General features: G+C 71.1%; 484 protein-coding genes, 3 tRNA genes, 5 pseudogenes and 1 riboswitch (1 of these 493 cut by a window edge). Of the genes and pseudogenes, 251 read left to right on the top strand and 241 right to left on the bottom strand.

The genetic code is table 11. From position 1 onward, the window contains the following. The 6 genes from ACGFIW_RS03580 to ACGFIW_RS03555 form a co-directional block, all read right to left on the bottom strand. Positions 1-520, bottom strand: the 5' portion of a protein-coding gene (locus ACGFIW_RS03580; RefSeq protein WP_393310740.1) for an NADP-dependent oxidoreductase. The gene continues 437 nt to the left of window position 1, outside the view; the window shows 520 of its 957 coding nt (coding positions 1-520); its start codon is at positions 518-520; the stop codon falls past the left edge of the window. 14 nt (positions 521-534) lie between these two features. Beyond that, positions 535-1,644, bottom strand: a complete 1,110-nt coding sequence (locus tag ACGFIW_RS03575) for a Gfo/Idh/MocA family oxidoreductase (protein ID WP_393310739.1) — start codon at positions 1,642-1,644, stop codon at positions 535-537. A 78-nt stretch (positions 1,645-1,722) separates the two neighbouring features. Then, positions 1,723-2,304 carry a TetR/AcrR family transcriptional regulator gene (locus ACGFIW_RS03570; protein WP_393310738.1) on the bottom strand — a complete coding sequence of 194 codons (582 nt, stop codon included), beginning with the start codon at positions 2,302-2,304 and terminating at the stop codon, positions 1,723-1,725. Positions 2,305-2,504: 200 nt separating this feature from the next. Continuing rightward, positions 2,505-2,576: transfer RNA gene (locus ACGFIW_RS03565), tRNA-Val, on the bottom strand. Between the two features lie 13 nt (positions 2,577-2,589). Beyond that, positions 2,590-2,660 (bottom strand) — tRNA-Cys (locus ACGFIW_RS03560). Positions 2,661-2,694: 34 nt separating this feature from the next. Beyond that, positions 2,695-2,767, bottom strand: a tRNA-Gly gene (locus ACGFIW_RS03555). Positions 2,768-3,166: 399 nt separating this feature from the next. On the opposite strand from ACGFIW_RS03555, the gene ACGFIW_RS03550 reads away from it, so the two are divergent. The 3 genes from ACGFIW_RS03550 (at position 3,167) to ACGFIW_RS03540 (ending at position 7,624) form a co-directional block, all read left to right on the top strand. Beyond that, positions 3,167-3,769 (top strand): TetR/AcrR family transcriptional regulator, encoded by a 603-nt coding sequence (locus tag ACGFIW_RS03550; protein WP_393310737.1) that lies wholly within the window; start codon positions 3,167-3,169, stop codon positions 3,767-3,769. Positions 3,770-3,848: 79 nt separating this feature from the next. After that, a complete protein-coding gene (locus ACGFIW_RS03545; protein WP_393310736.1) occupies positions 3,849-4,430 on the top strand; it encodes a TIGR03086 family metal-binding protein in 582 nt (193 codons plus the stop codon). Positions 4,431-4,693: 263 nt separating this feature from the next. Continuing rightward, complete coding sequence (locus tag ACGFIW_RS03540) at positions 4,694-7,624, top strand: M36 family metallopeptidase (RefSeq protein ID WP_393310735.1); 2,931 nt, start codon at positions 4,694-4,696, stop codon at positions 7,622-7,624. A gap of 46 nt (positions 7,625-7,670) precedes the next feature. On the opposite strand, the gene ACGFIW_RS03535 is transcribed toward ACGFIW_RS03540, so the two are convergent. After that, positions 7,671-8,534: a hypothetical protein gene (locus ACGFIW_RS03535; RefSeq protein WP_393311231.1), complete on the bottom strand. Its 864-nt coding sequence runs from the start codon at positions 8,532-8,534 to the stop codon at positions 7,671-7,673. 183 nt (positions 8,535-8,717) lie between these two features. Here ACGFIW_RS03535 and ACGFIW_RS03530 point away from each other — a divergent pair, with 183 nt between their 5' ends. From ACGFIW_RS03530 to ACGFIW_RS03510, 5 genes are all read left to right on the top strand, one after another. Continuing rightward, a complete protein-coding gene (locus ACGFIW_RS03530) occupies positions 8,718-9,386 on the top strand; it encodes a class I SAM-dependent methyltransferase (RefSeq protein ID WP_393310734.1) in 669 nt (222 codons plus the stop codon). A gap of 9 nt (positions 9,387-9,395) precedes the next feature. After that, the gene (locus ACGFIW_RS03525) at positions 9,396-10,577 is read left to right on the top strand and encodes a cytochrome P450 (RefSeq protein ID WP_393310733.1); all 1,182 of its coding nucleotides are present in this window, start codon (positions 9,396-9,398) and stop codon (positions 10,575-10,577) included. A gap of 74 nt (positions 10,578-10,651) precedes the next feature. Further along, positions 10,652-11,482 carry a polysaccharide deacetylase family protein gene (locus tag ACGFIW_RS03520; protein WP_393310732.1) on the top strand — a complete coding sequence of 277 codons (831 nt, stop codon included), beginning with the start codon at positions 10,652-10,654 and terminating at the stop codon, positions 11,480-11,482. Between the two features lie 88 nt (positions 11,483-11,570). After that, the gene (locus ACGFIW_RS03515) at positions 11,571-12,503 is read left to right on the top strand and encodes an ATP-binding cassette domain-containing protein (protein ID WP_393310731.1); all 933 of its coding nucleotides are present in this window, start codon (positions 11,571-11,573) and stop codon (positions 12,501-12,503) included. Beyond that, positions 12,500-13,321 carry an ABC transporter permease subunit gene (locus ACGFIW_RS03510; protein ID WP_393310730.1) on the top strand — a complete coding sequence of 274 codons (822 nt, stop codon included), beginning with the start codon at positions 12,500-12,502 and terminating at the stop codon, positions 13,319-13,321. Before ACGFIW_RS03515 ends, ACGFIW_RS03510 begins: the two co-directional genes overlap by 4 nt. Before the next feature lie 30 nt (positions 13,322-13,351). On the opposite strand, the gene ACGFIW_RS03505 is transcribed toward ACGFIW_RS03510, so the two are convergent. From ACGFIW_RS03505 to ACGFIW_RS03490, 4 genes are read right to left on the bottom strand one after another with little or no spacing between them, the layout of a single operon-like run. Then, entirely contained in the window at positions 13,352-14,029 is a 678-nt protein-coding gene (locus ACGFIW_RS03505; protein WP_393310729.1) for a response regulator, read from the bottom strand. Continuing rightward, positions 14,029-15,588 carry a sensor histidine kinase gene (locus ACGFIW_RS03500; protein WP_393310728.1) on the bottom strand — a complete coding sequence of 520 codons (1,560 nt, stop codon included), beginning with the start codon at positions 15,586-15,588 and terminating at the stop codon, positions 14,029-14,031. The genes ACGFIW_RS03505 and ACGFIW_RS03500 overlap by 1 nt, the downstream gene beginning before the upstream one ends. Before the next feature lie 54 nt (positions 15,589-15,642). Then, positions 15,643-16,368, bottom strand: a complete 726-nt coding sequence (bioD, locus tag ACGFIW_RS03495; protein ID WP_393310727.1) for a dethiobiotin synthase — start codon at positions 16,366-16,368, stop codon at positions 15,643-15,645. Beyond that, on the bottom strand, positions 16,365-17,525 hold the full coding sequence (locus tag ACGFIW_RS03490; RefSeq protein ID WP_393310726.1) for an 8-amino-7-oxononanoate synthase: 1,161 nt from the start codon (positions 17,523-17,525) through the stop codon (positions 16,365-16,367). The genes bioD and ACGFIW_RS03490 overlap by 4 nt, the downstream gene beginning before the upstream one ends. Positions 17,526-17,693: 168 nt before the next feature. On the opposite strand from ACGFIW_RS03490, the gene bioB reads away from it, so the two are divergent. The 4 genes from bioB (at position 17,694) to ACGFIW_RS03470 (ending at position 19,624) form a co-directional block, all read left to right on the top strand. Then, positions 17,694-18,689, top strand: a complete 996-nt coding sequence (bioB, locus tag ACGFIW_RS03485; protein ID WP_393310725.1) for a biotin synthase BioB — start codon at positions 17,694-17,696, stop codon at positions 18,687-18,689. A gap of 5 nt (positions 18,690-18,694) precedes the next feature. Next, positions 18,695-18,883, top strand: a complete 189-nt coding sequence (locus ACGFIW_RS03480) for a hypothetical protein (RefSeq protein WP_393310724.1) — start codon at positions 18,695-18,697, stop codon at positions 18,881-18,883. Between the two features lie 73 nt (positions 18,884-18,956). Then, on the top strand, positions 18,957-19,115 hold the full coding sequence (locus ACGFIW_RS03475; protein ID WP_393310723.1) for a hypothetical protein: 159 nt from the start codon (positions 18,957-18,959) through the stop codon (positions 19,113-19,115). Further along, positions 19,112-19,624, top strand: coding sequence for a GNAT family N-acetyltransferase (locus tag ACGFIW_RS03470; protein ID WP_393310722.1), 513 nt, complete (start codon positions 19,112-19,114; stop codon positions 19,622-19,624). The genes ACGFIW_RS03475 and ACGFIW_RS03470 overlap by 4 nt, the downstream gene beginning before the upstream one ends. 97 nt (positions 19,625-19,721) lie before the next feature. On the opposite strand, the gene ACGFIW_RS03465 is transcribed toward ACGFIW_RS03470, so the two are convergent. Continuing rightward, positions 19,722-22,625: a glycoside hydrolase family 9 protein gene (locus tag ACGFIW_RS03465; RefSeq protein ID WP_393310721.1), complete on the bottom strand. Its 2,904-nt coding sequence runs from the start codon at positions 22,623-22,625 to the stop codon at positions 19,722-19,724. A gap of 355 nt (positions 22,626-22,980) precedes the next feature. Here ACGFIW_RS03465 and ACGFIW_RS03460 point away from each other — a divergent pair, with 355 nt between their 5' ends. After that, positions 22,981-23,787, top strand: coding sequence for an LPXTG cell wall anchor domain-containing protein (locus ACGFIW_RS03460; protein ID WP_393310720.1), 807 nt, complete (start codon positions 22,981-22,983; stop codon positions 23,785-23,787). A gap of 71 nt (positions 23,788-23,858) precedes the next feature. Here the strand turns inward: ACGFIW_RS03460 and ACGFIW_RS03455 are convergent, their stop codons facing one another. From ACGFIW_RS03455 to ACGFIW_RS03445, 3 genes are all read right to left on the bottom strand, one after another. Beyond that, positions 23,859-24,923, bottom strand: a complete 1,065-nt coding sequence (locus ACGFIW_RS03455) for a GNAT family N-acetyltransferase (protein ID WP_393310719.1) — start codon at positions 24,921-24,923, stop codon at positions 23,859-23,861. 89 nt (positions 24,924-25,012) lie between these two features. Continuing rightward, on the bottom strand, positions 25,013-25,714 hold the full coding sequence (locus ACGFIW_RS03450; RefSeq protein ID WP_393310718.1) for an amino acid-binding protein: 702 nt from the start codon (positions 25,712-25,714) through the stop codon (positions 25,013-25,015). A 160-nt stretch (positions 25,715-25,874) separates the two neighbouring features. Beyond that, positions 25,875-27,599, bottom strand: coding sequence for an alpha-keto acid decarboxylase family protein (locus ACGFIW_RS03445; RefSeq protein ID WP_393310717.1), 1,725 nt, complete (start codon positions 27,597-27,599; stop codon positions 25,875-25,877). A 199-nt stretch (positions 27,600-27,798) separates the two neighbouring features. Here ACGFIW_RS03445 and ACGFIW_RS03440 point away from each other — a divergent pair, with 199 nt between their 5' ends. Beyond that, the gene (locus ACGFIW_RS03440; RefSeq protein ID WP_393310716.1) at positions 27,799-28,878 is read left to right on the top strand and encodes a phosphotransferase family protein; all 1,080 of its coding nucleotides are present in this window, start codon (positions 27,799-27,801) and stop codon (positions 28,876-28,878) included. After that, entirely contained in the window at positions 28,878-30,098 is a 1,221-nt protein-coding gene (locus ACGFIW_RS03435) for an acyl-CoA dehydrogenase family protein (protein WP_393310715.1), read from the top strand. The genes ACGFIW_RS03440 and ACGFIW_RS03435 overlap by 1 nt, the downstream gene beginning before the upstream one ends. Before the next feature lie 18 nt (positions 30,099-30,116). Here the strand turns inward: ACGFIW_RS03435 and ACGFIW_RS03430 are convergent, their stop codons facing one another. From ACGFIW_RS03430 to ACGFIW_RS03405, 6 genes are all read right to left on the bottom strand, one after another. After that, positions 30,117-31,163, bottom strand: a complete 1,047-nt coding sequence (locus ACGFIW_RS03430) for a LacI family DNA-binding transcriptional regulator (RefSeq protein WP_357070177.1) — start codon at positions 31,161-31,163, stop codon at positions 30,117-30,119. An 82-nt stretch (positions 31,164-31,245) separates the two neighbouring features. Next, positions 31,246-32,667: a GH1 family beta-glucosidase gene (locus tag ACGFIW_RS03425; RefSeq protein WP_393310714.1), complete on the bottom strand. Its 1,422-nt coding sequence runs from the start codon at positions 32,665-32,667 to the stop codon at positions 31,246-31,248. After that, entirely contained in the window at positions 32,664-33,506 is an 843-nt protein-coding gene (locus ACGFIW_RS03420; protein WP_393310713.1) for a carbohydrate ABC transporter permease, read from the bottom strand. Before ACGFIW_RS03420 ends, ACGFIW_RS03425 begins: the two co-directional genes overlap by 4 nt. Before the next feature lie 10 nt (positions 33,507-33,516). Continuing rightward, positions 33,517-34,488: a carbohydrate ABC transporter permease gene (locus ACGFIW_RS03415; protein ID WP_393310712.1), complete on the bottom strand. Its 972-nt coding sequence runs from the start codon at positions 34,486-34,488 to the stop codon at positions 33,517-33,519. A 110-nt stretch (positions 34,489-34,598) separates the two neighbouring features. Then, a complete protein-coding gene (locus ACGFIW_RS03410) occupies positions 34,599-35,888 on the bottom strand; it encodes an ABC transporter substrate-binding protein (protein WP_393310711.1) in 1,290 nt (429 codons plus the stop codon). Positions 35,889-36,119: 231 nt separating this feature from the next. Beyond that, positions 36,120-36,674 carry a plasmid pRiA4b ORF-3 family protein gene (locus ACGFIW_RS03405; protein ID WP_393310710.1) on the bottom strand — a complete coding sequence of 185 codons (555 nt, stop codon included), beginning with the start codon at positions 36,672-36,674 and terminating at the stop codon, positions 36,120-36,122. Positions 36,675-36,824: 150 nt separating this feature from the next. On the opposite strand from ACGFIW_RS03405, the gene ACGFIW_RS03400 reads away from it, so the two are divergent. The 10 genes from ACGFIW_RS03400 (at position 36,825) to ACGFIW_RS03355 (ending at position 48,437) form a co-directional block, all read left to right on the top strand. Continuing rightward, entirely contained in the window at positions 36,825-37,574 is a 750-nt protein-coding gene (locus ACGFIW_RS03400) for a pyrimidine reductase family protein (protein WP_393310709.1), read from the top strand. Between the two features lie 148 nt (positions 37,575-37,722). Beyond that, positions 37,723-39,477, top strand: coding sequence for an ATP-binding protein (locus ACGFIW_RS03395; RefSeq protein WP_393310708.1), 1,755 nt, complete (start codon positions 37,723-37,725; stop codon positions 39,475-39,477). 18 nt (positions 39,478-39,495) lie between these two features. After that, positions 39,496-40,644, top strand: a complete 1,149-nt coding sequence (locus ACGFIW_RS03390) for an exonuclease SbcCD subunit D (protein ID WP_393310707.1) — start codon at positions 39,496-39,498, stop codon at positions 40,642-40,644. Continuing rightward, the gene (locus ACGFIW_RS03385) at positions 40,644-43,118 is read left to right on the top strand and encodes an AAA family ATPase (RefSeq protein ID WP_393310706.1); all 2,475 of its coding nucleotides are present in this window, start codon (positions 40,644-40,646) and stop codon (positions 43,116-43,118) included. The genes ACGFIW_RS03390 and ACGFIW_RS03385 overlap by 1 nt, the downstream gene beginning before the upstream one ends. Next, complete coding sequence (locus ACGFIW_RS03380) at positions 43,115-44,074, top strand: hypothetical protein (RefSeq protein WP_393310705.1); 960 nt, start codon at positions 43,115-43,117, stop codon at positions 44,072-44,074. The genes ACGFIW_RS03385 and ACGFIW_RS03380 overlap by 4 nt, the downstream gene beginning before the upstream one ends. A gap of 18 nt (positions 44,075-44,092) precedes the next feature. Continuing rightward, positions 44,093-44,950, top strand: coding sequence for a spermidine synthase (locus ACGFIW_RS03375; protein ID WP_393310704.1), 858 nt, complete (start codon positions 44,093-44,095; stop codon positions 44,948-44,950). A 123-nt stretch (positions 44,951-45,073) separates the two neighbouring features. Continuing rightward, positions 45,074-45,766: a sigma-70 family RNA polymerase sigma factor gene (locus ACGFIW_RS03370; RefSeq protein WP_393310703.1), complete on the top strand. Its 693-nt coding sequence runs from the start codon at positions 45,074-45,076 to the stop codon at positions 45,764-45,766. Beyond that, on the top strand, positions 45,763-46,539 hold the full coding sequence (locus ACGFIW_RS03365) for an anti-sigma factor family protein (RefSeq protein WP_393310702.1): 777 nt from the start codon (positions 45,763-45,765) through the stop codon (positions 46,537-46,539). Before ACGFIW_RS03370 ends, ACGFIW_RS03365 begins: the two co-directional genes overlap by 4 nt. 202 nt (positions 46,540-46,741) lie before the next feature. Further along, positions 46,742-47,392: a hypothetical protein gene (locus ACGFIW_RS03360; RefSeq protein ID WP_393310701.1), complete on the top strand. Its 651-nt coding sequence runs from the start codon at positions 46,742-46,744 to the stop codon at positions 47,390-47,392. Positions 47,393-47,516: 124 nt separating this feature from the next. Further along, on the top strand, positions 47,517-48,437 hold the full coding sequence (locus ACGFIW_RS03355; RefSeq protein WP_393310700.1) for a DNA-3-methyladenine glycosylase family protein: 921 nt from the start codon (positions 47,517-47,519) through the stop codon (positions 48,435-48,437). Positions 48,438-48,486: 49 nt separating this feature from the next. On the opposite strand, the gene ACGFIW_RS03350 is transcribed toward ACGFIW_RS03355, so the two are convergent. Further along, the gene (locus tag ACGFIW_RS03350) at positions 48,487-48,909 is read right to left on the bottom strand and encodes an SRPBCC family protein (RefSeq protein ID WP_393311229.1); all 423 of its coding nucleotides are present in this window, start codon (positions 48,907-48,909) and stop codon (positions 48,487-48,489) included. A 95-nt stretch (positions 48,910-49,004) separates the two neighbouring features. Beyond that, a complete protein-coding gene (locus ACGFIW_RS03345; protein ID WP_110563419.1) occupies positions 49,005-49,217 on the bottom strand; it encodes a hypothetical protein in 213 nt (70 codons plus the stop codon). A gap of 134 nt (positions 49,218-49,351) precedes the next feature. Between ACGFIW_RS03345 and ACGFIW_RS03340 the strand changes: the two genes are divergently transcribed. Together ACGFIW_RS03340 and ACGFIW_RS03335 are read left to right on the top strand one after the other, a co-directional pair. Further along, positions 49,352-50,467, top strand: a complete 1,116-nt coding sequence (locus ACGFIW_RS03340; RefSeq protein WP_393310699.1) for an ATP-dependent DNA ligase — start codon at positions 49,352-49,354, stop codon at positions 50,465-50,467. A gap of 58 nt (positions 50,468-50,525) precedes the next feature. Then, positions 50,526-52,103, top strand: coding sequence for an alpha/beta hydrolase (locus ACGFIW_RS03335; protein WP_393311226.1), 1,578 nt, complete (start codon positions 50,526-50,528; stop codon positions 52,101-52,103). On the opposite strand, the gene ACGFIW_RS03330 is transcribed toward ACGFIW_RS03335, so the two are convergent. Then, positions 52,030-52,542 carry a potassium channel family protein gene (locus ACGFIW_RS03330; protein WP_393310698.1) on the bottom strand — a complete coding sequence of 171 codons (513 nt, stop codon included), beginning with the start codon at positions 52,540-52,542 and terminating at the stop codon, positions 52,030-52,032. The genes ACGFIW_RS03335 and ACGFIW_RS03330 overlap by 74 nt on opposite strands. A gap of 181 nt (positions 52,543-52,723) precedes the next feature. Here ACGFIW_RS03330 and ACGFIW_RS03325 point away from each other — a divergent pair, with 181 nt between their 5' ends. Both ACGFIW_RS03325 and ACGFIW_RS03320 read left to right on the top strand, forming a co-directional pair. Continuing rightward, positions 52,724-53,176 carry a GNAT family N-acetyltransferase gene (locus ACGFIW_RS03325; RefSeq protein ID WP_393310697.1) on the top strand — a complete coding sequence of 151 codons (453 nt, stop codon included), beginning with the start codon at positions 52,724-52,726 and terminating at the stop codon, positions 53,174-53,176. A gap of 63 nt (positions 53,177-53,239) precedes the next feature. Continuing rightward, positions 53,240-53,698, top strand: coding sequence for a hypothetical protein (locus ACGFIW_RS03320; RefSeq protein WP_393310696.1), 459 nt, complete (start codon positions 53,240-53,242; stop codon positions 53,696-53,698). Positions 53,699-53,842: 144 nt separating this feature from the next. Here ACGFIW_RS03320 and ACGFIW_RS03315 read toward each other — a convergent pair whose 3' ends face one another. The 8 genes from ACGFIW_RS03315 to ACGFIW_RS03280 form a co-directional block, all read right to left on the bottom strand. Then, positions 53,843-54,583, bottom strand: a complete 741-nt coding sequence (locus ACGFIW_RS03315) for an ABC transporter ATP-binding protein (RefSeq protein ID WP_393310695.1) — start codon at positions 54,581-54,583, stop codon at positions 53,843-53,845. Further along, positions 54,580-55,575, bottom strand: coding sequence for an ABC transporter ATP-binding protein (locus ACGFIW_RS03310; protein WP_393310694.1), 996 nt, complete (start codon positions 55,573-55,575; stop codon positions 54,580-54,582). The genes ACGFIW_RS03315 and ACGFIW_RS03310 overlap by 4 nt, the downstream gene beginning before the upstream one ends. Before the next feature lies 1 nt (position 55,576). After that, complete coding sequence (locus tag ACGFIW_RS03305) at positions 55,577-58,285, bottom strand: FtsX-like permease family protein (protein WP_393310693.1); 2,709 nt, start codon at positions 58,283-58,285, stop codon at positions 55,577-55,579. After that, complete coding sequence (locus tag ACGFIW_RS03300) at positions 58,282-61,476, bottom strand: FtsX-like permease family protein (protein ID WP_393310692.1); 3,195 nt, start codon at positions 61,474-61,476, stop codon at positions 58,282-58,284. The genes ACGFIW_RS03305 and ACGFIW_RS03300 overlap by 4 nt, the downstream gene beginning before the upstream one ends. Positions 61,477-61,602: 126 nt before the next feature. Further along, complete coding sequence (locus tag ACGFIW_RS03295) at positions 61,603-61,767, bottom strand: hypothetical protein (RefSeq protein WP_357556068.1); 165 nt, start codon at positions 61,765-61,767, stop codon at positions 61,603-61,605. Continuing rightward, on the bottom strand, positions 61,764-61,979 hold the full coding sequence (locus ACGFIW_RS03290; protein ID WP_278138146.1) for a helix-turn-helix transcriptional regulator: 216 nt from the start codon (positions 61,977-61,979) through the stop codon (positions 61,764-61,766). Before ACGFIW_RS03290 ends, ACGFIW_RS03295 begins: the two co-directional genes overlap by 4 nt. Continuing rightward, on the bottom strand, positions 61,979-62,458 hold the full coding sequence (locus ACGFIW_RS03285) for a DUF2975 domain-containing protein (protein ID WP_393310691.1): 480 nt from the start codon (positions 62,456-62,458) through the stop codon (positions 61,979-61,981). Before ACGFIW_RS03285 ends, ACGFIW_RS03290 begins: the two co-directional genes overlap by 1 nt. A 31-nt stretch (positions 62,459-62,489) precedes the next feature. Further along, positions 62,490-63,134, bottom strand: coding sequence for a YdeI family protein (locus ACGFIW_RS03280; protein ID WP_393310690.1), 645 nt, complete (start codon positions 63,132-63,134; stop codon positions 62,490-62,492). 135 nt (positions 63,135-63,269) lie between these two features. On the opposite strand from ACGFIW_RS03280, the gene ACGFIW_RS03275 reads away from it, so the two are divergent. Next, complete coding sequence (locus ACGFIW_RS03275; RefSeq protein ID WP_393310689.1) at positions 63,270-64,007, top strand: VOC family protein; 738 nt, start codon at positions 63,270-63,272, stop codon at positions 64,005-64,007. A 150-nt stretch (positions 64,008-64,157) separates the two neighbouring features. Here the strand turns inward: ACGFIW_RS03275 and ACGFIW_RS03270 are convergent, their stop codons facing one another. Further along, the gene (locus tag ACGFIW_RS03270) at positions 64,158-65,408 is read right to left on the bottom strand and encodes a DUF222 domain-containing protein (protein WP_393310688.1); all 1,251 of its coding nucleotides are present in this window, start codon (positions 65,406-65,408) and stop codon (positions 64,158-64,160) included. An 18-nt stretch (positions 65,409-65,426) separates the two neighbouring features. Between ACGFIW_RS03270 and ACGFIW_RS03265 the strand changes: the two genes are divergently transcribed. Together ACGFIW_RS03265 and ACGFIW_RS03260 are read left to right on the top strand one after the other, a co-directional pair. Then, complete coding sequence (locus ACGFIW_RS03265; protein WP_393310687.1) at positions 65,427-66,344, top strand: MBL fold metallo-hydrolase; 918 nt, start codon at positions 65,427-65,429, stop codon at positions 66,342-66,344. Next, positions 66,341-66,796 carry a MarR family winged helix-turn-helix transcriptional regulator gene (locus ACGFIW_RS03260; RefSeq protein ID WP_393310686.1) on the top strand — a complete coding sequence of 152 codons (456 nt, stop codon included), beginning with the start codon at positions 66,341-66,343 and terminating at the stop codon, positions 66,794-66,796. Before ACGFIW_RS03265 ends, ACGFIW_RS03260 begins: the two co-directional genes overlap by 4 nt. A gap of 40 nt (positions 66,797-66,836) precedes the next feature. Here the strand turns inward: ACGFIW_RS03260 and cutA are convergent, their stop codons facing one another. The 4 genes and pseudogenes from cutA to ligD form a co-directional block, all read right to left on the bottom strand. Beyond that, complete coding sequence (gene cutA / locus ACGFIW_RS03255) at positions 66,837-67,160, bottom strand: divalent-cation tolerance protein CutA (RefSeq protein ID WP_393310685.1); 324 nt, start codon at positions 67,158-67,160, stop codon at positions 66,837-66,839. A gap of 120 nt (positions 67,161-67,280) precedes the next feature. Continuing rightward, entirely contained in the window at positions 67,281-67,472 is a 192-nt protein-coding gene (locus ACGFIW_RS03250; RefSeq protein ID WP_393310684.1) for a DUF397 domain-containing protein, read from the bottom strand. Further along, positions 67,465-67,854 (bottom strand): annotated as a pseudogene (locus ACGFIW_RS03245) (Scr1 family TA system antitoxin-like transcriptional regulator); the annotation flags it as partial. The pseudogene ACGFIW_RS03245 and the gene ACGFIW_RS03250, both read right to left, overlap by 8 nt. A gap of 466 nt (positions 67,855-68,320) precedes the next feature. Next, the gene (gene ligD / locus ACGFIW_RS03240; protein WP_393310683.1) at positions 68,321-69,358 is read right to left on the bottom strand and encodes a non-homologous end-joining DNA ligase; all 1,038 of its coding nucleotides are present in this window, start codon (positions 69,356-69,358) and stop codon (positions 68,321-68,323) included. A gap of 47 nt (positions 69,359-69,405) precedes the next feature. Here ligD and msrB point away from each other — a divergent pair, with 47 nt between their 5' ends. Next, positions 69,406-69,810, top strand: coding sequence for a peptide-methionine (R)-S-oxide reductase MsrB (gene msrB, locus ACGFIW_RS03235; protein ID WP_357408085.1), 405 nt, complete (start codon positions 69,406-69,408; stop codon positions 69,808-69,810). Positions 69,811-69,890: 80 nt separating this feature from the next. Here the strand turns inward: msrB and ACGFIW_RS03230 are convergent. The 3 genes and pseudogenes from ACGFIW_RS03230 to ACGFIW_RS03220 all read right to left on the bottom strand — a co-directional run. Beyond that, positions 69,891-70,217 (bottom strand): annotated as a pseudogene (locus tag ACGFIW_RS03230) (DUF305 domain-containing protein); the annotation flags it as partial. 263 nt (positions 70,218-70,480) lie between these two features. Beyond that, complete coding sequence (locus ACGFIW_RS03225; protein ID WP_393310682.1) at positions 70,481-71,230, bottom strand: lytic polysaccharide monooxygenase; 750 nt, start codon at positions 71,228-71,230, stop codon at positions 70,481-70,483. A 111-nt stretch (positions 71,231-71,341) separates the two neighbouring features. Further along, entirely contained in the window at positions 71,342-71,617 is a 276-nt protein-coding gene (locus tag ACGFIW_RS03220; protein ID WP_393310681.1) for an isoamylase early set domain-containing protein, read from the bottom strand. A 156-nt stretch (positions 71,618-71,773) separates the two neighbouring features. Between ACGFIW_RS03220 and ACGFIW_RS03215 the strand changes: the two genes are divergently transcribed. From ACGFIW_RS03215 to ACGFIW_RS03200, 4 genes are all read left to right on the top strand, one after another. Then, positions 71,774-72,034, top strand: coding sequence for a Prokaryotic metallothionein (locus ACGFIW_RS03215; protein WP_393310680.1), 261 nt, complete (start codon positions 71,774-71,776; stop codon positions 72,032-72,034). 210 nt (positions 72,035-72,244) lie between these two features. Next, positions 72,245-73,189 carry a DMT family transporter gene (locus tag ACGFIW_RS03210; RefSeq protein WP_393310679.1) on the top strand — a complete coding sequence of 315 codons (945 nt, stop codon included), beginning with the start codon at positions 72,245-72,247 and terminating at the stop codon, positions 73,187-73,189. Between the two features lie 24 nt (positions 73,190-73,213). Further along, positions 73,214-73,669, top strand: coding sequence for a GNAT family N-acetyltransferase (locus tag ACGFIW_RS03205; RefSeq protein ID WP_393310678.1), 456 nt, complete (start codon positions 73,214-73,216; stop codon positions 73,667-73,669). Between the two features lie 109 nt (positions 73,670-73,778). Further along, positions 73,779-74,885, top strand: a complete 1,107-nt coding sequence (locus ACGFIW_RS03200; protein ID WP_393310677.1) for a lytic polysaccharide monooxygenase — start codon at positions 73,779-73,781, stop codon at positions 74,883-74,885. A 58-nt stretch (positions 74,886-74,943) separates the two neighbouring features. On the opposite strand, the gene hemQ is transcribed toward ACGFIW_RS03200, so the two are convergent. The 3 genes from hemQ to hemE are packed head-to-tail and all read right to left on the bottom strand — an operon-like array spanning position 74,944 to position 78,156. After that, a complete protein-coding gene (gene hemQ, locus ACGFIW_RS03195; protein ID WP_393310676.1) occupies positions 74,944-75,645 on the bottom strand; it encodes a hydrogen peroxide-dependent heme synthase in 702 nt (233 codons plus the stop codon). Continuing rightward, positions 75,642-77,051: a protoporphyrinogen oxidase gene (hemG, locus tag ACGFIW_RS03190; RefSeq protein ID WP_393310675.1), complete on the bottom strand. Its 1,410-nt coding sequence runs from the start codon at positions 77,049-77,051 to the stop codon at positions 75,642-75,644. Before hemG ends, hemQ begins: the two co-directional genes overlap by 4 nt. A gap of 7 nt (positions 77,052-77,058) precedes the next feature. Continuing rightward, a complete protein-coding gene (gene hemE, locus ACGFIW_RS03185) occupies positions 77,059-78,156 on the bottom strand; it encodes a uroporphyrinogen decarboxylase (RefSeq protein WP_393310674.1) in 1,098 nt (365 codons plus the stop codon). 137 nt (positions 78,157-78,293) lie between these two features. On the opposite strand from hemE, the gene ACGFIW_RS03180 reads away from it, so the two are divergent. The 5 genes from ACGFIW_RS03180 (at position 78,294) to ACGFIW_RS03160 (ending at position 84,711) form a co-directional block, all read left to right on the top strand. Next, positions 78,294-78,866, top strand: a complete 573-nt coding sequence (locus ACGFIW_RS03180) for a DUF3000 domain-containing protein (RefSeq protein WP_393310673.1) — start codon at positions 78,294-78,296, stop codon at positions 78,864-78,866. Between the two features lie 95 nt (positions 78,867-78,961). Beyond that, positions 78,962-80,281 (top strand): ribonuclease D, encoded by a 1,320-nt coding sequence (locus ACGFIW_RS03175; protein WP_393310672.1) that lies wholly within the window; start codon positions 78,962-78,964, stop codon positions 80,279-80,281. A gap of 235 nt (positions 80,282-80,516) precedes the next feature. Continuing rightward, positions 80,517-81,713, top strand: a complete 1,197-nt coding sequence (locus tag ACGFIW_RS03170; RefSeq protein WP_393310671.1) for a thiolase family protein — start codon at positions 80,517-80,519, stop codon at positions 81,711-81,713. Next, a complete protein-coding gene (locus ACGFIW_RS03165) occupies positions 81,710-83,770 on the top strand; it encodes a 3-hydroxyacyl-CoA dehydrogenase NAD-binding domain-containing protein (protein WP_393310670.1) in 2,061 nt (686 codons plus the stop codon). The genes ACGFIW_RS03170 and ACGFIW_RS03165 overlap by 4 nt, the downstream gene beginning before the upstream one ends. A 161-nt stretch (positions 83,771-83,931) precedes the next feature. Further along, positions 83,932-84,711, top strand: a complete 780-nt coding sequence (locus tag ACGFIW_RS03160; protein ID WP_393310669.1) for a hypothetical protein — start codon at positions 83,932-83,934, stop codon at positions 84,709-84,711. Between the two features lie 64 nt (positions 84,712-84,775). Here ACGFIW_RS03160 and ACGFIW_RS03155 read toward each other — a convergent pair whose 3' ends face one another. The 7 genes from ACGFIW_RS03155 to ACGFIW_RS03125 form a co-directional block, all read right to left on the bottom strand. After that, positions 84,776-85,186: a VOC family protein gene (locus ACGFIW_RS03155; protein ID WP_393310668.1), complete on the bottom strand. Its 411-nt coding sequence runs from the start codon at positions 85,184-85,186 to the stop codon at positions 84,776-84,778. Between the two features lie 159 nt (positions 85,187-85,345). After that, positions 85,346-86,521 (bottom strand): sensor histidine kinase, encoded by a 1,176-nt coding sequence (locus tag ACGFIW_RS03150; protein ID WP_393310667.1) that lies wholly within the window; start codon positions 86,519-86,521, stop codon positions 85,346-85,348. Then, positions 86,518-87,186 (bottom strand): response regulator transcription factor, encoded by a 669-nt coding sequence (locus ACGFIW_RS03145; protein ID WP_393310666.1) that lies wholly within the window; start codon positions 87,184-87,186, stop codon positions 86,518-86,520. Before ACGFIW_RS03145 ends, ACGFIW_RS03150 begins: the two co-directional genes overlap by 4 nt. Positions 87,187-87,271: 85 nt before the next feature. Beyond that, positions 87,272-88,561 carry a PQQ-binding-like beta-propeller repeat protein gene (locus ACGFIW_RS03140; RefSeq protein ID WP_393310665.1) on the bottom strand — a complete coding sequence of 430 codons (1,290 nt, stop codon included), beginning with the start codon at positions 88,559-88,561 and terminating at the stop codon, positions 87,272-87,274. Next, entirely contained in the window at positions 88,558-89,862 is a 1,305-nt protein-coding gene (locus ACGFIW_RS03135) for a PQQ-binding-like beta-propeller repeat protein (RefSeq protein ID WP_393310664.1), read from the bottom strand. Before ACGFIW_RS03135 ends, ACGFIW_RS03140 begins: the two co-directional genes overlap by 4 nt. Further along, positions 89,859-90,677, bottom strand: coding sequence for a PQQ-binding-like beta-propeller repeat protein (locus ACGFIW_RS03130; RefSeq protein WP_393310663.1), 819 nt, complete (start codon positions 90,675-90,677; stop codon positions 89,859-89,861). The genes ACGFIW_RS03135 and ACGFIW_RS03130 overlap by 4 nt, the downstream gene beginning before the upstream one ends. Before the next feature lie 24 nt (positions 90,678-90,701). Beyond that, a complete protein-coding gene (locus tag ACGFIW_RS03125) occupies positions 90,702-90,947 on the bottom strand; it encodes a hypothetical protein (RefSeq protein ID WP_393310662.1) in 246 nt (81 codons plus the stop codon). A 133-nt stretch (positions 90,948-91,080) separates the two neighbouring features. On the opposite strand from ACGFIW_RS03125, the gene ACGFIW_RS03120 reads away from it, so the two are divergent. Continuing rightward, the gene (locus tag ACGFIW_RS03120; RefSeq protein WP_393310661.1) at positions 91,081-92,982 is read left to right on the top strand and encodes a hypothetical protein; all 1,902 of its coding nucleotides are present in this window, start codon (positions 91,081-91,083) and stop codon (positions 92,980-92,982) included. Here the strand turns inward: ACGFIW_RS03120 and ACGFIW_RS03115 are convergent, their stop codons facing one another. Beyond that, positions 92,983-94,776: a hypothetical protein gene (locus ACGFIW_RS03115; RefSeq protein WP_393310660.1), complete on the bottom strand. Its 1,794-nt coding sequence runs from the start codon at positions 94,774-94,776 to the stop codon at positions 92,983-92,985. It abuts the gene before it with no gap. Continuing rightward, complete coding sequence (locus ACGFIW_RS03110; RefSeq protein WP_393310659.1) at positions 94,776-96,878, bottom strand: hypothetical protein; 2,103 nt, start codon at positions 96,876-96,878, stop codon at positions 94,776-94,778. The genes ACGFIW_RS03115 and ACGFIW_RS03110 overlap by 1 nt, the downstream gene beginning before the upstream one ends. Positions 96,879-97,033: 155 nt before the next feature. On the opposite strand from ACGFIW_RS03110, the gene ACGFIW_RS03105 reads away from it, so the two are divergent. Then, the gene (locus ACGFIW_RS03105) at positions 97,034-98,227 is read left to right on the top strand and encodes a hypothetical protein (RefSeq protein ID WP_393310658.1); all 1,194 of its coding nucleotides are present in this window, start codon (positions 97,034-97,036) and stop codon (positions 98,225-98,227) included. A 233-nt stretch (positions 98,228-98,460) separates the two neighbouring features. Here the strand turns inward: ACGFIW_RS03105 and dxs are convergent, their stop codons facing one another. The 3 genes from dxs to ACGFIW_RS03090 all read right to left on the bottom strand — a co-directional run bounded on the left by dxs (position 98,461) and on the right by ACGFIW_RS03090 (position 103,925). Then, positions 98,461-100,407 carry a 1-deoxy-D-xylulose-5-phosphate synthase gene (dxs, locus tag ACGFIW_RS03100; RefSeq protein WP_393310657.1) on the bottom strand — a complete coding sequence of 649 codons (1,947 nt, stop codon included), beginning with the start codon at positions 100,405-100,407 and terminating at the stop codon, positions 98,461-98,463. A 136-nt stretch (positions 100,408-100,543) separates the two neighbouring features. Beyond that, positions 100,544-101,767, bottom strand: coding sequence for a class I SAM-dependent RNA methyltransferase (locus tag ACGFIW_RS03095; RefSeq protein ID WP_393310656.1), 1,224 nt, complete (start codon positions 101,765-101,767; stop codon positions 100,544-100,546). Positions 101,768-101,858: 91 nt separating this feature from the next. Then, positions 101,859-103,925: an APC family permease gene (locus ACGFIW_RS03090; protein WP_393310655.1), complete on the bottom strand. Its 2,067-nt coding sequence runs from the start codon at positions 103,923-103,925 to the stop codon at positions 101,859-101,861. A gap of 163 nt (positions 103,926-104,088) precedes the next feature. Between ACGFIW_RS03090 and ACGFIW_RS03085 the strand changes: the two genes are divergently transcribed. Then, complete coding sequence (locus tag ACGFIW_RS03085) at positions 104,089-104,754, top strand: potassium channel family protein (RefSeq protein ID WP_393310654.1); 666 nt, start codon at positions 104,089-104,091, stop codon at positions 104,752-104,754. A 3-nt stretch (positions 104,755-104,757) separates the two neighbouring features. After that, positions 104,758-105,447: a TrkA family potassium uptake protein gene (locus ACGFIW_RS03080; protein WP_357558898.1), complete on the top strand. Its 690-nt coding sequence runs from the start codon at positions 104,758-104,760 to the stop codon at positions 105,445-105,447. 45 nt (positions 105,448-105,492) lie between these two features. Here the strand turns inward: ACGFIW_RS03080 and ACGFIW_RS03075 are convergent, their stop codons facing one another. The 4 genes from ACGFIW_RS03075 to dut form a co-directional block, all read right to left on the bottom strand. Next, complete coding sequence (locus tag ACGFIW_RS03075) at positions 105,493-106,176, bottom strand: DUF3159 domain-containing protein (RefSeq protein WP_393310653.1); 684 nt, start codon at positions 106,174-106,176, stop codon at positions 105,493-105,495. A 25-nt stretch (positions 106,177-106,201) separates the two neighbouring features. Beyond that, positions 106,202-106,582, bottom strand: a complete 381-nt coding sequence (locus ACGFIW_RS03070; RefSeq protein WP_357070298.1) for an OB-fold nucleic acid binding domain-containing protein — start codon at positions 106,580-106,582, stop codon at positions 106,202-106,204. A 114-nt stretch (positions 106,583-106,696) separates the two neighbouring features. After that, positions 106,697-107,359, bottom strand: a complete 663-nt coding sequence (locus ACGFIW_RS03065) for a DUF3710 domain-containing protein (RefSeq protein ID WP_393310652.1) — start codon at positions 107,357-107,359, stop codon at positions 106,697-106,699. Positions 107,360-107,384: 25 nt separating this feature from the next. Further along, positions 107,385-107,921: a dUTP diphosphatase gene (gene dut / locus ACGFIW_RS03060; protein ID WP_393310651.1), complete on the bottom strand. Its 537-nt coding sequence runs from the start codon at positions 107,919-107,921 to the stop codon at positions 107,385-107,387. Positions 107,922-108,005: 84 nt separating this feature from the next. Between dut and ACGFIW_RS03055 the strand changes: the two genes are divergently transcribed. Beyond that, positions 108,006-108,539 carry a DUF3093 domain-containing protein gene (locus ACGFIW_RS03055; protein ID WP_393310650.1) on the top strand — a complete coding sequence of 178 codons (534 nt, stop codon included), beginning with the start codon at positions 108,006-108,008 and terminating at the stop codon, positions 108,537-108,539. Between the two features lie 19 nt (positions 108,540-108,558). Here ACGFIW_RS03055 and ACGFIW_RS03050 read toward each other — a convergent pair whose 3' ends face one another. Then, positions 108,559-109,416, bottom strand: coding sequence for a hypothetical protein (locus tag ACGFIW_RS03050; RefSeq protein ID WP_393310649.1), 858 nt, complete (start codon positions 109,414-109,416; stop codon positions 108,559-108,561). A gap of 116 nt (positions 109,417-109,532) precedes the next feature. Continuing rightward, entirely contained in the window at positions 109,533-109,829 is a 297-nt protein-coding gene (locus tag ACGFIW_RS03045) for a DUF4193 domain-containing protein (RefSeq protein ID WP_007075406.1), read from the bottom strand. A gap of 433 nt (positions 109,830-110,262) precedes the next feature. On the opposite strand from ACGFIW_RS03045, the gene ACGFIW_RS03040 reads away from it, so the two are divergent. Continuing rightward, positions 110,263-110,778, top strand: a complete 516-nt coding sequence (locus ACGFIW_RS03040; RefSeq protein WP_393311224.1) for a LytR C-terminal domain-containing protein — start codon at positions 110,263-110,265, stop codon at positions 110,776-110,778. A gap of 24 nt (positions 110,779-110,802) precedes the next feature. Here ACGFIW_RS03040 and ACGFIW_RS03035 read toward each other — a convergent pair whose 3' ends face one another. Then, entirely contained in the window at positions 110,803-111,624 is an 822-nt protein-coding gene (locus ACGFIW_RS03035; RefSeq protein WP_393310648.1) for an inositol monophosphatase family protein, read from the bottom strand. A 288-nt stretch (positions 111,625-111,912) separates the two neighbouring features. Between ACGFIW_RS03035 and ACGFIW_RS03030 the strand changes: the two genes are divergently transcribed. Together ACGFIW_RS03030 and ACGFIW_RS03025 are read left to right on the top strand one after the other, a co-directional pair. After that, the gene (locus tag ACGFIW_RS03030; protein WP_393310647.1) at positions 111,913-113,523 is read left to right on the top strand and encodes an RNA polymerase sigma factor; all 1,611 of its coding nucleotides are present in this window, start codon (positions 111,913-111,915) and stop codon (positions 113,521-113,523) included. Between the two features lie 245 nt (positions 113,524-113,768). Then, positions 113,769-114,002: a hypothetical protein gene (locus tag ACGFIW_RS03025; RefSeq protein ID WP_030337431.1), complete on the top strand. Its 234-nt coding sequence runs from the start codon at positions 113,769-113,771 to the stop codon at positions 114,000-114,002. Positions 114,003-114,708: 706 nt separating this feature from the next. Here ACGFIW_RS03025 and ACGFIW_RS03020 read toward each other — a convergent pair. From ACGFIW_RS03020 to ACGFIW_RS03010, 3 genes are all read right to left on the bottom strand, one after another. Beyond that, positions 114,709-116,442 (bottom strand): DEAD/DEAH box helicase, encoded by a 1,734-nt coding sequence (locus tag ACGFIW_RS03020; protein WP_393310646.1) that lies wholly within the window; start codon positions 116,440-116,442, stop codon positions 114,709-114,711. 176 nt (positions 116,443-116,618) lie between these two features. Continuing rightward, positions 116,619-117,281, bottom strand: a complete 663-nt coding sequence (locus ACGFIW_RS03015; RefSeq protein WP_393310645.1) for a trimeric intracellular cation channel family protein — start codon at positions 117,279-117,281, stop codon at positions 116,619-116,621. A gap of 40 nt (positions 117,282-117,321) precedes the next feature. Then, positions 117,322-117,540, bottom strand: coding sequence for a DUF3039 domain-containing protein (locus tag ACGFIW_RS03010; RefSeq protein ID WP_007456912.1), 219 nt, complete (start codon positions 117,538-117,540; stop codon positions 117,322-117,324). An 88-nt stretch (positions 117,541-117,628) separates the two neighbouring features. Here ACGFIW_RS03010 and ACGFIW_RS03005 point away from each other — a divergent pair, with 88 nt between their 5' ends. Further along, on the top strand, positions 117,629-118,564 hold the full coding sequence (locus ACGFIW_RS03005) for a pseudouridine-5'-phosphate glycosidase (RefSeq protein WP_393310644.1): 936 nt from the start codon (positions 117,629-117,631) through the stop codon (positions 118,562-118,564). Continuing rightward, positions 118,561-119,460, top strand: a complete 900-nt coding sequence (locus ACGFIW_RS03000; RefSeq protein WP_393310643.1) for a carbohydrate kinase family protein — start codon at positions 118,561-118,563, stop codon at positions 119,458-119,460. The genes ACGFIW_RS03005 and ACGFIW_RS03000 overlap by 4 nt, the downstream gene beginning before the upstream one ends. Positions 119,461-119,514: 54 nt before the next feature. Here the strand turns inward: ACGFIW_RS03000 and ACGFIW_RS02995 are convergent, their stop codons facing one another. Then, positions 119,515-119,874 carry a DUF3099 domain-containing protein gene (locus ACGFIW_RS02995; protein ID WP_357070318.1) on the bottom strand — a complete coding sequence of 120 codons (360 nt, stop codon included), beginning with the start codon at positions 119,872-119,874 and terminating at the stop codon, positions 119,515-119,517. A gap of 103 nt (positions 119,875-119,977) precedes the next feature. Between ACGFIW_RS02995 and ACGFIW_RS02990 the strand changes: the two genes are divergently transcribed. Together ACGFIW_RS02990 and ACGFIW_RS02985 are read left to right on the top strand one after the other, a co-directional pair. Next, positions 119,978-120,265, top strand: a complete 288-nt coding sequence (locus tag ACGFIW_RS02990) for a hypothetical protein (protein WP_124771959.1) — start codon at positions 119,978-119,980, stop codon at positions 120,263-120,265. A gap of 13 nt (positions 120,266-120,278) precedes the next feature. Continuing rightward, positions 120,279-120,590 (top strand): hypothetical protein, encoded by a 312-nt coding sequence (locus tag ACGFIW_RS02985; RefSeq protein ID WP_363726101.1) that lies wholly within the window; start codon positions 120,279-120,281, stop codon positions 120,588-120,590. 3 nt (positions 120,591-120,593) lie between these two features. Here ACGFIW_RS02985 and ACGFIW_RS02980 read toward each other — a convergent pair whose 3' ends face one another. After that, entirely contained in the window at positions 120,594-121,169 is a 576-nt protein-coding gene (locus ACGFIW_RS02980; protein WP_393310642.1) for an HhH-GPD-type base excision DNA repair protein, read from the bottom strand. A gap of 90 nt (positions 121,170-121,259) precedes the next feature. On the opposite strand from ACGFIW_RS02980, the gene ACGFIW_RS02975 reads away from it, so the two are divergent. The 3 genes from ACGFIW_RS02975 to dtd all read left to right on the top strand — a co-directional run bounded on the left by ACGFIW_RS02975 (position 121,260) and on the right by dtd (position 124,369). Next, positions 121,260-122,345 (top strand): CPBP family intramembrane glutamic endopeptidase, encoded by a 1,086-nt coding sequence (locus tag ACGFIW_RS02975; protein ID WP_393310641.1) that lies wholly within the window; start codon positions 121,260-121,262, stop codon positions 122,343-122,345. Positions 122,346-122,379: 34 nt separating this feature from the next. Continuing rightward, positions 122,380-123,864 (top strand): methyltransferase, encoded by a 1,485-nt coding sequence (locus tag ACGFIW_RS02970; RefSeq protein WP_393310640.1) that lies wholly within the window; start codon positions 122,380-122,382, stop codon positions 123,862-123,864. Between the two features lie 82 nt (positions 123,865-123,946). Then, positions 123,947-124,369 carry a D-aminoacyl-tRNA deacylase gene (gene dtd / locus ACGFIW_RS02965; RefSeq protein ID WP_393310639.1) on the top strand — a complete coding sequence of 141 codons (423 nt, stop codon included), beginning with the start codon at positions 123,947-123,949 and terminating at the stop codon, positions 124,367-124,369. A 161-nt stretch (positions 124,370-124,530) separates the two neighbouring features. On the opposite strand, the gene ACGFIW_RS02960 is transcribed toward dtd, so the two are convergent. Then, positions 124,531-125,319 (bottom strand): sporulation protein, encoded by a 789-nt coding sequence (locus ACGFIW_RS02960; protein WP_393311223.1) that lies wholly within the window; start codon positions 125,317-125,319, stop codon positions 124,531-124,533. Positions 125,320-125,548: 229 nt separating this feature from the next. On the opposite strand from ACGFIW_RS02960, the gene sigB reads away from it, so the two are divergent. Both sigB and ACGFIW_RS02950 read left to right on the top strand, forming a co-directional pair. Further along, positions 125,549-126,565, top strand: a complete 1,017-nt coding sequence (sigB, locus tag ACGFIW_RS02955) for an RNA polymerase sigma factor SigB (protein WP_357558883.1) — start codon at positions 125,549-125,551, stop codon at positions 126,563-126,565. A gap of 92 nt (positions 126,566-126,657) precedes the next feature. Beyond that, the gene (locus tag ACGFIW_RS02950) at positions 126,658-127,065 is read left to right on the top strand and encodes a VOC family protein (protein ID WP_393310638.1); all 408 of its coding nucleotides are present in this window, start codon (positions 126,658-126,660) and stop codon (positions 127,063-127,065) included. A 10-nt stretch (positions 127,066-127,075) separates the two neighbouring features. Here ACGFIW_RS02950 and ACGFIW_RS02945 read toward each other — a convergent pair whose 3' ends face one another. Genes ACGFIW_RS02945 through ACGFIW_RS02935 form a run of 3 tightly spaced genes read right to left on the bottom strand, consistent with a single transcriptional unit; the run spans position 127,076 to position 131,746 of the window. Further along, positions 127,076-129,631 carry a GNAT family N-acetyltransferase gene (locus tag ACGFIW_RS02945; protein WP_393310637.1) on the bottom strand — a complete coding sequence of 852 codons (2,556 nt, stop codon included), beginning with the start codon at positions 129,629-129,631 and terminating at the stop codon, positions 127,076-127,078. Positions 129,632-129,655: 24 nt separating this feature from the next. Then, positions 129,656-130,837, bottom strand: coding sequence for an acetoin utilization protein AcuC (locus tag ACGFIW_RS02940; RefSeq protein ID WP_393310636.1), 1,182 nt, complete (start codon positions 130,835-130,837; stop codon positions 129,656-129,658). Positions 130,838-130,885: 48 nt separating this feature from the next. Beyond that, positions 130,886-131,746 (bottom strand): sulfurtransferase, encoded by an 861-nt coding sequence (locus ACGFIW_RS02935; protein WP_393310635.1) that lies wholly within the window; start codon positions 131,744-131,746, stop codon positions 130,886-130,888. Positions 131,747-131,846: 100 nt separating this feature from the next. Between ACGFIW_RS02935 and ACGFIW_RS02930 the strand changes: the two genes are divergently transcribed. Beyond that, a complete protein-coding gene (locus ACGFIW_RS02930) occupies positions 131,847-132,536 on the top strand; it encodes a metal-dependent transcriptional regulator (RefSeq protein ID WP_393310634.1) in 690 nt (229 codons plus the stop codon). A 21-nt stretch (positions 132,537-132,557) separates the two neighbouring features. On the opposite strand, the gene ACGFIW_RS02925 is transcribed toward ACGFIW_RS02930, so the two are convergent. Together ACGFIW_RS02925 and ACGFIW_RS02920 are read right to left on the bottom strand one after the other, a co-directional pair. Next, positions 132,558-133,106: a hypothetical protein gene (locus ACGFIW_RS02925; RefSeq protein ID WP_393310633.1), complete on the bottom strand. Its 549-nt coding sequence runs from the start codon at positions 133,104-133,106 to the stop codon at positions 132,558-132,560. 99 nt (positions 133,107-133,205) lie between these two features. After that, a complete protein-coding gene (locus ACGFIW_RS02920; RefSeq protein ID WP_393310632.1) occupies positions 133,206-133,460 on the bottom strand; it encodes a DUF5522 domain-containing protein in 255 nt (84 codons plus the stop codon). A 195-nt stretch (positions 133,461-133,655) separates the two neighbouring features. On the opposite strand from ACGFIW_RS02920, the gene ACGFIW_RS02915 reads away from it, so the two are divergent. Next, positions 133,656-134,219, top strand: a complete 564-nt coding sequence (locus ACGFIW_RS02915) for a dihydrofolate reductase family protein (protein WP_393310631.1) — start codon at positions 133,656-133,658, stop codon at positions 134,217-134,219. Positions 134,220-134,266: 47 nt separating this feature from the next. Then, positions 134,267-135,208: a MerR family transcriptional regulator gene (locus ACGFIW_RS02910; RefSeq protein WP_393310630.1), complete on the top strand. Its 942-nt coding sequence runs from the start codon at positions 134,267-134,269 to the stop codon at positions 135,206-135,208. Between the two features lie 24 nt (positions 135,209-135,232). Here the strand turns inward: ACGFIW_RS02910 and ACGFIW_RS02905 are convergent, their stop codons facing one another. Continuing rightward, positions 135,233-136,168 carry a DUF2332 family protein gene (locus ACGFIW_RS02905; RefSeq protein WP_393310629.1) on the bottom strand — a complete coding sequence of 312 codons (936 nt, stop codon included), beginning with the start codon at positions 136,166-136,168 and terminating at the stop codon, positions 135,233-135,235. Positions 136,169-136,312: 144 nt separating this feature from the next. On the opposite strand from ACGFIW_RS02905, the gene ACGFIW_RS02900 reads away from it, so the two are divergent. Both ACGFIW_RS02900 and ACGFIW_RS02895 read left to right on the top strand, forming a co-directional pair. Next, positions 136,313-137,425, top strand: a complete 1,113-nt coding sequence (locus ACGFIW_RS02900; RefSeq protein ID WP_393310628.1) for an FAD-dependent monooxygenase — start codon at positions 136,313-136,315, stop codon at positions 137,423-137,425. Positions 137,426-137,707: 282 nt separating this feature from the next. Next, entirely contained in the window at positions 137,708-138,607 is a 900-nt protein-coding gene (locus ACGFIW_RS02895; protein ID WP_393310627.1) for a bifunctional 5,10-methylenetetrahydrofolate dehydrogenase/5,10-methenyltetrahydrofolate cyclohydrolase, read from the top strand. Positions 138,608-138,699: 92 nt separating this feature from the next. Here the strand turns inward: ACGFIW_RS02895 and ACGFIW_RS02890 are convergent, their stop codons facing one another. After that, positions 138,700-141,603, bottom strand: coding sequence for a vitamin B12-dependent ribonucleotide reductase (locus ACGFIW_RS02890; RefSeq protein ID WP_393310626.1), 2,904 nt, complete (start codon positions 141,601-141,603; stop codon positions 138,700-138,702). A gap of 34 nt (positions 141,604-141,637) precedes the next feature. Continuing rightward, positions 141,638-142,138 (bottom strand): transcriptional regulator NrdR, encoded by a 501-nt coding sequence (gene nrdR / locus ACGFIW_RS02885; RefSeq protein ID WP_357070368.1) that lies wholly within the window; start codon positions 142,136-142,138, stop codon positions 141,638-141,640. 539 nt (positions 142,139-142,677) lie between these two features. Here nrdR and lexA point away from each other — a divergent pair. Beyond that, positions 142,678-143,463: a transcriptional repressor LexA gene (gene lexA / locus ACGFIW_RS02880; protein ID WP_355064023.1), complete on the top strand. Its 786-nt coding sequence runs from the start codon at positions 142,678-142,680 to the stop codon at positions 143,461-143,463. A 66-nt stretch (positions 143,464-143,529) separates the two neighbouring features. Here lexA and ACGFIW_RS02875 read toward each other — a convergent pair whose 3' ends face one another. Both ACGFIW_RS02875 and hflX read right to left on the bottom strand, forming a co-directional pair. After that, positions 143,530-145,251, bottom strand: coding sequence for a hypothetical protein (locus tag ACGFIW_RS02875; protein ID WP_393310625.1), 1,722 nt, complete (start codon positions 145,249-145,251; stop codon positions 143,530-143,532). A gap of 50 nt (positions 145,252-145,301) precedes the next feature. Continuing rightward, positions 145,302-146,756, bottom strand: coding sequence for a GTPase HflX (gene hflX, locus ACGFIW_RS02870; protein ID WP_393310624.1), 1,455 nt, complete (start codon positions 146,754-146,756; stop codon positions 145,302-145,304). 183 nt (positions 146,757-146,939) lie between these two features. Between hflX and ACGFIW_RS02865 the strand changes: the two genes are divergently transcribed. Further along, complete coding sequence (locus tag ACGFIW_RS02865) at positions 146,940-148,406, top strand: NAD-dependent malic enzyme (RefSeq protein WP_393310623.1); 1,467 nt, start codon at positions 146,940-146,942, stop codon at positions 148,404-148,406. Positions 148,407-148,509: 103 nt separating this feature from the next. On the opposite strand, the gene dapF is transcribed toward ACGFIW_RS02865, so the two are convergent. Genes dapF through ACGFIW_RS02850 form a run of 3 tightly spaced genes read right to left on the bottom strand, consistent with a single transcriptional unit; the run spans position 148,510 to position 151,074 of the window. Continuing rightward, on the bottom strand, positions 148,510-149,355 hold the full coding sequence (dapF, locus tag ACGFIW_RS02860) for a diaminopimelate epimerase (RefSeq protein ID WP_393310622.1): 846 nt from the start codon (positions 149,353-149,355) through the stop codon (positions 148,510-148,512). Positions 149,356-149,362: 7 nt separating this feature from the next. Continuing rightward, the gene (miaA, locus tag ACGFIW_RS02855; RefSeq protein ID WP_393311222.1) at positions 149,363-150,307 is read right to left on the bottom strand and encodes a tRNA (adenosine(37)-N6)-dimethylallyltransferase MiaA; all 945 of its coding nucleotides are present in this window, start codon (positions 150,305-150,307) and stop codon (positions 149,363-149,365) included. After that, positions 150,292-151,074: a hypothetical protein gene (locus tag ACGFIW_RS02850; RefSeq protein ID WP_393310621.1), complete on the bottom strand. Its 783-nt coding sequence runs from the start codon at positions 151,072-151,074 to the stop codon at positions 150,292-150,294. The genes miaA and ACGFIW_RS02850 overlap by 16 nt, the downstream gene beginning before the upstream one ends. A 150-nt stretch (positions 151,075-151,224) precedes the next feature. Here ACGFIW_RS02850 and ACGFIW_RS02845 point away from each other — a divergent pair, with 150 nt between their 5' ends. The 3 genes from ACGFIW_RS02845 (at position 151,225) to ACGFIW_RS02835 (ending at position 156,417) form a co-directional block, all read left to right on the top strand. Then, a complete protein-coding gene (locus ACGFIW_RS02845; protein ID WP_393310620.1) occupies positions 151,225-152,433 on the top strand; it encodes a DUF349 domain-containing protein in 1,209 nt (402 codons plus the stop codon). A gap of 732 nt (positions 152,434-153,165) precedes the next feature. Further along, the gene (locus ACGFIW_RS02840; RefSeq protein WP_393310619.1) at positions 153,166-154,773 is read left to right on the top strand and encodes a cellulase family glycosylhydrolase; all 1,608 of its coding nucleotides are present in this window, start codon (positions 153,166-153,168) and stop codon (positions 154,771-154,773) included. Positions 154,774-155,049: 276 nt separating this feature from the next. Continuing rightward, on the top strand, positions 155,050-156,417 hold the full coding sequence (locus ACGFIW_RS02835; RefSeq protein ID WP_393310618.1) for a cellulose binding domain-containing protein: 1,368 nt from the start codon (positions 155,050-155,052) through the stop codon (positions 156,415-156,417). 39 nt (positions 156,418-156,456) lie between these two features. On the opposite strand, the gene miaB is transcribed toward ACGFIW_RS02835, so the two are convergent. Then, on the bottom strand, positions 156,457-158,019 hold the full coding sequence (miaB, locus tag ACGFIW_RS02830; RefSeq protein WP_393310617.1) for a tRNA (N6-isopentenyl adenosine(37)-C2)-methylthiotransferase MiaB: 1,563 nt from the start codon (positions 158,017-158,019) through the stop codon (positions 156,457-156,459). 149 nt (positions 158,020-158,168) lie between these two features. Here miaB and ACGFIW_RS02825 point away from each other — a divergent pair, with 149 nt between their 5' ends. Further along, the gene (locus ACGFIW_RS02825; protein WP_393310616.1) at positions 158,169-159,077 is read left to right on the top strand and encodes an alpha/beta fold hydrolase; all 909 of its coding nucleotides are present in this window, start codon (positions 158,169-158,171) and stop codon (positions 159,075-159,077) included. A 42-nt stretch (positions 159,078-159,119) separates the two neighbouring features. Here ACGFIW_RS02825 and fxsT read toward each other — a convergent pair whose 3' ends face one another. The 6 genes from fxsT to fxsA form a co-directional block, all read right to left on the bottom strand. Then, on the bottom strand, positions 159,120-162,989 hold the full coding sequence (gene fxsT / locus ACGFIW_RS02820) for an FxSxx-COOH system tetratricopeptide repeat protein (protein WP_393310615.1): 3,870 nt from the start codon (positions 162,987-162,989) through the stop codon (positions 159,120-159,122). Further along, the gene (locus ACGFIW_RS02815; protein WP_393310614.1) at positions 162,986-164,257 is read right to left on the bottom strand and encodes a TIR-like protein FxsC; all 1,272 of its coding nucleotides are present in this window, start codon (positions 164,255-164,257) and stop codon (positions 162,986-162,988) included. Before ACGFIW_RS02815 ends, fxsT begins: the two co-directional genes overlap by 4 nt. Beyond that, complete coding sequence (locus tag ACGFIW_RS02810) at positions 164,254-164,913, bottom strand: TIR-like protein FxsC (RefSeq protein ID WP_393237639.1); 660 nt, start codon at positions 164,911-164,913, stop codon at positions 164,254-164,256. Before ACGFIW_RS02810 ends, ACGFIW_RS02815 begins: the two co-directional genes overlap by 4 nt. A gap of 52 nt (positions 164,914-164,965) precedes the next feature. Further along, positions 164,966-165,790, bottom strand: a complete 825-nt coding sequence (locus tag ACGFIW_RS02805; protein ID WP_393310613.1) for an aminoglycoside N(3)-acetyltransferase — start codon at positions 165,788-165,790, stop codon at positions 164,966-164,968. Then, positions 165,774-168,023, bottom strand: a complete 2,250-nt coding sequence (locus ACGFIW_RS02800; protein WP_393310612.1) for an FxsB family cyclophane-forming radical SAM/SPASM peptide maturase — start codon at positions 168,021-168,023, stop codon at positions 165,774-165,776. Before ACGFIW_RS02800 ends, ACGFIW_RS02805 begins: the two co-directional genes overlap by 17 nt. A gap of 63 nt (positions 168,024-168,086) precedes the next feature. Beyond that, complete coding sequence (fxsA, locus tag ACGFIW_RS02795) at positions 168,087-168,275, bottom strand: FxSxx-COOH cyclophane-containing RiPP peptide (RefSeq protein WP_393310611.1); 189 nt, start codon at positions 168,273-168,275, stop codon at positions 168,087-168,089. A 163-nt stretch (positions 168,276-168,438) separates the two neighbouring features. On the opposite strand from fxsA, the gene ACGFIW_RS02790 reads away from it, so the two are divergent. Then, positions 168,439-168,687 (top strand): DUF2277 family protein, encoded by a 249-nt coding sequence (locus tag ACGFIW_RS02790; protein WP_393310610.1) that lies wholly within the window; start codon positions 168,439-168,441, stop codon positions 168,685-168,687. A 104-nt stretch (positions 168,688-168,791) separates the two neighbouring features. Here ACGFIW_RS02790 and ACGFIW_RS02785 read toward each other — a convergent pair whose 3' ends face one another. Both ACGFIW_RS02785 and selD read right to left on the bottom strand, forming a co-directional pair. After that, on the bottom strand, positions 168,792-169,271 hold the full coding sequence (locus tag ACGFIW_RS02785; RefSeq protein ID WP_393310609.1) for a hypothetical protein: 480 nt from the start codon (positions 169,269-169,271) through the stop codon (positions 168,792-168,794). 272 nt (positions 169,272-169,543) lie between these two features. Beyond that, positions 169,544-170,533: a selenide, water dikinase SelD gene (selD, locus tag ACGFIW_RS02780; protein ID WP_393310608.1), complete on the bottom strand. Its 990-nt coding sequence runs from the start codon at positions 170,531-170,533 to the stop codon at positions 169,544-169,546. 195 nt (positions 170,534-170,728) lie between these two features. On the opposite strand from selD, the gene ACGFIW_RS02775 reads away from it, so the two are divergent. From ACGFIW_RS02775 to ACGFIW_RS02760, 4 genes are all read left to right on the top strand, one after another. Further along, entirely contained in the window at positions 170,729-171,484 is a 756-nt protein-coding gene (locus tag ACGFIW_RS02775) for an amino acid ABC transporter ATP-binding protein (protein ID WP_357526236.1), read from the top strand. Positions 171,485-171,541: 57 nt separating this feature from the next. Then, the gene (locus ACGFIW_RS02770) at positions 171,542-172,408 is read left to right on the top strand and encodes a glutamate ABC transporter substrate-binding protein (protein ID WP_393310607.1); all 867 of its coding nucleotides are present in this window, start codon (positions 171,542-171,544) and stop codon (positions 172,406-172,408) included. Between the two features lie 84 nt (positions 172,409-172,492). Further along, complete coding sequence (locus ACGFIW_RS02765; protein ID WP_393310606.1) at positions 172,493-173,167, top strand: amino acid ABC transporter permease; 675 nt, start codon at positions 172,493-172,495, stop codon at positions 173,165-173,167. Further along, positions 173,167-174,051 carry an amino acid ABC transporter permease gene (locus ACGFIW_RS02760; RefSeq protein ID WP_393310605.1) on the top strand — a complete coding sequence of 295 codons (885 nt, stop codon included), beginning with the start codon at positions 173,167-173,169 and terminating at the stop codon, positions 174,049-174,051. Before ACGFIW_RS02765 ends, ACGFIW_RS02760 begins: the two co-directional genes overlap by 1 nt. 105 nt (positions 174,052-174,156) lie before the next feature. Here ACGFIW_RS02760 and rny read toward each other — a convergent pair whose 3' ends face one another. The 10 genes from rny to ACGFIW_RS02710 all read right to left on the bottom strand — a co-directional run bounded on the left by rny (position 174,157) and on the right by ACGFIW_RS02710 (position 186,445). Next, a complete protein-coding gene (rny, locus tag ACGFIW_RS02755) occupies positions 174,157-175,923 on the bottom strand; it encodes a ribonuclease Y (RefSeq protein ID WP_393310604.1) in 1,767 nt (588 codons plus the stop codon). A gap of 1,172 nt (positions 175,924-177,095) precedes the next feature. Continuing rightward, positions 177,096-177,803 (bottom strand): 3-keto-5-aminohexanoate cleavage protein, encoded by a 708-nt coding sequence (locus tag ACGFIW_RS02750; RefSeq protein WP_393310603.1) that lies wholly within the window; start codon positions 177,801-177,803, stop codon positions 177,096-177,098. A gap of 30 nt (positions 177,804-177,833) precedes the next feature. Beyond that, on the bottom strand, positions 177,834-178,526 hold the full coding sequence (locus ACGFIW_RS02745; protein ID WP_393310602.1) for a regulatory protein RecX: 693 nt from the start codon (positions 178,524-178,526) through the stop codon (positions 177,834-177,836). Between the two features lie 14 nt (positions 178,527-178,540). Next, positions 178,541-179,587 carry a recombinase RecA gene (gene recA / locus ACGFIW_RS02740; RefSeq protein WP_124778261.1) on the bottom strand — a complete coding sequence of 349 codons (1,047 nt, stop codon included), beginning with the start codon at positions 179,585-179,587 and terminating at the stop codon, positions 178,541-178,543. A 184-nt stretch (positions 179,588-179,771) separates the two neighbouring features. Beyond that, a complete protein-coding gene (locus ACGFIW_RS02735) occupies positions 179,772-179,972 on the bottom strand; it encodes a DUF3046 domain-containing protein (RefSeq protein ID WP_030489422.1) in 201 nt (66 codons plus the stop codon). Between the two features lie 5 nt (positions 179,973-179,977). After that, positions 179,978-181,303 carry an MFS transporter gene (locus tag ACGFIW_RS02730; RefSeq protein ID WP_393310601.1) on the bottom strand — a complete coding sequence of 442 codons (1,326 nt, stop codon included), beginning with the start codon at positions 181,301-181,303 and terminating at the stop codon, positions 179,978-179,980. A 287-nt stretch (positions 181,304-181,590) separates the two neighbouring features. Further along, positions 181,591-182,163, bottom strand: coding sequence for a hypothetical protein (locus tag ACGFIW_RS02725; protein ID WP_393310600.1), 573 nt, complete (start codon positions 182,161-182,163; stop codon positions 181,591-181,593). Positions 182,164-182,233: 70 nt separating this feature from the next. Beyond that, a complete protein-coding gene (locus ACGFIW_RS02720) occupies positions 182,234-183,838 on the bottom strand; it encodes a flavin monoamine oxidase family protein (RefSeq protein ID WP_393310599.1) in 1,605 nt (534 codons plus the stop codon). Between the two features lie 213 nt (positions 183,839-184,051). Further along, complete coding sequence (locus ACGFIW_RS02715; protein ID WP_393310598.1) at positions 184,052-184,756, bottom strand: UdgX family uracil-DNA binding protein; 705 nt, start codon at positions 184,754-184,756, stop codon at positions 184,052-184,054. Between the two features lie 348 nt (positions 184,757-185,104). Next, entirely contained in the window at positions 185,105-186,445 is a 1,341-nt protein-coding gene (locus tag ACGFIW_RS02710) for an aminotransferase class I/II-fold pyridoxal phosphate-dependent enzyme (RefSeq protein ID WP_393310597.1), read from the bottom strand. A gap of 36 nt (positions 186,446-186,481) precedes the next feature. Here ACGFIW_RS02710 and ACGFIW_RS02705 point away from each other — a divergent pair, with 36 nt between their 5' ends. After that, positions 186,482-187,723, top strand: a complete 1,242-nt coding sequence (locus ACGFIW_RS02705) for a bifunctional pyridoxamine 5'-phosphate oxidase family protein/GNAT family N-acetyltransferase (RefSeq protein ID WP_393310596.1) — start codon at positions 186,482-186,484, stop codon at positions 187,721-187,723. Next, positions 187,723-188,394 (top strand): leucine efflux protein LeuE, encoded by a 672-nt coding sequence (gene leuE / locus ACGFIW_RS02700; protein WP_393311221.1) that lies wholly within the window; start codon positions 187,723-187,725, stop codon positions 188,392-188,394. The genes ACGFIW_RS02705 and leuE overlap by 1 nt, the downstream gene beginning before the upstream one ends. 182 nt (positions 188,395-188,576) lie before the next feature. On the opposite strand, the gene ACGFIW_RS02695 is transcribed toward leuE, so the two are convergent. The 10 genes from ACGFIW_RS02695 to ACGFIW_RS02650 all read right to left on the bottom strand — a co-directional run bounded on the left by ACGFIW_RS02695 (position 188,577) and on the right by ACGFIW_RS02650 (position 199,124). Then, positions 188,577-189,506: a sporulation protein gene (locus ACGFIW_RS02695; protein WP_393310595.1), complete on the bottom strand. Its 930-nt coding sequence runs from the start codon at positions 189,504-189,506 to the stop codon at positions 188,577-188,579. 204 nt (positions 189,507-189,710) lie between these two features. Next, positions 189,711-190,775: a hemolysin family protein gene (locus ACGFIW_RS02690; RefSeq protein ID WP_393310594.1), complete on the bottom strand. Its 1,065-nt coding sequence runs from the start codon at positions 190,773-190,775 to the stop codon at positions 189,711-189,713. Then, complete coding sequence (locus ACGFIW_RS02685) at positions 190,772-192,127, bottom strand: hemolysin family protein (RefSeq protein WP_393310593.1); 1,356 nt, start codon at positions 192,125-192,127, stop codon at positions 190,772-190,774. The genes ACGFIW_RS02690 and ACGFIW_RS02685 overlap by 4 nt, the downstream gene beginning before the upstream one ends. 188 nt (positions 192,128-192,315) lie before the next feature. Further along, positions 192,316-192,645 carry a monovalent cation/H(+) antiporter subunit G gene (gene mnhG, locus ACGFIW_RS02680; protein ID WP_393311220.1) on the bottom strand — a complete coding sequence of 110 codons (330 nt, stop codon included), beginning with the start codon at positions 192,643-192,645 and terminating at the stop codon, positions 192,316-192,318. Further along, positions 192,645-192,908: a monovalent cation/H+ antiporter complex subunit F gene (locus ACGFIW_RS02675; RefSeq protein WP_393310592.1), complete on the bottom strand. Its 264-nt coding sequence runs from the start codon at positions 192,906-192,908 to the stop codon at positions 192,645-192,647. The genes mnhG and ACGFIW_RS02675 overlap by 1 nt, the downstream gene beginning before the upstream one ends. Then, positions 192,905-193,516 carry a Na+/H+ antiporter subunit E gene (locus tag ACGFIW_RS02670; RefSeq protein WP_393310591.1) on the bottom strand — a complete coding sequence of 204 codons (612 nt, stop codon included), beginning with the start codon at positions 193,514-193,516 and terminating at the stop codon, positions 192,905-192,907. Before ACGFIW_RS02670 ends, ACGFIW_RS02675 begins: the two co-directional genes overlap by 4 nt. Further along, positions 193,513-195,018, bottom strand: coding sequence for a Na+/H+ antiporter subunit D (locus ACGFIW_RS02665; protein WP_393310590.1), 1,506 nt, complete (start codon positions 195,016-195,018; stop codon positions 193,513-193,515). The genes ACGFIW_RS02670 and ACGFIW_RS02665 overlap by 4 nt, the downstream gene beginning before the upstream one ends. Continuing rightward, positions 195,018-195,497, bottom strand: a complete 480-nt coding sequence (locus ACGFIW_RS02660) for a Na(+)/H(+) antiporter subunit C (protein WP_393311218.1) — start codon at positions 195,495-195,497, stop codon at positions 195,018-195,020. The genes ACGFIW_RS02665 and ACGFIW_RS02660 overlap by 1 nt, the downstream gene beginning before the upstream one ends. 115 nt (positions 195,498-195,612) lie before the next feature. Next, positions 195,613-198,447, bottom strand: coding sequence for a Na+/H+ antiporter subunit A (locus ACGFIW_RS02655; protein WP_393310589.1), 2,835 nt, complete (start codon positions 198,445-198,447; stop codon positions 195,613-195,615). 290 nt (positions 198,448-198,737) lie between these two features. Continuing rightward, complete coding sequence (locus ACGFIW_RS02650; RefSeq protein WP_393310588.1) at positions 198,738-199,124, bottom strand: hypothetical protein; 387 nt, start codon at positions 199,122-199,124, stop codon at positions 198,738-198,740. A gap of 177 nt (positions 199,125-199,301) precedes the next feature. On the opposite strand from ACGFIW_RS02650, the gene ACGFIW_RS02645 reads away from it, so the two are divergent. Further along, positions 199,302-204,014, top strand: a complete 4,713-nt coding sequence (locus tag ACGFIW_RS02645) for a DEAD/DEAH box helicase (RefSeq protein ID WP_393310587.1) — start codon at positions 199,302-199,304, stop codon at positions 204,012-204,014. Positions 204,015-204,118: 104 nt separating this feature from the next. On the opposite strand, the gene ACGFIW_RS02640 is transcribed toward ACGFIW_RS02645, so the two are convergent. Beyond that, entirely contained in the window at positions 204,119-204,715 is a 597-nt protein-coding gene (locus tag ACGFIW_RS02640) for a hypothetical protein (protein WP_393310586.1), read from the bottom strand. A gap of 154 nt (positions 204,716-204,869) precedes the next feature. On the opposite strand from ACGFIW_RS02640, the gene ACGFIW_RS02635 reads away from it, so the two are divergent. Both ACGFIW_RS02635 and ACGFIW_RS02630 read left to right on the top strand, forming a co-directional pair. Next, positions 204,870-205,670: an S-adenosyl-l-methionine hydroxide adenosyltransferase family protein gene (locus ACGFIW_RS02635; protein WP_393310585.1), complete on the top strand. Its 801-nt coding sequence runs from the start codon at positions 204,870-204,872 to the stop codon at positions 205,668-205,670. 25 nt (positions 205,671-205,695) lie between these two features. Further along, positions 205,696-205,938, top strand: coding sequence for a CPCC family cysteine-rich protein (locus ACGFIW_RS02630; RefSeq protein ID WP_357073052.1), 243 nt, complete (start codon positions 205,696-205,698; stop codon positions 205,936-205,938). Between the two features lie 28 nt (positions 205,939-205,966). Here ACGFIW_RS02630 and ACGFIW_RS02625 read toward each other — a convergent pair whose 3' ends face one another. Continuing rightward, complete coding sequence (locus ACGFIW_RS02625; protein ID WP_393310584.1) at positions 205,967-207,226, bottom strand: hypothetical protein; 1,260 nt, start codon at positions 207,224-207,226, stop codon at positions 205,967-205,969. Positions 207,227-207,335: 109 nt separating this feature from the next. Between ACGFIW_RS02625 and ACGFIW_RS02620 the strand changes: the two genes are divergently transcribed. Beyond that, positions 207,336-208,145: a DNA-formamidopyrimidine glycosylase family protein gene (locus ACGFIW_RS02620; protein WP_393311216.1), complete on the top strand. Its 810-nt coding sequence runs from the start codon at positions 207,336-207,338 to the stop codon at positions 208,143-208,145. Positions 208,146-208,309: 164 nt separating this feature from the next. Next, a complete protein-coding gene (locus ACGFIW_RS02615) occupies positions 208,310-211,927 on the top strand; it encodes a hypothetical protein (protein ID WP_393310583.1) in 3,618 nt (1,205 codons plus the stop codon). A 14-nt stretch (positions 211,928-211,941) separates the two neighbouring features. Here ACGFIW_RS02615 and ACGFIW_RS02610 read toward each other — a convergent pair whose 3' ends face one another. From ACGFIW_RS02610 to ACGFIW_RS02580, 7 genes are all read right to left on the bottom strand, one after another. Then, complete coding sequence (locus ACGFIW_RS02610) at positions 211,942-212,727, bottom strand: hypothetical protein (protein ID WP_357073060.1); 786 nt, start codon at positions 212,725-212,727, stop codon at positions 211,942-211,944. 23 nt (positions 212,728-212,750) lie between these two features. Next, complete coding sequence (locus ACGFIW_RS02605; protein ID WP_357073063.1) at positions 212,751-213,623, bottom strand: PspA/IM30 family protein; 873 nt, start codon at positions 213,621-213,623, stop codon at positions 212,751-212,753. A 201-nt stretch (positions 213,624-213,824) separates the two neighbouring features. Continuing rightward, a complete protein-coding gene (locus ACGFIW_RS02600) occupies positions 213,825-214,265 on the bottom strand; it encodes a helix-turn-helix domain-containing protein (RefSeq protein WP_393310582.1) in 441 nt (146 codons plus the stop codon). A 153-nt stretch (positions 214,266-214,418) separates the two neighbouring features. Then, the gene (locus tag ACGFIW_RS02595) at positions 214,419-215,036 is read right to left on the bottom strand and encodes a CinA family protein (protein WP_393311215.1); all 618 of its coding nucleotides are present in this window, start codon (positions 215,034-215,036) and stop codon (positions 214,419-214,421) included. Between the two features lie 127 nt (positions 215,037-215,163). Continuing rightward, on the bottom strand, positions 215,164-215,754 hold the full coding sequence (gene pgsA / locus ACGFIW_RS02590) for a CDP-diacylglycerol--glycerol-3-phosphate 3-phosphatidyltransferase (RefSeq protein ID WP_393310581.1): 591 nt from the start codon (positions 215,752-215,754) through the stop codon (positions 215,164-215,166). A 77-nt stretch (positions 215,755-215,831) separates the two neighbouring features. Next, positions 215,832-217,340, bottom strand: coding sequence for a 30S ribosomal protein S12 methylthiotransferase RimO (gene rimO / locus ACGFIW_RS02585; protein WP_393310580.1), 1,509 nt, complete (start codon positions 217,338-217,340; stop codon positions 215,832-215,834). Between the two features lie 104 nt (positions 217,341-217,444). Continuing rightward, complete coding sequence (locus tag ACGFIW_RS02580) at positions 217,445-218,368, bottom strand: ornithine cyclodeaminase family protein (RefSeq protein WP_393310579.1); 924 nt, start codon at positions 218,366-218,368, stop codon at positions 217,445-217,447. A gap of 113 nt (positions 218,369-218,481) precedes the next feature. Next, positions 218,482-218,546: riboswitch (guanidine-III (ykkC-III) riboswitch) on the top strand. A 61-nt stretch (positions 218,547-218,607) separates the two neighbouring features. Between ACGFIW_RS02580 and ACGFIW_RS02575 the strand changes: the two genes are divergently transcribed. Next, on the top strand, positions 218,608-218,922 hold the full coding sequence (locus tag ACGFIW_RS02575; protein ID WP_393310578.1) for a DMT family transporter: 315 nt from the start codon (positions 218,608-218,610) through the stop codon (positions 218,920-218,922). An 82-nt stretch (positions 218,923-219,004) separates the two neighbouring features. Then, positions 219,005-219,247: a hypothetical protein gene (locus ACGFIW_RS02570; RefSeq protein WP_357073084.1), complete on the top strand. Its 243-nt coding sequence runs from the start codon at positions 219,005-219,007 to the stop codon at positions 219,245-219,247. A gap of 60 nt (positions 219,248-219,307) precedes the next feature. On the opposite strand, the gene ACGFIW_RS02565 is transcribed toward ACGFIW_RS02570, so the two are convergent. Further along, the gene (locus ACGFIW_RS02565; protein WP_393310577.1) at positions 219,308-221,764 is read right to left on the bottom strand and encodes a DNA translocase FtsK; all 2,457 of its coding nucleotides are present in this window, start codon (positions 221,762-221,764) and stop codon (positions 219,308-219,310) included. 113 nt (positions 221,765-221,877) lie between these two features. Between ACGFIW_RS02565 and ACGFIW_RS02560 the strand changes: the two genes are divergently transcribed. Both ACGFIW_RS02560 and ACGFIW_RS02555 read left to right on the top strand, forming a co-directional pair. Then, the gene (locus ACGFIW_RS02560) at positions 221,878-222,357 is read left to right on the top strand and encodes a YbjN domain-containing protein (protein ID WP_393310576.1); all 480 of its coding nucleotides are present in this window, start codon (positions 221,878-221,880) and stop codon (positions 222,355-222,357) included. Then, positions 222,354-224,084, top strand: a complete 1,731-nt coding sequence (locus ACGFIW_RS02555) for a YbjN domain-containing protein (protein ID WP_393310575.1) — start codon at positions 222,354-222,356, stop codon at positions 224,082-224,084. The genes ACGFIW_RS02560 and ACGFIW_RS02555 overlap by 4 nt, the downstream gene beginning before the upstream one ends. A gap of 63 nt (positions 224,085-224,147) precedes the next feature. Here ACGFIW_RS02555 and ACGFIW_RS02550 read toward each other — a convergent pair whose 3' ends face one another. The 5 genes from ACGFIW_RS02550 to ACGFIW_RS02530 form a co-directional block, all read right to left on the bottom strand. After that, a complete protein-coding gene (locus tag ACGFIW_RS02550) occupies positions 224,148-225,836 on the bottom strand; it encodes a ribonuclease J (protein WP_393310574.1) in 1,689 nt (562 codons plus the stop codon). A gap of 52 nt (positions 225,837-225,888) precedes the next feature. Next, positions 225,889-226,815 (bottom strand): 4-hydroxy-tetrahydrodipicolinate synthase, encoded by a 927-nt coding sequence (gene dapA, locus ACGFIW_RS02545; protein WP_393310573.1) that lies wholly within the window; start codon positions 226,813-226,815, stop codon positions 225,889-225,891. 47 nt (positions 226,816-226,862) lie between these two features. Beyond that, positions 226,863-227,603 carry an FAD-dependent thymidylate synthase gene (gene thyX, locus ACGFIW_RS02540; RefSeq protein ID WP_393311214.1) on the bottom strand — a complete coding sequence of 247 codons (741 nt, stop codon included), beginning with the start codon at positions 227,601-227,603 and terminating at the stop codon, positions 226,863-226,865. 213 nt (positions 227,604-227,816) lie between these two features. Next, positions 227,817-228,392, bottom strand: a complete 576-nt coding sequence (locus tag ACGFIW_RS02535) for a DUF2752 domain-containing protein (RefSeq protein WP_393311213.1) — start codon at positions 228,390-228,392, stop codon at positions 227,817-227,819. A 175-nt stretch (positions 228,393-228,567) separates the two neighbouring features. Further along, positions 228,568-229,797 (bottom strand): winged helix-turn-helix domain-containing protein, encoded by a 1,230-nt coding sequence (locus ACGFIW_RS02530; protein WP_393311212.1) that lies wholly within the window; start codon positions 229,795-229,797, stop codon positions 228,568-228,570. 79 nt (positions 229,798-229,876) lie between these two features. Here ACGFIW_RS02530 and ACGFIW_RS02525 point away from each other — a divergent pair, with 79 nt between their 5' ends. Next, the gene (locus tag ACGFIW_RS02525) at positions 229,877-230,428 is read left to right on the top strand and encodes a GNAT family N-acetyltransferase (RefSeq protein WP_393310572.1); all 552 of its coding nucleotides are present in this window, start codon (positions 229,877-229,879) and stop codon (positions 230,426-230,428) included. Here the strand turns inward: ACGFIW_RS02525 and ACGFIW_RS02520 are convergent. Continuing rightward, positions 230,327-231,601: a glycosyltransferase family 87 protein gene (locus ACGFIW_RS02520; RefSeq protein WP_393310571.1), complete on the bottom strand. Its 1,275-nt coding sequence runs from the start codon at positions 231,599-231,601 to the stop codon at positions 230,327-230,329. The genes ACGFIW_RS02525 and ACGFIW_RS02520 overlap by 102 nt on opposite strands. A gap of 35 nt (positions 231,602-231,636) precedes the next feature. Here ACGFIW_RS02520 and ACGFIW_RS02515 point away from each other — a divergent pair, with 35 nt between their 5' ends. Next, a complete protein-coding gene (locus tag ACGFIW_RS02515) occupies positions 231,637-232,221 on the top strand; it encodes a GNAT family N-acetyltransferase (protein ID WP_393310570.1) in 585 nt (194 codons plus the stop codon). 122 nt (positions 232,222-232,343) lie between these two features. On the opposite strand, the gene ACGFIW_RS02510 is transcribed toward ACGFIW_RS02515, so the two are convergent. The 7 genes from ACGFIW_RS02510 to truB form a co-directional block, all read right to left on the bottom strand. After that, positions 232,344-232,814, bottom strand: a complete 471-nt coding sequence (locus tag ACGFIW_RS02510) for a GNAT family N-acetyltransferase (protein WP_393310569.1) — start codon at positions 232,812-232,814, stop codon at positions 232,344-232,346. A 76-nt stretch (positions 232,815-232,890) separates the two neighbouring features. Further along, a complete protein-coding gene (gene dapB / locus ACGFIW_RS02505) occupies positions 232,891-233,643 on the bottom strand; it encodes a 4-hydroxy-tetrahydrodipicolinate reductase (RefSeq protein WP_393310568.1) in 753 nt (250 codons plus the stop codon). Positions 233,644-233,737: 94 nt separating this feature from the next. Next, positions 233,738-235,135 (bottom strand): M16 family metallopeptidase, encoded by a 1,398-nt coding sequence (locus ACGFIW_RS02500; RefSeq protein WP_393310567.1) that lies wholly within the window; start codon positions 235,133-235,135, stop codon positions 233,738-233,740. 47 nt (positions 235,136-235,182) lie between these two features. Further along, the gene (locus ACGFIW_RS02495) at positions 235,183-237,585 is read right to left on the bottom strand and encodes a polyribonucleotide nucleotidyltransferase (RefSeq protein WP_393310566.1); all 2,403 of its coding nucleotides are present in this window, start codon (positions 237,583-237,585) and stop codon (positions 235,183-235,185) included. A 227-nt stretch (positions 237,586-237,812) separates the two neighbouring features. After that, a complete protein-coding gene (rpsO, locus tag ACGFIW_RS02490; RefSeq protein WP_030337594.1) occupies positions 237,813-238,082 on the bottom strand; it encodes a 30S ribosomal protein S15 in 270 nt (89 codons plus the stop codon). A gap of 200 nt (positions 238,083-238,282) precedes the next feature. Further along, on the bottom strand, positions 238,283-239,212 hold the full coding sequence (locus tag ACGFIW_RS02485; RefSeq protein ID WP_393310565.1) for a bifunctional riboflavin kinase/FAD synthetase: 930 nt from the start codon (positions 239,210-239,212) through the stop codon (positions 238,283-238,285). A 62-nt stretch (positions 239,213-239,274) separates the two neighbouring features. Then, positions 239,275-240,117, bottom strand: a complete 843-nt coding sequence (gene truB / locus ACGFIW_RS02480) for a tRNA pseudouridine(55) synthase TruB (RefSeq protein WP_393311211.1) — start codon at positions 240,115-240,117, stop codon at positions 239,275-239,277. A gap of 199 nt (positions 240,118-240,316) precedes the next feature. On the opposite strand from truB, the gene ACGFIW_RS02475 reads away from it, so the two are divergent. Then, positions 240,317-241,285, top strand: coding sequence for a hypothetical protein (locus tag ACGFIW_RS02475; RefSeq protein ID WP_393310564.1), 969 nt, complete (start codon positions 240,317-240,319; stop codon positions 241,283-241,285). Positions 241,286-241,395: 110 nt separating this feature from the next. On the opposite strand, the gene ACGFIW_RS02470 is transcribed toward ACGFIW_RS02475, so the two are convergent. Next, on the bottom strand, positions 241,396-242,718 hold the full coding sequence (locus tag ACGFIW_RS02470; protein WP_393310563.1) for an MATE family efflux transporter: 1,323 nt from the start codon (positions 242,716-242,718) through the stop codon (positions 241,396-241,398). A 204-nt stretch (positions 242,719-242,922) separates the two neighbouring features. Between ACGFIW_RS02470 and ACGFIW_RS02465 the strand changes: the two genes are divergently transcribed. After that, entirely contained in the window at positions 242,923-243,768 is an 846-nt protein-coding gene (locus tag ACGFIW_RS02465; protein WP_393310562.1) for a hypothetical protein, read from the top strand. A 435-nt stretch (positions 243,769-244,203) separates the two neighbouring features. On the opposite strand, the gene ACGFIW_RS02460 is transcribed toward ACGFIW_RS02465, so the two are convergent. The 9 genes from ACGFIW_RS02460 to rimP form a co-directional block, all read right to left on the bottom strand. Then, positions 244,204-244,413 carry a DUF6186 family protein gene (locus tag ACGFIW_RS02460; RefSeq protein WP_357073285.1) on the bottom strand — a complete coding sequence of 70 codons (210 nt, stop codon included), beginning with the start codon at positions 244,411-244,413 and terminating at the stop codon, positions 244,204-244,206. Further along, positions 244,413-244,820 (bottom strand): hypothetical protein, encoded by a 408-nt coding sequence (locus tag ACGFIW_RS02455; protein ID WP_393310561.1) that lies wholly within the window; start codon positions 244,818-244,820, stop codon positions 244,413-244,415. The genes ACGFIW_RS02460 and ACGFIW_RS02455 overlap by 1 nt, the downstream gene beginning before the upstream one ends. A gap of 103 nt (positions 244,821-244,923) precedes the next feature. After that, positions 244,924-245,973, bottom strand: coding sequence for a bifunctional oligoribonuclease/PAP phosphatase NrnA (locus ACGFIW_RS02450; RefSeq protein ID WP_393310560.1), 1,050 nt, complete (start codon positions 245,971-245,973; stop codon positions 244,924-244,926). Then, the gene (rbfA, locus tag ACGFIW_RS02445; RefSeq protein WP_393310559.1) at positions 245,970-246,470 is read right to left on the bottom strand and encodes a 30S ribosome-binding factor RbfA; all 501 of its coding nucleotides are present in this window, start codon (positions 246,468-246,470) and stop codon (positions 245,970-245,972) included. The genes ACGFIW_RS02450 and rbfA overlap by 4 nt, the downstream gene beginning before the upstream one ends. 124 nt (positions 246,471-246,594) lie before the next feature. Further along, positions 246,595-246,891: a DUF503 domain-containing protein gene (locus ACGFIW_RS02440; RefSeq protein ID WP_030489481.1), complete on the bottom strand. Its 297-nt coding sequence runs from the start codon at positions 246,889-246,891 to the stop codon at positions 246,595-246,597. Positions 246,892-246,981: 90 nt separating this feature from the next. Next, positions 246,982-250,002 (bottom strand): translation initiation factor IF-2, encoded by a 3,021-nt coding sequence (infB, locus tag ACGFIW_RS02435; protein WP_357553740.1) that lies wholly within the window; start codon positions 250,000-250,002, stop codon positions 246,982-246,984. Positions 250,003-250,095: 93 nt separating this feature from the next. Continuing rightward, on the bottom strand, positions 250,096-250,428 hold the full coding sequence (locus ACGFIW_RS02430) for a YlxR family protein (RefSeq protein WP_393310558.1): 333 nt from the start codon (positions 250,426-250,428) through the stop codon (positions 250,096-250,098). Between the two features lie 16 nt (positions 250,429-250,444). After that, positions 250,445-251,488 (bottom strand): transcription termination factor NusA, encoded by a 1,044-nt coding sequence (gene nusA / locus ACGFIW_RS02425; RefSeq protein ID WP_393310557.1) that lies wholly within the window; start codon positions 251,486-251,488, stop codon positions 250,445-250,447. Further along, positions 251,485-252,174: a ribosome maturation factor RimP gene (rimP, locus tag ACGFIW_RS02420; protein WP_393310556.1), complete on the bottom strand. Its 690-nt coding sequence runs from the start codon at positions 252,172-252,174 to the stop codon at positions 251,485-251,487. The genes nusA and rimP overlap by 4 nt, the downstream gene beginning before the upstream one ends. Before the next feature lie 154 nt (positions 252,175-252,328). Between rimP and ACGFIW_RS02415 the strand changes: the two genes are divergently transcribed. The 6 genes from ACGFIW_RS02415 to ACGFIW_RS02390 all read left to right on the top strand — a co-directional run bounded on the left by ACGFIW_RS02415 (position 252,329) and on the right by ACGFIW_RS02390 (position 258,029). Continuing rightward, positions 252,329-252,853, top strand: a complete 525-nt coding sequence (locus ACGFIW_RS02415) for a hypothetical protein (RefSeq protein WP_393310555.1) — start codon at positions 252,329-252,331, stop codon at positions 252,851-252,853. After that, positions 252,850-253,287 (top strand): ferritin-like domain-containing protein, encoded by a 438-nt coding sequence (locus ACGFIW_RS02410; RefSeq protein WP_393310554.1) that lies wholly within the window; start codon positions 252,850-252,852, stop codon positions 253,285-253,287. The genes ACGFIW_RS02415 and ACGFIW_RS02410 overlap by 4 nt, the downstream gene beginning before the upstream one ends. A 52-nt stretch (positions 253,288-253,339) precedes the next feature. Then, positions 253,340-253,942: a PadR family transcriptional regulator gene (locus ACGFIW_RS02405; protein WP_393310553.1), complete on the top strand. Its 603-nt coding sequence runs from the start codon at positions 253,340-253,342 to the stop codon at positions 253,940-253,942. Beyond that, entirely contained in the window at positions 253,939-254,673 is a 735-nt protein-coding gene (locus ACGFIW_RS02400) for an ABC transporter ATP-binding protein (RefSeq protein WP_393310552.1), read from the top strand. The genes ACGFIW_RS02405 and ACGFIW_RS02400 overlap by 4 nt, the downstream gene beginning before the upstream one ends. A gap of 41 nt (positions 254,674-254,714) precedes the next feature. Continuing rightward, positions 254,715-257,447 carry an FtsX-like permease family protein gene (locus ACGFIW_RS02395; RefSeq protein ID WP_393310551.1) on the top strand — a complete coding sequence of 911 codons (2,733 nt, stop codon included), beginning with the start codon at positions 254,715-254,717 and terminating at the stop codon, positions 257,445-257,447. Positions 257,448-257,531: 84 nt separating this feature from the next. Beyond that, complete coding sequence (locus tag ACGFIW_RS02390; protein WP_393310550.1) at positions 257,532-258,029, top strand: nitroreductase family deazaflavin-dependent oxidoreductase; 498 nt, start codon at positions 257,532-257,534, stop codon at positions 258,027-258,029. A 42-nt stretch (positions 258,030-258,071) separates the two neighbouring features. Here the strand turns inward: ACGFIW_RS02390 and ACGFIW_RS02385 are convergent, their stop codons facing one another. Together ACGFIW_RS02385 and map are read right to left on the bottom strand one after the other, a co-directional pair. Then, the gene (locus tag ACGFIW_RS02385; RefSeq protein ID WP_393310549.1) at positions 258,072-258,785 is read right to left on the bottom strand and encodes a VIT1/CCC1 transporter family protein; all 714 of its coding nucleotides are present in this window, start codon (positions 258,783-258,785) and stop codon (positions 258,072-258,074) included. Then, positions 258,782-259,639 (bottom strand): type I methionyl aminopeptidase, encoded by an 858-nt coding sequence (map, locus tag ACGFIW_RS02380; RefSeq protein ID WP_393310548.1) that lies wholly within the window; start codon positions 259,637-259,639, stop codon positions 258,782-258,784. Before map ends, ACGFIW_RS02385 begins: the two co-directional genes overlap by 4 nt. A 94-nt stretch (positions 259,640-259,733) precedes the next feature. On the opposite strand from map, the gene ACGFIW_RS02375 reads away from it, so the two are divergent. Further along, entirely contained in the window at positions 259,734-260,048 is a 315-nt protein-coding gene (locus ACGFIW_RS02375) for an STAS domain-containing protein (protein ID WP_393310547.1), read from the top strand. A 27-nt stretch (positions 260,049-260,075) separates the two neighbouring features. Here ACGFIW_RS02375 and ACGFIW_RS02370 read toward each other — a convergent pair whose 3' ends face one another. The 6 genes from ACGFIW_RS02370 to ACGFIW_RS02345 all read right to left on the bottom strand — a co-directional run bounded on the left by ACGFIW_RS02370 (position 260,076) and on the right by ACGFIW_RS02345 (position 268,822). Further along, positions 260,076-263,735, bottom strand: coding sequence for a SpoIIE family protein phosphatase (locus ACGFIW_RS02370; RefSeq protein ID WP_393310546.1), 3,660 nt, complete (start codon positions 263,733-263,735; stop codon positions 260,076-260,078). Positions 263,736-263,927: 192 nt separating this feature from the next. Beyond that, a complete protein-coding gene (locus tag ACGFIW_RS02365; RefSeq protein WP_393310545.1) occupies positions 263,928-264,479 on the bottom strand; it encodes a pyridoxamine 5'-phosphate oxidase family protein in 552 nt (183 codons plus the stop codon). 42 nt (positions 264,480-264,521) lie between these two features. Further along, positions 264,522-265,214 carry a gamma-glutamyl-gamma-aminobutyrate hydrolase family protein gene (locus tag ACGFIW_RS02360; RefSeq protein ID WP_393310544.1) on the bottom strand — a complete coding sequence of 231 codons (693 nt, stop codon included), beginning with the start codon at positions 265,212-265,214 and terminating at the stop codon, positions 264,522-264,524. Next, positions 265,211-265,978 carry a 3-oxoacyl-ACP reductase gene (locus ACGFIW_RS02355; protein ID WP_393310543.1) on the bottom strand — a complete coding sequence of 256 codons (768 nt, stop codon included), beginning with the start codon at positions 265,976-265,978 and terminating at the stop codon, positions 265,211-265,213. The genes ACGFIW_RS02360 and ACGFIW_RS02355 overlap by 4 nt, the downstream gene beginning before the upstream one ends. A 5-nt stretch (positions 265,979-265,983) precedes the next feature. Beyond that, positions 265,984-267,339, bottom strand: coding sequence for an aldehyde dehydrogenase family protein (locus ACGFIW_RS02350; RefSeq protein WP_393310542.1), 1,356 nt, complete (start codon positions 267,337-267,339; stop codon positions 265,984-265,986). A gap of 118 nt (positions 267,340-267,457) precedes the next feature. After that, a complete protein-coding gene (locus ACGFIW_RS02345) occupies positions 267,458-268,822 on the bottom strand; it encodes a glutamine synthetase family protein (protein ID WP_393310541.1) in 1,365 nt (454 codons plus the stop codon). Positions 268,823-269,000: 178 nt separating this feature from the next. Between ACGFIW_RS02345 and ACGFIW_RS02340 the strand changes: the two genes are divergently transcribed. Beyond that, positions 269,001-269,612: a hypothetical protein gene (locus ACGFIW_RS02340; protein ID WP_393310540.1), complete on the top strand. Its 612-nt coding sequence runs from the start codon at positions 269,001-269,003 to the stop codon at positions 269,610-269,612. Positions 269,613-269,719: 107 nt separating this feature from the next. On the opposite strand, the gene ACGFIW_RS02335 is transcribed toward ACGFIW_RS02340, so the two are convergent. From ACGFIW_RS02335 to pcaF, 5 genes are all read right to left on the bottom strand, one after another. Then, positions 269,720-271,273 carry an amino acid permease gene (locus ACGFIW_RS02335; protein ID WP_393310539.1) on the bottom strand — a complete coding sequence of 518 codons (1,554 nt, stop codon included), beginning with the start codon at positions 271,271-271,273 and terminating at the stop codon, positions 269,720-269,722. A 405-nt stretch (positions 271,274-271,678) separates the two neighbouring features. Next, on the bottom strand, positions 271,679-272,179 hold the full coding sequence (locus ACGFIW_RS02330; RefSeq protein ID WP_393310538.1) for a DUF456 domain-containing protein: 501 nt from the start codon (positions 272,177-272,179) through the stop codon (positions 271,679-271,681). Between the two features lie 130 nt (positions 272,180-272,309). Then, positions 272,310-274,472 carry a putative bifunctional diguanylate cyclase/phosphodiesterase gene (locus tag ACGFIW_RS02325; protein ID WP_393310537.1) on the bottom strand — a complete coding sequence of 721 codons (2,163 nt, stop codon included), beginning with the start codon at positions 274,470-274,472 and terminating at the stop codon, positions 272,310-272,312. A gap of 5 nt (positions 274,473-274,477) precedes the next feature. Beyond that, on the bottom strand, positions 274,478-275,290 hold the full coding sequence (locus tag ACGFIW_RS02320) for an SAM-dependent methyltransferase (protein WP_393310536.1): 813 nt from the start codon (positions 275,288-275,290) through the stop codon (positions 274,478-274,480). A 101-nt stretch (positions 275,291-275,391) separates the two neighbouring features. Beyond that, on the bottom strand, positions 275,392-276,597 hold the full coding sequence (gene pcaF / locus ACGFIW_RS02315; RefSeq protein WP_393310535.1) for a 3-oxoadipyl-CoA thiolase: 1,206 nt from the start codon (positions 276,595-276,597) through the stop codon (positions 275,392-275,394). A 106-nt stretch (positions 276,598-276,703) separates the two neighbouring features. On the opposite strand from pcaF, the gene ACGFIW_RS02310 reads away from it, so the two are divergent. The 4 genes from ACGFIW_RS02310 (at position 276,704) to ACGFIW_RS02295 (ending at position 280,962) form a co-directional block, all read left to right on the top strand. Further along, on the top strand, positions 276,704-277,669 hold the full coding sequence (locus ACGFIW_RS02310; protein WP_393310534.1) for a glutathione S-transferase family protein: 966 nt from the start codon (positions 276,704-276,706) through the stop codon (positions 277,667-277,669). After that, positions 277,662-278,336 carry a DUF998 domain-containing protein gene (locus ACGFIW_RS02305; protein ID WP_393310533.1) on the top strand — a complete coding sequence of 225 codons (675 nt, stop codon included), beginning with the start codon at positions 277,662-277,664 and terminating at the stop codon, positions 278,334-278,336. Before ACGFIW_RS02310 ends, ACGFIW_RS02305 begins: the two co-directional genes overlap by 8 nt. 200 nt (positions 278,337-278,536) lie before the next feature. Further along, positions 278,537-279,829 (top strand): dicarboxylate/amino acid:cation symporter, encoded by a 1,293-nt coding sequence (locus ACGFIW_RS02300; RefSeq protein WP_393311210.1) that lies wholly within the window; start codon positions 278,537-278,539, stop codon positions 279,827-279,829. 68 nt (positions 279,830-279,897) lie between these two features. Then, entirely contained in the window at positions 279,898-280,962 is a 1,065-nt protein-coding gene (locus tag ACGFIW_RS02295; protein WP_393310532.1) for an NADH:flavin oxidoreductase/NADH oxidase, read from the top strand. Positions 280,963-281,125: 163 nt separating this feature from the next. On the opposite strand, the gene ACGFIW_RS02290 is transcribed toward ACGFIW_RS02295, so the two are convergent. Next, a complete protein-coding gene (locus tag ACGFIW_RS02290) occupies positions 281,126-284,722 on the bottom strand; it encodes an ATP-binding cassette domain-containing protein (RefSeq protein ID WP_393310531.1) in 3,597 nt (1,198 codons plus the stop codon). 272 nt (positions 284,723-284,994) lie between these two features. Next, on the bottom strand, positions 284,995-285,834 hold the full coding sequence (locus ACGFIW_RS02285) for a GNAT family N-acetyltransferase (RefSeq protein ID WP_393310530.1): 840 nt from the start codon (positions 285,832-285,834) through the stop codon (positions 284,995-284,997). A gap of 157 nt (positions 285,835-285,991) precedes the next feature. Here ACGFIW_RS02285 and ACGFIW_RS02280 point away from each other — a divergent pair, with 157 nt between their 5' ends. Continuing rightward, a complete protein-coding gene (locus ACGFIW_RS02280; protein ID WP_357073232.1) occupies positions 285,992-286,573 on the top strand; it encodes a PadR family transcriptional regulator in 582 nt (193 codons plus the stop codon). Positions 286,574-286,668: 95 nt separating this feature from the next. On the opposite strand, the gene ispG is transcribed toward ACGFIW_RS02280, so the two are convergent. From ispG to ACGFIW_RS02250, 6 genes are all read right to left on the bottom strand, one after another. Continuing rightward, positions 286,669-287,841 (bottom strand): flavodoxin-dependent (E)-4-hydroxy-3-methylbut-2-enyl-diphosphate synthase, encoded by a 1,173-nt coding sequence (gene ispG / locus ACGFIW_RS02275; RefSeq protein ID WP_393310529.1) that lies wholly within the window; start codon positions 287,839-287,841, stop codon positions 286,669-286,671. Between the two features lie 9 nt (positions 287,842-287,850). Further along, complete coding sequence (locus ACGFIW_RS02270) at positions 287,851-289,101, bottom strand: M50 family metallopeptidase (protein WP_393310528.1); 1,251 nt, start codon at positions 289,099-289,101, stop codon at positions 287,851-287,853. After that, positions 289,101-290,312, bottom strand: a complete 1,212-nt coding sequence (gene dxr, locus ACGFIW_RS02265; protein WP_393310527.1) for a 1-deoxy-D-xylulose-5-phosphate reductoisomerase — start codon at positions 290,310-290,312, stop codon at positions 289,101-289,103. Before dxr ends, ACGFIW_RS02270 begins: the two co-directional genes overlap by 1 nt. Before the next feature lie 205 nt (positions 290,313-290,517). Then, complete coding sequence (locus ACGFIW_RS02260; protein ID WP_393310526.1) at positions 290,518-291,066, bottom strand: Uma2 family endonuclease; 549 nt, start codon at positions 291,064-291,066, stop codon at positions 290,518-290,520. Between the two features lie 625 nt (positions 291,067-291,691). Then, positions 291,692-292,381 (bottom strand): hypothetical protein, encoded by a 690-nt coding sequence (locus ACGFIW_RS02255; RefSeq protein WP_393310525.1) that lies wholly within the window; start codon positions 292,379-292,381, stop codon positions 291,692-291,694. A 40-nt stretch (positions 292,382-292,421) separates the two neighbouring features. Then, on the bottom strand, positions 292,422-299,732 hold the full coding sequence (locus tag ACGFIW_RS02250; RefSeq protein ID WP_393310524.1) for a ricin-type beta-trefoil lectin domain protein: 7,311 nt from the start codon (positions 299,730-299,732) through the stop codon (positions 292,422-292,424). 442 nt (positions 299,733-300,174) lie between these two features. Here ACGFIW_RS02250 and ACGFIW_RS02245 point away from each other — a divergent pair, with 442 nt between their 5' ends. Then, positions 300,175-303,252, top strand: coding sequence for a DNRLRE domain-containing protein (locus ACGFIW_RS02245; protein WP_393310523.1), 3,078 nt, complete (start codon positions 300,175-300,177; stop codon positions 303,250-303,252). A 90-nt stretch (positions 303,253-303,342) separates the two neighbouring features. On the opposite strand, the gene ACGFIW_RS02240 is transcribed toward ACGFIW_RS02245, so the two are convergent. Both ACGFIW_RS02240 and ACGFIW_RS02235 read right to left on the bottom strand, forming a co-directional pair. Next, positions 303,343-303,534 (bottom strand): DUF397 domain-containing protein, encoded by a 192-nt coding sequence (locus ACGFIW_RS02240; RefSeq protein ID WP_393310522.1) that lies wholly within the window; start codon positions 303,532-303,534, stop codon positions 303,343-303,345. Continuing rightward, positions 303,524-304,405, bottom strand: a complete 882-nt coding sequence (locus ACGFIW_RS02235; protein ID WP_393310521.1) for a helix-turn-helix domain-containing protein — start codon at positions 304,403-304,405, stop codon at positions 303,524-303,526. The genes ACGFIW_RS02240 and ACGFIW_RS02235 overlap by 11 nt, the downstream gene beginning before the upstream one ends. Before the next feature lie 136 nt (positions 304,406-304,541). Between ACGFIW_RS02235 and ACGFIW_RS02230 the strand changes: the two genes are divergently transcribed. Both ACGFIW_RS02230 and ACGFIW_RS02225 read left to right on the top strand, forming a co-directional pair. Further along, positions 304,542-304,796 carry a hypothetical protein gene (locus ACGFIW_RS02230; protein ID WP_393310520.1) on the top strand — a complete coding sequence of 85 codons (255 nt, stop codon included), beginning with the start codon at positions 304,542-304,544 and terminating at the stop codon, positions 304,794-304,796. Between the two features lie 40 nt (positions 304,797-304,836). Further along, positions 304,837-305,157 (top strand): hypothetical protein, encoded by a 321-nt coding sequence (locus ACGFIW_RS02225; RefSeq protein WP_393310519.1) that lies wholly within the window; start codon positions 304,837-304,839, stop codon positions 305,155-305,157. Here the strand turns inward: ACGFIW_RS02225 and ACGFIW_RS02220 are convergent. Together ACGFIW_RS02220 and ACGFIW_RS02215 are read right to left on the bottom strand one after the other, a co-directional pair. Beyond that, positions 305,144-308,947, bottom strand: coding sequence for a CARDB domain-containing protein (locus tag ACGFIW_RS02220; RefSeq protein ID WP_393310518.1), 3,804 nt, complete (start codon positions 308,945-308,947; stop codon positions 305,144-305,146). The genes ACGFIW_RS02225 and ACGFIW_RS02220 overlap by 14 nt on opposite strands. A 423-nt stretch (positions 308,948-309,370) precedes the next feature. Beyond that, the gene (locus tag ACGFIW_RS02215; protein WP_393310517.1) at positions 309,371-309,922 is read right to left on the bottom strand and encodes a GNAT family N-acetyltransferase; all 552 of its coding nucleotides are present in this window, start codon (positions 309,920-309,922) and stop codon (positions 309,371-309,373) included. Positions 309,923-309,973: 51 nt separating this feature from the next. Here ACGFIW_RS02215 and ACGFIW_RS02210 point away from each other — a divergent pair, with 51 nt between their 5' ends. Next, positions 309,974-310,822, top strand: a complete 849-nt coding sequence (locus ACGFIW_RS02210; protein ID WP_393310516.1) for a YhjD/YihY/BrkB family envelope integrity protein — start codon at positions 309,974-309,976, stop codon at positions 310,820-310,822. A 126-nt stretch (positions 310,823-310,948) separates the two neighbouring features. On the opposite strand, the gene ACGFIW_RS02205 is transcribed toward ACGFIW_RS02210, so the two are convergent. The 4 genes from ACGFIW_RS02205 to ACGFIW_RS02190 form a co-directional block, all read right to left on the bottom strand. Continuing rightward, positions 310,949-312,070: an ABC transporter permease gene (locus tag ACGFIW_RS02205; protein ID WP_393311209.1), complete on the bottom strand. Its 1,122-nt coding sequence runs from the start codon at positions 312,068-312,070 to the stop codon at positions 310,949-310,951. Between the two features lie 65 nt (positions 312,071-312,135). Next, positions 312,136-312,828 (bottom strand): ABC transporter ATP-binding protein, encoded by a 693-nt coding sequence (locus ACGFIW_RS02200; RefSeq protein ID WP_393310515.1) that lies wholly within the window; start codon positions 312,826-312,828, stop codon positions 312,136-312,138. After that, positions 312,825-313,958: an efflux RND transporter periplasmic adaptor subunit gene (locus ACGFIW_RS02195; protein WP_393310514.1), complete on the bottom strand. Its 1,134-nt coding sequence runs from the start codon at positions 313,956-313,958 to the stop codon at positions 312,825-312,827. The genes ACGFIW_RS02200 and ACGFIW_RS02195 overlap by 4 nt, the downstream gene beginning before the upstream one ends. After that, complete coding sequence (locus ACGFIW_RS02190) at positions 313,945-314,559, bottom strand: hypothetical protein (RefSeq protein ID WP_393310513.1); 615 nt, start codon at positions 314,557-314,559, stop codon at positions 313,945-313,947. The genes ACGFIW_RS02195 and ACGFIW_RS02190 overlap by 14 nt, the downstream gene beginning before the upstream one ends. Before the next feature lie 113 nt (positions 314,560-314,672). Here ACGFIW_RS02190 and ACGFIW_RS02185 point away from each other — a divergent pair, with 113 nt between their 5' ends. The 3 genes from ACGFIW_RS02185 (at position 314,673) to ACGFIW_RS02175 (ending at position 318,973) form a co-directional block, all read left to right on the top strand. After that, positions 314,673-315,374 (top strand): response regulator transcription factor, encoded by a 702-nt coding sequence (locus tag ACGFIW_RS02185; protein ID WP_393310512.1) that lies wholly within the window; start codon positions 314,673-314,675, stop codon positions 315,372-315,374. Further along, entirely contained in the window at positions 315,364-317,256 is a 1,893-nt protein-coding gene (locus tag ACGFIW_RS02180; RefSeq protein WP_393310511.1) for an ATP-binding protein, read from the top strand. Before ACGFIW_RS02185 ends, ACGFIW_RS02180 begins: the two co-directional genes overlap by 11 nt. 121 nt (positions 317,257-317,377) lie before the next feature. After that, positions 317,378-318,973, top strand: a complete 1,596-nt coding sequence (locus tag ACGFIW_RS02175) for a phytoene desaturase family protein (protein WP_393310510.1) — start codon at positions 317,378-317,380, stop codon at positions 318,971-318,973. 111 nt (positions 318,974-319,084) lie between these two features. Here ACGFIW_RS02175 and ACGFIW_RS02170 read toward each other — a convergent pair whose 3' ends face one another. Then, on the bottom strand, positions 319,085-320,665 hold the full coding sequence (locus ACGFIW_RS02170) for a Rieske 2Fe-2S domain-containing protein (protein ID WP_393310509.1): 1,581 nt from the start codon (positions 320,663-320,665) through the stop codon (positions 319,085-319,087). 327 nt (positions 320,666-320,992) lie between these two features. Between ACGFIW_RS02170 and ACGFIW_RS02165 the strand changes: the two genes are divergently transcribed. Beyond that, on the top strand, positions 320,993-321,214 hold the full coding sequence (locus ACGFIW_RS02165; RefSeq protein WP_357077904.1) for a DUF2631 domain-containing protein: 222 nt from the start codon (positions 320,993-320,995) through the stop codon (positions 321,212-321,214). Between the two features lie 86 nt (positions 321,215-321,300). Here ACGFIW_RS02165 and ACGFIW_RS02160 read toward each other — a convergent pair whose 3' ends face one another. From ACGFIW_RS02160 to ACGFIW_RS02150, 3 genes are all read right to left on the bottom strand, one after another. Next, complete coding sequence (locus ACGFIW_RS02160; RefSeq protein WP_393310508.1) at positions 321,301-322,551, bottom strand: DivIVA domain-containing protein; 1,251 nt, start codon at positions 322,549-322,551, stop codon at positions 321,301-321,303. Between the two features lie 31 nt (positions 322,552-322,582). Then, positions 322,583-323,740: a 23S rRNA (adenine(2503)-C(2))-methyltransferase RlmN gene (rlmN, locus tag ACGFIW_RS02155; RefSeq protein WP_393310507.1), complete on the bottom strand. Its 1,158-nt coding sequence runs from the start codon at positions 323,738-323,740 to the stop codon at positions 322,583-322,585. Between the two features lie 104 nt (positions 323,741-323,844). Continuing rightward, positions 323,845-325,509, bottom strand: coding sequence for a phosphatidate cytidylyltransferase (locus tag ACGFIW_RS02150; RefSeq protein WP_393310506.1), 1,665 nt, complete (start codon positions 325,507-325,509; stop codon positions 323,845-323,847). Positions 325,510-325,881: 372 nt separating this feature from the next. Between ACGFIW_RS02150 and ACGFIW_RS02145 the strand changes: the two genes are divergently transcribed. After that, on the top strand, positions 325,882-326,325 hold the full coding sequence (locus tag ACGFIW_RS02145) for a hypothetical protein (protein WP_393310505.1): 444 nt from the start codon (positions 325,882-325,884) through the stop codon (positions 326,323-326,325). Between the two features lie 51 nt (positions 326,326-326,376). Here the strand turns inward: ACGFIW_RS02145 and frr are convergent, their stop codons facing one another. From frr to ACGFIW_RS02120, 5 genes and pseudogenes are all read right to left on the bottom strand, one after another. Next, positions 326,377-326,934 carry a ribosome recycling factor gene (gene frr, locus ACGFIW_RS02140; protein ID WP_204943784.1) on the bottom strand — a complete coding sequence of 186 codons (558 nt, stop codon included), beginning with the start codon at positions 326,932-326,934 and terminating at the stop codon, positions 326,377-326,379. 83 nt (positions 326,935-327,017) lie between these two features. Further along, on the bottom strand, positions 327,018-327,785 hold the full coding sequence (gene pyrH, locus ACGFIW_RS02135) for a UMP kinase (RefSeq protein WP_393310504.1): 768 nt from the start codon (positions 327,783-327,785) through the stop codon (positions 327,018-327,020). 161 nt (positions 327,786-327,946) lie between these two features. Then, positions 327,947-328,774, bottom strand: coding sequence for a translation elongation factor Ts (gene tsf, locus ACGFIW_RS02130; RefSeq protein WP_357553790.1), 828 nt, complete (start codon positions 328,772-328,774; stop codon positions 327,947-327,949). Positions 328,775-328,908: 134 nt separating this feature from the next. Continuing rightward, positions 328,909-329,808 (bottom strand): 30S ribosomal protein S2, encoded by a 900-nt coding sequence (gene rpsB, locus ACGFIW_RS02125; protein WP_393310503.1) that lies wholly within the window; start codon positions 329,806-329,808, stop codon positions 328,909-328,911. A gap of 802 nt (positions 329,809-330,610) precedes the next feature. Further along, a pseudogene (locus ACGFIW_RS02120) lies at positions 330,611-331,745 on the bottom strand (hypothetical protein). Between the two features lie 153 nt (positions 331,746-331,898). On the opposite strand from ACGFIW_RS02120, the gene ACGFIW_RS02115 reads away from it, so the two are divergent. The 3 genes and pseudogenes from ACGFIW_RS02115 (at position 331,899) to ACGFIW_RS02105 (ending at position 334,899) form a co-directional block, all read left to right on the top strand. Further along, positions 331,899-332,258, top strand: coding sequence for a YraN family protein (locus ACGFIW_RS02115; protein ID WP_393310502.1), 360 nt, complete (start codon positions 331,899-331,901; stop codon positions 332,256-332,258). Between the two features lie 30 nt (positions 332,259-332,288). Next, positions 332,289-333,365: pseudogene (locus ACGFIW_RS02110) on the top strand (YifB family Mg chelatase-like AAA ATPase); the annotation flags it as partial. Between the two features lie 28 nt (positions 333,366-333,393). Beyond that, entirely contained in the window at positions 333,394-334,899 is a 1,506-nt protein-coding gene (locus ACGFIW_RS02105) for a recombinase family protein (protein ID WP_393310501.1), read from the top strand. On the opposite strand, the gene ACGFIW_RS02100 is transcribed toward ACGFIW_RS02105, so the two are convergent. Continuing rightward, positions 334,896-335,336, bottom strand: coding sequence for a helix-turn-helix domain-containing protein (locus tag ACGFIW_RS02100; RefSeq protein WP_393310500.1), 441 nt, complete (start codon positions 335,334-335,336; stop codon positions 334,896-334,898). The two genes, ACGFIW_RS02105 and ACGFIW_RS02100, sit on opposite strands and share 4 nt — an antisense overlap. Positions 335,337-335,541: 205 nt before the next feature. Between ACGFIW_RS02100 and ACGFIW_RS02095 the strand changes: the two genes are divergently transcribed. The 18 genes from ACGFIW_RS02095 (at position 335,542) to ACGFIW_RS02010 (ending at position 343,901) form a co-directional block, all read left to right on the top strand. Beyond that, positions 335,542-335,811, top strand: a complete 270-nt coding sequence (locus ACGFIW_RS02095; protein WP_393310499.1) for a hypothetical protein — start codon at positions 335,542-335,544, stop codon at positions 335,809-335,811. Continuing rightward, a complete protein-coding gene (locus tag ACGFIW_RS02090; RefSeq protein ID WP_393310498.1) occupies positions 335,804-335,980 on the top strand; it encodes a hypothetical protein in 177 nt (58 codons plus the stop codon). The genes ACGFIW_RS02095 and ACGFIW_RS02090 overlap by 8 nt, the downstream gene beginning before the upstream one ends. Continuing rightward, on the top strand, positions 335,977-336,156 hold the full coding sequence (locus ACGFIW_RS02085) for a hypothetical protein (protein WP_393310497.1): 180 nt from the start codon (positions 335,977-335,979) through the stop codon (positions 336,154-336,156). Before ACGFIW_RS02090 ends, ACGFIW_RS02085 begins: the two co-directional genes overlap by 4 nt. Then, on the top strand, positions 336,153-336,977 hold the full coding sequence (locus ACGFIW_RS02080) for a phage antirepressor KilAC domain-containing protein (RefSeq protein ID WP_393310496.1): 825 nt from the start codon (positions 336,153-336,155) through the stop codon (positions 336,975-336,977). Before ACGFIW_RS02085 ends, ACGFIW_RS02080 begins: the two co-directional genes overlap by 4 nt. Before the next feature lie 203 nt (positions 336,978-337,180). Further along, positions 337,181-337,348, top strand: a complete 168-nt coding sequence (locus tag ACGFIW_RS02075) for a hypothetical protein (protein WP_393310495.1) — start codon at positions 337,181-337,183, stop codon at positions 337,346-337,348. Further along, positions 337,345-339,195 carry a DNA cytosine methyltransferase gene (locus ACGFIW_RS02070; RefSeq protein WP_393310494.1) on the top strand — a complete coding sequence of 617 codons (1,851 nt, stop codon included), beginning with the start codon at positions 337,345-337,347 and terminating at the stop codon, positions 339,193-339,195. Before ACGFIW_RS02075 ends, ACGFIW_RS02070 begins: the two co-directional genes overlap by 4 nt. Then, positions 339,192-339,380 (top strand): hypothetical protein, encoded by a 189-nt coding sequence (locus ACGFIW_RS02065; protein WP_393310493.1) that lies wholly within the window; start codon positions 339,192-339,194, stop codon positions 339,378-339,380. Before ACGFIW_RS02070 ends, ACGFIW_RS02065 begins: the two co-directional genes overlap by 4 nt. Then, positions 339,377-340,273 carry a hypothetical protein gene (locus tag ACGFIW_RS02060; RefSeq protein WP_393310492.1) on the top strand — a complete coding sequence of 299 codons (897 nt, stop codon included), beginning with the start codon at positions 339,377-339,379 and terminating at the stop codon, positions 340,271-340,273. The genes ACGFIW_RS02065 and ACGFIW_RS02060 overlap by 4 nt, the downstream gene beginning before the upstream one ends. After that, positions 340,270-340,446, top strand: a complete 177-nt coding sequence (locus ACGFIW_RS02055) for a hypothetical protein (RefSeq protein ID WP_393310491.1) — start codon at positions 340,270-340,272, stop codon at positions 340,444-340,446. Before ACGFIW_RS02060 ends, ACGFIW_RS02055 begins: the two co-directional genes overlap by 4 nt. Before the next feature lie 238 nt (positions 340,447-340,684). After that, positions 340,685-341,059: a hypothetical protein gene (locus ACGFIW_RS02050; protein WP_393310490.1), complete on the top strand. Its 375-nt coding sequence runs from the start codon at positions 340,685-340,687 to the stop codon at positions 341,057-341,059. Positions 341,060-341,085: 26 nt separating this feature from the next. Further along, entirely contained in the window at positions 341,086-341,421 is a 336-nt protein-coding gene (locus ACGFIW_RS02045; RefSeq protein ID WP_393310489.1) for a hypothetical protein, read from the top strand. Next, positions 341,421-341,705, top strand: coding sequence for a hypothetical protein (locus ACGFIW_RS02040; RefSeq protein ID WP_393310488.1), 285 nt, complete (start codon positions 341,421-341,423; stop codon positions 341,703-341,705). The genes ACGFIW_RS02045 and ACGFIW_RS02040 overlap by 1 nt, the downstream gene beginning before the upstream one ends. Further along, positions 341,702-342,349, top strand: coding sequence for a hypothetical protein (locus ACGFIW_RS02035; protein ID WP_393310487.1), 648 nt, complete (start codon positions 341,702-341,704; stop codon positions 342,347-342,349). The genes ACGFIW_RS02040 and ACGFIW_RS02035 overlap by 4 nt, the downstream gene beginning before the upstream one ends. Before the next feature lie 14 nt (positions 342,350-342,363). Then, positions 342,364-342,723, top strand: a complete 360-nt coding sequence (locus ACGFIW_RS02030; RefSeq protein WP_393310486.1) for a hypothetical protein — start codon at positions 342,364-342,366, stop codon at positions 342,721-342,723. Further along, positions 342,713-342,991 (top strand): hypothetical protein, encoded by a 279-nt coding sequence (locus tag ACGFIW_RS02025; protein ID WP_393310485.1) that lies wholly within the window; start codon positions 342,713-342,715, stop codon positions 342,989-342,991. Before ACGFIW_RS02030 ends, ACGFIW_RS02025 begins: the two co-directional genes overlap by 11 nt. Then, the gene (locus ACGFIW_RS02020) at positions 342,991-343,269 is read left to right on the top strand and encodes a hypothetical protein (RefSeq protein ID WP_393310484.1); all 279 of its coding nucleotides are present in this window, start codon (positions 342,991-342,993) and stop codon (positions 343,267-343,269) included. Before ACGFIW_RS02025 ends, ACGFIW_RS02020 begins: the two co-directional genes overlap by 1 nt. Then, positions 343,262-343,660 carry a hypothetical protein gene (locus tag ACGFIW_RS02015; protein WP_393310483.1) on the top strand — a complete coding sequence of 133 codons (399 nt, stop codon included), beginning with the start codon at positions 343,262-343,264 and terminating at the stop codon, positions 343,658-343,660. Before ACGFIW_RS02020 ends, ACGFIW_RS02015 begins: the two co-directional genes overlap by 8 nt. After that, positions 343,653-343,901 carry a hypothetical protein gene (locus ACGFIW_RS02010; protein WP_393310482.1) on the top strand — a complete coding sequence of 83 codons (249 nt, stop codon included), beginning with the start codon at positions 343,653-343,655 and terminating at the stop codon, positions 343,899-343,901. Before ACGFIW_RS02015 ends, ACGFIW_RS02010 begins: the two co-directional genes overlap by 8 nt. Before the next feature lie 265 nt (positions 343,902-344,166). On the opposite strand, the gene ACGFIW_RS02005 is transcribed toward ACGFIW_RS02010, so the two are convergent. Next, positions 344,167-344,400 carry a hypothetical protein gene (locus tag ACGFIW_RS02005; RefSeq protein WP_393310481.1) on the bottom strand — a complete coding sequence of 78 codons (234 nt, stop codon included), beginning with the start codon at positions 344,398-344,400 and terminating at the stop codon, positions 344,167-344,169. A gap of 399 nt (positions 344,401-344,799) precedes the next feature. Between ACGFIW_RS02005 and ACGFIW_RS02000 the strand changes: the two genes are divergently transcribed. The 22 genes from ACGFIW_RS02000 to ACGFIW_RS01895 all read left to right on the top strand — a co-directional run bounded on the left by ACGFIW_RS02000 (position 344,800) and on the right by ACGFIW_RS01895 (position 356,610). Continuing rightward, positions 344,800-345,534, top strand: coding sequence for a hypothetical protein (locus ACGFIW_RS02000; protein ID WP_393310480.1), 735 nt, complete (start codon positions 344,800-344,802; stop codon positions 345,532-345,534). A gap of 208 nt (positions 345,535-345,742) precedes the next feature. Then, positions 345,743-345,979, top strand: a complete 237-nt coding sequence (locus tag ACGFIW_RS01995; protein WP_393310479.1) for a hypothetical protein — start codon at positions 345,743-345,745, stop codon at positions 345,977-345,979. Continuing rightward, complete coding sequence (locus ACGFIW_RS01990; protein ID WP_393310478.1) at positions 345,979-346,128, top strand: hypothetical protein; 150 nt, start codon at positions 345,979-345,981, stop codon at positions 346,126-346,128. Before ACGFIW_RS01995 ends, ACGFIW_RS01990 begins: the two co-directional genes overlap by 1 nt. Next, on the top strand, positions 346,125-346,343 hold the full coding sequence (locus ACGFIW_RS01985; RefSeq protein WP_393310477.1) for a hypothetical protein: 219 nt from the start codon (positions 346,125-346,127) through the stop codon (positions 346,341-346,343). Before ACGFIW_RS01990 ends, ACGFIW_RS01985 begins: the two co-directional genes overlap by 4 nt. Beyond that, positions 346,340-347,218, top strand: a complete 879-nt coding sequence (locus tag ACGFIW_RS01980; protein WP_393310476.1) for a hypothetical protein — start codon at positions 346,340-346,342, stop codon at positions 347,216-347,218. Before ACGFIW_RS01985 ends, ACGFIW_RS01980 begins: the two co-directional genes overlap by 4 nt. 4 nt (positions 347,219-347,222) lie before the next feature. Continuing rightward, a complete protein-coding gene (locus ACGFIW_RS01975) occupies positions 347,223-348,311 on the top strand; it encodes a hypothetical protein (protein ID WP_393310475.1) in 1,089 nt (362 codons plus the stop codon). Then, positions 348,311-348,844 (top strand): HNH endonuclease, encoded by a 534-nt coding sequence (locus ACGFIW_RS01970; protein WP_393310474.1) that lies wholly within the window; start codon positions 348,311-348,313, stop codon positions 348,842-348,844. The genes ACGFIW_RS01975 and ACGFIW_RS01970 overlap by 1 nt, the downstream gene beginning before the upstream one ends. Positions 348,845-348,854: 10 nt before the next feature. Then, a complete protein-coding gene (locus ACGFIW_RS01965) occupies positions 348,855-349,226 on the top strand; it encodes a hypothetical protein (protein ID WP_393310473.1) in 372 nt (123 codons plus the stop codon). Next, positions 349,223-349,660 (top strand): hypothetical protein, encoded by a 438-nt coding sequence (locus tag ACGFIW_RS01960; protein ID WP_393310472.1) that lies wholly within the window; start codon positions 349,223-349,225, stop codon positions 349,658-349,660. The genes ACGFIW_RS01965 and ACGFIW_RS01960 overlap by 4 nt, the downstream gene beginning before the upstream one ends. Further along, positions 349,636-350,553, top strand: a complete 918-nt coding sequence (locus ACGFIW_RS01955) for a hypothetical protein (protein ID WP_393310471.1) — start codon at positions 349,636-349,638, stop codon at positions 350,551-350,553. Before ACGFIW_RS01960 ends, ACGFIW_RS01955 begins: the two co-directional genes overlap by 25 nt. Continuing rightward, a complete protein-coding gene (locus ACGFIW_RS01950; RefSeq protein ID WP_393310470.1) occupies positions 350,553-350,783 on the top strand; it encodes a hypothetical protein in 231 nt (76 codons plus the stop codon). The genes ACGFIW_RS01955 and ACGFIW_RS01950 overlap by 1 nt, the downstream gene beginning before the upstream one ends. Then, positions 350,780-351,253: a hypothetical protein gene (locus ACGFIW_RS01945; RefSeq protein ID WP_393310469.1), complete on the top strand. Its 474-nt coding sequence runs from the start codon at positions 350,780-350,782 to the stop codon at positions 351,251-351,253. The genes ACGFIW_RS01950 and ACGFIW_RS01945 overlap by 4 nt, the downstream gene beginning before the upstream one ends. Continuing rightward, positions 351,250-351,564, top strand: a complete 315-nt coding sequence (locus tag ACGFIW_RS01940; RefSeq protein ID WP_393310468.1) for a DUF4031 domain-containing protein — start codon at positions 351,250-351,252, stop codon at positions 351,562-351,564. Before ACGFIW_RS01945 ends, ACGFIW_RS01940 begins: the two co-directional genes overlap by 4 nt. Beyond that, positions 351,561-352,007, top strand: a complete 447-nt coding sequence (locus ACGFIW_RS01935; RefSeq protein WP_393310467.1) for a RusA family crossover junction endodeoxyribonuclease — start codon at positions 351,561-351,563, stop codon at positions 352,005-352,007. Before ACGFIW_RS01940 ends, ACGFIW_RS01935 begins: the two co-directional genes overlap by 4 nt. Continuing rightward, a complete protein-coding gene (locus tag ACGFIW_RS01930; protein WP_393310466.1) occupies positions 352,000-352,137 on the top strand; it encodes a hypothetical protein in 138 nt (45 codons plus the stop codon). Before ACGFIW_RS01935 ends, ACGFIW_RS01930 begins: the two co-directional genes overlap by 8 nt. Next, a complete protein-coding gene (locus ACGFIW_RS01925) occupies positions 352,130-353,146 on the top strand; it encodes a DUF5131 family protein (protein WP_393310465.1) in 1,017 nt (338 codons plus the stop codon). The genes ACGFIW_RS01930 and ACGFIW_RS01925 overlap by 8 nt, the downstream gene beginning before the upstream one ends. Continuing rightward, on the top strand, positions 353,139-353,615 hold the full coding sequence (locus tag ACGFIW_RS01920; RefSeq protein WP_393310464.1) for a hypothetical protein: 477 nt from the start codon (positions 353,139-353,141) through the stop codon (positions 353,613-353,615). The genes ACGFIW_RS01925 and ACGFIW_RS01920 overlap by 8 nt, the downstream gene beginning before the upstream one ends. Beyond that, the gene (locus tag ACGFIW_RS01915; RefSeq protein ID WP_393310463.1) at positions 353,612-354,103 is read left to right on the top strand and encodes a DUF4326 domain-containing protein; all 492 of its coding nucleotides are present in this window, start codon (positions 353,612-353,614) and stop codon (positions 354,101-354,103) included. The genes ACGFIW_RS01920 and ACGFIW_RS01915 overlap by 4 nt, the downstream gene beginning before the upstream one ends. Further along, entirely contained in the window at positions 354,100-354,405 is a 306-nt protein-coding gene (locus ACGFIW_RS01910) for a WhiB family transcriptional regulator (RefSeq protein WP_393310462.1), read from the top strand. The genes ACGFIW_RS01915 and ACGFIW_RS01910 overlap by 4 nt, the downstream gene beginning before the upstream one ends. Next, a complete protein-coding gene (locus ACGFIW_RS01905) occupies positions 354,402-354,743 on the top strand; it encodes a hypothetical protein (RefSeq protein WP_393310461.1) in 342 nt (113 codons plus the stop codon). The genes ACGFIW_RS01910 and ACGFIW_RS01905 overlap by 4 nt, the downstream gene beginning before the upstream one ends. Before the next feature lie 68 nt (positions 354,744-354,811). Continuing rightward, positions 354,812-355,945 (top strand): DNA polymerase III subunit beta, encoded by a 1,134-nt coding sequence (gene dnaN, locus ACGFIW_RS01900; protein ID WP_393310460.1) that lies wholly within the window; start codon positions 354,812-354,814, stop codon positions 355,943-355,945. Continuing rightward, positions 355,942-356,610 carry a WhiB family transcriptional regulator gene (locus ACGFIW_RS01895; protein ID WP_393310459.1) on the top strand — a complete coding sequence of 223 codons (669 nt, stop codon included), beginning with the start codon at positions 355,942-355,944 and terminating at the stop codon, positions 356,608-356,610. The genes dnaN and ACGFIW_RS01895 overlap by 4 nt, the downstream gene beginning before the upstream one ends. A 231-nt stretch (positions 356,611-356,841) precedes the next feature. On the opposite strand, the gene ACGFIW_RS01890 is transcribed toward ACGFIW_RS01895, so the two are convergent. Beyond that, positions 356,842-357,051 (bottom strand): type II toxin-antitoxin system Phd/YefM family antitoxin, encoded by a 210-nt coding sequence (locus ACGFIW_RS01890; protein ID WP_393310458.1) that lies wholly within the window; start codon positions 357,049-357,051, stop codon positions 356,842-356,844. A 116-nt stretch (positions 357,052-357,167) separates the two neighbouring features. Between ACGFIW_RS01890 and ACGFIW_RS01885 the strand changes: the two genes are divergently transcribed. The 42 genes from ACGFIW_RS01885 to ACGFIW_RS01680 all read left to right on the top strand — a co-directional run bounded on the left by ACGFIW_RS01885 (position 357,168) and on the right by ACGFIW_RS01680 (position 388,870). Further along, positions 357,168-358,232 carry an HNH endonuclease gene (locus ACGFIW_RS01885; RefSeq protein ID WP_393310457.1) on the top strand — a complete coding sequence of 355 codons (1,065 nt, stop codon included), beginning with the start codon at positions 357,168-357,170 and terminating at the stop codon, positions 358,230-358,232. Continuing rightward, positions 358,229-359,212, top strand: coding sequence for a hypothetical protein (locus tag ACGFIW_RS01880; protein WP_393310456.1), 984 nt, complete (start codon positions 358,229-358,231; stop codon positions 359,210-359,212). Before ACGFIW_RS01885 ends, ACGFIW_RS01880 begins: the two co-directional genes overlap by 4 nt. A 14-nt stretch (positions 359,213-359,226) precedes the next feature. Further along, positions 359,227-359,898 (top strand): ATP-binding protein, encoded by a 672-nt coding sequence (locus tag ACGFIW_RS01875; RefSeq protein WP_393310455.1) that lies wholly within the window; start codon positions 359,227-359,229, stop codon positions 359,896-359,898. Continuing rightward, positions 359,895-361,250 carry a replicative DNA helicase gene (locus ACGFIW_RS01870; protein WP_393310454.1) on the top strand — a complete coding sequence of 452 codons (1,356 nt, stop codon included), beginning with the start codon at positions 359,895-359,897 and terminating at the stop codon, positions 361,248-361,250. Before ACGFIW_RS01875 ends, ACGFIW_RS01870 begins: the two co-directional genes overlap by 4 nt. A 218-nt stretch (positions 361,251-361,468) precedes the next feature. Next, positions 361,469-362,083, top strand: coding sequence for a hypothetical protein (locus ACGFIW_RS01865; RefSeq protein ID WP_393310453.1), 615 nt, complete (start codon positions 361,469-361,471; stop codon positions 362,081-362,083). Between the two features lie 209 nt (positions 362,084-362,292). After that, complete coding sequence (locus tag ACGFIW_RS01860) at positions 362,293-362,715, top strand: hypothetical protein (protein WP_393310452.1); 423 nt, start codon at positions 362,293-362,295, stop codon at positions 362,713-362,715. Next, positions 362,712-363,158: a hypothetical protein gene (locus ACGFIW_RS01855; protein ID WP_393310451.1), complete on the top strand. Its 447-nt coding sequence runs from the start codon at positions 362,712-362,714 to the stop codon at positions 363,156-363,158. The genes ACGFIW_RS01860 and ACGFIW_RS01855 overlap by 4 nt, the downstream gene beginning before the upstream one ends. After that, positions 363,155-363,775 carry a hypothetical protein gene (locus tag ACGFIW_RS01850; RefSeq protein ID WP_393310450.1) on the top strand — a complete coding sequence of 207 codons (621 nt, stop codon included), beginning with the start codon at positions 363,155-363,157 and terminating at the stop codon, positions 363,773-363,775. Before ACGFIW_RS01855 ends, ACGFIW_RS01850 begins: the two co-directional genes overlap by 4 nt. Continuing rightward, positions 363,772-364,023 (top strand): hypothetical protein, encoded by a 252-nt coding sequence (locus ACGFIW_RS01845; RefSeq protein ID WP_393310449.1) that lies wholly within the window; start codon positions 363,772-363,774, stop codon positions 364,021-364,023. The genes ACGFIW_RS01850 and ACGFIW_RS01845 overlap by 4 nt, the downstream gene beginning before the upstream one ends. Before the next feature lie 142 nt (positions 364,024-364,165). Further along, complete coding sequence (locus ACGFIW_RS01840) at positions 364,166-364,516, top strand: hypothetical protein (RefSeq protein WP_393310448.1); 351 nt, start codon at positions 364,166-364,168, stop codon at positions 364,514-364,516. Then, positions 364,513-364,773 (top strand): hypothetical protein, encoded by a 261-nt coding sequence (locus ACGFIW_RS01835; protein ID WP_393310447.1) that lies wholly within the window; start codon positions 364,513-364,515, stop codon positions 364,771-364,773. Before ACGFIW_RS01840 ends, ACGFIW_RS01835 begins: the two co-directional genes overlap by 4 nt. A 614-nt stretch (positions 364,774-365,387) precedes the next feature. Then, positions 365,388-365,726, top strand: a complete 339-nt coding sequence (locus tag ACGFIW_RS01830) for a DUF6221 family protein (protein WP_393310446.1) — start codon at positions 365,388-365,390, stop codon at positions 365,724-365,726. Next, positions 365,723-366,043, top strand: a complete 321-nt coding sequence (locus ACGFIW_RS01825) for a DUF6221 family protein (protein ID WP_393310445.1) — start codon at positions 365,723-365,725, stop codon at positions 366,041-366,043. Before ACGFIW_RS01830 ends, ACGFIW_RS01825 begins: the two co-directional genes overlap by 4 nt. After that, positions 366,040-366,285, top strand: a complete 246-nt coding sequence (locus tag ACGFIW_RS01820) for a hypothetical protein (RefSeq protein ID WP_393310444.1) — start codon at positions 366,040-366,042, stop codon at positions 366,283-366,285. Before ACGFIW_RS01825 ends, ACGFIW_RS01820 begins: the two co-directional genes overlap by 4 nt. 105 nt (positions 366,286-366,390) lie before the next feature. Next, entirely contained in the window at positions 366,391-367,137 is a 747-nt protein-coding gene (locus ACGFIW_RS01815; RefSeq protein WP_393310443.1) for a hypothetical protein, read from the top strand. Next, positions 367,134-367,565, top strand: coding sequence for a hypothetical protein (locus ACGFIW_RS01810; RefSeq protein ID WP_393310442.1), 432 nt, complete (start codon positions 367,134-367,136; stop codon positions 367,563-367,565). Before ACGFIW_RS01815 ends, ACGFIW_RS01810 begins: the two co-directional genes overlap by 4 nt. Before the next feature lie 274 nt (positions 367,566-367,839). Further along, the gene (locus ACGFIW_RS01805) at positions 367,840-368,382 is read left to right on the top strand and encodes a hypothetical protein (RefSeq protein WP_393310441.1); all 543 of its coding nucleotides are present in this window, start codon (positions 367,840-367,842) and stop codon (positions 368,380-368,382) included. A 9-nt stretch (positions 368,383-368,391) separates the two neighbouring features. Continuing rightward, a complete protein-coding gene (locus tag ACGFIW_RS01800) occupies positions 368,392-369,918 on the top strand; it encodes a hypothetical protein (RefSeq protein WP_393310440.1) in 1,527 nt (508 codons plus the stop codon). A 21-nt stretch (positions 369,919-369,939) separates the two neighbouring features. Then, a complete protein-coding gene (locus ACGFIW_RS01795; protein WP_393310439.1) occupies positions 369,940-371,664 on the top strand; it encodes a hypothetical protein in 1,725 nt (574 codons plus the stop codon). 77 nt (positions 371,665-371,741) lie between these two features. Then, positions 371,742-372,065 (top strand): hypothetical protein, encoded by a 324-nt coding sequence (locus ACGFIW_RS01790; RefSeq protein WP_393310438.1) that lies wholly within the window; start codon positions 371,742-371,744, stop codon positions 372,063-372,065. Between the two features lie 94 nt (positions 372,066-372,159). Then, positions 372,160-372,399 (top strand): hypothetical protein, encoded by a 240-nt coding sequence (locus ACGFIW_RS01785; protein ID WP_393310437.1) that lies wholly within the window; start codon positions 372,160-372,162, stop codon positions 372,397-372,399. Positions 372,400-372,486: 87 nt separating this feature from the next. Further along, a complete protein-coding gene (locus ACGFIW_RS01780; RefSeq protein ID WP_393310436.1) occupies positions 372,487-373,533 on the top strand; it encodes a phage minor head protein in 1,047 nt (348 codons plus the stop codon). Between the two features lie 21 nt (positions 373,534-373,554). After that, positions 373,555-375,174 (top strand): hypothetical protein, encoded by a 1,620-nt coding sequence (locus ACGFIW_RS01775; RefSeq protein ID WP_393310435.1) that lies wholly within the window; start codon positions 373,555-373,557, stop codon positions 375,172-375,174. 2 nt (positions 375,175-375,176) lie between these two features. Beyond that, positions 375,177-375,533 carry a capsid cement protein gene (locus ACGFIW_RS01770; protein WP_393310434.1) on the top strand — a complete coding sequence of 119 codons (357 nt, stop codon included), beginning with the start codon at positions 375,177-375,179 and terminating at the stop codon, positions 375,531-375,533. 14 nt (positions 375,534-375,547) lie between these two features. After that, positions 375,548-376,786: a Mu-like prophage major head subunit gpT family protein gene (locus ACGFIW_RS01765; RefSeq protein ID WP_393310433.1), complete on the top strand. Its 1,239-nt coding sequence runs from the start codon at positions 375,548-375,550 to the stop codon at positions 376,784-376,786. Between the two features lie 56 nt (positions 376,787-376,842). Then, positions 376,843-377,259 (top strand): hypothetical protein, encoded by a 417-nt coding sequence (locus ACGFIW_RS01760; protein WP_393310432.1) that lies wholly within the window; start codon positions 376,843-376,845, stop codon positions 377,257-377,259. A 24-nt stretch (positions 377,260-377,283) separates the two neighbouring features. Next, complete coding sequence (locus tag ACGFIW_RS01755) at positions 377,284-377,652, top strand: hypothetical protein (protein WP_393310431.1); 369 nt, start codon at positions 377,284-377,286, stop codon at positions 377,650-377,652. 4 nt (positions 377,653-377,656) lie between these two features. Further along, complete coding sequence (locus tag ACGFIW_RS01750) at positions 377,657-378,091, top strand: DUF6093 family protein (RefSeq protein WP_393310430.1); 435 nt, start codon at positions 377,657-377,659, stop codon at positions 378,089-378,091. Between the two features lie 13 nt (positions 378,092-378,104). Continuing rightward, positions 378,105-378,458: a hypothetical protein gene (locus ACGFIW_RS01745; RefSeq protein ID WP_393310429.1), complete on the top strand. Its 354-nt coding sequence runs from the start codon at positions 378,105-378,107 to the stop codon at positions 378,456-378,458. Further along, complete coding sequence (locus ACGFIW_RS01740; RefSeq protein WP_393310428.1) at positions 378,451-378,897, top strand: hypothetical protein; 447 nt, start codon at positions 378,451-378,453, stop codon at positions 378,895-378,897. The genes ACGFIW_RS01745 and ACGFIW_RS01740 overlap by 8 nt, the downstream gene beginning before the upstream one ends. Then, entirely contained in the window at positions 378,890-379,210 is a 321-nt protein-coding gene (locus tag ACGFIW_RS01735) for a hypothetical protein (protein ID WP_393310427.1), read from the top strand. The genes ACGFIW_RS01740 and ACGFIW_RS01735 overlap by 8 nt, the downstream gene beginning before the upstream one ends. A gap of 27 nt (positions 379,211-379,237) precedes the next feature. Further along, the gene (locus tag ACGFIW_RS01730) at positions 379,238-379,603 is read left to right on the top strand and encodes a hypothetical protein (protein WP_393310426.1); all 366 of its coding nucleotides are present in this window, start codon (positions 379,238-379,240) and stop codon (positions 379,601-379,603) included. A 6-nt stretch (positions 379,604-379,609) separates the two neighbouring features. Continuing rightward, entirely contained in the window at positions 379,610-380,110 is a 501-nt protein-coding gene (locus ACGFIW_RS01725) for a hypothetical protein (RefSeq protein WP_393310425.1), read from the top strand. A 96-nt stretch (positions 380,111-380,206) separates the two neighbouring features. Continuing rightward, entirely contained in the window at positions 380,207-380,416 is a 210-nt protein-coding gene (locus ACGFIW_RS01720; RefSeq protein WP_393310424.1) for a hypothetical protein, read from the top strand. Next, positions 380,413-381,027, top strand: a complete 615-nt coding sequence (locus ACGFIW_RS01715; protein ID WP_393310423.1) for a hypothetical protein — start codon at positions 380,413-380,415, stop codon at positions 381,025-381,027. The genes ACGFIW_RS01720 and ACGFIW_RS01715 overlap by 4 nt, the downstream gene beginning before the upstream one ends. A 101-nt stretch (positions 381,028-381,128) precedes the next feature. Beyond that, positions 381,129-381,437, top strand: a complete 309-nt coding sequence (locus ACGFIW_RS01710; protein WP_393310422.1) for a hypothetical protein — start codon at positions 381,129-381,131, stop codon at positions 381,435-381,437. Positions 381,438-381,455: 18 nt separating this feature from the next. Next, on the top strand, positions 381,456-384,521 hold the full coding sequence (locus ACGFIW_RS01705) for a hypothetical protein (protein WP_393310421.1): 3,066 nt from the start codon (positions 381,456-381,458) through the stop codon (positions 384,519-384,521). Next, positions 384,521-385,369, top strand: coding sequence for a hypothetical protein (locus ACGFIW_RS01700; protein ID WP_393310420.1), 849 nt, complete (start codon positions 384,521-384,523; stop codon positions 385,367-385,369). The genes ACGFIW_RS01705 and ACGFIW_RS01700 overlap by 1 nt, the downstream gene beginning before the upstream one ends. A gap of 9 nt (positions 385,370-385,378) precedes the next feature. Then, positions 385,379-386,458 carry a hypothetical protein gene (locus tag ACGFIW_RS01695; RefSeq protein ID WP_393310419.1) on the top strand — a complete coding sequence of 360 codons (1,080 nt, stop codon included), beginning with the start codon at positions 385,379-385,381 and terminating at the stop codon, positions 386,456-386,458. Then, positions 386,455-387,561 carry a hypothetical protein gene (locus ACGFIW_RS01690; RefSeq protein ID WP_393310418.1) on the top strand — a complete coding sequence of 369 codons (1,107 nt, stop codon included), beginning with the start codon at positions 386,455-386,457 and terminating at the stop codon, positions 387,559-387,561. The genes ACGFIW_RS01695 and ACGFIW_RS01690 overlap by 4 nt, the downstream gene beginning before the upstream one ends. Continuing rightward, the gene (locus ACGFIW_RS01685) at positions 387,558-388,028 is read left to right on the top strand and encodes a hypothetical protein (protein ID WP_393310417.1); all 471 of its coding nucleotides are present in this window, start codon (positions 387,558-387,560) and stop codon (positions 388,026-388,028) included. Before ACGFIW_RS01690 ends, ACGFIW_RS01685 begins: the two co-directional genes overlap by 4 nt. Next, positions 388,013-388,870, top strand: a complete 858-nt coding sequence (locus ACGFIW_RS01680) for an SGNH/GDSL hydrolase family protein (protein ID WP_393310416.1) — start codon at positions 388,013-388,015, stop codon at positions 388,868-388,870. The genes ACGFIW_RS01685 and ACGFIW_RS01680 overlap by 16 nt, the downstream gene beginning before the upstream one ends. A gap of 120 nt (positions 388,871-388,990) precedes the next feature. Here the strand turns inward: ACGFIW_RS01680 and ACGFIW_RS01675 are convergent, their stop codons facing one another. Then, a complete protein-coding gene (locus ACGFIW_RS01675) occupies positions 388,991-389,176 on the bottom strand; it encodes a hypothetical protein (protein ID WP_393310415.1) in 186 nt (61 codons plus the stop codon). A gap of 430 nt (positions 389,177-389,606) precedes the next feature. Between ACGFIW_RS01675 and ACGFIW_RS01670 the strand changes: the two genes are divergently transcribed. The 4 genes from ACGFIW_RS01670 (at position 389,607) to ACGFIW_RS01655 (ending at position 391,718) form a co-directional block, all read left to right on the top strand. Continuing rightward, entirely contained in the window at positions 389,607-390,218 is a 612-nt protein-coding gene (locus tag ACGFIW_RS01670; RefSeq protein WP_393310414.1) for an HNH endonuclease signature motif containing protein, read from the top strand. After that, the gene (locus ACGFIW_RS01665) at positions 390,169-391,041 is read left to right on the top strand and encodes a hypothetical protein (RefSeq protein WP_393310413.1); all 873 of its coding nucleotides are present in this window, start codon (positions 390,169-390,171) and stop codon (positions 391,039-391,041) included. The genes ACGFIW_RS01670 and ACGFIW_RS01665 overlap by 50 nt, the downstream gene beginning before the upstream one ends. 28 nt (positions 391,042-391,069) lie before the next feature. Beyond that, the gene (locus ACGFIW_RS01660) at positions 391,070-391,282 is read left to right on the top strand and encodes a hypothetical protein (RefSeq protein WP_393310412.1); all 213 of its coding nucleotides are present in this window, start codon (positions 391,070-391,072) and stop codon (positions 391,280-391,282) included. A gap of 94 nt (positions 391,283-391,376) precedes the next feature. Next, a complete protein-coding gene (locus ACGFIW_RS01655; protein WP_393310411.1) occupies positions 391,377-391,718 on the top strand; it encodes a hypothetical protein in 342 nt (113 codons plus the stop codon). Position 391,719: 1 nt separating this feature from the next. On the opposite strand, the gene ACGFIW_RS01650 is transcribed toward ACGFIW_RS01655, so the two are convergent. Then, positions 391,720-391,926: a hypothetical protein gene (locus ACGFIW_RS01650; protein WP_393310410.1), complete on the bottom strand. Its 207-nt coding sequence runs from the start codon at positions 391,924-391,926 to the stop codon at positions 391,720-391,722. Positions 391,927-391,947: 21 nt separating this feature from the next. On the opposite strand from ACGFIW_RS01650, the gene ACGFIW_RS01645 reads away from it, so the two are divergent. Then, positions 391,948-392,310, top strand: a complete 363-nt coding sequence (locus tag ACGFIW_RS01645) for a hypothetical protein (RefSeq protein ID WP_393310409.1) — start codon at positions 391,948-391,950, stop codon at positions 392,308-392,310. A 68-nt stretch (positions 392,311-392,378) separates the two neighbouring features. Here ACGFIW_RS01645 and ACGFIW_RS01640 read toward each other — a convergent pair whose 3' ends face one another. Then, positions 392,379-392,522, bottom strand: a complete 144-nt coding sequence (locus ACGFIW_RS01640; protein ID WP_393310408.1) for a hypothetical protein — start codon at positions 392,520-392,522, stop codon at positions 392,379-392,381. A 107-nt stretch (positions 392,523-392,629) separates the two neighbouring features. On the opposite strand from ACGFIW_RS01640, the gene ACGFIW_RS01635 reads away from it, so the two are divergent. After that, entirely contained in the window at positions 392,630-392,902 is a 273-nt protein-coding gene (locus ACGFIW_RS01635) for a hypothetical protein (protein ID WP_393310407.1), read from the top strand. Positions 392,903-392,989: 87 nt separating this feature from the next. On the opposite strand, the gene ACGFIW_RS01630 is transcribed toward ACGFIW_RS01635, so the two are convergent. The 17 genes from ACGFIW_RS01630 to ACGFIW_RS01550 form a co-directional block, all read right to left on the bottom strand. Beyond that, entirely contained in the window at positions 392,990-393,196 is a 207-nt protein-coding gene (locus tag ACGFIW_RS01630) for a hypothetical protein (protein ID WP_393310406.1), read from the bottom strand. Next, the gene (locus ACGFIW_RS01625; RefSeq protein WP_393310405.1) at positions 393,193-393,453 is read right to left on the bottom strand and encodes a hypothetical protein; all 261 of its coding nucleotides are present in this window, start codon (positions 393,451-393,453) and stop codon (positions 393,193-393,195) included. The genes ACGFIW_RS01630 and ACGFIW_RS01625 overlap by 4 nt, the downstream gene beginning before the upstream one ends. A gap of 312 nt (positions 393,454-393,765) precedes the next feature. Further along, positions 393,766-395,019, bottom strand: a complete 1,254-nt coding sequence (locus tag ACGFIW_RS01620) for a helix-turn-helix domain-containing protein (protein WP_393310404.1) — start codon at positions 395,017-395,019, stop codon at positions 393,766-393,768. Positions 395,020-395,137: 118 nt separating this feature from the next. Continuing rightward, a complete protein-coding gene (locus tag ACGFIW_RS01615) occupies positions 395,138-395,509 on the bottom strand; it encodes a hypothetical protein (protein WP_393310403.1) in 372 nt (123 codons plus the stop codon). A 6-nt stretch (positions 395,510-395,515) separates the two neighbouring features. Next, entirely contained in the window at positions 395,516-395,944 is a 429-nt protein-coding gene (locus ACGFIW_RS01610) for a hypothetical protein (protein ID WP_393310402.1), read from the bottom strand. 219 nt (positions 395,945-396,163) lie between these two features. After that, positions 396,164-396,421, bottom strand: a complete 258-nt coding sequence (locus ACGFIW_RS01605; RefSeq protein WP_393310401.1) for a hypothetical protein — start codon at positions 396,419-396,421, stop codon at positions 396,164-396,166. A 244-nt stretch (positions 396,422-396,665) separates the two neighbouring features. After that, positions 396,666-396,914, bottom strand: coding sequence for a hypothetical protein (locus ACGFIW_RS01600; RefSeq protein WP_393310400.1), 249 nt, complete (start codon positions 396,912-396,914; stop codon positions 396,666-396,668). Continuing rightward, the gene (locus tag ACGFIW_RS01595; RefSeq protein WP_393310399.1) at positions 396,911-397,648 is read right to left on the bottom strand and encodes a hypothetical protein; all 738 of its coding nucleotides are present in this window, start codon (positions 397,646-397,648) and stop codon (positions 396,911-396,913) included. Before ACGFIW_RS01595 ends, ACGFIW_RS01600 begins: the two co-directional genes overlap by 4 nt. After that, positions 397,648-400,101: a hypothetical protein gene (locus ACGFIW_RS01590; protein ID WP_393310398.1), complete on the bottom strand. Its 2,454-nt coding sequence runs from the start codon at positions 400,099-400,101 to the stop codon at positions 397,648-397,650. The genes ACGFIW_RS01595 and ACGFIW_RS01590 overlap by 1 nt, the downstream gene beginning before the upstream one ends. 25 nt (positions 400,102-400,126) lie before the next feature. Continuing rightward, on the bottom strand, positions 400,127-401,218 hold the full coding sequence (locus tag ACGFIW_RS01585) for a hypothetical protein (RefSeq protein WP_393310397.1): 1,092 nt from the start codon (positions 401,216-401,218) through the stop codon (positions 400,127-400,129). Positions 401,219-401,467: 249 nt separating this feature from the next. After that, the gene (locus ACGFIW_RS01580; protein WP_393310396.1) at positions 401,468-401,860 is read right to left on the bottom strand and encodes a hypothetical protein; all 393 of its coding nucleotides are present in this window, start codon (positions 401,858-401,860) and stop codon (positions 401,468-401,470) included. Between the two features lie 6 nt (positions 401,861-401,866). Next, positions 401,867-402,190, bottom strand: coding sequence for a hypothetical protein (locus ACGFIW_RS01575; RefSeq protein WP_393310395.1), 324 nt, complete (start codon positions 402,188-402,190; stop codon positions 401,867-401,869). A 107-nt stretch (positions 402,191-402,297) separates the two neighbouring features. Continuing rightward, positions 402,298-402,516: a hypothetical protein gene (locus ACGFIW_RS01570; RefSeq protein ID WP_393310394.1), complete on the bottom strand. Its 219-nt coding sequence runs from the start codon at positions 402,514-402,516 to the stop codon at positions 402,298-402,300. Beyond that, entirely contained in the window at positions 402,516-402,785 is a 270-nt protein-coding gene (locus ACGFIW_RS01565; RefSeq protein WP_393310393.1) for a hypothetical protein, read from the bottom strand. The genes ACGFIW_RS01570 and ACGFIW_RS01565 overlap by 1 nt, the downstream gene beginning before the upstream one ends. Before the next feature lie 30 nt (positions 402,786-402,815). After that, positions 402,816-403,190: a hypothetical protein gene (locus ACGFIW_RS01560; protein ID WP_393310392.1), complete on the bottom strand. Its 375-nt coding sequence runs from the start codon at positions 403,188-403,190 to the stop codon at positions 402,816-402,818. Continuing rightward, a complete protein-coding gene (locus ACGFIW_RS01555) occupies positions 403,180-403,461 on the bottom strand; it encodes a hypothetical protein (protein WP_393310391.1) in 282 nt (93 codons plus the stop codon). Before ACGFIW_RS01555 ends, ACGFIW_RS01560 begins: the two co-directional genes overlap by 11 nt. Then, positions 403,454-405,007: a hypothetical protein gene (locus ACGFIW_RS01550; RefSeq protein ID WP_393310390.1), complete on the bottom strand. Its 1,554-nt coding sequence runs from the start codon at positions 405,005-405,007 to the stop codon at positions 403,454-403,456. The genes ACGFIW_RS01555 and ACGFIW_RS01550 overlap by 8 nt, the downstream gene beginning before the upstream one ends. Before the next feature lie 126 nt (positions 405,008-405,133). Between ACGFIW_RS01550 and ACGFIW_RS01545 the strand changes: the two genes are divergently transcribed. From ACGFIW_RS01545 to ACGFIW_RS01530, 4 genes are all read left to right on the top strand, one after another. Then, on the top strand, positions 405,134-405,490 hold the full coding sequence (locus ACGFIW_RS01545; RefSeq protein ID WP_393310389.1) for a hypothetical protein: 357 nt from the start codon (positions 405,134-405,136) through the stop codon (positions 405,488-405,490). 177 nt (positions 405,491-405,667) lie between these two features. Continuing rightward, positions 405,668-407,071, top strand: a complete 1,404-nt coding sequence (locus tag ACGFIW_RS01540) for a helix-turn-helix transcriptional regulator (protein WP_393310388.1) — start codon at positions 405,668-405,670, stop codon at positions 407,069-407,071. Between the two features lie 103 nt (positions 407,072-407,174). After that, a complete protein-coding gene (locus tag ACGFIW_RS01535) occupies positions 407,175-407,366 on the top strand; it encodes a hypothetical protein (protein WP_393310387.1) in 192 nt (63 codons plus the stop codon). A 487-nt stretch (positions 407,367-407,853) separates the two neighbouring features. After that, entirely contained in the window at positions 407,854-408,675 is an 822-nt protein-coding gene (locus ACGFIW_RS01530) for a hypothetical protein (protein WP_393310386.1), read from the top strand. Positions 408,676-408,735: 60 nt separating this feature from the next. Here the strand turns inward: ACGFIW_RS01530 and ACGFIW_RS01525 are convergent, their stop codons facing one another. The 17 genes from ACGFIW_RS01525 to ACGFIW_RS01445 all read right to left on the bottom strand — a co-directional run bounded on the left by ACGFIW_RS01525 (position 408,736) and on the right by ACGFIW_RS01445 (position 414,221). Continuing rightward, entirely contained in the window at positions 408,736-408,879 is a 144-nt protein-coding gene (locus ACGFIW_RS01525) for a hypothetical protein (protein WP_393310385.1), read from the bottom strand. 526 nt (positions 408,880-409,405) lie between these two features. Next, entirely contained in the window at positions 409,406-409,678 is a 273-nt protein-coding gene (locus tag ACGFIW_RS01520) for a hypothetical protein (protein ID WP_393310384.1), read from the bottom strand. Beyond that, positions 409,675-410,037, bottom strand: coding sequence for a hypothetical protein (locus ACGFIW_RS01515; protein WP_393310383.1), 363 nt, complete (start codon positions 410,035-410,037; stop codon positions 409,675-409,677). The genes ACGFIW_RS01520 and ACGFIW_RS01515 overlap by 4 nt, the downstream gene beginning before the upstream one ends. Then, entirely contained in the window at positions 410,030-410,230 is a 201-nt protein-coding gene (locus tag ACGFIW_RS01510; RefSeq protein ID WP_393310382.1) for a hypothetical protein, read from the bottom strand. The genes ACGFIW_RS01515 and ACGFIW_RS01510 overlap by 8 nt, the downstream gene beginning before the upstream one ends. Next, positions 410,223-410,522 carry a hypothetical protein gene (locus tag ACGFIW_RS01505; RefSeq protein ID WP_393310381.1) on the bottom strand — a complete coding sequence of 100 codons (300 nt, stop codon included), beginning with the start codon at positions 410,520-410,522 and terminating at the stop codon, positions 410,223-410,225. The genes ACGFIW_RS01510 and ACGFIW_RS01505 overlap by 8 nt, the downstream gene beginning before the upstream one ends. Beyond that, the gene (locus ACGFIW_RS01500) at positions 410,515-410,712 is read right to left on the bottom strand and encodes a hypothetical protein (protein ID WP_393310380.1); all 198 of its coding nucleotides are present in this window, start codon (positions 410,710-410,712) and stop codon (positions 410,515-410,517) included. The genes ACGFIW_RS01505 and ACGFIW_RS01500 overlap by 8 nt, the downstream gene beginning before the upstream one ends. A gap of 1 nt (position 410,713) precedes the next feature. After that, complete coding sequence (locus ACGFIW_RS01495) at positions 410,714-411,154, bottom strand: hypothetical protein (protein ID WP_393310379.1); 441 nt, start codon at positions 411,152-411,154, stop codon at positions 410,714-410,716. Next, entirely contained in the window at positions 411,151-411,375 is a 225-nt protein-coding gene (locus ACGFIW_RS01490) for a hypothetical protein (RefSeq protein WP_393310378.1), read from the bottom strand. The genes ACGFIW_RS01495 and ACGFIW_RS01490 overlap by 4 nt, the downstream gene beginning before the upstream one ends. Beyond that, entirely contained in the window at positions 411,372-411,566 is a 195-nt protein-coding gene (locus ACGFIW_RS01485) for a hypothetical protein (protein WP_393310377.1), read from the bottom strand. Before ACGFIW_RS01485 ends, ACGFIW_RS01490 begins: the two co-directional genes overlap by 4 nt. A 2-nt stretch (positions 411,567-411,568) precedes the next feature. Next, the gene (locus tag ACGFIW_RS01480) at positions 411,569-411,859 is read right to left on the bottom strand and encodes a hypothetical protein (protein ID WP_393310376.1); all 291 of its coding nucleotides are present in this window, start codon (positions 411,857-411,859) and stop codon (positions 411,569-411,571) included. Between the two features lie 11 nt (positions 411,860-411,870). Continuing rightward, entirely contained in the window at positions 411,871-412,083 is a 213-nt protein-coding gene (locus ACGFIW_RS01475) for a hypothetical protein (protein ID WP_393310375.1), read from the bottom strand. 5 nt (positions 412,084-412,088) lie between these two features. Beyond that, the gene (locus ACGFIW_RS01470; protein WP_393310374.1) at positions 412,089-412,535 is read right to left on the bottom strand and encodes a hypothetical protein; all 447 of its coding nucleotides are present in this window, start codon (positions 412,533-412,535) and stop codon (positions 412,089-412,091) included. A 20-nt stretch (positions 412,536-412,555) separates the two neighbouring features. Continuing rightward, positions 412,556-412,732, bottom strand: coding sequence for a hypothetical protein (locus ACGFIW_RS01465; protein WP_393310373.1), 177 nt, complete (start codon positions 412,730-412,732; stop codon positions 412,556-412,558). Positions 412,733-412,777: 45 nt separating this feature from the next. Then, positions 412,778-412,969 (bottom strand): hypothetical protein, encoded by a 192-nt coding sequence (locus ACGFIW_RS01460; protein WP_393310372.1) that lies wholly within the window; start codon positions 412,967-412,969, stop codon positions 412,778-412,780. 41 nt (positions 412,970-413,010) lie between these two features. Next, entirely contained in the window at positions 413,011-413,217 is a 207-nt protein-coding gene (locus ACGFIW_RS01455; protein WP_393310371.1) for a hypothetical protein, read from the bottom strand. 113 nt (positions 413,218-413,330) lie between these two features. After that, complete coding sequence (locus ACGFIW_RS01450) at positions 413,331-413,621, bottom strand: hypothetical protein (RefSeq protein ID WP_393310370.1); 291 nt, start codon at positions 413,619-413,621, stop codon at positions 413,331-413,333. Positions 413,622-413,765: 144 nt separating this feature from the next. After that, positions 413,766-414,221, bottom strand: a complete 456-nt coding sequence (locus tag ACGFIW_RS01445) for a hypothetical protein (RefSeq protein ID WP_393310369.1) — start codon at positions 414,219-414,221, stop codon at positions 413,766-413,768. 79 nt (positions 414,222-414,300) lie between these two features. Here ACGFIW_RS01445 and ACGFIW_RS01440 point away from each other — a divergent pair, with 79 nt between their 5' ends. After that, on the top strand, positions 414,301-414,537 hold the full coding sequence (locus tag ACGFIW_RS01440) for a hypothetical protein (RefSeq protein WP_393310368.1): 237 nt from the start codon (positions 414,301-414,303) through the stop codon (positions 414,535-414,537). Here ACGFIW_RS01440 and ACGFIW_RS01435 read toward each other — a convergent pair. From ACGFIW_RS01435 to ACGFIW_RS01365, 15 genes are all read right to left on the bottom strand, one after another. Then, the gene (locus tag ACGFIW_RS01435) at positions 414,534-414,875 is read right to left on the bottom strand and encodes a hypothetical protein (RefSeq protein ID WP_393310367.1); all 342 of its coding nucleotides are present in this window, start codon (positions 414,873-414,875) and stop codon (positions 414,534-414,536) included. The two genes, ACGFIW_RS01440 and ACGFIW_RS01435, sit on opposite strands and share 4 nt — an antisense overlap. 11 nt (positions 414,876-414,886) lie before the next feature. Further along, on the bottom strand, positions 414,887-415,144 hold the full coding sequence (locus tag ACGFIW_RS01430; protein ID WP_393310366.1) for a hypothetical protein: 258 nt from the start codon (positions 415,142-415,144) through the stop codon (positions 414,887-414,889). Next, positions 415,141-415,284, bottom strand: coding sequence for a hypothetical protein (locus tag ACGFIW_RS01425; RefSeq protein WP_393310365.1), 144 nt, complete (start codon positions 415,282-415,284; stop codon positions 415,141-415,143). The genes ACGFIW_RS01430 and ACGFIW_RS01425 overlap by 4 nt, the downstream gene beginning before the upstream one ends. Before the next feature lie 23 nt (positions 415,285-415,307). Continuing rightward, complete coding sequence (locus tag ACGFIW_RS01420) at positions 415,308-415,463, bottom strand: hypothetical protein (protein ID WP_393310364.1); 156 nt, start codon at positions 415,461-415,463, stop codon at positions 415,308-415,310. After that, on the bottom strand, positions 415,460-415,639 hold the full coding sequence (locus ACGFIW_RS01415) for a hypothetical protein (protein ID WP_393310363.1): 180 nt from the start codon (positions 415,637-415,639) through the stop codon (positions 415,460-415,462). The genes ACGFIW_RS01420 and ACGFIW_RS01415 overlap by 4 nt, the downstream gene beginning before the upstream one ends. Next, positions 415,636-415,815 carry a hypothetical protein gene (locus tag ACGFIW_RS01410; protein WP_393310362.1) on the bottom strand — a complete coding sequence of 60 codons (180 nt, stop codon included), beginning with the start codon at positions 415,813-415,815 and terminating at the stop codon, positions 415,636-415,638. The genes ACGFIW_RS01415 and ACGFIW_RS01410 overlap by 4 nt, the downstream gene beginning before the upstream one ends. 124 nt (positions 415,816-415,939) lie before the next feature. Continuing rightward, the gene (locus tag ACGFIW_RS01405; protein WP_393310361.1) at positions 415,940-416,110 is read right to left on the bottom strand and encodes a hypothetical protein; all 171 of its coding nucleotides are present in this window, start codon (positions 416,108-416,110) and stop codon (positions 415,940-415,942) included. 79 nt (positions 416,111-416,189) lie between these two features. Then, positions 416,190-416,663: a Pycsar system effector family protein gene (locus tag ACGFIW_RS01400; protein WP_393310360.1), complete on the bottom strand. Its 474-nt coding sequence runs from the start codon at positions 416,661-416,663 to the stop codon at positions 416,190-416,192. Between the two features lie 88 nt (positions 416,664-416,751). Then, a complete protein-coding gene (locus ACGFIW_RS01395; protein WP_393310359.1) occupies positions 416,752-416,952 on the bottom strand; it encodes a hypothetical protein in 201 nt (66 codons plus the stop codon). A 99-nt stretch (positions 416,953-417,051) separates the two neighbouring features. Continuing rightward, on the bottom strand, positions 417,052-417,309 hold the full coding sequence (locus tag ACGFIW_RS01390) for a hypothetical protein (RefSeq protein ID WP_393310358.1): 258 nt from the start codon (positions 417,307-417,309) through the stop codon (positions 417,052-417,054). After that, a complete protein-coding gene (locus ACGFIW_RS01385) occupies positions 417,309-417,482 on the bottom strand; it encodes a hypothetical protein (protein ID WP_393310357.1) in 174 nt (57 codons plus the stop codon). The genes ACGFIW_RS01390 and ACGFIW_RS01385 overlap by 1 nt, the downstream gene beginning before the upstream one ends. A 340-nt stretch (positions 417,483-417,822) precedes the next feature. Beyond that, entirely contained in the window at positions 417,823-418,140 is a 318-nt protein-coding gene (locus ACGFIW_RS01380) for a hypothetical protein (RefSeq protein ID WP_393310356.1), read from the bottom strand. Position 418,141: 1 nt separating this feature from the next. After that, entirely contained in the window at positions 418,142-418,456 is a 315-nt protein-coding gene (locus ACGFIW_RS01375; RefSeq protein WP_393310355.1) for a hypothetical protein, read from the bottom strand. Then, positions 418,453-418,794, bottom strand: coding sequence for a hypothetical protein (locus tag ACGFIW_RS01370; protein WP_393310354.1), 342 nt, complete (start codon positions 418,792-418,794; stop codon positions 418,453-418,455). Before ACGFIW_RS01370 ends, ACGFIW_RS01375 begins: the two co-directional genes overlap by 4 nt. Beyond that, positions 418,791-419,282 (bottom strand): hypothetical protein, encoded by a 492-nt coding sequence (locus tag ACGFIW_RS01365; RefSeq protein WP_393310353.1) that lies wholly within the window; start codon positions 419,280-419,282, stop codon positions 418,791-418,793. Before ACGFIW_RS01365 ends, ACGFIW_RS01370 begins: the two co-directional genes overlap by 4 nt. Positions 419,283-419,482: 200 nt before the next feature. Between ACGFIW_RS01365 and ACGFIW_RS01360 the strand changes: the two genes are divergently transcribed. Next, positions 419,483-420,355: a sigma-70 family RNA polymerase sigma factor gene (locus ACGFIW_RS01360; RefSeq protein WP_393310352.1), complete on the top strand. Its 873-nt coding sequence runs from the start codon at positions 419,483-419,485 to the stop codon at positions 420,353-420,355. Beyond that, positions 420,355-421,161 (top strand): protein phosphatase 2C domain-containing protein, encoded by an 807-nt coding sequence (locus tag ACGFIW_RS01355; protein ID WP_393310351.1) that lies wholly within the window; start codon positions 420,355-420,357, stop codon positions 421,159-421,161. The genes ACGFIW_RS01360 and ACGFIW_RS01355 overlap by 1 nt, the downstream gene beginning before the upstream one ends. 10 nt (positions 421,162-421,171) lie before the next feature. On the opposite strand, the gene ACGFIW_RS01350 is transcribed toward ACGFIW_RS01355, so the two are convergent. From ACGFIW_RS01350 to ACGFIW_RS01340, 3 genes are all read right to left on the bottom strand, one after another. Next, the gene (locus ACGFIW_RS01350) at positions 421,172-421,444 is read right to left on the bottom strand and encodes a hypothetical protein (protein ID WP_393310350.1); all 273 of its coding nucleotides are present in this window, start codon (positions 421,442-421,444) and stop codon (positions 421,172-421,174) included. A 13-nt stretch (positions 421,445-421,457) separates the two neighbouring features. Then, positions 421,458-421,961, bottom strand: a complete 504-nt coding sequence (locus ACGFIW_RS01345) for a Panacea domain-containing protein (protein ID WP_393310349.1) — start codon at positions 421,959-421,961, stop codon at positions 421,458-421,460. A 148-nt stretch (positions 421,962-422,109) separates the two neighbouring features. Continuing rightward, complete coding sequence (locus tag ACGFIW_RS01340) at positions 422,110-422,547, bottom strand: hypothetical protein (RefSeq protein WP_393310348.1); 438 nt, start codon at positions 422,545-422,547, stop codon at positions 422,110-422,112. 131 nt (positions 422,548-422,678) lie between these two features. On the opposite strand from ACGFIW_RS01340, the gene ACGFIW_RS01335 reads away from it, so the two are divergent. The 25 genes from ACGFIW_RS01335 to ACGFIW_RS01215 all read left to right on the top strand — a co-directional run bounded on the left by ACGFIW_RS01335 (position 422,679) and on the right by ACGFIW_RS01215 (position 433,007). Further along, positions 422,679-422,927 carry a helix-turn-helix domain-containing protein gene (locus ACGFIW_RS01335; protein ID WP_393310347.1) on the top strand — a complete coding sequence of 83 codons (249 nt, stop codon included), beginning with the start codon at positions 422,679-422,681 and terminating at the stop codon, positions 422,925-422,927. Between the two features lie 586 nt (positions 422,928-423,513). Further along, a complete protein-coding gene (locus ACGFIW_RS01330; protein ID WP_393310346.1) occupies positions 423,514-424,062 on the top strand; it encodes a hypothetical protein in 549 nt (182 codons plus the stop codon). Continuing rightward, a complete protein-coding gene (locus ACGFIW_RS01325) occupies positions 424,059-424,661 on the top strand; it encodes a hypothetical protein (RefSeq protein WP_393310345.1) in 603 nt (200 codons plus the stop codon). Before ACGFIW_RS01330 ends, ACGFIW_RS01325 begins: the two co-directional genes overlap by 4 nt. Before the next feature lie 52 nt (positions 424,662-424,713). Further along, positions 424,714-425,355, top strand: coding sequence for a hypothetical protein (locus ACGFIW_RS01320; RefSeq protein WP_393310344.1), 642 nt, complete (start codon positions 424,714-424,716; stop codon positions 425,353-425,355). Next, positions 425,352-425,615, top strand: coding sequence for a hypothetical protein (locus ACGFIW_RS01315; protein ID WP_393310343.1), 264 nt, complete (start codon positions 425,352-425,354; stop codon positions 425,613-425,615). Before ACGFIW_RS01320 ends, ACGFIW_RS01315 begins: the two co-directional genes overlap by 4 nt. Before the next feature lie 16 nt (positions 425,616-425,631). Then, the gene (locus tag ACGFIW_RS01310; protein ID WP_393310342.1) at positions 425,632-425,943 is read left to right on the top strand and encodes a hypothetical protein; all 312 of its coding nucleotides are present in this window, start codon (positions 425,632-425,634) and stop codon (positions 425,941-425,943) included. Positions 425,944-425,965: 22 nt separating this feature from the next. Beyond that, positions 425,966-426,271, top strand: a complete 306-nt coding sequence (locus ACGFIW_RS01305) for a hypothetical protein (RefSeq protein WP_393310341.1) — start codon at positions 425,966-425,968, stop codon at positions 426,269-426,271. A 13-nt stretch (positions 426,272-426,284) separates the two neighbouring features. Then, a complete protein-coding gene (locus ACGFIW_RS01300) occupies positions 426,285-426,470 on the top strand; it encodes a hypothetical protein (protein WP_393310340.1) in 186 nt (61 codons plus the stop codon). Next, the gene (locus ACGFIW_RS01295) at positions 426,470-426,751 is read left to right on the top strand and encodes a hypothetical protein (RefSeq protein WP_393310339.1); all 282 of its coding nucleotides are present in this window, start codon (positions 426,470-426,472) and stop codon (positions 426,749-426,751) included. The genes ACGFIW_RS01300 and ACGFIW_RS01295 overlap by 1 nt, the downstream gene beginning before the upstream one ends. A 2-nt stretch (positions 426,752-426,753) precedes the next feature. Next, positions 426,754-426,987, top strand: a complete 234-nt coding sequence (locus ACGFIW_RS01290) for a hypothetical protein (protein WP_393310338.1) — start codon at positions 426,754-426,756, stop codon at positions 426,985-426,987. A gap of 276 nt (positions 426,988-427,263) precedes the next feature. Beyond that, complete coding sequence (locus tag ACGFIW_RS01285) at positions 427,264-427,452, top strand: hypothetical protein (protein ID WP_393310337.1); 189 nt, start codon at positions 427,264-427,266, stop codon at positions 427,450-427,452. A gap of 15 nt (positions 427,453-427,467) precedes the next feature. Next, positions 427,468-427,701 (top strand): hypothetical protein, encoded by a 234-nt coding sequence (locus ACGFIW_RS01280; protein WP_393310336.1) that lies wholly within the window; start codon positions 427,468-427,470, stop codon positions 427,699-427,701. Next, complete coding sequence (locus tag ACGFIW_RS01275; RefSeq protein ID WP_393310335.1) at positions 427,698-428,087, top strand: hypothetical protein; 390 nt, start codon at positions 427,698-427,700, stop codon at positions 428,085-428,087. The genes ACGFIW_RS01280 and ACGFIW_RS01275 overlap by 4 nt, the downstream gene beginning before the upstream one ends. Then, positions 428,084-428,494 (top strand): hypothetical protein, encoded by a 411-nt coding sequence (locus ACGFIW_RS01270; protein ID WP_393310334.1) that lies wholly within the window; start codon positions 428,084-428,086, stop codon positions 428,492-428,494. The genes ACGFIW_RS01275 and ACGFIW_RS01270 overlap by 4 nt, the downstream gene beginning before the upstream one ends. Next, positions 428,491-429,411 carry a hypothetical protein gene (locus ACGFIW_RS01265; RefSeq protein WP_393310333.1) on the top strand — a complete coding sequence of 307 codons (921 nt, stop codon included), beginning with the start codon at positions 428,491-428,493 and terminating at the stop codon, positions 429,409-429,411. The genes ACGFIW_RS01270 and ACGFIW_RS01265 overlap by 4 nt, the downstream gene beginning before the upstream one ends. Positions 429,412-429,426: 15 nt before the next feature. Continuing rightward, the gene (locus ACGFIW_RS01260) at positions 429,427-429,663 is read left to right on the top strand and encodes a hypothetical protein (protein ID WP_393310332.1); all 237 of its coding nucleotides are present in this window, start codon (positions 429,427-429,429) and stop codon (positions 429,661-429,663) included. 12 nt (positions 429,664-429,675) lie between these two features. Then, positions 429,676-429,891, top strand: a complete 216-nt coding sequence (locus ACGFIW_RS01255) for a hypothetical protein (RefSeq protein ID WP_393310331.1) — start codon at positions 429,676-429,678, stop codon at positions 429,889-429,891. After that, the gene (locus tag ACGFIW_RS01250; protein ID WP_393310330.1) at positions 429,888-430,052 is read left to right on the top strand and encodes a hypothetical protein; all 165 of its coding nucleotides are present in this window, start codon (positions 429,888-429,890) and stop codon (positions 430,050-430,052) included. Before ACGFIW_RS01255 ends, ACGFIW_RS01250 begins: the two co-directional genes overlap by 4 nt. After that, positions 430,049-430,276 carry a hypothetical protein gene (locus ACGFIW_RS01245; protein ID WP_393310329.1) on the top strand — a complete coding sequence of 76 codons (228 nt, stop codon included), beginning with the start codon at positions 430,049-430,051 and terminating at the stop codon, positions 430,274-430,276. Before ACGFIW_RS01250 ends, ACGFIW_RS01245 begins: the two co-directional genes overlap by 4 nt. 243 nt (positions 430,277-430,519) lie before the next feature. Next, positions 430,520-430,993 (top strand): multiprotein-bridging factor 1 family protein, encoded by a 474-nt coding sequence (locus tag ACGFIW_RS01240; RefSeq protein WP_393310328.1) that lies wholly within the window; start codon positions 430,520-430,522, stop codon positions 430,991-430,993. Positions 430,994-431,037: 44 nt separating this feature from the next. Further along, positions 431,038-431,514, top strand: coding sequence for an endonuclease domain-containing protein (locus tag ACGFIW_RS01235; RefSeq protein ID WP_393310327.1), 477 nt, complete (start codon positions 431,038-431,040; stop codon positions 431,512-431,514). Positions 431,515-431,591: 77 nt separating this feature from the next. After that, positions 431,592-431,795 (top strand): hypothetical protein, encoded by a 204-nt coding sequence (locus ACGFIW_RS01230; RefSeq protein WP_393310326.1) that lies wholly within the window; start codon positions 431,592-431,594, stop codon positions 431,793-431,795. Between the two features lie 80 nt (positions 431,796-431,875). After that, on the top strand, positions 431,876-432,097 hold the full coding sequence (locus ACGFIW_RS01225) for a type II toxin-antitoxin system HicA family toxin (protein ID WP_393310325.1): 222 nt from the start codon (positions 431,876-431,878) through the stop codon (positions 432,095-432,097). Beyond that, positions 432,094-432,612 carry a hypothetical protein gene (locus tag ACGFIW_RS01220; RefSeq protein WP_393310324.1) on the top strand — a complete coding sequence of 173 codons (519 nt, stop codon included), beginning with the start codon at positions 432,094-432,096 and terminating at the stop codon, positions 432,610-432,612. Before ACGFIW_RS01225 ends, ACGFIW_RS01220 begins: the two co-directional genes overlap by 4 nt. After that, on the top strand, positions 432,609-433,007 hold the full coding sequence (locus tag ACGFIW_RS01215) for a hypothetical protein (protein WP_393310323.1): 399 nt from the start codon (positions 432,609-432,611) through the stop codon (positions 433,005-433,007). The genes ACGFIW_RS01220 and ACGFIW_RS01215 overlap by 4 nt, the downstream gene beginning before the upstream one ends. 55 nt (positions 433,008-433,062) lie before the next feature. Here ACGFIW_RS01215 and ACGFIW_RS01210 read toward each other — a convergent pair whose 3' ends face one another. Both ACGFIW_RS01210 and ACGFIW_RS01205 read right to left on the bottom strand, forming a co-directional pair. Beyond that, positions 433,063-433,605 carry an excalibur calcium-binding domain-containing protein gene (locus ACGFIW_RS01210; protein ID WP_393310322.1) on the bottom strand — a complete coding sequence of 181 codons (543 nt, stop codon included), beginning with the start codon at positions 433,603-433,605 and terminating at the stop codon, positions 433,063-433,065. Between the two features lie 59 nt (positions 433,606-433,664). Then, on the bottom strand, positions 433,665-433,868 hold the full coding sequence (locus tag ACGFIW_RS01205) for a hypothetical protein (protein WP_393310321.1): 204 nt from the start codon (positions 433,866-433,868) through the stop codon (positions 433,665-433,667). Between the two features lie 65 nt (positions 433,869-433,933). On the opposite strand from ACGFIW_RS01205, the gene ACGFIW_RS01200 reads away from it, so the two are divergent. The 16 genes and pseudogenes from ACGFIW_RS01200 to dprA all read left to right on the top strand — a co-directional run bounded on the left by ACGFIW_RS01200 (position 433,934) and on the right by dprA (position 442,999). After that, positions 433,934-434,434, top strand: coding sequence for a hypothetical protein (locus ACGFIW_RS01200; protein WP_393310320.1), 501 nt, complete (start codon positions 433,934-433,936; stop codon positions 434,432-434,434). A gap of 43 nt (positions 434,435-434,477) precedes the next feature. Further along, entirely contained in the window at positions 434,478-434,672 is a 195-nt protein-coding gene (locus ACGFIW_RS01195; protein ID WP_393310319.1) for a hypothetical protein, read from the top strand. After that, complete coding sequence (locus ACGFIW_RS01190) at positions 434,669-435,175, top strand: hypothetical protein (protein ID WP_393310318.1); 507 nt, start codon at positions 434,669-434,671, stop codon at positions 435,173-435,175. Before ACGFIW_RS01195 ends, ACGFIW_RS01190 begins: the two co-directional genes overlap by 4 nt. Next, a complete protein-coding gene (locus ACGFIW_RS01185) occupies positions 435,172-435,576 on the top strand; it encodes a hypothetical protein (RefSeq protein WP_393310317.1) in 405 nt (134 codons plus the stop codon). Before ACGFIW_RS01190 ends, ACGFIW_RS01185 begins: the two co-directional genes overlap by 4 nt. Before the next feature lie 71 nt (positions 435,577-435,647). Next, positions 435,648-436,289, top strand: coding sequence for a hypothetical protein (locus tag ACGFIW_RS01180; protein ID WP_393310316.1), 642 nt, complete (start codon positions 435,648-435,650; stop codon positions 436,287-436,289). Next, the gene (locus ACGFIW_RS01175; protein WP_393310315.1) at positions 436,286-436,471 is read left to right on the top strand and encodes a hypothetical protein; all 186 of its coding nucleotides are present in this window, start codon (positions 436,286-436,288) and stop codon (positions 436,469-436,471) included. Before ACGFIW_RS01180 ends, ACGFIW_RS01175 begins: the two co-directional genes overlap by 4 nt. Beyond that, on the top strand, positions 436,468-436,758 hold the full coding sequence (locus tag ACGFIW_RS01170; protein ID WP_393310314.1) for a hypothetical protein: 291 nt from the start codon (positions 436,468-436,470) through the stop codon (positions 436,756-436,758). The genes ACGFIW_RS01175 and ACGFIW_RS01170 overlap by 4 nt, the downstream gene beginning before the upstream one ends. Further along, entirely contained in the window at positions 436,755-437,189 is a 435-nt protein-coding gene (locus ACGFIW_RS01165; protein WP_393310313.1) for a hypothetical protein, read from the top strand. Before ACGFIW_RS01170 ends, ACGFIW_RS01165 begins: the two co-directional genes overlap by 4 nt. A gap of 252 nt (positions 437,190-437,441) precedes the next feature. Next, positions 437,442-437,759 carry a hypothetical protein gene (locus ACGFIW_RS01160; RefSeq protein WP_393310312.1) on the top strand — a complete coding sequence of 106 codons (318 nt, stop codon included), beginning with the start codon at positions 437,442-437,444 and terminating at the stop codon, positions 437,757-437,759. A gap of 340 nt (positions 437,760-438,099) precedes the next feature. Continuing rightward, entirely contained in the window at positions 438,100-438,444 is a 345-nt protein-coding gene (locus ACGFIW_RS01155; protein ID WP_393310311.1) for a hypothetical protein, read from the top strand. Further along, positions 438,441-438,878 carry a hypothetical protein gene (locus tag ACGFIW_RS01150; protein ID WP_393310310.1) on the top strand — a complete coding sequence of 146 codons (438 nt, stop codon included), beginning with the start codon at positions 438,441-438,443 and terminating at the stop codon, positions 438,876-438,878. The genes ACGFIW_RS01155 and ACGFIW_RS01150 overlap by 4 nt, the downstream gene beginning before the upstream one ends. Before the next feature lie 122 nt (positions 438,879-439,000). Beyond that, positions 439,001-439,450 carry a winged helix-turn-helix domain-containing protein gene (locus ACGFIW_RS01145; protein WP_393310309.1) on the top strand — a complete coding sequence of 150 codons (450 nt, stop codon included), beginning with the start codon at positions 439,001-439,003 and terminating at the stop codon, positions 439,448-439,450. 323 nt (positions 439,451-439,773) lie between these two features. Next, entirely contained in the window at positions 439,774-440,619 is an 846-nt protein-coding gene (locus tag ACGFIW_RS01140) for a hypothetical protein (protein WP_393310308.1), read from the top strand. Positions 440,620-440,781: 162 nt separating this feature from the next. Then, positions 440,782-441,207 (top strand): hypothetical protein, encoded by a 426-nt coding sequence (locus tag ACGFIW_RS01135; protein ID WP_393310307.1) that lies wholly within the window; start codon positions 440,782-440,784, stop codon positions 441,205-441,207. A 104-nt stretch (positions 441,208-441,311) separates the two neighbouring features. Continuing rightward, positions 441,312-441,776 (top strand): annotated as a pseudogene (locus ACGFIW_RS01130) (ATP-binding protein); the annotation flags it as partial. After that, positions 441,773-442,999, top strand: coding sequence for a DNA-processing protein DprA (dprA, locus tag ACGFIW_RS01125; protein WP_393310306.1), 1,227 nt, complete (start codon positions 441,773-441,775; stop codon positions 442,997-442,999). The pseudogene ACGFIW_RS01130 and the gene dprA, both read left to right, overlap by 4 nt. Positions 443,000-443,224: the final 225 nt, after the last annotated feature.

Genomic DNA, 443,224 nt, shown 5'->3' with positions numbered 1-443,224 from the left:
CGTGGTGACCGGCGGCCTTGGCGAGCTGTACGGCGTACCCGCCGACGGCGCCGGCCGCGCCGGTCACCGCGAGGGTGCTGCCGGGCGGCAGCCGCAACTGGTCCAGGGCGTGCAGGGCTGTCAACCCGTTCATCGGCAGCGTGGCCGCCTCGGCGGGTGACACGCCCTCCGGCGCGGGCACCACCCAGGTTTCCGGAAGCACGACCCACTCGGCGTACCCGCCTCCGGCCGCCCGGGTCGGATTGACCATGGCCATCACCGGGTCACCCGGGGCGAGAGCACCACTGCCCCCGGGGCCCACCTCGTCGATCGTGCCGGCGATGTCCAGGCCGGGCAGCAGCGGGTCGGTGCCGCGGAGTCGTACCGGCGTCATACCGGCTCGGATCAGGGTGTCCGCGGGGTTGACCGCCGCCGCGCGGACCCGGATGCGGACCTCACCGGGGCCGGCGTGCGGGGTCGGAAGCTCGACCACCCGCAGCACCTCCGGCCCGCCGTAGCGCAGTAGTCCGACCGCTCTCATCCTCGAACTCCCCGTCATGCGGGTCGGGCCAGGGACTGGGTCGTGCCGGTGGCGGAGGCACGCTCGATCGCGTCGATGAGCCGGTGCCGGCCGAGGGCATGCGCGAAGTCGGGGACGGTCCGTGTGCCGTCGGCCAACTCCCGGGCGAGCTGCCGGTAGAGCCGCGCCACACCCCCGGCCACGGAACGACTCAGCTCGGCCGGTATGCCGTCCAGGTAGGACGCCGGCACCTCCAGTGGTTGGACGACGCTGTCGGCGCCCCGGCCTCCGGCGAGGGTGAGTTCGGCGACCTGCATGTTGCCCCAGCCAGCGGTCAGCACCAGGTCGCCCTCGCTGCCGTTGATCTCCCACCGGAAGTTGTCCCCCCGGGACACCCCGCCTCGATAGAAGATGGACGCCGCCGCCCCACCGTCGAGGGTGCCGATCACCGAGACCTGGTCCGGCACGGTAACCGGGATGGCGCTGCCGTCCGTCGCGAGCGTCGCCTGTTTGCGGCCGACCACGAGGTTCGCGGCCACCGAGTCGAACTCACCGAGGACGAAGTGCAGCGGGTCGAGGGCGTGCAGGGTGGCCGAGGTGAGCGGCGTGGCGCCGTTGGCGTTGTCGAACCAGTACGCCTGGCTGGGGTCGGCGACTGCACCACCCCAGACCATCCCCGACCCGACCATCGTGGTGCCGAGCACCTTGCCGACGTACCCGTCGCGGATCAACTCCCGGGCGTACTGGACCTCGGGGGCGTACCGCCCCTGGAGGCCGACCACCGTGCGGACGCCCACCTTCTCGGCCCGGTCTGCCAACCGCTGGGCCTCGGCCAGGCCATTGCCCAGCGGCCACTCGCTGTAGACCATCTTGCCCGCGTCCAGAGCCGCGGAGATGAGCTTGAAGTGCTCGGTGACCTTCACCGCCACGACGACCAGATCGACGCCGGGGTGGAGGATCAGGTCGCGGTGGTCGTGGTACGCGGGCACGCCGTACCTGGCCGCCGCGGCCTCGGCGCTGCTCGGGCGGGACGTGCTCACCGCGCGGAGCGCGAATCCGGGTGTCGCGGCGATGGCGGGCACATGTGCGGTGGAGGCCCATCCGCTGGTGCTCGCGCCGATGATGCCGACTCCGATCGTGGACACGGCTATATCTCCTCATAATATGAGAAATTGGATCATTGCTAACTGGCTGGCCGATGGACCCGCCAGCGCGTCGGGCCGTCAGTCCAGGCAGGTGAGCGCGACCTCGGCGTACCGGGTCAGCGCCGCCCGGTCCGGGTTGATGGCACCCATCACGCGCAGCCCCTGAAGGCTGGTCACCAGGAAGCCGGCCAGGTCGGCGGCACCGCGATCGGACGTGACCTGCCCCCGCAACTGCGCCTCGGCGAGCAGGTCGTAGAGCGCCGACTCCAGGGACTGGGTGGTGGAGCGGAGCCGCTCGGCGACCCGCAGGTCCTGGTGTGCCCGTTCCATCGACGCGCCGACGATGAGGCAGGCGAGGTGCCGGCCGTCGCCGGTGATGTCGTCGACCGCGCCGACGAACACCTCACGGATGACCTCCCGCGCGTCGTTGCCGGAGCGCAGCAGGTCGACCATCGGTGCGGCGTAACGCTGCCGGTACAGGTCGAGCACCGCGAGGTAGAGGCCGTCCTTGCTGCCGAAGGCGGCGTAGATCGAGCCGCTGCCGAGGCCGGTCGCCTCCGCGAGGTCGCGCATCGAGGTGCCCTCGTAGCCCTTCCTGCGGAACACGTCCAACGCGGCGTTGACCGCGGCGTCGAGGTCGAACTCGCGGGTACGTGCCATGCCGGAGACGCTACCCACTATCTGGAACGATCGACAAAGTATCGCCGATCACAGTGGTCGAGTGAATCATCGTCGCGCGGGAAGCGTGCCATGCAGCCGCGCCGGCACCGCCTCGGTATCGGCTGGCCGGTGCGGCCCGAACAGCAGCAGGCCCGTCACCGGAAGCCGGTAACGGGCCGCTGAACTGCCTGTCTAACCTGTGGGCGATACTGGGTTTGAACCAGTGACCTCTTCCGTGTCAAGGAAGCGCGCTCCCACTGCGCCAATCGCCCGTGCTTGTTGCCGAGGTGGGGACGGGATTTGAACCCGCGTACACGGCTTTGCAGGCCGTTGCCTCGCCTCTCGGCCACCCCACCGAGGTTGCCCCCGTCATGCGTGGCGGCAGCTCCGAGCGGACGACGGGATTCGAACCCGCGACCCTCACCTTGGCAAGGTGATGCGCTACCAGCTGCGCTACGTCCGCACGTCCCCCGGCGTTCCCGGGTGACGGATGAGAACTTTAGCCGAGCCGGTGAAAGACTGCCAACTCGGGGTCACCTCGGCGCGCCCCCTCCTCGTGGGGCGCCACGGAACAGGAAAGAGAGATCACCACGGGCAAGCTTCCTAGGGGGCTGGCCTGGTGCCGGTGGCGGTCGCCGACCGTCACCCTCGGGCACCGACGGAACAACGACGGCCGTCGTTCCGCCGCACGCTCCCCACCAGGGCATTTGCCCGTCACAGCATCCCGGCGGACCTCGACGAACACACCCACAGGAACGACTGACGACACCCCGGGGAATTGTCCGTCTTCCGACTCTCGCGGCGCGGATCCGGGCACAGCCGTAACTGTTCGTGTTCAACCGGATGGGCTACGGTAACGGTCGTGACGAGACGTGCGGCCGAGATCCGCCTGGATGCCCTGCTGCGCACCGCCTGTGACGTGATCGTGGAGCGCGGTCTGGCCAACACCCGGACGGCCGACGTGGCCCAGGCCGCCGGCGTGAGTCAGGCGCTGGTGTTCTACCACTTCGCCACCAAGGAACGGTTGCTCGCGCAGGCCTTCGCGTACGCGGTCGAGCAGGATCTGGCCCGACTGGACGTGGTGACCCGCTCCTCGGCTCCGCCGCTGACCAAGCTCCGCCGGATCCTCAAGCTCTACACACCGGCCGGGCGGGCAACCTCCTGGTCGATGTGGATCGACGGATGGTCCGAGTCGCTGCGTACCCCGGAGTTGGAGAAGGTGTCCCGCCGGCTCGACCTGCGCTGGCGGCAGGACCTGGCCGCGGTGATCTGCGCCGGGGTGGCCGACGGCACCTTCCAGTGCGCCGACCCGGACGGCGCCGCCTGGCGGATCAGCGCGGTGATGGACGGGCTCGCCGTCCAACTCGCCGTGCACGACCGGGTGATCTCCCGCCGGCAGTTCGGCGAGTGGGTCCGGCTGGTCACCGCCCGAGAGCTCGGCCTGGAACCGGTCGCCCTGGACTGAGCCGACCGGCCACCGGCCCCGCACACCCAGGCCGGGCAAAACGGCTCGGCCCGCCCCGACGACCGGAACAATCGGCAGCATGGACCTGCTGGACGCGTACCGCCGGAGCCTGGCCGAATTCATCGACCGGGTGGACCAGATCGAGCCCGGCCAGTGGTCCGACCCGACACCCTGCTCGGACTGGGACGTCCGCACGCTTGTCAACCACGTGGTGAGTGAGGACCGGTGGAGCGTCCCGCTGCTCGCGGGCCGGACCATCGACGAGGTGGGCGACCGCCTCGACGGCGACCAACTCGGCGCCGACCCGATCGCGGCGGCGCGGGAGGCGGCCGCGCAGGCCGAGATCGCCGCCACCCACCCCGGCACGCTCGACCGCGCCGTGCATCTCTCCGCCGGTGAGACCCCGGCCGACGAATACCTCCAGCAGCTCCTCGCCGAGCACCTCATCCACGGCTGGGACGTGGCGGTGGCGATCGGGGCGCAACCGCGCCTGGACCCGGGCGCGGTGCACGTGGCCGCCCGCTGGTTCGCCCGCCAGATCGACGACTACCGGCGCAACAACCTGGTGCGGACCGGGGTACGGGTGCCCGACGACGCCGACGAGCAGGACCACCTGCTGGCCGCCTTCGGCCGCGACCCCGACTGGACACCGGACGACTGACCACCCGCCGCGTGCCGCACGGCTGACCGGGGCCCTTCCCGCCCCCGCCGGCGGCCCAGCTCGCCGCCGGTGTCGAGAGCGGTGCCGTCGACCACACCGACCGCGACGACCAGGCCGGGCCGCGCCCACGCGCTGGGCTCGACGCCCGGGCGATCCGCCCCGGAGCTTGCCGCGACCCCTGCCGCCTGATATTCACAGATGCACATGCGTGATCGCGCACGGCCGGCGGACCGCCGGCCATCTCGCTCCCACGAGGAGGTCCCGTGCCACGACCCGAATGGTCACCCCCGATGAGCCGGCGTCGACGCCGGCTCATCGCCGTCCTGGCGACGACGGCCACGGTCGCCGCGTTGCTCCCCACCGGCGTGAGCACCGCGGCCCCCACCGGCAGCGCGCCGTCGGCCGAGCGCCGGTCCGGACCGTTCAGCGAGGGGCACGAGCCCGCCGACGCCGACAACCGCATCGGTACGGCGGCACCCGACGCCCGTCAGCGCGGTCTGGCCCGCGCCACCGACCCCGACGTCCGGTGGAACCGACTCGGCACCCCGCACGCCCTCGGCCCCGGCCGCACCCCGCTCGCCACCGGGCTGCCCACCGACCCGGAGGCCACCGCCCGCGCGTACCTGCGGGCCAACCGCGACCTGTTCGGCATGGACGCCGACGCGGTGGCCAGCATGGAACGGGTGCTGGTACGGCCGATCGGCAGCGGTGCCGTGGTCACCCTCCGGCAACGGTTCGGCGACCTGCCGGCCGGTCCGGACGGTCTCGTCACCCTCGCGGTCGCCAACGGCTCGGTGCTCTCGGTCAGCTCCTCGTTGGCCCGCGACACCGGCACGCCCGCGCCGGCCACCCGCACCGCCGAGCAGGCGTACGCCGCCGCGCTCGCCGACGCCGGGCTGACCGCCGGCGCGGTGGCCAGCCACACCATCCGGCAGGTGGCCGTCCCCACGCCGCTGGACGGGCCACGGGCCGCCTACGAGGTGACGATGATCGGCGCGGACACCGACCACCCGGCCGCATTCACCAGCTACGTGGACGGCGGCACCGGGCAGGTGCTGGTCCGTGAGGACCTCGTCGACTTCGACTCGGACAACCCGAGCTGGGCGGTCTTCCCGGCCACCCCGCCCCGCGACCCCGACCCCGGGCAGGACCCCCGGGTGCGCTGGTGCGGCGACTCCGCGCCCGGCTGCCAGGCCGCCTTCCGCGACCCGGCCACCGGCCAACCGTGGGACGTCGACGCGGCCACCGGCACACCCACGTTCACCTCGCGCGGCAACTCGGCCAACACGGTGCTCTCCTGGGGTGCGGGCACGCCGGTCGTCCCGGCCACCGCCAGCCCGGACCGCCGCTACGAATACCCGTTCACCGACCAGTGGCACCAGGCGAGGTGCAACCCGGAGGTGTTCACCTCCGCCCGGCGCAACGACGCGGACGCCTCGATCGCCAATCTCTTCGCCATGCACAACCGGATGCACGACTGGTCGTACCGGTTGGGCTTCACCGAGTCGGCGTGGAACCTCCAGGCGGTCAACCTCACCCCGGCCGGGCTGGGCGGTGACGCCGAGCAGGGCCGCGCCCAGCAGGGCGCCCTGACCGGCAACCGCAACAACGCCAACCAGGGCACCGGGCGCGACGGGCTGCCACCGACCACCAACATGTACCTGTGGCAGCCGCAGGCCGGTGGCCCGTACCCGCCGTGTGTGGACGGCGACTACGACATGACGGTGATCGGCCACGAATACACCCACGCGATCACCAACCGGATGATCGCCGGCCCGGACAGCGGGATCGGCGGCCACCAGGGCGGCGCGATGGGCGAGTCGTGGGGCGACCTGCTCGCCGCCGAATACCTCTTCCAGAACGGGCTGCGCGCACCGGGTGAGACGCCCTTCGTCACCGGCGGCTACGTCACCGGCAACCTGGTCAGCGGCATCCGCAACTACGACCTGAGCCGCAGCCCGCTCAACTACTCCGACATCGGCTACAACACCGCCGGTCCCGCCGTGCACGCCGACGGGGAGATCTGGGGCGCCACCAACTTCCGGGTCCGCTCCGCGTTGGTCAAGCGGTACGGCCTCGGCACCCCGCAGCGCCAGCTCGACTGCGCACAGGGGAAGGTCGCCGCCGACAGGTGCCCCGGCAACCGGCGCTGGTCGCAGTTGGTCTTCGACTCGTTCCTGCTCCAGGCCGCCAGCCAGGTCAGCATGCTCGACATGCGGGACAACATGCTCACCGCCGACCTGCTCCGCTTCGGCGGCGCCAACCAGGATCTGATCTGGGCCGAGTTCGCCCGCTCCGGGATGGGCCGCGACGCCGCCACCAACGGCGCCGGCGACACCGACCCGACACCGAGTTTCGCCTCGCCGCGCGGCGGCAACGCGACGCTCACCCTGCGCCCGCGCGGGGACAGCGTCGACGCGCCGATCCGGGTGTACGTCGGGGCGTACGAGGCGCGGGCCACGCCGATCGCGGACACCGACCCGGCCACGCCGATACCGGACACGGTGCAACTGGTGGCCGGCACGTACGACCTGCTCGCCGTGGCACCCGGCTTCGGGCACCAGCGGCTCAGCGTGGTCGCCAGGGCCGATCAGGACGGGTACGTGGACCTGCGGATGAGCCGCAACCTGGCGTCCACGGCGTCCGGGGCGACGGTCACCGGCGACGGGGTCAACCTGGACCGGATCGCCGACGACACCGAGGCCACGAACTGGGCCTCCCTGGACGGGGTGGCCGGTCGGCAGCTCACCGTGGCGTTGCCCGGGGACGCCCCGCAGACGGTCAAACGGCTCAACGTCAGCGCGATGCTGCGTCCGGCGATCACCGGGGACGCCGACACCGGCAGCCAGAACGCGCTCAGCGCGTTGCGTTCGTTCGCGGTGTCCGCCTGCGACGCGACCACCACCGACTGCGCGGACCCGGCCCGCTGGCAGCGGATCTACACCAGCGCGGGCGACGCGTTCCCCGGCGGGGCGTACCGGTCGTACAGCCGGGACATCAACCTGCGGACGTTCGCGGTGCCCTCGACCCTCGCCACCCACCTGCGCTTGGAGGTGCTGGCGAGCCAGTGCACCGGCGGCCCCCGGTACGCGGGCGAGCAGGACGACGACCCGGCCACGACGACGGACTGCGCGACCGCCAGCCCGGCCCGGACGCAGGTCAGGATCGCCGAGTTCCAGGCGTTCTCGCAGTGACGCCGAGGGGGCCGGCGGACCACCCGCCGGCCCCCTCAGCCCCCGATCAGCGGCGGGCCGGTCGCCAGCGGTCGGCCGGGGCCGGCCGTTCCCAGCGACGGTCCACCGTCGGGTCCTCGCCCTCGCTCTCGCCCTCGTCGGACGCGGGCCGGGTCAGGTGTCGCAGCCGCAGCAGCAGGCCCATCCCGAGGAAGAGCAGCAGCGCGCCGAGCAGGAACGCGGCCTGCACGATGCCGAACCCGCCGGACTGCGCGACCTGCCGGCCGGCCGGTGGCGCGGCGTCGGCCGGGTAGTCCCCGACCGGCTCCTCGGCCGTCGTGCTCTCATCCTCGGCCGGCTCACTCGGCGGGTCACTGGGCCGTGACGGCGTCGCTGTCGGCTTCGGCGTACCGGTCGGGGTGCCACCCGCCCCCACCACCGAGCGGGTGGCGGTCTGTCGGGCCAGCAGGCGCGCGTTGGCGTCGTACGCCTCGGCGGCGAGGGTGACCCGCCCCTGGGTGACGTCGTCGGCGAAGGCCACCCGGTAGCGGGCCGTGACGGTGCGGCCCGGGCAGAGCGTGCCCGGGTCGAGCTGCCGGTCGGTCAGCCGGGCCACGTCGCCCTCGGTCTGGATCTCCAGCGGGAAGTCGCCGGTCTCCTCCACCCGGTCCATCTTCACCTGGTCGAGTCGGAGGCCCTGCACGCTGAGCACCATCGACCAGCGCACCTTCGCGCACCCGCCGCGCCGATCCGTCTGCGAGACCACCGCCGAGATCGTCCGCACCTGGTCACCTGCGGTGAACCGGGCCGGCAGGCCGCTCATCTCGGTGGCGAAGGCCGCCTGTGCCGGCGCGGCCAGGGTCAGCACCGCCCCGGCCACGCCGGCAACCAACGCCCCGATCCGCAGCGCGTACCGCCACACGATCACCATCACCTCGCCTCTTCTCGTCTCCTGCGCAAAACGCTAGGAGGAAGCGGGCGGGTCGGACAGAGGGGTGTCTTCGCACCGGACGCCAAGGACGAGTGGTGATTTCACCGACAGTGGTGAACCCCTTACCCGTACCGGTCCACCTCCCCGCGCCGCCCGGGATGACCGGTGCGCGAGAATCGCCTGGTGTCCGAGCTCTCCAGCACGTTCGTCCGGCTGCACGCCCGCCTGGCCCCGGTTGCCTTCGTTCCCGAGGTGCGACTGCACCAGGCCGACGAGCCGATCGGGCTGTGGGAGCTGACCGAGGGCGAGTTCTCCACCGACCGGCCGCCGCCGTTCTGGGCGTTCGCCTGGGCCGGCGGGCAGGCGCTCGCCCGCTACGTGACAGACCACCCGGAGCTGGTCGCCGGCCGCCGGGTGCTCGACCTCGCCTCCGGCTCCGGCCTGGTGGCCATCGCCGCCGCCCGTGCCGGTGCGGCGTCGGTGCGAGCCGTCGAGGTGGACGAGCTGGCGGTCGCGGCGGTCGCGCTCAACGCCGAGGCCAACGGGGTACGCGTCGACGCCGAGTTCGGCGACATCCTCGACTCCGACGCCGGGGACGCCGAGGTGGTGCTCGCCGGCGACGTCTTCTACAGCGACGCGATGGCCCGCCGGGTGCTGCGGTTCCTGCTGCGCGCCGCCCGGGCCGGCGCACCGGCGCTTGTCGGTGACCCCGGTCGGGCGTTCCTGCCCCGCGACCGCTTCGACGAGTTGGCCGCGTACGACGTGCCGGTGCCGGAGGCGCTGGAGAGCGTCCGGGTGAAGCGCACCACCGTCTGGCAGTTGCGCGCCGGGTTGCCCGGAGCCGCCCGCTAGCGTGTCGACGTGCTGTTTTCCGGCTGGGGTTCCGCGGTCGAGACACCCTGGCCGGACGTCGCCGAGGTGCCCGACCAGGTCGGCGTACGTCACCTGGTCGTCACCCGGCACGCGCTGGTCCGGCAGGTGCTGGCCGACCCGGTCACCTACCGGCCGGACAACGCGCTGGACGCGGTGACACCGATGCCGGTGGCCGCGCTGCGGGTGCTCGCCGGGCACCGGTTCCGGTTGCCGCCGACCCTGGCCAACAACTCGGGTGCCAGCCATCCGGAGATCAGGGCGATCGTCGCGGAGGCGTTGCACCCCGCCCGGGTCGCCGCGCAGCGGCCCTGGCTCACCGCGCTGGTCCGGGACCGGGTCGCCCGGCTCGGCGCCCGGCTCGACACCGGTGCGTCTGTCGACCTGTACGCGGACCTCGCCGCCGACCTGCCGCTGCTGGTGCTGGCCCGGCTTGTCGAGCTGCCGGACGCACCGGTCGCCGCGGTCAAGGAGTTCGCCCGCGCCGCGCTGGAGTTGTTCTGGGCACCGTTGGACGCCGACCGGCAGCTGGCGCTCGCCGCCGAGGTCGGCCGGTTCCACGGCGTACTGCGGGACTTCGCCGCCGGCGGGGGCGGGTTGGCCGCCGAGTTGCGCGCGGCCGGGCACCCGCCGGACGTGGTGGTCGGCGCGCTCTTCTTCCTGCTGGTCGCCGGGCAGGAGACCACCTCGCAGTTCCTCACCCTGCTGCTGCACCGGCTGGCCGGCGAGCCCGCGGTGCGGGCCGGTCTGCGCACCGGCGCGGTCGCGGTGGCCGACGTGGTGGAGGAGGGGCTGCGCCTGGAGCCGCCCATCGTCACCTGGCGGCGGGTGGCGGCGACGGACAGCACGCTGGGCGGCACGGCGGTGCCGGCGGGCAGCAGCCTCGTGCTCTGGCTGGCCCGCGCCGGCCGTGACCCCGCGGTCGTCGAGTCGCCCGACGAGTTCCGTCCGGGGCAGCGCGGCTCCCGCCGGCACCTGGCGTTCGGGGCCGGCGCCCACCGCTGCGTCGGTGACGTGCTGGCCCGGATGGAGGCGGCCGTGGTGGTCGCCGAGGCGGCAGCACTGCTGGACGGGGTGACGGTGGTCCGCCCACCGTGGTGCCCGGACAACCTCACCTTCCGGATGCCGGACGCCTTCGTGGTGCGCTCAGTCGAGCGCTCGGGGAGATCGTGACGGGGCACGGGACCTGACCACGACCGGCTATGTTTCCGGGCGTGTCATCAGCCCACCCGCGCCGCATCCTCGCAGTGGCAACGCTTCTGGCCGTACTGACGCTGACCTCCTGCACAGTCGGGTCCGGCCACACGATCCACGCCCGGGAGATCACCGCGATCCCGCCGACGCCGTCCGCCCAGCCGGCACTCTCGGCCTTGCCGACGCCGTCGGCCTCGCCGTCCCCGACGGTGAAGCCCACACCGGGAAGTCTGGCCTGGTACGTGTCCCAGGTCCCGACCTTCCCGCAGGCGCCGCCACCGCAACCGGTGCCGCTGCCGACGACCGGCGCGGCCCAGTTCTGGCACCGCCTGCCGACCGACCAGAGGGTCGCCTTCATCACCATCGACGACGGTGGGCTGGCCCGGCCGCCCGACGTGGCCGACTTCGTCTGGCAGGCGCACATCCCGGTCACGATGTTCCTCAACTCGCCGGCGGCCCAGGAGCACACCGACTACTTCCGGCAGATCCAGGTGGCGGGCGGGGTCGTCGAGAACCACACCATCAACCACACCTCGCTGGCCGGTCGCTCGTACGACTACCAGAAGCACGAGATCTGCGGGGCCGCGGACAGGTTGGAGACGCTGTTCGGCAAGCGGGCGACCCTGTTCCGGCCACCGTTCGGCAACCACGACGCCACCACGTTGCGAGCCGCGCACGACTGCGGCGCGAAGGCGGTCCTGCACTGGACCGAGACCGTGCACGAGGGGAAGGTGCGCTACCAGACCCCGGAGAAGGTGGTCCAGCCCGGCGACATTCTGCTCATGCACTTCCGGCCGGCGCTGATGGACGACCTGCTCGCCGCGCTCAAGGCAATCCACCGGGCCGGGCTCACGCCGGCGCTGCTGGAGGACTACGTGCGCTGACCGACCGCCGACGACCTGACCAAAGTCAGGGTCGGGTGGTGCCCTTCGGGCGCGGTGCGGCGGCGGGTCGCGCGCCTAGCGTCAGCGCATGATCACATTACGTGGGTTGACGAAACGGTTCGGGGCGACCGTCGCGGTCGACACGTTGACCGTCGACGTCGCGCCCGGCCGGGTCACCGGCTTCCTCGGCCCCAACGGCGCCGGCAAGTCCACCACCATGCGGATGATCCTCGGGCTGGACCGTCCCAGCGCCGGACAGGCCCTCGTCGGCGGGCGCGCGTACCGGGAGCTGCGCCGTCCGCTGCACGAGGTGGGTGCGCTGCTCGATGCCCGAGCCATCCACCCGGCCCGGTCCGGCCGGGCCCACCTGTTGGCCATGGCCCGCAGCAACGGCATCCCGGCCCGCCGCGTCGACGAGGTGCTGGACGCCGTCGGGCTGGACGGGCGGGCCGCCGCCAAACCGGGCCGGACCCTGTCCCTCGGCATGGGTCAGCGGCTCGGCATCGCCGGGGCGCTGCTCGGCGACCCGCCGGTGCTGATGTTCGACGAGCCGGTGAACGGCCTCGACCCGGACGGGGTGCGCTGGGTACGGCACCTGACGCGCTCGCTTGCCAACCAGGGGCGGACCGTCTTCGTCTCCAGCCACCTGATGAGCGAGATGCAGCTCACCGCCGACCAACTCGTGGTGATCGGGCGGGGCCGACTGCTCGCCGACGCGCCGATCGGCGACGTGATCGCCGGCGGTACGGTCGCCGTCCGGGTGCGCAGCCCACACCCGGACGGGCTGGCCGCCCTGGCCGCGCGCCTCACCGCAACCGGGGCGAGCGTGGTGGCGGCCGACCGCACCGAGCTGACCGTCACCGGCACCACCGTGGACCGCGTCGGTGACCTGGCGTACGAGCTGGGGGTACGACTGCACGAGCTGACCGCGCAGGCCGCGACCCTGGAACAGGCGTTCATGGAGCTGACCGCCGACAGCGTCGAGTACGCGGGCGGTCCGACCGAAGGTGGGCAACGATGAGCACCCGGACCGACGCGGGCACCCGCCCCACCAACACGCCGGCCGCCGGTGCGCCGGCCACCTTCCGGGGGGCGGTGGCCGCCGAGTGGACAAAGCTCTCCTCGGTACGCAGCACCTGGTGGACGGCGCTGGCCGGGCTGCTGGTGACGGCCGCCGGCGCCGGCCAACTGGCCATCTACGCCGCGAACGCCAACACCAACGACGACCCGACCGACAACCCGGGGATCGTCACCGTCGGCAGCGTGCTGATCGACTCGGTCGAGCTGACCCAGTTCGTGGTGCTCGCCCTGGGCCTGCTGGCGATCACCGCCGAGTTCACCAGCGGCACCATCCGGACCACGTTGCAGTGCACCCCGTCGCGCGGTCGGGTGCTGCTGGCCAAGGCCACTGTCGCCGGCACTGTCACCTTCGCCCTCGGGTTGCTGCTCGGCGGCATCGGCACCCTCGTCGCCCGGCCGGTGCTCGGCGAGTGGGGCAGCGCCCCGGCCGCCGAGACGACCGGCGACATCGTGGCGGTGGCGGTCTATCTGGCGCTGATCGGCGTGTTCGCCCTGGGCCTCGGCGCTGCACTGCGCAGTGCGGTGCTCACGATCACCGTGCTCCTCGCCACCCTGATGATCGTGCCGCTGTCCCTCCAGAACCCGGACATCGAGGTGTTGAACCGGATCGCCGACGGGTTCCCCGGCGTGGCCGGCGGGCACTTCCTGGCCGGCGACACCGAGCCGTACCCGAGCCTGGTCGGGCTGCTCCTGCTCGCCGGCTGGGCCGGTGCCGCGCTGCTGCTGGGCCGGGGCGCGCTGCGCCGCCGCGACGCGTGACGAGGTGAGCGGGGGCTTCCCGGCCCCCGCTCAGCCGTCGACGAGCCCCGCCTCGTACGCGAGGATCGCCGCCTGCACCCGGTTACGCACGTCCAGGCGGGTGAAGATGCTGGTCAGGTAACTCTTCACGGTGCCCTCCACCAGGTGCAGCCGGCGGGCGATCTCGGCGTTGGACAGCCCCGCCCCGACCAGGGCCAGCACCTCCCGTTCCCGCTCGGTCAGCCCGGCCGTACGGTCCCGCGCGGCCGGCCGCCGGGCCAACCGCCCCGCACCCAGCTCGATCACCCGGCGGGCCACCCTCGGCGACAGGTACGCGCCACCCTCGGCCACGGCGTGCACCCCGGCGATCAGCTCGCGCGGGTCACCGGCCTTGAGCAGGAACCCGTTGGCACCGTGCCCGAGGGCACGGGCCACATGGTCGTCCTCGCCGAACGTGGTCAACATGATCGTCGCGGTCTCCGGCACGAGCCGGCGGATCTCGGCGGCGGCGGCCAACCCGTCCAGCCTCGGCATCCGGATGTCCAGCAGCGCGACCCGAGGTCGGTGCGCGCGGACCAGCTCCACCGCGGCGCGTCCGTCACCGGCCTCGGCGACCACGTCGATATCGGGATCGGTGGCGAGGATGGCCCGGACGCCGGCCCGGATCATCGCCTCGTCGTCGGCCAGCACCACCCGCACCGGCGCCGCACCGGCCCTGTCGGTGTCCACTAGGCGATCCACTCCTTGCTGGCCAACCGGCCGTCGGTGAAGCAGAGCCGCCAGGTCGGCTCGGCGAGAGGGAAGTTGCCATCGGTGTAGTACTCGCAGCCGGCCCGGTCGACGCCGACAGGGCTCTCCAACTGCCGGCGGGGCAGACCCTTCAGGTCCGACCTGACCGTGCCGACGCGCATCTGGTCGAAGGTGGCCCGGTCCAGCACCGTCCCGGCGGTCGCCACCGGGTAGTAGACGAGGGAGAGCACCAGGGCGAAACCGGCAGGTGCCAGGAGCGCCACCAGCAGGCTGCGCCGGACCCGGCGGCGGGCGTCGTGCAGCCGCCGCGCCGCGTCCACCGGCCGCTCCACCGAGCCGGGCCAGCCGCCGGACGGTGCGGCGACGTCGCTCTCCATCGCCTCCACCGGCGGCGCGGTCGCCGGCAACACCGCCCGGACGACGAACCCGCCCTCGGTACGGGGCCCGGCGTCGAGCGTCCCACCGGCGAGGCGGACCCGCTCGGCGAGCGCGAGCAACCCGCTGCCCTGCGACGGCGGTGCAGGCAGCGGCTCCGCCGGCGGAGCACCGTTGACCACGCACACCTCGACCCGTTCACCGTCGCGGCTGAGACGAACGTCGACCGGGGCGCCGGGCGCGTACCGGGCCGCGTTGGTCAGCGCCTCACGGACCACCCGGTGGGCCGCGTGGCCGGTCATCGCCGGCAGCTCCGCGACCACCGAGGCGGCCTCCATCCGCACCGCCATGCCGGCCTCCCGGGCACCGTCGACCAGGTCGGCGACGGTCTCCCCACTCGGACGCACCGACGCGCCACCCTCCTCGCGGAGCAACCCGATGATCTCGTGCAGTCGCTCGGTGGCGGCGGAGACGCTGGCCCGCAACTCCCCCGCCGCGGCCCGGTGCCGAGCGTCGAGGTCGGCGGCGACCTCCAGGGCGGCGGCGCGCAACGCGATCAGGCTGAGGTCGTGACCCAGCGAGTCGTGCATCTCCCCGGCGATCCGGGCCCGTTCCCGCAGCCGGATCCGCTCGGCGGCACCACGCTCCTCGCGGATCAGCGCGTCCACGTGCCGATGACCCGCGGCGGCCAACTCCTGCTGCTGACGCCGGTAGCGGCCCACCAGCCAAGGGAACACCGCGGCGAAGAGCAACACCGAGGCCAACAGGAACCAGGTGGCCTCGCCGGTGCCGAGCAGACCCAGGTTGAGCGCCGTGCCGCCGGCCGCGATCAGCACGAAGACCACGGCCACCGGGCGCGCGGAGACGCTGCGCCGCCCGGTGAGATAGCTGAAGACCGGAACGGCGAAGACGAAATTGCCGTCGACGACCGACCCGAGCACCACCAGCACCAGGGCGACCAACGGCCGGCGTCGACTCGCCACCGTGGCCGCCCCGAGCAGCAGCAACTTGCCGACCAGCAGCGGCACCGCGTACCGCGGGTAGGGCGGGCTGACCCCGGCGTAGCCGACCGGGGCCGCGACCACCGCCCAGAGCAGCGCGTCCAGCAGCAGGTGACGCCGCCGATCCAGCGGACCTGGCAGCGGGAGGTCGAGGATCCGCACGGCGGCCAGGCTACCCACGCCCGACCTGCGCGAACACCGACGAAAGTCAGGTGTTCAGCCGCTCTCCTCGGCCCAGACCCGCCAGTCGTCGAGCACGCCGTGCAGGGCCGGGGTGAGCCAGCCCGGCGCGGAACGCCGGAACACGCCCGGGTCCATCGCCCCGGCGCCGTTGGGCAGCGCGCCGAGCAGATTCGGCACCAGCTCGGTGAGGTTCGTCCAGTGCACCAGCTCCGGCCTGCTCGGCCAGGCTCCGATCACCACCCCGGCCGGCACCGCCCGCCGGTCGAGCGCCTCCAGGGTCAGCGCGGTGTGGTTGAGCGTGCCCAACCCGGCGCGGGTCACCACGACCGCGGGCGCGCCGAGCGACACCGCCAGGTCGGCCATCGTCCACGCCTCCCCCGACGGGCGCAGCCCCATCGGCACCAGCAACCCGCCCGCGCCCTCGATCAACACCAGGTCGTGTTTGTCCGCCTCGGCGCGAACGGCGTCCACCGCCTCGTACAACTCCAACGGCGGCAGGTCGGCGACCCGGGCGGCAGTCAACGGGGCGAGCGGGTCCGGGTAACTGGCCAGGGTCCGCCCGGTCAGCGGGGCGGCCAGCCGGTTCACCGCGTCCACGTCGCCGGGCTCACCGCCGGCCGTACCCGTCTGGCCCGGTTTCACCACCGCCACCCGCAGCCCGGCGGCCTGCGCCGCGGCCGCGATCGCCGCGGTCGCCACCGTCTTGCCGACCTCGGTGTCAGTCCCGGTGACCAGGACCGGCCCCTCCCACCCGGTCACGGGCGAACCTCTGCTCGCGACTGCGGGGCACACTCCACGATGACCTCCAGGGCCCGCTCGAAATCCGCCCGGGGCACCCCGGCGCTGACCGTGAGACGCAGACGGGACCGGCTGTCCGGGGTGGACGGCGGCCGGAAACACCCGACCGCGACGCCCCGATCCCGGCAGTCGACGGCCCAGGCGCTCGCCGCCTCCGGCCCGGGGGCCGTCACCGAGATCACCGCCGCGTCCGGTGCGGAGACGGTCAGCCCGGCCGCACGCAGCCGGACGACCGCCAACCGCACCCGGTCGGACAACTCACCGCGCCTGTCGTCGTCGACCCGGGCCAGCCGCAGCGCGGCGTGCACACCGGCGGCGACCGCCGGCGGCAGCGCCGTGTCGAAGATGAACGTACGCCCGGTCTCCACCAGATGCCTGACGAACTCGACGGGGCCGGCGACCACGCCACCGGCGCCACCGAGCGCCTTGGACAGGGTGGCGGTCACCAGCACGTCCGGCTCGCCGGCCAGCCCCGCGGCCGCCACCGCACCCGCGCCGGCCGGACCGGTCACGCCGAGCGCGTGCGCGTCGTCGACCAACAGGAGCGCGCCGTGCCGCCGGGCCACCGCGTGCAGCCGGGCCAGCGGGGCGAGGTCACCGTCGACCGAGAAGATCGACTCGGTCACCACCACCGCCGGGCGGCCCGGAGCGGCGGCGAGGGCGGCGGCGACGGCGTCCACGTCGACGTGCGGGGTGACCACCGTCTCCGCACCGGAGATCCGAGCGCCGTCGATCAGGGACGCGTGGTTGTGCGCGTCGGAGACGAGCAGCGTCCGAGGTTGGACCAGCGCCCGCAGCGCACCGAGGTTCGCCAGGTAGCCGGAGGAGAAGACGAGGGCCCGATCGGTGCCCAGCCACTGCGCCAGCTCGTCCTCCAGCGCCTGGTGTGCGTCGGTGGAACCACGCACCAGACGCGACCCGGTCGCCCCCAGCCCGTACGCCGACAGTGCCGCCGTGGCCGCGGCGGTGACCTCCGGGTGGGTGGCCAGGCCGAGGTAGTCGTTGCCGGCCAGATCGGTCACCTGGTCGCCGGCGGGACGTGGGTGCAGTCGCCGGGTCAGCCCCGCCTTCGCCCGCAACTGCGCGCGGCGGTCGAGCGCCGCCAGCCAGTCCGCCACCGTCACCCCTTCGTCGCCGTCCGTGCCGGTCAGCCCGACACCTGCCGGGCGAAATTACCACCCGCCAGGGCCGGCCGGACGGATCCGCCCGGTGCGCGGGGCCGGCGGGCGGCCAGCTCATTCCGGCTGACCGGGGGCCCCGGCCGGGGCCCTAGTAAGGTACGAGCCATGCCAGAGATCCTCGACCAGGCCCGGACCCAGGTGCTGGGTGACGGTGTCGGCCTCGACCAGGCCGGCATCCTCGCGGTGCTCAACCTGCCCGACGAGCACCTGCCCGCCGCGCTGCAACTCGCCCACGACGTGCGGATGCGGTGGTGTGGCCCCGAGGTCGAGGTCGAGGGCATCGTCTCGCTGAAGACCGGCGGCTGCCCGGAGGACTGCCACTTCTGCTCCCAGTCCGGTCTGTTCACCTCACCGGTGCGGTCGGTCTGGCTGGACATCCCGTCGCTTGTCGAGGCGGCGAAGCAGACCGCCAAGACGGGGGCGACCGAGTTCTGCATCGTCGCCGCCGTACGCGGCCCGGACGCCCGGCTGATGAAGCAGATGCGCGAGGGCGTCGCCGCCATCAGGGCCGAGGTCGACATCCAGGTCGCCGCGTCGCTCGGCATGCTCACCCAGGAGCAGGTCGACGACCTGGTCGACATGGGTGTGCACCGCTACAACCACAACCTGGAGACCTGCCGGTCGTACTTCCCCAACGTGGTCACCACGCACTCCTGGGAGGAGCGCTGGGAGACGCTGCGGATGGTCCGCGACTCCGGCATGGAGGTGTGCTGCGGCGGCATCCTCGGCCTCGGCGAGACCGTCGAGCAGCGGGCCGAGTTCGCCGCGCAGCTCGCCGAGCTGGCCCCGCACGAGGTGCCACTCAACTTCCTCAACCCGCGCCCCGGCACCCCGCTCGGCGACCGCCCGGTGGTGGAGGGCAAGGACGCGCTGCGGGCCATCGCCGCGTTCCGGCTGGCCATGCCCCGCACCATCCTGCGGTACGCGGGTGGTCGCGAGATCACCCTCGGTGACCTGGGCACCCGGGACGGCCTGCTCGGCGGGATCAACGCGGTGATCGTCGGCAACTACCTGACCACGCTGGGTCGACCGGCAACCGCCGACCTGGACCTGCTCGACGAATTGAAGATGCCGGTCAAGGCTCTCTCTGCCACGCTGTGACGACCATGACGACAACCGAGCTGTGGTGCGACAGGTGCGGTGGGTCGGCGACCGCCGCCCACCCGGGCTGTGCGTCGGCCCGCCAGTTGGAGCCGCCCCGGTTCTGCTCGCGGTGCCGCCGCCGGATGAAGGTGCAGGTGCTGCCGGTCGGCTGGTCGGCGGTCTGCGTCGAGCACGGCGAGATCCGAGGCTGAGTCACTCCACCTGACCCGTCAGCGGCGGCGGGGTGCGGCACGTGTCACCGCAGTCCGGCTGTACCGTGGCGACGTGCTGGTTGACGACCGTCCCCACATTCCCCCGCCGGTGCTGCTGATCGATGGCGCGCCGCGGTCGCGGTACGAGGCCGCGATCACGATCCGCGAGGACCACACCCACACCCACATTCTGCGTTGGGACAGCGGCGCGACGCTGGGGAGCGGCTCATGAGCACGTTGTCGGGCCGGATGGTGACGCTGCGCCCCGCCGAGGAGAAGGACGTCGCCGCGTTGGCCGACATCCGGGCCACGCCGGAGGTGCGCCGCTGGTGGCGTGGCGGCGGCGACCTCACCGAGGCCGTCCGCGCCGACCTCGGCGACGACGACCTGCGCGTGTACGTGATCGAGCACGACGGCCGGGTGGTCGGCGCGATCCAGTGGCACGCCGAACCCGACCCGGACTACCGGCACGCCAGCCTGGACGTCTTCCTCGACCCGGCGGTGCGCGGTGCCGGGCTCGGTGTCGACGCGATCCGCACCCTGACCCGGCACCTGATCGACGAGTACGGCCACCACCGGTTCACCATCGACCCGGCGGCGGCGAACAGCGCCGCCATCCGGGCGTACGCGAAGGTCGGTTTCCGTCCGGTGGGGGTGCTGCGCCGCTACGAGCGCGGCGACGACGGGCGCTGGCACGACGGTCTGCTGATGGACCTGCTCGCCGACGATCTCGTGGAGTGACCCACCCGTCCCGGTCATCCCCGGTCGTGACGAGATCTTGGACAGTCGCCGTCTCGGCGTAACGACAACTGCCCAAGATCTCGTCGTCTGTGTGCGCTCAGGCGAGAGCGCAGGTGGTGTTGTTGACGGTGAAGGCTGTCGGTTTCGGGTTGGTGCCGGTGTGGGTGCCGTTGAAGCCGAAGTTCACCGACGCGCCCGGCGCGACCGTGCCGTTGTAGGACAGGTTCGTGGCGGTGACCGCCGCACCGGTCTGGCTGACCGCCGCCGACCAGCCCTGGCTGACGGTCTGCCCGCCGGGGAAGCTGAACCGCAGCGTCCAGCCGTTGATCGCGGTGGTGCCGGTGTTGGTGATCGTCACCGTGGCGGTGAAGCCGGCGCCCCAGTCGGTGGTGGCGTACCCCACCGAGCAGGTGCCGCCGACCGGCGCGGGCGCGGTGGTCACCGCGACCGGTGCGGACGCCGCGGAGGTGTTGCCGGCCGCGTCCACCGCCACCACGTAGAACTGGTACGCCGTCGACGCGGTCAGCCCGGACACCGCCACGGTGGTGCCGGTCGGCGAGCCGACAAGCGCGTCGGTGGCGCCGGCCTCGCGGTAGACCCGGTACCCGGTGACGTCGACGTTGTCGGTCGACGGGGTCCAGGCCAGGGTGAGCCCGGTGGCGGTGACCGCCGACGCGACCGGGGTGCCGGGCGTGCTCGGCGCTGTCGTGTCGGTCGAGCCGGTCGGCGGTGTGGTCACGGTGAGCACCGGTGAGGCCGTCGACCTGTTGCCCGCGCCGTCGCGGGCCAGGACGGTGAACTCGTACGACGTCGCCGGCAGCAGGGTCGTGATGGTGAGCGTCGTGCCGGTGACCGGCCGGACCAGGACCGTGTCGCTGTTGACCTGGATCTCGCGCACCTCGTAGCCGGCCAGGCCGCTGCCACCGCTGTCGGTGGACGCCGCCCAGGTCAGGGTGACCGAGCGGGGCCCGAGGCCGGACGCGGCGGGCTTACCCGGCGTGGTCGGGGCGGTGGTGTCCGGAACGACCGGCCCCGGCTCGTCACCCCAGACGCGGGTGGTGCCGGAGTAGAGCGGCACCTTCCGGTTGGGCCCGGCGGTGGCCTGGTACGACGGGTCGTTCGTCGGGTCCCAGGTGCCGCCCTCCGGCACGCCGATCTTGAACTGGACCTCCATCCGGTGCGCCGACTGGCCGGCCGGGGCGATGGTGTGGCCGGTGCAGTCCACCTCGACGTACCAGATGTCGCCGCTGAACTGCTTGGCGGTGGTCGGGGACGGGCAGCCCTGGGTGTAGCCGGGGGTGACCTGCACCGGGCCGGTGCCGTCGGGCCGGAAGTAGTATCGGAACTTCCCGTTGGTCAGCGCCCGCGCCGGGAACGCCGACTTGTTGTAGATCATCGTCTTCAGCCCGGTGGCCCGCGGCTCGGCCTGCGCCACCGTGGTCTCCACGGTCAACTCGTCCATGTCCGGCGTCTCGGCGACCGGAAAGTTCGCCAGCGGCGTGCCACCGTACTCGGAGGTCAGCCGGACCAGCGCGGACGTGAAGCCGGCGTTGTAGTCGGTGGCCACCTCGTTCATCACGTAGTCCGACCGGCTGTCGCTGTACGCGTCGTTGGCCGAGGACGGGCCGCCGACGAGCGCGCCGTAGAGGGTGTGCCGGGTCTGCACGGGCACGGTCTGGCTGTCCCACCAGGAGCCGTGCGCGGTGCGGTGGTGCGGGTTCTTCGGCGAGTTGGCGCCGAACCCGATGACGTAGCTGGAGTTGCGCGGGTTGTCGCCGAGCGCGTAGTTGATCTGCCGGACGGCGAAGTCGTGGTAGCGCGCCTTGCGGGTCGTGTCGGTGGTCTTGTCGCTGTAGACGAGCGCGGCGAACGAGGTGTTCGCGGCGTAGCGCAGCGCGCCCCACGAGTCGAGCACCGCCATCCCACCGGGCGAGTACGGCACCCGCTGCCCGTTCACCCCGACGGTCCAGTAGTCCAGCCAGCGGTTGGCGTCGTCGACGTACTTCTGCTTGCCGGTCAGGTTGGCCAGCAGCACGTACGCCCCGAACTGCTTGTTGTCCCAGGCGATGGTCCACTTGTAGGAGCGCGTGGTGGACTGGTTCTCGGTGTTGAGCTTGTCGTACTCGCTCTCGGCCTTGGCCAGGTAACTCGCCTCACCGGTGGCCCGGTGCAGCCAGATCGCGGCCCAGACCAGCTCGTCCTGCCAGCCGCTCCACGAGCGGTAGAAGCTCGTCGCGTCGGTGATGCACTCGTGGTAGGCCTTCCGCACCGTGTCGGCGAAGGTGTAGAGCTGCCGCGCGTGGCCGAGCAGCTTGTCCGCGTAGGCCGCGTCGGTGGGCCGGAACACCATCGACGAGGCGGCCATCGCGGCCGCCGTCTCCCCCGCCAGGTCCGCGCCGCCACAGCTCGCATCGATCTTGTACGCGGGTCGCGCCATCTGCATCACCTCGGCCGGACCCCACCACTTGTGGTCGTCGTCGCCCTTGCCGACCTGCCCGTAGAGGACGTTTGCCGACGGGTGCGCCTTGATGAAGTAGTCGTTGACGAAGCGCAGGTTGTTGAGCAGGTGCGGCAGTTGCCCGGACGTCGTGTAACCGCTGCGGTACTCGACCGCCCCCCAGGCGAGCATGGTGGCGCTGAACGCCATCGGGAAGCCGAACTTGACGTGGTCACCGGCGTCGTACCAACCGCCGGTGAGGTCCACGCCGACGCCGGCGCCGTCGGTGAGGGCACTGTCGCCGCGCCAGGAGACCCGGTTCCAGTCGGGCAACCTGCCGGACTGCTGCGCCTCGTAGAAGAGCAGCGACTTCTGCAACGCCTCGGCGTAGTTGTAGGTCGCGGCCGGCGCGGCGGCCGCGGGCCCGGACGGCGGCGCGGTCACCGCGAGGGACGCGCCGGTGAGCAGCGCGACGCCGACGGCCAGCAAGCGCCGGGGCCAGGGCTGGTCGGCGACCGGTGACCGACCGGGGTGGCCGCTGGACGGCCAGGTCAGGTGGCGCATGCGGGCTCCTGTCGGAGGTGCCGCCGGCGGTCGCACCGACGCGGGACGGCGTACGGGCGGCACGGCCACCGGCGACTGCGAGGTGGCGGTGTGACCACGGAAGCCGTGGAAGCGCTCCCATGGATAACCGACAATGTAATGCGCCCGTCATCGATTGGGAAGCCCGTACTGCACCGCCAGCGCCACCGCGCTCATGGGTGTTACGACGACACGCGCACGGCAGCAGGAAACACCGACCTGGCAGGCGCTTCCCGACCGAGACGTCGCCCAGCTCAGGCCGGTCGGGTGATGCCGGCGACGGGCCCCCGACATGGGATCATGAGCGGCCCCCTCGACCAATACCGGCGGAATCCTCATGCCACTGCGTCGGCGCCTGACGCGCGCAGCCGTCTCCACCGCCGCCGCCACGGCCGTTCTCGCCATCGCCTCCCCGGCCTGGGCGTCGAGCGTCGTTCCCCTCAACCCCGCGCATGCCGGCGCGACGGCGGGGACGTTCCAGCAGGAGTGCCAGGACCCCAAGTTCGGCACGCGACCCACCAATCAGGACGGTTGGCACTTCGTGCTGCCCACCAGGCGGGCCGGTGACTTCCAGAGCCTGACTCTGACCTTCAAGGACCGAGCGGGCGTCTCGGTGACGGTGACCGTGCCGAACCCCACGGATCCCTACACCGACTTCCTGTCCGCCAACGGCGGCGGCGACAAGCAGGTGAAGCACGCCTATCTCTTCACCCCGGCGGGATGGACGTTGACCGGCGGCAGCGCGCTCGTCAGCGGCGAGGGTGAGAGGTTCAACCTCAGCCACACGTGCGCCGGTGCCGGCACCACCGCGTCGCCGACCCCGACGCCGACCACGAAGACCCCGACGCCGACGCCCACCACGGGCTCGCCGACGCCGACCACCCCGGCCACGTCGACGCCGACGGGCTCGGTCCCGCCGTCGGAGTCGGTCCCGCCGTCGGAGTCGGTCCCGCCGTCGGAGTCGCCGGCAGCCGGCGGCTCAGCCTCGACCCCGGGAGGCGCGGGCGGCGGCGACAACGGGGCCAGCCTCCCGCTCACCGGCGTGGCCGTCACCACCCTCGCACTCGGCGGTGTCGCCCTGATCGGCGGCGGCGCCCTGCTGATGATGCGTCGCCGTCGCGACCGGATCACCTTCACCAGCTGACCGACGAACGCCCACGACCGGCCCCGAACGTCACTCCGGCGGCCGGTCGTGGGCGTTTCGCGCGCAGGGCCCTAGGAGGCCACGCCCTGCCGGTCCGACCTGGCGGCCAGAGCGAGAGGAACGGTGAGGGTGAGCAGCGCGCCGTCGCACTGGACCGAGCTGGGCCGGTCCAGTCGCCGCAGCGTCCGCAGCATCGGAGTGTTCTCCGCCTGGACGTGCAGCACCAACGCCGCGTACCCGGCCGCGTCGGCGTGCCGGACCAGCCGGCGCAGCAACGCCGAGCCGAGCCCCCGCCGCTGCCAGTCGTCGCGCACCAACAGCGCCACCTGCGCCTCGTCACCCTCGCCGAGCAGGTTCGCCATGGCGACCACCGACTCACCCGCACCGTCGGCACCGGTGGTCGTGGCGACAAGCGTCAGCCCTCGCCCCGGCTCCAGCAGCCGGCGCAGTCGGGCCGGCTGCGGCAACAGCGCCCCGCCCAGGTAACGCCGGTGCCGGCTCCGGGCGGAGCACCCCTCGTGCAGCTCGACGACGCCGGACAGGTCGTGCGCGCAGCCCGGCCGGACGGCCACCTCGGCCCCGTCGGGCAGCACCAGGGTGACCTGTTCCGCGGCCCGACGCGCCACGGTCGCGGCCAGCTCGACCAGGGCCTGCGCCCGCGCGTACTCCGCCGGGGTGAAGGCGGGCGCGGCCCGGCGCAGCGCGAACGAGCCGCCCGCCGGGTCGGCCAGCGTCATGGTGGCGTCGGTGATCCCCCGGTCGACGCCTGTCGGCGCGGGTCGCCAGGTGACCGAGTCGGCGCCGAGCAGGGTTCGCAACGCCTCGCCCGTCGCGTCCGGGTCGCGCACCAGCCGGTTGGCCAGCCCGAGCACCCGGGTGGGCTGGTCGGCCAGGCCGCGCGCCTCGCTGCGCGCCACCCAGCAGTCCCGGCCCCGACCGCGCTCGACGGCGGCGATCAGGCCCGCCTCGTCGAGCGCGTCGGGCGCGTCGACCAGGAAGTCGTCCACCGCGCCCTGCTCGGTGGGTTGCACCTGCACGGTGAGGATGTTGACCCCGCGCAGCGCGAGGCTCGCCGTGAGCACCGACAGGTAACCCGGCCGGTCGTCCACAGTTGCCCGAATCCGCCACAACGTCATGGTTGGCTCCCTTCCCACCGCAGAGCCTCGTCGCCGGCTGTTGCCGCGCGATTGCCCGGCGGTGTCGCGCCCGGGAACTCGCCGGCCGGTCAGGGGCCGGCGACCACCGGCGGCGCGCCGACCAGGTCCAGCCGATCGCCGAGGATCACCGCACTGGCCCGGACCAGCTGGGTGAGCCGGTCGACCTCGGTGCTGTGGAAGTTGGCGGCGCAGAGGGTGTCGCTGTATTCCCTGCCCACCACCAGCACCAGGCCCGCCCGGCCGAACGGCGCGATCGCGTGGTGGGTGCCGTCGGGCGTGGTCATCGAACGACCGCGCAGCGGGGTCACCTCCGGCAACCGCAGGGGCACGGGAGTACGCCAGCTCGCGTGCGCCACCGTCGCCCCGCCGCCCCCCGTCCGGGAGGCCCAGTCGACGGGCACCACGGCGGCGACGGCCCAGTCGGCCGCCAGCAGCCCGGGCACCGCGTCGACAAGGGTGGCCAACCCGTCGACCGGGTTGGCCGCGACCTGGGCCAACAGCTCCGCGTCCTGACCGGTGGTGGTGGGCGCGCCGATCGCCCGCCACACACCGTCCACCCGCACGCCCGGAATCGCCGCGAGGCCGGCAAGCAGCCGCTCCACCCGGGCGGCACCCGGCCAGACGACAGTGAAGTCGTCCACCGCGCGCCCGCCGAGTCGTTCGAGGACCACCACCTGGACGATGTCCGCCCCGGAGACGCCCAACGTGCGGGCGACCTGGCCGAGCGTGCCCGGACGGTCCGGCAGGGTGACCCGAACTCGCAGCAACATGTCTGTCCCTCCGCTTGGCGGGCCGGCGACAAGCCACCGGCAGGATGCGATACAGCCTGCCGGTTGACCATTTCGTCCCTGTTGCAGAGGCATGTCCCGAGGGGAAATTCACGAATGGCGACCGACTGGTTCCGGTAGGTGAGAAAGCGGACGCCGACGCTCAGGGGAGCCCACCCAGAGGCAGGACCGGTGTGGAGGCGAGCTGTGCGTGGTAGTCCGCGGCGGAGGTCTCCCGACCCCACTGGGGCATGCCGGTGGGCAGGTCCAGTGGGTCGGTCTCCACCTCGATGAGGGTCAACTGGGCCGGAGGGCCGTCGATGCCGGCCAGGATGGCGGCGAGCTCGCCTTCGGTCCGGGCGACGTGGGCGGTGAAGCCCCTGTCCCGTCCGAACACCGCGGGCAGTTCCGTGTACCGCCAGTTGTCAATGTCGTTGTACGGCTGGTGCCGCCCGTCGACTGCCCGTTCGACGGTGTAGCCGCCGTTGTTGACCACGATGATGATCGGACGTTGGTTACTGGCGAGCATTCGGCTGATCTCCTGCACGGTCAGTTGCAGTGATCCGTCGCCGGTCACCAGCACCGTCCGTCGATCCGGTGCCGCCACCGCGGCGCCGAAGGCGGCCGGGGTGGCGTAGCCGATCGAGCCCCAGATGGGCGGCCACACGACGGTGACGTCGGCGGGCAGGCGCATCGTCGCCGTGCCGAAGGACGGGGTGCCGGTCTCCGGGACGAAGATGTCCCCCTCGCGCAGCATGCTCTGGATCGCCGGCCAGAGCCGTGCCTGCCGGATCGGTTCGTTGCTCGACGGGTCGAGTGCGGGTGGGTCGGCCGCCAGCAGCGGCGCGCGTGACCATTTCGCCGTACGCTTCGGGGCGATCTCGTGCAGGCACCGCAGCGCCGCCGGCAGGGCGACCGGGGCGAAGCGGGTGCCGGCGACGACGGCGGCGTCGCGGTGCAGGCTGATGACCCGGTCCACCCTGATGTCGGCGGTGAACAGGCCGTCCCAGTCGAAGAACGTGGTGCCCACACAGACCAGTGCGTCCGCGCCCTCCACGACCGCACGGACCTCGTCGACGCTGTCACCGCCGTTGTAGGCGCCGACGTAGTGGGGGTTGGACTCGTCGAGCAGTCCCCGTCCCAGCGAATGCGCGGCGACCGGCCAGTTCCGGTCGGCGGCCATGGCGGTGACGGCGGCGCCGAGGTCGAAGCGGATCGGCAGGTTTCCCACCAGCATGGCGGGCCGCTCGGCATCGGCGAGCAGCCGCCGGGCGGCGGTGGCGAAGGCGTCGAGCTGCCCGGGCGAGACGACCGGCGCGGGGCGGGTGAACGGTCGCTCCGGCTCGGCGACCTCGGCGTGGGCCACGTCGCCGGGCATCCGGACGTAGACCGGACGTTGCTGCGACCAGCACTCGGTGAGCACCCGGTCGACCTCCCCCAGAGCGTTCTGCGCGGTCAGCGAGGTCTGGGCGACGGTCACCTCGCGGGCCACCCGCATCCAGTGCTCGAAGTCCCCGTCGGCGAGCGAGTGGTGCATGGAGGTGCGCTGCCGCATGATCTCCTCGGTCGGACCGCCGACGATCGAGACGATGGGCACCGACTCCGCCATGGCCCCGGCCAGCGCGTTGACCGCCGACAGCTCACCGGGACCGAACGTCGTGAGGATCGCGGCCACGCCGCCGAGGCGGGCGTATCCGTCGGCGCTGTAGCCGGCGTTGAGCTCGTTGCAACTGCCGACCCACTCGATCCCGTCGAACGCCTCGATCTGATCGAGGAAATCCATGTTGTAGTCCCCCGGCAGGCCGAAGACATGGCGTACCCCGAGGTCGTAGAGCCGGCTGAGCAACAACTCGCCGACCGTCGTCGTACCCTTGCCCGCCTTCACCACGATGGCCTCCCGTCGCTCCGGAGACCGATGCCACGGCCGCCATGAAGACAATATCCAGGCAATTGCCGCAAGACGGGTGATTGTCCGCCCGGTGGCCCGACCGGTGGCGGCGCGACGTCCGCACGGCCGAAGCGCTGAGGACGACACGTCAGGCGTATCTGACCTTGACAACGTGAACGGCCTCCCATCAACTAGTCGGATGAGTGATCCGGCCGTCGATGCGTCGCGGCCGAAGGCCGTCCCGGCCTCACCCGCGGGTCTGGCCCTGGACCGCCTCGCCCACTATCTGGCCGAGCACCGGCCCGAGCTGGCGGTCGGGCCGCCGCGGGCCGAGCTGATCGCGGGCGGCAAGTCCAACCTCACCTACCTGCTGCGCCTCGGCGACCGGGAGGTCGTGCTGCGCCGCCCTCCGCTGGGGCACGTGCTGGCGACCGCGCACGACATGGCCCGCGAGTTCCGGGTCATCTCCGCGCTGGCGTCGACCGAGGTGCCGGTTCCGGGCGCGCTGCTGCTCTGCACCGACCCGGAGGTCATCGGCGCGCCGTTCTACCTGATGGAGCGGATGCCCGGCGAGGTGTTCCGCACCCGGGCGCAGACCGACCCGCTTGGCGACGAGCGACGCCGGGCCCTGGCCATGACGATGATGGACACCCTCGCCGCCCTGCACGGCGTCGAGCCGGCCACCGTCGGGCTCGCTGACTTCGGCCGCCCGGAGGGCTACCTGGCCCGGCAGGTCCGCCGCTGGGGCGGGCAGCTCGACCGCTCCCGCAGCCGCGAGCTGCCCGGCATCGACGAGCTGCGGGACCTGCTCGCGGCCACCGCCCCGGAGGGGGCGAACACCGGCCGGATCGTGCACGGCGACTACCGGTTGGACAACCTCCTCGCCTCGGCCGACCCGGTGGCCGTGCACGCCGTCCTCGACTGGGAGATGGCCACCCTCGGTGACCCGCTCGCCGACCTGGGGCTCCTGTTGACGTACTGGGACGTGCTCGGCGGCAGCGACACGGCCGAGGGCAACCCCGTCGCCGACGGGCTCGGCCCGCGCGCCGGCTTCCCCACCGGCGACGAGCTGATCGACAGGTACGCCGGGCGCAGCGACGTGGACGTCGGCCCGCTGCACTGGCACGTGGCGCTGGGCTGCTTCAAGCTCGCGGTCATCTGCGAGGGCATCCACTACCGCCACACGCTCGGGCAGACGCTCGGCGAGGGCTTCGACCGGATCGGCGAGATGGTGGCACCGCTGGTCGCGCACGGGCTGACCGCTGCCAGGGAGCGGTGATGGACTTCTCATACGACAGCCGGACCGAGGAGCTGCGCGACGAGCTGACCCGGTTCCTGACCGAGCACGTCTACCCGGCCGAGGCCGTGCACGCCGAGCAGGTGGCCGCCGGTGACCCGTGGTCGCGTACCCCGGTGTTGGCCGAGCTGAAGGCGGAGGCCCGCAAGCGCGGCCTGTGGAACCTGTTCCTGCCCGACCCGCGCTACGGCGCCGGGCTGACCAACCTGCAGTACGCTCCGCTGGCAGAGCTGACCGGGCGCAGCCCGCACCTGGCACCGGAGGCGGTCAACTGCGCGGCACCGGACACCGGCAACATGGAGTTGCTCGCCGAGTTCGGCTCGGACGCGCAGCGCGAGCGGTGGCTCATGCCGCTGCTGGAGGGCGAGATCCGCTCCGCGTTCTGCATGACCGAACCGGACGTCGCGTCCTCCGACGCCACGAACATCGCCACCCGGATCACCCGCGACGGCGACGAGTACGTGATCAACGGCCGCAAGTGGTGGTCATCCGGCGCGATGGACCCGCGCTGCGAGATCTTCATCGTGATGGGCAAGACCGACCCGGCCGCCGACCGGCACCGCCAGCAGAGCATGGTGCTGGTCCCCCGGGACACCCCCGGGGTGACCGTGCGCCGGGGCATGACCGTCTTCGGCTACACCGACGGGTCGCACGGCGGGCACGCCGAGATCGACTTCACCGACGTCCGGGTGCCCGCGGAGAATCTGATCGGCGCCGAGGGCACCGGCTTCGCCATCGCCCAGGCGCGACTGGGCCCGGGCCGGATCCACCACTGCATGCGATTGATCGGAATGGCTGAGCGGGCATTGGAACTGCTCTGCAAGCGGGCGCTCGGGCGGATCGCGTTCGGCCGGCCCCTCGCCGAGCAGGGCGTGGTCCGGGAGTGGATCGCCGAGTCACGGGTGCGCATCGAGCAGGCCCGGCTCCTGGTGCTCAAGACGGCCTGGCTGATGGACACCGTCGGCAACAAGGGCGCACACACCGAGATCCAGGCCATCAAGATCGGCACCCCGGCGATGGCGGAGTGGGTGATCGACAAGGCCATCCAGGGGTACGGCGGCGCGGGCGTCAGCCAGGACACTCCCCTGGCCGCACTCTGGGCACAGACCCGCACCCTGCGCCTGGCCGACGGCCCCGACGAGGTCCACCGCAACTCCCTGGCCAAGCGCGAACTGCGCCGCTGGGCCCCCGCCCCCACCTGACGCACGCGCGGGGTGGGGTCAGGCGGAGGCGCGGTGGACCAGTTGGGTGTCCAGGAGGATGTGGGGGGCCGGGAGGGCCTCGCCGCGGATCCGGGCCACCAGCAGACGGGCCATCTGCCGGCCCATCTCCTCCACCGGTTGGAAGACCGTGGTCAACGGCGGGTCCGCCCGGAGGGCGATCGTCGCGTCGTCGAAGCCGATCACCGCGACGTCCTGGGGCACCCGCCGGCCGGCCTCCCGCAGCGTACGCAGTGCGCCGAACGCCATCAGGTCGGACGCGACGAACACCGCGTCCAGATCCGGGCAGGCGTCCAACAGTCGGCGCATAGCGATCGCGCCGCTGCCCTCGCTGAAGTCCCCGTACGCGATCAGGTCGGGGTTGACACCGGCCCCGGTGGCCTTGACCGCCTCGGTGTAGCCGGCCAGACGGGCCAGGCCGACACCCATGTCCTGGGTGCCGGCGATGGTGGCGATGCGACGTCGCCCCTGCCTCGCCAGGTACTCCACCGCCTGCCGGGCCCCGCCAACGTTGTCCACGTCCACGAACCACGCCGGCTGGGCGCCCGGTTGCAGCATCCGGGCGGGCCGACCGCCGAGCACGGCGGGCAGGCCGCGCTCCTCCAGCAGCGTCGGCAGCGGGTCGGAGTCGTGCAACGACAGCAGGAGTACGCCGTCGACGTGCTGGTTGGTCAGGTGGTGCTCGACCCGCTCCCGCTCCACCGGCGACTGCGCCATGGCCAGCCAGAGCTGCATCGGCGTCTCCAGCAGGCCGGAGCTGATGCCCCGGACGATGGCGGCGAAGAACGGCTCGGTGAAGACCCGCTCACCGGACTCGGACACCACGAGCGCGACGGAGTCGGTCCGCTGGGTGACGAGCGCACGGGCGGCGCGGTTCGGCACGTACCCCAGCTCGGCGATGGCCTGCTGGACGGCGGCCCGGGCCTCCGGGCTGACCTGCGGCGAGCCGTTGACCACGCGGGAGACCGTGCCCCGACCGACACCGGCGCGTGCCGCGACCGCATCGAGGGTCGGACGCCCGAGTGACCGGGTGCGCTGCGTTGTCATCGTCTGCTCCTCCGACGGCGGGCGGACCCGGCGCCACCTGCGGAAGGTGGACGCCGGGGCCGTCCTGATGGCTGGCCCGAGCCTATTGTGCGGCCAGACCGTTGCGCCGGATCACCGAGGCGTACCACTTGGCGCTGGACTTGGGAATGCGGACCTGAGTGTCGTAATCGACGTGGATCATGCCGAACCGCTTGGTGTAGCCCCAGGCCCATTCGAAATTATCCATCAACGACCAGGCAAAGTATCCCCGCAGAGGCACTCCTGCGTCGATCGCCTCGTGCGCGGCGCGCAGGTGGGCGTCGAAGTAGGCCAGCCGGTCGACGTCGTCGACCTGCCCGTCGACCACCGTGTCGACGAACGCGGAGCCGTTCTCGGTGACGTAGAGGGGCAGGTCGGTGTACTCGTGCACCCGGCGCAGGGTCTCGACCAGGCCCGGGGCGTCGATCTCCCAGCCCATGTCGGTGACCGGGACGCCCCGCGTGACGAACCGGACGTCCTCGCTGCCCGGCCAGCACGAGGGTGCCGAGTCGGCCTCGACGCCCTCGGCCGGTGCGGCGACCACGTGCCGGCTGTAGTAGTTGACCCCGACCAGGTCCAGCGGCGTGGAGATGGTCGCCAGGTCGCCGTCGCGCACGTGGGCGAAGTCGGTCACGGTGCTGAGGTCGGCAACCAGGTCCTCCGGGTACGACCCGCGCAGCAGCGGGTCGAGGAAGAACCGGTTGGCCAACCCGTCGATGCGCCGTGCGGCGTCCCGGTCGGCAGGGGTGTCGCTGGCCGGGTCGACCGGGTAGAGGTTGACAGTCACGCCCACCTCGGCGGCCGGCCGGGCGGCCCGCAGTGCCTGCACGGCCAGGCCGTGACCGAGCATCAGGTGGTGCCCGGCGCGCACCGCGTCCGCCCCGTCGGTGCGGCCCGGCGCGTGCACGCCGGAACCGTAGCCGAGGAACGCGGAGCACCACGGCTCGTTCAGCGTGGTCCAGTAGCGCACCCGGTCACCGAGCGCGTCGGCGACCAGCGTGGTGTAGTCGGCGAAGCGGGCCGCGGTGTCCCGGGCCGGCCAGCCGCCGGCGTCCTCCAGCGGTTGCGGCAGGTCCCAGTGGTAGAGGGTCAGCCACGGCTCGATGCCGTTGGCCAGCAGCTCGTCGACAAGTCGCCGGTAGAAGTCCAACCCCTGCGGGTTGGCCGCGCCGACGCCGCCGGGTTGCACCCGGGACCAGGAGACCGAGAAACGGTACGACTTGAGGCCCAGCTCGGCCATCAACGCGACGTCGTCGCCGAGCCGGTGGTAGTGGTCGCACGCGACGTCGCCGGTGTGCCCGGCGACGACCCGACCGTCGGTGTGGCTGAAGGTGTCCCAGATCGACGGGGTACGGCCGTCGACGGCCGCCGCCCCCTCGATCTGGTATGCCGCGGTCGCGGCCCCCCACAGGAAACCGGGTGGGAAGGTCAGCCCGGGACGGTCGTCGAGAACGTCGACGGCGTTGGGGCTGGCGGGGTTGCTCACGACTTGACGGCACCTTCCATGATGCCGCCGATGATCTGGCGGCCGAACACGAGAAAGACGAGCACGAGAGGGATGGTGCCGATCGCGGTGGCGGCGAACACCTGGGAGTAGTCGGTGTAGTAGGCGTACGACAGGAAGGAGAGCGACACCTGCAGGGTCGGGTTCTCCGGGGTGAGGATGGCGTACGGCCAGATGAACGAGTTCCAGGTCTCCATGAAGGTCAGCAGACCGAGGACGCCGGCGGCGGGGCGCAGCGCGGGCAGCACGATGCTCCAGTAGATCCGGAACGTGCTCGCCCCGTCGACCCGACCGGCCTCGATCAGCTCGTCGGAGATGGCCTGACTGGCGTACTGCCGCATCATGAACACGCCGAAAGCGCTGACCAGGAACGGCACGGTGACCGCGTAGAGCGTGTCGTACCACCCCAGGTCCTGCATCATGCCCCAGAGCGGGATGAGCCCCATCTGGGTCGGGATCATCATGGTGACGATGATCGCCAGCAGGAGGGCGTTGCTGCCCCGGAACCGCAGTTTGGCGAAGGCGAACCCGGCCAGCGAACCGGTGAGCACCACCGACACGGTGACCACCGAGGAGACGATGATCGAGTTGAGCATGCCGGTGAAGAAGTTGGCGGCGTCGTTGTCGAGCACCCGCCCGAAGTTGTCACCGAACGCGCCGGCGGGGGTTACCGGTGGCGGGACGTCGTTGATGGAGTCCAGGCTGCGGGTGGCGATCACCAGCATGTAGTAGAACGGGTAGATCGACAGCAGCGCCGCCAGGACGAGCGCCACGTAGGTCAGCGGACTGGTGCGCCAGAGGCGCTGGGAAGCCGAGGTCATCGCCTTCTCCTCACTTCGCCGAGCGGCGGACGAGTAGGAAGTTGAACAGCGACACCACGACGATGATCATGAAGATCGCCCAGGCCACCGCGGCTCCGTAGCCGGCGGTGTTCAGGTTCTCGATTCCCATCTCGTACATGTACATGGCCAGCGTCTGGAACTCCCGCTGGTCGCCGCCGATGATGTTGCCGTTGGCGAAGAGCAGGGGCTCGGTGAAGAGCTGCATGCCGCCGATCGTGGAGAGGATGACCACGAAGATGAAGGTGGGCTTGAGCATCGGCAGGGTGATCTGCCAGAACTGCCGCCACGGGCTGGCACCGTCGATCGCCGCGGCCTCGTAGAGGTCCTTCGGGATCGCCTGCATGCCGGCGAGCAGGATCAGGGTGTTGTACCCGGTCCACCGCCAGTTGACCATCGAGGAGATGGCGAACCAGGAGCTCCACCGCTGCCCGTCCCAGTCGACCGCGTCGACACCGACGAGGCTGAGCAACCAGTTGAAGAGGCCGAACTCCTTCTGGAACAGCATCCCGAAGACGATCGCGACCGCGGCCACCGACACCACGTTCGGCACGAAGATGGCCATCCGGAAGAAGGTCTTGGCGCGCAGGAAGGTCCGGTTGAGCAGGTTCGCCAGGAAGAGGGCGAGCAACAGCTGCGGGATCGTCGACAGGGCGAAGATGCCGAACGTGTTGACCAGCGCGTTCCAGAAGTACTCGTCGGACACCAGCCGGGTGTAGTTGTCGAAGCCGATGAACGAGTGGTCGCCGATCATGTCCCAGTCGTGCAGCGACATCCACGCCGTACGCAGCATCGGGTACAACCCGAACACGCCGAAGATCAGGAAGAACGGTGCGATGTAGAGGTAGGGCGAGTACTTGACATCAAGACGGTTGAGTAACCTTCCCCGGTTACGTCGGGAAGAGACGTCGGGAGGAGGCGGTGCTGCTGGCGACGGCGGCGCCGTCGTGGCCGACAGGCTCATGCGAATTTCCTTTTTCCGGCGAGGCCCGGGGGCCCTCGCGCAGGGCGCTACGCGGAGGGGACCGGCCGGTGGCGTCCGGGAAGCCCCGAACGCCACCGGCAGGGAATCACTTAGAAGGCGCCCTGGGTCTTGGCGTCCTTCGTGAACTGCTCCCAGGCCTTCGCCTTGTCGGCCCGCCCGTTCTCGAACGCCCGCAGAGCCGGCTCGAACGCGTTCTCCTTCACCGACTGGTGCTTCGGACCCAGGTGGGTCGGCTGGATCTTGGCGACGCTCTCACCGAAGATCTTGCCGGTCGGCGCGTTGCTGAAGTACTCGTTGGTGTAGCTGAGGAACGCGTCGTTCTTCAGCGCCTCCAGGTTCGTGGGCAGCGGGCCCTTGAGCTTGAAGGCGTCCACCTGGCTCTTCGCGTTGGTCAGGTACTCGGCGAGCTTCGCCGCCTCCTTCGGGTACTTGCTCTGCTCCGGAACCGCGAGCCACGAGCCGCCCCAGTTGCCGCCGCCGCCCGGCACGGACGCGACGTCCCACTTGCCCTTGTTGGCCGCACCGGAGTTGTCCGACACGATGCCGAGCATCCAGGACGGGCAGAAGGTCGCCGCGAAGGTGCCCTGCTTGAAGCCGCCCGACCACTCCGGCGACCAGGTCTGCGCCTTGGCGGAGATGTCCGCCATCGAGGTGGCGGTGTCCCACGCGTTCTTCACCGCGGGGCTGGTGTCCGCGATGATGTTGTTTTCCTTGTCGTAGAACAGGTCACCGTTGCCCTGGAACATCACGCCGTTGGAGACGGCGGTGATCGAGTCGATGAACGCCTTGCCGCCGCTGCCCTGCTTGTACTTCAGACCGGCGTCGTGGAAGCCCTTCCAGTCCGGCCAGAGCGCCGACACCTGGTCGCGCTCGGTGGGCAGGCCGGCCGCCTGGAACAGGTCCTTGCGGTAGCAGACGGCGAGGCTGCCGACGTCGGTCGGCAGGCCGATCAGCCGGCCGTCCGGCGCCTTGCCCAGCTCCCACTTCCAGGGCAGGAAGTCCTTGGAGTGGTCGGGGATCAGCGGCGCGAGGTCGACCCAGTTGCGCGGGTTGGCCTTGAACTCGTTGAGCACGCCCTCTTCCAGGGCGGTGACGTCCGCAGCACCCTTGCCGGTGGCCAGGTAGCGGACCAGCTTCGGCCGGTACTCGCCGAGCTGCGCGGTCTTACGCAGCTCGATCTTGATGCCGGTGTCCTTCTCGTACTGCTTGACAAGCTCGTCGTAGCCGAACTCGCTGAAGGTATCGACAACCAGCTTGGTGGGCTTCTCGCCGGCAGCCGGCTTGTCGTCGTCCTTGCCGCAGGCCGCGAGACCGCCGATTGCGGTGATCGCGGCCAGGGCAGCGGCCGCCAGGCGGGTACGCCGCGTGGTGACAATCATTCGCTGACCCCTCTTTCCGGTGGTGAGGCTGGGTGGTCTGTGGTGGGGGTGCTCATCGCGCCAGGCCGGGGATGAGTGAGTGACACAAGCCACCCTCGGGAGCGCTCCCATGAGATTGCCGGCGGGTAACGGGAGTGTCAATAGGACGATGGGAGCGTTCCCAGATCGTTACCGCTACGCTCCCCCAGAGGTCACACGCCATTCGGCCCCCCACCGAACGCCACCGCCGGCTCAGCAGAAGCGGCGCAGGAGCGTGGTGGTGCGGCGGGCATCGAACCGGACGGGGTCGAAGGTGGCCCCCGCCCAGTCGCGCAGCATCGCGTGCCGAGGGTCGGCCACGTCACCCTGGTCGGCCAACGCGACCAGGAGCGCCTGGTAACCCGGTGGCCCGCCGACACCCTCCGGTGGGCAGGCCCGCTCGCCGTCCAGACAGAGCGGGTACCGCTCGTCGGGATCGACGGTCAGCGCGTCCTCCACCACCAGGTCGTGCTCCCACCAGTCGGTGAAGTCGTACGTGTAGGAGAACCGGCTGCCCTTGCCGAGCACCGCGTCCAACCGCACGTCCAACTCGTCGTGCAGCGCCAACTCCCCGTCCGGGTCGGGCTCGCCGTACTGCACGGCGTCGATCTCGAACGAGTGCAGGTGGCAGTCTCGCCAACCCATCGCGTGCTGCGCCACCCGGTGCAGCCGGTCCAGCGTGTAGCCGGCCGGGACGAGCACCCGTCGCCACACCGGCGGTCGGACGCCGGCGAGGGACATCTTCAGCTGGAAGATCTGACGGGGCATGCTGTCCTGTCCTCCCCGGGCTTAGGCTGCGAGCATGATCTGCCGAGCGTGCCGGGCCCGGCGACATGACGACTGCCCGGGCCGGAACTGGTGCGACTGCCAGCACCGTACCGCCCAACCGACCCCTCCGGTCACCGGTCCGGCCAGCGAATGACCGTCGGAATGCCGATCCGACGGCTCTGGCCGGAGCCGTCGACGCAGCCGCTCGACGACGCCGCGCTGACCGCCCTCTACGGCCGTCCCGACGCCGAGCCCCGACTCCGGGTCAACTTCGTCACCAGCCTGGACGGCGCGGTCAGCGTGGACGGCTACTCCGCCGGGCTCTCCGGAGAGCCGGACAAGCGGGTGTTCGGCCTGCTCCGGATGGTCTGCGACGCGCTCGTGGTGGCCGCCGGCACGCTTCGCCACGAGGCATACCGGGCGGTCCGCCTCAACGAGCGCCGCCGCGCCTGGCGTCGCGCCCACGGGCTGACCGACTACCCCACGCCGGTGGTCGTCTCCGGTTCGCTGGACCTGGATCCGACGCAGGCCGTCTTCGCCGACGCGCCGACGCGACCGATCGTGCTCACCCACGCCGACGCGGAGCCGCCGCCCGGCCTGACCGACGTCGCCGACCTGCTGCGCTGCGGCACCGGGCGTGTCGACCTGGCCGCCGGTCTCGCCGAGCTGCACCGACGCGGGCTCACCCAACTGCTCTGCGAGGGCGGCCCGCACCTGCTCGGCGCGCTCACCGCCGCCGACCTGGTCGACGAGCTGTGCCTGACCGTCTCGCCGCTGCTGGCCGGGCCGGGACCGGGCCGGATCACCGCGGGCCACAGCGTGTCGCCACGGCACCTGCCACTGCGACACGTGCTCGCCGCCGACGACGGCGTCCTCCTGCTCCGCCACGCCCGCCGGTAACCCGCCGTCGCCCGGGCACACACCCACCGTCGTGAGCGTGCCGCCGGATGGTGTCGTCCGACGCGTCGCGTGGCGACCTGTCGTACTCCTCGGGCAGGATGCAGGGCATGCTTCCCCACGGTGCCGCCCGACCGACCCGAGTCGCCCGATGACCGACGCCGACCTCGACAGCCCTGGCGAGGCGGTCGGGCGGGTGCTGGGCACCGCCGACGCCACCCCGTTGCAGTTCTGGACGGCCGTGGCGCCCGGCAGTTACCTCCAGCTCGACGACGTCGTGGTCACCCGACGCGAGCTGCCGGATCGGGAGCCGGTCACGATCGCCGGTGTGGTCACCCAGGTCCGTGCCCGGCACGAGGGCGCCCAGTTCGACTCCGACGTGTTCGCCATCGCCGACGGCACGCTGCCCGCGCAGGTGCAGGAGGCGGCCGAGGTCACCACGACGCGGGTCGATCCGGAGCTCTACGTGCCGCCGACACCGGGTGCGGTGGTGCACCGGGCCGAGGGCGACGCGCGGGCGCGGGCGCTGCACTTCGACCGGATGGAGCGGCGCATCCCGATGGGGATGGGCCGGGACGGGGTGCCGGTCTATCTCAACGCCGACTTCCTCGACGGCAGCCGGGGCGCGCACGTCTCCATCTCCGGCATCTCCGGGGTGGCCACCAAGACCAGCTTCGCGACCTTCCTGCTCTACTCGGTGTTCCGCTCCGGCGTGCTGGGCGGCGACGCGGTCAACGCCAAGGCGCTGATCTTCAACGTCAAGGGGGAGGACCTGCTCTTCCTGGACCACCCCAACACCCGTCTCGACGAGCCCACCCGCGCGGCGTACGCGAAGCTCGGTCTGAGCGCCGGCGCCTTTCCCGACGTGCGGGTCTACGCCCCGCCGCGGGTCGGTGACTCGGCCGGCACACCTGATGTGAGCAGCCGACTCACCGGGGTGGACGCGTTCTACTGGACGTTGAGCGAGTTCTGCGCCGACCGGCTCCTGCCGTACGTGTTCGCCGACGCCGACGACGAGCGCCAGCAGTACACGATGGTGGTCCACTCGGTGACCGCGCACCTGGCCCGTTACGCCCAGCCCGCCGACGGCGGGGTGAGCATCGACGGGGTCCGGCTCGGCTCCTACGGCGACCTGGTCGACCACATCGTCGACCAGCTCAACGACGACGAGACCCGCTCCGACTGGGCGGGCAGCGCGGTGGGCCTGGGCACCGTCAACGCGTTCGCCAGGCGGTTGATCGGCAGTAAGAAGGACCTCGCCCGGCTGATCCGTGGCGACCTGGCCACCCGTCGCCCGCACTCGATCAACACCAGCGAGTCGGCGCAGGTCACCGTGGTCGACCTGCACAACCTTCCGGACCGCGCCCAGCGGTTCGTGGTCGGTGTGACGCTGAAGAGCGAGTTCGAGCGCAAGGAGAAGTCCGGCACCGCCAAGCCGCTGCTCTTCGTCGTCCTGGACGAGCTCAACAAGTACGCCCCCCGGGAGGGCTCCTCCCCGATCAAGGAGGTGCTTCTCGACATCGCCGAGCGGGGCCGCTCGCTCGGGGTGATCCTGATCGGCGCGCAGCAGACGGCGAGCGAGGTGGAGCGGCGCATCGTCACCAACTCCGCGATCCGGGTGGTGGGCCGGCTCGACCCGGCCGAGGCGTCCCGCCCGGAGTACGGCTTCCTCCCGCCCGCGCAGCGGCAGCGGGCGCTGCTGGCCAAGCCGGGCACGATGTTCGTCAACCAGCCGGACATCCCGGTGCCGCTGTGCCTGGAGTTCCCGTTCCCGGCCTGGGCGACCCGGGTCTCCGAAGCGGGTCGGGCACCATCGGAGACGCTGCGCTCGATCACCCAGTCCGCCGACCCGTTCGCCGTGGTGGGCTCCGGTGGCGGCAGCACCGACGACGACATCCCGTTCTAGGCAGGGGCCGGCACACCCATGAAGATCCTGCACACCTCCGACTGGCACGTGGGAAAGGTGCTCAAGGGGCAGTCCCGGGCCGACGAGCACAAGGCCGTGCTGGCCGGGGTGATCGAGATCGCCCGTGCCGAGCAGCCGGATCTGGTGATCGTCGCCGGTGACCTCTACGACACCGCCGCGCCCAGCTCGGAGGCGACCCGCCTGGTCACCCGGGCGTTGACCGCGCTGCGTCGCACCGGCGCGGACGTGGTCGCGATCGGCGGCAACCACGACAACGGCCCCGCGCTGGACGCGCTGCGTCCGTGGGCCGATGCCGCCGGCATCACCCTGCGCGGCGGGGTGCGGGAAGATCCCGACGAGCACGTGATCGACGGCACCACCGCCGGCGGTGAGCGGTGGCGGCTGGCCGCGCTGCCGTTCCTGTCCCAGCGGTACGCGGTGCGCGCGCTGGAGATGTACGAGCTGACCGCCGCGGAGACCAACCAGACGTACGCCGACCACCTGGGCCGGGTGCTGGGGCGACTGACCGAGGGTTTCACCGAACCGGACCGGGTGCACCTGGTCACGGCGCACCTGACGGTGACCGGCGCGGCCACCGGTGGCGGCGAGCGCGACGCGCACACCGTGCTGGGCTACGCCGTTCCGGCCACGGTCTTCCCGGCCACCGCGCACTACGTGGCGCTGGGCCACCTGCACCGGGCGCAGCGCGTGGCGGGCCCCTGCCCGGTGCGCTACAGCGGCAGCCCGCTCGCTGTCGACTTCGGTGAGCAGGAGAATGTCCCCTCGGTGACGATCGTGGAGGTGACCGCCACGACCGCCGCCCGGGTGCGGGAGGTGCCGGTGACCGCGGCGAGCGCGCTGCGGACGGTGCGGGGCACCCTGGCCCAGCTCGCCGAGATCGAGGCACCGGACGCCTGGCTGCGGGTGTACGTGCGGGAGCAACCCCGCGCCGGCCTGCGCGAGGAGGTCCAGGAGCTGCTCCCCCGGGCGCTGGAGATCCGGATCGACCCGGAGCTGCTGGCCGCGCCGGGCAGCGGTGCCCGCATCGCGCAACGATCGGGTCGTTCGCCCCGGGAGTTGTTCGGCGACTACCTGGACAGCCGGGGCCACGCCGACGAGGGCGTCCGGGAGCTCTTCGACGAGCTTTTCGAGGAGGTCGAGCACTGATGCGTCCGATGCGGTTGGACATGGCCGGGTTCACGGTCTTCCGGGACGAGACCACAGTCGACTTCACCGACGCCGACTTCTTCGCGCTGATCGGTCCGACCGGTTCGGGCAAGTCCACGGTGCTGGACGCGATCTGCTTCGCCCTCTACGGCATGGTGCCCCGCTGGGGTGGTGCCCGGGGGTTGGCGAACGCGCTCGCACCGTCGGCGACCGAGGCCCGGGTGCGGTTGGTCTTCGAGTCCGGCGGGGCCCGCTACGTGGCGACCCGGGTGGTCCGCCGGGACGGCCGGGGCAACGTGAAGACCGCGAACGCCGGGTTGCAGTTGATGCCGGCCGGGTTCGACGTGACCAAACTGGACACCGGGTTGAGCCCGGACGACCTCGGCGAGGTGGTGGCCGGCACCCCCGCCGAAATGGAACAGGCGGTGCTGGAGGCGGTCGGGCTGCCGTACGAGCAGTTCACCAGCTGTGTGGTGCTGCCGCAGGGGCAGTTCGCCGACTTCCTGCACGCCAAGCCGGCGACCCGGCAGCAGATCCTGGTCAACCTGCTGGGTCTCGGTGTCTACGAGGACGTGCAGAAGCGGGCGACGGCGCGGGCCGCGCAGGCGGAGGCCCGACTGGAGGCGGTCGACCAGGTGCTCGCCGGGCTGACCGGCGTGGACGACGAGGCGTTGGCCGAGGTCGACGCCCGGGTCGAGCGGATGGCGGAGCTGGCCGGGGCGGTGGCCGCCGCGGTGCCGGAGCTGGCGGCGGCCCGGGTCACCGCGCGGGAGGCGGCGGCGGCGCTGACCGCCCTCGACGACGAGCTGACCGTCCTGACCGGGGTCCGCGCGCCGCGTGGGGTGGCCGAGGTGGCCCGCACGGTCACCGCGGCACGGGCCGAGGCGGAGGCGGCGGCGAGCGGGGTGTCGCTGGCCGAGGAGCGGGAGGACAAGCTGCGCGGCGAGCTGGCCGGTGCCGGCGACGAGAGCGCGGTGCGACTGTTGCTGCGGGCGTACGACGATCGGGATCGGTTGTCCGGCGAGGCGGACACGGTCCGCGCCGCGGTGCGGGCGGCGACCGACGAGCACACCGCGGCGGTGGCGGCGCTGGCCGACGCCCGCGCGGCGGCCGAGCGGGCCGACGCCGAGCTGGAGGCGGCCTTCCGGGCGCACGAGGAGGCGAAGGCCACCGACCTGGCGGTGAGCCTGCGGGTGCACCTGCATGCCGGCGCGGCGTGCCCGGTGTGTGAGCAGCCGGTGGCCGAGGTGCCGGCGGTGCCGGCCGATTCGGCGGTGGCGGCCGCGACGGCGGCGGGCAAGGCGGCGCGGGCAGCGACGAAGGCCGCGCAGGCGACAGTGCAGGAACGGGACACGGCGGCGCGGGAGCTGGAGCGGCTGCTGGTGCAGGCGCGGGCCCGGCAGGAGCAGGTGGAGGCCCGGCTGGCCGAGTTGGACGGGCAGCTCACCGGGGCGGCCGAGCCGGCCGTGTTGCGCCGGGAGTTGGCCGAGCACGCCCGGTTGCGGCGCGCGCTGGAGGAGGCGGCGACGGCGGTTCGGGCCGGCCGTGAGGCCGCCCGGCAGGCGCGGGCCGGTGTGGACGCCGCCGAGGAGCGGCTGCGTTCGGCGTGGCGGGCCTTCGACACCGCCCGGGACGGGTTGGCGCGGTTCGGCCCGCCGGTGACCGACCGGGACGACGTGGCGGCCGCGTGGTCCGCGTTGACCGGCTGGGCGACCACCGAGGCGGACCGCCGCCGCGCCGAGCGGGCCGGTCGGGCCGCCGCCGTGGCGGAGGCCGAGTCGGTGGCCGACGGGGTGCAGCGGGCCATCGCGGCCATCTTCGCCGCCGCCGACGTGCCGGTCGGCGACGACCCGGTGCACGCGGCGACGGTGGCGGTGGAGCGGGCCGACGCCGACCGCCGGCGGCTGCACGAGCGCCGCGAGCAGGCCGGCACGTTGCGCGAGCAGCGGGCCGGGCACGAGCGGGAGGCGCAGGTGGCGCGCGCGCTCGCCGGGCACCTGCGGGCCAACAACTTCGAGCGGTGGTTGCTGGCCGAGGCGTTGGACCTGCTCGTCGACGGCGCGTCGGGGATCCTGCGGGAGCTGTCCTCCGGGCAGTACGAGCTGGTGCACGACAAGGGCGAGTTCGTCGTGGTCGACCACCACGACGCGGGTCTGCGCCGGGGCGTGCGGACCCTCTCCGGCGGTGAGACGTTCCAGGCGTCGCTGGCGTTGGCGTTGGCGCTCTCCGAGCAGTTGGCCGGGATGTCGACCACGGCGGCGAGCCTGGAGTCGATAGTCCTGGACGAGGGCTTCGGCACGCTCGACGCCGCGACACTGGACACGGTGGCGGCGACCCTGGAAAACCTGGCCGCCCGGGGCGATCGGATGGTCGGCGTGGTCACCCACGTGCCGGCGCTGGCCGAGCGCATCCCGGTCCGCTTCGAGGTGCGCAAGGATGCCCGGTCCGCCCGGGTGGAACGGACCGGCCGGTGAGCGACGCCGCGTTCTTCGTCGACTCGTGGGATCCGGCGTACGGGGCGTCGTTCGAGGCATCGGCCGCCGGGCCGGCCGCGCCGAGCAGCGCGCAGGTCGACGCGGACGCGGAGCTGCCCGCCGTGGACTGGCGGGCGATCGGGGTACGCGCGGGGGTGCGGGCGCCCGACGTGGTGTTGCTTGTCGACGGGGTGCGCCGCATCGACGCGAGCATCTGGACGGCGGAGACCGACGGCGGGTCCTTTCCGGGGTTGGCCGCCTCGTACGCGGCCGGGGTGGTGCGGTGTGACCTGGGCCGGGGCGCGGCGCAGTTGGCCGGCACCCGGGTCGGTCGGGGCCTGTTCACCGCGAGTCCGTCGGCGCAGGACGTGGTGGCCGGCGCGATCCGCTACCCGGTGCACCGGGTGGGTGGCACCGGTGAGTTGGCGAAGCTGCCGGCCGCCGTGCAGGGCCCGTTGACGGCGCTGGAGGTGGCGGTGTCCGACGCCGCCCGGGTCGACGGTGATCTGCTGGTGGTGGACGGCCCGTTGCGGAGTCGCCGGCAGTTGCCGCGCACGCTCGGGTTCATCAAGACCCAGCACAGCCAGTACCTGGATGCCCGGCTGACCGCGGTGGTGACCGGCATGGCGTCGGGTGAGCGTTCGCCGGTGTTCCGGCTGGGCACCGCCTGGGGTGGCTGGTCGTGGTATTTGCGGCTGCCGGTGGCGATCGGGGCACCGTGGGCGGGCATCGTCCGGGTGGAGTGCTCCGCCGACCTGCCCGTCGAGGCGGCGATCGAGCTGGCCGACCTGTCGCTTGTCACCCTGCCCCGCTTCGCCTCCAATCCGTACAAGGATCCGCGGGCCCCACAGAACCTGATCCCGATCGCCGGGCTGGAGCGCCGGCTCCGTGCGCTGCTCGGCGATTCCCGACTGTTGCACCGCGCGTTGACCGCCGCGGCCCGCGCGGCCCGTTGACAGCGGATACTGGATCCGATGGGACGTAGGCGGGCGGCTGACCGGGTGGTGGAGCAGGTCGACACCGGGCAGGCCGAGCTCGTCCCGGATCCGGACCGGGCCGGCTCGTGGACGCTGCTGCTGGATGGCGCGCCGCAGTCGCACGTCGACCTGACCGACCCCACGCACCTGGAATTCGAGTACGTGCGACGGTTGGCCGCGGCGGTGGACCTGGTCGCACCGGCCGGTGCGCCGCTGCGAGTGCTGCATCTGGGCGGTGGTGCCCTCACCCTGCCCCGCTACGTGTCCGCCACCCGGCCCGGCTCCACCCAGCGGGTGGCCGAGGTGGACGGCGCCCTGGTCGAGCTGGTCCGCAGGGTGTTGCCGTGGCCGTCCGACTCCCGGCTGCGGGTCCGCGTGGAGGATGCGCGGGCCGTGTTGACCGCCACCCGGGACGCCACCTACGACGTGGTGGTCGCCGACGTGTTCGCCGGTGCTCGTACCCCGGCTCACCTCACCTCCGTGGAGTACGCGGCCGAGGTGGCCCGGGTGCTGCGCCCCGCGGGGTGGTATTTGGCGAACCTTGCCGACGGCCGGCCGCTGCGGCACGCCCGGGGGCAGGTCGCCACGGTGCGGTCGGTGTTGCCGCGGGCCTGCCTGGTCGGCGACGCGGCGGTGTTGCGGGGTCGCCGGTACGGAAATCTGGTGCTCGTCGCCGGGCGGGCCACCCCGCCGGTGCCGGAGCTGACCAGGCGCGCCGCCGGCGACTGGTTCCCGGGTCGGGTGGTGGCCGGCGACGAGTTGGACCGTTTCGCCAGCGGCGCGCAGGTGGTCCGCGACGCCGACGCCACCGGTTCCGATCCGCCGCCGCCGGGCCTGTTCTCCGTCCGCCGCTGACCGCCCGCCGGCCCGTCACACGAACTTTTTCGCCGTTCGTTGATCCGTTCGGGGCGTTGCCGCGTACCACCGGGCGGCCCGCTTCTCGGGCCGGCGATGGTTACGGACACCCCGGAGGTCTGCATGCATGCGGTGGCGGCCGGTTGGCATGGCGATGCGATAAGCGCGGACTGGTTGTCGGCGCGGTCCTCGTCGCGGCCGACGTCGTCTGCCCGTGGGGTCGACGCGCACGCGACGTCTCGCCAGAATGGTCCGGTGACGCCGCGACCGGCGCCCGGGCGCCACCAGGCGACGTCAACCGAGGCCAGCCACTCCGACCAACTGATCCGGATGCTCTACGCCGAGCACGCCGGCCCGTTGTTGATGTTCGTCATGCGTCTCACCGGGGGGGACCGGCAGCGTGCGGAGGACATCGTCCAGGAGACACTGCTGCGGGCCTGGCGTAACGCGCACCGCCTGGGCACGCAGGGGCAGGGTTCGCTGCGGCCGTGGCTGGTCACGGTGGCCCGCCGGATCGCCATCGACGAGCACCGCAGTCAGGAGGCCCGGCCGCCGGAGACGTACGACCGTGATCTCACCGCGTTCGCCGAGGCGGACAGCACCGACCGGGTCCTGCGGACCATGACGGTGGCGGACGCGCTGCGGACGCTCAGTCAGTCGCACCGGGAGATCCTGATTTCGACGTACTTTCGGGGGCGGACGGTGCCGGAGGCCGCCGAGGAGTTGGGCCTGCCACTCGGCACCGCCAAGTCGAGGGTCTACTACGCGCTGCGCGCGCTGCGCACGGCTCTGCAGGAGCGGGGGGTGACAGAATGAGTCGGCCAGATCACATGGACGTCGCGGCGTACGCGCTCGGCGTGCTCGACGAGCAGGACACTGAGCGGTTCGAGGAGCATCTCGCCGCCTGCTGGGCGTGCGCGGCCGAGTTGGAGACGATGGTGCCGGTGGTCGGGCTGCTCTCCGACATCGACGGCGAGACGATGATGGCGCTGGAGCAGACGGCGACCGACCCGGCGCTGCTGAACCGGACGCTCGGCGCGGTCCGGGCCGACCGTCGGCGTGCCCGGTTTCGTCAGATGCTCGCGACGGCCGCCGCTGTGGTGGTCTTCGGCGGGCTGACCGGGTACGGCTTCGTCAGCGTCACCGACAGCAATTCGACCCCGGTCGCCGGTCCGACGGCGAGTGCGCCGATCGACCCGCAGACCAGCGGGCCGACGGCCCCGCCGAGCGGCCCGGGTGTGGGTGGCACCGAGGAGGAGGGTGACCAGGTCGACGCGACCGACCCGACCACCGGCGTGCAGACGACGGTGTTCCTGGTCAAACGGGACTACGGCACCCGGATCAATTTCAGCCTGCGGAAGCTGCCCGGCCCACGTGTCTGCCGGCTGGTGGTGATCCGCAAGAACGCCGACGCCGAGGTGATCTCGAGCTGGTCGGTGCCGGAGGGCGGTTACGGCACCACGACCCGACCGCAGGGTCTTGAGTTGAGTGCCTCCACGTCGGCCCTGGTGGGTGACATCAAACAACTCCAGGTGCAGTCGGTGGATGCCAATGGGGTGGCGAGCCCGCTGGTCACGGTGCCCCTGTAGGGTCACGCACGCGTCGGCGCCGGTCATTGTCACAATGGCCGGCGCCGATTCGTCGTCACCGCACACTTCCCCTGTGGGGGCGTACGGATCGATACTCCGATCGGTTCAATCAATTCAGGTGAAATTGACCACTGTTACTCCTTCAACCTTGACAGCAAAACTCCCGTACCTATGGGTGAACTGCCAAGAATGAGGAGGGCACGTGGCACAGATGAAGCGGACCGTCATCGTCGCGAGCGCGATGGTCGCACTAACGGCCTGCGCTCCCGCAGGTTACGACGGGGCGAACTCAAGCGCTGCCGAGCCGGTCGCCGTCGCCGCGGCCGAGCCCAGCGCGTCGGTGGAAGCCGAGGCTTCGGCGTCCGCGGAGGCGCCGGCCGCCGCCGACGCGCCGCCCGCGAACGTCGACCTGACCAAGAAATTGGTCGGCAAGACCGTCGCCCGGATGGGCAAGGTGGTCACCGACCAGGACGGCTGGATCCTTTACCGCTTCGACAAGGACACCGCCGACCCGCCGTCGTCGAACTGCGTCGACAAGTGCGCCGAGGTGTGGCCCCCGGCACTGACCGACGGCAACCCGCAGCTCACCGGCGTCTCCGACGACAAGGTCAGCAGCGTGACCCGGCAGGACGGCACCCGTCAGCTCACCGTTGGCGGCTGGCCGGTCTACCGCTACATCGGTGACAAGAAGCCCGGCCAGTGGAAGGGCCAGGCGGTGGGTGGCACCTGGTTCGTGGTCCAGCCGGACGGCAAGAAGAACCTCGAGTGCCTGCCCACCTCCACGCCGAAGCCGGTCGCGCCGCCCGCGGACAGCGGCGCCAACGACGCCGGGGGCTCGGGCTACTCGTACTGAATTCCACCACCAGGTCACGGTGGTCGGTCGTCGCCGGGGAGGGCGCGACCGACCACCGCCGTACGCGGGACGTCGGCATACCGGTGGTGCCGGCGTCCCGCCCGGCACGTGGCAGAGTGGGCGGGTGACCGCCACCAGACCCGCCGCGACCAGGGTGTTTCGTCCCCCGGTCGGCTACCGGCTGGCGGCCTCGGTCCGGGCGCTCACGTTCAGTCCGTACGACCCGTGTGCCCGCGTCGCCGCCGGCACCTTCTGGTGGGCCACCCGCACCCCGGACGGCCCGGCCACCCTCGCCCTGCGGCCGGTCGGCGGTGAGTTGCTGGCGGAGGGCTACGGGCCGGGCGCCGAGCACGTCCTGGACCGCGCCGACGCGATTGCCGGACTGCGGGACGATCTGACCGGCTTCGCCGAGCTGGCCGCGGCACATCCCCTCGTCGCCCGGCTGGCCCGGGAGCACGGTGGGCTGCGGATGCCGACGACCGGGCAGGTCTTCCCCCGGCTGCTGCGCGCGATCTTCGAGCAGAAGGTCACCGGCAAGGAGGCGTACCGGGCGTACTCGGCGACCGTGCGGCACTTCCGGGAGCCGGCGCCCGGTCCGCTGCCGTCGCTGCTGCTGCCGCCCGAGGCCGCCGCGGTGGCCGCCACCCCGTACTGGGTGTTCCACCCGTTCGGCGTGGAACAACGTCGGGCCGACACACTGCGCCGCGCCGCCGCGCTCGCCGACCGCCTGGAGCGCTGCGCCGACGCCGCCGACGCCACCCGCCGGCTGACCGCCATCCCGGGCATCGGGCCGTGGACGGCCGCCGAGGTGGTCCGGGTCGCGTACGGGGACCCGGACGCGGTGAGCGTCGGCGACTACCACGTCCCGAACACGGTGGCCTGGGCGCTCGCCGGCGAGCCGAGAGGCGACGACGCCCGGATGTTGGCCCTGCTGGAGCCGTTCCGGGGGCACCGGGGCCGGGTCTGCGTGCTGCTGGCGGCCGCCGGCCTCGGCGCGCCGAAGTACGGTCCGCGCGCCCCGATCCGCTCGTTCGCGCGGTACTGAGCGGCGAGTTCGTCTGCCGCTTACCCCTTCGCGCGGCGCCCGGGGGCGGTCAGCTCTGCTCGCACCGACGCTTGAGACCGTCGGCCTCCAGACCCACGTAGCGGCGAAGGAGGCCGCCGTACAGCCGACCGATCAGACCGGCCAGCAACCCGGACTGGACGATGGCCAACTCGACCCGGGTGCCCCCGTCGGGCAGCGGCAGCAGGCGGTGCTCGCCTCGGGTGCGCACCCCGGGGGTCTCGGAGACCCAGGTGAACTCCCGTCCCTCGGTCAGCTCGGTGACCCGCCACACCGCCGGCCGCAGCTTCGGCTGCGTCAGTGTCGCGGTCGCGCCGACGGCGAGTGGTCCCGGCTCCCCCCGCTCGACCCGGGACACCGACGCCGTCCACTCCGGCCAGCGCTCCACGTCGACAAGCACCGCCCAGACACGCTCGGCGTCGGCAGCGATCTCCGTCCTGGCTTCGAACCGCATCACGTCCCCTCCCCGGCGGCGCCGATGCGCACCGCCCGCCGGTGCGGACGAGACCGCCGGGTGGATCGTGACAGCCGCGCGCAACCCCGTCGGGATCAGGCTGCTTCGCGCAGGTCGGCCAGGCTCAACGGGGTACGCCGCCGCAGCAGTTCCTCCAACTCGGGCACCGAACCGACCTCGCCGAGCACGTTCCGGCCGCCGCCGAACCGCTGCGGGTAACGGCGGGTCAGCCGGTAGCGGTAGCGGCCCCGGATCAGCTCGACGCTGACCCGCCACCGCCCGCAGCAGTCACACACCCACTCGGACACCTCGTGAAAGTAGCTCTGAGCTGCGGTTATCCGATTCGCCCGAGCGGGACGAGCGGCGCGCGGACGGACACACCCCCGGGCACCCACGGTGATCTGCCTCACGGCTGTCGGTGCCGTCTGATTGACTGGTCGCCGTGGACCTGCCGATCAATCCTCCGGTCGAGCCGATGCTCGCCAAGAGTGTCGCCAAGCTCCCCACCGCCTCCGGGATGACCTACGAGCCCAAGTGGGACGGGTTCCGGTGCATCGTGTTCCGCGACGGTGCCGAGGTCGAGCTGGCCAGCCGGGGCGGCAAGTCGATGACCCGCTATTTCCCCGAGGTGGTCGACCAGGCCCGCCGGCAGTTGCCCGAGCGGTGCGCGGTCGACGGTGAGCTGATCGTCATCCGGCGCGACGGGCCGAGCGGCCAGCCCCGGTTGGATTTCGAGTTGCTGGCCCAGCGCATCCACCCGGCCGCGTCCCGGGTAAAGCTGCTGGCCGAGACCACACCTGCCGACTTCGTCGCGTTCGACCTGCTGGCCATCGACGACGAGTCGCTGCTCGACCAGCCCTACCCGCACCGCCGGGAGCGGCTGGTCCGGGCCCTGACCGGGGTGCGCCCCCCGGTGCACGTCACCCAGGTCACCACCGATCCCGACACCGCCCGCCGGTGGTTCGACGTCTTCGAGGGCGCCGGCCTGGACGGGTTGATCGTCAAGCCGGCCGACCTGCCGTACGAGCCGGGCAAGCGGCTGATGTTCAAGGTCAAGCACGCCCGCACCGCGGACGCGGTGGTGGCCGGCTTCCGCTGGCACAAGTCCGGTCCGGTGGTGGGCTCGCTGCTGCTCGGGCTCTACGACGACGCCGGGGTCCTGCACCACGTGGGGGTGAGCGCGTCGTTCACCATGGCCCGCCGCGCCGAGCTGCTCGACGAGCTGGCCCCCTACCGGGACATCGGCGGCGAGCACCCGTGGGTGCACGGCGACCACGAGCGCGGCCAACGCATCCCGGGTGGGGTGAGCCGGTGGACCGGCACGAAGAACCTGGAGTGGGAGCCGGTCCGTCCGGAGTTGGTGGTCGAGGTGGGCTACGACGCGATGGAGGGCGAACGGTTCCGGCACACCGCCCGGTTCGTCCGCTGGCGCCCGGACCGCGATCCGCGCTCCTGCCGCTACGACCAGCTCGACCGGCCGATCCGCTTCGACGTGGACCAGGTGCTGCGTGGCGACCCGGCAGCCACCGTGGACCGGGCCGCCAACGGCTCGGCGTAGCCTGGCCGTCGACTCGACCCCGGAGGAGCACGTGATCCGCACCGCCCGTCAGCCCCGGATGGCGACCAGTCGCCGGGTCCGTCTCACTCTGGCTATCGTCACCGTCGGGGTGCTGCTCACCGCCGGTTGCACGCTGCCGGCGTTCGCGCCCCGCACCGAGGTGACGGCCGACGGCACGGCCGCGCCGACCGGCAGCGCGCCCACCTGGCGGCCCTGCCCGGAGGTGCCCGAGGACCTGGTCGGGCGCGGCGCACCCAACATGCGCTACGAGTGCGCCCGGATCGCGGTGCCCCGCGACTGGGGCACCGGCGGCGGGGCGAGCACCGGCCCGGGCGCCGGTCAGACCTTCGAGATCGCCCTGCTGCGGGCCCGCTCCACGAAGCAGCGCGACCGGGTCGGCTCGCTCGTCGTCAATCCGGGCGGCCCCGGCGGATCGGGCGTCGACACCGCCGTCTACCTCTCCTTCGGCGCCCAGTTCGGGGGGCTTCCCACCGCGATCACCGAGCGCTTCGACATCGTCGGTTTCGACCCGCGCGGGGTCTCCCGGTCCAGCCCGGTCAAGTGCATCTCCGACGCCGACCTGGACGCCAGCTTCGGCTTCGACCCGGACCCGGCGAGCCAGTCGGAGTTCGACGGCTTCGTCGGCCTGAGCCAGCGGATCGGGCGCGGCTGCGGCGACCGCTACGGCGACCAGTTGCCGCTGTTCGGCACCGAGCAGGCCGCCCGTGACATGGACGCGGTACGCGCCGCCGTGGGCGACGACAAGCTCACCTACCTGGGTTACTCCTACGGCACCCTGCTCGGCGCCACGTATGCGCAGCTCTATCCACAGCGGGTGCGGGCGCTGGTGCTCGACGGCGCCGTGGACCCGCAGCAGCGGCTGGTGGAGGGTTCGGAGAGCCAGGCCCGCGGCTTCGAGCGCGCCTTCACCAACTTCACCCGCTGGTGCGCGGCGAACGCCGGCCGCTGCCCGATCGCCCCGGACGCGCGGGCCGCTGTCACATCGGCCATCGACAAGGCCAAGGCTTCTCCGGTACGCGGCGCCGGCGGGCGGGAGGCCACCGCCGGCTGGGTGTTCTACGCGGTCATCTCGTCGCTCTACACCGAATCCGGCTGGCAGGAGCTGGCCCAGGCGATCGACAAGCTGGCCGAGGGTGACCCGAAGGACGTGTTCCGGCTCGCCGACGCGTACGCCGGCCGGGGCAGCGACGGGCACTACTCGAACCTGTTCGACGCCAACCTGGCCATCAACTGCGCCGACGAGACGGAGAAGCCGAGCCGGGAGCAGATCCGGCAGTTGCAGGCGGAGTGGCGGGGCAAATATCCGCTGTTCGGGCCGGCGCTGGCGGTCGGCATGCTGAGCTGCGTCGAGTGGCCGGGTGGGCGTGACCCGTACCCGACCGGGAAGGCGAACGGCGCACCGCCGATCGTGGTGGTCGGCACCACCGGCGACCCGGCGACGCCCTACGAGCAGACGCCGCGACTCGCGTCGATGTTGGGTGTCGGGCGGGTGCTCACCTGGGAGGGCGAGGGGCACACCGCGTACCCGCAGACGTCCTGCATCACCGACGCGGTCGACGCCTACCTGCTCGACCTGACGGTGCCGGCGGAAGGGAAACGCTGCCCCGCCCGGTGACCGGTCGGGTTGGCGGCAGCGGAGACACCTCGATGCCCTGTCTGCTGGCCATTTCCTCCAGCAACGCCCGCATCCGGCGTACGTCGGCCTTGAGCTGTTCCTGCTCCTCATGCTCGAAGGCGTTGTCGTCGACGATGAGCCGACTCGCGAAGTGCGCGGTGATCAGCGGGATGACCAGCAGCACCATGGTCGAGATGAGCAGCGCGGCCAGCGTCCGGCCCGCCCAGGTCGTCGGTGAGATGTCGCCGTACCCGACGGTGGAGGCGGTGACCACCGCCCACCAGACGGCGTCGGCAGGGCTGCGCTGCTCGACCTCGCCGTAGATGACACCGGCCACCACGATCATCAGCAGGTACGACGTGATCAGCGTGCGGGGCGAGTTGGCGAACCACACCAACGCCCCGTATATCCAGCGGAACGGCAGTAACAGGAGCTCCATGCCGCCCTATGCTGCCCGTCGCCAGCAAGGAGCGCCGGCACGGGCATGAGTTGCTGGCCCCAACCACACCCTGCATCTGTCGGAGGAGACAGCAGAACCAGCGGTCCGCGCAGGCCGTGGGCGGACTCGCGGGCCCGGGGCCACCCGCCGCGGCCCTTCCTGTTGTGCCAGGCTCACCGGTATGACCGACGTGATCTTCCGGGAGGCGGTCCGGGCCGACCTGCCCGCCGTCATCGCCCTGCTCGCCGACGACGTCCTGGGCAAGGCCCGCGACTTCACCGAGGTGGACGAGGCGTACGAGAGGGCGTTCGCCGACATCACCGCCGATCCGCGCAACCAGTTGATCGTCGCCGAGCAGGCCGGCGACCTCGTCGGCTGCCTACAGATCACCTACATCCCGGGCCTCGGTCGGCACGGCAGTGAGCGGTCGCTCATCGAGTCGGTCCGGGTCCGCTCCGACCGGCGGGGCCAGGGGCTGGGGCGGGAGTTGATGGCCTGGGCCGTCGACCAGGCTCGCGAGCGTGGCTGCGCCCTGGTGCAGCTCACCACGGACAAGTCCCGTGCGGACGCGCACCGCTTCTACCTCGGCCTCGGCTTCGTCGCCAGCCACGAGGGCATGAAGCTCGCGCTCTGACCCGCCGTCACGCCCGCCCGGCGGGGCAGCGGGCCTCGCCCCGACCGGGTTACGGTCGTCGCCGTGAGCACGCCGACGATGCCCGGCGCGGCACCGTCGCGCCCGCCCCGGCGACTGACTGGCTCAGCGCTCCTGGCGGTCGGCGTCCTGCTGGTCGTCGTCGCGTTCTGGTTGCCCGCCTGGCGCAGCGTCTACCCGGGGCGGACCGATGTCACCCCGGGCACCGAGGTGATCGGCTGGGCGCTGCCGTTCGCGGTGGTGGCCGCCGCGTTCGCGGTGCTGTCACTGGCCGACGCCGGTCCGGCCCGCCGGGTGTGGCGGCAGGCCAGCCTGGGGATGCTCGTCTCCAATGTTCTCGCCTGCGGCAGCCTCACCGGCGTGTTCTGGTACTTCGAGGCCAATGACCCCTACGTCGAGGAGGAACTGCTCGGCACCGGGCCGGGCGTCGGCACCCTGCTGGCCCTGCTGGGCTGTCTGCTGATCCCGCTCGCCGGCACCCTCCCCGACGACCGCCGCGGTTGACCCCTCGCCGGGGCGGTTGGCCGTTGGACAACGAGCCCGGCCCGCATGACGTACAACTCGCGCTTGGCCGTGGCCAACCCCTTCGAGTCGAGCACGTACCCCGTGATCCAGATCCAGTGCGCCCCCGTCAGCCTGTGGGCACCGTCAGCCGTCGACCAGGCGACCGTCGCGCAGCATGAGTACCCGGTCGGCGAGGTCGATCAGGGCCGGGTCGTGTGTGGCCACCAGCGCCGTCATGCCGCGTGCGTGCACCACCGCGCGCAGCAGGTCCATGATGGACCGGCCGGTCTCCGAGTCGAGCTGACCGGTGGGCTCGTCGGCGATGAGCAGATCCGGCTCGTTGGCCAGGGCTCGGGCCACCGCCACGCGCTGCTGCTGGCCGCCGGAGAGTTCGTACGGACGCTGGGCCGCGTGCCCGCCCAGGCCGACCATCTCCAGCAGCACCGCGACCCGCTGCTCCCGCTCGGCGGCCGGCACCTGCGCCAGTCGCAACGGCACGCCCACGTTCTCGGCGGCGGAGAGGATCGGCACCAGCCCGAAGGTCTGGAACACGAACCCGACGGTGCCCCGGCGCAGTTGCAGCAGTTCCGCCTCGCCGGCCGTGGTCACCTCGTGCCCGGCCACCACCACCTGACCGCTGTCCGGCCGGTCCAGACCGCCGATCAGGTTCAGCAGGGTGGTCTTGCCGGCCCCGGACCGACCACGGATGGCGACCAGCTCGCCCTTGTTGGCGCTGAACGAGACGTCCCGCACCGCGTGCACGGCGTGCTCGCCCCGCCCGAAGGTGCGGCTCACGCCGCTGACCCGGACCACCTCGGCCGATTGCGCCGCCGGCCCACCGCCGAAATCGGCCGCACCTGTCACCACCGTGTCCCGACCACTCATGCCCGTGCCCCCCGCTCGTCCGTGGCCCGGTCACCGGGCCGTACCTGCACGTGATCCGGCTCCAGATCGAGCCGGACCCGCTCCTTCAGCGCGAGCGCGTCGACGAACGCGGCAGGGAGCTGCATCCGGCCGTTGCGGTCCAGCACCGCGTACTCCTCGCTGACCAGCTCGGTGTTGCCGTCCGCGTCGGTCCGGGCGGTTCGGCGTACCTCGGAGGCGGTCCGGCCGTCGCGGATCGCGACGGTCCGGCGGACCTGCGTGGCCACGGCGTGGTCGTGGGTCACCACCACGATGGTCACGCCCAGTTCGGCGTTGATGGTGCGCAGTGCCGCGAAGACCTCGGCGCCGGTCGCCTCGTCCAGTTCACCGGTCGGCTCGTCGGCGAAGAGCACCTCCGGATCGTTGGCGACCGCGACCGCCACCGCGACCCGCTGCTGCTCGCCACCGCTGAGCTGCCCCGGTCGGCGGTCCGCGCAGTAGCCCACGCCGATCATGTCGAGCAACTCCCGGGCTCGTTCCCGACGGGCCCTGCCACCGCGTTTGCCGGCCAGTTGCATCGGCAGTTCGACGTTCTCCAGCGCGGTGAGGTACGGCAGCAGGTTGCGCCCGGTCTGCTGCCAGACGAAACCGACAAGCTCCCGCCGGTAGCTCAGCCGCCGCTTGGCGGACAGCGAGAGCAGGTCGTAGTCGGCCACCCGGGCGATGCCGGCGGTGGGCGTGTCCAGGCCGGAGAGGATGTTGAGCAGTGTCGACTTGCCCGAGCCGGACGCGCCGACGATGGCCACCAGCTCCCCCCGGTCGATGACCAGGTCGAGACCCTGGAGGGCGACGACCTCGACACCCTCGGTCTTGAAGATGCGCACCAGGCCGTCGCAGACGATGTGGCCGCGCAGTCGGTCCTGCCCGCCGGCCCGCTCGGCGGCACGTTGCGCGGCCCGCTGGTGCAGGGCGGCCAGGTCGGGCACCAGTGAAGTCTGGGCGGTAGCGGTCATCTCAGCTCTCCTCTCCGAGCCGAAGCACCTCACCGAGGCGCAACCGGCGGTTGTTCAGGGCCTCGACGGCGACCGCGAAGCCGAGGGCGACCACCCCGAGCGCGAGCACCGCCGCCACCAGGCCGGGCTCGAACGCCACCCGGACCGGCATGCCACTGGTGAACGCGGACAGGCCGAGCACCGGGTTGAGCAGCAGGGGCAGCACCGCACCGACCAGCGCGCCGGTGAGCACCGACACCCCGACCAGCGGGGCCAGCTCGACAAGCAGCAGCCCGCGCCACTGCCGGCGGGACAGGCCGAGGGTACGCAGCCGGGACAGCACCTGGCCGCGGGCGCGCGCGCCGGCCAGCACGGTGAACGCGATGGCCAGCAGCCCGAGCACGGAGCCACCGGCGGCACCGGCGACGAACCCGAAGGCCAGTACGCCGTTCGCGCCGCCGGCACCGAGATCCCGGCGGACGTCGGCCCGGGTGTCGACGACGACCCCGAGGGGGCGTTCCTCGCCGGTGACGGCCCCCTGCTGCTGGTACCGCGACTGCCCCTCGTCACCGGCGCGGCGCAGCGACTCCGCGTCCAGCCGGTCGCCGGCAACCAGCAGGCTGGTCGCCACCGGGGTGGTGGCACGCGCCGGCAACGCCTGCCAGGGCAGGATGACGAACCGCTCGGTGGTCGCCGGCAGCAGGGGGAAGCTCTCCTCGCTGCCGGCCACCCGGAACTCGTACCGCTGGCCCTGCACCGAGATGAACGCGGAGCTGTCGATTCTGGCCTTGACGAGCTCGGCGGCGACCGCCGGCGACACGATCGCCGGCACCGGTCCCGCTTCGGGCCGGGCGTTGCGCAACCCGGCCGGAAGCGGCAGATCCACCTCGGACCCCCGGGCCACCGCGTCCAACCCGGGCCCGTCGACAAGCAGGACGGCTGTCGAATCGAGCCGCGGATCGGTCCCGAGTTCGTCGACCGCCAGCCGCTCGTCGGACGAGTACAGCACCCGCGTCGCGGCCCGCACCCCCGGCAGGCGGCCCAGCGCGTCGATCGTGTCGGGGGCGAAGCGCTCACCGCGGATCACCGCGTCTGCCGGCACGATCCGCTCGGCGGCCCGGTCCCGGCTCGCGTCGACGCCGGCGGCGACGACCGCGCAGAACGCCGCGGTGCCGATGGCGAGCACCACGACGACCAGGGGGGCCGCGACCGCCGACCGGCCGGCGCGCGCCGTGCCGAGGAAGGCGACGCTGCCCCTCCTGCGCGCGGCGAGCCGGCTGACCAGCAGCAACGGCCAGGGGTACGCCCGCAGCGCGAGCACGGCCGCAGCGATCGCGAGCAGCACCGGCACCGACACCAACAGGGGGTCCACCTCGCCGAGGGTGAGGCCGCGTCGACGCAGCAGCACCGCGGCGAGCGCGGCGAGCAGCAACACGGAGACCTCGACGGTGAGCCGGCTGGTCGACGGGCGCATCCGGACCAGGTCGCGGCGGGTCGCCCCACCGGTCGGCACGGCCAGCGTGGCCAGTGGCAGTGCCAGGGTGACCAGGACGGTCGCGGCGATCACGTACGGCGTGCTGGGGTCCGGTGCGCCCGGGAACAGGGTGCCCAGCCACCAGCCGAGCGCGGCGGCTACCGGCACCACCAGCAGCGACTCGACGAGGCTTCGGCGGGCGCCGGCCGTGGTCCCGCCGCCACGGGCCCGGATGAGCACGAACTCCGCCCGGCGGCGTCGGGTGGCGAGGATGGCGGCGAGCACGATCAGCCCGGCCAGCGTGGCCAGTACGCCGGCCGCGATCACCGCCAGCAGGGTCCGGGCGGCGTTGACCTGGGCGGCGAATGCGCGCAACGGGATGTCGATGCCCTGGGCCAGCGAGAGGTCGGCCGGTCGGTTCCGCTGCGTCTCCTGGAGACCGTCGATCAGCTGGTCCAGCTTCCGCGCGTCGATCCTGTCGGCACCCAGCCGGTACCGCCAGGTGGACCGGATCGGCCAACCCGCCGCCGCCCGCTTGTCGAGGGCCGACTGGGCGACGACTCCGGTGGCGACGAGCGGCTGGCCGTCCCCTTCCGGTTCGATGATCTGCTGTAGCGACGGCAGCCCGTCCCAGCTTCCGCCGGTACGGTCGACGGGGCGGAACAGCCCGACCACCGTCAGCGGGGCGGCGTCGTAGAACCTGTTCTGACCGTCGACCTTGCCGATGCGGAGTCGGCTACCGGTGCGCAGGTTGAGTTTGGCGGCCACGTCGACGTCGAGCGCGACCTCGATCGGCCGCTCGGGGAGGTAGGTCTCACTCGGCCACGTCCCCTCGACGAGGTCGCTGGCGTCCTGGATGTCGGGCATGCCCCGCAGGCCCAGGTCGACAAGCAGGTTGCGGGCCGCGAGGTCCGGCCCGAGTACGCGGGCCGGTTCCAGATCCACGTTGTACCACCGCTCGGTGACCGCCGACCGCACCTGCGGCGGCAGGTCCGCGGCCAGGGTCTCGAACCGCTCGCGGGCGTAGGCCATCGCCGGCTTCAGGGGCGGGGCGGTCACCACACCGCTCGTGTACGAGAGATCCCGGCGTGCCGGCAGCTCATTGTTCAGCTGCGCCCGAAGCCCCTGTTCGGCGAGCCGGTTGACCAGCCGGGGCACGCCGCTGATCAGCAGCGTGACCACCAGGGTCAGCACCGCCAGCAGGAGAAACTGCCCACCGTACGCCCGGACCCGCCGGACCGCCGCGCCGACGCTCATCGTTCTCCCCCGATTCGCAGCTGCACCGCCGCCACCCGCTGACGGATGCCGGCGGCGATGAACGCGCTGAAGGCGAGCGCCGCCAGCAGCAGACCGACAGCGGTCAGACCGATCGGCACCCAGGGCAGCGCGAACGTCGCCGGGGGGATCGGCCGACCAGCGGCCGGGGTGAGGACGACAAGCGGGGCCATGGTGGCTCCGACCGCGGCACCGAGCAGCAGACCGACCCCGACGCCGATGCCGGCGAGGAAGGTCTGTTCGGCCAGCAGCGCCCGGGCCAGCAGCCGAGGCGTGGCGCCGAGGGTGTGCAGCACCGCGAACTCACTGAGCCGCCGTCGGGCGGTGGCCCACACGTCCACCATCAGGCCGACGAGGGCGAGCAGCACCGCGCCGAGCGCGGCGGCGAGCATTCCGGTACGCGACCCCTGCCAGTACGGGTCGTCCGCCGCGGCGGTGATCACCGCCTGCCGGTTGAGGACGGTGACGCCGGGCAGCTCGGCGGCCGTTGCGGCGGCGGCCGTCGCGTCGGTGGCACCGATCCACCACTCCGGTGTCGGGCGGATCGTCCCGCCGCCGCCGAGCAGCGCGTCGACCGCGGCCGGCAGGTCGAGCAGTACGCCCTCGCCGGTGGTGGTCGGCACGGATTCCAGTTCACCGACCAGGTGGACCCGCAGCGTCACCCCGGAGAGCGCCAGTTCGACGGTGTCGCCGAGACGGAGGCTCAGCGCCTCGCGTACCCGGGGGGTCATCAGCACCGGCACGGCGGCGACGGGTGCGCCCGCCGTTCCCGGTACGACGACGAACCGGCTCGCCGGTCGATCCTGCCGACTCCCCTCGGTGAGCAGCCTGAGGGGGCGGTTGGCGACGAGCCCGGCACCGCTGGAATCCACAAGCGTGCGCGGCCCGCCGAGCCACGTCGCCGTCCAGTCACCGGTCAGGTCGGCCGGCCGGGCGGAGCCGCCGGCATCGACGAGCGTCAGCCCTTGCACCGCGAACCCGTACGAGGTGCCGCCCGCGAACCTGGTGTCGGCTTCGAAGCCGGCCAGCCGCAGCGGCGCTCCGCCCACGTCCGGAAGCGTGACAGTGAACCGGCTGGCCTGCCCGGTGCTCGGTGCGTCGACCGCCGGCAGCCGGAAGGCGAGCCCGTCGGGGGTGGTCAACAGCAACGACACCGAGACCCGGTGCGGCTCGGCGGGTTGCTCGACCGGCGTACGGACGGTGCCGGTGACCGCCCGGGTGCCCTCCGGCAGCTCGACTCCCCCGCTGGCACCGCGCGCCTGGATCATGCGCTGGTACTGCTCGGACACCGGATCGTCGCTGAGACGGTCGGCGAGTCGGACGACACCGGGGGCGCTGGCCGGGTCGATGCCGATCACGGTCACCGGCAGGTCCTCCCGGCCGACCCGGATGTCGTCGCGCCACGCCGGCAGCACCCGGTCCACGCTCGGCAGCGCGGCGAGTTCACCGGCCCGGGTGAGCGGGGCGGCGCCGGCTCGTTCGGTGACCCGCAGGTCGGCGCCGACGGTGTGGCCGGCCTGCTCGACCTGGGACCGCTCCCCCGTGCTGATCAGGGACCAGGCCAGGGTGCTGCCACCGACGGCCAGGGCGAGCAGCAGCACCGGGCCGGCGTGCGGACGCCGACCGGCCTGCCACATGCCGAACATGGTGGCCGTCCAGGGCCGCCGGTCGACGAACCGCTCGGCGAACCGGGTGACCGGTGGCAGCACCCGCAGCGCCAGCACGGCACCCGCCAGCACACCGAGTGTCGGGGCGGCGATCAGCAGCGGGTCGAGCCCGAGCCGGCCGCCCGAGCCGGCCAGCGGCGAGGCGTACCGGCGCAGTTGCACCCAGGCGAGCACGGCGAGCGCGACGAGCACCAGGTCGACGCTTGCCCGCTGGACGCTCGCCGCCCGGTTCGGGCGGGAGCGGGCGGCCATGTCGGCCACGTACGTGCCGGCGCCGCGCAGTGTCGGGGCGACCATGGCCACCAGGCAGCCGGCCGCCGTGGCCGCGGCGGCCGCCCAGACCAGGGTGGTACTGCCGCCGGCGGTGGACAGTTGCTCGGCACCGCCGGGTCGGACGAACCGCAGCGCCACGGTGGCGATCACCGGCGCGAGCAGGACGGCGGGGGCGACCACCAGGGTCGCCTCGCGGGCGGCCAGGCCGGCCAACTGTCGGCGGGCGGCACCGCGGGCACGCAGCAGCGCGGTCTGCGCGCGACGGTCCTCGTGCAGCAGCGCGGCGACCAGCACCAGCGCGTACCCGCCGAGCACCAGGATGAGCAGCAGCGGGGTGGCCAGCGCGGAACGGCCGACCAGGTCGGCGCGGGCGATCCGATCCAGCAGTCGCGGCATCCTGGTCACCGCCTGCCCGGAGGTGCCCAGTTGGGCGGCTTCGGGCACCGCCGCGGACGCCTCGGTGAGGGCTTTGCGCACGGCGGGCAGGTCGGCCACGTCGACGCCACCGAGATCCGGTTCGACGAGCCAGGATGCCGACACCGAGCCGGGGAAGGCCGCCGCGAAGTCGGCCGGGTCGAGTGCGAACGGCCCGTACGAGGTGCCGGAACCGGCACTGCCCGTCCCGACCCCGGGGGCCAGCAGCCAGTACGTGTCCGCCGGGTCGCGGGGCCGCCAGGTGCCGGCGAGCACCAGTTCGCCGCGCCGTTCGGTGGCCCGGTCGCGTACCGGGATGCGTTGCCCGACGCTGAGACCCAGCGCACCCGCGGCCCGCTCCGGGAGGCTCACCTGGATCGGGTTCGCTCCCGGGCTCGGCCACGCTCCGCTGGTCAGCTCCGCGTGCTCGGCGAGGTCGTCGAGGGTGGCCAGGTTGGCGAAGACGGGTTCGTCGCCGGTACGGGGTACGGATCCGAGCGGGCCGGTCAGCTCCCGCCCGGTGCCGTACCGGGCGACCGAGACGCTGACCGGAACGCCGGCCAGCCCGTCGGTGAACTCGGCGCGGACCGCCCCGTCGCGGGTGGCGAACTCGGCCGCGTCGCGTCCACCCGACCCACTGACCAGGAGGCCACGTTCCTCGGCCGGCGAGGCGGCCACCAGCGCCCGCTGCCCGGCGTCCACCGCCCGACGGTTGTAGTCGGACAGTCCGGTGACCAACGCGACGGCGACCAGGGCCGCGATCACCGCGGCGACCAGCAACCCCCGCGCCTCCCGGGCCCGCCTCCACACCAGCTTCATCCGACGCCTCCCCTGGCCCTGACGGGCCGACGACCATCAAGACAGGCGACCTACCGGGAAAGGTTCGCGCCCGTTACATGATCGTTACCAGGAGAGGGGCGGCGTACGCCCCGGCCGGCTGGCTGGCTAGCTGCCGCCGCGGAGGTTGCGGATGCCGAACGCCGCCGCGCCGATCACCAGCACGACCCCCAGGAGCTGGAGACCTGGCGAGTCGTCGGCCTCCCCGTGCACGATGCCGGCGATGCCGAGGGCGACCACGAGGATGACGCCGACGGTCAGGGCGTACCTCATGGGGTTTCCTCCTCGACCCACTCGAGCAGGTCGCCGGGTTGGCAGCCGAGGACCCGGCACATCGCCTCCAGCGTGCTGAAGCGGACGGCCTTGGCGCGGCCGTTCTTGAGCACCGCCACGTTGGCGGGCGTGAGCCCGACCCGCTCGGCGAACTCACCGACACTCATCTTGCGTTTGGCCAACTCCACGTCGATGCGCACGACGATGGGCATCAGATCACCGCCTCCATGTCGGTCCGCAGCGTGGTTGCCTGCCGCAGCAGCGCACGCATCACCACCATGAGGAGCCCGAGCACCGTGACGCCCATCGTCAGCAGGAACAGCAGGATCGGACCGCCAGGGTCGTCGGCGTTGAAGCCGACGTAGAGGAAGACACCCACGAGCACCACCCACGCGGCGCCGACGGCCCACACGATCAGGTCGACCCACTTTAGGGACGCCTCGGTGAAGATGCGGTCGTTCTTGACCAGGCTGAGCAGCTTCCAGGTCGACACGATGACCACCTGGACGCACAGCACCCAGAACACCGTGATGGCGGTCAACGGCCACCGGAGGTAGGCGTGTTCCGGCGACTCCTGTGCCATGTGCGCGAACTGCCCGGGCAGCGAGAACGTCTGAAACCCGATCAGGACCACGAACAGCACCCCGAGGAAAACTCTGAGAGCGGCTACCGCTCGATGCTCTGTCACCATGCATCGAGTTTCGCTCGTTACCTATCGAAAGTCAATCGCTCTCCGGGGAGCCGTCTTCCGTCCGGGCCGTCGTCGGCCCCGACACCGGCCTGGCCTTCTGCGGGTGGATCGTCTCGTGGCGGGCCAGCATGGCGACGAACTCGGCGATCTTGCGCTCGCGGGTCTGCGCCCTCTTGACGCCATTGACGCGGTGGGTGAGTGCGAACCGGTTGGTCCTGGTGAGCACGTCGAACATGGCCTGCGCGGCGGGGTCGGCCGCGATGGCGGCGAGGAGGTCGGCCGGCACCTCGACCTCCGACGACGGGGCGTAGGCGGCAGCCCACCGCCCGTCCGCCTTCGCGGCCTCGACAGCGGCCCGACCCGCGGGCTGCATCCGCCCCTGCTCCTCCAGTCGGGCCACGTGGGCGACGTTGCGTTGCGACCAGGAGCTGCGGGACCGGCGCGGCGTGTACCGGATCCAGGACGTCTCCTCATCCCGTTTCCGGGCCTGCCCGTCGATCCAGCCGAAGCACAGGGCCTCGTCGACGGCCTGCTGCCAGGTCAGCGTCGTGACCGTGCCGCCCTTCCTGGTCAGGGCCAACCAGACGCCGGGCGACGTGGCGTGGTTGGCCGACAACCACACGCGCAGGGCGTCGGCGTCCGCGACGATCAACTCATCCAGCTCTGGGCTCGCCATGACGGCAGGCTAACCGCCACGACCGACGCTGCCGCCACGCCGACACTGCCACCGCGCCGACACTGCCCCCGCGCCGACTCAGCGGCCACCGCGCCGGGTGCGGCCGTCCGCCGGTCGGGCCCTAGCATCGTCGCCATGGCAACGCGGCTCGTGCAGATCAACATGAAGGCTCGCAGCGACTCCGCCCTCGGCGGCTTCTGGGCGGAGGCACTCGGCTGGGGAGTCTCCAGCGAGGGACCCGGTGTGACAAACCTCGAACCCGAGGGCTTCGTCTATCCCGACCCCGTCGCCGTCTGCATCGACCTCGTCGTCTCCCCGGAACCCAAGACGGTGAAGAACCGCGTGCACGTCGACCTCGCCACCACCTCGGCGGCCCAGCAGGCGCAGCTGGTCACGCGCCTGCTGGACCTGGGTGCGACACCCGCCGACATCGGCCAGGGTGACGTGCCGTGGACGGTCCTCGCCGACCCGGAGGGCAACGAGTTCTGCGTGCTGGAACCCCGACCGCGCTACCGGGACACCGGCCCGATCGCCGCCGTGGTGGTCGACTGCGCGGACCCGCGAGCCATGGCCAGTTTCTGGAACAAGGCCATGGACTGGACCCTGCACGAGGTGACCGACGACAGCGCGGTGCTGCGCTCCGCCCAGGGCGTCGGCCCCTATCTGGAGTTCATCCGTACGCCCGACGTGAAGGCCGGCTGGAATCGCGTCCATCTCGACGTTCGCCCCTATCCGGGTGACGACCTGGCGGTCGAGGCGGCCAGACTGCGGACCCTCGGCGCCACCACCGTCGACCTGGGCCCGAACGAGGTCCCGTGGACGGTCTTCGCCGACCCCGAAGGCAACGAGTTCTGCGTCCTCACCCCAGGCTGACCCGAACCCGCTTCATCCGCGCGGCGGCGACCCCGATCATCCGCGCGGGCGCGACCACCGGCCCGCCCGAACGCCGCGACGCGCCCGGGGCGGCGGAACACCGCGAGCAGCCTCGCACCTCGCTCCCCGCTTCGGGTCATTGGGGATCGGCTACGTTCGCCGGTGGTAGTGGTTGCGGCGTGGGATCTGGTCGGGGTCGAGCCAGGCCGGCGGGACGAACTCCGGTTTGCCGTCGCCCCCCAGCCGGACCACCCACTCGGTCTGGTGCAGGTGCCGATGGTGGTGGCCGCAGAGCAGCACCGCGTTGTCGAGACTTGTCGGGCCGCCGTCGGCCCAGTGTCGAATGTGGTGGGCGGCGCACCACCGGGGCGGCCGGTCGCACCCGGGGAAGGCGCAGCCGCCGTCGCGCAGCACCAACGCCCGTCGCAGCGGGCCGGTGACGAGGCGTCGCTGCCGGCCCACGTCGAGGACCTGACCGGCACCGCCGAGCACGGCGGGCAGGATGGCGGCGTCGCAGGCGAGCCGACGCACGGCCTCCGGGGTGACGTGCGCGCCGGTGTCGAGGGTGCCGGCACCCAACTGCCGGGTCAGCCCGTCGAAGTCGGTGGTGACGACGAGCTGGGCCGGGTCGCCGCCGTGTTCGGGCAGCTCGCCGGTACGCAGCACCAGCCGGCACACCTCGGCGAGGGCGTCGTGCCGACGCTGGCCGGCGGTGCGGGTGTCGTCGGGCCCGCAGGGTGCGCTGAGCGGGTCGATGGCGGCGCGCACGAGCGCGGCGGTCTCCGCGTCGAGGGTGCCGCTGAGCCGTAGTCGCCCGCCGACCCGCTCGGAGACGGTGACATGCCGGTCGCGGGCGGCGCGAGCGGCCTCGGCCTCCAGGGCCGCCGCCGCGGCGGCGTCGGCGATCTCGGGTGCGACGTGGTCGAGGATCCGGCTGCCGAGCCTGCGCAGCAGGGTGGGGTCGAACTGCGCGGCCCAGTCGACAAGCACGCTCACGGCCTTGTCGGCGACCTCACCCCCGGCGCGGACCGACACGGTGGCGACCGCCTCGGCGATGACCCGGGCCTGCTCCACGGTGACCGCCCCGCCCGCCAACGCGTCACGCACGGCGGGCGGGGCCACGTCGAGCGAGGCGGCAAGGCCGACCAGCCGACGGGCAGCGGCGACGTCGAGGCGTAGGCGGTGACGCAACCAGACGCTCGTCGAGGACGCGCCCCGCGCGACAGCGGTGCCCCGACCGTCCAGCTCCCGAACGACCGCCAACTGCACCGCCGCCAGCCGCTGCTGAAGCCGGTGCGTGGCGTCGAGCGCCGCGATCAGGTCGTGCTCGGAGAGCGCCCACACGGAAGCATCGGCGCAGGTCGCCACCGCACTCTCCGCCCGTGCCAACTCATCGATCACCACCAAACCCTAGAACAGGTGTACGACAAGTTCGACCCCCCCAATATTCGTCTGGTCCCGGATCATCTAATGTCATACGATTACCCGATGACATCGCTCCCCGCCCCCGCCCCCTGGAGGGACACCCTTCCCGAGGCGACACCACCGGCCGGCATGGCGATCTACCAGCTCCCCACGGGCACCTACGAAACCCGAGCGGCATTTGCCGTTCGCGGAGGTTCGTTCCGCGACAAGCGGCAGTTCGCGGCCACCGCCATCCTCGTGACGCACCCGAACGGTGACTTCCTCGTCGACGCCGGCTTCGGGGCCGACGTCGCCGCGCATGTCGCCATGCAGCCGCGGTTCGCCCGCGCCCCGTTCCAGGCAACCCGGACGGTGAGCCAGCAGCTCGACGACAGCGGTTACGACCGCACCCGGCTCAGCGGGGTCTTCCTGACGCACTCGCACTGGGACCACGCGAGCGGCCTGGACTCGCTCGACCTCCCGGTCTGGATGAACCGGAACGAGCTTGAGTACGCCCGCGGCAACCGCGACGGCAGGGTCTTCCGCGCCGTCTCGCCCGGCCACGAGATCCACGAATACGTCTTCGACGGCCCCGCGTATCTCGGCTTTCCCGCGAGCTTCGACGTGCACGGCGACGGGTCTCTGGTGCTGGCGCTGGCCGCAGGCCACACGACGGGGTCCATTGTCGCGTTCGTGACCCTTCCATCGGGCCAGCGCTACGCGTTCATCGGTGACCTGACCTGGCAGCTCGATGGCATCCACCGCAGAGTCGAACGCCCCTGGCTGCTGCGTACCCTCGCCGACAGCGACGCCGCGCAGGTGCGACAGGGCATCCTGCGGTCGGCCGCCCTGACCGAGCTGATGCAGGTGGTCCCCGCGCACGACCGCCGCGCCTACGAGGGCATTCCGCTCCTCCCCGGAGCGATGCGATGACCGAGGGGCCGGCGCCGACGCTCGACTCCGAGATCACCTGGCTGCTGCATCGCGCCGCCCAACGAATGCACGTGGTGACCGGCGAACAGGCCGAGAGGCACGGCCTCCACCTGCGGGACTACATCGTGTTGAGCGCGCTGGACAAGACACCCGGGCTGACCCAGGTCGAGTTGGCCAGAGCGCTCGGCCTCGACAAGACCACGCTCATGACCCAACTGGATCGACTCGAACGGGCCGAGTTCGTCGTACGCCACTTCGATCCGCAGGACCGCCGCCGGCGCATCCCGGCGATCACGCCCGCCGGCGACGACGTACGGGCGCAGGTCGCCCGTGCCAGCGAGGAGGCGGAGAGCAACGCGATGACCGGCTTCAGCGCGGTCGAGATCGCCCTGTTCCGCCGGATGCTGTTCGCGATCATCGGCACCAGCACCGACCCGGGCTCCTGCCTCTGACGCTGCGGCCCAGCCGTCGGCGCTTTGGCCGCCGAGGCGGCTACCCGCCCTCGACCGTCCGCCTGACCCACGCCAGATAGTCGGCCGAGGCGTGAACGACCGCCGTAGCGGTGACCTGAGGGTTTTCCCACGGGTGGGCGTCGATGAGGTACGCCTCCAATCGCGGGTACCTGTCGGTCGTGGTGTACAGCAGCACCTGCCACTCCTCGCTCGTGCCCTGCTCGCCGAGGTGCCAATACACCGACGACACCGGCCCGGCTACCTGCGCGCCTGCCGCCAAGCGTGCCGCCGTTGCGCCTTCGGCCAGTTCCACTGCCGCTGCCCGGGTGGGGGCGGCGGTGGACACCTGCACGTAGTCACTCACCTCGCAAAGGCTAGCTGGGTGACGGGTACAGGGACCCGTACAACGAGGTGCCAGAAACCCCCGACCTGTCCTGTGCGGGAGAGTCGGGGGTTTCCCGTCGTTCCAGGCAGCCTCAGCGGGCTACTTGGCTGCCTTCATGTGCGAGACGAACGCGCCCCAGGTCACCGGAAGGAAGGCCAACGCGGGGCCCTCCTTATCCTTGCTGTCCCGAACAGCGACGACACCCGGGAGGTTGTCGGCAACCTCCACACAGTTTCCCTGTGCTCCGCTCCGGGTGCTCTTGCGCCAGGCCGCGCCGGTCAGATCAATCATGGTGCCTCTCCTTGATTCCCTGCATCAGCTTCCGGGATTCCTCAACGCTCAACGCCTGAGCGGTGAGGGCGTTCCAAACTTCCGCGTACGTCCTGACCTCTTCAACTCGATCCAGGTAGAGCGCACCCGAAAGACCCTCGTTGTAGACAGTCGTCGGCTCGGCGGACCTCGCCCCGTTCGTCGGAAAGTCGAGGATGACGAATCCGCCCGACACCACGACTTGAGTGATCGCGCCGTTCAGCGGCAGCACCCTGATGGACACATTGCGTGCATCACTAGCCCGCACAAGCTTGTCTATCTGCGCCGGCATACCGGGCACGTCTTTGTGTAGTAGAGCTTCCTCGAACAGCAGCCCGTGCACCGACAGGACGTGCCGGGCTGGGATCCTCAGCACGGGAACTCGATCCATTGGGAACAGACGGTTTTCGCTGCCGGCCCGGTCGCACAACCGAGGGCTGGACGACCTGAAGACACGACCGAGCGGGACAAGTCGTGATGCCGGAGGAGTGGCGGCCCGAGCCTCCATTCCCGGTGATCATGGCCGGCTATGTCGTCGACTTCCACCATCGAAACACTGCACCAAGTGCGACAACCCCGAGGGTTGCCCTCGGCTGAAAGAGACCGGGGAAACGCTGCGGACGTGGCGGGACAGGAAAGACCAATGACCCCCCGCGCCGGTGACGTACTCCGGATAACCCGGGCCTGTTCCGTTCAGTTCCTGCACCCGTTCCGGTTCCGGGTCATCCGTGTGCTCGACTGGCACACCTACGACCGTGATCGTCCAGCCTGCTGCCCGGCCACGACGGCCGCGCTAGCCAGCGCGCGTAGCCGCACCGAGCGTCGCCGGCTCAGGCGATCTCGTCGTCGGGCTTGCGCTTGGCGCGGCTGGGTTGCACCCGCTTGGGCTCGCCGGGCATCTTCGGGTGGTCCGGTGGGTACGGCAGGTCGCCCTGGCCGGCGGCGGCGTCGCGGTCGGCCCACTCCAACAGCGGGGTGATGTCCCACGGGGCGTCGTCGATGCCGGCGTGCGGGTCGCCGCGCTCGGCGAGCCGGGCCGGCACGGTGCGCAGGTCGAAATCGTCCGGGTCGACGTCGGGCAGCTCGTCCCAGGTGACCGGCGTGGAGACGGTGGCCCGCGCGTTGGCCCGCAGCGAGTACGCGCAGGCGATCGTCCGGTCCCGGGCCATCTGGTTGAAGTCGACGAAGACCCGACTGCCGCGCTCCTCCTTCCACCAGGCGGTGGTGACCAGGTCGGGGTTGCGGCGCTCCACCTCCCGGGCGAGCGCGATGGTGGCCCGGCGCACCTCGGTGAACGTCCAGCGGGGCTGGATGCGCAGGTAGACGTGCACGCCGCGACCGCCGGACGTTTTCGGCCAACCGGTCACGCCCAGCTCGTCGAGGAGCGCGCGGACCTGCGCGGCGGCCCGCGCCGCGTCGGCGAAGTCGGTGCCGGGCTGCGGGTCGAGGTCGATGCGTAGCTCGTCGGGTCGGTCGACGTCGGCGGCGCGCACCGGCCAGGGGTGCAGGACGATCGTGCCCATCTGCGCCGCCCAGGCCACGTGCGCCAGATCGGCCGGGCACAGCTCCGCCGCGCTGCGACCGCTGGGGAAGGTGATCTGGGCGGTCGTCACCCAGGGTGGCACCCCTCGGGTGGGCACCCGCTTCTGGAAGAACGCCTCACCCTCGACGCCCTCGGGGAAGCGTTGCAGCGTGGTGGGCCGCTCCCGCAGGGCCCGCATGATCCCGTCGCCCACCGCGAGGTAGTAGTGGAAGACGTCCGCCTTGGTGAAGCCCCGCTGGGGGAAGATCACCCGGTCGGGACTGCTCAGTCGTACGGTGTGCCCGGCCACCTCGACCTCGGTGACCGCTGCCTTGGTGCCCGCCATCTCGCGACCTTATGCCACACCCCCGACGTTCGACGTACCGTTGACGGGTGAGTCTTGACGACAACGAGCTGCCCCGCACCGAAGACGAGTGGCGGGTCCGGTTGACCCCCGAGGAGTTCCACGTCCTGCGGGAGGCCGGCACCGAACGCCCCTGGGTCGGCGAGTACGTGGACACGAAGACCCAGGGTGTCTACCACTGCCGCGCCTGCGGGCTTGAGCTCTTTTCCAGCGACACCAAGTTCGACTCGCACTGCGGGTGGCCGAGTTTCGACGATGCCATCCCGGGCCGGGTGAAGGAGATCGAGGACCGCAGCCTCGGCATGGCCCGCACCGAGATCCGCTGCGCCCGCTGCGACAGCCACCTCGGGCACGTGTTCCACGGGGAGGGTTTCACCCCGAAGGACACCCGGCACTGCGTCAACTCGATCTCGGTCCGCCTGGAACCCCGCTGACCTGAGCTTCGTACCCCCCCGAGCAGGTCGACCTCGGCGGTCCGGGACTGTTCGATCCGCCGGGCCAGGTCGCGGACCTGCGCGTTTCGGCCGACACCGACCTGGGCCCGGGCCAGGTCGGCGGCGGCCCGCTGGTGGTCGGCGAGCACGTCGCGCAGCACCCGGTCGACGTCCGCGGCGGGCGCGGTCCGCAGCCGGTCGAGCGCGGCGTCGTCGCCGTGACCCTCGTGCTGGTGTACGCCCGCGCCGGCCCCCGGGCCGGCGGTGGGCAGCCAGCCGCGCATCGCGGCCAGTTCGTCGGCCTCGGTCGCCTCGATGGCGGCGGCCAGGGTCCGCAGCGCCTCGTCGCGCACCCGGCCCCGGGCCAGCGCGACGATCTGTAGCGTGCGTTCGCTGTGCCCGACCATCATGCCCAGGAAGACCACGTCGATCCCGCTCATCGCGTCCGGCGCGACCGCGGACCCGGTGCCCCCGGCCGCGGCCGGTCCGGCCGGGGACGCGGGTGCCGGTTGCGGCACGACCGGCGGGCTCGACGGGTGCGACCCGCCGCAGCCGCCGGCGAGCAGCAGCGCGGCGACGAGGGACACCAGACGGGTACGACGGGGCATGCCGGGTGCTCCGTTCACGCGGGACGGCGACACGGGTGCGACAGGTGGCCGCACCCGTGGGGTCAGACCTGTTGCCAGAGCGCCGGTACGTTCGGCGGCTCCCAGCCGGGGATCGCCGTGTGCGCCTGCCGGCAGCGGTACGTCTGTCCGCCGTAGGTGACCTGGTCGCCGACCTGGTACGTTCGGCCCGTCGTCCAACTGCCGCCCGGGGCGGGCGTGCTGGTCGGCGCGGTGGTTGGCGTGGTGGTCGGGGTGGGCCGTGGGGTGGGTGTGGCGCTCGGCGTGGGGCTCGGGTTCGACCCGCCGCCGATCTGCACGTCGACGCAGGAGTAGAAGGCGTTCGCGGTGTCGGAGATGTTCCACACCGCGAGGATCTTCTGCCGCCCGGAGAAGCCGCCGAGATTCACCGTGTGTGAGACGGTCGCCCCCGGCTGCTGGCCGTTGCCGTTGACCACGCCGACCCGGGTGTTGCCGATCCAGTACTCCCAGTTGCTGGTGGCGTGGCGGGCGGTGTTCACCCAGGTGAAGGTCAGTGAACTGCCGACCGTGGTGGCCGGCCAGCCACGGCTGTCGTCGTTGAGGACGGCGAACTGGGCGATGTTGGCGTTGCAGGTGCGCAGGCCCTTGGGCCCCTCGACGCTCTGCGGCTCGTACTTGATCTGCCCGCAGTCGGGCACCCGGCCCTGCGCGCAGAGCGCCTGCCGGCTCGGCGGTGCGGAGACGTAGCCGTGCGCCTGCGCGGGAGCGGCGACGGTCAGGGTGGCGGCGACGGCACCGGCCGCCACCAGCGGGATGGTGATTCTTCGACGCATCGGGGCGGCTCCTTCTCCAGGGTCCGGTGGGGTGCCCCTCAACGTAATTTAAACATTGTTAACAGTAAAGACTCCGATCGATAAATCCATCGATGGTGGCGAGTTTTCTCCTCAGAGACGGAGCAGGCTGCCCCGGTCGTCGACCTGGTCGGCCGACTCGTCGTCCAACCAGACACCGCCGGCGGCGAGGTAGCGGAAGACGTACTCCCCCGGCGGGAGCTTCACGGTGACCGTCCGCATGCCGTCGCGGCGGATCACCAACTCGTGTCGGCCCGGCTCCCACCCGTTGAAGGAGCCGACGACGCTCACCGGGCCGGGCGGGGCGTCCCGGGGCAGGCAGAAGGTCACCCGGGTCTGGTTGCCGAAGAGCTTGTTGCGCTTGATCACTGTGACCCTCCGGGGGTTGCGGCGGTTCACCCGACACAACGGACAACACGCCGGAGCCGACACGCCGCCCGGGCCGCCAGAGAGCGGCATTTCGGTCCGCACACGTCCGGATTTCCGGCATTCTGGGGCGAAACGTCACAATGAGGGAGGTTGGTCATGGCCACCTGCGAGGTCTGCGGCAACGACTACTGGATGGCGTTCGAGGTGCACACCGTCAGCGGTGACGTGCACACCTTCGACTCCTTCGAGTGCGCGATCCACCGGATGGCCCCGATCTGCGAGCACTGCCAAGTCAAGATCGCTGGGCATGGCGTCGAGGTCAACGGCCGCTTCTTCTGCTGTGGGCACTGCGCCCGAGCGGTCGAGGGCGCCGAGGGTGCCGAGATCCGCGACGCCGTCGGCGCACGCCCCGCCTGACCGCCGCCGGCCGGAGGCCGCGCCCCACCCGGGCGCGATTCTGCGCTACGGTCGTCGCCATGCGGCCACCGCTGGGTGTTCTTCCCCCGCCGCGCTCCTGAACGGAGCGCCGCGCCTTCGCCGACCGGGTAATCGACCCGGCTCGGCCCCCTGCCGTACGCGCTCCGTCGACGTCGTCCCCGTCAACGGCTCACCCTTCGGAGCGCATCCGTGTCCCTCTCCCGTACCGTGCCGCCGGCCGCCCCGGCCACGACCGCCCGCCCGGCCCGCACCGGCCTGATCCAGATCACCGTCACCGGCGTGCTGTGGGGCACCACCGGCGTGGCGGTGCAACTCCTGCGTGACAGCACCGGGCTCAGCCCGGTGAGCATCGGTTTCCACCGACTCGCGATCGCCGTGCTCGTGCTGCTGGCGTGCACCGCCGGTCGGCTCGGCACGATCCTGTCCGCCCTGCGCGCGGCACCCGTACCGCTGCTGCTCACCGGCATCGGCCTCGGCCTCTACCAGGCGCTCTACTTCGCGGCCGTGGCCTGGGCCGGCGTCAGCGTCGCCACCGTCGTCAGCCTGGGCCTGGCCCCGGTGCTCGCCGCGACCTGGGAGTCGGTGCGCGCCCGACGGATCCCCGGCCCGCTGCGCCTCGGCACGCTCGTCACGGCCGTGGCCGGCCTCGCCCTGATCACCGGCGCCACGGCAGACCCCAGCGTGGCGGCGCCCGCCCCACTGCTCGGCCTGCTCGCCGCGGCCGGCTCCGGCCTGGGGTACGCGGTGACCACCCTGATCAGCCGGGAGGTGTCGCAGCGCACCGCGCCGATGACGTTGACCACCATCTCCACGGTGGTCGGTGCGTTGACCCTGGCGCCGTTCGCCCTGGTCGCCGGGGCCAGCGTGCCGGTACGCCTGGACACCGTGGCACTGCTGCTGCACCTCGGCGTGGTCACCACCGCGGTGGCGTACGCGTTGTTCTACGCCGGCCTGCGCACGACCCCGGGCAGCGTCGCCGCCGTGCTGACCCTGCTCGAACCGCTCACCGCCGCGGCACTGGCGGTGGCCCTGCTGCACGAGCCGGTCCCGCTGCCGGTCAGCGTCGGCGGTGTCCTGCTGCTCACCGCCGTGGCCGCCACCTACCTCGCACCCGACCGGGACGACACCAGGTAGACCGGCCCGACCTACCATCGGTGGATGCCCCAGCAGACCACCGAGATCCGGACGGCGTCCTTCGCCGACCTGAACGTCCGCACCTTCCACGACCTGCTCAAACTGCGCATCGACGTGTTCGTGGTCGAGCAGGACTGCCCGTACCCGGAACTCGACGGACGCGACGTGGAGCCGGGCACCCGGCATCTCTGGCTCACCGACGGCGGCGCGCCGCTGGCGTACCTGCGAATCCTGGCCGATCCGGACGGCGCCGCCCGGATCGGTCGGGTGGTGGTGGCCCCGGCGGCGCGCGGCGGCGGACACGCCGGCCGGCTGATGACCGCGGCACTGGAGGTGGTGGGCAACCGGCCCTGCGTGCTGGACGCCCAGTCGCACCTGGTCGCGTTCTACACCCGGCACGGCTTCGCGGTAAGCGGCCCGGAGTACGTCGAGGACGGCATCCCCCACACCCCGATGCGGCGCGAGGCCATTGACGGCTGACGATCAGCCTGGCATCGTTCGGGGTGAGCCAGCGAGTGGGCACGGGAGTGGGCAGCTCCCGTCGATCCGGGTGCCGTCGTCCGACCGACCTCATCCCCCCGGGGGCTCCATGTCCACTCTCACCCGATCTCGACGCGTGCTCTGGTTGTTCGCCATCGTGGCGACCAGCACGCTTCTGTTGACGACCGCGATAAACACCATGCAGTCCCAGCCCGCCTCCGCGCACGGGTCGGTCGTCGACCCGGCCTCGCGCAACTACAGCTGTTGGCAACGGTGGGGCGCCGAGTTCCAGAACCCCCGGATGGCCACCGAGGACCCGATGTGCTGGCAGGCCTGGCAGGCCGACCCGCAGGCCATGTGGAACTGGAACGGCCTGTTCCGTGAGGGTGTGGGCGGCAACCACCAGGCCGCCGTCCCCAACGGCCAGCTGTGCAGCGGCGGTCGCACCCAGAACGGTCGCTACAACGCGCTGGACACCATCGGCGCGTGGAAGACCACAGCGGTGTCGAACAACTTCCGGCTTCGCTTCTTCGACGGGGCCAGTCACGGCGCCGACTACATCCGGGTGTACGTGACCAAGCAGGGCTTCGACGCGCTCACCGAGCCGCTCGGCTGGGACGACCTGGAGTTGGCCGGTCAGATCGGCAACACCCCGGCCTCGCAGTGGAACCCGGACACCGGTGGCGTCTCCATCCAGATCCCGGTGAACGCGCCCGGGCGCACCGGACGGCACATCGTCTACACCGTCTGGCAGGCCAGCCACTTCGACCAGTCGTACTACCTGTGCAGCGACGTCACCTTCGGCGGAGGCACGAGCACCCCGCCGCCGACCACGCCGCCGCCGACGACCCCGCCGCCCACCACACCCCCACCGACCACGCCGCCGCCGAACACCAGCACGCCACCGCCGGCCGGGGCCTGCACGGCGACGTACCAGGTCACCAGCCAGTGGGCCGGCGGCTTCCAGGCCGAGGTGAAGGTCAGCGCGGGCGGCTCGCCCACCAAGGGCTGGTCGGTGAGCTGGAACTACAACAACGGCCAGCAGGTCACCTCGTCGTGGAACGCCACGGTCAGCACCAACGGCTCGCTGGTCACCGCACGCAACGTCAACCACAACGGCACACTCGCCGCCGGCGCGAGCACCACGTTCGGTTTCCTCGGCTCGTGGAACGGCAGCAACCCGGTTCCGCTGGTCTCCTGCACGTCGACCAGTTGACCTCCGTCCGGTGCCGCACCCGGGCGGGGGTGCGGCACCGGCCGGCGGGCGGCGGGGGTCAGACCAGGCAGTTGACGATCTCGGCGACCGAGCGGCGGCGGCCCGTGTAGAAGGGGACCTCCTCGCGGACGTGCCGGCGGGCGCCGGAGGCGCGCAGATCCCGCATCAGGTCCACGATCCGGTGCAGCTCGTCGGCCTCGAAGGCGAGCATCCACTCGTAGTCACCAAGCGCGAACGAGGCGACGGTGTTGGCGCGGACGTCCGGGTAGCCGCGGGCCATCTTGCCGTGCTCGGCCAGCATCTCCCTCCGCTCGGCGTCGGGCAGCAGATACCACTCGTAGGAGCGGACGAACGGGTACACGCAGATGTAGGGGCGGGCCTCCTCGCCGGCCAGGAACGCCGGGATGTGGCTCTTGTTGAACTCGGCCGGCCGGTGCAGCGCCATCTGCGACCAGACCGGGGTCAGCGCCCGGCCCAGCGTGGTGCGGCGGAACCGCAGGTACGCGTCCTGGAGCGCGTCGGGGGACGCGGAGTGCCACCAGATCATCACGTCCGCGTCGGCGCGCAGACCGGAGACGTCGTACACGCCCCGGACCACCACGTCCTTGCCGGCCAGCTCGTCGAAGAGGGCCACGACCTCGCCGGTGACGTTGTCCCGCAGGGACGGCAGCGGGGCGCTGGCCCGGAACACCGACCACATCGTGTAGCGGATGCTGTCGTTGAGCTCCCGCAGGCGGGCCGCGTTGGTCTGCTCGGTCATCTCGCCGATCCTCCCAGTGCTGTGATGATCTCGTCGGCCGCCGTCTCGCCGGAGCGGACGCAGACCGGGATACCGACGCCGTCGTAACCGGCGCCGGCGAGGGTGACTGTGGGGTGCGCGGCCCGCAACGCCGCCCGCGCGGCGGCGAGCCGGTCGGCGTGCCCCGGGGCGTACTGCGGCAGCGCACCGCCCCACCGCTGCACGTGCCCGTCGACCGGGGCGGGCAGCGGGGTGCCGAGCACCGCCGACAGCTCCCGGTGCACGGTGGCCGCCAGGTCCGCGTCGGGGCGTTGCAGGTGCGCCTCCTCGCCGTAGCGGCCCACCGAGGCGCGTACCAACGCCAACCCGTCCGGCCGGCGCAGGTGCCCCCACTTGGTGGTGAAGAAGGTCGCCGCCTTGATCAACAAACCCTCGGTGCTGGGCACCAGGAAGCCGGACAACTCAGGCAGGTGTGGTTGGGGCAGCGCCAGGGTCACGAGCGCGACGCTCGCGTAGTCCAGCGCACCGACGCCCGTCGCGACCGCCGGGGCCGGGTCGGCGAGCAGCCGGGCCGCCGGTCGCGCCGGCACCGCCAGCACCACGGCGTCCACGTCGACGAGCGCGGGATCGCGGGTCGGGCCAACGGTGAGCCGCCAGCCCGTGCCGGCCGGGGTCAGCTCGCGGACGGCGGCGTTTCGCCGGACCGTCGCACCGCTGGCCGTCGTCGCCGCCTCGACCAGGGTGGTGAGCCCACCGACCAGCGTGCCGAAGACCGGGGTGCCGGGAGCACGCGGCGCGGCGGCCTGCGCGGCCCGGACCGCGCCGGTCAGGGTGTGCTCCACCCGGGCCGCGCGGGCCAGCGCCGGCATCGTCGTGACCAGCGAGAGATCGTCGGCGCGGCCCGCGTACACGCCACCCAGCATCGGGTCGACGAGTCGCTCGACCACCTCGTCACCGAAGCGGGACCGGACCAACGCGCCCACCGAGACGTCCGCGTCCGGCCCGACAAGCGGCCGCCCGTCGTCGGGGTCGGCGTCCGCGACCGGCCGGGCGACAGACGTCACCCGGGCCAGATCCCCGGGTACGCCCACCAGCGTGCCGCCCGGGATGGGGCGCAGCCCAGCGTCGATCACCAGCGCGGCCTGCCCCACCGTCGGGTGCACGATCTTGTCGGCCAACCCGAGTCGCCGGATCAGGGCCACCGCCGCGGACTCACCCCCGGCCGGGTCGCGCAGCAGGAACGACTCGGCGCCGAACTCCACCGGCTGGCCGGCCAACTCCCCGGTACGCAGCTTGCCGCCCAGTGCGCCGGACTGCTCGTACACCGTGATCTCGGTGCCGGCCGGCGCGCGTTCGCGCAACCGGACCGCGGCGGCCAGCCCGGCGATCCCGCCGCCGACCACCGCCACCCGCCAGGGCTGCCGCATTGCCGCCTCAGCCCTGGTCGGCCCGGCGGCTGGACAGCTCGTGCACCAGCGCGACCACCCGGGTCAGCACCTCCGGGTCGGTCTCCGGCAGCACACCGTGGCCGAGGTTGAACACGTGCCCGGGGGCCGCGCGGCCCTGCTCCAGGATGCGGCGCACCTCGGCCTCCACCACCGGCCATGGCGCGAGCAACACTGTCGGGTCCAGGTTGCCCTGCACCGCCCGGTCCGGGCCGATCCGCTGGGTGGCCACGTCCAGCGGGGTACGCCAGTCGACGCCGACCACGTCCGCGCCGGCCTCGCCCATCGCGCCGAGCAGCTCGGCGGTGCCCACCCCGAAGTGGATCCGCGGCACCCCGGCGTGGACCAGCCCGCCCAGCACCGCCGTCGAGTGCGGCAGCACGTAACGGCGGTAGTCCGCCTCGGAGAGCGCGCCGGCCCACGAGTCGAACAGTTGCACGGCGGAGACCCCGGCCTCGATCTGCACCCGCAGGAAGGCAAGCGTCACCTCGGCCAGCCGGCCGCAGAGCGCGTGCCACAGCTCGGGGTTGCCGTACATCAGGGCCTTGGTCTTCGCGTGGGTGCGCGACGGCCCGCCCTCGACCAGGTAGCTGGCCAGGGTGAACGGCGCACCGGCGAAACCGATGAGTGGGGTGTCGCCCAGCTCGACGACCAACTGCCGGACGGCCTCGTCCACGTACGGGACGTCGTCGCGGGTGATCGGGCGGATCCGCTGGACGTCGGCGGCGGTGCGGATCGGCTCGGCGACCACCGGGCCGGTGCCCGGCACGATGTCCAGGTCGACGCCGGCCGCGGCGACCGGCACCACGATGTCGCTGAACAGGATGGCCGCGTCCACTCCGTGCCGGCGCACCGGCTGGAGCGTGATCTCGGTGACCAGCTCCGGGCGGCGGCAGGACTCCAGCATCGGCACCGTCGCCCGGATCTCCCGGTATTCCGGCAGCGAGCGGCCGGCCTGGCGCATGAACCAGACCGGGGTGTGCGGGCCGGGCCGTCGTCGGCAGGCCCTGACGAAGGGCGAGTCGGCTGGTCCGCCGGGGCGGGGGTCTCCGTCTCGGGCGACAGAGCCCGTGGTGTCCGTGGTCATCGCCGCAATCGTGCCACGCCCACCACCCCCACCCCACCTGGGGTGAAAGGACGAGCGACTTCCCCGTGGGTCCCGGTGGGGCACGGGTGTCGGCGCGCCGTCGAAGCCGGGGACCGACTGCGGCATAGGCTGCCGACATGGCCCCCCCGATCGCGCTCCCGGAGACGTTCGCCCGCGCGGTCGCCGGGCTGCGATCGGCGACCCCCCGGCCGGAGATCGCGCTGGAGGAGGTCGGTGCCCCCCAGCGGTTGGCGCCGTACGCGTTCGCGCTCTCCGCGACGGTCCTGCGCGACGGCGACGAGGTGGCGACCGGCCGGTTGATCCTGCTGCACGACCCGGTCGGCCACGAGGCGTGGCAGGGCACCCTGCGGTTGGTCACCTACGTGACCGCCGAGTTGGAGGTCGACCTGGCCGCCGACCCGCTGCTGCCCGGCGTCGGCTGGACGTGGCTGACCGACGCGCTGGACGCCCAGGACGCCGGCCACCGGGCGATCGGTGGGACGGTGACGCAGACCATGTCGACCCGGTTCGGTGACCTGGCCGGCCCACCGACAGTGGGCGACATCGAGATCCGCGCCTCCTGGACGCCTGTCGACGACGAGCTGACCCCGCACCTGCTCGGCTGGTGCGCCCTGCTCGCCTCCACCGCCGGCCTCCCCCCACCCGGCGTCACCGCGCTCTCCGACCGCCGCCCCGCCGGCGCGGCCTGATGGCCGGCGCCCGCACGGACACTTCGCGGACACCTGACCGACACGCGCCGGACCGGCTGCACACGCCGGATCATCGCGCGCACTAGGGTTGGCAGGTGACCGACGAACCACCCCTGCGCCGTCGGCCCACCGAAGCACTCCCGGGAACCGCACCCCAGCAACCGCCGTCGGCCCAGCCGCAGCCGGCGGGCGACGGGGTCGACCCGACCGACGGTGGGCCCGTTCCGCTTACCGCACCGCGTGACGGCACCCCCGAGCCGGTGGCCACTCCGGCCGAGCTCGCCGAGGTCGTGGCCCGCTTCGCGGCGGGCAGCGGCCCCGTCGCCCTGGACGCCGAACGCGCCTCCGGCTACCGCTACAGCCAGCGCGCGTACCTGGTGCAACTGCGCCGGGCCGGTGCGGGCACGGCGCTGATCGACCCGCTGCCGCTGCCGGACCTCAGTGCGCTGGACGCGGCGATCGGGGATGCCGAGTGGGTGCTGCACGCGGCCAGCCAGGATCTGCCCTGCCTGGCCGAGGTGGGGTTGCGCCCGCGCCGGTTGTTCGACACGGAACTGGCCGCCCGGCTGGCGGGGTTCGAGCGGGTCGGGCTGGCCGCGCTGACCGAGCAGTTGCTCGGGTTCACCCTGGAGAAGCACCACTCGGCCGCCGACTGGTCGAGCCGACCGCTGCCCGAGTCGTGGCTGACCTACGCCGCTCTCGACGTGGAGATGCTCACCGACCTCCGCGACGCACTGGACGCCGAGCTGACCCGGCAGGGCAAGTCGGCCTGGGCCGCGGAGGAGTTCGCCGCGCTGGTCCGCACCGGCGCGCGCCCGCCGCGGGTCCGCGCGGAGCCCTGGCGGCGCACCTCCGGCATCCACCGGCTGCGCGGGGCGCGGGCCCAGGCCCGGGTCCGCTCGATGTGGTACGCCCGGGACCAGATCGCGGCCCGGCGGGACGCCGCGCCCGGTCGGGTGCTGCCCGACTCGGCGATCATCGCCGCGGCCGAGTTGGACCCGAAGGACGAGAAGACCCTGCTGACCCTGCCCGGTTTCGGCGGTCGGTCGGTCCGGCGGTTGGCCCGCACCTGGCTCGCCGCGCTCGACGACGCCCGACAGTTGCCGGACGACTCGCTGCCGGTCTCCCCGACCGTGGAGGGCCCGCCACCTCCGCACCGTTGGGCCGAACGGGATCCGGTGGCGGCTGGCCGGCTGGCCCGGTGCCGGGAGGTGGTGATCCGCATCTCCGGTGAGCACAACCTGCCGCCGGAAAACCTGATCACCCCGGATTCGATCCGCCGACTGGCCTGGACCCCGCCGGAGGAGCTCACCGAGGACGCGGTCGCGGAAACCCTGCGCGGCCTCAACGCCCGCGAATGGCAGATCGGCCTCCTGACCCCCGACCTAACCGAAGCCCTCAACCCCACCCCCTGACCCCGCTTTGGTTGATCATGAGGTTGACGGGCTTTGTGGAGATCCACAGTCCGGCCAACCTCATGATCACAAGAGCAGGGACGGGCGGGGTGTGGGGTGGGCCACAGGCGGGGGTCGACGCGGGATGGTTACTGGCGAGTAGCATTCGGGGGAACGTGCCCGTGTCGGCGACCCTTGTCCGGTCCGACGTGCCGCTTTGCACGAAGGCCGCATCACGGTCGAATAGGAGGCTCAAGTGCCCCGTGAAGTTCGGGATGTCGTCTTTGTCGACGGTGTCCGTACCCCGTTCGGCAAGGCGGGTGGCATGTACGCCAACACCCGCGCCGACGACCTGGTGATCCGCTGCATCCGTGAGCTGCTGCGGCGCAACCCGCAGCTTCCTCCGGAGCGGGTCGAGGAGGTCGCCGTCGCGGCCACCACCCAGATCGGCGACCAGGGCCTGACCATCGGCCGCACCGCCGCCCTGCTGGCCGGTCTGCCCAAGACCGTTCCCGGCTTCGCCATCGACCGGATGTGCGCCGGTGCGATGACCGCGGTCACCACCGTGGCCAGCGGCATCGCCATGGGCGCGTACGACGTCGCCATCGCCGGTGGCGTCGAGCACATGGGACACCACCCGATGGGTGAGGGTGTCGACCCCAACCCGCGCATCATCGCGGAGAAGCTTGTCGACCCGTCGGCGCTGGTCATGGGTGCCACCGCGGAGAACCTGCACGACCGGGTCCCGCACATCACCAAGGCGCGTACCGACGCGTTCGCGCTCGCCTCGCAGCAGAAGACCGCGAAGGCGTACGCCAACGGCAAGCTCCAGGACGACCTGGTGCCGATGTCCATCCGGGACGCGGAGGGCGGTTGGGGTCTGGCCACCGTGGACGAGGCCCCACGGGACACCTCGCTGGAGAAGCTCGCCACCCTGAAGACCCCGTTCCGCCCGCACGGCAAGGTCACCGCAGGCAACGCGGCCGGCCTCAACGACGGTGCCACCGCGAGCCTGCTCGCCGACGAGGCCACCGCCCGCGAGCTGGGCCTGCCGATCGCCATGCGGCTGGTGTCGTTCGGCTTCGTCGGCGTGGAGCCGGAGGTGATGGGCATCGGCCCGATCCCGTCCACGGAGAAGGCGCTGCGCCTCGCCGGGCTCAGCATCGACGACATCGGCCTGTTCGAGCTGAACGAGGCGTTCGCCGTGCAGGTGCTCGCCTTCCTCGACCACTTCGGCATCGCCGACGACGACCCCCGGGTCAACCCGTGGGGCGGCGCGATCGCCATCGGCCACCCCCTCGCGTCGTCGGGTGTGCGGCTGATGACCCAGCTCGCCCGGCAGTTCGCCGAGCACCCCGAGGTCCGCTACGGCGTCACCGCGATGTGCATCGGCATCGGTATGGGCGGCACGGTCATCTGGGAGAACCCGCACTGGACGGAGGGCGACAAGTGAAGGCACCGAACGAGGTCGTCACCAAGGCGCTGCTGCGCTCGGTGAACGTGCCCGGGCTGGACCGGCCCGCCGCCCTGATCACCCTGGACAACGGCTTCGACCACACCAAGCCGAACACCTTCGGCCCGGGCGGACTGGCCAGCCTGGACGAGGCGATCACCGCCGCGCTCGCCGCCGACCCGGCGTTCATCGCGGTCACCGGCAAGCCGTACGTCTTCTGCGTGGGCGCGGACATCCTGGGCCTGCCACAGCTCGCCGACCGCGCGCAGGCGCTGGAGATCGGCCGCCTCGGCCACCGGGTCTTCGCCCGGCTGAAGGACAGCACGGTCCCCACCTTCGCGTTCGTCAACGGCGCGGCGATGGGCGGCGGCCTGGAGTTGGCGCTGCACTGCCACTACCGGACGCTCTCCGGTGGTGCGGCGGCCCTCGCGCTGCCCGAGGTCTCCCTCGGCCTGGTGCCCGGCTGGGGCGGCACCCAACTGCTACCGAACCTGATCGGCATCCCCGCCGCGACCCAGGTGATCATCCAGAACCCGCTGATGCAGAACAAGATGCTCAAGCCGAAGCAGGCCGCCGAGCTGGGCATCGCGGACATCCTGCTGGAGCCTGCCGACTTCCTGGAGCGTTCCCTGGAGTGGGCGGCCGACGTGGTGCGCGGTCGGGTGACGGTCACCCGACCCGAGGTCGACAAGGACATGTGGGCGGGCGTGCTCTACTTCGCCCGGGAGACGCTGAACCAGCGGTTGCACGGCGCGGTCCCGGCCGCGTACAAGGCACTGGATCTGCTGGAGACGGCCAAGGACGGCGACTTCGCCGCCGGCACCGCCGCCGAGGACGAGGCCCTCGCGGACCTGGTCTTCTCCGAGGAACTGCGCAGCGGCCTGTACGCCTTCGACCTGGTGCAGCGGCGGGCCAAGCGGCCGGCCGGCGCACCGGACAAGGGCCTGGCCCGCACGATCACCAAGGTCGGCATCGTCGGCGCCGGCCTGATGGCCAGCCAGTTGGCGCTGCTGTTCGCCCGCCGCCTCCAGGTGCCGGTCGTCATGAGCGACCTGGACCAGTCCCGGGTGGACAAGGGCGTCGGCTACGTGCACACCCAGATCGAGAAGGCCGTCACCAAGGGCCGGATGGACAAGGGCACCGCCGCCAAGCTGTACGGCCTGGTCAGCGGCACTGTCGACAAGAGCGCCTTCGCCGACGCCGACTTCGTCATCGAGGCGGTATTCGAGGACCTGGGCGTCAAGAAGCAGGTCTGGGCCGAACTGGAGAAGATCGTCTCCCCGGAGGCGGTGCTCGCCACCAACACCAGCTCGCTGTCGATCACCGAGATGGCCGCCGAGTTGGAGCACCCGGAGCGGGTCGTCGGCTTCCACTTCTTCAACCCGGTGGCGGTGCTGCCGCTGCTGGAGATCGTCCGGGGCGAGCGCACCGACGATGCCACCCTGGCCACCGCGTTCGCGGTCGGCAAGCAGCTCAAGAAGTCGAGCGTGCTGGTCAAGGACGCCCCGGCGTTCGTGGTGAACCGGCTGCTCACCCGTTTCCTGGGCACCGTCTTCGCCGCCGTGGACGCCGGCACCCCGCTCGACGTGGCGAACAGCGCGCTGGACCCGCTGGGCCTGCCGATGCGCCCGCTCGCCCTGCTCCAGCTGGTCGGGCCAGCCGTCGCGTACCACGTGGGTGGCACCCTGCACGCGGCGTACCCGGACCGGTTCGGCGTGAGCGACAACCTCAGGCGGATCGCCGACTCGGGTCGGCCGATCGTGGTCGACGACCAGGTCAACGACGAGGTGGCCAGGCTGCTCGTCGTCGGTGACCAGCCGCTGACCGCCGAGCAGGTACGCCAGAACGCGCTCGACGCGCTCGCGCAGGAGATCCGGCTGATGCTGGACGAGGGCGTGGTCGCCGAGGCGCAGGACATCGACCTGTGCATGATCCTGGGCGCCGGATGGCCGTTCCACCTGGGTGGCGTGACGCCGTACCTGGATCGGACCGGCACCTCCGAGCGGGTCACCGGTCAGCGGTTCCTGCCGCGCGGGGCGGCGAGCCTGCCCGCCTGAGCGGATCACCGTCGCGGTGGTCGGACCGTCCCTCGTGGACGGCCGGCCACCGCGTCCGTTTGTGATCAGCCGGCCAGCGGAGGGGAGCCACGCGGGGACGGCACCGGTGGCCGGGGCGGGTTAGGATCACGCGCTTTGCACCCCTGACTTGGAGCTAACTGATGTCTCAGCCGCCGGCCACCCCGTACGGCCCGCCGCACGATTCCCCCAACCCGCCGCAGCAGCCCGGCCAGCCGCAGCAGCCGGACCAGCCGCAGCAGCCCGGTGGTTGGCCGCCGCCGCCGCAGCAGGGGTTCCCGCCCGCGCAGCCGGGTCAGCCGTACGGCGCTCCCGGCCAGTTCGCCGGTCCGCCGCCGGCGAAGAAGTCGAACGTCGGCAAGATCGTGCTGATCGTGCTGGCCTCGCTGCTGGTGCTCTGCCTGGGCGGCGCGGCGATCGCCTGGTTCACCCTCAAGGACGACGTGGGCGACGCCGTCGAGGCCGCCAACACCCGGGTGGTTGCGCCGGCCACCCTCGCCGGCCGGCCGAAGAACACCACCCCGGAGTTGCAGGCGGCCGCCGAGGCGATGGTCACTGAGCTGAAGTCGACCGCGCAGAACGAGACCAGTGCCGTCGGTGGCTTCTACGGCGACCCGGCCAAGCAGGATCTCGTCATGATGGTCGCCGCCTCGGGGATCTGGGCCGACCCGGACAAGGAACTGGACGACGCGGAGACCGGCATGAAGGGCGACCTGAGCCTGACCGGCATGGCGGCGGTCGAGGCGGGTCCGCTCGGTGGCAAGGCGCGCTGCGGCGCGGGCACGACAAATGGCGTGCCGCTCGGCGTCTGCATCTGGGCCGACCGGGGCAGCGTGGGCGCGGTGGTCATGTACTTCAAGTCCGCCGACGAGGCGAAGGCCGAGTTCGTCACGATCCGCGGTCAGATCGAACAGCGTTCCTGACCGGTACGTGACCGAGGCCCCGGCCACCTTCGGGTGGTCGGGGCCTCGTGCCGTGTATCGGTGCTCAGGCCGGGTCGCCCGCCGCGGCCCGCGCCGACGTCGCCGCCCGCTCGGGCGCGCTGCGCAGGACGCAGAACTCGTTGCCCTCCGGGTCGGCCAGCACCACCCAGCCGCTGCCGTCCGCTCGGGTCCGGTCGTCGACAAGCGTCGCGCCGATACCGAGCAGCCGCGTGACCTCCTCGTCCCGGGTCCGGTCGGCGGGTTGCAGGTCGAGGTGCAGCCGGTTCTTCACCGTCCTGCCCTCGGGCACGGCGAGGAACAGCACCTCCGGGCCGCCCGGGGGCAGGAGCATCGCCTCCGGGTCACCCGGGAAGTCGTCAGGCTGCCGGGGGCAGTCGAACACCTGCGACCAGAAACCGGCCAGGGCGTACGTGTCGGAACAGTCGATGCTGATGTTGTGGATCGTCGAACTCACGGATGTTCCCTCCGAAATGGGATGGGACGCTCCGCCTCGGGGAGTCAGCCTTCGCAGACCCGGGGCGCGGAGTCGTGGTTGGTGGACATCGACGCACCCCCTTCCCTCTCGAGCTGACCACGCGATCTTGCCATCGGCCGAGCGGGCACGCAACCCGGTTCAGCCGACGGTCGACACCGAGCCGTTGACCGCCGGGGCGTCGGCCGAGGGCAGCGTGACAGTGACCTCCAGGCCACCGCCGGGCTGCGCGATCACCCGTACCGTGCCGCCGTGCGCCGTGCAGACCGCGCGGACGATGGACAGGCCGAGGCCGGAGCCGCGGGCGCCGGTGCGTTCCCGGCCGCCACGCCGGAACGGCTCGAACAGCCCCGGCACGTCGGCCTGGTCCACCTCGAACCCCGTGTTGCCGACCACCAGCCAGGACCGGTGACCGTCGGTGCCGGTACGCACCCAGAGCCGGCCGTGCAGGTGGTTGTAGCGAACCGCGTTCTCGATCAGGTTGCCGGCCAGCCGGTCCAGCAGCCCCGGGTCGCCCACGACCGGCGCGGACTCCAGTGACGTCTGCACCCGCAGGCCGATCCGCTCCACCTCGCGGCGCATCGCCGACAACGCGTTCGCGGTGCCCGCCGAGAGGTCACACTCGGTGCGCCGGCCCAGCTGCCGCCCGGCCTGCGCCTCGCTGCGGGCCAACACCAGCAGCGCGTCCACCAGGCCGTTGGCCCGCTCGGACGCGTCCCGGACCACTGTCGCCATCCGGCGGTACTCCGCGGCATCCGCGTCGTCGTCGCTGAGCGTCACCTCGATCTCGGTACGCATCACGGCCAGCGGGGTCCGCAGCTCGTGCGAGGCGTTCGCCACGAAACGCTTCTGCGCCTCGAACGCGGAGGCGATCCGGTCCAGCATGGCGTCGAACGTCTTGGCCAGCTCGGCCACCTCGTCGTCGGCGCCCGAGTAGCCGATCCGCTGGTCCAGGGTGGCCTCGCCGAGGCGCTGCGCGGTCGCGGTGACCTGGTGCAGTGGGCGCAGCGCCCGACCCGCCACCGCGTACGCGCCGGCCACCCCGACCACACTGATCGCCAGGAGCGCGACCAGGCCCTTGGCCAGCAACTCCCCGGACGCGGCGTCGACGAGTCGCCGCTGCCACTCGGCCGCGTCCATCCGCCCGCCGTCGGAGAGCAGCACCGTAGTGCCGGGCAGCAGCTCGTCGGTGGGGCGCAGCGCGTCGCGGACCAGCAGCCAGGCCAGCAGCACCAGGACCGCGCCCGCGCCGACCAGCAGCACGCCGTTGAGCAGCGTCAGCCGCAACCGCAGGGTGGGCCGCACCCGGCGGCTCATGCGCCCACCTCGGCCGTGCGGTAGCCCGCGCCCACCACGGTCTCGATCAGCGGCGGGTCACCGAGCTTCCTGCGCAGCGTCATCACGGTGACCCGGACGATGGTGGTGAACGGGTCGGTGTTCGCGTCCCAGACCCGTTCCAGCAGCTCCTCACTGGAAACCACCGCGCCGCGCGCCTTGAGCAGCTCGCTGAGCACCCCGAACTCCTTGTTGGTCAGGTCGACCGGCACCCCGGCGCGGGTGGCCACCCGGCGGGCCGGGTCGAGCACCAGGTCGGCCAGTTCGAGCACCGGCGGCGCGGCCGGGGTGGCCCGCCGGCCCAGCGCCTGCACCCGGGCGACCAACTCGTCGAACGCGAACGGTTTGGACAGGTAGTCGTCCGCGCCGATCTGCAACCCCTCCACCCGGTCGGCCACGGTGCCGCTCGCGGTGAGCATCAGCACCCGGGTCAGTGCGCCGGAGGCGGCCAGGTCCGCGCAGATCTGGTCACCGTGCACGCCGGGCAGGTCGCGGTCGAGCACCACCACGTCGTACCGGGTGACGAACGCCGCCTCGTGGCCGGCGTCGCCGTCGTACGCCACGTCGACAGCCATCCCCCGCTTGCGCAACCCGCGCGCGATCGCGTCGGCGAGGTTGCGCTCGTCCTCCACCACCAGTACCCGCATTCCGGCCTCCTCGCTGCTGACCACCGACAACCTAGTGCCAGCCGACAACCATCGTCCCTCGCCGCCCGCCCGGGCGAACCGGTGGTCAGTCGCGCAACCGCCAGATCCGGTACGAGCCGCCGATGCCGGCGCACAGCACGTTGCCCGAGATCGCCTCGCACTCCCCGGTGGCCTCCGGCAGCACGTCCACGATGCGCGTCCGGCCGGCGCGGACGTCCACCTCCCCGACCAGCACCCCGCCGTCCGGATTCCGGCGGACGCCGAACAGCCGGCCACGGGTGTCGAGCTGGTACAGCTTCCACCGGCCCAGGTCGGCCAGCTCCCGGCCGGTCAGCGGGTCGATGACGAAGAACTGCGCCGCCGGATCGCTGCTGATCACGCTGGACAGCAGCCGGCCACCGGACGGCCAGGCCCACGACCAGCGGTCACTGCGCCAGCGCACCTCGCCGGTCGCGGGGTCGACCGCCCACAGCCCGGCGGAGCGGGTACGCAGACACAGGACGCTGCCGCAGTCCTGGACGATGTCGACCTCACCTGCCGTGATGCTCCACCGCCGGTCCAGCCGGTCCAGCCCGTAGGCGGTGATCGTCTTCGGTTCCCCACCGACGGTCAGCACCAGGCCGTCCACCGCCTGCACGTACGTGAACGGCCTGCCGCCGGGCGGGCGCAGGTCGGCGCGGGCCAGCACCGCGCCGGTCCGCGTGTCGCGTACCTCGACCGGCCCCTTCACGTCGGTGAACACCAGCCGCTCCGCCCTCTCGTCGGCGATCTGCGCGTCGACCCCGACGGTGGGTGCGGTCACCTGCCAGCGCACCGTGCCACAGCAGGGATCGACCGACCGCACGCGGACCGGCTCCACCTCGCCGTTGGACCGCAGCAGCAGGTTGCCGTCGGCCAGCTCGACGGGGCTGTCCGGCTGCTGCCAGCGGTACGCCCCGGTGGCCCGGTCCAGCGCCACGGTGAGGCTGACCCGAGGGTCCGCGCCGATCTCGTAGCCGGTGACCAGCAGCATTCCGCCCTTCGGCAGAATTCCCCAGGAGCGGGCCTGCCCGGGCAGCGGCACGTCCCAGACCGGCTCGCCGTCGGACAGCCGGAAGGCGGCGAGCCGCCACTGCGGCGCCTGGACGGTGACCGGGTTGATCACCAGGACCAGGTCGCCGTCGACGAGCATGTCGGCGCCGGCCTGGGCGGGAACCGTCACCACTGTCCTCCCCGGCGGTGGCGGGGCGGCGGCGACGACTGTGGCCAGCAGGAACAGCAGGACCAGCACGCAGCGCAGCGGCCGGCCGTGGGCGCGGGGTGGGCGGGGCAACGACGCGGCGTCCGGCTCCGGGCCGTGCCGCAGCTCGCCAAGGTCGATCATCGAGCCGGTCACCGCGGCATCCGGAACAGCCGGTACGAGCCGTCCACCGACTGGCAGAGCAGGAGGCCGACGACCGCCTGGCAGTTTCCGGCGACGTCCGCGAGCACGTCCAGCACGCGCGCCTCCCCGACGCGGACGTCCAAGTCCGCGACGACCATCCCGCCGTCCGGGTGCGGACGCATACCGACAAGCGGGCCCTCGAGGTCGAACTGGGCCAGCTCCCACCGGCCCAGGTCGGCCAGCTTCCGGCCGGTCAGCGGATCGAGCACGACGAACTGCTGGGCCGTGGCGCGCGCGTTGCTCGTCGGGATGGCCACCACCCGTCCGTCGTAGGGGAAGACCCACGCCCAGCCGTCGCTGCGCCAGCGCACCTGGCCGGTCGCGGGATCGACGCCCCACAGCCCGCCCCCGTGTCGCTGCGGACACAGGACGGGACCACAGTCGTCGACGAAGTCGATCCGCTCGGTGGTGGCGGTGCTCCAGCGCTGGTCCAGCCGGTCCAGCCCGTAGGCGGTGACCGTGGGCGGCACCGGGCGGGTGACCAGCAGGAGGTCGTTCACCACCTGTACGGTCTCGAACGACCCGCCGTCGGGTGGGCGCAGGTCGGCCCGGGCCAGCTCCGTGCCGGTGATCGCGTCGTGCACTTCGGTGAACCCGTTCCTGCGGTGCAGGATCACCCGGTCCACTCCGCTTGCGTGGTGCCGGAGGCTGACGTAATCGGCGGCGTCGGGCAGCTGCCAGCGCGCGGTGCCGCAACAGGCATCGACCGCGCGCAGGCTGACCGGCTCCTTGTCGGCGCCGGACTGCAGCAACACGTTGCCGTCGGCCAGCGGGTCGGGGCGGCCCGGCTGCTGCCAGCGATACGCCCCGGTCTTCCGGTCGAACGCCAGGGTCAGGATGCTCCCCTCAGGCGGCAGCGCCTCGTGGACAGTGACCAGCAGGGTCCCGCCCGCCACCATGATCCCCCAGTTGCGGCCCCGCACCGGCACCGCGCTCTGCCAGAGCAACCTGCCGTCGGGCAACCGGAAGGCGCTCATCCGCCGCCGCGTCGGCTGCTCCGGGTCGGGGTCGAGCACCACGAACAGGTCGGCGGTGAGCAGCGTCTCGGCGGCGAGCTGCGCGGGCAGCGTCACCGCGGCCGGGCGGCGCGGCGGCACGGCGGCGGAGACGAGCGTGGCCAGCACGAGCAGCAGGACCAGCGCGCAGCGCACCGGCCGACCGGTCGCGCGGGGCGGACGGGGCAGCGGGTCCGGGTCCGGGTCCGGGTCCGGACCGTGCCGCAGCTCACCGAGGTCGATCACCGGGCCGGTCACTGTCGCAACCGCCACAGCGCGGTCGAGCCGTCGAGACGCTGGCAGAGCAGGACCGGTAGCGACGCCTGGCAATCGCCCGCGATGTCCGGCAGCACGTCGAGGATCCGCGCCCGGCCGGCCGCCAGGTCCAGTTCGGCGACGACCAGTCGGCCGTCGTCGCCGTGCCGCAGCCCGACCAGCGGATCGTTCAGCCGGAGCACCGGCAGCAGGTCCCAGTCGCCCAGCTCGGTGCGCGTCCGCCCGGTCGCCGCGTCGCGCACCGCGTACCGCCGGCCGGAGCCGGCCATCAGCAGCCGGTCGCCGCGCACGTCGGCAAGCAGCTCCCGGCCCGGGTCCGACCAGCGCACCGCGCCGGTGGCCGGATCGAGGACCTGGAGGCTCCCGTCCTGCCCCGACACGCAGAGCAGGTCGGCACAACCGACCACGAAGGACACCGGGGACACCTGGGCCGTCCACCGGTGCTCCAGCCCGGCCAGCCCGTAGGCCACCACCATCGGGACATCCCCGGGTGTGAGGAGCAGCAGCAGGTCGTCGACGACCTGGACCCGCTGGAACGCCGTTGGGTCGCCGGGCAGCGTGTCCACGCTGCGCAGCAGGCGACCGCTGTCGGCGTCGTGCACCTGGACCTCGCCGGTGGGCTGCGCCAGCACGAACCTGTCGACCCGACCGTCGATCACGTGGTAGCCGGGGCCGGAGGGCGACAGCAGGGGCACCGACCAGAGCACCCGGCCGGTATCGGGCTCGATCCGGCTCATCCTGTCCTTCCCGTTCTGGCGGACGTCCGTCAGCAGCAGCCCGCCGTCGGCGATCGGCACGGGGGCACCCCCGTGCCGCCACAGCTACTGGCCCGTCTCGGCGTCGAAGGCGGTGGTCTCGATCACCCCTTCCTCGGCATCGACACTCGTGGCGAGCACCAGCCCCCGCTTGTCCGCCCGCGACGCCGGCACCACGGTCAGCGTCCGTCGCGGCTGCGGTGTCGCGCCGGCCAGCAGCACCAGGGTGAGCAGCAGCACGGCGGTGCCGCGCACCGGGCGGCTGGCGGCGGGTGGCCGGCGGACCGGCGGTCGACTCGTCCCCGATCTCACCCAGCTCGATGATCGACAATGACCGCCCCTCCGTGCTCGCGCCGTGCTGGCCGTCGGGTGACGTCCGGCAAACCGACCGTGAGCGCACCGGGCCGGCAAAAGCGACGGACCCGCGCCTGTACGATGGCGCGTCGTGGCTGTGCCGGTGGTAGACCCTTCGCTGAATCCCGTAACCGATGCCGACCCGGCCGAGGTCGAGCCGACACGGCGGCCCCGACGCCGCCCGGCCCGCTCCGACCTGTTGGCTCTCGGAGCCTATGTGCTGCTGGGCATCTTCGTCTGCCTCAACTACTGGGGTGACGTCACCGGCCGGGTCTCCTCGCACCTGCCCACCGACCACAGTTGGTTCGAGTGGTTGTTCGCCCACGGCGCGTACTCGCTGCGGCACCTGGAGAACCCGCTCTTCACCGCCCGGCAGAACGCCCCGGACGGGGTGAACATGATGGCCAACACCTCGCTGCTCGGGGTGACCCTGCCGCTGGCCCCGCTGACCATGCTGCTCGGCCCCCAGGTGATGTACGCGCTCTACCTGGGCGCGGCGCTGGCGGCCACCGCCGGCACCGGCTACTGGATGCTCTCCCGCCACCTGGTGCGTTCCCGGGCGGCGGCCTTCGTCGGCGGCGCGTTCCTCGGCTTCGCGCCGGGAATCATCCACCACGCCAACGGTCAGCCCAACTTCGTGTCCAACTTCCTGTTGCCGCTGATCGTGGTGCGGGTGCTGCGCCTCGCCGAGCCGGGCAGGTGGCGGCGCAACGGGTTGGTGCTCGGCGCGCTGGTGACGTACCAGATCTTCATCAACGAGGAGATGCTGCTGCTCACGGCGCTGGCCTGCCTGGTCGTCGTGCTGGCGTACGCCGTGCAGCGGCCGCGCGCCGCCCGGGCCGCCGCCGGCACGTCCGCGGCCGGGCTGGGGGTCGCCGGCGGGCTGGCCCTGGTGCTCGCGGCGTACCCGATCTGGTTCCAGTTCAACGGCCCGCAGTCCTACCGGGGGTTGCAGGGTGGCGTCTTCCACAACTGGGGCGAGGACCTGATGGCCTTCGTCACCTTCGCCCGGGACACCTGGGCCGGTGACCCGGCGGTGGAGCAGACGATCGGGCTGACCGAGCAGAACACCTGGTTCGGCTGGCCGCTGGTGCTGCTGTCGCTGGTGTCCCTGGTGCTGCTCGTGCGCCGGTCGCTCGTCACGCGGATCGTCGCGGTGCTGATCGTGGTGTTCACCGTGGCCGCGATCGGGCCGATGGTGCGCTTCGACGGTGTGGAGACCACCGTGCGTGGCCCGTGGTCGTACGTGCCGGACGACCTGCCGCTCGTCGAGATGATGATGCCGACCCGCCTGACGCTCGTGGTCGCCGCCGCGGTGGGCGTACTGCTGGCGTTGACCTGGGACGCCGCGCACCGCCAGGGGCGCGCGGTGGCCGACCCGGTGCGGGTGCCGGCCCAGCGCGTCGACGAGCCGACCCCGGCCACGTCCGGCGACCCGGCCGCACCCGCGCCGGTCGCGGCGCGCCGTCGGTGGCTGCGCCCGGTGGGGTACGCGGCGGTCACCCTCGCCGTGCTGCCACTGCTGCCGCGACCGCTGCCCGCCCAGCAGATCGACCCGCCGCCGCACTTCATCACGGCGGGCGGCTGGCGGCCGTACGTGCCGGCGGGCCGGACCCTGGTGCCGGTGCCGATCCCGAGCAACGTGCACGGCCTGCCGACGCTGCGCTGGAGTGCGCTGACCGGGCAGGAGTTCCCCGTCCCGGGCGGCTACTTCATCGGGCCGAACGAGCTGGGCGAGGGTGTCTTCGGCGCGCCGAACCGGCCCACCAGCACCCTCGTCTACTCCACCATGGACAAGAACGCGGTACCGGTGCTCACCGAGGAGAACCGCCGCCAGGCCGTCGAGGATCTGCGGTTCTGGCGGGCGTCGGTGGTGGTGCTCGGGGCGCACCCCCGCGAGGCGGTGCTGCGTGAGCTGGTCACCGGCCTGATCGGGCCGCCGCAGCGGGTCGACGACGTCTGGGTGTGGGACGTCCGCGCCCTGGTGGGCTGACTAACCGACGCGGTCCCGGACGTCCCACACCCACCCACCGTCGACCGGTCGACCCGGGCCGAGCAGATCGTCGACGGTCCGGCGGACCGGGTCACCATGGTCCAGCCGGCCGAGCACGACAAGCGCGGCACGCCAGTGCCGCAGGTCCTCGACGGCCTGGTCGCGGTCGGCGTCGCCGAGCACCGGCACGGTGCCGGACTCGGCCACCCGACGTAACAGCACCGACGTGGGCCGGTCCGGTGCACCCCAGCGGGCCGCCGGGTCGTCCGGGCCGCTCGGACCGATGAAGTAACCACCGGGCGCGGGGAACGCCAGACCGGTACGCGCCGACCAGAGCATCACCGCGCTGCGTCCGGCACCGGTGACCGGGGGCACCCCGACCACGGTCCGGCCGGGCGGCACCAGCGGACGCCAGCCGCCGTCGGCGACGAACGCCGGCACCGGCGCGACCGGCACCACCCGGATCGGCGTCGGGACCAGAGGCAGCAACGCGGCGGCGACCGCGCCGGCCCACAGCAACCGCACCGGCAGGCCCGACGCCGCCGCCGGCCCGCGCGCGCCGCGGACCCGGTCCAGGGAGAGCGCCACCAACACACCCAGCACCGGTACGCAGATCAGCGCGAACCGGGCCGGCACGGCGAGGTCCAACAGCGGCAGCCCGGCGACCAGCCGGTACGGCCCCGGGATGCCGGTCGCCGTGCCGTCCACCCGCACCTCGGTGCCGAGCGACAGCAGGGCGAAGAGCAGGCCACAGCCGCCCAGTGCCCGGACCAGTGGCCGGCGCCACTGCCAGATCACGATCACCACGGCGAGCACCAACAACCCCGGGCCGAAGAACGAGTTCTCCTCGGTCGGGTTCGGCGACAGCAACCCCGGCAACCAGTCGTCGCCGAGGACGGTCTGCCGGGCCGACGCGGTGAACGACGCGGCGTCCAACTGGAAGCCGTGCGTGTCGAACGCCATTCCCGAGTAGTGCTGCGGGCCGTGGAACTGGAACCACAGCGGGTACGCCAACAGCACCGCCGCCACCCCGGCCGCCACCGCGAGCCGGCCGAAGAGGGCCGGTGCGAGCCGTCGGGCGGCCTCGGTGTCGGCGAGCGCGTAGCCCAGCGCGAACACACCGGCCGCGAGCGCCAGGAAGACCAGCACCTCCTCACCGACGAAGACCTGCCAGACGAGCAGCAGCCCGAGGCCCACACCGGGCCGCCACACACCGTGGCGCGCCTTGTCGGAGAGGGGCCGGAACACCAGGGCGAGGATGGCGGGCACCAGGAACTGTGCGGCGATGTGCAGGTGGGCGCTCGCCTGGGCGATCATGCCCGGGGCGAAGCCGCAGACCAGCCCGCCGACCGCGGCCGCGGCCCGGCTGGTGACCAGCCGGCGGCGCAGGAGCGCGTACCAGGCGGCGGCGGTGCCGGCCAGGCAGCAGACGACCGCCACGCAGAACGCCACCTGCGACCCGAAGAGCAGGGTGACCGGGGTCAGCGGTACTCCCAGGCCGAGCACCGAGGTGTTCGCCATCAGGTTGACCCCGTCCGGCGCGTTCAACCCGGCGCTGTGGAGCGGGTTCTCCGCCGCGACGACGGCATGCGCCGCGTGGGCCAACATCCACTCGAAGAGGATCTGGTCACCCGCCTGGTGGAACAGCCGCCACGGATGACCCCACTGGGCGCTTGTCAGCACCACCGCCAGGCCCAGATAGCCGGCCACCACCAGCACGTCGCGCAGCCGTGCCGACCGGGACGTGCTGGCCGCCGGGGGCGACGTGGTCTCCGACGTCGTCCCGGTGGTCATCACACCGAACGGTCGGTGAGCGTCCGGACGTCCCAGACCCAGACGTCCAACTCCTGGCGGCCCGGGCCGACCAGCTCCTCGACCGTCCGCCGCAACGGCTCGGCGTTCTGTTGCCGCACCGGCAGCACCAGGATCGCCGCCCGCCAGTGCCGCAGCTCGTCGGTGAAGCGGCGACGCTGCCGATCGTCCAGCTTCGGCGTACGACCGGTGGTCGCCACCTCCTCCAGCATCTGGCCCACGCCGCTGGGCCGGCCGCCGAACCGGCCCGCGTCACCGGTGTTGCCGTTTCGCGGTGCGAGGAAGTAGCCGCCGGGGATCTTGAAGTCGAGGTTGGTGGCCGCCGCCCAGCGCATGCCGTGCGTGTTGCCCATGCTGGGCACCGGGATCGGCACCAGTGTCTGGTCCGGTCCGACGTACGCCCGCCACCGGTCCGCGGTGATGAAGTCCGGCACCGGCGGCCGAGACACCATCCGCAGCGGCATCGGGGCGATCGGCAGCAGCGCGAACGCCAGACCGGCGGCGGTGAGCGTCCGCACGGTACGCCTGTCGACCGGACGCAACGCCCAGGCCCGCTCGACGGCGAGCGCGAGCAGCAGACCGATCACCACACTGGTGATCAGACCGAACCGGGTCGGCACCACCGCGTCCAGCAGCGGCAGGTGGACCAGCCACTGCCACGGCCCGGTGACCACGTCCCGGTCCCACCAGGAGACCCGCTCGCCGAGCGACAGCACGGCGAAGAGCAGGCCCGTCGCCGCGAGCGCCCGAACGATCAACTCCCGGCGCAGCCAGACCACGATGCCGATGGCGATCATGGACAGGCTCCAGCCGAAGAAGGCGTTCTCCTCGGAGTAGTTCGGTGCCAGATTGATGTTGGCGCGCTGGTTGCCGCCGAGGGTGGGCGACCCCGGGGCGAAGAAGGCGGCGATGTCGTTGCCGTAGTCCTTCACCGCGTCGCTGAGACCGTGGTAGGCCATCGGCCCGGCGAACTGCACGTACAGGGGGTACGCCAGCAGCGCCCCGGCAAGCAGCGCGCAGGTCACCACACCGGCGCCCAGGGGCCGCCACGCCGCCCGCCAGCGGGCCGGCTCCTGCACGAGCACCGCCAGCAGGAAGACGCCGCACGCCAGCGCCGTGAAGAGCAGGATCTCCTCGTTGATGAACGCCTGCACGGCGACCAGCAGGGCGAGCAGCGCGCCGTCGCGGACCGGCTTCCGGGAACGGGTCAGCACCAGCACCCGCCAGACGATGAACGGCAGCAGGAACTGGCTGATGATGTTCGGATGCCAACTGGCGTGCGAGAGCATCGCGGGCGAGAACCCGCAGAACCAGCCGCCGACCGCCGCCGCGAGCGGGACCCGCACCACGTGGCGGGAGAGCATCAGGTACCAACCCATGGCGGTGCCGGCGAGGCCGAGCGTCACCAGCACCACGAAGGAGACCGCCGGCCCGAACAGCAGCGTCACCGGGACCATCGGAATGCCCAACGCCAGCACCGCCGTGTTGGCCATCAGGTTGACGCCGTCGGGATAGTTGAACTGCTCGGTATAGAACGGATACTCGCCGTGCAGCACCACGCGTACCGAGTGGGCGAGGAAGAACTGCACCTGGGCCGGATCACCGGTGTAGAGCGAAGCCACCCGGCCGGACGGGTCCAGCCAGATCCGGCTGGTCACCCACACCGCGGCGAGCAGGAACAGGCCGCCCACCGCCAGGTGCTGCCGCCGCCGGGTCCACCGACGCCACCAGGCCCGCGCCGGTACGGCTGCCGCGTCCTCGGCCGGAGCGGGAGCGGCGGCCTCCGCCGGAGCGGGAGCGGCGGCCTCGGCCGGAGCGGGAGCGGGAGCGGCGGGAGCCGGCACGGCGCTCTCGGCGGGAGCCGGCGCAGCGCTTGCGGCGGGAGCCGGCGCAGCGGCCTCGGCGGGGGTGGCGAGCGTGGGGCCGGTGGCGCGCTGGGCCTGGGTCGACGCGGTGGAGGTGCTGGTCAGCGCGGCGGGGCCAACGAAGAGACCGACCGGAGTGCGATAGCTCACCATCTCGTCGGAGCCGGCTGCCGACTCCGGGCGCGGCGCGGGCAGGGCGCGGGACTCGGCAGGCGTCACAGTAGGCGGAGTCTACCGGAGCTAGGAAAACCCACTACAGCCCCGGTGATGTCCACTGTGGCCGCTCCGGCGACGGCCACCGGAGGTCCCGCATCGGACATCTCGTACTATGGCGCTTTCCGACAGCGACGGCGAGGCGATCGGGGGCGGGCCAGGTGACTCCAGGCCGTCGGTACGGCAGGGCGGTTCCCGTCCTGCTGAGCGCACTGCTGGCCACCACGGCGTGCGGTCCGATAGCCGATCGGAAGCCAGCGACCCTGCGGGTCGGGTACGACAGCCTGGACGGCACGCTGGCCGTGTGGCCGCCGCGCGGCGACCTCTCCCGGGACACCACGGCGACGGCGGCGGTCACCGACGCCGTCCGCGACTGGCGGTCACCGGCCGATGACCGTGCGCACCTGCCCTCGTCCGGCATTCTCTTCTCCGGCCGGGTCGACGGCGCCCCGGTGGCGATCGTGGCCGCCGATGTGCCCGGCGAGAGCGCCTCCTGGCTGTTGCAACTCACCCGCGACGGCGACCGGTACGCGGTGACCCGCGCCACCGAATACACCGACCCGGGCTACCTCGTCTACTCCGACGTACTGCCGATCCAGACCACCGGTGGCCGGCGCTACCTGGTCTCCGCCCGGGTGCAGACCCTGGTCGGGCCACAGGATCGGACACTGCCCGTCGCGGACGGCCTCAGCGCGCCGGTCGACGTACCGTCCTGCACGGCCGTCGGAGTGACCGCGACCCTCCGAGCCACCGAGTCGTTGCCCCGCGGGCGGGCCGCCGACCGGCTACTGGACCTGGGCACCGGCACCGTCGACCCGCGCTATCCCCTGATCCGCGACGAGTCCGGCACGGGACGACGGGCACTGACCGGCCTGGACACCTGCGTGCTGGCCGGTGACCGGGGCCCGTTCGGCAGCATTCCCCGGCGGATCGGCGACCGGGACGCGCCGCGCTCGGTGCCGACGTCCTGGCCGATGGCGAAGCTCACGGTGCGCTCGCTCGGCGAGGTCGCCCTCGGCGGAGGTGCGGCGGCGGAGCTACAGCAGCTCAGCTGGGACACCGACGCCGGCGCGATGACCGCGGTGGTCTACCGACCGGCCGACGGCGGCACGCCAGTTGTCTCGCCAGCCGACCGAGCGACCCCGTTGCAGGCGTACCAACTGCCCGTACCCGGCCAACCGCTGGTGGTGCTCAGTTGGCGGCCCACCCGGGACAGCTCCCTGTCCGTTCCACCGGGCACCCCGCTGCTGGTCGAGCGCCCCGGCCTGGCGGTGATCCCCAGCCCGACCCGCTCCCAGACCTACAGCCTGGCCAACTCCGACAAAACCCACTACCGCTCAGTAAAACCCCGCTAACCCGCCCCGCGCCCCGCGCCCCGCGCCCCGCGCCCCGCGCCCCGCGCCCCGCGCCCCGCGCCCGCCGATCTTGCACTTTCTGCCGCGACAAATACCCGCAAAGTCGCTCATTACGGCAACCGAAAGTGCAAGATCAGCTCGGTACAGGGCCGCGCAGGGCTGGGCAGCACGGCACAGCGCGAGGCAGCGGGCGGCTCCCGGAGGGGCCGCCCGCTGCGGGTGTCGCGGGGTGGTTAGTTTTGCGCGGCCGCGTCGCTGGGGGTGAGGCGGTCCGGGGTGGCGTCCAGGCCGGAGATCCAGCCGGTCACGTTGCGGGCCACGTCCTGGGCGGTCAGGCCCAGGTCGGCGAGGATCTGCGCGCGGGTGCCGTGCGGGTGCCAGTCGGCCGGTACGCCGAGGTCCTTGAGCGGCACCCGGACGTCGGCGTCCCGCATCGCCTGGCCGAGCGCGTCGCCCACCCCGCCGACCCGGACGCCGTCCTCGACACTGACCACGAGCCGGTGGCGGGCGGCCAGGTCGACCAGCTCCGCCGGAACCGGGCGCACCCAGCGGGGGTCGACGACGGTGACCCCGTAGCCCTGCTCGGCGACCCGGGCGGCGACCTCCATGCCCAACTGGCCGAAGGAGCCGACGGCGACGAGCAGCACGTCGGTGCGTGCCGACTCGGCAAGCACGTCGACCGGGCCCACCCGGCGTAGGGCCGGCAGGTCCGCGGCGACCGCGCCGGTCGGGAAGCGCACCACGGTCGGGCCGTCGTCGACGGCGACCGCCTCGCGCAACTCCTCGCGCAGGGTGGCGGCGTCGCGAGGAGCGGCGATGCGCAGCCCGGGCACCACGCCGAAGACGGACATGTCCCAGATGCCGTAGTGGCTGGGGCCGTCCGGGCCGGTGATGCCCGCCCGGTCCAGCACGAAGGTCACCGGCAGCCTGTGCATCGCCACGTCCAGCAGGACCTGGTCGAAGGCGCGGTTGAGGAAGGTGGCGTAGACGGCGACCACCGGGTGCAGGCCGCCGAGCGCCAGCCCGGCCGCCGAGGTGGCGGCGTGCTGCTCGGCGATGCCCACGTCGTACACCCGCTCGGGGTATTTGCGGGCCAGCTTGGCGATGCCGGTCGGCTCGGCCATCGCGGCGGTGATGCCCACGACGTCCGGGCGCTCGTCGGCGACGGCCAGCAGCTCGTCGGCGAAGACGTGGGTCCACTTCACCGCCGGGGCGGCAAGCAGGGCGCCGGTCTCCACGTCGAAGGCGCCGCCAGGGCCGTGCAGGCAGTCCGCCTCGTCCTCCTCGGCGGGGCGGTAACCGTACCCCTTGCGGGTGACCGCGTGCACGATCACCGGACCGCCGAAGTTCTTCGCCGCGCGCAGCGCCGACTCGACGGCCGCCACGTCGTGCCCGTCGACCGGGCCCACGTACTTGATGCCGAGGTCCTCGAACATGGCCTGCGGGGCGACCGCGTCCTTGATGCCCTTCTTGACCGCGTGCAGCACCTCGTACATCGGTCGGCCGACGAGCGGGGTGGAGCCGAGGGCGTCCTTGACCGTGTCGAGGACCTTCTCGTAGCCGGGGTTGAGCCGCAGCGAGGAGAGGTGGTCGGCCAGGCCGCCGATGGTGGGCGAGTACGACCGGCCGTTGTCGTTGACCACGATGACCAGCGAGTTGCCAGCGGTGGCGATGTTGTTCAGCGCCTCCCAGCACATGCCGCCGGTGAGCGCGCCGTCGCCGACCACTGCCACGACGCTGCGCTGCTCACCCCGCAGGGCGTACGCCTTGGCGAGGCCGTCGGCGTAGGACAACGCGGTCGAGGCGTGCGAGTTCTCGATGAGGTCGTGCTCGCTCTCCGCCTGGCTGGGATAGCCGGAGAGGCCACCGCGCTGGCGCAGCTTGTCGAAGCCGGCCTGGCGCCCGGTGAGGATCTTGTGCACGTACGCCTGGTGACCGGTGTCGAACAGGAGCCGGTCGCGAGGGGAGTCGAAGACGCGATGCATGGCCAGCGTCAGCTCGACCACACCGAGGTTGGGCCCGACGTGCCCACCGGTGCGGGAGACCTTGGCGATCAGGAAGTCCCGGATCTCGGCGGCGAGGACGTCCAGTTCCTCACCGGACATCCGCTTGACGTCCTGCGGACCGCGGACCGTGCCCAGCAGCCGGCCGTGGTTGGCCGTGTCCTCTTCAACGCTCATGACCGGAGAGTCTATCGGCCGCCCGACACTCCGCAGCCCGGGCCGCGAGCCCCGGGCCGCGCGGGTCGGCTGAGCGCCTGGTCAGAACCGGCCCGGCAGCCGCCGCGGTGGGCTGCCGGGGTACGCGGACCTCCGGTCAACGCCCGACCGGGGGCAGCAGCAGCCCGACCTGCTCGACGTGCTGCGTCATGGGGAACAGGTCGAAGCCCCGCAGCGCCGCCAGCCGCCAACCCAGCTCGGTGAAGGTGCGCACGTCCCGGGCGAAGGCCGCCGGGTCACATGCCACGTACGCGACCGCTCGCGGGCCGGCGGCGACGATGTCCCGCACGACCTGGGCGCCCGCGCCGGAGCGCGGCGGGTCGAGCACCACCACGTCAACCGGGCCGGTGATCCGTCGGCGGGTCAGCGCGGTCTCCACCCGGGCGGCGACCACCTCGATCTGGGGCAGGTCGGCCAGGTTGGCCCGGGCCGCGTCCACCCCGTCCCGGCTCGACTCGACGAGGGTGATCCGGGCGTCGCCGACCCGGCCGGCGAGGGCCGCGGCGAACAGCCCGGCACCGCCGTAGAGGTCCCAGGCGATCTCCCCCGGCTGCGGGTCCAGCAGCTCCAGCACCGCCGTGGCGAGGGTGTCCGCCGCGGCGGGGTGCACCTGCCAGAACGCGGACGCGGGCAGCGTCCAGTCGCGTCCGGCGGCCACCTCGCGCACCTCGGCCGGGCCGCGGACCGGGGTGGGCACCCCGTCACGGACCTCGGTGGCTGTCACGTCCCCGCCGGTGCTGGCGACGGTCTCCACCGCCTCGGCGGCCGGCCAGCGCTCGGTGAGCACCGGCAAGTGTTGGATGGCCGGGTGGGCGATCCGGCAGCGGTCGATCGGCACCACCTCGTGCGAACGGTGCTTGAGCAGGCCGGCCCGGTCGGCGGCGTCCACGGCGTAGCGGACCCGGGACCGCCAGCCCAGCAGACCGCCGGGCAGCGCCTCGACCCGGACGCCGAGCCGGTCCAGCTCGACGTCGGTCAACCCGCCCAGGCGGACGAGCTGTTCGCGGATCACGGCGGTCTTCCAGGCCAGTTGCGCGGCCGGGGCGACGTGCTGGAGGTCGCAGCCCCCGCAGGCGCCCGGCTTCGCGTACGGGCAGGGTGGCTCGACCCGGTCCGGGGAGGCGTCCAGCACGGTCACCGCGTCGGCCCGGACGAACCCCCGGTGCACCTCGGTGACCTCGGCGATGACCCGTTCGCCGGGCAGCGCGTGCCGGACGAAGACGACCTGCCCGTCCACCCGTGCCACGCAGTGCCCGCCGGGGGCGACCGCGTCGACGGTCAGCTCGACCTGTTCCGCCTCGGCCAGACCCCGCTCAGGCACGGACGACGAGGGCGACAGCACAGACGACGAGGGCAGAGACGACGAGGGCGACGCAGACAGCGCGGGGGTCGCGGGCTGGTGCCCGCCGCGCTCAGTCACGGCTGTTCCCGACCGGGCCGCCGTCGCTCGGGCGGCTCTCCGGGGCCGGCGTGGAGGCGACCGGCGGCAGCGTGCCCCGCGGCCCACGTGCCGGGGTCCGGGACAGCGTCGCGTCCAGCCGGTCCAGGTTCTTGCTCGCCGTCGACGCGAGCTGCCACGGCACGCTGACCACCATCACCCCCGGTTCGAAGAGCAGCCGGCCCTTGAGGCGCAGGGCGCTCTGGTTGTGCAGCAGGTTCTCCCACCAGCGACCCACCACGTACTCCGGAATGAAGACGGTGACCACGTCCCGGGGTGACTTACGGCGGGTGGAGGCGACGAAGTCCAGGATCGGCCGGGTGATCTCCCGGTACGGCGAGTCGATCACTGTGAGCGGGATGGCCATCTCCCGCCGCTCCCAGTCGGCCTGGAGGTCCCGGGTGTCCTGGTCGTCCACGTTGACGGTCACGGCGGTCAGTGTGTCCGGTCGGGTGGCGCGGGCGTAGGCGATGGCCCGCAGCGTCGGCTGGTGCAGTTTGCTGACCAGCACGATCGCGTGGTTGCGGGCGGGCAGCACGGCCCGGCCCTCGTCCGGCGGGGTCAGCTCGGCCGCCACCCGGTCGTAGTGCCGGCGGATGGCCAGCATCAGCAGGTAGATCACCGCCATGGCGGCGATCGCGATCCAGGCGCCGAGCAGGAACTTGGTGATCAGCACGATCACCAGCACCGTGCCGGTCAGGCCCATGCCGAACGTGTTGATGGCCCGGGACCGGTACATCCGGCGTCGCGCCTCCGCGTCCCGCTCGGTGCGCAGCCGCCGGTTCCAGTGCCGGATCATGCCGGCCTGGGAGACCGTGAACGAGACGAAGACCCCGACGATGTAGAGCTGGATGAGCCGGGTCACCTCGGCCTGGAAGCCGACGATCAGCACGATCGCGAACAGGGCCAGGAAGGTGATGCCGTTGGAGAAGGCCAGCCGGTCGCCCCGGGTGTGGAACTGGCGGGGCAGGTAGCGGTCCTGGGCGAGGATCGAGCCGAGCACCGGGAAACCGTTGAACGCGGTGTTCGCGGCCAGGAAGAGGATGAGGGCGGTCATGCCGGCCACCACGTAGAGCAGGATCGAGCCGGAGCCGAAGACCGTCTCGCCGAGCTGGGTGGTCACCGTCTTCTGCACGTAGCCGTCCGGGCCGGCGACGATCTGGAGCGCCGGGTCCTCGACGAACTGCAGGTGGGTCAGCCGGGCCAGCCAGATGATCCCGACCAGCAGGCTCACCGCGATCGCGCCGAGCAGCAGCAGCGTGGTGGCGGCGTTGCGGCTCTTCGGGGCCTTGAACGCCGGCACGCCGTTGGAGATCGCCTCGACACCGGTGAGTGCGGCGGCGCCCGAGCTGAACGTCCGCAGCAGCAGGAAGACCAACGCGAAACCGGTCACACTGTGCTCTGCCTGGATGACCAGGTCGGCGCTGGGCGCCCGGAGGTCGTCGCCCAGCACGAAGACCCGGAACAACCCGGTGAGCAGCATCCCGCCCATGACGATGACGAAGCCGTAGGTGGGGATGGCGAACGCGGTGCCGGACTCCCGCAGGCCGCGCAGGTTGACAGCGGTCAGCAGGACCACCGCGATCACCGCGATCAGGACCTTGTGGGTGGCCACGAACGGCACCACCGAGCCGAGGTTGGCCACCCCGGACGAGACCGACACCGCCACCGTGAGCACATAGTCGACGAGCAGCGCGCTGGCCACCCCGACCCCGAACTTCGGACCCAGGTTGACCGTGGCCACCTCGTAGTCGCCGCCACCGGAGGGGTAGGCGTACACGTTCTGCCGGTAACTGGCCACCACGGTGAGCATCACCACGACCACGGCGAGGGCGATCCACGGGGAGAAGAAGTATGCCGAGGTGCCGGCGATGGAGAGGGTCAGCAGGATCTCGTCGGGCGCGTACGCGACGCTGGACAGGGCGTCGGAGGCGAAGACGGGCAGCGCGATGCGCTTCGGCAGGAGGGTGTGCTGAAGTCGGTCGGACCGGAACGGTCGACCGAGGAGAAGCCGCTTCAGCAGCGAGGTGGGACTGGCCACGAACGCCAAGAGTACGACCAGCACCGTGGGAGCACGGGGGTGGGCGAACGTGGCTGCCCGGCACGACGGGGTACGGTCGGTCCCCGCTCCCCACCGGGACGTGGCAGGCTCGCACTCGACAGGCCACGACAGCCGGAGTGGTACGCACCTTGGGAGGGACAGCGTGCACGTCGTGATCATGGGTTGTGGCCGGGTCGGGTCGACCCTCGCCCACAGCCTGGAATCCCGGGGGCACTCGGTGGCGGTGATCGACCAGGACGCCGACGCCTTCCGCCGGCTCGGCCCCGACTTCGCCGGGATCACGGTGACCGGGGCCGGCTTCGACGGCGAGGTGCTGCGCCAGGCCGGCATCGAGCGCGCGGATGCCTTCGCGGCGGTCTCCAGCGGCGACAACTCCAACATCATCTCGGCCCGGTTGGCCCGCGAGACGTTCGGCGTGTCCCGTGTCGCCGCCCGCATCTACGACCAGCGCCGCGCGCAGGTCTACGAGCGCCTCGGCATCCCCACCGTGGCGACCGTGCGCTGGACGGCCGACCGGATGCTGCGGCATCTGGTGCCGGAGGGCAACGTGGAGATCTTCCGCGACCCCACGAGCACCGTGTCGATCGTCGAGGTGCCGGTGCACAAGGACTGGATCGGTCGACCGTTACGAGCGCTGGAGGACGCGTCCGGGGCGCGGGTGGCCTACCTGATCCGCTTCGGCATCGGCACGCTGGCCACCAGCTCTACCGTCGTGCAGGAGGGTGACCAGGTGTTCATGCTGGTCAGCGATGACATCGTGGCGACTGTCACGTCGGTGGCGGCGGCGCCGCCGGAAGGGGGGCACTGAGCCATGCGGGTCGCCATCGCGGGCGCGGGCAACGTGGGCCGCTCGATCGCCCAGGAGTTGATCGACAACGGCCACCAGGTGATGCTCATCGAGCGTCAGCCCAAGATGCTGCGCCCGGACCGGGTGCCGGCCGCCGAGTGGGTGCTGGCCGACGCGTGCGAGCTGACCAGCCTGGAGGAGGCCAACGTCGCCGGCTGCGACGTGGTGGTCGCGGCGACCGGTGACGACAAGACCAACCTGGTGCTGTCGCTGCTGGCCAAGACCGAGTTCGCGGTGCCCCGCGTGGTCGCCCGGGTCAACCGCGCCGAGAACGAGTGGCTGTTCACCGAGCAGTGGGGCGTGGACGTCGCGGTGAGCAAGCCGCGGGTGATGGCCGCGCTGGTCGAGGAGGCGGTCACCGTCGGCGACCTGGTCCGGCTGATGACCTTCCGGCAGGGCGAGGCGAACCTGGTCGAGATCACCCTGCCACCGACCGCGCCCTACGTCGGGCAGCCGATCCACGCCGTGCCGCTGCCCCGCGACTCCGCGCTGGTGGCGATCCTGCGCGGCAAGCGGGTCCTGGTGCCCAGCCCGGACGACCCGATCGAGGCCGGCGACGAGTTGGTCTTCGTCTGCACCGCCGAGGTGGAGGACCAGGTCCGTGCGGTGATCCTCGGGCCGGACAGCGTCGAACGGACCCGCGGCTCGCGCTGAGCGGGCGCGAGTGGGGGCGGCCCGGGTTCGCCGGGCCCCCGCCGCTCAGGCGCCGGGCAGCGGGGTCGGTTGCGGCTCCCGGGTGACCCGGCGCACCGTCCAGACCGTGATCAGCAGCAGCAGCGCGTACGGCGGGTAGCCCAGCGCCAGCCGGGCCACGCCCAGCGCGGTGTCCTGGTGGGCCAGGTAGAGCCCGGCCTGCACGCCCACCTTGGCCAGCCACACCACACCCCAGAGCACGGTCAGCTGGGTGAAGGTCCGCACCAGCTTCGGGTCGTCCCGCCATTCCGAGCGGCCCTTGGCGACCAGCACCGACCAGATCCAGCCCACCAGTGGCTGCCGGATGGCCGCGGAGACCAGCAGGGCGATGCCGTACCCGATGCCGTAGAGGATGCCGGGGAGGTAGAAGTCGCGCTCGTCGCCGGTGCGCCAGGCGATGGCGGCGCCGATCCCGACACCGAACAGGCCGTTGACGGCGTGCCGGATCGGCCGGCGCTGGGCCAGCCGCAACCCGGCGATCAGCAGCGCGACGGCGACCGAGGCGATCACCGCCGGACGCAGCTCGCCGATGACGTTGGCGAGCACGAAGACGACGACCGGAATGCTGGACTCGACAAGCCCCCGCCAGCCGCCGAGCTGGTCGGCCATCTGCTCGGCGATCGTCGGCAGTGGCTCCTCCTCGGGAGGGCCGGTCTCCGGCTGTGCCGCCCGGTCCTGTCCCGTCGTCATCGCCGGCCTTCCGTCCGCATCGCCGTCACTTCGGCGAGTCCAGCTCGTAATAGGGGTTGTAGATGACCTTGCGGTCGTCGCGCACCGCCACCCGGCCACGAGCGGTCAGGTGCCGGCCCGGCTCGATCCCGGCGATGTGCCGTCGACCCAACCAGACCAGGGTGACCACGTCGGTGCCGTCGTAGAGGTCGGCCTCCAGGGTGGGCAGGTTGGTGCGCGGCGTGTAGACCACCGTGCGCAGCCGGCCAGCGACCGAGACCAGTTGGCCCCGGGAGCACTGCTGGGCCGGGATCCCGCCGCACTGGGCGCTCTCCCGACGCAGCTCCTGCGCGTCGATCTCGGCTTCGCTGGCGGTGAACCGTTGCAGGATGCGCCGCAGCGACACCCGGCCCTCGTCGGTCGTCATGACCTCCGCGTCACCCTCTCCACGCTCGCCGACCCCGGCCGGCCCCGGCGACGCCGGAACCGTGCCGCCAGCGTACGCCGACGGGGCTGGTTCCGGCGGGCCGGTGTGCGCGGGTCAGACCTGGCGCGCCTCGGCGGCGGCGTCCCCCGCCTCGGCGTCGGTCTGGTCGGAGATCTCCCGGGGCAGCCGCAGCGGCAGCGGCTCGCGGACCGGCTTCGCCTCCTGGCCACGGTCGACCACCAGGCCGTCCAGGCACTCCACGAGCGGCCCGGCGACGGACGGGTCGGTCGCCACCGGCCCCTGGAACACACCACGGACCATCCAGCGCGGCCCGTCGATGCCGACGAACCGCAGGTTCGTCACGCCGTCCGGGGTACGCACCTGGGCGTGCAGCTCCGGGCCGTACTCGCCGTCGACCTCCTGCGCGCTCGCGCCGTCGCGGAGCAGCGACTGGCGGATCTCCTCGCGCACCTCGTCCCAGATCCCCTCGGACCGGGGCGCGGCGAAGACACCCAGCTGGAGCGCGTTGTCGCCGTGCACCAACACGACCTGCTGGACCACGCCCTGGGGGTCGGCCTGCACCCGCACCTCGACCTCGGTGATCGCCGGGATGTGCAGACTGCCCAGATCGAGGCGCTGCACGTCGTCGTGGCTCTCCGAGATGTCGTACGGGCCGCGCATCAACGCCGGCGCCGCATCACCCTGGTCCGGGACCTCGACGGCCCGCTCGTCACGGGTGTGCCGTTCGGCATCGGCCCGCTTTCGGGAGAAGATCACTGCGCCTGCCCTCCGCTGTTCACACTCACCCTGCCACCTCTTCCGTCTGCCCGCGGCCCGGCTCGTCTGGCCGCTGCTGGACCCGGTCCTGGCCCGCCGGCGACGGCACCAGCCCGGCGTGACCACCGGTGGACCCGTGCCCGCCGGTCCCGCGCCGGGACGCGGGCAGCTCGGCCACCGGTTCGAACCGCGCCCGCGCGACCTGTTGGACCACGAGCTGCGCGATCCGGTCGCCGCGGGAGATCTTCGCCGGCACATCACGATCATGGTTGATCAGGTTGACCAGGATCTCACCCCGGTAGCCGGCGTCGACCGTACCGGGCGCGTTGAGCACCGTCACGCCGAGCCTGGCCGCCAGGCCGGACCGGGGGTGGACCAGACCCACATACCCCTCCGGCAGCGCGATGGCCACGCCGGTGGGCACCAGGGCGCGGCCTCCGGGCGGCAGCTCCACGTCCGCGGCCGCCACCAGGTCGGCCCCGGCGTCGCCGGGATGGGCGTAGGTGGGCAGCGGCAGCTCGGAGTCGAGCAGCCGCACGGGCACGGGTACGACGTCGGTCACGGGTCCCCTCTTCCGTCCGGTTCGCGGGGTGACCCTGCCATCCTGCCGGTTCGCCGAGCCGCCGTGCGCCGTACCCTCGCAGGAGTGAGCATGTCGCCCTCCCCGTCCGCCGATCAGCCGCCGGTCGCCGCCCGCACGGCGTACGCCGAACGGTTGGATCTGCCCTGGTGGCTGTGGTTGGCCGGGCTGGTGGCCGCCGCGCTGCTGGCCGTCGAGATCTGGATGGGTGCCGACGGCGTCCGGGCCTGGCTGCCGTTCGCCGTGCTGCTGCCGCTCGCCGCCGCCGGGATGTGGTGGCTGGGCCGGATCCGGGTCGCGGTGGTCGACTCCGAGCTGCGGGTGGACGACGCCCGCCTGCCGGTGCGCTTCGTGGCCGACGTGATCCCGCTGGACGTCGCCGGTCGCCGTGAGGTGCTGGGCGTCGGCGCGGACCCGCTCGCGTTCGTCGTGCAGCGCCCGTGGATCGGCGGCGCCGCGCAGGTGGTGCTCGACGATCCGGCCGACCCGACCCCGTTCTGGGTGGTGAGCACGCGGCACCCGGTCGAGCTGGCCGAGGCGGTGCTGACCGCGCGGGACGCCCTGACGCTCTCCCGTCCCCCGGCGGGCGAGCAGGGCTGAACCGACGCCCCGGCCCCGCTCAGGTGCCGGTTGGCGGGCCGGGCAGGGCCGACGGTGGCGCGGGTCGGGCGATGCCCCGCCGACGCAGGTCCACCTGAAGTTGCTCGGCCATCTGCTGGGTGGCCCGCCGGTTGAGGAAGCTGGCCACCGCCGCGCCGGTCAGGAACGGCCCGAGCGTGGTGAGGTTGCGGCCGAAGCGCCGCAGCAGCATGTCCCGCAGTTCCTTGCGGGCGGCGGTGCCGAGCACCGCGCCCACTCCCACGCCGGGCACCATCGGGTTGACACCGCGCTGGGTGGCCCAGGAGTGCACCAGGGCGACGGCCCGCTGGCTGCCGCCGTCGGGCAGCGCCACACCGTGGATCTCGTGCAACTCACCGACCAGCTTCAGCTCCACCGCGACCACGGCCACCGTCTCGGCGGCGAGCAGCACCGGAGCGGAGAGCAGGGTCGGTGCCACCGTCCACTCGACGGCGGCGACTCCCCCACCGGCCGCGCCGATCGCGGCGGTGGTCCGAGACGCGTTGCGGATGAGCCGGTCGGCCAGGGCGGCGTCGTCCAGGCCGGGGAAGTGCTGGCGCAGGGTGTCCAGGTCGCGCACCGGCACGTGCGGGGCGACGTCCGCGACCGCGTCGACCATCCACCGCATGGCGGCGCGGGGCTTGAACAGGTCGGAGACGCCCCGGGCACGGGCCTGCCCGACCATCCGGGCCAGCAGTTGACGGCGTCGGGCCGGCTCGATGTCGTCCGCGGTCAACGCCGCCACGGTGGCGCCGAGGTCCCCCGCGCCACCACCGGTGGCACCGGGTTTGTCGGTGCCACCGTCGGTGGCACCGGGGTTGTCCGTGCCGCCGTCGGTGGTGCCGCCTCGATCGCTCATCGGACCTCCCGGTGCTGTGGCTACCCGCTACGAGTCAAGCAGGTACCCACCACGGCCGCATGCCTACACCGGCAGCGGCGGCCCCGTTCAGGAGGCCGCCGCTGGTGTCGTGGTTGTCAGACGCACTCGCGGCAGATCAGCTCGCCGTTACGCTCGACCGCCAGCTGGCTACGGTGGTGGACCAGGAAGCAGCGGGCGCACCGGAACTCGTCCTGCTGCATCGGAAGCACCTTGACCGTGAGCTCCTCGTCGGCCAGATCGGCACCGGGCAGCTCGAAGCTCTCGGCCACCTCGGCCTCGTCGACGTCCACCGCGCCCGACTGTGAGTCGACGCGCCGTGCCTTGAGCTCTTCCAGGCTGTCCTCGCCGAGGTCGACCTCGTCGCGACGCGGGGCGTCGTAGTCGGTGGCCATCGGTTTCACTCTCCCATATCGATGTTGTCGCTTCCGGTTGTAACGCCGGACGACGCTGTTTCGGTTCCGCTGGCCGGCCGCCACTTGTGTCGGGCACCCGACCCGGGGACCGAACGGGTCGAGCTCGCTGGGGCGACTCCCCTGCGAGCGCGGAACCTTACCCCCCCTTGGGCGAGGCATGTATACCGCCCTTGCGGCTGAGATGTACGCCCCTGCACCCGAAGTTGTTCCCAATGTGATTCAGGCGACACGAAGATAGGGGTAGTAGTACCCGGTTCGCGGTCGGCGCGCCGGCATGTCGGGCTGTTTCCACGCGACGGCCGGACAACCGTTAACCTCAGCGGCGTATTCGACGGCCGACGGCCAGTCCGATCGTCGCCGGCTGCCGCCACCCACCTGAAGTCCCGGGAGTGCCCAGATGAGTTTTGCGCGAGTGCGAGCACTCGTCATCGTCGGCCTGCTGGGGGTGCTGGCCCTGGGGTTCGTGATCACCGCGATCGTGCGGGACAGCCAGGGCAACGCAGGCACGGCCCAGGGCTGCCCGGACGGCTGGCCGCTCGCCGACCTGAACCTGCGCGAGCGCAAGGACGTCAAGATCAACGTGCTCAACGCCACGGACCAGCCCGGCCTCGCCCACACCGTCGCCGACGAGTTGAGCAACCGGCAGTTCCAGGTCCAGAAGACCGCGACCGAGAAGAAGCAGATCAACGGCATCGCGGTGCTGCGGTACGGCCCGAAGGGCGTCGGCTCCGCGCACCTGCTGCAGGCGTACTTCCTCAACAACGCCACGCAGGGCTACGACCCTGCGCGCACCGACGACGTCGTCGACGTGGTGCTCGGCAACAACTTCCAGCAGCTCGCCACTACGACCGAGGTCAACCAGTCGCTCGGCGACTCCGGCCCACCCAAGGCACCCAAGGGCTCCTGCCCGTCCCCGCCCGCCAAGTAACGGCGTGACCGGGCGGTCGACCGATCAGGGCCCGCCGGCGGCGTCCAACTCGGCGAGCCGGTCGTGCAGCGGCGTGAAGAGCGCCGGCGGGGCCGCGACCACCAGGTCCGGCCCCGGCGGCCGTCCGGCCAGGCCGGCGACCCGCACACCCGCCTCGGCGGCCACCAGCCCACCCGCCGCCAGGTCCCAGGCCGCGAGGCCCTTCTCGAAGTACGCGTCGAGCCGGCCCTCCGCCACCAGGCAGAGGTCCAGCGCGGCGGCACCCAGCCGGCGGATGTCCCGTACGTGTGCGATCAGCCCCGCCACGACCTGGGCCTGGTGCGCACGACGACTGGCGTCGTAGCCGAACCCGGTGCCGACCAGCGCCTGCCCCAGGTCCGTCTCGCCGGAGCAGCGCAGCCGGACACCGTCACGCCAGGCACCACCCCCGGCCGTGGCCGTCCACTCCTCGCCGGTGTTCACGTTGCGCACCACGCCGGCGACCACCACCCCGTCCACCTCGGCGGCCAGCGACACCGCGCTGTACGGCAACCCGTACAGGTAGTTGACGGTGCCGTCGATCGGGTCGATGATCCACCGCACCCCGCCCGGCGCGACCGGCCCGGTGTCCCCCGTCCCGTACTCCTCGCCGAGCACCGCGTCGTTTGGTCTCGACCGCTTCAGCGCGTCGAGCACCTGCCGTTCGACAGCCCGGTCCGCCGCGGTGACCACGTCGGTGACCGTGCTCTTGGTCGCGGCCACGGAGACACCCTCGACGCGCATCCGGTACGCGGTGGCCGCCGCGTCCCGTGCCACGTCGAGCGCGATCGCCAAAAGTTCCCGAGGTGACGGCGTCGAACCGGGCATCCCAACGTCCCCTTCCCGCACGACCGGGGTGTTCCGGGCCACGCGCGGGTATCATCCTTACAAAGTCCAGATCAGCGCCGAATCAGCGGTCCCACCGTCATTACGCAGTGCGGCGCAGGATGATCGCCGCAGACGGCGTTACAATTCACCCCTGCCCACGTGCCACGGACCGCCGACCACCGGCCGGCCCGGGACGCGAGGGTCCCTCAACCACATCGCCCGGCCGGTTGCCCCACGCTGTGCCGGACGACCCGGCCGTGCCCGCTCTTCGCCTCCGGAAGGTCATTCGTGACAGAACCCCGCCAGACCGGCGCCGACGTTCGCTCGCTCACCGACACCCTGATCGCCCACGCGCAGAGCGCCGGCGGTCAACTGACGTCGGCCCAGCTCGCGCGCACCGTCGAGTCCGCCGAGGTGACTCCGGCCCAGGCCAAGAAGATTCTGCGGGCGCTCTCCGAGGCGGGAGTGACCGTAGTGGTGGACGGCTCGGCGAGCACCCGCCGCCGCGTCGCCGCGGCCCGGTCGACCACGCCGGCGTCCCGGGCCACCACCGCCAAGACCACCAAGAAGGCCGCCGCGCCGGCCCCGAAGCAGGCACCGGCCGCCGACGACGCGCCGTCGACGCCGGCCCCGCGCAAGGTGGCCGCCCGCAAGGCCACCGGCACGCCCGCCGAGGGTGCCGCGGCGGCTCCGGCGAAGGCGACCAGGTCGACCCGAGCCACCAAGGCGACGGTGGCCGCGGCTGCCGGCGCCAAGCCGACCAAGGCCGCCGGCAAGGCCAAGGGCGAGGGCGCCGACGGCGACATCGACCCGGAGGAGCTGGCCGCCGCGATCGAGGACGTGGTGGTCGAGGAGCCGGCCGAGCTGGCCCAGGCCGCCGAGACCGACGCCGCCGCGTCGGCGACCGACAACGACTTCGAGTGGGACGACGAGGAGTCCGAGGCCCTCAAGCAGGCCCGGCGGGACGCCGAGCTGACCGCCTCGGCCGACTCGGTCCGCGCGTACCTGAAGCAGATCGGCAAGGTTCCGCTGCTCAACGCCGAGCAGGAGGTGGAGCTGGCCAAGCGGATCGAGGCCGGGCTCTACGCCGCCGAGCGGCTGCGCGCCGCCGACGAGGGCGAGGAGAAGCTCGTCCGGGACATGGTCCGTGACCTGGGCTGGATCTCCCGCGACGGCGAGCGGGCCAAGAACCACCTCCTGGAGGCCAACCTCCGTCTGGTGGTGTCGCTGGCCAAGAGGTACACGGGACGCGGCATGGCCTTCCTCGACCTGATCCAGGAGGGCAACCTCGGTCTGATCCGCGCGGTGGAGAAGTTCGACTACACCAAGGGCTACAAGTTCTCCACGTACGCCACCTGGTGGATCCGGCAGGCGATCACCCGGGCGATGGCCGACCAGGCCCGCACCATCCGCATCCCGGTGCACATGGTCGAGGTCATCAACAAGCTCGGCCGCATACAGCGCGAGCTGCTCCAGGATCTGGGCCGGGAGCCCACCCCGGAGGAGCTGGCCAAGGAGATGGATATCACACCCGAGAAGGTGCTGGAGATCCAGCAGTACGCTCGGGAGCCCATCTCTCTGGACCAGACCATCGGTGACGAGGGCGACAGCCAGCTCGGTGACTTCATCGAGGATTCCGAGGCCGTGGTCGCGGTCGACGCGGTCTCGTTCTCGCTCCTACAGGACCAGCTCCAGCAGGTGCTGCAGACGCTCTCCGAGCGTGAGGCGGGTGTGGTACGCCTGCGCTTCGGCCTGACCGACGGTCAGCCACGGACGCTGGACGAGATCGGCCAGGTCTACGGGGTGACCCGGGAGCGGATCCGGCAGATCGAGTCCAAGACGATGTCCAAGCTGCGCCACCCGTCCCGGTCGCAGGTCCTCCGGGATTACCTGGACTGAGCGGGTTTCGTCAACCGAACGTGTCGTTTTGACCACCTGGTGTGCAACACAAGATGGTGATCGTCCGGATGCACGAATGTGATCGTTGACGTGGCACCCTTGGTGCACGGCACACTGTCCCTGCCATGTGTGACCTCGGTCCCCCGCGGGCACACAGGGAAGGCAGTGCCTAGTAAGGGTGTTGCACCATAGGTGAGCAACGACCGAAGAGATTGTTCATCGGTGACGACCAGAGGAGGAAGGCGATGACCCCGACCCTCACGCCGCCGCCCGAGACGGTGGCACCCCCAGCCGCCGATGAACGGTGCGACCGCTGCAATGCTGCCGGGAAGCTCCGGATCACTCTGGCGGGTGGGAGCGAGCTGGTGTTCTGTGGGCACCACGCGAACAAGTACGCGGAGGATCTCGTGAAGATCACCGAGCGGTTCGCAACGGAGCCCGATTTCAGCTGGCGTGGCGCCGATCTGATGGCGAACTAAATCCGCTAACCGACATAGCCGGCCGGAGGTACCCCGAGGGTGCCTCCGGTCGGCTTTTCCGTCCGAGCGCCCCGCGCCCCGCGCCCCGCGCCCCGCGCCCCGCGCCCCGCGCCCCGCGCCCCGCGCCCCGCGCCCCGCGCCCCGCGCCCCGCGCCCCGCGCCAAGATCGTCACAACATCCCTGATGTTGCTGCCTCCGACACGCGCGAGACAGCAACATCCCTGATCCTGCGCGGATCTTGACGACGACCACTCGCCCCAGAGACGCCGAGAGCGAGGTCCAAGCGCCACCGCCGGGCAAGGTCATGCTCGAACCAGGATGCAGGGGCCTCACCGACGCACCGACACCACCACATCCTGGATCTAGCGTGATCTTGAGATCCGGACGCCCGTGGAGGGGCATGTGCGGCCGTTTCGGGCAGGCAAGCCTCGGCACCACCCCGGCCGCCATGATCCACTCGGTTTCACGGAAGTCGCGCTTTCCACCTGGCTCGAACACCGCGTTTTCAAGAAAGCCGAGTGGATCACGCCGCCAAGCCGCAGCCCGCTGGCGGGGCGGGGCAGCCTGCTGGCGGGGCGCGATGGGGCTCGGTGCGGGGCGCAATGCGGCGGGGCGGGCGCAGTGCGGCGGGGCGGGCGCAGTGCGGCGGGCGGACAGCCTGCTGGCGGGGTGGGGCGGGGCAGCCCGCTGGTGCGGCGGGGCGGGGCTAGAGGGTCTGGATGGTGGCGATGCGTTCCTCTAGCTGTTCGATGGTGGCCTGGGCGCTCGGCGGGCCACCGCAGAGTCGGCGCAACTCGGCATGGATCTTGCCGTGCGGCTGGCCGGTGCGGTGGTGTCGGGCGGCCACCAGAGCGTTCAGTTGGCGTCTGAGCGCCACGCGGCGCTGAGCCGCGCTCATGGGTGCGGGTGGCGCTGCGGTGGGCGCAGCGGCCGGCTGAGCGGCCGCGTCGGCCGTACGGCGGCGTTGGGCGGCGAGTTGTGCGGCCTGTCGTTTGGTGAGCAACAGGGACACCTGGTCGGCGGTGAGCAGACCGGGCAGGCCGAGGTATTCCTCTTCCTCGGGGGTGCCGGCCTGGGCCGCGGTGCCGAACGACGCCCCGTCGAAGATCACCTGGTCCAGTTCGGCGGTGGCGGAGAGCGCGGCGAACCGCTTCTCCAACTCGCCGCTGGCCTGGTCGTCGCGCTGCGCGCGTTCCAGCAGGTCGTCGTCGAACCCGTCGGCTTCCTTGGGTTTGCCGAGCACGTGGTCCCGCTCGGTCTCCATCTCGCTGGCCAACCCGAGCAGGTGCGGCACGCTGGGCAGGAAGACCGAGGCGGTCTCCCCGGGTCGACGGGCCCGCACGAAACGGCCGATCGCCTGGGCGAAGTAGAGCGGCGTGCTGGCACTTGTGGCGTAGACCCCGACCGCGAGTCGCGGGATGTCCACCCCCTCGGACACCATCCGCACCGCGACCAGCCACCGCTGGTCGGACGCCGCGAACGTCGCGATCCGGGCGGACGCGCCCTGGTCGTCGGAGAGCACCACGGCGGCCTTCTCGCCGGTGACCTGTTCGATGAGCTTGGCGTACGAGCGGGCGGTCTGCTGGTCGGTGGCGATGATCAGACCGCCGGCGTCGGCCATGCCCGCGTTGCGCAGCACGGTGAGTCGGGCGTCGGCGGCGCGCAGCACCTGCGGCATCCAGTCGCCGGCCGGGTCCAGGGCGGTACGCCAGGCCTGGGCCACCAGATCCTGCGTCATCGGCTCGCCGAGGCGGGCGGCCAACTCCTCCCCCGCGTTGGTCCGCCACCGGGTCTCCCCGGAGTACGCCAGGAAGAGCACCGGCCGGACCACGCCGTCGCGCAGCGCGTCGGCGTAGCCGTACACCGAGTCGGCGCGGGAGCGCAACAGCCCGTCTCCGCCCCGCTCGTAGCTGACGAACGGGATCGGGTTGTCGTCGGAGCGGAACGGCGTCCCGGTGAGCATCAGCCGGCGTACGGCGGGCTCGAAGGCGGCCTTCACCCCGTCGCCCCAGGTCCGGGAGTCACCGGCGTGGTGGATCTCGTCGAGGATGACCAGGGTGCGGCGGGTCATGGTGCGCCGCCGGTGCACGTGCGGGGCCATCCCCACCTGCGCGTAGGTGATGACCGCGCCGTGGAAGTCGGCCGCGGAGTGCAGGTCGGCGTTGCGGAACGCGGCGTCGAGCTGGATGCCCACCCGGGCCGCCGCGTCGGACCACTGGCTCTTCAGGTGCTCGGTCGGGGCGACCACGGTGACCGCCTCGATGGTGCCGTCGGCGAGCAGCTCCGCGGCGATGCGCAGGGCGAAGGTGGTCTTGCCGGCGCCCGGGGTGGCGACCGCGGTGAAGTCGTCGGTACGTCGACGCAGGTATTCCACCAGGGCCTTGCGCTGCCAGGCGCGTAGTGCCGGGAACGTCTCGAGCACCGGCGTCCGGGCTGCCACGCGAAGCTCCTCTCCGACCGCACGATGGCGGACCCCGGGCATGGGCCACGAGTCCCGCCGCCCATGAAAACGCCTCCGCGCAGTAGCTGCCGCGAAGGCCGACTCAGCATAACCAGCGCGGGCCCCACGGCCCAGGCGACGCCACGCCTGTCACATCCGCCACCCCGATCGGTGCCTCACCAGTTCCGGTCGGTACGCGGATCCGCTGCACCGCTTCGCGGTGGTCGCAGCGTCGCCACCGGTGCGGACCAACGTCGGCGCAGGGCGATCAGGCGCAGCCCGAAGACTCCGACGGCGGCGGCGGTGAGCGGCGCGGGGCCGGTCTGCCCGGTGACGTGCAGCAGCGCCACGGTGACCGCGCCGGCGAGGGCGGCCAGCGCGTAGATCTCCCGGCGCAGCACGACCGGGATCTCGGCGGTGAGCAGGTCGCGGGCGAGCCCGCCGCCGATCGCGGTGAGCATGCCGATGAGGCAGGCACCGGCGGCCGGCACCCGGGCGTCGAGTGCCTTGAGCGTGCCGGTCACCGTGAACAGTGCCAGGCCCGCCGCGTCCAGCACCAGGACCGTGGTACGCAGCCGGGCCAGTTGCGGGTGCAGCCAGAACACGGCCAGCGCGGTGATCGCGGCGGTGGCCGCGTACCGCCAGTCGGCGAAGGCCAACGGCGGCACCTCGTCGATGACCAGGTCCCGGAAGATCCCACCGCCGAGAGCGGCCACGAACCCGACGAACGCGACACCGAACAGGTCCAGCCGTTTGGCCACCGCCGCCGAGGCCCCGGAGGCGGCGAACACCGCGACGCCGGTCAGGTCGGCGAGGAGCAGGGCGGTGGAGGTGGTCACCGCCGCAGGCTACGTCGCCGGCCGGAGCACCGGCCGAGGTTCACTCGCGGTACGAGTCGTAGATCTCCTTGCACTTGGGGCAGACCGGCGAACCCGGCTTGGCCGCCTTGGTGACCGGGAACGTCTCGCCGCAGAGCGCGACGACGAAGGTGCCCATGACGGCACTCTCGGCGATCTTCTCCTTGCGGACGTAGTGGAACATCTCGGGACCGGTGTCGGCATCCTTCAGCTCTGGACGCTCGAGAACCTCTGTGCTCACGTCTGCACCTCCAACGGTCAAGTTTGGCAGGTCATCACGGCCGGGTCCACCTGAGGCCGGCCGGAGCCCGACCCCGTACGGTGCCCGGGTGACTGACTTTCACCTCAGCTACGGCACCGAGGTCGCCGCAGCCCTGCGCGACGGCCGACCCGTCGTCGCACTGGAGAGCACCATCGTCTCGCACGGCCTTCCCCGCCCGGAGAACCTGCGGGTGGCCAGGGAGATCGAGGGGGCGGTCCGGGACGCCGGGGCAGTTCCCGCGACGATCGGCATGATCGGCGGCGAGCTGGTGGTCGGCCTGGACGACACGCAGCTGACCCGGCTCGCCACCGTCGACGGAGTGACCAAGCTCTCCGTCCGCGACCTCGCGGTGGCGGCGGCGACCGGCGTGGACGGTGCCACCACCGTGGCCGCCACCAGCGCGGTGGCCGCCGCGGCCGGGATCGGGGTGTTCGCCACCGGCGGGTTGGGTGGGGTGCACCGGGAGGCCGCGCACACCTTCGACGAGTCGGCCGACCTGGTCACCCTGGCCCAGACCCCGATCGCGGTGGTCTGCGCCGGCGTCAAGTCGATCCTCGACGTGGGCGCGACGCTGGAGCGCCTGGAGACCCTCGGGGTCGCCGTCCTCGGTTACCGCACCCGCCGGTTCCCCGGCTTCTACCTGACCGACGCCGGCTTCGACCTGGACTGGTCGGTGGACTCGCCGGAGCAGGTCGCCGCCGTGCTCGCCGCCCGGGACGGGCACGCGCTGCACACCGGCGGGCTGCTCGTCGCCAATCCGCTGCCGGTCGACGAGCAACTCGACCCGGAGCTGCACGACCGGACGCTCGCCGACGGTCTGGCCCTGCTGGAGCGCGACGGGATCACCGGTAAGGCCGTCACCCCGTACCTGCTGGCGTACTTCCACTCGGCCACCGAGGGCGCGAGCCTCGCCGTCAACGTCCGGATCATCCTGCGCAACGCCGACCTGGCCGCGCGGATCGCGGTCGCCGCGGCGGCCCGCGACACCGCCGCCACGGTATGACCCGACCGGCGCGGGTGGTCGTCGTCGGGGACGTGATCACCGACGTGGTCGCCGTGCTGTCCGGGCCGCTCGCGGTGGGCTCGGACGCGGCGGCCGAGATCAGTATCGGCGGCGGCGGTCAGGCGGCCAACACCGCGGCCTGGGTCGCCGCGCAGCGGGTGGACGTCACGCTCGTCGGCGCCGCCGGTGCCGACGACGCGGGGCGGGACCGGGTCGCCGAGTTGGAGCGAGCGGGTGTCGACTGCGCGGTCGAGCGGGTCGAGGACGCGCCGACCGGCACGGTCATCGTGTTGGCCACCGACGGCGAGCGCACCATGGTCAGCCAGCGGGGCGCGAACCTGCGGCTGAGCGCCGCGCACGTCGAGCGGGCCCTCGCGGCGGTGCCCGACGCGGGGCATCTGCACCTGTCCGCGTACACCCTGTTGGACACCGAGTCGCGCGGTGCCGGGCTGCGGGCGTTGGCCGCCGCCCGCGAGCGCGGGCTCACCACGAGCGTCGACGCGGCCTCCGCGGCGCCGCTGCGGCGCGTCGGTGCGGCGGCGTTCCTGAGTTGGGTACGCGATGTCGACCTGCTGCTGGTCAACGCGGACGAGGCCACGGTGCTTGCCGGCGGGCTGGACCCGGCGGCGCAGGGGCGGGCGTTGTCGGCGACGGCGCGGCGGGTCGTGGTCAAGCGCGGCGCGGCCGGCGCGGTCTGGGTCGACCGCGGCGCGGCGGTCTGGGTGGCTCCGGCCCGGCGGGTGGCGGTGGCGGATGTCACGGGGGCGGGCGACGCCTTCGCGGCCGGTCTGCTGACCGCCTGGCTCGCCGGTGCCACCCCGACCGTGGCGCTGAACCGCGCCACCGACCTGGGGGCGCTTGCCGTCTCCACCATCGGCGCGCGGCCACAGCCGTGAGCGGCGGCGCCTGGTCACAGCCGTGACCGGTCGAGCCCTGACCTGCTCTCGGGGTCAGGGCTCGACGTCGATGACCTTGTGTGTGCGCTCTTCGGCGGTGAGGCTCATCGGCGGGGTGTCGTCCTGTTGGCGGGGGTGGAACCGGTTGGCCAGCCGGTGCTCTTCCTTCGGCGGCCGGTCGTTGGCCAGCAGCACGGCCAGCCAGGGGATGAGCACCATGCCGAGGCCGCAGAGCGGCAGCCAGAGCCAGAGCAGTGGGGCGTTCGCACCGACCAGGATCGCGCCGACGATGATGCACAACACCCGGATGCCCATCATCAGGACATAGCGGCGCTGGCGACTGTTGAGCTGATCGTCCTGGCTGCGCGAGGCGTCGGTGATCAGAATCGGCTGGTACGCCTGACGCTTCACCATGGACCTCCTCGAGGGGGTTACGCCTCATCCTGTCACCGCAGGGCCTTGATCAGCGAAATTCGACTCAGCACGATGCGTGTTACGTCCGTGGTACGCTCCGGGCGTGGGCAGCAGGTTCAGCTTCACCGACGAGGCGTTGGCCAACCTGAGGGTCTACGACGTCACGCCCGGGGAAGTCTGGGAGGCGCTGCACAGCGCCCGCCGGGTCATCCGCCACCTGGGCGACGACGTCATGGTCGTCTACGCCGCCGCCCGTCGGGGTCGCCGACTGGCGGTGCTGCTCGCCGAGGCCGATGGCACCGACAACGACTGGGACATCCTCTCCGCCCGCGAGTTGAGCGACGTCGAGTCCAAACGCTACGACGAGGCCGTGCGGAGAGACCGCCGATGAGGAGGCCGTGACGATGCACCGTGACGACGCGACCAAGCAGTTCCACAGCGGCGACGACCGGATCGCCGAGTTGATCGACGAGAGCCCGGCGGTGGATCTGCCCACCCCCGACACCGACGTGCCGATGGTGAGCCGGTCGGTCCGGCTGCCGCTGGAGACCTACGAGCGGGTGCGGGCGGCCGCCGACGCCCGGGGCATCGGGGTCACCACGCTGATGCGCCAGTGGATCGAGGCCGGCCTGGCCGACCTGGACGACTCCGCGACCGTCTCGCTCGCCGACGTCCGGCGCGCGCTGGCCTCGCTGGCACACCCGACCGCCGCCTGAGCGTCAGCCCCGCGCCGCCTTGGCCGCCGCCTTCATCTGCTGCTTGAACTCCCGCACCCGGCGCAGCGAATCGGCGTCGGTGACGTCGGCCACCGACCGGTACGCGCCCGGGTCGCCGTAGTCTCCGGCTGCCTTCCGCCAGTCCTGCGGGGTCACCCCGAAGCGCTTACCGAGCAGGGCCACGAAGATCTGCGCCTTCTGCCTGCCGAAACCGGGCAGCGCGGCGACCCGGCGCAGCAGCTCCGGCCCGTCGGCGACGGCTGACCACAGCAGCGCCGCGTCACCGTCGTAGCGGTCCACCAACACCTGACAGACCTCCTGCACCCGGGCCGCCATCGCCTTCGGGAACCGGTGCAGCGCGGGCGGCTGGGCGAAGAGCGCGACCAGGGCCTCCGGGTCGTACCCGGCCAGCTCCGCCGCGTCCAGGTCGTGGCCGAGCCGCTGCACCAGCACGTACGGCGAGGAGAACGCCTTCTCCATCGGGATCTGTTGGTCCAGGACCATGCCGAGGAGCAGGGCCAGTGGGCTGCGCTCCAGCAGCCGGTTGGCCTCCGGATCGATCGGCAGCACGAGCGTCATGCGGACATCCTGCCTGGTGCACCGACGTGGGCGGACACCGACGCTCCGTTCGGTGCGGACAGGTGGCGCCGGTCTGCCACGCTCGACGTCATGCTTCGGACCGCCCCGCCCGGATCCCCGTACCACCGGCTCGGCCACACCGACCGGCACCGCGTGTGGAAACCCATCGTCGGCACCCTCGCGCTGCTCGCCTCGGCGGCGGTGGTCACCGGCCTCCTCTTCGGCGTCGCCGCCGTCGTGGGCGAGCTCACCAACCGCCCGTACGACGCCGACGGGTTTCCCACCTTCGGCCCGATTCCGGACGCCGCGCTGCTGCTCGCCTCGCTGGCGCTGCTGCTCCCACTGGTGCTCGGCACCGCGTGGCTCGTGCAGAGCCGGCCCGCCGGCACGCTCTCCTCGGTGCTCGGCCGGCTGCGGTGGGGCTGGCTCGGCCGTTGCCTGCTGATCGCCACGCCGCTGATCATCGTCATGCTGTTCGGCGCCGACCTCCTGCTCGGGCTGACCGACGAGGGCTCGGTCCTCGACCCGGTGACCACCTGGGTCGGTTGGCCGGAGTTCGCCGCCGGTCTGCTGATGGTCCTCCTGCTGGTGCCGTTCCAGGCGGCCGCGGAGGAGTACGCCTTCCGGGGCTGGCTGTTGCAGGCCGTCGGCGCGTACCTGCGCACACCCTGGCCCGCGATCACCCTCCAGGCGGTGCTCTTCGCCGCCGCGCACGGCTGGGGCACGGTCTGGGGCTTCCTGGACCTGGCGTTCATGGGAGCGCTCATGGGTTGGCTGGCGATCCGCACCGGCGGGATCGAGGCCGCGATCGCGCTGCACGTGGTGAACAACCTGACCGGCTTCACCCTGGCGGCGGCGTTCGGCGAGCTCGCCGCCGACGAGACGATGGCCGACTCCCCCTGGCAGCTCGTCCTGGTCGACGTGGTGGTCCTGTCGGCGTACGCCCTGGTCGTCGACCGGTTGGCCGCGCGTCGAGGGCTGGCGACAGTCGTACCGCCGGCCCCGGTCGTGGCCGTGCCCGGCGAGCCCCCGCTCCCGACCGGCGAGCCCCCGCTCCCGACCGGGGCGGCCTCTCTCCCGGGCGGGGCGGTCCCTCTCCCGGGCGGGGCGGTCCCTCTCCCGGGCGGCACCGAGCCGAGGCTCCCGGCTGCCGGGGTCGAATCTCGCGGGTGGTGACGGCCCGTTCCACGGCGGCAGGCAGGATGTCGGAGTGGACGAACACGACATGCTGCTCTCCCCCGCCGGTGTCGACGCGCTGCGGGCCGCGCTGACCCGGACCGGGTTCACCAGCCGTGGCGTCGCCGAGCGGCTGGGCGCCCAGGCGACCGCCGCGGTCGCCCGCAACGACTTCCGGGCGGCGCTGCGCGCCACCGAGGACGGCGACCCGCTGGGCACCCTGATCCGGGTGTTCATCTGCGACCAGACCGAGTCGGAGGCGGCGGTGGCCGCCGCGCTGGCGCCGCTGGGCCTGGAGGAGGCCCTGGCCGGCGGGCTGGTCGAGCGGTACGGCGGTGGCCTGCGCGCCGGCATCGACCTGGAACCGTACGGCGACGACTGGTGGGTGCTCGCCGACGTGTCGGCAAGTGCCCGGCCGGGCCGACCGTTGCACGCCGAGCACGTCCTCGGCGTCGGCGGGGCCACCCAGACCCTGATCGGCGCGACCATGCGCCGGCCCGTCGACAGCGCACTTGACCTGGGCACCGGCTCCGGCGTCCAGGCCCTGCACCTGGCCACCCACGCCCGGTCGGTGACCGCCACCGACCTGTCCGAGCGGGCGCTGCGCTTCGCCGCGACCACCGCCGCCCTCAACGGTCAGGACTGGGAACTGCTCCGCGGTGACCTGGTCGCCCCGGTGGCCGGTCGGCGGTTCGACCTGGTGGTGAGCAACCCGCCGTTCGTGGTCGGCCCGGGCACCACCACGCACGTCTACCGCGACTCCGGCCGGGTCGGTGACGCGATCGGCGCCGAGTTGGCCGCCGCCGCCCCCGGGCTGCTCACCGAGGGCGGCACCATGCAGTACCTGGCGAACTGGGTGCACGTCGCCGGCGAGGAGTGGGACGAGCGGGTGGCCGGCTGGTTCGCCGGCACCGGCCTGGACGCCTGGGTGATCCAGCGCGAGGTGGCCGACCCGATGGCGTACGTCGACCTGTGGCTCACCGACGTCGGCGAGACCGCCGACCCGCAGCGGATGGCCGCCTGGCTGGACTGGTTCGACGCGCACAAGGTGGAGGGGATCGGCTTCGGCATCGTGTCGGTGCGCCGGGGTGGCCACACCGACCCGGTGGTCCGGGTGGAGGACCTGCGTCAGCGGGTGCAACCTCCGTTGGGCGACCACATCGCCGCCTGGTTCGACCGCCAGGACTTCCTTCGGGTACGCGACACCGAGGCGCTGCTCGCCGAGCGCTACCGGGCCGCCGAGGGCCTGCAACTGCGGCAGGAGGCCACCATGGGTGACGAGGGCTGGGCGGTGGACCGGCAGGTCCTCGCGATGCCGCACGGCCTGCGCTGGACCGAGGAGATCGACCCACTGGTGTTGGCGCTCGTCGGTGGTGCCGACGGCCGGCTGCCGCTGCGCGACCAGCTCGCCCTGCTCGCCGCGGCGCACGACGTCGAGCCGGACGAGATGGCCGAGGCCGCCGGCCCGATCGTGGCGCACCTGGTGGAACGCGGCTTCATCGAGGCGGTGACCGCATGACGCGAGCCGATTCCGCGACGGCTGCCGGTTACGCACCAGCTGCCAGCCACGCGGCGGACACCGGCTCCGCGGCGGGTTGCTGATGCGTGCGGTGGTGCAGACCGTCGGGCGGGCCAGCGTGACAGTCGACGGCGAGGTGGTCGGGGCAATCGAGAACGGCCTGCTGGTGCTGCTCGGGGTGACCCACACCGACACGGCGCAGACCGCTCAGACGATGGCCCGCAAGGTGCACGAGCTGCGCATCCTGGACGACGACCGGTCCGCCGCCGACACCGGCGCGCCGATCCTGGTGGTCAGCCAGTTCACCCTCTACGGCGACGCGCGCAAGGGCCGCCGCCCGAGCTGGACCGCCGCCGCCCCCGCAGAGGTCGCCGAACCACTCGTCACCGCGGTGGTCGACGCCCTGCGCCAACGAGGCGCCAAGGTCGAGACGGGCCGCTTCCGCACCCACATGCTCGTGGACAGCACCAACACAGGCCCCCGAACAATCCTCCTAGACCTCTAACCCACCCCACCCCACCCCACTCCCCCCACCCACCCACCCCGGTTGATCATGAGGTTGACGGGCCTTTTGAAGATCGAATCGCCCGTCAACCTCATGATCAACGGATGGCCTGGGGTGGGGGTGGGGTGGGGTGGGGATGGGGGGGTGGGGGTGGGGGTGGGTTAGGAGAAGAGGCCTCGGCGGGTTAGGGACTGGCGGAGCCAGTTGTCCAGTTCAGCGGTCCAGTCGGTGCGGTCGGCGGTGGCGTGGTCGACGGTGAACCGGCCGAAGGCGTCCCGGCCCTCGGTGAAGACGCCACCGCGCTTGTCGACCTCCAGCACCACCTGCATCTGCTGGGCGTCGGCGATGAAGGTGACCTCCAACTGGTTGATCGAGCGGGCGTACTGCGGGGCCGGGCTGAACTCGATCTCCTGATAGAACGGCAACGTCTGTCGTACGCCATAGATGTGACCACGCTCCACATCGGCGCGTGCGAAGCGGAAACCCAGTCGCAGCAGCGCGTCGAGCAGTCGCTCCTGCGCGGGCAGCGGGTGCACCGACACAGCGTCCAGGTCGCCCTTGTCGACAGCGCGGGCGACCTCCAGCTCGGTACGCAGACCCATCGTCATGCCGTGCAGGCGCTGCCCGTACAGGTCGGTGATCGGTGTCTCCCACGGCACGTCGAAGCGGAACGGGATGTCGTGGCGCTGCCCCGGCTCCAGCCGGAACGCGCCGGTGATCTGCTGGCGGCGGAACTCCTGGGTGGTCTCGTGGTCGCTGTCGCCGCTCTCGACCTCGACCCGGGTGACCAGGCCGAGGGTCACGTGCTCGATGTCGACCTGGTGGTCACCGCCGAGCACCTGGATGCGGCCCTCCAACTGGCCGCCCGGGCGGCAGTTCGGGTTGGCCAGCACCGTCTCGACCGACGGGCCGCCGACCCCCATCGCCTTCATGAGCCGCTTGAAGACCACACCGTCCTCCATCTTTCGTCGTCGCCGACCCGAGGAGGCCGACCGTCCGCAAGGTAGCCGTGCCGGACAACCCCAGAGCGGGACGACACTCCGCGCCAAGGATCCGGCCAATTCCTGTCGGGTGCCCGATCGCCTCACTCCCGTTTTACGCCCTGCCCGCCAAGCTGTGTCTCACACCGGCACCACTGGGCCGGAGACACGGCACAGACGTGGAAACGGGGAGACAGAGATGGTCCTGCAGATGACGGAACACCGGGCGCGCCTGGCCACCACGACCGACACCGACGGGACCTCCGAGGTCCTCGCCGACCTGGACGCCACCGACGAGCGTGGCATCTCGACCGACCTGGTCCGGGCGTATCTCAACGGGATCGGCCGGACGAAGCTGCTGACCGCCGCGCAGGAGGTCGACCTGGCCCGCCGGATCGAGGCCGGCCTGTTCGCGGACGAGAAGCTGGCCACCTGCACCCCGGTCTCCGAGGAGCTGCGGGCCGACCTGGAACTCGTCGTCGCGGAGGGCCGGGCGGCCAAGGACCATCTGTTGGAGGCGAACCTGCGGCTGGTGGTCAGCATCGCCAAGCGCTACACCGGGCGCGGCATGGCGTTCCTCGACCTCATCCAGGAGGGCAACCTCGGTCTGATCCGGGCGGTGGAGAAGTTCGACTACGCCAAGGGTTACAAGTTCTCCACGTACGCGACCTGGTGGATCCGGCAGGCGATCACCCGGGCGATGGCCGACCAGGCCCGCACCATCCGCATCCCGGTGCACATGGTCGAGCAGGTCAACCGGATGGTGCGGGCCCGTCGGGAGTTGGCGGTGACGCTGGGCCGCGAGCCGACGGTCGCCGAGGTCGCCCGCGCCCTGGAGATCCCCGAGATCCAGGTCATCGAGCTGATCTCGTACGACCGGGAGCCGGTCAGCCTGGACCAGGCCGTCGGCGACGACGGCGAGAGCGCGCTCGGCGACTTCGTGGCCTCGGTGGACCCGCGCACGGAGCCGGGCGACGCCGCCGCCCAGGGCGAGCTGCGCAACGAGGTGAGCATCGTGCTGGCCACCCTGTCCCAGCGGGAGCAGGCGGTCATCCGGCTCCGGTTCGGTCTGGACGACGGCCGGCAGCGCACGCTGGACGAGGTCGGACGCGAGTTCGGCCTGTCCCGGGAGCGGATCCGGCAGATCGAGAAGGTGACGCTGCTGAAGCTGCGCGCCCCGGAACGCGCGCAGCGCCTGGAGGCGTACGCCTGCTGACGCACCCGGTTCCCAGGGAAGGCCCCGGCGGTTCGCCGGGGCCTTCCCTGCTGGCGAGATGGTTGACTGGAACACCCGACGAGAGGGCAGCCGTGAACTGGACGCTGGAAGTGGTGATCGTGCCGGTCTCCGACGTGGACCGGGCGAAGACGTTCTACGCCGAGCAGCTCGGCTTCGCAGTGGACCACGACACGGTGATCAGTGCCGACGCGCGGATCGTGCAGCTCACCCCACCCGGCTCCGGTTGCTCGATCGTGATCGGCAGGGGCGTCGTGCCGGAGATGCCGCCGGGCTCGCTGCGGGGCCTGCAACTGGTGGTGCCCGACCTGAAGCGGGCCCACGCCGAGCTTGTCGAGCGGGGTGTGCAGGTCAGCGAGATCCAGGTGGTGGGACAGAACCCGCGACCGGTGCCGGACCCACTGGACAACGTCGGTTTCGTCTTCTTCGCCGACCCGGACGGCAACACCTGGGGCGTCCAGCAGATCTCCAGCCGCGCCTGAGCGGGCGCGGTCACAGCCGCCGGGGGCCGGTGTCCGGGCGGGCGGCCACCCCGCCCACCTGGACCTGGGCGTGCAGGACCGCGATGCCGTCCGGGCGGGCGAGCACCGGGTTGAGGGTCAGCGAGCGCACGCGGGGCTGTTCGTCGGCGAGCCGACCCACCCGCAGCAGCAGGTCGGCCAGGGCCTCCCGGTCGACCGGCGCGGCACCCCGGTGCCCGCGCAGCAGCGGCGCGGCCCGGGGCTCGTCGACCAGCTCGGCGGCGTCGGTGTCGGTAAGTGGCACCGCCCGCCAGGCCCGGTCGCCGAGCAGCTCGGTGGCGACCCCGCCGAGACCGAAGCCGACGACCGGCCCGAACGCCGGATCTTCCACCAGCTCCACCACACACGCCACTCCGGGCGCGACCATCGGCTGGACCAGCGCGTCCGCGCCGAAGGCCGCCGCCACCTCGGTGTACGCCCGACGGAGGGTCGGCTCGTCGGGCAGGTCGAGCCGGACCGCGCCGAGGTCGAGCCGGTGCCGCAGCCCCGGGGCGGCCGCCTTGAGCGCCACCGGATAGCCCAGCAGTGCCGCCGCGTCGACCGCCGCGTCGGCCGAGTCGACGGGCACCGACGCCACCACGTCGATCCCGTACGCGGCCAGCAGCGCCCCCGCGTCGGTGGCGTCGCCGCGGAACGCGGCAGGCGCGGCGGCCCGGTCGATGCCCGGCATCTCGGGCGTCACCCCGGGCGGGCGGCGGAGCCACTGCGCGTACCGGTGCACGCGGACGAGGGCCCGGACCGCCTCCTCCACCCCGGCGTACGCGGGCACCCCCGGCGGCAGCCGCCCGACCAGGAACGTCGCCACTGTCGGTTTGCCCAGCGCGAGGGCCGCCGGAAGTGCGGCCGTCACGTCGGCGTCCACCTCGGTCAGTTGGCCGGGCAGCGGCGGGGCGAAGACCACCACCAGGGCATCCACCCGCTCGTCGCCGGCCGTCTGTTCGAGAGCGGCGGCGAACTCGGCCGCACCGGCGCCCGGCCCGACGTCGCGGGGATAGCCCTCGGCGACGGTGAGGCCCTGCCCCACGCAGGCGGTGGCGGCCAGGCCGGTCAGGGCCGACGAGTTGCCCACCACACCGACCCGGCCACCGGCCGGCAACGGCTGGTTGGCCAGCAGCACACCCACGTCGAGCAGCTCCGGCACGGTGTCCACCCGGATCACCCCGGACTGGGCGAAGAGCGCCGCCACCGCCACCTCGTCCGGACCGGCGCTGTCACCCACCCCGGCCGGGCGGGCCGGCGAGGCGAGCGCGACGACCGGTTTGGCACGGCCGATCCGCCGGGCCAGCCGGGCGAACTTGCGCGGGTTACCGAACGTCTCCAGGTACAACATGATCACGTCGGTGCCCGGGTCGTCCTGCCAATACTGAAGGAGGTCGTTGCCGGAGACGTCGGCCCGGTTGCCGGCCGAGACGAAACTGGACAGCCCGAGGCCACGCCGGTCCGCCTCGGCGAGCAGCGCCACCCCGAACGCACCGGACTGGCTGAAGATGCCCACCCGGCCGGCCGGCGGCAGGGCCGGGGCGAGGGTGGCGTTGAGGCGTACCGTCGGGTCGGTGTTGGCCACGCCCAGGCAGTTCGGGCCGACGACCCGCATGCCGGCGGCGTGCGCCGCGCGGACCAGCGCCCGCTGCGTGGCCGCTCCCTCGGCGCCGGCCTCGGCGAAGCCGGCCGAGATGACCACCAGACCGTGCACCCCGGCGGCCGCGGCGTCGGCGACCACCGCGATCGCCGCCTGCGGGGGGACCGCCACCACCGCCAGGTCCAGTGGCGTCCCGGCGTCGACCGCCGACGGGTACGCGGGCAGGCCCGCCACCGTCGACGCGCTCGGATGCACCGGCACCACCGCGCCGGTGAAACCGCCGTCGCGCAGGTGCCCGAGCACGGCCGCGCCGACACCCTGGCCGGTGGCGCTGGCACCGTAGACGACGATGCCGCGTGGGGCGAGCAGCCGGGCGATCGAACGGGCCTCGGTGCGGTGCTCCCGGCCGCGCTGCACCTCCAGCGTGGCCTCGGTGGGCGCGATCGGGAAGCTCAGGTGCACCACGCCGTCGGCGTACTCGCGCTGGACCTGGTAACCGAAGTCGGCGAAGACCCGCAGCATCGTCCCGTTGGCCGGGAGCACCTCGGCGACGAAGCTCATGATGTCGTTGCGGCGGGCGGTGTCGGCCAGGTGCTCCATCAGCACCGAACCGATGCCCCGGCCCTGGTAGGCGTCCTCCACCACGAAGGCCACCTCGGCGTCCGGCGCCTGCGGGCCGAGCCGCTCGTAGCGGCCCACCGCCACGATCCGGTCGGCGGCCAGCACCACGAACGCCTCCCGGTCGTGGTGGTCGACGGTGACGAAACGGATCAGGTCGCGTTCCGGGATGCGGGGGTACGGGGAGAAGTACCGAAGGTAGCGGGTGCGCTCGGAGAACCTGCTGTGCATCGCCACGATGCCCGGCGCGTCGCTCGGCTCGATCTGTCGCAACTGGACGGTGCTGCCGTCGCTGAGCAGCACGTCCACCGGCTGGTCCACTGTCGTCACCGGCGCGGCCCTCCCCCGCCCGGCTCAGTCCCGCGGATCGTGCGGGTCGAGCCCGAGCAGCGGAAAGACCGCCTTGCGGGTCGCCGCGATCGCCCGGTCCACGGCGGTGGGCTCGCCGGTCGGCTGCCACGGCTCGTACGACGGGTCCGCGTCGTCGGTCATCCGCAGCGGCACCTCCCGGCCCAGACGGCGGGAGACGACCAGGTCCCGCCAGCCCGGCGGGGTGAGCGTGGCCGGGTCGATCGGGTCACCGGTGGCCACGGCCAGCAGGTGGGTCCAGGCCCGGGGCACCACCTCGACAAGCGCGTACCCGCCGCCGCCGGTGGCCACCCACCGGCCGTCGCACAACTCGTCGGCGAGTGCCCGCATGGCCAGGTAGGTGGCCCGCTGCCCGTCCACCGTCAGGTTCAAATCGGCGAGTGGATCCAGCCGGTGCCCGTCGGCGCCGCACTGGGTGACGAGCACCTGCGGCCGGAACGCGCGCAGCACCGACGGCACGATCGCGTGGAACGCCCGCTGCCAACCGGTGTCGTCGACACCCGGCGGCAGCGGCATGTTGACCACGCTGCCCTGCGCGCCCGGCCCACCCGTCTCGTCCGGAAAGCCGGTGTACGGAAAGAGGGCGAGCGGAGTCTCGTGCAGGCTGACCGTGAGCACCCGGGGGTCGTCCCAGAAGACCTCCTGGACGCCGTCGCCGTGGTGCACGTCGACGTCCACGTACGCGATCCGTTCCGCGCCCAGGTCGAGCAGGCGGGCGATGGCGACCGCGGGGTCGTTGTAGACGCAGAAACCAGCGGCGCGGGCGGGCATCGCGTGGTGCAGGCCACCGGCCACGTTCACCGCCCGCCGGGCGTCGCCACGCCAGACCGCCTCGGCGGCGGCCACCGTCGCACCGGTGATCAGCGCGCTGGCCTCGTGCATCCCGTCGAAGATCGGGTTGTCGGACGTGCCCAGCCCGTACCCGGCGAAGAGCGGATCGCGGGGCGCGGCCCGCACCGCGGCCAGGTAGGCCGGGTGGTGCACCCGGGTGAGCAGGGCGTCGTCGGCGGGCTCCGGCTTGACCATCCGCACCCCGGGCCGATCCAGGACGCCCAGCTCGCGGGCCAGCGCGACGGTCAGCTCCACCCGGACCGGGTCGAGCGGATGGTCACCCATGTCGTAGGCGAGCAGCGACTCGTCCCACACCACCACCGTGTCGTCGGACATGCGCCCATCGTCGCACGAGGACCGTCGCCGACCCACCGCACGCGCTGGTCAGCGCCCAGATGTCGGCCCGGAGGCGATCGGACGCGTCGGGTCGGCCACCCAGTTGCTCCACGAACCGACGTAGAGCGCGGCGTCCGTGCGGCCGGCCAGGTGCAGCGCGAGCACCGCCTGCGCGGCGGTCACCCCGGAGCCGCAGTACGCCCCGACGGCCCGCGCGTCGGTCACCCCGGCGGCGGCGAACCGCTCACCCAGCGCGTCGGCGGCCAGGAAGCGCCCGTCCGGGCCGACGTACTCGCCAGCGGGCAGGTTCGCCGCTCCCGGCACGTGTCCGGCGACCGGGTCGATCGGTTCGACCTCGCCCCGGTAGCGGGGTGCCGCCCGCACGTCGAGCAACACCGCGTCGTCCGCGGCGGCCAGCTCGGCGGCCTGCCCCGCGTCGAGCACCGGAAGATCACCGGGACGTACCTCGACGTCACCGGGAGTCGGGGTGGGCGCGTCGGTGCAGACGGGCCGGTCGGCGGCGACCCAGGCCGGGTAGCCACCGTGCAGCAGGCGCACCGGACGGTGCCCCGCCCACCGCAGCGTCCACCAGGCCCGCGCCGCGGCCAGGCCGTCGCCGCCGTCGTACACCACCACGGGGTGACCGGCGCGGACGCCGGCGGCACGCAGCGCGGCCTGCAGGGCCTCCGGGTCGGGAAGGGGGTGTCGACCGCCGGCTCCCGGCGGCCCGCAGAGGGCGGTGTCCAGGTCGACGAAGACCGCGCCGGGTAGGTGGCCGGCGAGGTAGTCGTCACGACCGGGCGGGCCGACGAGCCGCCAGCGGACGTCGAGCAGGGTGGGCGGATCGGCGTGGTCGAGCTCGGCGGCGAGCCGGTCGACCTCGACCAACGGCTCCTGGGTACCGGACATGGCGACCATCCAACACCATTCGTGCCAATGGCTCACGGCTCGGCGGCGGTCGCTGGTCCTTCTCCGAGGTAGCATCGTGCACCGGAGGGCCGCTGACGTTATGAAGTCTCACGACCTGGTCGACACGACCGAAATGTACCTGCGCACCATCCTTGAGTTGGAAGAGGAAGGGGTGCCACCGCTGCGTGCCCGGATCGCCGAACGGCTGCAGCAGAGCGGCCCGACCGTGAGCCAGACCGTCGCCCGGATGGAGCGCGACGGCCTGCTCACCGTCGAGGGCGACCGGCACCTGACACTCACCGCCCTGGGTCGCGGCAGTGCCGTGTCGGTGATGCGCAAGCACCGCCTCGCCGAGCTGCTGCTGGTCAACGTCATCGGGATGCCCTACGAGGAGGCCCACGAGGAGGCCTGCCGCTGGGAGCACGTGATGAGCGACGCGGTGGAGAAGCGGGTGTACGACCTGCTCAACCGGCCGACACGCTCCCCGTACGGCAACCCGATCCCGGGTCTTCAGGAGCTGGGCTCGCCGGCCGAGGAGGCCACCGAGGCGCCCGAGGGTGAGCGCAACCTGGCCTTCCCCGGCCTCTCCGGGCCGGTCGTGGTCCGCCGGATCTGCGAGAGCGTGCAGAAGGACGCCAACGTGCTGCGCCAACTGCACGCCGCAGGTGTCGACCCGGGCGCCACGGTGACCGTGGCGCAGGAACGCGACGGGGTGTCGATCGACCGGTCGGGCGACCGGGTGCGACTGCCCCGCGAGGTCGCCTCCCGGGTCTTCGTCGCCGCCAACTGACCAACCGGCCGCCCGGGCGCGTCACAGCGCCCGGGTGTCCACCTTCTTGGCCAGTGCGGCCAGGTCAGCGGTCAGTTTCTCCGCCGCCGCGCGCTCGCTGCCCCGCGCACCGGTCCAGCTCAACGTGGCCAGTCGCCCGTCGGCGGCCAGCCAGCCCACCTCGGCCACCGGCCCGTGCCCGCTCGCCGCGGCGGTGCTCCGGCGGTACGCCTGCTGCCCCAGCCCGGTGATCTTCGCCGCCTTTTCCGGCACCACGTCCGCCGCGAAGCTGGCCTTGTCGATCGTGGTCTCGGACACACTCAGCGTCAGCTCCGGCAGCGCCGCATCCCCGGCCCGGAGCACACACGTGTGCGTGTCGCCCTGTTCGCTGGCCGCCGCCACGTCGAAGCGCGTCCTCACCACCTGCTCGACCACCGCGAAGTCCAGCAGCCGGCAGGCGCCGCCCGAGGAGGCCGCCGCCACCTCCACCGCGATCGGCACCGGCGGCGGCACCGCCACCGGCTCGGCCTCGGCGGCGCAGCCGCTCACCAGCAGCCCCGCCAGCCCTCCGACCACGATCCGCCCGCGCACGCTCCACCCTCTCGCCGACCGACGGCGGAAGGCGCCCGCCGGATGTCCGTCGGACACCGTACGGGGTGTGGGTGTCGGGGCGAAAGCCCCCGTTGACGCCTATTCCGACGGTGGATCGTCCACGTACGGGCAGTGCCGGCAGCCGCGCCCGCAGCAGGTGCCGCGCCGAGCCAGGAAACCGGCGCTGAGCACGAACAACCCGCTCGCCGGGTCGAGGTAGCCGGCGTCGTCGGCGGCCAGCGCGGCGGTGTGCGCGGCGAGGATCCCGGCCCGGTCGGGGTGCGTCGGCGACAGTCGGGACGGGTGCGGCTCGGTGAGCGGCCGATCGGCCAGGGGTCGTCGCTCTCCGGTCACCCGCAGCAGTCTAGGGACAACCGGCGGCGGCTCAACCACGCTGGGCCAGCGCGGCGGTCACCTCGTCCCGGCCGGCGCCCATGGCGAGCAGCAGGCGCACTCGCCGCGGCGACGGATGCTCAACCGCGGCGGGTTTCGTCGTAGGGTCCGACGATGCTCGGGAACGATCGCTGAGACGAGCGCCGAGGAGACGCGATGCGGAAGATCGTTGTGCAGATGAGTGTGTCGTTGGACGGGTTCTTCGAGGGCCCGGGTGGCGACATCGGCTGGCACCAGGTCGACGAGGAGCTGCACAAGCACTTCAACGACGTGATCGCCCCGATGGGCGGGTTCCTCAGCGGCCGGGTCAGCCACGAGCTGATGGCCGCCTACTGGCCGACCGCCGACCAGGACCCGACCGCCAGCGCCCCGGAGCGCGAGTTCGCCCGCATCTGGCGGGACATGCCGAAGATCGTCTACTCCCGCACCCTGGAGCAGGCCGACTGGAACGCCACGGTGGTCCGCGAGGTGGACCCGGAGGAGGTACGACGGCTCAAGGCCGAGCCCGGCGGTGACCTGGCGCTCGGCGGGGCCGACCTGGCCGCCACCTTCGCCCGGCACGACCTCATCGACGAGTACCGCAGCTACGTCAACCCGGTGCTGCTCGGTCGGGGCCGCCGCCTCTTCCCCGACAGCGACGTCCCGACCGGCCTGCGGCTGGTGGAAAGCCGTGTCTTCGGCAACGGTGTGGTCCTGCTCCGCCACGAGCGGGCTCGCTGACGTCTGTCGCTTGAGTCTCCACCGGGGGGAGACGGCAGGGTGGGGGCATGAGCGGTGATGTGCGGTACCCGATCGGCGAGCTGGCCCGCCGCACCGGCCTGAGCGTCAAGAGCATCAGGTACTACGCCGACGCCGGCATCGTGCCGCCGACCGACCGGAGCCCGGCCGGCTACCGCCTCTTCGACGACGAGGCGGTGGCCCGGCTCGACCTGATCCGGACGTTGCGCGACCTGGGCGTCGAGCTGGCCACCATCCGTCGGGTGGTGGACCGCGAGGTGCCCCTGCCCGAGGTGGCAGCGGCGCACGCCGAGGCGTTGGCGGTGCAGATCCGGGTGCTGCGGCTGCGTCAGGCGGTGCTCACCGTGGCGGCGCGGCGCGGATCGGAGCCGGCCGAGGTGGACGACCTGCACCGGCTGGCCCGGCTCACCGCGCGTGAGCGGCGGCACCTGGTCGGCGACTTCCTGGCGACTGTCTTCGAAAGCCCGGACGACAGGCACCCGTACCGGGGCGTCCTCGTCTCGATGACCCCGGAGCTGCCCGACGACCCGAGCACCGAGCAGGTGCAGGCGTGGCTGGAGCTGGCCGGGTTGTGCCGGGAGCCCACCTTCCGGGCCTCCATGCGGCGGATGGTCCGACAGCACGCCGCCGACCACAGGGTGCCCGGGCTGCCCCGCCCGGATGCCGTCGCGGTGGTCCGGGACGGGGTGGCGGACGCCCTCGCCGCCGGTCTCGATCCGACCGGCCCCGAGGCCGGGCCGGTGGTCACCGCGGTCACCGGCCGGTACGCGCGCCTGCACGACCTGCCCGACGACGCCGACCTGCGCCGTCGGCTGCTGGACCGGCTGACAGTGGCGAACGATCCCCGCCGGGACCGCTACCTCGACCTGCTGTCAGTGATCAACGGATGGTCGAGCGGCGGCGCGGTAGCGCCGGCGGTGGACTGGTTCAGCCGAGCGCTGCGTGCCCGGATGCCGGACCCGGCTCGCTGAGCTGTCGCTGCCGGCTGCCGGGGGTCAGGCGAAGAAGCTCATCGCCTGACCGTGCCCCCGGGTCCAGGCCAGCGGCCTACCGTCGAGCGCGAGGACGTTGTGCAGCGCGTCGCTCGGCGGGTCGGGCAACCCGTCGTATCCCAGCACCTCCGGTGCCTCGTTCGCGATCCAGTGCCCCGGCAGCTCGCCGACCAGGCCGACGAACGCGTCCCGGCGCGGCGGCGGCACCTGGTAGAGCACGGAGGTGTGGAAGACCACGAGCGTCGCGTCGGCCGGCGCGCGGGCGGCCAGCGCCGGCAGGTCGTCCACCAGATCGCCGCGGACCAGCAGCGGAGGGTCGGCGGCGGCGACCGCCGCCGCCGCGCGCAGCCGGGCCCGCCGGTGCGCGTGCTCCGGCCAGATCAGGGCGTCCAACCAGGACACGTCGCCGGGGTCGGTCACGTCGAGCGGGTTGAGGTCCAGGCCAGCCCGCCACACCACCCGGGGTACGCGGACCGGCGGCACCAACCCGTTGGCCGCGCACTCCAGGACCGGCTCACCCGAGCCCACCTGATGATCGCCGTAGCGGTACGCGTACCGGTCGGGGTAGAGGCAGAGCCCGGCCGACGCACCGACCTCCAACAGGGCGAGAGGCTGCGGCAGCGCGGCCAGCAGCGGCAGCAGGACCGCGCACCGGCCCGCCTCGTTCGTCTGGGTGGCCCGGGTGCGCAGCTCCGCCTCGACGGCGGGCCAGTGCGTCACCACGTGGTCGTGGAACGTGGCCGGGTCGTCGACCGGGCCGCCGAGCCAGCGCACGACGCCGAACAGCAGATTCGGCTGCCGCTTGGCCGGCGGGAGCCCGTCGAGCAGGGCGAGCAGGGCGTCGTCGCGGGCGACGGCCTGGGCCAGACGCTCGTACGTGGGCGACACCCCACGCGCCTCACGGCTGCCGAACTCGGCGTACGCCTCAGCGGTCGTCATGCCCCCATCGTCGCAGCCCATTCCTCGGAAGTTCAGCCCCCGTTCCCGTGTACCGACTCACCGCTCTCGTAGGGTGCTGCGGCGGCCGGCCCGTTGAGCAGCAGCTCAGCGGGGGTGCGGGCAGGGCAACGGGAGGAATGTGTCGTGCGGGGTAGTGGTGTCCGGGTACTGATCGTCGGTGGAGGTGTCGCCGGACTGGCGACGGTGGCCGCGCTGCGGGACTGGGGCGCGACGATCGACGTGGTCGAGCGGGCACCCGGGCCGACCGACTCCGGCACCGGCATCTACCTCACCGGCAACGCCACACGCGTGCTCGACGTACTCGGTCTGGCCGAGCCGGTCGCGGACCTCGCCGTGGAGATCACCCGGCAGCGCAGCGCCAACCAGCGCGGACGCCGCCTCTTCGACATCGACGTGGTCGCGTTGTGGCGGGGCGTCGGGCCGTGCGTGTCGCTGCCCCGGGCGCACCTGCACCGGGCCCTGCTCGCCGGTGTCGGCGACGCCCCGATCCGTTGGGGCCGCCAGCCGGTCGCGCTCGCCGCGGAGGGCGACCGGGTCGCCGTCGAGTTCGACGACGGCAGCACCGAACGCTACGACCTGGTACTCGGCGCGGACGGGGTGAACTCGACGGTCCGCCGGCTCGCCTTCGACGCTCCGGCGGCCCGCGACCTCGGCCAGTACGCGTACCGGTGGGTCGCTCCCCGCGTCGACGCCGAGCCGGTCTGGTCGGTGCAGTTGGGGCGCGGCCGGCAGTTCCTGACGATTCCGATAAGCGCCGAGCAGACGTACTGCTACTACAACGACGGCCCGGTGGCCGACCGGCCCGGCTGGCGCGACGAGTTGGCCGCGACGTACACCGAGCCGGCCGCCACCATGCTCACGGCCCTCGACCACGACGACAGCACCCTGCACGCCGGGCCGAACCAGGAGGTCGTGCTCGACTCCTGGGCCCGGGGCCGGGTGCTGCTGATCGGTGACGCCGCCCACGCCACCTCGCCGAACATGGCGCAGGGCGCGGCGATGGCCCTGGAGGACGCCGTCGTGCTCGCCGCGTCGTTGGCCGCCGCCGGGTCCGTCGCCGAAGCCCTGCGCGGGTACGAGGCGCGACGACGCCCGCGTACCGACTGGGTGCTCAGCCAGACCCACCGCCGGGACAGAGCCACCGGGCTCCCGCCCGCGCTGCGCGACGTGGTGCTGCGCCGCCTGGGCGAGCAGATGTTCCGCTCGAACTACGGGCCCCTCTTCGCCCAGCCCTGAGCAGGCAGGCCGTCGGCGCGGGCGTCGACCGCGAAGATCGACTCGCGTGCACTGATCTCGGGGTGTCCGGGCGACGTTGACACCCCGATGTCGGCGAACCCGAGTTGACCACGCGCCCACTCCTGCCGGCTGAATGAGCCCGTGGAGCGGGGTCAGGTGGGCGGCCGCCCTGGTGATGGGGCATCATCGAAGGACCGGCGACTGGCGGCACGGGGATGGTGGAACCATCGGGGAGCCTCTCGCGGGCGTCGACCGCCTGGGCGCCTGCGTCGAGGACCCGCCATGACCACGACCAGCCAATCCGCGGAACACCACACCCCGTCCGGCCCGGCCCGGCTCCTGCCGGGCGCACCCGTCGCCGAAGCCGTCCTGGCCGAGACCGCCGCCGCAGCCGCCCGCCTGCGCGACCGCGGGATCACCCCGAGCCTCGCCACCATCCTCGTCGGCGACGACGACGCCAGCGCCGGTTACATCGCCATCAAGCAGCGTCAGGCCGCCGAACTCGGGTTCGCCTCCCCGCACGTGCACCTGCCCGCCACCGTCACCCAGGCCGAGCTGCACCAGGCCATTGCCCAGTTCAACACCGATCCGGCCGTGCACGGCATCCTCGTGCAGTACCCCGTGCCGGGGCATCTGGACTACGACGCGGCGCTGCTGACCATCGACCCGGACAAGGACGTCGACGGCATGCACCCGCTGAACATGGGACGTCTCGCCGTCGGCCTGCCCGGCCCGCTGCCGTGCACCCCCGCCGGCATCGAAGCCCTCCTGGCGTACCACGAGATCCCCGTCGCCGGTCGGGAGGTCGTCATCCTCGGCCGGGGCGCCACCCTGGGCCGACCCCTGGCGATGCTGCTCGCCCAGAAACGCCCCACCGCCAACGCCGCCGTCACCGTCGTCCACACCGGCGTCCCCGACTGGGCCCGCTACACCCGCCGCGCCGACATCCTCGTCGCCGCTGCCGGCGTACCCGGAATCGTGCGGCCCGAGCACGTCAGGCCCGGCGCGGTCGTCATCGGCGCCGGCGTCCGCTACGAGGGGCGGCGCCTCCTGCCGGATGTCGACGAAGCGTGCGCCGAGGTCGCCGGTGCCATCACGCCCCGGGTCGGCGGGGTCGGTCCGACCACCGTCGCGATGCTGTTCCGCAACGCCGTCCGCGCCGCCGAACGCGCAAGCCAGTAACCCGGCTCCCCCGCGAGCCCGCGACCAACTGGAAACGGCACTGCCCCGACCTCCGATGAGGGAAGCCGGGGCAGTGCCGCGTTTCGCGTACCTCAGCTGCAGCCGCTGGTGGAGCCGCAGCCCTCGCAGACGTAGCAGCTACCGGCGGGGCGCATCTTCGTACCGCAGGTGAAGCAGAGCGGTGCGTCGGCGGCCTTGCCGATCACGGCCTCCAGCAGCTCGGTGCTGGAACCCACGCTCGGAGCCGGCTTGGCGGCGGCCACGTCGGCCATCTCCTGGGCCGGCTGGGCCACCGCCTCGGTCTTGGCCGGGGCCTCCACCGGCGCCGAGGACGCCATCGCGGTGAGCTCCACGCCGGTGACGGCCGCGGCCTCCGCGTCGGCCTCTGCCCGCAGCTGGGCGGCCCGCTCGGACGCGGTGAAGATGCCCAACTCGGCGCGGCGCTCGTAGGGCAGGAAGTCCAGTGCCAGGCGACGGAAGATGTAGTCCATCACCGAGGCTGCCATCCGCACGTCCGGGTCGTCGGTCATGCCGGCCGGCTCGAAGCGCATGTTGGTGAACTTGCTGACGAACGTCTCCAGCGGCACGCCGTACTGAAGGCCGATGCTGATGGCCACCGAGAAAGCGTCCATCACGCCGGCCAGGGTCGAGCCCTGCTTGGACATCTTCAGGAAGACCTCACCGAGGCCGTCGTCCGGGTACGACGACGCGGTCAGGTAGCCCTCGGCGCCACCGACGGAGAAGCTGACCGTCTCGGACGGGCGCTTCTTCGGCAGGCGCTTACGCACCGGCCGGTACTCGATGACCTTCTCCACCACCGGCGCGGCCGGTGCGGACTCGACGTCGGCCGGCTCGGTGGCCTTGTTGGACTTGGCCACCGAGAGCGGCTGGCCGACCTTGCAGTTGTCCCGGTAGATCGCCAGCGCCTTGAGGCCGAGCTTCCAGCCCTCGAAGTAGATCTTCTCGACGTCCTCGACGGTGGCCGCCTCCGGCATGTTGACCGTCTTGGAGATGGCACCGGAGACGAACGGCTGGATGGCCGCCATCATCCGCACGTGACCCATCGGGGCGATCGTCCGCTCACCCATGGCGCAGTCGAAGACCGGGTAGTGCTCCGGCTTGAGGCCGGGCGCGTCCACCACGTGGCCGTGGTCGGCGATGTGCTCGACGATCGCCTCGACCTGCTCCTCGGGGTAGCCGAGGCTGCGCAGGGCGCGCGGCACCGTCTGATTGACGATCTGCATCGAGCCGCCGCCGACCAGCTTCTTGAACTTGACCAGCGCCAGATCCGGCTCCACGCCGGTCGTGTCGCAGTCCATCATGAAGCCGATCGTGCCGGTCGGGGCGAGGACGCTGGCCTGCGCGTTGCGCCAGCCGAACTTGTCGCCGATCTTGTTGCCCTGGGTCCACTGCCTGGTCGCCTCACGGACGATAGCGGTGGCCACCGGGCTGGTCGGCTTGATCTCGTCGTTGGCGGCGGCGTGCTTGCGCATGACCCGCTTGTGCGGCTCGGCGTTGCGGGCGTAGCCGTCGTAGGGGCCGACGACGCCGGCCAGCTCGGCCGAACGGCGGTACGCGGTGCCGGTCATCAGCGACGTGATCGACGCGGCGACCGAGCGGCCCTGCTCCGAGTCGTACGGCAGGCCGGTGGCCATCAGCAGCGCGCCGAGGTTGGCGTAGCCGATGCCGAGCTGCCGGTAGGCGCGGGTGGTCTCACCGATCTTGTCGGTCGGGAAGTCCGCGAAGCAGATCGAGATGTCCATCGCGGTGATGACGAACTCGACGGACTTGACGAACTTTTCCACCTCGAAGCCACCGTCCGCACGGAGGAACTTCATCAGGTTGAGCGAGGCCAGGTTGCACGAGGAGTTGTCCAGGTGCAGGTATTCCGAGCACGGGTTCGACGCGGTGATCCGCCCGGTCTCCGGGCAGGTGTGCCAGTCGTTGATCGTGTCGTCGTACTGCAGGCCGGGGTCGGCGCACTCCCAGGCTGCCTGGGAGATGGTGCGGAACAGCTTCTTGGCGTCGACGGTGTCGATCACCGAGCCGTCCAGCCGGCCGCGCAGGTCGAAGCCGCCGCCGTTCTCCACCGCCGACATGAACTCGTCGGAGACCCGGACCGAGTTGTTGGCGTTCTGGTACTGCACGCTGACGATGTCGGAGCCGCCGAGGTCCATGTCGAACCCGGCGTCGCGCAGCGCGCGGATCTTGTGCTCCTCGCGCGCCTTGGTCGCCACGAACTCCTCGATGTCCGGGTGGTCGACGTCGAGGATGACCATCTTGGCCGCGCGGCGGGTCGCGCCGCCGGACTTGATGGTGCCGGCCGAGGCGTCCGCGCCCCGCATGAAGCTGACCGGGCCGGAGGCGGTGCCGCCGGAGGAGAGCAGCTCCTTCGACGAGCGGATGCGGGAGAGGTTGACGCCGGCCCCCGAGCCGCCCTGGAAGATCCGACCCTCTTCCTTGTACCAGTCGAGGATGGAGTCCATCGAGTCGTCGACGGCGAGGATGAAGCAGGCGCTCACCTGCTGCGGCGACGGCGTGCCGACGTTGAACCACACCGGCGAGTTGAAGCTGAACACCTGGTGCAGCAGCATCCAGGTCAGCTCGTGGGCGAAGACCTCGGCGTCGGCGGGGCCCGCGAAGTAGCCGTACTCCTCACCGGCGGTGCGGTAGGTGGTGACCACCCGGTCGATCAGCTGCTTGAGCGACCACTCCCGCTCCGGGGTCCCCACCGCGCCCCGGAAGTACTTCGTGGTGACGATGTTGGCCGCGTTGACGCTCCACGACTCCGGGAACTCGACCCCCCGCTGCTCGAAGTTGATCGAGCCGTCCCGCCAGTTCGTCATCACGACGTCGCGGCGCTCCCAGCTGACCTCGTCGTACGGGTGGACCCCCTCGGTCGTCCACACCCGCTCGATCTTCAGCCCCGCGCCTGCCTTGCTACGTGCACGGCTAGTTGTCACGCCGTCGCCCCCCTCGTCTGCGCGGTCACCCACCGCGCGTCCCAATCTCTGGAAAAACTGTGCAGATTCAGTTGGTCGGGCCGGCGGCCTCGACCGCGTCGGCCCGGCCCTGCCCCCGGGCGCGCGCCGCGCTCCGCAACGTCTCGATCTCGCGCTCGAAGTCGGCGAGCGAGTCGAAGGAGCGGTAGACGCTGGCGAACCGCAGGTAGGCGATCTCGTCCAGGTCGCGCAGCGGGCCCAGGATCGCCAGGCCCACGTCGTGGCTGGGGATCTCGGCGGCCCCCTTGGCCCGGACCGTCTCCTCCACCCGCTGCGCGAGCAGCGCGAGGGAGTCGTCGTCCACCGGCCGGCCCTGGCACGCCTTGCGCACCCCACCGATGATCTTCGTACGGCTGAACGGCTCGGTCACCCCGCTGCGCTTGACGACCGCGAGGACCGCCTCCTCGACCGTGGTGAACCGCTTGCCGCACTCCGGGCAGGACCGTCGCCGTCGGATGAGTTGGCCGTCGTCGGCCTCCCGCGAGTCGACCACCCGGGAGTCAGCGTGCCGGCAGTACGGACACCGCATCGCGGACCTCCTAATCGTGATCAACCATGTCGTACCGGACGCACCCGGGCACGACCCACCACGGCGGTGCCATGCGCTCATGGCGCCCGCCGTGATCAACGTTACGAGAGTGCGGTCGGTAGTCGGACCCAACCTGTGGGCAACTTACGCCCGTGTCACTACTACATCTAGGGGTCGACCGTATGTCGCCGGGGAAGCCGGGTCAAGTTGGCGGGCGTGTCCGGCGCGTCACGGACCATCCGGTCACCCACCCCCGCCGACCCGTCCGAAAACCCCAACGTCGAGACCCCCTCCGGGTTACCGACCAGCCGGCCGGAGTAGCCAGGAAAACGGTCGAGGATCGAACACCAGTACTACCCGACGTACCATTTATCAGAACATCCGTACGACGGGAGCGGTTTTTCGCCCCGACACGCCGGTGAGAGGTCGTACAGATGTTTGAAAATGACCGATCTCACCTATACGGTCATGAACAACGTGGCACCACCGCACGCACCACGAGCCGACGAGGCACCCAGCGCCGACCAGGGAGGACGGACGTGACCGAGGACCGGGCCAGCCGGCCGAAGAGCCCGCAGCAGATCACCGAGGCGGGCCCCCCGGCCACCCGACGCCGCAGCGCCGCGCGCAGCCGGACGGGTCAACCCGCCGTGCGCCCGGTCACCCCGGTCGTCAGTGCCTTCCCCGACCCGGCGACTGTCGACCTGACCGCCCGCCAGCGCCGCATCCTGGAGTTCATCCGAACCTGGGTGGATCGGCACGGCTACCCGCCGAGCGTGCGGGAGATCGGCGAGGCGGTCGGCCTGGTGTCACCGTCCAGCGTCGCCTACCAGCTCAAGGAGCTGGAGAAGAAGGGCTTCCTGCGCCGCGACCCCAATCGGCCGCGCGCGGTCGACGTCCGCGCCCCCAGCGAGGCCATCGACGACGAGCTGTCGAGGGCACAACGACCGACCCCGGCGTACGTGCCGATGCTCGGTCGGATCGCCGCCGGTGGGCCGATCCTCGCCGAGCAGGCCGTGGAGGACATCTTCCCGCTCCCCCGCGAGCTGGTGGGCGAGGGTGAGGTCTTCATGCTCCAGGTCAAGGGCGACTCGATGCTCGACGCGGCGATCTGCGACGGCGACTGGGTGGTCGTCCGGCAGCAGCCGACCGCCGACTCGGGCGAGATCGTGGCCGCGATGCTCGACGGCGAGGCGACGGTCAAGACCTACCGGCGGCGCGACGGGCACGTCTGGCTGATGCCACAGAACCCGGCCTTCGACCCGATCCCCGGTGACGACGCCACCATCATGGGTCGCGTCGTGGCGGTGCTGCGCCGCATCTGACCGCTCGGTGGGTGGGTGTCCGCGGGCGCTCACCCACGCCGGTTGGCAGGGGCGACTCGGTGCTCGTCAGTAACGGTCACCCCGAGGGCCACGACCGCCCCCGGGACGCTGCCCGTACGGGTCGACGGGCCCATCGTCGTCACGACGACGGCCAGGCCGCTGACCCCGGTAGTCGGGCTCCTGCCCACCACGCCGGGGCGGCTCCGCACGACCGGTGCCGGGTCCGCCGCCGTCACCGCCGTACACGCCACTGCCCGGACGACCGCCCCCGCCCTGCGGACGGCCACCGGCAGCCTGCGGACGACCGCCGCCACCCGCCGGAGGGCGACCGCCGCCGCCTGCCGGTGGACGGCCGCCGCCGCCCGCCGGAGGGCGACCGCCGCCGTACGCGCCGGCTCCGCCGCCGTCCGGCCGTGCCGCACCGTAGCCGCCGTCGGCCACCCCCGGTCGGCCACCGCCACCGCCATACACGGCACCCGCCGGAGCCGGGCCACCGCGAACCGGGCCACCGCGACCCGGACCACCGCCGTAGGCCGCACCAGCCGCCGGCGCGCCGCCACCGTAGACGCCGCCGCCCTTACGGTCACCGCCGGCAGAGGAACCACCGACGGCACGGCCCCCGCGCGGGCCGAACGGCTCGCCATCCGGCTCCGACGTCGCGTCGGCGGACGGCGGCCGGCGACGGGCCCGGACGATGCCGAGGATGCCGGCGGCGACCAGCAGCAGGCCGATCACCCCGACCGCGCCGACCAGACGGGTGATGTCGTCGAAGTCCAGCCCGGCGGTCCACGATGTGGAGGCCGCCTGCTTGACGTCCCCCGCACCCGCCGCCAGTGGCACCGTGGTCGAGGTGGACGGCGTGTAGCTGAGAATGTCGAGCGGCTCGTCGTCGCCGAACCGGAACGCATCCGAGACGGTCAGGAATGCCTTGCCGTCCGGGGTGTAGCTGATGGCCTCGCCGAACGGATCGGACAGCGCCGTCACCCGCGGCTTGCCGGTGGTCAGCGCGCCGACGATGTCACCGCCGCTCACGTCGTACTCGAACGCGTCGGCGTAGGTGCGCAGGACCACCCGGGAGCCGTCCGGTGAACGGGCCGCGCCGGTGATGGCGATCCGGCCGAACGTGTTGAGCGGGTTCTCCGTCTGCGTCTTCGGCAGCGTGATCTCGCCGGCCTTGCGCATCGGCACCGGCTCGGCGTCACCGTTGCGCAGCGCCGCCGTGGGCGCGTAGATCTCGGCCTTGCCACTGGTGACCTTCGTGATGATCAGCGGTTTGCCGTCGTCGCCGATGAGCAACGCCTCGGCGTCGTGCGGCTTGCCCTCCGGGTAGGAGACCCGGTGCAGCGTCGGCTGCCTCGCACCGGTGACCGGCATCGACCAGAGCGCGACGCGCGTGCGGCGCTCCTTCGCGTCGGCGTTGTCACCGGTGTCGGCGATCCACAGGGTGTTGCCGTCCTTGGAGAGCGCGAGATCCTCGGTGTCGACGGGGCCCTGCCCCGAATACCGGACCGGCTCCGAGACCTTGCACTTGGTGTCGAGGAAGAAGATCCGCTCGCGTGCCGCGTCCTCGGTGCTGTCGTTGATGACGACGTAGCCACTCTTGGTCGCGACCAGGCCGGACAGCTCCCGCAGCCGCTCGTCGACAATCGTGCACCGCTTCTGAGCGGCAGTTGCGGCGGGCTGCTCGGACGACCCGGGGGCGGGAGCCGCCGCGGCGACTCCGGCGAGCGCCACGGTTGCCCCGAGCAGGCCGAGGGCAACCGTGACCGAGGAAACAACGCGGCGCATTCGGCCAGTGTCGCATGCCACGCGTTTCCGGCGGATAACACCGTAGCCGCTCAGGAGCGGCTGCCGGCCGCCTGACCCTGTCGCTCGACGGCGAACGGTGCCAGCTCCGCCGCGAGCTCCGCCGGGACGCGGAGATGCAGCAGAGTGCCCTCCGGCAGGTGCGCCGTGCTGAGCACCTCGCCCGTGCGGTGCGCACGGGCGACCAGGTCACCCCGGTCGTACGGCAGCACGGCCCGAACCTCCACGGCTGGGCGCGGCAGGCGCTCCTCGATCGCGGCACGCAGCCCGTCGATGCCCCGCCCGGAGTGCGCGGAGACGAAGATCGCGTCCGGCCAGAGCCGCTTCAGCCGCAGCAGCGTGTCCTCGTCGGCGGCGTCGGTCTTGTTGACCACCAGCAACTCGGGAAGCCGTTCCGCGCTCACCTCGGCGAGCACCGCGTGCACCGCCCGGACCTGCTCCTCCGGATCCGGGTGGGTGCCGTCGACGACGTGCACCACCAGATCCGCCTCCGCGACCTCCTCGAGCGTCGAACGGAACGCCTCGACGATCTGGTGCGGCAGGTGCCGGACGAAACCGACGGTGTCGGAGAGGGTGTAGAGCCGGCCGTCCGAGGTGGTCGCCTTACGGGTGGTCGGGTCGAGTGTCGCGAACAGCGCGTTCTCCACCAGCACGCCCGCGCCGGTCAACCGGTTGAGCAGGCTGGACTTGCCGGCGTTGGTGTAGCCGGCGATGGCCACGGCGGGAACGGAGTTGCGGGTGCGTCGGGCGCGCTTGGTCACGCGTACCGTGCGCATGCTCTTGATCTCGCGACGAAGCCGGGAGATGCGGTGGCGGATCCGCCGCCGGTCGGTCTCCAGCTTGGTCTCACCGGGACCACGCACACCCACACCGCCGCCGGCGCCGCCGCCACGGCCGGAACCACCGGTCTGCCGGGAGAGCGTCTCACCCCAACCCCGCAGCCGAGGCAGCAGGTATTCGAGTTGGGCCAGCTCGACCTGGGCCTTACCTTCCTTGCTCTTGGCGTGCTGGGCGAAGATGTCGAGGATCAGCGCGGTGCGGTCGACGACCTTGACCTTGGTGCGCTGCTCCAGGTTGCGCAGCTGCGACGGGGACAACTCACCGTCGCAGATGACCGTGTCGGCGCCGCTGGAGAGCACCACCGCGCCGAGGTCGTCGACCTTGCCGCGGCCGATGTACGTGGCCGGGTCGGGTCGGCTGCGGCGCTGGATCAGCCCTTCGAGCACCTGCGAGCCGGCGGTCTCGGCCAGCGCGGCAAGCTCGGTCAGCGAATTTTCCGCGTCGGCCACCGTGCCCTCGGTCCAGACGCCCACCAGGACGACCCGCTCCAGCCGCAGCTGGCGGTATTCCACCTCGGTGACGTCGGTGAGCTCGGTTGACAGGCCCGGGACGCGTCGGAGGGACTGCCGCTCCGACAGATCCATCTCGCCGGTGGTGACGTCGTCGAGCTCGTCCTCGACGGGGACGAAGCTCTCCTGGTCTCGCAAGCGGGTCTCCTGTCCGTTTTGATAAGTGGAACGTAATCCTGACATGACGCAACGCCGAACGCACCTGCTATATGCCCATGGTCAGGGTCGCCAAAAGTGGGGGCGAATGCTGGTCGGCTGCGACAACCCGGTAGAAATGCGGGCGGCGGCCGACCGGCCGCACAGCCGTGACGGAGGGATCCCGTGGCCATCACCCGACTGCCGAGCGCCGGATTTTCGATCACCATCCGGATCGCCGTGACCGCGGACGCGTCCTCGATCGGCCGGCTCACCACCTCCGTCGGCGAGGCCGGCGCGATCGTCACGGCGTTGGACGTGGTGGACTCCGACCCGACGAACGTGATCGTCGACCTGACCTGCGACACCGCCGACGCCGGCCACGCCGACCAGGTGGTCGACGCGCTGACCGCGTTGGACGGCGTGGACGTGCGGAAGGTGTCGGACCGGACGTTCCTCCTGCACCTGGGCGGCAAGATCGAGGTGACGTCGAAGGTCGCGCTGCGCAACCGCGACGAGCTGTCCCGGGCGTACACCCCGGGGGTGGCCCGGGTCTGCATGGCGATCGCCGAGAACCCGGCGGACGCCCGGCGACTGACCATCAAGCGCAACACCGTCGCGGTGGTCAGCGACGGTTCGGCGGTGCTGGGCCTGGGCAACCTGGGCCCGGCCGCGTCGCTGCCGGTGATGGAGGGCAAGGCGGCGCTGTTCAAGCGCTTCGGTGGGGTGGATGCCTGGCCGGTGGTGCTGGACACCCAGGACACCGACGAGATCGTGCAGATCGTGAAGGCGATCGCGCCGGCGTACGGCGGGATCAACCTGGAGGACATCGCCGCACCGCGCTGCTTCGAGATCGAGGCCCGGCTGCGCGAGGCGCTGGACATCCCGGTGTTCCACGACGACCAGCACGGCACCGCGATCTGCGTGCTGGCCGCGCTGACCAACGCGCTGCGCGTGGTGGGCAAGCAGCTCGCGGACGTCCGGGTGGTCGTCTCCGGGGCCGGCGCGGCCGGCACCGCGATCATGAAGCTGCTGCTGCGCCAGGGCGTCGGCGACATCATCGCGTACGACCGGCAGGGCGCCCTGCACCGCGGGCTGACCGGGCTCAACTCGGCGTGGCAGTGGCTGGCGGACAACACCAACAGGGAGAACTACTCGGGCGACCTGCCGGGTGCGATCCGGGGTGCCGACGTGTTCATCGGCGTGAGCGCACCGAACCTGCTCACCGGTGACGACATCGCCCAGATGGCCAAGGACTCGATCGTCTTCGCGCTGGCCAACCCGGACCCGGAGGTCGACCCGCGGGAGGCGCGCAAGCACGCCGCGGTGGTCGCCACCGGCCGCTCGGACCAGCCGAACCAGATCAACAACGTGCTCGCCTTCCCCGGGGTGTTCCGCGGGATGCTCGACGCGCACGCCGAGGAGTTCACCGAGGAGATGGCGATCGCGGCCGCCCGGGCCATCGCCGACGTGGTCGGCGAAGACAAGATCAACCCGACGGTGATCGTGCCGAGCGTCTTCGACTCCCGGGTCGCCCCTGCCGTCGCCGCCGCCGTCCGCGCCGCCGCGCACAACCCCAGCCCGCTGCCCGCCGCCGACCCCGGCCCGTCGGATCTCCCCGAGATCGCGGCAAACGCCAGCGCCACCCCGTAACGCGCGAACCGCCCCACCGGCCACGCCGTTGATCAAGAGGTTTGCGTCAGGAACCACGCGAAACTTGACGTAAACCTCTTGATCAACACGGGTGGGGCGGGGGTCAGGGGCGGAGGGTGATCGGGTTCAGGTCGCCGGTGGCCACCAGGACGGCGGGGCCGGAGAGCCAGCAGGAGTCCGACGTGACCGTCACCGTGAGGCGGCCGCCTGGCACGTCCACGGCGACCACTCCGGTGTCCCGGCCGGCGTCGCGCAGGGCCACCGCGCCCACCGCGCAGGCACCCGTGCCGCAGGACAACGTCTCGGCGCTGCCACGCTCGTACACCCGCATCAGGCTGTGCGCGTCGGTGGCGTCGACCGGGTCGCCCGCCACGATGAACTCCACGTTCACCCCGCTCGGGAAGACCTGCGGGTCGAACCCGGGCGCGACGGTCAGGTCCAGCGCGGACAGCTCCACGCCGGCCGGCAGGACGCAGACCAGGTGCGGATTGCCAAGATCCACAGCGGTGCCCGCCAGGGTCAGTCCGCCCAGGGTGGCGGTCGACGTGTCGTACACCCGGGGTCGGCGCATCTCGACGGACACGGCGTCGCCCTCGACAAGCGCGCGCACGACGCCGGCCCGGGTGGCCACCGGCAACGCCGCGCCGGCGGGCGTCGCCAACCCGGTGTCGAGCAGGTAGCGCACGAAGACCCGGGCACCGTTGCCGCACATCTCGGCGAACGACCCGTCGGCGTTCCAGTAGTCCATGAACCACTCGGCCTCGCCGGCCAGCCCGGCCCCCTCCGGATGCTTGGCCGCCCGGACCACGCGCAGCACGCCGTCCGCGCCGATGCCGCGCCGCCGGTCGCAGAGCGCCGCGACCAGCTCCGGGGTCAGGTCGAGCTGACCGTCCGGGTCGGGAAGGAGGACGAAGTCGTTGCCGGTGCCGTGGCCCTTGGTGAACTCCACGCCCCCATTATCGCGTCTCGGCCGGCACCAGACGCAGGGCGGCCCCGATCAGGTCCGGTGCGGCCGAGTCCAACCAGTGGATCCGCGGGTCACGCCGGAACCAGGACCGCTGCCGGCGGACGAAACGCCTGGTGGCCCGGACCGTCTCGTCGTGCGCCTGCCCCTCGGTCAGCTCACCGGCGAGCATGCGCAGCACCTGCTGGTAGCCCAGCGCCCGGCTCGCCGTCCGACCCTCGGGCAGCCCTCGCCCGACCAACTCCCGGGTCTCCGGCACCAGGCCGTCGGCCCACATCCGGTCGACCCGCAGGGCGATCCGCTCGTCCAGCAGCGCGGTGTCCAGGTCGACGCCGAGCTGCACGGACGGGTAGTACGGCGTGGGCTGCGGCAGCGACGCGGTGAACGGCGCCCCGGTGAGCTCGATCACCTCCAGGGCCCGGACGATCCGCCGACCGTTGCCGGGCAGGATGCCCTCGGCGGCCACCGGGTCGGCGGCGCGCAGCCGCGCGTACAGCGGCGCCGGGCCGACCTCGGCCAACTCCCGTTCCAGTCGTTCGCGCAGCGCCGCGTCGGTGCCGGGAAACTCGAAGCGCTCCAGCACCGCCCGCACGTACAGCCCGGAGCCGCCGACCAGCAGCGGCACCCGCCCCCGGGACAGGATGTCGTCCACCGCCGCGCGGGCCAGCCGCTGGTACTCCGCGACACTCGCCGGCTCGGTGACGTCCCAGATGTCCAACAGGTGGTGCGGCACCCCGTCCCGTTCGGCGACTGTCAGCTTGGCGGTGCCGATGTCCATCCCCCGGTAGAGCTGCATCGAGTCGGCGTTGACCACCTCACCGTCGAGCGCGTGCGCCAACGCGATGCTCAGCGCCGACTTGCCCGCCGCGGTCGGGCCGACCACCGCGACGACCGTGCCCGCCGCGCCGCCCGCGTCGCCCGTCACGCCCGCTCCCAGGAGGCCACGAAGTAGGCGACGCCGTAGGGCGCCGCGTCGTGCAGCAGCTCACCGCGCCACCCACCGCCGCTCGCGCGGGCCGCGCCGGCGAGCACCTGCCAGGGGGCGCGACCGGCGGCCTTCAGCTCCGCCGACAGCACCGGGTCGAGGTCGAGCAGCGCGTCCAGGTCCGCGTCGGCCAGCGCCGCGGCAACCCCCTGGTCGTACGGGAGGGCGCGCGCGTCGTCGTACCCGGGAGCCTTCTCTCCCCGACAGGCCGACCCGTCCCCGAGCACCAGCAACGCCACCCGGTCACCCGCACCGCCGACGTCGTCCGCCAGCGCGGCCAGCTCGGCCGGGCCGGCGTCGGCGGCCACCTGCACGGCGACCACCGACGCTCGTGTGTCCTGCGCTCGTGTGTCGTGCCGGGCCAGCAACCACGCGCCGATGGTCAGGCTCAACGGCAGCACCGCACCCCGGTCGGGCTGACCGCGGACCAGCGGCACGTCCAGGTCGACACCCCACGGCTGGAGCGAGCCGGTGGCCGGGGTACGGATCAGGCCGGTGACCGGGCCGGTGCCGAGCAACACCACGGTGTCCGGATCGACGGCCAGCAGTCGCCGTACGGCGGCGTCGCAGGCCGCCCGCAGGTCGTCCAGCTCCGGGGCCGCGGAACCGGCCACCTCGGGCACGAGCAGGGGCGGATGGGGGCAGACGGCAGCGGCGACCAGTGGCACCCATTCACCGTAGCGGGAATCGTCGGAGCGTCTCCGCGCCGATCCGGTCATTCGGCCCCTAGGACACCGTATGGTCACGGTCGGCGATAGGCGCTCGACGCGGACCGGGTCGGACCTGTGACAATGCCGGAAGTAACTTGGCTGCGCCGTGGCGGCGACGGGGGATCGATCCCTCGACGCCGGGAGAACGAGGATGGGCACATGAGCGACTGGACTGCCTTCGGACGGGTGGATGCGGACGGCACCGTGTACGTCAAGACCACCGAGGGCGAGCGGGTTGTCGGATCCTGGCAGGCGGGAGCACCGGAGGAGGGCCTGGCACACTTCGCGCGCCGCTTCGCCGACCTGGTGACCGAGGTGGACCTGACCGAAGCTCGTCTCAAGTCGGGTGCGGCCGACGCCGGACATTCGCTGAGCACGATCCGGCGGATCCGTACCACGCTGCCCGAGGCCAACGTGGTCGGCGACATCGACGCCCTGGCCGCCCGCCTGGACAAGCTGACCACCCTCGCCGAGGAGAAGGCCGGTGAGGCGCGCGCCGCCCGGGACGCCGCTCGCGGCGAGGCCCTGGCGCGCAAGACCGCACTTGTCGAGGAGGCCGAGAAGCTCGCCGCCGAATCCACCGGATGGAAGACCGCCGGGGATCGCCTCAAGGAGATCCTCGACGAGTGGAAGACCATCCGTGGGGTCGACAAGAAGGCCGACGGTGAGCTGTGGAAGCGTTTCGCCGCCGCCCGGGACGGTTTCACCCGGCGTCGGGGCGCCCACTTCGCCTCCCTGGACTCACAGCGCAAGCAGGCGCAGACGGTCAAGGAGGAGCTGGTCGCCGAAGCGGAGAAGCTCCAGGAATCCACCGACTGGGCCGCGACCGCCAACCAGCTCAAGGACCTGATGACCCAGTGGAAGGCCGCGCCGCGCGCTTCCAAGGAGGCCGAGCAGAAACTCTGGGAACGGTTCCGGGGCGCGCAGGACGCCTTCTTCAGCCGGCGCAGTGAGGTCTTCTCCGCCCGGGACAACGAGCAGCGCGGCAACCTGGAGCGCAAGCAGGCCCTACTCGCCGAGGCCGAGGCGTTGGACATCGACGCCGACCCGAAGGGCGCCCAGGCCAAGCTGCGGGAGATCCAGGCACAGTGGCACGAGGCCGGCCGGGTGCCCCGCGAGGCAGCCGCCGGGCTGGAGCGCCGGCTGCGCGTCATCGACGACAAGGTCCGCGAGGTGATGGACTCCGCGTGGCGTCGCACCACCAAGGAGGACAACCCGCTGCTCGCCCAGATGCGGGCCCAGGTGGCCGAGGCCGAGGAGCGGCTGGCGCGGGCCCAGAGCGCCGGGGACACCCGCCGGATCAAGGACGCCGAGCAGGCCCTCGCCGCCAAGCGGCAGTTCCTCCAACTCGCCGAGCAGGCCGGCTGAGCTGACGACACGCGGAAGCCCTCGATCCCGCTCGGGACCGAGGGCTTCCGCGTGTCGGCGCCCTCGCATCACGCGCCCCTCTCCCGCCGCGCCCCTCCCCCGCCGCCGCGCCCCGCGCCCCGCTCATGATCGACGCAACTTCCCGGATGTTGCTGCCTCGAAGGCGCGAGAGGCAGCAACATCCCCGATGTTGCGCGGATCTTGACACGAATCTCGTGCTTGAGGGACAAGACCGGGGCTTGGAGGGCCGGCAGACGTCAAGGTCATGCTCGATCCAGGATGTAGTGGCATCCGAGCGCCTGGAGACCACTACATCCATGTCCCAGCTCGATCCTTGCCTGGGGGCGCAGCACGAACAACGCGAGCACCGAGACTGGCGCGGCGCGGGCGCACCGGCACGGCACGGCGGCACGGGCGAGGCGGAACGCGGGCGCGGCGGAACGGGCGGGGCGGCGCGCGGTGGTGTGCGGGCGGGGCGGCGTGGTGGCGCAGGTTGACGCATCGAGGCTGGCTGATCAGAATGAGCTACGGAGTCAGGTAGGGCCACCGGTACGAGGGCGACGAAGGCGGGACACCGCTTCGAGGGTCACCGGTGTGCTTCCGCGAGTGACCACGTCCGCGTGACATGGGCCGTCGCGCACTGTCCGCGTACCCGAAAAGGGCCGTGACGTGCGGACGGCCGCCCGCCGGCGTCGTCATCGGACGGCGCCGGACCTCCGAAGTGGAGCGTGCATGTTCCGTCCCAAAGCTATCGGCGGTGCGCTGACCGCGCTCGCCACTGTCGCGGCTGGTGTGTTCCTCGCCGCCGCCGTCAGCACCACCCCGGCCGTCGCCGCTGGCACCGGCACCGGGTATCTGCACACCAACGGCAACCAGATCGTGGACAGCACCGGTGCCACGGTCCGGTTGACCGGCATCAACTGGTTCGGCATGGAGACCGACAACAGGACCTTCCACGGGCTGTGGTCGAACAACCCGTGGCGGGGGCAGCTCGACACGATGGCCCGGCTGGGTTACAACACGTTGCGGGTGCCGTACTCGAACGACGCGCTGAAGCCGGGCGCGACGGCCACCGGGATCAACGACTTCGTCAACCCGGACCTGATCGGGCTCTCGCCGTTGCAGATCCTGGACAAGGTGATCGACTACGCCGGCAGCAAGGGCATGCGGATCATCCTGGACCGGCACCGGCCGACGTCGGCGGGGCAGTCGCCGCTCTGGTACACGCCGACGGTCTCCGAGGCGACGTGGATCAACGACTGGAAGATGCTCGCCCAGCGGTACGCGGGCAACCCGACGGTGATCGGCGCGGACCTGCACAACGAGCCGCACGCCGAGGGCACCAACCCGGCCGCCACCGGGGCGTGCTGGGGTTGCGGCGACACGACGCGGGACTGGCGGCTCGCCGCCGAGCGGGCCGGCAACGCCATCCTCGGCGTCCAGCCCAACTGGTTGATCTTCGTCGAGGGGGTGAGCTGCCCGAGTGGTGGCCTCTCCAACGTGTGGGACAACGATCCGAGCAACGACGAGGACTGCGGGTGGTGGGGCGGCAACCTGTCGAAGGCCGGCCAGTTCCCGGTGCGGCTGAACGTGGCCAACCGGCTGGTCTACTCGCCGCACGAGTACGCCACCTCGGTCTACCGGCAGACCTGGTTCGACGCCCCGGACTACCCGGCGAACATGCCGGCCATCTGGGACAAGTACTTCGGGTACCTCTACAAGCAGAACATCGCGCCGATCATGATGGGTGAGTTCGGCAGCACCCTGGCCGATCCGAAGGACAAGGTGTGGCTGGAGAGGTTGATGGCGTACACCGGCACCGGGGTCACCGGGATGTCCTTCACCTACTGGTCGTGGAACCCGAACTCGGGTGACACCGGCGGCATCGCGCTCGACGACTGGACGAACGTCAACACCACCAAGCAGGCGATTCTCCAGCCGTACCTGATCGCGCCGTCCGGCGGCGGACCGACCGGTGGACCGACCGGTGGGCCCACCGGCGGGCCGACCGGCGGGCCGACGACCCCGCCCCCGGGTGCCTGCACGGCCACCTACCGGCAGGTCAACTCCTGGCAGGGCGGTTTCCAGGGCGAGGTGACGGTGAAGAACACCGGTACGGCCGCGGTGAACCCGTGGTCGGTGACCTGGAGTTGGCCGTCCGGGGTGACGCTGGGCAGTGGCTGGAACGCCACGGTCACCCAGTCCGGCACGACGGTCACCGCAGCCGCTCCGAGTCACGCCCCGTCCCTGCCGGCGGGTGGGTCGGTCACCGTGGGCTTCACGGCCAACGGCACGGCCAGCGCCCCCGCGACGGTGAAGCTCAACGGTGCCAGCTGCTGAGTGTGTTCTCGGAGGTGCTGGCCGGCCTCCGACGCACGCCCCGGGACGGCCGATGCGGTGCGCACCGCATCGGCCGTCCCGGCCATTTACATCCAGGTGCTTCTATGTTTTCATCGGGAAAGCGCTTGCCTTTCTCCTGGTGGGTGCGAGCGCGGGAGCCGCTTTCCTTCACGTACGTGCACTGGCGGGCCCGAGGACCACAGGTCCCGGCCACCACTCGCCGCCCACGGGCATGGGCGTCGCGACGGTCCGTCCGCCTCATCGAAAGGAAGCAGCATGCGCACAGGACGGCGTCGAATGACGCTGATCGCCACCACCGCCGCAGCCACCGCCAGTCTCGTCACCGCCGGCCTGCTGACCTCCGTGTCCGCCCAGGCGGCCGCCGGTTGTCGGGTCGCCTACTCGGTCGCCAGCCAGTGGCCGGGCGGCTTCACCGGCAACGTCACGGTCACCAACCTCGGCGACCCGGTCTCCGGCTGGACGCTGCGCTGGTCGTACGGTGCCGGCCAGCAGGTCAGCCAGGCGTGGGGCGCCACCGTCTCGCAGAGCGGGGGCCAGGTCTCCGCCGCCAACGTCGACTACAACGCCAGCCTGGCGACCAACGGCAGCACCTCGTTCGGCTTCAACGCGAGCTGGAACTCCGGCAACCCGGACCCGACAAGCTTCACCCTGAACGACGTCGCGTGCACCGGCGGCACCACGCCGACCACCCCGGCCGGCCCGACGAACCCGGGCACCCCGACGACCCCGCCGATCCCCAGCGATCCGCCGCCAAGCGTCCCGCCACCGACCGGTCTCGTCGGCTGGGCCACCCAGAACGGCGGCACCACCGGCGGCGGCGGCGCACCGACCACCACCGTCAGCAACGCCTCGGCGCTCACCAGCGCGCTGAACGCGACGGGCGCCGCGGTGATCCGGGTGTCCGGCACGATCTCCTGCTCGGGCATGCTGCGGGTCCGGTCCAACAAGACCATCCTCGGCAACTCCGGCGCGACGATCGCCGGCTGCGGGCTCAACATCAGCGGTGACCGCAACGTGATCATCCGGAACCTGACCTTCCGGGACTGGAACGACGACGCGATAAACGTGCAGGAGTCGGCCACCAACGTCTGGATCGACCACAACACCTTCAGCAACGGCTACGACGGCGCGGTCGACATCAAGCGCGGGTCGGACTTCGTCACGGTGTCGTGGAACCGGGTCTTCAACCACGACAAGACCATGCTGCTCGGCCACAGCGACGACAACGGCGCGCAGGACACCGGGCACCTGCGGGTGAGCTACCACCACAACTGGTTCGACGGCAGCAAGCAGCGCAACCCCCGGGTGCGCTTCGGCAACCCGGTGCACGTGTACAACAACTACTACCGGGCCAACGGCGGCTACGGCGTGGCCTCCACCGAGAACGCCGGCGTGCTCGTCGAGGGCAACTACTTCGAGAACGTCAAGGACACGTACCACCTCGGCGAGGCCGACTCCGGGCCGGGCCGCCTGGTCGCCCGCAACAACCACTTCGTCAACTCGCCCGCCGGGCAGACCGGCGGCAGCGTGGCCAGCATCCCCTACTCGTACCAGCTCGACACCGCCAGCAACGTCAAGTCCATCGTGACGGCGGGCGCCGGTGCCGGCCGGATCACCGTCTGACCGAGGAAGGGCCCCTCGTCGAGGGGCCCTTCCGTGCGGTCAGTGGGTGGCGCAGCCAGCGGTGGGTGCGGGCACGACCGGCGGTGCGCCGATCGTCGGCAGACCGAGCAACACCCCGGGGGTACGCGGGGAGCGCCCCGCCTCGGCCGCGTCGCCGGCCCGGGTCCGTCGGTGTGCCACCGGCGCCCCGTCGGCGTTGAGGTGGTGCGGTGCGGCGTAGGTGATCGCGGTGTGCACGATGTCGCCCGGACGGATCTGGCCGGCCAGCGACTGCCCGCCGGGGGCCTCGGTCGCGAAGTGCACAAGCCGACCGTCGCGGGCCCGACCGGACATCCGGCCGGTCCGCTCGTCCTTGCGGCCCTCGCCGAGGGCGACCAGCACCTCGACGGTCTCCCCCACCAGGCGCTTGTTCTCCGCCCAGGTGATCTCCTCGACGCAGGCGACCAGCCGCTCGTAGCGCTCCTGCACGACCTGCTTGGGCAGTTGGTCGTCCATGGTCGCGGCGGGGGTGCCGGGGCGCTTCGAGTACTGGAAGGTGAAGGCCGAGGAGAACCGGGCCTCGCGGACCACGTCCAACGTGCGCTGGAAGTCGGCCTCGGTCTCGCCGGGAAAGCCGACGATGATGTCGGTGGTGATCGCCGCGTCCGGCATCGCCGCCCGGACCTTCTCGATGATCCCCAGGTACCGCTCGGAGCGGTAGGACCGGCGCATCGCCTTCAGCACGTCGTCGGAGCCGGACTGCAACGGCATGTGCAGCGAGTGGCACACGTTCGGCGTCTCGGCCATGGCGGCGATCACGTCGTCGGTGAAGTCCTTCGGGTGCGGGCTGGTGAACCGGACCCGCTCCAGCCCGTCGATGTCGCCGCAGGCCCGCAACAGCTTGCCGAAGGCGTACCGGTCGCCGAACTCCACGCCGTAGGAGTTGACGTTCTGCCCGAGCAGGGTCACCTCCAACACGCCCTCGTCGACCAGGGCGCGCACCTCGGAGAGGATGTCGCCGGGCCGGCGGTCCTTCTCCTTGCCGCGCAGCGCCGGCACGATGCAGAACGTGCAGGTGTTGTTGCAGCCCACCGAGATCGACACCCAACCGGCGTACGTGGACTCGCGGCGGGTGGGCAGCGTGGAGGGGAAGACGTCGAGGGACTCCAGGATCTCCACCTCGGCGGCGGCGTTGTGCCGGGCCCGCTCCAGCAGCACCGGCAGCGCGCCGATGTTGTGGGTGCCGAAGACCACATCCACCCAGGGGGCCTTGCGGACGATCTCACCCCGGTCCTTCTGGGCCAGGCAGCCACCGACCGCGATCTGCATGCCGGGGTGCTTGTCCTTTACCGGACGCAGGCGACCGAGGTTGCCGTAGAGCCGGTTGTCCGCGTTTTCCCGAACGGCGCAGGTGTTGAACACGACGATGTCCGGGGTGTCGTCGGTGGGCACCGCGCGTACGTAGCCGGCCTGTTCGAGCAGGCCGGAGATGCGCTCGGAATCGTGGACGTTCATCTGGCAGCCGTACGTCACGACGTTGTAGGTCCTAGCCACCCTCTTGGTGCCCCTTCCCCTCGGGCTACCAGGGTAGCGGCCCGTTTGGCGGCCCCCACCCACCGGCATTGACCCGGCGGCCCATGGCGGGCATCCACGGCGGGCAGTACGCTGCACAACAAGAATGTGTTCTGGGCGATTTCGGGGGCTTTGCACTCAGCGCCGACGATGCGCGACCGTTCACGGGGGAGCACATGACGACCCGCGGGAGGCCAACCGTGACGCGACAAGATGCGACACAGCGCACCGTCACCACTCCGGACGGGCGGCGTCTCGCGGTGGAGACCTCCGGCGCGCCCGACGGGCCCCCGGTCTTCCTCCTGCACGGCACCCCGGGCAGCCGCAGTGGCCCCCGGCCCCGGGGCATCGTCGTCTACCGCCTCGGCGTGCACCTCGTCTGCTACGACCGGCCCGGCTACGGCGACTCCGACCGGCAGGAGGGCCGGCGGGTGGCCGACGCGGCGGCCGACGTGGAGGCGATCGCCGACGCCCTCGGCATCGAACGGTTCGCGGTGGTGGGCCGCTCCGGAGGGGGGCCGCACGCCCTGGCCTGCGCGGCCCTGCTGCCGGACCGGGTCACCCGGGCCGCCGTACTGGTGGGGCTCGCCCCGGCCGGTGCGCCCGACCTGGACTGGTACGCGGGCATGGCCGCGACGAACGTGACGGACTACGGACAGGCCGACGAGGACCTGACCGAGCTGACGCTCAACCTTAAGGTCCGCGCCGAGGAGGCTCGACGGGACCCGATGACGCTGCTGGACTTCCTCCGCCCGCAGTTACCCGACGAGGACATCCGGGTCGTCGACGACGTCGCGATCCGTCGACTGCTCACCGACATGTACGCCGAGGCGGTGCGACACGGCCCCGAAGGCTGGATCGACGACGTGTTGGCGATCCGGCGGGGCTGGGGGTTCGACCTCGGCACCATTCGCGCGGAGGTCCGACTCTGGCACGGCGAGCAGGACCGCTTCTCGCCGGTGGAGCACTCCCACTGGCTCGCCTCGCGGATCCCGCGCGCCGAGGTCCAGGTGCAGCCCGGCGCCGCGCACTTCGGGGCGGTGGAGATCCTGCCGCAGACCCTGACCTGGCTGGCCACGCCAGCTCTCGCGACCAGCCCGCAGGTCTGAGCGGCCGGCCCGGCCCGGCAGGGCCGGCGGGCCGGACACCCGTCAGATCGTGTGCGGGTCGATCACCCGGACGACGAACCGCCGTTCGCGCAGAGTCTGCACGGTCGGATGCTCCAGGCCGATCACGTCGGCCAGCCGGTCCGCCACCGCGCCGACGTCCTCGGCGGGAGCGCCGTCGCCCGCGCGCCTCGACGCCAGCGCGAGGTCACCGAGGCAGCGCAGCGTGTCGGGGTGGTCCGCGCCGATCGCCGCGGCCAACCGGCCGGCGGCCTCCCGTAGCCGGTCCCGCGCCGACTCCAGGTCACCCTCCTCAGCGAGGCACACGGCCTGGTTGACCTCCGCCGCGAGGGTGTGCGGGTGGTCGGGGCCGAGCACCTTACGCAACTCGCCGACCGCCCGGGCCGCCGACGCGAGAGCGTCCGACCGGCGTCCGAGGGCGCGCTCCGCCGCCGAGATGTTGCTCAGCGTCGCCAGGGTGTGCGGGTGCTCCGGGCCGAGCCGGAGCTGCTCCTCGTACGCCTGGTGCACCGCGGTCATCTCGGTGTACGCGCGGGCCGCGTCGCCGACGGCCAACAGGTTCGCCGCACGGCTGGACCGACAGGCCACCGTGTCCGGATTGTCGGGCCCGAAGCGTTCGTCGAGCTCACGGAAGGCCGTCTCGAACATCGGCGCGGCCTCGCTGCCCCGACCGGAGCTGCGCAGGGACACCGCCAGGTTGACCTGGGCGGCGAGAGTCTGGCCGTCGTCCGGCCCGAGCACCTCGCAGTACGTCTCGTAGACCGTGCGCAGCAGGGTGGCCGAGCGCTCGTACTCGCCGGCCTCCCGCAGGTCGCTGCCCAGCCGCACGGCGGAGACGAGCGTGTAGGGATGGGTGGGACCGAGCACCAGCCGCCGCCGCTGGTGCACCTCGTCGTCCCACCGCCGGGCCGACCGGTAGTCGCCGACCAGGCGGTACGAGACGGCGAGGTTGTTGGCCGCGCTCAACGTCCGTGGGTGGTCCTCGCCGAACACCTGGAGCCAGGAGGCGTAGGTGGACCGGTCCCGTTCCAGCGCCTCCGCGTAGCGGCCGAGGGCCCGCAGGTCACCGCCGAGACTGCCGGCGGTCATCAGACTGTGCGGGTGCAGCGGGCCCAGCAGGCGGCGTTGCTCGGCGAGCACCACCTCGTCCAGGTCCCGGGCCTCGTCGAAACGACCCAGGCTGCGCAGGATGTTCGCCCGGTTGAACCGCAGGTGCAGCAACTGTCGGCCCAGCGCCGACGCCTCGACCTCGTCGTGCGTGTCGCCGAGCCGGGCACTCCAGGTGTCGTCCACCTCCTGGCTGAAGGTGTCGGCCTGGTCCAGACCACCGCGCTGCCACAGGTAACGGACCCGGTCGATCAGGAGCTGACACACCGACTCGTCCGGGCAGCTCAGTGCCTCGGAGACCTCCAGGTGCGGCCAGAGCATCCGCAGCCGGGCCCAGGTGGTCGGGTCGTCCACGTCGCCGCGTGGCCGAGACGCGGCCAGCACCAGGTGCACCTGGTGTCGGGCGGCGGTGATCTCGTCGTCGGTCATCCGGTCGCGGACCACCGCCTGCAACAACCGGTGCACCTGCACCCGACCGCCCTGCACGTCGAGCTTGAGCAGGGCCAGCCGGTTGATCTGCTGGACCAGGGCGCCACGCACCAGCCGTTCCGACACCGCCGGGTCGAACGGCACGAGGGCCGCCGCCATCTCGTCGCTGTAGATGAGTTCGAGGGCGATCTCCGGCGCCAGCACCGAGCAGAGCTGCAACAGGCGGTACGCGGCCGGCGCCTGTTCGAGAAGTCGGTTCAACGACAGGTCCCAGGTGGCCTCCACGGACAGCGCACTCGGGCCGTGCCGCTCGATCTGCCGCAGATAGTCGGAGACCGACGTGCCGGTGTCGGCGAGCCAGGCACCCGCCGCGGCCACCGCGATCGGCAGGTCGCCGAGCGCCTCGGCCACCCGGTCGGCCTCCTCGGCGCTGATCGTGGGCACCCGCTGGGCGAGGTGCGCGACGCTCTCCGTGCGGTTGAAGACGTCCACCTGGATCGGGTTCGCCCGATCACCCCAGGCACGGTTGCGGGAGGTCAGCAGGACGTGGCCGGGGCCCTGCGGCAGGAAGGGCTCGATCTGGTCGAGTTCCTCGGCATTGTCCAGCACGACGAGCCACCGCTCGTACGGCTCACCACGGCCCAGCACCTGCAACACCGACCGGACGGTGTCGGGCAGGGTGGGCCCGGCCAGGATGCCGAGGCGACCGGCGAGGTCGGCGAGAGCGGTGTCGACGAACTGCGGCGGGTCTGCCACGATCCACCAGACCACGTCGTACGCGGCCCTGAACCGGTGCACGTACTCCAACGCCACCTGGGTCTTGCCGACGCCGCCCATGCCCTGCAGGGCGACCGGCAGCACCACCGCGCTGCCCCCGCTCTGCAACTGCGCACGCAGCTGAGCCAGGTCGTCCTCCCGGCCGGTGAACCGGGCGTTCCGGTTGGGAGCGTTGAAGATCAGCGGCTCGGTGCCCGGATAACGGGTCGCCCCGCCCGCCGGACCGTCCGCCGACGACGGCACCGGCCGACCGACCAGCCGCAATACCCGTTCCACGGCTGTCGCGGCGCTCACGTTGACCAGGTTCGTGGAAGTCTGGGCCGGAAACTCGGCAAGCGGGCGCAGGTCGGCGACGTACACGGCGAGGGCCGTCGAGCCGGTGCTCGTGTCGCGGTCGGGCAGACCGCCCGACGGCGTCGCCACGTAGGCCGGTGAGACCACGGTCAGCGTGCGTGGTGCGGGCGTGCCGGCGGACCCGACGGCGGCCGTGGGCTCCACCACCCGCAGCCCGGCCGAGCTGAGCACCCGCTCCAGCCACTCGGCCCAGATGGCGTCCTCCGGGGCGCACCGGAGCACGATCTGGTCGTCGACCGCCTCGGTACGCCGCCGGAAGCGGGCCTTGCCCCGCTCCCGTACCGACTCGTCCATCACCGGCAGCGCGGTGACCGCCCCGTCGGTGAGGATCCCGGTCAACGTCTCGAACGCGGCAAGCAGCGACGTCGGCGAACCGGGCGGGTCGCCGAAGGTCGCCAGTGTCTCCTCGTACGCGTAGAACGGCCGGTAGGGAACCTCCACCGCGGCCCAGTAGCGCCGCCGTTCCGCCTCGGTCATGCCCGCCGGCAGGCCGGCGAAGCGGCGCATGGCCAGCAGGCGACCCGCCTCGGCCCGCTCCTTCTCGGCCTGGTCGACCCGCATCGGCACCGGCAGGACCCGGATGTCGCGCCGCCGGTACCGGTCCCGCACCGAGTGCGCCACCCGGGCCGCACCGTCGATGCCCTGGTCGCTGAGCGTGAAGCAGTCGACGAGGGTGTCCGGCAGGTGCAGGGTGCAGATGTCGGCGACGTCGCTCAACCCCGTCCGACTGTCGATCAGGGTGAAGTCGTACTGGCGCTTCATGTCCGCCCGCAGCGCCTCGAAGAACTGCGCCCCGCCCAGCCGGTTGTAGAAGTTGTCCCAGTCCAGACCGCTCACCGAGACGGCGTAGTCGCTGTTCTGCCGGCCCGCGGAGAGGAAGTCGAGGCCGCCGCCGTCCGGGAAGCTCCACCGCAACGAGAACGCGTGCCGCCCGACCCGGGCGTACTGCTCCATCCAACGATCCGGTCGGTCGTCGACCCGGGTGGTCTCCCACTCGTAGTCGCGGATCATGTCGATCACGCCGCTGGTGCCCTGGATCGCCTCGGCGTCCAGGAACGGATGGAAGAAGCGGTGCAGACCTGGTGACTCGAGATCCCAGTCGGCGACGAGCACCCGGCGGCCGCTGGCCGCGAGGATCCAGGCGACGTTGGCCAGCGCCATCGTCCGCCCCGTCCCACCCTTGAACGAGTAGAAGGTGACGACCTGGCCTTCGCGATCGATGTTCATCGGTCTTCTCCGTGGGGACGCGGTGGGGCCGGATCAGCGGGCGGGGACACGGGGTCGGGCGTGCCGGTGGGGCCGGCAACGGACAGGCCGTCGCGCAGGCTCGGCACCGGTTCCGGCGGTGGTTCGAAGGGGACGACCGGGCCGTACTTGAGGAACTGGCGGCGGGCCTCGGTGACCAGCGCCGGCATCAGGTCGACGAACTCGGGCATGCTGCACGCCCGCTTCACCTGGGGCAGGCCGGCGTCGTGCAGCAGGCGCGTCACCTCGGTCGCCCACCGGGTCGCGTCCTGGGTGTCGTCGTCGTCGGTGACCACCAGCGGCACGACCCACTCCCGCAGCCCGTGCAGCATCCCGGCGAGGATCGCCGACGCGTCGGGCGCTGCCGCGATCCACGGGTCGACGAGCAGCACCGCCGGTCGGTGATCGAGCAGACCAGCGGCCTGCGTGAAGTCCTCCGTGCGGGCGGACAGCCCGAGGCGCTCGGCGGTGCTGACCGCGTACTCGGCGGCGGGGAGTTCCTGGCGTCGCCCGTACGGCCGCCAGAGCCGGCCGCTTGTCGCGTAGCCGGCGGGGTCGCGGTCGGCCGGGAGGCGGTCCCGGGTCGGGGCCAGGACGGCGACGACGAAGTCCGGGTCGGACGGCCCCGGGCTGGCGACCTCGTCGAGGCCGGGCGCACGCGACGGGCCCAGCGGCCGCCGCTCGGCGGTGTGCACGATCCGACTGGCCAGGCGGCTCAGCAGCAGCTCGTACTGTGCCCGGTAGGAGGCCAGCATGCAGAAGGCGCGCAGGCCGTCCTCGGCGTACTCCGGGACGTCCCGGCCCAGGTCCAGTGCGCCGTCCAGCTCGGGATGGGCCTCCCACGGGGGAAACGGGATCCACAGCACCGGGGTGAGGTGGCCGGCGGTGAGCCGGGTCGACCCGGCGGCGGCCAGCCGGGCCCGGAAGGACTCCTGCTCACCCAACGCCCACGGGCGGCTGAAGTAGCCGGGAGAGTAGAGCGGGACGAAGACCTCGGCGTCACCGAGCGCCTCGGCGAGAGCGGCCTTCCAGTCGGCGCCCAACGGGATGTGCTGGTCGAAGAAGCCGATCCGCATCCCGGCCACCGGCCGCGCCTGGCGCCGCACCTCGTCGGCCAGGTCGGTGAAGAACTGCCCGACCCACACGTCGGCGTCGGCCCGCGCACCCGGGGCCGGCGCCGAGTGGGCATAGCTGAGGAAGAAGTACGTCCCCCGTGCCGCCGGTCGGCGGCGGTCCCCCGGCGGGCTCACCCCGGCTCCTCGGCGAACCTGTTGCACAGCTCGTCGGCACTCGCCGGCACCCAGGGCTCCACCAGGTAGGAGCGGTGGATCGCCACGATCCGCTGCGCGAGCCGCCAGACCACCGCCCGGTACGCGTTCTCCCACTGCATGGTCAGCAAGCCGTAGACCCCATCCCGCTGGTAGTGCACCGCGATGTCGGGATCCGGCATGGCGGTCGGGGAGAACCGTTGGATGTCGCGCAGCACCCGGGGCAGTGCGGTGCCGTTCGTCGGCGACCAGGTGACCGGCACGATCGCCGTCTCGTGGGCCGAGGCGGAGCTGTGCCGCCCGACGATCCGTCGGCGGGAGAACGCGTCCCACTCGCGGCCGCACCACTCGCTGCCGAGCAGCGCACTGGACACCAGCGGCACGAAGACCTGGCAGGTGCCGGCGGCCTCGAGAAGCTCCGGGCTCCAGCGTTCCCCGCCCGCGATGGAGCTATCCAGGAAGCCGGCGTCCAGCCCGGTCACCGGGCCGACCAGCTCGCTGACGTGCACGGACAGGTCCTCGAAGAACCGGGAGACGTACTCGGCGGGCTTGCCGGTGGCCCGGCCGACCGGCGCCCTGGAGTAGCTGACGAAGAAGAGCGGGGCGCGCGTCCTGGAGGGTGCGTCCGCTGTGCTCACCGCTGACCCTCCGCCCTCCCCACGCGGCCGGACCATCAGCGTAGACCCCGCGTCAACGTCGCACTGCCAGCCTGTTCGCCGCGAACCAGTCGACGGCGAAGTCCACTGTGGCACGTGCCGGCAGCAGGCGCGCGCTCGCCCGACCGACCCGCCCGTGCCGCACGAACGAAGTGTCGTCGAGCGCGGCCCCCACCGTGGGAAAGTCGCGGTCGTCCAGGTCGAGAGCGCGGAAGTCGAGGCGGACCCGACGCCCGTCGACAAGCCGGAAGCAGTGGTAGTCGCGCTCGGGCGCCGCCACCGGCAGCCGGTATTCCGCCAGGTGCAGGGCACTGCACGCCTCGTACCCCAGGCCGAGCAGCAGGACCTGCCCGTCGGCCGCGTACAGCCCACCGACAGGTGAGCGTTCGCCCAGGTGACAGGTGAGGTCGTGGCCGTCGGTGAGCTGCCGGGCACGAGGCCCGAGCGCGGCGAACGAGGTCTGCGGATGATCACTGCGCACGGCGCCGGGGGCACACCTGACGTACTCGGCGAGCGCACCCATCCGCTGCGAGGGGGTGCTGCGGCGGTCCCAGCCGGGCAGCGCCGCCTCGTACCGCTCGCGCTGCGCCCGATCCATCCCGGCGGTGGCCGCCAGGTGGGCCCGGGAGGTCGTCGAGTTGCCGTCGGTGTGGGTGGGCACCAGCAGCGTGCCGGCCGGGCCGAGGACGTCGCGCAGGGCGTTGGCGAGCGTCGCCGGCCCGTCCTCCAGCAGACCCACCCGACGCAGGCCGCAGTGCACCACGAGGCACGCCCCCGGGCGGACGCCCAGCGCCCGCAGGTCGTCGGCGAGGCGGGAACGGCCCAGGATGGGCAGATGCCGCTCATCGGGACCCGACACGGGTCTCCCCAAGGGCGTGCCGCAACTGGCCGACGAACCGCTCACCCGCCGCGGTGAGCGACCGACTGGCCAGCAGCGCGTCGACACCGTCCCGGGTCCAACCCAGGTAACGGTCGGCGTGCGCCGACGCGTCACCCCCGATGCTGGCCGCCCGGGACTGCCACACCTGGGTGACCGCCAGGTGGGCGTACACCCCCTGCAGCACCCCCTCCGGCGGCCGTGGGTCGGGACGCCAGGGCACTCGGATCCGGGTGCCCTGGCCGGGTTCGACGAGGTCGTACAGGTCGAGCGCGGCGCCGAGTTTCGCGTGCTGCCACTCGTGCACGAGCAGCACCGCCATCGTCTCCGGGTCGGGGTGCGGGGTGACCGCGACCGCGCCGAACGCGTGCCGGGCGGTCGCGCTGCGCAGTGGTCGCGCCGGGTCGGGTGTCAGCGGCACGACGGCGCGCAGACCGCCGTCGAGCGCCACCGCGTGCGCCGGCACGTCGCGCCGCACGACCCGCCAGGCCTCGGCCACGGTACGCCCCAACGCCCGCGCGGCCGGATCCGTCAGGCGGGGTGCCACCGGCTGGCCGTAGCAGTCCCGGTAGGGGTCGCCGTCCTCGATCAGCAACCAGCCACCGGGCACCGGCACGTCGCGCGTCGGTCGCCAGCCGGCGGACAACTCGACCGGGTCGAGGAGCACCGTCCGCTCGGCGGTCCCGCCGCGGACGCGAAAGCCTTCCTGCCGGACTGTCACCTCGGCGCTCTCCCCCAGGCCGGGAAGCACCAGGCCGCCGAGCGTGGGCAACGTGATCGCGTCGGCCCGCACCGGGACGTGCACCGACGCCGCGACGCCGGCCCGCAGCGCCGCCGCGACGGCGAGCGCCGGCAGCGGGTCGACCGCGGTGCGGGCCGACGAGTCGAGGCGGTGCACCAGCCAGGGTCGGACGAAGGGGTGTTCGAGGACCGCCCGGACCGCCTCCGGTGCCGTCTGGTCGAGATGGACGAGCAGCTCCCAGGCGACCGTGGAACCGGCCCGGTCCCGGCAGGCCACCAGCAACGCCCGGGTGATGGAGAGCTGGGTGGCGGCGAGCAGCGCCAGCGTCGCCGTCGACCCGTGGCCGGTCGCCAGGTCGTCCAGCAGGTCGTCGGCCGGCGCGGCGGCCGGGGGTTGGCGCGCCGGCCCCGGGTACGCGTCGACGCTGTCGACCAGGCGCAGCAGGTCGGCGCAGTACACCGACGGGTTGTCGAAGCCGGACCCGGTGCGCCAGCGGTGGGCGTACAGCCCGCCGCCACACCTGTCGACCACCGGACAGGCCCGGCAGGTCGCGCAGAGCCCGTCCACGCCGTCCTGCCGGACGGCGACCCCGGGATGCCGGGCCGCCTCGTCCACCGACTGGCCGAACACGTCGAACCCGGTGCCCGCCGCGCCGTGGTAGGCGGTCTTCAACGAGTCGACCTGCTCCCAACTGCCGTCCGCCTCGATCACCAACACGTCGGCCGGCGCGAGGCCGAACGCCTCGGTGCCGCCGCCACCGGGCCGCAACGCCTCGAACAGCCGGATCGACATCGGCCGCCCCTCGTCCACCCAGCGCCGGTGCACCCGGCCCAGCCAGTCCGCGTACGGGGTCGACCCGGGGCCGGGGCGCGGCGGGGGGTTGTCCCAGGTGGCGTGCGGCAGCAGCAGGTCCACTCGGGGAGGGCTCTCGGCCAGCAGCGCCTCGTACACCCGGTCGGGGTCGTTGCGGACGTCGACGGTGCAGAGGATGCCGGCGTAGCTGGCGCGGTGCTCCGGCCGCCGGAGCAGGGCCAGCGCCCGCCGGACGTGGTCGTGGCTGCTGCCACCGTGGGCGAAGACCCGGTGCCGGTCGTTGGCCGCGCGGTCGCCGTCGAACGACACTCCGACCCGCACGTCCTCGTCGACGAGGAGCCGGCACAGCTCGTCGTCGAGCAGCACGCCGTTGGTCTGCATGCGCAGGTCGAGTCGCGCCCACGGCGTGATGGCCGCCCGCAGCTCGGCCAGCACCTCGCGCAGCCCGGCAGCGCCCAGCAGCAGGGGCTCACCCCCGTGCAGCACCACGTGCACGACCGGCAACGCGTGCTCGCGGGCGTGCTCGGCGATGCGTCGCGCGGCGACCCGGACCGTGGCCGTCGACATCCGCACCGGCCGACCCCGCCAGGTCTGGTCGGCGTGCTGGTAGACGTAGCAGTGGTCACAGCTGAGATCGCACCGGCTGTGCACCTTCAGCACGAACTGGCTGATCGGCCGGCACGACCCGCCCGCTCCGGGTGGCCCACTCCGGCCGGCCATCATCTAGATGGACGAGTTGAAGGCGGCGACGGGCACGCTGCCGGACGGCACGGTCTCGTCCACGACGACGCGCCGGCGGACCGCCTCGACCAGATCGGCGTGCTCGGCGGCGATCCGCGCCAGCGGGGTGTGCAGGCTTCGGGTGAGGTTGTCGAGGTCGGGACGGGTGGTGCGGGTGGGGGCATGGTCCACAATGAGTCTCCGAGGGCCCGGGCGCCGGAAGCGCGAGCGGCGATAATTGCGCGAAAGGCTCTGGTCCGTGACCAGGATAGACAAATATCGACCCAGTGTCACCGTCGGTACAACCACCGGCACCCCGAGTGTTGATCCGGGGTGCCGGCAGAGGAGGAACCCCATGTGCCGGAGCATCAAGACGTTGCGTGAACCGTTCACCCCGCAGGTGACCGACGCGGACGTCGAGGCGGCGGCGTTGCAGTACGTCCGGAAGATCTCTGGCTTCCGGGCGCCCGCCGCACACAACGCCGCCGCGTTCGACGCCGCGGTGGCCGCCGTGACCGCGGCGACGCGCGACCTGCTCGACCAACTGGTGGTACGAGGTGCCGGATCGGGCACCACGGACCGGCAGGCCGCCGCCACCGGCTGATCACGGGCACGGACCGACCGGCCGCCGTCGCGCCCGCGTCGAGGGCTCGCGGGAGCGGACCGACTCGCCGGTGCCGCCCCTCGCCGGGCCCGCCCCCTGGCGGGTCAGGCCGCGGCGAGCGCCGGGACGACAGTGTCCGGTGCCCACTGCGACCGGTGGCACTGCGACCAGCCCCGGCAACCCGGGTCACCGAGCGTGCAGAGCCGGTGCCTGCTGAGCACCTCACCGTCGTCGGTGTCCCGCACGTCGAAGTGCACCGGACGGACCGTGCCGTCCGGTGCGACGAGCAGATGCCGACCCGCGTCGAGCGTGTCGTCACGCACCAGGCAGTTGCGGCCCAACAGTCGAGCGAGCGCCGCGATGCTGGCGTGCTCGGAGAGCTGCTCGGGCACCCCGTAGCAGTCCACGACAGTCGCGAACTCGCCCGGCGCCTGCCAGACGTCACACACCACCGCGTACGCCGGCAGCCGGGCCGGGTCGGCCACCGCCAACGGCATCACCACCCGGCCGAGCGCCTCGGCCAGCGCCGGGTAGACCTCCACGGGTCGAGCCCCGTCGATTCTCCAGTTCCACAGCTCGGTCATTCCGCCTCCTCGCTGCGTTCGTCCCACCGGCCTCCGGATCGGGCCTTACACACGATGGTGGGGGGCATTTGACCCCAGCCGGGGGCAAGTTACCGGTCTGTGACCATTCCGGGCAAAATTTCCCTGAGCCGCATTGCTCGGAGTAGCGGGAAGGTGACAGTTTATCGGCTATGGTGTGCCAACCGCACCACCGCCGCCGCGTGTCCGACGAGCGTCCCTCGCGTGTCCGGCGAGCGGTGACCGCAGCCTCTCCGGTGCCGACCTGGGGAAATTCAGCGCAGGACGACGAGGTGCTCGCCGCGCGGCAGCAACTCACCCACCACCGGCGCGCCGGGAATCTCGCCGGCGACCAGCAGGCCGCCGGAGGTCTGCGCGTCGGCCAGCAACAACCGCTCGTCCTCGCCCACGGCGCCGAAATCCGTCCACGGAGTCACCCACTCCAGGTTGCGCCGACTGCCGCCGCTGACGTACCCGTCGCGCAGCGCCTCCCGCGCACCGGACAGGTACGGCACGCGGGCCGTGTCGATGGCCACCGTGAGCCGACTGGCCCGGGCCAGCTTCGAGGCGTGCCCGAGCAACCCGAACCCGGTCACGTCGGTGCCACAGCGGATGCCGGCGGCGACCGCGGCGCGGGCGGCGCCGGAGTTGAGCGCGCTCATCGAGGCCACCGCCTCCGGAAAGCTCTCCCCGGTGGCCTTGTGTCGGGTGTTGAGCACACCCACCCCGAGCGGCTTCGTCAACGACAACGGCACGCCGGCCACTCCGGCGTCGAGGGTGATCAACTCCTCCGGGCGGACCGTGCCGGTGACCGCGAGACCGTACTTCGGGCCGTCGTCGTCCACGCTGTGCCCGCCGGCCAGGTGACAGCCGGCCTCCCGAGCGACGTCCTGACCGCCGCGCAGCACCTCACCGGCCAACTCCATCGGCAGCACGTCGCGCGGCCAACAGAGCAGATTGAGCGCGAGCAACGGGGTGCCGCCCATCGCGTACACGTCGGAGAGCGCGTTGGCCGCGGCGATCCGACCCCAGTCGTACGCGTCGTCGACGACCGGCGTGAAGAAGTCGGCGGTGCTGACCAGGCCGGTCCGCTGATCCAGGCGCACCACCGCCGCGTCGTCGCCGTGGTCCAACCCGACGAGCAACTCGGCGGTCCCGGTGGCCGGGCCGAGACCGGACACCATGATCTCCAACTCGCCCGGCGGGATCTTGCAGGCGCAGCCACCACCACGGGCGTACTTGGTCAGCCGTACCGGTTCGGTCATGCCCCCATGATCTCGACAGTGGGCCACGATCGCCACCGTTGTGGCTCGCGGAATGAACGGAATCGGACGTCCGACGACGATCGGGACCGGTGTTATCGCTCCGTGACCCGCTGAGTTGCGTTCCGCCACATCAGGCCGCCTACAGTGGCCGCACCAGGGGTCAACCGACCCCGATCCGGGAGACGACAGGGGACGGTGGACGACGTGACGACGGGCGAACCGCTCATCGTGCTGGACGCGGTCAACAAGTGGTTCGGGCCGCTGCACGTGCTGGACGACGTCTCGCTGTCGGTGGGTCGGGGTGAGGTGGTCGTGGTGATCGGCCCGTCCGGCTCCGGCAAGTCGACGCTGTGCCGCGCCATCAACCGACTGGAGCCGATCAACTCCGGCACCATCACCTTCGACGGCCAGCCGCTGCCGGCCGAGGGCAAGCCCCTCGCCAAGCTGCGCAGCGAGGTGGGGATGGTCTTCCAGTCCTTCAACCTCTTCGCGCACAAGACCATCCTGGAGAACGTCACCCTCGGCCCGATCAAGGTCCGCAAGGAGAAGCCGGCCGCCGCCCGCGAGCGCGGCCTGGCCCTGCTCGACCGCGTCGGCATCGGCAACCAGGCGGACAAGTTCCCGGCCCAGCTCTCCGGCGGGCAGCAGCAGCGCGTGGCGATCGCCCGCGCGCTGGCCATGCAGCCCAAGGCGATGCTCTTCGACGAGCCCACCAGCGCGCTCGACCCGGAGATGGTCGGCGAGGTGCTGGACGTGATGACCTCGCTGGCCCGCGACGGCATGACCATGGTCGTGGTCACCCACGAGATGGGCTTCGCCCGGCACGCCGCCAACCGGGTCATCTTCATGGCCGACGGCAAGCTCGTCGAGGACGCCTCCCCGGCGGAGTTCTTCGAGAACCCGCGCAGCGAGCGGGCCAAGGACTTCCTCTCCAAGATCCTCACGCACTAGGCGTCCGTAGTGGAGCGCGCCGCACCTCGGCGGGCTCCGTCGAAGAAGGAGAAGAGTATGCGTATCAAGCGCATTGCGGCAGTCGCCGCGGTCGCGGCCCTGGCCGTCACCATGACCGCCTGTGGCGGGGACGAAGGCGGCAGCACCGGCAGCTCGGGCGCCAAGGGCATCGTCGGCAAGGCGGAGAAGCAGAAGAAGCTCGTCATCGGCGTCAAGGCCGACCAGCCCGGCCTGGGTCTGCAGACCGGCAGCCAGTACGAGGGCTTCGACATCGAGATCGGCAAGATCATCGCCAAGGGTCTCGGCGTCGACGCGAACAACATCGAGTGGAAGACGACGGTCTCCAACAACCGGGAGCCCTTCATCCAGCAGGGCACCGTCGACCTGGTGGTGGCCACGTACACCATCAACGACGAGCGCAAGCAGAAGGTCAACTTCGCCGGCCCGTACTTCATCGCCGGCCAGGACCTGCTCGTCAAGGCCGACTCGACGATCACCGGCCCCGAGGGCCTGGAGGGCAAGAAGGTCTGCTCGGCCTCGGGCTCCACGCCCGCCAAGCGGATCCAGTCGGACTACCCGAAGGCCAAGCTCCAGCAGTTCGACGCGTACTCGAAGTGCCTGCCGCTGCTGGAGAACGGCCAGGTCGACGCCGTCACCACGGATGACATCATCCTCGCCGGTTACGCCGCGCAGTCGCAGTACGCCGGCAAGTTCAAGGTGGTCGGCAAGACCTTCTCCACCGAGCCCTACGGCATCGGCCTGAAGAAGGACGACAAGGACGGCTGCGAGAAGGTCAACGAGATCCTCAAGACCGCCGCCTCGGACGGCACCTACAAGGCCGCCTGGGACACCAGCCTGGGCAAGAGCGGCAAGGCCGCGCCCGAGCTGGACACCACCAAGCTGACCAACTGCGGCAGCGTCTGACCGGTCCCGGGGGCCGACATCCGAGCACGGGTGTCGGCCCTCGGCCCGTGACGACGCCGACGACCTGCCCCTGGGAGCCGACGCATGGACGTATTCGCTGATCCGACGAACTTCGACGCCTACCTGTCGGGCTTCGTCTGGATCCTCAAGCTGACCGGCGCGGCGGCGTTGTTCGCGCTGATACTCGGCCTGGTGCTCGCCGCCATGCGGGTCTCGCCGGTCCCCGTGCTGCGCGGATTCGGGACGGCCTGGGTCAACATCTTCCGCAACACGCCGCTGACCCTGGTGGTCTTCTTCTGCTACTTCGGGCTCTACTCCAGCCTCGGTCTGAGCTTCTCCGACGACCTGGACCTGAACAACTACTGGCTCGGAGTCGTCGGCCTGTCGGTGTACACGGCCTCCTTCGTCTGCGAGGCGCTGCGCTCCGGCGTCAACACGGTGCCCACCGGGCAGGCCGAGGCGGCCCGCGCGATCGGTCTCACCTTCGCGCAGACGCTGCGGATCGTGGTGCTGCCCCAGGCCACGCGCTCCGTGATCGCACCGCTGGGCAGCATCCTGATCGCGCTCTGCAAGAACGCCACGATCGTCGGCACGATCGGGTTGATGGAGTCCTCAAACGTGATGAAGCAGCTGATCAATGACAACGGCAACGCGGTCATCATGATCTTCCTGGTCTTCGCCGGCACCTTCGCCGCGTTCCTGATCCCCACCGGCTACGCCTTCGGCTGGCTGGCCAACCGACTGGCGGTGAAGCGCTGATGAGCACCGACTCCGTCCTCTACGACCACCCGGGGCCTCGGGCACGCATCCGCAACGCGGTACTGACAGTCGTCTTCGGGGTCGCCCTGGCCGGGCTGCTCTGGTGGGTCTACACGAAGTTCGACGAGGCCGGCCAGTGGGACGGGCAGCTCTGGAAGCCCTTCACCGAGGCCGCGACGTGGACCCAGTTCATCGGGCCCGGCCTGCTCGCCACGCTCTGGGCGGCCGCTGTCGGCATGGTGCTCTCGTTGGCGTTCGGCATCATCTTCGCGGTCGGCCGGCTCTCCGAGCGTCGCTGGATCAGCATTCCGTCCGGCGCGGTGGTCGAGTTCTTCCGCGCCGTACCCCTGCTCCTCATGATCTTCTTCATCTTCTACGGCGTGCCCTTCCTGATCAAGGGGCCGGTTACCGCCTTCTGGGCCGTCGTGATCGGGCTGACCCTGTACAACGGCTCGGTCCTCGCGGAGGCGTTCCGGGCCGGAATCCGCTCGCTGCCCGGTGGTCAGTCCGAGGCCGCGTACGCGATCGGCATGCGCAAGAGCCAGGTCATGCAGCTGATCCTCGTCCCGCAGGCCGCCCGGGCGATGCTGCCGGTCATCGTCAGCCAGTTGGTGGTGCTGCTCAAGGACACCGCGCTGGGCTACATCGTCGCCTACCCGGAGCTGCTCCAGCGCGGGGTCAACGACCTCGCCGCGAACAAGGGCAACATCGTCGCCGCGGCGATCGTGGTGGCCGCGATCTACATCGTGATCAACTCGCTGCTCACCGCGCTCGCCAACTGGCTGGACCGGCGCAGCCGTCAGCGCGGCTTCCGCGCCCAGCGACGCACCGCCACCGGCGCCACTCCGGTGGGCGGGCACACCGTCAGCGAACCGCAGGGCTGACCTGCGACGTGCCTCCTGCCGGGCCGCCCGGCGCGTTTCCTGATATCGGGGTGTCCCCTCCTTGGGGACACCCCGATATTGCTCGACTCGTGGTGGGCGGGCCGGTCAGCGGGCGATCTCGGTGACCCGGGACTCGCGGACCACCGTGACCCGGATCTGACCCGGGTAGGTCAGCTCCTCCTCGATCTGCTTGGCCACGTCACGGGCCAGCACGGCCGCGCCGATGTCGTCCACGTCGTCCGGCTTGACCATCACCCGGATCTCCCGGCCGGCCTGCATCGCGAAGACCTTGTCCACGCCGAGCTTGCCGGCCGCGATCTCCTCGATCCGTTCCAGACGCTTCACGTACGCCTCCAGGCTCTCCCGACGCGCGCCCGGCCGACCACCGGAACAGGCGTCGGAAGCCTGGGTGAGCACGGCCTCGATGGTCTGCGGGGGCACCTCGTTGTGGTGCGCCTCGATGGCGTGCACCACGTCCTCGTGCTCGCCGTACTTGCGGGCCAGGTCCGCGCCGATGATGGCGTGGCTGCCCTCCACCTCGTGGGTGAGCGCCTTGCCGATGTCGTGCAGGAACGCCGACCGTTTGATGGTGGGCACGTCCAGCCGCAACTCGGCGGCCATGATGCCGGCGATGTGCGCCGTCTCGACCAGGTGCTTGAGCACGTTCTGCCCGTACGAGGTGCGGTAGCGCAGGCGACCGAGCAGGGCCACCAACTCCGGGTGGATCTCGGTGATGCCCACCTCGACCAGGGCGTCCTCGGCGGCGCGGAGGCAGAGCTGCTCCACCTCCTGCCGGGCCAGGTCGTAGACCTCCTCGATCCGGTGCGGGTGGATCCGCCCGTCCAGGACCAGCTTCTCCAGGGTCAACCGACCCACCTCGCGGCGGACCGGGTCGAAGCAGGAGAGCAACACCGCCTCGGGCGTGTCATCGATGATCAGGTTGACGCCGGTCACCGACTCGAAGGCGCGGATGTTGCGCCCCTCCCGGCCGATGATCCGCCCCTTCATCTCGTCACCGGGCAGGTGCAGGACGCTGACCACACTCTCGGCGGTCTGCTCGCTGGCGACCCGCTGGATCGCGTCCACCACGATGTGTCGGGCCCGCTGCTCGGCGGTGTTGCGCGCATCGGACTCGATGTCGCGCACCAGCAGCGCCGCCTCCCGCTTGGCCTGCGTCTCGATCGCCTCGACCAGCTCCAGTCGTGCCGCGTCGGCGGTGAGCCCGGCGACCCGCTCCAACTCCCGGCGGCGCAGTTCCTCGGACTCGGCGAGCTCGGCCTCCCGCCGGGCCAACGCGGACTCCCGGGTCGCGAGGGCCGCACGTGCCTCGGTGAGCTGCCGCTCCCGCTCGGCGAACCGCTCCACCTCCTCGGTGTGCATCCGCTCCCGCTCGTCCATCCGCGCCGCCCGACGCTCCACCTCGGCGGCCTGCTCCCGGGTCGTGGCGGCGAGCACCGCGACCTCCCGCTCACCGCTGCGCCGGGCCGCCGTCCGCAACTGCTCGGCGTCCGCCTCGGCCTGCTTGTGGGCGCGCTCCAGAACGGTGTCCGCCTCGGCGCGGGCGTCGTCGAGCACCCGCCGGGCCTCGGCACGGGCCGCCTTCGCCTCGGCCTTCGCCGCCGCCGCCTCGGTACGCGCCGCCGCGGCGGCGGACTTCGCCACGTCGATCGTGCTGTTCGCCTCGTCGGCCGCGGTCCGCAGGGCGGCCAGAGACTGCTCCTGGCGGTCCTTCTCGGCGATGAAGGCGGGATCCTCCGGAGCCGGTGCCGCGCCCACCCGGCGCAGCGTCCGGATGCCGACCAGCACGGCTCCGATCACCACCACGGCGAGGACGAGGACGGCCGCGAGGAGCACGACGTCGAAGGCGTTCATGCCGGGACCCCGTCGGGTCTACCGATGAACCTGTGCCGCCGCCCCGCCATGGCCGCCTCCCCTAACGTCGAGACCGCAGCGACCGTGCCGGGGGCACACTCCTGCGGCTGTGGACGCCCGACCGGAGCGGCTGGCCGTGGGTAGCTCTCTCCGCCGGCGGTGCCCGCGGGCAACGTCGGCGACCGGGTGCAGTTGTCGCGGCGTTCCGGACCGGCCTGTCCGGAGTTGCCGCCAAAGGCCGCGGAGTCGGCCAAAGTGATGCTGTCTTGTTACGCGATCTATGTTGTGCGCTTAGCCTGCGATGGTCGGGCAATGTGAGCCTGTATGGCGAGGCTAGGTCGCCGGGGGTGCTCTGGTCAAGGACTCATGATCAAACCCCCCGAACGGAGAGAAGTTGCATCGTCACCCAAAGGTGATGTCGTGTCGGACACGACGGGACAAACGCGGCGAGGCACCCGCTCCCGATCCGGATGTCGTGCCTGTTCAGCGACGGCGGCACCCCTCGGCGAGCCGACTGTGTGACACCAACGACCCCACGTCCGCGCCCGCCCCTCGCCACGCCCACCCCGACCAAGATCACACTCGCCAGCCCGGATCGCACCTCTCCGCCAGGATCGCGCCTCTCCCGCCAGGATCGCGCCTCTCCCGCCAGGATCGCGCCTCTCCCGCCAGGATCGCGCCTCTCCCGCCAGGATCGCGTTCGATCATGGAAGTCAATGCAGTTGCGTTATGGCCGGGTCAACCCGCTGCTGACCAACGTGGCTTGTAGATCAAGACGCGTCGAGCAGGAGAGTCGCGCCGATCTTGCACTTTCTGTCGCTGATTTGAGCGGTAATGTCCCCTAATGTCGGGGCAGAAAGTGCAAGATCGCGATGCAGGCTTGGCGATCATGGCGTTCTACGGCGCTTGCCGTCCGGCACAACTCCATGATCGGCGAGGCAGCGCCCGTTGACGAACAGTCGTTCTGCCTAACGCAACGGCGTTGTCGTGGAAGTAGTGGCCTCACCGCCTGAGGACCCAACTACATCCTGGATCGAGCACGATCTTGGCAAGCGGCTCAGCAGACGCGCCCGCCCCGCACGACGCCGCCCGCCCAGCAGACGCCGCCCGCCCCGCACGACGCCGAACACCCGCACGACGTCGAACGCCCAGCCCAGCCCAGCGCGGAGCGCTCAGTGGGCGCCGGCCGCCAACGCGGCGGTGACCAGTGCGGCATTGTGCGGTGCCGGCGTGCCGTCGGGCAGCAGGAGTGTGTCCTCCAGACCGATCCGGCTGTGCAGACCGCGGCTGACCGCGTCGGCGAGCACCGCCCAGGTGGCCGGCCCTTCGGCGTGCAGGAGCACCGGTGGGATCCGCCGCGACGGCAGGGCCGCGAGGATCCGCGCCGCGTCGGCCAACGCGACCGGCACCTCCTCGGCCATGCACTCGACGAGGATCCGCCCGGCCGGCACCCGCCACCTCCGGTACGCCTCGACGGCGTCGAGCGTCCAGAGCCCCACCTCGACGAGCACACCCCGCTCGTGCAGGGCTGCGGCGACGGCTTCGGCACCGGCCTCGTGCGCGTTGACCGATGCGAAGTCGGGCAGCACCGACCAGGCCCGGACGGCGGCCACCCGGTCGGCCGGGTCCGGGGCGATCCAGGCGCCGGTGCTCACCCCCACCGGCAGCCCCGGCCGGGCTGCGCGGATCGCGGTGAGCGCGTCGGCGATCACCTCTGGGCGCAGCGACTCGGCACCCGACGCGTCACGGGGATGGACGTGCACGGCCGCGACGCCGAGCGCCGCGCAACGGGCCGCGTCGGCGGCCAACTCCGCAGGTGTGACAGGCACCGCCGGGTGGGCGTCACGGCCGCGCCCACCGTTCAGACACGCCTTCAGCATCGGACCACCCCGCCGCACCCGGCGCGATTCTCAGTCGATCGGACGGTTGTCGCGCTCCAACTCGCCCTCGGCGTCGGCGAGCGCGTCGGCGTCGATCTGCTCGGCGAACTCGGCCGCCTCGGCGCTCTGCGCGGCCAGCGCGTCCTTCACCGCCCGGATCGCCACGCCGGGCGGGTAGCCCTTGCGGGCCAGCATGCCCACCAGCCGGCGGAAGACCGCGTCGGGCTCGCCCCGGGCGGTGCGCAGCTTGCGTTCCACCAGGGTGCGGGCGGTGTCCGCCTCGGTCTCCTCGTCCAGCTCACCGAGTGCCTCGGTGGCCACCTCGCCGTCCACGCCCTTGCGGCGTAGCTCGTTGGCGAGCGCCCGGCGGGCCAGCCCTCGCCCGGAGTGCCGGCTGGACACCCAGGCGCGGGCGAACGCGGCGTCGTCGATGATGCCGACCTCGTCGTACCGGTCGAGCACCTCGGCCGACACCTGCTCGGAGATGCCCCGCTTGGCCAGCGCACCGGCCAGCTCGGCCCGGGTGCGGGGCCGGACCGCGAGCTGCCGCAGGCAGATCTCGCGGGCCACCTCCGACTCGTCACGAGGGGGAGACTCGACCGCGTCGGTTTCCGCGGAGCGCCCCCGGCGACCTTGACGGGGGCGGGGTGGATCAGGGGCGTCGCCCGTACGAGGTGGACTGGCATCCCAGCCCCGTCCCGTACGGGCGCGTCGTCCTGCCATGGGTCAGCGACCGGTCAGAAGTCGACAGGCGGCAGCTCCGGGCCACCGGCGGCGTCACCCGCACCGACCCCGACGCCGAGCTTCTCCAGGATCTTCTTCTCGATCTCGGCGGCCACGTCCGGGTTTTCCTTCAGGAACTCCCGGGCCTTCTCCTTGCCCTGGCCGAGCTGGTCGCCGTCGTACGTGTACCACGCTCCGGACTTGCGGATGATCGCCTGCTCCACGCCGACGTCGATCAGCGAGCCCTCACGCGAGATGCCCTTGCCGTACATGATGTCGAACTCGGCCTGCTTGAACGGCGCGGCGACCTTGTTCTTCACGACCTTGACCCGGGTGCGGTTGCCGACCACGTCGGTGCCGTCCTTGAGGCTCTCGATGCGTCGCACGTCGAGCCGGACCGAGGCGTAGAACTTCAGCGCCCGACCACCGGTCGTGGTCTCCGGGCTGCCGAACATGACGCCGATCTTTTCCCGCAGCTGGTTGATGAAGATCGCCGTGGTGCCGGTGTTGCTGAGCACACCGGTGATCTTCCGGAGCGCCTGGCTCATCAGCCGGGCCTGGAGACCCACGTGGCTGTCGCCCATCTCGCCCTCGATCTCGGCACGCGGCACGAGGGCCGCCACCGAGTCGATCACGATGATGTCCAGAGCACCGGAGCGGATCAGCATGTCCGCGATCTCCAGTGCCTGCTCGCCGGTGTCCGGCTGCGAGACCAGCATCGCGTCGGTGTCGACGCCGAGGGCCTTCGCGTACTCCGGGTCGAGCGCGTGCTCGGCGTCGATGAAGGCGGCGATGCCGCCGTTGCGCTGGGCGTTGGCCACCGCGTGCAGTGCCACCGTGGTCTTACCGCTGGACTCGGGACCGTAGATCTCGACCACCCGGCCACGCGGCAGACCGCCGATGCCGAGCGCCACGTCGAGCGCGATGGAGCCGGTCGGAATGATCGCGGTCTGGATGACCGGCCGGTCACCCAGGCGCATCACCGATCCCTTGCCGAATTGCTTGTCAATCTGAGCGAGAGCAAGGTCGAGTGCCTTCTCCCGGTCAGGCCCTGCTGCCATGGTTGCCACCCCTGCCTTCGCCGGCGTCTTTGCTGAGCTTCGCGTCACGCGGACACGCTAGGCGCTGGGTCCGACAGAAAACCAGCCGACGGGCCGCGAGCTGTGGACGAGCACCCCGCTGTGGACAATAGCCGAACAGGTGTACGACTCGACAAGCGACACGCGGAAGCGACGAAAAGGCTGCTCAGCGTAGTCGGGCGGGCACCCGGTCGGGGTACGCGGCGCACACCGCCCGCCACACCACGTGCGTCTGCTCCCCCGACGCCAGTGCCTGCTCGATGGTCCGTCCGCCGAGCTGCGACAGCACCTGGTCGCGGGCGATGCTGGCCGCGTAGCCGGGCCCGAACGCCTCGTCAAGGCGCGTCCAGAAGTCGGTCAGCCGCACAGTGATCAGCCCTCCTCGTCCGGTGCCCTGGTCGGCACCGGGCGCAACGCTAGCGCCACCAGGGGCACCACCGCGACCGCCGCGAGCAGGGTGAGCACCGGATATCCGGCAAACTGCATGACAAACCCACTGGCCACGGCGGCGCCCGCCCCGGCCAGACCCATGATCAGGTCGGACAGCCCCTGCACGCTCGGCCGCACGTCGGCCGGCACCGACTCGGACAGCAACGTCGAGCCGGCCACCATCGTCCCCGACCAGCCCAGCCCGAGCAGGACCAGACCCACCGAGAGCCGTGGCGTGTGGTGCCCCGCGGTGCCGGCGACCGCGCAGGCGGCCAGCAGCAGCCCGACCCCGCCGAGGATCACCACCCGCCGGCCGAGCCGGTCGGTGAGCCAGCCGACCACCGGGGAGAACGCGTACATGCCGGCGATGTGCAGGCTCAACACGATGCCGACCAGCCGCAGCACGTCGGCGTCGGCGTGCGACTCGCCGAGCCGGACCGGGGTCATCGCCATCACCGCCACCATCACCAGGTGACCCACCGCCACGGCGGCGAGGCCGAGCCGGGCGGCGGGCTGTCCGCGTACCACCGACCAGGCCAGCCGCATCCCGGCGCGGCGCGGCGCGCGCACCCTGACCGGCACGGTGGCCGGCGGGGCGTCGCGGGTCGACGGCGTGGCGGCCGCCGCGAGGCGCCGCGCGGTGAGCAGCGGGTCGGGGCGCAGCAACCCGAGGAGTACGCCGCCAGCCAGCACGAAAGCGACAGCACTGAACGCGAACGGGCCGGCCAACGGGGGTAGCCCCCAGCCGGTGGTGAGCCGGTCGGCCAGCGCGGCGAAGTTCGGCGCGGCCACCGCACCGATGGTGGTCGCCCAGACGATCAGGGAGAGCTGCCGCCCCCGGCGGGCCGGCTCGGCGAGATCCACGCCCGTGTAGCGGGCCTGCAGGTTCGCGGCGGTGCCCCCGCCGAAGAGGAGCATGCCGAGGAAGAGCAGCGGCACCCAGCGGGTGGCCGCGGCCAGCACCACGAGTACGCCGCCGACGGCACCGACCGCGTACGCCAGCACCAGACCCGGCCGGCGGCCGTGCCGCGCCATGATGCGGGTGACCGGGACGGCGAGCAGCGCCGCACCGACCACGCCGGCGCTCTGTGCCACGCCGGCCACCGCCGTGCCGGCGATCCGCGCGGCGAGCAACGCGCCCACGGCGATGCCAATGGTCACGCCGATACCACCGATGATCTGGGTGGCGAAGAGCAACCGCAGGGTACGACGTTGGATCGACGTGACGTCGAGCCGGGCGGTACGCGGCGCGGTCAGGTCGGTGGCCATCTGCGCTCCTCACGAGGGGGGTGACCCATCCTCGCCCACCCACGACGGCAAGCGACAGCGGGCTCAACCGACAGCCGACCCGTTCCCGCCACCACGAACCCCCTGCCATGCGCCCCCGCACACCCCAGACCTCCGCCACCCGCGCCCCGCCCTCCCACGCGCCCGCCCCAAGATCCGCGCAACTTCGGTGATGTTGTTGCCTCGGGGCGTCGGGAGGCAGCAGTCTCCCCGAAGTTGCGCGGATTTTGGAGCGCGGGCGGGGGCGGGCGGGCGGGGGCGGGCGTCGTTCATTCGCGTGGTTTTGGTGTGGTGAGCAGGGGTGCCAGCCGGCGGACCCGGATCAGGGTGTGCGCGGCGACGGCCACGCTGACGGCGGCGATCACGCTGAGGATCACCGCGGAGCCCTCCCGGTCGGCGCCGAGGAGAGCGAGCAGGATCAGACCGACGCACATGACCAGGACGGCCGGCAGAGCCACCCAGGTCCCCCGCCGCTGCCCCGCCAGGTAGCCGGGCAGTTCGGCACGTACCCGGTCGTCCGCCGGCACGGTGCCCCCGCGCAGTGCCTGGCGCAGCGCGTACCCCTCCGGATCCCGCCGTGCTCCCGCCTCGCCCACCATCCGCTGGCTCAGGTAGATCGAGGGGACCGCCCAGACGACGCCCAGCGCGGCGTCCAGCACGGCCTCGACCAGCGACTTCTCCCGGTCGAACAGCCAACCCACCGGCAGCCCGATCAGCAGCGTCATCGGCATCCAGTAGACGGCCATGAGCTGCAGCCCGGACGCCCGCCCGAGGAATTTCCTCCGTCGCCCACTGGCCGTGGTGGGATCACCGGCACGAACCTTCGCGCTGTCGACATCCATCGACCCGTGCTACCCGCCGCCCACGGCAACCACGCCACCCCGGCGCACCGTCAATCGTGGACAGTTTCGGTCAGCCGGCCATCACCCGCTTGTGCAGCGCGGAGACCGCCGACCGGGCTGCCACGAACGCGCCGTGCTGCCAGGCCACCTCGTGGCTCAGCCAGTCCCCGGCGAAGTAGACCCGCCCCGCCGGCTGGAGCAGCAGGTTGTAACCGGGTGTGCCGTACCGGGGCGAGGTCCAGGCGCCCTCGATGAAGCGGGTCCGGTCCCAGGCGTGGGAGTACGAGGTGAGCAGTTCGGTGCGGTACTTGTCACCGTGGATCTTCACACCCTGGCTGATCGCGCGTTCGCTGCGCTGCTCCGGCGCGAGCCCGCTGTACGCCCTGGCGTTGGCCCCGGTGTTGTAGTAGCCGACGACCAGGCCGCGCCTGCCGTGGAAGCCGTGGGACGGGTACCAGATGTGCGACAGGTCCAGGTCGGTCTCGGTGATGCCGCCGTAGATCCGCTGGTCGGTCTCCCACCAGCGGCTGCGGTATTCCAGGCCGATCTTGCCGGCGGCGGTGACCGGGAAGTCGGCCAGGGCGGCGGTCACCTCGGTGCCGAGATTGTGCGGCACCCGGGCCATCAGGTGCGGCGGCAGCGCCGCCACGCAGTAGTCGGCGGTGATCCGGGACTGCCGACCACCCTGGCGGTAGGTGACCTCGACCCGGCTGCCCCGGTCGGTCACCCCGGTCACCTCGGCGTTGAGCCGGATCCGTCTCGTGCCCACGGCTTTGCCCAGTGCGCGCGGGATCTGGTCCATCCCGCCGACCGGCTGGAACATCAGCATGGCCTGGTCGTAGCCGAACTCGAACGAGAAGTACCGGCCCACGTTGCTGGCGAAGACGTCGGAGAGCGGCGGCGGCGCGCCGAGCAGGCTCCCCACGTCGTTTCCGGCACCGGGATAGCCGGAGAAGCCGCGACGGCTGGTGCCCGTGTACGCCCAGTCGCTGGTCCGCCCGCCGATCGCGCCGAAGCTCTGCAGGAACGACAGCAGCCGGTCGCGGTCCTCGGTGGTGAGCCGGCCGTCCAGCGCACCCTGGTCGGTAGCCTTGGCGAGCAGTTCGGCGACATAGCCGTACACGTCGGCCTTGGCGGTGCGGTACCGGATCGGCTCGGTCATCCCGGCGGACTCGTTGTAGATCCAGGCGTCGGCGTTCTGGTTGGTGAAGACCTCGATGGGTACGCCGAGCTCCCGGCAGTAGTCCATGGTGACCATCCACTGTGCGATCCGACCCGGCCCGGCGTTGAAGTAGACCCCGTCGGAGAAGCCGGCCCGTTGGGTGCGGCCGTCGAGGTCGGTCTCGACGTCGCCACCCCGGATGGTCAGGTTGCGCCCACCGACGCGGTGCCGCGCCTCCAGGACCGTGCAGTCATAGCCCGCCTTGCCCAGCTCGTACGCGGTGGTGAGCCCCGCGATGCCGCCGCCGAGAACGACCACGCTGGCGCCGGACCGCCCGGTCAGGGTGAAATCCGATTGCTGCGGCGCTCGGAACGCGGGGATCACGGATCCGGCCGCGCTGGGAGCGAGTCCCATGGCACCCATCGTGGCGAGCATCGCACCGGCACCGCCGCTGACTCCGACGGCGCGTAGGAACCCACGCCGGCTGACCATCGACTGCGTCTCGTCGCTCATAACGGCCTCCCCTACAAGATCGACTCGTGTGAGTCTGTAGAGGAGCTGTTACGCCGATCGCGCATTGACGTTTCTGGTGGGTATCGCCTCGGCAACCGCCCGTACTGGCGATTCTCGACAGAGATCTCCGCCCCGGGCACCGATCCGGCCGGGCCTCGGCGACCCCCGGGCCGGCGGGCGACCAGCCGAGGTGCGGCCGAGGCTGTCGGTTACCTACCCGGCGAGGGCACGGCTGGCGACGGCGAGGTCGGCGACCAGCCCTTCGTACGCCTTGTCCTGGTCGTCGGCGCGCAGCACCGCGGACGGGTGGATGGTGGCCAGCAGCCGGGCGGTCGGCGCGTCCGCGCGCTTCCCGGCGTTGTCCACCGGCACCCGCCGGAAATCCTCCGGGTGCTGTGCCGACTCGGGCCAGGGCAGCAGCTCGCCCCGCTGCCGGGTGACCCGGAAGGACGGGCCGAGCAGCGTCTTGGCGGCGGTGGCGCCGAGCACCACCACGATCTCCGGACGCAGCCGGGCGAACTCGGCGACCAACCACGGTCTACAGGCGGTGACGTGCGTCTGGTCCGGGGTCTGGTGGATCCGCCGCTTGCCGCGCAGGAGGAAATGAAAGTGCTTTACGGCATTTGTGAGGTAGAGGTGACCCGGGTCCAGCCCGGCGTCGTCGACCGCGCGGCGCAGCAGGCGTCCGGCCGGTCCGACGAAGGGCAGCCCCTTCTGGTCCTCCATGTCGCCGGGTTGCTCGCCGACCAGCACGACGCGGGCGCTCTCGTCGCCGCGGCCGAAGACCGTCTGCGAGGCGTCCCGGTACAGCTCGCAGCCCCGGCAGCCACCAGCGGCGGTGCGCAGGTCGTCGATGGTGTCGGCGTCGGGCGGGATGAACCGCTGGGCGCCCGGAGCGCTCCCGGTCTGCTCGGCCATGCCGACTGTTATATACCCGTTGGCGGCCCGGTGCCGGGTACGTCCTCGGCGCGGTGCCGAGACGCGGACGTCAGTACCCGTTACCGCCGCCGTCCCCACCGGAAGCGATCGCGATCAGCACGATAATGATGATGATGATCGCCACCGCGACCGCGATCCAGACTCCCTTACGTGCCCCACCTGAAGCCATGACCCCACCTCCGCCGCCCCGCATACCCACCTCCCAGCCCTCCACCCCCGCGATCTTGCACTTTCTGCCCGGACAAATGCCGCATTGATCGACACATCGGCGACAGAAAGTGCAAGATCGCGGGAGCTGGGAGCGGGGGCGGGGGCAGGGCGGGGCGGCTAGGTTTGGAAGCCCTGGGGTGGGGTGGGATTCTGGGCCTTGGCCAGGGCTGCCGCCAGGGGGGCCAGATCCTCGGTGGTCAGCGGGCTGACGCAGATGCGCACGGCGGGAGGGGCGGCGATCCGGTAGAGGGCGCCGGGAGCCACCGCCCAGCCGGCGTCGCGCAGCGCGGTGACCGCGCTCGTCTCGTCCGTCACGGGCAGCCAGACGTTGATGCCGCTGCGGCCGTGCGCGGTCAGACCGTGCGCGGCCAGTGCGGCCAGCAGCCCCGCACGCCGCTGCTCGTAGCTCAGGGCCGCCCGCCGCACCTGCTCGGTGACCGCCGGGTCCTGCCAGAGGGCAAGGACCAGCCGCTGCAACACGGTGGAGACCCAGCCGACGCCGACCCGGGTGCGGCCGGTCACCCGGGCCACCGTGGTCTCGTCGCCGACCAGCACCGCCAGCCGCAGGTCCGGGCCGAACGGCTTGCTCACCGAGCGCACGAAGGCCCAGCTCGACGTCGCGCCGGCCAGCGGGTGCAGGGGTACGCGGGCCAACTCCGCGGCGTGGTCGTCCTCGATCAACAGCAGGTCCCGGCGGCCGGCGAGCAGCGCTCGCAGCGCGTCTGCGCGGGCGGCGGAGACGGCGGCGCCGGTCGGATTCTGCGCCCGGCTGGTGACCACCAGCGCCCGCGCTCCGGCGGCCAGCGCGGCGGCCACCCCGGCCACCAGCGGCCCCTCGTCGTCAAGCGGTACGCCGATCGGGCGCAGCCCCAGCGCGGCGACCAGGTCGAGCAGGTTGGCCCAACCCGGGTCCTCCACCGCCACCGCGTCACCGGGGCGCAGGTGTGCGCCGAGCAGCCGTTCGATGCCATCCAACGCGCCGCCGGTGAGGGTGAGCTCCCCGGCCGGTACGCCGTCGGCGCCCAGCCGGACGCGGGCCTCCTCGGCAAGCTCCGGCAGCACCCCGGCGTCGGAGTAGCCGATCGACGGGCCGTCGTCGGCGGCGAGGGCCGCCAGGTGCGGGCCGAGCGGGGGGAGCAGCCGGGGGTCGGGTTCGCCCCGGGACAGGTCCCGGGCACCGGGCAGCGGCGGGGGGCGCAGCGCGGAGCGGCGGGCGGCCACCGGGGGGCGCGGACGCACTCGGGTGCCGTGCCGCCCGGCGGTGGCGAGCAGGCCGCGCTGGCGCAACTCCTGGTAGGCGCGGGCGACCGTGGCGGGGCTGACGCCCAACTCGGCGGCGAGCACCCGCACGGGCGGCAGGGCGGCACCCGGCGGCAGGGCGTCGGTACGGATGCCCGACTCGATGCTTGCCGAAATCTCGACGGCTGTCGTGCCGGTGAGCTGATAGTGTGCTGACACAAATAAGAGATTGTACTAGAACAAAGGGGCGAGCGCATGTATCCACCCACCGCCCGGACCACACCCCACCGTTCGCGCGACAAGATGAGCTACGACCGGGCCGCCGCCCACGCGGTGCTCGACGAGGCGTACCACTGCGCGTTCGGCTTCGCCGTCGACGGCCGGCCGCGGGTGCTGCCCACCCTGCACGTCCGCATCGGCGACACGCTCTACCTGCACGGCTCCACCGGCAGCCGTCCGCTGCTCGCGGCCCGGGATGATGGGCTGGAGGTCTGCGTGACGGTGACCCTGCTCGACGGCCTGGTCTACGCCCGCTCCCAGTTCCACCACAGCGCCAACTACCGCTCGGTCGTGGCGCTCGGCACCGCCCGGCTGGTCACCGACGAGCGGGAGAAGCTCGCCATGCTCACCGCGCTTGTGGAGAAGGTCGGCACGGGACGCAGCACGGCCACCCGCCCACCCAGCCGCCGCGAGCTGGCCGAGACCGCGGTGCTGGCGTTGCCCCTGCAAGAGGTGTCCGTCCGGAGCCGCAGCGGCGGGGTCCGCGAGGACGAGGCCGACCTGGACCTGCCGCACTGGGCGGGCGTGCTGCCGCTGCGGATGACCGCCGGGCAACCCGAGCCGGACGCCGGGGTCACCGCACCACTGCCGGCGTACCTGCGGACGGCCCGCACGCCCTGGCACGACCCGGTGCCACTGCACGGCGAGCACGTCCGGCTGGAGCCACTGGAGTTGGCGCACACCGACGAGTTGCACGCCGCCACCGCGGATCCGGAGGTGTGGCGGCACCTCAGCGTCGCGCCGCCCACCGTGCCCGCCGAGACCGCCGAGGTGATCCGCACCGCCCTGACCGCCCAGCACCATGGCGAGCGGGCGGCCTGGGTGCAGCGCTGCGCGGTAACCGGGGCGGTGGTCGGCAGCACGTCGTACTACGAGATCGACCCGCAGCGGCGGTCGGTGGCGATCGGGCACACCTTCCTCGGCCGGCCCTGGTGGCGTACCGGGATCAACACCGAGGCGAAGTTGCTGCTGCTCGGCCGGGCCTTCGACGACCTGGGCGCGGTCCGGGTCGCCTGGCACACCGACATCCGCAACGTCCGCTCCCAGGCCGCCATCGAGCGCCTCGGCGCGACCCGCGAGGGAGTGCTGCGGATGCACCGGCAACGCCCGGACGGCTCCTGGCGGGACACCGTGCAGTACGCGATGACCGTCGACGAGTGGCCGAACGCACAGGCCAGGCTGCGGGAAAAACTTCTGCGGACGGCACCGGTGGCGTGATGATGGCGGGCGTGCTGGGGATCACCGACATCTGGACGTACGTGCTGGGCACCGTGGCCATCATCCTGCTGCCCGGGCCGAACTCGCTCTTCGTACTCTCCACCGCGGCCAAGCGGGGCGTCGGGGTCGGCTACCGGGCCGCCGGTGGGGTGTTCGTCGGCGACGGGGTGCTGATGGTCCTCTCCGCCGCCGGAGTCGCGTCGCTGCTCAAGGCGTACCCTCCGCTGTTCTTGGTGATCAAGTACGCCGGGGCCGCGTACCTCGGTTATGTCGGGTTGACCATGCTGCTCGGTGCCGTGCGGCGCTGGCGCGACCGCAACGACCCGAGCACGCCGCGGCTCATCGACGCCGCGGAGCCGGCGGCGATGCGCAGCCCGTTCCGCAAAGCGCTGGTGATCAGCCTGCTGAACCCGAAGGCGATCCTGTTCTTCGTCTCGTTCTTCATCCAGTTCGTCGACCCCGGTTACGCCTGGCCGGCGTTGTCGTTCCTGTTGCTCGGGCTGATCGCCCAGGTGACGAGCGCGCTCTACCTCACCGCGTTGATCTTCGCGGGCACCTTCCTCGCCACCCAGTTCCGCCAACGCCGCCGACTGGCCGCCGGCGGCACCACCGCCGTGGCAGCCCTCTTCCTGGCCTTCAGCCTCAAGCTAGCCACCGCCAGCGCCGGCTGACCCAGGCCCGCGTCCCGCCCGCGTCACTCATGACGTCACAAGAGCGCAATCGACACCTGCCCGCCTGATCGCCCCCGCGATCTTGCACCTTCTGTCGCCGAAATAGGCGTTTTAGGCGTCTTTGCCGGGGCAGAAAGTGCAAGATCGCGGGGCGGGGCGGGCGGGGCGGGGGGTGGGGTGGGTTAGGTGCCGTCGCCGCCGGAGCCGCCTCCTCCGACGCCTGCGCTGCCGGCGGTGCCGCCGAGGCCGTAGCCGGACTGGACCGGCTCGTCGGGGTGGCGGCTGACGTGTGCGGACCCGGCGATCTGTGCGGACCAGTCGGCCTGGGCGGCAGCGGCGGCGTGCCGGTTGATCGCCTGGCGGATCCAGCCGTCGACGGTGGCGACCCAGTCCCGCCGGTCGGTGTCCGCGTGCCAGATCCGGAACCGGCTGATGCTCTGGTGGGTGATGCCGGCAAGCGCCAACCGGCGGTCCATCCAGAGGATCGCCTCCAGACCCGCCGAGTTGGTCACGAAGATCACCTCCAGCTCGGTGATCGGGCCGGCGTAGAGAGGTCCCACCCAGTAGCCCCAGCGCTGGTGCAGCGGCAGGGTGTGCTCGACCCCGGGCAACCCGCCCTCCTGCAACCCGGACTGGCGGATCAGGAAACCGAGCGTGTCCAGCGCCGCCAGCACGTGCTGCTGGGTGGGGAGCGGATGCACGAAGACCGGCACCATGGCCCCCTGGTCGAGATCGGGGTCGAGCGACACCTCGGTCCGCAGGCCCATCCGCAGGCTCAGCAGCGGCACCCCGCCGAAAATGGTCACCGGGGTCTCCCAGGGCAGTGGCAGCGCGAAGTCGACAGCCCGCCGTCGACCGGCCGGCACGACGAAGCGGCCGGCTATCGGCACCTGGTGGAACTGCACGAGACGCCGGGGAGCCGCCGGGTCGTCCGGTTCGACAGTGGTGACCAGGCCGAGCCGGATGTGCCGCACCAGTACGTCCTCCGGGCCGGCCGCGAGGGTCACCCGCCCGGGCAGGCGCAGGCCCGGGCGGGTGCTCGGGTTGGGCAGCGTGGTCTGCACGGAGAGCCCGGTCCGGCCGGACTCCGGGGACACCCCTGTCAGCCGCACCACGGGCCCCTTCCGGACGGGGACCCCGTCGGCCCCACCCGCCGCGCCTACCCGGTCAGGCTGACGTCACGCCCCCCGCCCCGAGCAGCGTCGCCGGGCGGACCCGGCCACCCGGCATCCGCGCGACCAGGTCCGAAAGACCCCGCCGCCCGGCCCACCCCGCCGGCACGACCAGGTCCGACAGACACCACCGGGTCCGACAGATCAGCGCAACCGCCGCCCACGCGGCACGGTGTCGGTCTCGTCGTCGAACTCCCCGATGACCTCCTCCAGGAGGTCCTCCAGGGCCACGAAACCGATCGGCCGGGCCGGGCCACCGCCGTTGCGTACCAGCGCGAGCTGCGACTGTCGGGCCCGCATCGCCCCGACCGCCTCGGTCACCGAGGACGTCGCGGGCAGCGTGAACGCGGGGGTCATCAGCTCCCCGGCGGTGGCGATCCGGCCGGTGGTGACCGCCCGCACCGCCTCCCGGACGTGCACCAGGCCGCACACGTCGCCCGCCTCGTCCAGCACCGCCAGTCGGGACCGGCCGCTGTCCCGACTGACCTGTTCGATCCGTTCGGCCGGGTCGTCCCGACGGACGGTGACCATGGTGGCGAACGGTTCCATCACCTGGGCCACGGATGTGCCCTGTAGATCCAGCATGCTGGTCAGCAACTGGTGCTGCTCGGCGCCGAGCAGCCCGTGCTCGCGGGACTGCTCCAGCAGCATCTTCAGCTCGTCCGGGCCGTGCACCTGGGCGAGCTGATCCTGCTGGTTCACCCCCACCAGCCGCAGGATCGCGTTGGCCAGGGCGTTGAGCGCGGAGAGCACCGGCCTGGACACCCGGGCGAAGGCGCGGAACGGCAGCGCGAGCAACGTCGCCGAACGCTCCGCGTCGGTGATCGCCCACGACTTCGGCGCCATCTCCCCCACCACCAGGTGCAGGAAGGTGACCACCCCGAGGGCGAAGACCAGGGCGATCAGGTGACTGGCCGCGTCCGGGAGACCCACCGCGTGCAGCAGCGGGCTGAGCAGGTGCTCGATCGCCGGCTCGGCCAGCGCGCCGAGACCCAGCGTGCACAGCGTGATGCCGAGCTGCGCGCCGGCCAGCATCAGCGACAACTCGCGGACGCCGTCCAGTGCGGCGCGTGCCGCCCGACCGCCGTTCGCCGCCGCCTGCTCCAGGCGGTACCGCTTGCTGGCCACCAGGGCGAACTCGGCGGCCACGAAGAACCCGTTCAGTGCCAGCAGGATCACCGAGCTGAACAGCGCGATCCCGGGGCTCATGCGGTCACCTCGGGTTTGGTCAGCTGCAACCGCACCGAGTCGGCCACGTGCCGGTCCACGGCCAGCACCTCGACCAGGGCCCGGGGTTCCGTCTCGTTGTCCTCGCCGTCGGCGCCCTCGGGCAGCAGGCTGATCTCCAGCCGGTCACCGACCTCCGGCACCCGGCCCAGCTCCCGCATCACCAACCCGGACAGGGTGTCGTACTCCGGGGCCTCGGGCAACGCGATGCCGGTGCTGTCGGCAACCTCGTCGATCCGCCAGCGGGCCGGTACCACCCAGGATCCGTCGTCCTGCCGGGCCGGCGCCCGGTCCGGCGGGTCGTCCTCGTCCCGGATCGGGCCGACCAGTTCCTCGGCGATGTCCTCCAGGGTGATCACCCCGGCGAAGCCGCCGTACTCGTCGACCACGCACGCCATCTGCCGGTGTCCGGACCGCAGCCGGTCCAGCACCGTGGGCAGGGCCAACGTCTCCGGTACGAGCAGCGGCGGCCCGGCCACCGCGCTCACCGGGGTGGTGGCCCGCTCCCCCGGGGGTACGCCGAGCACGTCGGCGATGCCGACGACGCCGAGCAGGTCGTCGACGCCCTCCGCACCGCGCACCGGGAAGCGGGAGTGGCCGGTGTCCAGCAGCTCGACCACCCGGCTGACCGGCTCGTGCGCCCGTACGGTGTGCACGTCGACCCGGGGCACCATGGCCTCACCGGCGGTCAGCTCGCGGAAGTCCAGACCTCGGTCGAGCAGCGTGGACATCTCGGCGTCGAGGGTGCCCTCCTCGCGGGACTCGGCGATGATCTGTTCCAGGTCCGCAGGGGTGGCGCCGCTGGGCAGCTCCTCGATCGGCTCGATGCCGATCCGGCGCAGCAGACGCACCGATGCCCGGTCGAAGAGCCGGATCACCGGCCCGGCGACGGCCAGGTAGAGCAGGGTGGATCGGCTCAGCGCCCGGGCCAGTTGCTCGGCTCGGGCGATGGCCAGGTTCTTCGGCGCCAGCTCGCCGAGCACCATCTGCACGACGGTGGCGATGACCAGGGCCAACGCCACCGACAGCGGCAGGCTGACCGCCTCGCTGACGCCGGCCACACCGAGCAGGTCGGCGAGGCCACCGCCCAGGTACGGCTCGGCGACGTAGCCGACCAGCAGGGCGGTGACGGTGATGCCGAGTTGGGCGCCGGAGAGCACGAAGGAGAGCCGGCTGGTGACGGTCAGGGCCCGGGCGGCGGCCTGGTCGCCGTCGTCGGCGAGCTGGCGCAGCTTGCCCCGGTCCACGGCGACGTAGCCGAACTCCTGGGCCACGAAGTAACCGGTGGCGGCGGTGAGCACGATGATCAGAAGAAGGCCGACGACGATCAGCACGGGTCGCTCAGGGCTCCCGGGGTCGTCGGGACGGGGAGATGCCGGGCACGACCCGGCTGGCTACTGCTGCCCTCCTGGGCAGAGGAGTCGATCATGCCGTCATTTTATCCGCCCCGGCTGGAGGCCCGCTGGGAGATGGTCGCGCCGCACGGCCGGGCCGGTGACCGGGTCCGGGCGGCCCGGCCAGGTCACCGGTCGGCCAGCTCATCGGCATCGAGCAGGCCCCGGTCGAGCCGTCCCGACCGGTACGCGGCCCGCCCGATCATCTGCGCCGCGACCGGCGCGGTCGCCAACTGGAAGACCGCCACCAGCGCGACCATGCCCAGATCCGCCGGAGACCGCAGGCGCAACGCGATGCCCAACAGCAGCAGGAGCACCCCGAGCACCTGCGGTTTGGTGGCCGCGTGCATCCGGGACAACGCGTCCGGGAACCGCAGCACGCCGATCCCGGCGGCCAGGCCGAGCAGTGCGCCGGCCACCAGGCAGGCGGCACCGAGCCAGTCCGCGATGGCCGCGATCACCGCTGCTCCCGAACGGCGAAGCGGACGAGTGACACCGAACCCACGAAGCCGAGCAGGGAGAGCACCACCAGCACGGGCAGCGTGGTGGCATGCCGGTTGACCGCCGCCTCGGCGCCCACCGCGCCGACCATGGTGGCGAGCAGCATGTCCGCGGCGATCACCCGGTCCACGAGCGACGGACCACGGTAGAGGCGGGCCAACGCGAGGAGCGCGGTCACCGACAGCAGGGTGGTAAGGACGGCGGCCAGGAACATGGTCACGGGCTGGTACCCCTCTCGGATTCGTCGGTCTCGACGCGGCGCAGTTCGGCGCCGGAGCCGACCGCCCGGATGATGCGCCGTTCGACGGTGCGGGTGCGGTCCCGGGCCACGTCGAGGTCCACCGGCCCGTGGGTGTCGAGCACGTGCAGGTAGAGCGTCCCGGAGTCCCGGTCCACCTCCAGGATCAGCGTGCCCGGCACCAGCGAGACCGCCTCGGCGGTGAGCGCCAGGTTCAGGTCGGTGGGCACCCGCAGCCGGACCGCGATGATGGCCCCCCGTGGCCGGTAGCCGGGCTGCACTGCGATCCGGGCGACGTGCAGGCTCGCGCTGACCAACTCCACGGCGAACCGCGCCGCGAACACCAGCAGCCCACGCAACCGCAACCGACCGCCGAAGCTGACCGCCGGCAGCGGGAAGAAGGCCAGCACCGCGCCACCCACCAGCACACCACCTGCCGCGTTCGCCCAGTTGATGTCGCCCCAGAGCAGGTTCCAGACCACCACCAACCAGCCGAGCGCCGCCGTCTGGTCCCGCCAGCGCCCGAGCCGGCCACGCCCCGACGCCGGCGGCCCGGGAGCGTCGCGGGCCGACTCGGAGGGGCCGGTCACGGCACGCCGCCCGGCAGCACGGCATCGACGTACGGGGTACGCAGGCGCAGGTCGGCAGCCGCATCGGCGGTGACGTCGAAGAGCGGACCGGCCAGCACGGTCAGCGCCAGCCCGAAGGCGACAAGAGCCACCGTGGCCCCGACCATCAGCTTCGGCAACCGGACGGCCGGCTCGCTGGTGGCCAGTCGGGGCGCGCGCCAGAAGGCGATGTTCCACACCCGCGACGCCACGTAGAGGGTGAGCAGGCTGGTCAGCGTGCCCGCCGCCACCAGCGCCCAGGGCAGCGGGCCACCGGCCGCCACGCCGGCCTGGAGCAGGCCGAGTTTGCCGAGGAAACCGGAGAACGGCGGCACCCCGGCGAGGTTCATGGCCGGGACGAAGAACAGGACACCGAGCAGCGGGGCCACCCGGGCCAGCCCGCCGATGCGGCGCAGGTCGGTGCTGCCCGCGCGCTCCTCGACAAGCCCGGCCACGAGGAACAACGTGGTCTGGATGGTGATGTGGTGCACCACGTAGAAGATCGCGCCGGAGAGCCCGGCGGCGGTGCTCAACGCCACCCCGAAGATCATGTAGCCGATGTGGCTGACCAGGGTGAACGAGAAGAGCCGCTTCAGATCGGACTGTGCCACCGCCCCGAGGATGCCGATCACCATGGTCAGCCCGGCGACGACCATGAGCAGCACGTCGGCGTGCCCACCGGGAAACAGCAACGTCTCGGTGCGGATGATCGCGTAGACGCCCACCTTGGTCAGCAGACCGGCGAAGACGGCGGTGACCGGGGCCGGTGCGGTGGGGTAGCTGTCCGGCAGCCAGGCCGACAGCGGGAAGACCGCCGCCTTGATCGCGAAGCCCAGGAGCAACATCAGCTCCAGGGCCAGTCGTACGCCGTCGGGCAGGTCGTCGAGGCGCCGGGCGAGTTGGGCCAGGTTGAGCGTGCCGGTGGCCGCGTACACCAGGCCCACCGCCGTCAGGAAGATCATCGAGGAGAGGATGCTGACCACCACGTACGTCGACCCGGTCCGGATCCGGGCCTCGGAACCACCCAGGGTGATCAGCACGAAACTGGCGGCCAACAGGATCTCGAAGCCGACGAAGAGGTTGAACAGGTCACCCGCCAGGAACGCGTTGGTGACGCCGGCGGTCAGCACCAGGTACGTCGGGTGGAAGATGACCACCGGTGAGCTCTCACCGGTCTCGCTGCGCCCCTGGCCGATCGAGTACAGCAGCACGCAGAGGGTTACCGCCGACGAGACCACGAGCATCAGCGCGGCGAGTTGGTCGGCGACGAGCACGATGCCGAACGGCGCCGGCCACGCACCGACCGCCACCACCACCGGCCCGTGCCGGTACGCCTGCACCAACAGCAGCACCGCCACGGTGAGGGTGCCGCTCAGGCAGAGCACGCTGACCACCCGCTGGAGCCGGGGCCGCGCGGCCAGCAGCAGGGTCAGCGCCGCACCGAGCAGCGGCACCACCACCGGCAGCGGCACCAGCGTGCTCATCACGCCTCCTCCCCGCGGCGGAGTCGACGGCGGGCAGGCTCGGGATCGACCTGCTCCGGGTCGTCGCCCGGCCCCTCCCCGCCGAGGTCGGCGGTGCCCACCTCGTTGCGCACGGCACGGCGGATGATCTGCCGGTCCTCCAGGTCGTCGGGCACCTCGTCGTCGCCGGTCAGATACCAACTGCGGTACGCCACCGCGAGCAGGAACGCGCTCAGCCCGAAGGTGATCACGATGGCGGTCAACACCATCGCCTGCGGCAGCGGATCACTCATCCGCTCGATCGGGCCGGTCCCGACGATCGGCGCCGCGCCGGGCCGCCCGCCCAGCAGGATCAGCAGGTTCACCCCGTTGCCGAGCAGGATCACCCCGAGCAGGATCCGGGTCAGGCTGCGCTCCAGCAGCAGGATCACCCCGCACCCGACGAGCACCGCGACGGCCAGCACCAGCACCAACGTCGGTCCCGCGCCGGTCGCCGTCACCGTCTCGCCCCTGGTCGCGACCGTGGGGCGCGCAACTCCGGCGTACTCCTCGCGCTCACGGAGCCGGCTGTTGTTCGCGACTGCGGGGCGCGCAACCCCGGCGCACTCCTCGCGCTCACGGCCGCTCACCCTTGTCGACGGCCAGGCCGCCCGTGGCCGTCCCGGTGGCCTCGATGTGCCGGTCCACCTCGGCGCCGAGGCTGCGCAGGATGTCCAGCACCAGCCCGATCACGACCAGGTACACGCCGATGTCGAAGAAGAGCGACGTGACCAGGTGGACGTCACCGACCAACGGCAGGGACCCGTCGACCTTGGCGCTCTCCAGCACCGATCCGCCGACCAGCAACCCCACCACACCGCTGCCCACCGCCACGGCCAACCCGGCGCCCAGGATCACTCCGGCGCCGATCGGGGCCGCCTCGGTCAACTCGTAGCGGCCACCGGCCAGATAGCGGACCACCAGGGCGAGACCCGCCACCAGACCGCCGGCGAAACCGCCCCCCGGCGCGTTGTGCCCGGAGAAGAGCAGGAACAGGGAGAACAGCACGACGGTGTGGAAGATCAGCCGGATGACCACCTCCAACACGATCGACCGGCGTTCCTCGTGGAGAGTGGGACCGCCCCGCAGCCACACCGGTCGACCGGGTCGGTTCACCCGCGCATCCGACTCGGGCCGGCGCGGTCGCGGCCCGGTGCGCGACCGCTCGAAGATCAGGCTGGCCACCCCGGTCGCGGCCACCACCAGGACCGCCAACTCGCCCATCGTGTCCCAGGCCCGGATGTCGACAAGTGTCACGTTGACCACGTTGCGGCCGTACCCGTGGGCCACCGCCAGATCCGGAAAGGCCGCGGCGACGTCCGGTGCCCGGCGGGCACCGGCGGCGGTGAGGGCCAGCCCGGCGGCCACCACGCCCACCGCCACCCCGATCGCCCGGCGCGTCCACCGGCTGCGGCGCAGCGGCCGGGCCGAGAACCGCTGCGGCAGGCGGCGCAGCACCAGCACGAAGACCGCGATCGTCGCGGTCTCCACCAGGAACTGGGTGAGCGCCAGGTCGGGCGCCCCGTACAGGACGAACAGCATCGCGGTGCCGTAGCCGGTCATCCCCACCAACAGCATCGCGGTCAGCCGACGGCGGGTGCCGACCGCCAACACCGCCGCCACCGCGATCACCAGCACGACCACCGGTTGCGGCAGGTTGTCCCAGAGCGGGAGCCGAGCCCGCCACGGGCCGGCGGAGAGCATCGCCGCGCCGGGCACCAGCACCAGGACGACCAGGATGACGCCCAGATACTGCGGCAGGGAGCCGCGCTGCGTCGCCCCGGTGACCTCGATGGCCAGCCGGTCGAACCGACCCACGATCCACTCGTACCCCTGGTTGCCGCCCACCGGCGCACGGAGCCGGGCCAGCACCGGGGTGAGCGGCCCGCGCACGGCGAAGAGCAGGCCGCCGCCGGCGAGCGCCAGCACGGACAGGCCGAGCGCCGGGGTCGGCCCCGACCAGAGCGCCAGGTGCGCGTCGACCCCACCGAGCAGATCGGCGTACGGGCGCAGCAGGTCGTCCAGCACACTCGCGGCCGGGCCGGCGAGCAGACCGAGCCCGGCCAGCACCGCCGGTGGCACCAGCAGCGACGCGGCGATCGGGCCCGGCCGGGTCGGTGCCACACCCGGGCGGTCGGCGAACGCTCCCCAGAGGAAACGTGCGCTGTACGCGACGGTGAGTACCGTCCCGGCGACCAGACCGGTGAGGAGCACCGGCTGGTCGGTGAACGCCCCGAACACCGCCTCCTTCGCGACGAAGCCGACGAGCGGCGGCACACCCGCCATCGACGCCGCGGCCAGCACCGCGACCACGAACAGCGGTGTCGACCAGTGCCGCAGCCCGGACAACCCGCCCAGGTCGCGGGTGCCGGCACCGTGATCGATGATGCCGACGACCAGGAACAACGCCGCCTTGAACAGCGCGTGCGCCAGCAGCATCGCGGTGCCGGCCAGGGCGGCGTCCGGTGTGCCGGAGCCGGTCACCGCGACCAGCAGGCCGAGCTGACTGACCGTCCCGTACGCCAGCAACAGCTTCAGGTCGGTCTGCCGCAGCGCGGCCCAGCCGCCGAGCAGCATGGTGGCCACGCCGGCGATCTGCACCACCGGCCGCCACGGCCCGACCGTGGCGAGCACCGGCGCGAGCAGCCCGACCAGGTACACGCCGGCCTTGACCATGGCGGCGGCGTGCAGGTACGCGCTGACCGGCGTCGGTGCCGCCATCGCGACCGGCAGCCAGGAGCTGAACGGCAGCACCGCCGACTTGGACAGCGCGCCGGCCAGGATCAACAGCACCGCGACCACGAGGTACGCGCCGCCGGCCGGTGGCTGGGCGGCGATCTCCGACCAGCGGTAGGTGCCGGCGTGCTCGCCCAGCATGATGAACCCGACGAGCATGGCCAGCCCGCCCAGCGTCGTGACGGTCAGCGCCTGCGCCGCCGCCCACCGACTGGCACGCCGCTCGGTGCTGTGCCCGATCAGCAGGTACGAGAAGATCGTGGTCAGTTCCCAGCCGACGTAGAGCAGCAGCAGATCGTCGGCGAAGACGAGAACGAGCATCGCGCCGGCGAAGGCGACCAGGATCCCGACGTACCGTGCCAGCCCGCTCGACCCGGTGCCGAAGTAGCGGGCGCTGTAGACCAGCACCAGCGCGCCGACACCCCCGATCAGCAGCGTCATCAGCCAGGACAGCGTGGTGAGCCGAAAAGCGAGGTCGAGACCCAACTGCCGGATCCACGGGTACGTCTCGACCACCGCCCCGCCGTCGGCCACGGCCGGGGTGTGGGCCAGCGCCCAGCAGAACGCGGCGGCCGGCACCAGCGCCAGCGGGTAACACGCGCGTCGGTCCCACCACCGGACGAGCAGGGGTGCGACGAGGGCCCCCACGAGGTGAAGGACGAGCAGTACCAGCACCTACGCTCCCGATCGAGGTGGCCCAGCGCCCGTGCAGCGGTGGCGCCCAGGGCCTGTGTGATGGGGGGCGGTCGAGCCGGACCCGCCGCGGACCGGCCAGTCCTCAGGAAACAGGCCCTAGCAGCGATCAGACGCCAGTTTGTCGCTCACCGCGCGGTTTTGCCGGAATTCACCCACAGAGACCGAACCGCAGACACGGCCAACCCGGCCGGCAACACCCTTGATCAAGAGCCTTGCGTCCCCGCGGCGCTTCTGACGCACACCTCTCGATCCGCGGGGGCGGGGGTCGGTCAGCGGTGTAGAGCGTTGTTGCGGGGGTGGGGGCTGTCGGGGGTGGGGCGGTCGTGGCACAGCTCGGCGAGCAGGTCGACACGGCCGAGTTGACGCGCGACCCGGTCGACCACCCGCTCCGCGACGGCCAGCGACCGCACCGAGAGCAACCGGCCCCGGCTCTCCCGGCGCAGCACGAAATAGTGGACGGCGACGCGCACCTGGCCACGATCGGCGGCGCTGGCCTGGGCGGTGCACAGGACCAGCTCCCGCAGGCAGTGGGCGAGGCGCTCGGCGAGCTCGAGCTCGGGGCCGTGCAGGCCGGCACGTAGCGCGGCAAGGTGACTGTCGACCTTGCGAATCAGCACGTCGGTGCCGGGTTCGATGGTGTGCTGCTCGCCGGCCATCAAATCCCCTCACCCCGGTTCGCGTTGGCAGTGAAGTTACTTTATGTTGCTCCTCAGAAGCAAGCAGTTAAGTGAGACTTAACGTACCAAGCGCACTTTCCATGCTTTTTACTCTTGTCCGGCACATTCCACTGTCGGCCGGTCGTCGTTGTCGTACGGGCGGGGCAGGATGGACCGGTGACCGGGGCAGACGCAGACACCGGCGCGGTGCTCGCCGGCTTCGGCCCGGCCACCCGCGCCTGGTTCGAGGCCGCCTTCGCCGCACCCACGGCCGCGCAGACCGGCGCCTGGCGGTCGGTCGCCGCCGGCCGCAGCGCTCTGGTGGTCGCACCCACCGGTTCCGGCAAGACGCTCGCGGCCTTCCTCTGGTCACTGGACCGGCTGGCCCGTGAGCCCGCGCCGGCCGAGGCACGCCAGCGGTGCCGCGTGCTCTACGTCAGCCCGCTCAAGGCCCTCGCCGTCGACGTGGAGCGCAACCTGCGCGCCCCGCTCGCCGGCATCCGGCAGGCGGCCACCCGGCTGGGTGTCGCACCCCCCGACATCACCGTCGGCATGCGCACCGGCGACACGCCGGCCGACGAGCGGCGCGCCTTCGCCCGCACCCCACCGGACATCCTCATCACCACGCCCGAGTCACTGTTCCTGCTGCTCACGTCCGCCGCCCGCGACTCGCTGCGCGGCATCCAGACGGTGATCGTCGACGAGGTGCACGCGGTGGCCGGCAGCAAACGCGGCGCCCACCTCGCCCTCTCCCTCGAACGCCTCGACGAGCTGCTGCCCGCGCCGGCCCAGCGCATCGGCCTCTCCGCCACCGTCCGGCCGATCGACGCCTGCGCGCAGTTCCTGGGCGGTGCCCGCCCGGTCGACGTGGTGCAGCCGGCCACTCCGAAGACCATCGAGGTCAGCGTGCAGGTCCCGGTGGAGGACATGACCCGCCTGGACGCGCAGGAGCAGCCACCGGAGGACGACCTGGGCGGCCCCGGTCCACGCCGCGCGTCGATCTGGCCGGCCGTGGAGGAGCGGGTCTTCACCCTCATCGGGCAGCACCGCTCGACGATCGTCTTCACCAACTCCCGCCGCAGCGCCGAGCGCCTCTGCGCCCGGCTCAACGAGCTGGCCGCCGAGGCGGTGGCCACCGACGCGACGGCCTCCCCAACGGCGGCCGCCGGAGCAGGGGCGTCCTCGTCGGACGAGGGCGTGATCGGCGTACCCGAGGGGGTGTCGGCGGGCGACGACCCGGCGGCCGACGGCGGCCCGGTGCCCGGCGCGCAGCGGTGGGGTGGTCCCGCCGGGCCGCTGCGCAACCGGCCGCCGGCCGAGGTGATGGCCCAGTCCGGCGCGGCCACCGGCGCCGCGCCGGTGATCGCCCGTGCCCACCACGGCAGCGTCTCCCGGGAGGAGCGCAAGCACATCGAGGAGGCGCTCAAGTCCGGCCAGCTCCCGGCCGTGGTGGCCACCTCCAGCCTGGAGCTGGGCATCGACATGGGCGCGGTCGACCTGGTGGTGCAGATCGAGGCGCCGCCGAGCGTGGCCGCCGGGCTGCAACGGGTCGGCCGGGCCGGGCACCAGGTGGGTGCGGTCTCCCGTGGGGTGGTCTTCCCCAAGCACCGTGGCGACCTGCTCTCCTGCGCGGTGGTCGCCGAGCGGATGACCGACGGCGCGATCGAGGAGTTGCACTACCCGCGCAACCCACTGGACGTGCTGGCCCAGCAGATCGTCGCGATGGTGGCGCTGGAGCCGTGGCCGCTCGGCGACCTGGCCGTGCTGGTCCGGCGGGCCGCGCCGTTCGCCGAGCTGCCCGACTCGGCGTTGCACGCCGTGCTGGACATGCTCTCCGGCCGTTACCCGTCCACCGCCTTCGCCGAGCTGCGTCCCCGACTGGTCTGGGACCGGGCCACCGACCTGCTCACCGGCCGTCCCGGCGCGCAGCGGCTGGCGGTGACGAGCGGTGGCACCATCCCGGACCGGGGGTTGTTCGGGGTCTTCCTGGCCGGTGCCGAGCGCGCCGCCCGGGTCGGTGAGCTGGACGAGGAGATGGTCTACGAGTCCCGGGTCGGTGACGTGTTCCTGCTCGGTTCGTCCTCCTGGCGGATCGAGGAGATCACCCCCGACCGGGTGCTGGTTTCGCCCGCCCCGGGGCAGGCCGCCCGGATGCCGTTCTGGAAGGGCGACCAGCTCGGCCGCCCGGTGGAGCTGGGCCGGGCCATCGGCGCGCGGGTGCGCACCCTGCTGCGCCAGACCGACGAGGCGGCCCTTGCCGCGCTGCGCGACGGTGGGCTGGACGCCTGGGCCGCCGGCAACCTGATGGCCTACCTGCGCGAGCAGCGCGAGGCCACCCGGTCGCTGCCGGACGACCGCACCATCGTGGTCGAGCGGTTCCGCGACGAGCTTGGCGACTGGCGACTCGCCGTGCACAGCGTCCTCGGTGCCCGGGTCAACGGGCCGTGGGCCCTGGCCGTGGGCCGCCGGCTGGCCGAACGCTACGGGGTGGACGCCCAGGTGATGCCCTCCGACGACGGCATCGTGGTGCGCCTGCCGGACACCGCCGACGAGCCGCCCGGCGCCGAAGTGGTGGTCTTCGAGCCCGACGAGATCACCCAGCTCGTCGAGGAGTCGGTCGGCACGTCCGCGCTGTTCGCCGCCCGCTTCCGCGAGTGCGCCGCCCGGTCGCTGCTGCTGCCCCGCCGCGACCCGCGCCGTCGCCAGCCGCTGTGGCAGCAACGGCAGCGCGCCGCGCAACTACTCGACGTCGCCCGCGAGTACGCGGACTTCCCGGTCACCCTGGAGGCCGCCCGGGAGTGCCTTCAGGACGTCTTCGACCAGCCGGCGCTGGCCGGCTTGATGCGTGACCTGGCCAGCCGCAAGGTGCGGCTGGTCGAGGTGGAGACCAACGCGCCGTCGCCGTTCGCGCGGTCGCTGCTCTTCGGCTACGTCGGCGCGTTCCTCTACGAGGGCGACGCCCCGCTCGCCGAGCGGCGCGCCGCCGCGCTCGCCCTGGATTCCACGCTGCTCGGCGAGCTGCTCGGCCGGGTCGACCTGCGCGAGTTGCTCGACCCGGCCGTGCTCGCCGAGACCGATCGGCAGCTGCGGTGGCTGACCGAGCAGCGCCGCCCGCGCGATGCGGAGGACGTCGTCGAGCTGCTGCGGGTGCTCGGTGACCTGAGCGACGCCGAGTTGACCGAGCGGGGTGTGCCGGAGGGCTGGCTGACCGAGTTGGAGGCCACCCGCCGGGTGCTGCGCGTCCGGATCGCCGGCGAGCAACGCTGGGTGGGCGTCGAGGACGCCGCCCGGCTGCGCGACGCCCTCGGCGTGGCACTGCCGGTGGGGGTGGCCGAGGCGTACCTCGCCCCGGTGGCCGATCCGCTCGGCGACCTGGTGGCCCGCTACGCCCGCACGCACGGGCCGTTCGCGGCGGCCAGTTGCGCGGCCCGCTTCGGGCTGGGCGTGTTCGTGGTCGAGCAGGCGCTGCGCCGGCTCGGTGCCACCGGGCGGGTGGTCTCCGGTGAGTTCACGCCGGATTCGGCCGGCGCCCAGTGGTGCGACGCCGAGGTGCTGCGGATGCTGCGCCGCCGCTCGCTGGCGGCGCTGCGCCGGGAGATCGAGCCGGTGCCACCCCGCGCGCTCGCCACGTTTCTGCCCCGCTGGCAGCAGGTCGGTTCGTCCGCCCGAGGGGTGGAGGCGCTCGCCGCGACCGTGGAGCAGTTGCAGGGCGCGGCGGTGCCGGCGTCCGCCCTGGAGCGGCTGGTGCTGCCCGGCCGGGTCGCCGACTACTCCCCCGCCCAGCTCGACGAGCTGTGCGCCAGCGGGGAGGTGCTCTGGGCCGGGTCGGGGGCGATCTCCGGCGGCGACGGCTGGGTCACCCTGGCGTACGCGGACGCCGCGCCGCTGCTGCTCCCGCCACCGGACGAGGCGTTGACCCGCACCCCGCTGCACGACGCGGTGCTCGACGCACTCGGTGACGGGCAGGCGCTGTTCTTCCGGCCGCTGGCCGACCGCGTCGGCGCGACCGACGACGCCGCCCTGACCGGGGTGATCTGGGACCTGGTCTGGGCGGGGCACCTCACCAACGACACCCTCGCCCCGTTGCGCGCGGTGCTCGGTGCCGGCGGCGCACACCGCTCGCGGCCGTCCGCGCCGCGCACCCGATACCGGCGCCCCGGTCGGGTGGCGCTGCCCACCCGGGGCGGCCCGCCGACCGTCGCCGGTCGCTGGTCGCGCCTGCCGGAGCGGGACGTCGACCCGACCCGCCGCGCCGCCGCGCTCGCCGACGTGCTGCTGGAGCGGCACGGGGTGGTCACCCGAGGCGCGGTGATGGCCGAGCAGGTGGTCGGCGGTTTCTCGGCGGTCTACCCGGTGCTGTCGGCGCTGGAGGAACGCGGTGCCGCCCGCCGGGGCTACTTCGTCGAGGGGTTGGGTGCGGCGCAGTTCGCGGTGCCCGGTGCGGTGGACCGGCTGCGCGCGCTGGCCGAGCCGATGGACGGCACCCGGGATCGGGGCGCGCCGGCCACCGTCCTCGCCGCCACCGATCCGGCCAACCCGTACGGCGCGGCGCTGCCCTGGCCGGAACGGGCCGTCGACTCCGGCGACGGGGTCGCCCCGGCGACCGGGCACCGGGCCGGCCGCAAGGCCGGCGCGCTGGTGGTGCAGGTCGGCGGTGACCTGGTGCTGTACGTGGAACGCGGCGGTCGGACGCTGCTGTCCTTCAGCGACGACACCGACACGCTCGCGGTGGCCGGCAAGGCCCTCGCCGACGCCGTGCACTCCGGCGCGTTGGGTGCGTTGTCGGTGGAACGGGCCGACGGGGAGGCGGTGCACTCGTCGCCGCTGCGCGACGCGCTGACCGCCGCCGGTTTCCGGGCCACCCCCCGCGGCCTGCGCCTGCGCGGCTGACCCGCCCTGCGCCGGCGCACCGTCGTCGCCCGGCTCCACGCCCGGCGCTTCGTCGCGCCGCCGCCGACACCGGTCCGCGAGCATCCCGAGCGACGGCTCGGTGCTCAGTGGAGGCCGTCGAGGACCTTCTCGTAGCGCGGGCGCTCGGCCGCCGGGGTCTTCGCCTCCAGGTAGTTGAGCACCACCGCGCCACGCCGGTACGACTGGCCACCCCAGGTCTCCGCGATGTCGCCCGCGCTTGTCTCGTCCGGGAAGACGTACACCGTGACGGTGTCGGTGGCGATCAGCTCGGAGCAACCCAGGCCGAGCCCGTCCGGCCCGCAGTCGACCGAGCGGTCCTTCGGGTGCGCCACCTTCAGGCCGGCGGCCCGGAACGCTTCGACTACCTGCTTCGCCCCGGGCGCCCCGGCCGGACGTTCGGGCAGCACCACCGGCGGCGCACTGGCCGGCCGGCGCTGCGTGGGCCCCTGCGGGGCGACGGAGGGTGGGGCCGGCGGGGATGTCGCACCGCCGTTGCTGGGCGGGGCCACCGAGGGCGTCGGCGCGCTCGGCGCGTCGGCGGCCGTCGGGGCCGGAGCGGGCGACGCGGACGAGGCGGTGGGGGCCGCACCCGACGGGTCGGCGTCGTCACCGCCGCAGCCGGCGGTGAGGGCCACGGCGGCCAGCAGGACCGCGACAGCGGGCAGGCTCCGAAAGGTCACCAGGGCAGTCTGCCCGGCACCGCCGGGCGGCGGGAGTGGCCGGTCGGTCAGCGCGCTGTCCCATATCCGCCATCCACCGGTGCGGGACGGCATCCCGCTGCACGACGAACTGGTCCTGGAACGGCGCACCGACGTCGAGGGTTAACCTGCGGGCATGCCCGGCACGCCCTGGATCTCGTTGACCACCGACTATGGCCTCACCGACGGCTTCGTGGCCGCCTGCCACGGGGTGATCGCCCGCCTCGCGCCGGCCGTCCGGGTCATCGACGTGACCCACCTGGTGCCACCGGCGGACGTACGGCGGGGCGCTGCCGTGCTGGCGCAGACGGTGCCGTACCTGCCCGTGGGTGTGCACGTGGCGGTTGTCGACCCGGGGGTGGGCACCGCCCGGCGGGGAGTCGCGCTGGCCACCCCGGGTGGGCTGCTGGTCGGCCCGGACAACGGGCTGTTGCCGGACGCCGCCGCCGCTCTGGGCGGGGTGACCGCCGCGGTGCTGCTGACCGAGCCGCGCTGGCTGGCCGATCGGGTGTCCGCCACGTTCCATGGGCGGGACGTCTTCGCGCCGGTGGCGGCCCGGCTGGCGCTCGGCGCGCCCCTGGCCGAGGCGGGGCCACCGGTCGACCCGGACGGCCTGGTCCGGCTGCCGGCACCGACGCTGACCTCGGACGACGACGGCTTCACCGCCGAGGTGTCGACGGTGGACCATTTCGGCAACGTCCAGTTGGCCGCGCCGGCGCACCTGCTCGACCCGCTGCCGGCGGCGCTGCGGGTGGTGCCGCCCGGTCCGGAGCCGACCTGGCCGGCCGTCCGGGGCCGGACCTTCGGCGACGCCCCGGCCGATGGCCTGGTGGTGTATGTCGACTCGGCCGGCCTGGTGGCGATCGCCGTGAATGGCGGGCGGGCGGTGGACCTCCTCCGGGTGGCCCCGGGTGACGTCCTACGGGTTTCCCGCTGATATTCGACTGTGGAATGCTGCCCCGGTGGGTGAACAAGTGGTTCCCGTGGGTTGTCCCTGCTGTGCGTCCCGGACCGGTGGGGGGACCTGCCCGGTCTGTTTCTGGACCGACGACGGCCAGACCGACGCCGACGCCGACACGGTCCGCGGTGGGCCCAACGGCGATCTGAGCCTCTCGCACGCCCGACTCAACTACGCCGTCTACGGTGCCAGCCACCCGCGCTACCAGGACATGGTGCGCCCGGCCCGCCCCGACGAGCGCCCCTGAGGAGGGCACCCGACGGGGCGAGCACGGGTCAGCAGACCGGCACGACACCGCCGTACACCGTCGAGATGTACGCGTGGCTGACGTACTGGCCGGTGGCCAGCCGGTCCCAGCGAGTGGTGGTGCCGTAGGGCCCGGCCACGGACTGGCCGGTGACGTAACACTGGATCGGCACGTTGGCGAACCGGGCGGCGAGGCCACGGCTCGGGTACGACGTGCTGGCCCCGGTGCGGATGGTGAGCGGCCCGTCACCGACCACGCCGCGCAGCCCGCCACCGGTCCACAGGTAGGCGACGTCCACCCACGCGTTGGTGGTCAACTGGAGACCGTCCCAGAAGGTGCCGTCGGCCAGGTCGATGGCGGCCGGGTTGAGCACCGTCCTCCCGAACTGGTCCCGCCCGCCGTTGAAGCCGGACTGGTAGGCGGCCTGCGCCTCGGGTCGGCCCTGCCCCAGGATCTTCCAGTTCTCGCGTACCGCCGCCGGGTTCCAGTAGTCGTCGCGGGTGTTCCACGGGCCGACGTCCCAGACCGGGGCGTACTCGCAGCGGGAGCCACTGGTGGTGCAGACCCGCACGGAGTAGTCGCCCGAGTTGAGCGGGGACAGGCTGCGCCGCGACGGTAGCGCCACGAAGTGGTCCCGGGGCTGCACGGTGCGGCCGTTGGCCGTCTGCTGGCCGACCAGGCCGATGCGGGTGGCGTACACCCGGTAGGTGAGGCCCGGCGTGGCCTCGGCGACGGCGGCGGCCGTGTCGGCGGTGAGCCGCACGGTGCGTACCGTCGCGGTGGCACCGCCGGTGGGCGCGGTGAGCACCACGCGACTCTGCACCCGGCTCACCGGACTGTCGAAGGCCGCGCCGGCCGTGGCGGATCGCCACTCGGTCCAGCCGCTGGACCGCCAACCACGGACCTGGGCCTCGACTGTGGCGCCCGTCGGCACGTCGGCAGTGACCTGGGCGCGGACCCGGTTGGCCGGCCGGCTGAGGGTCCGCGGAGCGCTCAGCAGCATCCCCTCCGCGACCGCGCTGTGCGGGCTGCGCGGGCTGCGTCCGGCGGACCGGGCCTCGCGCAGCCGCAGCCCGGCGGCGGTACGCCGGACGTTGACGTCGTCGCGGTCGACGACGGACAGGTCGGCGTTCCACCGCTCGCCGCCCGCTGCGGCGGTGAGGGTGGGCGGGCTTCCGGCGGCGGATGCGGCCGGGACGGGGTTGGTGGGTAGGAGTGTGGCGATGAGGGCGAGGGTGAGGGAGGCGACGAGGGAGAGGGATCGAGTACGACAATGCAGCCGTGACATAGGCATTCTCCTCAGAACTCCCTGAGCCTCGCATGTCCGGAGATCAGGAGGAACCTGTGTACAAATAGTGACACATGCGAATCCTGCTCGAATGAGGGAGAATGGCCGGGTGCCCGAAGGCGACACCGTCTGGAACACCGCGCGTGTGCTGCACCGCGCGCTCGCCGGCGCGCGGATCACCAGCAGTGACTTCCGGGTGCCGCGGTTGGCGACCACGGATCTCAGCGGCTGGGCCGTCCGCGAGTCGGCCAGCCGGGGCAAGCACCTGCTGCTGCGTCTGGCCACCCCGGACGACGCGCACTGGACCCTGCACTCGCACCTGCGGATGGACGGCGCCTGGCGGGCGTACGCCCCGGGGGAACGCTGGACCGGCCGGCCCGCGCACCTGATCCGGGTGGTGCTGCGCAGCCCCGGCGCGGTGGCGGTGGGCTACCACCTGCACGAGATGACCCTGGTGCCGACCGCCGAGGAGGACCAGTTGGTCGGGCACCTCGGCCCCGACCTGCTCGGGCCGGACTGGGACCCGGCCGAGGCGGTCCGCCGGCTCGCCGACCACCCGGAGCAGACCGTCGGCGAGGCGTTGCTCGACCAACGCAACCTGGCCGGGGTGGGCAACCTCTACAAGTGCGAGGTGTTGTTCCTGCGCGGTGTGTCGCCGTGGACGCCGGTCGGCGAGGTGCCCGACCTGCCCGGCCTGGTGAGCCTGGCGCAGCGGCTGCTCGCCGCCAACCGGGGCCGGTGGACGCAGAGCAGCACCGGTTCGCTGCACCGGGGCCAGACCAGCTACGTGTACGGGCGTCGCGCCCAGCCCTGCCGCCGCTGCGGCACGGCGATCCGCAAGGAGGAGTTGGGTGAACGGGTCACCTACTGGTGTCCGGTCTGTCAGCCCGAGCATCCGGATCCGGCCGAATCCGGCTGACCAGGGCACCCATCGGCCGAGGAAAGCCCAGATACGGACGATTGGGTAATTCCTATCTGGCCGGCGGAGTCGCATGCTGCGATTGAGTGCTCACCGATCGTCAGCAGAGCGCCGAGGCCGCCACGCCGGGGTGGCGACCCTCGCGCTCCGACCCGGGGAGAGTCATGGCGCTGTTCCGCAGACTCCGCTCCACCTTCTTCGAACGGGCCGCCCGCGCCACCGACGGCCAGGCCAACGGCCGGACGGTGTCCGTGCCGGCCGCGCGTACCGCTGCGGAGACCGCCCCGACGCCGAGCCTGGACCCGGCCGTGGTGCCCCGCTGCTTCGGCCCGGTGCCGAACTTCGCCCACAGCCCCCGCCCGACGCGCGACGCCAACGGGCGGGTGCTGCCCGGGACCGGGCTGCGCAAGTTCGTCGACCCACTGCCCGTCCCGGGCCAGCCGGCCGGCACCGACCTCGGCGGCCACCTGCCGGTGGCCGTGCCGGACACGATCAGCTATCCGGGTTGCGACTACTACGAGATCGGCGTGCAGGAGTACGCGCAGCGGCTGCACACCGACCTCCCCGCCACCCGGCTGCGCGGCTACCGGCAGCTCAACCTGGGCACCGACCCGGCGGGCCACAACACGGTGGCACCCCCGGAGCGGCCCTGGCACCTCGGCCCGATGATCCTCGCCCGTCGGGGCCGACCGGTGCGGGTGAAGTTCATCAACCAACTCCCGACCGGGCGGGCGGGTGAGTTGTTCCTCCCGGTCGACGAGACGATCGAGGGTGCTGGCCTCGGCCCACTGGACGGGCCCGCCCCGTTCCCGCAGAACCGCGCGGTGCTGCACCTGGCCGGGGCGCACGCCGGCTGGACCAGCGCCGGCAACCCGGGGCAGTGGATCACCCCGGCCGGGGAGATCACCCCGTACCCGAACGGTGTGGGCGTAGCCCACGTGCCGGACATGCCGCCGCCGGGTGCCGGTGCCACCACGCTCTACTTCCCGAACGAGCAGAGCGGCCGGCTGCTGTGGTGGCACGACAACACCCTCGGCCTGGCCCGGCTCACCGTCTACGGCGGACAACTCGCCCTCTACCTGCTCACCGACCCGGCCGAGGACCAACTCGTCGCCGACGGGGTGCTGCCGGGCGACCAACTGCCGCTGGTGATCGAGGACAAGACGTTCGTGCCGGACGACACCCAACTCGCCACCGAGGACCCGACCTGGGACCGGGACCGCTGGGGTGCCCGGGGAAGCCTCTGGCACCCGCACGTCTACCAACCGCGGCAGAACCCGCACCGGTCCGACGGACGCAACCCCACCGGCCGGTGGGACTACGGCCCCTGGTCACGCGACCCCGCACCGGGCGACACCGGAACCGACGGCTGGGTCGCCAACCCGCACCACGACCCGGTCGACGCGCCTGACGAGCCGCCGTCGCGCCCCGGCGTGCCGCACCCGTCCGCCGTCCCCGACGCGTACGGCGACACCCCACTCGTCAACGGCGTCGCGTACCCGTACCTGGAGGTGGCACCGCGCGCGTACCGGTTCCGGATCCTCAACGCCTGCCTGGACCGCAGCCTCAACCTCCAGCTCTACCGGGCCTGCTCCGACGCGGTGATGTGGGCGGCCGACGGCACCCTCGCCGACGCCGAGGCCGGGGAGGTCCCGATGGTGCCCGCCGTGCGGGCGGCGGACCGGCCGACGGGGTGGCCGACCGACGGGCGCGACGGCGGTGTTCCGGACCCGCGCGCCGCCGGCCCGGAGTTCATCCAGATCGGCAACGAGGCCGGGCTGCTGCCCGCCCCGGTGGTGCTGCCGAACCGGCCGGTCGGCTACCGCTACGACCGACTCGACCCGACAGTGCTCAACGTCGACGGGCACACCCTGCTGCTCGCCCCGGGTGAGCGGGCCGACGTGCTCGTCGACTTCTCCGCCGTGCCGCCGGGCAGCACGCTGATCCTGTACAACGACGCCCCGGCCCCGCTGCCCGGCTTCGACCCCCGCTACGACCAGCACACCGACGCCCCGGACCGGACGGCCGAGGGTGGGCCGCCGGGCACCGAACCGGGGTACGGCCCGAACACCCGCACCCTGCTCCAGTTCCGGGTCACCGGGACGCCCGCGCCGCCGTACGACCTCGGTCGGCTGCGCGACCGGCTGCCCCTGGCGTACGCGGCCAGCCAACGCCCGCCGATCGTGCCGCAGCCGGCGTACGATCCGGCGTTCGGCACCCGCACCGCGTCGACGACCACCGTGCCGGTGCACGCCACCTCGGTGACGATCACACCGACGGCCGGCGCGGGCCCGGTGACACTGCCGATCGCGGTCAAGGCCGCACAGCAGGTCTTCGAGCCCGCCCACGGCCGGCTGACCGGCCGGCTCGGCGTCGGGCACCCGCACGCCGGGCCGCTCGACCCGCCGACCCTGCCCCTCGGTCCGACCGACCCGGTCACCGAGGTGCTCTTCGCCACCGACCCCGCCGTGCCGGTGGGCAGCGCGACCGACGGCACCCAGCTCTGGCGGATCAGCGGCAACGTGCGGCAGACCGAACCGCTGCATTTCGGGGGCTGCGACGTGCAGGTGGTCAACCGGGTCGGGTGGGACGGCACGCTGCGGCTCCCGCACGGCACCGAGTTGGGGTGGAAACAGATCGTCCGGGTCAACCCCCGCGAGGACGTGGTGGTGGCGCTGCGCCCGGTCGCCCCGACGCTGCCGTTCAAACTGGGCGACAGCGTCCGGCTGCTCGACCCGGGCCGCCCGGCCGGCGCCCGCACCGGGTCGACCCCGATCAGCCCGGCGGACGGGCGACCCGCCAGCGTGGTCAACCACCTGGTGAACCTCGGCTGGGAGTACCGCTGGCACAGCCAACTCGCCGGCCACCGCGACGGCGGGATGAGCCGACCACTGGTGCTGCGGGTGACGCCGAAGGCACCGACCGGGCTGACCGCCACGCCGGTGCCGGGCTCGGCCACCGCACTACCCGCGATCGGGCTGGCCTGGACCAGCAACGGCGGTCGACCACCGGCCACCAGTCACCTGCTGCAACGTGCCACCGACGCGACCTTCGACGGCGAGGTCACCACGATCACCGTCGCGGCGGCCGCCACCCGGTACACGGACGCGTCCGTGACCCCCGGCGTGACCTACCACTACCGGATCCGGGCGGAGAACACGGTCAGCTACTCGTCCTGGTCGAACGGCGTACCCGCCTCGGTGCACCTGGCCGCGCCGAGCGGACTGGTCGCCGCACTGCCGCCCGCCGCGCCGCTGCGCGTGGCCCTGCGCTGGACGAACCGCTCGTTCGCCACAGGCATCGACGTGCAGCGGGCCACCAACCCGACGTTCACCAGCGGCCCGGGCACCACGGCGATCGGCGCCGGCGACAACCACCTGGACGTCACGATCGCAGCGGACACCACCTACTACTACCGGGTACGCACCACCTATCTGGGTGCCGCCTCGGCCTGGTCGACTGTCGCCACGGTGACCTCCCCGCCCGCGCCGGGCACCCCGAACGAGGTGCGCGCCACCGCCAGCGCCCCGGGGCCGGACACCGCGACGGTGATCCTGGCCTGGGCGGCGAGCACCCCCGCCGGCCCGGGGTCCGGGTTCATCGTGCAGCGGGCGCTGGACCCGGCGTTCGACCGGGAGGTGGTTACCTTCACCGTGACCGGGCGCAGCTTCAGCAACACGGGCCTGGCCCGGGGCGTCACCTACCACTACCGGATCCGGTCGTTCAACGTCGTGGGCAGTTCGCCGTACACCGGCCCGATCCTGGTCACGACGCCGCCGTGACCGGCCGGTGGGTTTCAGCGGGTGGGTGCGCGCAGCGGGGTGCCGACGGTGCGCAACTCGGCCAGGGCCCCGGCCACCCCGTGCAACAGGTCGGTCGCCTCGGTGAGCCGGTCCGCGGCCGGGTGGGTGGGCTCCGGTCGGGCGTCCTCGGCCAGATAACCGGCGGCGGCCACCACCAGCCGCTCGTAGGCCGCGACCCCACCCTCCAACTGGGCGGTCAGCACGCCGTGCGCGTCGGCCAGCGGCGGGCGGGCGTCGGCCGGGGCCAACCGCAACGCCCGTTCGACGCTTGCCACCCGCGCGGCCAGGTCGCGCAGCGAACGGTCGGCGGCGGCGGCCTCCAGCACCGCCGGCTCGGCCAGCCCGGTGAGCCGGGGGGCCATGCCGGCCAGGGTGAGCGCCGCCCGGTCGAGTCGGGCCCACTGCTCGCCCGCGCTGGTGCCGCGCAGGGCGATCCGGGAACGGACCCGGCGCACCTCGGCGAGCACCCCCGGCCCGACCGGTAGCCGCTCGACGGCGGCGATCAGCCGGGCTCGGGACCGGGCTGCCGCCTCCGCGGGGTCGAGCGCGGGAGGTGCCGGCTGGGCGGCCAGGGCGCGCACGTCGATCCAGCGCCAGGCGGCGAGTGCCACCGCACTGCCCGCGGCGCCGGCCCAGGCCGCGTCGGGCAGACCAAGGCCGGCGTACGGGGTCAGCACCGCCGCCGCGCCGCCGAGCCCACCGGCCAGCACGCTCCACCGTCGGGCGGACCGGCGCAGCCGACCCAGTTTGCGGAAGTAGCGCGTCCGCTCGTCTGCCACCCTGACCTCCTCGGTCCGGTCGTTCAGCCGGCGGCGGTCGGGTCGCCGGTGCCCCGCTCGCGAGCCATGCTGGCGCGCAGCTCGTCCAGGCGGGCGGCGGCCGTCGGGTCGGTGGCCGGGCCGGCCTTCTCGGCCTGCGGCACGGCCGGTCGCTGCCCGGCGCCGCCGAGCTGCTCCCCCGCCATGCTGGACCGGATCTGCTCAAGCCGGGCCGAGCCGGCCGAGTCGATCGTCGCCTTCTGGATCTCCAACATCCGGCCCTCGACGGAGTTGCCCGCCAGCTCGGCGCGACCCATCGCGTTGGCGTAGCGCCGTTCGATGCGGTCGCGCACCTCGTCCAGCGACGGGGTGTTGGTGGGCGCGGTCAACGACGACATCGACTCCAACGAGCGGGCCACCGTCTCCTGCATCTTGGCCTGCTCCAGCTGGCTGAGCAGCTTGGTGCGCTCGGCGAGCTTCTGCTGGAGGATCATCGAGTTGTTCTCGACCGCGCGGCGGGCCTGGGCGGCGGCACCCAGCGCCTGGTCGTGCAGGGTCTTCAGGTCTTCGGTGGCCTGCTCGGCGGAGACCAACTGGGTGGCCAGGGTCTGCGCCGACTGCTCGAACCGCGCCGCCTCGGCCTCGTCACCCTTGGCCCGGGCCTGGTCGGACAGGACGAGGGCCTGCCGGGCGTTGCCCTGCAACCGCTCGACCTCGGTCATCTGCCGGGACAGCTTCATCTCCAGCTGACGCTGGTTGCCGATCACCGCGGCGGCCTGCTGGACCAGCGCCTGGTGCTGCCGCTGGGCATCCTCGATGGCCTGCTGGATCTGCACCTTGGGATCGGCATGCTCGTCGATCTTCGCACCGAAGAGTGCCATCAGGTAGTTCCAACCCTTGACGAACGGGCTCGCCATCTCCGCGGTATCCCCTCAGTAGCGTCGCTCCACCACGGCCGGCCGGGCCCGATGGGCCGATCGACCACCACCGCCGGTCTCCATCGTTCCAGCCGGACGCCACCGAGGCATCCGTACCAGGCGGTCGACAGGACCGGCAGCTCCTGTGGGCCACCCTACGCGGCCGGAGCCAGCCCACCCATGGTCAACCGGACGACGGTCTCAGGCGGCGCAGACCACGTCCCGGTCGCGCTCGGTCGGGCGGACGCGGGTGCTGCGCAGCGTGGCCTTGAGCGGCGAGTCCTGGCGGACCGAGACGGCGACCTTGCCGTCGGAGGTGACCTGACGGACACCTCGGCCGGTGCTCTTGGCCGCGGCCGTGGCCTCGGCCGGCTCGTCCTGCATCGAGACGAGGACCCCGGGCATCTGCTCGGCGAGCGCCACGGTGTCGCTCACCTCCCGCAGAAGCTCGGACAGCCGGGCACCGAGGGCGTCGCAGATCGCGGCGAGCAGCTCGCTGGACGGCTCCTTGTGCCCCCGCTCGATCTCGGAGAGGTAGCCGAGGCTGACGTTGGCGGCGGTGGAGACCTCACGCAGCGTGCGCTGCTGGCCCTGCCGGCGCGCCCGCAGTGCGTCACCGATCACCCGGCGTAGCAGGATCATCGCACCTCCCCCTGAGGGATACCTCGCGCCCGGCGCTGAGCGGCCGGCCGCGGCGGACCGCGCCGACCCCGAAACGTCGGAGCCTTCCCGCAACCGTACCCGTTACGAGCCCCGCCGACATCCCGCCCCGCCCGTCGGTTCGCCGAGACGGACTCACTTCGCGCGGTACCGACCGTCCCAGCTGCCCCGGATGCCCCGGATGTCCCCCGGCTGACTCGCCGGCTGCGCGGCCTGCGCGGTGTCGGCGGCGTGGATCCGCTCGGCGAGCAGCCGCAGCGCCTCGACCACCGCCGCGGCGCGGACGTGGTCCCGCCCGCCGCCCAGGTCGAGCTGTCGGACCTCGGTGTCGTTCGGGCCGGCGACCGCGACGTAGACCAGGCCGACGGGCTTGCCGTCCTGCGGTTCCGGGCCGGCGACACCGGTGGTGGCCACTCCCCAGTCGGCACCGCAGCGCTGGCGGCCACCCGCGGCGAGCGCCGACGCCACGTCCGGGTCCACCGGCCCCCGCTCGGACAGCAGGTCGGCGGGGACGCCGGCCAGGGTGCCCTTCAACTCGGTGGCGTAGACCACGAGGCCGCCCCGGTAGATCCCGCTGACCCCGGCGATGTCCACGATCGATGCGGCCAGCAGCCCACCGGTGAGTGATTCGACGGTGGCCAGGGTCTCGTGCCGCTGGGCCAACAGGTGCACCACGGCCGCGGCGGCGCTGCCCGCCTCCGCATCGTCCGCCGCATCGTCCGCCGGCCGCCCGAAACCCGCCTCCCGCTGCATCAACCAGTCCTTCCCCACGCACCGCTCCCCAACCCCGCCCACCCAATCGCGTCGATCATGAGGTTGGCGGCGCGACACGCCGTCCCGGATGACAACAACCTCATGATCAGCACAGTCGGACGGGGAATCAGCGGGGGCGGCGGAGGCGGAGGGCCTGGGCTATGTAGTCGAAGCCGGTGGCGACCGTGACCAGGACGGCGGCGGCCATGATCCACGGGCCGACGGCGGCGAGGGCGGCCGGCATCGGCCAGAGATACCAGGCGATGGCGAGGATCTGGAGCGCGGTCTTGACCTTGCCGCCTCGGCTGGCGGCGATCACGCCGTGCCGGATCACCCAGAACCGCAGCCCGGTGATGCCCAGCTCGCGGACGAGGATCAGCGCGGTCACCCACCAGGGCAGCCGGTCGTACCAGGACAGCAGCACCAGGGCGGCCCCGGTGAGTGCCTTGTCGGCGATCGGGTCGGCCACCTTGCCGACCGAGGTGACCAGCCCGAACCGGCGGGCGATCCAGCCGTCCACCAGGTCGGTCGCCGACGCCACCGCGAAGATCAGACAAGCTGCCATCCGCCACCCGGAGTGGGTCATCCCGGACATGATCACCGAGGCGGCGAAGACCGGCACCAGCGCCAACCGCAGGGCGGTCAGCGCGTTGGCCGCGTTGAGGACGGGCACCACGGCGACCACCCGGGCCGGAGTCGACTCCGTCGCCCCGGTCACCGCCGCACTCCGCTCGGGCCGTCGTGGCGTTCCCGGCACCGCACCACTGGGCTCCCCCGCTCCGCCTGGGCCCACCGTCACCGTGCCGCGCCGGGCGCCGCCGAGATCATCTCATCCGGCACCGCCAGCAGGTCGACCCCTTCGGTGCCGGTCACCGTCGCGCGGACCAGATCACCAGGTCGCAGCGCGGCGAGGTCGACCCCACCCTCGGCCGGGGCGACAAGGGTGGTGGAACCGTCCACCTCCGGCGCCTGGTGCGCCGCCCGACCCTCCACCACGCCGTCCGAGATCGAGTCGACGAGCACCTCGACGGTCGAGCCGAGCCGGTCCTCGGCCCGCTGCGAGCACAGCTCGTCGGCGAGCGCGCTGAGCCGGTCGTAGCGCCGCTTGATCGTCGCGGCGGAGACCTTGCCGGACAGGCCGGCGGCCTCGGTGCCGTCCTCGTCGCTGTAGTCGAACATCCCGATCGCGTCCAGCCGGGCCTCGGTCAGGAACCGGACCAGCTCGTCGACGTCGGCGCGGGTCTCGCCGGGGAAACCGACGATGAAGTTGCTCCGGGCGCCCGCGTCCGGTGCCAACGCGCGGGCACCGGCGAGCAGCTCAAGGAAACGGTCGGTGGAGCCGAAACGTCGCATCCGGCGCAGCACCGGCTCGCTGGAGTGCTGGAACGACAGGTCGAAGTACGGGGCCACGCCCGGGGTGGTGGCGATCGCCTCGACCAGCCCGGGTCGGGTCTCCGCCGGCTGGAGGTAGCTGGCCCGCACCCGGACGATGCCGGTCACCGCGGCGAGCTGCGGCAGCAGCTTCTCCAGGGCGCGGGGATCGCCGAGATCCTTGCCGTACGAGGTGGAGTTCTCACTGACCAGCACCAACTCCCGGACGCCGGACTTGGCAAGCCACTCCGCCTCGGCGAGCAACTCGTCCGGGGTACGCGAGACGAACGCCCCACGGAAGGCGGGGATGGCGCAGAACGCGCAGCGTCTGTCGCAACCGCTGGCCAGCTTCAGCGAGGCCACCGGGCCGGTGTCCAGTCGGCGGCGCAGCACCTGGCGCAGGTGTGCGGGGGTGTGCTCGTCGGTGTCGACCACCGTGCGGCTCACCGTGCCGTGCCCGGGCAGCGACACCGTGCTGTCGCGGCGCTGCACCGGGGTCAGCGGCAGCAGCTCACGCCGGTCCCGAGGGGTGTGCGCGGTGATCTGCTCACCGGCGACGACCGCGTCCAGCCGGGCGGCGATGTCCGGGTAGTCGTCGAAACTCAGCACCGCCTGCGCCTCGGGCAGACTGTCGGCCAACTCACGGCCGTACCGCTCGGCCATGCAGCCGGCCGCGACCACCTTGGCGCCGGTCCCGGCGGCGGCGAGCAGCGTCTGGATCGAATCCTGCTTGGCCTTCTCCACGAAGCCGCAGGTGTTGACGACCACCACGTCGGCGCCCTCGCCGTCGGTGGTCACCTGCCAGCCGTCGGCGTGCAGCCGCGCGGCCAACTCCTCCGAGTCGACCTCGTTGCGGGCGCAGCCCAGGGTGAGCAGGGCGACGCGACGGCCCTCGGCGTGGTCAGAAGGAGAAGGAGAGGTGGCAGACACCATCCGAGGGTACCGGGCCGGCCGGGGAAGCCCACGCACGCGGGGCAGCGGCGACGGCCGGGCACGCGCCGGGCACCGAATCGGTGTGCCCGGTTTTCCGACGGCGGTCAGCGCGCCACGGCGCCGACGCGGGTCAGCGCATCGAGCAGGAACACCTCGGTGCCGGCCAGGCCGGTGGAGCAGAACACCGAGATCTGGTCCGCGGTGGTCCGGCCGGGGACCGCGCCGGCCAGGATGCCACCCAGGTCCCGCAACCGCCCGGCGTACGGGGGTGTGGCCGCGAGCATGGGCGGCTGGTAGTCCGCCGCCTGGGCTGGCGAGTCGGTGACCAGCAGGTCGGCGGCGTCCAGCAGGTCGGTGCCGAACTCGCTGCGGTCCCGCTGCTTGAAGCCGACCGCGTTGAGGTGCGTGCCGGGGCTGAGATCGGCGGCGTGCAGCACCGGGGTCGGGCTGGTGGTCGCGAGCACCACGATGTCCCGCCCGGTGACTGCCGAACCCGGGTCGGCCACCGTGCGGGCCGGGACGCCCAGCTCGACGCGGATCCGGGCGGCGAGGGCGTCCCGCCGCGCCGCCGAGCGGCTGTGCACCACCACCTCACGCAGGGAGCGCACGGCGGCGGTCGCCCAGACCTGGGTCCACGCCTGCCGGCCGGAGCCGATCACGCCCAGGGTGGCCGCGTCCGCACGGGCCAGGGCGTCGACCGCCACGGCACCCAACCCTCCGGTACGACGGGAACCCAGTTCCTCGCCCACCGCCACCGCCCGGATCGCCCCGGTGCGCGCGTCGTGCAGCACCACCACCTGCTCGCTCTGCGGGTGGCCGAAGGTGTCGTAGGAGCGGAAGCCGTACCACTCGCCAACCAGGTGCCCCGCGGTGAGCACCAGCCGCCCACCGCCGAGCGGGGCAGTGGCCCGGGGCGGGGCCACGAGGCGTCCCTCGTACGCGGCCAGGAGGGCGGCACGCATGACGTCGACCGTGGTGCCGGCGTCCAGTGCGGCGGCGACCTCACGGTCGGCATAGATCAGCGTCATGCGATCATCCTGCAAGTTGGAGTCAAGTTCAGGTCAACACGGGGTGGCCGGAGTCACTGGGCCCTCGGCACCCGACCCGTCCACCCCGAGTGTCGACCGGTGCTAGCGTCGGCCTCGGTGGCCCGTGGCCACCCCGGACGAGTGGTGGGCGTACCCGGTAAGGCCAAGACGCCCCGCGACGTGCAGACCCCGACTCGTCCCGGCGCCGGCGGCCCGGGCACTCCCGCGTGAGGTGGACGATGGCCTGGCTGGTGCTGGTGCTCTCCGGACTGTTGGAGACGGCCTGGGCGGTGGCCCTGGACCGCAGTGCCGGCTTCAGCCGGCTGGGCCCGTCCGTGGTGTTCGCGGTGACGCTGACCCTGAGCATGGCCGGGCTGGCGTACGCGCTGCGGGACATCCCGGTCGGCACCGGTTACGCGGTCTGGGTCGGCATCGGCGCGGTCGGCACCGCGCTGGTCGGGATGTTGGCCCTCGGCGAGTCGACGAGCCTGCCCCGGATCCTGTGCCTGCTGCTGGTGGTCGCCGGCGTCGTCGGCCTGAAAATCTTCCACTGAGGAGTCACCTCGGCAGGCGTGGTCACGACCCACAGTGGGTAGTGATCGATTCGTCACGACAGGCTCTCACCCGGAGGACGACATGGCCGACCTGCCCAGCACCGCCCGCCCCCGCGCCAACGCCGCCCGCATCCTCACCATCGTGGGCTTCGTCTTCGCGGTTCTCGCCCTGCTCATCTCCCCGATCATCTTCGGCGTGCTCGGCATCGTCGCGGGCATCGTCGGCGCGGTGCTGGGTGACAAGCCCCTGGGCTGGTACGCCGCGGCGGCCAGCGTCGTCGGCGCGATCATCGGCACCATCATTGCCGCCGCGTTGCTCAACTGACCGCCTTCGACTCGCGGGCCCGCCGGATTCCGGCGGGCCCGTCGCGTTTCCCAGGTGGGGTCAGTCCACGTCGCCGCGCAGGCCGACCAGGACCTCCTCCAGCTCGTCCGGCTTGACCAGCACGTCGCGCGCCTTCGACCCCTCGGACGGCCCGACCACCCCACGGGTCTCCATCAGGTCCATCAGGCGGCCCGCCTTCGCGAAACCGACACGCAGCTTGCGCTGGAGCATCGACGTGGAGCCGAACTGCGAGGTGACCACCAACTCCACCGCCTGCACCAGTAGGTCGAGATCGTCGCCGATGTCCTCGTCGGTCTTCTTCTTGGTTTCCTGCGCGGGGGCCAGCACGTCCTTGCGGAACTCCGGCTCGCGCTGGTCCTTGCAGAACTTCACGACGTCGGCGATCTCCCGCTCGGTGACCCAGGCACTCTGGATGCGGACCGGCTTGGAGGCACCCATCGGCAGGAAGAGCCCGTCGCCGCGCCCGAGCAGCTTCTCCGCGCCCGGCTGGTCGAGGATGACCCGGGAGTCGGCGAGGGAGGAGGTGGCGAACGCCAGCCGGGACGGCACGTTCGCCTTGATCAGACCGGTCACCACGTCGACCGAGGGGCGTTGGGTGGCCAGGACCAGGTGGATGCCGGCCGCGCGGGCCAACTGGGTGATCCGGACGACCGAGTCCTCCACGTCGCGGGGCGCGACCATCATGAGATCGGCCAGCTCGTCCACGATCACCAGCAGGTACGGGTACGGGCGCATCTCCCGTTCACTGCCCGGCGGTGCCTTGATCTCGCCGTTGCGGACCTTGCGGTTGAAGTCGTCGATGTGCCGGACCCCGTTGGCCGCGAGGTCGTCGTAGCGCATGTCCATCTCGCGGACCACCCAGTCCAGCGAGTCGGCCGCCTTCTTCGCGTTCGTCACGATCGGGGTGACCAGGTGCGGGATGCCCTCGTAGCCGGTCATCTCGACCCGCTTCGGGTCGATCAGCAGCAGCCGCACCTCGTCCGGGGTGGCCCGCGTGAGGACGGAGACGAGAAGAGTATTCAGGCACGAACTCTTCCCGGCCCCGGTCGCCCCGGCGATCAGGATGTGCGGCATCTTCGCGAGGTTGGCCACCACGTAGCCGCCCTCGATGTCCTTGCCGAGCGCCACCACCATCGGATGGTGGTCGCTGGTCGCCGCGCGCGAGCGCAGCACGTCGCCGAGGGCGACGTTCTCCGGGTCGGTGTTCGGGATCTCCACGCCGACCGCGCTCTTGCCCGGGATGGGGCTGAGGATCCGTACGTCCGGCGACTTCACCGCGTACGCGATGTTGCGGGAGAGCTGGGTGATCCGCTCGACCTTGACGCCGTGCCCCAACTCGACCTCGTACCGGGTGACCGTCGGGCCACGGGTGAAGCCGGTGACCGCGGCGTCCACGTCGAACTGGTCGAACACGCCGGTCAGTGCGGCGATCACCTCGTCGTTGGCCTTGCTGCGGGTCTTCGCGGCGGCACCGGCGCTGAGCATGTTGGCCGGCGGCAGGGTGTAGTCCCCGGCCAGCCCGGTCAACGCGAGCTGCTCGGCCCGGGTCGGCGCGGGCGAGTGCTCCGGCGGCTCGACCGGCGGCCGGCGGCTCGCCGGCACCTTCGCCGGGGCCTTGCGCGGCAGCACCATGGTCTCCTGGAGGTCCGCGCCGTCCAGGTCCTCGAAGTCGTCCGGGTCGAGCGGCGGCGGCGTCCGCTTCGCCGGTCGCCTCCGCGCCGGCTTCGTGGCGGGAACGTCTTCTTCCTCGTCGGTGTCGGGTGCGGCGACAAGCCCACCGGCGAGCAGGCCCAACCGCTCCGGGATCTTGTTGATCGGTGTCGCGGTCACCACCAGCAGACCGAAGAGCAGCAGCAGGATCAGCAGCGGCACCGCCACCCAGGCGGTCACCGCGCGCTCCAGCAGCCCGCCGATGCCCGCGCCGACCAGGCCGCCCGCGAAGTCCCGCTGGAGCGGGTTGGCCGGGGCCTGACCGATGTGCAGCAGCGCGGCCGTCGAGACGAGCAGTGAACTCCAGCCGATCAGGCCGCGGCCCCGGTGCTCCGGATCGGCCGGCTGACGCATCAACCGCCACGCCCCGATCATCAACAGCACCGGTACGACCACCGAGATCGCGCCCAGGAACAGCCGGATCGTGTCGGCCAGTTGCGTGCCCACCGGGCCCGCCCCGGACAGCCAGAGCGCCACGGCGGTGAGCAGCGCGAAGCCGAACAGCAACAGCCCGGCGCCGTCGCGGCGGTGCTCCGGGTCGAGGTCGCGGGCGGAGGCGGCCTGCCGACCGGCGGCCCGCACCGCCCAGCCCATCCCGTGGGCCACGCCCATCCACAGTGCGCCCACCGCGCGGCCCACGTAGACAGCCGCGCCGGGCCGCGCCGGTGCGGTACGACGCCGGACCAGGGCCCGGGTCTTCTTCGCCGGTTGACGGGCACGACTGTTGGTGCCACCGCGCGGCGACGCGCCGCGCCGCCGGCTCGCCTGAGAGGTACGGCCCGCCATAGAGTCACGGTAACGGTGGGGCCGGGTAGATCCCCGCTTTTCCGGGTCGTGTCCGCGCGTCGTAACACGAGCCCCGCCGCCGGTCGTGATATCCGCCTCAGAAGGGATGCCCCATGGCGTCGCCGGAATTCGAGGGCGATCCGGACGATCCGCTGGCCGGGCACCCGGGCGCGTTGCGTCCACTGACCGGCGAACTGGTCGCCGCGGTGCTCGCCGCCCGCGGCCGGTCCGTCGGCCGGACCGCGGCCGGCGAGTTGGTGGGCCACTTCGACGACAACATGATCTGGTTCCTCCGCCTCGGCGGGGACGGCGAGCTGCTCCAGGTCCGCACGATGGTCACGCCCACCTTCGGCATCGAGCAGGTGCCCGCCCTGTACGCGTTCTGCAACTCGTGGAACCACGACCGGCTCTGGCCCAAGGCGTTCGTGCACGTCGACGACGACGGTCGAGCCCGCGTCTACGGCGAGGTGGTCACCGACCTGGAACGCGGGGTGACCCCGCACCAACTCGACCAACTGCTCGACTGTGGCATCTCCACCGGCTGCCAGCTCGCCGTGGCGGTCCGTCGGCTGCCCGGCGCGGTGCCGTCGTGACCGGCCGGGACGAGTTCACCGGCAGTCGCACCGACCGGGCGGGCGGAGCCGGCGATCCGGGCCCCACCCGACGGCCGCCCGTGCAGCGCGACCCGGCGCTGGTGAGCGCGCTCGCCGACGCACGGGACCTGCCCGACGGACCGGCCCGGCTGCTGGCCCTCGAACGGCTCGCCGAGCGGGCCGACGCGTCCGGGGACCTCCGGTCCGCCCTGGACGCCCGGTTCGCGCTGATCGAGGCGTACCTGTTGCACGGCGCGCGGTGGCGGCTGGTCGAGCCGGTACGCCGGTGTCGAGCCGCCGCCGACTACCGGCCCGAGTTGCTCACCGAGGACGAGGCTCCCCTGCTGCTGCGCCTACAGCGGTACGCCGTGGAGGCGCTGCTCGGCACCCCTCGGGTGGGGCTGGACCAGACCCGGTCCCTCCTGGACGACCTGGCCCACCGGGTCGGAGCGGACGGCCCCGACGCGGCGACAGTCGCGGAGCTGCGCTGCCGGATCGCCGACCACCTCGGCGACGAGCCCACCGCCCGCCACTGGTACCAGCGGTGGGCGGGCACGGTCGGCGGGCCGTCCGGTGGCTGCCCCGGTTGCGCCCCGGCCCGCCGCGCCGAGCTGCTCGCCGGCTGGGGGGAATGGCGGGCCGCGCTGACCGAGCTGCGGGAGCCCACCGCCGACGCGCCGGGTTGCACCGACCAGCCCGAGCGGGCGCTGGTGGCCGGTCTGCTCCCCGAACTGCGCGTCGGCGAGGCCGAACGGGCCGCGGTGGCGCACGTGCGGGCGTACCGGCGGCACCGACACGAACGCGCGGCCTTTCCCCACCTCGCCGCACACCTGCGGTTCTGCGCCCTCGGCGGGCACCTGGAACGCGGGCTGAGCATTCTGGCCGAGCAGCTACCCCGGTTGGACCGGCCGACCGACGATCTCGCCGCGATGGAGTTCGCCGCCGCGGGTGCGCTGGTCTGCGCGGTGGCCGTCGAGGCCGGGCTCGGCCTGCGCACGGTGCCCCGACCGGCGTACGGTGGTCGGCCGGCCACCGACCTGGACGTGGCCACCCTCGGCGCACTGCTGCTCGCGATGGTCAACGAGCTGGCCGGCAGCTTCGACGCCCGCAACGGCACCGGCCACCACTCCGGACGGATGGCGGCCTGGCTCGCCGAGCGCCCGCTGGCGGCTGCGGTGCCCCTGCCCTCCGACGACGAACCCGCCGACGGCGGTTCCGGCGATGTCGGATCCGTCGACGGCGACCCCGGCGACGACGGCTCCGGCGACGCTTTGCCCGGCGGCGTGGAGCGCGACTGGGAGACCGCCACCGACGACGGGCGAGAGCTGGTGACCCTCACCCTCGACCTGATCACGGCCGCCCTGGACCGCCGAGGGGACCGGTACGTCGTGGAGGAGGGCGACCGGGTGGTCGGCCGGTGGGACGGGGTGGTGATCCAGTTCCGCCGGGCCGGCGAACGCGGCGAGGTGCTGCACGCCCGGGCCATGGCCACCCGCCGGCTGCCGGCGACCCGCCGCGCCGAGGCGTACGCCTTCTGCAACGCCTGGAACCACGACCGGCTGCTGCCCAAGGCGTACGCGCACGATCTCGGCGGCGAGTTGGTGCTGGCCGGCGACGTGGCCACCGACCTGACCCACGGGGTGGCCCCGGCGCAGCTCACGGTGCTGGTGGACGCCGCCATCACCACCGGCGTCGCCTACGCCGAGGCGGTCACCGCGCTGCCGTGACACCCCGGGCGCGGCGACGCCGGCCCACTCCGAACGGAGTGGACCGGCGTCAGCGGGACAGGCTCAGACCTCGACGACGGTGGGCACGATCATCGGGCGACGACGGTACTTGTCGTTGACCCACCGCCCCACGGTCCGGCGGACGATCTGCTGGAGCTGGTGCGGGTCGGTGATGCCGTCCGCAGCGGCCCGGTTGAGCGCCTCGGTGACCAGCGGAACCACCGGGTTGAACGCCTCCGGGTCTTCGGAGAAGCCCTTCGCGGACAGCGTCGGGCCAGCGACCACCTTGCCGGTGACCGAGTCGACGACCACTGTGGTGGCGATGAAACCGCCGTCACCGAGGATCCGCCGCTCGGTGAGCAGCGACTCGCTGACGTCGCCCACGGCGAGGCCGTCGACGTAGACGTACCGGCTCTTCACGTGCCCCACCAGGCTGGCGCGGCCCTCGACGAGGTCGACCACGTCGCCGTCCTCGCAGATCACCACCCGGTCGGGGGCCACCCCCGACTCGATGCCGAGGCGGGCGTGCGCGCGCAGGTGCCGCCACTCGCCGTGCACCGGCATCAGGTTGCTGGGCCGGACCACGTTGAGCAGGTAGAGCAGCTCTCCGGCGGGGGCGTGCCCGGAGACGTGCACCTTGGCCACGTCCTTGTGCACGACCACCGCGCCGGCGCGGGCGAGCCGATTGATCACCCGGTAGACCGAGGTCTCGTTGCCGGGCACCAGCGACGAGGCCAGCACGACGGTGTCACCGGGGGCGATGGTGATGTGCCGGTGGTCGCCGCTGGCCATCCGGCCCAACGCGCTCATCGGCTCGCCCTGTGAACCGGTGGACATCAGCACGATCTGCTCCGGCGGAAGCGTGGTCGCCTCCTCGATCCCGATGACCAGGCCGGCCGGGATGTTGAGCAGGCCGAGGTCCCGCGCGATGCCCATGTTGCGGACCATGGACCGGCCGATCAGCGCGACCTTGCGGCCGTGCTCCGCGGCGGAGTCGAAGACCTGCTGTACGCGGTGCACGTGCGAGGCGAACGAGGCCACGATGATCCGGCCCTTCGCCTTCGCGAAGATCGAGTCGAGCACCGGCCCGATCTCCCGTTCCGGGGTGACGAAGCCGGGGATCTCCGCGTTCGTGGAGTCGGAAAGCAGCAGGTCGACACCCTCGGCGCCGAGACGGGCGAAGCCGGCCAGGTCGGTGATCCGGCCGTCCAGCGGGAGCTGGTCCATCTTGAAGTCGCCGGTGTGCAGCACCAGGCCCGCGGGGGTGCGGATGGCCACCGCGAGGGCGTCCGGGATCGAGTGGTTGACCGCGAAGAACTCACACTCGAACGGGCCGAGCCGCTCGCGGCCGCCCTCCCGCACGGTGAGCGTGTACGGCTGGATCCGCCGCTCGGCCAACTTCGCCTCGACCAGGGCGAGGGTGAACTGTGAGCCGACCAGCGGGATGTCGGGTTTGTGGGCGAGCAGGTACGGCACCGCGCCGATGTGGTCCTCGTGGCCGTGGGTCAGCACGATCGCCTGCACGTCGGCCAGCCGGTCCAGGATCGGGCCGAAGTCGGGCAGGATCAGATCCACGCCCGGTTGCTCGACGTCGGGAAAGAGCACCCCGCAGTCGACGATCAGCAACTTGCCGTCGTACTCGAAGACGGTCATGTTCCGACCGATGGCGCCGAGCCCGCCGAGCGGGATGATCCGCAGGCCACCTTCGGGCAGCGGCGGGGGTAGTTCCGCCTCGATGTGCGCCTCGGTCACTCGTCCACCTCATTCTGCGACGCCGTCACTCGGCGCCCATCGTGTCGTTCGATCATTCGGGCAGCTCCAGGCCCGCTGCCGCGAAGTCCGCGCGCAGCTGGGCGATCTCGTCGTTGGTGGCGTCCACCAGCGGGGGTCGCACCGGGCCGGCCGGCAGGCCCAGCGACGCCAGGCCCGCCTTCACCAGGATGGTGCCCTGGGTACGGAAGATGCCGGTGAACAGCGGCAGCAGCCGCCGGTGCAGGGCAAGCGCGGCCGGCATGTCCCCCGCGTCGTACGCCTCGATCATCTGTGCGGTCAGTGCCCCGGTGAAGTGCGTCGAGGTCCCGACCACGCCCACCGAGCCGACGGCCAGCGCCGGCAGGGTGAGGGCGTCCTCGCCGCAGTAGAAGGCGAGGGCGGTCCGGCTGGTCACCCAACTGGTGGCGGTCAGGTCACCCTTGGCGTCCTTGACCGCGACGATCCGGCCGTGCTCGGCGAGCCGGACCAGCGTCTCGGTTTCGATCGGCACACCGGAGCGGTGTGGGATGTCGTACAGCATCACCGGCAGGCCGGTGGCATCGGCCACGGCGGTGAAGTGCCGCAGCAGCCCGCTCTGCGGTGGCTTGTTGTAGTACGGCGTGACCACCAGCAGACCCTGCGCACCCGCCTTCTCGGCGGCCGACGACAGCTCGATGGTGTGCCGGGTGTCGTTGGTGCCCACCCCGGCGATGACCTTCGCGCGGTCTCCGACGGCCTCCACCACGGCCCGGATCAGGCGTTCCTTCTCCGCGTCGGTGGTGGTCGGCGACTCGCCGGTGGTGCCGTTGACCACCAGCGCGTCGTTGCCCTGCTCGTCGACCAGGTGGCTCGCCAGCCGGGCGGCGCCGTCGAGGTCGAGCGAGCCGTCGGGGGTGAACGGGCTCACCATGGCCGTGAGAACCCGGCCGAAGGGGCGGGACACCGGTCGGGCCGCGGCGTCGGGGTGGTCGTGCGTCATACCCTCCAACCTAGCGGACGACCAGCCGGGGCCCGCCGGGGAAGGGCTCAGGACGCCTCGTGCGGGCTGGCCGCCACCTCGGTGCCGTCCGGCAGCGTGGAGATCACGAAGTCGGCGAACACGTTCGGGGCGACACCCTGGAGCTGGCGCAGGCACTCCACGGCCAGCTCACGGATCTCCACGTCGGCGTGCTCGGTGGCCCGCATCGCGACGAAGTGCCGCCAGGCCCGGTAGTTGCCGGTGACCACGATCCGGGTCTCGGTGGCGTTGGGCAGCACCGCCCGGGCCGCCTGCCGGGCCTGCTTGCGGCGCAGCGTCGGGTTGGGCTCGTCGGAGAAGCGCTGCTCAAGGCCCTCCAGCAACTCCGTGTACGCCTGAACACTCGCCTCGGCAGCCGCCACGAACTTCTTGTGCAGCTCCGGGTCGTCGGCGATGACCGCCGGCTCGACCATGGCCGCGTCCCGTTCCGGGACGTAGCGCTGGGACAACTGGGAGTACGAGAAGTGCCGGTGCCGGATCAACTCGTGGGTGAAGGAGCGCGACACCCCGGTGAAGTAGAACGTGACCGAGCCGTGCTCCAGCACCGACAGGTGCCCGACCTCAAGGATGTGCGCCAGGTAGCCGGCGTTGGTGGCGGTCGCCGGGTTCGGCTTCTTCCACGACTGGTAGCAGGCCCGGCCGGCGAACTCGGCGAGCGCCTGGCCACCCTCCGCGTCGGTCGACCACGGCACGTCGTCCGGGGCCGTGAACTGGGTCCACGCGATCAACTTGACCTGGGGCTGCACCATCTCCGGCATTCCAGGGACTGTAGTGGCGCGGCCCCTCCGGCCCCAACTCAGGCGCGCCTCGTGCAATGTCGATCACTCCGGCAGGGACGCGGCTTCCAGCTCCCGGGCTCCCGGGTCTGATCGACTCGGCTTCCTGAAACTCGGGGTGTCCGGGTCGGGCCGATGGCCCGGTTTCCTGAACTGCGAGTCGATCATGGAATGGCGGCGGCGCGCTCAGACGTAGAGCGAGGTGAACGGTGCCCAGGGCAGGTTGCGCAGCACCGAGAAGGCCAGCCACACGCCCAGGAACCCGACGATGACCTTCGAACTGATCTGCAACTCCGGCAGGCGCCAACCGAACGCCTGGTTGCCCGCCCAGGCCACGAAGAGGTACGCGAGGAACGGCAACGCGAAGACGAACAGGAAGTGGTGCCGGGCAGCGGCCGGCAGGTCGGCGTGCAGCACGTACCAGAGCGCACGGGTGCCGCCACAGCCTGGGCAGTCCAGCCCGGTGGTCAGCTTGAGCAGACAGGTGGGCGCGGCGTCCGGGTCGGCGTCGGCCGGATCGCTGAGCAGCGCGTAGCCCATGCCGGCGGCGACGCAGCCGACCGCGGCGAGCGGCACCGCCCAGCGCGGTGAACGCTCGTAGAGGCGCAGCACGAACCGGGTGAGCCGGTCCGGCTCCGGCGCCGGGTAGCCACCGGGCGGGGTCATCGGCCAACCAGCCGAGCCGGCGCCGTGGGGGCCAAATCCAGCCGGACCCACGCTGTCGGGGCCCCCACCAGCCGGGCCCACACCAGCCGAACCCACGCCAACCGAGCCGGCGTCGTCCGGACCCACTCCGGCCGGACCCAATCCTGACGGGCCCACACCAACCGGGCCCACTCCGGCCGAGCCCACGCTGGCCGCATCGGCCGGCACGGTGTGCACCGCCCCGGGGGCGGGCTGCGGCTGGTCGAACGGACCGGGGACGCTCGTCACGCGCTCACGGTACACCGGGCATGCCGGCCAACGCGGCGCTGAGCGGACCGGACAGGTCGCCGGCCTGCGGCGGTGCCACCGCGTCCAGGCCGAGCCAGCCGGCGAGCCGGTGCAGCTCGGCGGCGAGCGCCGCGGCGGTCTCCCCCGGGTCGGCGCCGGGTTCGAGCCAGGCGGCCGGCACCAGCAGCACCCCGGACTTGCGGTCGGCCTTCAGGTCGACCCGGGCGGTGAACCGGTCGCCCTGGAGAAACGGCAACACGTAGTAGCCGTAGACCCGCTGTGGCGCGGGGACGTAGATCTCGATCCGGTAGGTGAAACCGAACAGCCGCTCGGTGCGGGCGCGTTCCCAGATCAGCGGGTCGAAGGGACTGACCAGAGTGTTGCCGCGAATCCACCGGGGCAGCCGGGCGGACGCGTGCAGCCACGCCGGCTGACGCCAGCCCGCCACGGTGACCGGCACCAACTCGCCGGCCTCGGCCAGCTCCGCGACGGCCTGCCGGGCACCGGCCAGCGGCAGCCGGAAGTAGTCGCGCAGCTCCGGCTCGGCGGCCACCCCGAGCGACCGCGCGGCAAGGGCCACAAGCGTGCGGTACGCCTCGGCGTCGGTCGGCGTGGGCGCGGCCAGCACGGCCGCGGGCAGCACCCGCTCGGGCAGGTCGTAGCGGCGGGCGAAGGAGGTGCTGCGTTGCGCGGCGGCGACCTCGCCGGCCCAGAAGAGGAACTCCAACGCCTGTTTGACCGCCGACCAGTTCCACCCCCAGTTGCCGGTCTCCCGGGGCGCGTCGTGCTCGATCTCGGCTGCGGTCAGCGGACCTCGGGCGGCCACCTCGGCACGCACCCACGCGACCAGCTCCGGCTGCTCCTGGGCGATCCGCCGCATGCCGCCCCAGGACTCGCTCTGCGCCCGGGCCATCCGCCAGCGCAGCAGCGGATGCAGCTCGACCGGAACCAGCGACGCCTCGTGACCCCAGTATTCGAACAACTCCCGCGGGCGCCGGTAGGCGGCCTGGTCGAGCAGTGTGGTCGGGTAGGGCCCGAGCCGGCTGTAGAGCGGCAGGTAGTGCGCGCGTTGCAGCACGTTGACCGAGTCCATCTGGATCAGGTTGACCCGGTCGAGCACCCGACGCAGGTGCCGGCGGGTGGGCACGCCGGCGGGTGCCGGGTCGGCGAAGCCCTGGGCGGCGAGCGCCACCCGGCGGGCCTGGGCGAGCGAGAGTGATTCCGGTGCGGCCATCGTCGGCGACCTTAATTCATTGGTACGACGCCGGTGCGGGAAGTTGGACGGGAGGGCCACCTGGGCATAGAACGGTGCAATGCTGACCATCCGCCGGGAGGAGCCGGACGACGCCGAGGCGGTCGCCCGGGTGCACGTGCACGGCTGGCAGGCGGGCTACGCCGGCTTCATGCCCGACGAGGTGCTCCAGCGGCTGAACGTGGCGGCCTGGGCGCAGCGCCGCCGTGACGTGGGCACCGCCGATCCGGAGCACCCGTTCACCACCCTGCTCGGCGAGGTGGACGGGTTGGTCGTCGGCTTCACCACCTTCGGGCCGTACCGCCGCAACCAGGACCGGGACGACCTGGACCCGACGGTCGGCGAGGTGGTGGCGCTGTACGTGGAGCCGGCCCGCTGGGGTGACGGCACCGCCGTCGCCCTCCTGTCCGCCGCCCGGGCGGGGCTCGGCGAGCGGGGCTGGACCGGATACCGCGCCTGGGTGCTGGCGGACAACCGGCGAGCCCGCCGGTTCGGTGAGCGGGCCGGGCTGTCAGCGGACGGTGAGCGGTCGACCTACCATGTGCCGCTCGCCGGTGGGCAGCCCCCGGTCAGCCTTGTCGAGCTGCGTTACGCCGGACGCCTCGACACCTGACCCGTGCGGGGCCAGCCATCGACGGATCGGCAGGAAGGCCAGCAACGCCAGGCTGATCCACACGTAGGCGTTGCTGCCCAGGAAGCCGTCGACGCCGGTGAAGTCCTTCTCCCAGAACCAGACGGTCCGGCTGATCAGCAGCGCGTACCCGATGGTCGCGGCGATCAGCAGGACCCGCCGGCGGCGGCCGGCCGGCGCGGCCATCGCGTTGTCGACAAGCAGGATCAGCGCGGGCAGCAGCCACACCAGGTGGTGCACCCACGTGACCGGGCTGACCAGGCACATCACCGCGCCGGTCAGCGCCAGGCCGGTCGCCTCGTCACCGGCCGCGACGGCGGCCCGGGACCGCCACGCCCACAGCGCCAGCGTGCCGAGCACCAGCAGCAGCCACAGCAGGGTGCTCGGGTGCTGCGGGTCGAGCCGGGCGACCACCCCGCGCAGCGACTGGTTGGAGACGAAGGCCAGCTCTCCCACCCGCCCGGTGTTCCACAGCGCCTCGGTCCAGAACTCCCGGGACGCGTCCGGGAAGAGCGCGCCGGCCAGCAGCGACACCCCGGCGGCCGTGCCGGAGGCGGTGAGAGCCGCCCGCCATCGCCCGGTGACCAGCAGGTACACGATGAAGACACCGGGGGTCAGTTTGATCGCGGTGGCGAGCCCGATGCCCACCCCGGCCCACCGGTTCCCGGCCGGCAGCAGCCACAGCAGGTCCACCGCCACCAGGAAGAGCAGCAACGTGTTGACCTGGCCGAAGTTGACGGTCTCCCGCATCGGTTCGAACGCGGCGGCCAGACAGAGCGCCACCGCGAGCGCGAACCACCGGGTCCAGCCGGCCCGGCGGGCGATCGGGTCGACAAGCCACCAGATCAGCACGGCGGTGCTGACCACGCTGGCGAGCACGCTCACCGCGATCGCGGCCGGCCACGGCAGGTACGCCATCGGCAGCATGACAAGCGCGGCGAACGGCGGGTAGGTGAAGCCGTACTGGGTGCCCGGTTTGAGGTAGTCGTAGATCTCCCCGCCGTCGTGCACCCACCAGGTCAACGCGCCGTAGTAGACCTTCAGGTCGAAGAAGCCGTGGCGTACCGCCGCGACGGCGAGGAACGCGGTGACCGCCACGGCGAGCACCACCACCCCGGCGACCTGCACGGTCGTCCTCCTGGCACCCTGCGCCACCGTCGCCTCCCTCGCCCTGCGTAGGCTTCCGTCCCATGGCTCTCGGGTACGTCCGCCCGGCGCGTCCTGAGGACGCCGGCGAGATCGCACGCATCCAACTCGCGACCTGGCGGGTCGCGTACCGCCGGATCCTGCCTCGGCACGTGCTCGACAACCTGGACGAGGCGTTCCTCGCCCGGCGGTGGAACGCCGCGGTGCTGGAGCCGCCCTCCGACGCGCACCGGGTGCTGGTCGCCGTCGAACAGGCCGAGCAATCGTATCTGGTGGGGTTCGCCGCCTCCGGTCCGGCCGACGCGGAGGCGCTGGCCCCGGGCGAGCCGGCCGAGGCGCTCGGCCCGGATGTGGCCGCGGTGACGGATCTGCTGGTGGAGCCGCGCTGGGGTCGACGTGGGCACGGCAGCCGGCTGCTCGCCGCCGCCGTCGACCTGTGGCGGGAGGACGGCCTGAGCCGGGCGGTGGCCTGGGCGTTCGAGGGTGACGAGGCGACCCGCAAGTTCCTCACCAGCACGGGCTGGGAGCTCGACGGCGCGGCCCGCGCGCTGGACGTCGACGACATGCTCGTGCCCCAGGTGCGCCTGCACGTGGGCGTCCCGGCGGAAAAGGTCCCCACCGGGGACTGAACCCACCCCGCCCGTCGATCATGGAGTTGTGGTGGGCGAAAGCTCCACGTGGGCCCCTTTTGTGAGGCACCACAACTCCATGATCGACGCTGGCCACGGCAGGGAGTGCAAGATCGCGGGGGTCAGCGGGTTTGTTCGGCGATCACCTCGTCGTCGTCGAGGGCGCCGGTGGGGTGGAAGCCCAGCGCGGTGTACAGGGCGGCGGCCTGGGTGTTGTCCGGGTGGTACGAGAGGCGCACCGGGGGGTTGCCGTCCTGGGCCGCCAGCCAGGGGGCCAGTGTCTGCACCGTAGCCCGGCCGACACCCTTGCCCTGTTCGGCGGCGTCGATCAGCATCCCGCCGATCCAGTGCGAGCCGTCGTCGTCCACGCCCCACATGACATGGCCGACGATGGTCTCGTCGGCGTACACCGCGAGCGAGGTCCACACCTCGGAACGCATGCTGAGCAGCAGGTAGCGGGCCCCCAGCGCGGCCACGAAGCGACGCTGGTCGTCGCGCGGGGCGACGTCGGCCACCGCCCGCCAGTTGTCGTCGTCCACCGGCCGGAGCGTGACCCGCCTCCCGAGCCGGTCCAGGTGTCCCCCGTCGATCATGCGGCGGATGCTATCCGGCCCGCGCTGTGCGGCGTTGTGGGCCTGGTCGGCGGACGGAAGCGGAGCAACGGGTCGGTCAGTCGAGCAGGGCGTCCAGGGCGACGGTGAGGCCGGGGCGGTTGCCCACCGCGCGGACGGCCAGCAGCACGCCCGGCATGAACGACACCCGGTCGTACGAGTCGTGCCGGATGGTCAGCGTCTCGCCGGTGGTGCCGAACAGCACCTCCTGGTGGGCGACGAGGCCGGTGGCGCGCACCGCGTGCACGCGTACCCCCTCGATGTCGGCACCGCGCGCACCCGGCACCTCGTCCTTGGTGGCGTCCGGCACCGGGCCGAGGCCGGCGTCGGCGCGGGCCTGGGCGATCTGCCGGGCGGTGTGGGTGGCGGTGCCGCTCGGGGCGTCCAACTTACGCGGGTGGTGCTGCTCGATGATCTCGACGGACTCGAAGTATCGGGCGGCCCGTGCGGCGAACTGCATCATCAGCACCGCGCCGATGCCGAAGTTCGGGGCGATGACGACGCCCACCCCGGGCTTGTCGGCCAGCCAGCCGCGCACCTGCTCCAGCCGCCGTTCGGTGAAGCCGGTCGTGCCGACCACCGCGTTGATGCCCTGCTCGACGCACCACCGGAGGTTGTCCATGACGACGTCCGGGGTGGTGAAGTCGACGACCACGTCGGCACCGGAGGCGGCGGAGAGGTCGTCGCCCTGGTCGATCGCCGCGACCAGGTCGAGGTCGTCGGCGGCGTCGACAGCCTTGCAGACCTCGACGCCCATCCGGCCCCGGGCACCGAACACGCCGACCCGGTTCTTCTCCTGCTCGTCAGTCACGGGGCACAACCTATCCCAATCGGGACGCGCCCCTCTGGCCGGATCCGGTGCGCTCCACCGGCCGGGAAGCCCTCGACGCGCCGGGCGGCAGACCTCAGACCGTGAAGTCGCCCGCGCCGAACGGGCCGACCACGGCCAGCGACATCGGGCGGCTGAGCAGCTCGGCGGCGAGGACGTTCACGTCCTGCACGGTGACGTCGTCGACCCGGCGGAGCAGCTCGTCGACAGGCATCAGGTCGCCGTAGAGCAGCTCGCCCTTGGCCAGTCGGCTCATCCGCGAGCCGGTGTCCTCCAGGCCGAGAACGAACGAGCCCTTGCTCATCCCCTTGCCCCGGGCCACCTCGGCCTCGGTCAACCCGTCGGCGGCCACCCGGGCCAGTTCGGCGCGGGTCAGGGCCAGCACCTCGTCCACCTTGCCCGGCGCACAACCGGCGTAGACGGCGAACAGGCCGGTGTCGGCGTACTGGCTGGCGTAGGAGTAGACCGAGTACGCGAGGCCGCGCTGCTCGCGGATCTCCTGGAAGAGGCGGCTGGACATGCCACCGCCGAGCACGTTGTTGAGCACCCCGAGGGCGAAGCGCCGCTCGTCGAGGCGGTCGATGCCGGGGCAGCCGAGGATGATGTGCGCCTGCTCGGTCTCCTTCGGCTCCACCAGGGTGGTCGCCGGTTTGGTGCGTACCGCCGGGGTGGCCGCGCGGTGCGGCGCCGGCGTGGCCGGGTCGCTGTCCAGCGGGGTGCCCCGCACCGCCTGGCGGACCATCTTGACCACCGCGGCGTGGTCGAGGTTGCCGGCGGCGGCGATGACGATCTGCGGCGCGGTGTAGCGGCCCCGGTAGAAGCTCTGGATCTGCTTGCGGGTCATCGGTGTGACGGTCTCGGCGGTGCCGGAGATCAGCCGACCCAGCGGGTGGTCGCCGTAGACGGCCTGGACGAAGAGGTCGTGCACCTCGTCACCGGGCTCGTCGTCGTGCATGGCGATCTCTTCGAGGATCACGCCGCGCTCGGTCTCGACGTCGGCGGGCTCCAGCAGCGAGTCGGCGACCAGGTCGCACATCACGTCGACCGCGAGCGGCAGGTCCTCGTCCAGCACCCGGGCGTAGTAGCAGGTGTATTCCTTCGTGGTGAACGCGTTCGTCTCACCACCGACCGCCTCGATCTGCGAGGAGATCTCCAGTGCGGTGCGCTTGTGGGTGCCCTTGAAGAGCAGGTGTTCGAGGAAGTGCGCGGCACCGGCCTGCGGGCCGCTCTCGTCACGCGAGCCGACCGCCACCCAGACACCGAACGAGACACTGCGCATCGTCGGGATCGCCTCGGTGAGGACGCGCAGGCCGCTGGGCAGCACGGTACGTCGTACCGTGCCGCCCAGCGGGTCGTCGCTGAGCGTCCGGGTCACCGCGCGGGCGGTGCCGCCGGAGCGGCCCGCCCCGGTGTCCCGAGACGGGGCCACCCCCCGTCGATCCGGTGGAAACGGCGCACTGAAGGCCCGACTCACGTGTTGCTCCCGGTTCGACGAGGGGTGGGTGATGCGTTGTACGACTGTCAGCTGTGCCGGGTCCGGCGGCGCGGACGCTCGCCGCCCTCGCCACCCTCGCCGCCGCCGCCGTTGCCGCCCTCGCCGCCACGCTCCGGGCCACGGCCACCACGGTCGCCGCCCCGGTCGCCGCCACGCTCACGGTCGCCGCGGTCACGCGGAGCACGGTCGCCCCGGTCCCGACCAGCCGGCCGGTCGCCGCCGGCGGCCTCACCGGCGGCCGGAGCCTCGGTGCCCTCCGGGCGGACCTTGTCGAGGTAGATCTTGCCGCGGGCGTCGATGTCCGCGATCTCGACCTCGACCCGGTCACCGACGTTGAGGAAGTCCTCGACGCGCTCGACCCGCTTGCCGTCGCCCACCTTGGAGATGTGCAGCAGACCGTCGCGGCCCGGCAGCAGCGAGATGAACGCACCGAACGCGGCGGTCTTGACCACCGTGCCGAGGAACCGCTCGCCCTGCTTCGGCAGGGTCGGGTTGGCGATGCCGTTGATCCGGTCGACGGCCGCCTGGGCCGACGGGCCGTTGGTGGCGCCGACGTAGATCGTGCCGTCGTCCTCGATGGAGATCTCGGCGCCGGTCTCGTCCTGGATCGCGTTGATGGTCTGCCCCTTCGGGCCGATCACCATGCCGATCTTGTCCACCGGGATCTTGACGGTGGTGACCCGCGGCGCGTAGTCCGACATCTCGGCCGGAGCCTCGATCGCGGCCTTCATGACACCGAGGATGACCTGCCGGGCCTCGTTCGCCTGCTGCAACGCGGCGGCCAGCACGTCCGACGGGATGCCGTTGAGCTTGGTGTCGAGCTGGAGCGCGGTGACGAACTCCGGCGTGCCGGCGACCTTGAAGTCCATGTCACCGAACGCGTCCTCGGCACCGAGGATGTCGGTAAGCGTCACGTACTGGGTCTTGCCGTCCACCTCGTCGGAGATGAGCCCCATCGCAATGCCGGCGACCGGCGCCTTCAGCGGGACACCCGCGGAGAGCAGGCCCAGCGTCGACGCGCAGACCGAACCCATCGAGGTGGAGCCGTTGGAGCCGAGGGCCTCCGAGACCTGCCGGATGGCGTACGGGAACTCCTCGCGCGACGGCAGCACCGGGATCAGCGCACGCTCGGCGAGAGCGCCGTGGCCGATCTCGCGACGCTTCGGCGAGCCGACCCGGCCGGTCTCACCGGTCGAGTACGGCGGGAAGTTGTAGTTGTGCATGTAGCGCTTGCGGTTCTCCGGGGACAGCGTGTCCACCATCTGCTCCATCCGGAGCATGTTGAGAGTGGTGACGCCCAGGATCTGGGTCTCGCCCCGCTCGAACAGCGCCGAACCGTGCACCCGGGGCAGCACTCCGACCTCGGCGGTCAGCGCCCGGATGTCGCGCGGGCCACGCCCGTCCATGCGGACCTGCTCGCGCAGCACGCGGTTGCGCACCTCGGACTTGGTGAGCGAGCGGAAGGCTGCGGACAGCTCCTTCTCGCGCCCCTCGAACCGGGCGCCCAGCTCCTCGGCGACGCGGGCCTTGACCCGGTCCAGGGCCTCCTCGCGGTCGGCCTTGCCGGCGATGGTGATCGCCTCGGCGACCTCGCCGCGGGCCAGGTCGGCGACGGCGTCGTACACGTCGTCGGAGTAGTCCAGGAAGACGGGGAACTCGGTGACCGGCTTGGCGGCGACCTCGGCCAGCTCGGCCTGCGCGCGGCACAGCTCGCGGATCGCCGGCTTGGCGGCCTCCAGGCCGCTGGCCACGACCTCCTCGGTCGGGGCGGTGGCGCCGGCCGAGATCAGGGCGACGGCGTTCGGGGTGGCCTCCGCCTCGACCATCATGATCGCGACGTCACCGTCCTCCAGGGTGCGGCCGGCCACGACCATGTCGAAGGTGGCCCGGGCCAGCTCCTCCAGGGTCGGGAAGGCGACCCACTGGCCGTCGATGTGGGCGACACGGGTCGCACCGATCGGGCCGGAGAACGGAAGGCCGGACAGCTTGGTCGACATCGAGGCGGCGTTGATCGCCACGACGTCGTACGGGTGCTGCGGGTCGAGCGCGAGGATGGTCTCGACGACCTGGACCTCGTTGCGCAGGCCCTTCACGAAGGACGGGCGCAGCGGCCGGTCGATCAGCCGGCAGGTGAGGATCGCGTCCTCGCTGGGCCGACCCTCACGGCGGAAGAACGAGCCGGGGATGCGGCCCGCGGCGTACATCCGCTCCTCGACGTCGACGGTCAGCGGGAAGAAGTCGAACTGCTCCTTCGGGTGCTTACCGGCGGTGGTGGCGGAGAGAACGACCGTCTCGCCCAGCTGGGCGATGACGGAACCGGCGGCCTGGCGAGCCAGCCGGCCGGTGGAGAAGGTGATCTCGCGGGTGCCGAAGGACCCGTTGTCGATCACGGCGGTGCGGGATTCGGTGCCGAGTTTGGTCTCGGTCATGTGCTGTCGTGCTCCTTCGCGTCGTGGGCCCACGACATCGGGGAGCTGCTCAGCCGGCCGGTCTTCGATCGAAGCGCCCGGGTGGCCGGCGTGATGCCGGGTTCCCGGGGGCCACTACCGGAGACCGGTACGCTGACCGGCTCCCTCTCGGGTGGTCGCGCGGCCCGTGTTTCTTTCAGGTGGGACGCCGTACGGGGGAGCGGCCGAGCGGCCACTCCCCCGTCACGTCACCGGCGCAGGCCGAGCCGCTCGATGAGCGACCGGTAGCGGGCAATGTCCTTCTTCTGCACGTAGTTGAGCAGCCGACGGCGGCGGCCGACCAGCAGCAGCAGCCCACGGCGGCTGTGGTGGTCGTGCTTGTGCACCTTCAGGTGCTCGGTCAGCTCGGCGATCCGCTTGGTGAGGACCGCGACCTGGACCTCCGGCGAACCGGTGTCGCCCTCGGCGGTCGCGTACTCCGCGCGGATGCTGGCCTTGGCTTCCTGGTCGAGCGCCATGTTCTCCCTGTTTCGATGGGTTGATCAAGTAGGTGTCCGTCGTCCCGATGGACCGGGAACGGACCGGTACCTCGCACCCGCGGCGTCGAGCAGGCACGCGAGGCCCCACGCCGGTCACCCGACGTTTTGCGCAAGACTACCAGCACTCGCCGGTAACACCCGGCGAAGGGCCTCGGCGGGGCCCTGTCACCCCACGCCGATCAGGCCAGCGCGCGCCGGGTGCGCTCGACGTCCTGGTTCATCTGGGCGATCAACGGCTCGATCGAGTCGTACCGGATCTGACCGCGCAGGTGTGCCACGAAGTCCAGGGCCAACCGCTCGCCGTACAGGTCGCCGGAGAAGTCCAGCGCGTACGCCTCCACCCGCCGCTCCCGCCCGGAGAAGGTCGGGTTGGTGCCCACCGACACCGCCGCCAGCAGCGGCTCGTGCTGCCCGCGACGGATCAGCCGGGCCGCGTACACCCCGTCGGCCGGGACCGCCGCGTACCGGTGGCAGAGCAGGTTGGCGGTGGGGAAACCCAGCTCGCGCCCCCGCTGGTCGCCGCGGACCACGACGCCCTCCACCCGGTGCGGGCGGCCGAGCGCGGCGGCGGCCGCGCCGACGTCGCCCGCGTCGACGCAGAAGCGGATGTACGTGGAGGAGAAGACGGTGCCGTCCTCGGTGACCAGCGGGCTGCCCTCCACCGCGAAGCCGAAGGTCTGACCGAGCCGCTCCAACAGCGCCACGTCGCCGGCCGCCCGGTGCCCGAACCGGAAGTTGCCGCCGACCACCACCAGCGCGCTGTGCAGGTGCTCGACCAGGACGTCGTGCACGAACTGTTCGGCCGGCAGCCGGGAGAACTCCGGAGTGAACGGCACCACACAGAGCACGTCCACGCCGAGTTGCTCGATCAGCTCGGCCTTGCGGGCCTGTTCGGTGAGCACCGCCGGATGCGAACCGGGGCGGACCACCTCCGCCGGGTGCGGGTCGAAGGTGACCACCACCGACTGCACGCCCAGCTCCCGGGCTCGGGCCACGGTGTGCCCGATGGTCGCCTGGTGCCCCTTGTGCACGCCGTCGAAGACGCCGATGGTGACGACCGAGCGTCCCCACCCACCGGGCGCCGCGTCGTACCCCCGCCACCGCTGCATGCCGTTCCTCTCTGGTGTCCCGACACCGCCGGCCGGGGCCGGCGGGCCTGCCTTCCGACCCGTCAGGCCGGGGCGAGCACGATCTCCGCGCGGGCCCGCCCGTCCCGCTCGCTGACGATAGCGATCAGACCGCCCGCCGGTCCGAAGACGGCGTACGGCCCGGCGATGCCGGCCGGGTCCAGTGGCCCGCCGTGGCCGAGCACCTTCGCCTCGTCGGGCGTGGCCTCCCGGCGCGGGAAGAATCGGGCGGCTGCCGCGTCCAGGGGCAGGTTCACCACGTCCGGGGCGCGCTGCTCCAGCTCGTCGAGGGTGGCCGCCTCGGCCAGGGTGAAGCCACCCACCGCGGTCCGCCGCAGGGCCGTCAGGTGGCCACCGACGCCGAGCGCCCGGCCCGCGTCCCGGGCGATGGCCCGGATGTACGTGCCGGAGGAGCAGGTCACGTCCACGTCGACGTCCACGACGTCGGGCTCGGTGCGGCGGATCGCCAGCACCTCCAGGCGGGAGATGGTGACCCGCCGTGCGGGCAGCTCGACGCTCTCCCCGTCGCGAACCCGCTTGTACGCCCGCTGCCCGTCGATCTTGATGGCGCTGACCGCGCTCGGCACCTGGTCGACCTCGCCGCTGAGCGCGGCCAGCGCCGACCGGATCGCGTCGTCGGTGACCTGCCCGACCGGGGTGGTGGCGGTGACGTCGCCCTCGGCGTCGTCGGTGACGGTGGTCTGGCCGAGCCGGATGGTGCCCGTGTAGCTCTTGCCCGCGCCGATCACGTAGGTCAGCAGCCGGGTGGCCCGGCCCACACCGATCACCAACACACCGGTGGCCATCGGGTCGAGGGTGCCACCGTGCCCGACCCGCCGAGTCTTCGCCAGGCGGCGGATCCGCGCCACCACGTCGTGCGACGTCATGCCGCCGGGCTTGTCGACCACGATCAGACCATCGGTGCTCACGACGCCCAAGCCTGCCAGACCGCCGGTCGGCGACCGTCGTCGCGGGTGGCTCTCTCGGCGGGCACCACCCACCCCTGACTCGGACATCGAGGGGATACCACGACGTCTCGACGGATGCGAAGATCACTCGCCCGCTCCCGTCGAGCCAGGACGACAGATGACCAGCGAAGAGCCCGCCAGCCCGCCCAACACCCCGGCCCGCCACCCGGATACCGCCGAGCCTGAACCACTCAGAGTGGCGGACTGGCTGCGCGAGCCGGTGACCGAGCGCGCGCTGACCAGGGCGGAACGGCTGCGGCTGGGGTGGGAACAGCACGCCGGGAAGGTGCTCGGCGGGACCGCCGCCCTGGTCGGGTTGACGCTTGTCGCGGTGCTGGCCTGGCAGGGCTTCCACCTGGCACGAGCCGCGAACTCCCGGCCGGTCGACGCGAGCGGCAACGTCCTCGGCCCGTTCGCCGGCACCCCGGCGGAGACGTTCGCCGTGGGCGAGGCGGGAATCACCCTCCCGACAGCCCGGGCCGCCGCGCCGTTCACCGCCCAGCAGGTGGCGGACGCGCTGGCGAAGGTCAAGCAGGCGTTGATCCACGGTCGGCTCGAGCCGTCCATGCTCGCCGGCGACCCGGCGAAGTTCATCGCTCTGCTGTCACCGGACGGCCGGCACCAGATGGACAAGGACTTCGCGGCCGGGGAAACCCTGGCCTACGCCACCCGCATCGATCCCGCGGCCGACCCGCGATTCGACCCGGCGGCGGGCATCCGCGTCAGTGGCACCGTGGAGTACCGGTTGGCCAACGACGACGGTATCCGGACGCTGCAGATCACCACCCGGTTCCTGTGGGTGTACGCCTTCGCCCTGCCCCGGCCGCAGGCACATCCGCCCGGCACCGGGCTCGTCACCCTCCGGGACGAAGTGCTCTGGCAGGTGCCGCACCCGGACGACGTCCTGGCCACCTCGACCGGCCTGTGGTTGGCAGACACCGACGTCAACGTGCTCAACGCCACCTGCGCCGCGATCCTGCGGGGAATGATCGACCTGGAGATCGGGTTCCCCCCGCCCGCACGAGCGGGATCCACCAGGGACATCTACGACCCGCGGTGGAGCCCCGACGACGCAGAAACCTGCTAACCCGCCCGGCCTCCCGCGATCTTGCAGTTTCTGCCCCGACATAGGGGCGCCATTCACCTCACATCGGCGACAGAAAGTGCAAGATCGGCGCGGACGGTGGGGTCAGCGGGTCAGCGGATCGCGCCGGTCACCGCCCAGCCACCGCTGCGCAGACGCAGCAGCAGGGCGACCAGCCGGATCACCACGAACAGGGTGAGCCCGGCCCAGATGCCGCCCAGCCCGAGGTCGAGGGCGTACGTCAGCCAGATCGCCGGCAGGAAACCGCCGAGCGCCGCCACGATCGTGAGGTTGCGCAGGTAACGCACGTCCCCCGCGCCGATCAGCACGCCGTCGAGGGCGAACACCACCCCGGCCAGCGGCAGCATGAGGACGAACCACGGCCAGGCCGTCAGGGCCTGTGCGCGTACCCCGGCATCGGAGCTGAACCACGACGGAACGACGCCGGCGCCGGCGGCGACGAGCAGCGCGAAGGCGACGCCGCAGATGCCGCCGAGCATCCCGATCCGACGGGCGAGCGCCCGGGCGCCCACGTCGTCGCCGGCACCGAGCGCGGCGCCGACCAGCGACTGGGCGGCGATCGCGAGGGCGTCGAGCACCAACGCGGTGAAGAACCAGAGTTGCAGGGCGATCTGGTGGGCACCGACGGCGGCGGCACCGAACCGGGCGGCGACGGCGGTCGCGGAGAGGAAGCTGGCCTGGAACGCCAGCCCACGGATCAGCAGGTCCCGGCTGAGCACCAACTGCTGGCGGATCACCCGGGGCCGGGGCCGCAGCGACACCCGCTCGGCGACCAGTGCCGCGGCGAAGAGCGTCCCGCAGAGCGTCTGGGCGACGACGTTCGCCACCGCCGAACCGACCAGGCCCAGCCCGCCGGGATAGACAAGCAGCGGGCAGAGCAGCGCGGAGAGCAGGTTGGGGCCGAGCACGAAGAACAGCGGGCGGCGGGTGTCCTGCACGCCGCGCAGCCAGCCGTTGCCGGCGGCGGCGAGCAGCAGGCCGGGGGCGCCGAGGGCCGCGATCCGCAGCCAGTGGGCGGCGGCGTCGGCCACGTCGCCGGCACCACCGGCGAGGGTACGCGCGAGCGCGCCCCCGCCGACCTGCATGCCGATCGCGATCAGCAGACCGACACCGAACGCCAACCAGGACGACTGGACGCCCTCGGCCACCGCGGCGGCCCGGTCACCCGCACCGAAGCGGCGGGCGGCGCGCCCGGTGGTGCCGTACGCGACGACGGTGCCGACCCAGGCGGTGAGCGTCATCACCGTGCCGCCGACGGCGAGCGCGGCGAGCGGCACCCGGCCGAGGTGGCCGACCACCGCCGTGTCGACAAGCACGTAGAGCGGCTCGGCGGCGAGCACCACGAGGGCCGGCAGGGCCAGCGCGGCGATCCGCTGCGGCGAGGCGGGTCGGTGAGCGGTGGTGGTGTGGTTCATCGCCGCCGATCCTGGCATGGCCGCGGTAAGGATCACAAGGCTGCTGGTGACTTACGGGTCCACCTCTCGACCAGCTCGGCGGACGTCACCGGGGGATCGAGGCCCTGACGCGCTCCCTGTCGCCGCCATCCCGGTTTGCGGCGCTCACTACCCTGTCCGAGGCTCCCACGCGGGGGCACCACGACAGCGATAGGTCTTATGACAGTGAGCGACAGTTACCCTCCGCCCGACCCGAACGTCACCCCCTGGAGCGGCCCCCCGGCCCCACAGCAGGGTGGCTACCCGCCGTACGGACAGCCACCAACCCAGCCGTACTACGGCGCACCACTGCCGCCGGCACCGAACACGTCGAACAAGGGCCTGATCATCGGGCTGGTCGCCGGCGCGGTGGTCGTCATACTCGCCATCTGCGGCGCCGGAATCGGCATCCTGGTCGCCTACGATGACGACGAGCCCGCACGGGGCACGTCCACCACCCCCACGCTGGGCACCGGCAGCACGCCGGGCACGGGGGTCGCCCCCACGCCCGGGCAGGCAGATCCATCGAAAAACAACAACAACTCGATGACCGCCCGTTACTCCAGCGACCTGTCGAACGTCTGCGAAGGCAGCCCGATCCTGAACGCGGCGCCCTACAGCGGCCCGGCGGGCGCCAAGGCGTACACGTTCTCGAACAACCCCGACCGGCCGACGTCCTGGTCGTCGACGTACGTCCCCTCGGACAAGTCCTACTACGCCAAGGGCGCGGACTACCAGAAGGTGTCGGTGGTCGGCTGCCTGAAGTTCGACGAGGGCAGCCAGGGCGTCCCGAAGAAGTGTCAGTACAAGGACAAGACGGAGAAGCAGATCAGCATCGACTACGTCTCGTCGCGCTACACCCTGACCTTCTACGCGGCCAGGACCGCCGAGAAGATCGGCGACGGCGGCACCGTGACCGCCCCGACGAACCGGTGCCCGAGTTTCATCTCGTACGACAGGACCACCATGAGGGCGTACGCGGCGCCGGACTCCGGCACCATCGAGGCGGCCCTGGACAAGTTTCTGTCCTGAACGACTCGACTCCCACTGGTGGCCAGACGGGGACGCCGTCGGCGCATCGGCGGCGTCACCACCGGTCGAGATGGGTCACTGACGGGTGTCCATCGACGTCTGCAGCGCGCGGCGGGCCTGCTCGCGGGCGTCGTCGGTGGTCTCGGGCTTGGGCTTGTTCGGCATCGTGGTGGTCCTTCCAGGGCGTGGGCCACCGACCTGCGGCAGCCCCTCACGGGCGGTCGTGCTGAGCGCCCCACGGCGGTCCGGGATTACCGGAGCAGCCGGCTGGGCAGCGTGAGCCCGGGTCGATCCGACCCTGAAGGGAGGCGGCACGAGGTGTGGCACCACCACCCATGACCTGCGCCGCTACGCGGCACCGGCCTTCTCCCAAGTTATCGTTCAGGTTCACATGCTGCGCTCGTTTCCCGCCATTTGGACAGGCCGCGACCCGGCTCAGCGGGCCAGGAAGTGCCAGCCCAGCCACCACCAGAACCCGAACAGACCGATTCGGCCCACCGGCACCGGGCCCACCTCGTACCGCATCACGTACGCGCAGACCTCGCCCAGCGTGGGAATGCGGGAACCCTCCCGCCGGGCCATCCACTCGACCACCGCGAAGAGCACCAACGCGGTGAGGAAACCCCCGATCGCGAGCGCCCGCATCATCGCCGCACCAGCCCCCAGAAGGCGGCCAGCCAGGCGAACCACGCCGCCGACCGGGTCAGCTGGTCCTCCAAAAGAGGGTCGGCCAGCCGGGAGAAGGTGGGAAAGTCGTCACCTGCCGCCAGCACGAAGGTCACACCCTCGAAGACGCCGAACACCACCACCGGCACCGCCCACCAGACCGCGCCCGAGCCCAGCCGGCGCGGCGCCGGTCGACGAGGCACCCGATTGCTCAGACCGAGCCAGATCAGCACGCCACCGGTGCCCAGGGTGAACAGATTGGCCTCGGTGGAGAAGGACGCGAACCGGCCCCCGACGAGCGACAGGCAGACGAGGACGGGAACGGAGACGGCGGGCCGGTCCCAGGCACGGGGGGCCTCCACGGTGAGATCGTGCGGCTGCTCCATCCCGCAATTCTTCCCGGTCTCACGGAGCGCGGGAAGACCGACACCCCCCGGAGCTGACCCTGATCTTCCAGACCAACGGATCGATGACTGCCGAAGGCCGGCGTCAGCCGACCAACGCCGCGCCCAGTTGGGCACGGATCGACTCGACCACCTGCTCGACACTGCCCCGACCGGTGAACCCCGCCGCGAACGTGTGGCCACCACCGCCCAGCGTGACCGCGACCCGGCTGACGTCCACCGCGCCCTTGCTGCGCATCGACACCGCCCACTCGCCGGCCGTGACCTGCTTGACCACACAGCTCACATCCGCCTCGGCGGTGCACCGCACCGAGTCGATGAGCGCCTCCAGCACGTACGGACGCTGGTCGTGCCGGGCCAGGTCGTCAAGGGTGGCGAAGGTCCAGACGAAGCCTCGGCCGCCAGCGGCCTCCGGCTCCAGCCGGGCCCGGCCGAGCACCTCACCGAATAGCCGCACCGCCCCGAACGGGCGGGTGTCGAAGACCTGCCGGGAGATGTCCCCGGGCGAGATGCCGGTCGCCAGCAACCGGGCGGCCATCTGGTGCACCGCCGGGGTGGTCGCCGCGAAACGGAACGACCCGGTATCCGTGGTCAGTGCCACGTAGAGGCACTCCGCGATGGGCGGATCCACCACGACGCCGAGCCGGGCCAGCAGTTGCTCCGCCACCACCGACGTCGCCGCGGCACCCGGGTCCACCAGGTTGACAGTGCCGAAGCCGGAGTTCGAGGCGTGGTGATCGAGCACCAGCGCCGCACCCGCCGACGACAACCGCCCGGCCAACTCACCGAGGCGCGACTCACTCGCCGCGTCGAAGCAGATCACCAGGTCCGGTGCCGGGTCGACGGCGTCCGCCGGGACCAACAGGTCCAGCCCGGGCAGCCCCCGGAACGGCTCGGGCACCTCCGGTGGCCCGGGGAACGTCGCCTGCACCTCGCGGACGCCGAACTGCCGCAGACCCAGACCGAAGCCGAGCATGCTGCCCAGCGCGTCGCCGTCCGGGTTGACGTGGCAGATCAGCAGCACCCGGGCGTTCGACGGGAGAGCCCGCACCAGCGCCTCGGCGGCGGCCCAGTCCGTCTCGGCGGGGCCGACCCCGGCCGCCCCGGCGAGCGGGACGCTGGCGGTGCTGGTCACCGCGCTTCCCCACCCCGTGGGGCCCCCGTGACGTCGGTGGCCGGGTCGGCCTCGTCCGCCTCGTCACCCTCATCCGTCTCGTCGTCGACCCGGTACGGCTGGGCCTCGCCCGCGTACTTCGCCTGGGCGGCGAGCCGCTGCACCTCGGCGTCGGCGTTGCGCGCGGCGGCGAGCAGGTCGTCGATGTGCTTGACCTGGTCCTGCACGTCGTCGAGGACGAACGTCAGGGTCGGCGAGTGCCGCAGCCCGAGGGCCTTGCCGACGGTGCTGCGCAGCAGCCCCTTGGCGCTCTCCAGCGCCGCCGCGGTGTCAGCCTGGGCCACCGCGTCACCGAGCACCGTGTAGAACACCGTCGCGTCCCGCAGGTCCGCGGTGATCCGGGCATCGGTGATGGTGATCATCCCCAGCCGCGGGTCCTTGATCTGGCTCCGCACCACCGACGCGACCAGCTCACGCACCCGTTCCGCGTGCCGGCGTACCTTGGCCGGATCAGACATCTCGCCACCTCCACGGCGTCCTGCTCCCGGTCGACCAGCGACCCGGGGCCGCCGGCCGACCGGCCAACATCTCGAACACTACCTTCGCGGCCGCACCGGTCGCCCGGCACAGCCGGCTCCCGGGTCAGTCGTCGTCCACGCCGTACAGCCGGCGCCGCACCGACAGCAGCTCGACCTCGGGGCGACCGGCCACCAGGCGCTCACAGGAGTCGAGCACCTCACGGACGTGCGCCGTCTCGGCGGCCACCACGGCCACCGCGAGTTGCGCCCGACCGTGCAGGTCGAGCGCACCCACCTCGGCGGCCGACACCTCGAAGCGGCGCAGCGCCGCCACGATCGGCCGTACATATGATCTCTTGGCTTTGAGCGACCTGGAGTCGCCCGGCAGCAGCAGGTCGAAGACCGCGGTTCCGGTGAACATCGCCACGGACGATACCGCCAACCCACCCCGCATGATCAAGGGGTTTACGCCGTACGGCGTAAACCCCTTGATCAGCGTGTCACTGCCGGATCAGGCGCGAACCTTCTCCCGCATCTCGAAGGTCTCGATGACGTCGCCGACCTGGACGTTGTTGTAACCACCCAGGGTCAGACCACACTCGAAGCCCTCGCGGACCTCGGTGGCGTCGTCCTTGAACCGCTTGAGCGAGGTGATCGTGAGGTTGTCCGCCACGACCGTCCCGTCCCGAAGCAGTCGAGCCTTCGCGTTGCGCCGGATGACGCCCGACCGGACGATGCAACCGGAGATGTTGCCGATCTTGGACGAGCGGAACACGTCGCGGATCTCCGCGCTGCCCAGCTCGGCCTCCTCGTACTCCGGCTTGAGCAGGCCCTTGAGCGCTGCCTCGATCTCCTCGATGGCCTGGTAGATGACGGTGTAATACCGGATCTCCACGCCCTCGCGGTCGGCCATCTCACGGACCTTGTTGGAGGCCCGCACGTTGAAGCCGATGATCGTGACCGGCTCGGACGAGGCACTCGCGAGCATGACGTTGCTCTCGGTGATCGCGCCGACGCCCCGGTCGAGGACCTTGAGCTGGACCTCCTCGGGGATGTCGAGGTTGAACAGCGCGTCCTCCAGGGCCTCCACCGAACCGGAGACATCGCCCTTGAGGATGAGGTTGAGCGACGTCTTCTCGCCCTCCTTGAGCTGCTCCATGAGCGTCTCGAGGGTGGCCCGACCACGGGAGTTGGCGAATGCCGCCGCCCGCCGCCGCGCCTGGCGCTGCTCGGCGATCTGCCGCACCGTGCGGTCGTCCGCCGCGGCGAGGAACGTGTCACCCGCACCGGGCGGTGCGGTCAGACCCAGAACCATGACCGGACGCGCCGGCCCAGCCTCGGAGAGCTGGTTGCCGTTCTCGTCGAGCATGGCCCGGACCCGGCCGTGGGCCCCACCGGCGACGATCGAGTCGCCCGCCCGCAGGGTGCCCTTCTGCACGAGCACCGTCGCCACCGCACCGCGGCCCTTGTCCAGGTGCGCCTCGATGGCCACACCCTGCGCCGGCCCGTCGATCGGAGCGGTCAGCTCCAGCGACGCGTCGGCGGTCAGCAGGACGGCCTCGAGCAGCTCCTCGATGCCGATGCCGGGCTTCGCGGCCACGTTGACGAACATGGTGTCGCCGCCGTACTCCTCGGCGACCAGGCCGTACTCGGTCAGCTGCTGGCGGACCTTGTCCGGGTTGGCCTCCGGCTTGTCGACCTTGTTGACCGCGACCACGATCGGCACGTCGGCCGCCTTGGCGTGGTTCAACGCCTCGATGGTCTGCGGCATCACGCCGTCGTCGGCCGCGACCACCAGGATCACGATGTCCGTCACCTGGGCACCACGAGCACGCATGGCGGTGAACGCCTCGTGACCCGGGGTGTCGATGAAGGTCACCGCGCGGTCCACACCATCGTGCGGAACGTGCACCTGGTACGCACCGATGTGCTGGGTGATGCCACCCGCCTCACCGGCGACGACGTTCGCCTTGCGGATCGCGTCGAGCAGCTTGGTCTTACCGTGGTCGACGTGACCCATGACGGTCACCACCGGCGCACGGCTGACCAGACGCTCCTCGGCCACCTCCGCGTCGAGGTCGATGTTGAACTGCGCGAGCAGCTCGCGGTCCTCGTCCTCCGGGCTGACGATCTGGATGTCGAAGCCCAGGTGCTCACCCAGCAGTTGCAGGGTGTCGTCAGAGCAGGACTGGGTCGCGGTGACCATCTCGCCCAGGTTGAACATCTCCTGGACCAGCGAACCCGGGTTGGCGTTGATCTTGTCAGCGAAGTCGGACAGCGAGGCGCCACGGGAGAGCCGGACGACCTGACCCTGACCCCGGGGAGCACCCGAGCTCATGGTCGGAGCCGACAGGTTGTCGAACTCCTGTCTGCGCTGCTTCTTGGACTTGCGACCGCGCGTCGGCCGGCCACCCGGACGCCCGAAGGCACCCGCGGCGCCGCCGCCACGGCCACGACCACCCGCACCCGGACGACCGCCGCCACCGGAGGGAGCACCCGGACGGAAACCGCCACCGGGAGCACCGCCACCGCCGCCGGGACCGCCACGGTAGCCACCGCCACCGCCGGCACCCGCGCCGCCACCAGGGCCGCCGCGGTAACCGCCACCGCCACCGGCGCCACCGCCGGGACCGCCACGGAAGCCACCGCCGCCGCCACCGGGACGACCGGCACCGCCGCCACCGGGGCGACCAGCGCCACCGGGACCGGGGCGACCGGCAGCCGGACGCTGGCTCGGCATGGACGCCGGGCTGGGCCGCGGCGGCATGGAGTTGGGGCTCGGCCGCGGCGGCATGCCCGCCGGGCTGTTGGGCCGGGGACCACCCGCACCGGCGGCCGGGGGCCGCTGCTGCTGGCCACCCTGGATGCCGAACGGGTTGTTACCGGCACCGCGCGCCGGCGGACGACCACCGGGACGGGCACCCGGACCGGGAGCCGGCGTGCTCGGACGAGCGGCCGGCGAACCGGGACGGGGTGGCATCGCGGCGGGACCCGGCCGAGGACCGGGACGGTTGCCGCCGTCGGCCGGAGGCTCCCGGCGAACGGGGTTGTCCCGCTGCTGCTGGCGGGCGGCCTGCGCGGCCTTGACCGCGGCCTCCTGCTCAGCCTTCAGCGCGGCGGCGCGCGCCTCGGCGGCCGCCACTTCGATGTCGTGGGCACTCGCCGGCTTGGCGACCGGAGCCGCGGGCTGCGGTGCGGCGGGCACCGGGCCCTTCGGCTTCGGGCCGGGTGCCGGCGCGGCCGGCCGCCGAGGCGGCATCGGCTTGGCCGAGACCCGGGGCGCGCCCGGGGTCGGGGACAGCGTCGGGGTCGGGTTGGAAGCCGGCGTCGGCGCGGGCGCCGACGGGGCGGCCGGTGCCGGGGCACCGGCGGACGCGACGAATGCGTTACGCAGCCGTCGGGCGACGGGCGCCTCGACGGTGCTGGACGCGGACTTCACGAACTCGCCCATTTCCTTCAGCTTGGCGAGAACGGTCTTACTCTCGACCCCGAGCTCTTTTGCAAGCTCGTGAACGCGGGCCTTGCCTGCCACTGCACTCCTCACTCCGAGGTCGTGCGGGCAGCACCCGCAGCGACCTCACTCGTGCACTTGAAGCCTGGTCATTTCAGGGACTTCATCGTGTGCTCATGTCGGTCGTCCTACCCTGCTAGCGACCCTCGCCCGGTCGGGCTGACCGGACGTAGTGGTTGGCGCATCGACGTGTTCCGCCAGCACACCGTGGTCAAGGACCTCGGTGCTGCGCAGCGCACGCCCGAAGGCGCGGCGGCGCACCGCCAGCGCGAAGCAGGCCGGATCCGGGTGCATGTTCGCTCCCCGACCCGGCAGCCTGCGGCGCGGATCAGGCCGGAGACTGAGACCAGCCTCGTCCCTGACCGCGACGATCCGCAGCAATTCGCTGGCCGGCGCACGTTGCCGACAACCCACACAGGTGCGTTCCGGCGTTGTGCGTCGTACCACTGGAAGAAGTCTACCCCTAGCTGCCCGAGATCGCGCCGCCCGGCTCCCGCACGTGATCAGTTGCCGCACGAGCGGCCGGGGCGGTCTGCTCCGCGTCGGACCGAATGTCGATCCGCCAACCGGTCAATCTGGCCGCGAGTCGGGCATTCTGCCCCTCCCGGCCGATCGCGAGCGAGAGCTGGAAGTCGGGAACCGTCACCCGGGCGGCCCGATTGGCCAGGTCGACCACCTCGACCCGCAGTGCCTTGGCCGGCGACAACGCGTTGCCGACGAAGGTGGCCGGGTCGTCCGACCAGTCGATAATGTCGATCTTCTCACCGTGCAACTCGCTCATCACGGCCCGCACCCGCTGACCCATCGGGCCGATGCAGGCGCCCTTGGCGTTCACCCCGGGGGTGGTGGAGCGTACGGCGATCTTCGTGCGGTGACCTGCCTCACGGGCGATCGCGCCGATCTCCACGGTGCCGTCGGCGATCTCCGGCACCTCCAACGCGAACAGCTTCTTGACAAGCGCCGGGTGCGAACGGGACAGGGTGATCTGCGGCCCGCGCATGCCCTTGGCCACGTGCACCACGACGCAGCGGACCCGCTCGCCGTGCGCGTACCGCTCGCCGGGCACCTGCTCGGACTGCGGCAGCACGCCCTCCAGCTTGCCGAGGTCGACGCTGACGATGCCCTTCTCGGTACGCGTCTCGTGCGCCTGCACCACGCCGGTGACCAGGTCACCCTCGCGGCCCACGTACTCGCCGAAGTGCACCTCGTCGGTGGCCTCCCGCAGACGCTGGAGGATCACCTGCTTGGCGGTCATGGCGGCGATCCGGCCGAAGTCGTGCGGGGTGTCGTCCCACTCCCGCACCAGACTGCCGTCGGAGTCCATCTCCTGCGCGTACACCAGGGCCGCGCCCGATCTGCGGTCGATCTCCACCCGGGCGTGCGGTTCGGCACCATCGGTGTGCCGGTAGGCGGTCAGCAACGCGGTCTCGATCGCCGCGAGGATCGTGTCGAACGGGATCTCCCGCTCGCGCTCGAGTGCGCGCAGCGCCGCGAGGTCGATGTTCACCTCTCCTCGTCCTCCACATCATCTTCGTCGTCGATGTCGTCTGAATCGTCGATCTCGTCTGAGTCGTCCGCGTCGTCGAACTCTTCGTCCGGCTCGCCGAGTTCGGCGAGCCGGGTGAACTCGACCTGCACGCGGCCGGGGCCAAGCTGGGCGTACGTCCAGGAGGCGCGAGCGCCGTCGGTCTCCAGCTGGATGCCCTCGTCGTCGGCCGCGACCACCCGGCCGGTGAGCTGACGGTCACCGGCGGGCTGCTCGCCACGCTGGCCGGGCAACGCGGCCGCGCCCCGAGCGGTGACCTTGACCAGCCGGCCCACGTTGCGCCGCCAGTGGCGGGGCAGGGTGAGTGGCCGGTCGACGCCCGGCGAGCTGACCTCCAGCTGGTATTCCCCGGCGACGATGTCGCCACCGGTCTCCTCGGCGGCGTCCAGGGCGGCCGAGACCGCGCGGGAGACGTCGGCCACGGCGTCCAGGTCGATCCCGCCGTCGGCGTCCACCATCACCCGCACCACGTGCCGGCGACCGGCCCGGGAAACCGACAGGTCCTCCAGGTCGTAGCCGGCGTCGTTGACCACTGGCTCGATCACGGCCCGCAACCGCGCACGCCGCGCGGCGAGATCACCGCCACGCGGACCCGCAGCCTCGCGGGGTCGCCCCGTCGACCTGGTGGCACGGCCACGCTGCGTCATCTCCGCACCCTCTCCCTGGTCGACGGTGATCGGTCGCCCGACATGCCGGCACCCCACCGGAGCGGACGCGCCGGTGGCTGCGCAGAGCGTAACGCGCCTGCCCGCCGGCGGACCGGGCGGCGCACCGACGGCGGTGGCCCCCGGACCGGCGGGCATGGTGTTGACTTGCCGGGTGGGGATCGGCAGAACGACACAGCGCGACCAAGCATCCGGACATTCCCGGCGAAAGCTCTTGCGCGCCGGGGCACTGCTGGCGCTCGGTGGCGCCGCGGTGCCGCTGACCGGCTGTGATCTTTTCGACCGTGAGGACGAGCCGGCGCCACCACCGGACCCGCTGCGGCCGATGGTGGACGAGTCACTCGCGCTGGCAGCCGCGTACCAGGCGAGCGCGAGCGCGCATCCCGACCTGGCCGGGCGGCTCGACCCGATCGCCGAGGCGCACACCGCGCACGCCACCGAGCTGGCCCGGGTGATCGGCGTCGCCCTGCCGAGCGGGGCCGCCACACCGACCACCGCCCCCGCCGCCGACCGGGCCCGCGCGCTCGCCGCCCTGCGCGGGTTGGAGAAGGCCGCCCAGCAGTCGGCCACCGCCGCCTGCGCCGCGGCGAGCGCGGAACGGGCCGCACTGCTCGGGTCGATCGCCGCCGCCCGAGCCACCCACCAGGAGGCACTGAAGTGAGGCAGCCGTCCGCCGGGGAGGCGCTCGCCTCCGCCCTGTCCGCCGAGTACGCGGCCATCTACGCCTACGGCCGGATCGGGGTCCGACTCACCGGGGCGGCGCGGGACGCCGCACACCAGGCCGAGGCCGCGCATCGGAGCCGGCGTGACGCGCTCGTGGTGCAACTGAGCGCGGCCGGCGGTGTCGTGCCGCCGGACCGCGCGGGGTACGCGCTGCCGTTCCCGGTCACCGACCGGGCCAGCGCCCTGCGGCTCGCCGCGGAGGTGGAGGAGCGCACGGCCGCGCACTGGCGGGCGGCTCTGGCGTCGACCACCGGGGCCGAGCGCAACCAGGCGCTGGCCGCCCTCGTCGAGTACGCGGTGCGGGCCACCCGGTGGCGCCGGACAGCCGGGCTGACCCCGCTGACTGTCCCGTTTCCCGGTCGGCCAGCCTGAACCGTTCGACTCCGGTTGCGGTACGCATACCAGGTATGCATACTCCGTTGCCATGTCCATCCGTCACGGGTTGCTCGCCCTGCTCGAACGCGGCCAGATGTATGGCTACCAGCTACGCGCCGCGTTCGAGGAGTCGACCGGCTCGACCTGGCCCCTGAACATCGGGCAGGTCTACACCACGCTGTCCCGGCTGGAACGGGACGGTCTGGTGCGCCCGTTGCCGGAGAGCGAGGCCGGGCAGCGCCCGTACGAGATCACCGACGCCGGCCGGGCCGATCTGGCGCGGTGGTTCGCCACGCCGGTCAGCCGCAACGACCGTCCCCGCGACGAGCTGGCGATCAAGTTGGCCCTGGCGTTGACCACCCCCGGGGTGGACGTCCGCTCGGTGGTGCAGGCCCAGCGCAGCGCGACGATGCGGGCTCTACAGGAGCTGACCCGGCTGAAGTACGGCAGCGACCGACCGGAGGACCTCCCCTGGCGCCTCGTACTGGACTCGATGGTCTTCCAGGCCGAGGCGGAGGTGCGCTGGCTGGACCACTGCGAGACCAGTCTGGTGCGGCACCAGCCCAGCGGCCCGGTGCCTCCCCCGCCGCGAGCGGCGGACGCCGACGCGCGGGACGGGGCGCGCTGGGTCGGCGAGGAGGCACGACGGTGACCGGGCCGGACGACGCGGTGCTGGAGCTCCGCGCCGTCCACCGCACCCACGGTGCCGGACCGGCGGCGGTGCACGCGTTGCGCGGGGTCAGCCTGGTCGTTCGGCCCGGCGAGTTGGTCGCCGTGATGGGCCCGTCCGGCTCCGGCAAGTCGACGTTGCTGGCCCTCGCCGGTGGCCTGGACCGCCCGACCCACGGGGAGGTCCGGGTGGAGGGGCAGCCGCTGGGGGCGCTGGATCGTCGCGGTCTGGCCCAACTGCGCCGCCGTCGGATCGGCTACATCTTCCAGCAGCTCAACCTCCTGGGCAGTCTGAGCGCGGTGGAGAACGTGGCGCTTCCGCTGGAGCTGGACGGCACCAGCGGACGGCAGGCTCGCGGCCTGGCCATGGCCGCGCTCACCGAGGTGGGCCTGCCCGCGTTGGGTGACCGCTTTCCGGACCAGCTCTCCGGTGGGCAGCAGCAGCGGGTGGCCATCGCCCGCGCGCTGGTGGGCGAACGGCGGCTGGTGCTCGCCGACGAGCCCACCGGGGCACTTGACTCGCAGACCGGTGAGGCGGTGCTGCACCTGCTGCGCCGCCGGATCGACGCGGGTGCCGCCGGGGTGCTCGTCACCCACGAGGCACGGCACGCCGGCTGGGCCGATCGGGTGGTGTTCCTGCGCGACGGCGTCCTGGTCGACACGACGGCACCCCTGGGCAGCGTCGAGCAGTTGTTGTCCGGCAGCGACCGGTGACGATCCGCCGTCCGACGCGGGCCCCCGTTCCGGTCGACAGCGTGCCACCGCCCGTGACGCCCCCCGCCCCGGTCGGCCGACGGCGGTTCGCCGAGCTGACCGGCTCCTGGCGGGCGGCGCTGCGGATCGCCCGGCGGGAGTCCCGCCGATCCCGCCGCCGGACCGCCCTGGTACTCGCGATGATCGCCCTGCCGGTGGCGGCGCTGGCCTTCCTCGCGGCGAGCTACGACATGGCCGAGCTGACCCCGGCCGAACGGGTCGACCGTCAGCTCGGCGTGGCCGACGGGGAACTGCGCTGGGTCGCCGACGCGCCGGTGCGACAGGACGAGCGCGGTGACACCTGGTACGTCCGGGACGGCGAGCAGCAGCAACCCACCGCCCGGGCCACCTCCGCCCAGGTGAGTGCGCTGCTGGGACCGGGCAGTCGGGTCACCGAGGTGCGCAGCCGCATCCCGCTGACCCTGCGGGGCCCGCGCCTCGACGAGGACGTGGAGGGGCGGGTGCTGGACCTCGGTGACCCGTTGGCCCGCGGGTTGGTGCGGTTCCGGGCGGGCCGGGCACCGCGGCAGCCCGGCGAGATCGCGGTGAGTCCGGCGGCGCTACGCCGCCTGGACCTGCGCCTCGGCCGCGCCGTGGCCCTGGCCGACGGGAGCCGGGCGTACACCGTGGTGGGGGTCGTCGAATTCCCCGACGACCTCGGGATGGTGGTGGCACTGCATCCGGGTGCGGTGCCACGGACCAGTTCCGGCTCGCTGACCAGTTGGCTGGCGGACGTGCCCGGCACCATCGACGCCGCGCTGGTGTCCCGACTCAACGAGCGTGGAGTGGTGGTCACCACCCGTCCACCGGCCGACCCGGCGGACGACCGGAAACGGACGTGGCTCGGCAGGGTCGACCTGAGCGGCACCGGCGACCTGAGCACCGGCGTGCTCATCGCCGGCCTCGGGCTGCTGGAGGTCGTACTGCTTGTCGGCCCGGCCTTCGCGGTCGGCATCCGTCGCCGACGGCGGGATCTGGCGCTCGTCGCGGTGGCCGGCGGGGACGCCGCCCAGCTTCGCCGGGTGGTGCTGGCCGACGGTGTGGTGCTGGGTGTGCTGGGCGCCGTCGCCGGCCTGCTGGTCGGCGTCGCCGCGGCGTTCGCCGGTCGTCCGCTTGTGGAGCAGTACGTCTTCCACGCCCGCTTCGGTGGGTACCGGTGCTGGCCGATCGCGCTGCTGCTGCTCGGTGGGGTCGCGGTGCTGGCCGGAGTGCTCGCCGCCCTGGCACCGGCCTGGACCGCCGCACGGCAGGACGTCAGCGCCGGGCTCGCCGGGCGGCGTACCCCACCGGTGTCCCGGACCCGGTGGTTGACCTTCGGTCTGTCGCTGGTGGGCGGCGGGGCGGGGTTGGCGGCGTTCGGGGCCGCCCGTACCTCCTCGACGGTGATCCTCGCCGGTCTCATCCTCGGCGAGTTGGGCCTGGTGTGCTGCACGCCCACGCTGATCGGCGCGCTCGCCCGGCTCGGCCGGGTGTTGCCGTTGGCACCGCGAATCGCGCTGCGCGACGCCAGCCGCAACCGGGCGGCCGCGGCGCCGGCCATCTGCGCCGTGATGGCCGCGGTGGCCGGCAGTGTGGCGCTCGGTGGGTTCCTGGCCAGCAGCGACGCCCGGGAGTCGCGCGCCTACCGGCCGGTGGTGCCGACCGGCAACGTGCTGGTCTACGCGAGCGAATCGACGCGGCCACCCACCCTGGCCCAGGTCACCGGCATCGCCCGGGAACACTTGGGTGCCGACACGATCGCCCCGATCAACTCGGTGAGTTGCGCGTCCCGGAGGGGTTACTGCGACGTCGCGCCGGCGCTCCCACCCGCGCAGGTATGCCCCTGGCAGCCCGGGGCCGATCTCTCCGCGGCCCAGCGTCGGCAGGCCCGGGCCGACCCGCGCTGTCGGACCAGCGCGATGGGCTACGACGGCGGCTACGTGCAGACCGGAGTGGATGACGGGACCGCACTGCCGCTACTCACCGGCGCGGACCCGGCGACGACCGCCGCCGCCACCGCCGTGCTGCGCGCCGGGGGCGTGGTGGTGACCGACCCGCGCTACCTGCACGACGGCCTGGTGACGGTTCGGGTGAACCAGGTGGATTCCGCGACGGACGGGTCGACCACCGCCGACCTGCCCGGGTACGCGCTGAGCGGGGTGATCAGCCAACCCCAGCTGCTGCTCTCCGCGTCCGCGGCCCGGCACCTCGGCCTGACCTGGTCGCCGGCCGGTTGGGTGATCGGCACCTCCACCCCGCCGGACCGGCACCAGGAGCAGCGGTTCACCAGCGCCCTGCGGCCCTTCGGCACCTTCCTGGTGTCCGTGGAGTACGGCGGTGGTCCCAACGACATCTCACCGCTGCTGCTGCTGCTCGCGGCGGCGGCCGGGGTGATCACGGTGGGGGCGGCGGGGATCGCCACCGCGCTCGCCGCCGCCGAGGGGCGTGCGGAGCTGACCACCCTCGCGGCCGTCGGCGCGGCGCCGGCGGTACGCCGAATGCTGGCGATCTGCCAGGCCGGAATCATCGCCGGTGTCGGTTCGGTGCTCGGCATCGTGGCCGGCCTCGGCACCGCCGCGATCGTGCTGGTCTCGGTCAACCGCGAGTACGCCAGCGACTGGCCGGCGGCCGATCCGTACCCCCTGCTGGTGCCCTGGCCCGCACTCGGGGTCCTGGTGCTGGTGCCGGTGGTGGCGATGCTCGGGGCGGGCCTGTTCACCCGCGCCCGGCTGCCGATCGAACGGCGGCTGGACTGACGCCGGTGCGGTGGCCGGCCGGCTGACGATCCGGGCGCGTAGGGGGGTGCCGCCGGCGCCGGGGCACCCGGCAGACTGATCGGCGTGTCAGCGTTGGGAAACATCACCCGTCGAGTCGGTCATCACCGCTGGTTCGGCGCGGCCGCACGCCTGCTGGTCCCCGCCGACCGGGTGGTCGGTCGACTCACCCGGGGGCGGGTGGTGGCGCTCGGCCTGATCCCGTCCCTGGTGATCACGACGACCGGCCGCCGCTCCGGCAAACCCCGCAGTAATCCCCTGCTCTACGTGCCCGACGGCGACACGTACGTGGTGATCGGCTCCAACTGGGGGCAGACCCAGCACCCGGGTTGGGCGATGAACCTGCTCGCCGAGCCCACCGCCGCCGTGGACGTCAAGGGCCGGCGGGTCGCGGTGCGCGCCGAGTTGGCGTCCGGCGCCGAACGGGACCGGCTGTGGCAACTGTTGGTCACGGAGTGGCCCGCGTACCGCACGTACGTGCGACGGGCCGGTGGCCGGGAGATCCACATCTTCCGGCTCGTGCCGACCGGCCCGCCGCCGGCTGGCCCGCCGCCGGCTGGCTAGGCCGCGCCACCTTCGGCGGGCCCACCAGCGGCCCGGACCGCGTCAGAGCCCGCCCGGGACGCCGATCAGCGAGCCGATCAGGTAGGTGGCGCCGGCGGCCGCGGCGCCCAGCAGCAGTTGCCGCAGCCCGCTGGTCCACCACGGGCGTTGGGTGAAGCGGGCCACCACCGCTCCGGCGGCGAACAGCCCGAGCCCGCCCACGCCGAGGGCCAGCCACAGCTCGGTGGCGCCGAACAGGTAGCTCAGGAGCGGCACCAGCGCGCCCACCGAGAAGAACAGGAACGACGAGATCGCCGCCGCCCACGGGCTGGGCTGGTCGTCGGGGTCGACGCCCAACTCCTCGCGGACGTGCACCCGCAGGGCCTCCTCCGGGTCGCGTCGCACCGCCTCGGCGACCTGGGTCGCCAGGTCCCGGGGAAGACCCCGGGCCACCCAGGCGTCGGCCAACTCCCGGGCCTCCGCCTCGGGGTGCCGTTCCAGCTCCCGCCGCTCCTTGGCCACCTCGGCGGCGACCTGCTCGTTCGCGGAGCGGACACTCGTGTATTCGCCGAGCCCCATCGAGATCGCACCGGCCACCAGGCCGGCGGAACCGGTGAGCACGATGTTGCGGGCCGACACGCCGCCACCGCCGACACCGGCGATCAGGGCGATGTTGGTGACCAGACCGTCCATCGCTCCGAAGACGGCCGGGCGCAGCCACCCGCCGGAGACGTCCGCGTGGTGCGCCTCGCGCAGCGCCGCTGGGGTGTCGGTCACGGCAGGGTCAGGATCTCGTGACCGTCCTCGGTCACCACGATGGTGTGCTCGAACTGGGCCGTCCACTTCCGGTCCTTCGTCACCACGGTCCACCCGTCGTCCCACATGTCGTACTGGTAGGTGCCGAGTGTGATCATCGGCTCGATGGTGAACGTCATGCCCGGCTCCATGATGTCCGTGGGGCGGGGGCTGTCGTAGTGCGGCACGTAGAGCCCGCTGTGGAAGGCCTCACCGATGCCGTGGCCGGTGAAGTCGCGGACCACGCCGTAGCCGAACCGCTTGGCGTACGACTCGATGACCCGGCCCACCACGTTGATCTGGCGGCCCGGGACGACCGCGCGGATGCCGCGCATCATCGCCTCGTGGGTCCGCTCGACGAGCAGCCGGGCCTCCTCGCTGACCTCGCCGACGCAGAAGGTCGCATCGGTGTCACCGTGCACCCCACCGATGTACGCGGTCACGTCGACGTTGATGATGTCGCCGTCGGCCAGGACCGTGGAGTCCGGGATGCCGTGGCAGATGACCTCGTTGAGGCTGGTGCAGCAGGACTTCGGGAAGCCCTTGTAGCCGAGTGTCGACGGGTACGCGCCGTGGTCGCAGAGGAACTCGTGCACCACCTTGTCGATCTCGTCGGTGGTCACGCCGGGCTTGCAGTGCTCGCCGGCGAGCTGGGTCGCCTGGGCGGCGAGCCGGCTGGCGATCCGCATCTTCTCGATGGTCTCCGGCGTCTGCACGTGCGAGCCGCGCCACTGGGCCGGGCGCTCCCTGCCCACGTACTCCGGTCGGGCGATCTGGGGTGGCACCGGACGCGTCGGGGAGAGCGCGCCTGGCGTCAGCGGCGGACGGACGGTCATGCCACAAGCCTATCGCCGGGGCGCTGGTGACTCGCGCCACGGGCGCTCCGGGGTGGTTGTTGCCCCGCGAGTACCGCTGTGCCATGGTGTCTGGGTGGATCAAGGGGGAGCACCGCCCGTCTTCTCCGCCAGCGCGGAGATCGACGGTGGTCATCTCCAGGTGGTGGTGGCCGGTGAGGTCGACATGGCCACCGCCGACACCATGCTCCAGACCGCGCTGCGCGAGCCCGCCGAGCGGATCACCCTCGACCTGAGCGCTGTCACCTTCTTCGACTCGGCCGCCATCCACGCCCTGGTCCGGCTGGCCCAGCAGTTTTCGGGCGTGCTCACCGTCCTGCCGTCGCGGCAGGTCCGCCGGGTGCTGGAGATCTCCGGCCTGGGCGAGCAGAGCTGGCTCCGGCCGGCCTGAGCCGCCCGGCCGCCGCCGGGCGCGCGGTCAGCTCCGCAGCTCCCGGCGCAGCGTCACCTCGGTGCCCTCATCGGTACGCCGCACCGACAGCTCACCCAGCGCCCTGATCAACGCCAGGCCACGCCCCCGGAACCCGGAACCCGTCGACTCACGCCACTGCCCGCTGTCGCGCACGGTGGCCGTCACCGTCCGGTCCTCGATGGCCACCACCACGCTGATCATCGCCTCGGCGGGGTGGACCGGATGCTCGATGGCGTTGGCCGCGGCCTCGGAGACCGCCACGGTCAGGTCGAACACGTCCGTCTCGTCGACCGCGTGCGCGACGAGGAAGTCCTCCAGTCGCTTGCGCAGCACGCTCAGCCGGGTCGGGTCCGCCGGCAGCCGCAACGCGAAACGGTTCAGCTCGGCCGCCTCAAGGGCGAGCACCGCCACGTCGTCGCGGCGCGGATGCCCGTCGACCCGCTCGACGACCGCGTCGATCAGGTCGGCCACGTGCTCGCTGGGCTTCGCCGCGTCGACGCGCAGCTGGGCCAGTGCGGCGTCGATGCCGAGCTGACGGTCCTCGATCAGCCCGTCGGTGTAGAGCAGCAGTCGGCTGCCGGCCGGCAACTCGCCCTCGACCGCCTCGTACGTCGCCCCGGGGATGGCGCCGACCGGTGGACCGAGCGCATGGTCGTGCAGGAACGACACGACGCCTCCTCTGATCAACAGCGGGGAGGGGTGACCGGCGCTCGCGTACCCCAGCCGGCCGGTGCGCGGGTTGAACAGCAGACAGACCACGGTCGCGAACGAGCGGCCATCGGTGGAACAGACCAGCTGGTTGAGCCGGGTCAGCGACTCGCCCGGGTCGTAGCCCTCCAGCAGGTACGCCCGCAGCGCGTTGCGCAGTTGCCCCATCGCCGCCGCGGCCTGGACGCCCTTGCCGACCACGTCGCCGATGACCAGCACCAGGTCGTCGTCCTCGACGATTATGGCGTCGTACCAGTCGCCGCCGACCTCGACGTCGGCGGTGCCGGGCAGGTACCGGCTGGCCAACACCGCTCCCGGTAGCTGCGGCAGCGTCCGGGGCAGCAGGCTGTGCTGCAACGTGGTCGCGATGCGGTGTTCGGCTTCGTAGAGCTGGGCGTTCTCCAGGCGCACCCCGACCAGCCGGGCCAGTTGGGTCAACGCGGCCTCGTCGGCCTGCGCGTCGTCGCCGGCCGGACGCCAGACCCGAAGCTCACCAAGCGGTTCGCCGGCGGTGCCGGTCAGGTCGGCCACGAAGGACGGGTCGGCGGCGGTGGCGCCGCCGGAGTCCGCCTCGGACCGGGCCCCGGTCGCGGTGACCACCACCCGCGCGGCCTCGGCGAGGCTCAACGCGTGCCGGGCGGCGACCTGGAGCACCTCGGCGGTGGACCGGGCGGTGTTCACCGCCACCGCCGCGTCGGCCAGTGCCCGGAGCCGACGGATGATCTGGCCGCGGAGCTGGCCCAGCTCGACGTTGGCCCGGACCCGGGCGATCAGCTCCTGGCCGGAGAACGGCTTGGTGAGGTAGTCGTCGGCGCCGGCGGAGAGGCCGGCGACGGCCTCCGCGGAGCCGGCCCGCGCGGAGAGCAGCACGATCGGCACATGACGGGTACGCGGGTCCGCACGCAGCGCGCCGACCAGACCGAACCCGTCCAGTCGGGGCATCATCACGTCGCTGAGCACCAGGTCGAACCCGCCCTCGCGGGCCAGCGGCAGAGCGGCCAGCCCGTCGCTCGCGGTCACCACCTCCCAGGTCGGGGAGAGCAGCCGGGTGACGTGCTCGCGCAGGTCCACATTGTCGTCGACGACCAGGATCCGGCCGGCCGGTGCGCCGTTCGTCGGTCGGCCGACGATCGCGGGCATCGGCTCGACGCCGGTCCAGAGCGCGGTCTCCGCCACGTAGAGCCGGGCCTGCTCGGGCTCGCCCGGGGGCAACAGGTCGAAGGCCGCGACCCGGTCCGCCGGCAGGTGTGCCGACCCGAACGGAACGGTCACCGTGAAGGTGCTGCCCTCGTCGACCTGGCTGACCAGCCCGGTCTCCCCGCCGTGCATCTCGACCAGCTCCCGGACCAGCGCCAGGCCGATCCCGGTGCCCTCGTGGGTGCGGGCGCGAACGCCGGGCACGCGGTGGAACCGCTCGAAGACGTGCGGCAGCTCGCCCGGCAGGATGCCGACGCCGGTGTCCGTCACCTCCAGCCGGGCCATGCCGTCCACCGCCCGGACCCGCACCCGGATCTCGCCGTCGAAGGTGAACTTGACGGCGTTCGACACCAGGTTGAGGACGATCTTCTCCCACATGTCCCGGTCGACGAAGACCGGCGCCGGCAACGGTGGACAGTCCACCACCAGCCGCAGCCCGGCCCGGTCGGTCGCCGAGCGGAAGGTGCTGGCCAGCCGGGCGGTGTAGCTGGCGAGGTCGGTGGGCTGGTAGCGGGCGGCGAGGCGACCGGATTCCAGCCGGGAGAAGTCCAGCACGGTGTTGACCAGTTTGAGCAGGCGCAACGCGTTGCGGTGCATCATGGTGAGCCGGTCGGTGTCGGCCGCGGGCAGTGCCGGGTCGGCCAGCATGTCCTCCAGCGGGCCCAGCACCAGGGTCAGCGGGGTGCGGAACTCGTGGCTGACGTTGGCGAAGAAGTTTGTCTTCGCCAGGTCCAGTGCGGCCAGCTCGGCGGCGCGGGCCCGCTCCTGCTCGTACGTCCGCTGGGTGCCGGCGGCACGGGAGATCTGGGCGGCGATCAGCTCCAGGAAGTCGCGGTAGTCGGCGCCGAGGGGGAGCTGGCGGGCCACGCCGACGACAAGCGCGCCGACGGTCTGGTTGGTCGCGGTGAGGGGCAGCACGAGGGCCTGGTCGGCGGCGTCGGCCGGCGGTGGGTCGAGCAGGTCGGCCACGTCGACGGTCGCGGGCGCGGTGTCGGCGGTGACCCGGGCCAGCAGCGCGGCGGTGTCGCCGACCGTGGCCGGGGCGATGCCGGTGGACCCGACCAGGGCGAGGCGACCGCTGCCGTCGGCCAGGTAGATCAGGGCGAAGGGCACGTCCGCCCGGTGCCGGCCCAGCACCTCGGCGACGGACCGGCCGAGTTCGGCCGCACTGCCCGTGTCGTTCAACTCGGCGCCCAGCTCGGCGAGTGCCCGCAGCCGGCGCTCGCCGAGCACGCGACCGGTGGTCTCGTTGACGATGCAGTAGACGCCGCTGACCGAGCCGTCGTCCCCCCGGATCGGGTCGTACGAGACGTTGAAGTAGGTCTGCTCGATGAAGCCGTGCCGGTCCAGCAGGAAGGGGTGGTCGTCGCCGCGGTAGGAGCGCTCGGTCCTCCGCACGCCGTCGAGTAGCGGGCCGAGCACGGCCCAGGTCTCCGCCCAGTGGTGCCGGGCCGGTTGGCCGAGGACCTCCGGATGCTTGCCGCCGATGGTCGGTCGATACGCGTCGTTGTAGAAGGCGAGCTGCTCGTCGCCCCAGAACATGACGATCTGCGCACTGGAGGCGAGCATCATGCCGACCGCGTTGCAGAGCGCCAGCGGCCAGCGGGCGGGCTCGCCCAGCGGGCCGGTGGACCAGTCGAAGCCGCCGATCAGCTCGCCCATCTCGCCGCCGGCCGCGAACGCCGCCGCCAGCATCGGAGGAGCCTCCGGACCGGGCACGACGAAGCGCCCGACGTCCGCACCCCCCTGGGCCGAGCTCATAAAGCCTCCCGCTCCGGCCGGCACCCCGCGACCGTTGATCTTTACCCGCCGTGCCTCGACTTGTACCCCGGCGGAGCAGCAACGTAACGCAAGACGACGGTCGGACGCTGTTTACCTACGCGCGAGCCGTCGGGCACCGGACAGTGCGGGCCCGCCCCGCGACGAGCGGTGGCCGCCGGCGTGCCCGACCAGTCAGAAGACCGGCAGCCCGTCGATGCTCGTGGCGTTCTTGGTGGCCCGATAGACCGCCAGGTCATCCGCGGTACGGCGGGAGTGTGAGGTGAGTAACAGGTCGCGCTCGGCGCGGAAGTCCATCAGTGGCACCGCGTAGCCGCAGGAGTCGCTGACCCGTTCCACGTCGACGGTGATCACGGCCCGGACGGCGTGCACGTCCGGTGGTGCGGGAAACTCGGCCAGCCGGTCGGCGAAGGCGTCCTCGGTGACCGCGACGCTGTGGCCCCGGCCCTGCAACCGGACGATCTTCGGCGGCCCGTCGAAGGCACAGAACATCAGCGTGATCCGGCCGTTGTCGCGCAGGTGGGCGATGGTCTCCGCCCCGCTGCCGTGATAGTCGAGGTAGGCCACCCGGTGCGGGCCGAGGATCACGAACGTGCCCCGCATGCCCTTCGGTGAGACGTTGACATGCCCCTCGACGTCGGACGCCGCGGTGGCCACGAAGAAGACCGGCTGGCCCGCGATGAAGTCACGTAGTCGACCGTCGATCTCCGGATAGACCTTGCCCATGCGCCGATCCTCCCACCGGCCCCACCGACCGACCGGAGCGACCTACGTCACACCGCTCGCCCGGACCAGCGCGCTGATCGGGCGGGGATCCGGCTCGTTCTCCGGATGCCACTGCACGCCGAGCACGAACGGCAGCGCCGGGTCCTCGACCGCCTCGACCACGCCATCCTCCGCCCACCCGGTGACCGCGAGTCGACCCGGGTCGGCGACCGACTGGTGGTGGTACGAATTGACCCGGTCTACCCCGGCCAGCACCCGCGCGGCCAGGCTCCCCGGGGCGAACCGCACCGCGTGCGTCCCGTAGACGCCGGGTGCCGGACGGTGCCCCTCATGGCCCACCACGTCGGGCAGGTGCTGGTGCAGGGTGCCGCCGTAGGCGACGGCCAGCAACTGCATCCCCCGGCACACCCCCAGCACCGGCAGTTCGGCGGCGAGCGCGGCGGCCAACAGCACCAGCTCACCGGCGTCCCGGTCCGGCCGATCCTCGGTACGCGGGTCGGGCCGCTGGCCGTACCGCCCCGGACCCACGTCGGCACCACCGGCCAGCAGCAGCCCGTCCAGGACGGCCAGCACGTCGCCGTCCACGTCGTCCGGCGGCAGGACCACCGCACGGCCACCCGCGGCCGTCACCGCCCGCGCGTACGCCTCGGGGACCAGCACGGCCCGCACGCTCCGCCAGGCCGCCCAGTCGACGGGTTCGACATACGAGCTGATCCCGATCAGCGGCCTCCTCACAGGGGTGTGACGTACGCGCCGGTGATGCCGCCGTCGACCACGAACTGCGCGGCGGTCATGAACGAGGCGTCGTCGCTGGCCAGGAACGCCACCGCGGCGGCGATCTCCTCGGGTTGCCCGAAGCGCCCCATCGGCACGTGCACGAGCCGGCGGGCGGCCCGCTCCGGGTCGGCGGCGAACAGCTCCAGCAACAACGGCGTGGCCACCGGGCCGGGGCAGAGCGCGTTGACCCGGATGCCCTCGCGGGCGAACTGCACACCCAACTCCCGGGTCATCGCCAGCACGCCGCCCTTGCTCGCGGTGTACGCGATCTGCGACGTCGCGGCACCCATCAGCGCCACGAACGACGCCGTGTTGATGATCGAACCCTTGCCCTGGCGGCGCATGTGCGGGATGGCGTACTTGCAGCAGAGGTAGACGCTCGTGGTGTTGACCCGCAGCACCCGTTCCCACGCGTCCAGGCCGGTGTCCAGGATGGAGTCGTCGTCGGGCGGGGAGATGCCGGCGTTGTTGAACGCGATGTCCACCCGGCCGTGCCGGTCGGCCACCCCGTCGAACAGGTCGCGTACCGCCGACTCGTCGGCCACGTCGGTGGCCACGAACTCGCCACCGCACTCCTGCGCGGCCCTCGTGCCGGCGTCCGCGTCGATGTCCACGCAGACCACCCGGGCGCCCTCGGCGGCGAACCGCCGCACGGTGGCCAACCCGATGCCGCTGCCCGCTCCGGTGACCACGGCCACCCGGTCCTGCAACCGACCCTGCACTGGCGTCACTCCTCTGTCGCGATGAACACGTTCTTGACGTCGGTGAAGGAATGCAGCGCGTCCGGGCCCAGCTCGCGGCCGAGCCCGGAGCGCTTCATCCCGCCGAACGGGGTCCAGTAGCGCACCGAGGAGTGCGAGTTGACGCTGAGGTTGCCCGAGTCGACGGCCCGGGCCATCCGCAGGGCGCGGCCCACGTCCCGGGTCCAGATCGAGCCGGAGAGCCCGTACTCGGTGTCGTTGGCGAGCCGGACGGCGTCGGCCTCGTCGTCGAACGGCAGCACCGAGACCACCGGACCGAAGATCTCCTCCCGCCAGTGCCGGTCGGCCGGCGAGTCGGCCAGCAGCACGGTGGGCGCGTGCCAGAAGCCGGGCCCGTCGGGGCAGGAGCCGGTGAACGCGACCCGCGCACCGGGCAGGTAGCCGGCGACCCGGTCCCGCTGGGCCGCCGAGATCAGTGGACCCATCTCCGCGGTGTCCCGGGACGGGTCTTCCACCCGTACGGCGCGTACCGCTGGTTCGAGCAGTTCCAGGAACCTGTCGTACACCGTGCGCTGGACCAGGATCCGCGACCGTGCGCAGCAGTCCTGGCCGGCGTTGTCGAAGACCGCGCCCGGCGCGGTCGCGGCGGCGCGTTCCAGGTCGGCGTCGGCGAACACGATGTTCGCGCTCTTGCCGCCCAGCTCCAGGGTGAGTCGCTTCACCTGGGCGGCGCAGCCGGCCATGATCCGGGTGCCGACCTCGGTGGAGCCGGTGAAGCAGATCTTGCGGACCGCCGGGTGGCTGACGAACCGCTCCCCCACCACCGAGCCCTGGCCCGGGACGACGGTGAAGACGCCGTCGGGCAGGCCCGCCTCGCGGGCCAGCTCGGCCAGGCGCAGCGCGGTGAGCGGGGTCAACTCGGCGGGCTTGAGCACCACCGTGTTGCCGGCGGCGAGGGCCGGGACGAAACCCCAGGCGGCGATCGGCATCGGGAAGTTCCACGGCACGATCACGCCGACCACACCGAGTGGCTCGTGGAAGGTGACGTCCAACCCGCCCGGCACCGGGATCTGCCGCCCGGTCAGCCGCTCGGGCGCACCGGCGTAGTAGTCCAGGACGTCACGGACGTTGCCGGCCTCCCACCGGGCGTTGCCGATGGTGTGCCCCGAGTTGCGCACCTCCAGCAGAGCCAACTCCTCCAGGTGCGCGTCCACCACGGCGGCGAACCGCCGCAGCAACCGAGCCCGGTCCCCCGCCGCAACGAGACGCCAGCCCGCAAAAGCCTTCGCGGCCCGGGAGATCGCCCCGTCCACGTCGTCCACCGACGCGGAGGAAACCTCCCGGAACCCAACCCCGGTAGCCGGATCCACCACGACGCTCACGCCCCCACCACCCTTCCTCCGCGCGATCTTGCACTTACTGCCCCGACATCAGCGACGATTCACCACAGACCGGCGACACAAAGTGCAAGATCGCGGCGAGTGCCCGGAGGTTAGGGGGTTAGAGGCGTTCGAAGCCACGGGTTAGCTCCCAGTCTGTTACCGCTGCTTCGAAGGCTTGCAGCTCTACTCTTGCCTGGTTGGCGTAGTGGGCTACCACCTCGGGGCCGAACGCCTCCCGGGCTGCCGTGGAGCCCTCCCAGAGGGTCAGGGCGTCGCGCAGGGTGCTCGGGACGCGCTCGGCCTGCGGGTCGTCGTACGCGTTGCCGGTGCACTCCTCGCCCAGCTCCAGCTCCTCGTCGATGCCGTGCAGGGCGCCGGCGACCAGCCCGGCAATCGCCAGGTACGGGTTGACGTCGGCCCCGGGCACCCGGTTCTCCACCCGCATGCCCTGCCCGTGCCCGACCACCCGCAGCGCGCAGGTGCGGTTGTCGACACCCCAGCGCAGCGCGGTCGGGGCGAACGAGCCGGGCTGGTAGCGCTTGTAGGAGTTGATGTTCGGGGCGAACAGCAGACTGAACTCCCGCATGGTGGCGAGCAGCCCGGCGAGCACCCGCTGCCCGGTCTCCGACAGGTGCGCCGGCCCGTCACCGAGCATCGCCGAGCGGCCGTCGCTGTCGCGCAGCGAGAAGTGGATGTGGCAGGAGTTGCCCTCCCGCTCGTTCGGCTTGGCCATGAAGGTGATCGACATGCCCTCCTGGGCGGCGATCTCCTTGGCCCCGTTCTTGTAGATCACGTGGTGGTCGGCGCAGGCGACCGCCTCGTCGTAGCGGAAGGCGATCTCGTGCTGGCCGAGGTTGCACTCGCCCTTGGCGCTCTCCGGCGTGAGCCCCGCGCCGGCCATCTCGGTGCGGATCCGACGCAGCAGCGGCTCCACCCGGGCGGTGCCGAGCAGCGAGTAGTCCACGTTGTACTGGTTGGCCGGCGTGAGATCGCGGTAGCCGCGCCGCCAGGCATCCTCGTACGAGTCGCGGAACAGCACGAACTCCAGCTCGGTGCCGGCGTACGCGGTCAGCCCGTGCTCGGCCAGCCGGTCCAGTTGCCGGCGCAGGATCTGCCGGGGCGAGGCGACGACGTCACCGGAGCCGTCCAGCCAGGCCAGGTCGGCGATCAGCAGGGCGGAGCCGGGCTGCCACGGCACCCGACGCAGCGTGGCGAAGTCGGGCACCATCGCGAAGTCGCCGTAACCGCGTTCCCAACTCGACATCGCGTACCCGTCGACGGTGTTCATGTCGACGTCCACGGCGAGCAGGTAGTTGCAGCCCTCGCTGCCGTTGGCCACCACCTGGTCCAGGAAGAACGGCGCGTGGAACCGTTTGCCCTGCAACCGACCCTGCATGTCGACCAGGGCGAGCACCACCGTGTCGATCTCGCCCTCGGCGACGGCGACCCGCAGTTGTTCCAGCGTGAGCGGAGCTTTCGTCATTCGCGGGCCTCCATCACCAAGGTCTACTGGCAATCCGGATCACCGTCAATGCCCCGTGTGGCCACCTCGGCAAACGCGAGCGGCGGGCGGCCCACGTCCCGACCGGACCCTGCGGGGGCGCGATCACCGCCTCGCGGTGGGACGGCGAAAGGATCTTGGTGGTACTAGCCTGCACGCCATGGCCCTGAATCCCGACCAGTTCCACGACCACGCGCTGACCGTCGCCGACGGCGACCGCCGGCTTCCCCTGGCACGCATGACGGGATGGGACATCAGCCCGTTCGAACAGGAGGGACTGCGCGTCACGCCGCTGCGCCCGCCGGTGCTGCCCGAGCCGCCCCGGCACGGCGAAGATCCGGCGGACTGCCAGCCGTGCCGGGAACGAGACGAGGGGATCTGGGTCAACGACCACTGGCGGCTGGCCCGGGTCCCGGGAGTGGGCGTACCGCTGGTGTTGATGCTCTACCCGCGCGACCACCACGACCTGGAGGATCTGCCCGACGAGCTGGCGGCGGAACTGGGACTGCTGACCACGCGCATCGCGCGACACGTGCAGGCCCTCCCGAACATCTCCCGCACCCACGTCTACCGCTTCGGCGACGGGGCCGCCCACCTGCACGTCTGGTTCTTCGCCCGGCCGGAGGGCCAGGCCCAGCTCTTCGGCTCCTGGCTGGTCGCCTGGGACGACCTCCTGCCGGAATATCCCGCCGACGTCGCCGAGGCCGACGCCGCACTTGTCGCCGATGCGCTGGTCGCCTCGCACGGTGGCCACCGGTCGGCGGCGGGCTGACCGCCGCCCCCGGCACGTGCGGGATCGTCCGGCGCCCCGTCGGCACATCCGGAGAGCGATGGCTCGGGCCTCCTCGCGGGTCAGCGGGAGGAGGCCCGAGGAACCGCCTACTCGGTGCCCTGGTCGACGGTACGCACGGGGCCGGCGAACCACTTCCGGGCCGAGGCGTACCACCAGACGGCGACCACCAGCAGCACCCCGCCCACGGCAAGCGGCGCGTAGTTCACCGCCGACCAGGTGAAGTCGTCGCTGCCGGGCACGCCGGCCGGCACGATCGGCAGCACGAAGTACACGGCGATGACCGCGATCTCGATGACCGCGATCCAACCGAGCAGCTTGTACTTCCGTCCCAGCGTCCACGGGCCGGGGGTGAACCGGTCGCCCATCCGTAGCCGCAGCGCGATCGGGATGAGGAACGACAGGTAGAGCCCGAGCACCGCGACGGAGACCACCGCGTAGAAGGCGATCGGGATGCCGGCCGAGCTCTCGTAGAGCGCCGGCAGGGTCAGCACCAGGCCGGCGATCGTCGCACCGATGATCGCGTTGACCGGGGTGCCGTTGCGGTCGACCTTCGACCAGAGCCGCCAGCCGGGCACCGCCCGGTCGCGGCTGAACGCGTACGCCATCCGGCTCATCGAGGTCACGCAACTCATCCCGCAGAAGAACTGCCCGATCGTGGAGATGATGATGACGATCTTGAAGAAGACCGGGGTCAACGCGGACTCGAAGATGGCACCGGAGAAGCCGCCCGCGGCGTTGACCGCCTCGACGTCGGTGGCCGCGAACAGGAACGCCAGCAGCAGGATCCAGCCGCCCACCGCCGAGTAGAAGATCGACTGCCAGAGCCCTCGGGCGGCGGCCTGCGAGGCGCCCCGGGTCTCCTCGGAGACGTGCGCGCAGGCGTCGAAGCCGGTGATCGTGTACTGGGTCAGCAGGAAACCCAGCGGCAGCACGTAGAACCAGAACGTCAGCCCGCCGGTGTCCCCGTCACCGAAGCCCGAGTTGTTGAACCGCTCGGTGAACACGAACTGGAAGCTCTGGTGATCGTCCGGAACGAACACCAGGATGGCCACCACGACGGCCGCGCCGGCCACGTGCCACCAGACCGAGACGTTCTGGAGTACGTCGATGATCCGGTGCCCGAAGATGTTGATGAGCCCGTGCAGCGCCAAAATGATCACGAAGAGGACGAACGCCTGCCGCAGTGTCCCGGCCCAGCCGTCGAAGAGCGCCGACAGGGTGAGGTTGAGGAAGGTCGCGCAGCCGTAGTCGACCGACGCGGTGACCGCGACCAGGCCGATGAGGTTCAACCAGCCGGTGAACCAGCCGTGCACCGGGCGGCCCATGGTCGCCGCCCACCAGTAGATCCCGCCCGCCGTCGGGTACGCCGACACCAACTCGGCCATGCAGAAGCCGATGATCAGGATGAACAGTGAGATCAGCGGCCAGCCCCAGGAGATGGCGACCGGCCCGCCGTTGTTCCACGCCTGACCGAAGGTGGTGAAGCAGCCGGCCAGGATCGAGATGATCGAGAACGAGATGGCGAAGTTGGAGAAGCCACTCCACTTGCGGCGCAACTCCTGTTTGTAGCCGAGTTCGGCGAGCCGTCGGGCGTCGTCGTCCATCGGTTGCTCGGCGGTCGGCATCGGGGTCGTTGCCACTGCACACCTCCCTGAGGTGGTTCCGCGTGCGAGTGGGCAAAGTGTCGACCCAGCCGATCAAGACGGTCAATACGTCCCGGGTGGGAATCTCACCGCCGACGGGCTAATTGCGTTGCCGTCCGGCCATCCCGACCCGCATCCTTAACCCCGTGACCAGGCCCGATCCACGGGCCACTCCCCGGGCACTCGGACCGCCCGGACCACGGCGCGGGGCACGCCTCTCTCTCACGCACGGCCATCCCGCCGTACCCAAAAGTGCCCCGCGCCCCCACGCTCCCCCACCCCCGCGCCCCGCGATCTTGCAGTTTCTGTCGCCGATCTCAACGGTTATGCCCCAAATATCGGGGCAGAAAGTGCAAGATCGCGGAACAAGGGCGGGCGGGGGCGGGGGCGTCGGGCAGGTGGTCAGGTGAGGAGGAGGCCGGTTACCCACAGGGCTGCTACCAGGAGGCCGGCCAGGAACTCCACGAGCATCGACAGGCCGGCGGCCTTCAGGGCCTGCACGGTGGACGGCCACGCCAGCTGGTTGCTGCCCAGCCGCAACCGCTCCGCCGCCCACACGCCGGCCACGAAGCCGAGCAGCAGCCCGACGACCGGCACCACGAAGAACCCGATGATGCCGAGCACCCCGCCGGCGAGCAGCGTGGACGTCGGCACACCCGTGCGCTTCAGGTTGCGGCCCGGCCACGCGTACTTGATCACGGTGCCGCCCGCCGCGACGACAGTGGCGGCGGCGAACACCGCCCACCCGCCCGTCCCGGCACCGCCGAAGATCGCCCAGACCAGTACGCCGCCCCAGCACAGCGGCAACGCCGGCAGACCGGGCACCACCACGCCGGCCAACCCGGCCAGGATCGCCAGCCCGGCCACCACGGTCACCGCCGTCTGCGAATCCGTCAGGTCCACGCTGCCACCTTCCCTCGCCGCCATCCGACCGAACCGGGCCGACCGGACCGCAGGTGCCCCCCGCGCACGCCGTCCGGCGGGCGGTCCGTGGTGGTGCGTCCGCGCCGACCGCCGGCCACCCCATTTCCGCTCACGCCGCCCCGCCCCGCAGCCGGGCGGTGATCCCGTCGGCCGGGGCGGGGGCGCCGAAGTATCGGCCCTGCCCGGTGTCGCAGCGCAACGCCCGCAGCCGTTCGGCCTGCACCCCGGTCTCCACCGCCTCGGCGGTGACCCACAGCTCCAGGGCGTGCGCCAACCGGACCAACGCGTCGACGATGCGTTCGTCGCGGTGGTCGGCGGCGACGTCGGTCCCGTCGGCGCGGATGCCCTCGACGAACGGGCCGGCGAGCTTCAGGCAGTGGATCGGCAGCCGCCGCAGGTACGCCAGGTTGGAGTAACCGGTGCCGAAGTCGTCCACGGCCAGCCGGACGCCGAGCGCGGCGAGCCGATAGAGACTGCGCAGCGGCTCACCGGCGCTGCCCATCACGGCGCTCTCGGTCAGCTCCAGTTGGAGCAGCTCGGCGGGCAGCCCACTGGTGTGCAGCACGTCGGCCACCGTGTCCACGATCGCCGGGTCGTCGGCCTGCCGCGCGGCCAGGTTGACGCTGACCACCAGCCGGGCGTCGGGGAACTCCCGCCGCCACCGCTCGGCGTCCTGGCAGGCCTGCCGCAGCACCCACTCGCCGAGCCGGACGATCAGGCCGGTCTCCTCGGCCAGGCCGATGAACCGGTCCGGCCCGATCAGGCCCAACTCCGGGTGCTCCCACCTGACCAGCGCCTCCACCGCGAGCATCGTGCCCTCCAGCAGCGACACGATCGGCTGGTAGTGCAGCACGAACTCACCCCGGTCCAGGGCGGCCGGCAGCCCGGCGACAAGTGCCGACCGGGCGATGTCCCGGGCGCTGCGCTCCGGGTCGTACACCGCCCAGCGGCCCCGGCCCGCTCCCTTGGCCCAGTAGAGCGTGGTGTCCGCCGCCTTCATCAGCTCCGACGCGGTGGTCTCCGCCGCCGGGCACTGCACGATGCCCACACTCGCCGAGACGGCCAACTGGTGGTCTCCGACGTGCACCGGGGCCGCGACGGCGGCCAACGCGGACTCCGCGACGGCCACCGCGTCGTCGATGTCGTCCCCTCCGTCGACGAGGATCACGAACTCGTCGCCACCCATCCGGGCGACCAGGTGGCCCCGGTCGGCCACGCACGCGGCAAGCCTGTGGCCGATCGTCACCAGCAGTTGGTCGCCGAGGTCGTGACCGAGACTGTCGTTGATCGCCTTGAAGCCGTCCAGGTCGAGGAAGCACACCCCGATCCGCCGCCCGGCACCCGCGGCGTCGAGGACCCGGCCCAGCGTCTCGAAGAACAGCGTCCGGTTGGGCAGTCCGGTCAGCGGGTCGTGCAGCGCCTGGAAGCGCAGCCGCTGCTGGAGTTCGTACCGCTCGGTGATGTCCTCGATCATCGCGACGGTGAACCGGGGTCGGCCGTCGCCGTGCCGGATCAACGAGACGGCCAGGTCCGTCCAGACCACGCTGCCGTCCTTGCGGTGGTAGCGCTTCTCCACCCGGGCGGCGTCGTGTTTACCCTCGATCAGCTCCTGGTAGAGCTCCCACATCCCGGCGGCGTCGTCGGCGTGGAACAGCGCCGCCACGTTGATCTCGCGCAACTCCTCGATCGAGTAGCCGAGCATGTCGGCGAACGCCTGGTTGACATCGATGATCTGGCCGTCCACGCCGGCGATGCCGATCCCGATCGCGGCGCCGGTGAAGACCGCCCGGAACCGGGCCTCGCTGTCGCGCAGCGCCTGCTCGACCTGGTCACGCGCCTGCCAGGCCGACTGGGCGATCCGCTCCTGCTGGCTGAAGGTGCGGTCGCGCAGCGCGCGGGCGAACCCGGCGGCCAGCCGGCCCTGTAGCGCCGCGATCCGCTCCGCCAGGTCCGCCGGCCGGTCGGCAGCGCCGAGTACGCGCGGCGCAAAGTCCGAACCGAGTGCGCGGAGCGTCCACTCCAGGGCTCGCGGCTCGGTGAGGTGCGCCTCGACCAGCGCCCGCCCGACCCCCTCGGCAGGGCCGGAGCTGAACGGCTCTGCCCACACCGCCTGTGCCAGCCGGATCGTGTGCGTCAGCAGCAGCCGCTCGGTCTCGGCCGCGCTGAACGGCACGAACCCGAGGCGACGGACCGCGCGGGCCCAGTCTGCGGCGAACCCCTGGACGTCGGCCCGGCCGGCGTCGACCCCGAGGGGGTCCGGGACGGCGGCCATGTCGATCAGCCGGCGGGCTGGTCGTACCGGGCGACGCCGCCGAAGGCGCCGAACCGCTCCGGGTGTTCGTCCACGTCGGACGGTGAGTCGGGACGCCAGAGTGGCATGTGCACCACGCCCGGGTCGAGGACCGTCCAGTCGCCGAAGAAGCCGGTGACCTGGGCACGGGAGCGCAGGGTGATCTCGGTGGCCGTCCGGGCGGAGAGCCGCTGGGCGTCCAGCATCTCCTGCGGCTGGTCCTCGAAGGTGGAGTGCGAGACGACCAGGTAGCTGCCCGGCGCGGCGGCGGCCCGCAGGGTGGCCAGGATCTCCTCCGGACGGTCGCCGTCCGGGATGAAGTGCACCACCCCGGCCAGCAGGATGCCGACCGGCCGGTTGAAGTCGATCAGCCCGAGCTGCCGGGTCTCGGCGAGGATCCGCTCCGGCTCGCGCAGGTCGGCGTGGATGACGCCGGTCAGCTCGTTGCCCGCGAGCAGTTCCCGGCTGTGCGCGACGGCCACCGGGTCGATGTCGACGTACACCACGCGAGCCTTCGGGTTCACCCCCTGGGCCACCTCGTGCACATTGCCCACGGTGGGAATTCCGGAGCCGATGTCGAGGAACTGGTCGATGCCGGCGTCGAGCAACACCCGGACGGCCCGACGCAGGAACTCCCGGCCGGAGCGCATGGTGGCGGCGAGATTCGGGGTCATGCTCGCGATCTGCTCGGCCAGCCGCCTGTCGATCTCGAAGTTGTGTGCCCCACCCAGGAAATAGTCGTACACCCGGGCCGCGCTCGGCCTGGTCAGATCGATCTCGGTCGGCAGTCCGTCCGGCATCAGCGTGCTCCCCAGTTCATCGCCGCGGCGCGGGACGGCACCGGCGTCGACGGGCGTGCGCGAGCACCGGCCGACCCGCGGGTCGTGTGGTGTGCACCACTCTAGGCGGCTGACTCCAGCAACAGCGAGATGCCTTGACCGACGCCGATGCACATGGTGGCCAACGCCCGCCGTCCGCCGCGTCGGCGCAGCTCCAGGGCGGCGGTCAGCGCCAGCCGCGCGCCGCTGGCACCGAGCGGGTGCCCCAGTGCGATGGCCCCGCCGTTCGGGTTGACGTGGTCGGCGTCCACGGGCAACCCCAGCTCGCGCAACACCGCCACGGACTGCGCGGCGAACGCCTCGTTCAGCTCCACCACGTCCACCGCGCCCAGCTCGACGCCCACCCGGCCGAGCAGCTTGCGGGTCGCCGGCACCGGACCGATCCCCATGACCCGGGGCGGGACGCCGGCCACCGCCGCACCGCCGATCCGGGCCAGCGGGGTGAGGCCGTACCGGGCGACCGCCGCCTCGCTGGCGACAAGCAGCGCCACCGCGCCGTCGTTGACGCCCGAGGAGTTGCCGGCGGTCACCGTGCCGCCGTCGCGGAACGGCGTGGGCAGCGCCGCCAGCTTCGCAAGCGTCGTCTCCCGGGGGTGCTCGTCGACCTCGACCAGCCGGGTCTCGCGTCGACCGGCCGGCACGGACACCGCCACGATCTCCTCGGCGAACCGGCCGTCGGCCTGCGCCCTGGCCGCACGCTGCTGCGAGCGGTACGCGAAGGCGTCCTGCTCGGCCCGGCTGACGCCGTACTCGGCGGCCACGTTCTCCGCGGTCTCCGGCATCGAGTCGACCCCCCACCCGTCGCGCATCAACGGGTTGACCAGCCGCCAGCCCAGGGTGGTGTCGTACACCTCGGCCGAGCGGGAGTACGCCGACGTCGCCTTCGGCATGACGAACGGCGCCCGGCTCATGCTCTCCACCCCGCCGGCGACCATCAGCTCCGCGTCCCCGGCCGCGATGGCTCGGGCGGCGGTGGCCAGGGCGTCCAGACCGGAGCCGCAGAGCCGGTTGACGGTGCTGCCCGGCACCTCCTCGGGCAGGCCGGCGAGCAGCGCCGCCATCCGGGCCACGTTGCGGTTGTCCTCGCCTGCCTGGTTGGCGCAGCCGAGCACCACGTCGTCCACCCGAGCCCAGTCCACCGACGGGTGGCGGGCGACCAACTCGCGGATCACGTGCGCGGCCAGGTCGTCGGGGCGGACGCCGGCCAGCGCGCCAGCGTACCGACCGATCGGGGTGCGGACACCGGCCACCAGGTATGCCACGGTCATCGCGAGTCCTTAGGGGTGCAGACGGCGGGGGTGGGGGCACGCCCACCGGGTCGCGGGGGCTGCCGGCCGCCAGGATATCCGCGCCGGCAGCGGATAGGTTGACGGCATGGCCCGGGCCCAGTTCAGCGCAGAGACCAGCGGCGGCGGCGCGTTCGTCCGCCAGCCGAACCGGTTCACCGGTCGGGTCACCGCCGACTCGACCTCCCCGCCCGGTGGCGGGCCGGACGAGCAGGACCGTTGGCCGCTGGAGGCCGGCCGGTACCGGCTGATCTGGTGCCGGGCGTGCCCCTGGGCACATCGGGCGAGGATCGTGCGCGGCCTGCTCGGGCTGGACGACGCGATCTCGCTGGGCACCGTCGACCCGATCCGGGACGAGCGGGGCTGGGCGTTCGCCCTCGACCCGGACGGCTTCGACCCGGTCCTCGGCGTCGGTTTCCTCTCCGAGGCGTACCTCGCCACCGACCCGGACTACACCGGCCGGGTGACCGTGCCGGCGCTCGTCGACACCCTGACCGGCCGGGTCGTCACCAACGACTACCCGCAGCTCACCCTCGACCTCTCCACCGAGTGGCGGTCGTTGCACGCGCCCGACGCGCCGGATCTGTACCCGGTCGCGCTGCGCCCCGAGATGGACGCGCTGATGGCCGAGATCCACGCCGACGTCAACAACGGCGTCTACCGGTGCGGGTTCGCCACCTCCCAGGAGGCGTACGACGAGGCGTTCCGGGCGCTCTTCGCCCGGTTGGACGCGCTCTCCGAGCGGCTGACCGGGCAGCGCTACCTGCTGGGCGACGCGATCACCGAGGCCGACGTGCGGCTGTTCACCACGCTTGTCCGCTTCGACGTCGCCTACCACGGCCACTTCAAGTGCAACCGCGACAAGCTGACCGAGATGCCGGTGCTGTGGGCGTACGCCCGGGACCTGTTCCAGACCCCGGGTTTCGGCGAGACCGTCGACTTCGACCACATCAAGCGGCACTACTACGGCACACACCGGGAGATCAACCCCAGCGGCATCGTGCCGCTGGGGCCGGACGAGTCGGGCTGGCGCACGCCACACGGGCGTGGCTGAGCCGGGTCGCTCCGGCACCACGACCGCGCCGAGGGCCGGCTCGGACGTCGCCCGCCGGGTCGCCGGCTCCGCCGCGGCGGGTTGCGCGCTGGCCGGCGCGGTGGCGGTGACGTTCGCCGTGGTCGCCGGTCCCGGTCCGGGGCTCACCGGGTACGTCAGTGAGGCGGGCATCGCCGGCAGTGGACACGCCGCGACGTACCGGATCGGGATCCTGGCCCTTGCCGGCGCGTTGCTGCTGCTCGGCGCGGCGCTGCCCCCGGGGGTGTGGGCGGCGGCCCCGGCGCTGCTGGCCACCGGGGCCGTGTTCGCCGCCCTGTCCGGGGCGGTGACCTGCTCCGCCGGCTGCCCGCTGCCGCCGTTCGAGCGCGCCACCACGGCGGATCTGGTGCACGGCGGTGCGAGCATCGCGGCGACCGCGTCGGTGGTCTTCGCCATGCTCACGCTCGCCGTGTCCGTGCCGGTCGGGCCGGTGGTGCGCCGGCTGGCCGGCGTGACCGCCGCGCTGGCCCTGCCGCTGTGCGCGACCGTCGGGCTGGCCATGCTCGTCGTCGGGCGGGGTGCGGTGGTGGGTGTACTGGAGCGGCTGGTCCTGGCGCTGGTGGTCGCCTGGGGCCTCGCCACCGCCACCGCCCTGGCCCTGGACCGCCGGCAGGCAAGCTCCCTGTAAGGGTCCTCACGTCGACCGCTCCTTGCGATACCGCACCAGCGGGGTATCGTCGGGTCGCGATGAGTAATGTCTGGGGGCTCACTGTCCGCCTGTATGTCGATCTCCGACTACAGGCCAGTGGCATCTGTCCGGGTTAGCCGCGTTCCCACGCCCGCCCTGATCAGACCGGACAATTGGATAGATTCCTCATGCCCTTCAGCCTGCGCAAAATTCCCTTCTCCGTGCAGATCCTGCTCGGCCTCGTGCTCGGCGTCGCGCTCGGCTTCGTTGCCCGTAGCAACGACCTGAGCTGGCTGGCCAGCACCCTGCACACCGTCGGCAGCCTCTTCGTCCAACTGCTCAAGCTCGCCGTACCGCCGCTTGTCTTCACCGCCATCGTGGTCAGCGTGGTCAGCCTGCGCGGCGTGGCCAACGCCGCCCGGCTCGCGCTGAAGACCCTGATGTGGTTCGGCATCACCGCACTGATCGCGGTGAGCATCGGCATCGGCCTCGGCCTGCTCACCAACCCGGGCAAGGGCGTGACCCTCGACCTGGGCGGAGCGGCACCGCCGAAGAAGACCGGCTCCTGGACCGACTTCCTCACCGGCATCGTGCCCACCAACCCGGTCGGCGCGTTCGTCGAGGGCAACGTCCTCCAGATCGTCTTCCTCGCCGTGGTCATCGGCGCCGCGGCCCTGCTGGTCGGCGAGGCCGCCGAACCGTTCGTCGCGCTGAACCGCTCCCTGCTGGAGATCGTCCAGAAGGCGCTCTGGTGGGTCATCCGACTCGCCCCGATCGGCACCCTCGGCCTGATCGGCAACGCCGTCGCCTCGTACGGCTGGGACCTGCTGGGCCCCCTCGCGAAGTTCACCACCGCCGTCTACGTCGGCTGCGCCATCGTGCTGTTCGTGGTCTATCCGCTGGTGCTGATCCTCGCCGGCCGCCTCAACCCGCTGCGCTTCTTCGCCGGCGCGTGGCCCGCGATCGAGCTGGCCTTCGTGTCCCGCTCCTCGGTCGGCACCATGCCGGTGACCCAGCGTTCCGTCGAGCGCCTCGGTGTCCCCCGCGAGTACGCCTCGTTCGCGGTGCCCTTCGGTGCCACCACGAAGATGGACGGTTGCGCCGCCATCTACCCGGCCCTCGCCGCGATCTTCGTGGCCCAGGTCTTCGGCGTGCACCTCGGCATCGGTGACTACCTGCTCATCGCGTTCGTCTCGGTGGTCGGCTCGGCGGCCACCGCCGGCCTGACCGGCGCGATCGTGATGCTCACCCTGACCCTCAGCACGCTGGGTCTGCCGCTGGCGGGTGCCGGCCTGCTGCTGGCCATCGACCCGATCCTGGACATGATCCGCACCGCCACCAACGTGGCCGGGCAGGCCCTGGTGCCGACAGTGGTCGCCGCCCGCGAGGGCACCCTGGACCGGGCCGCGTACGAGTCCGCCGGTCGACGCGACCTGATCGACCCGGAGCCGGTCGCGGAGACCCGCCCCGAGCTGACCCCCGTTCCCGCCTGACCACAGCACACCGACGGCGACCGGCCCCTCCCCGGGGGCCGGTCGCCGTCTTCGAGAGGATGACCCCCATGAGCTCCCTGTTCTCTCCCCTGGCCCTGCGCGCCGTCACAGTGCCCAACCGGATCGCCCTGGCACCCATGTGTCAGTACTCTGCCGGCCCGGATGGTCTGCCCACGGACTGGCATCTGGTCCACCTCGGCAGCCGCGCGGTCGGTGGCGCCGGGCTGGTGCTGACCGAGGCGACCGCCGTACTCCCCGAGGGGCGGATCAGCCCGCAGGACACCGGGTTGTGGTCCGGCGCGCACGTCGACGCGTGGCGGCCGGTGACCGCGTTCGTCGCCGCACACGGCGCGGTGCCGGCCGTGCAGCTCGCGCACGCCGGGTTCAAGGCCTCCACCTACCGCCCCTGGGCGCCGGAACGCGGCGGCGTGCCGGACACCGAGGGTGGCTGGACGCCCGTCGCCCCCGGTGCGGAGCCGTTCACCGCCGGCTACCGGACGCCCACCGCCCTCGACGAGGCCGGCATTGCCGGCGTGGTCGAGGCGTTCGCCGCCGGAGCGGACCGCGCGCTGGCCGCCGGCTTCGCCGCCGTGGAGATCCACGCCGCGCACGGCTACCTGCTCAACGAGTTCCTCTCCCCGCTGACCAACCACCGCACCGACGACTACGGCGGCGACCGGTCCGCCCGGATGCGACTCACCCTGGAGGTGGCCCGCGCGGTACGCGCCGCGGTCGGCGAGGACGTGCCGGTGCTCACCCGGATCTCCGCCACCGACTGGGTCGAGGGTGGCTGGACGATCGAGGACAGCGTCGTGCTCGCCAGCGAGCTGGCCGGAGTCGGTGTGGACCTGGTCGACGCCTCCTCCGGCGGGGTGAGCGTGGACCAGCGCATCACGCTCGGCCCCGGCTACCAGGTGCCGCTGGCCGCCCAGATCCGCCGCGAGGCCGGCGTGCCGACCGGCGCGGTGGGCCTGATCGTGGAGCCCGAGCACGCCGAGCAGATCGTGGCCGGCGGCGAGGCCGACCTGGTGCTGCTCGGCCGGGAGTTGCTGCGTGACCCGTACTGGCCGCGCCGGGCCGCCGCCAAGCTCGGCGTCGTCTACAGCGGGCCGGCGCAGTACGCCCGCGCCTGAGCCCCCGCCGCCTCGGACGGCTGCCGTTCCCAGCAGCCGTCCGAGGCGGCCGCCCGCGCCGCCGCCGTCCGAGGCGCCCGCCGTCCCACGCGGCCGCCCGCGCTGCCCCCGCCCGCGCCGCCGCCGTCCGAGGCGGCCGCCCGCGCCGCCGCCGTCCGGGGCGTCAGCCCGCCAGGTGTGACCAGTCGCCCTCCAGGTCCTCCCAGCTGCCCTGGGCGGCCACCGTGCCACCGAGCAGCACCACCACGTGGTCGGCGCGGACCAGCGCGGCACGCTTCGCGGTGGAGCCGACCACCGTCACCCCGTGTTCGCGCAACGCCTGCCACAACGCCAGCTCCGTGGTGACGTCGAGCGCCGACGACACGTCGTCGGCGACCAACAGTTCGGTACGCGGTGCCAGCGCCCGGGCCAGCGCCAACCGCTGCAACTGCCCGCCGGAGAGCCGGGTGCCCTTGTGCCCGATGAGCAGCCCCAGCCCACCGCCGGCGGCGGCCAGGTCGTGGTCGAGCTGGGCGGTGCTGACCGCGCCGGCCGCGTCCACCTGGTGGCCCAGCGCGATGTTGTCGGCCACCGTGCCGGACAGCACCCGGGGCAACTGGCCGACGTAGCCGACCTGGTTGGGGCGCAGGAACAGCTCCGGCTCGGTGACCGGGTCGCCGTTCCAGGTCAGCTCGCCGGTGTGGTGCACGATCCCGGCCAGCGCCCGCAGCAACGAGGACTTACCCGATCCCACCGGCCCGACGACGAGCACCAACTGCCCCCGCTGCACGGTCAGGTCCACGTCGCGGACGGCCACCGTACCGTCGGAGTGCACCACCCCGAAGCCACGCAGCTCCAGCCGGCGCAGCGGATGCCGCGGCGCGGGCGTCGGCGCCGGCGCCGTCCCGGCGGCCAGGTCGACCGCCGGCACCCCCGCGGAGTACGCGCTCACCCCGGTCATCGCCGTGGTGCGCCGGGTCCACACCCGCGCCGAGGGCAATTGCGAGATCAGCGACGCCGTCGTCCAGGCGAACCAGCGTGCCGCCCCCAGCGTGGAGACGGCCACCAGCACCGCACCCGCGGACAGCGAGCCGCCCAGGTAGAGCGCCCACGCGCCGATCGGCAACAGCCCGCTTGCCATCGACGGCGTGGAACGCGCCCACACCTGCACCGAAATCTCCCGCCGCTGCCGGTCGCTGCGAAGCACGTCCAGGCCCGCCAGGTGGCGCAGCACCGCCGTGGTCGCGCCGGCGAGCTTCACCGTCCGCGCCGCGGAGAGCGCCGAGACAAGCGCCGTGGCGAAGGCCGCCCGCGCCGTCACCGTCGCCTGGGCCGCACGTTCGAGCTTCGGCCCGAACAGCGTCGCGGCCAGCCCGGAGACGACCATCGTGCCGAGGAAGAACAGCCCGGGTACGACGCTGCCGGTGACCGCCGTCATGGCGACCACCAGGACAAGCGCGACGCACTGGTCCAGCACGTTGTCGGCGAGCTGGACCACCCGCTCGGTGTCGCCGCCCTGCGCCACCACCTCGGCCGGGGTGTGCGAGCTGACCCGGCGCGGCCCGGTCTGGCCGTGCACCAGGCGCAGGCCGATCCGCAGCATCTGCCGCACCCACCACTGCGGGAACCAGACGTGGGTGTAATACGGCAGCGGCAGGGTGACCAGCAGCCCGGCCACGATGCCGGCCGCCGGCAGGTACGGATTGCCGGTCCCGTCGACCAGGTCGGCCCAGAGCCAGGGCAGCACCGGGCCGTCCAGCCCCAGCAGGCTGAGCCCGAGGAACAACCCGATCGCGGCCAGCCCGTACCGGGGATCGTTGATGCAGAGTCGGACGATCTCCCGTAGCGTCCGGGCCGGCGGCACGGGCGGCAGCGGCGGCGGCTCGGTCCGCGTCAGCCCGACCGGCGTGCTCGGCGCTTCGCCCGGCCACGCGCCAGCCAGGTCGGAGTCGACGGCTGTCGTCGGCGGACCGCCCGGCCACGCGCCAGCCAGGTCGGAGTCGACGGCTGTCGTCGGCGGACCGCCCGGCCAGGCGCCGGCCAGGTCGGGGGCGTCCAGCAGGTCGGTGCCGCCGGTGCGGCCGTTCGGTGCCACCGCGGCGTAGGCGGCGGCGTGACTGGTCGCCAGCAGTTCGGCGAAGCGCGTCGACGTCTCCAGCGGGCCGGCCTCGACCACCGCGCCGTCGGCCAGCACCACCACCTCGTCACAGCGACGCACCGAGGAGAGGCGGTGTGCGATGACGATGCCGATCCGGTCGCGCAGCAGTCGTTCGGTGGCCCGCTGCACCCGCGCCTCGGTGACGGGATCCAGACGCGCGGTGGCCTCGTCGAGGATCACCACGTGCGGGTCCCGGACCAGGATCCGGGCGAACGCCACCAACTGCTCCTGGCCGGCGGAGAGCACGTGCCCGCCCTCGCCCAGCCGGGTCGCCAGCCCGTCCGGCAGTTCGGCGATCCAGGCGGCCAGGCCCAGCTCGTCGAGTGCCCGGGCCGCGGCGTCGAGCAGCTCCGGGTCGTAGAGCGCCACGTTCTCCGCGAGCGTGCCGGCCACGATCTCCGTACGCTGCGGCACCAGCGCCACCCAGCGGCGCAACTGCTCGACATCGAGGTCGCACAGGTCGGTGCCACCGAGGAAGACCGTGCCCGGCGGCACGTCGACCGCCCTGGTCAGCACCTTCGCCAGCGTCGACTTGCCCGAACCGGTCCGCCCGATCAACGCGTACGACCGGCCGCGCGCGAAGGTGAGGCTGAGCCCCCGGAGCGCGGCGGCCCGGTCGTTCTCCGAACCGCTCACCTCGTACCCGAAGGTCAGGTCCCGGATGCGCAGGTCACCCTCGGTCGGGCTGGCGCCGCCGACGGGCTCCTGCCGAGCCTTGTGCAGCAACTGCACCCGGGCCCACGCGCCGAGAGCCTCCTGGATCTCCGGCACCATCCGGCTGACGTGCTCGGCGGTGGCCCCGAAGGCCAGGGCCAGCAGCCAGATGGCGGTGAGCCGGGCGGCGTCGATCCGCGCGGTGGCCAACGCCCAGGCCCCGCCGAGCACCACCACGCCGATGCCACCCCGGATCGTCGCGGTGGCGGCCGCGGCCACCCGGGCGGACAACACCCAGACCAGGCCGCCCCGGGACAGCACGGTGGCGGCCCGCCGGGCGTACAGCCGCAACACGTACGGTCGGGCCAGGCTCGTCCGGACGTCGTCCTGGCCGTGCACCGCCTCCTCCATCACCGCGGCCAGGTCGGACCACGCCTCCTCCTCGGCCATCCGGGCCGGAGCGATCCGCGCCGTCGGCCCTCGCAGACCGGCCGCGAGCACCACCGTGAGCAGCAGCATCGCGACCCCGGCCGGCCACCACACGAACACCGCGACGACCATCGACAGCAGGCCGACGCAGAGACCCTGGGCGAGCCGGGTGCCCTGGTTACGGATCGCCGACGCCACCTGGTAGACATCCCCGTCGATCCGGTCCAGCAACTCACCCACCGGGGTGGTCTCCAGGGTGGGCAGGTCCTGCCCGAGAGCCACCCGGCAGAGCCGGCGGCGCACGTGGGCGGACCAGTCGGCGGTCACCCCGGCCATCAGCAGGCTCACCGCCAGGTCGCTGAGAACCGCGGCGACCAGCGCCGCGGCCAGCACGGCGAAGAAGCCGGCCGAGCGGTGCACCAACACGGCGCCGGCCAGCGCCGACGCGCCCGCCTGACCAGCGGCACCGAGAACGATCAGGACCGCCACGATCGTCATCCGACGGGTCGAGGTGCCCCACAGGTCACGGAGCAGGCGCATCGAAAGTCCTCCGAAGGTGGGGTGGCGGAGACTTCAGCCTGCCGGCGTCAACGCCCTGATTCAACCGAATTTCCGGCCCTGAGCAGGGCATCAGCCACCAAGAACTTCATGATCGACTCGCTTTCCGGTGAAGTCGCGGTGTCGCCGGCTCCCGGACACCGCGCCTTCATGAAAGCCGAGTCGATCATGCGGCGACGCGCGACGCGCGACCCGCAACGCCCGACCCGCGACCCGCGACGTGCGACGCGCGCCCGGCAGGCTCGGCTCGGCGGTCAGAAGAGGACTGTGGCCAGGGTGCCGATCGGCTGGAAGCCGCAGCGCTCGTAGACCCGGCGGGCCGGCAGGTTGAAGTCGTTGACGTACAGGCTGACCGTGGGGGCGACCCGCAACAGCGCGTCGCGGACCACGGCGGCCATGGCGCCCGTGGCGATCCCCCGGCCCCGCCACTCCGGTGCCACCCAGACGCCCTGGACCTGCGCCGTCCGCTTGGTGACGACTGCCAACTCGGCCTTGAACACGACCTTGCCGTCGACGAATCGGGCGTACGCCCGGCCGGCCCGGACCAGGTCGTTGACCCGCCGTCGGTAGCTGCGCCCGGCGTCCTCGGCCAGCGGGGAGACGCCGACCTCCTCGGTGTACATGGCCACCGCGGCCGGGAAGAGCAGATCGACCTCGCCGGAGCGGACCTGGCGCACCTCCGGGTCGGCCGGTACGGGTGGCAGGGTGTCGGTGGCCAGCAGCGGCTGGTTGGGGCGGACGTCTCGCGCTGGCCCCCAGGTGTCGGAGAGCCGGTCCCACAGCCCGAGCACGGCATCGGCCCGGCCGACGATGGAGGAGCAGAGCCGCTCCTCGCCGGCGAGCAGGTCGGCGAAGGCGGCCACCGCGGCGTCGGTCGCCAGCACCGGCGTGAGGTTGCCGCCGAGCCAGCACAGCGATTCCAGGTTGCGCCGCGCACCGTACCCCAGGATCCGGCCCTCGGCCCTCCACCAGGACAGGCCGCGCGCGGCGATCCGCTCAGCGACCTGCGCGCCCGCGAACGGGTCATGGTCGAGTAGTCGCTCGACCGCGCGGCGCTCCGATTCCCCCAGTTGGCGTACCGGCACCGTCAGCACGACTACCAGCCTGCCAGATCGACCCCCGCCCCCGCCGGCCGAGTGACAAGGCCGGCGAGCAGGACCGCCGCACCCGGGGCAAACGAAGACTTGTCGCCGACGCATTGCCGATATATCGTTGATGCATCAGCGACAGTACGAGATGAAGGAGAACCCGATGAGGTTCCATCGAGAGCACCACCCGCTGCACGAGGCCCGGATGCGGGGGTTCGGTTTCCCGCCGGTCCCGCCCGGCCCGCACGGGCACGGACACGGCGGCCCCTGGGGCGGCCGGGGCCGTGGCCGGGGCCGCGGACGACGCCCCAACGTCCGGGCCGCCGTGTTGGCCCTGCTCACCGAGCGTCCGATGCACGGCTACGAGATGATCCAGGAGATCGACTCCCGCACCGGTGGTGCGTGGCGGCCGAGCCCGGGGTCGATCTACCCCACCCTTCAGCTTCTGGAGGACGAGGGTGTGATCGTCGCCAGCACCGAGGAGTCCGGCGGCGGGCGGAAGCGGTTCACGGTCACCGAGGCCGGTCAGGCCGAGGCCACCGAGGCCGCGCAGGCCCCGGCGTGGGCGGACGTCGCCCAGGGCACCGTGACCAGTTGGCACGACATCCGCGACTCCGGCGCGCAGGCAATGAACGCCCTGCGTCAGGTGATGATGAACGGCACCGACGACCAGCGTGAGCGGGCCGCCCAGGTGCTCGACGAGACGCGCCGCAAGCTGTACGCGATCCTCGCCGAATCCGAGTGACGCCAGGCCGCGCCACAGCGCCACAGCGCGAAAAGATCAGGAACGCACAGCGGCCGTTCCCCACCCGGGGAACGGCCGCTGTTGCAGATGGAAGATCAGTGCACGGTGACCGTCGGGCCGGTGATCAGCCCGCGCAGCTCCTCGGGAAGCTCGGCGCCCATCTCGTCGGCGATCCGCAGCGCCTCCTCGATCAGCGTCTCCACGATCTGCGCCTCGGGCACCGTCTTGACGACCTTGCCCTTGACGAAGATCTGGCCCTTGCCGTTGCCGGAGGCGACGCCGAGGTCGGCCTCACGGGCCTCGCCCGGACCGTTGACGACGCAGCCCATCACGGCGACCCGCAGCGGCACCGGCAGCCCTTCCAGACCGGCGGTGACCTCCTCGGCGAGCTTGTAGACGTCCACCTGGGCGCGTCCGCAGGACGGGCAGGAGACGATCTCCAGGCCGCGCTCGCGCAGGCCCAGCGACTCCAGGATCTGGTTGCCGACCTTGATCTCCTCGACCGGCGGGGCGGACAGTGACACCCGGATGGTGTCGCCGATCCCCTCGGCGAGCAGGGCACCGAAGGCGACGGCCGACTTGATGGTGCCCTGGAACGCCGGGCCGGCCTCGGTGACGCCGAGGTGCAGCGGGTAGTCGCACTGCTCGGCGAGCTGCCGGTACGCGCGGATCATCACGACCGGGTCGTTGTGCTTGACCGAGATCTTGATGTCGCGGAAGCCGTGCTCCTCGAACAGCGAGCACTCCCACAGCGCCGACTCGACGAGCGCTTCGGCGGTGGCCTTGCCGTACTTGCTGAGCAGCCGCTTGTCGAGCGAGCCGGCGTTGACGCCGATCCGGATCGGCACCCCCGCGTCCCCGGCGGCACGGGCGATCTCCTTGACCTTGTCGTCGAACTGGCGGATGTTGCCCGGGTTGACCCGGACCGCGGCGCAGCCGGCGTCGATCGCCGCGAAGACGTACTTGGGCTGGAAGTGGATGTCGGCGATCACCGGGATCTGCGACTTCTTGGCGATCGCGGGCAACGCCTCGACGTCGTCCTGCGACGGCACCGCGACCCGGACGATCTGGCAGCCGGACGCGGTCAGCTCGGCGATCTGCTGGAGCGTGGCGTTGATGTCGGAGGTGAGGGTCGTGGTCATCGACTGCACGGACACCGGCGCACCACCGCCGACCGGCACCGAACCGACCATGATCTGGCGGCTGGCCCGACGCGGGGCGAGCGGCGGGGGCGGCACGGCGGGCATACCGAGACTGATAGCTGTCACTTCAGGCACTCACCTTGAGAAGAGCGTGATGGGGTTGACGACGTCCGCGGCGATGGTCAGCAGCGTGAACGCGCCACCGATCAGGATCACCGCGTACGTGAAGGGCATCAGTTTGAGGTAGTCCACCCGGCCGGGGTCGGTCCGGCCGATCCGCGCGTAGACCCAGGAGCGGGCCCGTTCGAACCAGGCGATGGCGATGTGGCCGCCGTCCACCGGGAGCAGCGGCAGCAGGTTGAACACGCCGATGAAGAAGTTCAGTGACACGAAGAGCATGAAGAAGACCAGCCAGGCGTTGTTCTCCACCGCTTCGCCGCCGAGCCGGCTGGCGCCGACCACGCTGATCGGGGTGTCGACGTCGCGTTCGCCGCCGGTGAGGGCGGTCCACAGGGCGGGGACCTTCTGCGGGAGGCGTTGCAGCGCCTGCACGGTGCCGACGGCCAGGTCACCGGTGAAGTCGGCGGTCGCGCCGAAGGCGCCGCCCGGCCCGTACGTCACCCGGGTGGGGGTGCTGGGGACGAGCCCGACGCCGAGGGCGGCCACCGGCGCGGCGGCGCCGTCCGGGTCGTCCAGCGGCGGACGCTGGGTCTGCGCGAGCACCGTGCTGGTGCTGCCCGGCTGCCCGTCGCGGACGTACTGGATCTGCGCGGTCTCGCCCGGCTTGAGCGCGCGCAGGGTGGTGAGCAGGTCGCCGTAGCTGGCGATCGGGGTGCCGTTGACCGAGGTGATCCGGTCACCGTCGCGCAGTTGCGCCTGGGCGGCCGGGCTGGCCGCGTCGGCGGGGGTGCACGCCCGCAGCGAGTTTTCCGGCACCACGCACTCACTGAGCCGGATGACGGCGGGCTCCTGGCGGGCCTGCGCGTCGGTGGTCGGGAAGTCCGGGTTGGGCAGGCCGGCGGAGACGGCGAGGATCCAGATCGTGATCAGGGCGAGCGCGAAGTGGGTGATCGACCCGGCGGCCATCACGATCGTCCGCTTCCAGACCGGGTAGCGCCACATCACCCGCGACTCGTCGCCCGGCTCGATGTCGTCGTCCTGCGGCGTCATTCCGACGATCTTGCAGAAGCCGCCGAGCGGGATGCCCTTGAGGCCGTACTCGGTCTCCCCCCGCCGGAACGACCAGATGGTGGGGCCGAAGCCGACGAAGAACTTGGTGACCTTCATCCCGAACATCTTGGCGGTCAACATGTGACCCGCCTCGTGCAGACTCACCGAGATGAGGATGGCCAGGGCGAAGAGGACCACCCCGAGCAGGTACGACATCAAGCTCCTTCCACCGAACCCGCGATGATCTCCTGCGCGTGCGCGCGTGCCCACGACTCGGCCGCGAGCACGTCCTCGACGGTACCTGGTTCGTCGAAGTCCGGGGCCTCCTCCAACACGCGTTCGAGGGTGTCGACGATGCCGAGGAACGGCAGCCGGCCCGCAACGAACGCCGCCACGCACTCCTCGTTCGCCGCGTTGTAGATCGCCGGGCGGCTGCGCCCGGCCTGCCCGGCGGCCTTCGCGAGGGCGACGGCCGGGAACGCCTCGTCGTCGAGCGGAGCGAACTCCCAGGTGTGCGCCGCCGTCCAGTCGACCGCGGTGGCGGCCTCCGGCACCCGGTCCGGCCAGCCCATGCCCAGCGCGATGGGCAGCCGCATGTCCGGTGGGCTGGCCTGGGCGATCGTCGACCCGTCCACGAACTCGACCATCGAGTGGATCACCGACTGCGGGTGCACCATCACGGTGATGTCGGCATACGGCACGTCGAACAGCTCGTGCGCCTCGATCACCTCAAGCGCCTTGTTGACCATGGTCGCCGAGTTGATCGTGACGACCGGCCCCATGTTCCACGTCGGGTGGGCGAGCGCCTGCTCCGGTGTGACCTGCGTCAACTCGTCGCGCCGCCGCCCCCGGAACGGGCCTCCGCTGGCGGTCACGATCAGCCGGCGCACCTCACCGCGCGTCCCGCTGCGCAGGCACTGGGCCAGCGCCGAGTGCTCCGAGTCGACAGGCACGATCTGCCCCGGCCGCGTCACCGCGGCCCTGACCAGCGGGCCGCCGGCAACGAGGGACTCCTTGTTGGCCAACGCGAGGGTACGACCACCGCGCAGCGCGGCCAGCGTAGGAGCGAGGCCCAGCGAGCCGACCACCCCGTTGAGCACGATGTCGCACGGCCACTGGGCCAGCTCGGTCATGGCGTCCGGCCCGGCCACGATCTTGGGAAGCTTGAAGTCGCCGGTGGCCCAGCCGCGCCGGCTCGCCTCCGCGTAGAACGCGAGTTGCAGGTCCTGCGCGGCCGATGCCTTCGCCACCCCGACCGCCTCGACGCCCAGTTCCAGGGCCTGCGCGGCGAGCAGCTCGACGTTGCCGCCACCGGCACCCACCGCGACCACCCGGAACCGGTCCGGGTTGCGCCGGACGATGTCGATGGCCTGCGTACCGATCGAACCGGTGGACCCGAGCAGGACGAGGTCGCGGGGGGAAGTCACCCGGCCATTCTCCCCCACCGTCACTGAACGCCCGCTGGGAGCCTCAACCCTCCCCGCCAGCACCTCGCGCCGCGTGGCGGCCCGGCGGCCCGGCGGCCCGGCGGCCCGGCGGCCCGGCGGCCCGGCGGCGATGATCGACTCGGCTTTCAGGAAGTCGGGCTATCCCAGGCACTCGGACACCCCGGTTTTCTGAAAGCCGTGTCGATCAAGCGAGGTCGTCAGCCGAGTCGCCGGTCGCTGCGGCCGGCAATGCCTCCTCGTCGAGCAGTTCGGCCGGGTCGATGGCGAACTCGAACGGCTCCACCACGGCGAAGGTGCTTCCGGCCGCAGCGGCGGCCAACGGGCGGTATTCACCGTCGACCAGCTCGAACAGGGCGATGGTCGGCACCCGGTTGCGCAGGTCCACCCGGAGGAAGAACGGCACTCCGACGGCCGCGTACTCCCGGGGCCGGTCGATCACGTCCTTGCGTCGGTTACCCGGGGAAACGATCTCCCCAAGCAGCACCGCCTCGGCGACGGGGACAGTCGTGCGGCCACCGCCCGAGTTACGCAGCACAGCGATGTCCGGGATGAAAAGATCATCCCCGGAGATCACGTTGATCGCCGGGTAGACCCAGAATCCGGCCTTCCGGGCAGCACGGTGCAGCACGTACGGCAACTCCCGCTCGACCGACTGATGGTCGATTCCCGCGTGTGCTGTCACGATCACGCTTCCGCTCAGGACCTCAACCTTGGGGCCGTTGGTCTCCGGCAACAGGTCGAGGGCGAGCTGCGCGGTCTACGGCTCGTCGTGCCACCGCAGCACGTCGAACGACGGCTCGGTGTGCTGCGGCTCCGGCGCGAACGCCGCCTGGGCCATCCGGGCTCACCCCCTCAGCGGACCATTCCTGCTCAGCTCAGCCTAGACCCGCAGCCCCGCGAACCCTGGTCGCACAGCGTGTCCGTCGTTGGGCGGAAGGCTGATGGGTTTCGTCCCTCAACTGCCCCTCAGCCGAGAGCCAAGCCTGGACCTCACGGCGAATTGCCGGATCTGTCACACGATCGATGATCCGCAGCAGTGCGGAGGAATCTCTTTCCGCTCCGCTCAAGGCCCTAGCTGCGTGGTCGGGCTCGTTACCACCAGGCCCGCAGGAAGCTCCGAGGGGGCGAAAAGTTCTTCATCGGCGGTGAGATGCCACTCTCGCCCGGCTGTAGCCGCCACTGCCTCATCTCGCCACGCCGAAGGGCTCTTCAACGCCCGATCGGCCAAGCCAGCAGGCGTCAGCACGACCGACAGATCCGGCCCCGGGCTAGATCGAGACGAGAGAGCACCCCGCCGTGAATCTAAGCAGCCAACACGCACCGTCGGGCGACGGCTTGATCTTGCCGACCTTCGTGAATCAGCCCATCAAGTATTGCTGGATCCCGAATCTGACAAGATCTGGAAAGCTGTCAACGCGAATGTCTTTTGCGAAACCAACGCCTAAAAATCCGCCCAAAGACCTTCCGATTTCGTCACCCGCGACATCAGACAGCTCGTCATCTCGAGCCGCATAGACCAAGGCTTCGAGAGCTCGAGGATCCTTCCAATTCGCTAGATCAACGATAGCCTCGCAGCGCATATCCAAGTCCTCTGATTCATCGAGAAGCAGTCCGGCGAGACGCTCGGACCGCCAATCCCACACCAGAGTATTGGTATCGGCCAGACCTTTCAGGAAAGCCTCAGGAGGGTGGTATCCGTGTTCTTCAACGTAATGCAAAATCATCATCGGCGCCGAATACACATCACCAGCCTGAGTGTAGTAATGGTACTCTCCGTTCCCCTCGAATACGGGACCTTCGCGACAGAACTCGCATTCATGGGTGCCCAAGGTGAGGCTCGACAAGCGCCATGAAGCGCTTATCAGGAGTTCTGACTCGTATCTGGTCACTTTAGATGCGCCAACGCCCTGAACCCCATACTTGCAGCCCAGCCATCCGACAGAACGCATAGGAAGTGGAAATGTCCGGTACTCGTAAGGCGAGAGATCAAGGTATTCCATACCACCACTTTCAGCAACAGCCTTGGAGTGGCGGGCGTACGCCGCCACTCCAAAACCTCCGACTCGTCGAGATCGAATCATATCCTCACTAGCGGGGGTTCCGCCCTCCCCGACAGGCCGCCCAGTGACAGGTACCCATGTCCGGCTTAAGCAGGTCGCTGAGTAGCGTTCTCTCCTCCACTACATCGGACCCGTTGCGGAAGGTGAAACCGGGACCGAGAGGCGCCAAGGTGTAGTTAGGAATGGTAGAGCCTGGGCCAGCAACTTCGACCGGAGTCATCCGAGGGCCACCCGGCCCCGAGATACGCATTCCCTGCTGTCTGGTAATCGTGAAGCCGTGCTCTCCATAGAAGGCAACCGAGGTTCCTTCAGGGACGACAACCATACCATCCTCAGGTCGCCAGGATCCGTGGCCATGGAAAACAGTCTCACCGTCACCTCGGAAAGGCGCATCTGTACGATTGGCGCCGCCAGAATTACCCGTTCCTGAATCTGACAGTGTGTCGGCTTTGTCAGCGCTGCCCCCGCTGGAGCCGCCGTTGCCGCGTGAAGAACCACCCGAAGAGCCACCAGGCTTGGAAGTTGCCCTAGCACCTCCCGATCCCTTGCCGGCGCCGATCGACGCGGCCGAGGAACCCCTCGGGTTGCTCTTGGCCTGGGCCTGTTTCTGGACCGGGTTACCGGTCTTCTTCGTGGCGTTCGTCGCCTTGTTACTGGTCGTGTTGACCTTGTCGGTGACCTTCTTCTTCGCCGCCTGGGCTGCCATCTTCGCCCGTTCGATGGCCAGCTTCTTGGCGTTGAGCGCCGCCGTCTCCGCCGCTTTGGCGGCGGCAAGGACACCTTCGGCGGCTCTCTTCGCCGAACGCCAAGCCTGGATGGCGTTGATCGTTCGGTCGATGGCCCTGGCCACCTTCTTCAACTTGAAAATCTTGCCAGCTGGAAACGACCCGAGGATCAAACTCCCACACGCCCACAGGTCACCGCCGAAGCAGTTCATGGCGTCGTTGATGCCGATGAACTCCTTGAGGATGGACCAGGCCGAGTCGAGCACCACCGACATCAACGACCGGCCCATGTTCGCCTGCGCCTGCGAGACCATCGCCGCCGACAGACCCGCGCCGGCCAACGCCGCCGCCGTCTCCGACGCGGTCAGCGCCACCGACAGACCGGACGGGTCGGACAGCGTCGCCGGGTTGTTGTGGGCGTACGCGTACCCGTTGGACTGGGCCGGGTCGGTCAGGTCCAGGACCGGGTCCGCGGACAGGAACCGGCCCACGGTCGGGTCGTACAGACGCGCGCCGAGCGGGGTGTAACCGGACGCGTCATCGCGGAGGGCACCGAGGAAGCCGGTGTTGTTCAGCAGGTTGACGTTCAGGGGAGCGGCACCGCGCTCGTTGCCGAACGGATCCTGCTTGCGGACCCGCACCGGCATCGCCGAGTCGTACATGCCGATCTCGGCGTACGTGCTGCCCTGGTGATCACCGGCGAGGGCCAGCAGGTAGGAGTTGGAAACGGCGTTGTTCGCGTAGCGCACCACAGCGCCACCCGGGGTGGCGTACGAGCGGTTGACGGACACCTGCGCCCCGCCCCGTTGCACGGTGAGCTGCGCCTCGCCCAGGTTGAGGGTGGCCTGTCGCTGCTGGACCGTCAGCAGCCGGGTGCCACCCGGCCCGTAGATGTGCCGGGTCTCGTCCTGCGCCTCCCACTGCTGCGCGGGCACGCTGGCGCACGCGGCCAGCACGATCGGCGTGCCCTCGGCGGTCGCCGCGTCCTTGACGGCCACGCAGAGGCCGGAGGCGATGTGCTTGAGCTGGCCGGTCGACTGACGCTCCAACTGCTGGCTCGCCCCGGCGTCGCAGCTCTGCACGGCGAAGGCCGAGCCCACGGTGTTGGCCGCCGGCTGGATGCACCACTTGTCGTACACGGACAGCGTGCCCAGGTTGGCGTTGCTCTGGTTCGGAGTGGGGGTGAAAGTCCACTTCTGGGCGGGGGAATCGTTGCACGGGTAGAGCTGGAGGGGCTGGTTCGGGACGACGAGGCCACCGGTGAGGTCGAGGCAACTGTCGGCCAGACTGGCGTACACGCTCTTGCCCTTGCCACCCGCGCCGGCGATGCGCTCGACCTGGCCGTCGTAGGTCCAGGACAGCGTCTGCTCGTCACCGTTGTCGATCGAGGCGACGGACTTCGTCTCGCCGGTCAACTCGTACAGCCGCTCGGCGGCGGCGGTGACGGCAGCACCGGCCGGGGTGACGTAGTTCTTGGTCACCTTGGTCAGGGTGCGCGGCTGGCTGCCGTCGGCCTTGCCATAGGTGTACCTGGTGGTGGCGTCCTTGGCGGTGGCGCCGGTCAGGTCCTTCTCCACCAGCTTGGTGCGGTTACCGAGCAGGTCGTACTCGTACTCCTGCCAGTAGCCGGACTTGTCCGAGCCGGCAGCCACGTTGAGAGAGCCGTCCCCGTTGACCGGGCCCGGGGAACACTGCGCCTGGTCCTTGGCGGTCCAGGCCGTCTTCAGCCGGCCGACCGAGTACTGGAAGCACTGCCGCTCCTCGATGCCGGTGGCCTGCTCGCGGATCGCGGTGACGTTGCCGGCGTCGTCGTAGGCGTAGGAGCGGTTCGAGACGAGGTTCCCACCGACGATGGTCTTGTCGCCGGTCTGCTCGCGGTAGACCTGCTGGCTGTTGAGGGCACCGCTGGCGTCGTCGTACGACGCCAAGGCCCACACCCGGTACGGCTGGGCGCCGAGTGTCGATCGCAGCACCTGCCCGTACGGCGAGTAGGCGGTCTCCGCGCCGTACCAGTCCTTGCCGGACACCGAGAGCGGCAGCCCGTCCTTGGTGTAGCGCATGACGAGCTTCTCGGACGGCAGGCTGCCGAGGGCGGGCAGGGTGGCCGACTCGGGCAGACCGGTGTCGGTGTAGGTGTAGTCGTACCGGTAGGAGTTGCGCAGACCCCAGGTGTCCGCGACCGACTGCGGCAGCGTGAGGGTGGTGGACGTCGGTTGGTAGTCCTCCGTGTACCCGCCGATCGACTGCGTGTAGGGCAGGCCGTCGGTGTAGCGGGTGGCGGTCGCCGGCAGGCCCTTGCCGCCGGGGACGGTGTCGTAGGAGTACTCCGCCACCAGAGCGCCGTTGCTGTCACCGAGCCGCTGCTGCGTCGGCCGGGAAAGCTCGTCGTAGCCGTTCCACACGGTGACGCCGCGGGCGTTTGTGCTGGTGAGCTGCCGGTCCCGGTGGTCGTACGCGATCCGGGTGGTGCCGGCGTCGGGGTCGGTGGCGGTCTTCTGCCGACCCCGCTGGTCGTAGGTCCAGGTCCACGGACGGGTCGGGTCGGCGGAGTGGGTGGCCTGCGCCAGTTGGCCGCGCGCGTCGTACGTGTAGCGCATCGACGTGAACGTGGTGCGGTTGGCGTCGGTAAACGTGTCCAGCCGGGTGGTCCGGCCCAGGGCGTCGGTGTACATCCGGTAGGAGGTCGCACCCGACGGGTTGATCACCGTCGAGTAGTCGGCGCCGTACGCGTAGTTCGTGGAACGCGCCGGATGGTCGACACCCCGCAGGACCGGCATCTCCCGGGTGACCCGGCCCAGGCCGTCGTAGGTGTAGCGGGTGGCGTTCGGCACCGCCGTGTCCGCCAACGGTGTGAACAGCGTGCCGACCGGGCTGCCGTCGGCGAAGTAGGCGTTGTTTGTCTGCCACACCTCGCCGGAGCTGCCGTACAACGTGTCGGTGATCAGCCGACCCGCGCCTGTCGCCTGTTCCTGGCTCTGCCGCTCACGTCCGAGACCGTCGTAGAGGGTGACCGCGGTCTGGACCTTGCCTTCGTGGCCACGGCTGAAGGTGGTGATGTAGGGCGGTTTGCCGGGCCGGGTCGCGTACTCGGCCTTAAAGTCCGGGACGAGGGCGGCGGACGGGGTACGGCCGGGCGCCCATGCCTCGACGAGCCGACCCATCGGGTCGTACCGGGCCTCGCTGACCCGGTTGTTGAGGTCGGTGGTCTTCACAGTGGTGGCGCGGCCCGGCTCGATCTCCTGGATCTGCTTGTGCCCGAGGGAGTTCTGCTCGGTCACCGTGAATGCCTGCCCCGTCGAGGGGGTGTAGGCCATCGTGGAGGTCTTGCCGTCGGGGTCGGTTTTCGAGACGACCCGGCCGATCGCGTCGAAGCCGGTGGCGCCGTCGGGCTGGAAACCTGACCCGTCGGCCTTGAGTGACCAGGTCTGGGTGGCGAGGCCACGGGCGTTGGCGCCGAGCGCGGTGCCGTACGCCTGGCCGTCGTAGGCCACCCGACTGGCGGCGCTCAGCGTCGTCAGGTCGTTGGGGGTGGCGGCGGCGCAGGTCGTCGGGCTGCTCCGGGTCTGCATGGTGAGACCGATGATGTTCTTGTCGGTCCGGTGCAGGTACTCCAGGAACGTGCAGGACTCGTCGCCGCTCTTGTCGAGGTCGCCGAGCGACTCCACCTCTGTCGGCAGGCCGGTTCCGTCGTCGTATTTCGTGTTCGTCTCGATCGTGCGCAGGGTGCGGTTGTCGTCGCCGCTGCCCGAGGACCTCGTGTGCGATTGCTGGCGCGTTTCGGTGACCCGCCACGCCTCCAGCGGGCTCAGACCGTCGTCCCGGGTACGGCTGGCGAGCAGTTGCGCATTGGGGTAGGTGACGCTGCGGGTGAGCCAGTCCTTCTCGTCGTCGCCGGCGTCGGCGTATGTCAGCTCCTCGGCAACCCGTCCGGCGAAGGGCTCCCGGTCCTTGGCGATCTCGGCTTCGGTGATGTCCTTCACCGACACCGTGTCGCCAGTGCCCTGGAAGTAGCGGGTGACGACCTTGGTCCGCTTGCTGCCGAGGCTGGGTTCGTCCGCGCCGGTGAGGACAGTGGTCAGCGCGAAGCCAGCGAACTGGGAGTAGGTCCGGGTGGACTTCTTGGTGAACTCCTGCTCGGCGAGGCGCCACGCGGCGTTCTGGTATTCGTACCGGGTGACTGTGGTGTAGGCGCCGTCGACGTTCGGCAGCTCCTCGACGCTGTCCACGACGTACTTGTGGAACCAGTCGATGTCCTCGACCGACGGATCGGGGTGCCAGTAGCTCGGATAGCAGAGCCGGTTGTTGGCTTTCAGCGCGGCGGTGTCGGTCTTGCCGGGTAGGCCTTCGCCCTTGTCGCAGCCGCCGACCGGTGCCTTGTACCTGATGACGGTCTCGCCGCCGTACTCGTTGATGACCCGCGAGATGCGCAACCGGGAGAAGCCGGGTCGGTGGTCCCGCTTGACGCGGTTCGGCATGTCCTCGGCGTTGGCCTCGAAGCGCACCGGGTTGAGGGTGACCTTCGCGTCGTCCGTGCCGTTGCGGCCGTACCCGGTACGGGAGATCGACTCCAGCCACAGCGCGGTGTTCGGGCCGGTACGCAGGATGGGGAAGGACTGCTTGAGCTTGTACTCGTCCACCACCTGGTGGGCGGTGTTGCCGGAGTGCCGCTGGGCGGACGTGCTGATGGTCTCGAGACGTTTGCGGCTGAAGAACGACGGCCCGGCGTTCCAGCACTTCTCCCTGTCGGCGCACCGGAGGGCGGCAGGGGTGTCGTACCAGAGGCGGTAGTTGCTCGGGTTCTTGTGGGCGAAGTTGGCGTCGCTACAGGTGAGCGAGCCGGAGTCGAAGCAGCGCTCGGCGACCGCGAAGTGGACGCGGGCGGGCGCCTCGGCCGAGAAGATGGTGTCCTTGCGCTGACCGTAGTCGATCTGGGTGAGGTAGCCGGCCCGGTCGTACTCGACGGGTGCCGTGAAGTTGAAGTTGCGGGCGTAGTAGTTCTTCTCCTTGGCCCACCACAGGCTCATGGCGTTGCCGTGGACGTCCTCGACGTAGTCCAACGACCAGCGCCATGCCTGGGTGCAGGCGGAGCCGGCCCAGTCGCCCGCCTTGTAGCAGGTTTCCGCCGGAGCGCCATCGGTCGCGTGGTTGCCGTAGACGGGCACGGTGAGCACGGAGTTGGTCTCCGGCTTGCCCGCGGTCCAGCCTGGCAGGCGGTTGAGGCCGAAGTGGTAGCGGGTGCCGTCGCGGGTGGTGACGACCCAGTACTCACCGCTCGCGTCGCCGTTCGCCAGGCCCGTGTTCTTCTTCAACTCGACAGTGGAGCCGTCACCGTTCGCGGTGGTCCACTTGCTGCCGTCCCAGACCAGCTCGGTGGTCGCGCCGGCGAGCGACAGGGTGGCGTTCTCGGAGCCCCAGCACAGGTCGGCGGTGCGGTGGTCCTTGTTGTTGGAGCCGGCCTTCTTGGAGTCCTCGCGGCAGGTGGCGTAGCTGCGGGTGATCGCCCCGGCGCTGTAGTCCCAGCCGTCGCCGATCCACGAGGCCTGGTTGTTTGTGGCGGAGGTACGGCCGTCCACCGACTGCGAGGAGTAGGAGAGGGCGACCTTCGGCATCAGACCGCCGGCGGTCTCCGGCACCTGCACCTGGTAGGAGTAGGTGAACGCGCCGGAGGAGGCGCCGGCGGCCCAGGAGCCCGAGGAGAGCAGCGGGGTGGCGGTGTAGTCGCCGGCCGCCGAGCCTCCGGTGTCCAGCACGCCGACCACGTTGGGCTCGGCCGCTGCCGCGGACCTGCCCTGTGCGGAGCCGGTCGCGCCGTTCAACAGCGGGCCGACCGGGACTCTGGTGGTCAGTCGGCGGCTCGACTCGTCCTGTGCGGCAGTGGTCCTGGCGCCCGACTTCTTGGCGGGGACCAGCCGCACGTCGCGCGAGAGCGTCTGCGCCCCGGCGTCCAGGGGGGCGGTCCCGTCCGCGGCGCAGTCACCGGTGTCGGGGGCGTCGTACACACAACCGGGCAGCAGCACGGCGCCGAAGCGGTCCGCGGCCTGGGGCCCGTACAGGTCGACGAAGTCCGTCGTGTTCACGCTGAGCGCGACCTCGGCCGCCGGATCCGCGGTCGCGGGCGGCGTGATCTTCATGATCAGGCCGGAGACGCCCGCGTCCTGGGAGGCCTCGGGGGCGGCCAGGTCGACGGTCCAGGAGCCGGCGAGGGCGGCCGGGTCGGCCCCCGCCGGCACGCCCAGCTCGATCGGCAGGTCGTCGACCTGCACGCTGACGCCGGCGGCGACCCCGGTCAGGTCCACGTCGCCGCTGCCCTGCTGCCACGGCTCGACACCCTGCGGCAGGTACGGCGTGACCGGCACCTCGTCGGCGGTGGTCAGATTCTTCTCGCTGGCGGCGTCCTCGCCCACCCGCTCGGCCGCCGGAATGTCCGGCAGCTCGAACGTGTTCTCCTCGCGCGCCATGCCGGGGCCTGGCACCGCCCAGGCTTCGGCGGGCACCATCGTCGCCACAAGCGTCGTGCACAGGGCCAGCACCATCGCTCGGCGGGCCCGGCGGTGGCCAGGTCCCGTCGGGGTTCCGGGGCGTGAGCGCCGGACCAGCAAACCGAAACCTCGCACGCGTCGACTCCCACCAGCGAAGACGAAAAGGGGTGGCGCGGAGAACCGCGGAAACCGGCGCCACGTCCGGCGCATGGTTGAGCACTGTGCGGCAGGCATAGCGCGAAATCAAAATTACGAAGAGTGACAACGGGCGACTCGGAATGACCTACGTCACGCCACATTTGACCAGAATATGGGCCTTCGGCGAGAAGCTGGACCCCCTCCGCGCACCTCCACATTCCACAGCAATTCGTGCCAGCAAAACCAGACACAAGATCAAATTCTTGACGAACCTGAGCAGATACTTAACGCTAGATAACGGATCAATAACAGCCGCAGGGTATCCGCAGTTGGGCCGCGGCGTGCGATCGTGTGCCCGCGTTCTGCCCCATGGCTCCGCCTACCGGGACGTTCGCGCATCGCCTCCCATCCACCTGGCCCCTACGGGAGTGGATTCGCCGTGACCGCGCCTCGCCTGCTCAGCCCCTTCGTGCGTACGCGCACCAGGCTCACCCTCACCGTGGGCCTCACGCTGGCCGCCCTCGTCGCCGCTCCCCTGCCCAGGTGGCTCGGCTCCGACGAAGCGCCGAAGGAGGCCACCATCGCGGCACGCGTCGCGCCCCGCAATGAGGTGGCCGCCGCCGCCGAGGCCCACCGCACCCGCACAGAGGTGCTTGTCGACACGGCCACCACCGCCACCGCGCGCACCTGGGCTCTGCCGACCGGCCAACTGCGCAGCGAATTCCATGTCCTGCCCCAGCGCTCGCAGGACGCGGGCGGCCGGTGGAGGGACATCGACAACGCCCTGACCCGCACCGGGCAAACCCCCGGCGGGCTCGACATCCGACCGGTGAACGTGCCCGCACCTGTGCGTTTCTCGAACGGCGGCACGACCACCGGCGACAGTGTGTTGGCCGAGGTGGACGTGGCCGGTCACACCATCGCGTACACCTGGCCCGGTCGCCTGCCGGAGCCGGTGCTCGACGGCGCGCGCGCTCTCTATCCGGAGGTACGCCCCGGCGTCGACCTCCTGGTCGTCGCCCGGGACCAGGGCGGCTTCGCCCAACTGCTGATCGTCAAGGACCGCACGGCAGCGCAGAGCCTCGGCGCAGTGAGCTACGGCCTGCGCTCGAGCACGCTCGTCTTTCACCACGACAAGAACACCGGCGGGGTACGGGTGCTCGACCGCGCCGGTGGCGCGGAGATCACCTCGATCCCGACCCCGTTCGCCTGGGACTCCGCCGGTCGCGACCCGGAGGCCGAGCCGGGCACCGTCACCCGCACCGCCGTGGCCAGCCCGGCCGACGTTCTGAAGCTCTCCGGCCTCAGCGGCAGCGAGCCCGGCGCTCACCACGCGCCGATGTCCACCCGCCTCGACCGGGACCGCACCGGCGATGTCCGACTGCACCTCGACGCCGCCACCGGCGGGCTCCTCGATCGCCCGGACACGCTCTTTCCCGTCTTCATCGACCCGACGCTGAACAGCGGCGAGACCGCCTGGGCAACTGTCTACGCCCAGAACCCGAACACCAACACCTGGAACGGCACCAACTTCAACAGCGGCACGACTGTCACGCGGGTGGGCTACGAGAAGGACTCGCCGTTCCGGGCCCGTTCCTTCTGGCGGATGGGCTTCAGCAGCAGTCTCCGGGGGGCGACGGTCAGCTCGGCCAGCTTCAAGATCTTCAACAACTACTCCTACAGTTGCACCGCACGCGAGTTGCAACTGTGGCTCACCGGCGCCATCTCCTCGGGCACCACCTGGAACAAGCAGCCGGGCTGGATTGGCGAGCAGAGCCGGCAGACCTTCGCCCGCGGCTACAACGGCAACTGCGCACAGGACTACGTCAGTTTCAACGTTCTGAACGCCGCACAGTTGGGCGCCAACAGCGGCTCGCCGAACCTCACCCTCGGCATGCGCGCCACGAACGAGTCCGACACGGACACCTGGCGCAAGTTCAGCGTCAATACCGCCCTACTGTCGGTCACCTACAACCGACCGCCGAACGAGCCGACCGACGGCACCACCTCCCCCGGCGGCGCGTGCTCGACAGCGGGTGTCACGATCGCCAAGACCAATATCGTCCTCGCGGCCAACGCCAGCGATGCCGACGGCAATCTCCGGGGCCTGCGCTTCCGCTGGTGGAAGAGCGGCGAGACGATCCCGGCCGGCACCCTGGTGACCAACCTGAGCGGCGGTCGGGCCAGCCTGACCATCCCGACGACCAGCCTGGTGGACGGCGGCCTCTACTTCTGGGACGTCAACGCGCAGGACGAGTCCAACGCGACATCCTCGTACTTCCCGCCCGGAAACGATCCCTGCCGATTCATCATCGACGCCTCGGCGCCGCCCGCGCCGGACGTCAGCAGTCCGGTGTTCCGCCAGGCCACCCCCGACGGCGCGACGTGGGCCACCGTGAAGTTCGGCCAGACGGGCCCGGTCACCTTCACCGCCGCCGGAGCGGCCAGGTTCAGTTATACGTACGAGGGTGTCGGCGCCCCGCTGTACGTGAATGCCGTCAACGGCACCGCCACCGTGCCGGACCTGATGCCACGGCACGCCGGCCCGATCACGTTGCAGGTGTACGCCTACGACGCCGTCGGCAACCAGAGTGAACGCACCGACTACCAGTCCTACGTGCCGCCGCGGGACACTGCGGACGCTCCGGGCGACACGGGTGGCGACGGGATCGTCGACCTGCTCATGGTCGACTCCGGCGGTGGGCTGCGCAACTATGCCGGTGACGTGGGCGGCGAGTTGTACGGCTCCCAGCCCGCCGCGTACGACGACAAGGGCGCGCTCAACCCTGCGGGCCACTGGTTCGACCCAGCCTCCGGTCGGGCCGCCCTGATCACGAAGTACGCGGACGCCTACCCCGGCGATGGCTCGACCGACCTGTTCGCCGTGAACCCGGACGGCACCTTCTGGCTCTATCCGGGCGACGGCTACGGCAGCTTCAACGTGGACAGGCGGCTGCGGGTGATCCTGCCGGGCAACGCGCCGGCCCCCTCGACCTGGACGCAGATCAAGGCGGTAGGCGACATCACCGGAGACTCGCTGCCGGACCTGATCCTGCGGGCCGGAACGTCCTGGTGGGTGCTGAGCGGTTACACCGGGGCGAGCTTCCAGGAGGCGACCCTGATGGAGGACAGCACCTGGACACGCCAGGAGATCGTCAACGTGGCGGACGTCGACCTGGACGGCACGCCCGACCTGATCTGGCGCAACCTGGACAGCGGCATCATGTTCCTGCGGCACGGCAAGCCGGGCAGCGCCCCGGGCAGCGTGGCGCTGGGTTCACTGAAGACGCCTGGCGGATCGCGCAGCGGTGACGTCTTCTACGGCTCCGGATGGACGGCCAGCAATATCACCGCGCTCATCGCCGTACCCGACCTGAACGGGGACCGGGTGCCCGACTTCTGGGCGCGGTACGCCTCAGGCGGCGGGATCTGGGTCTACTACGCCACCACCACGGGCACCGGCTCGGCGATGATCGTGATGGGTGACGACGTGAGCAGTGTCAAGGCCCTCGGCTGAGACCGGCCGATGACGGGCCCGGGCAGTCACCTGCTCGGGCCCGTCGTCCTGCGCAAGGGGCGGTGGCACCGAGGACTGGCGGGCCGGTCGTCAGGCTTGCGCGGTGCTGCGCTTGGCCGCCTGGACGAAGGTGGTCCAGGCCGACGGGGTGAAGGTCAGCGTCGGCCCCTGCCGGTCCTTGCTGTCGCGTACGCCGACCGTCTCGGCGAACCCGGCCACCTCGACGCAGTTGCCCTCGCCGCCGGACCGGGTCGACGTGCGCCAGACTCCGTCACGCACCATCGGTCATCTCCTTCGCTATGGCCGCGATCAGTTCGCGGGACTCGTCGGCGCTGAGCGCCCGCTCGCCGAGGGAGCGCCAGGCGTCTTCGTAGATTTCGATCTCGTGGGTCTTGTCAAGGTAGACCGCGCCGCACGGCCCGTCCATGTAGATCGTGGTCGGCTCCGGCTCGCGCACGTCGGCTGGGAAGTCGAGCATGGTGAAGGTGCCGGCCTGCGCCCAGCGGACCAGCCCCGCGTCGAGCGGCAACACCCGGATGTCGATGTTGTGCTGCTGCGATGCCACCAGCAGCGACTCCAGTTGCCGGGCCATCGCCGCCCGATCGCGCAGCGGCCGGCGCAGCACCGCCTCGTTCAGGATGACGTCGAGGCGCGGAGCGCGAGGTATCGCCCGTGCCAGCAGGCGTTGGCGGCGAAGCCGCACGTCGACCTTCGCCTGCCGCTGCTGCTCGCTCATCTGCGGGTGGTCGGTGGCGATCACCTCGGTCATGTACTCGACCGTCTGCAACAGCCCCGGGACGAGGTTCGCCTCGTAGTGGCGGATGCGGGTGGCGGCGGCTTCCAGGCCGACGTACAGCTTGAACCAGTCCTTGATCGCTTCGCCGTAGCTGTGCCACCAGCCGTGCGCCTTGGTCTCGCGGGCCAGTGCCCGCATCGTCTCGATCGTCTCCGGGGACGCGCCGTAGACGCGGCACATCGCCGCCACGTCGTTCGGGTGCATGGAGACCTGACCGGTCTCGTACCGCCAGATCCGGGGTGCCGACCATTCCAATTCCTTGGCCGCGGCGGTAACCGTCACGTAGGCATTTTCGCGAAGCTCTCTCAAATATCTGCCGAGCTGCCTGCGTGGGACTGTGCTGCCGGGGTCGTCCACGTCATCTCCCTGACTGTCGTCGCGTAAGACACCTCATCCCTTGGTCCGCATTCTGCTCCGAAAGATTGCGATAGGCCACCACCGGAATGACCATCGTGGATGACAACGAAAAAACGAGCCAAGCCGAAGGAGGGTCATGGACCCGGTTGACGACAGCACCGAAGACCTGCCGCTACCGCCCTACGTGACGAAGGAGGACGTCGTGTTCGCGCTGAGGGCCGTCACCGTGCACGCCGCCGACCTGACACCCGACGGCGAGCGCTGCCGCAAGGACGAGGCTGCGCATCCGTGCCGGCTGCACCGCTGGGGCCGTCGCGTCCTGGAACGGCGTGGCCTGACCGACGCACAGGTGCAGACGCTGATCGCGGGGGGAACGGTGGCGTTGGGATGAGCCGCTGTGGCCCGACCACGCCTGACAACCGGCGACCGCGATGACCGCCCCGCGCTGGATCATTCACCTGCCGACCACGCTGACCAGCCTGGGCGACGCCAGCGCCCTGGCCGTGGCGCTGCGGGACTCGCTCGGCCACCTCGGCGTTCTCGACTTCGGCGAGATCACGCTGAGCGAGGAGGACGCGCAGTTTCTGCGTACCCGAGTGTTCTGTGACGCCGCGCTCGACGGTGCTGGCCGCTGCCGGCGGCGCGACGCCCACGACGGACCCTGCGCCGCGGTGCCCAGCACGGAAGTCGGGGTGCCCGCGACATCCGGACACCCCGACTTCACTCACACCGTGTCGATCAGGGAGCGATGACGAACTGGGAGCCCGGCTGGATGACGATGTTGCCGTCGGCCGAGTTGGTAATCGTCACGTTCGTCAGGTTGGCGTTGCCGCGCGCCCCGCTCATCGCGAGGATGCCGGCACCGTTGTTGGATTTGTCGATTCGCACGGTGGTGATGGCGACGTTCGGCATGTTGCCACCACCGTTCTTGAACTGGATGCCGTCGTACGTCGAATCGATGATGTCGGTGTCGCGGATGGTGACCCCGACGATGTCCCGGGTGGCCGGGAAGAGCGTGATGGCACCGAACTCCTGGTCCTCGTTCCAGAACGCGCCACCGGTGCGGTAGAGGCCGTTGTTGGCGATCAGCGTCGTGCCGGAGAACGGCAGCGGGTCGTGGTCGGTCGCCAGCATGATGCCCGGGTAGTTCGCGGTGTCGTAGATCAGGTTGTTCTCGATCGAGTTGTCGTAACCGCCGTAGATGGCGATGCCGTTGGCCCGCCAGGGCAGCTGGACGGTGTTGTTGACGAAGTGGTTGTCGTGGGCGATGTCGACGCTGCGGTCCTTGACGTACGGGTTGGCCCAGACGGCGAGCGTGTCGTCACCGGTGGTGCGGAACGACGAGTTGAACACCCGCGAGTTGCGGGTGCCGTTGCTGAAGTTGATGCCGTCGGCGTACGTGTTGCGGATCCGCATGCCGGTGAACTCCAGCCCGTCGGCCGGCCCCCACAGGTCGGGGATGTTGTCGTAGTCCCGGCCCACCCAGACACCCACGTTGGCGTGCTCGATCCACACGTTGCTGATCTTCGTCCCGGTGCCGAAGCGACCGTTCAGACCGACGCCACCCTCGGCGTTGCCGTCACCGCCACGGATCCGGCCCGAGCCGAAGATGGCGATGTCGGAGATCTGGGTGTTCTTGTCGATGTCGAAGCCGAAGTTGCCCTCGTGCGGGTGGTTGATGCCACCCACCACGTTCTGCGGCTCGGTGAGCGTGTAGAGCTGCGAGTGCCACATGCCGGCACCGCGGATGGTGACGTTGCTGATGCCGACCTGGTTGTGCGTACCCCGGTTGAGCGGGTCGTCGGTCAGGATCTTCTGCTCCTGCCGCCACTGCCCGGCAGGGATCCAGACGCAGCCGATGACCCCGTTCTGGTCGTCGGTCACCGCCCGCTGGATGGCGGCGGTGTCGTCGAGCCCGTCGTTGGGGACCGCACCGTACGCGGTGATCGAGGTACAGCCGGCCGGTTGGCTCGCCGCCGGGGCCACCTGCTCCAGGTCGATCATGTCGATCACGTAGAAGGAGGCGGTGTCACCCGAGTCGCGCTGCAACTTGAACCGGGTGCCGGCCGGGTACGACTGGGCCAGCAGCGCGTTCGACTCGTCGAAGAGCCGCCGGGCGTCGGCCTGCGGGGTGTTGGTCAGCGCCTCCGGCCCGTCGGTGTTGCCGTAGAGCCAACTGTGCTTCGACGACAGGGTCAGCTTGCGGGAGAAGACGTCGTTGACGTAGAGGCTGATGGTCGCCTCGATGCCGCCGCCACCGGGGGCGTCCGGGATCGAGTTGCGCACCACGATGGAGTTGGCCTGGTTGGCCGAGGTGAACTCGACGAACTGGCCGGTGCTGGTGAGCCGCACCGACTTGCGACCGGAGGACTCGCTGGCGAAGTTGGTGTGCCCGAAGGTGCGCAGCGGGTCCGCCTCCAGCAGCGTGCCCTGGTAACGGCCGGCCTCCGCCTCGTACGAGACGTACGGGACCGCCGCGCCACGGCCGACCACTATCGACTGGCTGAACGCGTTGTTCGTCTCGTTGGTCTCGGCGACCACGTTCGTGGCGTCGGCGGTGGCGGTGATGGTGGCCCCGCCGCTGGTGGCGGTCCAACTGCCGGAGACGGCCACGGTGACCGTCGCGCCGGCCGCGATCGAGGCGGTGCTGGTGTTGAGCGTGGTGCCGCCCGCCACCAGCCGGGTGACGGTTGTCGCGCCGGTCGCGGAGGTGCCCCGGTTGCGGACCGCCACGGTGAAGGTGACGGACGCCCCGACGGCCGGGTTCGGCGGATTCGAGGCGATGCCGAGCACCTGGAGATCAGGCCCCGGGGCCTGCGCGACCACCAACGGCGACGCTGCCGTGAGGCTGTTGTTGCCGTTGTTCTGCTCGACGATCGTGTTCGCCGGGTCGACCACCGCCGTGACCGCGTAGCTGCCCATCGGCCGGGTCCCCGCGTTGAACGACACGGTGGTCGACGCGCCCGCGCCGAGCGCGCCCACCGTGGCGCTGCCGACGACCGCGCCGGCCAGGCTGAAGTTCACAGTGGTGGCACCGGCGGCGGACGAGCCCACGTTCTGCACGACGGCGGAGAGGGTGATCGCGCTGACCTCGCTGGGCGACGTCGGCGACCAGGTCACCGAGCTGACCACCAGGTCCGGGTTGGGTGCCGGCGTGCCGCACACCTCAAGCTCGGCAACCTGGCCGGACGGGGCACCGGTGTTGCCGGTGAACCGCAACTGCACGTCCGCCGTGGTCGCGCTGACCGGGATGCTCACCAGGTTGGTGCCCTGCACGAACTGGTAGGCCGCCGCCGACACCAGACTGGTGTACGCCGACGACGCCTGGTCGCGGCCGAGGACCTGGATGGTCTGGGTACGGGTGCCCCAGGACGAATCCGGATTGAGCCGCACGGTGACGCCGGAGATCGAGTGGTTGGCACCGAGCGCCACGGTCAGGTTCTGCGGGTAGCTTGCCGCGCCCTCCCAGTAGGTGCCGAGCTGCCCGTCGTTCGCCTTGTCCGGGGTGAAGCTGAACGTCGAGCCGCTCGCCGTCATGGCCTTGCCCTGCGCCACGTTGGTGCAGGCCGGCGGGTTGCTGCCGGTCCGGGTGACGGTGTTGCTGGTGCCGGACAGGTTGCCGGCGCCATCACGGGCGCGGACGTGGTACGACACTGTCGCCGTCGCCGGCTGGGTGTCCTGATAGGTGAGGACGGTGCCCAGCGTCGCGATCAGGTTGCCGCCCCGGTAGACGTTGTAGCCGGCCAGCCCGCTGCCGCCGGAGTCGGTGGACGCGCCCCAGGTGAGCGTGATCGTGCTGCCCGACGTGCTCTGCGACAGCGTCCCCGGGGTGCTCGGCGCGGTGGTGTCACCGGTGGTGCCGCCGCTGCCGTACACCTCCAGCTCGGAGAGCTGCCCGGCCGGCCAGCCACTGTTGGCGGTGATGGTGATCCGGACGTAGCGGGTGGAGGTCTGGCTGACGTTGATCGTGACCGTGTTGCCGCTCGCCGGGTTGAAGGTGTACGTCTGCGACCCGGCAAGTGTGGTGAACGACGAACCGTTGGTGCTGCCCTGCACGCTCAGCGTCTGTGTCCGGGTGCCCCAACCGGAGGTCGGCAGCTTCAACACGACCTGGTTGACGCTCTGCGACGAACCGAGATCGACCTGGACCCACTGCGGGAACGCGTTGTTGGCGCTCTCCCAGTAGCTGCCGGCGTTGCCGTCGACGACCTTCGACGAGTCGTAGACGTCGGCGTGGCCGCTCTCCTGGGTGGGGCGGCCCTGCGCGAGGTTGGTGGCCGCCGCGGCGAAGCCGCTGCCCGGTGCGGCCGCCGCGGCGAAGCCGCTGCCCGGTGCGGCCGCCGCGGCGAAGCCGCTGCCCGGTGCGGCCGCCGCGGCGAAGCCGCTGCCCGGTGTGGCTGCCGGGTCGGCGGGGCGGGCGGCGTTCGAGGAACCGGCGCGACCGGCGCTCGCCGGGCTCGCGAGGGCTGTCGCCCCGGCGGTGGCGATCAGCGCGGCGGCGGCCGTGGCCGCCACCGTCCTGAACAGATTCGTTCGTCTCATCACTGTCCTTGTCGTCGGGGGACGGTTGCCGCGGTGGTTGGACCACGGGGGTGGAGGTGCGGCGGTGCGGCGCCGGTCGATGCGCGGGCCGGTGTCGAGAGAGACGGGGTGGCACGGGCGGCGTGGGGGCGCCGCCTGTGCTGCAAAACCGGGCCCCCACTGGAGGCCCGTTGAATCTTCCGAGAGCATGCCCAGAAAGACGCATGCCTTTGTCTAAATCTTGCGTTACTTTGGCCAAAGGTTACTGACGTGCTACGGGACCGTCAACACTTCGACCACCGTGACTATTGACGGGCTTGCCTACCCCGACGGCCGCTCCGCTGGCTGACCTGCACAATGTCGGGGAAGGTGCCGCCTCCCGACGACCAGAGGCACACCTTCCCCGATGTTGCGCGGATCTTGCGTCAGGTCGTACGAGAACGGTCAGGCATCGGGAGCCCGCAGGACGAAGGTCTCCAGCAACTCCCCGCCGTACCAGTCGGTGCGCTGCCCCACGTGGGTCATGCCGAGTCGCCGGGCGACAGCCATCGACGGCTCGTTGCCCGGCGACACGACCGCGTAGATCTGCGGGGTGCCGGTGGCGAACTCCCGTGCGATGAGCGCACGGGCCGCCTCGGTGGCATAGCCGTGACCCCACGAATCCGGGTGCAGGTGCCAGCCCGTCTCGATGTCCCCGGTGAGCTGCGTCTCCGGCGTTCCCGGCAGCGGCTTGAGCAACACCGTGCCCACCACCACCGCGGTCTCGCGTACCTCGATCGCCCAGGTGCCGTACCGGCCGGCGTCGTCGGCGTGCCGGTCGCGCCAGATCCGCAACCGCTCGACGGCCTGGGCCGGGTCGGTCATCGGCAGACCCGGCGAGGCGCCCAGCCAGCGGGTGATCTCCGGGCGCCGGTAGATGTCGTAGATCCGGGACAGATCGGCCGGATCGTCGGTCCAATCGCGCAGGATGAGGCGTTCGGTGGTGAGAACAGTCATGACCGGCGATCTTAGGGAGTGACGGCCCCGACGACAGGGAAGGAGGACCCGATGGGCAACGGATGGCAGCGCACGAAACGGATCACCAGTGCCGCGTTCCGTCCGGTGCGTGGCCGGGACCTGTCGCTGCACGCCGCCGCGATCACCTTCTACGGCGCGATCGCCGTGGTGCCGGTCGCCCTGCTGGCGATCTGGCTCACCGCACTGGTGGCCGGGGCCGACCGGGTACGCCGACTCACCTCGTACGCCGTGGAGGCGCTGCCCACCGCGATCGGCGCACCCCGGGCGGTGCATGCGCTTGTCGAGGCCGGGGTGGGGTTGACCCCGTTGCTGGCGCTGGCCTCCCTGCTGCCTGCCTCGCTGTACGGCGAGGGCCTGCGTCGGGCGTTCGTCTCGGTTGCCGCACCCCGCTCCGACGAGCACCTGATCGGCTGGCGGGGCCGGCTCCTGCTGCTGCCCCTGCTCGCGCCGGCCCCCGCCCTGCTGCTGTCGATCCTGCTGGCGCTGCCGCTGACCACCCGCCTCGTACGCCAGGGTGGTTGGCTCGGTGTGCTCGGTGTGGTGCTGTCGTTCCTGGCGGTCTGGCTGGTGCTCACGCCGGTGCTGGTGTGGGTGTTCCGGGTCGTCGGGCCGGCCTCACCGGACTGGCTCTCCACCCTCGGCATCGGGTCGTTCACGGCGGCGAACCTGTCCGGCTTCCTGCACGGCTTCGTGCTCTTCGCCTCGCTCCCACTGGACCTGGGCGTGCCCTTCGGCGGGTTCGACGAGATCGGCGCCGGCGTGGCCGTGCTCCTGTGGCTCTACCTGTTCCACGTGATCGTCCTGGCCGGCTACTCCGCCACCCTGGCCCTCTCCCGCTGGCGCACCACCCGCCCCACCCCCACCCCAGAGCCTGGTTGATCATGAGGTTATCGCCACTCTCGTCGGCGTGTCGTGGCGATAACCTCATGATCACCGGGGGGTGGAGCCGGGGTGGAGGCGGGGTGGAGGCGGGGTGGAGCAGGGCTGGAGCAGGGGTGGGGGCTTTTAGGGGGTGTTCAGGGCTTCGGTGGGTGTTAGGCGGGCGGCTCGGATGGACGGGTAGACGCCGGCCACCACGCCTACCAGGAGGGCGCCGGTGATTCCGCCCAGCACCGCGGTCGGCGGGATCGTGGGCGGCCAGCCCTGGTAGCTGGCGTACCCGACCGTCGCCAGCACCCCGAGGGCGGCACCGGCGGCACCGCCGAGCACGCTGAGCAGCACCGACTCGGTGAGGAACTGCACCCGGATCTGGCCACGGTTCGCGCCGAGTGCCCGGCGCAGGCCGATCTCCCGACGGCGTTCCAGCACCGAGATGACCATGGTGTTGGCCACGCCGATCCCGCCGACCAGCAGGGCGACAGCCGCCAACCCGAGGAACAGCGCGGAGAAGCTGTTCTCCGTGGCCCGTTTCGCGGCGAGCGCGTCGGAGGGGCGGCTGACCTGGACCAGTCCGGGCAACTGCGGGTTGAGGGTGGCCGGCAGCACGGCCCGGACGTCCTCCAGCGCGTCCTCCCTGGCCCGCAGGTAGACGACCGTGGGGTGACCGTCGAAGCCGAGCATGGCCTTGGCGGCGTCCCACCCGACAAGCACCGAACGGTCGAGATCCGGAGAGAGCGGCAACGGGTCCAGGATGCCGATCACGGTGAACCAGCGTTCGCCGATGAACACCTGGGGTGGTTGCCGGGGGTCCACTGTGGCGAAGCCGAGCCGGCTCGCCGCGACGTAGCCGAGGACGGCGGTCGGGAGCCGGGCCGTGCCGGCGTCGAGGGCCCGACCGCTGCGAATCCGGCCGTTGACAGTCCCCATCAGGTCCGGCCGGGACGCGAGCACGCTGAGCCCGGAGGTGTCGTACCTGTCCAGCAGCTCGTTGCGGCGCACGGCGGTGTGGGTGTTCGCGACCGCGCTCGCCGTCTCGACCGGCCCGATCCGCGACACCATGGCGGCGGCGTCCTCGGGCAGGAGGACCGGCGGATCCTGATCCGGTACGGGCTCGGCCCGCAGCAGGTTGGTGCCGAGGGCGTCGAGCTGGTCCATCAGGTCGCGCTGGCTGGACGCGGGGATGCCCACCACGACGACGAGCGTGGCGATGCCGATGGAGATGCCCAGGGCGGAGAGGACCGCCCGCATCCGGCGGGTGGTCACCCCGAGCAGACCGAGCCGGAGTACGTCGGTCGGGGCGAGCCGGGTCTTGTTCACGTCCCGCTCCCGGTGACGGTGTCGGCGACGATCCGACCGTCGCGGATCTCCACCTGTCGAGGCGTACGCGCGGCGAGATCGCGGTCGTGGGTGATCACGGCGATGGTGGTGCCCTCCGCGTTGAGATTCGTGAGCAGGGTCAGCACCGCCTCCCCGTTGACCGTGTCGAGGGCACCGGTCGGCTCGTCGGCCAGCACCAGCGCCGGCTCGTTGACGAGTGCCCGGGCGATAGCCACCCGCTGCCGCTCCCCACCGGAGAGTTGCTGCGGCAGGTGCTCGACCCGGTGCGCCAGGCCGACCCGGGCCAGCGCCTCGATCGCGGTGCGGCGGCGACGACGGCGGGGCACCCCGGCGTAGAGCAGGCCGGTGGCGACGTTCTCGGCGGCGTCCAACCCGTCGGTGAGATGGAACTGCTGGAAGACGAAACCGAGCCAGCGACCCCGCAGCGCGGAGAGCCGACGGTCGGACAGGGCGGTCACCTCCTGCCCGGCCACGCGTACGCGACCCTGCGTCGGCAGGTCGAGGGTGCCCATGATGTTGAGCAGCGTGGACTTGCCGGACCCGGACGGCCCGACGATGGCGAGCATCTCGCCAGCGCGCACGGTCAGGGAGACGTCGTCAAGCGCGGTCACCCCGCCGGGGTACGTCCTACTGACTCCCTCCACGGTCAGCACCGGCTCGGCGCTCACGATGCCGTCACCACGTCGAGGCCCTCGGTCACACCGGTACCGCTGATCTCGACCAGACCCCTGGCGAACATCCCGGTCTCCACGGCCACCAGTCCACCGTCGGGCAGTTGCAGCGCGTGCCCGCCCTCGCGGAGCGCCACCAGCGCGCCGACCGGCACCGCGAGCACCCCCCTGTGGACGGCGGTGGTGAACCGGACCTGCACCGCGGCGGCGTCCAGCTTGGCCACGTCCGCCGCCCGGGTCGGCGCGACGAGGACGTCCACCGTCGGCGGGGTGCCCTGCCCGGTGCCGCCGTCCGACCCACCGCCGCGCACCGTCTGCGAGATCGAGGCGACCTTGGCCGGGATCTCGGAGCTGTCCGGCAGGGCGACGACCACGGCGGCGCCGACCGTGATGGCGCCGACCTCGGTGGCCCCGACCGGTACGGTGACCAGCTTGACCTTCTCGGTGACGGCCAGCAGCTCACCGGCGACCGGGTCACCGGGCAGCGCCCGCACCGCGCTGACCCGGGCCGGCCCGGTCAGCACGGCGACCTGCCCGACCGCGATCGTGCCGGTGGGCTCCAGGCCGAGGGCCTGCTGCCACTTCTTGATCGCGGCGACGAGGCTCGCGGTGAGCAGGGCGTGCCCCGTGCCGATCCTCGTGCCGTCGGTGCCCCGGGACGGCTGGGAGCCGATCTGGTAACCCAACGCCTTCAGGTTGTCCGACACGATCCGTACGTCGCTGCCCACCAGTCCGGGCTTGTCGAGGGTGCGAAAGAGCGGGGTCCCACCGAACAGCACCGGCACCGGTCGGTCGTTGACCCAGTAGAGCGGCTTGCCCCGGGCCACCGTGTCGCCCACCTTCGGCAGCCGGGTGACGACGCCCTCCCCGGCGCCCTTCACCACCCGCTCCGGGCCGAAGCCGAGCGTCCCGTTCAGCGAGCGGGTGTCCGACAGGTCGGCCCGGGTCACTGTCGTCGTGGTCACCGACGGCGGCGCGCTCGCGACGTCATCGTCGGCGTGCCGCCGCAGCGCCAGCACCCCGACGCCGGCGCCGACGGCGATCACCAGGGTCACCGTCGCCACCACGATCGCGGTACGCCGGGTGGTGCGCCGACCGGGATCGTCGCTCGGGTTACTTCTTGGCACCGAAGATCTCCATCGTGCAGTCCCGCTCGGCCTTGTCCATCGCGGGACCTTCAAGACCGCCGGTCGGGTCGGCGACCCCGTCGTCGTAGGTCCAGCCGGAGCCGTCCGGCAGTGAGTGGATCTTCAGGCCGCGCCCGCGCAGGCACTGGACGTAGTCGTTCCACTGGCTCACGTAGTTCGGGTTCTTCTCCGGGTCCAACTCCGGCGGCTGGAGCGGCAGCTTGTTGGCACACGCCACGTACGCCGCCTTCGGCTCCCCGCTCTGGTCGAGGGACAGGCCCGTGCCGTCCCCCACCGGGCCGGGTTGTGACCGGCCGTCGTTCAGCTTCACGCCGTTGTCGTGCAGGCAGATGTTGTACGTCCCCCAGAGCCGGTTCTCCTCCTCGTCGGTCATGTCCAGGCGGAGCTGCGGCCGGCCGTTGGCGGCACCACCGGCGGGGGTGGCGCTCGCCGGGGCGGACGGGGTGACGAGCGACGCGACATCGCCGCTGGCGGTGCCCTTGTCCGCGCTTGGCGCACCGCCGCCGCAGCCGGTGAGGGCGACGGCGAGCGCGGCGACCGCGGCGAGCCCGACCGCGATCCGATGGGTTGGGTTGGTCATGGCAGGCAGCTTCACGCCCCGGTGTCAGAGACCTGTCAGGAACCGGTCGTCATCCGGTAGCCCCAGCTCAGCGGCACCGCCGGACCCGGCCGGGGCCACGTACAGTCGCTGCCGTGTGTGCGTACGTGCTGGTAGCCGAGGACGACCGGAAGCAGGCCGAGTTGGCGCGCCGGTATCTGGAACGCGAGGGACACGAGGTGCTCGTGGTGGCCGACGGGCGGGCCGCGCTGGAGCAGATCCGGCAACGACCGCCGGCCCTGCTGGTCCTCGACGTGATGATGCCGAAGGTCGACGGCCTGGACGTCTGTCGCATCCTGCGCCGGGAGTCCGACCTGCCGGTGCTCATGCTGACCGCCCGGTCGACCGAGGACGACCTGCTGCTCGGCCTCGACCTGGGCGCCGACGACTACATGACGAAGCCGTACAGCCCACGTGAGCTGGTCGCCCGGGCCCGCAGCCTGTTACGCCGGGGCCAACGGACACAGCGGCAGGCGGACCCGGTGCTGCGGGTCGGCGCCGTGCACGTCGACCCGGTGCGCCACGAGGTACGCAGCGACGGACGCCTCGTCGACTGCACACCTGGCGAGTTCCAACTGCTCCAGGCGATGGCCGCCCAGCCGGCCCGGGCGTTCACCCGCGACCAACTCCTGGGTTACCTGCACGGGTTCGACAGGTACATCACCAGCCGGACCGTCGACATGCACGTCATGAACCTCCGCCGGAAGATCGAGCCGAACCCGCGTAAGCCGGCCCGGCTGGTGACCGTGTACGGCGTCGGATACAAGTTGGTCGAAGAGTCACCCCATGTCGCGTGAGGTGCCGCTGCGCCGCAGTCTGCTGCTCCGGCTGCTGGCGCTGGCCGTCCTCATCGCCGTCGGCTCCATCGCGGCGACCGCGTGGCTGGCCGTGCGCACCACCACCGGAGCGATCCGGCAGGAGCAGGGCCAGGCGCTCGCCGACGACACGCGCATCTACGACACCCTGCTCGCGTACGCGGCGACCCACCCGACCTGGGACGGCGTCGACGCGGCCGTGCGACCGCTCGCGCAGGACGTCGGCCGGCGGATCGCGTTGACCACCGACACCGGTGCGCCGATCGCGGACTCGGCACCCGGCGCGGGCCCGTTGCCGACGACGTCATCCGCGACAGTCGACGCGCTCGCCGTCGACACCGCCCTGATGCCCGGGGCCACCCCGCCGAGCGGCGGTGACGGCGGCACCAGCCGCATCGACCCGCGCACCACCGGGCCGTACCTGCTCCCGCCCGAGGAGCGCGCCGCCCTGCGCGACAAGGCGGCCCAGGTGGTCCAGTGCCTGCGGATGCGGGCGCAGGTCGACGCCACAGTCGTGGACGGCCCCACCGGCCGCCCACGAATCGACACACCCGGCACCGACCTCGACAGCGCCCTCTGCACCCAGTCAAGAGACGATCTCGCACACCGTACCGCCACCGAGGGCAAGGCGCTCGCCCAGCTCAACGCCCTGGTGAACACCTGCCTGGCGCGGCGACGCCTGCCCGCCGTGCAGGTGGACCTGAACTGGACCTGGACGAGGCAGTCGGCGGCCAGCGCACCCGACTCCCGCAGCGCCGCCGGCATCGACCAGGAGCACAACCGGGCGATCAACGCCTGCGTCGGCACCAGTCGACGCGAGCAACTCCTCCCGTACGTCGCCCCGGCCGCGACCCTCTTCGTCACCGACCCGGGCGGTCGCCCCTCCACCACCTTCGACCTGTCCCCCGCCAACCAGACCCGCATCGTCGCGGTCGCCGGCCTCGTCCTGCTGGTGACGGTCGGCTTCACCGTCCTCGCCGGCATCCGGCTGACCCGCCCGCTGCACGCCCTGACCGGGGCGGCCCAGCGGATGCGCGACGGCGACGGCTCCGCCCGGGTCCGGGTGACCGGCCGCGACGAGATCGCCCGGCTCGCCGAGGTCTTCAACGACATGGCCGAACGGCGGGAACGGCTGGAGCAGCTACGCCGCGCCATGGTCAGCGACATCGCCCACGAGATGCGTACGCCGGTGAGCAACATCCGCGGCTGGCTCGAAGCCGTCGAGGACGGCGTCGCCGCCCCCGACCGCAGGCTGCTCTCCTCACTGCTGGAGGAGGCGACCCTGCTCCAGCACGTGATCAGCGACCTTCAGGACCTGGCCGAGGCCGACGCGGGCGCGCTGCGGCTGCACCGCGAACAGGTCTACCTCACCGACCTGCTCGCCCAGGTCGCGGCAGCGCACCGGGCCCAGGCCGACCGGGTCGGCGTCACCATCACGGTACGCACCGAGGCCGACCCGCAGGTGGACGCCGACCCGGTGCGGCTGCGCCAGGCCGTCGGCAACCTGGTCGCCAACGCGGTGCGGCACACCCCGTCGGGCGGGCGCGTGACGATCAGCGCCAGCGCGACCGATGCCGGGGTCATCGTCTCCGTGGCCGACACCGGCAGCGGGATCAGCGCCGAGGACCTGCCCCGGATCTTCGACCGCTTCTGGCGGGCCGAGAAGTCCCGGAGTCGGCAGACCGGCGGCAGCGGCCTGGGCCTCGCCATCGTGCGCAAGCTCACCGAGGCCCACGGCGGCACGGTCAGCGCCACCAGCACCCCCACCCAAGGCTCCACCTTCACCCTCCACCTACCCCACCCCCACCCTTCAACCCCAACCCACTCCCCGCCTCCACCCCCGCCCCCGGCCCCGCCTCGGTGATCAGAAGGTTTGCGTCACCGGACGGCCGTGCAATGACGCAAACCTCTTGATCACCGGGGCGAAGGGTGGGGTGGGGTGGGAGGGGTGGGTGGGGGTGGTGGGGCGGCTAGGCTGTTCTGGCATGAGGGGTGAGATTCCGGCCCGCGTCGACGTCGTGATCGTCGGTGCCGGGCACAACGGTCTGGTCTCCGCAGTCCTGCTGGCCCGCGCCGGCCTGGACGTCCTGGTGCTGGAGGCCGCCGACGTGATCGGCGGCGCGGCCCGCACCGAGACCCCGTTCCCGAAGGTGCCGGGGCTGCGGCACTCCACCGGCTCGTACCTGCTCGGGTTGATGCCGCCGGAGTTGCTCGCCACGCTCGACGTCCGGATCCCGGTGCTGCGCCGCGACCCGCACTACTTCCTGCCCACGCCGGGCGGCCTCGGCTCGCCGTACCTGCTCTTCGGCAGCGACACCGCCGCCAGCCGGGCCCAACTCGCCGAGTTCTTCTCCCCCGCCGACGTGGCCGCCGACGACGCCATGCAGGCCGAGCTGGCCGCGCTGCGGGAAGACCTCGCCCCGGCCTGGTTGGCCGAGCCGCTGAGCGTGCAGGAGACCGCCGAACGGCACGTCCGCCCGGCGCTGCGGCAGGTCTTCGTCGACCTCGTCCAGGGCTCGGTCGCGGACTACCTGGCCCGGTTCGAGTTCCGCTCCGAACTGCTGGTCAGCATGTACGCGGTCACCGACGGGCTGTCCGGGCTCAACGCCGGCCCGGACGACCCCGGCACCGGCCACAACTTCCTGGTGCACAACATGTGCCGGCTGCCCGGCTCCGGCGGCACCTGGATGATCGCCGAGGGCGGGATGGGCACCGTCTCGCGGACGTTCGCCGACGCCGCGCGGGCCGCCGGGGCGACAGTCCGGACGGGTACGCCGGTCAGCGCGGTCACCCTGGACGGCGGCGCGGCCAGCGGCGTGGTGCTGGCCGACGGACGACAGGTCGCCGCGCGGGTGGTCCTCGGCGCGTGTGACCCGTACCGGCTGATGGACCTGTTGCCCGACGGCGCGCTCCCGGCGCGACTCGGCGAACGGATGGTGGCGGTCCGCCGTCCCGGCACCACCCTGAAACTCAACCTGGCGCTCGCCGGGCTGCCGCGGTTCTCCTGCCTGCCGCCCGGTACGCCGAGCCCGTTCGGCTCGACCATCCACCTGCTGCCCGGGTCCGCGTCGCTCGTCGGCGGGGACGCCACCTCGCCGATGACCGCCCTGCGCGCCATGTGGGCGGACGTGCGGGCCGGGCGGTTGCCGGCCGAGCCGACCATCGAGTGGTACCTGCACACCACTGTCGACCCGTCGCTCTCCGACGCCGCCGGGCACCACTCGTCGGCGCTCTTCGTCCAGTCGGTCCCCTACGAGCTGGCCGGCACCACCTGGGACGCGGCACTGCCCGGCTACGTCGACCGGCTCGTCGAGATCGTCGAGCGGTACGCCCCCGGCACCGCCGACCTGATCGCCGACGCGGTGCCGCTGCCCCCACCGGGCATCGAGAAGCACTTCGGCATCACCGGCGGCCACATCCACCACGTGGACAACACCGTCTCGTTCACCGACCGGATGCCGTACGCCACAGGCATCGACGGGGTGTACGCGGGCAGCGCCGGCTGCCACCCGGCCGGCAGCGTGATCGGCGCAGCCGGCCACAACGCCGCCCGAAAGATCCTCACGGATCTGACGAGCTGACCCCGACCCGGTCGATCAAGGAGTTGTGGTGCCCGTTGTGGCGCCTGAAGTGGCCTTCGTCCCCCACCACAACTCCATGATCGACGAGAGGGGGCGTGGGGGCGGGGCGGGTCAGATCACGGCTTCGCCGGCTGGGGCCGGGGTTTCCGCGTCTACTCGGTGGGCTCTCACCTTGTGGCCGACGCTGGTCAGGCAACGGCCAGAGGGCAGGTCGAAGCGCCAACCGTGTAGCTGGCAGGTGAGCTGGTCGCCCTCGACGATGCCGAAGCGGGTCAGGTCCGCCTTCAGGTGCGGGCAGCGCCGCTGCACCACCCAGTCGCCAAGCGTGATGTCCTCGGCGTCGGTGCTGCGCTCGTGCTCGTCGTACCAGCCCTCGGCGTACTGGAGCCGCTCCTCGGAGAGGCACTTGAAGAACGCGTAGACGAACTCGTTGTACTGCCCGATCCGGGCCGCCGAGAACCGGCAGGACAGGAAGAGCGAGTTGACCCAGTCGACCTCGTCGATGAAGAGCAGGTGCTCGATCAGCGAGCGCTCGGTCCGGAACCGGTAGCGCACCTTCTCGTCCGCGTACGGCCGGACCTCCTTGCCCGGGAAGTCCACCACGATCGACTCGACGCTTTCACCGTCGTACCCCACCAGGTCGAAGCGGACCGGACCGCCCACACCCTTGGCCAGGTAGATCGACTCGTCGAGCAGCGGCTCGATGCGACGCTTCATCTCCCCGAGGACGTCCACCTCGGGGTGCCGCCAGGACGCCTTCTCCGCCTCGATGATCGGGCGCTTACGCTCCCGCATCTCCTCCAGGTGGGCGACCTTGTTCGCGAAGAACTCGTCCACCGGCACCGGGTGCGTGGTGGTCGCGCCCTCGGTGGTGACCTCGGTGACGCTGCCCGGCAGCAGGACGATGCCGTTGGTGCCGCCGACCTTCGCGTACTCGGACAGGAAGACGGACTGGTCGGGGAAGATGTTGCCCTCGTCGCCGTGGATGTCGTTGAACTGCCACAGGGCGTCGTCGAGGAAGCACGGCGGGCCGGCGATCGGGAAGACGTGCGACGCCTTCAGGTCGTCGATGTAGCGCCACGTCCGGTCGAACTGCCGGTCGCGCTTCTGCTTGCCGAACGCGGTCTTCGCCGCCTGCGGCAACTCGTAGACCATCGGATACCAGATCGCGCCGGAGAACTGGAGCAGGTGCGCGTGCACGTGCCCCAACTCGGCGAACACGCTCAGGTCGGTGGGACGGGCGTCGTTCTGGTTGAGCAGCCGCACCCCGTCGTACTCGACCCAGAGCGACGAGTCACCGATCGGCCCGTCGGTCGGGCTGGTCAACGCCTGAATCATGATCTTCAGGCCGCCGGGCAGCTCCACCACCTGCTCGTTGGGAGTCTTCAGGAACTTCGTGAAGCCCAGCGCCCGGAACTCGTCCTCCATCTCCGAGGTCGGGAACTCGGGGAGCAGGACCGTGGCGTCCTTCGAGACGAAGTCCCGCAGGTGCTTCGCGTCGAAGTGGTCCCGGTGCAGGTGGGACACGTACAGGTAGTCGACCTGGCCCAGCGTCTCCCAGTCGAGCAGGGAATTGTCCGGGAACGGGAACCACGAGGCGAAGTAGGCCGGATTGACCCACGGGTCGCACAGGATGCTGCCCGCGGCCGTGTCGATCCGCATGCTGGCGTGCCCGGTTCCGGTCACTCGCACCGCACAGTCCCCCTCAAACAGACAATCAGGTGTACGCCAAACGCTACCGGAGCGGGTCTGACCGTTGCCCCGCGACGCCGGTAGTGCCGTTCCACCCACCCCCACCGGGGTTGGGCGACCTGCTCGACCGCCGGTCAGGAGGCGGTCGGAGACGTCCAACTCCGCCGTGGCGGCGCGGCCGGACAGCACGCCTCGTGGGCCGCCTTCGGCAGTTCGCGATCCTCCTCGCGCGTCATGCCGTCCCCTCAACTGGCCGGACCCTGCGCCGGGGCCGGCACGAGGCGTGCCAGACTAACCAAAGATCCGATCGCGAGGGAAGGACCGACAGTGGCAGGAAGCGAGCCGGTAACGTCGCCAGACCAGCACAAGCCCGGGCACCGGAAGCTCGGGCGCATTGGCGCGGTGGTGTCCGCGCTGGCGCTGCTGGCGATGATCTGCGGCAACCACGAGGGCAAGGTCGAGGACATCTGGCTGGTCGGCCTGGCCGCGCTGCTGCTGATCATCGTGATCGGCGACGTCGTGCTGCGGCGCAACGGTCTGCGTTCCTGACCCGACCCACCGCCGGACGACCGGCCACCATACGCCGAGGGCCCGCCCCCACCCGGGGACGGGCCCTCGTCCGTACGCGTCGGACGTCAGCGCCCGAACAGGATGTCCTGCACGTCCTTGAGCGCGGCGTCGACCTCAGCCTCGAAGTAGCCACCGGGCACCAGGCCGAACCGGAGCGTGTCCAGGTCCTTCGGGTCGACAGGCATCGGGTTGCGGCGCTGCATGCCGCCGAGCAGGGTGTCGAAGAACCGGTCCACCTGGTCGGGGTCGTACCCGCTGCCGAACCGGCGCACCTGGAAACTACGGCGGATCTGGTCGACCCGGTAGAGGTCGCTGCCGGGCGGGCCGGCCATCGGCGGGCCACCCATCGGAGGGCCACCCATCGGCGGGCCGGCAACGGCGGGCGGACCGGCCATCGGCGGGCCACCGATGCCCTGCTGCTGCATCGGAGGCGGACCGGCGGGGCCCCGGCGCAGGTCGCGCAGGTCCCGCTCCGGCATCCGGATCTCGGCGGTCATGTCGGTGCGGCCGTGCCGCCCCGCCTCGAAGCCGTCGAAGCGCGGCTCCTCCGGCGGATAGCCGCCGGGCGAGCGCTGGTCGTCGGGGCCGTAACCGCCCGGCCCACGCTGGTCGTCCGAGCCATAACCGCCCGGCCCACGCTGGTCGTCCGAGCCATAACCGCCCGGCCCACGCTGGTCGTCCGGGCCATAACCGCTGGGGCCGGCCGGCAGGCCGCGCGGCGGCACACCATGGCCACCCATCTGGCCGGGACCCATCGGGCCGCCGGGCCCCATCGAGCCGGGGCCCATCGGGCCGCCGGGGCCCATCGGGCCGGGACCGGCCGGGCCGCGCGGTGCCTCGTAACCGCCGCGGGAGGCGTCGTATCCACCGGTGAAGGCACCGGTCGGCTCGTCGTAGCGGCCGTAGCGGTCGGCGGGCGGACCGGCCTGCGCGGGCATCGGTCGCGGCGGCATCGGCTGCGGCGGCATCGGCTGCGGGAGCATGCCCCGGTCATCGCGCAGCGGCGGACCCATGCGGTCCGGTGGGCCCATCCGGTCACCCATCCGCGGGTCGCCACCGCGCCCGGCGCTGGTGCGCTCCTCAAGCTCGGCCAACTGCCGCTCGACCCGGTCCAGGTGAAGGTCGACCTGCCACTCGTCGTAGCCGTTGAAACGGACCCGGAAGACGACGTCGTGGACCTCCTGGGAAGCCACCGGCGCGCCGACCTGTCGGCCGTCGAGCGTCGCCTCGACCCGGTCGAGGAAGGCATCCACCTCGTCGACCTTGTATCCCCGGCGGAGCGCCTTGCGCCGGAAACGCTGACCCTGACTCGCCACTATGTCTCCTGGTCTCGTTCGCCACGCCCGGTCACGCCGGTGCCTCTCCGGCGCGGTCGGTGAAGGTGTCGTTGTCCTCGGCGGCGGCGAGCTGGCCACACGCACCGTCGATCTCGCGACCTCGGGTGTCCCGTACGGTGGTGGACACCCCGGCGTCGCGCAACCGCCGGACGAACTCCCGCTCGACCGGCTTCGGGCTCGCGTCCCAGCGACTGCCCGGCGTCGGATTGAGCGGGATGAGGTTCACGTGGGCCAACTTGCCGGCCAGCAGCCGCCCGAGCAGGTCGGCTCGCCACGGCTGGTCGTTCACGTCCTTGATCATCGCGTACTCGATCGACACGCGACGGCCCGTCCGGGCGGCGTAGTCCCACGCTGCGTCCAGCACCTCAGCTACCTTCCAGCGCTGGTTTACCGGCACGAGTTCGTCGCGCAGATCATCATCGGGGGCGTGCAACGACAGCGCAAGGGTCACAGAGAGGTCTTCGCTGGCCAGTCGGTGGATGGCCGGAACCAGACCGACCGTGGAGACGGTGATGTGCCGCTGGGACAGACCGAGCCCCTCCGGAGCTGGGCTGACCAGGCGACGGATGGCCGCGACAACCCGGGAGTAGTTGGCCAGTGGCTCACCCATGCCCATGAACACGACGTGGGACAACCGCGGCGGTGAGCCGGAGACGGCACCGGAGGCCGCCACGCCGGCCAGATAGACCGCCTGGTCGACGATCTCGGCGGTGGACAGATTGCGCGTCAGCCCGGCCTGGCCGGTCGCGCAGAACGGACAGGCCATGCCACAGCCCGCCTGGCTGGAGATGCAGACCGTCACCCGGTCCGGATAGCCCATCAGCACGCTCTCCACAAGCGCACCGTCGTGCAGCTTCCAGAGCGCCTTGCGGGTCGCGCCGTCGTCGCAGGCCAACTCGCGTACCGGGTTGAGCAGCGTGGGCAGCAGCCGCTCGGCCAACCGTTGCCGGGTCGCCGCGGGCAGGTCGGTCATGGCCTGCGGGTCGCGGACCAGCCGCCCGAAGTAGTGGTTCGAGACCTGCTTGGCACGGAAGGCCGGCTCACCCAACTCGGTGACAAGCGCCTGGCGGCCGGCCAGGTCCAGGTCGGCGAGGTGTCGTGGCGGCATGGAGGCCCGGCGCGCGGCGGGGGCATCCGAGAGGGCGGGGATCAACGGCAGGCTCGTCATGGCTGGTCCAGTGTGTCACGCCCTCGGCGGCAACTGCCGGTCCGGAGGTGCCGAACGGGCCGCGGCCGTCGGGGTCGGATGACCAGGACGCCGTGATTCATACCTCAGCTCACCATCGGCACGAAGATCGCCAGCAACAGGTAGGCGGTCGGCACCGCGAACAGGATCGAGTCCAGTCGGTCCATCAGACCGCCGTGACCGGGCAACAGGTTACTCATGTCCTTGACACCGAGATCCCGCTTGATCATCGACTCGGCCAGGTCGCCGAGGACCGCCGCGCAGGAGACGGCCACCCCGAACAGGGCACCCCACCAGGGGGCCACCTCGAACATCAGCCACAGCAGCAGCGCGCTGCCCAGGGCCGCGGCGGTGACCGAGCCGGCGAAACCCTCCCAGGACTTCTTCGGGCTGATCGACGGCGCCATCGGGTGTCGACCGAAGGAGACGCCTGCCGCGTACCCGCCGGTGTCGGAGAGGACCACCGCGATCAGGGTGGCCAGGATCCGCATCCAACCGTCGTCGGGGGCCGCCGCGAGCAGCGCCGCGAAACCCGCGAGGAACGGCACGTAGACGGCGATCAGGGTGGCCGCGGTGACATCCCGCTGGAAGCCGGCCGGACCGTCACCCAGCCGCCAGATCATGGTGCCCAGCACGGTGACCAGCAGCCCCAGACTGAGCGCGTCCGGGCCGGCGAACCAGGCCAGACCCACGGTCAGCACACCACCGGCGAGCAACGGCACCAGCGGCGGGTGCGCGCCGCTGCGCCGGACCGCCCGAGCCATCTCCCAGCTCCCGACGGCGACGGCGGCGGCGATCACCGGCAGGAACGCCAACGGGTAGAAGATCAGCGGCACCACGATCAGCGCGCCGAGGCCGAGCCCGACCCCGATCGCCGCCGGAAGGTTGCGGCCGGCCCGTCCATTGCCCAACTGCTGGGTGGCCGGTCGGTCGGCGCTGGCCCGACGCCGACCCTTCGTCCGTCGACCGGACGGCGGCTCCGGCTCGGTCGTCGGCTCCGGATCCGGTGCCACTTCGGCCCCGATGGGCGCGAGCTGTGCGGTCGGGTAGCCGGCGTCGTCGTAGCCGACCGGACCATCGAACGGCTGCGGCCCGTCGTGCCAGCCGGGCCCGTCGTGCCGGCCAGGTCCGTCGAGTCGGCCAGGCTCGTCGAGCCGGCCAGGCTCGTCGAGCCGGCCAGGTCCGTCGAGCCGGCCAGGCTCGTCGAGCCGGCCAGGCTCGTCGAGCCGGCCAGGTCCGTCGAGCCGGCCAGGTCCGTCGAGCCGGCCAGGTCCGTCGAGTCGGCCAGGTCCGTCGAGTCGGCCAGGCTCGTCGAGTCGGCCGGGCCCGTCGAGCCGGCCGGGCCCGTCGTGCCGCTCCGGCCCAGCGCGGCGGGTCGGGGCACTGTCCGGACCGGCGGGCGCACGATCGTCGTACCGGCCGGCGCGGCCCCGGTCGTCGTACCTGTCGGGTGGGGTCCGGTCCTCGAACCGGTCGGGCTGGTTCCGGTCGTCCTCGTACCGGTCGCGGTCGTCGAAACGATCGTGCCGGTCGCGGTCGTCGAAACGGTCCCGGTCGTCCGGGCGGACCGCGCGGCCACGCTCGTCGTACGGGTGCGTCGGGTGCGGGTCGGCGTACAGCTCAGAGCCGACGACCGGACGGCGGGGCCGCTGGCCGGCCTCCAGGTCCTGGTCCGGCCAGGGCAGCGCCACGGGGCGCTCCGGACGGTCCCAGCCGCGGGGCTCGCTGCCGTAGGGGTCGGGGTGGGACATCACGCACCGCGACGCGGCACGAGAACCACCACATGACGCAAGACCACAAGCATCCCCTACACGCGCGATGTTCCTCCGATTGACCGCCCCGACGGTCGGTCGATTCCCGGTGTTCACCGCCCGGTGGCCGGGAATCCTGCCGAGCCTACTGCACCCGCCGGACCGGCACGGCGGACGAGGCACGGCGACGGGCGTCGCCCCTGGCCGGCAGGCCGTCGCGGCCCGAAAAACAGACCCATCCGGTACGCGGATCCGCAGCCATCGATCCGACTCGTTCGCTGCACGATCAGGTACTGAGTGGGGCACACCCGACGTGGTCCGCTGGGGCCGCGCCGGTCTCCGCCGACGCGACCACGGGGAAAGGGCACGCACATGTACAAGATCAGTCTGGCGGTGCTGGCGGCCGCGGCCATCGTCCTCGGAGCAGCGGCACCGGCCGCCGCGGCCACCGCACCGACCAGGATCACCATCGATCGTCACGCCAGCGAGCTCTTCCCGTTCGAGCCGCCTGTCGGTGAGCCGGGGGTGACGTACCCGGCGACCACCGTCACCGCGACGGCCCGGCACTGCCCGGCCGGCATCGTCCTCATGTCAGCCTCGCTGGTGCAGGACGGCCTGCCGACCCTCTGGGCCACCGGGGGCCACGGCGCCGGCGAGATCCTCTGCGACGGCGGCACGGTCCAGCTCGGGATGTCCTTCGCCCGGATCACCCCGGCAGTCCACCCCGGTCGCGCCACCGCCCACTTCTCGCTGCGCGACGCGACCACCAACGAGGAGTTCGCCGAGAGCACCAGGACCGTCTGGATTCCCTGCTGAGATACGACACGAGGCCCGTCCCCGACTCCGGGAACGGGCCTCGAAGCATGTTCAGACCTCGAGCAGCTCGGTTTCCTTGTGCTTCACCAGGTCGTCGATGTTTGCCACGTAACGCTGGGTCAGGTCGTCGAGTTCCTTCTCGGCGCGGCGGCCGTCGTCCTCGCCGGCCTCGCCGTCCTTGACGATCCGGTCCAGCTCCTCCTTGCCACGGCGGCGGACGTTGCGGATGGCCACCTTGGCCTCCTCGCCCTTGTGCCGGGCCACCTTGATCATGTCGCGGCGGCGCTCCTCGGTCATCTGCGGGAGCAGGATGCGCAGCTGGTTGCCCTCGTTGTTCGGGTTCACCCCGAGGTCCGAGTCGCGGATCGCCTTCTCCATCGCATTGATCTGCGAGTTGTCGTACGGCTTGATGATGGCCATCCGCGGCTCGGGAACCGCGATCGACGCCATCTGGGTCAGCGGCGTGGGCGTGCCGTAGTAGTCGATGATGACCTTGGAGAACATGGCGGCGTTGGCGCGACCGGTACGGATGGCGCCGAACTCCTCCTTGGCGTGCTCAACCGCACGCTCCATCTTTTCCTCGGCCTCGAGGAGGGTGTCGTCGATCACCGGTCTCCTCGCCTCCTTCTGTGCTCGTGGTGGGCTCTGCTGAAAGTCGTCAGACCGCTGTCGTCGTCGCCGGTCGGCGGGACTCAGGCGGTGATCAGGGTGCCGATCTTGTCGCCACCCACCGCGCGGATGATGGTGTCCTCACCCTGCGCGCCAAAGACCAGCATCGGCAGGCCGTTCTCCATGCAGAGGCTGAACGCCGCCGCGTCCGCCACCCGCAGGTTGCGACGCAGCGCCTCGGAGAAGGTGATCGAGTCGAGCTTGCTGGCGGTGGGGTCGATCCGCGGATCGGCGGTGTAGACGCCGTCCACGCCGTTCTTGCTCATCAGCACCACGTCGGCCCGGATCTCCAGAGCCCGCTGGGCAGCCACCGTGTCGGTGGAGAAGTACGGCATGCCCGCGCCCGCACCGAAGATGACCACACGGCCCTTCTCCAGGTGCCGGATCGCCCGCAGTGGGATGTACGGTTCGGCGACCTGGGCCATGGTGATCGCGCTCTGCACCCGGGTCTCGATGCCTTCCTTCTCCAGGAAGTCCTGCAACGCGAGGCAGTTCATCACGGTGCCGAGCATGCCCATGTAGTCGGCGCGGGCCCGGTCCATGCCACGCTTCTGCAGCTCAGCGCCGCGGAAGAAGTTGCCGCCGCCGACCACCACGGAAACCTGCACGCCGCGGCGGACCACGGTGGCGATCTGCCGGGCGATGGCCTGGACAACGTCCGGGTCGACGCCGATCGCGCCGCCGCCGAACACCTCACCGGAGAGCTTCAGCACCACCCGGCGGGCGCGCCCCGGCGGTGGTGCCGTCGGATCGTCCATCGCCAGCGTCCGGTCACTCACAACCTGCGTCATCCGCCTCGCCCTTCCCCACGCGCACGCCCCGTGCGGCGCGTACCGCGAACCTGCCGCTGCCGACCCTATGTGACGAGGAGGCCGCGGTGCCTGTCACGTACACCGGCGGCCTCCTCGTTGACGTCTTCTGCCCTCGGGCGCGCGCGGCGCCCGGTGACGGCTCAGGCCTGGCCGACCTCGAACCGCACGAAGCGGGTGACCTCGATGCCGGCCTCGGCCAGCAGCTGCTTCACCGACTTCTTGTTGTCGGCGACGGACGCCTGCTCGATCAGGACGTAGTCCTTGAAGAAGGAGTTCACCCGACCCTCGATGATCTTCGGCAGGGCCGCCTCGGGCTTGTTCTCCTCGCGGGCGGTCTGCTCGGCGATGCGCCGCTCGGACTCGACGACCTCGGCCGGAACCTCGTCCCGGGTGAGGTACTTCGGTCGCATCGCGGCGATCTGCATGGCCACACCACGGGCGTCGGCGTCGCCCGCCTCGTCGGTCTTGCCGGTGTACGACACCAGCACACCAACGGCCGGCGGCAGGTCCTGGGCCTTGCGGTGCAGGTAGACGGCGGTGGTGCCCTCGACCTTGGCGAACCGGTTGAGCACCAGCTTCTCGCCGATCTTGGCGGACTGCTCCTGGATCAGGTCCGCGACGACCTTGCCGTCGAGCTCGGTGGCGAGCAGCTCCTCAGCGGTGTTCACGCCGGCGCGCTCGCCGTGCTCGACCAACTGCTGAGCCAGCGCGATGAACGACTCGGTCTTGGCGACGAAGTCGGTCTCGCAGTTAAGCTCAAGCAGCGCCTTGCCGGAGTGGGCAACCAGGCCGTTGGCGGCCGTACGGCCGGCCCGCTTGCCGACGTCCTTGGCGCCCTTGACGCGCAGGATCTCGATGGCCTTGTCGAAGTCGCCCTCGGCCTCGGTCAGCGCCTTCTTGCTGTCCATCATGCCGGCGCCGGTGAGGTCGCGGAGCTTCTTGACGTCCGCGGCGGTGATTTGGGACATGGCTCTCTCTTCGGTGTTGAGACGGCGTGTGGATGGTCAGAGGTGCCGGTTACCCGGATCCGGGCGGATCGTGCCCGGCGTACCGTCGCTGCCCGCCGTTCGCGAAAACGGACGGCGGGGCAGCGACGGTGCGATCACTCCGCGGTGGCGGCCGCCGGCTGCTCGGTGGTGGCCTGCGCCGGCTGCTCCGGGGTGGCGGGCTGCTCGGCGGCGGCAGCGGGCTGCTCCGCCGGGGCGGCCGACTCGTCGGCCTTCTTCGGCTCCAGCAGCTCGCGCTCCCACTCGGTCAGCGGCTCGTCGGTCGCGACACCCTCGGGCTTCTCGTCGTTGCCCCGGCGACGGCCGGAACGCGCGATCAGACCATCCGCCACGGCAGCGGCGACGACCTTGGTCAGCAGCTCGGCCGAGCGGATCGCGTCGTCGTTACCCGGGATCGGGAAGTCGACCTCGTCCGGGTCACAGTTGGTGTCGAGCACCGCGATCACCGGGATGCCCAGCTTGCGGGCCTCGTCGACGGCGATGTGCTCCTTCTTGGTGTCGACGATCCAGACCGCGGCGGGAAGCTTCTGCATGTCCCGCAGACCACCCAGGGTGCGGGTCAGCTTGATCTTCTCGCGGGAGAGCTGCAGGGTCTCCTTCTTGGTGTAACCGGCGGCGGTGCCGCTCAGGTCACCCAGGCCCTCCAGCTCCTTCATCCGCTGGAGCCGCTTGTACACCGTCTGGAAGTTGGTCAGCATGCCACCGAGCCAGCGGTGGTTGACGTACGGCTGGCCGACCCGGGTCGCCTGCTCGGCAATCGCTTCCTGGGCCTGCTTCTTGGTGCCGACGAACAGGATGCTGCCACCCTCGGCGACGGTCCCACGCACGAACTCGTACGCCTTCTCGATGTACTCGAGGGTCTGGCGCAGGTCGATGATGTAGATGCCGTTGCGCTCGGTCATGATGAAGCGCTTCATCTTCGGGTTCCAGCGCCGGGTCTGGTGCCCGAAGTGGACACCGCTCTCCAGCAGCTGGCGCATGGTCACGACGGCCATGGTTGGGGTACTCCTCAAGATCCCTGGTTGTCACGCCCGGCCGGTGGCCGGGCGTCCTGGCGCCTGGTCGCCGACCCATGGTGGACCCGATCAAGATCGGGACCAGGGAGGCCGTCGCTCCACGACGATTCGTGAAGAGGGCGCGCGAGGTCGACCGCACAAGGCGGTCGCCAGTTGGCCAGTGTACGCCCCTCACCCGCCCACCCGCCCCCGGGTGCGCCGGAGTGCGCAGGCCTGCCGGGTGGACACGGCGGTCCACCAGACGCGGCGTCCGACAGCGCGGCGTCCGACAGCGCGCCTCACGGCGGCGCGGCGTCCGACGACCCGGCGTCACGGCGGCGCGGCGTCACGGCGGCGCGGCGTCACGGCGGCGCGGCGTCACGGCGGCGCGGCGTCACGGCGTCACGGCGGCGCGGCGTCACGGCAGCGCGGCGCGGCCTCTGGCGCGGGCGACGCGCGACGCTGATCGGCGCGGCACCCCGCGATGATCGACTCGGTTTCCTGAAATCCGGTGCGTCAAACCGGCCCGGACACCGCGACTTCGTGAAAACCGAGTCGATCACGGCCCGGACACCGCGACTTCATGAAAACCGAGTCGATCACGACGCGGGGCACGGGACATCGCGCCCCGGTGTGGCGGCCGGACACCGGGCGCAGGGCGTCACACCGGGCGCGGCGCATCAGGCTTCGCACATCGGACGCAGGGCGGGCACGCCAGGCGCGGGACACACCAGGCGCGGGACACGCCGGAAGGCATGGCCGTGACGGGTGCTGGCGGAGACGGGTGGTCGGCTGTGCCAGGTCAGCCGGCCGCGAGCGCGGCGGCGAGGAAGAGCACCAGGCCGACGGTCAGGTACGCCGTGGGTGGACGCAGCCAGCCCCGACCACCATCGGCGAGCGCCAGACCTCCGGTTCGGAGCCCGTACAGCCCGGTCGCGAAGATCGGCAGTCCGGCAACCAGGGCGATACCCACCACCACGTTGCCGGCGTCCACCGGGTCGCCGGTCACGCCTGCCAGCAGCACCCGCAGCGCAGGAATCTCGAAGATCAACACCAGCAGGGCGAAGAGTACGGCCAACACCGGCCGTCGGGTCCGGTAGACGCCGTCAGTCACCGGGGCGTACGCCGGCTGCTCCGCAGCGGGCAGGTCGGGGCGTGGGCCGATCCCCGGCATCGGGCCGGTCGGCATCTCCAGCGGGTGCGGCGTGTCGCCGGCCCGGGTCGGCTCGATGATCGGGTACCCGCCGAGGGGAGCGGGACGAGCCGGCTCGGCGGGTACACCGCCCGGCGGGACGACCGTGGACGTGGTGTCGCGGGCGGCCTCCGGCGCGGGGGTGGTCAGCGGGGCAGCGGCCGACTCCCGGGCGGCCCGACGACCGGGCAACTCACCGGAGATCTCCGAGGGGTCCCGATCCGCCCTCCGGGAGCGGGTCGCCCGGTAGCCATCGTTCTCCGGTCGCGGGTCCACCAACGGGTCGACCGCGCCAAACCGCCCCGAGTCCGGCTCGGTCGTACCGAATCGCACGGGCGGAACACCCACCGCCCCGAAGCGCCCCGAGTCCGGCTCCGACGTGCCGAAACGACCCGAGTCGGCCTCCGGCGTACCACCGAAACGACCCGCATCCACCGCGCTCACACGACCCGAGTCCGACTCCGGCGTACCACCGAAACGACCCGCGTCGACCGCGCCGAAGCGGCCGGAGTCCGGTTCCCGGCGTCGGCCGACGCCGGTGTCCTCGACGGAGCGGCCCTCGTCGGTGCCACGCTGCTCGGGGACCTCACCGTCCCGGTACCGCGATTCGCCCGTGCCGCGCCACTCCGACTCGCCGTAATCGCGACCCCGCTCGTCGGGGTACCAGCGCGACTCCTGATCTTCCGGAAAGCTCCGTCGTCCGTCCACGTCAGGCACCGTATGCGACGGGCTTCGCCCGCGCCATTTCACCCCGGCTCGGTCAGCTCCGGCCGCCCGCCCGGGATGCCCGTAGCACAGCACGGGCATGATCGTCTGGTTGTCCACAGGACACCCGTTGTCCACAGATGGGCCGTCGTCGGGCTGGCCGCGCTGGCACCCGGGCGGGCACCGTGCCGGAATGACGAAGCGGAACCAGGCGGTCGGCGCGTACGGCGAGCGGTGTGCCGCCCGGCACCTCACCGAGGCGGGTCTGCGCCCGATCGCCCGAAACTGGCGCTGCCCGGCCGGCGAGATCGACATCATCGCGTGGGACGGGCCGGTGCTCGCCTTCTGCGAGGTGAAGACCCGCCGGGGCGACGACTTCGGCACCCCGGCCGAGGCGATCGTGCCGGCAAAGGCCCGCCGGCTGCGTGGGCTCGCCGCGCGCTGGCTGACCGAGACTGGCACGACCGCCGACGAGGTGCGTTTCGACGTGCTGTCGGTGCGGCTGCCCGATGCCGGCCCGGCCCAGGTGGATCACCTCAAGGGTGCGTTCTGACATGCGCACGCAAGGATCGGTGACGCGGCCGTGAGCTACGCGAAGGTGCTCTGCGTCGGGCTGGTCGGCGTCACCGGCCATCTGGTCGAGGTGGAGGCCGACCTGGCCGCCGGCCTACCGGCAGTGTTGATCTCCGGTCTGCCGGACACCGCCCTGCACGAGGCCCGCGACCGTGTCCGCGCCGCCGTGGTCAACTCCGGGCAGCGCTGGCCCAACCGGCGGATCACCCTCAATCTGCTGCCCGCCACGCTGCCGAAATTCGGCTCGGCGTTCGATTTGGCCATCGCCGCGGCTCTCCTGGGTGGCGCGGGTGAGCTGCCGCTGCTCCCCCTGGAGGGGGTGGTGGTCCTCGGCGAGTTGGGGCTGGACGGCACGGTCCGGCCGGTGCGCGGCGTACTCCCGATGGTCGCCGCCGCGGCCCAGGCCGGCGTCGGGCGGGTCATCGTCCCGGTCGGCAACGCCGCCGAGGCCGCGGTCATCCCGGGGGTACGCGTGCGAGCGGTGGACACCCTGCACCGGCTGGTCGCCTTCGTTCGGGACGGTACCCCGCTGATCGAGCCGCCGGAGGCTACCCCGACACCGGTCGTCGACGGGCCGGACCTCTCCGAGGTCGCCGGGCAACAGTTGGGCCGGCGCGCGTTGGAGGTCGCCGCGGCCGGCGGGCATCACGTGGCGCTGCTCGGGCCACCGGGCGCCGGCAAGACGATGCTCGCCGAACGACTGCCGTCGATCCTGCCCGAGCTGGACGACGAGGCGGCGCTCGAGGTCACCGCCCTGCACTCGGTCGCCGGGCTGCTGCCGCCGGGCGGTCGGTTGCTGCGTCGTCCGCCGTTCCAGGCGCCGCACCACACCGCGACCGTGCCGTCGTTGGTCGGTGGCGGCTCGGGGTTGGCCCGACCCGGCGCGGTGTCGCTGGCGCATCGTGGCGTGCTCTTCCTCGACGAGGCCCCCGAGTTCAGCAAGGGCGCGCTGGAGGCGCTACGCCAACCGTTGGAACACGGCCGCATCCAACTGACCCGCAGCGGGGGCGGCACGGTCTACCCGGCCCGAACCCAGTTGGTGCTCGCCGCCAACCCTTGCCCCTGTGCGAAGGCAGAGGCTGACATGGGGGGTTTCTGGGAATAGACTGCTGCACATGCCGCCGCATGCACTGACCGTGGACGTAGCCGACCTTTACGCCCGGAAAAGCTCTTCCGACCAAGGCCGCAGTGTCGCCCGTCAAAAACGACGATGGCTGGCCGACTGCCTCGACCTTGGTGTGCAACCCGGCCGCGTATTCGTCGATCCGAACTTCTCAGCCAGCCGGTACGCGCGCAAAGACCGACCCGACTACGCGGTGCTGCTAGATCATATTCGCTCACGGCGCTGCAAAATGATCTCCCTTTGGGAGGTAACCCGGGCCGACCGGCAGATGGGCCCGTGGGTAGCTTTTCTAGATCTTTGCCGGGACCTCGGGGTGCTCATTCGGATCTTCGGCGACGACGAGCCGGCCACCTACGACCCCCGCCGGTGGCGTGACCGCGAGTTCCTGTTGAAAGAAGGCGTGGCAGCCGAGGGTGAGATCGAGAAGCTGCGCATGCGCGTACGGGAGGGCACCGATGATGCCGCCCATCAAGGCCGCCCACCAGGCCCCCTGCTTTACGGGTACAGCAGGATCTATGGTGCCCCCACCAGCAACAGTGTCACGGCCTCCGGCCACAAACGCCGAAGCGTGGAGCAGGTGATCAACGAGGATGAGGCGCGGATCGTCCGCCGCCTGGCCGCCGACACCCTTGCTGGCATCCCACTGCAACGGCAAGCCAACCTGCTCAACGACGCCGGTGTGCCCACACCGTCCGGTGTGGGCACATGGACGGGCGGCCACATCAACAGGATGCTCCGGAACCCCGGCTACGAGGGGCACCGCATGTATCTGGGGAAGGTGGCAACGGCAGGCGCCTGGCCGGCAATCCTCGATTCGGAGACGGCAAGCCAGTTGCGGGCGATGTTGGAGCAGCCAGGGCGACTCAACCACGCCGACGCGTCTCTTGCCTACCAGTTGAGCGGTGGCGCCCTGTGTGGGCCGTGCCGTCGAGTGTTGCGGGCAAAGAAGGCGAATGGGCGTCACCGCTACCAGTGTTTGCACCGTGGCTGCATGCGCGTGTCGGCACCGCTGCGGGAGATGGATGAGGTGGTAGACGCGTTCGTGAAGGCTCGTCTGCGTCTTCCGGATGCGGCTGCCGCGTTCGCGCCGGTGGTTGGCGGTCCGGGGTTGGACGCGGCACGGACGGAGTTGGCGGCGTTGAAGCAGCGCCTGGCGGAGCTTGAGGAGGCTGCGTCGCAGCCTGGCGGGGAGTCGTTGGAGTTTTTGATGGCGGCAGCCCGGAAGTTGCGTCCTCAGATCGAGGCAGCGGAGGCAACTGTTCGACAGTTGCAGACTCCTGCTTCGCTGCGCGGCTACGATCCCCACGACTTGGCGGAGCGGTGGCCGGACTATCCGGTGGGTGAACGTCGCCTGGTCATCATGGCGTTGGCGGAGGTCGTTTTGAGTCCGTGCGGTAAGGGTGGCCGGTGGTCGTATCAGCGCCTAGCCGAATCGCGGTGGCGGGGTGACACAAAGACGTGGGGCCAGATTTGGCGGCAGCAGGGCGTGGTGCTTTAGCCGATGCCGCGGGCATCCCGGCGGGGGGCGTCACTGCTGCCGCTTCCCCGTTGGCGTCGGCCTCGTAGTCGGGCGCGGAGCATTTCGGCGTAGGCGTCGCGTTCTTCGTCGGGTAGGTCGGGGTCTTCGAGGAGTTCGAGGAGTTCCCGGGTGCGGGCGGACAGGATCCGTGCAGGCTCGGGGGGTAGTTCGAGTTCGTCTCGGCTGAGGATACCGAGGATTGCGGCGAGTTCCCGCCGGTCAAGGTCGAGCACCCGGAAGATCGCGATGAGGTGTTCGCGGTCAGGCCGGGGTTGTTGTGCGCCTTCGTACCGTTTGATGGTGCGTGCGCCGACGCCGGTTTCGTCGGCGAGTTTTTCCTGTTGCCAGCCGCGTGCGGCTCGTCCGGCTTTGATGAGGCTGGCGAGGCGTTGAAGTTCGCTGTCGCTGATGGGCACGGCGTCACGATAAGTGCCCGACAGGTTCCCCGGGGGTGCCACGGATGGCATGTGCCGTGGATGGCCCGTGGTGTGTGTCGTCATGTTGTGCTCCCCAGCGCCGGTCGACCACACGTCAGGCGCTCAGAATACATCGATAAAGACAATTAAGGTTTTCGCGTGTCGCGCCTTGCGTGCCACGCATGGCACTGCTTGAATAAGTGCCATGCGAGGCCCATCAACACTCACCGTACGGGCCAGCCACGACCCTTCCGCCCGGTACCAACTTCGGCGCGACGCCGTCGAAGAGGCCAAGGGACGCAACGGCTGGCCGACCGACGAAGCGGCATGGACGGCCCTCGGACTCGCCCGCCGCACCTACTACCGCCTTTTCGGCGAGGCCACCAGCATCTGCGCCTGCCGCGCCCAGAGCATCGCTGACCGGCTGGGCTGCTCTGTCGACGACGCGTTCATCGTGAAGATGCGCCGTGGGTGACGTGCCCGCCTGGCTGGTCCAGGCCACCGCCGAAGCTGCACCCGAACTGGTCGCCGAGCAGGTCGACCGTCTGCGACTGGTGCTCGCCGCCTCACCCCGGCTCTCTAAGACGGACCATGCTTCGGCAACGGCCCAGCCGGTCCAGGCGGATGAGGTGCGTGCCGCATGAGCCCTGACGTGATCATTCACGAGGCTGGCACCGCCAAGCGGCTGCTCACGATGCCCGCCGACCACTACACGGTTGAGGTCGGCGACTGGATGCCCTACATCGTTGAGGGTGCGCCGCAGGTTCTCGAACTGCTCAACCTGCGAGCCAGGGCCAAGGCTGAGGCGGCACGCCGATGACTCAGCTCGACGTCTTCACCAACGGATCCGCGTTCGACACCATCCGGCACACGGACGGCGACGGCACCGAGTGGTGGTCCGCCCGCGAACTCATGCCCCTGCTCGGCTACGACCAGTGGCGCCGCTTCGAGGACGCCATCGAGCGTGCCGAGGTCGCTGCCGGCAACGTCGGAGGCAATGCCGCTCAGGCTTTTTGCCGGCTCCGGCAAGAAGGCACCGGCGGTGCTCCCCGCGCCGACTACCGGCTGTCCCGCTACGGGGCGTACCTGACGGCGATGAACGGTGACCCGAGGAAGGCGGAGATCGCCGCCGCACAAACCTACTTCGCGGTGAAAACCCGTGAAGCCGAGATCAGCTCTCGCCGGGAGTTGTCGCGCCGTGAGTTGGCGCAGATGGTGATTGAGGAAGCGGACCGGGCGGACCGGGCTGAGGCTGTCGCCGCCGAACGTTCCCGCGAACTGGCGACGGTGGCTCCGAAGGCGCAGGCGTGGGACACCCTCGCCTCGGCTGCCGGTGATTTCTCTGTCGGTGATGCGGCGAAAATCCTCAGCCGCGATCCGCTGATCAAACTCGGTCAGGGCCGACTGTTCACCGTGCTCGCCGACCTGGGCTGGCTGTACCGGCAGCGCGGCGACCATCGCTGGCGTGTCTACCAGCAGCACATCGAGGCAGGCCGGCTTTCTGAGCTGCCGTCGAGTCACTACCACCCCAGGACTGGCGAGCTGGTGTTGGACCCGCCTCAGGTGCGGGTGACCGCGAAGGGCATCGCCGAGCTTCACCGCCACTTGGGCGGGACGGGTGCGCCTCAGATCGACCCCTGAACGAGCTGAACGCCCCGCGGCCGGAATCCGGGGGCGTTCGCTGCTCCGCCAACTGAACCGCTTCCTGGACGAGAGGACTCGGCCCTATGGCTATTAGCACGATAGACGAAGTCACCCGAACGGCCACCACCGCTACCCGCTTGCTGCCATCCCCGTCTGATTCGCAGGGCTGGTCGGCGGACACGTTCGCTGCTATCGCCCGGGTGACCCCCGATGAGCGGGCGCACGCCCTCGCCCACCCGGTGCCGCAGCACGGTTGCCCGTTCGGCGGGTGCGCCGGGGTGCAGGTCCCCTACCGCGAGCGGTCCGCAGAGCTGACCTGGCGTGAGGACGCCCGGGTGTCGCCGGTCCGGCACGAGGTGGCGGCGTGAAGGCGCGAACCGCTCGGCGCACCGCCCAGCACCGACCTGCCACCCGTCGTCGCCGGTTCGCCCACGACGACCTGGTTGCCGTCGACCTGTTCTCCGGTTTCGGCGGCCTGACCCGCGGCATCGAGATGGCCGGATTTACCACGATCATGGCCGCGAACCACAACGACTACAAGGTGCAGGTTCACGAGGCCAACCACCCTGATGCCGAACACTGGATCGCCGACTTGGTGGACCCAGAGTCGTCCGACTACCACTCTGCTCGTGACCTTCCGGCCGCCGACATTCTCGTGGCCGGCGTTAGCTGCGTGAACCACTCGCAGGCCAACACGCAGAAGGCGTACGCGCAGCGGATGAGCCTGTTCGACCTCGACGACCCGGAGTTCGAGGAGCGGGTGACACGCTCCGAGCGGGACCGGGCGACGGCCAACTGCGTGCTGCATTACGCCGCCGAGCACCACCCGCGCATGATCCTCGTGGAGTGCACCACGGAGCTGACGTCGTGGGGGCCTGCCATTCCCGGACGGTCGAAGGTCGGCGACGGGTCAACGTACCGGTGGTGGCTCAAGCAGTTCGACAACCTGGGCTACCGGCACAAGGTGATGTACCTGAACTCGATGTTCTTCGGGGTATCGCAGTCGCGGAACCGGATCTACATCGGTTTCTGGGACAAGAGCATCCCTGCGCCGGACCTGGAGCACCGGCCGGCGTCGTGGTGCGGCCGTTGCTCCGAGATCGTGCCGGCGGTGTGGACGTGGAAGACCGGCATCCCACTATCCGGGTCGGTGAACTACGGCAAGCAGTACAACTACAGGTGTCCTCGCTGCCGCGACGAGGTCATTCCGCCGATGAGCCCGTCGCTCAACGCGCTTGACCTCACCAACCTCGGCACCCGCATCGGCGACAAGCCGCACAAGCTGCACCGGGACGGCTCGACGGGCCCTCTCGCTCTGGCGACTCTCGCCCGCTCGGAGCGGTGCCGGCAGCGTTTCGCCGACTTCCCGGCGATTCTCATGCCCGCAAAGGCGGTGCGTGGTGTGGAGCGGCATCCGTGGCAACCGATGGCGACGCAGACCAGCCAGCAGGAAACGGCGCTCCTCTCGACCGGCACTGCCCCGGCTGGGGCCGGAGGTGGGGTCGGCCTGCTCGCTCCGCCCGTCGCGGTCACGGGCCAGGTGTTTGCCGCGCACCGACACAACGGCGACGGCCAGCACCTGTCCCGACCGATGGACACGGTCACGACCACTCATGAGAAGGCGATGCTGTTCGCCGCGGTCAACAACTTTCAGGGCGCACCTCGGGGTGTGGATGAGGCTCTGCCGACTCAGGGCGGCTCGGAAACTCTCAGCCTCCTGTCGGCTGGCGTGGTCCCGTTCCGCAAGAACACTTTGCCGACGGTGCATGCGGAGGCGATACCGACGGTGACCTCCGATCAGATCCCCGGGCTACTGACCGCGGTTGGTGTGATTCAAAAGAACGAGGGCACCGACCGCCGCGTCTTCCCCGTCAGTGAGCCGCTTCGCACTGTTGTTGCATCCTCGGCCAACCAGGGCTTGCTGTTCTCGGGTTGGGCTGAGCGGAACGACACGAGCCCTCGGGCGAACGCTGAGTGGCGTGCTGCGCTCGCTGAGCTGACGTTGGACGACTGCTATTTCCGAATGCTCGGCCCGCACGAGGTTGGTCGCGGGTGCGGGTTCGACGTGGACTTCCCCGACCACCAAGGCACTTTCGTGGTGTGGGGTTCCGCCCGGGATCAGGTGGACGGATTCGGTAATGCTGTTTCGCCGCAGGTCGGTGAGTGGATTGGCCGGCGTCTGCGGGCGGCGCTGCACTCGGAGGTGGCGGCGTGACCCGGGGCCGGGAGTTCGCGGACGCAATCCCGTCGATGCGGGAGTCGGAGGTTCGTGCGTCGCGTGAGGAGTGGCGGGCGATGGAGTCCCGACGCCACTGGCGGTGGATCTTCATTGCCGCCGCCGTGGCCACCGCTGTGCTGCTGTCGGCGCTGCTGTTCATGTCGGGCGGGGTGATGGTGTGAGCGCCCCGACGATGCGCCTGCTCAGCCTGGGCGCAGGAGTTCAGTCCACCGTTCTGGCGCTCATGACCGCCGACGGCACTCTTCCCAAGGTCGACGGCGCGATCTTCGCCGACACTGGCTGGGAGCCCCGCAAGGTGTACGACCAAGTCGACCGACTGGCGAAGGTGCTCGACGCGGCCGGTATCCCGCTGCACCGGGTCAGCAACGGCAACCTCCGCCACGATTTCCTCGACCCCGAGCACCGCTACGCCTCCATCCCCTACTTCGTCCGCAACCCCGACGGCTCCGACGGCATGGGCCGCCGACAGTGCACCAGCGAGTACAAGCTCGCTCCGATCGGCCGGAAGGTCCGCGAACTGCTCGGCGCCGAAGCCCCCGACTTCCGCCGAGTGCCGAAGGGCCGGGTGGCAGAGCAGTGGATCGGGTTCTCCACCGACGAGATCCACCGAGTGTCGGACAAGGAGGGGGTGCTCTACTCCCGCAAGCGATACCCGCTGCTTGACCTCGGCATGAGCCGCAAGGACTGCCATCGCTGGCTCGCTGCCCGTGGCTGGGGCGACACCGCGAAGAGTGCGTGCATCGGTTGCCCGTTCCACGGCAACGCCCAGTGGCGGGAACTCCGCGACAACCACCCCGACGAGTGGGCCGACGCCGTCGCGTTCGACGAGGCGATCCGCAAGGGCGGCGCCCGCGGCCTGCCGCTCAACGGGGAGGCGTTCCTTCACCGATCCCGGCTGCCGCTGTCCATCGCACCGATCAACCGGGTCACCCGCAAGGAGTGGGCTGACCGGTCGCCGGACATCTTCGACGCCCTTGCCGATGCCGAGCTGGAAGAGAACGGCGACCCGGACGGGTGCTCCCCCTACGGCTGCCGGTCGGGGGTGGCGGCGTGAGCGGTGTTCTGGTGTTGATGCCGTCCGATGGTCGCACCCCGCGGGTGGTGCCGTTCGGCCCGGCTGATCTGCCGGCGGCGCAGCGGTTGCGGGACCGGTACGCCGCTGAGGAGTCGGTTCGGGACGGGCGCCGCACGGTTGAGGTCGTGTTGGCGGATGGTGATGCCGCATGATGCGCGCCCGCCATGAGGGTCAGCCGTGTACGTGCGTGCACTGCGGTGAGCCGTTGGTCCGGTTGCAGGCTGACGGTGGCCGCGAGGTGTCCCGGTGGGTGCACACCCCGAACCGGTTGCCCTGTGTGGACCCGCTGACCCGTGAGGAGCGGTCGACGGTCGCGGAGCGGCGGCAACCTGTGGTGGCCCGCAGTGGTGATGTGCGGCCGGGCCGGTTGCGGGCTCGGCGGGGTGTGCGGTGAGCACCCGGTTCGCCTGGCATTCGGCCGGCAGCGTGTTCGCGGCTGCTGTGGCGTTGGCTGTCGCCGGCCTGTGGTTGCCGGCCGCTGCCCTGATGTTCCCCCTCGGTGTGCTGGCCGGCAGATGGCATCTGCTGCACCGGGTGGCCCTGCTGTCGACGGCGCTGCTGCTGGTGGCCGCCGAGTTGGAGCGGTCCCGCGGTGAGGTGTTCCGGCTGGGCGAGGAACTGACTTTCCACTATGACCACCAGTTTGCCGCCCGGTACGCGGGTGTTGACCGTCCGCGCCCCGACTGGGCTGCCGTCGACCGCAAACCTGACACCGCCGCACGCGGTGTTCCGGCACCCACGCGCGCCACCACCCCCCATCCCTGACCGTCCCTTACGAGGGGAGCCACCTCATGTTCCTGTCTTCTCTGCTGCGCGGCATGTTGCAGTTCGCAACCCGTCGCCACATCGCCCCCAACGAAGGGCCCGCCCTCCCCCCGGTGCCCGCCCCGGTCGAGCCTCACGGCACCGTCCGTGGGCTGCCGGTGATGGGTCGCGCCCGTGTCCCGTTCCGGAACATGCCGTGCGCCCGGGAGGTGGACGGTCCGACGATCCGCATGGTGTGGCCCGGCCAGCCGGGCGTGAACAAGGGCACCTCGTACGTGCGCCCCGAGGGTGTGATTGGGCGGCACCGCCCCCCGGACACGAACGTGATGCCGGCCCGGTTCACACGGCAGCAGGTCGCGTGATGGGCGACACCGCTGTGACCGTGTACGCGCTGACCGCGGGTGTCCTGGTGGTTGTGTTGGCGTTGCTGTTGGTTGATTCGCGCCCCCTGTTCCGCCTGCTGCACCGTCTGCGGGCAGCGTTGGCGGCGGCTTTCCGGTTGGAGCGGCCCTGGTATGAGGACGTTGACTACCCGGCGCGCACCGACTTGCAGGTGTGGGCGGACACGGTCGACGACCTAGCGGACCTTGCTGAGGTGGCGCCGCGGATTGTGGCCGCGTACCTGCCGGCGGGGGTGACCCGGTGAACGGGTGGGAGTTCGCCGGGTATGTGCTGTGGTTCGCCGCGGTGTTGGGGGCGATCGGGTTCTTTGCCCGCGAGTCGTGGCGTGCGGGGCGCAACCATCGGGCCGCGAATGAGCGGATCGGTGACGAGCATCAGCCGGTGTTGGTGCAGGCGCAGGCGTGGCAGCAGTCGACTGGGGCGGGTACCACGGCGTTTCCGGCGTCGCACCCGCCGAAGCCGTCGCGCCTGGGTGCGGGGTGGCTTTGGCTGGGGCAGGCGTGGTCAACGCTGGTGGTGCAGTTGCGGGGCGGGGACCGGTTCGCCGCCCCCGGCGGGAAGCACACCCCGACGCTGCGGTGGACGACAGGTGATGTGGCCCGGCATCTGGCCGCCCGTTCGCACCTGTCCGACGACGAGGTTCGGGACATCGTCCGGCAGGAGTTTGATGCTGGGCTAGCCGCCGAGCAGCCCACCGGTCTGGGGGCGATGCCGGACCGGCTGCCATGGGACGTGCTGGACCGGGCACAGGGTTCGGCCCCGGTTGAGCGTCCGTTCGACGAGCAGATTCGCGCACAGAACGAGGTGTTGCACTGGCTGGCCCGCGATGGCGCTAACGGTGAGCCGACGACGTTGCTGCCGACTGTGCCGCCGGGTGGTGCCCGGTGAGGTGGTGGCGGTGGGTGCGGGCGTTCCTGTCCAGCCAGGCGGTGTTGGCGTCGCGCGTGGTCGTGCTGGAAGACGCGGTCGAGCGGGCTGCCGCACACAAACGCCGCGATGACGCCTTCCGTGAGGTGACGGTCAAGGTGCTGCGCGATGACTTGGCCGCAGCCCGCCGTGAGGCTGAGTCGCTGGACGCCGGCAATCAAACGCTGATTGAGCAGATTCGGCGGGCGGAGGTGACCAGCAGCAGGCAGGCGCACCGTATTGCCGCCGCGTTCCGGTTCGCCGAGCAACTGCCGCCGGATCTGGCTACTGAGCTTCGGGGGCGGCTCGCCCTCACTTTCCCGTCTGTGCCTGAGGAGGCCGCCCGTGCCCACTGAGATTCATGTCGTTGTGTCGCCTGCCGGTGTGGCAGCAGCGTTTTTGGGTTTGATCCTGTTTGCGGCGGTGGTGTTCCTCGCCGGGGTGGCGGCTATGTGGCCGCAACGCTCGCAGGCTGAGGTGGATTCACCGGTGGCGGCGGATGCGACTGAGCCGCCAGCACGTCGGCCTGTTCGGCACACGGGCACGATCCACGCCCCGCAGTACCGCCGGTCGGAGTCGGATGAGGACACCGAGTTCATCGAGCTGCCCGGGGCGCGGTACTGATGGGCACCCTGTTCAACCCTGGCCCGGTCGGGTTCGTGCTCGGTGCCTTGCTGATCGTGGCCGGGGTGAAAGTGTGGCACCGGTTCGCCCGTCGCCGCTTCCACGCTGAGGTTGCTGCCGAGCTGGCGGTGGGTCGGGCGGTGGTGCCGCCGTTGTGGCATCCGTCGCAGGGCCCGCAGCGTCGTGTGGAGCCGGTGACGGAGTTGCTGCCCCGGTGTGTGGACGCGCTGGACGCGACGCAGATGATCCCCCGGCAGCGGGCGGTGCGCCGTGGGTGACCGCATCGTCAACCTCACCCCGCACGACATGCACGTCTATCCCGCCGATTGCCCGGACCGCATCGAACCCGGCAGCATTCAGCCGATCGCGGTCATCCCGCCCGCCCCTGCGGAAATGCGCGCCCCGCTTGACAAGACTCGCCTGCGGGCGTTTCCGCCGTTGACGTTCGGCGGCGCGGACATCCCGGTCAACGTGGTGCAGCATCACGGGTCGTCGAACCTGCCGGCACCCGAGCCCGGGGTGTGGTTTGTGGTGGCGTTGGTGGTGGCGTTGGCGCACCCGAACCGGCGGGATCTGCTGGTGCCAGATGAGGCTGTCCGCAACCTCGGCGGTTCCATGATCGGCTGCCGGTCGTTCGGCGTATCTCCGGGCGGTGGTCGCCGTGGCTGACCGGGAGCAGTGTGTGCCGCTGGTCGACGACGGCCGCATGAACGCCACCTACCGGATCGCCATCGGTGTCCTGCTGATCCATGCCGGCCTGTGGTTCGACGGCGAGGGGATGCCCGGAGCGGTCGCGCATGTGTGGGGTTTCCCGTACTTCGGGGTCGGGGTGAGTTTGCTAATCCTGGGCGCGATCCAGGTCGTGCAGCGGATCCGGGAACTGAGCCGGGGTCGGGGTGAGCGGCCGTGACGCGTGCCTTCTACCGGGGTTACGCATCCCGGCGTGTGACCCGCTTGCACATCATGCGGGAGGACGGCCGGTTTGCGGGCCGGTCGGGTGAGTGCGGCACGGGTGGTTGGGCTGGCCGCCGGTCGGAGCCGATCATCTTGGATCCGATGCCGTTGGTGCCGCCGGCCGGGTTGTCATGGTGCCCGGCGTGCGTTGGGCGGTTGGCGGAGCGGCGCGGACTGCTGGCCGGGTGGGCTGCCGAGATGGCGGGTGCGCGGTGAGCGCGTCAGGCGTCGTCGTCGCCGGGTTCGGGGCCGAGGTGGGCACGCAGGATCTCGGCCGCCTTGTCTGCGCCCCCGGCTCGCCGTACGAGGCGCCCCAGCTCGATGGGAACGACGGCGGCTACAGGCGTGGTCCGGTTCTTGAGGAATACGGTCCAGCGCAGCAGTCGGACATGCGAGATGACCTCGGTGAGGTTGGCGCGGGCTTCGGAGATCAGAAGCTCTTCCCGGATGTCCATGGCGGGCACTTTACTCCCGCGTTTTGCTGTACAAGTCGTCGTCATGTACATAAGATGGAGCATGAGGCAGGAAGCCTCGAACGTCAAACCAGCCTCCCGGCGGCACGGCACCCGCAGGCATCCCGCCCGCACCGACTGCCTCCGCCGGGACGGCGCACAAGCCAACCAGACGATCACCTCCAACCTTTGGAGTCGATGACGCATGCCCAACAACCACGCCAACTGCGGGAGCTTTGCCTACAAGCAGGTGATCTGCGATCGCTGCGGAGCCGAGTACACCTGCACCCCCTCCAGCGACTTCTACTGCGCGGCCGAGGGTGACCACTGCTGCGAGTCGTGCCTTCTGCGCGGTGCTGGCGTGTCTGAGAGGACGATCGTCCGGCTGGTCGGTGAGCAGCCGTGACCGTCTTCGACCTGATCGACCAGATGACCCCGGAGCAGATGCGTTCCGCCCTCCACCGGGTGCTTGACCTCTGCAATGCCGCCGACCCGAACGGCGCACACATCCCCACCAACGGCACCCTGCTGCTCAGCCAGCATTCCGGTGGGTGGCAGAACATCCCGGAGAAGGAAACGGTCTGGGTCCGGTCCGACGGTGGGGACACCCCGGAAGACCCGGCGCTGAACGAGCCGTTGTTCTGGCCGGTTGGTAACCCGGCCGAGCCCAGCGGTCATCGGCGTTCCATGGGCGAGTTGCTGTGGCTGGACGATCCGGCGTGCGACCGAGGCAGTGTGTCGTTGGAGGCGTACCTACCGCTCGACGCGATCGTGGATGCCATCGCCCCGCCGTGCACCACCTGCAACGGCACGGGGCAGACGGTTGATCGCGGGTCGCTGGGCGTGTCCGAGTGCCAGGACTGCGGCGGTGGGCAGGTCAGCCCGCCGAAGGGCTCGACCCCCGACGACTGGCGGATGCCGACACCGATGCGCCTGATCGACGCCGCCGAAGACGCGCGGCAGATGTTCGGCGCGAAGGGTGCGGCTGACATCTTCCCGAATCTCCCTGAGCACGACTATCGGTTCGAGGCCAAGTTGCCGCGCGGCGCACGAGTGACCTTCTCCTACGACGCCACGGCCGAGCACATCGCCCACTACCTCACGCGTGAGGGTGTCGACCTGGGCGGTGAGCGCTGATGTCCGCCGAGTTCGCGGGTGACGCCTGCTGGCGGTGCGAGTCGACGCCAGCCGCCCGCACATGCTGCTCTTCGCACAAGCGGGAGTTGTGCCACGCCTGCTACCGGCGCAGCCACTTCGTTGAGGTGTGCGCTGCCGGGTGCTCCGAGTGCGCCGCCGAGAACCTGCCGGTAGTTCTGCCCCGCCGCGCGCAGGGCGGTGAAAGCCGATGACCGCCGAGGTGGAGTTGCTGCGTGAGGCCGTCACCCGGCTGCGGGCCGACGCGAAGCCCGGCAACCCGAACCCGTGGTCGAACCCGCTGTTCCTGTCCCACGTGGCCGACATGTTGGAGCGTGAGGCCGACGAACTCGAATCCGTCCCGTACCGGGTGGACACCGACTGGATCGAGCGCAACTACCGCGACCCGCTGGCAACCGCCCGCGCCTATCTGGGCCGGGAGGCGTGATGACCGAGATGGTGTCGCTGCCCGATGTCGGCACGTCCGACCCGCTGTGCACCTGCACGATCGACCCGGATGGTGCCCGCAACACGGACGGCTGCGTGCTGTGCGACCTGCCGCCGTGCGGGTTTCTGGTCGGCGAGGTGAACCAGTGACCGCCGCTGTGATCGCCACTCCGAGGCCGCAGCCGAAACCGGGTGACCCGTTCCCACCGCCGTGGCCGGGCGCACCCCGCCACACCCAGCAGGCCACCTGCCCGACGTGCGATGCCCCGGTGGGGTCGCTGCTGGCCGCGTGCTTTGCCACCAAGGCGTGCCTGACCAACGACCTGGACTACGACGCAGCCATCGACGCGAGGTGCGACGCGTGACGATCACCGCCGAGCCGCTAACCAAGCCTGGCCCGCCGACTGCGCTGACGAACCCGGAGACGGGGCAGCGCTGGTACATGCACCCCGCCACCGGGGAGCGGTTCATCTCCGTCACCACAGTTCTGGACTACATCCGCAAGTTCGGGATCACCGACTGGGCAACCGGCCTCACCGCGAGAGCAGCCTTCGACAATCTGCCGCTACTCAACCGAGCCTCCCGCGCCCAGTCGTGCAACTCCACGAAAACCGACAACGCGTGCGGGAACTGCCCCGACTGTGTGGCGTACTGGCTCGCCGACCGGCACAACGCCGAACGTGACGCCGCAGGCGAGCGCGGTTCGAAACTTCACGACGCCGCCGAGCAAACCGTATTGCACGGGCCGGGCGTCCACGTTGACGACGACGCGAAGCCGCTGGTGGATCAGTGGCACCGCTGGTTCGCCCGGTACAAGCCGGAGTTCCTGGCGACTGAGATGACGGTGATCTCCCGCAAGTGGGGGTTCGCCGGCACCCTCGACAAGATCGTGCGGTTCTCGGAGGCGTCTCGCCTGGACAAGCCCCTCGCCCACCTGACCGGGCTGCCGCTGCTGGGCGACTACAAGTCGAGCCGCAACGTCTTCCTCACCAACGGGTGGCAGGTCGTCGCGTACGCGAAAGCCGACGCGGTGTTGCTGCCCGACGGCACTGAGATGCCGATGCCTGAGGTGAAGGGCGGGCTGATCGTGCACATCCGCCCGGAGCGGGTGCAGATGCGCGAGGCGTACCTGACCGACAAGAACTTCCAGTACTTCGTGCACATGTGCCGAGTCGTCGAGGGCCTGGCCGCTCCCCTGAACACCGTTCTTTCCCGCCCCGTCACCATGAAGGAGGCGTAAGCCCATGCCCATTCTTGGCTTGCAGCAGCAGCAGACCGAAGTCGGCCGGATTCGCTTCGGCGTGAAGGTCGGGACCGGTCGTGGCCGCCCCACGAAGCTGGACCGGCTGCGGTTCACCTCCCCCCGCCAGGCGCTGATCGAGAAGATCGCCGCCACGTACGGCGGGAAGGTCGAGCCGTGGCAGCCACCGAAGGGCTCCGGTCAGTGGCAGGTGATCACCGACGCTGCTGAGGTGCCGGTGCTGATTCCGCCGCAGGATCCGGGCGAGTCGCAGTGGTACGAGATGTGGTCGGCGGGTGGTTGCCTGCGGCGTTGCGACGGGCAGCAGGAGAAGATCAGCAAGTCGTCGTGCTTGTGCGACCCGGTGGCCCGGGACTGCAAGATGCACACCCGCATCCGGGTGATGTTGGAAGACATCCCCGGGTTGGGTGCGTGGCGGGTCGACACGGGCTCGTACTACGCCGCCGTGGAGTTGCCGGGTATCGCGCAGTTGCTGGCGATGGCGCAGGGCGCGATCCCCGGCCGGCTGGTGCTGGATCAGCGGACCGTGACCCGGCAGGTGGACGGGAAGCCGCAGACGTTCAACTTCGCGGTGCCGACCCTGCACGTGGACGAGTTGACGCCAAAGCAGTTGATGTCGGGTCGGGTTCAGGAGTTGGTGGCGGCCCGCAACAACGCTGCGGTGGCCGGTGACATGCGGGTCGCTATCGCCGCCACGGTCGATTACGGGTCGCTGATCGACGCCGCCCGGAACGTGGACGCCTTGTACGACGTGGCGAAGCAGGTGAAGGCCGCGCACGGTGGGGAGATCCCGGCGGAGTTGCTGACCCAGTTGGAGACGAAGCGGGCCACGATCCAGGGTGCCCAGCCGGCGCAGCCGGCCACCCCGGCGGCGCAGCCCACCCCGACTGTTGTCGATGACCTCGACGGGCTGTGGGCGAGCATCCTCGCCGAGTCGCCGTGGAACTCGAAGGACGAGTTGGAGACCAACTTCATCAAGCTGGTGGGCCGGTCGTCGGCGGATGCGACTGCTGAGGACATGCGGAAGTTTCTGGTTGCGATGCAGCAGGCGAAGGCTGGGGCGGGGCACTGATGGAGCGCCGCACCCGGTTGTCGCGCATGTCGGCTCGCCGCCGTCAGGAGTTGGCGGAGCAGGGCAACCGGAACCCTTTCTCAACGATCACCAACGCCGCGCTTACGCCCAGCCAGCCCGCCGCCGGGAAGGTGAAGCCGCGGTCGACTGACACCGGCCCGAATCGGGGCACGGTTGCGACGGTGGTTGCCCGCGATTTCGGTCGCTGCGCCCGGTGCGGCGACCCGGTGAGTGGTGAGCGGGGTCGGGACTGGTCGGTGCAGCACAGGCGCGCTCGGGCGATGGGCGGCACGTCTCGGTCGGATGCGAACGAACCACAGAACCTGATCTTGCTGTGCGGGTCTGCCACAACTTCCTGCCACCTGCACGTCGAGTCGCACCGCGAGGAGGCCCGCGCGAACGGGTGGGCAATCCGCCTGTCGGACGACCCGGCCGAGGTGCCCGTGAACCACGCGGTGCACGGGTGGGTGCTGCTGAACGACGTAGGCACCTTCACGACTTACTCCCCCAACCACGACCACACCCACGCCTGAGGAGGCGACCATGACCTACCCCGTTTGGGATACCGCCGACACCGTCGACCCGTCGATGCTGCCTGTCTCCCCCGCCATCCAGGATCTGCTACGGGAGGGCGCCGCCGCCCGGATCGAGGTGGGCCAGTGGCGTGCCGCTTTTGGTGAGAACGCGCTGCGGAACGCACAGCAGATCCTGGCCGAGCGCGCCCGCAACGAGGCCATCCTGCGTGACACGGTCCGGGCGCTTGGCCTTGACCCCAACAACGTTCACTCGTATAAGGAGATCCCGGCCCGGGTCGCCGAGTTGCGTGACCTGTTGGCGCACCGCAACGAAGCCCTCAACCAGGCCATCGCCGCCGCACGGAAGGCCACCAGGCAGGGTGCGGGGGCGATGGCATGAGCGCCCCCACGCGTGACATCAGCGAGTTCGAGGCCGCCCGTCTCATCGCGAGCAGCGACCCGAACATGCTGCGCGGCCCGTGGGTTGCCTACCTCGCCGACTCCGACGGGTTCGTGTACGAGTCCGTCGCGGACGTGATCGCCGACCTCGGCGACGAGGAAGAGGTTCGCATCGGCGTCGTCCGCGGTTCGGCCGCACCGACAGAGCGGGACGGCGGTCTGCGACTGCCGGGCACCAACAAGGTCGGTGACCGGGCGTTCGAGGTGGAGGTGTACGTCGACGGGGAAGGTGACAACGCGGACTCCGCGGTGACCCGGTACGCGCAGGCGTTGGCGATGGCCGCCGGGTTAAACGCGGTGTCTGGGCATGAGCCGGCGCCGGGTTACCCGTGCCACAACGAGTCGTGCGGGTGCCGGACGGCGGTGAACGGCTGATGGGCCGCGAGATCAAGCGGGTGCCGCTGGACTTCGATGCGCCGATCGGTGAGGTGTGGACCGGCTACGTCATGCCCGACGACCTTCGCGGCGAGCAGTGCGGGACCTGCGACGGTGGCGGCTACTCGCAGGCCGCGAAGCACCTGCACAAGATGTGGTACGGAAACGCCCCGTTCCGACCGGAGGACAACGGGTCCACCCCCCTCACCCCGGAAACGCCCGCTGTGCGGGCGTTCGCCGAGCGAAACGTCACCCGCTCCCCCGACTACTACGGCCAGGGTGAGCACGTCATCCGCCGTGAGGCACGCCGGCTCGCCGACTACTGGAACAGCGCCTGGTCCCACCACGTCAACGAAGCCGACGTGGCCGCACTGGTGGAGGCCGGACGCCTGTACGACCTCACCCACACGTGGACCCGTGAGAACGGGTGGCAGCCCATCGACCCGCCGGTGATGCCAACCCCGGAGCAGGTCAACCAGTGGAACATCGCCTCGATGGGCCACGACGCGATCAACGCGTCAGTGGTGGTCCGGGCACGGTGCGAGCGGGACGGCGTTGACGTGCTGTGCAGCGCGTGCGGCGGGGAGGGCATCCGGTGGCGCAACGACCAGCACAAGGCGGCACACGAGGCGTGGGAACGCACCGAACCGCCGTCCGGCGACGGGTGGCAGTTGTGGGAGACGGTCAGCGAAGGCTCCCCCAAGTCGCCGGTGTTCGCGACCGCCGATGAGTTGGCGTCGTGGATGTCGGATCCGGAGCGCGGTCGGGATTGGGTGCCGGGTGATGTGGCGGCGAAGTTCATCGCCGACGGGTGGGCGCCGACGCTAGTTGGTTCCAGCGGCGACCTGATGTCGGGCGTCGAGTTCGTGGGCACTCGGGGTGGTGACGCCTGATGGCAATCTTCGATCAGCGGGAGTACACCACCCGCACCTACGAATGGGCTGTCCCCACCGGATGCCCAGCCGAAGAGTTCGAAAAGGCGTGGGCGGTGGCCCTGGTGACCTACCGGCGGGTGCACAACCTGCCCGAGGATGCCGCCCCGAACGACGGTGGATGGCTGCGCGTGTACGCCCAGGACGACGAGGTTGTGCTGCGGTTCGACGTTCGGGAGGCCGGCCGATGACCGCCGCCATCAAGGCCATCACCGTCCGCAAGCCGTGGAGCACCTGCATTGCCTCCACCAACGCGGGGGCGAAGCGGGTCGAGAACCGGGGTGCCGGGACCAACCACCGGGGCATCCTGCTCATCCACGAGGGCAAGACGGCAGACGTTGACGCGTTCGCCGACCGGCGGGTGGCCGAACTGCTCACCCCGCACCGCGACGCACCTGAGCAGCCCGGGGCGGGAGCAGTCATCGCCGTCGCTGCACTGACGGACGTTCACTACGCGGCGGGCGGCGACTGCTGCGCGCCGTGGGGTGAGATCTGGCACCACGGCCCGAATCGTGTCGGGCGGGCTGTGCACCTGGTTCTGGCTGACGTTCGCCCGCTGGACCGTCCGGTGCCGTGCCGGGGTGCGCTCGGCCTGTGGGCGCCGCCGGAGGACGTGGTCGCGCGGGTGCTGTGGCAGGTCCCTGCGGCGGTGACCCGGTGACCGTCTACGTCGACAACGCTCGAATTCCGGCGCGGATGGGCCGCATCACCGCCCGCTGGTCACACCTGACTGCCGACACGGTGGAGGAGCTGAACGAGTTCGCGGTCCGCCTTGGCCTGCTGCCGGAGTGGTTCCAGACGTGCAAGCGTCCCTGCCACTCACGCCTGCCATGCACCCATTGGCACTTTGACGTGGTGGACGCCAAGCGCGATGAGGCCATCCGGGCGGGCGCGAAGGCAATCGACATCCGGGAGATGGGTGCCATCACCAGCGCACGGCGTCAGGCGCTACTGGCGGGTGAGGGCCGGTGACCGTCATCCGCATCGAGGTCGTCGGCGTACCCAAGCCGAAGGGCAGCCTCAAGCACATCGGCCGGGGCCGGATGGCCGAGCAGGTCGCCGGGTCGAAGACGTGGCGGCAGTGCGTTGCCTGGGCTGGACGGCAACAACATCACGGGGACGCCCTTAACGAGCCGGCGGAGGTGTCATTCGACATCCGGGTGCCCGTGCCGAAGTCGGCCCCGAAGCGCCTGATTACCTGGCCTGCCACACGGTCGTCGGGTGACGTCGACAAGCACCTCCGGAACCTGTTGGACGCCTTGGTCGACGGCGGCGTGCTGGCCGACGACTCGCGGGTGGTGCGTGTGTCCGGCGGTAAGCGTCATTGCCTGCCCGGCGAGGTGCCGGGGGCGACGATTTGGGTTCGGCCCGCCGGTCCGGCTGGGTCGCGTGTGGTGGAGGCCGACTGTGCCTGACGCTGCCGTGTTCCCCGACCGCGCTGTCCTGCCGTACGACGCGAACGGCAACACGGCCACCCAGGTCGGTGACGTGATCTTCCTGAACTGCAACCCCAACCACACCCCGAAGGAGGCCAGCCATGGCTGATACCGCAATTGAGTGGGCCGACAAGACGTGGAACCCACTTCTCGGCTGTGAGCGCGTCTCGGCCGGCTGTGACGGCTGCTACGCCATCTCGACCGCCACGATCCGGGCGGGCAACCCGCACCCGAAGGTTGCCGCCGCGTTCGCTGGGCTCACCGAGCGGCGTGACGGCCGCCTCGACTGGACCGGCCGCATCAACCTGCTGCCCGAGCGGCTGACCCAGCCGCTGCACTGGCGGAAGCCGCAACGCATCTTCGTCAACTCGCAGAGCGACTTGTTCCACAGGGACGTACCGGACAGCTTCATCGCGCAGGTATTCGCCGTCATGGCGCTCGCGGAGCAGCACACATTTCAGCTCTTGACGAAGCGCCACGGCCGGATGCGCTCCCTGCTGAACTCACCCGCCTTCCGTGTTCTCGTTCTCGACCAGGCGTACCTTCTGGTCGTTGGCGAGGTGCCAAGCGCACAAGCCCCCCAGCATGTCGTCTCCGCCTACCATCGGCGGCGGCAGGCTGCTCTGCTTGGCCAAACCGACTCGGCCCTACCTGCTTGGCCGCTAACCAACGTGCACCTCGGCGTGTCGGTGGAAGACCAGAAGACCGCCGACCTGCGCATCCCGGCGCTACTCGCGACGCCTGCCGCAGTGCGGTGGCTGTCCTGCGAACCGCTGCTCGGGTCCGTTGACCTGACCAAGTTCCTGCACTGGCGGCCGATCGGCGAGAACCTGCGCCACTCGCCCCTCCCCCCGTCGTACGCCGACGCGTGTGGGCTCCCGGCCCTTCACTGGTGTGTCGTCGGGGGCGAGTCCGGCCCGAAATCCCGGCTGATGTCCCCAGAGTGGGCCCGCAACCTCCGGGATCAGTGCATCTCGGCGCAGGTGCCGTTCTTTTTCAAGCAGACCGGATCCGTGCTGGCAAAGGAACTCGGCATCCCGGGCAAGGGCGATGAGTGGAACGACCTTCCGACCGAGTTTCAGATCCGCGATATGCCGCAGGAGGTCGCTCATGTCTGACCCAACCGTTCTCGCCTACCTCGCTGGTGTTGTGGACAGTGACGGCTACGTCACCGCTGCGATCACCAAGCACAAGGGTCGTCAGTTCTATGGTGCAGCCATCGGCATCGCCGGGACTCGCCGCGAGCCGCACGACCTGGCCGCGAGCCTGTTTGGCGGCAACGTCCGCACCTACATTCCGCGGGGCAATCGGGAGCACCACCGGCCGCAGTTTCAGTGGCAGCGGTACGGCCGAAGCGCACTGCCAGTCATTGAGGCGATCCGGCCGTACCTGCGAGTTAAGGCCGAGCAGGCTGATCTGGCGATCGAGCTTGAGGAGATGGCTGACGAGGCGCGCGAGATGCGCGATCAGGACGACCCGTACCCGTGGTTCGGTCCCGACTTCGACCCCGCTGCTCAACTGGGGCGGCAGGCGGCGGAGATTCGCGCCCTCAACCTCCGAGGTGTCCGTGTGGCGGTGACCGCGTGAGCCCGCAGCGGATCCAGCGCCAGCGCACCGCCGGATGGCGGATGCCCGAGAACACCGTCTACGTCGGCCGTCCCACCCTGTTCGGCAACCCGTTCACCTACCGGGGCCAGTGGGGGCTCGTCCACTACGGGCCGAAGCACCACGAGCGGTTCGGCCGCGACTGGGACCACGAGGGCCGCATCAGCCGCGACGGCAACCGCCACGACATGTTCCTCCCCATCGACGGCTCACGTGACCTGGACCAGGTGGAGACGTACGTCCGGTGGGGCACTCGCGCCGAACTCGTCGAGCTGTACCGCCTCACCCTCACCGGCCCGACGTTCGGGATGCGCATGGCCTACCCGAGTCGTGGGGGCCACTTCCTCAAGGTCACGGTCGATGACATCCGCCGCGAACTGGCCGGCAAGAACCTCGCCTGCTGGTGCAAGCCCGGCGACGCCTGCCACGGCGACGTCCTGTTGGAGATCGCCAACGGGGGTGCGCTGTGACCCGCCACGCGTCGAAGGTCGCCAGCACCCGTGTTGAGGCCGAGCGCGGCGGCGACTGGCGGCACGCGTCGGCCTGCCGGGATGAAGATCCAGAGCTATTTCACCCGGTAGGCACGTCCGGGCCGGCGCTGTTGCAGGTCGAGCAGGCCCGAGCGGTGTGCCACCGATGCCCGGTCCGCGACCAGTGCCTGACCTGGGCGCTCGACCACATGGAGTTCGGGGTGGCCGGCGGCCTGTCGGAGGACGAGCGCCGCACCCTGAAGCGCCTCGGTGGCGTCAACGCCCTGTGGGGCACCGCATGACCGCCAGCACCATGGCCCGCCCCAGCATCGGGGCGGGCCCCGCACCCCGAAACCAGGACAACACCATGACCGACTACCGCACCTACGAACGCCTCATCAACGCCATCAACGCCGGGCGGATCCGCCGCAACCCGTTCACCTACGAGTACGTGGACGACAAAGGCAAGTTCTCCAACCTTGACCTGCTCATCTTCCACATGGAGGACTGCGGGTGGGTGCGCCTGCACATCGACGGGCGCATCGAGGTCACCCGTGACGGGGAGGCGTGGATGGGGCGCACCCGGCGAGGCAGCAAAGCACCAGAGGTCGCTTTCAGTGACCAGCCTGGGGCGGCGTGATGAGCACCGTTGTGGTCGCACGAGGTGCTAACGATGTGCTGCCCTGCCCGTCGGAGTCGGCCCGCCGCATGAAACTGACCGTTGAGCGTGACGCGTTCGCTGACGCTGTTACCGCCGCCGCCGACGCCACCCCCAACCGCCCCTCAGTGCCGATCCTCGCCGGCATTCTCCTCACCACCGTTGATGACGGGTTGACCGTATCCGGGTTCGACTACGAGGTGTCCAGCCGCTCATGGGTGCGCGGCACCGTCACCGACCCCGGCACTGTTGTTGTGGCAGCCCGGCTGCTCGCCGCCATCACCAAGGCGCTCCCGCACAAGCCCGTCGAACTGGCGTCGGCCGGCACCCATCTGGAACTGGTGTGCGGGTCCGCCCGGTTCACCCTCCCCACCATGCCCGTGGAGGACTATCCGCAGCTTCCCGGCCTGCCCGCCACCGTTGCCACCGCCGACGCTGCCGCCCTCGCCCAGGCCGTCGCGCAAGTCGGTGTCGCGGCCGGCCGCGACGCGGCCCTGCCCATGATGACCGGGGTCCGCCTCGAACTTCGGGGCAACACCCTGTCGCTGCTGGCAACCGACCGGTACCGCCTCGCCCACCGCGACATCACCATCAACCCGGCCGAATCCGGCCTGAACCTTGACGTGTTGGTGCCGGCGAAGCTCCTCACCGACACCGCGAAAACGTGGGGTGTGGGGTCGGTGGACATCAGCCACGACCCTGACGCGAACGGGCTTGTTGGGTTCGCCATCGGGCAGCGTAAGACCACGTCCCGACTGCTCGACGGGGTCAACTACCCGCCGGTGCGCAGCCTGTTCCCCACGTCGTACCCCAGCGCCGCCCGCGTGCCGGTCGCCTCACTGATCGAGACGGTAAAGCGGGTCGCCCTAGTCGCCGAACGGGCCACACCCGTCCTGCTCACGTTCACCGACGGCGGCGACGCGGTTGTGGTGGAAGCCGGCGGCGCTGAGGAGGCCCGCGCCTCGGAAGCCCTCGGCATCGGCTCCTACGCCGGGCAGCCCACGCTGACTGTCGGCTTCAACCCGCAGTATCTGATCGACGGGCTGCACAGTCTCGGTACGGCAACCGCCCACATCGGGTTCGTGGACGCGTTCAAGCCCGCGGTTATCTCCCCCGCCGACGACGACGGCGAGCCCACCCTCGACCACCGCTACCTGATCATGCCGATCCGGGTGAGCCGATGACCTCCGTCGCCGTCACCCCCATTCCGTCCCGCCGGCTCACCGTCCTGCCGTGCGCTGCGGACCCGGAGAAGTGGTACGACGGCAGCCGCAATAACGACGCCAAGGCGGGGTGCAAAGGCTGCCCGGCCCGCGGCAGCTGCCTCGCCCTCGCTCTCGAAACCGACGAGCCGTGGGGTGTGTGGGGCGGCTACACGGCAACGGAACGGCAGCGGTTGGCCTCCGGACGGACGCCCCTCGTCTGCCGGGGCTGCGGCCAGGACTGCGTTCCGGACCAGCCGCACCATGCCCGCTGCGACCGCTGCAACACCGGCCCCGACGGACGCAACGTGGACGACGATCGGGAGCAGATTGCCCGTCTCGCCGCCGACGGGTGGACCGATCGGCGGATCGCCAACCGGCTCGGATGGACCGTCAACAACATCAAGGGGTGCCGCAGCCGGCACAACATTCCCAGCGCCTACCCGAACGGCGGCGGCGGGCATTGGCTGGCCGCGACGACGGCGACAAATTTGAAGCCGTGCGGCACGTCTGCGGCGTTCCGTCGGCACAAGCGGCGCGGTGAGCCGATCGATGAGGCGTGCCGGCAGGCGAATGCCCGAAGCTCCGCAGATGAGCGGCAGGCGAAGGCTGCTCGGGCCCTGGCGGGCCGCACCAACCGTCCCTGACCGGAGGTGACCCCCGATGACCGCGAAGGTAATCCAGCTCGACAGCCGACGCCGCGCCCCAGCAGTTGACCGTCCAGCGCCGCTAACCAAACCGTGCGCTGTCGGGGTCAAAGCATGCGGGAAGACACCAGCCCGGTTGTACGCGCGTGGGTGGTGCTGCGACGAGCGCGCGCCGGGGGCAGCAGGAAAGCCCGACACCGTGACGGGGTCGGGTGAGGTGGCGTGAGAGGGCTAGTCGGTTTGCTCGGGCGGCGGGGACCAGTCGTCCCACGGGTCGCCCATCAGTTCGGCCGCCTTCTTGTACCAGGCGGGCGACACCAGCAGCCCGGCCGGCGTGCTGCGGCGAAGCACAACCGGGTGTTCACCGCGGGCCACGGCGTCCAGCAGGTCGCTGAACTTCTCTCGCGCCTGCTGGGCACCGACGATCGGACGCTTTGCCATAGCGGCAGTGTACGGCTCCCCGTAAGGACCGCCTTGCAGGTCGGGGTGGACCGCAGTCGTCATGACTCTCCCGTAAGTCTCGGTGGTAGCTCTACTGTAAGGTTCAGTGTAAGGTAATGATCAGGGCGACGCCACCACAGGCAGCCCGTCAAGCCAGCGACGTGCTCGAACTCTCGACCAGCACAGGAGATTCAGTGGCAGTCAGCCGCACACTGCGGTTCCAAATACTCCGGCGCGACAGCCACCGCTGCCAGAGCTGCGGGCGGAGCGCGCCCGAGGTGCAGTTGGAGGTTGACCACGTTCTTCCGGAAGCACTCGGCGGCCCCAGCACCCCCGAAAACCTGCGCGCCCTCTGCGCCGACTGCAACGGAGGCAAGTCGGCTACACCCCCTGACGCCGCCGTAGTCGCTCAGGTCAGCGCGGATGCCGTTCGGTGGGCCGAGGCGCAAAAGGCGGCAGCCCATCGAATGCTCGCCAACCTCGACGCTCAGGCCCGCAATCGAGCCGAGTTCGACGAGGCATGGCAGCGGTGGACGTACGGGGGTGATCGCACTTTCCCACGCGACGACGACTGGATGGACAGCGTCAGCCGGCTCGTGGCTGCTGGCTTGCCCATGCCCGTACTGCTCGACTGCGTCGACCAGGCGATGCGGAACAAGACAATCCCCGTGGACCGGATCTTCCGCTACATGTGCGGCATCGCGTGGCGGCGCGTGAAGGATCTGCACGAGGCTGCCGCAGCCATGCTCGACGATGCCCGCAGCGGCAGTTCGGAGCGTGACAGTGGAAGCCCGATGCTGGCGCGGGCTGTCCTTGAGTGGGCCGTGGGCGAGCAGGATGCGCTACGGCGCGAAGCCCTGGACGAGGCCACGGAAGACGGTGTCGACAACCCCAGCGAAGCAGAGCTGCTAGACCGGGCGGCCGTTATCTCAGCCCGCAACGCGTGGAGCGAAGTGACAGGGCACCGGAACGCAGCAACATCCCTTCTTGCCGCCCTGCCCGAGCCGTTCCGGCGGCTGCTGCTCGAACGGGCCGAACGGGACGTGGCCTTTGTCTCCGACGAGCCCTACTCGATCCAAGACGTTGAGGCATGGGCAGTCGTCATCGTCGGACGTGAAATCTCGGAGCGGTTCGCTGAGCACGACTGGTCGCAGGGCAAGGGAGGCGAGGTTTCCCAGTGACGACGCGGTGGGAGGTGGAGAAGGCCGTGAAGGCGTCGAGCATCGACATCACTGGCAAATGCATCCTCATGATGCTGCTGTCCGAGACGAACGCCAGCACCGCCGAAATCGCCCCCAAGCACGCCCCCACCTACACCGAACTCGAAGCCACAACCAGCGCCTCCCGATCGACTCTTGTCGAATGGATGCGCGCGCTGACTGCGGGTGGCTGGGTACGGAAATTGTCGTTCGAAGGCGAGTCACGGACCGGATATGCGCTTTCCGTGGGCGATCCAAATACGGCACGGGAACCCCGCGCGCGGGCATCCAAAGCGACGCCCAAGACTGCCGCCGACGCACACCAGGCAGAGGCGGATGACGATGGAGCGTGCCGCCTGGCGGCACAGAGCGGCGGGGGGAGCATGCCGCCAGGCGATACGGAGCATGCCGCCAGGCGATACGCCGACGTGCCGCCAGGCGATACGTCGACCGAAGGTGTCCTTATTAGGAACTCTCCTACGGAGAGTTCTACAACTAACCCAACTCTTACTCCTCCCCTCTTCGGGGAGGGTGCGACCACCGGGAAGGCCAGGCGAGCGTCGAAGCCGAAGAAGGCCGAGCCGTACCGCGAAGACGTCGAGAGGGTTTGCACCTACCTCGTCGAATGGATCGTGAAGAACGGATCCAAGCGCCCGACCATCTCGAACGACTGGCGCGCCGAAGCTCGACGAATGATTGACCTCGACAAGCGGAGCCTTGACGACATTCACCGGGTCACACGGTGGTCCCAGAAGCACCACTTCTGGAAAGGCAACATCATGTCGATCCCGAAGCTGCGCGAGAAGTTCGACCAACTGCGCCTGCGCATGGAAGCCGAAGAGGCCATCGAAGCGGAGCGCAATCAGCAGAGCGGGCGCATGGACGGCGGCATGAAGCCAGCCAACCCCCGCATCTTGCGGAACAGCCACGAGAACCAAGACCGCTACGACGTGAAGCTCTAACGGAAGGAGGGCCAGTGGACATCAGCAGCACCAACCTCGGCGGCCTCGCCCGCGAAGTGATGGAACGGCGCGGCATCGACCCGACCACCGTCCCCCCGCGGCCCGGATTTGACCTCGCCGACCATCTCATCGAGCAGGCGGAGGCGACCCTAAACCTGATCCTGCCGCCCCGGTTCCGCCACGCCGAACCCGACGACCGGCAGGTGCGGCAGTGGATCGGCACATACCTGCGCGACCCAACCACCTGCCCCGGTCTGCTGCTGCTCGGCCCCGTAGGCACCGGGAAGAGTCATCAGGCGTTCGGGGCGCTGCGGCGTGTGGTGTTGGAGTCGGCCAAGCGCTGCCGGCGGATGACGTACGCCGTGACTTCCCACCCGGAGTTCAACGCCGCGATGCGCCCCCAATCCGACGACCGGCACCTGCGGGCGCTCGCCGACTACCAAACCGTTGATCTGCTCGTCTTCGACGACCTGGCCGCCGGGAAGTCCACCGACTGGACGGAGGACACCCTGTACCGGCTGATGGACGCACGGTGGGCGAACCAACTGCCGACGATCACCACCACCAACCTGGACGCCGACGGTCTGCGCGCCGACGTTGACGAGCGGGTGGTGTCCCGCCTGTCCACCAGCGTGCAGATCGGGTTGAAGGGTTCGGACCGGCGGCGCGGCGGTGACCTGCCGTGACAGACACGTTGGACCGCGCCGACCCGGTGACCGTGTTCTACGACCACGGCGCCGAGCAGGTGGTGTTGGGGGCGATGCTTCGCGACCCGCTGGTCATCGGCGAGGTGGAGGCGATCGTGTCGGCGGGGTCGTTCCACAAGCCGTGCCACCCGCTGCTGTTCGAGGCCATCACTTATCTGCGGGAGAAGGGCCGCAAGACGGACCCGACGAGTGTGGCCGGGTATTTGGCGGACGAGAAGCTACTCACCCGGATGCCGGGCGGCGTCCTGTACCTGGACGAACTGCTTGAGGCGGTTCCGGTGGGTGCCCCGGTGGGTGAGGCGACGTACTACGCGCGGACGGTCGCCGACAAGGCACTGTTGCGGGACTTCGACGCCGGGTTGGAGAAGGCGCGCAACGACATCCGCTCCGGTGCCGCGAGCAACCCGGCGTCGCTGTTGGAACGCACCCGCGTGATGATCTCGGACCTGGGGATGCGCGCCGCTGGGGATGGTGGGCCGAAGCGGTGGCGGGACATCATCCGCCCCGGCCTGGACGCGATCGAACTCGCCGCCGAGGAAGGATCCGGGCCACCTGGCATCCCCACCGGCATCCCCGACCTGGACCGGCTGATCCACGGGTTGCAGAAGCAACGCCTGTACGTGGTGGCCGGCATACCCGGTGGCGGTAAGTCGACGTTGGGCGCGGGTGACTTCGTCCGGTCGGCCGCGTTTGAGCACGCCTGCGCGACGGGCGTGTGGTCGATGGAGATGACCGAGCAGGAGTTGTTCAACCGGCTGATCTGCGCCGCCGCTCGGGTGCCGTCGGACAAGGTCACCGACGGGACGTTGGACACCGACGACTGGACGGCCATCGCCCGGGTGTGCGGGCAAACCGAAGACGCGCCGCTGTGGATTGATGACACCAAGGGCCTGACCATGGCCGACATTCGGGTTCGCGCCCGACGGTTGAAGCAGCAGCACGGCCTGGAGCTCGTCGTCATCGACTACCTGGGGTTGATCGAGTCCGCGTCGAGCGCACCCCGAAACCAGCAAATCGACGAGATGGCCCGGTCGGCGAAGAACCTCGCCGGTGAATTGGACCTCGCGGTGGTGCTGTTGGCGCAGATGAACCGGGCGTACGCGCAGCGCGCAGACAAGCGGCCTGTCCTGACCGACTTGAAGGAGTCGGGCGGCATCGAAGCCCACGCCGACGTGGTGATTTTTGTGCACCGGGATGAGCAGTTCGACAAGACGAAACGCCTCGGGGAGGCCGATTTGATCGTGGAGAAAAACCGCGGTGGCGCTCGCGGCACCGTTGAGGTCGCCGCCCAACTGCACTTGAACCGTTTCGTGTCCATGGCCATGCCGTGATCGACGACGACGAGCGGTACGGCCGCGCCGGGAATCAGCCGCCGCCGCAGATGACCCGCGGTTGGGCTGGACGCGACATGGACGGCGCCGCCCGAGGTTCTGACGTCTGCACGTCCAAAGCTGCGCGTGGTCCTTGGCAACGCCGCTGAGCCCGACACGTCCGCGCGGCCCACCCGGCAGGCGCGTCCCCGGTTCGCGCTGATCGACGGAGCGTTGACGTGACCGCCCCGGTGTGGCCGACGGTGATGGTGACCGGCCACCGCCCCCAACACCTGCGCCCCGAATCCCTGCATGACTGGGTGCGCCGCGAGCTGGACCGCCTGGCGCTGAAGCTGCGTGACGTGCACGGCATGACGTGCGGGATTTCCGGTATGGCGTTGGGCGCCGACCTGTGGTGGGCGGACGCCGTGCACCGTGCCGGGGTGCCGTTCGTGGCGCACATTCCGTTCCCGCAGCAACCGGACCCGTGGCGGCGCCGCAACCCGCAGGCGGTCGCCGAATGGCATCGGCTGCGCGCCTTGGCCGCCGAGGTGGTGCCGTATGGGGACCTCGCTGGCTTGGCCGAGCACGCCCGTAAGCGGGTGGTGGTGCGGCTGCTGCACGAGCGCAACGACGGGATGTTGGCTGCGGCTGACGCGTGCCTTGCCGTGTGGTGCCCGTCGAAGCGTGACGGGGGCACGTTCTCGGCGGTGGAGAAAGCCCACCGGATGCGCCTGCCGATGATCCTCGTCAACCCGGAAGCCCGCACGGTGACCATGCCGTCCCCCGCCCGGCTCGACCACCTGCTGTACCCGAACCGCCCGCAGCCCCTACCGATCCTGGGTGGTGTCTGATGGCCGCCCACCCCACCAACCCGGACTTCACCGCCGCCGGTTTTGAACGTCACGTCATTCGGCCAGATGTGAACGGCAACCTTGCCGACCGGTGCGGATGGTGCACCCTGCTGCCGACCGTCACAGGGTTTGTGCGCGCGAGGCAGCCCGCCTGCCCGGTGCACGGAACCCTTGCGGCCAACCCGACTACGACGCCTGAGGAGGCAACCATGACCGACACGACTACCGAAACCCCCTTCAACGCTGCGCACCGTCTCGCCCCGCCCCCGGCGACCCGCGACGCCGCCACCCGTGACGCCTGGGTGCGGCACTACGCGGCTGACGCCCTCGCCGCCTACGCCACGTTCCGGGACGCGATCCGCACCGTAACGCCCACCACTGCCGGAGGTTCACGCCCCGACCTCGGCTATCTCACCCTCGCCGCAACCGCCGCGACGGCTGCGGCGGCGGCTCTCACAGATCGGACCGACTACGCACCCGAACTGATCTGGGACCTCACCCCCGAGCTGGGTGCGCTGAACGGCGAGTGGGAGGACTGGCTGGTTGACGTCCTTGTGCGGCGCGGGGTGAACCCGGGGCACATCGACCCGGCGTACAACCCGGCCGACTTCGCTGAGGCGGTGCAGCGATGACCGCCACCGCGACTGGCCAGAAGCCGCCGGTCGGCGCGCGGGTCCGCATCACCGAGACGTACGCCGACGGCACCCGCATCACCGCCGAGGGGCCAGTTACCCATCACGAGCCGGGCGTTGACCGTTTCGTGTACATCGGCGCTCTCCGTCACACGATGCTGTGGCAGGCCGGCCGCGCTCGGCGCGAGAGCCCAGCCGCCGACGTGCAGGTGACGCGCCTATGCGACGTGTGCGGGAAGGACTCCACCACCGCCGACGGGATCGTGGGCGCGTACGTGTGCGACGACTACAACTGCCTGCTCGCGGCGTATGACCGCGCCGTGGGCGCCGACGCCCCCGCCCCCGTGAAGGTCATCGACTGCACGGTGCTGCCGCAGTTGGCAGGGGACATCCTGCGGGCCACCGCCGACCAGGTGGCGCCGAAGAAGCCGGTGACACGGTGAGCTACACGACGACGCAGCCCCGGGTGTGGCTGGACACTGAGACGACCGGCTTGGACTTCTACCGCCGCCCGTGGGAGATCGCCCTCATCGTGCGCCGCCCCGGTCAACCAGACATCGAACACCAGTGGTTCATCCACCCCGCCGACCTTGACCTCAAAAACGCCGACCCCGATTCGTTGAAGTTCGGACGGTTCTACGAGCGGCATCCACACGGCCCGGCCCTCGCCGCCGGGGCGGACCCGTGGGACGTTCCCCGCCTGGACTGGGTGTACCGCATCCTGGATGTGCTGCCGCAGATCGCCGAACTGACGTCCGGGCGGGCCATTATCCACGGCTCGAACCCGTCGTTCGACACGGACATGCTGGCCCGGTCGCTGGGCGAGCTTGGTATGACCCCGCCATGGCACTACCACAGCGAGGATGTGCCGGGCGTGGCCCGTGGGTGGCTGCTTGGCCGTGGACTGCCAGCGCCTCGCAAGTCCGACGACATTTCCCGGGCGTGCGGCATTGACCCGCAGGCGTACGACCGGCATTCGGCGTTGGGGGATTGCCGCTGGTTGCGGGACCTCAGTGATCTGATCGAGCCGCGCACCGACCTCGGTGAGGTGACGCCGTGACCGGGCAGGTGTTCTCGAATGTGGAGCCCGCCGGTGTTGACTACGCCATCCGGGTGACCTACCGCGACGGCACCACCAGAATCCGTCACGAAGATGATCCACTGCTGGCCCACAGTGTTGCTGAGCAGATGGCGGCGACCGCCCGCCGGCACCCGGCGGTCGCCTCCGCTGAGGTGGTGTACCGGCAGGTGTGGCACGGGCCGTGGACAACCGCACCCGAGCCGACCGATGAGGCTGACCGTGGCTGACACCCCATGCTTCTTCTGCCGTCAGGGCGAAGCTGATCACGTGGACGGGCGGTGCGCCACGTACCGGCCGAACAACCCTGAGCTGGCAGCGTCCCTGACGACACTCCTAGCCGCGCCATCAGCCGAGCCCGACCGATCGGCCGTGCTGGACAACATCGACGAGATGCGGGCGCGGGCAGCCACCGCCGCGTTCAACGCGGAAGCCCTCAACGCCCGATGGGCTGCGGTGGTCAACGACGAGATCGGCGGGTGGGCGGTCAGCATCAACGGTGCCGGCCCGCTCAATGGGGGCAGGATGGCCGTCGATTTGGTAATGACCCGGGAGATCGCCGAGCACATCGCCGCGGTGCACAACCAGTGGTTGGCGCGGCAGAACATGGGCGTGCCGGTGGCCACCGGGTTCATCACCACCGTGGACGTCTCAGCCCCGCCGATGTGGCGCACCCTGTGGCGTTGCCTGCGGCGTCGAAAGCCCGGCGGGGTGGGCCGGTGAGCAACCGCGACGGCTCGGACCGCCTGCGACTGTTCAAGGCGTTGAGGCGCGCCCGGTGGCGGGTGGAGTTCGCAAGGTCCGGCCACGTCAAAATCTGGAACCCGAGCGGCCTGCTGGTCACCACCACCCCGTCGAGCGCATCGGACACGAACAGCCTGAACGCGTTGCGCCGGGACCTGCGGAAGGCCGGATTCCAACACAACGAGCGCGGTCAGAAGCCGAAGCCCGCCAAGATCCCGAACCAGAGGACCCGATGACTCTGCCGCTGCTGCCCGGCCGAGCCCCGCCATTGCGACTCCTGCGGCCGACGCGTGCCGAAAGGCCCGCTCGTTCAAGGGCTCGGCTCGGGCTGCGCACGTGAGCACGGCATCACCCCGCCGTCCATCGCGCGGCCCCGCGGTGATGGGCAAGCCGGACCAACCCTGCTCGACCTGCTTGCCCGCACCGCGCAGGCAGGCAGGCTGGCGGTGCCGGTGATCAGGCAAGATGAATCCGGGGACACAACACCGGGGGGCACAATGACCACACCAACCAACACCACCACTGAACCAGCGCCGCGCATTGCCCTCGACCACCGGTACCAGCCGCGCCTCTGCGCCGCCCCAGACTGCCCTGTTCCACCGCACGTCCGCTGGCGGGTGACCCGTGGTGGGCACCTGTTCGGCATGTACCGGCGCACCGGCGACACCCTCGACTTGTGTGACAGCCATGAGCGGGAAGCCGCGGACGTGTGCGGGGCGGACTGGGATGACGCACCGTTGCTGCCGACCCAACGGCGTGGTGGCGCGGCAGTTGATACACCCAGTGTCACCGACAACCCCACGATGATCTCCAACACGGGGTTTGTGACTACACAGAGTCAGAGGCGGCCGTGACCGCGCATCTGGTGCCGTGGCTGGACCAGCAGTTGGAGAACCAACGCCACACCGGGCGAACCCTGCACGCCCTCGCCACCACCGAGCCACCTGAGGTTGGGCAACTGCTGGCCCAGGTCGGCGACTACCTGATCGCCGACGCTGACACGAAGCGGCGCATCATCGTTGAGCACCGCACCGAGGCCGGTGTGTGCGACCACTGCTTCACGGTGCCCGCCATCAACAACCCTTGGGATGGGCAAGAAATCGACCTGTGCGACACCTGCACCACCATCCGGCTGCTCGCGGTGCCGTTCGCAGGTGAACCTGGGTACCAGGAAGGGTGGCGGCCATGAACGACCTGACGGTTTGGCTGGACCAGCAGCTTGAGAACCGGCGGCACACAGCCGAAGCGCTCAAGACCCTCGCAGCCGCGCTGCCCGTCGAAACGGCGGCCCTCCTGACAGAGGCGGCGAACCTGCTGCTGGCCGACGTGGACTCCAAGCGGCACATGCTCGACACCGTGCATCCGGAGGTCGTCAAGCTGGAAGACACGATCTGGTCCGAATTCTCTACCTACCCAGAGCCAGACGTCCCAGAGCTGCTGCTGAAAACCGTGGGCCTGTCATACGCCGGCCTGCCCGGGTATCGACCCGAGTGGGGGCCACAATGACCAACCCCGCTAGCGGACTCAACCTCAGCGACCCCAACGACCGAGCGCGGCTACTCGAATGGCTCCGTGCCAACAACCTCGACCCCGACCAGATGCCCGAACAGGAACCCATCCACCTGAACGGCAGCCGCATCACAGTCAGCTACGTCGTCCGAGACGAGTCCGGAACCATCATGACCGACGGATACCGGCCCATCACCCAAACCCGAACGGTGCCGCTCCTGCAACCCTGGACGGACTGAAACGGCAGCGGCGGCCGGACCGCAATTCCGACCGCCGCCAACACCAACACCCCACATCAGTCAGGGTCACCGCCAGCGTAACTGCGCCGATCGGAGACCAGCCACATGCACGACACCACCGACACCAGCGGACGGCACTGCGTCTCCGACACCCGCTGCCGCGCCTACAACCACACGGCGAAACCGCCGGCCGCCGCACCCGTCACCACCAACCCCCTGTGCGACGACTGCCTAACCGCAGCCGAACGGGACGTCCGCAACCTCGTCTACGACTACGTGGACCTTGAACAGTTGCAAGGCCCGTCACTGTCGCAGGCGCTCAACATGCAGCCCAGCGGGAAAGCCGCCCCACCCATGCCGTTGAACGGCCAAGCTGAGGCGCTACAGGCGGAAATCGTGCACGCCGCCACGACGTGGGAAGACGTCATCCGCGACATCAGCCACCTCAGCCCCCGCAACACCCAACCCCGGCGGCCCGGCCGGCAACTCGACGACGCCGTACGCGTCCTGCTCCCCCGCCTCCGACAGTTGGCCGTGCTCGGCGGCACCGACGTGTACCCCACCGGTTGTGAAGACCCACCCACCACCATGGCCGGGTGGGAAGCCATCCACCACCTGCAACACCTCCACCAGCGTGCCCGCGGCATGCTCGGCCGCACCCACCGCACCACCCATTTGCCCGGCACCTGCTCCGGCTGCGGACTCAACGAGTTGCACCGCGACGACCCCCGCCACGCCGACGACCCCTGCGACGTGTACTGCGCCAACTGCCACACCACCTGGCCCCACGGCGACTACCAGCAGTACGTCACCCAACTGGTGTGGCCAAACCGCGACCGGGTGGCAGCATGAACCCCGATCTCGACGTTCAAGGCCGTCGCGGCGAATGGCCCATCCCCGGCGACAACGCCACCGACCGCGCCCGCAAAATCGCCCACATGTACCGGGCCAGACTTCGCGCCCTCGACCCGGACGCCTGCGACCAAGCCGACCAGGTGGCCAACAACTTCGGCGAAACGTGGGTCACCCCCACCACGGTCACTGTCGACGACACCGACGCCATCACCACCGCCGAAGCCGCCGCTTTGGTCAACGTCAGCGAAGACGTCATCCGCCAATGGGCGTGCACCCCCCACCCCGACAAGCCCGGCCAACCACTGCTGCCCCGCTTCGGGTGGCGAAGCAAAGCCCGCACCTACCTCGCCAAAAACGTCCGCGACGCCGCAACAACTGTGATCCAGGCGAAACACCGGAAGGGTCAGTTGACAAGATCCTCGTGATCCGTCACAGTCACGCGTAGGAGACGTGTCTTCGAAGCCCGCCAAACCGGAAACGGTTCTGGCGGGCTTTCGGCATTCCTGGGGCAGTTGGTAACCCGCTGACCCCACACAGGCGGCCCCGAGGCGCGTCATCCCCAGCACGCGCCTCGGGGCACCAGCCGTTCACCACCCAAGAAACCGGGACGGCGGTGATCGACCCATGAAGCCGGCCCCCAGCGAAAAGCCGAAATGCGCAGGTCGCCGCACCAACGGGGAACGCTGCACCAAGTGGCCGATGAAGGGTCAGAAGGTGTGCCGCAACCACGGTGGCGCCTCCCCCCAGGCGAAGGCTGCCGCCGAGGTGCGCATTCAGGTCGCGGAGGCTGCAAAGGCTGTCGCCACGTTCGGGCTGCCCCGCGAGGTTGACCCCCGGGATGCGCTGCTAGAAGAAGTGCACCGGACGGCAGGCGCGGTCGAGTGGTTGCACCAGCAGGTTCAGGCGCTTCAAGCCGAGCAGGTCGTCTGGGGTGTCACCTCTGAGATCACCAAGGACGCGGGCGAGTTTCCGGGCGTCGACACCACCCGGGCCGCTGAGGTGAATGTCTGGGTGAAGTTGTGGCAGTCGGAGCGTGACCGGCTCGTCAAGGTGTGCAAGGAAGCCATCGGCGCCGGCCTGGAAGAACGCCGCGTGAAGTTGGCGGAGCAGCAGGGTGCGATGCTCGCCGGGGTCATCAAAGCGATTTTGGGCGACCTGGACTTGTCGCCGGAGCAGCAGGCGCGGGTGGCCACGGTGGTGCCGATGCGCCTGCGAGCAGTGTCCGTTGGGGTGGCGGCGTAGGGGGTCGGCGTGACAGCCTCCGTGTTCGCGCCCCCCGTCGACCCGTTCGAAGCCGCAGCCCGCATGTTCGAGCCCGCCCCGCTGTCGCCGTACCTGAACGACCCGGTGGGTTGGTGTCAGAACCGCCTGGGTGAGTTTCTGTGGTCGAAGCAGCGGGAGATCGCCGAGTCGGTGCGGGACAACCGTCGGACTGCGGTGAAGTCGTGCCACAACGCCGGCAAGTCGTGGATCGCCTCTCGCGTCGCAGCGTGGTGGTTGGACACACACCCGCCAGGCGAGGCGTTCGTGGTGTCGACGGCGCCCACGTACAAGCAGGTTCACGCGATTCTGTGGGAAGAGATCCGGGCGGCGGCAAAGAAGGCCGCCGGCCGCGGTGACCCGCTGCCGGGCAGGGTGTTGCAGTCGGATGAGTGGAAACTTGACGATGGCACCCTCATCGGGTTCGGCCGGAAGCCGGCGGACACGGACGAGCATGGGTTCCAGGGCATTCACCGCCGGTACGTGCTGGTGATCCTCGATGAGGCGTGCGGTATACCCGCCCAGTTATGGACCGCCGTGGAGGCGATCACCACGAACGCCGACTGCCGCATCTTGGCGATCGGGAACCCGGACGACCCGGCGACGGAGTTCAACCAGGTGTGTAAGCCCGGCTCCGGGTGGAAGGTCATTCGGATCTCCGGGTTGGAGACGCCAAACATGACGGCGGAGCGGATCGCCGAACAGCCCGGCCTAGCTGACCTATTTGAGCGGCTGGGGCTGGGTCCCTCTACCGAGCTGGTGCCCGACGGGCTGCGCCCGTTGATGCTGGACCCCGAGTGGGTGGCAGACAAGATTCGCCGCTGGGGTGTCGAATCACCGCGGTTCACGTCGAAGGTGCTCGGGGAGTTCCCCGACATCGGCGAGGACGTGTTGATACCACCCACGTGGATTCTTGCCGCACAGGAGCGCACCTGCGGCCCCGGGCCGTGGTCAATCCTTGGTGTGGACGTGGCCCGGTACGGTTCCGACCGCACCATCCTGTTGTTACGGCAGGGCCCGGTGGCGAGGGTGATCGGCGACTACGCGAAGCAGTCCACCACCGAAACCACTGGCCGGGTTGTGCAGGCGGTTCGTGACCGGTCCGTGGACGAGGTTCGCGTGGACGGTGTGGGTGTGGGTGGCGGTGTCGTCGACCAGTTGGTTGAGCACGGCCATGACGTGGTCGACATGCAGGCCGGCGGCGGTGCCGTTGACCGCGAGCACTTCGTCAATGCCCGCGCTGAGTGGTATTGGAGCCTCCGTCAGAGGTTCGAGGACGGGGACGTGGACCTTGACCCGGATGACGACGAGCTGGCGGCGCAGCTCGGGTCGATGAAGTACAAGTTCACGTCGCGGGGTCAGATTCAGATTGAGTCGAAGGACGACATGCGCAAGCGGGGCATGCCGTCACCGGACAAGGCGGACGCGTTGATGTTGACATCGCCGCCGACCCCTGCCAGCGAAGCGGACGTGTACGAGGATGCCGACGACGCTGACTTCGAAATTTCGCCCGTCTGACCTGGCAGGGGGTGACCTGTCGTGCAGGAAACCGCCGAGGTTGCCCCGTCCGCTGAGGTTGATTTGCACGAGCAGGTGGAGCACCTGCTGACTCGCCTCAACCAGGAAGTCAACAACAACGAACTGCTGCAAGAGTCGGTTGCCGACTTGCAGCGGGCGTTGTACGAGCCGGGTTGGATTCGTCTGACCGCCCAGGGCGAGCACGAGTTCTCCCCTGAGGCGATGACGCAGATGCGGGCGATTTGCCGCCTGTTCGCGATCAAACAGCCGCTGATCAAGCGGGGTTTGAACCTGCGGTCGGCGTACGTGTGGGGCCAGGGTGTGGAGATCACTGCCCGCGCTAACGGCCGTGAGGGCGGCGAGCAGGATGTTCAGGCGGTGGTGCACGCGTTTTTGACGGACCCGTCGAATGAGCGTTGCGCCACCGGTGCCGCCGCCCGGGACCAGTTGGAGAAGTTCGGGCTTGGGTGTGACGGGGAAGTGTTTTTCGCCTTGTTCACTAGGCCCACCACGGGCCATGTGCAGGTGCGGACCCTGCCCGCCGATGAGATTGCGGAAATCATCTGCGATCCGGAGGACGCCGCCACCCCCTGGTACTACCTGCGCCGGTGGACGCACATCGACCGCGATGGTCAGGGCAACCCGCTGCGATCAACCCGCGAGCAGTTGTACCCGGACGTCGACTACCGGCCGGAGGTGCGACCCGGCACCTACGCCGGCAAGAACGTCGACTGGTACTCGCCGGTGCTGCACGTGCCCGTCAACCAGCCGTTGGGGTGGCAGCGGGGCATCCCGGACGCGTACGCCGCCGTGGACTGGGCAAGAGCATACAAAGAGTTCTTGGAAGACTGGGCCCGCTTGATGCGGTCCCTGTCCCGGTACGCGTGGAAAGCCAGCGCACCCGGTGGCCGCAACGCCGCAGTGCGAACCCGCCTCGCTGGCCCGCCACCGCGGGATCCGGGCACCGGTGAACCGTTGCACGCCGGCGCAACCGCGGTGCTGCCCCCGGACGTGCAGTTGGAGGCGGTTTCCAAGTCCGGCGCGACCCTCGACTCCGATTCGGGTCGCCCCCTCGCTGCGATGGTCGCCTCGGCGCTCGACATCCCGGTTACATGGTTGCTGGGTGACCCCGGTGTGACCGGTGCCCGCGCCACAGCGGAAACACTGGACAGGCCCACCGAGGGCACCATGAACCAGCGCCGCGACCTGTGGGCTGCGGTGCTGCACCGCATGCTCCGGTATGTGATCACCGAGTCGGTGCGGGCAACACGGGGACGGTTGCAGGGCACCATCGCCGCCGACCCGTGGACCGGTCGAGAAATCGTGTCTTTGGCTGGGAACACGGACCCCACCATCGACATCACGTGGCCGCGGTTGGACAAGGTTGACCCGGCCACCATTGTGAAATCGGTGGTGGAGGCCAACGGCACGGGCACCATCCCACCCGAGGTAATCGCCCGGCTGCTGCTCACCGCGCTGGGTGTGCGCAACGTCGACCAACTGGTGGAAGCCATGGTCGGCCCTGACGGCGAATTTCACTGGCCCGCACCCCTCGGCTCACCTGCGGCGGACCGGCAGCGTGCTGGCGGCGACCCCGCCGACACGGGTCCGGGTCGGATGGCACCAGACGACGAACCCGACGACGAACCGGACCCGGGTGACGGACCGGCGACAGAAGCCGTCGAACAGCTCACGCTGCCGATACCCACCCCACAGCGGCAGCCCAAACGACGGACGCGGGGGTGACAGGCATGTGGGGCTACCTACAACGCCGCCTTGGAATCGCCGAGGTGCGCACAGCACTGCACAGGCAGGAGATCAAGATGGGTAAGTTCAGCGACGAGATGGGTGACCTTCAGACCCGGCTCACCGGGCTCGCCGACGCGCAGGCCGCTTCGGCAACGAACCTGCGGGACGCCATCGCGCGTCTGGAGCAGCGAGTCATCGACCTTCAGGACGGTGAGCTGTCCTCGGAGCAGCAGGAGATCGTGGACGGCATCAAGTCGGACGTGGAGTCGCTGCGTACCGCCGTCGAGTCGGCGGATGACGGCTACGAGGCTCCGGTGGTGGAGCCCGCCCCGGTGGAGGGTGTGGAGGGTGAGCCGGAGCCGGGTTCCGTCGCGGACCGGCAGCGCGGCGGCCTCTGAGCCTCGCACTAGCCGTGTCGGGGTGGCCGGTTACGGTCCGGCCGCCCCGGCACCAACGCCGAGCAACCTGCGTCCCGGATGGCAGACTCTCTGCATGGCCAGCCACTTCAGCCAGGCAGCCAAGGGGCAGGTCTGGGCAGACACTGACACAAGAGGCAACGGCCGGCACCTCAAGGTGTTGCAGGTGGTGCCCGCCAAGGGCGAGAAGGCCGCCTACGTCATTGCCGTCCACTGCGACAGGGCTGGCCGGGTCGTAGGCCGCCCTATTCGAACGAAGATCCAGCTTGCCGAGCTTCTGCGCGCGGGGTCACCGTTTCGGCTGGTCGATCAGTAGCAGCCCGCTTCCACAGTGTTCCCTTGACTCAGCGTCCGGGGGTGGGTGGTGGCTGTCACCTCTCGCACCCTCCGACTCATCCGCGCCATGCGTGCCACCGTGGGCGGGCTTGCTGACAACGCCGTTCGTGACCTGACAGCCCAATGGGTTGCGGCGTGGGACCGGCTCGCCCCCACCTGGCAGACCGCCGTCGACCTACTAGTGGCGTGGGCTGTGGCGCAAGGCCGCTGGCCAACCCCCGTCGAACTGGCCCGCATGGGACCGGTGCAACAGGTGCTCGCCGACACCGATGACGCCCTCAACGAATTGGGCGATGCCACCACCAGCACGGTGGCCACTGCCGCTGCCCAAGCCATTGTCGCCACGGCCGGCGCCGAACCTGACGTGATCGCCTCCCAACTGCCGGCCGCCTACCAAGACGACACCCGCGAACGTGTCACTGAGCGGATTCTCCCGTCGGCGTTGGACGCGATCAAGACCCGCGTCATCCAAGCGATCACCGCGCAAACCCGGCCACTGTCAGCGGACGCGTCGGCGGCTATACGTCGTGAACTGGTGCGTGGGGTTGAGCTTGGCAACAACCCCACGGAGATTGCCCGCCGTGCTGTCGCCGCGGTGAACGGGGCGTTCGAGGGTGGGTTGCAGCGGGCTGTTGTGGTAGCCCGCACGGAGGTGTTGGACGCCTACCGCACCGCCGCCCGGTACGCCGACAACGCCAACGCTGACCTGCTTGACGGGTGGGTGTGGCTGGCCACCGTCGAAGGGCGGGGCGCGGTCAACACATGCCCGTCCTGCTGGTCAATGCACGGCACCGTTCACGACCTTGACGAGGCGGGCCCTCTCGACCACCAGCAGGGCCGGTGCGCACGAGCACCCCACGTGAAGCCGTGGCGGGCGCTCGGTATTGACCTGGACGAACCCGACGACAGCATTCCCGACCGGCAAGCATCATTCGACGCGCTCACCGACGAGCAGCAAACCGCTGTCCTCGGTGCCGCCCGGCTGGCCCTGCTGCGTGCCGGGCGCATCGGCTGGGCTGACTTGGCGGTGAGCCGTGACAACCCGGCCTGGCGCACCTCCATCGTGCCCCGACCCTTGCGGGACCTCAACCGCATCGCCGACCAGCGGCGCTAACCACCTGGGAGGCGATCCCCCATGTCCGACCGCACCATGACCGTGCGGGTTACCGGACCATCCGGCTACTCGAAGGACGCGTTCATCACCGAACTCACCGCCCGCGCGGCTGTTGCCGAATCGGCACCCGCAGTCGAAGCCCTGACCGAGGCCAAGCCGGTCGAGCGGGTCACCGTTCGTGAAGCCGACACCTCCGGCGCCACCATTACCCAGCCCGGACGCCTCGCCATTCGGCTGATTCGCAGTGGCTGGAGTTTGAACGGAAACCTGTATCCCGCCGAGGTGCTGCGCCGTGACGGCCCGGCTGCCTGGCCCGCCGGCACGCTTTGCTACGTTGACCACGCCACCGATGAGGAAGACGCCGCCCGCCCTTCCGGCAGCATTCGCAACCTCGCCGCCGTCACCACGTCCGCCGCCCGCTGGGACGAGGCGGAGCAGGCGCTGATCGCAGAGGCCCGCCTGTTCGCCCCATGGCGGGAGACGATCACCGACATGGCCGACACGATCGGCATGTCCATTCGCGCGTGGGTGACCGGCGAGCACGGCGAACAGGACGGCCGTGAAGGCTTCATCGTCCAGTCGATCCCCGAAGGCCGCTCCGTTGACTTCGTCACCAAACCAGCGGCCGGGGGTGGCATCGTGTCCGTCCTCGAATCCGTCGGCAACACCGTTCCCGCCACTGAGGCCCGCAACGTCGGCCAATGGTTGGAATCGCGGCTGCACCTGCGGCTCACCGAGATCGGCGACGAACTGTACGGCGACGGCCGGCTCACCCGTGAGGAACGCACCGCACTGTCGGCTGCGATCCGGGACGCGTTGCAGGCGTGGGTTGCCCGCGTCGAGCAAGACGCCCCGCAACTGTTCCAGCGGGACCTGTGGGAGGAGCCGCCGCAGCCCGAGACGGCGCCGGCTGCTGAGGCCAACCCCAACCCGGGTGCGCCCGGCACCGTGCCGTCCCCCACCCCCGAGGCCGTTCCGGCGGCCCCCCACACCGTGACGGACGGCGCCCCGCCGACCGCACCCAACCCACCCATTGATAAGGAGCCCGCTATGTCGGGAACCACGACCGGCACCGCGCCGGTTGAGGCGGGGACGGCACCGGTCGTCGACACCGCCCCCGTGACTGCTCCGGCCGCCGAGTCCGCGCCGAACGCGCAGACGACTGCGGCTTTGGAGGCGGTCACCGCTCAGCTCGCCCAGATGCAGGCCGCCCTGACCGCTGTGCAGGCCGCGAACACGGCCCGCGAGTCGGAGAACCGGTCGCTGCGTAACCGTGAGCGCGCCAACGAGGCGGTCACTGTCGCGTTGCGTGCCCCGGAGCACGCCGACGTGGTCGCGCAGATTACCCCCCGGGTCACCTCGCGGGTCCTCGGCCAGGTGCCGACGACCGCTGAGGGTGTGGTGGATGAGACGGCGCTGACCGCAACGATCACCACGGTCATCGCCGATGAGGCGACCTACGTGCGGGGTGCTCGCGCTGAGGCGTTGGAGGCCGCCGGTGTGGGCCAGCCGTACGGGCTGGGCACCGCCCGGCAGGAGTCGCCGCAGGACGACGGCTTCGAGAAGGAGATGAACGACTTCTTCACCACCCTGGGTCTAACCGAGGCTCAGGCGTCGATCGCGTCGAAGGGCCGTGGCTGATCATGGCGAAGAACACCGTGTACATGTGGACCGAGAGCGCGCCGCTGGTCTGCACGGCGCCAGCCACCCCCCAGTCGGGTGACCCGGTCATCTGCGGGCAGATCCCCGGTGTGGCCCTCACCAACGAGGACTCCAACGGTGTGACCACCTGCGCCCTCGACGGCACGTTCGACCTATCCGTGAAGGGCGAGACGACCACGGACGCGGCCATCGCGGCGGGCGACATCGTCTACTACGACACCGCCGCCACCCCCCACAAGATCAACAAGGACAACACAAACGGCGTCCGCTTCGGCTACGCCATGGCCGCCGTCGCATCCGGCGCCACCGCCACCATCCCTGTCCGCGTCGGCTACTAGGAGACCCGCCGAACATGACGACTTCCATGCTCGACGCTGGTCTTGGCACGCTGGGCCAGCTCGAAACCTTCCAGGCCGGCACCGAGGGTGCCGCCACCAACAACATCTTCGGCGGCGACGGCACCCTGCTCACCGGCAACCGCCGGCAGCGCCGCCAGGAATCCGCCCAGTACAAGCGGAACCTGCTGCACCTCACCCGCCTGTACCGGGGCACCATCGAAGGTGACCGCCGGGCCACCGTCGCCTTCCAGGAGGCCATGTCCCGGGCGGACTTCACCAACCTGTTCGGTGACATCATCGACCGGCAGCTCCTCGCCGCGTACCAGACCCGCCCGGTGCAGTGGCCGTCGTACGCCAAGCGGGGCCGGGTTCGGGACTTCCGTACCGTGAAGCGCTTCACGCTGGACGGCGGTGAGGGTGTCCTGAACCAGGTGAAGGAACTCGCCCCGTACAAGGTGCGGTCCGTCACCGACGCCGCCTACGAGTACGCGGTGGCGAAGTACGGCGACCAGATCGCCGTTTCGTGGGAGACCATGGTCAACGACGACCTGGACGCCCTCACCGAACTGCCGACCCGACTCGGCAACGCCGCCCGCCGCACCGAGGAGAAGTTCGCCGCGCAGTTGTTCTCCGGCTCCGGCGGCCCCAACAGCACCTTCTTCTCCAACGCGAACCGCAACCAGGTCAACGCCACGGTCACCGGTGCGGGCACCCCCACCAACCCGGCGCTGACCGTTCAGGGCCTTCAGTACGCCATGCAGACCCTCGGCCAGCAGAAGGACTCCGACGGTGGCCCCATCTACGTCGAAGGTGTCACCCTCGTGGTGCCTCCGGCGTTGGAGGTCGCGGCGAACAACATCGTCAACGCCACCGAGATCCTTGCCGCGACCGGCGGCGGCCCGGGCACCGGCAACGATCAGCTTCGGGTCGCGAACTGGATGCGCAACCGGGTGTCCGTCGTGGTGAACCCGTGGCTGCCGATCGTGAACACCACCAACGGCAACACCGCCTGGTACGTGTTCGCGAACCCGACCGTTGGGCGCCCCGCCATGGAGTTGGGCTTCCTCATCGGCCACGAAACCCCGGAGCTGTGGGTGAAGTCGCCGAACGCGATGCGCGTCGGCGGCGGGCCGGTTGCCCCGGAGGAGGGCGACTTCGAGCACGACGCCATTCAGTACCGGGTTCGCATGGTTCTGGGCGGAACGCTTATGGACCCGAAGTCGGCTGTGGTGTCGAACGGTACGGGCGCCTGATCATGGGCCGTGTCCGACCGAATCTGGGCACACCGTTCGGCACGGACGGCCCATGGTTGTCCGCACTGGTCGACGCCGTTTCGGATCTGTACGACCTGCTTGACGCCCGGCTTCCCGCCCCCGCTTCGGCGGACGGTGGGGAGCCGGCGCCGGGCGGGCCTGTCCGGATCAGCGAACCCGCACCGGAGCGTTGGCCTCAGCATGAGGTCACACCGGTGTCTGAGCCGGCCGCCGACGAACCACCTGCGGCGGACGAGGACGACACCGACGATGACCCGGTTGAGGTGAGCGAACCAGCACCGGGCGCCCGGCCGTCGCTGCCCCCGCCACCGCCGCGTCACGGCAAGGGTTCCGGCCTTGATGCGTGGCAGGCGTTCGCGAACCTCGCCAAGGTCGCCTACGCCCCCGATGCGGGCCGCAACGACATCATTGCCGCCTGTGTGGCCGCGAAGGTCATCGACGCCGACGGCTGACCCTGCGTCTGACCTGGGGGCGGTGTGATCACGACTGACCCCACCACCAATGTGGGCATGGTGCGGCTACTTATTACCGACGTGAGCGATGCTGACCCGCTGTTCACCGACGATGAGATCCTGGCGTTCCTCGCCTTGGAGGGTGGGGTGAAGCGGGCCGCTGCGGCGGCGCTGGAAACAATCTCCCGCTCCGAACTGCTGGTATCGAAGAAGATCACCACGCAGGACCTCAGCACCGACGGCCCTGCGGTGGCCGCCGAACTGCGGGCGCAGGCGAAAGCGTTGCGGGATCAGGCACGGCAGGACGTTGACGATGTGGTGGGCGGGGCGGAGGCGTGGGCCATCTCGGTCGTCGACTTCGACCCGCATGCCGCGTACCGGGTCTGGTGGTGACCGGATGCCGCTGCCGAACACCCACCTGATCCATCCCCGGTTCGAGCAACACCACCGCCCGGTCGCCGACAAACAGGCCACCGCCGAGTGCCGGGTGGAACGCCCGGCGCAGCAGGCGGTGTGGGACGATGCAGCGGGTAAGAACACGTACCCGCCGCCTGAACTGCTGTATGAGGGGCCGTGCCGCTACCAGTACCTGTCGGCGGCCGGGCAACCGGTGGTCGCGGACACCACCACCCCATTGGCTGATGTGCGCATCACCCTGCCCGTCGGCGCGGTCGTGTACCAAACCAACGACCTGGTGACGCTCACCGCGACCGCCACGAACCCTGACCTGTTGGAGCCGCCCCGAACCTTGACGGTGGTCGCCGTGTCGGGGTCGTCAATCTCGTGGCAGCGGGACCTCGTCTGCCAGTTGAGGCAGCCCACCACCCGATAGAGGGGGTGCGCTGGTGGACGACTTTGACCGGCTTGCCGACGACATGGACGGCGCCGGGGTGGAACTGGGCCGGAATGTGCACGGGCTGGTGCGGTCGTCCACGTTGCGAACAGAGCAGATCGGTAAGGCCCGCGCCCCAGTGCTCACTGGCCTGCTGCGGTCGTCGATCACCTCGGACTTCAACGGCGGCCCAGGCTCCGACGTGATCTCTGGAGAGACCGGGCCTAACGTCTCGTATGACCATTGGGTGCATAACGGTACAAGCCGTCAGGCCCCGCAGCCGTTCATGGATCAGGCCGCCGACGTGGTGGAACCCATGTTCTACGCCGCCGCCGAAGCCTTGGGTGGGCAGGTTCTGGATGGCTGACACCGACGTCGGGTGGGCGCACGCCCAAGGTTTGGCGGACCTCCTCGAACCCCTTCCCTACCGCGTGTTCATCGGCCAGGTCGACGAGGTTGATGGGCCGCTTGAGTACCCGCACCTGATCCTGTGGCCGCCACCCGCAATGCGCCCCACGATCACCCTCAACGGGTACGGCGGTGAGACAGCCACCACCACCCAGATCACGGCGGTGGGCCGTGACCCGCGTGAGGCGATTACCGCCCTCGATCGGGCATCCGCGCTGCTGCACCGCCGTCGGCCCACCATTCCCGGCCGCAACTGCTCGGTCATCACCCAGCAGCCGGAAGCCGCCGGGCCACCACAGCCACAGCGGGATGAGCAGGCCCGCACCCCCGACGGTCATCCGCCGTACTTCACGTTCGCCCTATTCACCTTGAACTCATCCCGGAGCCCTGATGGCTGAGATTCCCGTACGCACCGCCTCCTTCGAAGGCGTCAACCTGGCGCTCCTCCCCGCTGCGGCGAATGACACCGCGAAGTGCGGCGGGTATTCGCTGCTCGTCAACAACGGCTCCGGTTCGCCCATCACCTGCACCATCGCTGTGCCCGGCAACACGTCATACGGGGTGGCCGCACCGGACAAGGTGTTCAGCATTCCGGCCGGGCAGTTGTGGGAGATTCCGCTGCTGGATGTGTACCGGGACCCGTCGGACCGGTTGGCGCACATCACGTGGTCCTCAACGACCACGGTCACTCGCATTGTCGTGAAGCGGTAAGGGGACGTCATGCCGAAGTGGATCAGGGTGCGTGACACCCAAACCGGGCACCTTTTCGACCTGGATGCCCGTGCGTTGGAGCACCGGCGCGGTGTGGAGCCGGTGAACGACCCCGACCGGTGGCCGGATCTGGAAGGCACCCGCGCGGTGCCCCGCCCGGCGAAGCCGTTCGTCGGTAAAGACGGGCGGTCAGCCACCCCCGCCCGCTCGGTGGTGACCGAACCCGCTTCGGGCGGTGAGGAGTTCATCCCCCGCGGTGATGGGCAGCGGCAGTCCTCGGACGCCGCGGCTCCGGGCGACCCGAACACCCCGACTGACGGCGGGCGTACCCGCCGCAGCAAGGCCAACACCTCGACAGACGCGCCGGCTGACACAGCGAGCGAAGGAAGGTAACCCACAGTGACGATGCCCAATTCGGTGCCCGCCGATGGTAACCAGGCCGTCTGGTGGGTGCCTGCACTCGCCGACCCCGAAAACCCCACCGTCGCCGAACTCACCGCCCCGTCAGTGATCGACGCGTCGTGCTACCTGACCGCCGAGGGGTGGACCCCGGAAACGGATGAGCAGACCGTCACCGATGAGCGGCTGTGTTCCACGTCCACGTACGAGCAGCCAGGCCGCCTTCAGCACAGCCTGAACGTGTCGTACGTCCACAACCCAGACTCGCCTGCCGACAACGAGTTGTACTTGGCGTTGACTCGGCTGACCACCGGCTATTGGGTGGCCCGCATCGGCGTCCCCTACGACCAGGCGGTCACGGCCGGCGACATCGTGGATGTGTACCCGGCGAAGATGGGTTGGCGGCGTAAGCAGCCTGGCACCGCGAACAGCGTGTTGACGGTGACGCAGAAGCCCTTCATCACCGGCCCGGTCGTGCAGGACGCCGTGGTCGTCGCCTAGCCCTCGCACTCCCCTGATCTGGCGGTGTGGGCTTCCTCAGCCCTTAGCCCACACCGCCTTCAACCGTGTCCAAGGGCTGATACGAAAGGGCTGACTATGTCGAAAGTTGTGATTGCACCCGGTGACGCCCATGGTGAGTACCACCTGACCGTTGACGGCGTAGACATCTCCGCCGCTGTGAAGGCAGATGCCCTGCGGCTCACGTGGGAGCGCGACCGGCCTGTGCTGGAACTGGTGCTTCTGCCCGAGTCCGCGCGGATCGAACTGCCCGACGCGGTGGTGCGGGTTGTGGAGGCGCTGTCATGACGGATGCCACCGCTGCCGAACCTGGCCGGCTGAGCACGAAGGACCGCCTCAAGTCGGCGGCGCTGCCGGAGCGCACCGTTGACATCTGCTTGCGTGGTGACCTGCAAGCCGAGTGGGAAGACCTCCACCGCCAGTTGGCTGACGCTGAGGCTGCGGCGGCGAAGGACAAGCGGCTCGCCGGGGACCACCGTGCCCGCGAGATCGGTGCGCAGATCACCGCCGTGCAGGACCAGATGCGCGCCGACACCATCGTGTTCCGGATGCGCGCCTTGCACCGCAAGGCGTGGGACGCCCTGCTCAAGCAGCACCCGCCGCGCAAAGACAACGAGGAAGACGCGAAGCTCGGCTACAACGTTGAGGCGTTCATGGAAGCCCTCATTCGGTCGTGCACGTACAGTCCCGACGACCTCGACGACGACACGTGGCGGGAACTGCTGGGCGACAACGACGATGAGCGGGCACGGCTGGAGAAGGCCGGCGAGCCGGTGGAAGACGGCAAACTCACGGAGTGGCAGTTCGCCCAACTTCAGAACACCGCCCTCCACCTGTGTATCCGCAAGGTTGACGTCCCAAACTCGTTCGCCGTCTCACAGCTGATCCGAGCCTCCTAGCGAGGGTTGATGCTGCGAGGCGGCTTGGGCTGAGCCTGCGCGAGTTCGACGGCTGGACGCCTGACCGGGTCACCGAGTATGAGCACGACGGCGACGGCAGGGTGGTGCGCTCCACCGAGTGGGTGGAGTCGGCGTGGGATGAGGAACAACGCGGTTGGATGCTGGCCCTCGCCGAATACGAGAACGACCTGTGCCCGCACTGCGGTGGCCCGGCGTCGGTGTGCCAGTCGAAAGATGCCGACCGGAACAACCCGCGCGCCCAGTGGATTTACTGGCCGGTCACCCCCGCCGAGTGCGCGGTGACCACCGCCATGCGGTTGCACAAGGCGGACCCCGACGACAAGCGGGCGCTCATTCCCCGCGTGGTGCGGGTACGACGCGGCTCTCCCAAACCCCGCAACGCCCTCTGACCTGGTTGGGGGTGTCCGGTGGCACGTCGTATCTCCGTGCAGTTCGTTGCCGAGCTTGCCCAGTTCAAGCGGGGGCTGCGCGGCGGGGCTGACGAGGTCCGCAACGTGAAGCGGGAAGCGGTCGCCGCGCAACGTGAGGTTGCCGCCCTCGGTGATGTGGGTGAGAAGGCCGGACGTCAGCTTGGCGACGGCATCGTCCGTGGCGCGGACGGGAAACTGCGGGACTCACGCGGCAAGTTCGTGAAGGCCGGGCAGGACTCCGGTAAGGGGTTCGGGGACGGCTTCGAGCAGGGCACCCGGCGGGGTTTCTCCAAGGTCGCCGGGATCCTTGGCGGTGGCCTCCTGACGGCCGGTGGGGCGGCCCCGTGGCAGGGGTTGGCGGCCATTCCGGCTGTCGCTGGTGTCGCTTCGGCGTCGCTGCAAACCATCCCGCCATTGCTGGCGGCGATCGGCGGCGGGCTGGGTGCCATCCCGTCGCTCGCGGCAGGGTCGGCGGCGTCGATCGGCACCGTCAAGCTGGCCACCGCCGGCCTCGGTGATGCAATCAAGGAGACGTTCGCCGACGAACGCGACCCGTACCTTCAGTTGTCCCGCAACGGGCAGCAGTTCGTCACCGTCCTCGGTTCGCAACGCCACGCGCTCGCTGACCTGCGCCACCTTGCCCAGGACACGGTGTTCGCTGGCCTTGACCGGGAAGTCAACGACCTGGCCCAGGTGGCGTTGCCGTTCGCCCGCACACAGGTGGTTCGGTTCGGGCAAACGTGGAACACCACGTTCCGGCAGGTTGCCGCCCTCGGCCGTGACCCTGGCTTCCTCAACGGGCTGGACGCGGCGTTCGACACCGCTGACGGGTTCTTCGACAAGGTCAACCAGCGCATCCCCGCCACTGGACGTTCGCTGGGGTTGCTGTTCACCTCGTCGGTGCCGGCGGTCAACGCGTGGGGTGACGGGCTCCTCGCCTACGGGGACCAGTTCAACGAGTGGATTGACCGCACCGCCCGCTCCGGCCAGTTGGACCGGTTCTTCCAGGATGCGGCGAAGCAAGCCGATGCCCTGCTCGACATCGGGCAGGAAATCTTCACCCTCATCGCGCGAATCGGCGGCATGCAGTCCGGGTCAACGCTGCTGCGGGACATGGCCGACGCCCTAGCCCGATTCAACAACGAGGCGCACAACATGCAGTCGGTGGAAGGGATCATCCGCACCGGCAACGCCGCCATCGAAGGCGTGGTTGACGTCCTGGTGGTGCTGGGCGAGACGCTGGGCGAAACCCTCGCCGACCCTGGCACCGCCGCCGCCGTCGGCATGTTCTTCGACGTGCTGCGGGTCGGTGCCGAGGTTGTGGGCGGGTTGGCGCAGGTGTTCGGCCTGCTTCCCGACCCCATTCAGGCGGTGCTCCTCGCGGGCGCCGGCCTGGTGCTGTTGGGTGGGCGGCTGCACAGTGCGTTCGGTAAAGCGGGGGCCGCAGTCGGTGGGCTGACTGATCGTCTCAACGCCGCAGGTCCGGCGGGTGAACGTGCCGCCCGCGGCGTTGACGCCTCGGCGAAGGCGGCTGGTCGGGCTGCGGTGGCGCTCGTCGCGTTGCAGGCCGCGCAGGTGGTGTTGCAGCAGTTCCGTGACGCCGCCCCCGATGTGGAGCGCCTGTCGAAGGCGTTGCAGGAGTACGCGGTAACCGGCAAGGTCACCGGTGAGGCCACCCGCGTTTTCGGTGCCGGTTTGGGTGACCTCGGCAAGGATGTTAACGCCGCCTCTGATTCGTGGTTTCCCAAGCTTGGCCGCTCCATCGAAGGGATCATCCCTGGGGCCCGGGAGCTGAACGAGGCCATTTTTGGTGGTTCGTGGACCGGTGGCGCCGAGAACGTGAAGGCGTTGGACGACGCGTTGGTGCGGCTGGTGGAAACGTCTGGGAAAACCGCCGGCATTGAGGCGTGGAACCGGGTGCTGTCCGAGTCAGGCATGAACGCCGACGAGCTGATCAAGCTGTTGCCCGGCTACGAGCAAGCCATGAAGAACGCCGACATGTCGGCCGGGTCGGCGACGGCGACGCAGCAGTTGCTGTCGGGCTCAATGCAGGACGCCATCACCACCATGGGGTCGTACACCCGCGCGTGGGAGGTGCTGAACGGGGCGCAACTGTCCTCCGATGAGGCGGCGTTGGCGGCGAAGGACGCCATCGACGAGGTGTCGGAGGCGTTCAAGACCAACAAGGATGTGGTGACCGGTAACAGTCGGGCGGCGTTGGAGAACCGCATCGCTGTGGGGCAGGCCGCGCAGGCAGCAGCGGAGGCCGCGCAGAAGAAGTATGACGAAACCCAGTCGATTGATGTCGCGAACGCCGCCTACGACTCGTACATTGCGGCGCTGCGGCGAACCTTGGATCAGACGAACCTGACTGATGCCGAAATCGACACCTTGTTGGCGACGTACGCGAAGATGCCGCCGGTCAAGCAGACGGCGGTGTCGGCCCCGGGGACTGGTGCGGCGACGCAGCAGGTTACCGACTTCAACTTCGCCGTCAGGAATGTGCCACCGTCGAAGACGGTGCCGTTTTGGGCGTCCACGGGTGAGGCCACGGCAGCGGTCAACGCACTCAAATCGAAGATCAATGAGTTGCAGAGTAAGCACATCTACATCAGCGGCACCGTCAGGTGGACGAGCACTGGTGACCTGAAAGTGCCGGGCGGAACCCTGCGCAAAGACCGGTGGGGTGGGGTGCACGAGGGCGGCTACGCGAAAGCCGCCACCGGCCTGCTGCGCGAAGCGGAGGTGTTCACCCCACGCAACCCGGGCCGGTACATGATCGCCGAACCGCAAACTGGCGGCGAGGCGTTTATCCCGAAGGTCGGCGACCGGGAACGTTCCATCTCGATCGGCCGGCGGGCCATGGAGTGGTACGGCATGGCCGTCGTACCCAAGGCGTGGCTGTCCGCGAACCGGTGGGGCATCCAGGCCGCCTCGCAGGGGAACGCAGTGGCGGCGGCCCCGGCTGGCGGGGGGCCTGTGACCGTCAACCTCAGCGCCTACAGCAACCAATTCTCGCTGTCGCAGGTGATGCAGGACTTGGCGATGCGGGGGGCGCGCTGATGCCCCTCGCAGACGGTCAGGTCAGTGTCGGCGGGTTCCTGCTCGGCGAGGGCACCGTCTATTCGCTGCAAACTTTCAACCCGTGGACCCGGACGACCCGAGCCGACCAGTCGGGCGAACGGGCGTGGGGTGACGGGTCGTGGTCGGGTGCCGAGTGGGCTGAGCAAGCAGTAGTCCCCATCGTGGTTCTCACCCAGGCCGAAACCGTTGACGGGTGGCAGGCCGCCCACCAGGCACTGCTGGCGGCGTTCGCTCCACGCAGTGATGACGTGGAAATGCGCTGGCGGTTCGGTAGCACCGAATACATGATGCGCGGCCGGCCGCGCATGGTGGAGCCGGAGATCGGGCTGATCGGCCTGGGCATGGCCATGACCCGCGCAGCCTTTGTTGGCCTCGACTCCACCGTTTACTCCGGCGTCGAGCATTCGGTGACGTTGGGGCTGCCGTCAACATCTGGTGGGCTGACAGTCCCGATCACCGTGCCGTTCACGATCGGCGCAGTGGTCACCTCGGGCCGGCAGACGATCACCAACGCCGGCAAGAAACCGACAGGGCTGCTGCTGCGGGTCGACGGCCCGGTGGTGGAGCCTCGGGTGTCGCTGCTGACGTCGGCTGGCACGGGGATCGTGCGGGTGTGGGTGACCCTCACCGCCGGCCAGTGGCTGGACATCGACACCGCCGCCCGCACCGTCTACATCAACGGCACCGTGTCGCGGCGTGGTCTGACGTCGGTGGAGGGCATCGGCTGGCCGGTGCTGCCAGGCGGCGAGTCCGCTGAGCTGGCTTTCGACGCGTCCTCGTACGACTCATCCGCGCTGCTGACCGCCCGCTGGCGCGACGCGTACTAGGGAGACAACATGGCTGACCCGCTGTGGATCGATGCGTCGTCGGGCGCGCCCGCGTATTCAGCGGCAGAGCTGCGGCAGAACATGGCGCTGGCGCTGATGTACGACGGTCGGGCGTTGGGTGCCCGAACCGGTGTGCGCGCCGGCGGCACGGGGCTCACGGTGTCTCTGGCCGGCTCGACGATCACCGCGCAACCGGGCGTGGCGTGCGTCGACCCGGGGCTGACCACCCCGCAGGGGCCGTACTGGGTGTCGATCCCCGCCGCCGAGACGCATACGCTCACCGCCGCCGACGCCTCCAACCCCCGCAAGGACATCATCGTCCTGCGGGTGTACGACCACGTTGAGGACTCGTCGGGGCTGCGCCTGGCCCGCACCGAGTACCTGGTGGGGACCCCGAATCCGTCGCCGGTTCGCCCGACGGTGCTGCCGGGGATGCTCCGCCTGGCCACGATCGACGTGCCCAAGGTCGGATCCGGTTCGGCGGTGGTCACCAACGACGCCGCGTACACGGTGGCGGCCGGCGCCATCCTGCCGGTGCGTGCGGCGACGGACATCGCGGCCGGCGTGGCTGGCCGGTACCGGCACCGCCTTGACACGGGGATCCTGGAGCAGGACACCGGCACGGTGTGGCGGCGGGCGGACTGGTGGTCGGCGTGGGGTCGGATCAGCGGACGTCGGTGGGACGCCGGCCCGACCGTGGTCCTGGCGACTATCAGCGCCGGCGCGGGTGAGCAGTTCAGCAACATGGCCACCGCCTCGACGGCCCTGGTCGCGGGCCGCAGTTACGAGATCCACGCCGCCCCGCGGTTGAAAGCGACCGGTGTGGCAGGCGACGTCAACCTGCGCCTGTCGCACGACGGCGGCGGGTACGTCGGCTACAAGGCCACGACGTTGCCGAACACGAGCGGTACGTACGAGGTGGACCTGTGGGGGGTGTACAACTGCGTCGCCACCGAATCAAGGGCGTTCGGTTTGAACATCGTGGCATCGGCGTCCACAGGTGTGATCGCGTACGCCGGAGCGGCCACCGGCCCGGTGCTGATTGAGATCACGGACGTCGGCCCAACCGCGCTGACGGTGGTGCCGTGACCGTCGTGACCTGGCTCGGGTGCGACCTGGTGACCGGCCAGATCGTGGAAGAGTTGCCCGGGCTGCAACCGTCGGGATCGATTGGTTCCCTGCTCGGCGCATACACGAGCGCCAGCTTCGCGTTGCCGATACCGCTGGCCGGGCACGGTGCGCCGCCGCGTGGCTGGGAGGCTGCTACCGAGCCGGGCCGGTCCATGATCGTGGCTGTCCTCGGCGGGGTGCCGATCTGGGCGGGAGTCCTGCTCCCCCGCGAGGGAGGCACCGAGGCGACCGCCCCCCTGAGCTGCATGTCGCTGGAGGGGTACCTGGATCGGCGCTTCGTCGGCGACCACGTGTGGGCACAGCAGGACGAGGCGTCGGTGATCGCTGCTGGCCTGATCAGTGACGCAAACGTGGAGGGTATCAACCTGCTCGTTGACGCGCCCCCGACCGGGACGCTGCGGGATCGGACGTACGTCGACCAGGACGACGCCACGGTGTACTCCCGATTGCGGGAGCTGTCCGGCGTGATCGACGGCCCGGAGTGGACCATCGTGCTGGGCTGGTCCGACAGCACGCAGACGGCGATCACCAAGACGGTGAGGGTCCGCAAACGGATCGGCGTGGCCTCGACGACGCCGAACGCCGTGTTCTCCACCGTCGGCACCTCGAACGCCCGATACCGGTACCGCGAGGACTACGGCGCGGGGCGCGGTGCCAACCACATCGTGGCCACCTCAACCAGCTCGGGCGACGGCGAGACCCGGCCGCAGTCCGCACCCGCCCGCGATGAGGCGCTGCTCGCTGCCGGTTGGCCCCGCTACGAGCACCGCTTCACAGCGGGCAGCTCGATCACCGAGGTCGCCACACTCGACGCACACGCCCAGCAGGCTCTGGCGCTGATGGCCCGAGGTGCGCGCACCCTGACGATCAGCGCCCGCGCGGACGCGGACCCGCTGCTCGGCACCGACTGGTCGATCGGCGATGACATCCGCTACGAGCTGACCGGCCACCGGCACCCCGCCGGGCTCGTCGGAGTGGCCCGCGCGGTCGGCTGGGACCTCGACGTGAGGGCCGGCGTTGTCTCGCCGATCCTGCTGGCCGCCGGTGAGGGGGTGCGATGATCCCCTCCGATCAGGTCCCGGCCGGCGTGGACTGGGTGCCCCGCCGACTGGCCGACCTGGAGAGGCAGGTGCGGGAGCTGGCGGCGGGCCTGGCCAGTCACGGGCTCACTCGGCCGTGGGTGCCGGTGACGTGGGCGGGGGCAATATCCACCCAATGGCCGAGCACCACCAGCGCGTCGTTTGTGCCAGTGTTGGAGGCCGCTCTGCCGCGCCAGCAGCCCCGCATCACCGTCCGGATCCGGCACACCACCGATTTGGCCGGGACGACGGGCGACCTGCGGGTGATGTGCGGAGCCACCCAGCTGGGCTCGGTCGTGCCGGTGACGATCACGGCCACCACCACCGATGTGGGGCCGGTCGCCCTACCCGCCGGCACGGACGTGATAGCCCTGACCGTTGATGCCCGCCGCACGGCTGGCAGTGGATCTGTGAGAGCGATGGTGATTGCGTCGTGGACGCAGCAGTAGGCAGGCGCGGCCTGGTCGTGGCGGTCCTGATGGTGCTGGCCGCAGGCATGGTGACCGGCATCCCGTCGTCGGGGCCGGCGGACGCCGTGGCGGTAGTGGAGTGCCCGAGCCCCGCCCCGGAGCCGCAGGTCATCATGACGGTGGGCGACTCCATCACCGCGGGCATCATCATGGACCGGTCGACGACCGACTCGTACCGGGCCGAGTTGGGCAGGCTCTTGGATGCCACGTGCATCCCGCACCGGTTCGTGACGGCGGCGTTGGATGGGTCGGTGTGCGGGTACTGGTCGGACCGTCTGGCCGGGCTGATGGCCACCCACCACCCGGATGTCGTCCTGCTGGCCTGCGGAACCAACGATCGCATGGAAGGTTTCAGCTCGGCTCAGGTAGGCGCGTGGGAGGCGATGTACAGAACGCTGGTCAGCACGGTGCTGTCCGCCGACCCGGACGTGCTGATCTACCCAGCGTGGGTGCAGTATTCCGCCGGGCACGGTACTGCTGGGTGCCTGCCACCGCAGGGCCACTCGGGGGCCGAGCAGCCAACCGGTGAGGCGGCCGTCAACGACGCCATCTACCGCGTGGTCACCGCTCACCCCGAGTACCGCCACCGCATCCCCGCCGTCATCGACTACCAGGTGATCCCCGAGGGGTACCTGGATGCGTGCGGGGTGCACCCCACCCCGGGTGGTTACGACGTGATGGGCCGCATCGCCTACAACACCATCGCGCCGCGCTTGGTCACGCCACCAGCGGCTGTGCTGCCGTGTGGGCTGACCGGACGTCGGCCGGGTCACCCGGTGGGGGCGTGGACGCCGTGCCAGCAGATGCGCCTCCCGGGCTGAGGGAGGTTCGATGACCCGCGCCCCCGCCAACCTGCTGGCCGCCCGCAGCCTGCTCCTCACCCACCTCGACAACGCCCCCGGCCCGGATGACCTGGACCCGGACGAGGTCGGCATCGTCGGCTAGCTGCGGGCTGGCTTCTCGGGCATGGCCTCGCCGTCGAGGTAGCGGCGGATGAGGTCGGAGACGGTGGCGCTGCGGTTGCGCGGGCCCACGGCTTCGCCGAGCCGTTCCCACAGTTCAGGCGGGTTCGGTCGGATGACGTGGGCTGGGTTGGTGTGCCGGTCTTCGGATCTGTCTTTGGGCATGCGCTGAGTATCGGTGGTGGATATCCACCACGTCCAGTCCTCGGTACAGTGGTGGATATCCACCATCGGAAGGGGCCGAGATGCGCAGCTTGACCGAGGGTTGGGGCGACATTCATCCGCTTGAACGCCGCTCTCACTATTACCGCGACAACGCTTCACTTTGCAGCCGCGTCGGTTTTTACGACGGCCCGCTTGAATCAGTTGAACAGCCGACGCCTGGGATCCACTGCGCTGCCTGCCGCAAAGTACGCACCCAAGAGGTCGCGAAGGGCCAGCTCGTGACCGCGCCCGCACCTGCGACACAGCCGGACGAGACGAACCCCGAGCGCACCCACATGGACAACCCGCCCGCTTGTGGCGCGCCAAAAGGTTGGCGCTGGGGCTACCTCCCGTGCGGGTGCAGCAACGACGGGTACGGGGAGCACGTCCGATGACCGTCGCCACGGTGTCGCCACGAGTCGTGCAGCGCTTCTGGGTCAAGGTCGACACCTCTGGCGTCTGCTGGGAATGGATCGCCAGCGTCAACTCCGACGGCTACGGCACGTTCAACTCCGGCGCTGGAACCGTCGGAGCGCACCGGTTCGCCTGGCAACTGCTGGTCGGCCCGGTCCCGTACCAGCTTGAACTGGACCACCTGTGCGTGAACCGCCGGTGCGTCAACCCCGACCACCTGGAGCCGGTCAGCCGGCAGGAGAACCTGCGCCGGATGGGCCGGTCGCGCAGCCTCTACTGCCTGCGCGGTCACCGCCGGTCGGAGAACCGGTATTTCTCGGGCCGCCCCGGCTGCCGCACGTGCACCCGCGAGGACAACCGATCGCGCTACGTGCCTGCCGAGCCACGTGGTCCGGTCACGCACTGCAAGAACGGCCACGAGTACACGCCGGAGAACACGTACTTCCAGCTCAAGACTGGCGGGCGGAAGAGCCGGCAGTGCCGAAAGTGCAAGGTCAACAACCAGCGCCGCTACGAGGCACGACGGAACGGGGGCACCAATGACCAGAGCGCCCGCCAACCTGATGGCGGTACGCAAGCTGCTGCTTGATCACCTAGACGACGCTCCCGGATCCGACGATCTAGAGCCGGCAGAGGTCGGCATCGTCGGAAATGCAGCTCACCGAGGCGGCTACCACTGCGGCTCGGACCGGGTGGTCGAAGGCGACTACTCGGTGGTCGAGTCACCCCGGGACAGGGCCGGACTGACCCTGGACGCGGCGGCGTTGGACGTCGGCCAGTTCAACGTCACGTCGGGCGGGCGGATCCACACCTTGCCCAGTTTCTCGCTCTGGTGCGTGGGCCAGTGCGCGGCGGGCGCGGCCGACACCCGGGACATCCGGGAGATCATCTACAGCCCCGACGGCAGCACGGTGAAGCGGTGGGACCGCCTCGGCCGGCGCACCAGCGGCGACAGCTCACACCGCTGGCACACCCACTTCAGCTTCTTTCGCGACGCGATCAAGGCCGGCCGCGACCAGCGGCCCCTGTTCCGCCGCTACCTCAGCTCCATTGGACTCTTGGAGGACGACGACATGACCCCGGAAGAGCACAACTGGCTGGCCACCGTCCACAAGAACCTCACGGTGCTGGACGGCCGGAACCCGATCGGGCAGATCTACACCCGGATCGCGGACGGCCGGGACGACACCGGGGCGTCAGTGGCTGGCAACTACAACCTGAAGGCCATGGCGGCGCAGCTCAGCTCCATCCAGGCAGCGCTGACCGGGCTCGCCGGGAAGGACTTCACCGACGAGCCGGCGATCGTTGCCGGGGTGCTGGCCGGGCTGACCCCGGAGCGCATCGCTGAGGCGATCCCCAAGGCCCTCACCGAGCAGGTCGCCGACGCGCTCGCCAAGCGACTCCAGGGCTGAATCATCACGACGATCGACGGGGAGCAGCATGTCGACGTGGCTCCGCAACCTGGTGATGCTCGTCGGGCTGGGTACCTGGGTCGGTGTGGTCATCGCCTACCTCGCCCAGGGGAAGCTGCCCGACGCCGCGCTGCTCGGCGTACCCGCCTTCCTGGTCCTGGCCCTGGCCCCGCCCGCTCTGGGCCGGCGCGGTGCGCAGGACCCTTCCCCGCCCACCCCCGTTGAGGAGACAACCTCGTGAGCTATGGCCTGCAAGTCCTGCTGTCCTTGGCGGTGGCCGGCGGCCTCGGCTTGGCGCTGCGTCCCCTGCTCAACAAGATCGGCGGTGATGACCGGTGACCCCGGTGGTACGCGCCCTGAACTCGTCCGCGGCTGACATGGCCGTCAAGGTGGTGGCCGTGGTGGCGTTGCTGTTGTCGGTGTACATCGGTGTGCAGCAACGCCAGCTCACGCAGTGCCTAGCCGACTACAACGAGGCCAACAACCGCTCCCAGGCCGCCCGGTACGCGGCGGCAGAGCAGGACCGGCAGGCCCAAGACGTGCTGTTCCGGTCGATCGGTGAGCAGCCCCGGGCCGGGATCGACGCGCTGCGGACGTACAACGAGTCGCGGGAGAAGGCGAACGAGACGCGGCGGGCGAACCCGCTGCCGGCGCCGCCGTCGCAGCGCTGCGGCTGACCTACTCCCCGTGGACGTGGTCGGGATCCCAGACCACCTCCCGGCAGTCGCCCTCCAGGCACGGCCACGCCCGGGTGGGCCAGGTGCACACCCGGCACGCCCACGTCGCCGCACCCAGCCGCGTGTGCCCGTTCGGGCAGGCGTCCGGCCGCCATTCCTGCCATGCCCGTGAGCCGTCCGGCTGCCGGGCGTATCCACCACGCACCACGACCACACCCTAGGAGCCCCGATGTTCCAGACCTACGGCAAGGCCCTGGCCTCGACGTTCTTCGCTGGCCTGATTGTCGTCTACGTGTCGGTGTCCGGCGACAACTCGATCGACGGGACCGAGTGGGTGGCCGTCGCCATCGCCGTGACGGGTGCCGCCGGCACCTACCTCGTGCCGCTCGCCCCGCAGTACCGGTGGAGTAAGACCGCCGTGAACACGCTGCTCGCCGTGCTCCAGGTGGCCGCGACGCTGATCCTCGGCGGCCTGGACGGCAACGAGTGGATCCTGCTGGTTCTCACGGCGGGGCAGGCGCTCGGTGTGGCGGCGGCCCCGGCGGCGTCCGACAACGGCATCCGCTCCAAGGCGCCGGCCATCACGGGCTGACCCGCCCGCAACGCACTGCGCCCCACCTGGCCTTTCGGCTGGGCGGGGCGCTTTCGTGCGTCTGGGGGTCAGTTGGCGTCCATCACCTGGCGGTGGTACTCGGCGCGCTGGTCATCGCCGACGACCTTCATGGCCTGGATCTTGGCGCGGGTGGGGCTGATCTTCGGGTCCATCGCCATGATCTCCCGGGTCTTCGCCTCGATGCGGTCCATGTCGTCTCCCCTGCTCGCTGGCTTGTATCTATAGCCTAGTGGGTACCCACTAGAGATGCAAGGGGTACCCACTAGATTTATCGAGGGGGACCCACTAACCTCGAACCATGACGCTCCCCGACCCCATCGCCGCACTGCCCCAGGCGCTCACCCTCACCGACCCCGCCGACCGGGCCAAAGCGCTGTCCGCCGCCCTCGACGCCATCCCCGACCTGCAACGCTTCATCGCCGCCGAGCGCGCCGCTGCTGTCACCGAGCTGAAGCAGGGGCGCACCTGGGACCAGGTAGGCGAGGAGCTGGGGCTGCACCCGGCACGCGCCTCCCAGATCGCCCGAGGCGTCTCGGGTGGCACCAAGAAGCGGCCGACCCCTGACAGCTAGGAATGCGCTTTCCGGCACCGCCACAAAAGACAGGACCGGCCTCACCCCGCATCGGGTGAGGCCGGTCCTGTCGGGTGCGAGCAACGCTCAACCAGTGCCGTCCGCTATCGCCAACCGCTGCTCCGCCGTGGTGGCCGCAGCCAGGTCGCGCAGCATCATCCGCGCCCAATCCACCTGATCACACCCTGCGTCGGTGCAACGCTGGCACTGCTGACCCTGCTCGTGGCTGCCGATCACCTGCTGGGCGATCTGCGAGACGAACGCGGGGGTGGTGGGCTCATCCATGCGGCTCATCGGGCACCTGCCACATTCGCCCGGATCGCCGACGTGAGCACCTGATGCTCGAAGCAGGACCCGGTGCCACAGTCCGGGGGGTCGGCACGTTTACACACGTGACCGCGCACCCACACCCGGCCGCCGATTTCCCGCTGGTACACGGCAACAACGGTGACGATCTCACCGCGGTCGGCAGGGACGGTCGGCTCGGGGAACCACTCACCGGCCAGCAACACCAGGTCAGTGCCGGCGGGCACATTCAGGTCAGTGGTCACGGTCGCCGCCTGAGAATGCGTCAGCTTGGGTGTCTCGTGCCGTCCGACCGTTGTGCCAACGCCACACGTCCACATGAACCCCCATTGCGATCGGGGTGGGTGGCGGCCGGTCAGGCTGGGGGTCCAACCAGCCGCCACACCGAAAAGGTCGGCAACAACAGCCCCCGCCAAACCCGGCCACGGGCCGCTGCGCCATTCGGTCAGCCAACATGTACTGACATGTTGAGCGTGGCCGATGAGCTGGGCAAACGGGAGGTACCCCACGTACCGCTAGCCACCGTCAGCAACCAAACTGGTACACCGTGTGCGACCTCAGGGTGTGTAGCCGACCACCGACGCCAGATCCGCCAGATCCTCTGTCATCGCCCGCCGACGCCCATCAGAAATGACGTTCACGATTTCCCGCGCGTACCGCTGCTGCCGCAACCATGCCGGCGCAAGGTGCCGCAACTCCACCAGCACAGCGGTGGCGTCGCCATGCTCGCGGCGCTGCGCGTGCGCCCACGCCACATCTAGCCGGTGGCGCTGCCAACTCGACCCCACCGGCGTTGGCCCCGCCGGTACCAGCCGCGCCAAATCCAACACGCGCCCAGGGTCGCCAGCCACCGCGGCGTTCTCCACCCGGGCCATCTGCACGCGCCCCGAGTCGAACCCGCCCACCATCATCAGATGTCCGGGCTCCGGTGCGCGCTCGCCGATCCGTACGGCCGCGGCCTGCGCCGCGTCGACCAGGTCCGCTGCGACACCCGGCTGATTGTCGCGGGCGTATGCGGCGGCACCCGCCACCAGTAGCCACCCCCACGCCGCCAACTGCGTCGGGGTGGCCCGGGAAAACCGCGGCTCCACCTGATCGGCCGTAGCCGTGGCAAGTTCGGCGGCCTCGGCCAGCCGACCCTGCCGCATCAGCAGCCAACACATGCCCTGGACGACGGTGGCGGCGACGTCCTCATTGCCGCACTGGCGGGCGGCGTCAAGCGCCCCGGTTAGCGCGGTCTGCGCGAGGTCACCTGCGCGCAGTTGGATGAGCAGGTTCCCGGTCAGGTGTTGGGTGCGGGCCAGCAGCGCGTACGCGTCCGGCCGGTCCCGGTCGTTGGCGATGTCGACGGCGGCGCGAACGTCGGCGAGCAGCGGCGGCAACACTGACAGCGCCTCGGCGTAGTTGTTGCGCTGGTAGGTGCGGTCAACGGCGCGTAGGCGTCCGGTGAGGACGTCAAGGGTGGGCGGATCGCCGGCCGGCAGGGTCAGCAGCGTGCCGTTGAGTCCACGCACCGGGGCGACGACGCGGCGGATAGCGGCCAGCGACAGTGGCCGGTGGTCCGGTTCGGCGCGGGCGGCGGCCTCAGCGGCGTCACCCATGAGGGCCGTGGTGGGCACGTTGAGGGCGCGGGCGAGCGCATGGAGGGTGGCGAGGCTGGTCGAGCGGCGCACGTTCTGTTCCAGCTTCCGCACGATCTCGATGCTGAGGTCCGCGCGTTCGGCCAACTGCTCTTGGGTGAGCCGGTTGGCTTTGCGGTGACGCTTCAGTTTCTCGCCGATGGTCTGCTTGGCGGGTGTTTTGCCTGTCATTGGAGGCTCCCGGTAGAGGTCGGGGGCGGGCAGTCGGCCTCTACCCCGACGGCCCGCCGAAGTTAACGCTACCCGGCATCACGGCCGCAGCCTCGCTGCTCCGTCGGGGTTTCTCCACCTACGCGTCCGGCGAGATCCACACAATCGTGTGCGTTGGGTCGTCAGGGTCTTGAACCTGCCGCACCCGCGCCGGATCAACGAGCGTGCCGTCGGCAACCATGGCGTCAATGACCTGCATGGCCCGCGCTTCGGGGCCACCCGCGAGGTCGTCGGCGAGCTGGTCCATCTCGGTGGCAGTTTCCGGGGTGACACCGTCGGCGATCAGCGGCTCCGCCTCGGCGGGCAGGTAGCCGGCGTTCGCCCACCGGGCCGCTTCGGCGGCAGGCACTTCAGCCTCCATCCACTCGCGGGCAGCACGTGAGGTGCGGTGTTGGGTGGCGTGCGCGTAGTAGACGGCCGTGTAGTGGCGCAGCCGGGCCAGCTTGTCCATCAGATGTCACCCCCCCTGCGCCTGCCCAATCCACGCGTCCACCACGGGCCGGGTCACGCCGATCTCCCGCGCGATCTGCGACTTGGCCCCATAGCCCTGGGCGCCAACCCGCTGCCGGGCGTGGGCCGCGGCAGCCTCCCTCACCTGATCGGCGTACACCTTCGCGTTGTGCCGTTCCCGCCCCAGCGCTTGGGCCTGCGCCGACCAGTCGGAGATGAGTCCGATGACCCGCAGCCCGGTAACCCCGGACAGGATGGCAATCTGGCTGTGCAGCCATCCGCCGCGGGTGACGGCGTCGGTGACGGCGAGGGTCGCCACCTCGATACGCCGCGACACCTCGTCCGGATCGGTGCTGGGGCCGACGTCGAACCGGGCCTTAACGGCGTCGACTGCCCGGGTCAGTAGAGCTTGCTGCTGCGCGTTCGTAAGTTCCATCGTGTCGCGTCCTGTCAGTCGACGTCGGGGGTTGACTCGACCATCTCGGCGGCCCGGTGTGCGGCAACACGAGCGTCGATAGCCTCCCGCCACCGCGCCCGTTGCTGTCCGGGACAGTCGACGCACTCGTGGTCGTCGGTGTGGTCGGCGTCGAGTTCGCACATCCGGCCGTGCGGGAGGCAATCTTGGATGCAGGTTTGGGGCATGACGGGCTCTCTGTCAGATGCAGTTGGCGCAGACGGGGCGCGTGGAGCTGACCATTTCGGCCACAGCACCACAGGTGCAACGCTTGGCGAGGGAGCGGCAGGCTTCGTCGATGGCCGCGTCGGGGGTTGGGTGGTAGATGACGCCCGCTTCGTCGGACTCGGGGGCGTACCAGTTCCAGCGGATCCCGGTGTTGCCTTTGCGGGTGCCGAGGATGATCGTGGTGCCGTTGATGTCGATTTCGTCGCCGGCTTGGTAGGTTGTGGTGTCCATCGTCGCCCCCCTCGGTTGCCTGTATAGCAACTATACGAGTTGGGGGGTCAGATGTAAAGCACCTATGCAGGACTCAGTCCTGGCGTGTCCTGCCCTACCCGCGCAGCCGGTCGAGTGCCGCCGATTGCTGCGCCGCCTCCGCCAGACCGAGCCGCCCCCACAACACCCGCTTAAACGGGCCAAGGTGCCGGGTGAACACCCACGTCACACCAGCAGTCAACGGATGCGGTCGCGCACCAGCAGGCTAACGGCGGGAACCCTCAGCAACCTGCAACCACTCGTCCGCGTCCGCCCACGCCTCACCACAACCATCAGCCCACGCCCGCACACGCCACCCCCGCAACTGCCCGTAATCCGGCTCAACCCGGATCAGCAACCGGGCCATGCCCAGGTCGGCGGCCTCAGTAGGTGTTTCCGCGAACGGGTCGGTAAGGGTGTCGGCGATCATGGCCGTGCCGGATGAATCGAACGCTTCCCACCGCCAGGTACTCACCGGCGGGACCTGCGGCGGCGGCGGCGCTGCGGCTTCGACGCCCACTGCCATGCGGCAGCCGCAGACGCCATCACCACAGTGGTACCAATTGCCGCGTTGCGGGGCCCATCCCAGCCGTGCCACACATCCCAGCCAGCCCACCAAAACCCGGCGAACAGGACCAACCAAACACCAGTCAGCACAGCCGCACGGATCCGGCGACGCGTCCACCGAAACCGGGGCCGGCGTCGCACCGCCCGAGCCATATTCTGCGGCGGACCGTACGTGCGCTGCCGGGAAACGAACGAGCCCTTCGCCGGCTTCACCCAGCCCGGCTCACGCGCCTGCCGGTGCGCCACCGCATCCCACGGCTTGATCCGGTCCCGGTTTTCCCGATTGCAGTCAATGTTGTACTTCGGGCGTTGCGCCTCCTGGCCGGGCAGCAGAGACACCCCCCGGCGGATGTAGTGCTGCTCCCGCTCATCCAACTGCTGCTGCGTCCACCAGCCCTCTTCGATCGTCCACGAACCGCCGACGATCAAATCGGAGAACGGCTGCTCATCGCGGTGCTGCTGCTCCCGCTGCCACACCGTCTGCCGCGACTGGCCGATGTATCCGACCACCGGGGCGGCGCCCGGGATCGGAATGCCGCGGGCGTCCACGTCGAGGGTCATAATCCCGTACACGGCGCGTTTGCGGCGCTCACCCGCAGGCGGGCGCCGACGGGGCACGCGGGTTTGACGCTGCGCGGTCATCAGTTGGTCGCCCCGTCGAACAGGGTCGCCGCGACACCCGGAACCTCATACAAGCCGTTCTTGACCCGGCGGAGTTTGCCGTCAGCCATCAGGTCGGTGAGCGCCTTGTCGCGGGTGCCGTCCTTCATCGGCTCGACCATCGAGGCAAGCTCCGCGATCAACTGATCCCTCGTGACCACACCTCGATCGTTGGCGGCCTTCCGCGCCGCCTCCAACACCACGTCACGGGACACCCGGGCGGTTTTCTGCGCGGCCGGTGATGGCTGCTCTGGGGGACGCTGCGCCGCCGGGGTGGCCTGCGTGACCGCCGCCGCCTCCAACAGCTCGATGGCCTTCCCACCCGACAGCAGATCCGCGTCCGACCGGCCAGCCGCGAGTAGCCGCCGGGCGCGTTCCTTACGGTCACCCCACAGCACACCCGATTCCTGCTGCGCCTCCGGGCCGAACACCCCCGGCGTCAACGTCGACTGGCCCTCACCGTCGACCAGCCACACACCCATGTCGTCGCCGGTGTAGTCGGCGCGCCCGTACACGTCACGGCCGTTGACGCCCTGCACGAACATCAACCCGGCGGTGGTGTCCCCACCGGCGCAGGTGTTCGCACCCCACACCGACGGCAACTCTGTCGGGTCCACGGGGCAGTCACTGTCGACGGCGGAGCGGCCGGCAACATCGGTCATCGCCCGGAAGATCAGCGTCTGTCCGGCCTTCAACTGCTCCTTGATGTACGTGGAACCGCCCAGGTTGTACGCCGCCGGGATTTGCGTGATCAGCCGCATCTTGATGCCGCACTTGCGGCCCATCCCGACCAGCTTCTCCACCAGCTCCAGGATGATCGGGTCTTCGATGATCGACTGGACCTCGTCGAGGGTGATGACCAGCAGCGGCATGTCCAGGCTGGGACGCCACGTCTTGATGTTGTTCTCGGACAACTCGTCGTTGCGGCGCAGCATCTCCTTGAGCGCCGCGAGCAGCATCAACCGGATCTCGGAGGTGTCGCGGGCGAACCAGTCGACGGCGTCCTTCAACTGCCCGTAGGACTGCCCGCCCTGCGGGTCACCCACCCAGTCGATGACCTGACCCTCGGAGTGCAGGGACGCTAGCAGCAGTTGCGCGACAAGCTCGGACTTGCCGGAGCCGGTGCACCCGGAGATCAGGTCGTGGATCGCGCCCGTCTTCGTCCACCACTGGTACCAGATGTCGCGGCCGTCGTTGAAGCGGCCGACCCGGGACCGGCCGTTACGCCAGTCGCTGGCGACCTTCGGGCCGGGCCAAATCTTCGTCTCGGCGAGCGGGTTGTCCGGCTGCACCCGCAGCCACCCGATGGACAGGTCCGACTCGTCGGCGCTGAACGACACGTCGGCGTAGGTGCACCCGTAGGCGGCGGCGATGCGGCCGAGCAGGTTCGGTCGCGACTCGCGCATGTTGATGGACCCGGGGACCTTCGCGACGACCTTCGCCGTCCAATTCGGCAGCCGGGTGCGGGTGGCCGCGCCGACCTCACACGCGGGCAGTTGCTGGTAGTGGACCAGTTCGGTGCCAGCGAGGGGCCCGCCGGTGAGGCCGATGAGCATCGCCCAGGTGGTGATGGCGCGCAGGCGCAGCGGGTCGGGGGCATCCACCGGCTGTTCCGCCGCGGTCACGTCCACGGTCACCGGGGCGGGGGGCGGGGCCGGCGCACGTCGGGCGTCGGTGGCGGCCCACCACGAGCGCATGCTGAACGCCCAGCGGACCATGCCCGCGGCGGCGACGATGCGCCCCGCCCAGGTGTTGATATCGGTGGCGGCCAGCGCGGTCGCCCACAGGCCGGTCTCCCCGGCGGTGAGCGCGGCGCGCTGGGCCCGGCGGGTGATGGCCTGGATCCGCTTGCCGGTGCGCTGACCCTTCTCGATGCGGTTGCGGGCGATGGCGCGCTTGGTCAGCTTCCGCTTCGTCACGACGAAGACGACGCCGGCGGCCGCGGGTGCGGTGACGCCGACGTGCGAGGGCGGCAGGTCGGCGAGCGCGGCGATGAGGTCCGTCGCGGCGGCGGCGGCCGGCAGCCCCCACGCCGCGGCGGTACGCCCGTGCAGCCGCTTCGCCTCAACAAACAACTGCGCGGCCTTCGGCGCTGCCTGCGGCGGCTCCAGCTTGTCCCCGTGCCGCTGGCAGAACAACGCGGGATCCGTCGGCCGCAGCCAGGCGTGCTCCTCGCAGCGCTCCCGTCCGCCGCCGTTGAGGTTGCGCATCTTCGGGCACTGGTGGCGGACGTGGTCGGTGCGGTGATTGTCGTCGTCGACCGGCACCAGGTGCGGCATGCGCTTGCGCCGGTCGTCGGCGGCGTCGATGTACCACGCCTGCATGCGGGCCGCCCCCACCGGGACCGGCATGGGGGTCGGCTTCACCGTCGGGTTCGTCGTCGGGGTGGGCGCGCTGTTGGGCAGCGCCACCGGCCGGTGCGTTGTCACTGCCATGGCGTCCTCCTCGTCGTGGTGCGGGTCAGCTGTTGATGCGGTCGAAGGCGCGGGCGACGTTGCCCAGCAGCGGCTCCACCTCGTTGGTGCAGGCGCGGGCGTTCGCGGTCGCCGCGGCGGCGGCCTCAGCGGCGGCGGCCGTGTTGGCGACGACGTGGGACTTGCCGGACATCTGGACGGTGCCCAGGGTCTGCTCGCCGAGGGAGTAGATGCGGGCGCGCAGCCGGTTGAGCTGCGCCACGTAGTCCTCGGTGGCGCGGGCGAGGGCGGCCTGGATCGCGCGGGCCTCGGCGGCGCCGGAGATGACACCGGTGACGGCCTGCTGTGCTACGGCGTTGGACATGGTGGTTCCTCCTGCGGTGATCGCCGCAGTTGCGGCGGGTTGGGTGTTGCTGCGGGCGTGGGCGCCGACGGTGGCGTCCACCCGGATCGGGTCACGGTCGTTGGTGGCGCTGGTGCCGCCACCGGGGTTCGCGGTGGTCGGCTGCTCCCGAGGGCGGCCCGGGTTGGTGTAGTAGTCGTCGTCGTGGACGGTGCTGCTGTACACGCCGTCGAAGTCGTCGGGGATCGGGTCGGGATCTCCGACGTCAGTTCGGGTGTTAGCGCTTCCGCCGCGGGCAGCTGGTTGCAGGGTGCTCGGTGGGGTGGTGTCGCTCGAAGGGGAGGGCGCACCACCACCCGGGGTGCCAGGCCCCGGCTTGTCGCCACCCTTGTTGGTGGACACCGGCGGCACAATGTCGCCGGGTTCCCGGGTACGCCACTGCTCGGCGCGGCGGGTCACCTCGTCGTCCAGGCGCGACTGCATCCGCTCCCGGCGCGACAGCACCTCCCCGGCGGCTTCCTTGTCGAGTCGGTCGGCGCGCCTTTGGGTGGCTTTCGCGTCGGCGTCAAGCCAGTGCTCCCGCCACCGGTTGCCCACGTACTGGCGCATCGGTCCGCCGGCGGCCGGATCCACACCGGCGTTGATGAGTCGCTGTCTGCGGGCCGCAGCAGCCGGGGACACCTCACCTCGGCGGGCGGCCCGCCACTCCTCGGCCATCTCCCCAGCCCACTGAGGCGACCGCTGCAACATGCCGTAGATGGCGAGGACCGTCACGGCGATGGAGATCGGGTCCATGTCTTACTCCTTCCGCTCGCGGCCTGCGAAGACAGTCAGGTCGGCCAGGCTGATCAATGAGCTGTCGATGCACGTCCAGCAGAACCCCTCACCCGGGGCCGAACAGTGGTCGCATCCCGTTGTGACGTAGGCGTCGGCAGCCGGGGCGCCATACCCGACGCAGCCGTCCTCTGGCGCTTGGTCTGCGGTGGTGCCGCAGACCAAGCGATGGGCTGCCGCGGCGACGCTGCTGCGAAGGATGCTCACTGGTCACATCCCCATGAAGGCGCGCAGCCCCGTGAGGATGCCGTCGAGTGGGGTGAGGGCCGCGTCGTACAGGTTGCCCAGTGGCCCGCCGCAGATCCGCATCAGCGTCGGCGCGAGGCAGATGAGGATGAACGCCGGCCAGTCGGGGCGCCGGTCCGCGACGTCCACGATGATGAACATCAGCGCCGCCAGCGAGGCGATAGCCGCCCCACCGGCGCTGATGCCGACGGCGTTGCCGAACTCCGAGGACATGCCCACCCCGCCGAGCAGCGCGCCACCCCACGCAATCCACGAGAACGCCTTGGACACCTTCGCGTGCTTGAGTCGCTTCGAGATGAGGAACTGGGCGGTGATGGCGATGATGACGAGGCCGAAGCCGATACCCACGTTGAACATGGCAGGTCACCCCTTTCCGAGGGCGAAGGTGGCGGCGAACGCCGCGAGGATGAGGTAGAACCCCCACCGTCGGGTGGGTCGGGTGGCGAGCCACCGCAGCGGCCCGGTCAGGAAGGTGGGGGCGACGGCGATGAGGCCGAACATAAGCAGACGGTCGGTCCAGTTCGACACCTGCCAGGCGATGCGCAGCACGCCGACGTTGGCGGGGATCCGCTTCGAGTCGACGGCGGACCCTGCCCACAGGTCAGCCAGCGACGCCGGACGTGACGTCCACGCCCACCATGAGGTGCACGACGAGCGCAGCGCAGCCCACGCCTTGCTGAAACTCAACGTGACCGGTACCCTCGCGCCCGTGCGCGCGGGCGCGGGCGGGCTGTCCAGCTTCGGGATCCGCCCATTGTGGGGGGATCGAATTTCACGCTCGGTGACAGTCGTCGTCATCGGGTCGCCTCCTTCCTGGCCTCGGTCAGCTCATTGATCCGGTCGCGGACCATCACGGTCGCGGCCTGGATCTGGTCCGGTCCGGCGTGGAACGCCTCCGCCACCAGCCAGTGGCACAGCGCCCACAGCGTTTCCTTGGGGGTGCGGGCAGCGGCGACCCGCTTCTCATGCCACTGCTGCCGGTTGACCTCGGGTTTCCTAGACCGCCCGGCCATCACGCGTCCTCCGATGCGGGCATCACCCAGCGGAACAGCACCGGCCCGCGCGCCTTGCCGCCAGCATCGATGTCCCGAAATTCCAGATGGAATCGATGGATGTCGCTGCGGTGGGCGTTGGCGCGGCGCACCGCGCCCAGCAGATGTTGGTTGAGGGTGCGTTCGGTGTTTTCGCCGTCTTCGAGGTCAACGGCGGACAGGAACGCGGGCATGTCCCGCACCGGCCGCTGATCTTTGAAGACGTTGATCTCATAGATTTTCGATGCCATGGAGTCTCGAATTCCTCGCGTTTGCACTGGTCAGGGCGTTCCGGGCATGTCGCCGTTGTACGGGACGTCGGTCTCGGCGTACACCCACCGGCGGCCCTCCCGGTACTTCTCGGCGAGCAGCCACACCAGCACACCGACCAGCGCGCCCGCGATGACGGCCAGGGTGTGGGACACCGCCAGCAGCGTGTTTGTAGCCATTCCGCCGACCGCGGCGGCGGCGGTGAACGCGGCGGCCAGGCCCACCCACTCGGAGGCGATGTGCCGCCAGTCCTTGTGCGCGTGGATGTTGGCGTGGTCCAGCGTCTTCCCCGCTGACGGGGGAGCCTCGTCGCCAACGGTGTTGATCTCGGTGGTGCCAGTTGCCGCAACCGTGGTGGTGCGGGCGGGTAGGTGGTCAACGCTCATCGGGGTCCTCCTCCGGTTCGGTGATCAGGTTCGGCATGGTCTTCGGGTACTCCGGCCACAGCCCCCGCAGGTACGCGAGCGCGTTCCGGTGAATGTCGGCCGGAAGGTGCGTCAGGTCGTGAAGCAGTGCGGCTCCCTCGGTGACGGTGACGGGCGCGTCACCAGTGACGGCCGACGCGGAAGCGGCGACCAACGTGACGGGGGCAGTGACGGGCGTCGGGGTGACGGCCGGGTGACGCACCTGCTCGATGCGGGTAACGGGGTCAGTCACGGTCGTCACCCCCAGCGGCGCGCTCAGCGGTGACGCGTGCGAGGGCGCCACGGAGCACCGACTCGGCGTCATCAACGGCCAGCGCCCCATGCCACTCGATGGCCTTACCGCGGCCCAACCCACCGGACGCGCCGACGGCTTTCGCCATGGCGCTGCCTTTCGGCTCGACGCCCAGGGCCAGGCAGATCAGGAAGTATTCGCGCATCCCAGCCGTCTTGTTGTCGGTTTCGGCGAGCACGTGCCGGGCACGTTCCGCGGCGTAGTCCTCCACCTGCTGGGTGGTCCACGACGCGAACTCGGCGTCAATGACGTCGCGGCTGAGGGGGCGCACCCGACCGTTGGTGGCGGGGGTGTTGGTGACGATGACACCGCTGACGGCTGACTGTGTGACGGTGGGCGTCACGGCGGGGCGCGTCACGGTGGGCGCGTTGGTGGCGGTACCGGTGACGGCGGGCGACTGGGCGGGTGCCTGCGTCAGGGTGGCGGCGTCAGTAGCGTTGGTGGTGTCACCGTCAGCGGGGGTGACGTCGATGACACGGTCCCGCCATCCGGCGAGGTGCCCGACGGCGTCGGGGGCGGTGAAGTCCTCAATGCCGTACAGGGTGGCGACGTCCCGGCGGGCGGCCACCAGTTCGGCGACACCGGACCGCTTCATGATGGCGAGGCCGGCTCGGCGCAGCCTCCACCGGGCGATGCTGATCCGCCAGTGCAGGGCCTTGTCGGCGCGCAGGGTGTGCAGCTTGAACGCGGCGATCGTAAACGCGGACCGGTAGCGGGCTTTGTCGACTTCGCTGACGTCCCGCCCGGTGGGTTCGGCGATGCGGAGGGCGACGAGGATCCGTTCGGTGCTGATCCGCAGGTTGATCTTCTTGTCGCGGACGGTGCGGGCGAACGTGCGGAGGTCGGCTGCGATGGCCCGCTCCCACATCCAGGCGACGGCGAGGGGCAGGAAGCCGCGCATGCCCGCTTCGACGGGGTTGGTGGAGTCGGTGAAGCAGATGACACCGGCGACTGCGGCGAACACCCACACGGCGATTCCGTCGACATCGAGTTCGCGTCGCTCAGCGGTTGGCGTGGCGGCCGGGCTCTCGGTGGGCGTGCTCAGCTCGCTTTGCTGCTTGGCCCGACGCAGGCGGAACGCCCGCGAGTTCACGGCCGACGACAGCATCATGATTTCGAAGACACCGCAGAGGACGAGCCGCACGCCCCAGTTGTCGATGTTGAACGAGTGCTCGAACACGTTCCACATCGAGGTGAGGGTGAACGCGGAGCCGATGCTGGCAGCCAGGTAGACGAGCGCCTTGCGCACCCGACCTTCGCTGACTGCGGGGGTGCCCTTCTTGCGGCGGATGACCTTGGTAAGGAGCCGAAGGGCGATCAGGTTCGCAATGCCGATGGCGGCGATGGCGATGACCTGCTGGTGCTGGTCGGCGAATGTCAGCGCCTGATCCATCCACGACGGGTCCGCCGCCACGGGGGCTGCGGGCGCGGTCGGGCGGACCGGCTCTCCCGGGTCGGGGATGAACGTGACGGCGTTGACGATCACCGGCGGCACCTCCTCTGGCTGGGCTTTTGGCTGTTCGCGTTATCGGCTTTCCTGTGCCAGACTTGCGAACAGATTGAACTGCGCGAACAGATTGAACACTAGCACGATCGGAGCGGAAGAGCATCAATGGCCACGGCGGTGATCGCGAACACCTCGAACGGTGGGTACGCTCACCGCAAATTCCAGCGGCTGAGAGCAGTGGTGATGGGGGACGAACAGCGCGCCAAGCGCCCACAAGACGAGGTCGCCGACCTTGAACGCCGGGTACGTGCTGGCGAGTGGTTGAAGACCGGCACTGTTGCCACCCTGCTCGGCATGGGCCGAACGAAGGTCCACACGCTGGTGAAAGCCGGGGTGATCGGCCACCGGAAGATCCCCGGCGCACCCCAGAAGCCGCAGCGCGAGTGCAACCCAGCCGACGTGATCCGGCTGCTGGACGAGCGGCGCCGCGCCTTCCACGGCGACTCCGAAGACCCGACCTGACGCACTCCCCTCACCTCCTGATGACTGCCTGCCGTGCTGATGCCAGCGTGATCCGGGCGACACGTCGCAGGAACGCCACGAGCAGCCCATCCGCACACCAGCCCGCCCGCATGATCGGTGGATGGTCATACGCTGGTGTGTGGGTGACGCTGCGACAGCCACCGGGGAGCGGCAAGCATGAACACCACTGACGCACCGAACCGGATTCGCGCCCTGCGCGAGGAACGGTCGTGGACGCAGCGGGACGTCGCCGACCAGATCGGGCCGGCGGTCACTGAGGCGCATGTGGGTCGGTGGGAGCGGGGCGAGGTGCCCCCTTCCTTGCGGTATCGGCGCGAGCTGGCGCGGGTGTTCGGGGTGGCTGTGGCCGACCTGGGGATCACTGCGGGCCCGGCGCTGCTTCCCCGTCAACGGTCGAGCGCAGAGGACTTCATGCCAGACGTCGAGCAGGACCCGCGAGTGCGCGACTCGCAGGACCAGTGGAAGGCAACCCGCACGCTGCTGAACCAGAACCGGCACCGCCTGTCGCAGGTGGCCGCCGACTTGTACCCGGAGCACCGCCTGGGCGACACCGGACTGATTGCCGGCCCGGGTTGGATCCCGGATGCGCCCGTGGACTTGGCGGACATCACCGTGACGAAGGTTCCGGGCGCACCGGAGCCTGCGTTGGATGGGACGGAGCGGGAGGCAGCTCGGTCGCTACCGGACCTGACGTTGTCCCGCTCGTACGACCGGTACACGCGTGCCGTCAGGGACCTGGCGCCGCCGCGGTTGTTTGAGGATCGCCTGTCGTGGCGGATGCTCGGCGTCGACTGGTCGCCCAGCGCGGGGGCGATGTCGTTCGGGGAGACGACCTACTTCAGCGCCGTGGACGTGTTCGAACCGACCGCCCACGAGTTGGCGTACGTGGCGTTAGACGCGGACGGCCAACCGTCGGCACACCCGCACATGCGGGACCTGCCGTACCGGCGGCTGATCGGCAACCCGTTCGTGTGCGCCCGCCGCCCGGTGATGCCCGCCATCTCGACGTTGACGATCCGCCGTGACGGCGACTCCGCTGAGTTCTTGATGCACCGCAGGGATCCACGCGCCGTGGCGGCAGCCGGCGGCATGCTCCAAGTCATCCCCAGCGGCATCTTCCAACCGTCGTCGATCCTGCCCGCCGCCCGCGCCCTGGACTTCGACCTGTGGCGCAACATCCAACGCGAGTTCTCCGAGGAACTGCTGGGCATGCCGGAGTGCGACGGGCACGGCCGGCCGGTCGACTACGCGTCGGGGCCGTTCGCGCAGCTCGATGAGGCGCGGGCCGACGGGCGCCTGTCGGTGCACTGCCTGGGTGTTGCGTTGGACGCGCTGACCCTGGTCGGGGAGATCCTGACGGTGCTGGTGGTCGACGCCGACGTGTTCGACTCCCTCGCTGCTGACTTCGTGGACCGCAACGACGAGGGCCAGGTTGTCGCCGAGCGGTACGCGTTCACGCAGGACGGGGTGCGCGGGCTACTCGACTCGGGGAAGGTCGCCCCTGCCGGCGCGGGGTGTCTCGAACTGGCGTGGCGGTGGCGGGACGTGCTGCTGCCGTAGGCTGGTGGTGCAGCCCTGCAAAGCTGCGTTGAGCCCCGGACGGATGCCGAACCTCGGCAGGCGTCCGGGGCTTTCTGCTGCCCCCTTGCGCGATAATCAGCAGATGGACGCCATGGATGGCCCGCCCGAGCCGCGCCTGCCTCAGGCTGAGGAAGATGAGCTGAAACTTGTAGGCGAGGTCGCATGGCGGATTCACCGAGCCGTGAACCCGAGTCCGGTGGTCGGGCACGCCACAGAGCACTCGATCGAAGACCCGTTTACGGGAGAGGTCACCGTCACTATGCGGCTGGCCTAGGGCGGCCCCAGGCTGGACGCCTTGCGAAGTGCCGCTGGTGAGTGAAGCCCCGGACCGGTGACGGCCGGGGCTTCGTCGTGCGGGTCGGCTCCTCCTACCTCGGCGGGAACGCACCTCTCGCCCTGTTCGGCGATTTCACCCGCTGTCGCTTTCGGCCGTGCGGTTTCCCGGTAGTGAGAACGGAGCCACAACCAGGATACGGCCCCCGGATGCACGAACGGCCCCGCTTGTGACGGGGCCGTAAGGCGGTGCGGAGCGCACATCCCGGGAGCGCCCTGCACGCCGATCATACCGGCCGCCGGTCAGGGCATTGGCGTTGGTCAGCAAGATCCGGACACCCGGTAGGATTGGGGACGACAAATACAGAACGGGCCCGGCAGGTGTTGGTAGCACCTTCGCGCCGGGCCCTGATCGCCGCGTGGAGGCGACCCATGTCCAGCCTACGAGTCTACTCGTTGCGCACGTCTGTGCGACCCGGTGGTGTGCGATGACCGCCACCCCTCCCCCGGACCTACACGTCCGGCTCCCCGTTGAACTGCTCGACCTCGTTGCGGCAGGAAAGCTGACCGTCAACGCCGCCTACCTGTACGCGCTGCTGCTGACGCACATCAACTACCAGCGTGGCGACTCGCACGTGTGGCCTTCACGGTCCAACCTCGCCAAGCGGATGAACCTCAAGAACGCTCGTGCCGTCGACCGCTACATCGCGGAGCTGATCGACACTGGGTTGGTCGAGAAAGAGTGCCGCCGCAACGAGCAGAGGAACGTCAACGACACCAACCGGTACACGCTGCTGTGCGTCTCTTGGCCGAAGAAAGAGGCCGCTGAGGGTAGTGCTCCACAGCACACCACCCCTGGTGCTCCACAGCACACCACCGTAGTGAGCCAGAGCGCACACGAACTAGAACAACCACAACTACATCAAGGTGAACTAGATCGACCCTGCACAGAAGTGAATCGCTCCCCCTCCACTCGCTTCGCTCCTTCCGGGGCGGGTGACTTCGATTCACAACCTGCTGCCGTGGACGATCAGCCGACGATCCCGCAGCAGCGAGGCAACTGGTACCTCAATGACCGTGACGACTTCCGGGCCACCCTTGGCGAACGGATCATGTCGCAGGGCGTCAAGGACTGGAACCGGGGCACGTTCCCCACGAACGCCATCTACGACGCGCTGCGGCAGCGGTCAGAGAATCCGATCGACCGTCCGGGTAGCTACGTGGCGTCTCTGCTCGACAGGGAAGGCGGGGACGCGTTGGGCAACTGGCTGTTGCGCGAAGGGTTCAGCCTGCCGGAGCAGCCCGTCTGATGGCTCACGACGAAGCCGCCCGCCGCTGCTGATGCTCAGGGTGGGCGGCTTCGTGCTCAACTACTGGCCGCTGCTGGCCCGAACGATCTCGGCGGCGAGCCGTACCAGTGCAGCGCCGAGTCCAATCCCGGCGGCCATCCGGTCGGCTCCGATGTGGGAGTTGGGCTGCGTGCGGTTGCGTCGGCGTGGGGCGTGGTTGGTCAAGTCGGTCTCCTCTCAACGAGCAGCGACCCCGGCACAGTGCCGGGGTCGCTGGCTCTCTTCGTCGTTGGGCTTCGCCTATACATGCGGTGGCCATAACTGGGTGTCCAGTGAGCAAAAGCGACGAAGCCGACCGGCGCAGCGCTGACCCAGGTCGGTTTGTCCGTGTTAAAGGCGGTCAGTCCGGCCCGTTTCGCGAACTAGGTCAGAAGGTGCACGGCATTCCTCGCCTCAACCCGTGGTGTGCATACGACGCCACCCATACTCAGCGCCTACCGCGCTATCCGTCGGATAGCAAGAAGGTGATGGAAGCCGACACAGCAAAGCCGGCCACCCCGCACAACTAACGGCGGCCAGCCCTACCCATCATCCCGAGCAGAAACGCCAACCCGAACACCCACGCAATCCAGTTCAACGGATCCGTCCACACACAAAACCCGCATCCGAGCAGGCCCGCACCTATGAGCGCCCAGAACCGCAGGGCGGCGGTGTCTACACGCTTCATCGGCAGCCCCTCCCTCAGAACATGTCAGTTCTCCTGTCCGGTGATGAGATAACCCGCGTCGACCATCTCGGTCACGCTGATCGGTGGTGCCCAGTCATTGGCACCCCACCGCATCCGTTCGTACCGGCTGCGACACGACCTGCACGTCACGGCGGCACGAGCCCGGCCGGGTAGCCACCGCACGGCGGTGCGGTCGCAGAGGGTGGGCCTACCGTCCAGCCAGGCTGCGTGCACGCTGGTGGTGCCGGTGGACGCCAGCCCAAGCAGGGTGGGTAGGTCGGCGGTGGAGTCGGTCACGGCTGGTCCTGTCCGGTGATGACGGCGAGCAGTTCGTCGGCTTCGGCCTGCCATCGGTCGCGGTCGACCTCACCCCGGTCCCACGCCTTACTCATCTCGGCAGCCCAGTTCGAACCTACGGAGCGGAGGCACAGGTACCGGGCGAGGCGTTCACGCGCGTTTTTGGCGATGCCAGCGGCGTCGTCGTAGGCGAGCTGCACCGCCTTCCCACACAGCGCGGTCAACGCGCGCACCATCTCCCCCACCGGCATGCACAACTCCTGCCGGGGTGTGGGGAAGGCGCGCTCCACGATCTCGTCGACCGCACGGCCGAGCCTCGCGGGTGTGAGCGGCAACGTCAGGTCGGTTTGCTCAACCATGGGCAACCTTCCAGGCGATCGAGGTGACGACGGTCAACAGGGACATGGCGATGGTGACGTTCATCCGCCGGCTGGTGGCGGCCAGCCAGTCGGTGAGCGCGACGAGCCAGCTCAGCGGTGGGTACCGGTACGGCCAGGACAGGATGCGCAGCACGGCGAGGGTGCGCGCGTACGGCAGTCGACGGTCAGCCACGGTCGGCCGCCAGTTCGATCGACAGGACTTCGTCCAGGTGGACGGAGGTGCGATGCGGCTCGCCGTTACGCTGCCACTCCATCGTCACCCGCTCCCTGCCCATGTACAGGTAGGCGTCAACGAGCTGCACCTGCCGCTCAACGATGGGCCGTTTGAGTCCTCGCCGGGTGAGGTCGACAGGCCGCCGGGCGAGATGGGTGATAGCGGCGCGCATCCCATCCACGGTCCAGGTGTCGGGGTCGGGGGTCGGGTCGGCGTTGTTGAAGTCGGCGGCGCGAATCAGGTCAGCCACGGTCGGCCGCCCTGCTGGACGCGAGTGCGCCGATGGTCGCTGCGGCGGTGTCGTGGGCGTCGCGCACCGCGGCCGTCGCCTGGGCGGTGTCCCGGTCGCCGCGCAGCCACGCCGCCTGGGCGAGCTTGTCCGCGGTGTCGGCGCGGTCGAGAGCGTGCTGAACGGCGGCGCTGATCATGCGGTCGGTCATGTCACTTCTCCTTCGCGTTGAACAGGCACGACGCCGGGTCGACGCCCTCACAGTTCGAGCAGGAATGGCCGGCAGAGGTGAACCGAACGGCGGTGACGCTGCGGTCAAGCGTTCCAATCGGCCGTACAGCACCGCCCGCATCCACCGCGGCCACCACCAAACCGGAACCGACCAGGATGTCGGGGGTGACGAGTACCGCCCGCTCTGCGAGCAGGCCGGCACCAGCGAGCGCATCCACGTCACGCCCGTGGGCGAGGTGCACCCCGGTCTGGGTGGTGGGCATGTCCGGCCAGCCCCGCTGCCGCAGCTGGTAGACAACCCAGTTGTGGTTGTCGGCGGCGATCAGCCACCGCACGTGGGTGGTGTGGGCGGGCAGTTTGAGGGCGTCACGGATCGCCTGGGTGGGCGGGGCGACGCGAGGTTGCAGGGTGTACACGTTCACGCGGTCTGCTCCTTGACGTGGGTGCCGGTGGGCACGCGGGTGATGGACGCGCCTTCGGACAGCAGTCGGTCGATGGTGCCGTCGGACAGGTGCCCGCCGGTGGACGCTGTCCAGCACTCAACGTGGCCGGGCCGGCCCTTCACCCACACGGTGTGCCGTCCGGTCACCTCCGCCCCTGCGGGCAGATCCTTGGCGGTCTTCGTCTCGTGCGGCATGGTCACCACTCCTCCACCAACTCAGCACCGTCGTCCAGCAGGTGCGCCATCCGCTCGTCCCCGTATTCGCCCCCGTCTGCGGTGACCCACGGGAACGAGTCACGCCGGGAGTCGATGATCTTCTTGTAGGTGGTGCCGTCGGGTTCCTCGATGACGGTGCCGACGGGCATCAGCGAGGTCGCATACGGCTTTGACATGGTCAGCCCCTCTCCGAGCCGGTAACAGTGACGCAAACGGCCTGCCCGGCAAGCCAGTACGTCCACGACCCGTCGGTGTATGTGACAGTGACTTGCTCGCCCCGGTCGTCCAGGGTGGCGCTGGTGACAACACCGCCGCCCATCTCCGTCCAGGCACCCCGGTAGCCGTGCGGGTCGCACCAGTACAACTGGTAGTCGTCTGCGGTGCGCAAGCTGATGTGCTTGCCGACGAGGGCTTCCACGTCGACACGTTTCCACGCCATCAACTGCTCCGGGCTGTGCACAACATGCATGGCGGCGCTCCTCAGGGCTCGATGCCGCGCTCGGCGCAGATGCGGGCGGCGACGGTCAGGTAGGTGGCGTCCGACGGGTTGATGTTGTGCTGTTCGATGAGGGCAGCCCGGATCGCCCGCTGATTCCCGTTGTGCTCCATGCGGAGCAGGATCGCGGTGGCGAGCTGGTCCCGGTCGCACATCACGGCACCCTGGTCGAACGGGATACGAATGGTGTTGGCCACGGTGATCACCCCTTCGGGTCGGTGTTCAGGTCGATGGACCGGTTTTCGGCGGCCTGCCGCAGCACCACGAACACGTCGTCGTCGACCGAGCCGTCCCGGGCGGCCATGCGCAGAATGTCGTCGGCGGTGATCGGCTTCAACGGGTCACACACCCGGTCGTGCACCCAGCACGTCCAATCGAACATGCCGCCCTTCCACAGGTGCCACACACCGGTGATGGGGTCCTGCCACCAGTCCCGTCGTGACGGCGGTTCGGGGCGCATCCGGTCGGCGACCTTCCGGCCGTACCACCCGTTCTTGATCTGCCGGCGGGCGTCCGCCTCGGACGAGTCGCGGAACACGACCTGGGTGGGCAGGTGGGTGACCTGCCACGGCATGTACCCGCCGAGCCGCTGCAACGTCCACTCGCGGTCACGCAGGCGGATGACCCGTCCAGGCTTTGTGGTCGGCATGTCGCGCTCCTTGTGGCTGGTCAGCGGCGGTTGATGAACGCGAGTGCCTGCGCCGGGGTGACGTTCTCGCAGGACAGCGTGTGAGGCTGGCCCGGGTCAACGCAGCAGCACTCGGACGGGGTCGTGCCGGCGTGGATCGGGATTCCGTCGGCGTCAACGCCTGTCGGCGTGCTGGGGGTGTGCGTCTGGGCGTCCATTTTGGTTCTCCCTGCTGCTGGTCGGGTCGTGGGCGTAGACGACGGTTAGGCGCTGAAACCATCACGCAGAACGACAGCACCGCCGGACAGCAGCTCGTCGACCGAGGCATCGTCGTAGCGGCGGCCGTCGGTGCCTCTCCACACCACACCAATGCCGGACAGGACACGGAACAGGGCGATCGTGTTGTTGGCGACGATGCTGCCCTCAGGAAGGTCGGCTGGCTGCTTGGTGCTCATCGTGGTGGCTCCTTGCTGCTGGTCGGAGGACGGCTCACGAGTTAGCGGGCGAGGTATGCCGTGGCGACAGCGACAGCGCGGTCCGCGTCCGGATAGTCGGACGGACGTTGGGTGGGGTTGCGGTCAAGCAGGCTGGCGTAGCTGAGTGGCCCCCCACCAAGCAAGTCGGCAACGGCCTGCCAGCGCGGGTCAGGGTCGTTGCGCATCTGGTCAATGGCCTCGCGGATGATGTCGGCTCGGATCGCCATGTCGCTGCTCCCTGCTGCTGGTCGGGTTGCGGTGTGGTGCCCTCGGCTGTTGTCGCCGGTCCGGACCATGACGTCCGGGCTGCGCGGCCTCCTGCGGCCGACCGGCGGGGTGCTCAGCGGCGCTTGTTGCGGTCACGCAGGACACGGGCGCAGTTGAGGCAGTTGGTGTGGTTGGAGCCGAACAGGGCGTCGTAAACCGTGGCGTCGGCGTCGTTGTCGTCGTTCACGATCCGCATCGACGTGCCGCAGAAGGTGTCGAAGTCACCGGCAAGCACGAGGTGCGTCACCTTGTCGGGGGCGCAATCGGTGCAGTAGCCAGCCTTCTTGGTGCTGGGGGTGACACCCGGGGCGTCGAGCCAGGTGCGGCAGCCCTCGCAGATGGGGCGGGTGGCCTTGCGTGGCATCTCGACTCCTCCGTGTGCGGTGTTGGGGTGGCCCCGCTCCCCAGGGGAGCTTCGGAAGCCCGCAGTCTGACCGGCGCTTTTGAGGCTGTGACCTCTCAGCCGGTCGATCCCTCACGGGAGCGGGGCCACGCTCTGGTGTTGTGGTCAGCGGTGCAGGTCGGCGAGCATCGCGCGGACGCTCTCGTTGGTGACCGGGTTCGCGGCCCGCTCGGCGGCGAGTTCCGCGCGCCGCTGCTCGATGGCCTCGTCCGAGAACAGGGTGTAGGAGGTGACGCGACCGATCGGGTTGGCGGACTCAAACGCGAGGATCCCGGCGATCTGGCCGTCGGTCGGACCGCCGGGGCGCCGTCCGGCCACGTCGGCGAGGTGGGTGCTGCCGGGCTCGAAGGTGACGGTGTCGCCCGCGTCGAGGTAGGTGACGTAGCCGGCGTTGAGGTCGGCAAGGCAGCCGTGGGGGTCGCTGACGGTCAGCGCGAGCCGCGCCGGGCGGGCGGGGGTGGCGGCGTCGTCGATGTTGAGGATCAGCGCCGGCTTGCCGTCGACCGTCAGGGTGTCGGTGTTGCGGAGGCGGTCGGCGGTGTCGGTGATCGTGCGACGCATCTTGACTCCCTCGGTAAGTGGCTATCCATATAGTAGCGCCCCTGTGGATTAATGGCTAGCCACATGGCACACTTTCTTCATGACCGACCCCAGACCGCCCGGCGACCGACACCGAAACAAGGCCATGGGCATCCGCCCCGGCGACGAGCTGCAAGAACGCACCAAGAAGACACTCGACGCCAACGGGTGGACCATGACCGAGTTCGTGTCCGCGTGCATGGAGTTGGTCAACCAGAACCCCGCAGCCATGCTCAAGCGCCTTGCTGCGTTCAAGCCGACCACGGCTCGGGGCAGGCCACCCAAGAAGCCGGGTTAAGGCGTCCCCTCCGCAGCAACGCACGCCGGGCACCGCTCCCCCACCCAGCCGTGCTCGCCCGCCAACGCCACCACCGCCACCTCAGACTCGCCGTGCGCCGGCCCACCCGTCAACGGGTCCGTGAACACCCCACCGCACCCCGCGCACCGCAACTCCACACACAACTCCACCGCCTGCGACAGATACGGCGGCCCGTCCGGCACGGCACCACCGGCGATCTCCTGCGCCCACACCTTCGCGGCAAGCCACACGGCGTCGTCGACCGTCGCCCCACAGCCCAGCCAGTCACCCTCAGCGAGGACCAGCCAGCAGAGCTGCGGGGCGCGGTTGAACGGCATGACAGCCAGTCTCAGATGCCGGCGACGGGGACGTCAGTCCACGCGACGGTGAGCGCACTGCGGTCCCGCCACACCTCGTACGTGCCGTCGCCAACGGACAGCACAAACCAGCCCCGGCCCATGCCGGTGATGGCGACGGTGACGGCCTCGTTCTTGGCGAGTTGCCGGCGAATCCGGTCGGCCTGAGCGATGTGCACCCGGCCAGGGGCGGGCGGTGTGTGCCGGCGGTGAAGGCGGGCAGGGGCGGCGGTGAGCAGTGCTGGGGTCATCGGTTTGCGTCCTCACGGGTCAGGCAGTTCAGGGGGCAGGACTGGGTGGTGTTCAGGTCGGTCAAGCAGACCGGGCAGACGGTGGGCGCGGGCTCGTAGTCGACCTGCCGGGTGGTGCGGGGGCGACCGTCACCGGCCACCCCCGCACCCTGCTCGCCTGCGGTCACTGCCGGCCGCCGAAGCTGGTGCCGTGCAGCCGGTTGACCAACGCCAGGTACTCGGGCGTACCGAACGTCGGGCAGTCACACGGGGCGTGGGCACACAGGAGGCACCGAACCTGCGAGGCACCGAGGGCGTCAACCTGCTCTCGGGCGGTCACGACTTGCCACCCGGGGTGCGCACGAACCGGCTGGTCGGGGTGGACGTGGCCGAATGGTCGGTGACGTACTCGCCGTCCACCCACCGGGTGCTGCCACCACTGGTGTTGGTGCGACCTGGGAAACCGTCGAAGCGGCCCTTGTCGCCCACCTCGGCGCGCGGCGTGTTCGCGGTCACTGCGCACCCCGGCGGGCGGCGCCGTCACGGATGCGCTGCTGGTACTCCAACGCCCTCGGGTAGGTGGCCCGGGGGTCGGTGTACGGCAGTGCCTGGTTCGCCGCCGTGCGGGCAATCGCACGGTCGTTGGTGCTGGTGCTGGTGTTGTCGCTGCTGGTGCTCCTACCCTTGGCCATGGTGGCCTCCTTCGGGGGGTTGGCTGGCCCGGCGTGGGGGTGGTGCCCCTGCCGGGTGTGATCTCTGGTTGGGGATCAGGGCGGGGTGCGGTGGCTTCTCAGGGCAGCCGCACCCCGCCGTCAGCTACTGCTGGTGCTTGGCGCGCAACTCGCGGGCCTTGGCCAGCAACTCCTGCCGCATCTTTTCGGTGGTCGCCCACGCGGCGTCGGCTTGGGCCCGGTCGGCGTCACGCAGGTCTGCGGTGCGGGTGATGGCGCTGATCGCCGGGTTGCTGGGGGTGCTCTGGTTGCTCATGTGGGTGCTCCTCAGGTTGTGTTCTGGGGTTGTGGGCTTTTGATCGCCGCCAGCAGCGGTGAATGCCGCCTTCGGTTGACTACCGGAGCAGGAAGACGGCCGACGTGCAGACGACCCCAACCAGCACGGCAACCACTGGCGCGTACATGAGCCCGCGGACCGCGCTGCCAACGGACTGGTACTTCCGCTTGACCGTGCTCGAAAGCCAACGAATCTCCCGCCGCTGGTCGGCCTGGTCGGCGACGATCGCCGCATCCAGGTCGGCGGGGGTGTTCGCGCGGGCGTACGCCACGAAGCCGTGATTCCCGGTCAGGTTGGGGGCGACCGCGGCGAGCAGGAACCACAGCGACCACAGCACCACCGCGAGCCCCGCCCCCGCGCCGACACGAACCCCATTGGGGGTGTTGGCTTGCACGACGACCGCGCCGAGCAGACCGATGGCACCGAGGTTGATTGCGGACAGGCCGAGGGCTTTCGTGTCAACCCGGGCGAGTTGGGTGCGCAGGTCGTCGCGGACGCTGCTGTAGTTGGGGGTGGACACGGTGTCGGTCATTGGTGTCTCCCTGTGGTGGGTTAGATGTGCCCGCCGCCGGGCGGCCACGGGGTGGGCTTCGGCGGGGGTGGTGTGCCTGGAACAGGCATCAAAAGTCGTTGCAAGGCACGGCCTGCACGTTGATGACGATCGCTGCTTCGATGCCCGCGGCGGCGGCAATCTCCGCACCGGCGCGACCCGGGTCGGTCAGCGGATGGAACGCGAACCGCTGAATGCAGTTGGCGAGGCCGATGCGAATTCCGCCCGGCTCGGACCGCTCGTACTGGTAGGCGATGAAGAATTGGCGCATGTAGGACTCCCTGCTGTTGGGCTGCTGGTCTGCGGTGACCCCGCACCCGGGCTCGGACGTGATGGCCGAACCCGGGAGGCTCACGTGCAGGCTGGTGGGTTACGGCTTGACGGAGAACGTTTGGTGCCAGGCGCGGCGCGTGTCGCCGTCCTGCCTGACCGACCCGTCGCTGTAGTGGTGGCTGTCGACCATCGCGGCGGTGCGGGCGAGGTTGGCGTGCAGGTGCGCGCGCATCAACATCCGGTACCGCTGCTCGTCGGACGGGCGGTTGACCCCGTCCCAGGTGGGCTGCTCGGCCTGCTCGGCGAGGCGAAGCGCCTCCTTGACGTGCTGCGGTCCGGTCAGATTGGCGGCCATCAGAAGCTCAGCCCCATCTGTGAGGCGCGGATGGCGGCCTGCTCGATGTTGCGTCGGGCCGGGCGGCGGGCGGGCCGGAACGTGGTGACGGTGCCGGCGTCGTCGGCGATCTCGACGGGAACGGTGGTGCGGGTGGCGCGGGCGAGACGGCGGCTGGTCGCGTTGGCGAACATGGTGAATCTCCCTAGATCAGGATAAATCAGGCTTGGTTGGGTGTGCCGGCTCCGCCCCCTCGACGGGGCCGGCGGGGTGCTACCTGCTGGGGCTGGGCTGCGGCTTCGGTGCCGGCTTGTCCAGGTCGGCGCGGATCTTCTCAACCTCGCGCATGTTCTTGCTGTCGTTGATGCCGACCACCCGGGCCATGTCAGACCACGTTCCGGGTGACACTGCGGCGCGGCCGGTAGGGGCTGTTCACCGGGGCCACCGCCGGGTTTTCGGCCGCCCGCGAGATCAGTTCGTGCGCCGACCGGGACGGCGTATTCGCGGACAGGCGACTCGGACGCCGGTTGATGTTCACCGGGCCACCGCCTGTGTGCCCAGCTTGCCGTCACGCACCTCGAACACCCGCCCCGACGTGTACCGGCCCGGGTTCATGCGTGCGGCCACGAACTCACCCAACGTGGTCAACACCAGCGGCACGGTGCCCGGCTTGTCGTCCGGCAAAGGCCGCATCACCCACGCGCGGGTGATCGCATCCACGAGCAGCAGCCGGTACGCCTCGCCGTCCCCGGTGGGAACATCGGCGGGGATGCCGTACGTGTCGTGCTGGTCGGCGGTGACCAGTTCATCGGCAACGTCGGTGAGGACCCGCAGCATGTCGACGGTGTCCATGTCAGTACCGGCCCATCCGCTGCCCGGAGAACGCAGTGGCCTTGTCCATCAGCCGCGTCACCCGGTCCAAGCTCCCCGCCGACATGACACCCGTGCGGTTGATCCGGGTGTACGCCCGCGCCGGACCGGCCTTGACCTTGCCCTTCTCGTCGGGGGCGTCGGTGCGTTCCACCGTCACGTCGATCTCCACCTCGTCGGCGGCGATCGTCCCGAACAGGTGCCCGTGGGTGACCGATCCGTCGATGTGGGTGACGCAGCGGTCCCGCTGGCACCAGTCCGGGTGGATGATCTCCGGGGTGTTCTGGTTGTCGCTCATTGGGCACCGCCGGCACGGTTAAGGGCGGCAGCCCGGTCGGCGTTGATGCGGTTCTTCAGCACCTCGGCCTGCATGAGCGCCCGGGTGAACTCGGCTGTCGACGCGTACGAACCGGTAGCCCGGTTGACGTTGATGTAGGCCAGGTTCGGGCCCGCGACCGTCACCGTCTGCACGACCTGAACGCGCCACTCCGCGCCGTCCATGTAGTCACGGCCCGCCCACTCGCGGGAGTAGTGGTCGACCACTCCCGGGTCGGGGCACGAGTCCTGCACGCACCAGTCGGGGCACGGCTGCGACATGGGGTCGAAGGCGGCGGTTGCTGTGGTGGGGGCGGTCATCGGGCTGCCACCTCCGCCCGCTGCCGGTTGATGCCGGCCTGCATGGCGTCGCGCAGCTCCCGCATGTTCCGGGGGCGACCCAGGGTGGCGGCCAGCTCGTCCATGCGGGCGGTGTCGACCGGCTGCTCCAGGCGGTCCAGCACCAGGTTGATGTGCTCAACCCGGTTGCGGGACGGCGTGTCGTGGCGCTCCTGCACCTGGAGCAGTTCCTCACGGAGCGCCGCGTCCAGTGCCTCGCGGATGCCCTCGGGCTGAACGCCCTGCTCCCCGCCGTCCTTGATGATCCGGTGGACGAGGTTGGCGGTGTCGACGTCGGCGGTGGTGAAGCACAGCTCGTCGTAGCGGTGGCCGCCGGTGCGAGCGTGGACGTTGATGCTGAACGCGTTGTCGACCGTCAGGGACAGAGTGACCTGGTACGGGCCGTAGTAGCGGGTGTCGCCCTCGGCGGGCGCGCTGATGACAGGGGCGGCGTTGATAGCCTGCTGCATAGCGGTTCCCTTTCGGGGAGTCCGTGGGGCCCCTGCACCAGCGCTGTCTTCCCGGACCTGCTGGTGCAGGGGTTTTCCTTACCTTGCTGCGCTACCGCTACTTGACTCCCGCAAGGGGGCCTTTACAGCGGCACAAGAGTCACAGTAGCTACCACCACTCCCAAGCGCAAGGGGGGCTTGCGAAGTAGTACGCTGTCACCATGACCGACCCCCAGCCTCAACACCCGGAGGTGCGCGACCTCCTACAAATCACCGACCCCGCCGTGCGCGCCATGAGCGCCAACAAGCTCATCGGCGAGCACCAGTCCGTCGTCAACGAAGCCGCACAGGTCCGCCGAGGGGCCATCGAAGAAATGATGTCGACCGGCCTGTCGCAGACCGACATCGGCAAGCAACTCGGGATGACCCGCGCCCGCGTCGGGCAACTACTCAATGCCGGGCCTCGTCCCGAACGGGCATTCCTCGGCAGCGGCACCATCATCACCATCGCGGTCGGCGGCAAACCCGAAGCCGGCCGCACCGACGGAAAACAATCCACCCTCCTCTCGGGCGAAGCCACCGCCGCCTACGAACGGCTCGCCGAACTAGCGCGTTCACTCGGCCTCAAGACGGAACCCATCGAGGTAGTGGCCCCACCCGGGCACGTCAACCTGAACCGGCCCGGCCTCATCGTGCTGTGCGGGCCTCGACTCCTGCCCTTTGTCGGACAGGTACTTGAAGCAGATCCACGCTTCGGATTCGCCGAGGACGACAACGGCAACTACCTCATCGACCGGGCCAACGGCAAGGAGTACCGCTCTCCCTCCGACGCGGGCGGTCACTCCGACTACGCGTACATCGGTCGGCTACCCCGGCCCGACGGCAAGGGCAACTTCCTCTTCCTCGCCGGTATTCACGCCGCCGGCACCAACGGCGCGGCCAGCTACGTTGAAGCCAACATCGGTGACCTGTGGGAGCAGTGCAAGACTCGCCGCTTTTCGGTGCTCGTCGAAAGCCAATACAACCCGAAGACGAAGGCCATCACCGCAGTGACCCCGCTGACCGACCTTCACCGGCACGAAGGCGTGGGCTAATGCGCGTCGTCGTCGCCAGCGAACCCGGCACCCCCGATCGCCCCAACGAAGATTGGGTGTCAACCACGCCGCACGTCATCGCGGTACTCGACGGCGCCACAGCCCGCACCGACACCGGGTGTGTGCACGGGGTGGCCTGGTACGCGACGAAACTAGGTGCCGCAGTTGCCACCCGCGCCGACGACCAAGATGCGCCCCTGCCGGACGCGCTTGCCGCAGCCATCGCCGACGTGGCGGCACTTCACCCCGCCTGCGACCTGACCCACCCCGGCTCACCATCGGCCGCCGCTGGGATCGTTCGCATCAGTGACGACACCGTTGAGTACCTGGTGCTCGGCGACGTGTCGGTAATTGCCGACGTGGGCGGCCAGGTCGAGTCAGTCACTGACGACCGCGTCAGCCACACGGCAAGAGAGCAGCGCACCGAGGCGGACCGGCATCCGATCGGATCGCCCGAGAAGGCCGCTGCCCTGCTGTCGATGAAGCCACTCGAACTGGCGGCCCGAAACCGGGACGGGGGGTACTGGGTGGCCGAGGCCAACCCAGGCGCGGCCTGGCATGCCATCACCGGCGATTTCGCCCGCAAGGACGTAACCCGAATGGCTGTGGTTACCGACGGGGCAATGCGTGCCGCATCGTTCGGGCTCATGTCCACTACCGGGATGCTCGACACGCTGGACAGGTATGGGCCGGCCAGCCTCATCGACCACGTTCGTAACGCTGAACGATCCGACCCGAGCGGGGTCCGCTGGCCACGCAACAAACGATCTGACGACGCGACAGTGGTGTACGTCCGCTTCTCGTGACCCCGTCCCGCTAGACGGGGTTGTTGAGCGTTGAAACGGCCCTGAGGTGAACCCTGCGGTTGGCTTCGTCGATTTCGTAGGTGCACCACACCGCAGCGCCCGACCCGTGGTCAGACTCGGCGACTTTCCCGAACCACAAGTTCGGGAAGTCCCGGACCCGCTTCACCCCCCGGTGCGGGTCTTCCAGGCGAGACATCAGCCACTTCACCACCAGGATGCGCAGCTCGGCAGGCGGGTCCTCAACGGCAGCCCACAAGTCAAGGCAATCGTCGTAGCCGAACACCTGCCACTCGGGCTCAGGCGGCACGCTGCGCCCAGGCCGCCAAACTCTCCCTGGTTGCAGGCTCCCCCGGCCTAGGCTCAGGGCTCGCCGCCACCTCTGACAGCCACTTGCGGATCATGTCCGCGTCCACGACGGCTTCGTCCTCGTCCCGGGCCGGGTTGCTGAAGTAGTCGCCGATCCATTCGGTGCGGATTTTGGCGCTGGGCTCGCCGCGTCTGCGTCGTTCCTCGTCACCGCGGATCCACGGGGTTTCCTGGTGGGTGAGCTTCGATAGGTCCGCGCCGGACAGGTTCCCGTAGGTGCTGATCACGTAGCTGATGGTGCCCAGCGTCGCGTTGTCCAGCTCCGCAGTGGCGGGCGTGGTCGCGGGCGTGGTCGTGCCGTCGGCTTCGGCCTTCCACAGGGATCCGACGACCGGCCCCATGTCCCACGCTGAGATCGTCTCGGGGAACGCCGGCTCGCCGACGTGGGCGAGGTGGATGCCCTGGCAGTAGTAGAGAAGCTTGTGCAGCTTCATGGACCCAATGCCGGGAAGGCGATCCCGGAGGGCTGCGGCGATGTCCCTCGCTGGTACGGCCATGCGGGCGAGTCTACGACTTTGACCATGCGGCTACAGGTATCAACTCGGACAACTTCGCTGCGTAACAGCTATTTGGGCGATTCCGCTACCCGGTCGACACTCCCGGTGATGTTGGTGGCAGCAGACCTGCCGAGCGGGCGCGGGAGATGAGGTTCGACGCCCCTCCGTGCGAGATGCCGTAGTGCGCGGCGACAGCCTTGGTGGGCGGCAAGCCTTCGCTCTTGGCCCGCTGGTACACCTCGGCGGCTGTCTTCAGCCGCTCAACCGTTGAGGCGCGCAGTCCACCGATTGCCGGCTGTGTCGGCGCCAACCTGGCGCGATCTTCGGCAATCCAGTCGGCCACGGGAATCTTGCGCACCACCGACGCGGTCAGCATTCGACCGTCGGCGGCGAGGGTCAGCCCCGTGCACTCCGGGCGTCCGTCGATGACCTGCCAGGCGAGCGTGGCCAGCCACGGCCCGTCTTCGGGGTCGGGCCATTGGTGCTGGGTGGAGGGCGGCAACGTGGCTGGCTGGCTGGTCACCCCCATACGGTAGGGGATTTCGCTCCGTGTCCACGTCAACGGGTCGGCAAGTAGGCGTCACGCGTAAGGCAAGAGGATGGAAAGGTAGTAGGGATGTTGCGTGCCTGTTGTTCTTCGGGCAGAATGAACCCATGGACACCGATCACCTACTGCTACTCGCCACCGCCCGCCGACGGGCCAATGACGGCACCGGGCGAGCCATCCGCCTCACCGCCCGCCTGTCCCTCGCTGACGTCGGCAGCGCTATCGGCGTCGACAGATCCACCATCTGGCGCTGGGAAGAGGGGCGGACGAAGCCTCGCGGCGAACACGCCCTCAGGTGGGCCGCTCTGCTCAATGAGCTGGAGCGCGCACAGGCCGACGTGGTTACTGCGGCCTGAACCCGTGACCGACCCCCGACCGGCGACCGGGCGTTGGGTCCGGGACATCTACCGCGATGCCGTGTGGGAGTCCGAGGATCTGAGTGCGACGGAAAAGGCCGTAGCCGAGACGTATGCCCGTCACGCCCGAGACAAAAACGACGACAAGTCCGCGACTGCCGACCTCGCCTGGCTCACCTATCCCCGGCTCATGGCTAAGGCCGGCATCGGGCGTCGGGCCAACGTGAGCGCCGCCGTGGCTGCACTGGTGGAGGCTGGCTGGCTGACAGTAGTCCGGGAGACGAGTCGCCGGCCGACGCTGTACCGAATCACGATCCCCGCTGGTAGTTCCGATGGTGGAACTAGTGACCGTAGTTCCGATGGTGGAACCACGGTAGTTCCAAAGATCGCATCTGGTAGTTCCGCTTCTGGTGCTGGTAGTTCCGATGGTGGAACGCAACCATTAGGACCATCAGTAAAACCACCATCAACTTCTCTCTCTCCGGCTCGAACGTCCGTTCCTGCTCCGCGCGACTCACCTGACGAAGACCGAGAGAGAGACGGCTCGACTTCGTCAGAAGATCCAAACCTCGCACCCCAGCAGCGCATGGTCATCGAAGCCGGATGCCCGCCCCACCTCGCCGCCGATGTCGTCGAGTTCATCGAGGGCAAGAACCCCCACATCCGAGGGCTCGGTTGGTGGACCGACCTGCACAGCAAAGGTCACCTTGCTTTCCACGTTCAAGAAGCGCTCACCGAGTTGGCCCGGCCAATCGGCAACAGCGACAGTGACGACACGACCAGCCCTGACTGCGTCACCTGCCACGACAGCGGCAAGGTGGAAGTCCGCAACATGTACGAAGGCGACAGCGCGAAGGTCATCGACTGCCCCGACTGCACCAACAACGGGCGCGGCCGGTGCCGCATCCACCCCACCTACGCCTCACGCCGATGCGCGGCGTGTCGTGGAGACCGGCTCGCCCGGGGCAACGAGCAGCCCCGGAGCGGCCAGCGGGGTAACCCGAGGATCCTGCGGAACAGTCACGAGAACCAGGAGCGCTACGACGTGCCGATCGGCGCGTATCTCGGCAGCAGCCATCAGGCATACCGCAACCCCGAAGACGACAGTGTCTACAGCGATTGGAGCAACCGATGACCGACCCGAAACCTATCGAAACCCGGTACGCCGGTTGTCGCTTCCGCTCCCGCCTAGAGGCTCGTTGGGCCGTCTTCTTCGACCACCTCGACATCCGGTGGCAGTACGAGACTGAAGGCTACAACCTGTCCAATGGCGACCGCTACCTACCCGACTTCTACCTGCCGACCCTCGATCAATGGGTTGAGGTGAAGGGCAAGGCCGACAACCGCGACCGCGCCAGGATTGCCCTAGCTGCCGGCGAACTGCCAGCGAATCCGAGCGAGAACCTACTTAGCCCCGGAGTGCTGGTGCTGGGGGCGATCCCCGAGCCGGTTCAACACAGCACCTTGGTTCACATGAGAGTTGCCTCAATCCGGGGCCTGGCGATGTACCTACCTTCCGTATTTCTGCTGCGTAGCGACACGAAGTCGGTAGGGGTGATGCCTGTGGCTGGCCCGCAGGTTTTAGAGGTCCAGACGCTTCTGGAAGCGAGCGGTCCCGCTACGAGCAACATCAACCTCACGCATTACCACCGCCAAATCCCTTGTCCGCCCGAAGTTCTTTCGGCCTATATCGCAGCCCGCTCGGCCCGCTTTGAGCACGGCGAGCAGGGCTGAACGGGTTGAGTACCAAACCTTGACGAGATCCCCGAACTAGGAGGCAACCCGCATGACAGACCCTGACTTCATTCCCAACCCGACGCCCATCCCCTCCTACCCGACGCTCCCCCAATGGCCCGACGTGGTCGCCCACGTCCTACGCACCAACCGGCGTGTCGCCGCGATCCTGCACGAGGCGATCCCCCAGTCAGCGACGGACGGGAAGGCGATCATCGAGTTCAAGTCGCCCATCCATGTCACCATCGCGTCGCAGTCGACGGCCATCGCCGACGCCCTCACTCACGTACTCGGCGGATCATGGGAGGTGCGGTGCGTCCTCCTGAAGCCCCGCGACGACGGATCGAGCCTCCTGTTCGCCCCGGAGTCGACTGGGAACCGCAAGCCGAAGCAGCGCCGCACCCCCGGGCAGAAGTACCGCAAGGACGTCACCCCCGTCCGGCCCGGTGACGTGCTCGCCGTCGGCTTGGACAACGACCGCTGCCCCGTCGGCATGGTCGACGCGGCGAACAACTTCTACATCCGGTTGAACCTTTACTCGTGGGTGACGGGCGAGTTCAGTGCGGGCACGGCGATCGTCCGCCATGAGCAGGTGCGCGAGTTCTGCACCTTGGCGGCGCGGAACGACGACGGGGAGTTCCAGATGGGCCCGCTGGCCGCGTTCCAGAAGCTGTGGACGAGGGGCGAGAAGTGACCGAGATGCGAACCGCCGATGACTTCTGGGCCGCCGCGAAGCAGCTCGGTGAGTTGATCGCCGCGCACCGTGCCGCCGAGCGGCAGGCCACGAAGGACGCCCGCAACGCCCGCCGTCGTGCCCGCTACAAGGCGAACCCGCCGGCCCCCAAGCCGAAGGTCATCGTCGACCTTGACGATGTTGAGTACGAGCCGGGATGCCGCTGCAACGCGACGCCCAACCCGCCGTGCACGTGGTGTTCCGGCGAACACGAATCCTGACGAACGGAGAACGACCATGACCGACATCCGCACCCTCGAACTCGAAGCCGCCCAGGCCGCCCTGTACGACTGGACGGGCGTCGCCATCAACACCAGCCTCATCGACCAGGCCATCGCCAGCGAACCCCACCTGACTGTCACCGCGGCCGAGCACGGATGGGACGACGGGGAGGTGTTGGACAAGCTGTGGGCGATCCTCTGCGTCACCCTGCTCGGCATCGATCACAGCGAGCAGGCGTACCGGTTCCACACAGACCGTTGGGCGTTGGCCGACGACGTGCGAACCGCCCATGACCGGTGGGTTGCCGTTCACCCGATCACATCCTGACCGCTGACGAACGGAGATCCCCATGACCGCGAAACTTCCCGCCGACCTGAACCCCGGCGACCGCATCCGTACCGGCACACAGAACTTGACCGTCCGCGCCGTGAGCCCGCACGACGTTGAGTTGGAGCCGAACATGCCGGCGTGGCTGCGATACGAGCTGATGCGATGCGACGACTCAACGGCGACCACCGCCACCACGGTTCGGACGCAGGAGGGCTACCGGCTGATCGTCGCCGACGACTACGAAGTGAGCTTGATCGCGAGGTGCGACGAGCGGCCGTTGGGTCCACCTGGGCAGGCCATTCGAGCCCTGTTCGCCCGGATGTGAACGGAGAGTGCCAATGACTGACACAACAACACTTCCGCAGGTCAACAGTCAGTGGACCGGCAACGACAGCCGCATCTTCACTGTCACCGGCATGACCACCATCCACGGCAAGCCGCACGTCACGTACGACGTTGGTGCTGCCGGCGCTGGTGTGGCCGACCTGGACTACTTCCTCACCCACCACACGGAGGTGAGTTGATGACCGCCCCCACCGGATCCGGCTACGCGTTCCGCTGCGAGGTTTGCGACGGCGAGCCCATGTGGCAGATCACCCGCATCGGCGACGTGGCCACCACCTGGGCGTGCCCCGACGACCTGTCCACCGTGTGCGACCGGATGCAACGCGACTTCGAGGTGACCGCCCTGCGGGTCACCCACCATGCGAAGGCGGTGGAGTGGGCGCAGCTCGGGCAGACGTTGGCGAAGATGCCGAACAACCCCGACCCTGCCGACTGGCGTAACCGACCCGAGGGGAGATGACCATGACCATCGACCAGGACCACCCGCCGCTGCGGGAGTGGGAGCCGGAGCTGAGCGAGCGCGTCACCACCTGGCGCGACCCCAACAGCGTCGGCACGGTGATCGGCTGTGACCGTTACGGCCACTTCGCCGACCCGTACTGGCGGGCGTCGGTTCGCTGGGATGACGGCCGGGTGGGGCACGGCATCGAAACGTCGTTGCTGGTTCGCGAAGACGGAACGCAGGGACGACGGTGAAAGCCGTGTCTCGTGTCAAGGTGCGCCGGCACGGCTCCGGGCGCACCCACTACGCCGACATCCCTGACACTCTCATCCAGTTCGCCACCCTTCTTGGCCGCGACTGCCGGACGGTAACGCCACCAGTGGCCGCCTTGTGCGGTGTGGTGCTGGGTGTTCGCGGTCCGGCCGCGGTCGTGGTCATGCGGGACACCGTTGCGGTGGGCTGCCGCGCCTGCGTTCGGATCGCCGACCTTACTCCCGCCGTTTCGCGCGGCTGACCCGAAGGAAACGACCGTGTTTGACCGTCATCTTGTTCTCGACATGGACTTTCAGACGAACCTCGCCGTCATTGCCTGCCAGACCGAACCGGTGCCGTTCGACCGCACCCAGCACACGCTGATCTCGGCATTCGCCGGCTGCCCGGCGTGCCGCGCGGTGCAGGCCGCCCGCGTGGTGCTGATTTACGCCGACCTCAACGCCTGACGAACGGAGACGACCATGACCGATGAAGGGAATCCCACGACCGATGAAGCCTTCTCATGGCGTGACCAGCTCGCCACCGCCGACGACATGGGCCAACGCCTTCTCGGCGAACTGCACGACGCCCGTCGCGCCGCCCAGGAACTGCTGATCAAAGTGGTTCTGCGCTCCGGTTCCGGCCGGTACGGGCATCTGAGCCGGGACGACTTGGCTCCGCTGTTCGACGCCCTGCGGATCGAGATGCGACCGTGAGCGGGCCTATCATCACCAGAGCTGACCGGATTGACGTGGCCGAGGCTGTTGCCGCCGAGCGTGAGCGGATCCGCGGCAACCTGTCCCTGCCGATGCTGCAAGCCCTCCGGCTCATCCCCCACGGGCGCGTCCAGCAGGGCTGCGTCGTCTCCGACGGGGATGTGGTGCGCGAGCGGCTGCGGGTCGCCTACTTCGCCATCACCGCCGACCAGCCGACGGCGTCGCTGCCCCTGGACTTGGCCGAGGTTGCCCCGTGGATGGAGATGTGCGGGCACTGCGATGCTGGCCTGCCGCAGGTGTGCACCTGCCCGCCCGGTGACCCTCGCGTGGTGATCGCGGCGCTGGTGGATGAGATCGTGAAGCAGCGGCAGGAGGCGACGCGATGAGCCGGAGCCCTGCCGCCGCTCTGCTGGCCATGCCCGGCGACCTCGACCTTGATGCCGACGTTGACGGCCTGACCGTCACCCGCGTCGGCGTGGACGCGAACACCCGCAGCCTCACCGTCGACCTGGTGGACGGGTTCGGCCGGTTCGTGGACACCACCGGCGGCGAGCAGACGTTCCTGCCCGGCGACCCCAACTCCCGCGTCAGCACGGCCTCGATCACCGCGTGGCTGCCCGATGCCACCCCGGATGCCTGGGACGAGTACGTGACCGTGCTGCGGCGCTGGCGGGAGACGGGCACACCCGTGCGCATGTGTGCGGCGCCGGGCCGGTACACGACACTCATCGAGGATCGGCACACGTTCCTGCTGGTTCCCCGCACCCCCGCCCGGACGGAGGCCACCCGATGAGCCGTGTCTACTTCCACTCCCCCTCTGGCGACGCCGAGCTGCGCGGCAGTGAACGCGCATGGCTGCGAAGTCTCGCCCGCGGCCCTGCCGAAACAGCCTGGGGTCTCGACCCGCAGCAGGGCATTGACCGGGTGCGCGACATTCTCGCCCTCGTTTCGGAGGTGCCGGATGGCCTCTACGGCGCGAACTACCTGCACACCTACCTTCGAGACGCCGAAGCGCAGGAACAGGCCAACAAGCGGGTGTACGCAGGGTGGCAGCCCGGACAACCCCTGGCAGGGCCGACCAGCCATGAACCTCAGCAGCGGCTCATCAACGCCGTGCGGGTGGCGCTGCGGGTCGACGGCCTGCGGATGGTGGTGGCCGATGTCGAGCTGCACACAACCAACGTGGACCTGAATACCGCCCTCGTTGCCGGCTCGGATGCGGTGCGGGTGGCGGCGAAGGTCGACGGCTGGTGCGAGTCGCACTGCTGGGTGGAAGGCCCAGACCGTGCGTGGCTGGCCGACATCATCGATCAGGGGTTGACGGCCGGGTTGTACCGGCGTGGCCTGTGGTACTCAAACACCCCGGACGGACCCAAGGACCAGTGGTCCGATCAGGGCTGGGGGCAGGTAACCGGACTGCTGCGATCCCGGGATGACGAACCGGTGGTGCTGTCGTATTCGGTGTGCGACCAGTTCCCCAACCCGGAGATCGCCGGACATGAATTGTCGCCTGATCAGTGGTACGACCTGCCTCGGGCCGAGCAGTGGCAGACGGCGATGGACGGACTTCGCCGGGATCGCCCGTGGGCGCGGCTGGCGCCGGACACGCTGGCCGAGGTGACGTTCGGCCTACCGGTGACCGTGTACGACCTGTTCGCGCCGGACCGGGACGACCGAGTACGTGCCGCCGCCCATCTGGTTGACGCCTGACCGAACGGAGGCACCGTGACCGCCGAGGACCGCACGGGCTGGTGGGATGCCCCCGCCTCCGACACGTGGACATGCCCCGAATGCGGCGTGTCGAGCCCCGTCGAGCAGTGGGCGGAACGACGGGTGGGCTGTCCGGACGACGGGGATTGCGGCGACCATGACGGCCGGGAATGCCCGGCTTGCACCGAAGTGTTTGATCATGTGTTTGGTGCGTCGCCAATCCTGAAAGCCAGCACCACCGCACCCATCTGACATGGAGGAACCATGAGCCCGAAACCAATCCTGTTCGAGCAGGAACGCTACGAGCCTCGCGTGTGCGCATCCGACCAGTGCCTCCGCATGCCGGTGGTCACCTACCTGGTGACCACCGATGGCGTGCTGTTCGGCCGCCCTCGCACGTCAGGCGACCTGCTGTACGTGTGCGACGTCCACGACCGGGAGGCATCGGCCGCCGACTACGAGAAGGGAGCGACGACATGACCGACGATGCCCCGTGCCCCGGCCCGCTGGTCTGGTTCGACGCCCCACCCGACGGTGCTGTGCTCGAATGCGCGGCATGCGGCTACCTGATCGTCGCCGGCAGTTTCAACGACAAGGCGCACGCCGACACGCCACTCATTCGGGAAGGACTCGCCGCATGACGACGTCACCCCGCGACGCTTTGTCCATCGCCGCCGTAGCGACCAACCTCGGCAAGGCTGTCACCGCCATTGGTGACGCCATTCGCGCTGCCGGCCTGACCCGGAAGAAGTGCGCGCCGTACTACTGCCCCACCTCGGGCGACACCGAATGCTGCCCTGCCCATTCCGGCTGGGATGTGTGCTGCAACCGGCCCGATCTACACCGACCCGTCCACGCCGACTGACCCGAACGATCCTGTCGCCCCCGCACGCAAGCCGTTAACCTGGCCGTTCGTTGATCAACCAACGTTCGGGGGTGGCCTATGACCCGCAGGAACCGCAGCGCCCCACCCGCCCACTCCGCTCCACCCTTCCACGACCCGTGGATACCCCACGACTTCCCCAACACCACCGCACTCATCTGCCGCGGCTGCTCCTACAGCCCCGACGGCAGGCCCCTCACCCCTGTGCCGTTCCCCTGCCCCGCTGTGGCCATCGCCCCACCAGAGATCCCCGACCAGCCCAGCCCGATGGCCCGCCTTGCCCGCGCCGTCCGGAACCGGCGCATCGTGCTTGGCCTCAGCCAAAAGCAGCTCGGCGAGCGTGGACCCATCTCCCAGCGCACCGTTGCGAAGGTCGAGAGCGGCCACAAGGATCGGTTGCATGACCGCACTGCCGCCGCGCTGGAACGGGCATTGCAGTGGGAGACCGGCAGCATCCAACGCGTCCTCGGTGGCGGCACACCGGTTGACTTGTCGACACCGCCCATAGGCGGGACACCAGAGGTGGCTGTCGTGTTGGAGGCCGGGTTACCAGCTAAAGCGGAAGCGTTGCTGGTGGCGCACATGTCGGCTCGCCGCGCTGCCATGGAGGCCGCGTTGGAGGAGGAAGCGAGGATGCTGATCGACCAGGTTCGGGCAGCCACCCGGGCCGCGCAGAGGTTGGAGAACGCCCACCTGTGAGCGGCGCCGCGCGCGAGTTCCGCTTTGTCCTTGAGCTTCCCGACGTGAGCATCTTCGACGTGTGCTCCACCGAGATGCCCCGTAAGGCGCTCACCCGGCACCGCCTCACCCCCGAGCGGTACCGGGAGCTGCGTGACGCCCAAGAAGGGGTGTGCGGCATTTGCGGTGGGGGGAACCTGCGCGGCTGGGACGCTGCCCCCTTGTTCGTTGACCACGACCACGTGTGCTGCCCCGACCATCGCAGCGCGTGCGGCCGGTGTGTACGCGGCCTGTTGTGCTCCGGCTGCAACGGATGGTTGGGTGAGCTGGAGCTGTGGGGTTGGCAGCCGCACTCCGACGACCTGGCGTGGTGGGAACCTGCGGCGCTCGCCTACCTTGCCCGCGCCGGGTGCGACCCGAACAACCCGGCCCGTCGGCAGCTTGTGGAAGACGGGCACCGCCGGAAGGTGGCCGTGTGGTCGGACCCGTGCCGGTGCCGAGTCTGCGACCCCAACCATCCGCGCTTTGGGTTGCGTCGGTGACCGCCACCAGCGTCTTTGCGAGAACGCGAACCCGCAATAAATAGACAAACGTCGCCCAGTGACCTCACAATCACAGGATGGGGACGAGGACTGACACCGATGGATTCCGGTACATGGTGCCCTACCACGTGTGGGCCAGCCGGCGGGCGAGCACCATCCTGGCCGCGAAGCAGTCCGCCCGGCGCAAGCACAAGCGGGCCGTCGGTGACCCAATCGTCCACGTCATCTTGGAGTGGCCTGCGGATTCCGGCGAAGATCAGTTGCCGTTGGAGCACTGCTGAGCTGCGCTACCCACCCCCGTAGCCCGATCGAGTGTAAAGCCGCTTGACGTTTGTCTAGCGGCTTTACTAGGCTATACGGTATGAGGGCGCGCGAAGTCAACCAGCGGATTGAGAAGCTTGGCGGCAAAGAGACCCGCCAACGCGGATCACACCGCCGCTACGAGGCGTCAACCACCCACAACGGGGAAACCGTGACCGCCCGAACCACCGTCGCCCAACACCCCGGCGACATACCCAACGGCACCCTACGAGCCATCGAGAAAGACATGGAACCCGTCTTCGGAGAGGGCTGGCTGCGATGAGCGAACACGCATACCGGGTCGTTGTCACCCGCGAGGCCGGCGCATGGCTAGCCGACGTGCCCGAACTCGACGGCACCCACACCTACGCCCGCAACCTCCCCGGCCTCGACCAGGCCGTCCGCGAAGTCATCGCCCTCACCGAGGATCTTCCCAACGGTGCCGAAGCGACGCTGCGACTCGCCTACGAGTACCACACCGGGGACAAGCAGTTGGATGAGGCAGCCGCCGAACTGCGAGCCCTACGCGACCGTGTTCGCATCGACGAACAGCGTGTAGCGCAGCAGACGGTGCTGTTGGCGCAGGAGATGGTGTCTCGCCACTCCATGTCGGTACGCGACGCCGCAGCTCTCATCGGCGTTAAACCCCAACGCATCTCTCAGGTGGCACCCCGTAAAGCGATGCCGCGGGTTGGCATGCGCAAGACGACGCGCGCCGGTTCAGGTCAGTGGTCGATGGCGGAGAACTCAGGCTCAACCCAGGGGGCAAAGTCGGATTCGGGAAGGCGTACGGCGTGAACGTCCGCGACTTCGAAGGCTGGTTGGCCGCTTCCCTGTCCGCCCAGCCGTGGGCCGGCACTGTCACCCGCTGGTCAACCGACGGTGGCCCGAAACCCGTGGGGGTGACCGTCGGTGCCGCCAGCATGCAGCTCGTTAAAGCCGAGTCGGGTGTCACCTATGTGGGCGGGTGGCTGCACCCACCCCCGGCAGGGCCGGTCCAGGCTGCCCCGACGGATGCGGTGTCCTGGGCGCAGGCCATTGCACAGGTGGTGCAGGTAGGCCAGCATCCGGGTGTTCGCACTGTGCAGACGTACGCGGAGTGGGGTGGCTCGTCGAAACCGGGCGGGGTGCGTGTCGAACTGGTTGACGGCTCCCAGTTTTACGGGTCGATCCTGGACGTGGCCCGCCGCTAACCCGGCGACGAAAGCCCCAACCTGATCGAGGTTGGGGCTTTGTCGCGCCCGGGGGCTATTCGCAGCCGACCCCGTCGCCGTCCCGGTCGAGTTTGCGGGAGTAGCCGGGGTCACCTTTGCGGATGGGTGCCGCACCGGCAGCCCTCACCGCCGTGCAGTTGGCGTAGTACACGTCGCCGTCGGGGGCTGGCCCGGTGTCGCCGTTGCCGCCGTCCGGTTCGCACGCTTCCCCGTCCCCGTCACGGTCCAGCTCGGGCCGGAAACCGGGGTCACCCGGAGACAGGGGGTCAGCGCCGGCAGCCCTCACCGCGTCGCAGTTCTTGTAGTAGGGCTCCTTGGGTGGGCTGCTGCTGCGGGACGGCTTGGGTGCGGGCTCGCGGGGTGCTGCTGTTGTCGGCTCGGCCACCGTTTCGGGCTGCTCATCCGACGGGGTTGGGTCGTCGTTGACGAGCTGGTCGACGTGCACGGTTGGCGACGGTTTCGGCTCGCCTGGGTTGTTGCCGCCGAGGGCGTTGCCGATGCCGGAGCCGCAGCAGCACAGGCCGACGAGCACGGCGACACCGAGGCCGATCTTCTGCTTCTGGTTGAGTCTGCTCACCCCAGCCATGGTGGTGAGCTGATTACACATTGGGCACCCGCCATCCGGATGTCGCGGTGTCAGGTAGGCGACTGGGTTTCGTCCCCGGACTCATTCACCGCATCATCCGCGACAGTCAGTGGAACGACGGCAGCGATGCGCCGCCCCCTGCTGGTGACGTAAGTGACCTTGCCGCCCGCAGCGTCATAGAGCACGTCGGCAAGGTGCTCTCGCGTGTCTCGGACGCTTTTCTCGGTGGCAGTCAACTTACCCCTCTTCGCCATGACACGGATGTTATCTGTCGTCCACGAGTGTACACTGGTGTACACAAGCAGCGAAGGAGTCACACATGATCCCTGGCCACAAACAGACCCGTGAGGAAGCCACGGCGAATTTGGCCGAAAACTGGGCCAACGCCAGTCACGAGCGGCGCACCCGGGCGCTGGTCAACGCTGGACCGATCACTCTCGCCAAGGTGGACGCCACCGCCGCACGGGCCGAGGCGGGTCTACCGGCGAAGGGCATGCCCATGCCCGACCATGCGATCCGCGACCGCAGCGACCCTCGCATCCCCGCTTGGGCGTCGAAGGTGGCCGAGCGGATGTCGTTGTTCGACGCCGCGCAGATGGCAGTGACGTTTACGTGGACGGCCGATGACGTGATCCGTCATGTGGCCGCCGACCTTGGCAGCGACGCCCGCACGGTGCAGCTTGTCGCGCGGCTCGGCAACGTCAATGACATGACCGCGTTCGCCGACACGTCTGGCGTCGGTCGGGTTTTGCACGCCCACGTGTCGTGGCAGCCTCACCCGCTGCTCATTGCCACCGTGGCCCTGCCTGCCAACAACTGACCCGCACCTCGTTGCCGTCCCACTCGAAAGCGAGGACTCCCCGGTGGCGGTGATCAAGAACCGAAAGGCGTTCGCCGAGTACGCAGCACCGGAAGCCGTCGCCGCGTACCTGCGGAAGGCGGAAGAGGCTGCGGCCAGGGCCAACGCGGAAGTGCGGTGGCTGTCCGACCTACTCGCCGAGAAGACCAAGACCGCCAGCGAAGGCAGCACCCAACCGACGGACGGAGACACCGCATGACCGAGACCGGCACCACCACCCAGCCCACCTGCCGCCCTATCCCCCTCGGGTCGGGTGCCTGCAAGACCTGCGACGAGGTGCACCCGCTCACCGACCGCCACGATCAGCCCGCCGTCGAAAACCGGTACGGCATCACCCACAAGCGGTTCCTGCTGCCCATTCACGGGCCGCGCGGTAACCGCTGCCTGGGTGGTCGCATGGAGCCGAAGCCGTGGCTTGACGCATCTGGCCTGCCGTCGTGGGACGACATGACGGACCTGGACCGGGGCGCTGCCCTGATGTTCGTGTGGAAGGCGGTGCGGGAGGGCTACGGGTACGCCCGCGACAACTACCCCGCCCGGTACGTCGACCACCCGACCCTGAGGGCGCTGGACGTGGCCGAGGCGTGCCGTCACGCCCGAACAGTTGCGGGGACGTGGGCTGAAGCGCACACCCGTCTGGGGGCTGACGAGGTGCAGCGCCTGTACGACCTGGCCCTCAACCACGATCGGAGCAACGCATGACCGACCAGCAGACCGCCACCACCGTCCCCGAGCCCGGCGACCGTGCCCGCGTCGTCGTCGACAACGGCCCGACCGCCTCCACCCGGCTGCGCCTGTTCTGGCGCGACGACGACGCCGCCAAGGGCTGGGGTGGGCAACCGGGTGAGCACTGGTTCGACGACGACAACTCCGACCCGATGGCGTGGGATCAGGTGTGCCGCAACCCGGAGCAGGTGTTCCCCGTGTCCGACCGGCCGTTGTTCATGCCGTGCGATGCCGCACTGCTGCCGCTGAACAACGACCCGATCGTGCCGTGCGTCGCTGGTCCCGCCGGGCATGAGGGCTTGCACCGCACCGAGCGTGGTGTCAGGTGGGCTGACCCGGACGAAGACGAGGCGTGGGAGCACGCCCGCACGGCCTGAGGGGCGTACCGCCGCGCCGGAACGTGTGTCCGGCGCGAGCGGCAGCCACCCAGACCACGAAGGAGCACCCAATGGCAGACCAGCGCTACGAGATACGCCCCCTCGGCCCGTGGACCGGGCCTGTCACCCGCAACCGTCAATCCGGCTCGGCGTTCCGTGCCCCATGGTCGGCAACCCTCGACCTGATTGCCAAAGAAACCCTGCTGCTCGGTGCCCGCCTAGTCGTCATCCAAGTCGACGTCACGGCAGCGGACCTGCGTCGCGATGGGATGCTCCGCGCCAACGCGCGTGTCGGATTCCCCGGCGTCAAAGTGTCGTTCGAGTCGAAGCACGGGCCGCTCACCTACGCCACCGACGAGTACGCGCACTGGCAGGCCAACGTGCGCGCGGTCGCCTTGTCGTTGCAGGCACTGCGGGCGGTCGACCGGTACGGGGTGTCGAAGTCGGGTGAGCAATATCGTGGATGGACCGCCTTGCCGTCGGGTTCCCCCAGCGGGCAGATGACCGCGGACGACGCAGCGCGGCTGCTGGCTGGCTACGCGGATGCGGGTGTGACGGCGGAACGGGTGCTGTCGGATGCGGAGGTGCGCCGCGCCGCTTTCCGGCAGGCGTCTCGACAGACCCATCCGGACCACGGCGGCGACGGTGAGGCGTTCGCCCGCGTGACCGCTGCCCGTGACCTGCTGGATACCTCGGCGGGTGCGGGCCGATGACCGCCCGCCAGTACACGGAGGTCGCCTGCGACGGTCGGGACTGCTTCAACGCGTTCAACGACATCGGCACCTTCGGCCAGGTGCGCAGCAGAGCCAAGCAGTGCGGCTGGAAGGTCGCCCAGCCGGGTGGCCGGGACTTCTGCTCCACCACCTGCCGCAACGAGCCTGAGGAGCGCCGATGACCGACAACCCGATCACCTGGAACGCCGGGGACTTCCACCACTGGGAGCGTCCCGCGTCCGAGCCGTGCCCGAACTGTGTGTGCTGCTCGGCCGCCCTGTGCAAGCTGGCCATCGAGAAGGACACGGCCTGCCACTTCGAGGGCAGCAGCGCCGACTACAACCTTGCCGACTGCCCGTGCTGGCGGAAAGCCAACGCCGCCCGACTACTCGCAGAGCACGGCGAACGGCTGCCGGACTCTTACGTTGACCCCAAGTCGTTGTCTCGGACCGTTGGAGATGGCGAGTGAGCAGCGACGTCAGGAACCCGTTGACTATCACCCTGTGCGGCAGCCTGGCCCGCGCCGGCCACGACCTGCGCCGGGTGGAACGTGCGTTGGCGTTGGCTGGGCATCTTGTTCACGCCCCGTGCCCACCACTGCCGGGTGAGCGGCCTGCGACCGCCGAGCAGATTCGCCACTTGACCGCCCGCCACTATGCGGCCATGAACCGTTCCGATGTGGTGATCGCCGTGGTTCCGGACGGGATTGTGGGTGAGGCGACCGCGTCGGAGGTGCGGTATGCGCAGCACCGCGGCGTGCGTGTCCTTCACTGCTTCGACGTTGATGCCTTGGTTGCCGATGTGGCTGCGTGGCTGGACGGGCCGGTGGTGGCCCCGTACCGGCCCACCGGCGTCATCCCCGCCCGCGACGTGCACCTGCCCGCGGGGGTGGCTTCGTGATCTGGCGTCGACTTCGCCGGCACACCTTCGAGGGGTGGATACCCGTGCGCCGCATCGCGGTGCTCGCCCACCTTCACGGAGGTGGGGCGAAGTTCTGCAAGGTCGCCTCCGGTCGGACGTGGTCACTGGTGCTGATCCGCCGCGACCGTTCCATACCTGCTGTGCCGCCCGCCGAGCGGATCTCGCTGCGTGAGGCGATCGAGCAAGCCGACGGCCCGCCCGTCCCTGCATCGCGATAACTCCCATTTGACGATGTCCACAGAGACCAAGACGATCAAGGAGAGGCTAATGCTGATCATCCGAGGTAAGAGCCGAGGCCGCACCGCACGGCCACGACAGTTCGCGAACGACTGGATCTCGGTCGACTACACCGATGAGGCGGGCGGCCACGGGATCGTGAAGCCCGGTCAGGTGCAGTTGGAAACCGCCGAGGAGCGAGCGCTGTTCGCAACCACCAACCGAGGCGTCGTCGGCAACTTCTGGCGGATGTGGGCGCTAAACCCGGACGGCACGTTCCGCAGTCTCAACCCGCCCCCGCTGGCGCGTCGGCAGGCCGGACGGCAGCGGTGACAGGCCCGGCCACCGGGTTCGAGCCGGACGACCGCACCGCTCGGTCGGGCATCCACACCCGTGCCGACCTCGACCTGTGGCTCGACGGCTTCGAGGCCGGATCCGCTACGACCCTGCGCACTCTTGCCGATGTTCCGGTCGACATGCTCCCGACCATCGTTGCCGCAATGAACGCCGAGCGAGCGCGCCGTGACTGACCTCGTCGTGCGGACCGTGCCGGGTGACCAGCTCGCCCGGCAGGTCGCCGCCTACCTCCACACCCTCGCCGAACACACACGGGCAGTAGGTCCATAAGCCCCCGTTATGAACCCCACGAACGATCAAGGAGAGGAAGGGTGAGATGAGCCAGTTCACACCGACCACCGGTGATGGCGATCTGATCAACTGGAGTAGCTACACGGCGGTGGCCGAGGCCCGCAAGGGGATCATGCTGCTCGGTGTCTCCGCCCAGGAGGCGGAGCGATTCGCCTTCATGGCGGTGGACGCCATCACCCACGCCGGGCTGCTGCCCGCCGAGCACCACTGGCCCTTACTCAAGCTCAGCAAGCCAGAGACCGAGGCGCTGATTCACGGCGCGCTGTTCTGGCACGTCGGCGAAGGTGCCATGGAAGGCGAGAAGTACGAGGCGCTTCAGACCGCCCTGGCGAAGGTCTTCCCCAAGGACGAAACCAAGGCGGCGGCGTGACTGACCTCGCCACCGTGGCCGAGCCGGGCGACCACACCGCCCGGCCGTGGACGGTGCACACGTCGTGGCGTGCCCATCGGTCCCTGCCCGCCGTCGAGACGACCAGCGCTCACCCGGATTGGCCGACCGCCCGAAGGAACGCCCGACGACTCCTCTGCCTCGCCGGAGCCCGCTACATGACCGTCCAGGACCCGACCGGTGTGGTGGTTGGTGACTGGGACTGCTACACCAACCGGTGGCGGGAGTACGCGCTGTGGATCGGCGAGTGCGACAACTGGTTCGAGCCCGACGGGCCGAACTGCGACGGCCAGTTGTACGCCAAGCCGGGCGACGTGCAGGTCCGCTGCCCCAGGTGTGGTGGCTGGTCGGGCTACCGGGCGCGGGGGATGCGGCAACCGTTCGAGGAGTGCGCGGCTGTCACACCCGCCGCCTAGCATCAGTTTCGCCCGGCCCGCACCCCACAGAGGTGGGTGCGGGCCGAGTCCACTTCCCACGCGCAACTTGTACAGACATGACCGCCTGATGCCCTGCTCGGCGGTACACACACAATCGCGTCGTGATCCGACCGGCGCCGTCGATCAGCTCCGAGGAGCTGGCCGCGCTGCTTCGCGATCAAATCCTGTCCGGGGAGCTTGCGCCCGGTGCCCGCATTCCCTCCGACCGGTGGTTATGCGAAACCCACGACGTGTCTCGTGGTCTGGTGCGCCTGGCGAAGGCGATCCTCCGCTCGGAGGGGCTTGTTGTCACCCGGCAAGGCAAAACTAGCCGGGTGCGACCCCTGTACGACAAAGAGCCGATCGACCTGACCAATGTGGTGCAGGTGGAGACGCGCATGCCGACGGCCCCGGAGCGGGAGCGCCTGGACGACCGCCTGTCGGGCGGGTTCGATGATGGTGTGCCGGTGTTCGTTGTGTGGCGTTTGGATCCGGACGAGCCGGAGTCGCCGCCGAAGCCGGAGTTGCTGCCGGGCGATCGTTGGATGTTGCCGGGGCCGGCGCACGCGTAGCCGCAGGTTAACGACAGTCCCGCCTTGTGGGATATGCGTTCGTGGAACCTTTTCACCATCTGCCTGTCAGTACATGTGAGAGTTGCCGCCTGCGTCGGTTCGGGCAGTATCGACTACTCAACACGCTGAGATCAACTACTCAATGTTGCCGCGCGAGCTTGCCGCGACCCCCAAACAGGGGTCAACCGAACGGCCCACACATGCGGCATCGTTAGGGGTGAAAGGGCCGCCACCTGCCGGATAGTTCCCACCGCAACTATTCGCGAAGGTGAACAGCATGTAACACGCACCACCGACCAGCCGGCATCCCTGGGGAGGATCCGATGCGCAAACCGACGCAGCACAGGCGTCGCCGTCGACGCCTCCTGCTGCTCGCCGGACTGGGCACCGGCGCCGGACTCGGCATCGCCCTCGCCCTAGGCAGCCCCGCCCACGCCGACGACCAGCCCAACACCGACACCATCCACGAAATTGTTGACACCCCCGGGCAGATCCTCAACAACCAGCCGGCCACCGACGACCAGCCCCAGTCGGGCCGGGAACTCATCAACCAGGCGCTCGCCGACACGGCTGCTGCCATTGGTGACATCACCCGGGCGCCGGCCGCGTTACCCCACCTGCCCGAGGCGGGACGTGTCGTCGATGAAGTCACCGACACCGCGGTTGAGGCTGTCACGCCGCCCGAGTCGCAGGCCGCCACCCCCGTCGAGCCTGCCGCCGCGGTGACCCCCGCCATCACCCCGGACGTCGCACCGGCCGCCAACACCACCACCCCCGGTGGTACTCAGACTGCGCCCGAGCCGGCCCCCGTCGGTCCCCCCGTGCCAGGCGGTACCGGCTCGGGCGCACCCACCATTGCCGTCCAACACCCGGACGCGCACACCGCCACGCCCCCCGCGCCTGCCGCGGTGCCGCCGGGCCGCAGTCAGGTAGTCCAGCGGGAGCACGTTCAGCCTGGCGACGCAGCACCGACCACACAGCGCGGCCCCCGCATCAGCCCCGGTGACGACCACGCCGACCACCGGCCAGCTGTCAGCTTGCGCACCCTCGACCACACCGCCGGCCCCGGGCGTACACCCGCACCGCCACGCTGGGAGCACCCCCACACCGGGCATCATTCGACGCACCACGACGGGCGAACCCAACCCCCGTCACCACCGCCCGGCTAGCCACTCAGGTGCCTCACACCCCTGGCAGCCCGTGTGCCCTCACCGCGCACGGTCTGCGACCGCCGCACTCCCTCCCGGTTGAGACGCGGCGCGGGACACGCGCACCTCACCGCGCGCTCCCGATCGCACTCCCCTGCGAAATTGAGAACGGAGCACCACCGCATGACCTACGAACGCACCACCACCACCACTGAAGACACCCCGGTTTATGTCACCGTCGCCAACGTCTGTGGCGTCGTCGCAGTCGTCCTGTTGGCCCTCTTCGGGTTCTACTTCGCCCTGTACACATCCGGCGAGCTACCCACACCCACAATCGGCGTAACACCGCTGTGGACGGGCCTCATTGGCATCCTTGGCACCGTCAAAGCCGCCCAGTGGGTGTGCGACCGGTCCGGGGACCGCACCCGGTGCCTGATCGAAGAACGCCTTGCCGCGGTTGATGCGAAGCTTGACTTGGTGTCGGAGTCGGCGTTGGCTCGGGCTGAGGAGTCGGGTCGGTTCAAGGGCATCGCGGCGACGTTGCGGGATGCCCAGCAGGGCGACACGGGTGACCTGATTCAGTTCAGCGGGCGGCGTCGGCCAAGCTGACAGGGAAATCACCCTGCAGCGGAGGCCGGGGGCGGCCCGCGTCGGCGGCCCCGCCTCCGCTGCTGTTGCGACAGACCTTCGCAGTACCCCCCATGTCAACACGCGCTAAACCATCCGGCGACGCGCACTGTGAGTGCAGCCCGCTGGCCCGCCGCCGCTACCTCGGCCGGCTCTCCGGGCCACTGCTCGACCGGATCGACGTACAGGTGCGGTTGATGCCGGTGACGGCGGCGGAGTTGCTGGCACCCGACGGCGGCGTCGAGTCCTCGGCGACGGTCGCCGCCCGGGTATCGGCGGCCCGGCAGGCGGCGGCCGCCCGCTGGGACGGCCTCGGCCGACGGCTCAACGCCGAGGTGGAAGGCCCGCACCTGCGCCGACCGCCGTGGCGGCTGCCCGCCCGCGTCACCGCCGAGTTGCGTGGACGGCTCGACTCCGGCTCGTTGTCGGCACGCGGCTTCGACCGGGTGATCCGGATGGCCTGGACCATCGCTGACCTGGACGGTCGGGACCGACCAGATCTGGATGACGTTCGGGAGGCGCTTCAACTACGGACGGGAGAGGCGACATGAGCGCCGACGAGGAGCGCAGGCTGGCCCGGGTAGCGCTGGCCTGGTTGGCCGAGCCGGGCACCCGCGCGGTGCACCGACTTGTCGAACGGCACGGCCCGGTGGCGACCCTGGACCTGCTGCTCGACGGCGGCAGCCCGGACGGTTGGCTGCACAGCACGGTTGCCGCACGCTCGGCGGCCGGCGACGCGCGGGCGGTGGCGGCGGAGGCCCTGGAGCGGGCAACCCGACTGGGTGCCCGACTGGTCACACCGGATGACGAGGAATGGCCGGCCCGGGTCGACGGCTTGGCCACGCTGCGTCTGCCGGACGTCAGCCGCCGGGTGGACGGTGAGACCGCCCCACCGCTCTGCTTCTGGGTACGCGGCAGTTGGCCGCTCGGCGAAGCGCTGGACCGCTCGGTGGCCGTTGTGGGTGCGCGGGCTGCCACCGGCTACGGCCAGCATGTCGCGACCGAGCTGGGATACGGGCTGGCCGATCGGGGCTGGACGGTTGTCTCCGGCGGCGCGTTCGGCATCGACGCCGCCGCGCACCGGGGTGCCCTCAACGCTGGCGGGCTGACCGTGGCGGTGCTCGCCTGTGGTGTGGACCGGCCGTATCCGATGGGCAACGCCGCGCTCTTCGACCGGATCGCCGACACCGGGCTGTTGGTCAGCGAGTGGCCGCCGGGGGCCGAACCACTGCGGCCCCGGTTCCTGATCCGCAACCGGGTGATCGCCGGAGGCACCCGGGGCACCGTTGTGGTGGAGGCGTCGGCGCGCAGTGGTGCGACGCAGACCGCTCGACGGGCCATCTACACCGGTCGGCTGGCGATGGTGGTGCCGGGGCCGGTGACGTCGGCGATGTCCGTCGGCGCGCACGAGCTGCTCCGTGAGTACCCCGACAAGGCTCGGCTGGTCACCGGAGTGGCGCACGTGTTGGAGGAGGTGGGTCGGATCGGCGCTGACCTGGCCCCGTTGACGCGCGGGCCTCAGCGGCCCGCCGACGCGCTCGACGACGACACGCGGTCACTGTTGGAGGCGCTGCCCGGCCGAGGTGCGATGGGGGTGGATCGGCTCGCTGCCCGCGCCGGTGTCGACGTGCGGACGGCGTTGCGCAAACTGTCCCTGCTGGAGGAGCTGTCCATGGTGGTGCGTCGTGACGACGGCTACGCCCTCGCCCCGCCCGCCAAACCGAAGCGTGCGACGGCGGCAACAGCGGCGGCGGAGACATCAGTGCCGACCTAGCGTCGCTGGCGGGTGCGCCACGGCAGAACGGTCGGGGTGCTCGTCCGGCCCCGCCGAGGCGGTCGCACACAGGAGCAGTCGGCACCCGGAGGCAGTCGCGCACGGAAGCGGTCGCGCACGCGGAGGCAGTCGCGCACGCGGAGGCAGTCGCGCACGCGGAGGCAGTCGCGCACGCGGAGGCAGTCGCGCACGCGGAGGCAGTCGCGCACGCGGAGGCAGTCGCGC

This window comes from Micromonospora sp. NPDC048935 (genome assembly GCF_043197875.1).
In the GTDB taxonomy this organism is placed as follows: domain Bacteria; phylum Actinomycetota; class Actinomycetes; order Mycobacteriales; family Micromonosporaceae; genus Micromonospora.
Note: the sequence above shows the minus strand (reverse complement) of the source record. Positions and strands in the feature narration are given on the sequence as shown.

Excerpts from the sequence above, each read along its gene's own strand:
- ACGFIW_RS01540 (WP_393310388.1), top strand. The coding sequence starts at position 405,668 with ATGAACACCACTGACGCACCGAACCGGATTCGCGCCCTGCGCGAGGAA.
- ACGFIW_RS03050 (WP_393310649.1), bottom strand. The coding sequence starts at position 109,416 with ATGAGCGATCGAGGCGGCACCACCGACGGCGGCACGGACAACCCCGGT.
- leuE (WP_393311221.1), top strand. The coding sequence starts at position 187,723 with ATGATGGCGGGCGTGCTGGGGATCACCGACATCTGGACGTACGTGCTG.
- ACGFIW_RS01470 (WP_393310374.1), bottom strand. The coding sequence starts at position 412,535 with ATGCCGACCACAAAGCCTGGACGGGTCATCCGCCTGCGTGACCGCGAG.
- ACGFIW_RS03430 (WP_357070177.1), bottom strand. The coding sequence starts at position 31,163 with ATGACAACGCAGCGCACCCGGTCACTCGGGCGTCCGACCCTCGATGCG.
- ACGFIW_RS02095 (WP_393310499.1), top strand. The coding sequence starts at position 335,542 with ATGCGAGGCCCATCAACACTCACCGTACGGGCCAGCCACGACCCTTCC.
- ACGFIW_RS02690 (WP_393310594.1), bottom strand. The coding sequence starts at position 190,775 with ATGAGCCCCGGGATCGCGCTGTTCAGCTCGGTGATCCTGCTGGCACTG.
- ACGFIW_RS03025 (WP_030337431.1), top strand. The coding sequence starts at position 113,769 with ATGACCCCGACCCTCACGCCGCCGCCCGAGACGGTGGCACCCCCAGCC.
- ACGFIW_RS02845 (WP_393310620.1), top strand. The coding sequence starts at position 151,225 with ATGAGCGACTGGACTGCCTTCGGACGGGTGGATGCGGACGGCACCGTG.
- ACGFIW_RS01970 (WP_393310474.1), top strand. The coding sequence starts at position 348,311 with ATGGAGCGCCGCACCCGGTTGTCGCGCATGTCGGCTCGCCGCCGTCAG.
- ACGFIW_RS01370 (WP_393310354.1), bottom strand. The coding sequence starts at position 418,794 with ATGACCGCCCCCACCACAGCAACCGCCGCCTTCGACCCCATGTCGCAG.
- ACGFIW_RS03160 (WP_393310669.1), top strand. The coding sequence starts at position 83,932 with ATGTCTCAGCCGCCGGCCACCCCGTACGGCCCGCCGCACGATTCCCCC.
- ACGFIW_RS01250 (WP_393310330.1), top strand. The coding sequence starts at position 429,888 with ATGACCGACGATGCCCCGTGCCCCGGCCCGCTGGTCTGGTTCGACGCC.
- ACGFIW_RS03310 (WP_393310694.1), bottom strand. The coding sequence starts at position 55,575 with ATGACCGCTACCGCCCAGACTTCACTGGTGCCCGACCTGGCCGCCCTG.
- ACGFIW_RS01765 (WP_393310433.1), top strand. The coding sequence starts at position 375,548 with ATGACGACTTCCATGCTCGACGCTGGTCTTGGCACGCTGGGCCAGCTC.
- ACGFIW_RS01140 (WP_393310308.1), top strand. The coding sequence starts at position 439,774 with ATGCGCAAACCGACGCAGCACAGGCGTCGCCGTCGACGCCTCCTGCTG.
- ACGFIW_RS02210 (WP_393310516.1), top strand. The coding sequence starts at position 309,974 with ATGGGCAACGGATGGCAGCGCACGAAACGGATCACCAGTGCCGCGTTC.
- ACGFIW_RS01610 (WP_393310402.1), bottom strand. The coding sequence starts at position 395,944 with ATGGAACTTACGAACGCGCAGCAGCAAGCTCTACTGACCCGGGCAGTC.
- ACGFIW_RS02530 (WP_393311212.1), bottom strand. The coding sequence starts at position 229,797 with ATGGCCGCACCGGAATCACTCTCGCTCGCCCAGGCCCGCCGGGTGGCG.
- ACGFIW_RS01905 (WP_393310461.1), top strand. The coding sequence starts at position 354,402 with ATGACCGCCAGCACCATGGCCCGCCCCAGCATCGGGGCGGGCCCCGCA.
- ACGFIW_RS03115 (WP_393310660.1), bottom strand. The coding sequence starts at position 94,776 with ATGACCACCGGGACGACGTCGGAGACCACGTCGCCCCCGGCGGCCAGC.
- ACGFIW_RS01635 (WP_393310407.1), top strand. The coding sequence starts at position 392,630 with ATGACGCTCCCCGACCCCATCGCCGCACTGCCCCAGGCGCTCACCCTC.
- ACGFIW_RS03205 (WP_393310678.1), top strand. The coding sequence starts at position 73,214 with ATGCCCCAGCAGACCACCGAGATCCGGACGGCGTCCTTCGCCGACCTG.
- ACGFIW_RS01545 (WP_393310389.1), top strand. The coding sequence starts at position 405,134 with ATGGCCACGGCGGTGATCGCGAACACCTCGAACGGTGGGTACGCTCAC.
- ACGFIW_RS03440 (WP_393310716.1), top strand. The coding sequence starts at position 27,799 with ATGAGTGATCCGGCCGTCGATGCGTCGCGGCCGAAGGCCGTCCCGGCC.
- ACGFIW_RS03035 (WP_393310648.1), bottom strand. The coding sequence starts at position 111,624 with ATGCCCGGTTCGACGCCGTCACCTCGGGAACTTTTGGCGATCGCGCTC.
- ACGFIW_RS02605 (WP_357073063.1), bottom strand. The coding sequence starts at position 213,623 with ATGGCGAGCCCGTTCGTCAAGGGTTGGAACTACCTGATGGCACTCTTC.
- ACGFIW_RS03145 (WP_393310666.1), bottom strand. The coding sequence starts at position 87,186 with ATGCGGGTACTGGTGGTGGAGGACGAGCGCAACCTCGCCGACGCGATC.
- ACGFIW_RS01155 (WP_393310311.1), top strand. The coding sequence starts at position 438,100 with ATGAGCCAGTTCACACCGACCACCGGTGATGGCGATCTGATCAACTGG.
- ACGFIW_RS02485 (WP_393310565.1), bottom strand. The coding sequence starts at position 239,212 with ATGCAGCGGTGGCGGGGGTACGACGCGGCGCCCGGTGGGTGGGGACGC.
- ACGFIW_RS01685 (WP_393310417.1), top strand. The coding sequence starts at position 387,558 with ATGATCCCCTCCGATCAGGTCCCGGCCGGCGTGGACTGGGTGCCCCGC.
- ACGFIW_RS01455 (WP_393310371.1), bottom strand. The coding sequence starts at position 413,217 with ATGGCGATCCGAGCCGACATCATCCGCGAGGCCATTGACCAGATGCGC.
- ACGFIW_RS01960 (WP_393310472.1), top strand. The coding sequence starts at position 349,223 with ATGAGCGCCCCCACGCGTGACATCAGCGAGTTCGAGGCCGCCCGTCTC.
- ACGFIW_RS02295 (WP_393310532.1), top strand. The coding sequence starts at position 279,898 with ATGAGCTCCCTGTTCTCTCCCCTGGCCCTGCGCGCCGTCACAGTGCCC.
- ACGFIW_RS02600 (WP_393310582.1), bottom strand. The coding sequence starts at position 214,265 with ATGATCCTGCTACGCCGGGTGATCGGTGACGCACTGCGGGCGCGCCGG.
- ACGFIW_RS01225 (WP_393310325.1), top strand. The coding sequence starts at position 431,876 with ATGAGGGCGCGCGAAGTCAACCAGCGGATTGAGAAGCTTGGCGGCAAA.
- dxs (WP_393310657.1), bottom strand. The coding sequence starts at position 100,407 with ATGAGCGTTGAAGAGGACACGGCCAACCACGGCCGGCTGCTGGGCACG.
- ACGFIW_RS01305 (WP_393310341.1), top strand. The coding sequence starts at position 425,966 with ATGACCGCGAAACTTCCCGCCGACCTGAACCCCGGCGACCGCATCCGT.
- ACGFIW_RS03075 (WP_393310653.1), bottom strand. The coding sequence starts at position 106,176 with ATGACGACGGGACAGGACCGGGCGGCACAGCCGGAGACCGGCCCTCCC.
- ACGFIW_RS03420 (WP_393310713.1), bottom strand. The coding sequence starts at position 33,506 with ATGACCTCGGCTTCCCAGCGCCTCTGGCGCACCAGTCCGCTGACCTAC.
- rlmN (WP_393310507.1), bottom strand. The coding sequence starts at position 323,740 with ATGACGAGCCTGCCGTTGATCCCCGCCCTCTCGGATGCCCCCGCCGCG.
- ACGFIW_RS02415 (WP_393310555.1), top strand. The coding sequence starts at position 252,329 with ATGGTGTTGACTTGCCGGGTGGGGATCGGCAGAACGACACAGCGCGAC.
- ACGFIW_RS01325 (WP_393310345.1), top strand. The coding sequence starts at position 424,059 with ATGACCGACCCGAAACCTATCGAAACCCGGTACGCCGGTTGTCGCTTC.
- ACGFIW_RS02510 (WP_393310569.1), bottom strand. The coding sequence starts at position 232,814 with ATGATCGACGGGGGACACCTGGACCGGCTCGGGAGGCGGGTCACGCTC.
- nrdR (WP_357070368.1), bottom strand. The coding sequence starts at position 142,138 with ATGCGGTGTCCGTACTGCCGGCACGCTGACTCCCGGGTGGTCGACTCG.
- ACGFIW_RS02895 (WP_393310627.1), top strand. The coding sequence starts at position 137,708 with ATGACCACGACCAGCCAATCCGCGGAACACCACACCCCGTCCGGCCCG.
- ACGFIW_RS03570 (WP_393310738.1), bottom strand. The coding sequence starts at position 2,304 with ATGGCACGTACCCGCGAGTTCGACCTCGACGCCGCGGTCAACGCCGCG.
- ACGFIW_RS03545 (WP_393310736.1), top strand. The coding sequence starts at position 3,849 with ATGGACCTGCTGGACGCGTACCGCCGGAGCCTGGCCGAATTCATCGAC.
- hemQ (WP_393310676.1), bottom strand. The coding sequence starts at position 75,645 with ATGACCGAGCAGACCAACGCGGCCCGCCTGCGGGAGCTCAACGACAGC.
- rny (WP_393310604.1), bottom strand. The coding sequence starts at position 175,923 with ATGAACGCCTTCGACGTCGTGCTCCTCGCGGCCGTCCTCGTCCTCGCC.
- ACGFIW_RS02040 (WP_393310488.1), top strand. The coding sequence starts at position 341,421 with ATGGGCGACACCGCTGTGACCGTGTACGCGCTGACCGCGGGTGTCCTG.
- ACGFIW_RS01435 (WP_393310367.1), bottom strand. The coding sequence starts at position 414,875 with ATGCCGTTCAACCGCGCCCCGCAGCTCTGCTGGCTGGTCCTCGCTGAG.
- ACGFIW_RS02455 (WP_393310561.1), bottom strand. The coding sequence starts at position 244,820 with ATGGAGCAGCCGCACGATCTCACCGTGGAGGCCCCCCGTGCCTGGGAC.
- ACGFIW_RS02790 (WP_393310610.1), top strand. The coding sequence starts at position 168,439 with ATGTGCCGGAGCATCAAGACGTTGCGTGAACCGTTCACCCCGCAGGTG.
- ACGFIW_RS02850 (WP_393310621.1), bottom strand. The coding sequence starts at position 151,074 with ATGACCGGATCGGCGCGGAGACGCTCCGACGATTCCCGCTACGGTGAA.
- ACGFIW_RS03535 (WP_393311231.1), bottom strand. The coding sequence starts at position 8,534 with ATGGTGATCGTGTGGCGGTACGCGCTGCGGATCGGGGCGTTGGTTGCC.
- ACGFIW_RS02320 (WP_393310536.1), bottom strand. The coding sequence starts at position 275,290 with ATGCCGGACGGACTGCCGACCGAGATCGATCTGACCAGGCCGAGCGCG.
- hemG (WP_393310675.1), bottom strand. The coding sequence starts at position 77,051 with ATGCGGCAGCCCTGGCGGGTGGCGGTGGTCGGCGGCGGGATCGCCGGG.
- ACGFIW_RS02910 (WP_393310630.1), top strand. The coding sequence starts at position 134,267 with ATGAGCGGTGATGTGCGGTACCCGATCGGCGAGCTGGCCCGCCGCACC.
- ACGFIW_RS03150 (WP_393310667.1), bottom strand. The coding sequence starts at position 86,521 with ATGAGCCGCCGGGTGCGGCCCACCCTGCGGTTGCGGCTGACGCTGCTC.
- ACGFIW_RS02875 (WP_393310625.1), bottom strand. The coding sequence starts at position 145,251 with ATGCGCCGCGTTGTTTCCTCGGTCACGGTTGCCCTCGGCCTGCTCGGG.
- ACGFIW_RS01290 (WP_393310338.1), top strand. The coding sequence starts at position 426,754 with ATGACCATCGACCAGGACCACCCGCCGCTGCGGGAGTGGGAGCCGGAG.
- ACGFIW_RS01170 (WP_393310314.1), top strand. The coding sequence starts at position 436,468 with ATGACCGACAACCCGATCACCTGGAACGCCGGGGACTTCCACCACTGG.
- ACGFIW_RS01620 (WP_393310404.1), bottom strand. The coding sequence starts at position 395,019 with ATGACAGGCAAAACACCCGCCAAGCAGACCATCGGCGAGAAACTGAAG.
- fxsT (WP_393310615.1), bottom strand. The coding sequence starts at position 162,989 with ATGAACATCGATCGCGAAGGCCAGGTCGTCACCTTCTACTCGTTCAAG.
- ACGFIW_RS01375 (WP_393310355.1), bottom strand. The coding sequence starts at position 418,456 with ATGAGCGACAACCAGAACACCCCGGAGATCATCCACCCGGACTGGTGC.
- ACGFIW_RS01500 (WP_393310380.1), bottom strand. The coding sequence starts at position 410,712 with ATGACCGACCGCATGATCAGCGCCGCCGTTCAGCACGCTCTCGACCGC.
- ACGFIW_RS03470 (WP_393310722.1), top strand. The coding sequence starts at position 19,112 with ATGAGCACGTTGTCGGGCCGGATGGTGACGCTGCGCCCCGCCGAGGAG.
- ACGFIW_RS01660 (WP_393310412.1), top strand. The coding sequence starts at position 391,070 with ATGTCGACGTGGCTCCGCAACCTGGTGATGCTCGTCGGGCTGGGTACC.
- ACGFIW_RS01615 (WP_393310403.1), bottom strand. The coding sequence starts at position 395,509 with ATGGACAAGCTGGCCCGGCTGCGCCACTACACGGCCGTCTACTACGCG.
- dprA (WP_393310306.1), top strand. The coding sequence starts at position 441,773 with ATGAGCGCCGACGAGGAGCGCAGGCTGGCCCGGGTAGCGCTGGCCTGG.
- ACGFIW_RS01400 (WP_393310360.1), bottom strand. The coding sequence starts at position 416,663 with ATGACCGACACCGTGTCCACCCCCAACTACAGCAGCGTCCGCGACGAC.
- pyrH (WP_393310504.1), bottom strand. The coding sequence starts at position 327,785 with ATGACGCAGGTTGTGAGTGACCGGACGCTGGCGATGGACGATCCGACG.
- ACGFIW_RS02340 (WP_393310540.1), top strand. The coding sequence starts at position 269,001 with ATGGCCCTGAATCCCGACCAGTTCCACGACCACGCGCTGACCGTCGCC.
- ACGFIW_RS02115 (WP_393310502.1), top strand. The coding sequence starts at position 331,899 with ATGACGAAGCGGAACCAGGCGGTCGGCGCGTACGGCGAGCGGTGTGCC.
- ACGFIW_RS02180 (WP_393310511.1), top strand. The coding sequence starts at position 315,364 with ATGTCGCGTGAGGTGCCGCTGCGCCGCAGTCTGCTGCTCCGGCTGCTG.
- ACGFIW_RS01965 (WP_393310473.1), top strand. The coding sequence starts at position 348,855 with ATGACCTACCCCGTTTGGGATACCGCCGACACCGTCGACCCGTCGATG.
- ACGFIW_RS01695 (WP_393310419.1), top strand. The coding sequence starts at position 385,379 with ATGGCTGACCCGCTGTGGATCGATGCGTCGTCGGGCGCGCCCGCGTAT.
- ACGFIW_RS02940 (WP_393310636.1), bottom strand. The coding sequence starts at position 130,837 with ATGTCCGACGACACGGTGGTGGTGTGGGACGAGTCGCTGCTCGCCTAC.
- ACGFIW_RS02280 (WP_357073232.1), top strand. The coding sequence starts at position 285,992 with ATGAGGTTCCATCGAGAGCACCACCCGCTGCACGAGGCCCGGATGCGG.
- ACGFIW_RS01790 (WP_393310438.1), top strand. The coding sequence starts at position 371,742 with ATGGGTAAGTTCAGCGACGAGATGGGTGACCTTCAGACCCGGCTCACC.
- ACGFIW_RS03365 (WP_393310702.1), top strand. The coding sequence starts at position 45,763 with ATGAGTCGGCCAGATCACATGGACGTCGCGGCGTACGCGCTCGGCGTG.
- ACGFIW_RS03305 (WP_393310693.1), bottom strand. The coding sequence starts at position 58,285 with ATGAGCGTCGGCGCGGCGGTCCGGCGGGTCCGGGCGTACGGTGGGCAG.
- ACGFIW_RS02365 (WP_393310545.1), bottom strand. The coding sequence starts at position 264,479 with ATGGGCAAGGTCTATCCGGAGATCGACGGTCGACTACGTGACTTCATC.
- ACGFIW_RS02080 (WP_393310496.1), top strand. The coding sequence starts at position 336,153 with ATGACTCAGCTCGACGTCTTCACCAACGGATCCGCGTTCGACACCATC.
- ACGFIW_RS01460 (WP_393310372.1), bottom strand. The coding sequence starts at position 412,969 with ATGAGCACCAAGCAGCCAGCCGACCTTCCTGAGGGCAGCATCGTCGCC.
- ACGFIW_RS03330 (WP_393310698.1), bottom strand. The coding sequence starts at position 52,542 with ATGGAGCTCCTGTTACTGCCGTTCCGCTGGATATACGGGGCGTTGGTG.
- ACGFIW_RS01385 (WP_393310357.1), bottom strand. The coding sequence starts at position 417,482 with ATGTTCGCCAACGCGACCAGCCGCCGTCTCGCCCGCGCCACCCGCACC.
- ACGFIW_RS01405 (WP_393310361.1), bottom strand. The coding sequence starts at position 416,110 with ATGAGCAACCAGAGCACCCCCAGCAACCCGGCGATCAGCGCCATCACC.
- ACGFIW_RS02720 (WP_393310599.1), bottom strand. The coding sequence starts at position 183,838 with ATGAGCGACGAGACGCAGTCGATGGTCAGCCGGCGTGGGTTCCTACGC.
- ACGFIW_RS02840 (WP_393310619.1), top strand. The coding sequence starts at position 153,166 with ATGTTCCGTCCCAAAGCTATCGGCGGTGCGCTGACCGCGCTCGCCACT.
- ACGFIW_RS01775 (WP_393310435.1), top strand. The coding sequence starts at position 373,555 with ATGTCCGACCGCACCATGACCGTGCGGGTTACCGGACCATCCGGCTAC.
- ACGFIW_RS03480 (WP_393310724.1), top strand. The coding sequence starts at position 18,695 with ATGACGACAACCGAGCTGTGGTGCGACAGGTGCGGTGGGTCGGCGACC.
- ACGFIW_RS03395 (WP_393310708.1), top strand. The coding sequence starts at position 37,723 with ATGACCGACGCCGACCTCGACAGCCCTGGCGAGGCGGTCGGGCGGGTG.
- ACGFIW_RS02325 (WP_393310537.1), bottom strand. The coding sequence starts at position 274,472 with ATGGCCGCCGTCCCGGACCCCCTCGGGGTCGACGCCGGCCGGGCCGAC.
- ACGFIW_RS02005 (WP_393310481.1), bottom strand. The coding sequence starts at position 344,400 with ATGGACATCCGGGAAGAGCTTCTGATCTCCGAAGCCCGCGCCAACCTC.
- ACGFIW_RS02475 (WP_393310564.1), top strand. The coding sequence starts at position 240,317 with ATGACCAGCGAAGAGCCCGCCAGCCCGCCCAACACCCCGGCCCGCCAC.
- ACGFIW_RS02515 (WP_393310570.1), top strand. The coding sequence starts at position 231,637 with ATGGCTCTCGGGTACGTCCGCCCGGCGCGTCCTGAGGACGCCGGCGAG.
- ACGFIW_RS01175 (WP_393310315.1), top strand. The coding sequence starts at position 436,286 with ATGACCGCCCGCCAGTACACGGAGGTCGCCTGCGACGGTCGGGACTGC.
- ACGFIW_RS01785 (WP_393310437.1), top strand. The coding sequence starts at position 372,160 with ATGGCCAGCCACTTCAGCCAGGCAGCCAAGGGGCAGGTCTGGGCAGAC.
- ACGFIW_RS01220 (WP_393310324.1), top strand. The coding sequence starts at position 432,094 with ATGAGCGAACACGCATACCGGGTCGTTGTCACCCGCGAGGCCGGCGCA.
- ACGFIW_RS01585 (WP_393310397.1), bottom strand. The coding sequence starts at position 401,218 with ATGGACCCGATCTCCATCGCCGTGACGGTCCTCGCCATCTACGGCATG.
- ACGFIW_RS02650 (WP_393310588.1), bottom strand. The coding sequence starts at position 199,124 with ATGGCCGGCGAGCAGCACACCATCGAACCCGGCACCGACGTGCTGATT.
- ACGFIW_RS01255 (WP_393310331.1), top strand. The coding sequence starts at position 429,676 with ATGAGCCCGAAACCAATCCTGTTCGAGCAGGAACGCTACGAGCCTCGC.
- ACGFIW_RS02240 (WP_393310522.1), bottom strand. The coding sequence starts at position 303,534 with ATGGTGCGTGACGGAGTCTGGCGCACGTCGACCCGGTCCGGCGGCGAG.
- ACGFIW_RS02715 (WP_393310598.1), bottom strand. The coding sequence starts at position 184,756 with ATGGCCGAGCAGACCGGGAGCGCTCCGGGCGCCCAGCGGTTCATCCCG.
- ACGFIW_RS01390 (WP_393310358.1), bottom strand. The coding sequence starts at position 417,309 with ATGGCCGCCAATCTGACCGGACCGCAGCACGTCAAGGAGGCGCTTCGC.
- ACGFIW_RS01805 (WP_393310441.1), top strand. The coding sequence starts at position 367,840 with ATGAAGGGTCAGAAGGTGTGCCGCAACCACGGTGGCGCCTCCCCCCAG.
- ACGFIW_RS03405 (WP_393310710.1), bottom strand. The coding sequence starts at position 36,674 with ATGCCCCGTCAGATCTTCCAGCTGAAGATGTCCCTCGCCGGCGTCCGA.
- ACGFIW_RS01670 (WP_393310414.1), top strand. The coding sequence starts at position 389,607 with ATGACCGTCGCCACGGTGTCGCCACGAGTCGTGCAGCGCTTCTGGGTC.
- ACGFIW_RS02565 (WP_393310577.1), bottom strand. The coding sequence starts at position 221,764 with ATGGCGGGCCGTACCTCTCAGGCGAGCCGGCGGCGCGGCGCGTCGCCG.
- ACGFIW_RS03465 (WP_393310721.1), bottom strand. The coding sequence starts at position 22,625 with ATGCGCCACCTGACCTGGCCGTCCAGCGGCCACCCCGGTCGGTCACCG.
- hemE (WP_393310674.1), bottom strand. The coding sequence starts at position 78,156 with ATGACCACGGACACCACGGGCTCTGTCGCCCGAGACGGAGACCCCCGC.
- ACGFIW_RS01450 (WP_393310370.1), bottom strand. The coding sequence starts at position 413,621 with ATGCCACGCAAGGCCACCCGCCCCATCTGCGAGGGCTGCCGCACCTGG.
- ACGFIW_RS01410 (WP_393310362.1), bottom strand. The coding sequence starts at position 415,815 with ATGGCCAAGGGTAGGAGCACCAGCAGCGACAACACCAGCACCAGCACC.
- ACGFIW_RS02460 (WP_357073285.1), bottom strand. The coding sequence starts at position 244,413 with ATGCGGGCGCTCGCGATCGGGGGTTTCCTCACCGCGTTGGTGCTCTTC.
- recA (WP_124778261.1), bottom strand. The coding sequence starts at position 179,587 with ATGGCAGCAGGGCCTGACCGGGAGAAGGCACTCGACCTTGCTCTCGCT.
- ACGFIW_RS02370 (WP_393310546.1), bottom strand. The coding sequence starts at position 263,735 with ATGAGCTCGGCCCAGGGGGGTGCGGACGTCGGGCGCTTCGTCGTGCCC.
- ACGFIW_RS02665 (WP_393310590.1), bottom strand. The coding sequence starts at position 195,018 with ATGAGCACGCTGGTGCCGCTGCCGGTGGTGGTGCCGCTGCTCGGTGCG.
- rpsB (WP_393310503.1), bottom strand. The coding sequence starts at position 329,808 with ATGGCCGTCGTGACCATGCGCCAGCTGCTGGAGAGCGGTGTCCACTTC.
- ACGFIW_RS01280 (WP_393310336.1), top strand. The coding sequence starts at position 427,468 with ATGACCGATGAAGGGAATCCCACGACCGATGAAGCCTTCTCATGGCGT.
- ACGFIW_RS01270 (WP_393310334.1), top strand. The coding sequence starts at position 428,084 with ATGAGCCGGAGCCCTGCCGCCGCTCTGCTGGCCATGCCCGGCGACCTC.
- ACGFIW_RS03070 (WP_357070298.1), bottom strand. The coding sequence starts at position 106,582 with ATGACGACCGACGAGGGCCGGGTGTCGCTGCGGCGCATCCTGCAACGG.
- ACGFIW_RS02570 (WP_357073084.1), top strand. The coding sequence starts at position 219,005 with ATGGCCGACCTGCCCAGCACCGCCCGCCCCCGCGCCAACGCCGCCCGC.
- ACGFIW_RS02595 (WP_393311215.1), bottom strand. The coding sequence starts at position 215,036 with ATGCAGCGGGAGGCGGGTTTCGGGCGGCCGGCGGACGATGCGGCGGAC.
- ACGFIW_RS02085 (WP_393310497.1), top strand. The coding sequence starts at position 335,977 with ATGAGCCCTGACGTGATCATTCACGAGGCTGGCACCGCCAAGCGGCTG.
- ACGFIW_RS03250 (WP_393310684.1), bottom strand. The coding sequence starts at position 67,472 with ATGATTGATCTGACCGGCGCGGCCTGGCGCAAGAGCACCCGGAGCGGA.
- ACGFIW_RS01890 (WP_393310458.1), bottom strand. The coding sequence starts at position 357,051 with ATGGCAAAGCGTCCGATCGTCGGTGCCCAGCAGGCGCGAGAGAAGTTC.
- tsf (WP_357553790.1), bottom strand. The coding sequence starts at position 328,774 with ATGTCCCAAATCACCGCCGCGGACGTCAAGAAGCTCCGCGACCTCACC.
- ACGFIW_RS02835 (WP_393310618.1), top strand. The coding sequence starts at position 155,050 with ATGCGCACAGGACGGCGTCGAATGACGCTGATCGCCACCACCGCCGCA.
- ACGFIW_RS03300 (WP_393310692.1), bottom strand. The coding sequence starts at position 61,476 with ATGAAGCTGGTGTGGAGGCGGGCCCGGGAGGCGCGGGGGTTGCTGGTC.
- ACGFIW_RS02560 (WP_393310576.1), top strand. The coding sequence starts at position 221,878 with ATGGCGTCGCCGGAATTCGAGGGCGATCCGGACGATCCGCTGGCCGGG.
- ACGFIW_RS01815 (WP_393310443.1), top strand. The coding sequence starts at position 366,391 with ATGCACGACACCACCGACACCAGCGGACGGCACTGCGTCTCCGACACC.
- ACGFIW_RS01300 (WP_393310340.1), top strand. The coding sequence starts at position 426,285 with ATGACTGACACAACAACACTTCCGCAGGTCAACAGTCAGTGGACCGGC.
- ACGFIW_RS02705 (WP_393310596.1), top strand. The coding sequence starts at position 186,482 with ATGTATCCACCCACCGCCCGGACCACACCCCACCGTTCGCGCGACAAG.
- ACGFIW_RS02995 (WP_357070318.1), bottom strand. The coding sequence starts at position 119,874 with ATGGTGAAGCGTCAGGCGTACCAGCCGATTCTGATCACCGACGCCTCG.
- ACGFIW_RS02205 (WP_393311209.1), bottom strand. The coding sequence starts at position 312,070 with ATGCGGGCGGTCCTCTCCGCCCTGGGCATCTCCATCGGCATCGCCACG.
- ACGFIW_RS01590 (WP_393310398.1), bottom strand. The coding sequence starts at position 400,101 with ATGGCAGTGACAACGCACCGGCCGGTGGCGCTGCCCAACAGCGCGCCC.
- ACGFIW_RS01645 (WP_393310409.1), top strand. The coding sequence starts at position 391,948 with ATGTTCCAGACCTACGGCAAGGCCCTGGCCTCGACGTTCTTCGCTGGC.
- ACGFIW_RS02770 (WP_393310607.1), top strand. The coding sequence starts at position 171,542 with ATGCGTATCAAGCGCATTGCGGCAGTCGCCGCGGTCGCGGCCCTGGCC.
- selD (WP_393310608.1), bottom strand. The coding sequence starts at position 170,533 with ATGACCGAACCGGTACGGCTGACCAAGTACGCCCGTGGTGGTGGCTGC.
- ACGFIW_RS01860 (WP_393310452.1), top strand. The coding sequence starts at position 362,293 with ATGACCGACACGACTACCGAAACCCCCTTCAACGCTGCGCACCGTCTC.
- ACGFIW_RS01430 (WP_393310366.1), bottom strand. The coding sequence starts at position 415,144 with ATGACCCCAGCACTGCTCACCGCCGCCCCTGCCCGCCTTCACCGCCGG.
- ACGFIW_RS01180 (WP_393310316.1), top strand. The coding sequence starts at position 435,648 with ATGGCAGACCAGCGCTACGAGATACGCCCCCTCGGCCCGTGGACCGGG.
- ACGFIW_RS01445 (WP_393310369.1), bottom strand. The coding sequence starts at position 414,221 with ATGCGTCGCACGATCACCGACACCGCCGACCGCCTCCGCAACACCGAC.
- ACGFIW_RS01720 (WP_393310424.1), top strand. The coding sequence starts at position 380,207 with ATGTCGAAAGTTGTGATTGCACCCGGTGACGCCCATGGTGAGTACCAC.
- ACGFIW_RS01310 (WP_393310342.1), top strand. The coding sequence starts at position 425,632 with ATGACCGACATCCGCACCCTCGAACTCGAAGCCGCCCAGGCCGCCCTG.
- ACGFIW_RS03200 (WP_393310677.1), top strand. The coding sequence starts at position 73,779 with ATGTCCACTCTCACCCGATCTCGACGCGTGCTCTGGTTGTTCGCCATC.
- ACGFIW_RS01825 (WP_393310445.1), top strand. The coding sequence starts at position 365,723 with ATGAACGACCTGACGGTTTGGCTGGACCAGCAGCTTGAGAACCGGCGG.
- ACGFIW_RS01480 (WP_393310376.1), bottom strand. The coding sequence starts at position 411,859 with ATGCATGTTGTGCACAGCCCGGAGCAGTTGATGGCGTGGAAACGTGTC.
- ACGFIW_RS01715 (WP_393310423.1), top strand. The coding sequence starts at position 380,413 with ATGACGGATGCCACCGCTGCCGAACCTGGCCGGCTGAGCACGAAGGAC.
- ACGFIW_RS01295 (WP_393310339.1), top strand. The coding sequence starts at position 426,470 with ATGACCGCCCCCACCGGATCCGGCTACGCGTTCCGCTGCGAGGTTTGC.
- ACGFIW_RS01320 (WP_393310344.1), top strand. The coding sequence starts at position 424,714 with ATGACAGACCCTGACTTCATTCCCAACCCGACGCCCATCCCCTCCTAC.
- ACGFIW_RS03215 (WP_393310680.1), top strand. The coding sequence starts at position 71,774 with ATGGCCACCTGCGAGGTCTGCGGCAACGACTACTGGATGGCGTTCGAG.
- ACGFIW_RS02725 (WP_393310600.1), bottom strand. The coding sequence starts at position 182,163 with ATGGATGTCGACAGCGCGAAGGTTCGTGCCGGTGATCCCACCACGGCC.
- ACGFIW_RS02745 (WP_393310602.1), bottom strand. The coding sequence starts at position 178,526 with ATGGCAGGACGACGCGCCCGTACGGGACGGGGCTGGGATGCCAGTCCA.
- ACGFIW_RS01245 (WP_393310329.1), top strand. The coding sequence starts at position 430,049 with ATGACGACGTCACCCCGCGACGCTTTGTCCATCGCCGCCGTAGCGACC.
- ACGFIW_RS02615 (WP_393310583.1), top strand. The coding sequence starts at position 208,310 with ATGGCGCTGTTCCGCAGACTCCGCTCCACCTTCTTCGAACGGGCCGCC.
- dtd (WP_393310639.1), top strand. The coding sequence starts at position 123,947 with ATGCGTGCGGTGGTGCAGACCGTCGGGCGGGCCAGCGTGACAGTCGAC.
- ACGFIW_RS02575 (WP_393310578.1), top strand. The coding sequence starts at position 218,608 with ATGGCCTGGCTGGTGCTGGTGCTCTCCGGACTGTTGGAGACGGCCTGG.
- ACGFIW_RS01265 (WP_393310333.1), top strand. The coding sequence starts at position 428,491 with ATGAGCCGTGTCTACTTCCACTCCCCCTCTGGCGACGCCGAGCTGCGC.
- ACGFIW_RS02625 (WP_393310584.1), bottom strand. The coding sequence starts at position 207,226 with ATGTCACGGCTGCATTGTCGTACTCGATCCCTCTCCCTCGTCGCCTCC.
- dnaN (WP_393310460.1), top strand. The coding sequence starts at position 354,812 with ATGAAACTGACCGTTGAGCGTGACGCGTTCGCTGACGCTGTTACCGCC.
- ligD (WP_393310683.1), bottom strand. The coding sequence starts at position 69,358 with ATGGCGGGCACCAAGGCAGCGGTCACCGAGGTCGAGGTGGCCGGGCAC.
- ACGFIW_RS02470 (WP_393310563.1), bottom strand. The coding sequence starts at position 242,718 with ATGAACCACACCACCACCGCTCACCGACCCGCCTCGCCGCAGCGGATC.
- ACGFIW_RS03225 (WP_393310682.1), bottom strand. The coding sequence starts at position 71,230 with ATGCGTCGAAGAATCACCATCCCGCTGGTGGCGGCCGGTGCCGTCGCC.
- ACGFIW_RS02230 (WP_393310520.1), top strand. The coding sequence starts at position 304,542 with ATGGACCCGGTTGACGACAGCACCGAAGACCTGCCGCTACCGCCCTAC.
- dapA (WP_393310573.1), bottom strand. The coding sequence starts at position 226,815 with ATGACGCACGACCACCCCGACGCCGCGGCCCGACCGGTGTCCCGCCCC.
- truB (WP_393311211.1), bottom strand. The coding sequence starts at position 240,117 with ATGACGTCGCACGACGTGGTGGCGCGGATCCGCCGCCTGGCGAAGACT.
- ACGFIW_RS01230 (WP_393310326.1), top strand. The coding sequence starts at position 431,592 with ATGGGGACGAGGACTGACACCGATGGATTCCGGTACATGGTGCCCTAC.
- ACGFIW_RS02145 (WP_393310505.1), top strand. The coding sequence starts at position 325,882 with ATGTACAAGATCAGTCTGGCGGTGCTGGCGGCCGCGGCCATCGTCCTC.
- ACGFIW_RS01820 (WP_393310444.1), top strand. The coding sequence starts at position 366,040 with ATGACCAACCCCGCTAGCGGACTCAACCTCAGCGACCCCAACGACCGA.
- ACGFIW_RS01185 (WP_393310317.1), top strand. The coding sequence starts at position 435,172 with ATGACCGACCAGCAGACCGCCACCACCGTCCCCGAGCCCGGCGACCGT.
- rimO (WP_393310580.1), bottom strand. The coding sequence starts at position 217,340 with ATGGTGTCTGCCACCTCTCCTTCTCCTTCTGACCACGCCGAGGGCCGT.
- ACGFIW_RS01465 (WP_393310373.1), bottom strand. The coding sequence starts at position 412,732 with ATGGACGCCCAGACGCACACCCCCAGCACGCCGACAGGCGTTGACGCC.
- ACGFIW_RS01920 (WP_393310464.1), top strand. The coding sequence starts at position 353,139 with ATGTCTGACCCAACCGTTCTCGCCTACCTCGCTGGTGTTGTGGACAGT.
- ACGFIW_RS01380 (WP_393310356.1), bottom strand. The coding sequence starts at position 418,140 with ATGGACACCGTCGACATGCTGCGGGTCCTCACCGACGTTGCCGATGAA.
- ACGFIW_RS02980 (WP_393310642.1), bottom strand. The coding sequence starts at position 121,169 with ATGACGCTCGTGCTGCCGATCGATCCGGAGGCCAACCGGCTGCTGGAG.
- ACGFIW_RS01770 (WP_393310434.1), top strand. The coding sequence starts at position 375,177 with ATGGCGAAGAACACCGTGTACATGTGGACCGAGAGCGCGCCGCTGGTC.
- ACGFIW_RS01365 (WP_393310353.1), bottom strand. The coding sequence starts at position 419,282 with ATGCAGCAGGCTATCAACGCCGCCCCTGTCATCAGCGCGCCCGCCGAG.
- ACGFIW_RS01190 (WP_393310318.1), top strand. The coding sequence starts at position 434,669 with ATGACCGAGACCGGCACCACCACCCAGCCCACCTGCCGCCCTATCCCC.
- ACGFIW_RS03510 (WP_393310730.1), top strand. The coding sequence starts at position 12,500 with ATGAGCACCCGGACCGACGCGGGCACCCGCCCCACCAACACGCCGGCC.
- ACGFIW_RS03460 (WP_393310720.1), top strand. The coding sequence starts at position 22,981 with ATGCCACTGCGTCGGCGCCTGACGCGCGCAGCCGTCTCCACCGCCGCC.
- ACGFIW_RS03315 (WP_393310695.1), bottom strand. The coding sequence starts at position 54,583 with ATGAGTGGTCGGGACACGGTGGTGACAGGTGCGGCCGATTTCGGCGGT.
- ACGFIW_RS03080 (WP_357558898.1), top strand. The coding sequence starts at position 104,758 with ATGCGGGTCGCCATCGCGGGCGCGGGCAACGTGGGCCGCTCGATCGCC.
- ACGFIW_RS02440 (WP_030489481.1), bottom strand. The coding sequence starts at position 246,891 with ATGTTCACCGGAACCGCGGTCTTCGACCTGCTGCTGCCGGGCGACTCC.
- ACGFIW_RS01580 (WP_393310396.1), bottom strand. The coding sequence starts at position 401,860 with ATGTTCAACGTGGGTATCGGCTTCGGCCTCGTCATCATCGCCATCACC.
- ACGFIW_RS01160 (WP_393310312.1), top strand. The coding sequence starts at position 437,442 with ATGTCCACAGAGACCAAGACGATCAAGGAGAGGCTAATGCTGATCATC.
- ACGFIW_RS03285 (WP_393310691.1), bottom strand. The coding sequence starts at position 62,458 with ATGGTGACAGAGCATCGAGCGGTAGCCGCTCTCAGAGTTTTCCTCGGG.
- ACGFIW_RS01335 (WP_393310347.1), top strand. The coding sequence starts at position 422,679 with ATGGACACCGATCACCTACTGCTACTCGCCACCGCCCGCCGACGGGCC.
- ACGFIW_RS01735 (WP_393310427.1), top strand. The coding sequence starts at position 378,890 with ATGGCTGAGATTCCCGTACGCACCGCCTCCTTCGAAGGCGTCAACCTG.
- ACGFIW_RS01440 (WP_393310368.1), top strand. The coding sequence starts at position 414,301 with ATGACCGACCCCAGACCGCCCGGCGACCGACACCGAAACAAGGCCATG.
- ACGFIW_RS02580 (WP_393310579.1), bottom strand. The coding sequence starts at position 218,368 with ATGACGCTGATCTATGCCGACCGTGAGGTCGCCGCCGCACTGGACGCC.
- ACGFIW_RS01395 (WP_393310359.1), bottom strand. The coding sequence starts at position 416,952 with ATGCGCCAATTCTTCATCGCCTACCAGTACGAGCGGTCCGAGCCGGGC.
- ACGFIW_RS01895 (WP_393310459.1), top strand. The coding sequence starts at position 355,942 with ATGACCTCCGTCGCCGTCACCCCCATTCCGTCCCGCCGGCTCACCGTC.
- ACGFIW_RS02045 (WP_393310489.1), top strand. The coding sequence starts at position 341,086 with ATGTTCCTGTCTTCTCTGCTGCGCGGCATGTTGCAGTTCGCAACCCGT.
- ACGFIW_RS01200 (WP_393310320.1), top strand. The coding sequence starts at position 433,934 with ATGATCCCTGGCCACAAACAGACCCGTGAGGAAGCCACGGCGAATTTG.
- ACGFIW_RS03290 (WP_278138146.1), bottom strand. The coding sequence starts at position 61,979 with ATGCCCATCGTCGTGCGCATCGACGTGGAGTTGGCCAAACGCAAGATG.
- ACGFIW_RS02290 (WP_393310531.1), bottom strand. The coding sequence starts at position 284,722 with ATGCGCCTGCTCCGTGACCTGTGGGGCACCTCGACCCGTCGGATGACG.
- ACGFIW_RS03260 (WP_393310686.1), top strand. The coding sequence starts at position 66,341 with ATGACCGAGGGGCCGGCGCCGACGCTCGACTCCGAGATCACCTGGCTG.
- ACGFIW_RS01945 (WP_393310469.1), top strand. The coding sequence starts at position 350,780 with ATGACCGCCGCCATCAAGGCCATCACCGTCCGCAAGCCGTGGAGCACC.
- miaB (WP_393310617.1), bottom strand. The coding sequence starts at position 158,019 with ATGCCGGTGGGTGGGGGCCGCCAAACGGGCCGCTACCCTGGTAGCCCG.
- ACGFIW_RS02760 (WP_393310605.1), top strand. The coding sequence starts at position 173,167 with ATGAGCACCGACTCCGTCCTCTACGACCACCCGGGGCCTCGGGCACGC.
- ACGFIW_RS02020 (WP_393310484.1), top strand. The coding sequence starts at position 342,991 with ATGGGCACCCTGTTCAACCCTGGCCCGGTCGGGTTCGTGCTCGGTGCC.
- ACGFIW_RS01535 (WP_393310387.1), top strand. The coding sequence starts at position 407,175 with ATGGACGCCATGGATGGCCCGCCCGAGCCGCGCCTGCCTCAGGCTGAG.
- ACGFIW_RS01885 (WP_393310457.1), top strand. The coding sequence starts at position 357,168 with ATGATCAGGGCGACGCCACCACAGGCAGCCCGTCAAGCCAGCGACGTG.
- ACGFIW_RS02105 (WP_393310501.1), top strand. The coding sequence starts at position 333,394 with ATGCCGCCGCATGCACTGACCGTGGACGTAGCCGACCTTTACGCCCGG.
- ACGFIW_RS01925 (WP_393310465.1), top strand. The coding sequence starts at position 352,130 with ATGGCTGATACCGCAATTGAGTGGGCCGACAAGACGTGGAACCCACTT.
- ACGFIW_RS03370 (WP_393310703.1), top strand. The coding sequence starts at position 45,074 with ATGCATGCGGTGGCGGCCGGTTGGCATGGCGATGCGATAAGCGCGGAC.
- ACGFIW_RS03280 (WP_393310690.1), bottom strand. The coding sequence starts at position 63,134 with ATGGCGAGCCCAGAGCTGGATGAGTTGATCGTCGCGGACGCCGACGCC.
- ACGFIW_RS02220 (WP_393310518.1), bottom strand. The coding sequence starts at position 308,947 with ATGAGACGAACGAATCTGTTCAGGACGGTGGCGGCCACGGCCGCCGCC.
- ACGFIW_RS01565 (WP_393310393.1), bottom strand. The coding sequence starts at position 402,785 with ATGGCATCGAAAATCTATGAGATCAACGTCTTCAAAGATCAGCGGCCG.
- ACGFIW_RS01950 (WP_393310470.1), top strand. The coding sequence starts at position 350,553 with ATGGCAATCTTCGATCAGCGGGAGTACACCACCCGCACCTACGAATGG.
- ACGFIW_RS01855 (WP_393310451.1), top strand. The coding sequence starts at position 362,712 with ATGACCGCCACCGCGACTGGCCAGAAGCCGCCGGTCGGCGCGCGGGTC.
- ACGFIW_RS01740 (WP_393310428.1), top strand. The coding sequence starts at position 378,451 with ATGGCTGACACCGACGTCGGGTGGGCGCACGCCCAAGGTTTGGCGGAC.
- ACGFIW_RS03450 (WP_393310718.1), bottom strand. The coding sequence starts at position 25,714 with ATGTTGCTGCGAGTTCGGGTCACCCTGCCGGACCGTCCGGGCACGCTC.
- ACGFIW_RS03410 (WP_393310711.1), bottom strand. The coding sequence starts at position 35,888 with ATGATTGTCACCACGCGGCGTACCCGCCTGGCGGCCGCTGCCCTGGCC.
- ACGFIW_RS02765 (WP_393310606.1), top strand. The coding sequence starts at position 172,493 with ATGGACGTATTCGCTGATCCGACGAACTTCGACGCCTACCTGTCGGGC.
- ACGFIW_RS02405 (WP_393310553.1), top strand. The coding sequence starts at position 253,340 with ATGTCCATCCGTCACGGGTTGCTCGCCCTGCTCGAACGCGGCCAGATG.
- ACGFIW_RS01665 (WP_393310413.1), top strand. The coding sequence starts at position 390,169 with ATGACCAGAGCGCCCGCCAACCTGATGGCGGTACGCAAGCTGCTGCTT.
- ACGFIW_RS01205 (WP_393310321.1), bottom strand. The coding sequence starts at position 433,868 with ATGGCGAAGAGGGGTAAGTTGACTGCCACCGAGAAAAGCGTCCGAGAC.
- ACGFIW_RS01530 (WP_393310386.1), top strand. The coding sequence starts at position 407,854 with ATGACCGCCACCCCTCCCCCGGACCTACACGTCCGGCTCCCCGTTGAA.
- ACGFIW_RS02785 (WP_393310609.1), bottom strand. The coding sequence starts at position 169,271 with ATGACCGAGCTGTGGAACTGGAGAATCGACGGGGCTCGACCCGTGGAG.
- ACGFIW_RS03375 (WP_393310704.1), top strand. The coding sequence starts at position 44,093 with ATGGGACGTAGGCGGGCGGCTGACCGGGTGGTGGAGCAGGTCGACACC.
- ACGFIW_RS01330 (WP_393310346.1), top strand. The coding sequence starts at position 423,514 with ATGGTCATCGAAGCCGGATGCCCGCCCCACCTCGCCGCCGATGTCGTC.
- ACGFIW_RS01560 (WP_393310392.1), bottom strand. The coding sequence starts at position 403,190 with ATGAGCGTTGACCACCTACCCGCCCGCACCACCACGGTTGCGGCAACT.
- thyX (WP_393311214.1), bottom strand. The coding sequence starts at position 227,603 with ATGGTGCAGCCCCAGGTCAAGTTGATCGCGTGGACCCAGTTCACGGCC.
- rpsO (WP_030337594.1), bottom strand. The coding sequence starts at position 238,082 with ATGGCGCTCGACCAGGAAGCCAAGGCCAGCATCCGCGCGGAGTACGCG.
- ACGFIW_RS03385 (WP_393310706.1), top strand. The coding sequence starts at position 40,644 with ATGCGTCCGATGCGGTTGGACATGGCCGGGTTCACGGTCTTCCGGGAC.
- ACGFIW_RS01780 (WP_393310436.1), top strand. The coding sequence starts at position 372,487 with ATGCGTGCCACCGTGGGCGGGCTTGCTGACAACGCCGTTCGTGACCTG.
- ACGFIW_RS02975 (WP_393310641.1), top strand. The coding sequence starts at position 121,260 with ATGCTTCGGACCGCCCCGCCCGGATCCCCGTACCACCGGCTCGGCCAC.
- ACGFIW_RS02635 (WP_393310585.1), top strand. The coding sequence starts at position 204,870 with ATGCCCGGCACGCCCTGGATCTCGTTGACCACCGACTATGGCCTCACC.
- ACGFIW_RS01515 (WP_393310383.1), bottom strand. The coding sequence starts at position 410,037 with ATGGTTGAGCAAACCGACCTGACGTTGCCGCTCACACCCGCGAGGCTC.
- rimP (WP_393310556.1), bottom strand. The coding sequence starts at position 252,174 with ATGACGCAGCGTGGCCGTGCCACCAGGTCGACGGGGCGACCCCGCGAG.
- ACGFIW_RS02495 (WP_393310566.1), bottom strand. The coding sequence starts at position 237,585 with ATGACCGAGACCAAACTCGGCACCGAATCCCGCACCGCCGTGATCGAC.
- ACGFIW_RS02190 (WP_393310513.1), bottom strand. The coding sequence starts at position 314,559 with ATGACCAACCCAACCCATCGGATCGCGGTCGGGCTCGCCGCGGTCGCC.
- ACGFIW_RS01595 (WP_393310399.1), bottom strand. The coding sequence starts at position 397,648 with ATGACCGCGCAGCGTCAAACCCGCGTGCCCCGTCGGCGCCCGCCTGCG.
- ACGFIW_RS03275 (WP_393310689.1), top strand. The coding sequence starts at position 63,270 with ATGGCAACGCGGCTCGTGCAGATCAACATGAAGGCTCGCAGCGACTCC.
- ACGFIW_RS01700 (WP_393310420.1), top strand. The coding sequence starts at position 384,521 with ATGCCCCTCGCAGACGGTCAGGTCAGTGTCGGCGGGTTCCTGCTCGGC.
- ACGFIW_RS02215 (WP_393310517.1), bottom strand. The coding sequence starts at position 309,922 with ATGACTGTTCTCACCACCGAACGCCTCATCCTGCGCGATTGGACCGAC.
- ACGFIW_RS02915 (WP_393310631.1), top strand. The coding sequence starts at position 133,656 with ATGCGGAAGATCGTTGTGCAGATGAGTGTGTCGTTGGACGGGTTCTTC.
- ACGFIW_RS03350 (WP_393311229.1), bottom strand. The coding sequence starts at position 48,909 with ATGCGGTTCGAAGCCAGGACGGAGATCGCTGCCGACGCCGAGCGTGTC.
- ACGFIW_RS01810 (WP_393310442.1), top strand. The coding sequence starts at position 367,134 with ATGAACCCCGATCTCGACGTTCAAGGCCGTCGCGGCGAATGGCCCATC.
- ACGFIW_RS03045 (WP_007075406.1), bottom strand. The coding sequence starts at position 109,829 with ATGGCCACCGACTACGACGCCCCGCGTCGCGACGAGGTCGACCTCGGC.
- ACGFIW_RS03180 (WP_393310673.1), top strand. The coding sequence starts at position 78,294 with ATGGCCCCCCCGATCGCGCTCCCGGAGACGTTCGCCCGCGCGGTCGCC.
- ACGFIW_RS02905 (WP_393310629.1), bottom strand. The coding sequence starts at position 136,168 with ATGACGACCGCTGAGGCGTACGCCGAGTTCGGCAGCCGTGAGGCGCGT.
- ACGFIW_RS03295 (WP_357556068.1), bottom strand. The coding sequence starts at position 61,767 with ATGAGGTACGCCCTGACCGTCGGCGTCATCCTCGTGGTCGCCCTCGGC.
- ACGFIW_RS01750 (WP_393310430.1), top strand. The coding sequence starts at position 377,657 with ATGCCGCTGCCGAACACCCACCTGATCCATCCCCGGTTCGAGCAACAC.
- ACGFIW_RS01675 (WP_393310415.1), bottom strand. The coding sequence starts at position 389,176 with ATGCCCAAAGACAGATCCGAAGACCGGCACACCAACCCAGCCCACGTC.
- map (WP_393310548.1), bottom strand. The coding sequence starts at position 259,639 with ATGACCGTCCGTCCGCCGCTGACGCCAGGCGCGCTCTCCCCGACGCGT.
- ACGFIW_RS01360 (WP_393310352.1), top strand. The coding sequence starts at position 419,483 with ATGACCGACCCCCAGCCTCAACACCCGGAGGTGCGCGACCTCCTACAA.
- ACGFIW_RS03390 (WP_393310707.1), top strand. The coding sequence starts at position 39,496 with ATGAAGATCCTGCACACCTCCGACTGGCACGTGGGAAAGGTGCTCAAG.
- ACGFIW_RS01570 (WP_393310394.1), bottom strand. The coding sequence starts at position 402,516 with ATGGCCGGGCGGTCTAGGAAACCCGAGGTCAACCGGCAGCAGTGGCAT.
- ACGFIW_RS01605 (WP_393310401.1), bottom strand. The coding sequence starts at position 396,421 with ATGGACACCACAACCTACCAAGCCGGCGACGAAATCGACATCAACGGC.
- ACGFIW_RS02225 (WP_393310519.1), top strand. The coding sequence starts at position 304,837 with ATGACCGCCCCGCGCTGGATCATTCACCTGCCGACCACGCTGACCAGC.
- ACGFIW_RS02930 (WP_393310634.1), top strand. The coding sequence starts at position 131,847 with ATGAAGTCTCACGACCTGGTCGACACGACCGAAATGTACCTGCGCACC.
- ACGFIW_RS03455 (WP_393310719.1), bottom strand. The coding sequence starts at position 24,923 with ATGACGTTGTGGCGGATTCGGGCAACTGTGGACGACCGGCCGGGTTAC.
- ACGFIW_RS03515 (WP_393310731.1), top strand. The coding sequence starts at position 11,571 with ATGATCACATTACGTGGGTTGACGAAACGGTTCGGGGCGACCGTCGCG.
- ACGFIW_RS03325 (WP_393310697.1), top strand. The coding sequence starts at position 52,724 with ATGACCGACGTGATCTTCCGGGAGGCGGTCCGGGCCGACCTGCCCGCC.
- ACGFIW_RS01990 (WP_393310478.1), top strand. The coding sequence starts at position 345,979 with ATGACCGAGATGGTGTCGCTGCCCGATGTCGGCACGTCCGACCCGCTG.
- ACGFIW_RS01630 (WP_393310406.1), bottom strand. The coding sequence starts at position 393,196 with ATGAGCCGCATGGATGAGCCCACCACCCCCGCGTTCGTCTCGCAGATC.
- ACGFIW_RS02345 (WP_393310541.1), bottom strand. The coding sequence starts at position 268,822 with ATGACGAAAGCTCCGCTCACGCTGGAACAACTGCGGGTCGCCGTCGCC.
- ACGFIW_RS02310 (WP_393310534.1), top strand. The coding sequence starts at position 276,704 with ATGGCCCGGGCCCAGTTCAGCGCAGAGACCAGCGGCGGCGGCGCGTTC.
- ACGFIW_RS01995 (WP_393310479.1), top strand. The coding sequence starts at position 345,743 with ATGACCGCCGAGGTGGAGTTGCTGCGTGAGGCCGTCACCCGGCTGCGG.
- ACGFIW_RS03415 (WP_393310712.1), bottom strand. The coding sequence starts at position 34,488 with ATGAGCCTGTCGGCCACGACGGCGCCGCCGTCGCCAGCAGCACCGCCT.
- ACGFIW_RS01485 (WP_393310377.1), bottom strand. The coding sequence starts at position 411,566 with ATGTCAAAGCCGTATGCGACCTCGCTGATGCCCGTCGGCACCGTCATC.
- ACGFIW_RS02750 (WP_393310603.1), bottom strand. The coding sequence starts at position 177,803 with ATGCTGAAGGCGTGTCTGAACGGTGGGCGCGGCCGTGACGCCCACCCG.
- ACGFIW_RS03400 (WP_393310709.1), top strand. The coding sequence starts at position 36,825 with ATGACCGTCGGAATGCCGATCCGACGGCTCTGGCCGGAGCCGTCGACG.
- ACGFIW_RS02150 (WP_393310506.1), bottom strand. The coding sequence starts at position 325,509 with ATGTCCCACCCCGACCCCTACGGCAGCGAGCCCCGCGGCTGGGACCGT.
- pcaF (WP_393310535.1), bottom strand. The coding sequence starts at position 276,597 with ATGACCGTGGCATACCTGGTGGCCGGTGTCCGCACCCCGATCGGTCGG.
- ACGFIW_RS02985 (WP_363726101.1), top strand. The coding sequence starts at position 120,279 with ATGCACCGTGACGACGCGACCAAGCAGTTCCACAGCGGCGACGACCGG.
- ACGFIW_RS03000 (WP_393310643.1), top strand. The coding sequence starts at position 118,561 with ATGACCCGACCGGCGCGGGTGGTCGTCGTCGGGGACGTGATCACCGAC.
- ACGFIW_RS02935 (WP_393310635.1), bottom strand. The coding sequence starts at position 131,746 with ATGTCCGGTACCCAGGAGCCGTTGGTCGAGGTCGACCGGCTCGCCGCC.
- sigB (WP_357558883.1), top strand. The coding sequence starts at position 125,549 with ATGGTCCTGCAGATGACGGAACACCGGGCGCGCCTGGCCACCACGACC.
- ACGFIW_RS01640 (WP_393310408.1), bottom strand. The coding sequence starts at position 392,522 with ATGGACCGCATCGAGGCGAAGACCCGGGAGATCATGGCGATGGACCCG.
- ACGFIW_RS03335 (WP_393311226.1), top strand. The coding sequence starts at position 50,526 with ATGGCGACCAGTCGCCGGGTCCGTCTCACTCTGGCTATCGTCACCGTC.
- ACGFIW_RS02730 (WP_393310601.1), bottom strand. The coding sequence starts at position 181,303 with ATGGCCACCGACCTGACCGCGCCGCGTACCGCCCGGCTCGACGTCACG.
- ACGFIW_RS02525 (WP_393310572.1), top strand. The coding sequence starts at position 229,877 with ATGCTGACCATCCGCCGGGAGGAGCCGGACGACGCCGAGGCGGTCGCC.
- ACGFIW_RS01345 (WP_393310349.1), bottom strand. The coding sequence starts at position 421,961 with ATGAAGCTGCACAAGCTTCTCTACTACTGCCAGGGCATCCACCTCGCC.
- ACGFIW_RS02175 (WP_393310510.1), top strand. The coding sequence starts at position 317,378 with ATGAGGGGTGAGATTCCGGCCCGCGTCGACGTCGTGATCGTCGGTGCC.
- bioB (WP_393310725.1), top strand. The coding sequence starts at position 17,694 with ATGCCAGAGATCCTCGACCAGGCCCGGACCCAGGTGCTGGGTGACGGT.
- ACGFIW_RS01975 (WP_393310475.1), top strand. The coding sequence starts at position 347,223 with ATGCCCATTCTTGGCTTGCAGCAGCAGCAGACCGAAGTCGGCCGGATT.
- ACGFIW_RS02270 (WP_393310528.1), bottom strand. The coding sequence starts at position 289,101 with ATGTCGTACCTGCTCGGGGTGGTCCTCTTCGCCCTGGCCATCCTCATC.
- ACGFIW_RS01135 (WP_393310307.1), top strand. The coding sequence starts at position 440,782 with ATGACCTACGAACGCACCACCACCACCACTGAAGACACCCCGGTTTAT.
- ACGFIW_RS03435 (WP_393310715.1), top strand. The coding sequence starts at position 28,878 with ATGGACTTCTCATACGACAGCCGGACCGAGGAGCTGCGCGACGAGCTG.
- ACGFIW_RS01355 (WP_393310351.1), top strand. The coding sequence starts at position 420,355 with ATGCGCGTCGTCGTCGCCAGCGAACCCGGCACCCCCGATCGCCCCAAC.
- rbfA (WP_393310559.1), bottom strand. The coding sequence starts at position 246,470 with ATGTCTGATCCGGCCAAGGTACGCCGGCACGCGGAACGGGTGCGTGAG.